This window comes from Polaromonas sp. P1_F9, assembly GCF_056405615.1.
In genome coordinates, this window is the sequence record NZ_JBFUBT010000001.1 from 1 (window position 1) to 456,537 (window position 456,537).

The 456,537-nt window shown below is 61.5% G+C and carries 412 protein-coding genes, 4 tRNA genes, 1 other RNA gene, 3 pseudogenes and 1 riboswitch (1 of these 421 only partly in view); of the genes and pseudogenes, 168 read left to right on the forward strand and 252 right to left on the reverse strand.

Going from position 1 to position 456,537, the window contains the following annotated elements; translation table 11 throughout:
- Positions 1 to 242: 242 nt before the first annotated feature.
- The 5 genes from AC1DYR_RS00005 to AC1DYR_RS00025 form a co-directional block, all read right to left on the reverse strand.
- Entirely contained in the window at positions 243 to 794 is a 552-nt protein-coding gene (locus tag AC1DYR_RS00005; RefSeq protein ID WP_477703286.1) for a hypothetical protein, read from the reverse strand.
- A 303-nt stretch (positions 795 to 1,097) separates the two neighbouring features.
- A complete protein-coding gene (locus tag AC1DYR_RS00010; RefSeq protein WP_477703287.1) occupies positions 1,098 to 1,427 on the reverse strand; it encodes a TfoX/Sxy family protein in 330 nt (109 codons plus the stop codon).
- Between the two features lie 49 nt (positions 1,428 to 1,476).
- A complete protein-coding gene (locus tag AC1DYR_RS00015) occupies positions 1,477 to 1,677 on the reverse strand; it encodes a hypothetical protein (RefSeq protein WP_477648716.1) in 201 nt (66 codons plus the stop codon).
- Between the two features lie 22 nt (positions 1,678 to 1,699).
- Positions 1,700 to 1,915 (reverse strand): helix-turn-helix domain-containing protein, encoded by a 216-nt coding sequence (locus tag AC1DYR_RS00020; protein WP_477703288.1) that lies wholly within the window; start codon positions 1,913 to 1,915, stop codon positions 1,700 to 1,702.
- 19 nt (positions 1,916 to 1,934) lie between these two features.
- Positions 1,935 to 2,504 carry a DUF2975 domain-containing protein gene (locus AC1DYR_RS00025; RefSeq protein WP_477703289.1) on the reverse strand — a complete coding sequence of 190 codons (570 nt, stop codon included), beginning with the start codon at positions 2,502 to 2,504 and terminating at the stop codon, positions 1,935 to 1,937.
- Positions 2,505 to 2,788: 284 nt separating this feature from the next.
- On the opposite strand from AC1DYR_RS00025, the gene AC1DYR_RS00030 reads away from it, so the two are divergent.
- Complete coding sequence (locus AC1DYR_RS00030) at positions 2,789 to 3,673, forward strand: CoA transferase (RefSeq protein ID WP_477703290.1); 885 nt, start codon at positions 2,789 to 2,791, stop codon at positions 3,671 to 3,673.
- Positions 3,674 to 3,750: 77 nt separating this feature from the next.
- Here the strand turns inward: AC1DYR_RS00030 and AC1DYR_RS00035 are convergent, their stop codons facing one another.
- The 10 genes from AC1DYR_RS00035 to AC1DYR_RS00080 form a co-directional block, all read right to left on the reverse strand.
- Positions 3,751 to 4,593, reverse strand: a complete 843-nt coding sequence (locus AC1DYR_RS00035; RefSeq protein WP_477703291.1) for a hypothetical protein — start codon at positions 4,591 to 4,593, stop codon at positions 3,751 to 3,753.
- A gap of 153 nt (positions 4,594 to 4,746) precedes the next feature.
- Positions 4,747 to 5,292, reverse strand: coding sequence for an RNA polymerase sigma factor (locus AC1DYR_RS00040; RefSeq protein WP_477703292.1), 546 nt, complete (start codon positions 5,290 to 5,292; stop codon positions 4,747 to 4,749).
- The gene (locus AC1DYR_RS00045; protein WP_477703293.1) at positions 5,292 to 5,507 is read right to left on the reverse strand and encodes a YgaP family membrane protein; all 216 of its coding nucleotides are present in this window, start codon (positions 5,505 to 5,507) and stop codon (positions 5,292 to 5,294) included. The genes AC1DYR_RS00040 and AC1DYR_RS00045 overlap by 1 nt, the downstream gene beginning before the upstream one ends.
- Before the next feature lie 296 nt (positions 5,508 to 5,803).
- Positions 5,804 to 8,203 (reverse strand): YgiQ family radical SAM protein, encoded by a 2,400-nt coding sequence (locus tag AC1DYR_RS00050; RefSeq protein ID WP_477703294.1) that lies wholly within the window; start codon positions 8,201 to 8,203, stop codon positions 5,804 to 5,806.
- 155 nt (positions 8,204 to 8,358) lie between these two features.
- Positions 8,359 to 8,703: an antibiotic biosynthesis monooxygenase family protein gene (locus AC1DYR_RS00055; protein ID WP_477703295.1), complete on the reverse strand. Its 345-nt coding sequence runs from the start codon at positions 8,701 to 8,703 to the stop codon at positions 8,359 to 8,361.
- A gap of 20 nt (positions 8,704 to 8,723) precedes the next feature.
- Positions 8,724 to 9,887: a cytochrome P450 gene (locus AC1DYR_RS00060; RefSeq protein WP_477703296.1), complete on the reverse strand. Its 1,164-nt coding sequence runs from the start codon at positions 9,885 to 9,887 to the stop codon at positions 8,724 to 8,726.
- 263 nt (positions 9,888 to 10,150) lie between these two features.
- The gene (fahA, locus tag AC1DYR_RS00065) at positions 10,151 to 11,428 is read right to left on the reverse strand and encodes a fumarylacetoacetase (RefSeq protein WP_477703297.1); all 1,278 of its coding nucleotides are present in this window, start codon (positions 11,426 to 11,428) and stop codon (positions 10,151 to 10,153) included.
- A gap of 5 nt (positions 11,429 to 11,433) precedes the next feature.
- A complete protein-coding gene (gene hmgA / locus AC1DYR_RS00070; protein ID WP_477703298.1) occupies positions 11,434 to 12,738 on the reverse strand; it encodes a homogentisate 1,2-dioxygenase in 1,305 nt (434 codons plus the stop codon).
- A 60-nt stretch (positions 12,739 to 12,798) separates the two neighbouring features.
- Positions 12,799 to 13,257, reverse strand: coding sequence for a MarR family winged helix-turn-helix transcriptional regulator (locus AC1DYR_RS00075; RefSeq protein WP_477703299.1), 459 nt, complete (start codon positions 13,255 to 13,257; stop codon positions 12,799 to 12,801).
- 103 nt (positions 13,258 to 13,360) lie between these two features.
- Positions 13,361 to 13,822: a CHRD domain-containing protein gene (locus AC1DYR_RS00080; RefSeq protein WP_477703300.1), complete on the reverse strand. Its 462-nt coding sequence runs from the start codon at positions 13,820 to 13,822 to the stop codon at positions 13,361 to 13,363.
- A gap of 214 nt (positions 13,823 to 14,036) precedes the next feature.
- On the opposite strand from AC1DYR_RS00080, the gene ku reads away from it, so the two are divergent.
- The 4 genes from ku (at position 14,037) to AC1DYR_RS00100 (ending at position 18,650) form a co-directional block, all read left to right on the forward strand.
- The gene (ku, locus tag AC1DYR_RS00085; RefSeq protein ID WP_477703301.1) at positions 14,037 to 14,960 is read left to right on the forward strand and encodes a non-homologous end joining protein Ku; all 924 of its coding nucleotides are present in this window, start codon (positions 14,037 to 14,039) and stop codon (positions 14,958 to 14,960) included.
- 24 nt (positions 14,961 to 14,984) lie between these two features.
- Positions 14,985 to 17,639 (forward strand): DNA ligase D, encoded by a 2,655-nt coding sequence (ligD, locus tag AC1DYR_RS00090; RefSeq protein ID WP_477703302.1) that lies wholly within the window; start codon positions 14,985 to 14,987, stop codon positions 17,637 to 17,639.
- Between the two features lie 520 nt (positions 17,640 to 18,159).
- Positions 18,160 to 18,333 carry a hypothetical protein gene (locus AC1DYR_RS00095; RefSeq protein ID WP_477703303.1) on the forward strand — a complete coding sequence of 58 codons (174 nt, stop codon included), beginning with the start codon at positions 18,160 to 18,162 and terminating at the stop codon, positions 18,331 to 18,333.
- The gene (locus AC1DYR_RS00100) at positions 18,330 to 18,650 is read left to right on the forward strand and encodes a hypothetical protein (protein ID WP_477703304.1); all 321 of its coding nucleotides are present in this window, start codon (positions 18,330 to 18,332) and stop codon (positions 18,648 to 18,650) included. The genes AC1DYR_RS00095 and AC1DYR_RS00100 overlap by 4 nt, the downstream gene beginning before the upstream one ends.
- A gap of 118 nt (positions 18,651 to 18,768) precedes the next feature.
- On the opposite strand, the gene AC1DYR_RS00105 is transcribed toward AC1DYR_RS00100, so the two are convergent.
- From AC1DYR_RS00105 to AC1DYR_RS00115, 3 genes are all read right to left on the reverse strand, one after another.
- Positions 18,769 to 19,644, reverse strand: a complete 876-nt coding sequence (locus AC1DYR_RS00105) for a ferritin-like domain-containing protein (protein ID WP_477703305.1) — start codon at positions 19,642 to 19,644, stop codon at positions 18,769 to 18,771.
- A 329-nt stretch (positions 19,645 to 19,973) separates the two neighbouring features.
- Positions 19,974 to 20,702, reverse strand: coding sequence for a glutathione S-transferase (locus tag AC1DYR_RS00110; protein ID WP_477703306.1), 729 nt, complete (start codon positions 20,700 to 20,702; stop codon positions 19,974 to 19,976).
- An 83-nt stretch (positions 20,703 to 20,785) separates the two neighbouring features.
- Positions 20,786 to 21,454 (reverse strand): DsbA family oxidoreductase, encoded by a 669-nt coding sequence (locus tag AC1DYR_RS00115; protein WP_477703307.1) that lies wholly within the window; start codon positions 21,452 to 21,454, stop codon positions 20,786 to 20,788.
- A gap of 268 nt (positions 21,455 to 21,722) precedes the next feature.
- On the opposite strand from AC1DYR_RS00115, the gene AC1DYR_RS00120 reads away from it, so the two are divergent.
- From AC1DYR_RS00120 to AC1DYR_RS00150, 7 genes are all read left to right on the forward strand, one after another.
- Positions 21,723 to 23,681 carry a PhoX family protein gene (locus AC1DYR_RS00120; protein ID WP_477703308.1) on the forward strand — a complete coding sequence of 653 codons (1,959 nt, stop codon included), beginning with the start codon at positions 21,723 to 21,725 and terminating at the stop codon, positions 23,679 to 23,681.
- A 299-nt stretch (positions 23,682 to 23,980) separates the two neighbouring features.
- Positions 23,981 to 25,030 carry an Ldh family oxidoreductase gene (locus tag AC1DYR_RS00125; protein ID WP_477703309.1) on the forward strand — a complete coding sequence of 350 codons (1,050 nt, stop codon included), beginning with the start codon at positions 23,981 to 23,983 and terminating at the stop codon, positions 25,028 to 25,030.
- A 289-nt stretch (positions 25,031 to 25,319) separates the two neighbouring features.
- Positions 25,320 to 26,336, forward strand: a complete 1,017-nt coding sequence (xylF, locus tag AC1DYR_RS00130) for a D-xylose ABC transporter substrate-binding protein (protein ID WP_477703310.1) — start codon at positions 25,320 to 25,322, stop codon at positions 26,334 to 26,336.
- A gap of 150 nt (positions 26,337 to 26,486) precedes the next feature.
- Positions 26,487 to 27,617 (forward strand): sugar ABC transporter permease, encoded by a 1,131-nt coding sequence (locus tag AC1DYR_RS00135; protein WP_477704100.1) that lies wholly within the window; start codon positions 26,487 to 26,489, stop codon positions 27,615 to 27,617.
- A 305-nt stretch (positions 27,618 to 27,922) separates the two neighbouring features.
- Complete coding sequence (locus AC1DYR_RS00140) at positions 27,923 to 28,702, forward strand: ATP-binding cassette domain-containing protein (RefSeq protein WP_457280704.1); 780 nt, start codon at positions 27,923 to 27,925, stop codon at positions 28,700 to 28,702.
- A gap of 15 nt (positions 28,703 to 28,717) precedes the next feature.
- Complete coding sequence (locus AC1DYR_RS00145; protein WP_477703311.1) at positions 28,718 to 29,896, forward strand: ROK family protein; 1,179 nt, start codon at positions 28,718 to 28,720, stop codon at positions 29,894 to 29,896.
- A gap of 103 nt (positions 29,897 to 29,999) precedes the next feature.
- A complete protein-coding gene (locus tag AC1DYR_RS00150; protein ID WP_457280702.1) occupies positions 30,000 to 30,170 on the forward strand; it encodes a hypothetical protein in 171 nt (56 codons plus the stop codon).
- A 22-nt stretch (positions 30,171 to 30,192) separates the two neighbouring features.
- Here the strand turns inward: AC1DYR_RS00150 and AC1DYR_RS00155 are convergent, their stop codons facing one another.
- Positions 30,193 to 30,708 (reverse strand): MarR family winged helix-turn-helix transcriptional regulator, encoded by a 516-nt coding sequence (locus tag AC1DYR_RS00155; protein WP_477703312.1) that lies wholly within the window; start codon positions 30,706 to 30,708, stop codon positions 30,193 to 30,195.
- A gap of 61 nt (positions 30,709 to 30,769) precedes the next feature.
- Here AC1DYR_RS00155 and AC1DYR_RS00160 point away from each other — a divergent pair, with 61 nt between their 5' ends.
- From AC1DYR_RS00160 to AC1DYR_RS00180, 5 genes are all read left to right on the forward strand, one after another.
- A complete protein-coding gene (locus AC1DYR_RS00160; RefSeq protein ID WP_477685719.1) occupies positions 30,770 to 31,174 on the forward strand; it encodes a GFA family protein in 405 nt (134 codons plus the stop codon).
- Positions 31,175 to 31,370: 196 nt separating this feature from the next.
- The gene (locus tag AC1DYR_RS00165; protein WP_477703313.1) at positions 31,371 to 32,579 is read left to right on the forward strand and encodes an acetyl-CoA C-acetyltransferase; all 1,209 of its coding nucleotides are present in this window, start codon (positions 31,371 to 31,373) and stop codon (positions 32,577 to 32,579) included.
- Between the two features lie 118 nt (positions 32,580 to 32,697).
- A complete protein-coding gene (locus AC1DYR_RS00170; RefSeq protein WP_477703314.1) occupies positions 32,698 to 34,845 on the forward strand; it encodes a 3-hydroxyacyl-CoA dehydrogenase NAD-binding domain-containing protein in 2,148 nt (715 codons plus the stop codon).
- 64 nt (positions 34,846 to 34,909) lie between these two features.
- Positions 34,910 to 35,653 carry a 3-oxoacyl-ACP reductase FabG gene (gene fabG / locus AC1DYR_RS00175; RefSeq protein WP_477703315.1) on the forward strand — a complete coding sequence of 248 codons (744 nt, stop codon included), beginning with the start codon at positions 34,910 to 34,912 and terminating at the stop codon, positions 35,651 to 35,653.
- 148 nt (positions 35,654 to 35,801) lie between these two features.
- Positions 35,802 to 36,140, forward strand: a complete 339-nt coding sequence (locus AC1DYR_RS00180; protein WP_477703316.1) for a hypothetical protein — start codon at positions 35,802 to 35,804, stop codon at positions 36,138 to 36,140.
- 2 nt (positions 36,141 to 36,142) lie between these two features.
- Here AC1DYR_RS00180 and AC1DYR_RS00185 read toward each other — a convergent pair whose 3' ends face one another.
- Complete coding sequence (locus AC1DYR_RS00185) at positions 36,143 to 37,000, reverse strand: AraC family transcriptional regulator (protein ID WP_477703317.1); 858 nt, start codon at positions 36,998 to 37,000, stop codon at positions 36,143 to 36,145.
- 98 nt (positions 37,001 to 37,098) lie between these two features.
- Between AC1DYR_RS00185 and AC1DYR_RS00190 the strand changes: the two genes are divergently transcribed.
- From AC1DYR_RS00190 to AC1DYR_RS00205, 4 genes are all read left to right on the forward strand, one after another.
- Positions 37,099 to 37,455: a cupin domain-containing protein gene (locus tag AC1DYR_RS00190; RefSeq protein ID WP_477703318.1), complete on the forward strand. Its 357-nt coding sequence runs from the start codon at positions 37,099 to 37,101 to the stop codon at positions 37,453 to 37,455.
- A gap of 66 nt (positions 37,456 to 37,521) precedes the next feature.
- Positions 37,522 to 38,511: a bifunctional helix-turn-helix transcriptional regulator/GNAT family N-acetyltransferase gene (locus AC1DYR_RS00195; RefSeq protein WP_477703319.1), complete on the forward strand. Its 990-nt coding sequence runs from the start codon at positions 37,522 to 37,524 to the stop codon at positions 38,509 to 38,511.
- A gap of 166 nt (positions 38,512 to 38,677) precedes the next feature.
- Positions 38,678 to 39,253 (forward strand): chromate transporter, encoded by a 576-nt coding sequence (locus AC1DYR_RS00200; protein WP_477703320.1) that lies wholly within the window; start codon positions 38,678 to 38,680, stop codon positions 39,251 to 39,253.
- Positions 39,250 to 39,834 (forward strand): chromate transporter, encoded by a 585-nt coding sequence (locus AC1DYR_RS00205; RefSeq protein WP_477703321.1) that lies wholly within the window; start codon positions 39,250 to 39,252, stop codon positions 39,832 to 39,834. Before AC1DYR_RS00200 ends, AC1DYR_RS00205 begins: the two co-directional genes overlap by 4 nt.
- 18 nt (positions 39,835 to 39,852) lie before the next feature.
- Here AC1DYR_RS00205 and AC1DYR_RS00210 read toward each other — a convergent pair whose 3' ends face one another.
- Together AC1DYR_RS00210 and rlmB are read right to left on the reverse strand one after the other, a co-directional pair.
- Entirely contained in the window at positions 39,853 to 41,004 is a 1,152-nt protein-coding gene (locus tag AC1DYR_RS00210) for an NAD(P)/FAD-dependent oxidoreductase (RefSeq protein WP_477703322.1), read from the reverse strand.
- Positions 41,001 to 41,753, reverse strand: a complete 753-nt coding sequence (rlmB, locus tag AC1DYR_RS00215; protein WP_477703323.1) for a 23S rRNA (guanosine(2251)-2'-O)-methyltransferase RlmB — start codon at positions 41,751 to 41,753, stop codon at positions 41,001 to 41,003. The genes AC1DYR_RS00210 and rlmB overlap by 4 nt, the downstream gene beginning before the upstream one ends.
- Before the next feature lie 159 nt (positions 41,754 to 41,912).
- Here rlmB and AC1DYR_RS00220 point away from each other — a divergent pair, with 159 nt between their 5' ends.
- Together AC1DYR_RS00220 and AC1DYR_RS00225 are read left to right on the forward strand one after the other, a co-directional pair.
- A complete protein-coding gene (locus tag AC1DYR_RS00220) occupies positions 41,913 to 42,791 on the forward strand; it encodes a c-type heme family protein (protein WP_477703324.1) in 879 nt (292 codons plus the stop codon).
- Positions 42,792 to 42,851: 60 nt separating this feature from the next.
- A complete protein-coding gene (locus tag AC1DYR_RS00225) occupies positions 42,852 to 45,128 on the forward strand; it encodes a protein kinase domain-containing protein (protein WP_477703325.1) in 2,277 nt (758 codons plus the stop codon).
- A gap of 114 nt (positions 45,129 to 45,242) precedes the next feature.
- Here the strand turns inward: AC1DYR_RS00225 and AC1DYR_RS00230 are convergent, their stop codons facing one another.
- A complete protein-coding gene (locus AC1DYR_RS00230; protein WP_477703326.1) occupies positions 45,243 to 45,989 on the reverse strand; it encodes an ABC transporter ATP-binding protein in 747 nt (248 codons plus the stop codon).
- Between the two features lie 103 nt (positions 45,990 to 46,092).
- On the opposite strand from AC1DYR_RS00230, the gene AC1DYR_RS00235 reads away from it, so the two are divergent.
- Together AC1DYR_RS00235 and mnmH are read left to right on the forward strand one after the other, a co-directional pair.
- Positions 46,093 to 46,698, forward strand: coding sequence for an arylesterase (locus AC1DYR_RS00235; protein WP_477704101.1), 606 nt, complete (start codon positions 46,093 to 46,095; stop codon positions 46,696 to 46,698).
- On the forward strand, positions 46,695 to 47,762 hold the full coding sequence (mnmH, locus tag AC1DYR_RS00240) for a tRNA 2-selenouridine(34) synthase MnmH (protein ID WP_477703327.1): 1,068 nt from the start codon (positions 46,695 to 46,697) through the stop codon (positions 47,760 to 47,762). Before AC1DYR_RS00235 ends, mnmH begins: the two co-directional genes overlap by 4 nt.
- A gap of 148 nt (positions 47,763 to 47,910) precedes the next feature.
- Here mnmH and AC1DYR_RS00245 read toward each other — a convergent pair whose 3' ends face one another.
- The 22 genes from AC1DYR_RS00245 to AC1DYR_RS00350 form a co-directional block, all read right to left on the reverse strand.
- Positions 47,911 to 48,096: a hypothetical protein gene (locus tag AC1DYR_RS00245; protein WP_477703328.1), complete on the reverse strand. Its 186-nt coding sequence runs from the start codon at positions 48,094 to 48,096 to the stop codon at positions 47,911 to 47,913.
- A gap of 67 nt (positions 48,097 to 48,163) precedes the next feature.
- Complete coding sequence (locus tag AC1DYR_RS00250; RefSeq protein ID WP_477703329.1) at positions 48,164 to 49,342, reverse strand: PLP-dependent transferase; 1,179 nt, start codon at positions 49,340 to 49,342, stop codon at positions 48,164 to 48,166.
- A gap of 155 nt (positions 49,343 to 49,497) precedes the next feature.
- Positions 49,498 to 50,022 carry a phosphoribosyltransferase gene (locus AC1DYR_RS00255; protein ID WP_411877599.1) on the reverse strand — a complete coding sequence of 175 codons (525 nt, stop codon included), beginning with the start codon at positions 50,020 to 50,022 and terminating at the stop codon, positions 49,498 to 49,500.
- Positions 50,023 to 50,095: 73 nt separating this feature from the next.
- Positions 50,096 to 51,436: an adenylosuccinate synthase gene (locus AC1DYR_RS00260; RefSeq protein WP_477703330.1), complete on the reverse strand. Its 1,341-nt coding sequence runs from the start codon at positions 51,434 to 51,436 to the stop codon at positions 50,096 to 50,098.
- Between the two features lie 51 nt (positions 51,437 to 51,487).
- Complete coding sequence (locus AC1DYR_RS00265) at positions 51,488 to 52,678, reverse strand: ATP phosphoribosyltransferase regulatory subunit (RefSeq protein ID WP_477703331.1); 1,191 nt, start codon at positions 52,676 to 52,678, stop codon at positions 51,488 to 51,490.
- Positions 52,679 to 52,807: 129 nt separating this feature from the next.
- Positions 52,808 to 52,996: a DUF2065 domain-containing protein gene (locus AC1DYR_RS00270; RefSeq protein ID WP_457280678.1), complete on the reverse strand. Its 189-nt coding sequence runs from the start codon at positions 52,994 to 52,996 to the stop codon at positions 52,808 to 52,810.
- A 6-nt stretch (positions 52,997 to 53,002) separates the two neighbouring features.
- The gene (gene hflC, locus AC1DYR_RS00275) at positions 53,003 to 53,905 is read right to left on the reverse strand and encodes a protease modulator HflC (RefSeq protein WP_477703332.1); all 903 of its coding nucleotides are present in this window, start codon (positions 53,903 to 53,905) and stop codon (positions 53,003 to 53,005) included.
- Positions 53,906 to 53,916: 11 nt separating this feature from the next.
- On the reverse strand, positions 53,917 to 55,341 hold the full coding sequence (gene hflK / locus AC1DYR_RS00280; RefSeq protein WP_477703333.1) for an FtsH protease activity modulator HflK: 1,425 nt from the start codon (positions 55,339 to 55,341) through the stop codon (positions 53,917 to 53,919).
- 57 nt (positions 55,342 to 55,398) lie between these two features.
- Positions 55,399 to 56,580, reverse strand: a complete 1,182-nt coding sequence (gene hflX, locus AC1DYR_RS00285) for a GTPase HflX (RefSeq protein ID WP_477704102.1) — start codon at positions 56,578 to 56,580, stop codon at positions 55,399 to 55,401.
- Entirely contained in the window at positions 56,577 to 56,846 is a 270-nt protein-coding gene (gene hfq / locus AC1DYR_RS00290; protein ID WP_411883131.1) for an RNA chaperone Hfq, read from the reverse strand. The genes hflX and hfq overlap by 4 nt, the downstream gene beginning before the upstream one ends.
- Before the next feature lie 51 nt (positions 56,847 to 56,897).
- Positions 56,898 to 58,241, reverse strand: a complete 1,344-nt coding sequence (gene der, locus AC1DYR_RS00295) for a ribosome biogenesis GTPase Der (protein WP_477685700.1) — start codon at positions 58,239 to 58,241, stop codon at positions 56,898 to 56,900.
- 29 nt (positions 58,242 to 58,270) lie between these two features.
- Positions 58,271 to 59,425, reverse strand: coding sequence for an outer membrane protein assembly factor BamB (bamB, locus tag AC1DYR_RS00300; protein ID WP_477703334.1), 1,155 nt, complete (start codon positions 59,423 to 59,425; stop codon positions 58,271 to 58,273).
- The gene (locus AC1DYR_RS00305) at positions 59,422 to 60,114 is read right to left on the reverse strand and encodes a YfgM family protein (protein WP_477703335.1); all 693 of its coding nucleotides are present in this window, start codon (positions 60,112 to 60,114) and stop codon (positions 59,422 to 59,424) included. Before AC1DYR_RS00305 ends, bamB begins: the two co-directional genes overlap by 4 nt.
- Before the next feature lie 92 nt (positions 60,115 to 60,206).
- Complete coding sequence (hisS, locus tag AC1DYR_RS00310; protein ID WP_477703336.1) at positions 60,207 to 61,556, reverse strand: histidine--tRNA ligase; 1,350 nt, start codon at positions 61,554 to 61,556, stop codon at positions 60,207 to 60,209.
- A gap of 5 nt (positions 61,557 to 61,561) precedes the next feature.
- Positions 61,562 to 62,839, reverse strand: a complete 1,278-nt coding sequence (gene ispG / locus AC1DYR_RS00315; protein ID WP_477703337.1) for a flavodoxin-dependent (E)-4-hydroxy-3-methylbut-2-enyl-diphosphate synthase — start codon at positions 62,837 to 62,839, stop codon at positions 61,562 to 61,564.
- Positions 62,839 to 63,669, reverse strand: a complete 831-nt coding sequence (locus AC1DYR_RS00320) for a RodZ domain-containing protein (protein WP_477703338.1) — start codon at positions 63,667 to 63,669, stop codon at positions 62,839 to 62,841. Before AC1DYR_RS00320 ends, ispG begins: the two co-directional genes overlap by 1 nt.
- A gap of 151 nt (positions 63,670 to 63,820) precedes the next feature.
- Entirely contained in the window at positions 63,821 to 64,630 is an 810-nt protein-coding gene (gene pilW, locus AC1DYR_RS00325; RefSeq protein ID WP_477703339.1) for a type IV pilus biogenesis/stability protein PilW, read from the reverse strand.
- A complete protein-coding gene (gene rlmN, locus AC1DYR_RS00330) occupies positions 64,627 to 65,775 on the reverse strand; it encodes a dual-specificity RNA methyltransferase RlmN (RefSeq protein WP_477703340.1) in 1,149 nt (382 codons plus the stop codon). The genes pilW and rlmN overlap by 4 nt, the downstream gene beginning before the upstream one ends.
- 86 nt (positions 65,776 to 65,861) lie before the next feature.
- Positions 65,862 to 66,287, reverse strand: coding sequence for a nucleoside-diphosphate kinase (ndk, locus tag AC1DYR_RS00335; protein WP_477703341.1), 426 nt, complete (start codon positions 66,285 to 66,287; stop codon positions 65,862 to 65,864).
- Positions 66,288 to 66,412: 125 nt separating this feature from the next.
- A complete protein-coding gene (locus tag AC1DYR_RS00340) occupies positions 66,413 to 68,020 on the reverse strand; it encodes a pseudouridine synthase (protein ID WP_477703342.1) in 1,608 nt (535 codons plus the stop codon).
- Positions 68,021 to 68,023: 3 nt separating this feature from the next.
- A complete protein-coding gene (gene scpB, locus AC1DYR_RS00345) occupies positions 68,024 to 68,797 on the reverse strand; it encodes an SMC-Scp complex subunit ScpB (RefSeq protein ID WP_477703343.1) in 774 nt (257 codons plus the stop codon).
- Positions 68,798 to 68,921: 124 nt separating this feature from the next.
- Positions 68,922 to 69,956, reverse strand: coding sequence for an RluA family pseudouridine synthase (locus AC1DYR_RS00350; protein WP_477703344.1), 1,035 nt, complete (start codon positions 69,954 to 69,956; stop codon positions 68,922 to 68,924).
- A gap of 17 nt (positions 69,957 to 69,973) precedes the next feature.
- On the opposite strand from AC1DYR_RS00350, the gene AC1DYR_RS00355 reads away from it, so the two are divergent.
- Complete coding sequence (locus AC1DYR_RS00355; RefSeq protein ID WP_477703345.1) at positions 69,974 to 70,798, forward strand: outer membrane protein assembly factor BamD; 825 nt, start codon at positions 69,974 to 69,976, stop codon at positions 70,796 to 70,798.
- On the opposite strand, the gene AC1DYR_RS00360 is transcribed toward AC1DYR_RS00355, so the two are convergent.
- Together AC1DYR_RS00360 and AC1DYR_RS00365 are read right to left on the reverse strand one after the other, a co-directional pair.
- Positions 70,761 to 72,767: an ATP-dependent DNA helicase gene (locus tag AC1DYR_RS00360; protein WP_477703346.1), complete on the reverse strand. Its 2,007-nt coding sequence runs from the start codon at positions 72,765 to 72,767 to the stop codon at positions 70,761 to 70,763. The two genes, AC1DYR_RS00355 and AC1DYR_RS00360, sit on opposite strands and share 38 nt — an antisense overlap.
- Positions 72,767 to 72,970, reverse strand: a complete 204-nt coding sequence (locus AC1DYR_RS00365) for a DUF465 domain-containing protein (RefSeq protein WP_477703347.1) — start codon at positions 72,968 to 72,970, stop codon at positions 72,767 to 72,769. Before AC1DYR_RS00365 ends, AC1DYR_RS00360 begins: the two co-directional genes overlap by 1 nt.
- Positions 72,971 to 73,054: 84 nt before the next feature.
- Between AC1DYR_RS00365 and AC1DYR_RS00370 the strand changes: the two genes are divergently transcribed.
- Positions 73,055 to 73,813 carry a PP2C family protein-serine/threonine phosphatase gene (locus AC1DYR_RS00370; RefSeq protein ID WP_477649471.1) on the forward strand — a complete coding sequence of 253 codons (759 nt, stop codon included), beginning with the start codon at positions 73,055 to 73,057 and terminating at the stop codon, positions 73,811 to 73,813.
- Between the two features lie 27 nt (positions 73,814 to 73,840).
- Here AC1DYR_RS00370 and AC1DYR_RS00375 read toward each other — a convergent pair whose 3' ends face one another.
- The 14 genes from AC1DYR_RS00375 to AC1DYR_RS00440 all read right to left on the reverse strand — a co-directional run bounded on the left by AC1DYR_RS00375 (position 73,841) and on the right by AC1DYR_RS00440 (position 89,276).
- The gene (locus tag AC1DYR_RS00375; RefSeq protein WP_477703348.1) at positions 73,841 to 74,500 is read right to left on the reverse strand and encodes a hypothetical protein; all 660 of its coding nucleotides are present in this window, start codon (positions 74,498 to 74,500) and stop codon (positions 73,841 to 73,843) included.
- Positions 74,497 to 75,600, reverse strand: coding sequence for a cell division protein ZapE (zapE, locus tag AC1DYR_RS00380; RefSeq protein ID WP_477685685.1), 1,104 nt, complete (start codon positions 75,598 to 75,600; stop codon positions 74,497 to 74,499). Before zapE ends, AC1DYR_RS00375 begins: the two co-directional genes overlap by 4 nt.
- Positions 75,601 to 75,619: 19 nt before the next feature.
- Positions 75,620 to 77,047, reverse strand: a complete 1,428-nt coding sequence (lpdA, locus tag AC1DYR_RS00385; protein ID WP_457280659.1) for a dihydrolipoyl dehydrogenase — start codon at positions 77,045 to 77,047, stop codon at positions 75,620 to 75,622.
- Positions 77,048 to 77,053: 6 nt separating this feature from the next.
- A complete protein-coding gene (locus AC1DYR_RS00390; RefSeq protein ID WP_477703349.1) occupies positions 77,054 to 77,527 on the reverse strand; it encodes a hypothetical protein in 474 nt (157 codons plus the stop codon).
- Positions 77,528 to 77,535: 8 nt separating this feature from the next.
- Entirely contained in the window at positions 77,536 to 78,804 is a 1,269-nt protein-coding gene (odhB, locus tag AC1DYR_RS00395; protein ID WP_477703350.1) for a 2-oxoglutarate dehydrogenase complex dihydrolipoyllysine-residue succinyltransferase, read from the reverse strand.
- A gap of 51 nt (positions 78,805 to 78,855) precedes the next feature.
- Entirely contained in the window at positions 78,856 to 81,744 is a 2,889-nt protein-coding gene (locus tag AC1DYR_RS00400; RefSeq protein ID WP_477703351.1) for a 2-oxoglutarate dehydrogenase E1 component, read from the reverse strand.
- Between the two features lie 276 nt (positions 81,745 to 82,020).
- Positions 82,021 to 83,739: a thiosulfohydrolase SoxB gene (gene soxB / locus AC1DYR_RS00405; RefSeq protein WP_477703352.1), complete on the reverse strand. Its 1,719-nt coding sequence runs from the start codon at positions 83,737 to 83,739 to the stop codon at positions 82,021 to 82,023.
- Positions 83,740 to 83,845: 106 nt separating this feature from the next.
- Positions 83,846 to 84,505 carry a sulfur oxidation c-type cytochrome SoxX gene (gene soxX, locus AC1DYR_RS00410; RefSeq protein WP_477703353.1) on the reverse strand — a complete coding sequence of 220 codons (660 nt, stop codon included), beginning with the start codon at positions 84,503 to 84,505 and terminating at the stop codon, positions 83,846 to 83,848.
- 18 nt (positions 84,506 to 84,523) lie between these two features.
- The gene (gene soxA, locus AC1DYR_RS00415) at positions 84,524 to 85,330 is read right to left on the reverse strand and encodes a sulfur oxidation c-type cytochrome SoxA (RefSeq protein WP_477703354.1); all 807 of its coding nucleotides are present in this window, start codon (positions 85,328 to 85,330) and stop codon (positions 84,524 to 84,526) included.
- A 57-nt stretch (positions 85,331 to 85,387) separates the two neighbouring features.
- Positions 85,388 to 85,699 (reverse strand): thiosulfate oxidation carrier complex protein SoxZ, encoded by a 312-nt coding sequence (soxZ, locus tag AC1DYR_RS00420; protein ID WP_457280652.1) that lies wholly within the window; start codon positions 85,697 to 85,699, stop codon positions 85,388 to 85,390.
- 50 nt (positions 85,700 to 85,749) lie between these two features.
- On the reverse strand, positions 85,750 to 86,217 hold the full coding sequence (soxY, locus tag AC1DYR_RS00425; protein WP_477669340.1) for a thiosulfate oxidation carrier protein SoxY: 468 nt from the start codon (positions 86,215 to 86,217) through the stop codon (positions 85,750 to 85,752).
- 148 nt (positions 86,218 to 86,365) lie between these two features.
- Positions 86,366 to 87,505, reverse strand: coding sequence for a c-type cytochrome (locus AC1DYR_RS00430; RefSeq protein ID WP_477703355.1), 1,140 nt, complete (start codon positions 87,503 to 87,505; stop codon positions 86,366 to 86,368).
- 34 nt (positions 87,506 to 87,539) lie between these two features.
- Positions 87,540 to 88,874, reverse strand: coding sequence for a sulfite dehydrogenase (gene soxC / locus AC1DYR_RS00435; protein ID WP_477703356.1), 1,335 nt, complete (start codon positions 88,872 to 88,874; stop codon positions 87,540 to 87,542).
- 18 nt (positions 88,875 to 88,892) lie between these two features.
- Positions 88,893 to 89,276, reverse strand: a complete 384-nt coding sequence (locus tag AC1DYR_RS00440; RefSeq protein ID WP_457280648.1) for an ArsR/SmtB family transcription factor — start codon at positions 89,274 to 89,276, stop codon at positions 88,893 to 88,895.
- A gap of 254 nt (positions 89,277 to 89,530) precedes the next feature.
- Here AC1DYR_RS00440 and AC1DYR_RS00445 point away from each other — a divergent pair, with 254 nt between their 5' ends.
- The 3 genes from AC1DYR_RS00445 (at position 89,531) to AC1DYR_RS00455 (ending at position 93,788) form a co-directional block, all read left to right on the forward strand.
- Positions 89,531 to 90,862: a surface lipoprotein assembly modifier gene (locus AC1DYR_RS00445; RefSeq protein WP_477703357.1), complete on the forward strand. Its 1,332-nt coding sequence runs from the start codon at positions 89,531 to 89,533 to the stop codon at positions 90,860 to 90,862.
- A gap of 39 nt (positions 90,863 to 90,901) precedes the next feature.
- Complete coding sequence (locus tag AC1DYR_RS00450) at positions 90,902 to 92,323, forward strand: FecR family protein (protein ID WP_477703358.1); 1,422 nt, start codon at positions 90,902 to 90,904, stop codon at positions 92,321 to 92,323.
- A gap of 64 nt (positions 92,324 to 92,387) precedes the next feature.
- Positions 92,388 to 93,788 carry a FecR family protein gene (locus AC1DYR_RS00455; protein ID WP_477703359.1) on the forward strand — a complete coding sequence of 467 codons (1,401 nt, stop codon included), beginning with the start codon at positions 92,388 to 92,390 and terminating at the stop codon, positions 93,786 to 93,788.
- 10 nt (positions 93,789 to 93,798) lie between these two features.
- Here the strand turns inward: AC1DYR_RS00455 and AC1DYR_RS00460 are convergent, their stop codons facing one another.
- Positions 93,799 to 94,815, reverse strand: a complete 1,017-nt coding sequence (locus AC1DYR_RS00460) for a glycosyltransferase (protein WP_477703360.1) — start codon at positions 94,813 to 94,815, stop codon at positions 93,799 to 93,801.
- Between the two features lie 63 nt (positions 94,816 to 94,878).
- On the opposite strand from AC1DYR_RS00460, the gene AC1DYR_RS00465 reads away from it, so the two are divergent.
- Positions 94,879 to 97,071 (forward strand): O-linked N-acetylglucosamine transferase family protein, encoded by a 2,193-nt coding sequence (locus tag AC1DYR_RS00465; protein WP_477703361.1) that lies wholly within the window; start codon positions 94,879 to 94,881, stop codon positions 97,069 to 97,071.
- 68 nt (positions 97,072 to 97,139) lie between these two features.
- On the opposite strand, the gene AC1DYR_RS00470 is transcribed toward AC1DYR_RS00465, so the two are convergent.
- The 3 genes from AC1DYR_RS00470 to AC1DYR_RS00480 form a co-directional block, all read right to left on the reverse strand.
- Positions 97,140 to 98,183 carry an XdhC family protein gene (locus AC1DYR_RS00470; RefSeq protein WP_477703362.1) on the reverse strand — a complete coding sequence of 348 codons (1,044 nt, stop codon included), beginning with the start codon at positions 98,181 to 98,183 and terminating at the stop codon, positions 97,140 to 97,142.
- Positions 98,184 to 98,245: 62 nt separating this feature from the next.
- Entirely contained in the window at positions 98,246 to 100,405 is a 2,160-nt protein-coding gene (locus tag AC1DYR_RS00475) for a xanthine dehydrogenase family protein molybdopterin-binding subunit (RefSeq protein WP_477703363.1), read from the reverse strand.
- 11 nt (positions 100,406 to 100,416) lie between these two features.
- Positions 100,417 to 100,881 carry a (2Fe-2S)-binding protein gene (locus tag AC1DYR_RS00480; RefSeq protein WP_477703364.1) on the reverse strand — a complete coding sequence of 155 codons (465 nt, stop codon included), beginning with the start codon at positions 100,879 to 100,881 and terminating at the stop codon, positions 100,417 to 100,419.
- A gap of 296 nt (positions 100,882 to 101,177) precedes the next feature.
- Between AC1DYR_RS00480 and AC1DYR_RS00485 the strand changes: the two genes are divergently transcribed.
- Positions 101,178 to 103,331 carry a KAP family P-loop NTPase fold protein gene (locus AC1DYR_RS00485; protein ID WP_477703365.1) on the forward strand — a complete coding sequence of 718 codons (2,154 nt, stop codon included), beginning with the start codon at positions 101,178 to 101,180 and terminating at the stop codon, positions 103,329 to 103,331.
- Between the two features lie 13 nt (positions 103,332 to 103,344).
- Here the strand turns inward: AC1DYR_RS00485 and AC1DYR_RS00490 are convergent.
- From AC1DYR_RS00490 to AC1DYR_RS00535, 10 genes and pseudogenes are all read right to left on the reverse strand, one after another.
- Positions 103,345 to 105,264: pseudogene (locus AC1DYR_RS00490) on the reverse strand (propionate--CoA ligase); the annotation flags it as partial.
- Between the two features lie 30 nt (positions 105,265 to 105,294).
- Complete coding sequence (acuI, locus tag AC1DYR_RS00495) at positions 105,295 to 106,272, reverse strand: acrylyl-CoA reductase (NADPH) (RefSeq protein WP_477703366.1); 978 nt, start codon at positions 106,270 to 106,272, stop codon at positions 105,295 to 105,297.
- 443 nt (positions 106,273 to 106,715) lie between these two features.
- Positions 106,716 to 107,063, reverse strand: coding sequence for a hypothetical protein (locus AC1DYR_RS00500; protein WP_477703367.1), 348 nt, complete (start codon positions 107,061 to 107,063; stop codon positions 106,716 to 106,718).
- Between the two features lie 202 nt (positions 107,064 to 107,265).
- Positions 107,266 to 107,784 carry a DUF2199 domain-containing protein gene (locus AC1DYR_RS00505; RefSeq protein ID WP_477703368.1) on the reverse strand — a complete coding sequence of 173 codons (519 nt, stop codon included), beginning with the start codon at positions 107,782 to 107,784 and terminating at the stop codon, positions 107,266 to 107,268.
- 368 nt (positions 107,785 to 108,152) lie between these two features.
- A complete protein-coding gene (locus AC1DYR_RS00510) occupies positions 108,153 to 108,485 on the reverse strand; it encodes a hypothetical protein (protein WP_477703369.1) in 333 nt (110 codons plus the stop codon).
- Between the two features lie 93 nt (positions 108,486 to 108,578).
- Positions 108,579 to 109,001 carry an SgcJ/EcaC family oxidoreductase gene (locus AC1DYR_RS00515; RefSeq protein WP_477703370.1) on the reverse strand — a complete coding sequence of 141 codons (423 nt, stop codon included), beginning with the start codon at positions 108,999 to 109,001 and terminating at the stop codon, positions 108,579 to 108,581.
- A gap of 157 nt (positions 109,002 to 109,158) precedes the next feature.
- Positions 109,159 to 109,425 carry a hypothetical protein gene (locus AC1DYR_RS00520; RefSeq protein WP_477703371.1) on the reverse strand — a complete coding sequence of 89 codons (267 nt, stop codon included), beginning with the start codon at positions 109,423 to 109,425 and terminating at the stop codon, positions 109,159 to 109,161.
- Positions 109,426 to 109,540: 115 nt separating this feature from the next.
- Complete coding sequence (arr, locus tag AC1DYR_RS00525; protein ID WP_477703372.1) at positions 109,541 to 109,936, reverse strand: NAD(+)--rifampin ADP-ribosyltransferase; 396 nt, start codon at positions 109,934 to 109,936, stop codon at positions 109,541 to 109,543.
- 229 nt (positions 109,937 to 110,165) lie between these two features.
- Positions 110,166 to 111,647 (reverse strand): radical SAM protein, encoded by a 1,482-nt coding sequence (locus tag AC1DYR_RS00530; protein WP_477703373.1) that lies wholly within the window; start codon positions 111,645 to 111,647, stop codon positions 110,166 to 110,168.
- Positions 111,648 to 111,656: 9 nt separating this feature from the next.
- On the reverse strand, positions 111,657 to 111,827 hold the full coding sequence (locus tag AC1DYR_RS00535) for a hypothetical protein (protein WP_477703374.1): 171 nt from the start codon (positions 111,825 to 111,827) through the stop codon (positions 111,657 to 111,659).
- 225 nt (positions 111,828 to 112,052) lie between these two features.
- Here AC1DYR_RS00535 and AC1DYR_RS00540 point away from each other — a divergent pair, with 225 nt between their 5' ends.
- The 3 genes from AC1DYR_RS00540 to AC1DYR_RS00550 are packed head-to-tail and all read left to right on the forward strand — an operon-like array spanning position 112,053 to position 114,512.
- Positions 112,053 to 112,310, forward strand: a complete 258-nt coding sequence (locus tag AC1DYR_RS00540; RefSeq protein ID WP_477703375.1) for a hypothetical protein — start codon at positions 112,053 to 112,055, stop codon at positions 112,308 to 112,310.
- 46 nt (positions 112,311 to 112,356) lie between these two features.
- Entirely contained in the window at positions 112,357 to 113,748 is a 1,392-nt protein-coding gene (locus tag AC1DYR_RS00545) for a radical SAM protein (protein ID WP_477703376.1), read from the forward strand.
- The gene (locus AC1DYR_RS00550; protein ID WP_477703377.1) at positions 113,748 to 114,512 is read left to right on the forward strand and encodes a lysophospholipid acyltransferase family protein; all 765 of its coding nucleotides are present in this window, start codon (positions 113,748 to 113,750) and stop codon (positions 114,510 to 114,512) included. The genes AC1DYR_RS00545 and AC1DYR_RS00550 overlap by 1 nt, the downstream gene beginning before the upstream one ends.
- Before the next feature lie 80 nt (positions 114,513 to 114,592).
- Here AC1DYR_RS00550 and AC1DYR_RS00555 read toward each other — a convergent pair whose 3' ends face one another.
- The 8 genes from AC1DYR_RS00555 to AC1DYR_RS00590 form a co-directional block, all read right to left on the reverse strand.
- Positions 114,593 to 114,892, reverse strand: coding sequence for a pentapeptide repeat-containing protein (locus tag AC1DYR_RS00555; protein WP_477703378.1), 300 nt, complete (start codon positions 114,890 to 114,892; stop codon positions 114,593 to 114,595).
- A 26-nt stretch (positions 114,893 to 114,918) separates the two neighbouring features.
- Positions 114,919 to 115,290, reverse strand: coding sequence for an energy transducer TonB (locus AC1DYR_RS00560; protein ID WP_477704103.1), 372 nt, complete (start codon positions 115,288 to 115,290; stop codon positions 114,919 to 114,921).
- An 88-nt stretch (positions 115,291 to 115,378) separates the two neighbouring features.
- The gene (locus AC1DYR_RS00565; protein WP_477703379.1) at positions 115,379 to 115,759 is read right to left on the reverse strand and encodes a hypothetical protein; all 381 of its coding nucleotides are present in this window, start codon (positions 115,757 to 115,759) and stop codon (positions 115,379 to 115,381) included.
- A gap of 22 nt (positions 115,760 to 115,781) precedes the next feature.
- Positions 115,782 to 116,411, reverse strand: coding sequence for an isochorismatase family protein (locus tag AC1DYR_RS00570; RefSeq protein ID WP_477703380.1), 630 nt, complete (start codon positions 116,409 to 116,411; stop codon positions 115,782 to 115,784).
- A gap of 42 nt (positions 116,412 to 116,453) precedes the next feature.
- Positions 116,454 to 117,077: a TetR/AcrR family transcriptional regulator gene (locus AC1DYR_RS00575; protein ID WP_477703381.1), complete on the reverse strand. Its 624-nt coding sequence runs from the start codon at positions 117,075 to 117,077 to the stop codon at positions 116,454 to 116,456.
- Positions 117,078 to 117,342: 265 nt separating this feature from the next.
- Positions 117,343 to 118,350 (reverse strand): Bug family tripartite tricarboxylate transporter substrate binding protein, encoded by a 1,008-nt coding sequence (locus AC1DYR_RS00580; protein WP_477703382.1) that lies wholly within the window; start codon positions 118,348 to 118,350, stop codon positions 117,343 to 117,345.
- Between the two features lie 75 nt (positions 118,351 to 118,425).
- Entirely contained in the window at positions 118,426 to 118,797 is a 372-nt protein-coding gene (locus AC1DYR_RS00585) for an AtuA-related protein (protein ID WP_477703383.1), read from the reverse strand.
- Positions 118,794 to 120,206 carry an acyclic terpene utilization AtuA family protein gene (locus AC1DYR_RS00590; protein ID WP_477704104.1) on the reverse strand — a complete coding sequence of 471 codons (1,413 nt, stop codon included), beginning with the start codon at positions 120,204 to 120,206 and terminating at the stop codon, positions 118,794 to 118,796. The genes AC1DYR_RS00585 and AC1DYR_RS00590 overlap by 4 nt, the downstream gene beginning before the upstream one ends.
- A 91-nt stretch (positions 120,207 to 120,297) precedes the next feature.
- Here AC1DYR_RS00590 and AC1DYR_RS00595 point away from each other — a divergent pair, with 91 nt between their 5' ends.
- The gene (locus AC1DYR_RS00595) at positions 120,298 to 121,281 is read left to right on the forward strand and encodes a LysR family transcriptional regulator (RefSeq protein WP_477704105.1); all 984 of its coding nucleotides are present in this window, start codon (positions 120,298 to 120,300) and stop codon (positions 121,279 to 121,281) included.
- A 3-nt stretch (positions 121,282 to 121,284) separates the two neighbouring features.
- On the opposite strand, the gene AC1DYR_RS00600 is transcribed toward AC1DYR_RS00595, so the two are convergent.
- Together AC1DYR_RS00600 and AC1DYR_RS00605 are read right to left on the reverse strand one after the other, a co-directional pair.
- Entirely contained in the window at positions 121,285 to 121,839 is a 555-nt protein-coding gene (locus tag AC1DYR_RS00600) for a hypothetical protein (protein WP_477703384.1), read from the reverse strand.
- Positions 121,840 to 122,223: 384 nt separating this feature from the next.
- Entirely contained in the window at positions 122,224 to 122,676 is a 453-nt protein-coding gene (locus AC1DYR_RS00605; protein ID WP_477703385.1) for a DUF2721 domain-containing protein, read from the reverse strand.
- 244 nt (positions 122,677 to 122,920) lie between these two features.
- Here AC1DYR_RS00605 and AC1DYR_RS00610 point away from each other — a divergent pair, with 244 nt between their 5' ends.
- Complete coding sequence (locus AC1DYR_RS00610) at positions 122,921 to 123,688, forward strand: glutathione peroxidase (protein ID WP_477703386.1); 768 nt, start codon at positions 122,921 to 122,923, stop codon at positions 123,686 to 123,688.
- Here the strand turns inward: AC1DYR_RS00610 and AC1DYR_RS00615 are convergent.
- Both AC1DYR_RS00615 and AC1DYR_RS00620 read right to left on the reverse strand, forming a co-directional pair.
- Positions 123,681 to 125,021, reverse strand: coding sequence for a type II toxin-antitoxin system HipA family toxin (locus AC1DYR_RS00615; RefSeq protein WP_477703387.1), 1,341 nt, complete (start codon positions 125,019 to 125,021; stop codon positions 123,681 to 123,683). The two genes, AC1DYR_RS00610 and AC1DYR_RS00615, sit on opposite strands and share 8 nt — an antisense overlap.
- Before the next feature lie 3 nt (positions 125,022 to 125,024).
- Positions 125,025 to 125,351 (reverse strand): helix-turn-helix domain-containing protein, encoded by a 327-nt coding sequence (locus tag AC1DYR_RS00620; protein WP_477703388.1) that lies wholly within the window; start codon positions 125,349 to 125,351, stop codon positions 125,025 to 125,027.
- 708 nt (positions 125,352 to 126,059) lie between these two features.
- Between AC1DYR_RS00620 and AC1DYR_RS00625 the strand changes: the two genes are divergently transcribed.
- Positions 126,060 to 127,772, forward strand: coding sequence for a hypothetical protein (locus AC1DYR_RS00625; RefSeq protein ID WP_477703389.1), 1,713 nt, complete (start codon positions 126,060 to 126,062; stop codon positions 127,770 to 127,772).
- Between the two features lie 204 nt (positions 127,773 to 127,976).
- Here the strand turns inward: AC1DYR_RS00625 and AC1DYR_RS00630 are convergent, their stop codons facing one another.
- The gene (locus AC1DYR_RS00630) at positions 127,977 to 128,951 is read right to left on the reverse strand and encodes a tripartite tricarboxylate transporter substrate-binding protein (RefSeq protein ID WP_477703390.1); all 975 of its coding nucleotides are present in this window, start codon (positions 128,949 to 128,951) and stop codon (positions 127,977 to 127,979) included.
- A gap of 18 nt (positions 128,952 to 128,969) precedes the next feature.
- A complete protein-coding gene (locus tag AC1DYR_RS00635) occupies positions 128,970 to 130,319 on the reverse strand; it encodes a class-II fumarase/aspartase family protein (RefSeq protein WP_477703391.1) in 1,350 nt (449 codons plus the stop codon).
- Positions 130,320 to 130,439: 120 nt separating this feature from the next.
- On the opposite strand from AC1DYR_RS00635, the gene AC1DYR_RS00640 reads away from it, so the two are divergent.
- On the forward strand, positions 130,440 to 131,300 hold the full coding sequence (locus tag AC1DYR_RS00640; RefSeq protein WP_477669300.1) for a LysR substrate-binding domain-containing protein: 861 nt from the start codon (positions 130,440 to 130,442) through the stop codon (positions 131,298 to 131,300).
- Positions 131,301 to 131,470: 170 nt separating this feature from the next.
- Here the strand turns inward: AC1DYR_RS00640 and AC1DYR_RS00645 are convergent, their stop codons facing one another.
- The 4 genes from AC1DYR_RS00645 to AC1DYR_RS00660 form a co-directional block, all read right to left on the reverse strand.
- Complete coding sequence (locus tag AC1DYR_RS00645; protein WP_477703392.1) at positions 131,471 to 131,962, reverse strand: hypothetical protein; 492 nt, start codon at positions 131,960 to 131,962, stop codon at positions 131,471 to 131,473.
- Between the two features lie 111 nt (positions 131,963 to 132,073).
- Entirely contained in the window at positions 132,074 to 133,330 is a 1,257-nt protein-coding gene (locus AC1DYR_RS00650; protein WP_477703393.1) for an Hsp70 family protein, read from the reverse strand.
- Positions 133,327 to 133,845, reverse strand: coding sequence for a hypothetical protein (locus tag AC1DYR_RS00655; RefSeq protein ID WP_477703394.1), 519 nt, complete (start codon positions 133,843 to 133,845; stop codon positions 133,327 to 133,329). Before AC1DYR_RS00655 ends, AC1DYR_RS00650 begins: the two co-directional genes overlap by 4 nt.
- A gap of 111 nt (positions 133,846 to 133,956) precedes the next feature.
- Positions 133,957 to 134,424, reverse strand: coding sequence for a nuclear transport factor 2 family protein (locus tag AC1DYR_RS00660; RefSeq protein ID WP_477703395.1), 468 nt, complete (start codon positions 134,422 to 134,424; stop codon positions 133,957 to 133,959).
- Positions 134,425 to 134,551: 127 nt separating this feature from the next.
- Here AC1DYR_RS00660 and AC1DYR_RS00665 point away from each other — a divergent pair, with 127 nt between their 5' ends.
- Complete coding sequence (locus tag AC1DYR_RS00665; protein WP_477703396.1) at positions 134,552 to 135,130, forward strand: TetR/AcrR family transcriptional regulator; 579 nt, start codon at positions 134,552 to 134,554, stop codon at positions 135,128 to 135,130.
- Here the strand turns inward: AC1DYR_RS00665 and AC1DYR_RS00670 are convergent.
- Both AC1DYR_RS00670 and AC1DYR_RS00675 read right to left on the reverse strand, forming a co-directional pair.
- Positions 135,127 to 135,585: a MerR family transcriptional regulator gene (locus AC1DYR_RS00670; RefSeq protein ID WP_477703397.1), complete on the reverse strand. Its 459-nt coding sequence runs from the start codon at positions 135,583 to 135,585 to the stop codon at positions 135,127 to 135,129. The two genes, AC1DYR_RS00665 and AC1DYR_RS00670, sit on opposite strands and share 4 nt — an antisense overlap.
- Before the next feature lie 18 nt (positions 135,586 to 135,603).
- Positions 135,604 to 136,038: a nuclear transport factor 2 family protein gene (locus tag AC1DYR_RS00675; protein ID WP_477703398.1), complete on the reverse strand. Its 435-nt coding sequence runs from the start codon at positions 136,036 to 136,038 to the stop codon at positions 135,604 to 135,606.
- A 224-nt stretch (positions 136,039 to 136,262) separates the two neighbouring features.
- On the opposite strand from AC1DYR_RS00675, the gene AC1DYR_RS00680 reads away from it, so the two are divergent.
- Positions 136,263 to 136,502 (forward strand): hypothetical protein, encoded by a 240-nt coding sequence (locus AC1DYR_RS00680; protein ID WP_457280605.1) that lies wholly within the window; start codon positions 136,263 to 136,265, stop codon positions 136,500 to 136,502.
- A 21-nt stretch (positions 136,503 to 136,523) separates the two neighbouring features.
- On the opposite strand, the gene AC1DYR_RS00685 is transcribed toward AC1DYR_RS00680, so the two are convergent.
- The 4 genes from AC1DYR_RS00685 to AC1DYR_RS00700 form a co-directional block, all read right to left on the reverse strand.
- Positions 136,524 to 136,829: a hypothetical protein gene (locus AC1DYR_RS00685; RefSeq protein ID WP_477658291.1), complete on the reverse strand. Its 306-nt coding sequence runs from the start codon at positions 136,827 to 136,829 to the stop codon at positions 136,524 to 136,526.
- A gap of 33 nt (positions 136,830 to 136,862) precedes the next feature.
- The gene (locus AC1DYR_RS00690; protein ID WP_477703399.1) at positions 136,863 to 137,543 is read right to left on the reverse strand and encodes a hypothetical protein; all 681 of its coding nucleotides are present in this window, start codon (positions 137,541 to 137,543) and stop codon (positions 136,863 to 136,865) included.
- Positions 137,540 to 138,565 (reverse strand): MlaD family protein, encoded by a 1,026-nt coding sequence (locus AC1DYR_RS00695; RefSeq protein ID WP_477703400.1) that lies wholly within the window; start codon positions 138,563 to 138,565, stop codon positions 137,540 to 137,542. The genes AC1DYR_RS00690 and AC1DYR_RS00695 overlap by 4 nt, the downstream gene beginning before the upstream one ends.
- Before the next feature lie 293 nt (positions 138,566 to 138,858).
- Entirely contained in the window at positions 138,859 to 139,665 is an 807-nt protein-coding gene (locus AC1DYR_RS00700; protein ID WP_477669289.1) for an MlaE family ABC transporter permease, read from the reverse strand.
- 205 nt (positions 139,666 to 139,870) lie between these two features.
- Here AC1DYR_RS00700 and AC1DYR_RS00705 point away from each other — a divergent pair, with 205 nt between their 5' ends.
- Positions 139,871 to 140,440: a LysE family transporter gene (locus AC1DYR_RS00705; protein ID WP_477703401.1), complete on the forward strand. Its 570-nt coding sequence runs from the start codon at positions 139,871 to 139,873 to the stop codon at positions 140,438 to 140,440.
- A 92-nt stretch (positions 140,441 to 140,532) separates the two neighbouring features.
- Here AC1DYR_RS00705 and AC1DYR_RS00710 read toward each other — a convergent pair whose 3' ends face one another.
- On the reverse strand, positions 140,533 to 142,005 hold the full coding sequence (locus AC1DYR_RS00710) for an aminotransferase-like domain-containing protein (RefSeq protein WP_477703402.1): 1,473 nt from the start codon (positions 142,003 to 142,005) through the stop codon (positions 140,533 to 140,535).
- 198 nt (positions 142,006 to 142,203) lie between these two features.
- Here AC1DYR_RS00710 and AC1DYR_RS00715 point away from each other — a divergent pair, with 198 nt between their 5' ends.
- From AC1DYR_RS00715 to AC1DYR_RS00725, 3 genes are read left to right on the forward strand one after another with little or no spacing between them, the layout of a single operon-like run.
- Positions 142,204 to 142,560 (forward strand): hypothetical protein, encoded by a 357-nt coding sequence (locus AC1DYR_RS00715; protein ID WP_477703403.1) that lies wholly within the window; start codon positions 142,204 to 142,206, stop codon positions 142,558 to 142,560.
- 45 nt (positions 142,561 to 142,605) lie between these two features.
- The gene (locus AC1DYR_RS00720) at positions 142,606 to 143,253 is read left to right on the forward strand and encodes a LysE family translocator (RefSeq protein WP_477690064.1); all 648 of its coding nucleotides are present in this window, start codon (positions 142,606 to 142,608) and stop codon (positions 143,251 to 143,253) included.
- A 49-nt stretch (positions 143,254 to 143,302) separates the two neighbouring features.
- Positions 143,303 to 143,779 (forward strand): RidA family protein, encoded by a 477-nt coding sequence (locus tag AC1DYR_RS00725; protein ID WP_477703404.1) that lies wholly within the window; start codon positions 143,303 to 143,305, stop codon positions 143,777 to 143,779.
- 8 nt (positions 143,780 to 143,787) lie between these two features.
- Here the strand turns inward: AC1DYR_RS00725 and AC1DYR_RS00730 are convergent, their stop codons facing one another.
- The gene (locus tag AC1DYR_RS00730) at positions 143,788 to 144,948 is read right to left on the reverse strand and encodes a PQQ-dependent sugar dehydrogenase (RefSeq protein ID WP_477703405.1); all 1,161 of its coding nucleotides are present in this window, start codon (positions 144,946 to 144,948) and stop codon (positions 143,788 to 143,790) included.
- 224 nt (positions 144,949 to 145,172) lie between these two features.
- Between AC1DYR_RS00730 and AC1DYR_RS00735 the strand changes: the two genes are divergently transcribed.
- Positions 145,173 to 145,892, forward strand: a complete 720-nt coding sequence (locus AC1DYR_RS00735) for a C40 family peptidase (RefSeq protein WP_477703406.1) — start codon at positions 145,173 to 145,175, stop codon at positions 145,890 to 145,892.
- Between the two features lie 91 nt (positions 145,893 to 145,983).
- Here AC1DYR_RS00735 and AC1DYR_RS00740 read toward each other — a convergent pair whose 3' ends face one another.
- Positions 145,984 to 149,886, reverse strand: a complete 3,903-nt coding sequence (locus tag AC1DYR_RS00740) for a beta strand repeat-containing protein (protein ID WP_477703407.1) — start codon at positions 149,884 to 149,886, stop codon at positions 145,984 to 145,986.
- A 45-nt stretch (positions 149,887 to 149,931) separates the two neighbouring features.
- Positions 149,932 to 151,635 carry a ShlB/FhaC/HecB family hemolysin secretion/activation protein gene (locus tag AC1DYR_RS00745; RefSeq protein ID WP_477703408.1) on the reverse strand — a complete coding sequence of 568 codons (1,704 nt, stop codon included), beginning with the start codon at positions 151,633 to 151,635 and terminating at the stop codon, positions 149,932 to 149,934.
- Between the two features lie 531 nt (positions 151,636 to 152,166).
- On the opposite strand from AC1DYR_RS00745, the gene AC1DYR_RS00750 reads away from it, so the two are divergent.
- The 11 genes from AC1DYR_RS00750 to AC1DYR_RS00800 all read left to right on the forward strand — a co-directional run bounded on the left by AC1DYR_RS00750 (position 152,167) and on the right by AC1DYR_RS00800 (position 162,073).
- A complete protein-coding gene (locus AC1DYR_RS00750) occupies positions 152,167 to 153,078 on the forward strand; it encodes a glycosyltransferase family protein (RefSeq protein WP_477703409.1) in 912 nt (303 codons plus the stop codon).
- A gap of 2 nt (positions 153,079 to 153,080) precedes the next feature.
- Positions 153,081 to 154,205: a winged helix DNA-binding domain-containing protein gene (locus AC1DYR_RS00755; RefSeq protein WP_477703410.1), complete on the forward strand. Its 1,125-nt coding sequence runs from the start codon at positions 153,081 to 153,083 to the stop codon at positions 154,203 to 154,205.
- A gap of 168 nt (positions 154,206 to 154,373) precedes the next feature.
- Positions 154,374 to 154,877, forward strand: a complete 504-nt coding sequence (locus AC1DYR_RS00760) for a (2Fe-2S)-binding protein (RefSeq protein WP_477669278.1) — start codon at positions 154,374 to 154,376, stop codon at positions 154,875 to 154,877.
- A complete protein-coding gene (locus AC1DYR_RS00765; protein ID WP_477703411.1) occupies positions 154,874 to 157,081 on the forward strand; it encodes a xanthine dehydrogenase family protein molybdopterin-binding subunit in 2,208 nt (735 codons plus the stop codon). Before AC1DYR_RS00760 ends, AC1DYR_RS00765 begins: the two co-directional genes overlap by 4 nt.
- Positions 157,078 to 157,527 (forward strand): sulfur oxidation c-type cytochrome SoxX, encoded by a 450-nt coding sequence (soxX, locus tag AC1DYR_RS00770; RefSeq protein WP_477703412.1) that lies wholly within the window; start codon positions 157,078 to 157,080, stop codon positions 157,525 to 157,527. Before AC1DYR_RS00765 ends, soxX (AC1DYR_RS00770) begins: the two co-directional genes overlap by 4 nt.
- Positions 157,528 to 157,531: 4 nt before the next feature.
- Positions 157,532 to 158,005, forward strand: a complete 474-nt coding sequence (locus AC1DYR_RS00775; RefSeq protein ID WP_477703413.1) for a SoxY-related AACIE arm protein — start codon at positions 157,532 to 157,534, stop codon at positions 158,003 to 158,005.
- Positions 158,005 to 158,328, forward strand: a complete 324-nt coding sequence (gene soxZ, locus AC1DYR_RS00780) for a thiosulfate oxidation carrier complex protein SoxZ (protein WP_477703414.1) — start codon at positions 158,005 to 158,007, stop codon at positions 158,326 to 158,328. The genes AC1DYR_RS00775 and soxZ (AC1DYR_RS00780) overlap by 1 nt, the downstream gene beginning before the upstream one ends.
- A 119-nt stretch (positions 158,329 to 158,447) precedes the next feature.
- Positions 158,448 to 159,101, forward strand: a complete 654-nt coding sequence (soxA, locus tag AC1DYR_RS00785; RefSeq protein WP_477703415.1) for a sulfur oxidation c-type cytochrome SoxA — start codon at positions 158,448 to 158,450, stop codon at positions 159,099 to 159,101.
- Positions 159,102 to 159,634: 533 nt separating this feature from the next.
- Complete coding sequence (locus tag AC1DYR_RS00790) at positions 159,635 to 160,000, forward strand: nuclear transport factor 2 family protein (RefSeq protein WP_477704106.1); 366 nt, start codon at positions 159,635 to 159,637, stop codon at positions 159,998 to 160,000.
- A gap of 7 nt (positions 160,001 to 160,007) precedes the next feature.
- Positions 160,008 to 160,919, forward strand: a complete 912-nt coding sequence (locus AC1DYR_RS00795; RefSeq protein WP_477703416.1) for a polysaccharide deacetylase family protein — start codon at positions 160,008 to 160,010, stop codon at positions 160,917 to 160,919.
- Between the two features lie 359 nt (positions 160,920 to 161,278).
- The gene (locus AC1DYR_RS00800; RefSeq protein ID WP_477703417.1) at positions 161,279 to 162,073 is read left to right on the forward strand and encodes a bestrophin-like domain; all 795 of its coding nucleotides are present in this window, start codon (positions 161,279 to 161,281) and stop codon (positions 162,071 to 162,073) included.
- A 63-nt stretch (positions 162,074 to 162,136) separates the two neighbouring features.
- Here the strand turns inward: AC1DYR_RS00800 and AC1DYR_RS00805 are convergent, their stop codons facing one another.
- The 5 genes from AC1DYR_RS00805 to aceE all read right to left on the reverse strand — a co-directional run bounded on the left by AC1DYR_RS00805 (position 162,137) and on the right by aceE (position 171,018).
- On the reverse strand, positions 162,137 to 163,558 hold the full coding sequence (locus AC1DYR_RS00805) for a reverse transcriptase family protein (protein WP_477703418.1): 1,422 nt from the start codon (positions 163,556 to 163,558) through the stop codon (positions 162,137 to 162,139).
- Positions 163,559 to 164,116: 558 nt separating this feature from the next.
- On the reverse strand, positions 164,117 to 165,982 hold the full coding sequence (gene lpdA, locus AC1DYR_RS00810; RefSeq protein WP_477703419.1) for a dihydrolipoyl dehydrogenase: 1,866 nt from the start codon (positions 165,980 to 165,982) through the stop codon (positions 164,117 to 164,119).
- Entirely contained in the window at positions 165,979 to 166,569 is a 591-nt protein-coding gene (locus AC1DYR_RS00815) for an MFS transporter (protein ID WP_477649687.1), read from the reverse strand. The genes lpdA (AC1DYR_RS00810) and AC1DYR_RS00815 overlap by 4 nt, the downstream gene beginning before the upstream one ends.
- A 13-nt stretch (positions 166,570 to 166,582) precedes the next feature.
- The gene (gene aceF / locus AC1DYR_RS00820; RefSeq protein ID WP_477703420.1) at positions 166,583 to 168,250 is read right to left on the reverse strand and encodes a dihydrolipoyllysine-residue acetyltransferase; all 1,668 of its coding nucleotides are present in this window, start codon (positions 168,248 to 168,250) and stop codon (positions 166,583 to 166,585) included.
- Positions 168,251 to 168,294: 44 nt separating this feature from the next.
- Positions 168,295 to 171,018, reverse strand: coding sequence for a pyruvate dehydrogenase (acetyl-transferring), homodimeric type (gene aceE, locus AC1DYR_RS00825; protein ID WP_477703421.1), 2,724 nt, complete (start codon positions 171,016 to 171,018; stop codon positions 168,295 to 168,297).
- A 352-nt stretch (positions 171,019 to 171,370) separates the two neighbouring features.
- Between aceE and AC1DYR_RS00830 the strand changes: the two genes are divergently transcribed.
- From AC1DYR_RS00830 to folD, 3 genes are all read left to right on the forward strand, one after another.
- The gene (locus AC1DYR_RS00830; RefSeq protein WP_477703422.1) at positions 171,371 to 173,938 is read left to right on the forward strand and encodes a PAS domain S-box protein; all 2,568 of its coding nucleotides are present in this window, start codon (positions 171,371 to 171,373) and stop codon (positions 173,936 to 173,938) included.
- A 50-nt stretch (positions 173,939 to 173,988) separates the two neighbouring features.
- Positions 173,989 to 174,615, forward strand: coding sequence for a response regulator transcription factor (locus AC1DYR_RS00835; protein ID WP_348047552.1), 627 nt, complete (start codon positions 173,989 to 173,991; stop codon positions 174,613 to 174,615).
- An 83-nt stretch (positions 174,616 to 174,698) separates the two neighbouring features.
- A complete protein-coding gene (gene folD, locus AC1DYR_RS00840) occupies positions 174,699 to 175,565 on the forward strand; it encodes a bifunctional methylenetetrahydrofolate dehydrogenase/methenyltetrahydrofolate cyclohydrolase FolD (RefSeq protein WP_477703423.1) in 867 nt (288 codons plus the stop codon).
- Positions 175,566 to 175,662: 97 nt separating this feature from the next.
- Here folD and AC1DYR_RS00845 read toward each other — a convergent pair whose 3' ends face one another.
- From AC1DYR_RS00845 to rpsB, 20 genes are all read right to left on the reverse strand, one after another.
- Positions 175,663 to 176,100 (reverse strand): DUF4149 domain-containing protein, encoded by a 438-nt coding sequence (locus AC1DYR_RS00845; protein ID WP_477703424.1) that lies wholly within the window; start codon positions 176,098 to 176,100, stop codon positions 175,663 to 175,665.
- A 17-nt stretch (positions 176,101 to 176,117) separates the two neighbouring features.
- Positions 176,118 to 176,594 carry a transcription elongation factor GreA gene (greA, locus tag AC1DYR_RS00850; protein WP_457280573.1) on the reverse strand — a complete coding sequence of 159 codons (477 nt, stop codon included), beginning with the start codon at positions 176,592 to 176,594 and terminating at the stop codon, positions 176,118 to 176,120.
- A gap of 133 nt (positions 176,595 to 176,727) precedes the next feature.
- Positions 176,728 to 179,958: a carbamoyl-phosphate synthase large subunit gene (gene carB, locus AC1DYR_RS00855; protein ID WP_477703425.1), complete on the reverse strand. Its 3,231-nt coding sequence runs from the start codon at positions 179,956 to 179,958 to the stop codon at positions 176,728 to 176,730.
- A complete protein-coding gene (gene carA, locus AC1DYR_RS00860; protein ID WP_477703426.1) occupies positions 179,958 to 181,142 on the reverse strand; it encodes a glutamine-hydrolyzing carbamoyl-phosphate synthase small subunit in 1,185 nt (394 codons plus the stop codon). The genes carB and carA overlap by 1 nt, the downstream gene beginning before the upstream one ends.
- Before the next feature lie 471 nt (positions 181,143 to 181,613).
- On the reverse strand, positions 181,614 to 182,405 hold the full coding sequence (locus AC1DYR_RS00865) for a TrmH family RNA methyltransferase (protein WP_477703427.1): 792 nt from the start codon (positions 182,403 to 182,405) through the stop codon (positions 181,614 to 181,616).
- Positions 182,402 to 183,019, reverse strand: a complete 618-nt coding sequence (gene rnhB, locus AC1DYR_RS00870; protein ID WP_477649838.1) for a ribonuclease HII — start codon at positions 183,017 to 183,019, stop codon at positions 182,402 to 182,404. Before rnhB ends, AC1DYR_RS00865 begins: the two co-directional genes overlap by 4 nt.
- Positions 182,991 to 184,121, reverse strand: a complete 1,131-nt coding sequence (lpxB, locus tag AC1DYR_RS00875) for a lipid-A-disaccharide synthase (protein WP_477704107.1) — start codon at positions 184,119 to 184,121, stop codon at positions 182,991 to 182,993. The genes rnhB and lpxB overlap by 29 nt, the downstream gene beginning before the upstream one ends.
- 98 nt (positions 184,122 to 184,219) lie before the next feature.
- Positions 184,220 to 185,014, reverse strand: coding sequence for an acyl-ACP--UDP-N-acetylglucosamine O-acyltransferase (lpxA, locus tag AC1DYR_RS00880; protein ID WP_477703428.1), 795 nt, complete (start codon positions 185,012 to 185,014; stop codon positions 184,220 to 184,222).
- A gap of 155 nt (positions 185,015 to 185,169) precedes the next feature.
- Positions 185,170 to 185,610, reverse strand: a complete 441-nt coding sequence (gene fabZ / locus AC1DYR_RS00885; protein WP_477703429.1) for a 3-hydroxyacyl-ACP dehydratase FabZ — start codon at positions 185,608 to 185,610, stop codon at positions 185,170 to 185,172.
- The gene (lpxD, locus tag AC1DYR_RS00890; RefSeq protein ID WP_477703430.1) at positions 185,607 to 186,671 is read right to left on the reverse strand and encodes a UDP-3-O-(3-hydroxymyristoyl)glucosamine N-acyltransferase; all 1,065 of its coding nucleotides are present in this window, start codon (positions 186,669 to 186,671) and stop codon (positions 185,607 to 185,609) included. Before lpxD ends, fabZ begins: the two co-directional genes overlap by 4 nt.
- Positions 186,672 to 186,719: 48 nt before the next feature.
- Positions 186,720 to 187,226: an OmpH/Skp family outer membrane protein gene (locus AC1DYR_RS00895; protein WP_457280564.1), complete on the reverse strand. Its 507-nt coding sequence runs from the start codon at positions 187,224 to 187,226 to the stop codon at positions 186,720 to 186,722.
- Positions 187,226 to 189,523, reverse strand: coding sequence for an outer membrane protein assembly factor BamA (gene bamA / locus AC1DYR_RS00900; RefSeq protein WP_477703431.1), 2,298 nt, complete (start codon positions 189,521 to 189,523; stop codon positions 187,226 to 187,228). Before bamA ends, AC1DYR_RS00895 begins: the two co-directional genes overlap by 1 nt.
- A 13-nt stretch (positions 189,524 to 189,536) precedes the next feature.
- Positions 189,537 to 190,913 carry an RIP metalloprotease RseP gene (gene rseP / locus AC1DYR_RS00905; protein ID WP_477703432.1) on the reverse strand — a complete coding sequence of 459 codons (1,377 nt, stop codon included), beginning with the start codon at positions 190,911 to 190,913 and terminating at the stop codon, positions 189,537 to 189,539.
- 1 nt (position 190,914) lies between these two features.
- Positions 190,915 to 192,102 (reverse strand): 1-deoxy-D-xylulose-5-phosphate reductoisomerase, encoded by a 1,188-nt coding sequence (gene ispC, locus AC1DYR_RS00910; RefSeq protein WP_477703433.1) that lies wholly within the window; start codon positions 192,100 to 192,102, stop codon positions 190,915 to 190,917.
- A 13-nt stretch (positions 192,103 to 192,115) separates the two neighbouring features.
- Positions 192,116 to 192,976 carry a phosphatidate cytidylyltransferase gene (locus AC1DYR_RS00915; protein WP_477703434.1) on the reverse strand — a complete coding sequence of 287 codons (861 nt, stop codon included), beginning with the start codon at positions 192,974 to 192,976 and terminating at the stop codon, positions 192,116 to 192,118.
- A complete protein-coding gene (uppS, locus tag AC1DYR_RS00920; RefSeq protein WP_477703435.1) occupies positions 192,976 to 193,716 on the reverse strand; it encodes a polyprenyl diphosphate synthase in 741 nt (246 codons plus the stop codon). The genes AC1DYR_RS00915 and uppS overlap by 1 nt, the downstream gene beginning before the upstream one ends.
- A 26-nt stretch (positions 193,717 to 193,742) precedes the next feature.
- Complete coding sequence (gene frr / locus AC1DYR_RS00925) at positions 193,743 to 194,303, reverse strand: ribosome recycling factor (RefSeq protein WP_457280558.1); 561 nt, start codon at positions 194,301 to 194,303, stop codon at positions 193,743 to 193,745.
- Between the two features lie 52 nt (positions 194,304 to 194,355).
- On the reverse strand, positions 194,356 to 195,066 hold the full coding sequence (gene pyrH, locus AC1DYR_RS00930; RefSeq protein ID WP_036838012.1) for a UMP kinase: 711 nt from the start codon (positions 195,064 to 195,066) through the stop codon (positions 194,356 to 194,358).
- A gap of 61 nt (positions 195,067 to 195,127) precedes the next feature.
- Positions 195,128 to 196,042, reverse strand: a complete 915-nt coding sequence (gene tsf, locus AC1DYR_RS00935; protein ID WP_477703436.1) for a translation elongation factor Ts — start codon at positions 196,040 to 196,042, stop codon at positions 195,128 to 195,130.
- Between the two features lie 127 nt (positions 196,043 to 196,169).
- Positions 196,170 to 196,922, reverse strand: a complete 753-nt coding sequence (rpsB, locus tag AC1DYR_RS00940; RefSeq protein WP_457280556.1) for a 30S ribosomal protein S2 — start codon at positions 196,920 to 196,922, stop codon at positions 196,170 to 196,172.
- Between the two features lie 161 nt (positions 196,923 to 197,083).
- Between rpsB and AC1DYR_RS00945 the strand changes: the two genes are divergently transcribed.
- From AC1DYR_RS00945 to AC1DYR_RS00955, 3 genes are all read left to right on the forward strand, one after another.
- Positions 197,084 to 198,430, forward strand: coding sequence for an amidase (locus tag AC1DYR_RS00945; RefSeq protein WP_477703437.1), 1,347 nt, complete (start codon positions 197,084 to 197,086; stop codon positions 198,428 to 198,430).
- A gap of 121 nt (positions 198,431 to 198,551) precedes the next feature.
- Positions 198,552 to 199,811: a D-amino acid dehydrogenase gene (locus AC1DYR_RS00950; RefSeq protein ID WP_477703438.1), complete on the forward strand. Its 1,260-nt coding sequence runs from the start codon at positions 198,552 to 198,554 to the stop codon at positions 199,809 to 199,811.
- Between the two features lie 71 nt (positions 199,812 to 199,882).
- Entirely contained in the window at positions 199,883 to 201,424 is a 1,542-nt protein-coding gene (locus tag AC1DYR_RS00955; RefSeq protein WP_477703439.1) for an NAD(P)H-hydrate dehydratase, read from the forward strand.
- A gap of 20 nt (positions 201,425 to 201,444) precedes the next feature.
- Here AC1DYR_RS00955 and AC1DYR_RS00960 read toward each other — a convergent pair whose 3' ends face one another.
- Entirely contained in the window at positions 201,445 to 202,014 is a 570-nt protein-coding gene (locus AC1DYR_RS00960) for a YggT family protein (RefSeq protein WP_477703440.1), read from the reverse strand.
- Between the two features lie 76 nt (positions 202,015 to 202,090).
- A complete protein-coding gene (rnr, locus tag AC1DYR_RS00965; RefSeq protein WP_477703441.1) occupies positions 202,091 to 204,412 on the reverse strand; it encodes a ribonuclease R in 2,322 nt (773 codons plus the stop codon).
- 167 nt (positions 204,413 to 204,579) lie between these two features.
- Here rnr and AC1DYR_RS00970 point away from each other — a divergent pair.
- A tRNA-Leu gene (locus tag AC1DYR_RS00970) sits at positions 204,580 to 204,664 on the forward strand.
- A gap of 89 nt (positions 204,665 to 204,753) precedes the next feature.
- Here the strand turns inward: AC1DYR_RS00970 and AC1DYR_RS00975 are convergent.
- From AC1DYR_RS00975 to AC1DYR_RS01015, 9 genes are all read right to left on the reverse strand, one after another.
- Positions 204,754 to 205,164 carry a hypothetical protein gene (locus tag AC1DYR_RS00975; protein ID WP_477703442.1) on the reverse strand — a complete coding sequence of 137 codons (411 nt, stop codon included), beginning with the start codon at positions 205,162 to 205,164 and terminating at the stop codon, positions 204,754 to 204,756.
- 33 nt (positions 205,165 to 205,197) lie between these two features.
- Positions 205,198 to 206,607: a 30S ribosomal protein S12 methylthiotransferase RimO gene (gene rimO / locus AC1DYR_RS00980; RefSeq protein ID WP_477703443.1), complete on the reverse strand. Its 1,410-nt coding sequence runs from the start codon at positions 206,605 to 206,607 to the stop codon at positions 205,198 to 205,200.
- Positions 206,608 to 206,671: 64 nt separating this feature from the next.
- Positions 206,672 to 207,250 carry a polyhydroxyalkanoate synthesis repressor PhaR gene (gene phaR, locus AC1DYR_RS00985; protein ID WP_477704108.1) on the reverse strand — a complete coding sequence of 193 codons (579 nt, stop codon included), beginning with the start codon at positions 207,248 to 207,250 and terminating at the stop codon, positions 206,672 to 206,674.
- A gap of 168 nt (positions 207,251 to 207,418) precedes the next feature.
- Entirely contained in the window at positions 207,419 to 207,796 is a 378-nt protein-coding gene (locus AC1DYR_RS00990) for a GtrA family protein (RefSeq protein ID WP_477703444.1), read from the reverse strand.
- Positions 207,797 to 207,837: 41 nt separating this feature from the next.
- Positions 207,838 to 208,794: a glycosyltransferase gene (locus AC1DYR_RS00995; protein ID WP_477703445.1), complete on the reverse strand. Its 957-nt coding sequence runs from the start codon at positions 208,792 to 208,794 to the stop codon at positions 207,838 to 207,840.
- A 23-nt stretch (positions 208,795 to 208,817) separates the two neighbouring features.
- A complete protein-coding gene (locus AC1DYR_RS01000; RefSeq protein ID WP_477703446.1) occupies positions 208,818 to 210,674 on the reverse strand; it encodes a hypothetical protein in 1,857 nt (618 codons plus the stop codon).
- Positions 210,675 to 210,843: 169 nt separating this feature from the next.
- Positions 210,844 to 210,920: transfer RNA gene (locus AC1DYR_RS01005), tRNA-Val, on the reverse strand.
- Between the two features lie 90 nt (positions 210,921 to 211,010).
- On the reverse strand, positions 211,011 to 213,269 hold the full coding sequence (locus AC1DYR_RS01010; protein WP_477703447.1) for a RelA/SpoT family protein: 2,259 nt from the start codon (positions 213,267 to 213,269) through the stop codon (positions 211,011 to 211,013).
- A gap of 82 nt (positions 213,270 to 213,351) precedes the next feature.
- Entirely contained in the window at positions 213,352 to 214,263 is a 912-nt protein-coding gene (locus AC1DYR_RS01015) for an alpha/beta fold hydrolase (RefSeq protein WP_477703448.1), read from the reverse strand.
- A gap of 118 nt (positions 214,264 to 214,381) precedes the next feature.
- Here AC1DYR_RS01015 and AC1DYR_RS01020 point away from each other — a divergent pair, with 118 nt between their 5' ends.
- Positions 214,382 to 215,164, forward strand: coding sequence for a 3-hydroxybutyrate dehydrogenase (locus AC1DYR_RS01020; protein WP_477703449.1), 783 nt, complete (start codon positions 214,382 to 214,384; stop codon positions 215,162 to 215,164).
- A 3-nt stretch (positions 215,165 to 215,167) separates the two neighbouring features.
- Here the strand turns inward: AC1DYR_RS01020 and AC1DYR_RS01025 are convergent, their stop codons facing one another.
- From AC1DYR_RS01025 to AC1DYR_RS01035, 3 genes are all read right to left on the reverse strand, one after another.
- Entirely contained in the window at positions 215,168 to 216,271 is a 1,104-nt protein-coding gene (locus AC1DYR_RS01025; RefSeq protein ID WP_477703450.1) for an NAD(P)/FAD-dependent oxidoreductase, read from the reverse strand.
- A gap of 1 nt (position 216,272) precedes the next feature.
- Positions 216,273 to 217,319, reverse strand: coding sequence for a histone deacetylase family protein (locus AC1DYR_RS01030; protein WP_477703451.1), 1,047 nt, complete (start codon positions 217,317 to 217,319; stop codon positions 216,273 to 216,275).
- 72 nt (positions 217,320 to 217,391) lie between these two features.
- The gene (locus AC1DYR_RS01035) at positions 217,392 to 218,237 is read right to left on the reverse strand and encodes an N-formylglutamate amidohydrolase (protein WP_477703452.1); all 846 of its coding nucleotides are present in this window, start codon (positions 218,235 to 218,237) and stop codon (positions 217,392 to 217,394) included.
- A gap of 214 nt (positions 218,238 to 218,451) precedes the next feature.
- Between AC1DYR_RS01035 and AC1DYR_RS01040 the strand changes: the two genes are divergently transcribed.
- Positions 218,452 to 219,072 (forward strand): outer membrane beta-barrel protein, encoded by a 621-nt coding sequence (locus AC1DYR_RS01040; RefSeq protein WP_477703453.1) that lies wholly within the window; start codon positions 218,452 to 218,454, stop codon positions 219,070 to 219,072.
- A 142-nt stretch (positions 219,073 to 219,214) separates the two neighbouring features.
- Here AC1DYR_RS01040 and AC1DYR_RS01045 read toward each other — a convergent pair whose 3' ends face one another.
- Positions 219,215 to 220,123 (reverse strand): LysR family transcriptional regulator, encoded by a 909-nt coding sequence (locus tag AC1DYR_RS01045; protein ID WP_477703454.1) that lies wholly within the window; start codon positions 220,121 to 220,123, stop codon positions 219,215 to 219,217.
- Positions 220,124 to 220,247: 124 nt separating this feature from the next.
- Here AC1DYR_RS01045 and AC1DYR_RS01050 point away from each other — a divergent pair, with 124 nt between their 5' ends.
- Positions 220,248 to 220,790, forward strand: coding sequence for a multidrug/biocide efflux PACE transporter (locus AC1DYR_RS01050; protein ID WP_477703455.1), 543 nt, complete (start codon positions 220,248 to 220,250; stop codon positions 220,788 to 220,790).
- Here AC1DYR_RS01050 and AC1DYR_RS01055 read toward each other — a convergent pair.
- Positions 220,759 to 221,475, reverse strand: coding sequence for an SIMPL domain-containing protein (locus AC1DYR_RS01055; protein ID WP_477703456.1), 717 nt, complete (start codon positions 221,473 to 221,475; stop codon positions 220,759 to 220,761). The genes AC1DYR_RS01050 and AC1DYR_RS01055 overlap by 32 nt on opposite strands.
- A 361-nt stretch (positions 221,476 to 221,836) precedes the next feature.
- Between AC1DYR_RS01055 and ompR the strand changes: the two genes are divergently transcribed.
- Both ompR and AC1DYR_RS01065 read left to right on the forward strand, forming a co-directional pair.
- Positions 221,837 to 222,574 carry an osmolarity response regulator transcription factor OmpR gene (gene ompR, locus AC1DYR_RS01060; protein WP_007866319.1) on the forward strand — a complete coding sequence of 246 codons (738 nt, stop codon included), beginning with the start codon at positions 221,837 to 221,839 and terminating at the stop codon, positions 222,572 to 222,574.
- Positions 222,575 to 222,921: 347 nt separating this feature from the next.
- Complete coding sequence (locus AC1DYR_RS01065) at positions 222,922 to 224,298, forward strand: sensor histidine kinase (protein WP_477703457.1); 1,377 nt, start codon at positions 222,922 to 222,924, stop codon at positions 224,296 to 224,298.
- Between the two features lie 99 nt (positions 224,299 to 224,397).
- Here AC1DYR_RS01065 and ispF read toward each other — a convergent pair whose 3' ends face one another.
- Together ispF and ispD are read right to left on the reverse strand one after the other, a co-directional pair.
- The gene (gene ispF / locus AC1DYR_RS01070) at positions 224,398 to 224,880 is read right to left on the reverse strand and encodes a 2-C-methyl-D-erythritol 2,4-cyclodiphosphate synthase (RefSeq protein ID WP_477703458.1); all 483 of its coding nucleotides are present in this window, start codon (positions 224,878 to 224,880) and stop codon (positions 224,398 to 224,400) included.
- Positions 224,881 to 224,921: 41 nt separating this feature from the next.
- Complete coding sequence (ispD, locus tag AC1DYR_RS01075) at positions 224,922 to 225,656, reverse strand: 2-C-methyl-D-erythritol 4-phosphate cytidylyltransferase (protein ID WP_477703459.1); 735 nt, start codon at positions 225,654 to 225,656, stop codon at positions 224,922 to 224,924.
- A 141-nt stretch (positions 225,657 to 225,797) separates the two neighbouring features.
- Here ispD and mfd point away from each other — a divergent pair, with 141 nt between their 5' ends.
- From mfd to AC1DYR_RS01090, 3 genes are all read left to right on the forward strand, one after another.
- Entirely contained in the window at positions 225,798 to 229,298 is a 3,501-nt protein-coding gene (mfd, locus tag AC1DYR_RS01080) for a transcription-repair coupling factor (RefSeq protein ID WP_477703460.1), read from the forward strand.
- On the forward strand, positions 229,295 to 230,005 hold the full coding sequence (gene serB / locus AC1DYR_RS01085) for a phosphoserine phosphatase SerB (RefSeq protein ID WP_477703461.1): 711 nt from the start codon (positions 229,295 to 229,297) through the stop codon (positions 230,003 to 230,005). Before mfd ends, serB begins: the two co-directional genes overlap by 4 nt.
- 106 nt (positions 230,006 to 230,111) lie before the next feature.
- Positions 230,112 to 231,965: an ABC transporter ATP-binding protein gene (locus AC1DYR_RS01090; protein ID WP_477703462.1), complete on the forward strand. Its 1,854-nt coding sequence runs from the start codon at positions 230,112 to 230,114 to the stop codon at positions 231,963 to 231,965.
- A 170-nt stretch (positions 231,966 to 232,135) separates the two neighbouring features.
- Here AC1DYR_RS01090 and AC1DYR_RS01095 read toward each other — a convergent pair whose 3' ends face one another.
- The 4 genes from AC1DYR_RS01095 to AC1DYR_RS01110 all read right to left on the reverse strand — a co-directional run bounded on the left by AC1DYR_RS01095 (position 232,136) and on the right by AC1DYR_RS01110 (position 237,660).
- Positions 232,136 to 233,722 carry an alkaline phosphatase D family protein gene (locus tag AC1DYR_RS01095; protein ID WP_477703463.1) on the reverse strand — a complete coding sequence of 529 codons (1,587 nt, stop codon included), beginning with the start codon at positions 233,720 to 233,722 and terminating at the stop codon, positions 232,136 to 232,138.
- 9 nt (positions 233,723 to 233,731) lie between these two features.
- On the reverse strand, positions 233,732 to 236,503 hold the full coding sequence (locus tag AC1DYR_RS01100) for a 7TM diverse intracellular signaling domain-containing protein (RefSeq protein ID WP_477703464.1): 2,772 nt from the start codon (positions 236,501 to 236,503) through the stop codon (positions 233,732 to 233,734).
- Positions 236,500 to 236,787 carry an HNH endonuclease gene (locus AC1DYR_RS01105; protein WP_477671903.1) on the reverse strand — a complete coding sequence of 96 codons (288 nt, stop codon included), beginning with the start codon at positions 236,785 to 236,787 and terminating at the stop codon, positions 236,500 to 236,502. The genes AC1DYR_RS01100 and AC1DYR_RS01105 overlap by 4 nt, the downstream gene beginning before the upstream one ends.
- A gap of 66 nt (positions 236,788 to 236,853) precedes the next feature.
- Positions 236,854 to 237,660 (reverse strand): DUF2726 domain-containing protein, encoded by an 807-nt coding sequence (locus AC1DYR_RS01110; RefSeq protein WP_477703465.1) that lies wholly within the window; start codon positions 237,658 to 237,660, stop codon positions 236,854 to 236,856.
- Positions 237,661 to 237,977: 317 nt separating this feature from the next.
- On the opposite strand from AC1DYR_RS01110, the gene AC1DYR_RS01115 reads away from it, so the two are divergent.
- The 7 genes from AC1DYR_RS01115 to AC1DYR_RS01145 all read left to right on the forward strand — a co-directional run bounded on the left by AC1DYR_RS01115 (position 237,978) and on the right by AC1DYR_RS01145 (position 242,497).
- Positions 237,978 to 238,868, forward strand: coding sequence for a dienelactone hydrolase family protein (locus AC1DYR_RS01115; RefSeq protein WP_477703466.1), 891 nt, complete (start codon positions 237,978 to 237,980; stop codon positions 238,866 to 238,868).
- A gap of 177 nt (positions 238,869 to 239,045) precedes the next feature.
- On the forward strand, positions 239,046 to 239,813 hold the full coding sequence (locus AC1DYR_RS01120) for a basic amino acid ABC transporter substrate-binding protein (protein ID WP_477703467.1): 768 nt from the start codon (positions 239,046 to 239,048) through the stop codon (positions 239,811 to 239,813).
- 18 nt (positions 239,814 to 239,831) lie between these two features.
- Complete coding sequence (locus tag AC1DYR_RS01125) at positions 239,832 to 240,599, forward strand: amino acid ABC transporter permease (protein ID WP_477649185.1); 768 nt, start codon at positions 239,832 to 239,834, stop codon at positions 240,597 to 240,599.
- Positions 240,577 to 241,308 carry an amino acid ABC transporter ATP-binding protein gene (locus AC1DYR_RS01130; protein WP_477703468.1) on the forward strand — a complete coding sequence of 244 codons (732 nt, stop codon included), beginning with the start codon at positions 240,577 to 240,579 and terminating at the stop codon, positions 241,306 to 241,308. Before AC1DYR_RS01125 ends, AC1DYR_RS01130 begins: the two co-directional genes overlap by 23 nt.
- A gap of 69 nt (positions 241,309 to 241,377) precedes the next feature.
- Positions 241,378 to 241,896 (forward strand): O-acetyl-ADP-ribose deacetylase, encoded by a 519-nt coding sequence (locus AC1DYR_RS01135; protein WP_477703469.1) that lies wholly within the window; start codon positions 241,378 to 241,380, stop codon positions 241,894 to 241,896.
- A 23-nt stretch (positions 241,897 to 241,919) separates the two neighbouring features.
- Positions 241,920 to 242,126 carry a hypothetical protein gene (locus tag AC1DYR_RS01140; RefSeq protein ID WP_477703470.1) on the forward strand — a complete coding sequence of 69 codons (207 nt, stop codon included), beginning with the start codon at positions 241,920 to 241,922 and terminating at the stop codon, positions 242,124 to 242,126.
- A 14-nt stretch (positions 242,127 to 242,140) separates the two neighbouring features.
- Entirely contained in the window at positions 242,141 to 242,497 is a 357-nt protein-coding gene (locus tag AC1DYR_RS01145) for a hypothetical protein (protein WP_477703471.1), read from the forward strand.
- A 34-nt stretch (positions 242,498 to 242,531) separates the two neighbouring features.
- On the opposite strand, the gene AC1DYR_RS01150 is transcribed toward AC1DYR_RS01145, so the two are convergent.
- On the reverse strand, positions 242,532 to 243,098 hold the full coding sequence (locus AC1DYR_RS01150) for a TVP38/TMEM64 family protein (protein ID WP_477703472.1): 567 nt from the start codon (positions 243,096 to 243,098) through the stop codon (positions 242,532 to 242,534).
- Between the two features lie 225 nt (positions 243,099 to 243,323).
- On the opposite strand from AC1DYR_RS01150, the gene AC1DYR_RS01155 reads away from it, so the two are divergent.
- The 3 genes from AC1DYR_RS01155 to AC1DYR_RS01165 all read left to right on the forward strand — a co-directional run bounded on the left by AC1DYR_RS01155 (position 243,324) and on the right by AC1DYR_RS01165 (position 245,151).
- Entirely contained in the window at positions 243,324 to 243,920 is a 597-nt protein-coding gene (locus tag AC1DYR_RS01155) for a cytochrome b/b6 domain-containing protein (RefSeq protein WP_477703473.1), read from the forward strand.
- 43 nt (positions 243,921 to 243,963) lie between these two features.
- A complete protein-coding gene (locus tag AC1DYR_RS01160) occupies positions 243,964 to 244,755 on the forward strand; it encodes a molybdopterin-dependent oxidoreductase (RefSeq protein WP_477703474.1) in 792 nt (263 codons plus the stop codon).
- 93 nt (positions 244,756 to 244,848) lie between these two features.
- Entirely contained in the window at positions 244,849 to 245,151 is a 303-nt protein-coding gene (locus AC1DYR_RS01165; protein WP_477703475.1) for a pentapeptide MXKDX repeat protein, read from the forward strand.
- Between the two features lie 264 nt (positions 245,152 to 245,415).
- On the opposite strand, the gene AC1DYR_RS01170 is transcribed toward AC1DYR_RS01165, so the two are convergent.
- The 4 genes from AC1DYR_RS01170 to AC1DYR_RS01185 all read right to left on the reverse strand — a co-directional run bounded on the left by AC1DYR_RS01170 (position 245,416) and on the right by AC1DYR_RS01185 (position 250,249).
- On the reverse strand, positions 245,416 to 246,540 hold the full coding sequence (locus AC1DYR_RS01170; RefSeq protein ID WP_477703476.1) for a M48 family metallopeptidase: 1,125 nt from the start codon (positions 246,538 to 246,540) through the stop codon (positions 245,416 to 245,418).
- A 5-nt stretch (positions 246,541 to 246,545) separates the two neighbouring features.
- Positions 246,546 to 247,715, reverse strand: coding sequence for a YjgN family protein (locus AC1DYR_RS01175; protein ID WP_477703477.1), 1,170 nt, complete (start codon positions 247,713 to 247,715; stop codon positions 246,546 to 246,548).
- A gap of 158 nt (positions 247,716 to 247,873) precedes the next feature.
- Entirely contained in the window at positions 247,874 to 248,062 is a 189-nt protein-coding gene (locus AC1DYR_RS01180) for a hypothetical protein (protein ID WP_477703478.1), read from the reverse strand.
- 501 nt (positions 248,063 to 248,563) lie between these two features.
- Positions 248,564 to 250,249, reverse strand: coding sequence for a ShlB/FhaC/HecB family hemolysin secretion/activation protein (locus AC1DYR_RS01185; RefSeq protein WP_477703479.1), 1,686 nt, complete (start codon positions 250,247 to 250,249; stop codon positions 248,564 to 248,566).
- A 531-nt stretch (positions 250,250 to 250,780) separates the two neighbouring features.
- Between AC1DYR_RS01185 and AC1DYR_RS01190 the strand changes: the two genes are divergently transcribed.
- Positions 250,781 to 250,975, forward strand: coding sequence for a hypothetical protein (locus AC1DYR_RS01190; RefSeq protein ID WP_477703480.1), 195 nt, complete (start codon positions 250,781 to 250,783; stop codon positions 250,973 to 250,975).
- Positions 250,976 to 251,181: 206 nt separating this feature from the next.
- Here the strand turns inward: AC1DYR_RS01190 and AC1DYR_RS01195 are convergent, their stop codons facing one another.
- Complete coding sequence (locus tag AC1DYR_RS01195) at positions 251,182 to 256,332, reverse strand: two-partner secretion domain-containing protein (protein WP_477703481.1); 5,151 nt, start codon at positions 256,330 to 256,332, stop codon at positions 251,182 to 251,184.
- 394 nt (positions 256,333 to 256,726) lie between these two features.
- Between AC1DYR_RS01195 and AC1DYR_RS01200 the strand changes: the two genes are divergently transcribed.
- On the forward strand, positions 256,727 to 257,422 hold the full coding sequence (locus tag AC1DYR_RS01200; protein ID WP_477685559.1) for a response regulator: 696 nt from the start codon (positions 256,727 to 256,729) through the stop codon (positions 257,420 to 257,422).
- A gap of 54 nt (positions 257,423 to 257,476) precedes the next feature.
- Positions 257,477 to 259,405 (forward strand): sensor histidine kinase, encoded by a 1,929-nt coding sequence (locus tag AC1DYR_RS01205; RefSeq protein WP_477703482.1) that lies wholly within the window; start codon positions 257,477 to 257,479, stop codon positions 259,403 to 259,405.
- Positions 259,406 to 259,583: 178 nt separating this feature from the next.
- On the opposite strand, the gene AC1DYR_RS01210 is transcribed toward AC1DYR_RS01205, so the two are convergent.
- Together AC1DYR_RS01210 and AC1DYR_RS01215 are read right to left on the reverse strand one after the other, a co-directional pair.
- A complete protein-coding gene (locus AC1DYR_RS01210; RefSeq protein ID WP_477703483.1) occupies positions 259,584 to 266,723 on the reverse strand; it encodes a two-partner secretion domain-containing protein in 7,140 nt (2,379 codons plus the stop codon).
- Positions 266,724 to 267,200: 477 nt separating this feature from the next.
- Positions 267,201 to 269,762, reverse strand: coding sequence for a two-partner secretion domain-containing protein (locus AC1DYR_RS01215; protein ID WP_477703484.1), 2,562 nt, complete (start codon positions 269,760 to 269,762; stop codon positions 267,201 to 267,203).
- 319 nt (positions 269,763 to 270,081) lie between these two features.
- On the opposite strand from AC1DYR_RS01215, the gene AC1DYR_RS01220 reads away from it, so the two are divergent.
- Positions 270,082 to 270,576, forward strand: coding sequence for a hypothetical protein (locus AC1DYR_RS01220; protein ID WP_477703485.1), 495 nt, complete (start codon positions 270,082 to 270,084; stop codon positions 270,574 to 270,576).
- A gap of 26 nt (positions 270,577 to 270,602) precedes the next feature.
- Here the strand turns inward: AC1DYR_RS01220 and AC1DYR_RS01225 are convergent, their stop codons facing one another.
- The 12 genes and pseudogenes from AC1DYR_RS01225 to AC1DYR_RS01280 all read right to left on the reverse strand — a co-directional run bounded on the left by AC1DYR_RS01225 (position 270,603) and on the right by AC1DYR_RS01280 (position 283,116).
- Complete coding sequence (locus AC1DYR_RS01225) at positions 270,603 to 272,117, reverse strand: cobyric acid synthase (RefSeq protein ID WP_477703486.1); 1,515 nt, start codon at positions 272,115 to 272,117, stop codon at positions 270,603 to 270,605.
- Entirely contained in the window at positions 272,114 to 273,136 is a 1,023-nt protein-coding gene (locus tag AC1DYR_RS01230) for an aminotransferase class I/II-fold pyridoxal phosphate-dependent enzyme (protein WP_477703487.1), read from the reverse strand. The genes AC1DYR_RS01225 and AC1DYR_RS01230 overlap by 4 nt, the downstream gene beginning before the upstream one ends.
- The gene (gene cbiB, locus AC1DYR_RS01235) at positions 273,133 to 274,122 is read right to left on the reverse strand and encodes an adenosylcobinamide-phosphate synthase CbiB (RefSeq protein WP_477704109.1); all 990 of its coding nucleotides are present in this window, start codon (positions 274,120 to 274,122) and stop codon (positions 273,133 to 273,135) included. The genes AC1DYR_RS01230 and cbiB overlap by 4 nt, the downstream gene beginning before the upstream one ends.
- Positions 274,123 to 274,171: 49 nt before the next feature.
- Positions 274,172 to 274,864, reverse strand: coding sequence for a 5,6-dimethylbenzimidazole synthase (gene bluB, locus AC1DYR_RS01240; protein WP_477703488.1), 693 nt, complete (start codon positions 274,862 to 274,864; stop codon positions 274,172 to 274,174).
- Positions 274,865 to 275,051: 187 nt separating this feature from the next.
- Positions 275,052 to 275,633, reverse strand: a complete 582-nt coding sequence (gene cobO, locus AC1DYR_RS01245; protein ID WP_477704110.1) for a cob(I)yrinic acid a,c-diamide adenosyltransferase — start codon at positions 275,631 to 275,633, stop codon at positions 275,052 to 275,054.
- Between the two features lie 294 nt (positions 275,634 to 275,927).
- A pseudogene (locus tag AC1DYR_RS01250) lies at positions 275,928 to 276,350 on the reverse strand (ABC transporter ATP-binding protein); the annotation flags it as partial.
- 92 nt (positions 276,351 to 276,442) lie between these two features.
- Positions 276,443 to 277,522, reverse strand: coding sequence for a FecCD family ABC transporter permease (locus tag AC1DYR_RS01255; RefSeq protein WP_477703489.1), 1,080 nt, complete (start codon positions 277,520 to 277,522; stop codon positions 276,443 to 276,445).
- Positions 277,519 to 278,403, reverse strand: coding sequence for an ABC transporter substrate-binding protein (locus AC1DYR_RS01260; protein ID WP_477703490.1), 885 nt, complete (start codon positions 278,401 to 278,403; stop codon positions 277,519 to 277,521). The genes AC1DYR_RS01255 and AC1DYR_RS01260 overlap by 4 nt, the downstream gene beginning before the upstream one ends.
- Positions 278,400 to 278,990: a bifunctional adenosylcobinamide kinase/adenosylcobinamide-phosphate guanylyltransferase gene (locus tag AC1DYR_RS01265; RefSeq protein ID WP_477703491.1), complete on the reverse strand. Its 591-nt coding sequence runs from the start codon at positions 278,988 to 278,990 to the stop codon at positions 278,400 to 278,402. Before AC1DYR_RS01265 ends, AC1DYR_RS01260 begins: the two co-directional genes overlap by 4 nt.
- Positions 278,983 to 279,780: an ABC transporter substrate-binding protein gene (locus tag AC1DYR_RS01270; protein ID WP_477704111.1), complete on the reverse strand. Its 798-nt coding sequence runs from the start codon at positions 279,778 to 279,780 to the stop codon at positions 278,983 to 278,985. Before AC1DYR_RS01270 ends, AC1DYR_RS01265 begins: the two co-directional genes overlap by 8 nt.
- A gap of 62 nt (positions 279,781 to 279,842) precedes the next feature.
- Complete coding sequence (locus AC1DYR_RS01275; RefSeq protein ID WP_477703492.1) at positions 279,843 to 281,192, reverse strand: cobyrinate a,c-diamide synthase; 1,350 nt, start codon at positions 281,190 to 281,192, stop codon at positions 279,843 to 279,845.
- Between the two features lie 34 nt (positions 281,193 to 281,226).
- Complete coding sequence (locus tag AC1DYR_RS01280) at positions 281,227 to 283,116, reverse strand: TonB-dependent receptor domain-containing protein (RefSeq protein WP_477703493.1); 1,890 nt, start codon at positions 283,114 to 283,116, stop codon at positions 281,227 to 281,229.
- A gap of 84 nt (positions 283,117 to 283,200) precedes the next feature.
- A riboswitch (cobalamin riboswitch) is annotated at positions 283,201 to 283,486 on the reverse strand.
- 46 nt (positions 283,487 to 283,532) lie between these two features.
- Between AC1DYR_RS01280 and AC1DYR_RS01285 the strand changes: the two genes are divergently transcribed.
- The 4 genes from AC1DYR_RS01285 (at position 283,533) to AC1DYR_RS01300 (ending at position 285,242) form a co-directional block, all read left to right on the forward strand.
- Entirely contained in the window at positions 283,533 to 283,772 is a 240-nt protein-coding gene (locus AC1DYR_RS01285; RefSeq protein ID WP_477646586.1) for a DUF904 domain-containing protein, read from the forward strand.
- The gene (locus AC1DYR_RS01290; RefSeq protein WP_477703494.1) at positions 283,769 to 284,104 is read left to right on the forward strand and encodes a cell division protein ZapA; all 336 of its coding nucleotides are present in this window, start codon (positions 283,769 to 283,771) and stop codon (positions 284,102 to 284,104) included. Before AC1DYR_RS01285 ends, AC1DYR_RS01290 begins: the two co-directional genes overlap by 4 nt.
- A gap of 65 nt (positions 284,105 to 284,169) precedes the next feature.
- Positions 284,170 to 284,349: non-coding RNA, 6S RNA (ssrS, locus tag AC1DYR_RS01295), on the forward strand.
- A 92-nt stretch (positions 284,350 to 284,441) separates the two neighbouring features.
- Positions 284,442 to 285,242: a sulfite exporter TauE/SafE family protein gene (locus tag AC1DYR_RS01300; protein WP_457280493.1), complete on the forward strand. Its 801-nt coding sequence runs from the start codon at positions 284,442 to 284,444 to the stop codon at positions 285,240 to 285,242.
- An 11-nt stretch (positions 285,243 to 285,253) separates the two neighbouring features.
- Here AC1DYR_RS01300 and AC1DYR_RS01305 read toward each other — a convergent pair whose 3' ends face one another.
- On the reverse strand, positions 285,254 to 286,213 hold the full coding sequence (locus tag AC1DYR_RS01305) for a LysR family transcriptional regulator (protein WP_477703495.1): 960 nt from the start codon (positions 286,211 to 286,213) through the stop codon (positions 285,254 to 285,256).
- 102 nt (positions 286,214 to 286,315) lie between these two features.
- Positions 286,316 to 287,224, reverse strand: coding sequence for a LysR family transcriptional regulator (locus AC1DYR_RS01310; protein WP_477703496.1), 909 nt, complete (start codon positions 287,222 to 287,224; stop codon positions 286,316 to 286,318).
- A 145-nt stretch (positions 287,225 to 287,369) separates the two neighbouring features.
- On the opposite strand from AC1DYR_RS01310, the gene gcl reads away from it, so the two are divergent.
- From gcl to AC1DYR_RS01340, 6 genes are all read left to right on the forward strand, one after another.
- Positions 287,370 to 289,166, forward strand: a complete 1,797-nt coding sequence (gcl, locus tag AC1DYR_RS01315; protein WP_477703497.1) for a glyoxylate carboligase — start codon at positions 287,370 to 287,372, stop codon at positions 289,164 to 289,166.
- A gap of 39 nt (positions 289,167 to 289,205) precedes the next feature.
- Positions 289,206 to 289,985, forward strand: coding sequence for a hydroxypyruvate isomerase (hyi, locus tag AC1DYR_RS01320; protein ID WP_477703498.1), 780 nt, complete (start codon positions 289,206 to 289,208; stop codon positions 289,983 to 289,985).
- A 30-nt stretch (positions 289,986 to 290,015) separates the two neighbouring features.
- A complete protein-coding gene (gene glxR / locus AC1DYR_RS01325) occupies positions 290,016 to 290,942 on the forward strand; it encodes a 2-hydroxy-3-oxopropionate reductase (protein ID WP_477703499.1) in 927 nt (308 codons plus the stop codon).
- A 453-nt stretch (positions 290,943 to 291,395) separates the two neighbouring features.
- Positions 291,396 to 291,776 (forward strand): HAD family hydrolase, encoded by a 381-nt coding sequence (locus AC1DYR_RS01330; protein WP_477703500.1) that lies wholly within the window; start codon positions 291,396 to 291,398, stop codon positions 291,774 to 291,776.
- 9 nt (positions 291,777 to 291,785) lie between these two features.
- Positions 291,786 to 292,553: a fumarylacetoacetate hydrolase family protein gene (locus AC1DYR_RS01335; protein ID WP_477703501.1), complete on the forward strand. Its 768-nt coding sequence runs from the start codon at positions 291,786 to 291,788 to the stop codon at positions 292,551 to 292,553.
- A 23-nt stretch (positions 292,554 to 292,576) separates the two neighbouring features.
- Positions 292,577 to 293,587, forward strand: coding sequence for a 2-dehydropantoate 2-reductase (locus AC1DYR_RS01340; protein ID WP_477703502.1), 1,011 nt, complete (start codon positions 292,577 to 292,579; stop codon positions 293,585 to 293,587).
- Between the two features lie 136 nt (positions 293,588 to 293,723).
- On the opposite strand, the gene AC1DYR_RS01345 is transcribed toward AC1DYR_RS01340, so the two are convergent.
- Complete coding sequence (locus AC1DYR_RS01345; RefSeq protein ID WP_477703503.1) at positions 293,724 to 294,620, reverse strand: hypothetical protein; 897 nt, start codon at positions 294,618 to 294,620, stop codon at positions 293,724 to 293,726.
- A gap of 316 nt (positions 294,621 to 294,936) precedes the next feature.
- Here AC1DYR_RS01345 and AC1DYR_RS01350 point away from each other — a divergent pair, with 316 nt between their 5' ends.
- The 3 genes from AC1DYR_RS01350 to AC1DYR_RS01360 all read left to right on the forward strand — a co-directional run bounded on the left by AC1DYR_RS01350 (position 294,937) and on the right by AC1DYR_RS01360 (position 298,170).
- Positions 294,937 to 295,959 carry a Bug family tripartite tricarboxylate transporter substrate binding protein gene (locus AC1DYR_RS01350; RefSeq protein WP_477703504.1) on the forward strand — a complete coding sequence of 341 codons (1,023 nt, stop codon included), beginning with the start codon at positions 294,937 to 294,939 and terminating at the stop codon, positions 295,957 to 295,959.
- Positions 295,960 to 296,070: 111 nt separating this feature from the next.
- Complete coding sequence (locus AC1DYR_RS01355; protein WP_477703505.1) at positions 296,071 to 296,592, forward strand: tripartite tricarboxylate transporter TctB family protein; 522 nt, start codon at positions 296,071 to 296,073, stop codon at positions 296,590 to 296,592.
- A gap of 48 nt (positions 296,593 to 296,640) precedes the next feature.
- Positions 296,641 to 298,170 (forward strand): tripartite tricarboxylate transporter permease, encoded by a 1,530-nt coding sequence (locus tag AC1DYR_RS01360; RefSeq protein ID WP_477703506.1) that lies wholly within the window; start codon positions 296,641 to 296,643, stop codon positions 298,168 to 298,170.
- Positions 298,171 to 298,239: 69 nt separating this feature from the next.
- On the opposite strand, the gene AC1DYR_RS01365 is transcribed toward AC1DYR_RS01360, so the two are convergent.
- On the reverse strand, positions 298,240 to 298,848 hold the full coding sequence (locus AC1DYR_RS01365; RefSeq protein WP_477646571.1) for a Crp/Fnr family transcriptional regulator: 609 nt from the start codon (positions 298,846 to 298,848) through the stop codon (positions 298,240 to 298,242).
- Between the two features lie 184 nt (positions 298,849 to 299,032).
- Here AC1DYR_RS01365 and oxc point away from each other — a divergent pair, with 184 nt between their 5' ends.
- The 6 genes from oxc to fdhF all read left to right on the forward strand — a co-directional run bounded on the left by oxc (position 299,033) and on the right by fdhF (position 308,597).
- The gene (gene oxc, locus AC1DYR_RS01370) at positions 299,033 to 300,751 is read left to right on the forward strand and encodes an oxalyl-CoA decarboxylase (RefSeq protein ID WP_477703507.1); all 1,719 of its coding nucleotides are present in this window, start codon (positions 299,033 to 299,035) and stop codon (positions 300,749 to 300,751) included.
- A gap of 26 nt (positions 300,752 to 300,777) precedes the next feature.
- The gene (gene frc, locus AC1DYR_RS01375) at positions 300,778 to 302,049 is read left to right on the forward strand and encodes a formyl-CoA transferase (RefSeq protein ID WP_477703508.1); all 1,272 of its coding nucleotides are present in this window, start codon (positions 300,778 to 300,780) and stop codon (positions 302,047 to 302,049) included.
- A gap of 110 nt (positions 302,050 to 302,159) precedes the next feature.
- Entirely contained in the window at positions 302,160 to 302,606 is a 447-nt protein-coding gene (locus tag AC1DYR_RS01380) for a PAS domain-containing protein (RefSeq protein WP_457280478.1), read from the forward strand.
- A gap of 124 nt (positions 302,607 to 302,730) precedes the next feature.
- On the forward strand, positions 302,731 to 303,978 hold the full coding sequence (frc, locus tag AC1DYR_RS01385) for a formyl-CoA transferase (RefSeq protein WP_477703509.1): 1,248 nt from the start codon (positions 302,731 to 302,733) through the stop codon (positions 303,976 to 303,978).
- Between the two features lie 52 nt (positions 303,979 to 304,030).
- On the forward strand, positions 304,031 to 305,728 hold the full coding sequence (locus tag AC1DYR_RS01390) for an NADH-ubiquinone oxidoreductase-F iron-sulfur binding region domain-containing protein (RefSeq protein WP_477703510.1): 1,698 nt from the start codon (positions 304,031 to 304,033) through the stop codon (positions 305,726 to 305,728).
- Between the two features lie 31 nt (positions 305,729 to 305,759).
- Positions 305,760 to 308,597, forward strand: coding sequence for a formate dehydrogenase subunit alpha (gene fdhF / locus AC1DYR_RS01395; protein ID WP_477703511.1), 2,838 nt, complete (start codon positions 305,760 to 305,762; stop codon positions 308,595 to 308,597).
- 201 nt (positions 308,598 to 308,798) lie between these two features.
- Here the strand turns inward: fdhF and rraA are convergent, their stop codons facing one another.
- Positions 308,799 to 309,311, reverse strand: coding sequence for a ribonuclease E activity regulator RraA (gene rraA, locus AC1DYR_RS01400; RefSeq protein WP_477703512.1), 513 nt, complete (start codon positions 309,309 to 309,311; stop codon positions 308,799 to 308,801).
- Positions 309,308 to 309,799 carry an Lrp/AsnC family transcriptional regulator gene (locus tag AC1DYR_RS01405; RefSeq protein WP_007873193.1) on the reverse strand — a complete coding sequence of 164 codons (492 nt, stop codon included), beginning with the start codon at positions 309,797 to 309,799 and terminating at the stop codon, positions 309,308 to 309,310. The genes rraA and AC1DYR_RS01405 overlap by 4 nt, the downstream gene beginning before the upstream one ends.
- A gap of 92 nt (positions 309,800 to 309,891) precedes the next feature.
- Between AC1DYR_RS01405 and yedA the strand changes: the two genes are divergently transcribed.
- The 8 genes from yedA to AC1DYR_RS01445 all read left to right on the forward strand — a co-directional run bounded on the left by yedA (position 309,892) and on the right by AC1DYR_RS01445 (position 318,225).
- Positions 309,892 to 310,815, forward strand: a complete 924-nt coding sequence (yedA, locus tag AC1DYR_RS01410) for a drug/metabolite exporter YedA (RefSeq protein ID WP_477703513.1) — start codon at positions 309,892 to 309,894, stop codon at positions 310,813 to 310,815.
- A 110-nt stretch (positions 310,816 to 310,925) separates the two neighbouring features.
- Entirely contained in the window at positions 310,926 to 311,384 is a 459-nt protein-coding gene (locus AC1DYR_RS01415; protein ID WP_122956824.1) for an SWIB/MDM2 domain-containing protein, read from the forward strand.
- 412 nt (positions 311,385 to 311,796) lie between these two features.
- A complete protein-coding gene (locus tag AC1DYR_RS01420; RefSeq protein ID WP_477703514.1) occupies positions 311,797 to 312,807 on the forward strand; it encodes an ABC transporter permease subunit in 1,011 nt (336 codons plus the stop codon).
- Positions 312,804 to 313,718 carry an ABC transporter permease subunit gene (locus tag AC1DYR_RS01425; RefSeq protein ID WP_477703515.1) on the forward strand — a complete coding sequence of 305 codons (915 nt, stop codon included), beginning with the start codon at positions 312,804 to 312,806 and terminating at the stop codon, positions 313,716 to 313,718. Before AC1DYR_RS01420 ends, AC1DYR_RS01425 begins: the two co-directional genes overlap by 4 nt.
- Before the next feature lie 10 nt (positions 313,719 to 313,728).
- Positions 313,729 to 314,745 (forward strand): ABC transporter ATP-binding protein, encoded by a 1,017-nt coding sequence (locus tag AC1DYR_RS01430; RefSeq protein ID WP_477703516.1) that lies wholly within the window; start codon positions 313,729 to 313,731, stop codon positions 314,743 to 314,745.
- Entirely contained in the window at positions 314,742 to 315,749 is a 1,008-nt protein-coding gene (locus AC1DYR_RS01435) for a peptide ABC transporter ATP-binding protein (protein ID WP_477703517.1), read from the forward strand. The genes AC1DYR_RS01430 and AC1DYR_RS01435 overlap by 4 nt, the downstream gene beginning before the upstream one ends.
- A gap of 136 nt (positions 315,750 to 315,885) precedes the next feature.
- Positions 315,886 to 317,523: an ABC transporter substrate-binding protein gene (locus AC1DYR_RS01440; protein WP_477703518.1), complete on the forward strand. Its 1,638-nt coding sequence runs from the start codon at positions 315,886 to 315,888 to the stop codon at positions 317,521 to 317,523.
- Positions 317,524 to 317,727: 204 nt separating this feature from the next.
- Positions 317,728 to 318,225 carry a hypothetical protein gene (locus AC1DYR_RS01445; protein WP_477703519.1) on the forward strand — a complete coding sequence of 166 codons (498 nt, stop codon included), beginning with the start codon at positions 317,728 to 317,730 and terminating at the stop codon, positions 318,223 to 318,225.
- 103 nt (positions 318,226 to 318,328) lie between these two features.
- Here the strand turns inward: AC1DYR_RS01445 and AC1DYR_RS01450 are convergent, their stop codons facing one another.
- Entirely contained in the window at positions 318,329 to 320,041 is a 1,713-nt protein-coding gene (locus AC1DYR_RS01450) for a thiamine pyrophosphate-binding protein (protein WP_477703520.1), read from the reverse strand.
- 151 nt (positions 320,042 to 320,192) lie between these two features.
- On the reverse strand, positions 320,193 to 320,501 hold the full coding sequence (locus tag AC1DYR_RS01455) for a hypothetical protein (protein ID WP_477703521.1): 309 nt from the start codon (positions 320,499 to 320,501) through the stop codon (positions 320,193 to 320,195).
- A gap of 144 nt (positions 320,502 to 320,645) precedes the next feature.
- On the opposite strand from AC1DYR_RS01455, the gene AC1DYR_RS01460 reads away from it, so the two are divergent.
- The 8 genes from AC1DYR_RS01460 (at position 320,646) to AC1DYR_RS01495 (ending at position 328,580) form a co-directional block, all read left to right on the forward strand.
- Positions 320,646 to 321,296 carry a TetR/AcrR family transcriptional regulator gene (locus tag AC1DYR_RS01460; protein ID WP_477703522.1) on the forward strand — a complete coding sequence of 217 codons (651 nt, stop codon included), beginning with the start codon at positions 320,646 to 320,648 and terminating at the stop codon, positions 321,294 to 321,296.
- 160 nt (positions 321,297 to 321,456) lie between these two features.
- Positions 321,457 to 322,437 (forward strand): Bug family tripartite tricarboxylate transporter substrate binding protein, encoded by a 981-nt coding sequence (locus AC1DYR_RS01465; protein ID WP_477703523.1) that lies wholly within the window; start codon positions 321,457 to 321,459, stop codon positions 322,435 to 322,437.
- A gap of 97 nt (positions 322,438 to 322,534) precedes the next feature.
- A complete protein-coding gene (locus AC1DYR_RS01470) occupies positions 322,535 to 323,698 on the forward strand; it encodes a Gfo/Idh/MocA family protein (RefSeq protein ID WP_477703524.1) in 1,164 nt (387 codons plus the stop codon).
- Positions 323,699 to 323,760: 62 nt separating this feature from the next.
- A complete protein-coding gene (locus tag AC1DYR_RS01475) occupies positions 323,761 to 324,942 on the forward strand; it encodes a dihydrodipicolinate synthase family protein (protein WP_477703525.1) in 1,182 nt (393 codons plus the stop codon).
- A 153-nt stretch (positions 324,943 to 325,095) separates the two neighbouring features.
- Positions 325,096 to 326,061 (forward strand): Bug family tripartite tricarboxylate transporter substrate binding protein, encoded by a 966-nt coding sequence (locus AC1DYR_RS01480; protein WP_477703526.1) that lies wholly within the window; start codon positions 325,096 to 325,098, stop codon positions 326,059 to 326,061.
- 11 nt (positions 326,062 to 326,072) lie between these two features.
- Entirely contained in the window at positions 326,073 to 326,774 is a 702-nt protein-coding gene (locus tag AC1DYR_RS01485) for an SDR family NAD(P)-dependent oxidoreductase (protein WP_477703527.1), read from the forward strand.
- A 4-nt stretch (positions 326,775 to 326,778) separates the two neighbouring features.
- Positions 326,779 to 327,669 (forward strand): NAD(P)-dependent oxidoreductase, encoded by an 891-nt coding sequence (locus tag AC1DYR_RS01490; protein ID WP_477703528.1) that lies wholly within the window; start codon positions 326,779 to 326,781, stop codon positions 327,667 to 327,669.
- Between the two features lie 32 nt (positions 327,670 to 327,701).
- The gene (locus tag AC1DYR_RS01495) at positions 327,702 to 328,580 is read left to right on the forward strand and encodes a sugar phosphate isomerase/epimerase family protein (RefSeq protein ID WP_477703529.1); all 879 of its coding nucleotides are present in this window, start codon (positions 327,702 to 327,704) and stop codon (positions 328,578 to 328,580) included.
- Positions 328,581 to 328,613: 33 nt separating this feature from the next.
- On the opposite strand, the gene phnD is transcribed toward AC1DYR_RS01495, so the two are convergent.
- The 8 genes from phnD to AC1DYR_RS01535 all read right to left on the reverse strand — a co-directional run bounded on the left by phnD (position 328,614) and on the right by AC1DYR_RS01535 (position 337,798).
- Positions 328,614 to 329,654: a phosphate/phosphite/phosphonate ABC transporter substrate-binding protein gene (gene phnD / locus AC1DYR_RS01500; RefSeq protein WP_477703530.1), complete on the reverse strand. Its 1,041-nt coding sequence runs from the start codon at positions 329,652 to 329,654 to the stop codon at positions 328,614 to 328,616.
- Positions 329,632 to 330,678 (reverse strand): ABC transporter ATP-binding protein, encoded by a 1,047-nt coding sequence (locus tag AC1DYR_RS01505; RefSeq protein WP_477703531.1) that lies wholly within the window; start codon positions 330,676 to 330,678, stop codon positions 329,632 to 329,634. The genes phnD and AC1DYR_RS01505 overlap by 23 nt, the downstream gene beginning before the upstream one ends.
- Before the next feature lie 93 nt (positions 330,679 to 330,771).
- On the reverse strand, positions 330,772 to 331,473 hold the full coding sequence (locus AC1DYR_RS01510) for an HAD family hydrolase (RefSeq protein ID WP_477703532.1): 702 nt from the start codon (positions 331,471 to 331,473) through the stop codon (positions 330,772 to 330,774).
- Positions 331,474 to 331,622: 149 nt separating this feature from the next.
- A complete protein-coding gene (locus AC1DYR_RS01515) occupies positions 331,623 to 333,827 on the reverse strand; it encodes an ABC transporter permease (RefSeq protein WP_477703533.1) in 2,205 nt (734 codons plus the stop codon).
- A gap of 100 nt (positions 333,828 to 333,927) precedes the next feature.
- A complete protein-coding gene (locus AC1DYR_RS01520) occupies positions 333,928 to 334,950 on the reverse strand; it encodes an ABC transporter substrate-binding protein (RefSeq protein WP_477703534.1) in 1,023 nt (340 codons plus the stop codon).
- 61 nt (positions 334,951 to 335,011) lie between these two features.
- Entirely contained in the window at positions 335,012 to 336,055 is a 1,044-nt protein-coding gene (locus AC1DYR_RS01525; protein WP_477703535.1) for an ABC transporter ATP-binding protein, read from the reverse strand.
- Positions 336,048 to 337,034: a sensor histidine kinase gene (locus tag AC1DYR_RS01530; RefSeq protein WP_477703536.1), complete on the reverse strand. Its 987-nt coding sequence runs from the start codon at positions 337,032 to 337,034 to the stop codon at positions 336,048 to 336,050. The genes AC1DYR_RS01525 and AC1DYR_RS01530 overlap by 8 nt, the downstream gene beginning before the upstream one ends.
- Before the next feature lie 65 nt (positions 337,035 to 337,099).
- The gene (locus AC1DYR_RS01535; RefSeq protein WP_477703537.1) at positions 337,100 to 337,798 is read right to left on the reverse strand and encodes a response regulator transcription factor; all 699 of its coding nucleotides are present in this window, start codon (positions 337,796 to 337,798) and stop codon (positions 337,100 to 337,102) included.
- Positions 337,799 to 338,004: 206 nt separating this feature from the next.
- On the opposite strand from AC1DYR_RS01535, the gene AC1DYR_RS01540 reads away from it, so the two are divergent.
- Positions 338,005 to 338,556 carry a DNA-3-methyladenine glycosylase gene (locus AC1DYR_RS01540; protein ID WP_477703538.1) on the forward strand — a complete coding sequence of 184 codons (552 nt, stop codon included), beginning with the start codon at positions 338,005 to 338,007 and terminating at the stop codon, positions 338,554 to 338,556.
- Between the two features lie 24 nt (positions 338,557 to 338,580).
- Here the strand turns inward: AC1DYR_RS01540 and AC1DYR_RS01545 are convergent, their stop codons facing one another.
- Complete coding sequence (locus AC1DYR_RS01545) at positions 338,581 to 339,366, reverse strand: MipA/OmpV family protein (RefSeq protein WP_477703539.1); 786 nt, start codon at positions 339,364 to 339,366, stop codon at positions 338,581 to 338,583.
- Between the two features lie 113 nt (positions 339,367 to 339,479).
- Positions 339,480 to 340,715 (reverse strand): MFS transporter, encoded by a 1,236-nt coding sequence (locus AC1DYR_RS01550; protein WP_477703540.1) that lies wholly within the window; start codon positions 340,713 to 340,715, stop codon positions 339,480 to 339,482.
- Between the two features lie 141 nt (positions 340,716 to 340,856).
- Between AC1DYR_RS01550 and AC1DYR_RS01555 the strand changes: the two genes are divergently transcribed.
- A complete protein-coding gene (locus AC1DYR_RS01555) occupies positions 340,857 to 341,768 on the forward strand; it encodes an AraC family transcriptional regulator (protein WP_477703541.1) in 912 nt (303 codons plus the stop codon).
- Positions 341,769 to 341,841: 73 nt separating this feature from the next.
- Here the strand turns inward: AC1DYR_RS01555 and AC1DYR_RS01560 are convergent, their stop codons facing one another.
- Positions 341,842 to 342,420 (reverse strand): hypothetical protein, encoded by a 579-nt coding sequence (locus AC1DYR_RS01560; protein ID WP_477703542.1) that lies wholly within the window; start codon positions 342,418 to 342,420, stop codon positions 341,842 to 341,844.
- Between the two features lie 334 nt (positions 342,421 to 342,754).
- Between AC1DYR_RS01560 and AC1DYR_RS01565 the strand changes: the two genes are divergently transcribed.
- The gene (locus AC1DYR_RS01565; protein WP_477703543.1) at positions 342,755 to 343,570 is read left to right on the forward strand and encodes a CAP domain-containing protein; all 816 of its coding nucleotides are present in this window, start codon (positions 342,755 to 342,757) and stop codon (positions 343,568 to 343,570) included.
- 27 nt (positions 343,571 to 343,597) lie between these two features.
- On the opposite strand, the gene AC1DYR_RS01570 is transcribed toward AC1DYR_RS01565, so the two are convergent.
- The 4 genes from AC1DYR_RS01570 to AC1DYR_RS01585 all read right to left on the reverse strand — a co-directional run bounded on the left by AC1DYR_RS01570 (position 343,598) and on the right by AC1DYR_RS01585 (position 346,618).
- The gene (locus AC1DYR_RS01570) at positions 343,598 to 344,344 is read right to left on the reverse strand and encodes a hypothetical protein (protein ID WP_477703544.1); all 747 of its coding nucleotides are present in this window, start codon (positions 344,342 to 344,344) and stop codon (positions 343,598 to 343,600) included.
- A 63-nt stretch (positions 344,345 to 344,407) separates the two neighbouring features.
- Positions 344,408 to 344,770 (reverse strand): carboxymuconolactone decarboxylase family protein, encoded by a 363-nt coding sequence (locus AC1DYR_RS01575; RefSeq protein WP_477703545.1) that lies wholly within the window; start codon positions 344,768 to 344,770, stop codon positions 344,408 to 344,410.
- Complete coding sequence (locus AC1DYR_RS01580; RefSeq protein WP_477703546.1) at positions 344,767 to 344,991, reverse strand: hypothetical protein; 225 nt, start codon at positions 344,989 to 344,991, stop codon at positions 344,767 to 344,769. Before AC1DYR_RS01580 ends, AC1DYR_RS01575 begins: the two co-directional genes overlap by 4 nt.
- Before the next feature lie 202 nt (positions 344,992 to 345,193).
- A complete protein-coding gene (locus tag AC1DYR_RS01585) occupies positions 345,194 to 346,618 on the reverse strand; it encodes a coniferyl aldehyde dehydrogenase (protein ID WP_477703547.1) in 1,425 nt (474 codons plus the stop codon).
- Positions 346,619 to 346,829: 211 nt separating this feature from the next.
- Here AC1DYR_RS01585 and AC1DYR_RS01590 point away from each other — a divergent pair, with 211 nt between their 5' ends.
- From AC1DYR_RS01590 to AC1DYR_RS01620, 7 genes are all read left to right on the forward strand, one after another.
- A complete protein-coding gene (locus AC1DYR_RS01590) occupies positions 346,830 to 347,825 on the forward strand; it encodes a DnaJ C-terminal domain-containing protein (protein WP_477703548.1) in 996 nt (331 codons plus the stop codon).
- Complete coding sequence (locus tag AC1DYR_RS01595; RefSeq protein ID WP_477703549.1) at positions 347,822 to 348,136, forward strand: chaperone modulator CbpM; 315 nt, start codon at positions 347,822 to 347,824, stop codon at positions 348,134 to 348,136. The genes AC1DYR_RS01590 and AC1DYR_RS01595 overlap by 4 nt, the downstream gene beginning before the upstream one ends.
- A gap of 77 nt (positions 348,137 to 348,213) precedes the next feature.
- A complete protein-coding gene (locus AC1DYR_RS01600) occupies positions 348,214 to 349,314 on the forward strand; it encodes a DNA alkylation repair protein (RefSeq protein ID WP_477703550.1) in 1,101 nt (366 codons plus the stop codon).
- Between the two features lie 121 nt (positions 349,315 to 349,435).
- Positions 349,436 to 349,942 (forward strand): CreA family protein, encoded by a 507-nt coding sequence (locus AC1DYR_RS01605; RefSeq protein ID WP_477703551.1) that lies wholly within the window; start codon positions 349,436 to 349,438, stop codon positions 349,940 to 349,942.
- A 110-nt stretch (positions 349,943 to 350,052) separates the two neighbouring features.
- A complete protein-coding gene (locus AC1DYR_RS01610; RefSeq protein WP_477703552.1) occupies positions 350,053 to 350,772 on the forward strand; it encodes a glutathione S-transferase N-terminal domain-containing protein in 720 nt (239 codons plus the stop codon).
- A 59-nt stretch (positions 350,773 to 350,831) separates the two neighbouring features.
- A complete protein-coding gene (locus AC1DYR_RS01615) occupies positions 350,832 to 352,724 on the forward strand; it encodes a PAS domain-containing hybrid sensor histidine kinase/response regulator (protein ID WP_477704112.1) in 1,893 nt (630 codons plus the stop codon).
- A gap of 287 nt (positions 352,725 to 353,011) precedes the next feature.
- A complete protein-coding gene (locus AC1DYR_RS01620; protein ID WP_477703553.1) occupies positions 353,012 to 353,725 on the forward strand; it encodes a YebC/PmpR family DNA-binding transcriptional regulator in 714 nt (237 codons plus the stop codon).
- A 36-nt stretch (positions 353,726 to 353,761) separates the two neighbouring features.
- Here AC1DYR_RS01620 and AC1DYR_RS01625 read toward each other — a convergent pair whose 3' ends face one another.
- From AC1DYR_RS01625 to AC1DYR_RS01645, 5 genes and pseudogenes are all read right to left on the reverse strand, one after another.
- Positions 353,762 to 354,694, reverse strand: coding sequence for a histone deacetylase family protein (locus AC1DYR_RS01625; RefSeq protein WP_477703554.1), 933 nt, complete (start codon positions 354,692 to 354,694; stop codon positions 353,762 to 353,764).
- A gap of 276 nt (positions 354,695 to 354,970) precedes the next feature.
- On the reverse strand, positions 354,971 to 357,571 hold the full coding sequence (clpB, locus tag AC1DYR_RS01630; RefSeq protein ID WP_477703555.1) for an ATP-dependent chaperone ClpB: 2,601 nt from the start codon (positions 357,569 to 357,571) through the stop codon (positions 354,971 to 354,973).
- A 149-nt stretch (positions 357,572 to 357,720) separates the two neighbouring features.
- A pseudogene (locus tag AC1DYR_RS01635) lies at positions 357,721 to 357,838 on the reverse strand (molybdenum cofactor biosynthesis protein MoaE); the annotation flags it as partial.
- 67 nt (positions 357,839 to 357,905) lie between these two features.
- Complete coding sequence (locus AC1DYR_RS01640; RefSeq protein WP_477703556.1) at positions 357,906 to 358,991, reverse strand: class I SAM-dependent methyltransferase; 1,086 nt, start codon at positions 358,989 to 358,991, stop codon at positions 357,906 to 357,908.
- A gap of 2 nt (positions 358,992 to 358,993) precedes the next feature.
- Positions 358,994 to 359,566 (reverse strand): molybdenum cofactor biosynthesis protein MoaE, encoded by a 573-nt coding sequence (locus AC1DYR_RS01645; RefSeq protein WP_477703557.1) that lies wholly within the window; start codon positions 359,564 to 359,566, stop codon positions 358,994 to 358,996.
- Between the two features lie 318 nt (positions 359,567 to 359,884).
- Between AC1DYR_RS01645 and dapA the strand changes: the two genes are divergently transcribed.
- Complete coding sequence (dapA, locus tag AC1DYR_RS01650; protein ID WP_477703558.1) at positions 359,885 to 360,814, forward strand: 4-hydroxy-tetrahydrodipicolinate synthase; 930 nt, start codon at positions 359,885 to 359,887, stop codon at positions 360,812 to 360,814.
- Between the two features lie 21 nt (positions 360,815 to 360,835).
- Here dapA and AC1DYR_RS01655 read toward each other — a convergent pair whose 3' ends face one another.
- From AC1DYR_RS01655 to AC1DYR_RS01680, 6 genes are all read right to left on the reverse strand, one after another.
- Positions 360,836 to 361,087 carry a MoaD/ThiS family protein gene (locus tag AC1DYR_RS01655; RefSeq protein WP_477703559.1) on the reverse strand — a complete coding sequence of 84 codons (252 nt, stop codon included), beginning with the start codon at positions 361,085 to 361,087 and terminating at the stop codon, positions 360,836 to 360,838.
- 21 nt (positions 361,088 to 361,108) lie between these two features.
- Positions 361,109 to 362,374 (reverse strand): molybdopterin molybdotransferase MoeA, encoded by a 1,266-nt coding sequence (locus AC1DYR_RS01660; RefSeq protein WP_477703560.1) that lies wholly within the window; start codon positions 362,372 to 362,374, stop codon positions 361,109 to 361,111.
- A 60-nt stretch (positions 362,375 to 362,434) separates the two neighbouring features.
- The gene (gene mobB / locus AC1DYR_RS01665) at positions 362,435 to 362,983 is read right to left on the reverse strand and encodes a molybdopterin-guanine dinucleotide biosynthesis protein B (protein WP_477703561.1); all 549 of its coding nucleotides are present in this window, start codon (positions 362,981 to 362,983) and stop codon (positions 362,435 to 362,437) included.
- A gap of 95 nt (positions 362,984 to 363,078) precedes the next feature.
- A complete protein-coding gene (thrC, locus tag AC1DYR_RS01670) occupies positions 363,079 to 364,494 on the reverse strand; it encodes a threonine synthase (RefSeq protein ID WP_477703562.1) in 1,416 nt (471 codons plus the stop codon).
- Complete coding sequence (locus tag AC1DYR_RS01675) at positions 364,494 to 365,816, reverse strand: homoserine dehydrogenase (RefSeq protein WP_477704113.1); 1,323 nt, start codon at positions 365,814 to 365,816, stop codon at positions 364,494 to 364,496. Before AC1DYR_RS01675 ends, thrC begins: the two co-directional genes overlap by 1 nt.
- A 97-nt stretch (positions 365,817 to 365,913) precedes the next feature.
- Positions 365,914 to 367,137 carry a pyridoxal phosphate-dependent aminotransferase gene (locus tag AC1DYR_RS01680; protein WP_477703563.1) on the reverse strand — a complete coding sequence of 408 codons (1,224 nt, stop codon included), beginning with the start codon at positions 367,135 to 367,137 and terminating at the stop codon, positions 365,914 to 365,916.
- A gap of 197 nt (positions 367,138 to 367,334) precedes the next feature.
- Here AC1DYR_RS01680 and AC1DYR_RS01685 point away from each other — a divergent pair, with 197 nt between their 5' ends.
- From AC1DYR_RS01685 to AC1DYR_RS01695, 3 genes are all read left to right on the forward strand, one after another.
- Positions 367,335 to 367,733: an Mth938-like domain-containing protein gene (locus tag AC1DYR_RS01685; protein ID WP_477703564.1), complete on the forward strand. Its 399-nt coding sequence runs from the start codon at positions 367,335 to 367,337 to the stop codon at positions 367,731 to 367,733.
- A 123-nt stretch (positions 367,734 to 367,856) separates the two neighbouring features.
- Positions 367,857 to 368,333, forward strand: a complete 477-nt coding sequence (locus AC1DYR_RS01690; protein WP_457280423.1) for a peroxiredoxin — start codon at positions 367,857 to 367,859, stop codon at positions 368,331 to 368,333.
- 178 nt (positions 368,334 to 368,511) lie between these two features.
- Positions 368,512 to 370,194, forward strand: coding sequence for a PhoH family protein (locus AC1DYR_RS01695; RefSeq protein WP_477651082.1), 1,683 nt, complete (start codon positions 368,512 to 368,514; stop codon positions 370,192 to 370,194).
- A 78-nt stretch (positions 370,195 to 370,272) separates the two neighbouring features.
- On the opposite strand, the gene AC1DYR_RS01700 is transcribed toward AC1DYR_RS01695, so the two are convergent.
- The 10 genes from AC1DYR_RS01700 to uvrB all read right to left on the reverse strand — a co-directional run bounded on the left by AC1DYR_RS01700 (position 370,273) and on the right by uvrB (position 379,393).
- Positions 370,273 to 370,347, reverse strand: a tRNA-Val gene (locus AC1DYR_RS01700).
- Positions 370,348 to 370,393: 46 nt separating this feature from the next.
- Positions 370,394 to 371,101 carry a DNA polymerase III subunit epsilon gene (gene dnaQ, locus AC1DYR_RS01705; RefSeq protein WP_477703565.1) on the reverse strand — a complete coding sequence of 236 codons (708 nt, stop codon included), beginning with the start codon at positions 371,099 to 371,101 and terminating at the stop codon, positions 370,394 to 370,396.
- A 54-nt stretch (positions 371,102 to 371,155) separates the two neighbouring features.
- On the reverse strand, positions 371,156 to 371,494 hold the full coding sequence (gene fdx, locus AC1DYR_RS01710; protein ID WP_431095873.1) for an ISC system 2Fe-2S type ferredoxin: 339 nt from the start codon (positions 371,492 to 371,494) through the stop codon (positions 371,156 to 371,158).
- 14 nt (positions 371,495 to 371,508) lie between these two features.
- The gene (gene hscA / locus AC1DYR_RS01715) at positions 371,509 to 373,371 is read right to left on the reverse strand and encodes a Fe-S protein assembly chaperone HscA (RefSeq protein WP_477703566.1); all 1,863 of its coding nucleotides are present in this window, start codon (positions 373,369 to 373,371) and stop codon (positions 371,509 to 371,511) included.
- Positions 373,372 to 373,673: 302 nt separating this feature from the next.
- Positions 373,674 to 374,192: a Fe-S protein assembly co-chaperone HscB gene (hscB, locus tag AC1DYR_RS01720; RefSeq protein WP_477703567.1), complete on the reverse strand. Its 519-nt coding sequence runs from the start codon at positions 374,190 to 374,192 to the stop codon at positions 373,674 to 373,676.
- 76 nt (positions 374,193 to 374,268) lie between these two features.
- A complete protein-coding gene (gene iscA, locus AC1DYR_RS01725; protein WP_074575253.1) occupies positions 374,269 to 374,592 on the reverse strand; it encodes an iron-sulfur cluster assembly protein IscA in 324 nt (107 codons plus the stop codon).
- Positions 374,593 to 374,633: 41 nt separating this feature from the next.
- Positions 374,634 to 375,020, reverse strand: coding sequence for a Fe-S cluster assembly scaffold IscU (gene iscU, locus AC1DYR_RS01730; protein WP_122956871.1), 387 nt, complete (start codon positions 375,018 to 375,020; stop codon positions 374,634 to 374,636).
- A 122-nt stretch (positions 375,021 to 375,142) separates the two neighbouring features.
- Positions 375,143 to 376,360 (reverse strand): IscS subfamily cysteine desulfurase, encoded by a 1,218-nt coding sequence (locus AC1DYR_RS01735; RefSeq protein WP_457280417.1) that lies wholly within the window; start codon positions 376,358 to 376,360, stop codon positions 375,143 to 375,145.
- A 106-nt stretch (positions 376,361 to 376,466) separates the two neighbouring features.
- Positions 376,467 to 377,003, reverse strand: a complete 537-nt coding sequence (gene iscR / locus AC1DYR_RS01740; RefSeq protein WP_457280416.1) for a Fe-S cluster assembly transcriptional regulator IscR — start codon at positions 377,001 to 377,003, stop codon at positions 376,467 to 376,469.
- 266 nt (positions 377,004 to 377,269) lie between these two features.
- Positions 377,270 to 379,393, reverse strand: a complete 2,124-nt coding sequence (gene uvrB, locus AC1DYR_RS01745; RefSeq protein WP_477703568.1) for an excinuclease ABC subunit UvrB — start codon at positions 379,391 to 379,393, stop codon at positions 377,270 to 377,272.
- Positions 379,394 to 379,622: 229 nt separating this feature from the next.
- On the opposite strand from uvrB, the gene AC1DYR_RS01750 reads away from it, so the two are divergent.
- Positions 379,623 to 380,819: an amino acid aminotransferase gene (locus AC1DYR_RS01750; RefSeq protein ID WP_477703569.1), complete on the forward strand. Its 1,197-nt coding sequence runs from the start codon at positions 379,623 to 379,625 to the stop codon at positions 380,817 to 380,819.
- The gene (locus AC1DYR_RS01755; RefSeq protein ID WP_477704114.1) at positions 380,819 to 381,415 is read left to right on the forward strand and encodes a nucleotidyltransferase family protein; all 597 of its coding nucleotides are present in this window, start codon (positions 380,819 to 380,821) and stop codon (positions 381,413 to 381,415) included. Before AC1DYR_RS01750 ends, AC1DYR_RS01755 begins: the two co-directional genes overlap by 1 nt.
- A 132-nt stretch (positions 381,416 to 381,547) precedes the next feature.
- Here AC1DYR_RS01755 and ygiD read toward each other — a convergent pair whose 3' ends face one another.
- Positions 381,548 to 382,402, reverse strand: a complete 855-nt coding sequence (gene ygiD / locus AC1DYR_RS01760; RefSeq protein WP_477703570.1) for a 4,5-DOPA-extradiol-dioxygenase — start codon at positions 382,400 to 382,402, stop codon at positions 381,548 to 381,550.
- A 269-nt stretch (positions 382,403 to 382,671) separates the two neighbouring features.
- Here ygiD and AC1DYR_RS01765 point away from each other — a divergent pair, with 269 nt between their 5' ends.
- Positions 382,672 to 384,084, forward strand: a complete 1,413-nt coding sequence (locus AC1DYR_RS01765) for a polyhydroxyalkanoate depolymerase (protein WP_477703571.1) — start codon at positions 382,672 to 382,674, stop codon at positions 384,082 to 384,084.
- A 75-nt stretch (positions 384,085 to 384,159) separates the two neighbouring features.
- A complete protein-coding gene (rsxB, locus tag AC1DYR_RS01770; protein ID WP_477703572.1) occupies positions 384,160 to 384,846 on the forward strand; it encodes an electron transport complex subunit RsxB in 687 nt (228 codons plus the stop codon).
- Between the two features lie 5 nt (positions 384,847 to 384,851).
- On the opposite strand, the gene AC1DYR_RS01775 is transcribed toward rsxB, so the two are convergent.
- The 8 genes from AC1DYR_RS01775 to scpA form a co-directional block, all read right to left on the reverse strand.
- On the reverse strand, positions 384,852 to 385,322 hold the full coding sequence (locus AC1DYR_RS01775; protein ID WP_477703573.1) for a VOC family protein: 471 nt from the start codon (positions 385,320 to 385,322) through the stop codon (positions 384,852 to 384,854).
- A gap of 167 nt (positions 385,323 to 385,489) precedes the next feature.
- A complete protein-coding gene (locus AC1DYR_RS01780) occupies positions 385,490 to 387,538 on the reverse strand; it encodes an acetyl-CoA carboxylase biotin carboxylase subunit (RefSeq protein WP_477703574.1) in 2,049 nt (682 codons plus the stop codon).
- Between the two features lie 4 nt (positions 387,539 to 387,542).
- Positions 387,543 to 387,839, reverse strand: a complete 297-nt coding sequence (locus tag AC1DYR_RS01785; protein WP_477703575.1) for a helix-hairpin-helix domain-containing protein — start codon at positions 387,837 to 387,839, stop codon at positions 387,543 to 387,545.
- A 10-nt stretch (positions 387,840 to 387,849) separates the two neighbouring features.
- Complete coding sequence (locus AC1DYR_RS01790) at positions 387,850 to 389,382, reverse strand: acyl-CoA carboxylase subunit beta (RefSeq protein ID WP_477703576.1); 1,533 nt, start codon at positions 389,380 to 389,382, stop codon at positions 387,850 to 387,852.
- Positions 389,383 to 389,414: 32 nt separating this feature from the next.
- A complete protein-coding gene (locus tag AC1DYR_RS01795) occupies positions 389,415 to 390,287 on the reverse strand; it encodes an alpha/beta hydrolase family protein (protein ID WP_477703577.1) in 873 nt (290 codons plus the stop codon).
- Positions 390,284 to 391,315, reverse strand: a complete 1,032-nt coding sequence (gene meaB, locus AC1DYR_RS01800; RefSeq protein WP_477703578.1) for a methylmalonyl Co-A mutase-associated GTPase MeaB — start codon at positions 391,313 to 391,315, stop codon at positions 390,284 to 390,286. The genes AC1DYR_RS01795 and meaB overlap by 4 nt, the downstream gene beginning before the upstream one ends.
- The gene (locus AC1DYR_RS01805) at positions 391,312 to 391,779 is read right to left on the reverse strand and encodes a GNAT family N-acetyltransferase (RefSeq protein ID WP_477703579.1); all 468 of its coding nucleotides are present in this window, start codon (positions 391,777 to 391,779) and stop codon (positions 391,312 to 391,314) included. Before AC1DYR_RS01805 ends, meaB begins: the two co-directional genes overlap by 4 nt.
- Before the next feature lie 7 nt (positions 391,780 to 391,786).
- Positions 391,787 to 393,952, reverse strand: a complete 2,166-nt coding sequence (gene scpA, locus AC1DYR_RS01810) for a methylmalonyl-CoA mutase (RefSeq protein WP_477703580.1) — start codon at positions 393,950 to 393,952, stop codon at positions 391,787 to 391,789.
- Positions 393,953 to 394,161: 209 nt separating this feature from the next.
- On the opposite strand from scpA, the gene AC1DYR_RS01815 reads away from it, so the two are divergent.
- Positions 394,162 to 394,797 carry a GntR family transcriptional regulator gene (locus tag AC1DYR_RS01815; RefSeq protein ID WP_477704115.1) on the forward strand — a complete coding sequence of 212 codons (636 nt, stop codon included), beginning with the start codon at positions 394,162 to 394,164 and terminating at the stop codon, positions 394,795 to 394,797.
- Positions 394,798 to 394,830: 33 nt separating this feature from the next.
- On the opposite strand, the gene AC1DYR_RS01820 is transcribed toward AC1DYR_RS01815, so the two are convergent.
- The 6 genes from AC1DYR_RS01820 to AC1DYR_RS01845 form a co-directional block, all read right to left on the reverse strand.
- A complete protein-coding gene (locus AC1DYR_RS01820) occupies positions 394,831 to 396,390 on the reverse strand; it encodes a SpoVR family protein (RefSeq protein ID WP_477703581.1) in 1,560 nt (519 codons plus the stop codon).
- A complete protein-coding gene (locus tag AC1DYR_RS01825; RefSeq protein ID WP_477704116.1) occupies positions 396,387 to 397,661 on the reverse strand; it encodes a YeaH/YhbH family protein in 1,275 nt (424 codons plus the stop codon). The genes AC1DYR_RS01820 and AC1DYR_RS01825 overlap by 4 nt, the downstream gene beginning before the upstream one ends.
- Before the next feature lie 58 nt (positions 397,662 to 397,719).
- Positions 397,720 to 399,642, reverse strand: a complete 1,923-nt coding sequence (locus tag AC1DYR_RS01830; RefSeq protein ID WP_477703582.1) for a PrkA family serine protein kinase — start codon at positions 399,640 to 399,642, stop codon at positions 397,720 to 397,722.
- 453 nt (positions 399,643 to 400,095) lie between these two features.
- Entirely contained in the window at positions 400,096 to 401,043 is a 948-nt protein-coding gene (locus tag AC1DYR_RS01835; RefSeq protein WP_477703583.1) for a DMT family transporter, read from the reverse strand.
- Entirely contained in the window at positions 401,036 to 402,121 is a 1,086-nt protein-coding gene (gene dusA / locus AC1DYR_RS01840) for a tRNA dihydrouridine(20/20a) synthase DusA (protein WP_477703584.1), read from the reverse strand. The genes AC1DYR_RS01835 and dusA overlap by 8 nt, the downstream gene beginning before the upstream one ends.
- A 72-nt stretch (positions 402,122 to 402,193) precedes the next feature.
- Positions 402,194 to 402,679, reverse strand: coding sequence for a hemerythrin domain-containing protein (locus tag AC1DYR_RS01845; RefSeq protein WP_477703585.1), 486 nt, complete (start codon positions 402,677 to 402,679; stop codon positions 402,194 to 402,196).
- A gap of 287 nt (positions 402,680 to 402,966) precedes the next feature.
- On the opposite strand from AC1DYR_RS01845, the gene AC1DYR_RS01850 reads away from it, so the two are divergent.
- From AC1DYR_RS01850 to AC1DYR_RS01870, 5 genes are all read left to right on the forward strand, one after another.
- Entirely contained in the window at positions 402,967 to 404,769 is a 1,803-nt protein-coding gene (locus AC1DYR_RS01850) for a M14 family metallopeptidase (RefSeq protein ID WP_477703586.1), read from the forward strand.
- 309 nt (positions 404,770 to 405,078) lie between these two features.
- Positions 405,079 to 405,474: an RNA-binding protein gene (locus AC1DYR_RS01855; protein WP_477703587.1), complete on the forward strand. Its 396-nt coding sequence runs from the start codon at positions 405,079 to 405,081 to the stop codon at positions 405,472 to 405,474.
- 76 nt (positions 405,475 to 405,550) lie between these two features.
- Entirely contained in the window at positions 405,551 to 406,081 is a 531-nt protein-coding gene (locus AC1DYR_RS01860; RefSeq protein WP_477703588.1) for a cupin domain-containing protein, read from the forward strand.
- A gap of 34 nt (positions 406,082 to 406,115) precedes the next feature.
- Complete coding sequence (locus tag AC1DYR_RS01865) at positions 406,116 to 406,835, forward strand: glutathione binding-like protein (RefSeq protein ID WP_477703589.1); 720 nt, start codon at positions 406,116 to 406,118, stop codon at positions 406,833 to 406,835.
- A 33-nt stretch (positions 406,836 to 406,868) separates the two neighbouring features.
- The gene (locus AC1DYR_RS01870) at positions 406,869 to 407,489 is read left to right on the forward strand and encodes a DsbA family protein (protein WP_477703590.1); all 621 of its coding nucleotides are present in this window, start codon (positions 406,869 to 406,871) and stop codon (positions 407,487 to 407,489) included.
- Here the strand turns inward: AC1DYR_RS01870 and AC1DYR_RS01875 are convergent.
- Complete coding sequence (locus AC1DYR_RS01875) at positions 407,486 to 409,198, reverse strand: cation:proton antiporter domain-containing protein (RefSeq protein ID WP_477703591.1); 1,713 nt, start codon at positions 409,196 to 409,198, stop codon at positions 407,486 to 407,488. The two genes, AC1DYR_RS01870 and AC1DYR_RS01875, sit on opposite strands and share 4 nt — an antisense overlap.
- A 247-nt stretch (positions 409,199 to 409,445) precedes the next feature.
- On the opposite strand from AC1DYR_RS01875, the gene AC1DYR_RS01880 reads away from it, so the two are divergent.
- Positions 409,446 to 410,288 carry a hypothetical protein gene (locus tag AC1DYR_RS01880; protein ID WP_477703592.1) on the forward strand — a complete coding sequence of 281 codons (843 nt, stop codon included), beginning with the start codon at positions 409,446 to 409,448 and terminating at the stop codon, positions 410,286 to 410,288.
- Between the two features lie 87 nt (positions 410,289 to 410,375).
- Here the strand turns inward: AC1DYR_RS01880 and phbB are convergent, their stop codons facing one another.
- From phbB to maiA, 5 genes are all read right to left on the reverse strand, one after another.
- Positions 410,376 to 411,113 carry an acetoacetyl-CoA reductase gene (gene phbB / locus AC1DYR_RS01885; protein ID WP_477703593.1) on the reverse strand — a complete coding sequence of 246 codons (738 nt, stop codon included), beginning with the start codon at positions 411,111 to 411,113 and terminating at the stop codon, positions 410,376 to 410,378.
- Positions 411,114 to 411,253: 140 nt separating this feature from the next.
- On the reverse strand, positions 411,254 to 412,432 hold the full coding sequence (locus tag AC1DYR_RS01890) for an acetyl-CoA C-acetyltransferase (protein WP_477646481.1): 1,179 nt from the start codon (positions 412,430 to 412,432) through the stop codon (positions 411,254 to 411,256).
- Positions 412,433 to 412,513: 81 nt separating this feature from the next.
- Positions 412,514 to 414,280 (reverse strand): class I poly(R)-hydroxyalkanoic acid synthase, encoded by a 1,767-nt coding sequence (gene phaC, locus AC1DYR_RS01895; protein WP_477703594.1) that lies wholly within the window; start codon positions 414,278 to 414,280, stop codon positions 412,514 to 412,516.
- A 356-nt stretch (positions 414,281 to 414,636) separates the two neighbouring features.
- Complete coding sequence (pgeF, locus tag AC1DYR_RS01900) at positions 414,637 to 415,446, reverse strand: peptidoglycan editing factor PgeF (protein WP_477703595.1); 810 nt, start codon at positions 415,444 to 415,446, stop codon at positions 414,637 to 414,639.
- Between the two features lie 12 nt (positions 415,447 to 415,458).
- Positions 415,459 to 416,097, reverse strand: coding sequence for a maleylacetoacetate isomerase (gene maiA, locus AC1DYR_RS01905; RefSeq protein WP_477703596.1), 639 nt, complete (start codon positions 416,095 to 416,097; stop codon positions 415,459 to 415,461).
- Between the two features lie 122 nt (positions 416,098 to 416,219).
- On the opposite strand from maiA, the gene AC1DYR_RS01910 reads away from it, so the two are divergent.
- On the forward strand, positions 416,220 to 417,254 hold the full coding sequence (locus AC1DYR_RS01910; RefSeq protein WP_477703597.1) for an NADP-dependent oxidoreductase: 1,035 nt from the start codon (positions 416,220 to 416,222) through the stop codon (positions 417,252 to 417,254).
- Positions 417,255 to 417,292: 38 nt separating this feature from the next.
- Here AC1DYR_RS01910 and AC1DYR_RS01915 read toward each other — a convergent pair whose 3' ends face one another.
- Both AC1DYR_RS01915 and AC1DYR_RS01920 read right to left on the reverse strand, forming a co-directional pair.
- Positions 417,293 to 417,781: an Lcl C-terminal domain-containing protein gene (locus AC1DYR_RS01915; protein WP_477703598.1), complete on the reverse strand. Its 489-nt coding sequence runs from the start codon at positions 417,779 to 417,781 to the stop codon at positions 417,293 to 417,295.
- A 145-nt stretch (positions 417,782 to 417,926) separates the two neighbouring features.
- Positions 417,927 to 418,880 carry a LysR family transcriptional regulator gene (locus tag AC1DYR_RS01920; RefSeq protein ID WP_477703599.1) on the reverse strand — a complete coding sequence of 318 codons (954 nt, stop codon included), beginning with the start codon at positions 418,878 to 418,880 and terminating at the stop codon, positions 417,927 to 417,929.
- Positions 418,881 to 419,001: 121 nt separating this feature from the next.
- On the opposite strand from AC1DYR_RS01920, the gene AC1DYR_RS01925 reads away from it, so the two are divergent.
- Entirely contained in the window at positions 419,002 to 420,213 is a 1,212-nt protein-coding gene (locus AC1DYR_RS01925) for an MFS transporter (RefSeq protein ID WP_477703600.1), read from the forward strand.
- A gap of 13 nt (positions 420,214 to 420,226) precedes the next feature.
- Positions 420,227 to 421,483, forward strand: coding sequence for an SGNH/GDSL hydrolase family protein (locus AC1DYR_RS01930; protein WP_477703601.1), 1,257 nt, complete (start codon positions 420,227 to 420,229; stop codon positions 421,481 to 421,483).
- 10 nt (positions 421,484 to 421,493) lie between these two features.
- On the opposite strand, the gene AC1DYR_RS01935 is transcribed toward AC1DYR_RS01930, so the two are convergent.
- Complete coding sequence (locus AC1DYR_RS01935) at positions 421,494 to 422,216, reverse strand: GntR family transcriptional regulator (RefSeq protein ID WP_477703602.1); 723 nt, start codon at positions 422,214 to 422,216, stop codon at positions 421,494 to 421,496.
- A 99-nt stretch (positions 422,217 to 422,315) separates the two neighbouring features.
- On the opposite strand from AC1DYR_RS01935, the gene AC1DYR_RS01940 reads away from it, so the two are divergent.
- Genes AC1DYR_RS01940 through AC1DYR_RS01955 form a run of 4 tightly spaced genes read left to right on the forward strand, consistent with a single transcriptional unit; the run spans position 422,316 to position 425,879 of the window.
- A complete protein-coding gene (locus AC1DYR_RS01940; RefSeq protein ID WP_477703603.1) occupies positions 422,316 to 423,728 on the forward strand; it encodes a Rieske 2Fe-2S domain-containing protein in 1,413 nt (470 codons plus the stop codon).
- Entirely contained in the window at positions 423,725 to 425,209 is a 1,485-nt protein-coding gene (locus AC1DYR_RS01945) for a glutamine synthetase family protein (RefSeq protein ID WP_477703604.1), read from the forward strand. The genes AC1DYR_RS01940 and AC1DYR_RS01945 overlap by 4 nt, the downstream gene beginning before the upstream one ends.
- Positions 425,210 to 425,218: 9 nt before the next feature.
- Positions 425,219 to 425,557 carry a 2Fe-2S iron-sulfur cluster-binding protein gene (locus AC1DYR_RS01950; protein WP_477703605.1) on the forward strand — a complete coding sequence of 113 codons (339 nt, stop codon included), beginning with the start codon at positions 425,219 to 425,221 and terminating at the stop codon, positions 425,555 to 425,557.
- A gap of 19 nt (positions 425,558 to 425,576) precedes the next feature.
- Positions 425,577 to 425,879 (forward strand): antibiotic biosynthesis monooxygenase family protein, encoded by a 303-nt coding sequence (locus AC1DYR_RS01955; RefSeq protein WP_477703606.1) that lies wholly within the window; start codon positions 425,577 to 425,579, stop codon positions 425,877 to 425,879.
- A 92-nt stretch (positions 425,880 to 425,971) separates the two neighbouring features.
- Here AC1DYR_RS01955 and AC1DYR_RS01960 read toward each other — a convergent pair whose 3' ends face one another.
- Positions 425,972 to 426,415: a MarR family winged helix-turn-helix transcriptional regulator gene (locus tag AC1DYR_RS01960; protein WP_477646468.1), complete on the reverse strand. Its 444-nt coding sequence runs from the start codon at positions 426,413 to 426,415 to the stop codon at positions 425,972 to 425,974.
- 101 nt (positions 426,416 to 426,516) lie between these two features.
- Here AC1DYR_RS01960 and AC1DYR_RS01965 point away from each other — a divergent pair, with 101 nt between their 5' ends.
- The 12 genes from AC1DYR_RS01965 to AC1DYR_RS02020 all read left to right on the forward strand — a co-directional run bounded on the left by AC1DYR_RS01965 (position 426,517) and on the right by AC1DYR_RS02020 (position 439,248).
- Positions 426,517 to 427,710, forward strand: coding sequence for a 3-hydroxybenzoate 6-monooxygenase (locus AC1DYR_RS01965; RefSeq protein ID WP_477703607.1), 1,194 nt, complete (start codon positions 426,517 to 426,519; stop codon positions 427,708 to 427,710).
- Positions 427,711 to 427,747: 37 nt separating this feature from the next.
- The gene (locus AC1DYR_RS01970) at positions 427,748 to 428,749 is read left to right on the forward strand and encodes a Bug family tripartite tricarboxylate transporter substrate binding protein (protein ID WP_477703608.1); all 1,002 of its coding nucleotides are present in this window, start codon (positions 427,748 to 427,750) and stop codon (positions 428,747 to 428,749) included.
- A gap of 377 nt (positions 428,750 to 429,126) precedes the next feature.
- Entirely contained in the window at positions 429,127 to 430,491 is a 1,365-nt protein-coding gene (locus AC1DYR_RS01975; RefSeq protein ID WP_477703609.1) for an FAD-dependent oxidoreductase, read from the forward strand.
- Between the two features lie 36 nt (positions 430,492 to 430,527).
- Positions 430,528 to 431,607: a gentisate 1,2-dioxygenase gene (gtdA, locus tag AC1DYR_RS01980; RefSeq protein WP_477703610.1), complete on the forward strand. Its 1,080-nt coding sequence runs from the start codon at positions 430,528 to 430,530 to the stop codon at positions 431,605 to 431,607.
- Entirely contained in the window at positions 431,604 to 432,299 is a 696-nt protein-coding gene (locus AC1DYR_RS01985) for a fumarylacetoacetate hydrolase family protein (protein WP_477703611.1), read from the forward strand. The genes gtdA and AC1DYR_RS01985 overlap by 4 nt, the downstream gene beginning before the upstream one ends.
- Positions 432,300 to 432,491: 192 nt before the next feature.
- Positions 432,492 to 433,001: a TRAP transporter small permease gene (locus AC1DYR_RS01990; RefSeq protein ID WP_477703612.1), complete on the forward strand. Its 510-nt coding sequence runs from the start codon at positions 432,492 to 432,494 to the stop codon at positions 432,999 to 433,001.
- On the forward strand, positions 432,998 to 434,317 hold the full coding sequence (locus AC1DYR_RS01995; RefSeq protein ID WP_477703613.1) for a TRAP transporter large permease: 1,320 nt from the start codon (positions 432,998 to 433,000) through the stop codon (positions 434,315 to 434,317). The genes AC1DYR_RS01990 and AC1DYR_RS01995 overlap by 4 nt, the downstream gene beginning before the upstream one ends.
- 81 nt (positions 434,318 to 434,398) lie before the next feature.
- A complete protein-coding gene (locus AC1DYR_RS02000; RefSeq protein WP_477703614.1) occupies positions 434,399 to 435,451 on the forward strand; it encodes a TRAP transporter substrate-binding protein in 1,053 nt (350 codons plus the stop codon).
- 281 nt (positions 435,452 to 435,732) lie between these two features.
- Positions 435,733 to 436,701 (forward strand): MBL fold metallo-hydrolase, encoded by a 969-nt coding sequence (locus tag AC1DYR_RS02005; protein ID WP_477703615.1) that lies wholly within the window; start codon positions 435,733 to 435,735, stop codon positions 436,699 to 436,701.
- A 132-nt stretch (positions 436,702 to 436,833) separates the two neighbouring features.
- The gene (locus tag AC1DYR_RS02010) at positions 436,834 to 437,388 is read left to right on the forward strand and encodes an NUDIX hydrolase (protein ID WP_477703616.1); all 555 of its coding nucleotides are present in this window, start codon (positions 436,834 to 436,836) and stop codon (positions 437,386 to 437,388) included.
- Positions 437,389 to 437,535: 147 nt separating this feature from the next.
- On the forward strand, positions 437,536 to 438,522 hold the full coding sequence (locus AC1DYR_RS02015) for a recombination-associated protein RdgC (protein WP_477703617.1): 987 nt from the start codon (positions 437,536 to 437,538) through the stop codon (positions 438,520 to 438,522).
- 18 nt (positions 438,523 to 438,540) lie between these two features.
- Positions 438,541 to 439,248, forward strand: coding sequence for an aspartate/glutamate racemase family protein (locus AC1DYR_RS02020; protein ID WP_477703618.1), 708 nt, complete (start codon positions 438,541 to 438,543; stop codon positions 439,246 to 439,248).
- Positions 439,249 to 439,258: 10 nt separating this feature from the next.
- Here AC1DYR_RS02020 and AC1DYR_RS02025 read toward each other — a convergent pair whose 3' ends face one another.
- From AC1DYR_RS02025 to AC1DYR_RS02070, 10 genes are all read right to left on the reverse strand, one after another.
- Positions 439,259 to 442,903 carry a molybdopterin cofactor-binding domain-containing protein gene (locus AC1DYR_RS02025; RefSeq protein ID WP_477703619.1) on the reverse strand — a complete coding sequence of 1,215 codons (3,645 nt, stop codon included), beginning with the start codon at positions 442,901 to 442,903 and terminating at the stop codon, positions 439,259 to 439,261.
- Complete coding sequence (locus AC1DYR_RS02030) at positions 442,900 to 443,394, reverse strand: (2Fe-2S)-binding protein (protein ID WP_477703620.1); 495 nt, start codon at positions 443,392 to 443,394, stop codon at positions 442,900 to 442,902. Before AC1DYR_RS02030 ends, AC1DYR_RS02025 begins: the two co-directional genes overlap by 4 nt.
- A 33-nt stretch (positions 443,395 to 443,427) precedes the next feature.
- A complete protein-coding gene (locus AC1DYR_RS02035; protein WP_477646605.1) occupies positions 443,428 to 444,165 on the reverse strand; it encodes an ABC transporter ATP-binding protein in 738 nt (245 codons plus the stop codon).
- The gene (locus AC1DYR_RS02040) at positions 444,165 to 444,944 is read right to left on the reverse strand and encodes an ABC transporter ATP-binding protein (protein WP_477703621.1); all 780 of its coding nucleotides are present in this window, start codon (positions 444,942 to 444,944) and stop codon (positions 444,165 to 444,167) included. The genes AC1DYR_RS02035 and AC1DYR_RS02040 overlap by 1 nt, the downstream gene beginning before the upstream one ends.
- On the reverse strand, positions 444,941 to 446,836 hold the full coding sequence (locus AC1DYR_RS02045; RefSeq protein ID WP_477703622.1) for an ABC transporter permease: 1,896 nt from the start codon (positions 446,834 to 446,836) through the stop codon (positions 444,941 to 444,943). Before AC1DYR_RS02045 ends, AC1DYR_RS02040 begins: the two co-directional genes overlap by 4 nt.
- Before the next feature lie 155 nt (positions 446,837 to 446,991).
- Positions 446,992 to 448,197, reverse strand: coding sequence for an ABC transporter substrate-binding protein (locus AC1DYR_RS02050; RefSeq protein WP_477704117.1), 1,206 nt, complete (start codon positions 448,195 to 448,197; stop codon positions 446,992 to 446,994).
- A 78-nt stretch (positions 448,198 to 448,275) separates the two neighbouring features.
- The gene (locus tag AC1DYR_RS02055; protein ID WP_477703623.1) at positions 448,276 to 448,860 is read right to left on the reverse strand and encodes an amino acid synthesis family protein; all 585 of its coding nucleotides are present in this window, start codon (positions 448,858 to 448,860) and stop codon (positions 448,276 to 448,278) included.
- 46 nt (positions 448,861 to 448,906) lie between these two features.
- Positions 448,907 to 449,548, reverse strand: a complete 642-nt coding sequence (locus AC1DYR_RS02060) for an amino acid synthesis family protein (RefSeq protein WP_477703624.1) — start codon at positions 449,546 to 449,548, stop codon at positions 448,907 to 448,909.
- A gap of 22 nt (positions 449,549 to 449,570) precedes the next feature.
- The gene (locus AC1DYR_RS02065) at positions 449,571 to 450,479 is read right to left on the reverse strand and encodes a UPF0280 family protein (RefSeq protein WP_477703625.1); all 909 of its coding nucleotides are present in this window, start codon (positions 450,477 to 450,479) and stop codon (positions 449,571 to 449,573) included.
- 11 nt (positions 450,480 to 450,490) lie between these two features.
- Positions 450,491 to 452,128, reverse strand: coding sequence for a 6-hydroxynicotinate reductase (locus AC1DYR_RS02070; RefSeq protein ID WP_477703626.1), 1,638 nt, complete (start codon positions 452,126 to 452,128; stop codon positions 450,491 to 450,493).
- Positions 452,129 to 452,490: 362 nt separating this feature from the next.
- On the opposite strand from AC1DYR_RS02070, the gene AC1DYR_RS02075 reads away from it, so the two are divergent.
- The 3 genes from AC1DYR_RS02075 (at position 452,491) to AC1DYR_RS02085 (ending at position 455,289) form a co-directional block, all read left to right on the forward strand.
- A complete protein-coding gene (locus AC1DYR_RS02075; protein WP_477646447.1) occupies positions 452,491 to 453,264 on the forward strand; it encodes a ferredoxin--NADP reductase in 774 nt (257 codons plus the stop codon).
- A 102-nt stretch (positions 453,265 to 453,366) separates the two neighbouring features.
- Positions 453,367 to 454,065: a TetR family transcriptional regulator gene (locus tag AC1DYR_RS02080; RefSeq protein ID WP_477703627.1), complete on the forward strand. Its 699-nt coding sequence runs from the start codon at positions 453,367 to 453,369 to the stop codon at positions 454,063 to 454,065.
- A 30-nt stretch (positions 454,066 to 454,095) separates the two neighbouring features.
- The gene (locus AC1DYR_RS02085; RefSeq protein WP_477703628.1) at positions 454,096 to 455,289 is read left to right on the forward strand and encodes an amidohydrolase family protein; all 1,194 of its coding nucleotides are present in this window, start codon (positions 454,096 to 454,098) and stop codon (positions 455,287 to 455,289) included.
- Between the two features lie 164 nt (positions 455,290 to 455,453).
- Here the strand turns inward: AC1DYR_RS02085 and AC1DYR_RS02090 are convergent.
- The 3 genes from AC1DYR_RS02090 to AC1DYR_RS02100 form a co-directional block, all read right to left on the reverse strand.
- A tRNA-Pro gene (locus AC1DYR_RS02090) sits at positions 455,454 to 455,530 on the reverse strand.
- Positions 455,531 to 455,565: 35 nt separating this feature from the next.
- Positions 455,566 to 456,054 carry a MerR family transcriptional regulator gene (locus AC1DYR_RS02095; RefSeq protein ID WP_477703629.1) on the reverse strand — a complete coding sequence of 163 codons (489 nt, stop codon included), beginning with the start codon at positions 456,052 to 456,054 and terminating at the stop codon, positions 455,566 to 455,568.
- A gap of 171 nt (positions 456,055 to 456,225) precedes the next feature.
- Positions 456,226 to 456,537: the 3' portion of an integration host factor subunit alpha gene (locus AC1DYR_RS02100; RefSeq protein ID WP_457280348.1), read on the reverse strand. The gene runs 15 nt beyond the window's last position; 312 of the gene's 327 nt are visible here — the last part of the coding sequence; the start codon falls outside the window, past its right edge; it ends in the stop codon at positions 456,226 to 456,228.

The window sequence follows — 456,537 nt, forward strand, 5'->3', positions numbered from 1 at the left end:
ACTTGGGCTCGCTCTCTTCCGATCGAAGGTGCTTCTTTATTGTGTTGCGAGCCAGGCCTGTACGCCTTGAGATCTCGCGGATGGACATCTGATCCCGCAATGCCCAACGTCTGATGACATTCAATGTCGCCACGTCTATCACTCCTAAATTCCCCCTGCTTTTAAAACAAGCAGGGTAGTGCCTACGTGGGTCAGTTTTGGATGGAAATTACTGCGATAAGTGGATCAGATTTCGACGGAATTCAACACGCACGCTCTATTCGACAGACAATCTTTTCGTCTATTAGAGGCTTAACGTATACCTTGAGGCGATTAACCGGATCAGGTTCAGTAAAAAGAACGCGCAGCTGATACACATAATTCGGACTAATCGGTTTTATCCGAATTGTTAGCTTTTCGCTCGGTTCGTTGGTCTCAGGACAAAGATCACCTGGGCATCGTTGATTGGCCAATGGGTGTACCAAAAGGTTGGACTCGATGGCCGTTGTTTCTTGTTCAACATGATTCAAGAGACTAATTCGTTGAATCAATCCTCTTTCTACCGAGAATGTCAGTGGAAGCGACTCCGGCATTTTCCCAAAAGAGTAAATCCGAACTATTGGCGCCTCGCTACCTTTTTGACTAACGTCTACAACAGCGATGCACTGCGACAGCCAACCATTTACTATGCTTTCAATGGTGGCCTGACTAAATGCAAGTATCGGCATGACTACTAGTACGGTCACAACCGCCACCGCTACGCCCAATTTGCGAAGCCATTTTTTTCGGACTAAGCGCTCAAAGAGTTTCCGCATAGGAATTGCTTTTTTAACACTGAGAAATGATTCACTCCCATATCAACTCGAAAACCAGAGAGTTGTGAGGCCAGACAACAATGAAGTCTAAGCTTCATTGAAACAAATAGCCTCCCGTATATAGAGGAGATCAAGCATTGCCTTTACTCGCTTCGCCACCTGCGGCCGAGCGCGGATCGCATTCAATCCGGAAGTTGCTGCTGCCCTGGCAGGTCGATTCGACGGACTCTTCAGCGACATTGACCGAAAACTATATCGGCCTGCCGCTTTAAGTCCGCGCGCATTTCCTGGTTTGGCGTTTGGCTAGGCGCCGCCCGCTGCAGCGATCGCCTGCCGGGCCCACACCAGCAGCTGCGCCGGGTCATCGAGCAGCTCCGCAGGCGCGGCGTAGTACTTGCGCACCTGCACCACACCGTTCTTCGTTGAGTAGCTGAAGGGCCTGGAGCCCTTCTTCTCATACGCCGGCCGCGAGGCGTCATCCACCCGGAAGTACAGGGTGTTGCCCATGACCATGGCGAACTGTTTGCCACCGTGCTTCATCGCATGGCCGCCAAAGAACTTTCCATCGCGGATGTCTCCCAATGGCACCAGTAGCTCCTGCACATAACGGACGAATTCGGCGCTGGCGCTCATGCTGCCCGCCCGGCTGCAGAGATTTTTTGTTTGATTTTCATGAAGGCCATTATGGCGATGGCCGCCTGCCGGCCGTCAGGCATTGCGGGTCATTGAAGGTGGCCGGATTGGCGCGGTCACAGGGAATGCTGCAATTGCCCGCACCCCGGCAAGCCGATTTGACGGACTCCTTGGCGGTTTGTTCCCAGTTGATATCAGCGCAGGCGCTGAGCAGGGCGACCAGGGCCGCGGCGATGGCAAGACGTTTCATGAGGAAGCTCCGAAGCAGTGGATCAGGTGGCGTCGTCCGGCCGGGAAACCAGCAGGTCCCCCGGCTGGCAGTCGAGAAATTCGCAAATGCGCATCAGCGTGTCAAAACGCACGCCCTTGACCTTGCCCTGCTTGAGCAAGGACAGGTTGGCTTCGGTGATGCCGACATACGCGGCCAGGTCTTTGGACCTGGCCTTGCGTTCAGACAGCATCACATCGAGTTTGACGACGATGGGCATGCGGTGAGCGACGAAAGAGTCAGACGAACTGCGCGTTCTCTTCGGCCAGTGCCACTGCCCGCGCCATCACGGCGGCGATTTGCCAGACCATGCCGGCAAACAACAGCGTCAGCAGTTCATTGCTGCCCATGCCCAGGGACAGCGCACGCTGGCCGGCCGGTGCGCCGGATGTCAGCACCAGGGTGATCAGCGTTGACGACACCACACTGGCCACCACCGACGCAAAAATACCGGCAGCAAAACCGCGAAAGTATTTGACAGTGCGCACACTGAAATATTCGGCCTGCGAAAAGCCGGAGAAGCAGCGCATGGCACACACCAGGCCATACGACGCGCAGCACACCGGCAGCACGCCCAGCAAGGCGGCAAAGCTTTTTTGGGCCAGCGTGACGTCAAGCGCAGCGGCTTGCGACGCCGACAACACAACCCCGGCGCGCAACAGCAGACTTTCAACGGGCGTACTGAGCAGGTGGTAAGCCACCGCCAGCGGCAATGCCACCGCCAGCAAGGCACAAGCCCAGGCCAGCACGCTGCTAATACCCTGGACATCCGGCCCGGCGGGGGTCATGGGAGTTGCCGTATTTTTCAAGGGAGCACCTCTTTGCCTTGTTTAAAGGCCTTCAGTGTCTCAGAATAATTGCTGTAAAACAATAATTAATAGTCATAAAACAGAAATTCCCTTCCCAACCAGCTGACCGGCAATGACACCCGTGAGGCCGCCGCTCAAGGGTTTGAGGTAAATTGCCCCCAACAGCCGCCCGGTGCCCGACGCTTTGCGGCCCCTGCCCGTTCACAGTGACCTCCATGCAGCCCTCACCCTCCAAACCCGCCCCCATCCGCAAAACAGCCTCCCCCACCAAGGCGGTCCAGCCGATGCAATCACTCAAAGGCGTGCGCGTGCTGAGCCTGGCGCTCAACCTGCCGGGCCCGGCCGCCCTGATGCGCTGCCGCGAAATGGGCGCCCGCTGCGTGAAGCTGGAACCACCGCCGCACGAAGGCGCGCCGGCCGGCGCATCGGGTGACCCGATGAAGCTCTACAACCCCACCGCCTATGCAACCCTGCATGCGGGTGTGCGCACCGCCACGGCCGACCTGAAAACCGGACGCGGCCAGGCGCTGCTGCACCGTGAACTGGCCAAAACCGACGTGCTGCTCACGTCGTTCAGGCCGGCGGCGCTGGCCAAGCTTGGGCTGACCTGGAAAGCACTGCACAAACAGCACCCGCACCTGAGCCAGGTCGCCATCGTCGGCAGCCCGGGGGAACGGGCTGACGAGCCGGGCCACGACCTGACCTACCTCGCGCAGAACGACCTGATCACCGGTGTGGATTTGCCCGCCACGCTGTACGCCGACATGGGCGGTTCACTGATGGCCAGCGCGGCCGTGCTGCAGGCCGTGATGCAGCAGCGGGCAAAAGGCAAGGGTGTCTTTCTTGAAGTGGCCCTTTCCGGCGCGGCGGCCTACCTGGCCCTGCCCCGCGCCTGGGGACTGACCCAGCCCGGCGCTGCTGTGGGCGGCGGGCATGCGGGCTACCGCGTCTACCGATGCAAGGACGGACGCGTAGCGCTCGCCGCGCTGGAGCCGCACTTTGCTGCAAGCCTGTGCGCGGCGGCCGGCGTGGCGGCCTCCAGCATGAAGGCCATGTTTGCGCCCGCCACGCATGCGGCGATCGAGGCCTGGCTTCTGGGCAAGACGCGCAGGGAGCTGGACAAGCTGGCGCAGGACCAGGACATCCCGCTGCACTCGCTATCAAATTAGGAGCTGCCTGCGCTCGTCCTTATTGATCAAACGGTCGATTTGATGCATGAACCAGATGCGCCGGCGCCTTTTACGCATCAATACAGGGTGGAGGCGGCCGGCAACCTTTGCCAGCGCTGCCCCAGCAACACCTGCCTGACAAAACCGTACAGGGCCCACAGCAGCAGCAAGGGGATCACCAGCGTCTGCAGCACAAAAATCACGATGAGCCGGATGATGTGTTCGGTGGCTTGCTCGGCCGCCCGCTTGAGGCTCTCGAAGTGTTTTGTCACGTCACCGTTCTTTGCCAGCCAGTCTTTCAGGCTGTCCACCAGGCCGCGGTTGTCGGGGGCTGCGGCGGCCGGCGAATTGAGCTGGCCGGCCTTGCCGGTGGCGCTGTCGATCAATTGCTGGCTGGCGGCGTAGTCGGCCGCCAGGAATTTTTGCCACAACATGTCGGTGCCCAGCGTGACCACCGGAACCGCAAAGCGCAGCATCAGCAGGATCACCAGCAGCCTTGACAGCCACAAAGGCACCTGCGGCCTGCGCAGGTAACACCACCACCAGCCCAGCACCGTGGCACTCAGCGCCAGCGATACCGGCCAGTAGCTGCCGATGCTGATCAAGGCTTTCTGAACGCCGAAGGCCACGCTGGCCGCCAGCATCAAATGCGAAAACTGCTCCACCAGGTCGTTGACAGGATCCAGGATTTGCCCCGGCGCAAACGTGACACCCACGCCAAAAGGCTGCACCGACGCTTCGGTCCCCTGCGCCACCGAAATCACGCCGTTGAGCAGCCTGGCCGTGGCAAAACTCAGCAGCGCCCTTTTCAGGCCGGCATCCACCTGCCGCATGGCGGGCGCATCCAGCGGCGCCAGCCATGCACAGGCCAGCACGGCGGCCATGGTGAAAGCTGCAAGTGCTTTGCGGGCAATGTCCATGGTGTCTCCAGAAGGTGTGAATGAAGGCCGGGGCCAGTAGAAGGCCTGAGGCCTGGCGGCTTGCCTCCACTTATCTTGCCAGAGAACCACATCACATGCGGCCGTAACTACCCTCTCCTGCTGACTGCAAGAAGTCCATGACGTAAAACCGCGTCATGCGACGGTCTTCTCGCCGGCGGCTCCCTCAGGCCGCAGGTATTCACGCACCATGGCACGCGCCCGGTGGATGCGGCTTTTGGTGGCCTCGCGGGTGAGCTGAAGGCGCCGCGCGATTTCGGTGATGGTGAGCTGCTCCATGTCGCGCAGCAAAACCACTTCGCGGTACATCAGCGGCAAGGATTCCAGTGCCCGGACCAGGTCGATGCGCAGTTCGTCCTGCGGCATCTGCGCGAAGTACTTGTCCTTGTCGTAGTCGGTAAGCGCCTGGGTGCCGCGCATCAGCGCAAGCGCCGGCAGCATGCACAGCCGCGCGATGATCTTGAACATCCAGCCGCCCAGGGCTGCGGCGTCACGCACGGTGCCGACGCGGCGGTAGATGATGATGAGCGCCTCCTGCACCACGTCTTCGATGGCAGAGCCGCGGTGGCACTGGTAGCGGGCGTAGCGGCGGGCATCGGGCTGCAGCTGCCGCAGCAGCGAGGCCAGCGCGGCCGGGTCACCGGCCTGCGCTGCGGCAAAAAGGGCTATTTCAATGGCCATCACCAAGGGCCCGGCTTTTCCAGCTTGCGGCCCACCATGGCGCAAGCCGGGCAAAAACCCAACAGCCCTGTCAGCACCGTGACCACGCCGGCGCAGGCCATGAGCAACCCGAGTGGCGTCACACCCAGCACCAGCAGGCCGCAAACGGCCATCAAGGCACCGGACACGCCACGCGCCCAACGCTCTTTGGGCCCCACATTTTTGCGATAGAACATGAAATCTCCTTTGGCTGCCGTCAAAAACGCGGCATCGCTGCAAGGAGGGGTCATGCGGGCAAAAGGATTCACGTTGGGGAAAATATTGTTGGAATATTTGCTGGAATATCGTTCGAATGAAGAACCGGCCAAGCTTAGCCGGGCATGCCGGAGCTGCCGGGCTACTAATTCGCGCATTCCGGGGCTATCAATTCGATAGCTGCTCGCGCATGTTCCTATTGGGTCAGAAGCCAATTTCGTCATAAAAAAGGCTCCATCGGAGCCTTTTTACCTCGAAATGCCTGCGTTGGCAGCGCCTAGCGGCCCTTGCGGCCACCGGGCTTGCCACCGGCGCCCTGCGCCAGCGGCGGCAGGCCGGTGTGGCGGGTCAAGAGGCGCCCCTTGACCACCGGCGAAGCTTTCACCGTGGCGGCCGTGCCGGTCGAGTTCTTGCGCCGCGCGCTGGTGTAGCTGCCGTCGGTCATCGGCTGGAAGGTCGGGATCAAATGGTGCTTGCCGTTGCCGATCAAATCAGCGCGGCCCATGGCCTTGAGGGCCTCGCGCAGCACCGGCCAGTTGTTGGGGTCGTGGTAGCGCAAAAAGGCCTTGTGCAGGCGCCGGCGGCGCTCACCGCGCACGATGTCCACCGTCTCGCTGTCGCGCGTGATCTTGCGCAGCGGGTTCTTGTTGGTGTGGTACATCGTCGTGGCCGTGGCCATCGGGCTTGGGTAAAACGTCTGCACCTGGTCGGCGCGGAAGCCGTTTTTCTTGAGCCAGACCGCCAGGTTCATCATGTCCTCGTCGCTGGTGCCCGGGTGGGCGGCGATGAAGTACGGAATCAGGAACTGCTTCTTGCCGGCTTCGAGGCTGTACTTGTCGAACATCTGCTTGAACTTGTCATAGCTGCCGATGCCGGGCTTCATCATCTTGGTGAGCGGGCCCTGCTCGGTGTGCTCGGGCGCGATCTTGAGGTAGCCGCCCACGTGATGGCTGACAAGCTCTTTCACGTACTCGGGGCTTTGCACGGCCAGATCGTAGCGCAGGCCCGAGCTGATGAGAATCTTCTTCACGCCCTTCAAGGCCCGCGCGCGGCGGTACATCTTGATGAGCGGGTTGTGGTCGGTGTTGAGGTTCGAGCAGATGCCCGGGTACACACAGCTCGGCTTGCGGCAGGCGGCTTCGATTTCGGGCGACTTGCAGCCGATGCGGTACATGTTGGCAGTGGGACCACCCAGGTCGGAGATCGCGCCGGTAAAACCCTTGACGGTGTCGCGGATCGCCTCGATCTCGCGGATCACGGAGTCTTCAGAGCGGCTCTGGATGATGCGGCCTTCGTGCTCGGTAATCGAGCAGAAGGTGCAGCCGCCGAAGCAGCCGCGCATGATGTTCACGCTGAAGCGGATCATCTCCCAAGCCGGGATCTTGGTGGCGCCGTCATGGCTGCCGTTTTCGTCGGCGTAGCGCGGGTGCGGTGAGCGCGCGTAGGGCAAATCGAAGACGTAGTCCATCTCGGCCGTGGTCAGCGGGATGGGCGGCGGCGTGATCCACACGTCGCGCGCCGTGGCACCCTCGCCGTGGGCCTGTACCAGGGCGCGGGCGTTGCCGGGGTTGGTTTCGAGGTGCAGCACGCGGTTGGCGTGGGCATACAGCACCGCATCGCTCTTGACCTGCTCGTACGACGGCAAACGAATAACGGAGCGGTCGCGCGGCGGAACCTTGATCTTGCCTTGCGCGGTGTGCACCGTTGACGGCAGTTTGGGGTTGGCGACGAAAGTCAGCGGCTTGATGGCCGGGTTGGCTGCAGCGGCAGGCTTGGCTGCCTTGGCGACTACAGGCGAGCCTTTCGCTTCAGCCTCAACCGCGACTTCAGCCGCTTCGTCTTCCCGCGCGCAGGTAGCGCCCTGCTCGCGCGCCTGGTCGGAAATCATCAGATACGGGTTGACATGCGCTTCGACCCGGCCCGGCGCATCCACGCTGGTGGAATCGATTTCAAACCAGCCGTTGGCGGTTTCGTCGCCGCTGCGGCGGATAAAGGCGGTGCCGCGAACGTCGGTAATGCTGGCCACCGGCTCTTTGGCGGCCAAGCGGTGGGCGATTTCGACAATCGCGCGTTCGGCGTTGCCGTAAAGCAGCAGGTCACATTTCGCATCGACCACTACGCTGCGGCGTACTTTGTCGGACCAGTAGTCGTAGTGCGCGATGCGGCGCAGCGAACCTTCAATGCCGCCCAGGATGATAGGCACGTCTTTGTAGGCTTCGCGGCAGCGCTGTGAATACACCAGCGCCGCGCGGTCGGGGCGTTTGCCGCCGATGTCGCCGGGGGTGTAGGCGTCGTCGCTGCGAATTTTGTGGTCAGCCGTGTAGCGGTTGATCATCGAGTCCATGTTGCCGGCGGTCACGCCGAAGAACAGGTTGGGCTTGCCCAGCACACGGAAAGGTTCGGCGCTTTGCCAGTCGGGCTGGGCGATGATGCCGACGCGAAAGCCTTGCGCCTCCAGCATGCGGCCAATGACGGCCATACCGAAGCTCGGGTGGTCTACATAGGCATCGCCCGTGACGATGATGATGTCGCAGCTGTCCCAGCCGAGCGCGTCCATTTCGGCCCGGCTGGTGGGCAGAAATTTGGCCGTGCCAAAGCGGGCCGCCCAGTACTTGCGGTAACTGGTGAGCGGCTTGGCTGCGCGCGTAAAGAAGGAGACGTCGACAGGAGCGTTCATGGGCGTTTGGGTAACCCTCCATTGTAAGGTTTACCCTGAGTTTTGCCTCTTTATTCGGCATTTAAGCCCTACAAATGCCTTCCCTGAGCACATTGGGGATCAAAAGTGGCTGTACGGCCACGGATTGCGCCTTGCCGTCCGACCCCAATCAAGACCTAGCCATGCTGCTCGCGGCTGTCCGCTGGCGCCTCGTCACGCTCATTCAGCCCGTAGTCACGCAGCACGTGGGCCACGCGCAGGCGGTAATTCTCAAACACGCCGCCGCGCCCGCGGCTTTGCGCCTTGCGGTGGGACTCGAGACGGCGCCATTCCAGCACCGCGGCTTCATCCCTGAAAAATGACAGCGACAGCAGCTTGCCGGGATTGCTCAGGCTTTGAAACCGCTCCACGGAGATGAAGCCATCAATTTGCTCCAGCTGCGGCTTGAGCGCTGCGGCGATATCAAGGTAGGTTTGCATGTTGCCCTCGGCGGGCTGCACTTCAAAAATGATGGCGATCACGTGGGGCTTTCAGTCTGGTATCAGTCAGAAAAAACGGGGATGCGGGCGTTCATGGAAGGTCGGTAGTTCCAGCCTTCCGGTTTCGGCAACTGCAGCCTGCCTGAATCCAGCAAGGCCTGGACGGCCGTGGTAGCGACGGTGCAGGCCAGCGCCTGGCCGGGGCACTGGTGCGCGCCCCGGCCAAAACCGGGCACCTCACGGCTCGCGCGGTCCAGCAAAAACCGGTCGGGCTGCGGGTTGCACAAGGGGTCACGGCCGGCGGCCGCCAGAACCACCAGGATGGCATCACCCGCCCTCAGGGAAACCTCCGCCACCTCTGTTGCCTCTGCCACAAAACGGCGCGTATTGTGGATGGACGGGTCGTGGCGGCTGACCTCGTTCACCATCTGAAGCAGCTTGCTCCTGTCCTGACCCACTGTTTCGGCCAGGCCCGGTTGCGTGGCCAGGGCCACCAGGCTGTTCCCGACAAGGCCGGCGGTCGCCTCGCAGGTCTGCGACAGCAGGCCGACCAGGTTGGCGAGCAACGCTGCAGCGTCATGCCAGCCCGCCTTCTGCGCTTCCAGCCGGACACGGGCAACGGCGCTCTCCGGGTTTGCCTCCGCCTGCACCAGCGCCGAGAACCTTGCCAGCAAGGCTGCTGCGGCGTCACCCGCCGCAGCCAGTTGCTCCGGCGTGCTGAGCGGCGAGAGGCAGGCCACAAAGTCGCGCGTCCAGCCCGCAACGCGCGGCAGCTCGGCCTGCGCAAAACCCAGGGCATCGGCGACTGCCATCACGGGCACGTCAAAAGCCCAATCCGACAACGCTGCCCCGCGCAGGGGTTCGCCACCCGTGGCTTTCGCCCCAATCAACCCGGTGCGCTCGCCAACACGGTCCAGATCCAGCGCGGCCAGAAAACGCTGCAAGGCCAGTTTGGGTGCGTCGTGCCGGATGCCGTCGTTCATGCGAACCAGGTGGCCGAACACCTCACCCGCCGCCGACCCGACGATGGCCTGCGGCACGGGCTCAGCCGCAGGCCGTACGCGGCACGCCGGGTTGCGCAGCACGGCATTGACCGCTGCCGCACTGGTGGCGACCCAGAGCTTGCGTGCTGCGTCAAACACCAGCGGCGGGCCGGCCACCAGCGCGGCGTAATAAGGATAGGGGTTGGGGTGGCTGGGTGCCGCAAGAATGTGTTCGGGATGCATGCTGCCATTCTTGCGCAAGGGCTGACCGGGTGCTTCGTCGCGGAGCGAAGTGTTGGCAGTTGCCCCGCCGGGTCCTCCTGTGGGGACATGGACACAGCCAGCCGGCAGGGTTAAAGAGCTCCGAAGCCGCTATTGGGGGGATTTACCGGCCCTGAAATGCTAAAAACCAGCATTTCTAGCATGAAAAGCGCCGCCAGCCCTTATTTAACAAGCGCGAGCAGCTATCAACTTGATAGCAAAATGCACCTGCAACACAAGGTGCTTTACAGACCCCTGACCGGCAGCACCTGCCCACGGCATTCGCCAAAACCAATCCGCCGGAAGCCTTCACGCGCGCAGCTTGCACGCAGGATGACGGCGTCCCCGTCCTGCAGGAAGGTACGCCTTTCGCCATTGGTTAAGGTCAACGCATTCTTGCCGCCCGAGCTCAGCTCCAGCAGCGAGCCGGCCTGTTCCGGCGCCGGGCCTGACAGCGTGCCAGAGCCCAGCAAATCGCCCGGCTGCAGATTGCAGCCGTTGACGGTGTGGTGCGTGAGCAGCTGCGCCACCGTCCAGTAGGCGTCGCGAAAGTTCGACTGCGACAGGCGCTCGGGACCCTGGCCGGCTTCCCGCATGGCCTCGGTCTCTAACCACACTTCCAGCGCCACATCCATACTGCCCAGGCGGCGGTTGCCCTCCGAGTCCAGGTAGGGCAATGGCTGCGGGTCGCCTTCGGGCCGCACAAACGGTGCGCGAAACGGCGCCAGCGCCTCCATCGTGACGACCCACGGCGAAAGGGTGCTGGCAAAGTTTTTGGACAGGAACGGGCCGAGCGGCTGGTATTCCCAGGCCTGCACGTCACGTGCTGACCAGTCGTTCAGCAGCACCATGCCAAAGGCATGTGCTTCAGCCTGAGCCATGGCGATGGGTTCGCCCAGCGCGTTGCCCTGCCCCACCAGCACGCCGAGTTCCAGTTCGTAGTCGAGTCGCTGGGTGGGCCGCAACGCGGGCGCTGCGTCGTCCGGGCCTTTGGTCTGGCCCGGCGGGCGGGGAACGGCCTGGCCGCTCACGCCGATGGACGACGCGCGGCCGTGATAGCCTATGGGAACCCACTTGTAGTTGGGTAGCAGCGGTGCGTCAGGCCGAAACAACTTGCCCACAGTGGTGGCGTGGTGGATGCCAGTGTAGAAGTCGGTGTAGTCGCCGATACGGCAAGGCAGGTGCAGGGTCACCGAATCCTGGCGGGACAAAAAGTTCTTCCACTCAGTTTGCTTTGAGCTGCCCTCTGCGAGGCCTCGCGAGATCGCAGCTCTCAGCGCGCTCGTCGTCGCCGGGCTCTGGGCCATCAACTCATTCATGTCACCGGTATCGAGCAGCCCGGCCGCCCGAACATCCAGCACCTGGTCGCCAACGGCTACGCCAATCTTCCGCTCCCCGTCCGGCCCATGGCTGTAGGTGCCAAATGGCAGGTTCTGGATCGGAAAGTCTGTTCCCGCGTCATTCGCAGATGCGACCCAGCTGCGCAGCTCAGGGTCGTGGGTGGCGTTGAGTGACTGGTTCATGCGCGTCAGCCCTTGAACTGGTCTTTGAGCCCGGCCCAGCAACTGCTGTAGCCGGCATCCAGTGCTCCGCCTTCCATCGCATAGGCTGTGGGGATGAAGCGGTAGCGGCTTTCAAACATGAAGGCCAGCGTGTTGTCCAGTTTGTGCGGCGCCAGCGCGGCAGAGCTGGCTTTCTCGAAGGCTTCGGTGTCGGGCCCGTGCGGCACCATGCAGTTGTGCAGCGATGCGCCGCCGGGCTTGAAGCCTTCCGGCTTGGCGTCGTACTGGCCATAGACCAGGCCCATGAACTCGCTCATGAGGTTGCGGTGGTACCAGGGCGGACGGAAAGTGTTCTCGGCCACCAGCCAGCGTGGCGGAAAGATCACGAAGTCGCAGTTGGCCGTGCCCGGCGTGTCCGAGGGCGAGGTCAGCACGGTGAAGATGGACGGGTCCGGATGGTCGTAGCTGATGGAGCCGATGGTCATGAAATGGGCCGTGTCGTACTTGTAGGGCACCAGGTTGCCGTGCCAGGCCACCACATTGAAGGGGCTGGCGGCTTGCCTGGCCGACCACAGGCGGCCGCCGAATTTCTTGACGATCTCAAAGCCGCCCTTGGGCGCAGGCGCGCTGTCGAACGCCGCCGTGGGCGCCAGGAAATCACGCGCATTGGCCAGGCCGTTGGAGCCGATGGGGCCGAGCTCCGGCAGGCGAAAGTGCGCGCCGTAGTTTTCGCAGACGTAGCCGCGTGATGCGCCGTCAGGCAAGGCCACGCTGAAGGCCATGCCACGCGGCACCACGGCGATTTCCCCGGGGTTGACATCCAGGATACCCAGCTCGGTCGTCACCACCAGGCGGCCCTGCTGCGGCACCAGCAGCATCTCGCCGTCGGCATTGACCAGCGCGCGCTGCGACATGGAACGGTTGCCGACATACACTTGCGCGGCCATGCCCGTCTGCGCTTCGGCGTCGCCATTGGCGGCCACAGTGCGAATGCCGTCCACAAAATCCAGCGGCTCGGGGGGAATGGCGAATGGATTCCAGCGCAAGGGATCGGGCGGCACGGCGCAGCCACCCGCCGCGCCGGTTGTCCACTGCGGCTGTTCATACGGCTTGTAGCCACCTGTCATCACAGAAGGCTGGCGGCGGTACATCCAGGTGCGGCGGTTCTCGGCGCGCGGCGCGGTGAAGGCGGTGCCGGAAATCAGCTCGGTGTACAGGTCATGCGGCGCACGCTGCGGGCTGTTGCGCCCTTGCGGCAGCGCGCCGGCAACGGCCTCGCTGGCAAATTCATTGCCGAAGCCGGACTGGTAATGCAAGGTGTTGGTGGTCATGGATGTTTCTCCCCGGAGTCTGCAATGTTCAGCAATGTTCAGTTCGACGAATCGACGCCATCATTTTTCGGCATCTCCGGGCCCACCACCGCTGGCCTTGGCCTTCTCGATCAGCCTGTCGAAAAAATCGCTGAGCTGCGTGCGCTCCGCCGCGCTCAGCACGCCAAAAATATCCTGGTTGCGCTGGTCCACAACGTTCATGGTGCGCTGCCATGCTTTCTTGCCTTTGGGGGTGAGGGTCAGCACCACGCCGCGCCCGTCCGTCGGGCTGGCGGCCTTGACGACCAGGCCCTGATCGACCAGCGACTGGGCCGCACGGCTGGCCTGGCCTTTGTTCAGATTGGCTTTTTGCGCGAGGTCGTTCACCGACAGCGGTGCGAAGGTGCCCACGGCCGTGAGGCAGCGGGCATCACTCATCGACAGGCGCGCATCCGCCACATAAGCACGCTGGCTTTCAATATCCGTCAGCTTGTGCAGAAGGTGCAGGCGGTAGGTCAGGGTTCTGTCGAGCTTGATCATGTAGCGACCGGGTAAATTTATGGTTGCGCCCGCAACTATAAACCGATCCGGTTGCGCCCGCAACCATTTATCAAGACAGACCCGAGGACCCTCTCGGGAGGCCCTAGTTACGCACCATCGTCATCTGGCCGCGCACTTCCCCTGCGGGATAAGCGGCCGTGTGGATGTTGGCATACCAGCGGCCGGCCATCAGGTCGGCGGCCTGGGCGGCCGTCAGCGTGGCGCTGCCGTCCATGGGGCTGCGGATGGGGCTGGCCCACCCCAAAGCAACACCGGCATTGGCGCCGATGGCGGCCGGGCCATGGAAGTGTCCCGCAGTCGCCGGGCCGGTCAAACGGGTGTAATTGACTTTCCAGCGCAGCAGGTTGGTGCTGGTATCGAAAACGGCATCGACCGAGCCGCTACCGATGCTGGCATTGGCGGGCACCTCATTGGCGCCGCGAAGCTGTGTGGTGAAGGCGACCAGGCTGGATTGCTTGTTCATCACGCCGCAGCCCGTGATGGCAGCAGCGGCTACGGCCATCGCGGCAAGGGAAACTCGGGTGGCGGTGCGGCGTGAAAGCATGGGTCGGCTCCTTGAAAAGTTGCTGCCGATTGTGCGTGCTGCACGCGGGTCAAACCCGTAGGACAAACCCCATGCGAACAGTCGGTTCCGGACGACGCCCGTACCCCATCGCACACCGACACGCCTGCGTGCACGCGGGCCGGAGACTGGCCTGATCGTTGTGGCCTGCACTCCCTCAGGCCAGCCCGCAATCATCAGCAGAAAGACTCACACCATGGCATCGCGCGTTTTATGGAAAGGGGCCATCAGTTTCGGCCTGGTTCACATCCCCGTAGCGCTGCATTCGGCCACCTCGGAGAGCGGCATTGACTTCGACTGGCTGGACAAGCGCAGCATGGACCCTGTGGGTTACAAGCGCGTCAACAAGCGCACGGGCAAAGAAATCACCCGGGAAAACATCGTCAAGGGCGTCGAATACGAAGACGGCCAGTACGTGGTGCTGTCGGAAGAAGAGATCAAGTCGGCCTACCCCAAGACCACGCAGACCATCGAGATCGAAAGCTTTGTGCCCAACACCGAGATCCCCTTTGTCTACCTGGAACGCCCCTACTACATCGCGCCCATCAACAAGGGCCAGAAGGTTTACGCGCTGCTGCGCGACACCCTGCTGAAAACCCAGCGCGTGGGCATCGCCCGCGTCATCATCCAGACCAAGCAGCATCTGGCCGTGTTGGTGCCCTCCGGACCCGCATTGATTCTGAACCTGCTGCGCTGGGGCGCAGACATCCGTTCGCTGGAAGAGCTCAACCTGCCACCGGTGGGCGCCAAGGCGGCGGGCCTGACCGACAAGGAGCTCGCCATGGCCAAACAGCTGGTGGACGACATGACCGGCAAGTGGAAGCCCGACCAGTTCACCGACTCCTTCAAGGACGACATCATGGCGCTGGTCAAACGCAAGGCCAAAGCAGGCAAGCTGGAGAATGTGGTGCAGCCGGAGGAAGAGGAGACCGAAGGCCGCTCCAGCGCCAAGATCATCGACCTCACCGAGTTGTTGCAGCGCAGCCTGCGCAAAGGCGGTGGCGAAGCACCCAAGGCCAAAGCAGCAACCACGACCAAGGCGTCCACCAAAACCCCGGCACGCAAGAAAACCGCAGCCAAATCGGCCCCGCATGCGCCCGCGAGGCGGCGCGCCGCCTGAGTGCCGGCCGCATGAGCCGACGACATGGGCGCCCGCGACCTGCTGAAGAACTACCGCTCCAAGCGTGACTTCGCGCGTACGCCGGAGCCCGCTCACGGCGGCGCCCGCTCGGATAAAGCCCTCAGCTTCGTCATCCAGAAGCACGACGCGAGCCGACTGCACTACGACTTCCGTCTGGAATTGCAAGGTACCCTCAAAAGCTGGGCCGTTCCCAAAGGGCCCAGCCTGGACCCGTCCGTCAAGCGCATGGGCGTGCATGTAGAGGACCACCCGCTTTCCTACGCCGGTTTTGAAGGCAGCATTCCGGCCAAACAGTACGGCGCGGGCGACGTGATCGTTTGGGACCGCGGCTTGTGGACGCCGATCGGCGACCCGGTGAAGGGGTTCAAAAGCGGAAAACTCAAATTCGAGCTCCACGGCGAAAAACTCAAGGGCTGCTGGACCTTGGTGCGCATGCACGGGCGAGGCGACGAATCCCATGAACCCTGGCTGCTGATCAAAGAGCACGACGAGCATGCCCGCGCCGAAAAAGAGTTTGACGTACTCAAGGCGCTGCCCAACAGCGTGCTCTCGGGCAAGCCTCTGCCGCGCGACACCGCGCCCACCAAAGCCGTGAAGAAAGCGCTGGCGGAACCTGCCAAAAAATCACGGGCCAAGGCACGCCCGAGCCGAGCTGATGCCAGCATTCCGGAAGGCGCCACCAAAGCCAGGCTGCCGGAAACCCTGACCCCACAATTGGCCACGTTGGTCACGCGCCCGCCTGCCGACCGTGAGGGCTGGATCTATGAAATCAAGTACGACGGCTACCGGCTGCTGGCGCGCATTGACGGACGGTCGGTTCGCCTTTTCACGCGCAAAGGCAACGACTGGACGGACAAACTTTCCAAGCTGGCAAAAGCCGTGGCCGCGCTAGAGCTGCCATCGGGCTGGCTCGACGGCGAGATTGTGGTGATGAACGAGCACGGCCTGCCCGACTTCGGCGCACTGCAGAACGCGTTCGACCACGCCAGCACAGCCAGCATTGTTTATTACGTGTTCGACATGCCTTTTTTCGACGGGCTTGACCTGCGCCAGTTGCCGCTGGCGCAGCGCCGCGAAGCCTTGTGCACAGTAGTGACCCGCCATCCACAGGAAAGCATCCGCTTCAGCGATGCATTCGAAGAATCGCCGCAGAACCTGCTGGCCTCGGCCCGCCGCGTCGGGCTGGAAGGCGTCATCGGCAAGCGTGCGGACTCTGCCTATGTGTCGCGCCGTTCGCCCGACTGGATCAAGCTCAAGACCCAGTTGCGCCAGGAATTTGTGATTGGGGGTTACACCGCACCCAAAGGCTCGCGCATCGGATTGGGCGCATTGATGTTGGGCGTCCACGATGAAGAAGGCTCGCTTCAATACGCCGGGAATGTCGGCACCGGCTTCAACGACGAGGTGCTGGACACGCTGAAAGCCCGTCTCGAAAAAATTCACACCGATCGCAGCCCGTTCGCAAAGCTGCCCGCCGGTGCCAAAGGCCAATGGGTCAAGCCGCGATTGCTGGCCGAAGTGGCGTTTGGGGAGTGGACGCATGGCGGGCATATCCGCCACTCCGTCTTCCAGGGCTTGCGTACCGACAAACCCGCCACAGGAATCCTTCGTGAAAAACCCGCCGCGCTGGCAGGCGGCAAGAAAGGCACCACCGTGAACCCCGCCAAAAAAACCGCATCCGAAAAACCTGCCGCGAAAGAAACCCTGAAACCCGCCGCAAGACAGGCCGGGAAGGCGCCTGCCAAACCCCTTCCTGCGGCGCTGAAATCCTTGCGCATCACACATGCAGACCGGGTGATCGACAACAGCACCGGCTTCACCAAACAAAACATGGTCGAGCACTACGCACAGGTCGCGGCATTGATGATGCCGCACCTCAAGGGCAGGCCGACCTCGCTGGTACGCGCGCCCTCGGGCATAGGCGGCCAGCTTTTTTTCCAGAAACATGCCGAAACCACATCGATCCCCGGCATCAAGCTGCTGGATCCTGCGCTGGATCCCGAACATGATCCGCTGCTGGAGATCCCCTCCCCCGCTGTCCTGCTTGCGGCCACGCAAGTCAACGTGATCGAGTTCCATACCTGGAACGCCACCACGCGCGCCATCCACAAGCCCGACCGCATGACGTTCGACCTGGACCCGGGTGAAGGCGTTGCTTGGCCGCAGGTTCAGGAGGCCGCGCAGCTGGTCCGCGCTTTCCTTGACGAACTGAAACTCGCGAGCTTCCTCAAGACCAGCGGCGGCAAAGGCCTGCACGTGGTGGTGCCGCTCAAGCGGCAATACGATTTCGACACCGTGAAGGATTTTTCGCATGCCATCGTGATGCACCTGGCCGCCGTGATCCCCCGGCGCTTTGCCGCCAAGAGCGGCCCTAAAAACCGCATCGGCAAGATTTTTCCGGATTACCTGCGCAATGGATTTGGCGCCACCACCGTCGCGGCGTGGTCCATGCGTGCCCGGCCGGGCCTCGGCGTGTCCGTCCCTGTCGATTGGGATGAACTGGCCTCGCTGACCGGCGGCGCACATTGGACGGCGCAAACCCTGGGCGGGCGCCTGGCCATCGGCAACCAGCCCTGGGAGGCTTACGAGGCATCACGCAACGGGCTTGCCAGCGCCATGAAGCAACTCGGCGTCAAGACACCACCGGCCGCGAAATAGCCCTCACGGCGGCTCTGCGTGGGTTGTCGTTGCCCTCCTACAGACCGAAGGCCGATGGCCTGACACGCTGGTGAAGGGCTTGAGCCTAGATTCGCCTGGATAAGGAGTTCTGTTTGCCCGGCCTTATTCAAGGGATGCACCAGAAATGCTCACCATGAAGCAGCTCGATGAAATGGATTTGACGCTTTACCTGCAGACTGAAGGTCGGCGAATGGCCGCGGAGCTCCGAGGCAAGACACTGCCGGACGCAGAAAACCGGTCGCCCGCACCGCCTGACTCCTGTCCGCCCGCGGCTCGGCACCCCAGTGCCCACGGGCCCGCTCAACAGCAATGCGCGACCCCGGCCGCCAGCCAAAAGCCGGCGCGCAGCCTGAGCGAGGCCCTGCAGCGCATGGGTGTGACGGGCTCACCTTCGCGCCGGGTGTAGGCATTCGCCGCGACTTGCGGCCCCAGGGCTGGCCCTGTTGCCGGCTGCGTCCTATTATTCAGACAGCGCCATAGAACGCACCTGGAGACACCCATGAAACCCTACCTGCCCTTTGTACTGACGACCTTGTTTTTTCTGTCCGGCTGCCCCGATAACAAGGTTCCCAAAGCGCCACCCAAGGCGCCCGAGCCCAAAGCAGAAACTGTCGCCACGCCGATACCTTCCATGGTTGCAATCAAAAGCAGCCTGTCCGGTCCCCTTTCATGAAAAACCGTGGATGGCCATCCGGCATGTTTGCGGCCATCTGCCTGGCCGGATGTGCCGGCACAACAGCAGAGCCGCCCCCGCACCCCGTCAGCGTGGACGGGCAGACCTATCTCATCAGCCAGCTGACAGCCGGCACCTGGACAGCCATTGCTCCAGGGTCAAAAGACGGCAGCATCATATCGACCCCTGCGGGCCGCGCAGCGTTGCTGCAGGCGATTGAACTGCGCTCCGGCTGCAAGGTCACCGATGCTGACTATTCACGCAACGGCGTACAGCTCGACGCCCAGGTGGATTGCGCAAGCAGCTTGAAGAACTAACGGGGGCACTCCCGACATGGAGAAAAAAAAGGGGCGACAGATGCCGCCCCTTGGTTTGCCGAGCCTCGAGTGCCGACAAAAATCTTACCGATTCCTTGTGTGCGAAGGCCGACCCTTATCAGGCCTTCAGCGCATCGCGCAGGGCCTTCACCTGGTCATGGTTGCGCTGTGCGCCCTGGGCCTGGCGTTCCACCACGGCTCTGATCCCGGCGGGGAAATTACGCTTCAGGGCTTTGCGGTAGCGTGCCACCGCAGCGTCTTCGCCGCGCTCGCACTCGTTGAGCATCGCCTGGTCACTCAACGCGCTCAGCGTGGCCCGCACGGAAACCCATCCGCGATGCAATGCACCGCTGACCGAACCGCCTTCGTCGGGCTTCCCGCCGAGCTGGCGAATCAGGGTTTGCAGCTCCAGGCCTGCAGCCCGGCATTCATCGGCATGACGAAGCAGCAGTGTCTTGATGTCCTGCGCCTTGGTGTGCTCGGCGCATTCACGGAAACCATACTCGCCGTCACGGCAGGACTCGAGCAGGTCGTTCAGGTTTTCGATGACGTCGTCATCGTCGTCCACTGTTGCATCGCCCGTTGCGACAGCATTTTCAAAAGCACCCGGGTACAGGCTCTCAACCCTGCTCCATGCCGCGCGGCTCGCCTCCCTGGCCTGCGGCCAGGTCAATGTGGAACGCTCTCTTTTCGTATCCCAATGGGTACGCAAGCGGCTTTCGGTTTCGTCAAATGAACCCGTATATTCCTGCCGGCCGTAGAGCCCCAGCCGGTAAGCCGGCGCGTAGTCGTCAAAGGGCCGCCCGTTTTCGTAATAGCTTTCACGGTTGTAGTTGCCGCGCCAGTAGGCTTCTTCTGCGGTCGGGTCCAGCGCTTCGGCAGCTTCCTTGCCGCCCAAGCCGCCCGCCGCAGCGCCAATACCTGTTCCGACCGGATGGGCACCCGGCTCCTTGCTGATGGGATCAAGATTCTGATCGTGCTGTTCCTTTGCCATGGTGTACTCCTTTGTCTCTTGCTGCGTTGTAAAAAAACTGCCCGGACGTTGCTCGCACCATCGTGATGTGATGATGATTGCCAGGCAGGTAGATTGATGGTGCAACCCAGGCATGTACTGCGCGGTCAGGCAAGCACAGCCTCCGTTGTAGGAGAACGCCGCGCACGCCCCGGCCAGGTTGTCACGTCAGAAATTTGCGCAATTTCGGCCTGCAGACCTTTCAGGATCAGCGCAGGCAGCTATCAAAACAGGAGCAACAACAAGGAAGAAGGCCTGGACTTTGGCGTGCGCAGCGATCGCAACAGCACTGCAACTGAAGACCCGGCCACTTAAGCATCGAGCTCCGGGTAACGGCGAAAGATGCCGTCTTCGTTGAAGGGAATGCGCCGCTCGCTCGCAAGATAGGCTGCCACGCGCCGGTGCCGGGCCACGCTGTCGTGCAAGGCCACAACGCGCGGCATGGCCTTCAGTGCGCGGCGGGCCGCCTTGGGAAACGCATACAGCAGCCCCTCCACCAACTGGAACAGGGAAAGGTCGGCATAGCTCAGCCGGCCACCCACCAGATACGCGCTCCCGCGCGGGTTGCGCTCCAGCACGGTTTCAAACCAGCCCAGAAATTTCTTCACGCGCGCCGTCCTGAATTCTTTTGCGCGGCGCAGCGCTTCCTTTTTCTGGTCTTCGTAATACAGGCCGGTTCCTACCGGATGATGGGTGTCGTGCGCCTCGGCCACGACGTCGGCAATCGTGAGCTGCAGCTGGTGCGTCCACAGGCGTTGAGCCTCGCTCTTGCCCACCAGGCCCAGGCGCGGACCCAGGTAAAGCAGGATGGCTGCCGACTGGCCGACGATGGTTTTTCCGTCCACCAAAAAAGGCGGCGCGAAGGGCGGGTGCGGCACGTCCGCGCTCTCCATGAAGTGCATCATGGCGGGAATGCCCTGGCCGTCGCCCTCACAGCCACGCGCCACGTCCAGGTAATCGGCGCCTGCGGCCTCCAGTGCCAGGCGGACAAATTCGCCGCGCCCCTGGATGGTGGGCCAGTAGTGAAGCTCGTAAGGCATGAATCACAAACTCCTGTGCTTGGCGTTTCGTCCTCTTGCGTGCAAGCGCTGGGGGCGGGCCGCTGGAAACTCAGAAACCGCGCTTAGCCTGCGGCGGCAATCTGCCGCAAGGCCTGCTCAAACACTTCGACGGGTTGTCCGCCGGAAATCAGGTGGCGGTCGTTGATGATGATGGCCGGCACCGAGTGGATACCCTGGGTCAGGTAAAACTGCTCGCGTTCGCGCACCTCGCCGGCATATTCACCTGAGGCCAGCACTTCACGCGCACGGGCTTCATCCAGCCCCGCTTCGGCAGCCGCTTTCGCCAGCACCTCGTGTGAAGCCGGGCTCTGGCCGTCGGTGAAGTAGCGCTTGAAGAGCAGTTCCTTCAGCGCCTTTTGCTTGCCCACCCCTTCCAGCTCGGCCCAATGCAGCAGGCGGTGGGCGTCAAAGGTGTTGTAGATGCGACTGCGCCCGCCGCCGGGCTCGTCGGCCATGCTGAACTTGAAGCCCACCTGCGCGCCGCGCGCACGGATGTTCTCGCGGTTGGCCTGCGCCTGTGCGGGCGTGATGCCGTATTTTTCGGTGATGTGCTCGGTGATTTCCTGGCCTTCGGGCACCATCTTCGGGTTGAGTTCAAAGGGCTGAAAGTGCAGCTCGGCCTGGATGTCGTCGCCCACGCGCTCCAGCGCCTGGTCCAGGGACTTGAGGCCGATCACGCACCATGGGCAGGAGACATCGGACACGAAATCGATTTTGAGTTGGGTGGTCATGGGGGCCTTGAGGGTTGCTGTTCCGGCAGACCGATTTTGGCCCGCAGCAAAGCAGTTTGCGGTTCGACCGGGGATATTCAAGTACCCGGCGCGAGGTTAATCAGCGGGAGCCGCCCCTGCCTGGGGCCGCCTGTGGCAGCCCTTTTCAAGAAACTGTCACACAAGCTTCCTAAGATTCCCGCAGCGCAGCCCGACTTGCCCCGCCGGAGTGCGCGGCCAGGGCTGCGGCTTCACGACCACTCCACCTGAAACACTGGAAACCATAACAATGTCCGACCTGGCCACCCCTTCCCTTCCCTCCCGCCGCACAGCCCTGAAGTTCCTGGCGACCGCGCCCATGCTGCCGCTGGGGGCCCTGGCCTCCAGCACCCTGCTGTCGGGATGCGCTACCGGCAGCGGCCCCGCCGCAGCGGGAAATTACATGGCTTCCAGCTTCACGTCCATGGCCGCCCCCTCGCTGGCTGATGCGGCCGCCATGGCCACCACCACCGTGGGCTCCAGCCTGCAGGTCCGCCTCAAAGACAACAGCACGCAGAGCTACAAGCTCGCCTACCAGCCCTTCTTCGTGACCGGCGACATGGTGCCGGACGGCAAGGGCGGCACCATCCTCGCCGGCGGCTATGTCGACATCAACAACCGGCCCATCATCGACCGCTCGGTGCCGGGCAAGGAACGCCAGATATTCTCCGACTCGCCCGACGGCACTTCGTTGCTGGGTCTGCCGAATGCCAACGTGCCCGGCATCAAGGGCAAGGCAGTGTTCGCCGTTGTGCAGTTTGAATACACCACACGCGACCAGGCCGGCGCCGACGCCTACGGCAACCTGCCCTCACCCATCGCCGTGCTGACGCTGGACCAGGACCAGGCTACCGGAAAGCTCAGCCTCGTGAAGTACCACAACGTGGACATGTCCAAGGCGCATGGCCTGTGGATCACCTGTGGCGCCAGCCTCTCGCCCTGGAACACCCACCTCTCGAGCGAAGAGTACGAACCCGACGCACCTTTTGCCGCCGAAAGCGCGCAGTTCAGGAAGTTCAGCAAAAACGTCTACGGCGACGAGACCAGGGCCAACCCCTATCACTACGGCCACCTGCCTGAAGTCACTGTGCATCCCGACGGCACCGGCACGGTCAAGAAGCACTACAACATGGGCCGCATCTCGCATGAGCTGGTGCAGGTCATGCCCGACAACCGCACCGTGCTGATGGGCGACGACGCCACCAACAGCGGCCTCTTTGTCTTTGTGGCCGACCGCGAAAAAGACCTGTCTTCCGGCACGCTGTATGTGGGCAAGCTGGGCAGCGGGTTCTCGGTGGACCCGGCCGCCGAGGGTGCGAAGATTTCGTGGATCAAGCTGGGCCACGCCAGCAGCGCCGAGATCGAAAAAATGGCCGACACGCTCAAACCGGCCGACATCATGACGGTGTCAAAAACCGACCCCAGCGACGCAAGCTTCACCAAGGTGTTCTACGGCGGCAACGCCAACTGGATCAAGATCAAGCCCGGCATGGAAAAGGCCGCGGCCTTCCTGGAAACGCACCGCTATGCCTACCTCATGGGCGGTAGCATGGGCTTTTCCAAAATGGAAGGCACCACCGTCAACATCAAGGACAAGGTCGCCTACTCGGCGCTGCAGAATATGCAGGATTCCATGGTCAAGACCGGCAAGGGCTGGAACGCGGCCAGCGGCATCGCCCTGGACAAGGCGCTGATTGCCGGCGGCGTGATGGTGCACAAGCTGGACGGCGGCCAGAAAGACCTGGCCGGCACCGCCATCAACAGCGAATGGATGCCGGTGCACACCAAGGCCCTGCTGGTCGGCGAAGACATCGCCGGCGATGCACTGGGCAACAAGGCCAACCCCAACAAGGTGTCCAACCCGGACAACCTGAAGTTCTCGGAAAAAATGCGCACACTCTTCATCGGCGAAGACAGCAGCACGCACGTCAACAACTTCATCTGGGCCTACAACGTCGACACCCAGCAGCTGTCGCGCCTGATGTCCATGCCTTCGGGCGCCGAAGCCACCGGCCTGCATGTGGTGGACGACCTCAACGGCTGGACCTACATCATGAGCAACTTCCAGCACGCCGGCGACTGGATTCCGGCGCTGCATGGCAAGGTGCAGGCCACCCTGGACCCACTGGTGCGCGCGAACTACAAGGACCGCTTCGGCGCAGCTGTGGGCTACCTCACCGCAGACCCCAGCAGCATCAAGCTGGGCTGACTGACGGCATAGCCATCAACATGGTTACAGGCACCGGCGTCGGTGCCTCAGGCGCAAAGCGGGCTCATGGCCCGCTTTCCGCTTTTGCCCCGAATGAAATGCCGCGCACGGGTTGTGCGATGTGCGACCTTACGTGTGCGTCCCTAGAATGTTCAGGATAGCGACGGCCGGCTCATGTGGCCTGACGCGTTGGGTTATGTGTGTCAAAAGTCCATCTAACCCATACAGGACAAGCGCGAGAAGCTATCAAAAACAGAGCATCTGCAGCGACAACATTGAGACAACCCCGAGACAAATCCATGCGATACGCCCAGACCGATCTGACCAACTACGCCCGAACCCTGCTGACCACCGCCGGCCTGGAGCACGACAAAGCCGCTGCCGTGGCCGACATCCTGGTGCAGGGCGACCTGATGGGCCACAACACCCACGGGCTCGCCCTGCTGCCGGGCTACCTGGCAGAGCTGGAATCTGGCGCGATGGAAAAACTCGGCACCCCAGCCGTGCTGGCCGACCATCCGGCCGCCGTGACATGGGACGGCCGCCGCCTGCCCGGCCCCTGGCTGGTTCTGCAAGCCATGACGTTGGCCACCGAGCGTGCCGCCACCCAGGGCACCTGCACGGTGGTGATTCGCCGCAGCCACCACATTGCCTGCCTGGCCGCCTATCTCCAGCGCGCCACCGATCAGGGCCTGATGTTGCTGCTGACCTGCTCGGACCCGAACACGGCCAGCGTTGCCCCCTTTGGCGGGCTGGACCCGGTGTTCACACCCAACCCGGTTTCTGCCGGCATTCCTACCAGCGGCGTTCCGGTGCTGATGGATGTGTCCACCTCGGCCACGACCAACGGCATGACCAACCGGCTGCACAAGGAAGGCAAGCGGCTGCCTGCTGCCTGGGTGATGGACGGCCACGGCGTGGCCAGCGACAACCCTTCGGTGCTGTTCGACGAACCCAAGGGCACCATCCTGCCGCTGGGTGGCATGGACTCGGGCCACAAGGGTTATGGCCTCACCTTGCTGGTGGAAGCGCTGACCGGCGGCCTCGCAGGCCATGGCCGCGCCGACCCAAAAGAAGGATGGGGCGCGACGGTGTTCCTGCAGGTGATTGACCCGCGCGCTTTTGCGGGCCTGGATGCATTCACGCGCCAGACTGGCCATGTCACGGATGCCTGCCGTGCATCACGACCCGCGCAAGCAGGGTCTGCCGTGCGCACGCCCGGCGAAAAAGGTATTGCGCTGGCAGCCAGGCAAATGGAATCGGGCGTGGAGCTGTATCCCTCCATCCTGCCTGCACTGTCAAGCTGGGCGATCAAGCTTGGGGTGACAGAGCCGTCTGCCGCCCACTGAAGCGCAGCCTTTCCAGCGGAAAACCGATCAGGCCAGCCGGTGCCGCTGACGAGTTTTCTGCTTGCAGCGCCTGCTGATCAGCCTTTGGTATTACAGAAACCATCAAAAATTTAAAGTGCCCCCCGCATACCCGGGGTTTGTCCCTAGGCGAGGAATTTTTCAGGTCCACATAATTAGTGCGTCGTTCAAACTAATTCTGAAGTGCTGCATTTGCAGCGGAACGATTACCGGGATTCAGCTGGGTTTTCAAAACTACACGCCCGACTGGGCAGAACTATCGGAGACATTCATGAAACTAAAAAATTCCCTCACCGCTATGGCACTCAGCCTGGCCGCTGCCGGCGCATTTGCGCAGGTCACTGTCGGCGTCAGCTGGTCCAACTTCCAGGAGGAACGATGGAAAACCGACGAGGCCGCCATCAAGACGCAACTTGAAAAGCTGGGCGCCAAGTACATCAGCGCAGACGCAGCGGGCTCCCCTGAAAAACAACTGGCGGACATTGACGGCCTGATGGCCAAGGGTGCCAAGGTCCTGATCGTGCTGGCCATGGACAAGGACGCCATCCTGCCCGCCGTGAACAAGGCCACCAAACAAAAAGTGCCGGTTATTGCCTACGACCGCCTGATCGAGGCACCCGGCGTGTTCTACATCACCTTCGACAACAAGGAAGTCGGCCGCATGCAGGCCCGTGCCGTATTCAAGGCCAAGCCCAAGGGCAACTACGTGATGATCAAGGGCTCCCCCACCGACCCGAATGCCAATTTCCTGCGCGAAGGCCAGCAGGAAATCATTGACGCCGCCGTCAAGAAAGGCGACATCAAGATCGTGGGCGAGGAATACACCGAAGGCTGGAAGCCTGAAGTCGCGCAGAAAAACATGGAACAGATCCTGACCAAGAACAGCGGCAAAGTCGATGCCGTGGTGGCCTCCAATGACGGCACCGCCGGCGGTGTCGTGGCGGCGCTGAGTTCCAAGGGCCTCAAGGGCGTGCCGGTGTCCGGCCAGGACGGTGACTTTGCCGCCCTGAACCGCGTGGCCATGGGCACCCAGACCGTGTCGGTATGGAAAGATGCGCGCGACCTTGGCAAACAGGCGGCCAGCGCAGCCGTCAATCTGGGTGCCGGCAAAAAAGTCGACGGCGCGACTTCCTGGAATGGTGGCGAGAAAAAGATCGCCCTGCAGGCCCAGTTCCTCAAGCCCGTGCCCATTACCCGCGACAACCTCGATGTGGTCGTGAAAGCCGGCTGGATCAAGAAAGACGAACTCTGCAAGGGTGTCACGGGCAACGTCCCCGCCTGCAAGTAATACGGGCTTTCAACCACCTGCTCCCCGTTCTGCGCAAGCGGGCAAGGCAACCAGCCTGTAGGTTGCCTGCGGGAGCACTGCATCCTCAAAACCATGCAATTTCCCGTTCGATTCCTGCGCAACGCTGCCGTCGACTGGCGGCTGGTGTTCATGGGGGGCGTGCTCGCCGTCCTGGCTGGCGTATTCCAGGTCCTGTCGGGCGGCATTTTCCTGTCGCCTGAGAATCTCTACAACATCGCCCAGCAAACCGCGGTGGTGGGCATCGTGTCCACTATCATGGTGCTGATCATTGTGGCCCGGCACATTGACCTGTCGGTCGGTTCGGTGATCGGTTTTGTCGGCGTGCTCATCGCCTATCTTCAATACACCCTGGGATGGTCCTGGCCGGCGGCGTCGCTCGCCGGGCTGGCGGCGGCGCTGGTGGTGTCGGTATACCAGGGATGGCTGACCGCCATGCTCGGCGTCCCGTCTTTTGTGGTCACGCTGGGAGGGCTGATGTCCTTGCGCGGCGCGGCTTTTCTGGTGGCCGACGGCAAGACCCAGCCCGTCAGCGACGAGACTTTTCTGCAGCTCGGCGGCGGCTATGACGGCGGTATCGGGGTGACCGCCACCTGGGTCCTGACCGCCTGTGTGAGCCTGGTGCTGGTGGTTCGCATGCTGCTGCGCCGCCGTGCCTCCACGCGCCATGAGATGCCCAACCAGCCCGTGTGGGTGGATGTACTGCTGGTGGCGGCACCGGTGGTTCTGCTGGCCGCGTTCGCCGCGACCATGAACAGCTACCTGGTCACCAACAAGGACGCCCCCCAGGGCATCCCGATTCCGGTGCTCATTTGGGCGGCCGTGGCGGTGGTGATGTCATTCATCTCCCAGCGCACCCGTTTTGGCCGCTATGTTTACGCCATGGGCGGCAACCCCGACGCCGCGGTGCTGGTCGGCATACCGGTCAAGCGGGTAACGCTCATGCTGTTTGCCCTGCTCGCCGTGCTCATCACCATCGCGGCCATCGTGTCGGTGGCCCGCCTGAATGCAGGCACCAACTCGCTGGGCACCGGGATGGAGCTCTTCGTGATTGCCGCCGCAGTGATCGGCGGCACCGCGCTGGCCGGAGGCAGCGGCACCATCATCGGCTCGGTCCTGGGTGCACTCATCATGCAATCGCTGGACAGCGGCATGCTGCTGCTGGATGTCTCCATCGGAAAACGCATGATCATCATCGGGCAGGTGCTGATTGTGGCGGTGGTATTTGACGTGCTCTACCGCAAGTGGGCGCAGGAAAACTAGGATGAAACACCCCCGAAGCGCCTTCGGCGCCCGGCACCTCCGCCAGAGGCGGAGGCCCTTCGAAGCCGTCCAAGCCTGCGCAGGCAGGCTTGGAGCCGCGGCTCTCAGCCCCTCAAGGGGGGCGAGACCCGCGGCTCCAGACCGACCTGCGTCGGTCTGGACGGGTCGAGCGGTGGCTGCCTCCGGCAGCCACGCGGCCTGCAAGGCACACCCGCGGCCCGGCGAAGCCGGTTCCGCGGTGTCCCTGGCCTTTGCCGTGCGGTTTCATGTGTCGCGGGTGGCGCGCAGCGCAATGGATCACTGAAATGCAAATCACTACCGAACCCCTGGTCGAATTCAAGGACATCCGCAAGGCTTTTGGCGGCGTTCATGCCGTGGACGGCGTGAACCTGAATCTGTACCCCGGCGAAGTTGTCGCCGTCTTGGGCCACAACGGCGCCGGCAAATCCACACTCATGAAAATGCTGGCCGGCGCTTTCCCGATCGATTCGGGCGAAATCCATGTGATGGGACAGAAAGTGAATCTCCGGACCCCGGCCGATGCACAGCACCAGGGCATCGAGACCATCTACCAGACGCTGGCACTCGCCGACAACCTGGACGCCGTGGCCAACCTGTTTCTGGGCCGTGAAAAAATGACGGCCTGGAATACGCTGGACGACTACTTCATGGAGGCACAGGCACGCAAGGTGTTTGGCCGCCTGAATAAAAACTTCACCAACATCCACACCCCGGTGCGGCGCCTGTCGGGCGGTCAGCGCCAGGTGGTGGCCATCTCGCGCGCCATTTATTTCAATGCCCGCATCCTGATCATGGACGAACCCTGCGCCGCCTTGGGCCCGGAGGAATCCGCCATGGTCGCCAACCTGGTCCTCCAGCTCAAGGCCGAAGGCGTGGGCATTTTCCTGATCACGCATGACATGCAGGATGTTTTTTCGCTCAGCGACCGCCTGTCGGTGATGAAAAACGGCCGCCTGATCGGCACCTACCGCACGGCCGACCTGAACGAAGACCAGATTCTCGGCATGATCATCGCCGGCAAGCAGCCGGAAGGGAAAACACAGGCGCCGCACCGCATTGCCTGAACCATGCCATCGGCCATGAAAACCACAGGTGACCAGCAACTCGTCAAACGCATCAACCGCAGTGTGCTGATGCGCTTGCTGCGCAACCAGCCTGGGCGCTCGCGCGCGCAGCTGGCCAACCATAGCGGGTTGACCAAGTCGACGGTCAGCCTGCTGGTGCGAGAACTTATTGATGAAGGCTGGCTCAGTGAAATCAGCATGGCCGCCACCAACGGTGTGGGGCGGCCCTCCACGCCCCTGCAAATCGACTGCCGGTCGCGCGGCCTGATTGGTGTGGAAGTGGCAGTCGACACCCTGCGTGTGGTAAGCGTGTCCCTGCTGGGGCAGGTGCTGTGGTCAACGCAAGAACCTTTGCGCGGCACCCGGCCGCAAGACGTCTGCAGCCAGATTGCCGACCTGACAGTGCTGGCCCAGGCACAGCTGGTATTGCGCGGCGCGCAACTTTCAGGTGTGGGCATCGGCCTGCCCGGCGCGTTCGACGAAACCACCGGTGTGGTCCGCTTTGCCCCCAACCTTGGCTGGCGCAACGTGGACTTCTTGCCGCAGATCACCCAGGCACTGATTCATGCAGGCCTGCCCGCGGTACCGGTGCACGTGCAAAACGAAGCCGACACGGCCGCGCTGAGCGAATACGAATTCTCGGAGAACGACGGCAAGGACTCGCTGATTTTTGTGACCTGCGATGTCGGCGTGGGTGCAGGCATCGTGCTCAACGACCGGCTGTTCACCGGCATGCGGGGCATGGCCGGCGAAATTGGCCACAGCATTCTGGAACTCGACGGTCCCGCATGCTCCTGCGGACGGCGCGGGTGTGCGGAGGCCTTCATCGGTTCAGGCGCACTGGGCCAGTTGGCGGACGCTCACCGGTCGGGACACTACCTGGGTGTGCTGCTGCAGAACCTGTGGACCACTTTCGACCCCAGCGTGCTGGTGGTGGGCGGCGCATCCTGCCAGCGTTTTCCGGACATGGTGCGGGTTGCCCAGGAGACGCTGCAAAACTACGCCACCCATGCCGGCGTAACCGCTCCGGTGGTGCGCGTGGCGCGTTACGGCCTGCTGGCTTCAGCGGTAGGTGCTGCCGCCCTGGTGCTTCACCAATATCTGCGCCCCATGCATCCGCGCGGCCGCCTCGTGAGCAATGGCCTTCCTGAGGGCTTCAAGCCCGGGGTGACGGAATTGGCCGCAGCCTCCTGAAACCATCCGTAGGCCCTCGCTGACACCCATCAGCGCATCTACCCGATAAAGCAGCGGCTCCACGGCACGCATAGTGGGGCCACAACATTTCGTGGAGAAGAAAATGTCTTTTGCGCTTTACATGATCGGTTTCGTGATTTTCCTGGCCGGCGTCATCTGGGGCGCCGTGGTGGCCGGTGTGCCGCATCTGTACATCGGCATAGGTGCGCTGATCTTCCTGGGCATAGGAATCTTCAGCGCCGTGAGCCGCACGCGCAGCAAAGACCCCTCTTAAGCGACACGCGCGGGCGTCTGTACTATTCCCGCGGCGCTTCCCGCGCCATCAAGGCCTGCTGCAACTTCGCCAGCACGGCGCTCGCGGCGCGTAGCTGCGCCTGATTCATCCCCTCAGCCAACGCATTGGCCCATACTTTTTGCCCGGCCTGTATGGTTTGCAAGGCCTTGCGACCTTTGGCCGTGAGCCGCAGCAGCTTGGCGCGCGCATGGGCCGGATTGTTTTCATAAGCGCTGAGGCCCTCTTCCACCAGTAAATCCGCCACGCGCTGCACGCTCTGCCGCGTCAGGTTCATGGCGCGTGCGATCTGTGCCACCGACAGCGGTGCGTCCTCCACTGCGGCCAGCACCTGCCAGCGCGCCGAAGTCTGCCCGGCCGGCGCCGCCAGCGCATCGCCGGCCGCCGTCAACAAGCCGTTGAGCTGCATTACCTGCACCACCAGCCAGCTCAGGGTACTGGCGGCCGGAGTGCGTTCGACCTCCTCGTTGGCGCCTCCCAATTTGACAGCATGCTGTCGTTTAACTATACTTTCAGACATGACAATATTCTGTCATATTCGGATTTTCCCAACAACCTGCAACCATCAAGGAGTTCGCCCCATGCAAAAGACCTATACCGGAAGTTGCCACTGCGGCGCCGTCCGTTTTGAAGCCGACATCGACCTCAGCAAAGGCACGGGCCGCTGCAATTGCTCCATCTGCACCAAAACCCGCAACTGGGGCGCCATCATCAAACCCGACGCATTTCGGCTGCTGGCCGGCGAGAACGAACTGAGCGACTACCAGTTCGGCACCAAAAGCGGCCACCATTTGTTTTGCAGGCACTGCGGCGTGCGGCCTTTCGGCCGGGGTTATGTGGAGCAGATAGGCGGCGACTATGTATCCATCAATATCGCCGCGCTGGACAACGCCGAACCGGCTGAATTGATCAGCGCGCCGGTCAACTACGCGGACGGGCGCAACAACGCCTGGTGGAACACCCCTGCCGAGACACGGCACCTCTGATTCATCGCGGGCATCCACCTCCCCTGAACGATGTCGGTCAGGAATTGAGGAAGGTCAGGTCCGGCCTCAGCCCACTACAACGCAACGCGGCTTTCCGTTCGTCTATTTATGCAAAGCGACTGCTTGGCGAAATGCATATACTTCAACGGCCCCTCCCCGCCAGCCCTGCGTTCCCGCCTTCCCGAGGAAAGCCATCATGAGCATCGAAGCCTTTATCTACGACGCCATCCGCACGCCGCGCGGCAAAGGCAAAAAAGACGGCAGCCTGCATGAGGTCAAGCCCGTCAACCTGCTGGCCGGCGTGCTGGCAGACCTGCAACGGCGCAGCGGCTTCGACACTGCGGCAATCGACGATGTGGTGATGGGCGTGGTTTCACCGGTGGGTGAACAGGGCGCGGTGATTGCCAAGGTGGCCGCGCTCAAGGCCGGCTGGGACTTCCGCGCCTCGGGCGTGCAGGTCAACCGCTTTTGCGCCTCGGGCCTGGAAGCCGTGAACATGGCCGCGCAGAAAGTACGCTCCGGCTGGGAAGACCTGGTGGTGGCCGGCGGCGTCGAGAGCATGAGCCGCGTACCGATTGGCGCCGACGGCGGCGCCTGGGCGCAAGACCCGGAGACCAACAGCGCCACCCTGTTTGTGCCGCAAGGTATAGGCGCCGACCTGATCGCCACGATGGAAGGTTTCAGCCGCGCCGACGTGGACGCCTTTGCGCTCGAAAGCCAGCAGCGCGCTGCCCAAGCCCGCGCCGCCGGCCACTTCGCCAGCTCCGTCGTACCAGTCAGGGATTTTCTGGGCCAGACGATTCTGGCCGAAGACGAATTCATCAAACCCCACACCACGCTGGAAGGCCTGGCTTCACTCAAACCGGCCTTCGAGCAGCTGGGCGGCATGGGCTTTGATGCCGTGGCGCTGCAGCGCTATCCGCAGGTTGAGCGCATCCACCACGTGCACCACGCCGGCAATTCATCGGGCATTGTGGACGGCGCGGCCGCTGTGCTGGTGGGCTCGGAAGCCGCCGGAAAAACCCACGGCCTCAAGCCGCGCGCCCGCATCGTGGCCGCCGCACTGAGCGGCGCCGACCCGACCATCATGCTGACCGGTCCCATGCCCGCCACGCGCAAGGCGCTTGCCAGGGCCCGCATGACGGTGGAGCAAATCGACCTGTTCGAAGTCAACGAGGCCTTTGCCGCCGTGGTGATGCGCTTCATGAAAGAGATGAAGGTGCCGCACCACAAGGTCAACGTGAACGGCGGCGCCATTGCCATGGGCCATCCGCTGGGCGCCACCGGCGCGATGATCCTCGGCACGCTGGTCGACGAGCTGCACAGGCGGAAGTTGCGCTACGGCCTGGCCACGCTGTGCGTGGGCGGTGGCATGGGCATCGCAACGATTGTTGAAAGAATATGACTCCCCCCCGAAGCGCCTGCTGCGCAGTCGCCTCCCCCTCAAGGGGGCAACACCAGCGGCCCGGCAAAGCCGGTTCCGCGGTGTTTCCCGTGAAAACCCTCCTTTCCCAGCCTCTCCCATGAAAACTATCCACTATGAACTGAGTGACGGTATTGCCACCATCACGTTTGACGAGCCAGGCTCGCCCGTCAACACCATGTGCCTGCAGTGGCAGGACGATCTCACTGAAGTCACCGCGCAGGTGGTGAAAGACAAAGACGCCCTCAAAGGCATCATCCTCGCCTCCGCCAAAAGCACTTTTTTTGCCGGCGCTGACTTGAAGGCCGTGATGCGCCTCACACCGGCCGACGCGCCCAGGGCCTATGCCGAGATCGAACGCGTCAAGAAAAACTTCCGTACCCTCGAAACGCTGGGCATCCCCGTGGCCAGCTGCCTTAACGGCACGGCACTGGGCGGCGGCTGGGAAGTCGCATTGGTCGCCCACTACCGCGTGGCGGTGGACGACCGTAAAACGCAGTTTGGCCTGCCCGAGGTCACGCTGGGCCTGCTGCCGGGCGCCAGCGGCGTGAGCAAGATGACGCGCCACCTTGGCTTGATGGGCGCGCAACCCTATCTGGTCGAAGGTAAAACCTTTAACCCGCGTGAGGCGCTTGAGCTGGGACTGGTGCAAGAGCTGGTGGCCGATGCCGATGAGCTGCGCGGCAAAGCACTTGCCTGGATCGCCACCAACCCCACGGCCCAGCACCCCTGGGAAGCCCGGGACTACAAAATCCCGGGTGGCACACCGGCCAGTCCCAAGATCGCCGCAGCGCTAAGCGTCGCGCCTGCCATGCTCAAAAAGCAGACGCGCGGCCTCTATCCCGCGCCTGAAGCCATCCTGGCCTGCATGGTCGAAGGCACACAGGTGGATCTGGAAACCGCCTTTCGCATCGAAAGCCGCTACCTCGCCAAACTCATGACCGGCACCAATGCCAAGGCCATGATCAACACCTTTTTCTTCGACATGAACGCCATCAAGAGCGGGCAGTCGCGGCCCAAAGGCGTGGGGCGTTTCCGGCCCGCGAAGGTTGGCCTGCTGGGCGCCGGCATGATGGGTGCGGGCATCGCTTACGCGCAGGCCAGCAAAGGCATTGCCACCGTGCTCAAGGACGTCAGCCAGGACAAGGCCGAAGCCGGCAAGGCCTACAGCAGCAGGATCACCGCACCGCGTGTGGAGAGAGGCCGCATGACGGCCGCCGAGCAAAACGCCCTGCTCTCACGCATCACTGCGACCAACCAGGTCGCGGAACTGGCCGGCTGCGACCTCATCATCGAGGCCGTCTTCGAGCGGCGCGACCTCAAGGCCAAAGTGACGCAGGAGGCCGAGCCGCTGCTGGCGCCCGGCGGTTTCTTCGCGTCCAATACCTCGACCCTGCCCATCAGCAGCCTGGCCACGGCAAGCGACAGGCCCGAAAAATTCATCGGTATCCACTTCTTCAGCCCGGTCGAAAAAATGAAGCTGGTCGAGATCATTCGCGGCAAACAAACCGACGATGAAACCGTGGCCAGCGCCTTCGACTATGTGCAGGCCCTGGGCAAGATTCCCATCGTGGTGAACGATGCGCGCGGCTTTTACACCAGCCGCACCTTCGGCACCTTTGTGATGGAAGGCGCGGCCATGCTGGGCGAAGGCATTCCCGCCGCCGCGATTGAAAATGCCGGCATCCAGGCCGGCATGCCCGTCGGCCCATTGGCCGTGCTGGACGAAACCGCCTTGTCACTGAGTGTGCATGTGCTGGACCAGACACGCACCGACTTCACCGCAGAAGGCAAGACCTACACCGCCACCCCCGGCGAACTGCTGGTCGAACGCATGGTGAAAGAGTTGAAGCGCCCCGGCCGCGCGGCCGGTGGCGGCTTTTACGACTACCCCACCGAGCCAGGCGCGAAAAAACACCTGTGGCCCGAACTCAAACCTTTGTTCGAGAAGCGCGACGCCGCCTGGGACATCAACGAACTGAAAGACCGGCTGCTCTACCGCCAGGCGGTGGAAACCGCCCGCTGCCTCAGCGAAGGCGTGCTGACCACCGTGCATGACGCCAACATCGGCTCCATCTTCGGCATAGGCTTTCCGGCCTGGACCGGCGGCACGATGCAGTTTATCTACGGCATGGGGATTGATGCCTTTGTCGCACGCTGTGCCGAGCTGACCGCCAAATTCGGGCCTGGCTTTGCGTTGACGGATGCGGTCAAAGATGCGATCCGCCAGCATCAGCCGATTTACTGAGCTGCTTCGTTTAACTCACCCCTCCTCCCATTCATCTCATCGATCCATATCCAATATCCACTTCATGCCAAGACTCCAAAACAAGATCAGCATCATCACCGGCGCCGCCCAGGGCATTGGCCTGGCCACCGCACTCAAGTTTGCCCAGGAAGGCGCCATCGTCATCGTCTGCGACGTGAAACAAGCCGGTGTGGATGAAGCCGTCAAACAGTGCCAGGCCCTGGGCGCGCAGGCCGTTGGTTATGTGATGGACGTGACCCAGCGCTCCATGGTGGATGCAGTGGTCGGCAAGGTCAAGGACCAGTTCGGCCGCATTGATGTCCTCGTCAACAACGCCGGCATCACGCAGGATGCGAGGCTGCAGAAAATGACGCTGGAGCAATTTGACAAGGTGATCGACGTGAACCTGCGCGGCGTCTTTCACTGCGCGCAAGCGGTGGCCGACACCATGACAGCGCAAGGCAGCGGCGTGATACTGAACGCCAGTTCAGTCGTCGGCATCTACGGCAACTTCGGCCAGACGAATTACGCTGCCAGCAAGTTCGGCGTGATCGGCTTCACCAAAACCTGGAGCCGTGAACTGGGCCCCAAGGGCGTGCGCGTGAATGCGGTGGCCCCCGGTTTTATTTCAACGCCCATTCTGAGCACGATCCCCGACAAGGTGCTCAAGGAAATGGAAGCTCATGTGCCGCTCAAGCGCCTCGGACGACCTGAGGAGATTGCGAATGTGTATGCCTTCCTTGCGAGCGATGAAGCGAGTTATGTCAATGGAGCGGTGATTGAGGTTTCTGGTGGGATGTCGGTTTAGGGTGGTATCTCGAAAGCGACTTCCCGCTGTCGGAAACCATGCTTGACCGAACAATCAAGCGAAAACTCCACTCATGACAATCTGCAATATAGATATAGCTTTTTAGTTCTTTGGGAGACGCGGGAGAATCCCCAAAATGCATCCACAGATGGTCACAAATCCGAACTCGGTAGTTGACGACCTCATCGATGGCATCACTGCGATCGTGCTGCGGACCTATGAGGTTGACCAACTCTTGCCTCACGAAAGCGCTGAACGCCTCTCGCTTGCCGGCCATGAACTCGTGAGCGCCATTTCGACGGACACAGGGCAAATCGAGTTCTCCTGTGAGCTGACCCTTGCCGCTCACGAGAGGAAAAGCGCATTTCTGGTGAAGGTACAGGGCCAGGCAGGCTATGAAACCCCGATCTGGCGCATCAACGAAATCTATAACGTGGTTGTGGACCCGCTTGACCGCGGGGAGTCCTTATTTGCCGACCTGCAGTAGATTCACCCGATAGTGACGGCAGAGGGTTTCATCTGCCGCAGCCACGCCCCGGGCGACAAACCCACACTGCCCTTAAAGCGCCGGCTGAAATGGCTCTGGTCGGCAAAACCGCAGGCAGCGGCCACCTCGGCCAGGCCCTGCCCGGCCAACATGGCTGACTGGGCGCGTTCGATGCGAACGGCATTGAGGTAGATATGCGGCGGCACGCCAAACTGCCGGGCGAAGGCGCGGGTCAGGTGAACACGCGACAGGCCAGCCTCGCCTGCGAGGGCATCGACGGTGATGTCCTGGTCGAAGTGGCTGCGCAGGTAGTCGCGAATGCGGACCATGCGCACAATGCCGGCTGGTTTCACCTCGTCGCCCGAGCGCCGCTCTCCGTAGCGCTGCAGCAAGCGCACCAGCACATTGCGCGTGAGTTCTTCTGCGCGCAGCGACTCTTGCGCCTGCCCGCCTGCGCCTATGGCGCGCGCCAGCGCGCGGCCCATGGCGGCGTCGCGCACCACAGGTTGGCAAAAATAAGCCGCCATGTCGAGGCCGGCTTCCTTGTCACGGCAGTCGTTCACCACTTGTGGCGACACATACAGCATGCTGTAGCCAAAGCCTTCCTGTGTGCCGCGCTGGCCGTCGTGCGGTTCGTCGGGATTAAAAAGAATCACATCGCCGCGCAGGCTGGCGTGCAGCGTGCCGCCGCAGTGAAAGGTCTGCACGCCGGAGGCGGTGACCCCGATGGAATAGGTTTCGTGGCTGTGGCGCTCGAAGGTGTGCTCTGTGAAGTGGGCATTCATCTGCGTCACACCGGGCAGCGCGCCCGGACGAAAGCGGGCCCAGTCTTGGGGTGTAGGGGCCTGGGCGTCGTGCATGAAACAATCGTAAAGGAAACAATCGTACAAGACGCGGTAGCCCTGAACAAGGAAACTCCCCCTCAATCGCATTCAACCGCCATGAAAGAGGAGTTCACATGAAAGAAGCCGTAGACCTGCAGACCAAGCTCGCGACCTTTGAAGGCCACTGGCAGCCGCGCACCGTGAGCGAGTTCAACGGTCACGACGTGATGGTCGTCAAGGTCCAGGGGGAGTTCAGCTGGCATTCGCACCCGGAGAGCGACGATTTCTTCCTGGTGCTCAAGGGCGAGCTGCACATCGACATCGACGGCCAGCCCACCGTCACGCTCAAGCCCGGCCAGTTGTATGTGGTGCCGCGCGGGGTGCGCCATCGCCCCCGGGCATCACAAGCGGCTCACCTGCTGCTGATTGAGCCGACCGGTGCGCCCAACAGCGGCGATGCGGCCACAGCGGCCCCGCGCCGGGTGATCTGAAGCCGGCTGAGGTCGGCAAATGCCAAATATTTGACTTTGTCAATTAATTGATTGACGATATCAGCCATGGCTTCGTCAATCAATACCACCGCCTCAGGCACGCCTGCCCCGCCCCAGACTGGAGCGCCCTTCGCTTCTACAGCCCACGTCAAGGCGGTGCGAAGCTTTAACCGCTTCTACACCCAGCGCATCGGCGTACTGGACCCTTATCTGGACAGCGAGTTTTCGCTGACGGAGGTGCGGGTGTTGTATGAACTGGCGCACCGCGACCAGCCCACCGCCACGGAGCTGGGGCGCGACCTGGCGCTGGACGCGGGTTACCTGAGCCGCATCCTGCGCCGCTTTGAGTCCAAGGGCTGGCTGGCGCGTGTGCCTTCGCCAGCGGACGCGCGGCAAAGCCTGCTCAAGCTGACAGAAGGCGGCCATGCTGCATTTGCGCCGCTGCAGCAGCGCTCCCGCGACGAAGCCGCCGCCCTGCTGGCCGCGCTGGCGCCAGACCACCAGCAAAAAGTGGTGACAGCCATGACCACGGTGCAGCGGCTTTTGGCCAACAGCGAGGAGCCCGCCGCGACACGTACCGTGCTATTGCGCGACCCCGGGCCGGGCGACATCGGCTGGGTGGTGCAGCAACACGGTGAAATTTATGCGCGTGAATACGGCTGGAACAGCGAATTCGAGGCACTGGTGGCCGATATTGCCGGCAAGTACCTCAAGAACCACCAGCCGGATTGGGAGAAATGCTGGATAGCCGAAGTCGACGGCGAGCGGGCGGGCGCGGTGTTTGTGGCGCGTAAATCAGCCACCGTGGCCCAGCTGCGCATGTTGATCCTCACGCCGCAGGCGCGCGGACTGGGCCTGGGCGGACGCCTGGCCGACGAGTGCATCGCATTTGCGCGCAGCAAGGGCTACAAAAAAATGGTGCTCTGGACCAACAGCTGCCTGGACGCGGCGCGCGCCATTTACGCGAGGCGTGGTTTCAAGCTGACCAGGAGCGAGCCCTACCATGGCTTTGGGAAAGAAAACCTGGTGGGCGAAACCTGGCAGATGCGGCTGTAGGCCGCTACGGTGGTTGCGCCGTGCACCCCGCTCTAAAATTCAAGCCATTTTGGCCTCCAGCCCATATCCAACGAGCGCAAGCAGCTATCTTATTAATAGCAAACAGCGGCCCTTGGCCTCCTGTGTGCAGGCTGTGGTGCATCGATGAAACGGCGATAATTGGTGCATGAGCACCCCTCCCGCCGAAGACCGCCCGAAACCCCGATCCCTCTCCGACCTTTTCATCTCATTCACCTTGCTGGCGCTTCAGGGCTTTGGCGGTGTACTGGCTGTTGTGCAACGCGAGCTGGTCGAAAAAAAGCGCTGGATGACGCGCGAAGAATTCATTGAAGACTGGGCCGTCGCGCAAATCATGCCCGGGCCCAATGTAGTCAACATCTCACTGATGATAGGTGGCCGCTACTTCGGCCTCAAGGGCGCCCTGGCAGCGCTGGCCGGCATGCTGACCGTGCCGCTGGTGCTGGTGCTGCTGCTGGCGGTGGTCTATGCCCAGTTTGCCGGGCATCCCGGCGTGGCCGGCGCGCTGCGCGGCATGGGCGCCGTGGCAGCCGGGCTGATTGGCGCAACCGGCCTGAAGCTGTTCGGCGCGCTCAAGAAAAACGTGCTGGGCCTGCAGCTGTGCGCCGCGTTCGGCGTGGCCTGTTTCGTGGCCGTCGCCCTGCTGCGCTTTCCGCTGGCCTACGTGCTGCTCGGGCTGGGCGGCGTGGCCTGTCTGCTCGCTTACCGCAGGCTGGCACCATGACCGAATCGCTGCATCTCGTCTTCGGCGCGCGGGAATGGTTTGACCTCTTCCTGCATTACCTCTCGCTGTCGCTGCTGTCGATAGGCGGGGCCATCACCACCGCCCCCGACATGCACCGTTTCCTGGTCGACAAGCAGCACTGGCTGACCGACGCGCAGTTCAACGCGTCCATCGCCATTGCGCAATCAGCCCCCGGGCCGAATGTGCTGTTCATCGCTTTGCTGGGCTGGAATGTGGGGTTGAATGCGGGCGGCATGCTGACCGGGCTGCTGGGCGTTTTCCTGGCGATGCTGGGCATCCTGATTCCCAGCACCACCCTCACCTACCTGGCCGCGCAGTGGGGGCACCGCAACCGCGAGCTGCGCGCGGTGCGGGCTTTCAAGCAGGGCATGGGGCCCATCGTGGTGGCCTTGCTGATCGCGACAAGCTGGATATTGGCCACCGCCAACGGCAGTTCGCTGAAAGACTGGCCGGTGTGGCTGCTGGCGGCCGCCACGGCCGTGATTGTCTGGCGCAGCAAGATCCATCTGTTGTGGCTGCTGGGCGCCGGCGCATTGCTGGGCTGGTATGGGCTGATCTAGCGGCCCGTTCCGGGGCGGCTACTCTGGTTTGCCACGCCGGTGAAAGTACACCATGCGGGCAGCCTGCCGCATGGGTTCGGTGTCCAGGGCCATATTGAAGATCCAGTCGGCCTGAAAACGGTCAAACAGCCAGCGCAGCGTGCGTTTGGCGCGGTACTTCGGGTAGTGCCGCACCAGCCCTTGCGCTGGATCAGCCGGGTCACTGCCATCGGCCGAACCACCTTGCAAAAAGGCAGCCACCGCGCTGCCCACCGCATCGCCATGCTGCAGGGCCGTGTGGATGCCACCGGCCGTCACGGGCGACACCATGCCGGCGGCGTCACCGACCAGCATGACGCGTGCGTCGGACACCCGCTTCAGCACCCCGCCGCAGGGAATCATGCCGGCGCGCGTGGCCAGTGGACTTGCGTTGCCGACGTCCACATGCGGCGCGATTTTTTCCATGAAAGCACCCATCCATGCCTGTTTGGCAGGCACGGACGTGCCTGAGGGGGACATCCGCCTGGCCAGCCCGATCTGGTGAATACCGGCACCCGCAACAGCCCAGCCGATGTAGCCGGGCGCGAGCTGGCGGTCTATGAAGCAGTGCAGCAGGTTGGCATCCAGCCGGGCCTGGCCGTATTCATGCTCAATGCCGAAGAGAAACTGGGTATTGAGCGACAGGCCCAAAGCCTTGGCCACACGCGAATGGGGGCCGTCGGCGCCGACCAAATAGCGAGCCTGCAGCGCCATTGGCTCCTGCGAGGCGACCGACTTGACGGACACGGCCCAGCCGCCGCTGTCTCGCGCGGCCTGCTCGAACAGCGTGCCGGCCAGCAAGGTGACACCATCCGCCTGCACGGACGCACACATCCAGTCCAGCAGGGCCGGCGTGTCGGTTGCCCAGAAGTAATACCCGGGCGCGTGCAGATCGACATGGCGAAGATTGGGCGAATAAAGCCTCACGCCGTCCACCTGCCGCACCAGCGCCGCGGGCACTTGCTGCAACCACGGGATGGTGTCTATGGCATCTTTCACGATGATGCCGGTGGTGTGCAGCTTGTCGCCGGAAGAAGTCTTCTTTTCGACAATGGCGACCTGCAGGCCCGCCCTGGCCGCGGCGCGCGCGCAGGCCAGCCCGGCAAAACTGGCGCCTATGACGACCAGGTCGAAGTGCTGCGGCGTCGTCATGCCCTGCGCTGGCGCAGGGCTTCGTACAGGCACACACCGCTGGCTACGGACACATTCAGGCTTTCCACCGCGCCATGCATCGGAATGCTGACCAGTTCGTCGCAAGTCTTGCGCGTGAGCTGGCGCATGCCCTCGCCTTCAGCGCCAAGCACCAATGCCACAGGGCCTTTCAGGTCCACGTCGTAAATTGTTTTTTCCGCATCGTCGCTGGTACCTATGCACCAGATGTTGCGTTCCTTGAGCTCGCCGAGGGTGCGGGCCAGGTTGGTCACCATGAAATAGGGCATGGTTTCGGCGGCGCCACTGGCGACCTTGGCGACGGTCGCATTGATACCGGCCGCGTGGTCCTTGGGCGCGATCACCGCATGGGCGCCAGCGCCATCGGCCACACGCAGGCAGGCGCCGAGGTTGTGCGGGTCGGTCACGCCGTCGAGCACCAGCAGCAGCGGCTGGGCAACACCGGCTTCTTCGAGTTGCTCCAGCAATTCGTCGAGCGATTTGACCTGCGCCAGTGGGTCGACCCGGGCCACAACGCCCTGGTGGCCGTGGCTGCCGCACATCTTTGCGAGGCGCAAACCGTCGGATTCGATCAGCCGCACACCCGCCTCCCGGGCCCGGTCCGTGAACTGGCGCATGCGCGCGTCGCGGCGGGACACATCGAAAAACACTTCCAGGACGGATTGCGGCGCTGTTTTGATGCGAACGCCGACGGCATGGAAGCCAAAAAGCACTTTGGGAGAAGAAGACATGGCAGCGATTATCACTGTTGGCCGTAATTGGCATTACTACCGGTGTATCGGGTGCGACGAGCGGGGCACAATGGCCCCCGGGCAGGACTAAAATAGTAACAATTTGTTGGACCTGCTGAATAATCCCGCTCTGCTGGCTGCAGGGCACCTGGAGACGCTATGGGCTTGAGACTGAAATTCAATTTGGTGCTGGTCGTGGTTTTTCTGGCCGGCTTTGCCGCGGCCGGCTACATCTCGCGCCAGCTGCTGCAGGACAACGCGCGCGAAGAGGTACTGCGCAACGCCCGCCTCATGATGGACACCGCGCTTTCCGTGCGGGCCTACACCGTTGAGCAGATCAAGCCGCACCTGGACAAGCAACTCGAGGAAGTGTTCCTGCCCCAGACCGTGCCGGCCTACGCCGCCACCGAAACGCTGGCTCACATCCAGAAAAAATACCGTGACTACGGCTACAAGGAAGCCACGCTGAACCCGACCAACCCGCGCGACCGCGCCACCGACTGGGAAGCGGATATCGTCCAGCAGTTCCGCCAGAATGCCGAATCGAAAGAACTGATTTCCGAGCGTTCCGCCGCTACGGGCCGCCTGCTGTACATTGCCAAGCCCATCCAGATCACCAACGCGGCGTGCCTGCAGTGCCACAGCGTGCCGGCCAACGCGCCCGCCAGCATGATCAAGGTCTACGGCGAGGCCAACGGCTTCGGCTGGAAACACAACGAAATCATCGGCGCGCAGGTTGTCACTGTTCCCATGGACATTCCCATCCGCAACGCAGACCGCACCTTCAAGACCTTCATGGCCTCACTGGCAACTGTCTTCGCCGTGGTTTTTGTTGTACTTAACCTGATGCTGAGCTGGCTCATCGTGCGGCCTATCCGGCGCATGTCCCAGGCTGCAGACAAGGTGAGCACCGGTGACTTTGATGTACCGGAATTCGCTGACGGCGGCAAAGACGAAGTGTCCGTGCTAGGCGGCGCGTTCAACCGCATGCGGCGCAGCCTCGAGAAAGCCATGCAGATGATCGACCACGGCGCCTGATGTCCGGCCGGACTCAATAATTCACAGGCATCCTCAGTCCCCACGAATCGATCCCCACGAATGGAAGAACCGGAAGAAACAACGCAAGCCCTGCCTGTGCGTCCCACTGGCGGCGAAGGCAAGGATGCGGCTGCGCTTCTGCCAGGGCAAACCGTTTTTGAGTACCGCATCGACAAGATGCTGGGCGGCGGCGGTTTCGGCATCACTTACCTGGCGCAGGACATCAACCTGCAGTTGCCGGTAGCGATCAAGGAGTACTTCCCCGGCGACCTGGCCGTGCGTTCGGAAGACCTGTCAGTGCATGTCCGCTCCAGTACCCACAACGGCCAGTTCCAGTGGGGCCTGGAGCGCTTCCTCGACGAAGCGCGGGCGCTGGCGTCCTTTCGCCACCCGAACATCGTACGGGTGCTGCGTTACTTCAAGCAAAACGGGACCGCCTACATCGTCATGGAGTACGAGTCCGGCGACCCGCTCAAGCGCTGGCTGGCCAAGCAGCCGGCGCTGGACCAGCAGGGTCTGCTGAAGATCATCTACCCGTTGATGGACGGGCTGGAAGCGGTGCACAAGGTGAATTTCCTGCACCGCGACATCAAGCCGGACAACATCTACATCCGCGCCGACGGCACACCGGTGCTGCTCGACTTTGGCGCCGCCCGGCGTGTGACCGGCAACCACGACATGACCAACATCGTGAGCCCGGGCTTCGCACCGTTCGAGCAGTACCATAGCAAAGGACACCAGGGGCCATGGACGGACGTCTATTCGCTGGGGGCGGTGATGTACTGGATAACGACGGGCCACAAGCCCATGGAGTCGGCCTCGCGGGTGCGCGAGGACACCATGCCCAAGGCGGCCGACACGGCCAGCGCGGTGGTCTTCGGCGCGCCCCTGCTGCGCGCCATCGACTGGGCCATGATGCCCAACGAAACACAGCGCCCACAGGACGTCGGAGCCCTGCGCCAGGCCCTGATCAGCTCGGACTTTCTCAAGACGCAGACTATCCGCGCCGCCAACCCGTCGTCCAATACAGCCGCCATTGCCCCGGTGGCGACGGTAGCGCCGCAGACCGATACGTCAACCACAAAGACAAGCAAGCTGCTGTCCGACAGCGCCCTGCTCGCCTACGCGGCCAATTCCCAGTCCATTCCGCTCAACAGTGCCGAAAACCTGCGCAAGAACGTACTGGGCACGATCATGTTCCTGGACCTGGTGTCCTACTCCACCTATTCGGTCGACCAACAGGTGGCACTGAAGACCCTGTTCAACGAACTCATCACCAAGGCCATCGGCGGCGTGAAGGAGTCGTCGCGCATCATGATAGACACCGGCGACGGCGCGGCGATCTGCTTTCTGGGCGACCCCGAAGAGGCCCTGCAGTCGGCCCTGCTGCTGCGCGACCTGCTGGTGCAAAAGTACGGCCGCAAGCTGTCCCTGAGGGTGGGCCTGCACCTGGGGCCGATCCGCATGGTGTTCGACATCAACAACCGCGTCAATGTGGTGGGCGACGGCATCAATGTGGCCCAACGCATCATGGACTTCTCCAGGCCCAACCAGATCGTGGTTTCGCGTGCCTATTACGACGTGATTTCACGCATCACCGACAGCGCCGCCAGCCTCTTCGACTACCTCGGCCCGCACATGGACAAGCACCTGCGCTCGCACGAGATCTATGCGGTGCTGGACCCGAACGCCGCGCCGGCCGCGCCGGTGTCCCGCAACATGGAGTTCGAACATACCGCCTCTTTTGCCGCGCTGGCGTCGCTCACCCCGGAAATCGCGCTGGAAATTGAAAATGAACTGGCCAAGGCCATCGGGCCGCTGGCCAAGGTGCTGGTCAAGAAAGCCATTCCGCGCACGGTCAGCGCCCAGGGGCTGCGCGACCTGCTGGCCATTTCCATTCCCGATGCGGCGGCCCGTGAAGCCTTCCTGAAGCCGCGCCACGCCAGCGCGACGGTGCATTCGGGGCTGCATGGCGCCAGTGGCCCATTGCGGTCCACCGGCAGCAGCAGCTACAGCCGGCCCATTTCCTCGACGTTTTCCCGCCCCTTGCGCACCGACATGAGCCGGCCCCTGTCCACGTCGGCAACGGCATCCGGAACGACCTCGGCATCTTCCACATCCATCAATGTGCAGAATTTCAATGCGGAGCTGCAGGCGCAGCTGGAACGCGCGCTCAGCCAGCATATCGGCCCGCTCGCCAAAACCCTCGTGCGCAAGGAGGCAGCCCGGCAGCTCACCTTTCCGGCCCTGATCCACGCTTTGGCGCAGCAGATTGACCGGCCTGATGACCGCGCGAAATTTCTGGCCACCGCGCAGAAAATGCACGGCGGGCGCTAAGGGCGGCTTTTTTACGCCCCGCAATACGCTATGCTTTTGATAGCTGCTTGCGCCCGATGAAAAAGGCCTCCAGGCCATTTCCCCTTAAGCTTTTCCGCTGGGGACGTCTCGGCATCACGCCGGGCTGACACGCCCCGCATCAATGGTGATGCGACGCTCGCAGCGCGACGCGATGGCCTGGTCATGCGTCACCAGTACCAGGGTCGTGCCGAGTTCGCGGTTGAGTTCAAACATCAGCGACATCACCGTCTCGCCGGTGGCAAAGTCCAGGCTGCCTGTCGGCTCATCGGCCAGCAGTACCGCCGGCTGCACCACAAAAGCGCGGGCTAGCGCCACACGTTGCTGTTCGCCGCCTGACAGCACTTTGGGATAGTGGCCCAGCCGCTCCCCCAGTCCGACACGCTTGAGCATGTCGGTAGCCAGCGAGCGCGCGTTTTTGGCGCCCGACAGCTCCAGCGGCAGCATAACGTTCTCAAGCGCCGTCAAATTGCCCATGAGCTGGAAGCTCTGGAAGACAAACCCGACCTTCTGCGCACGCAGGGCGGCCCGGTCGTCTTCGCTGATCGCAAAGATGTCCTGGCCCGCCAGCCTGACCGTGCCCTGCGTGGGCGTGTCCAGCCCTGCGATGATGGACAGCAAGGTGCTTTTGCCGGAACCCGAGGCACCGACAATGGCGGCGGTTTCCCGGGGAGCCAGGGCGAAGTCAATATCGCGCAAAATGGCCAATGTGCCGGTGGAGTCGGTGACCGACTTGAAAACATGCTCAACGGAAATAATTGAAGTCGTCGGGGACGGTGCGGACACAGCGGAAGCCGCAGCCCTGGAACCATCATTCACACCACTCACCACGGGTTCAAACATGTCGGCCTTGTCAGGAAATATGAATTCAGACTTTACCAAGCTTGCCCTTGCGGCGGCAAAGCGTTTGCTAAAACCTTTCGGGGCGCTGTTTGTGGCTGCCGTGATGGGTGTCGGCGCTCCGGCGGCAATGGCACAAACGCCGGCGCCCAAAGGCGAAACCATTCTGGTGGTCGGTGATTCACTCAGCGCCGAATACGGCCTGAAACGCGGAACCGGCTGGGTGCCGCTGCTTGAAAAACAGCTTGCCAGCGAAAAAAAGACTGCCAAAGTCGTCAACGCCAGCATCAGCGGCGACACCACTTCGGGCGGCAGTTCACGCCTGCCGGCGCTGCTGGCACAGCACAAGCCTGCCGTGGTGGTGATTGAGCTGGGCGGCAACGATGCCCTGCGGGGATTGCCGCTGGACATGACCGAAAAGAATCTTGTCACGATGACGCAGGCGTCCAAAAAAGCAGGGGCCAGAGTGCTGCTGGTGGGCATGCAGGTACCGCCCAACTACGGCGGTGCCTATGCGGCGACGTTTTCAGGGCTGTTCGGCAAGATCGCCAAGGCGGAAAAAGTGGCCCTGGTGCCCTTCTTTCTCAAGGGCATTGCCGACGCGGCCGACCCGGTGGCCAACTTCCAGGCTGACCGGATCCACCCGAACGAGCAGTCGCAGGCGAAGATGCTCGCCAATGTGTGGCCCGAGCTGAAGAAACTGGTCAAGTGAGCCTGGACCGCATCTCCGCCGAAGAGGCGCTCGAAACGCTCGGGAGTTATTCCGGGGTGATTGACGCCCGCAGCGAAGGCGAATACGCCGAAGACCACCTCCCGGGCGCGGTGAACTGGCCCAGCCTGCGCGACGAGGAACGCAAAATCGTCGGCACCAAATACAAGCAGATCAGCCAGTTCGAAGCAAAAAAACTGGGCGCGGCGCTGGTGGCCAAAAACATCGCCGAACACATCCAGCGTGATGTGCTGGACAAACCCCGGGAATGGCAACCGCTGCTGTACTGCTGGCGCGGCGGCAAGCGCAGCGGCTCGCTGGCGCTGGTGCTGGACCAGATCGGCTTCAAGGTGACGCTGGTGGACGGCGGTTACAAGGCATTTCGCGCCGCGCTGGTGGCGGATTTGCCGCAGCTGGCCGGCCGCTTTAACTACCGGGTGGTGTGCGGCCCCACGGGTTCGGGCAAGACCCGGCTGCTGCAGGCCCTGGCGGCCGAAGGCGCGCAGGTGCTGGACCTGGAAGCGCTGGCCAACCACCGCAGCTCGGTGCTGGGGGCCATCCCCGGCGTGCAACAGCCCAGCCAGAAGGCGTTTGACAGCAGCATCTGGGCCACGCTGAAACGCTTTGACCCAGCCCAGCCGGTCTACATTGAAAGTGAAAGTAAAAAAGTCGGCAATGTGGCCGTGCCGGAAGGCCTGATCACCGCCATGCGGGCCAGCCCTTGCCTGCAACTGGACCTGCCGGAGGATGAACGCGTAGCGCTGCTGCTGGAAGACTATGACTTTTTCGTGAAGGACATCGCGTTTTTCTGCGAGCGCCTGGGCGCCCTGACGGAAGCGCGCGGCAAGGCCACAGTGCAGGACTGGCAGGCACGCGCCCGCAGCGGCGACGTGGCTTCCGTGGTGCGTGAGCTGCTGGTCAAGCACTACGACCCGGGTTACCTGCAGTCGATGCAGCGCAATTTTTCCGGGCATGCCATGGCCCGTGTGCTTTCGCCGCAGGACCACAGCGCTGCGGCCATGGCCGCGCTGGCGCGAGCGCTGCGGGCTGAAAATTCCGCCCTCTGAAACGACAAACCCGGCTGACCTTCACAGGTGTTGCCGGGTTTTTGATCGCCTGCCGTTTTTTCGCGGCGCTTGGGCGCTACCAAATCAATAGCTGCTTGCGCTTGTCCATCAACGGCTGCAGCCTTCTTTCATCAAGAATCGAGGAGACTCAGGGGGTCGGGTCTACAGGTGGGAGGCCACCGGGCGCCTCACCGTCGGCATCGGGCGTATCAGTTCCGTCGTCAGCGGCATCGTCCGGCTTGCCCTCTGCCTTGCGCTTGAGCTTTTCTTCTTTTTTGCGTTTTTTCGCAAGCTCTTTCTGGCGCTTTTCATAAGAGTAATTGGGAGTTGCCACTGCGTGCTTTCGTGAATAGGTAACCCTTACTGTACTGCATTGCCGTCACGATATGCCAAGCCTTTGGTCAGGCTTTTTCCAGCGCCTGGGCAATGTCCGCCTGCAGGTCTGCAACGGCTTCCAGGCCCACCGAAAAGCGCACCAGGCCGCCTTTGTACGGCCATGGCGTGGTGCGCAGGGCCGGTATGTCGTACGGCGCGCACAGGCTCATGGGGCCCGCCCAACTGTAGCCCAGCTTGAAGAGCTTGAGGCTGTCACAAAAGCGGTCTACCCGGTCCGGCGTGAACTCGGGCTTGAAGACGGCACTCATCAGGCAGGCGGCGCCCGTGCAGTCGCGTTTCCAGACCTTATGGCCTGGCGAGCCGGGCAAGGCCGGGTGCAGCATGGCCGCAATTTGCGGCCGGGTTTGCAGCCAGCCGGCCAGCTCCCGCGTCGCGGCATCCTGGGCGGCATAACGCAGGGCCATGCTGTTCAGGCCGCGCAGCACCAGTTCAGCATCGTTGCCGCCTATGCCGTAGCCGACGCGCATGTGGCAAAAATGGACCAGGTGGTGCAGCGCCTCGTCGCGCGTGACCACGGAGCCCATCAGCACATCGGCACCGCCGCTGGGGTATTTGGTCAGCGCCTGGACCGAGATGTCCAGGCCGAGATCAAAAGCGTTGAAAGCCAGGCCGGCTCCCCAGGTGTTGTCGAGCGCGGTCACAATGCCGGCGGGGTGCGCATTCTGGTGCGCCTTGACGGCGGCGACCAGCGCCGGCATGTCGGGAAACTCCAGCGTGATGGAGCCCGGCGCTTCGATCCACACCAGCCGGGTTTTGGGGCCCAGCTTGGCGGCGAGGTCGGCCGGGTTCATCGCGTCGTAGAAGCGGTGGGTAATGCCCCAGGCGGCAAGTTCGCCCTGCGCGAAGCTCTTGTTGGGCCCGTAGGCGTTGTCGGGAATCAACAGTTCGTCACCCGCCTTGAGCAGCGCCATGCCGACCAGCACCACCGCCGCCAGGCCACTGGGCACCAAGGTGCAGTACTTGCCCCCTTCCAGGGTGGCGATGCGCTCTTCCAGCGTGAAGGTGGTGGGGGTTCCGTGCAGGCCGTAGGTGTAGCCGGTCTTGTGCTTCCAGTCGCGGCTGCGCAGCGCGGCGACGGTCGGGAATGCAATGGTGGAAGCCTTGTAGACCCCGGGCGGGATGGCGTCAAATCCGGCGGGCGGCTTGTACGGGTGGTGGATCAGGGTGGTGGATGTTTCGCTCATCCACAGATATTAACGGCAAGCCCAGAGACCTGAAGAGCAGTAGAACAAAGCCACCTCCCATTCAAGCAGGAGCCGCGGAACCGGCTCTGCCGGGCCGCAGGCGGAGCGGCCCCCTCGGGGGGCAGGGAGCTACACGAAGTGAGCGACCGTGGGGGCTATATCTTCCATTTGGCCATCAATTGGGCTGGCGAAAGGGAGTCATAGCCCTCAAACGGCTGGTGGATCCACGGATTGGTGGGCAGCAGCTCGACCGAATAGTCGGGCTGGAAGGTCGAGACGCCCTTGGTCCAGATCACGGCGCTGCGCAGCTCGGTGATGGGCTTGTAGTTGTTCTTCAGCTGGTGGATCACGGCGTTGAGCGTGTGGCCCGAATCGGCCAGGTCGTCGACCAGCAGCACCTTGCCCGCGATTTCGCCCTTGGGGGTGGTGATGAAGCGGGCGATGTCGAGATTGCCTTGCGTCATGCCGGCGTCAGCACGGTAGGAGCTGGTGGACATGATGGCCAGCGGTTTGTCGAAAATGCGCGAAAGGATGTCACCGGGACGCATGCCGCCGCGGGCCAGGCACAGGATGGTATCGAACTGCCAGCCGGACTGGTGGATCTTGATGGCCAGTTTTTCAATCAGGTTGTGGTACTCGTCATAGCTCACATAGAGATGCTTGCCGTCTTCTGTCAACATGAATTACTCCTGATTTGATAGCTGCTTGCGCCCGTCCCTATTGGGCTAGACGCACTTTTCTCAAGTTTTCTGACTAGGCGGCGTACGGATTGCGCAGCAGGATGGTGTGGTCACGGTCCGGGCTGGTCGAAATCATGTGGATCGGCACGCCGGTGACTTCCTCGATCCGGTGCAGGTATTTCTGCGCGGCAGCCGGCAGCTTGTCGTATTGCGTAACGCCCACGGTGCTCTGGCTCCAGCCAGGCAAGGTCTCATAAATCGGCTTGCAGCGCTCGATCTCTTCAGCGCCCATCGGCAGGATGTCGGTGATGTGGCCGTCAAGTTCGTAGCCGGTGCACAGCTTGAGTTCGTCGATGCCGTCCAGCACGTCAAGCTTGGTAATGCACAGACCCGATAGGCCGTTGACCTGGGCCGAGCGCTTGAGCAATGCGGCGTCAAACCAGCCACAGCGGCGGCTGCGTCCCGTGGTCACGCCTCTTTCGGCGCCCACGGTGCTGAGGTGGTAGCCCACCGTGCCGGGCTTTTCCCAATCAAGTTCGGTCGGGAAAGGCCCGCCGCCCACGCGCGTGCAATAGGCCTTGGTGATACCGAGGATGTAATGCAGCATGCCCGGGCCCACGCCCGCGCCCGCGGCGGCATTGCCGGCCACACAGTTGCTGGAGGTCACATAGGGATAGGTGCCATGGTCGACGTCGAGCAAGGTGCCCTGCGCGCCTTCGAACAGCAGGTTGGCACCGGCCTCGTTGGCATCGTTGAGTTCGCGCGAGACGTCGGCCATCATGGGTTTGAGCAGCTCGGCGTGACGCATGGCTTCGGCGTAGACGGTGTCGAAGTCGACTGCCGGCGCGTGCAGGTAGCCGGTCAGCACGAAATTGTGCAGGTCCAGCAGTTCACGCAGCTTGGCGGCAAAACGGTCAGGATATTTGAGATCCTGCACGCGCAAGGCCCGGCGGGCAATCTTGTCTTCATACGCGGGCCCGATGCCGCGGCCGGTGGTGCCGATCTTGGTGGTGCCGCCCTTCTCGCGGTAGGCTTCGCGCGCGATGTCGAGCGCGGCGTGGAAAGGCAGGATCAGCGGGCAGGCTTCGCTGATGCGCAGGCGCGAACGCACCTCAACGCCGGCTTTTTCCAGTCCTTCAATTTCTTCGAAAAGTTTGGCGGCCGACAGCACCACACCGTTGCCGATATAGCACTTCACGCCGGGGCGCATGATGCCGCTGGGAATCAGGTGCAGCGCCGTTTTCACGCCATTGATGACCAGTGTGTGGCCGGCATTGTGGCCGCCCTGGAAGCGCACCACGCCTTGGGACATCTCGGTCAGCCAGTCGACCAGCTTGCCCTTGCCTTCGTCGCCCCACTGGGTACCCACGACCACGACATTGCGGCCCGCGGTTGCGGTTTGTTTGTTTGTCATCTTCAATTCTCGTTAAGGTTTCGGGATAAAGCCGGGCGCGGACGCAGGCTCTCAAGCGGCTTTTTTAAGGGGCTGGACCACCCATTGACCAGCAGCGTTTGCCAGTTCGCGGTCGCAATCAAACTCGTTGACTTCATGTTCATGGCCGGGCAGCACACAGGCCACGGTTTCGCCGCCCGCACGCAGGCGGGCGATGGCGGCACGCAGGCCGGTATCTTCGCCCCAGGGCGCACGGATGGCGGCCTTGAGGGCCCGGGGTGGCAGCACACTGACCAGCTCTTTGAGGTCAAGACTGAAGCCCGCTGCAGGCCGGTTGCGGCCGAACACGGCACCGACTTCGTCATAGCGGCCGCCGCGCACCAGTTCGGCGCCCTGCCCGTAAATGGCAAAGCGGGTGCCGCTGTAATAGGCGTAGCCGCGCAGGTCGGCCAGGTCAAAACTGACCTTGACATCGCCTTTTTCACCCCTGGTGTGTGCGGCCAACCATTTCAGGTTTTGCAGCGCCGCCTTAAGGCCTGTTGAGGGCGGCAGGATTTTTTCCGCTTCGGCCAGCACTTTCTCGTCACCATAAAGCTGCAGCAATGCCTTGAGGCCTTCGCGCGCCGCAGCCGAAATGCCGTCCTTGAGGCTGGCGATCAGGCTGCCGAGCTCGCTCGCGTCCTTGGCCGCCAGCGCGGCATGGATGAGTGCCAGGGTTTTGCCGTTGACGGTGGCGCCAGCCAGCAAGCTGTTGACGATGCGGACATCCGCCATGTCCACGCTCAGCTCAGTGACGCCGGCCGCCTTGAGGCCTTCAAGCGCCAGCTGCTGGGCTTCCAGGTCTGCCTCCAGGCCGGCATGGCCGTAGATTTCGGCGCCAAACTGCAGCGGTTCACGGGTGGCATGAGGCCGGTCGGCACGGGTATGCAGCACCGGGCCGCAATAGCACAGGCGAGCAACACCGCTGCGGTTGAGCAAATGCGCATCAATGCGGGCCACCTGGGGCGTGGTGTCGGCACGCAGGCCCAGCGTGCGGCCGGAGAGTTGGTCCACCAGCTTGAAAGTCTGCAGATCAAGAGCCTCGCCGGTGCCGGTCAGGAGCGATTCGAGGTGCTCGAGCAGCGGCGGCATGACAAGTTCATAGCCATAGCTGCGGGCGGTGTCGAGGAACAGACGGCGCAGCTCTTCGATGTGGCGCGCCTCGGAGGGCAGGACATCGGCAATTTGATCGGGCAATTGCCATGATGACGACCAGGCGGGCATTGTGATTTTCGTGGGCTGTTAAAAACAGCATTTTACCGGGCTTGAAGCGGGTTTTCGGCCCGCTGGAGGCCCAATGACGCGCTCAGGCGGAAATAGCTGCCAGTGGCCGGCTTGGCAGGGGAGTCGGAATCATGCCAGCACAGCCAGCAGGATCAGGCCCGCCGCAATGCTGCACAAGCCGAAGAAGCGGATCTGGCCGTTGCCCAAGGTGAGAATCTGCTCGAACATGCGGCGCCAGCCGCCGGGAGAAATGAAAGGCAACAAGCCTTCGATGACCAGCATCAGGGCCAGCGCCATCCAGAAGGTGTTGCCGTCCACGCCGGCTTATTTTTTGGCAGGTGCGGCGCTGCCGGAGCCGGGGCCACGCATCGCCTTGAAGAAATCCGACGACGGATCAAGCACCATCACGTCGCTCTTCTTGTTGAAGCTGGCTTTGTAGGCATCCAGGCTGCGGTAGAACTGGGCGAACTGCGGGTCGCGGCCGAACGATTCGGCATAGGTGCGAGCGGCTTCAGCATCGCCCTCGCCTTTGACCTTTTGCGCATCGCGGTAGGCGTTGGCGATAGTCACTTCGCGCTGGCGATCGGCGTCGGCGCGGATTTTTTCGCCTTCTGCCAAACCGGTAGAGCGCAATTCATTGGCCACACGCTGGCGCTCCGCCACCATGCGCTTGTAGACGGAATCGGTGATGGCTTCCACATAGTCCACGCGCGTGATACGCACGTCGACCACGTCCACGCCCCACGGCTGGGCGCCCTGCACGGCCTGCAGTACTTCGCGCTTGACGTCGGCCATCAGGGCTTCGCGCTTGAGCGAAAGCAGGTCCTTGACGGTACGTTTGTTGATCTCTTCCTGGAAGGCATTGCGCACCACGCGGTTGAGCTGGTTGGCGCCGGTTTTTTCGTCCAGGCCGACGTTGCGGATGTAGTCGGTGGGCTGGATGATGCGCCAGCGCACGTACCAGTCGATCACGACACGCTGCTTTTCTGCCGTCAGCATGGGTTCGGCGTCGACGCTGTCGAGCACCAGCAGGCGCTTGTCGATGTAGGAGACGTTCTGGAACGGCGGCGGCATCTTGAAATGCAGGCCCGGCTCAGTGACCACATCCTTGATCTGCCCCAACGCATAAACCACGCCGAACTGCCGCTGGTCCACCACAAAAAGCGTGGAGCTGAGCAATGCCAGGATCACCAGCAGCGAAGAAATGATAAATCCAACTCTATTCACGGTCGTCTTCCTTAGCGTGTTTCACGATCGCGCGTGCGGGAAGCATCGCGGGAGCGGGCATCGAGGGGCAAGCCGGAAACCGGCGCGGGAGGCACCGTTGGCGAAGATGCTGCGCCGGGAACCAGCGCGGGCTCTGCGGTACTGCCAGTATCACCCTGCGCCGTCATCTGCATGATTTTGTCCAGAGGCAGATACAAAAGGTTGGAGCCCTGGCGGGATTCGACCATCACCTTGGTCACACTGGAATAAACCTGCTGCATGGCGTCGGTGTACATACGGTCGCGGGTCACTTGCGGCGCCTTCTGGTATTCGGCCAGCACCGAGCGAAAGCGCTGGGCATCACCCTGTGCCTGAGCCACGATTTTGGCTTTGTAGGCTTCAGACTCTTCCTTGAGGCGGGACGCGGAACCCACGGCACGCGGGATCACATTGTTGGCGTATGCCTGGGCTTCGTTCTTGGCGCGTTCGCGCTCCTGGCCTGCCTTGAGCACATCGTCAAACGCTGCCTGCACCTGCTCGGGGGGGCGCACACCGCTCTGCTGAAGGTTGATGCCGACAACTTCAACGCCGACCTTGTAACGATCGAGGATGGTCTGCATCAGGGTGCGCACGCGTGGCCCGATCTGGTCACGCTCTTCCGCCAGGGCGAGATCCATCTTCATTTTCCCGACCACTTCACGGACGGCTGTTTCGGCAGCTTGAACCACCGCCGCTGCAGGGTCCTTGCTTTCAAACAGATAGGCGCGCGCATCGTTCAGGCGGTACTGCACGGCAAACTTGATTTCAACGATGTTTTCATCTTCAGTCAGCATGGCCGAGTCGCGCAGGCCCGTTGCCTTGATGATGACATCACGGCCGACGTCCACTGAACGGATCTGCGTGACCACAACGATTTCGTGGCGCTGCACAGGATACGGGAGCCGCCAGTTGAAGCCCGCGCCCACGGTGGAGTGGTATCTACCGAACTGGGTGATGACGGCTTGCTGGCCTTCCTGGACGATAAAAAACCCGGTGCCCAGCCAGATCAGCACTGCGACGCTGGCAATCAGGCCGACGCCGATTCCGGCACTTTTCATGTCGGGCTGGAAGCCGCCGCCGCTGCCGCCGTTGTTCCCACCGCCATTGCCGCGGCCAAATCCACCACGGTTGGGGTTGTTCTTGCCACCGCCAAAAAGGCCGCCAAGCTTGCGGTTGAAGTCGCGCCAGAGTTCGTCCAGGTCGGGCGGGCCCTGGTTGGGCCCCTGCCCCTGCGGGCGATTGGCGGGTCGGGTCGGTTGCTTGTCCTCCCGCGGAGCTTCGGGCTTGGCGTCGTCGGAAGACGGCTTGTCGTCATCCCGGCCCCAGCGCGGATCATTGAGGTTGAACATGCCTTGGGCGCGTTGCTTGAGCCGGCCTGGCAAGCTCGTCAAGGTCTGCAGCACGGGGTTCAGATTCATGGGATCAAACTCACTTTTTTTCATTACACCGACATTGTGCCTAATGAAACCGCCCTATCAGGCAAGGTCCTCGGCAGTTTGGGGGATTTCGTCGGCCGGCGGATTGACCGCATAGCCAGCCAGCAGCGCCCGCAAAAGCGGCAGGCCTTCACCTGTCTGCGCACTCACGAACACCCGTTCAACGCTGCGGCTTGAGCCCTCAAACGCGTCCCTGAGTTCGAACATGTCTTGCAGATGCAGGGGCAAGCTGTCCTTTTCAATAGCGTCCAGCTTGTTGAACACCAGTATTTGCGGCACATCGGCCGCGCCAATCTCCGAAAGCACGCGCTGGACCTGCTCGATCTGCTCAAGGTAGTCGGGATTGGCGCCGTCCACCACGTGAAGCAGCAAGTCAGCATCCGCTGCTTCCTGCAGCGTTGCGGCAAAGGCATCAATCAAGCCGTGCGGCAGGTCGCGGATGAAGCCCACCGTGTCCGACAGCGACACGGAACGCGCGGCGCCACCCAAATAAAGCTGCCTTGTGGTGGTGTCGAGCGTGGCGAACAGCTGGTCGGCCGCGTAGGCGCGCGCCTTGACCAGCGCATTGAAGAGCGTGGATTTTCCCGCGTTGGTGTAACCCACCAGGGAGATCGTGAAGGAATTGCGGCGCTCACGCTGCTTTCGCTGCGTTTGCCGCTGCTTCTTGACCTTGAGCAAGCGTTCTTTGGTGCGCTTGATCGCGTCACCGATCATGCGTTTGTCGAGCTCGATCTGCTTCTCACCCGGGCCGCCGCGCACACCGGCGCCGCCGGTTTGCCGCTCCAGGTGGGACCAGCGCCGCACCAAGCGTGTAGACATGTATTGCAGCCGGGCCAGCTCAACCTGCAGCTTGCCTTCGTGGCTACGCGCGCGCTGGGCAAAGATCTCAAGAATCAGCAGGGTCCGGTCGTTGACCGGCATGTCCAGGTGCCGCTCCAGGTTGCGCTGCTGCGCCGGGCTGAGAGACTGGTCGAACAGAATTTCCGTGGCGCCGGTGTCCAGCGCCATCAGCTTGATTTCGTCGGCTTTTCCGCTGCCGATGAAGAGCGCGGCGTCGGGCGCCTTGCGTCTGCAAGTGACGCGCGCAACCGGCTGCAGGCCTGCTGTTTGCGCGAGCAAACCCAGCTCCTGCAGATCAGCATCAAAGTTTGGCAACCCCAGATCGACCCCTACAAGGAGGACCAGGGGTTTCGGGCTCACCGGAGCATCGTACGAACTCAGCTGGCGGGGCTTTCTTCAGACTCGTTGGTTGCGAAATTTACGGCGCGACCTGGAACGATGGTGGAAATCGCGTGTTTGTAGACCATTTGGGTCACAGTGTTGCGAAGCAGAACCACATATTGATCGAAGGATTCGATCTGGCCCTGCAATTTAATCCCGTTGACGAGATAAATGGAAACAGGAACATGCTCGCGACGCAAGGTGTTGAGAAATGGGTCCTGCAAGAGCTGGCCTTTGTTATTGCTCACGATATTTTCCGTGTTCAAAAGTTAATAGAACTTGACCTTACCACAGGGCGCGGGCGGGGTCATGTAGTCCTAGGCCGATTCCTTGTCTTTAAAGGGGTTGTGGGAGCTCTTCATCTGGATGCGCAGCGGCGTGCCGACCAGGTCAAATTCCTTGCGGAAACGCCCTTCCAGATAGCGTTTGTACGACTCGGTGACATGCTCAAGCGAATTGCCGTGGATGATAATGATGGGTGGGTTCATGCCGCCCTGGTGGGCATAACGCAGCTTGGGGCGGAAAACACCCGAGCGCTGGGGTTGCTGGAACTGCACGGCTTCCAGCAGCAGCCGGGTGAGCACCGGTGTGGACATCTTGCGATTGGCCGATGCATGGGCCTGAACAATCGACTTCCAGACCGGGCCCAGGCCCTGCCGTTTGATAGCTGAAATTGGGTGGATGGCGGCAAATTTGAGGAAACCCAACCGGGTCTCGATGGAGCGCTCGAGCAGCTCACGCTGGTAGGAATCCACAGCGTCCGACTTGTTGATGGCCAGCACTACCGAACGCCCGCTTTCGAGGATATAGCCGGCAATGTGGGCATCCTGATCGGTCACACCTTGGGTGGCGTCGAGCAGCAGCAGCACTACGTTGGCGTTTTCGATGGCCTGCAGGGTCTTGACGACGGAAAACTTCTCGATGGCCTCAAAAACCTTGCCTTTGCGGCGTAGTCCTGCCGTGTCGATCAGTTCAAACTTTTGCCCGGCGCGCTCAAAAGGCACGGAAATGGCGTCGCGGGTTGTCCCGGGCAAATCAAAGGCCACCAGGCGCTCTTCGCCCAGCCAGGTGTTGATCAATGTGGACTTCCCCACATTCGGGCGTCCTGCCACGGCCAGACGAATCACAGAAGGATCTTGAGGCTCAGCCTCTTCGTCCGGATCCGGCAAATTGAGCGGCGCCAGGGCCATGTCAACCAGCGTGCGCATACCTTGGCCATGTGAGGCGGAAACCGCCAGCATCTCGCCCAGGCCCAGTTCAAAGAACTCGGACAGCTGCACGCCTTCAGTCATGCCCTCCGCCTTGTTGGCCGTCAGGATGGTGGGTTTGCCCAGCTTGCGCAGGTATTTGGCGATGTCGTGATCCTGCGCACTGATGCCTGCGCGGGCGTCCACCACAAAGACGACCACATCGGCTTCCGCGACCGCCTGCCGGGTCTGCTTGGCCATTTCCTTGTAAATGCCGGACGCCGCATCGGGTTCAAACCCGCCGGTGTCGATCACGATGTATTCGTGGGGGCCCAGCTTTCCGTTACCGTAATGACGATCCCGCGTCAGGCCGGCGAAATCGGCCACGATCGCATCCCGCGTCTTGGTCAGCCGGTTGAAAAGCGTCGACTTGCCCACATTGGGGCGGCCGACTAACGCTATGACAGGTTTCATCAATCAGTTTCTGGCAGGACCGCAGGCCCTTATTGAGGCTGGAAGCCGTAAACACCGCCGTTTTGCGTCACGGCGATCAGCGTATTGCCAGCGAGCACGGGCGTTGCGGCAATGGCTGAGCCATCGGTGGGCAGGCGATTGAGCAATGAGCCGTCTTCGCGGGAAAGCAGGTGGATGTAGCCGGAAAAGTCGCCCATGGCAATGGAGCGCCCGACGACGAGTGGCGCCGTGAGGCTGCGGTAACGCAGGCGGTCCGTGGACCACGCACGCTCACCATCGGTGCGGCGCCAGGCGTTTACCGTGCCATCAGCTTCCGTGCCGAACAGCAGGCGATCGTCTCCATCAATGCCCTGTACACCATTGGCCGGCTTGGCCCACAGCAGGTTGCCGCGCACAGCATTGACGCATCCAACACTCGCCTGGAATGCGCGCGCGCAAACAATATCGCCCTGCCGGCTGACGCGTCCTACCAGGTCGACGAGCCGTTCCACGTCATTGATGCCGCGAGGCGTGGCAATCGGTGCCTCCCAACGTACGCTACCGTTAGACGGGTTGAGGCCCACGAGGCGGCCGGCCAAACCTACGACCAACGTATCGCCCACCGCCAGCATGACGCCGGACTGGCGAAGCACCAAAGGTTCGTTGGGTCGCTGCTGCGCCCAGAGCTTGCGGCCCGTCAGTCCATCAAAGGCCGTGACCGAACGGTCTGCGGCCAGGACAAATACCCTCAAGCCAGCCACGAAGGGAGCGGAAAATGCCTGGGCGCCCAGCTTTTGGCGCCAGAGTTCCTTGCCATCCTGCAACGCGATGACTTCATTGGCCTTGGTTACCACGGCAACGACCTTGCCGTCGTTTCCAGCACCGGCGGCCAAGGGTGTATTCAGCGCAAGGCGCCAGAAGTCGCGGCCGGTCTGGGCATCCAGCAAGGCCACGGTGCCGTCACCACTGGCCACTGCCACAGTGTTGCCCGAAACCCCCATCTCCAGCGGGAAGTTCACCTGCCCCACGCGGGTGGTCCAGATCTGGCGCGCAGACACCAACCCAGTGACCGGCTGAAGTTCTGCGGGCTGCGGTTTTGCAGGACCCCCACCGAAAAAGGAACAGCCGCTCAGAATCGCTATCAAAACAATAGCTGCTGGCGCACGAACCGCTTGGGCCAGAGGCCTAAAAGATTGATAAATCATTTCTTCACCTCTGTATTCGATGGCACGTCGGACTTGGTAGTCCCTGCGTTGGGATCAACCCCCAGCGCGTTGAGCTTGACCTCAACCAGACGCCGATACTCGGAGCGCTCGTCAAGCCCCTTGTAAGCCTTTTCATATTCACTTTTCGCTTCTGGTTTCTTACCCTGCGCTGCCAGAATATCGCCACGCCGGTCAGCGACCAATGCCGTGAAGTCTTTCGGGAAAGGGCCCGATACCTGCTGCAGGGCCTCGTCATAGGACTTCTTCTCAAGCAGCAGCCCCGCCAGGCGCAGCCGGGCAATGGCCTGATAGCCCTCATCAGAGGCTTTTTCAGCGACCCAATTCAGGGCAGCACGCGATGCGTCGACATTGCCTTTGTCGTAGTAAGCCTTGGCGGCAAGCAGCCCCGCCTGTTGGGCGTACGTTGTCCGGCCAAAACGATCTTTCATGTCGGCCAATGAGCGGTCAATTTTTGTCACGTCACCGGACTGCACAGCGCGCTCGACTTCGTCATACATGACCGAAGCCTGGGCTGCCTGGTTACGCTGCCAGTAGTGGTATCCATTCCACGCAGCAAAGGCCCCGAGCACCACAATCAGGGCCCAGGTGATCATGTCACCGTACTGCTTCCAGAAGTGCTTGAGCTCGTCAAGCTGTTCCTGTTCTTCCAAATCAAGATGTTTTGCCATAAAAGTCTTTGTTCTGCCCCGGAAATGGTGCGGATTGAGTTGGGGTGATTGTAGAGGCCCGGCCAGCACTCCAAATGGCCGGCCGTGGCGGCTCAGCCGCGCAGGCTGTGAGCCCAGGCCATGACATCCCCCAGGGGCTGCAGTGCCTGGGCCTGCAGGGCTTGGTCTTTTTCGCCCCGCAGGTGTTTGACGGCAACACAGCCTTGAGCGAACTCGGTTTCGCCAAAAATCAGGGCGTAGCGCGCACCGCTGCCGTCAGCCTTCTTGAACTGGGATTTCATGCTACCCATGCCTTCACCCGTGCCGGCGTGCATCTGCACGTTGATGCCGGCGGCGCGCAAGGCTTCGCAGGTTGCCATCACGGTTGGCATCATCTCGGCAGACGGAACGACCACGTAGGCGTCGGGGCCACTCACCGGCGGCAACACGCCCACCGCCTCAAGCAGAAGCAGCATTCGTTCCACACCCATGCCCCAGCCTACCGCAGGCGTTGGCTTGCCGCCAAGCTGCTCGAACAGGCCGTCGTACCGGCCGCCGCCACAGACCGTACCCTGCGAACCAAGCTTGTCGGTAACCCATTCAAACACGGTGAGGTTGTAGTAGTCCATGCCACGCACCAGGCGCGGATTAATGCGATAGGCCAGCCCTACCGCGTCGAGCACCGCGCGCACCGCGGTCAGATGCGCCAGCGAGGCGTCGCCAAGGAAGTCCATGAGCTGCGGAGCGGCTTCCACAACGGGCCGCATGGCAGGATTTTTGGTATCGAGGATGCGCAACGGATTACTGTGCAGCCGGCGTTTTGCATCTTCGTCGAGCACGCCGGCATGCGCCTCAAAGTGCGTGATCAGCGCGGCACGGTGCGCCATTCGCTCGCTGGGCTGGCCCAGGCTGTTCAGTTCGAGCCGCACATGCTCCATCGGAATGCCCAGGTCGTGCAGCAGCGCTCGGCACATCAAAATTTGCTCGGCATCCACATCGGGCCCGGAAAAACCCAAGGCTTCGACATCGATCTGATGGAACTGGCGATAGCGCCCCTTCTGTGGTCGCTCATGGCGAAACAGCGGTACTGCCGACCAGACCCGTATCGGGCCGTTGTACAGCGTGTTGTGCTCAATCATCGCGCGCACAATACCGGCGGTGGCTTCAGGGCGCAACGTGAGTCGGTCACCATTCATTGAATCTACGAAGGAATACATTTCCTTCTCGACGATATCGGTCACCTCACCAAGGCCGCGCACAAACAGCGCGGTTGGCTCAACGATCGGCGTGCGTACATTGACATAGGCATAGCGGGCCATCAACGCGCGCACCTTGGCTTCGAACCACTCCCAACGAGCCGACTCAGGCGGCAGGATGTCGTTCATCCCCTTGACGCCTGTCAGTTTTTCCATTTTGGCCACGGCGGATTTTTCTACCGGGCCGGCAGCTGCTTTTTCAACCATGGGTGTTACGCAGCTTCAGCGACGGTGTGCGTGCCAAAGCGTTTTTCAATGTAATTTTCAACAATGACCTGGAACTCCTGCGCAATGTTGTCGCCACGCAAGGTCAGTCTTTTTTCACCATCAATGAACACCGGTGCGGCCGGCGCCTCGCCGGAGCCGGGCAGGCTGATACCGATGTCGGCATGTTTGCTTTCGCCCGGTCCATTGACGATACAGCCCATGACGGCGACCTTGAGCCCTTCAACGCCGGGATATTGTTTGCGCCAGACAGGCATCTGCGCACGCAGAAAGTCGTCAATCTGCTTGGCCAGTTCCTGGAAGGTCGTACTGGTGGTACGTCCGCAACCCGGGCATGCCGTCACACTGGGCACAAAGGTCCGCAAACCAAGCGCTTGGAGAATCTCTGACGCAATAACCACTTCCTGGGTGCGGGCCTCACCCGGTTGGGGCGTTAAGGAGACGCGAATGGTATCGCCAATGCCTTCTTGCAGCAGGATCGATAACGCCGTGGCAGAAGCCACCGTGCCCTTGGTGGCCATACCAGCCTCTGTCAGCCCCAAATGAAGCACGTGATCTGTGCGCCGAGCCAATTCGCGATAGACCGAAATCAGATCCTGAACACCACTTACCTTGCAGGAAAGAATGATCTGGTTGCGCGGCATTCCCATTTCCTCGGCGCGCCGGGCTGAGTCAACCGCAGAGGTAATCAACGCTTCATACATGACCTGCCTGGCATCCCAAGGGACTGCACGCGCGCTGTTTTCATCCATCAGGCTTGCCAGCAGTTCCTGATCAAGGCTGCCCCAGTTCACGCCGATACGCACTGGTTTTTTCCAGCGCATGGCAACTTCTATCATCTGGCCAAACTGCCGGTCACGTTTGTCGCCCTTGCCAACATTTCCGGGATTGATGCGGTATTTGGACAACGCCTCCGCGCAAGCGGGGTAATCCGTCAACAGCCGATGGCCGTTGTAATGAAAGTCCCCTATCAGTGGGACGTCTATCCCCATCCGGTCGAGCTGCTCACGCACGTGCGGAACAGCCTGCGCCGCTTCCGGTGTGTTGACGGTGATGCGAACCATCTCGGAACCCGCCAACGCCAGTTCCTTGACTTGAATCGCGGTGCCAATGGCATCCACCGTGTCAGTATTGGTCATGGACTGGACGCGTACCGGCGCATCGCCGCCGACAGTCAAAATACGGCCACCCCATGACACCTGTGACTGGAGGGAGCGCCGCGCTTTGGGAAAAGCGGACTCGATCGGAAGGCAACCCTTCGACATTATTTCACCTCAAATCGGGCAACATTGTCCCTGGCCACGCCGCTCAGATCGAAAATCTGGCCGCGTACCTGCACTTGCGTTACATCCGCCTTGCCCACCACGGCAGCCAGCGGCAACACCCCGGACGCACCCGCGACTTCTCCTGCAGTCAGGGTGCGGCGCAGTACAACCGTCCCCCGGGCATCCGTCACCTCCACCCAGGACTCACCCTTGGCACGAAAAGTCACGATGCCGGCCGGCGCTGCAGCTACGGCAAGACCACTTGGTACTGGCACCGAGGCAGGCTGAACCGCAAGCGCCGGGCCGGGCAAAGAAGTAGTTACCGTCGCAGCAAGGCTGGAAGGAGAGCTCACAACCGCGGCGGCACCGGGAAAGGTCTCATTGATCTGCTCTGGGGGAACGACAGGCTTGGTGTCGGGGGTCAATCCTCCACCCGTCATCGCCACAGCGGCAGGCAACGGCTTGGTGATCTCAGCACCACTCTCGCCGTCGCCCTGCCCCTTCGCAGCATCCTTGATGACTGGCAAAAAAATCAATACCAAAGCGCCAAGCAGCAACGCCAGACCGCCCATCACGGCCGGCTTGGAAACCTGGGTCCACATGGCAGGCCGGGGGTTTTCGCCGGGGGAGCGAAACGGTGTATTGATGCCTGCCCCCTGGTAAATTAACTTGGGAGCACTAGTCTGTGGCAGGCGCTCAAGCACAGGAGCGGCATCCAGTTTCAGGCTACGGCACACGCTCGAAGCCAGCGCCCGAACAAAAACGGCATCCGGCAGCAAGTCAAAGCGATCCAGCTCCAGCGCTTCGAGTTTTTTTACAGGAACCTTCAAAGATACTGCGAGGGCCGCGATATGTATGCCTGCAGCCTCTCTTGCCTCGCGAAGTAGTGTGCCTGCCGTGGGCTCCAAGCCGCCCCCCTGGTCAACGCCAGTCGCAGCCATTCCAGATGTGGCTTCCCCAGCCGGTGCAACAACGTCAGCGTCACTCATTGAACGCCCCCTTGTCATAAGCAGCAGCCTCCCGGGACTGCGCAAAACGCTTTTTAAGCTGATCACCGAGCTGCCGTACCGAGTCTCGATTGTTTAGTTTTCGCTCAATCTTGATGCCAAGCCAAAGTGTCTCTGCGTTGGCCAGATCGCCGTTGTTCAAGCGGCGAATGTAAAACTGGGCGCGCGTCAAATCGCCGCGCTCATACAGCAGGTTCGCAAGGTTATAACCAATAATGGGATTACCCGCATCCAGCTCATAGGCTTGCATCAAGCTCTGCTCGGCCTCCACTCGCTGCCCCCCGCGAAGCTGGCAAATTCCCTGGGTCATCAGGGTTTTTGCCCTGCCGGCATAAGTTGGATTGGCGATCGCCTGGGTAAACCACCGAAGTGAATCGGTATAGCGACCTTGCTGGCACAAAAGCCAGCCGTAGTTATGAGCCACGCCAGCGTCGCGAGGGTTCAGCGCAAGCGCACGACGAAAACTGTCCTCAGCCAATGGAATATCGTTAAGCCTCATATAAGCAAGGCCGCGCAGGTTGTACGCATCTGCAAATGTAGGATCGATTGCCAGCGATTGCTTGATTTCATCCAACGCTACGTTGATTTGCCCCTGCTCGAAATATCCGGTAGCCAGTTCAAGCCGCAACCTTGCGCGTCGCCGCTGATCAGGCTCGTCTGATTCCGTGACAATGTCAGTGCGGTTACCCGAGACCCCCGGAGTTCCGGCCTGATTGGCACACCCCGTGAGCAACACTACCAGCCAGCAGGCCGGCACCCAGATCATATTGGCGCGAAATCTCATGTACCCATCCCTTTGGCCACTACGACCTTGATCCCCCCGAGCATACCTTGCCGCTGCGCCGCCATGCGCTGATCTACACCTGTGCGGTCCTGTACATCGCCAGCCAGTTGCCCGCAAGCCGCATCAATATCGTCCCCACGGGTTTTCCTGACAGTTGTCACAATACCCGCATCCATCAGGATTTTCGCAAATGCCATCACCTGCAGCATGTCCGAACGCTTCAATCCCGAAGCCGGAAATGGATTAAAGGGAATCAGGTTGAATTTGCAGGAGAGCCCCTTCTCTGCCTGGGTTCGAACCAGCGATACGAGCTGACGCGCATGCTCTGGCTGGTCGTTCACACCATCGAGCAGGCAATACTCAAACGTGATGAAGTCCCGGGGCGCCGATGATTGATAGCGAGTACAAGCCGCAAGCAGTTCGGATATGGGGTATTTTTTATTCAAGGGCACAAGGTAGTCGCGCAGCCCATCTTCCGGTGCATGCAGCGATACAGCCAAGGCTACCGGGCAGTCCCCGGCCAACCGATCAATCATGGGCACCACACCCGATGTCGATACCGTCACCCGTCGACGTGAAAGACCATATCCATGGTCGTCAAGCATGACCTTCAGGGCTGGCAAGAGCTGCGAATAGTTCTGCAGGGGTTCGCCCATGCCCATCATGACGACGTTGGAAATCACGCGCTCATCCCTGCCCAGGTGCAGCCGCAGGAAATGCTCGGCAAACCATAGTTGGGAAATGATCTCTCCTGTGGTCAGGTTACGGCTGAAGCCCTGGTGGCCCGTGGAGCAGAACCGGCAACCGACAGCACAGCCGGCCTGCGAGGAAATGCACAATGTTCCTCTGTCGGTTTCCGGAATAAAAACAGTTTCAATGACATCGCCTGCACCGACATCAAACAACCATTTGATGGTGCCATCGGCGGAATCGTGGCGGGAAACCACTTTGGGACTCAAAACCTGAGCTGATCCTGTGAGCTTGTCGCGCAAGGATTTTGCCAAATCCGTCATTTGCCCGAAATCTGCGACCCCTTTTTGGTGAATCCAGCGGAAAAGCTGCGTGGCCCGAAAGCGTTTTTCACCAAGCTGCCCACAAAAAGCCGCCAAACCATCCAGATCGTAGTCAAGAAGGTTGGCAACCATCACAGTAAACAACCGGCTGAACCGTCCCAAGCAAGCGACGGCCCTGGCAGGGGGTAGCAAAGCATGGGGCGGAACATAGTTAATTATTAACGCGAGTAAACGCTCATGCCGGGAAAGAAGAAAGCGATTTCCGCCTTGGCCGTTTCAGCGGCATCCGAACCATGGACAGCATTGGCATCAATGCTGTCGGCGAAGTCAGCGCGAATGGTGCCGGCGGCAGCCTTCTTCGGGTCGGTGGCACCCATCAGGTCACGGTTTTTCAGGATGGCGCCCTCGCCTTCCAGCGCCTGGATCATGACAGGGCCGGAGATCATGAAGGAAACCAGGTCTTTGAAGAATGGACGCTCTTTGTGCACCGCATAAAAGGCCTCAGCCTCGCCTTGCGACAAGTGAGCCATCCTGGCGGCCACAACCTTCAGGCCTGCAGCCTCAAAACGCGCATAGATTTGCCCAATGACGTTTTTTGCCACTGCGTCGGGTTTGATGATGGAAAGAGTGCGCTCGATTGCCATGAGATTTCCTTAACTTGAATTTTTTGGAGTCGTAAATTATTCAAAAATTTGAATAAAGCCCATAATTTTAACCTGTGGGCGTATGGGCTCAAATCAACCTTGCGATTTGAAGTGCCTCTGCGGGGTCATCGATTTCCGCGGTTCCCACCACCCCGATTGCCGCCTCCCCGGTTTCCACCACCGGCACCGCCGCGGCGCGGCCCGCCGGTACCGTTTCCGCCCGTACCACCGCCGCCGCGGCGCTGCTGGCCCTGGCCTTGACCCTGTCGCTGCCGGGTAAAAGTGTCCGCACCGATATAACCAAATGAGGTTTTCATCGGATCGGGCTGCGCTCCTCCGGCAATTTTGTCACCACGGTCATCCCGCCGTTTTTGTCCCTGCATTCCGTTGCCGTTACCTTGCGGCGGACCTGTCCGGAAACCACTACCAGGACTGCCCCCCTGGTTGCGCCCCTTACCACCGCGGCGGCGGTTGCCACGGGGGACTGAATCGTTGAGATTGAGCGGTGGTTGCAGCTCATGTGGATCATAAATCTCCTGCCCGTCCCCTGATTCGCCTTGCACCGGCGCTTGAGACGATTCGCTGTTTGGCGCTGACGGGCGCCCGCGGTCCCCGCGTTGCCGTTCGTTTCTGCGTGGTCCCCGCCTCGGTTGCTCAACCCCCTCTCCATGAGCGTCGGCTGCCTGCGCCCCTCCCGACGATCCGCGCGATTCGGAACGCGTCAAAGCGCTTGTCAGAGCCCAAATATCGCGCTCATCGAGTTCGACAAACGCTCCACGCTTAAGGCCGCGCGGGAGAACCATGGCCCCATAGCGAATGCGAATAAGGCGGCTGACAGCGTGCCCCACTGCCTCAAACATACGTCTGACCTCGCGGTTGCGGCCTTCGGAAATGGTGACTTTGTACCAGCAGTTGGCTCCCTCCCCCCCTCCAGCTTCAATGGAGCTGAACTGGGCCGTGCCGTCGTCCAGGCTCACACCTTCGATCAGACGTTTTTTTTCTTCGTTATTTAGCGCTCCGAGCACACGGACAGCGTACTCACGCTCCAGGCCGAAACGCGGATGCATCAACTTGTTGGCCAATTCACCCGAACTGGTCAACAGCAGAAGGCCCTCCGTGTTCAAGTCAAGGCGACCGACCGATTGCCATTTGCCCTGGAAGAGCTTGGGCAAGCGGCGGAAGACGGTCGGACGGTTTTGCGGGTCATCGTGTGTGACGACCTCTCCGGTGGGCTTGTGATAGGCGATCACCCTGGGCGGCGGCGGGTCGATACGCACCCGGATTGGCTTGCCATTGACTTTGACCGTATCTCCAAACTGGATGCGTTGCCCTATATGGGCAGGCTCAGCATTGACCGAGATTCGCCCCTCCAGAATCAGTTGCTCCATCTCCAGCCGGGAACCCAGCCCTGCCTGGGCTAGCACTTTGTGCAGCTTGGGGGTTTCGGGCTGGGGCGCCAGCACTCGCTTGGGCAGTGCCAACGCGACGTCTTCCTCATCAGCATCGAATTGCCCAGTCACGACATCCTCAAACCGGATGGCGCCGGGGGCTGGGGCATTGCGGCCGGCAGGAGGTCGCGGCGCCGGAGTATGGATGGCCTGCGCGGGGCCGGACTCGGGGGAGGCTATTGCTTCTGGCAAATCTTGCACGGCTTGCTCCTCTACGAGCACCTTGTCCTGCGGCACACGAGATGTGTCCACAGATTCGGAAGCAGGAGGGTCTTGTTGGGTCATGGTTTACATTCGGGTGGGCTCATCGCCACCGGTCTCATTGTTCTCAAGAGGCTCGGCATCACTGTCGTCAGCGACGCGTGGTTGCGTGTACAGAGTCGGCGCCTCGGCAATCTCACCACTCCCAATCTCTTCGGCCATGCCGGACACGGGCTCCGCTGCGGCAAGTTCCTGCGGCTCAACATCTGTACCATCCATGTCCACCTCCGGCTTGCCCGCAAGTTCAGAGATGCCAAATTCAATCTGCTCGAGCATCGGAAGCTGATTCGGGCTGCTGTCCATCACGGGAAGCTGGTCCAGCGACTCGACCCCAAGGTCGTCAAGAAACTGCCGGGTGGTGGCATAAAGTGCCGGGCGACCGACGGTTTCCCGATGGCCGATCACTTCCACCCACCCGCGGTCTTCGAGCTGCTTGAGGATCATGCTGTTGATCGTGACCCCCCGGATGTCCTCCATGTCACCGCGCGTCACCGGCTGACGATACGCAATGATGGCCAAGGTTTCCAGTGTGGCACGGCTATAACGCGGGGGTTTTTCGGGGTGCAGCCGGTCCAGATATTCACGCATCTGCGGCCTGCTTTGAAAGCGCCATCCCGTCGCCACGTGAACAAGTTCCACGCCACGGCCGGACCAATCGTTTTGCAACTCCTCAAGCACCAGCTTGAGGCTGTCCGCAGTCAATACCCCGTTAAACAGAACACCCATTTCGCGCAGGGGCAACGGTTGTTGCGCGCAAATAAGTGCTGTTTCGAGGACGCGTTTTGCATCCGTCGTATTCATGATTGTGGTCGTTCCGAAAAAAAGCGGAAAAAGGGCCGGGAAAACGTGGGTTCGGCGCTTGGCGCGCAAGGCATCCAAATACGCAATCTCCTGATCAGGATGCCATGGTGCAGGTAGCTGAAAACTACTGGATTTGATTGTATATCAGGCCCAAACCGGCAATAGCGGCCTGAAGGTCGGCTGGAGGGGCTGACCGGAACTCCATCATTTTGCCCGTTACCGGATGCTCGAACGCCAGCCGACACGCATGCAGCGCCTGACGGCCAAGCCCCGCCGCAGGAGCTCCCCCGTACAACTCGTCGGACACCAGGGGATGGCCAATGAAGGCCATATGGACCCGGATTTGGTGAGTGCGACCGGTGTGCAGCTTGCATCTGACCAGGCAGTGCTTACCGGTACTTTGCAGCAGCGACACCGAGGTGGAGGCCGACTTCCCAGCGTTCTTCTCCAGGTCCACCACAGCCATCCGCAGCCGGTTGCGCGGATCCCGCCCAATGGCTGCGTCTACCTGCCGGGTTTTCCCGCCCAGCCATGCACCCTGGGCCAGTGCGACATATTCCCTGCTCACGTCGCGGGCAGCGATCAGGCCGACCAGCTGGTCCATCACCGTCCGCTGCCGGGCGACCACCATCAAACCGCTGGTGTCCTTGTCAAGACGGTGAACAATGCCGGCGCGTGGCAGGAAGACGGCCTGCGAATCATGCGCCAGCAAGCCGTTCAACAAGGTCCCGCTCCAGTTGCCGGGCGCCGGATGCACAACCAGCCCTGCAGGTTTATTGATCACCATCAGGTAAGCGTCCTCGAACACGATGTCCAGTACCATCGCTTCAGGCTTGAATGCCTGGCTTTGCGGCGTCGGACGCAACTCAATGGCGAGTTCATCACCAGCCCTGACCTTCGTGGATGTCTTGGTGACTGTAGAGCCCCCGAGTTTCACCATGCCAGAGTCGATCAAGTGCTGAAGATATGTGCGCGAGAACTCGGGCACAATGGCGGCCAAAGCGCGATCGAGACGGCTGCCATGGCTTTCGACCGGGACAGCTACCTGCCGCAACTCCACCTCGACAGCCGTATCACCCTCCTCCAGAGCCTCGTCTGGCCCCCCCTCAGGCGCAGTAGCGCCCGATATAATCAATTTGCTTTGTTCTGAATCAGTCATCAAGAAGRTCGATTGCAATGTTTTCCACCAAATTATCGGTTGTTCCCAATGCAATGCCGCTTTTTGCAGCCGTTTGCGCTTTGTCTTTCGTCATTGCCGGATGCTCGAGCACCCCTGCGCCCGACAAGACTGCCACATGGAGTCCCAACAAGATTTACGCCGAAGCAAAGGATGAGGCCAGCGGCGGGGCCTATGACAAGGCAATCCCGCTGTATGAAAAACTGGAAGGCCGTGCTGCAGGTACCCCCCTCGCCCAGCAAGCGCAGCTTGAGAAAGCTTATGCCCAGTACAAGGGAGGAGAACAAGCCCAGGCCATTGCGACATTGGACCGGTTTATGAGGCTGCATCCGGCCAGCCCGGCCCTGGACTATGCGCTGTATCTCAAAGGCCTGGTGAATTTCAACGACAACCTCGGTATCTTTTCGTTCATTTCACGTCAGGATTTGTCCGAAAGAGACCAGAAAGCGGCCAAGGAATCCTTTGAGTCATTCAAGGACCTGGTGACCCGCTTTCCAGATTCAAAATACTCGCCGGATGCCCGTCTGCGGATGAGCTACATCGTGAATTCGCTGGCCCAATCCGAAGTGCATGTCGCGCGGTACTACTACTCACGGGGTGCCTACGTGGCTGCAATCAACCGCGCGCAGAGCGCAATCGCCGACTACCGCGATGTACCCGCATTGGAAGAGGCTACTTTCATTCTCTATAAGTCCTACGAAGCGCTGGGCATGGTTGAATTGCGTGACGATACCCGCCGCATCCTTGAAAAGACTTACCCGCAAAGCGAGTACCTGAGCAAAGGATTCAAGTCGGGAGACAATCCTTGGTACAAGTTCTGGTAAGAGCTTCCAGCCGGTCGAACAGCTCCGCCTCTGATGCCAACCGTTGCATCGGCGGAAGGGCCCTCAGCAAACGCCGTCCGTAACCCATGGTCGCCAGGCGGCTGTCACATACCACCAATACCCCCTGGTCACTTTCTCGGCGTATCAGGCGCCCCGCGCCCTGCTTGAGAGCTACTGCGGCCTCCGGCAGAAAATAGTCGTGAAAAGCGCTGCGACCCTGTGATTCGAGGAGCTTTGAGCGTGCCTCGGCCAGCGGGTCGTTCGGGGGCGGAAAAGGCAGCTTGTCAATGACAACCAGCTGAAGCGCGTCGCCAGGCACGTCAATGCCCTCCCAAAATGACGCCGAAGCCACCAGCACGCAGCCTTTGCCACCATTGGCATTGCCTTCACGGAAGCGTTCAATCAGCACACGCTTGGGCATGGTCCCCTGGACCAGCACCTCCATGTCCGGCGAATCCAAAAACCTCTCTCTGAGCGCATCACCAATGGTACGCAAAGCCCGCAGCGTGGTCGTCAAAACCATGGTGCGCCCCCCGAGACGTCGCGACCATCTGGCGGCAGCCTCCGCAACTTTCATTGTGTGAGCAGGGTCTCCCGGTTTGGGGAACACCTCAGGCACATACAACGCCGCCTGCCGCTCGTAATCAAAAGGACTTCCTACCCGCAAGACCTCAGCATCTTCCAGCCCGCAAGGCTGGGTAAACCAGCTGAGCTTGTCGTCATCCCCGAGGGTGGCAGAGGTGAATATCCAGGACTTTGCCGAGCCGGCGGATGCGCCCAGCACCTTGCTTTTCACCGCCTTCGAAATATCCAGCGGCGACTCGACCAGCCGGAGCTGGGTTCCCACGTCAGCCCAGCGCACGCAGCCCGGTTCGCATGCTTGAACGAAGCGCTGGGCGCGCTCCGCCAATTCCTCCGCACGCTCATGGAGGCGAACAAAATCAGGCGCAATTTCACTGACCGTATCCAAGGCGGCACAAGCCTGCTCGCAAGACGTGTGAATGACTTGCAGCGCACTGTTCCACTCAGCCGCGTCCAACCCCTCCGGGGACTCACCGACCCATCGCAGTTTCGTGCCGGGGTACTGTTTTCCGGCGCACAGGCGCAGCTCGCGCGCGGCGTGCTCGACGGTCGACACCACCTCCCGCCAGTCCACCAGTCCGCGAGCCAGTTGCAGGCCAGTGGCCAGCATGTCCCTTGCAAAATCGAGAAGCTGGCCCGTGGTCAGGTTTGTTCCCAGAAACTGCACGCCGGTCTCGTTGAGCTGGTGCGCTTCATCGAAGATGGCGATACGCACGGAAGGCAGCAACTCAGCAACGCCGGATTCGCGTACCGCCAAGTCGGCAAAGAACAGGTGGTGATTGATCACCACCACGTCGGCAGCCATGGCTTCCCTGCGGGCCAGGTTCACATGACAAGCCCGAAAACGCGGACAGGTGGCGCCCAGACAATTTTCACGCGTGGAGGTCACTAGGGGAATCATCGGCGAACGTTCGTCCAGCCCCGGGAGTTCGGCCAGGTCGCCGGTGCGCGTGATCTTGGACCATTCTTCAATTTTGGCCAGGGCGCGCAGAGAAACGCCGTCGGGCAAATAAGCCTCCTGACGCGCCATTTCCATGCGGTGCAAACACAGGTAGCTGGCCCGCCCCTTGAGTAGAGCCGTGCTGACCGGAAGACCCAGCGCCTCCACCAGGCGCGGCAAATCACGACCGAAAAGCTGGTCCTGCAGGGCCTTGGTCGCTGTCGACAACAACACGCGCTCGCCACTCAGCAAAGCGGGAACCAAGTATGAAAAAGTTTTACCAACACCGGTGCTGGCCTCGACCACGAGGGGATATGCCCCCTCAATGGCACGCGCCACAGCCAGGGCCATTTCCGTCTGGCCGCTGCGCGGGACGAAATGCTCCGCGGCGCGCGACAGGACACCTCCCGGCGCAAATGCCTCTTCTACTTCTATCGCAAGGGTCATCAAGCAGGCTCTGGGGGATCCAGCGACAGCTCAAGCTGTGCAATCTGGTCACGAAGCTGCAGACGCCGCTTTTTGAGGCGCCTGAGCAACAATTCATCAATGGGAAAGGCGTGCGCGGTCAAGTCAACCAGCACATTGAGATCAGCGTGCTCCATTTTGAGTTCGATCAGCTGGCGTTCCGGGGAATGTAAATTTAAGTCCAAGGTTTTTTATCCGTACACGCTGCTTCGCTTGATAATACGTCGATTGCGACCACAAATCGAGCCTCGCGCTTGAACGACCACACAATGTCCAAAGGTTATCGAATCACAGCGTCCACCGGTATCCATAAAGGCGATCGGGACTACCAGCAGGATCAGGTCAACCTGTTCAGCCACTCTCGCATTCCCGGCTGTATGCTGGGCATCGTGGCTGACGGTATGGGAGGCCGTAGCGGGGGGCGCAAGGCCTCCGATCAGGTCATGTTGACGGCCAAGCAGCTTTTTGAGCGCTATGCTCCGGAAACAGATGATGCACCTGCGATGCTCAAACAGGTCATTGAAGAGGCCCATATCGTCATCAAACTGACCGCAATCTCGGCCGAGCAGGAACCGCACAGCACGCTGGCAGCATTTCTGATCAACCCGGGTGGGGACTGCCACTGGGTACATACCGGTGACTCCAGGATCTACCATTACCAGGGTAGCAAGCTGGTACACAGAACGGTTGACCACTCGTATGTGCAGACCTTGGTGGACAAAGGCGAGATTACCGAAGAAGAAGCCAATGTCCATCCGCAGTCGAACATCCTGATGGGCTGCCTGGGCACTGAAGATGCGCCACCTATTACCCACCATTTCATCCCGCAACTCCGGCCTGAAGACGTCCTGCTGGCTTGCAGCGATGGGGTCTGGCACTATTTCAGCACCAGCGAAATGGGCTCGGCCCTGTCAATGCTGTCACCTCGCGAGGCAACTGAGTTCCTGATCCAGAAAGCAAGATCCCGCGCAAGAGGCGGCGGTGACAACCTCTCGCTGGTAATCGTCAAACTCGAACCTCTCGGTTGAGTTCCGCACGGCAGTTCAAAACCAGGCTTACTCCGGCAAAGGCAGCGGCTTCGCCGGGGGTTTGGTTTGTTTCAGGCGGTCACGCTCATGCTGCGCCTTGCGCTCCTGAGCCTCCTTCTGACGATCACTGAATTTTTTGGCTTCTTCCGCAGCCGTGACCTGCTTGTCGAGCCGGTCCTGGACCCGTTCCTGGCTACCCTTTATCTTCGCAGCGTTGGCGTCGCTGCTGCCTTGCTCTGCGGCCTTTGCGGCGCCACGGTCCTCGGCTTTCTTTTTCTCCCGTTCAAGACGGGATTGGGAGTCTGCCAAAGCCTTCGCCCGGCGGTCTGCAGCTTCCTGCTGCTTTTCAGCTGACGACTTCTCTTCTGTTTTACGGATTTGCTCTGCCCCTTTGATGCGGCGTTCCTCGTCATTGAGCGACAGCTCTTGACGGCGAAGGTCTGCCATGGCTTCGCGCCGCCGGTCATTGACTTTGCCGAGGCAGCTGTTGACGGCAAACCGGTCGTAACAGGCAGCATCCTCAACCAAAAACCCTGCCTCCAGCCTGGTGCGTTCGGCGCTGATTCTTGTTCGCTCGGCATCAATGCTTCGCATCTGGTCGGCGGGTGCAGCCGTTTCGACCGTGGACTGCGCATTCGCGAGCACGCTTAAAGCGATGAGAAAACAGGCGGTAACCAGATGCTTCATGTGAGTGTTGTATCCACGTTTCTGCGTTCAAGCGCCAGAAATTCCTTTGACTGCATTTCGTTGAGCCGGGAAACCGTACGGGGAAATTCGTGTACCAGTGGCCCCTCGGTGTACAACGCCTCAGGAGCGACTTCTGCCGACATGATCAACTTGACCCGGCGGTCATACAGCACATCCACCAGCCAGGTAAACCGCCGTGCCTCCGACGCCATACGCACCGGCATATGCGGTACATCGCTTAGCAGCACAGTATGAAACTGCGTGGCTATTTCCAGGTAATCGTTTTGCGAACGCGGACCACCGCACAGCGTCTTGAAGTCAAACCAGACAACTCCACCCGCCTTGCGCCTGGCCTGGATTTGCCTGGACTCAATCTGCAACACCGGGTTCTCATCCTGAGACTCTGCCAGCGCATTAAAAGTTTCAGTCATTTCAGCATCAGCCTGGAGGCCTAGCGGGGTGTGATAGAGCTTCGCCTGGGCTAACGTGCGCCCGCGGTAGTCCGTCCCGTTGTCAACACTGATGACCTCCAGCCTCGCCTTCAGCAATTCAATGGCAGGCAGAACACGGTCGCGATGCATGCCATTCGGATACAGCTCGTCCGGCTGAAAGTTGGAAGTAGTGACAAAGCCGACTCCATTGTCAAACAGCGCCGACAACAGACGGTGAAGAATCATCGCGTCGGTGATGTCCGCCACATGAAACTCGTCAAAGCAGATGAGCCGGTATCGCTTCGCAATGCGCCGGCCCAGCTCGTCCAGCGGATTTGCCGTACCCTGAAGGTCCTGCAACTCCCGGTGCACCTCACGCATGAACTCGTGAAAGTGCAGCCGTACCTTGCGCCTGAGAGGGACAGCCCCGAAAAAGCAGTCCATCAAGAAACTTTTTCCCCTGCCAACGCCCCCGTACATGTACACGCCACGAGGGACATCAGGCCGGTTTATCAGCTTCTTGATGGCATTGGAGCGCTGCTCCTTGAACGCCGCCCACTCAGAGGCGCAACGCTCAAGAGCTTCGACTGCCCGCAACTGGGCAGGATCGCTTTGATAGCCCCGCGCCGCAAGTTCGGCGTCGTACGCCGAGCGCACCGGTTGATTCACCGACTTCTTGCCTGCGTACTCAGAAATTCAAGGTACGCTTGTCGACCGCCAGCGCAGCTTCCTTGGTCGCCTCGCTCAAAGACGGATGGGCATGGCAGATGCGGGCGATGTCTTCGCTGCTGGCGCGGAATTCCATGGCCACCACGCATTCAGCGATCAGTTCGCTGGCCATCGGGCCGACGATGTGCACGCCGAGAATTTCATCCGTCGCGGCATCGGCCAGCATCTTCACCATGCCAGTTGTGTCACCCAGCGCGCGTGCGCGGCCATTGGCCATGAACGGGAAAGTCCCCGCCTTGTACGCCCGGCCGGCAGCTTTGAGCTGCTCTTCGGTCTGCCCCACCCAGGCGATTTCAGGGTTGGTGTAGATCACCCAGGGAATCGTGTTGAAGTTGACATGACCATGCTGCCCGGCAATGCGCTCGGCAACCGCAACGCCCTCTTCCTCGGCCTTGTGCGCCAGCATGGGGCCGCGTACCACGTCGCCTATAGCCCAGACATTGGGCAGGCTGGTTTTGCATTCCTCATCCACCACCACGGCGCCGCGCTCGTCGAGCTTCAGGCCAACGGCTTCAGGGTTCAGGCCCTGGGTGTTGGCTACCCGGCCAATGGAGATGATGAGCTTGTCCACCTCCAGGGTCTGGGCCTCGCCCTTGGCATCGGTGTAGGCAACACTGACACCTTTCTTGCCGCTCTTGATCTCGCCGACCTTCACGCCGAGCGCGATTTTCAGACCCTGCTTGTCGAATGCTTTCTTTGCTTCCTTGGCGATCTGCTGATCGACTGCGCCCAGGAACGTCGGCAGGCCTTCCAGTACCGTCACGTCTGCACCCAGGCGGCGCCAGACCGAGCCCATTTCCAGGCCAATCACGCCAGAGCCGATCAGGCCCAGCTTCTTGGGCACGGCGCCGATGCGCAATGCACCGTCATTCGACAGGATATTTTCTTCGTCAAATGGCGCCCCCGGGAGCGCGCGGGCGTTGGAACCCGTGGCCACGATGATGTGCTTGCCAGAGATGGTTTCCTCAGCGGCACCGGCGACCTTGACGTCATAGAGGCCGTCTTTTGCAGCGACAAAGGAGCCGCGGCCGTGAAAAAAGGTGACCTTGTTCTTCTTGAACAGGTAGACGATGCCGTCGTTGTTCTGCTTGACGACCGTGTCCTTGCGGGCAAGCATCTTCGTGACATCCAGGCCCAGGCCTTTGACCTCGATGCCATGATCGGCAAAGTGGTGGCTGGCATGGTCGAAATGTTCGGACGATTGCAGCAGCGCCTTGGACGGAATGCAGCCCACGTTGGTGCAGGTGCCACCCAGGGCCGGGCCGCCTTTGGCGTTCTTCCATTCGTCGATACAGGCGACGTTGAAACCCAGTTGGGCGGCGCGAATCGCGGCAATGTAACCGCCGGGGCCGCCACCGATGACGATGACGTCGAATTGTTTAGACATATTTCTTTATTCCTTCTTGAGTTCAAACGCCCCCGCATGGAGGACGATTCCAAATACACCGGTGCGCGCCTGCAGGCTTTCCTGCTGGGGACCTTCGCGGCCAATTTTCACGGTCGTTCCGGGCGCGGTGCTGCAGACAAACAGATGCCTGGCATCGAGGCATTCAATCCCGCCGGCGGCATGCAGCGCGGCCCAGCCGAAGCTCTCGTACTCCTCCGCGAGAAAGCGGCGCAGGAATACGGCTTCCGCAGGGGTCCGCACATCGGCAATGGTCCATCGCGCCAGGTCCGTCTGGTATTTTTCAACCAGCTTCCGCGGGTCAGCATCCGGCGCCTTCGCCAGTACCAGCCGGGACCCCGCCTGCGAAACGCTGACCCATTGCAGCCCGTAGTAACCGCTCCAGTTGTCGCCAGCCGGCGGCGCAGCCGCGGCAAGGCCCACGCTCAACGTGCAGGCCAGGCAGGCGACGAGGCGGCGCATCGACAGCCTTAGATGTCGAACAGCAGACGTGCAGGATCTTCCAGCGCTTCCTTCATCGCAACCAGGCCCAGCACGGCTTCGCGGCCGTCGACGATGCGGTGGTCGTAGCTCATGGCAAGGTAGTTCATCGGGCGAACGACGACCTGGCCGTTTTCCACCACGGCGCGGTCTTTGGTCGCATGCACGCCCAAAATCGCGGACTGCGGCGGGTTAATGATGGGGGTCGACAGCATGGAGCCGAACACGCCGCCATTGGAGATCGAAAAGGTACCGCCGGACATTTCTTCAATGCCAAGTTTGCCGTCGCGCGCCTTGGCGCCGTATTCGGCAATCTTCTTCTCGATGTCGGCAAAGCTCATCTGGTCGGCATTGCGCAGGATGGGCACCACCAGGCCACGCGGCGAACCCACCGCGATACCGATGTCGAAGTACCCGTGGTAGACGATGTCATTGCCGTCAACCGATGCGTTGAGCACGGGGTATTTCTTCAGCGCATGCACAGCGGCCTTGACGAAGAAGCTCATGAAGCCGATCTTCACACCGTGTTCTTTTTCAAACTTCTCCTGGAAGCGCTTGCGCATTTCCATCACCGGCGCCATGTTCACTTCATTGAACGTGGTCAGGATGGCGTTGGTGGCCTGCGATTGCAGCAGGCGCTCGGCGATACGGGCGCGCAGGCGGCTCATGGGCACGCGCTGCTCGGGACGGTCACCCAGATCGGAAGGTTTGGCGGAAGCAGCAACCTGCGGCAAGGCCGCAGTAGGCACGCCTGTGGGAATGGCAACAGCAGCGGCCGGCTTGGCACCGCCAGCAGCCGCACCGAGGACGTCGCCCTTGGTAACGCGGCCATCCTTGCCGGTTCCAGGCACCGAACCAGCGGCAAGGTTGTTGTCGGCCATCAGCTTGGCTGCAGCCGGCATGGGAACGCCAGCCATGGAGCCACCCGCTGCGGGTGCAGGCGCGGAGACAACAGCAGCGGCAGGTGCTGCAGCGGCCGCCGCCGGGGCGGCTGCGGGAGCGGCGGCGCCCGCTTTGCCTTCGGTGTCGATCCGGGCAATCACCTGATCTGACACCACCGTGCCGCCGTCCGCGACGACTAGTTCGGTCAGCACGCCGGCGGAAGGCGCCGGCACTTCCAGTACCACCTTGTCGGTTTCGATTTCAATCAGGATTTCATCCACGGCGATTGCATCACCGACTTTTTTCTTCCACTGCAGCATGGTGGCTTCAGCCACGGACTCGGACAGCTGGGGGACTTTGACTTCTACGATAGCCATGTTGTTTCTTTCGTGTGCGTTCTTGTGTTCTGTAATGCGAGGAGGCTGGCCTTACTTGGACAGCACAAAGCCCTTGAGCTTGCCGAAGGCGCCGTCCACCAGCGCCTTTTGCTGTTCCTGGTGCAGATGCGAGTAACCCGCTGCCGGCGAAGCCGAGGCGGCACGGCCCGAGTAGCCCAGCTTCTGGCCTTCGAGCATGTTTTCGTGGATGTAGTGCTGCACGAAGAACCACGCCCCCTGGTTTTGCGGCTCGTCCTGGCACCACACGATGTCGGTGACGTTCGGGTAGCGTTTCAGCTCGGCGGCAAACGCTTTGTGCGGGAAGGGATAGAGCTGCTCAACGCGCAGGATGACCGTATCGTCCGCGCCCTTTTCCTCGCGCTTCTTGGCCAGGTCGTAGTAGACCTTGCCCGAGCAGGCGATGATGCGTTTGACCTTGTCGGCCTTTTTGTTGATCTCTTCCTTGTTCTCGGGAATAACCGTCTGGAAGCTGCCCTTGGTGAACTCGCTCAGGGGGGATGCTGCATCCTTGGCACGCAGCAGCGACTTGGGCGTCATGATGACCAGCGGCTTGCGCAGGTTGCGCACCATCTGGCGGCGCAGCACGTGGAAAATCTGGCTGGCAGTCGTCGGCTGCACCACCTGCATGTTGGTGTCCGCCGACAGCTGCATGAAACGCTCCAGGCGTGCCGAGCTGTGCTCCGGGCCCTGGCCTTCATAGCCGTGCGGCAGCATCAGGGTGATGCCATTGACGCGACCCCACTTGACTTCGCCCGAGGCGATGAACTGGTCGATCACGACCTGCGCGCCATTGGCAAAATCGCCGAACTGGGCTTCCCAGATGACTAGCGTGTTCGGGTCGTTCGAGGCATAGCCGTATTCAAACGCCAGCACGGCCTCTTCCGACAGGATGGAGTCGATGACAACGAACGGAGCCTGGTTGTCGGCCACGTTCTGCAGCGGCACATAGGTGCCGGTGTCGAACTTTTCGCGATTCTGGTCATGAATGACGGCATGGCGGTGCGTGAAGGTACCGCGTCCGCAATCTTCGCCCGACAGGCGCACCGGGTAGCCACTGGCCACCAGTGAGGCAAACGCCATGTGCTCACCCATGCCCCAGTCCACAGGAATGTCGCCCCGGCCCATGGCTGCGCGGTCGTCATAGACCTTCTTGACAAGCTGGTGCGGCGTCACGGTCGCGGGGATGGCCGTGATCTTGTCGGCAAGACGCTTCCACTCGGCCATCGGGATCGCGGTGTCGCCGGCATCGGTCCACTTCTTGCCCAGGTAAGGTACCCAGTCAACCGCATACTTGCTCTTGAAGTTGGTGAGAACCGGATCAAATGTGCTCTTGCCGGCATCCAGCGCGGCACGCGTGGCCTTGACCATGTCGTCGCCCAGCGTGTCGCCCATGCCCTGTGCCGTCAGTTTGTCGGCGTACAGGCGGCGGGTTCCGGGGTGCTGCGCAATCTTCTTGTACATCAGCGGCTGGGTCAGCGCAGGCGTGTCCTGCTCGTTGTGGCCCAGCTTGCGGAAGCAGATGATGTCGACCACGACATCCTTCTGGAACTCCATGCGGAACTCGAGGGCCAGCTGGGTAGCCAGCACCACGGCTTCCGGGTCGTCGCCATTGACGTGCAGCACCGGCGCCTCAATCATCTTGACGACGTCGGAGCAGTACAGCGTCGAGCGGCTGTCGCGCGGGTCGCTGGTGGTGAAACCGATCTGGTTGTTGATCACAATGTGCACCGTGCCGCCCGTGAAGTAACCACGGGTCTCGGCCAGCGCCAGCGTTTCCATGACAACGCCCTGCCCTGCAAAAGCGGCATCACCGTGCACCAGCACCGGCAGCACCTGCAGGCCCTTGGGGTCGGCGCGGCGGTCCATGCGGGCGCGCACCGAGCCTTCAACCACGGGGTTGACGATTTCCAGGTGAGAGGGATTGAAAGCCAGCGTCAGGTGAACGGGGCCGCCAGGGGTGGTCACGTCGGAGCTGAAGCCCTGGTGGTATTTGACGTCGCCGCTGGGCAGGTCTTCAGGGGCGGTGTGGTCGAATTCTGCGAACAGGTCGGCCGGCACTTTGCCCAACGAGTTGACCAGCACGTTCAGGCGGCCGCGATGGGCCATGCCGATCACTATTTCCTGCACACCCTTGATACCGCCTTGCTGGATCAGCTCGTCCATGCAGGCGATGAAGCTTTCGCCGCCTTCCAGCGAGAAGCGCTTCTGGCCGACGTACTTGGTGTGCAGGAAACGCTCCAGGCCTTCGGCTGCGGTCAGCCGGTCCAGGATGTGGAGCTTCTTTTCCTTGTTGAAATTGGGCTTGCTGCGAATCGATTCGAGCTTTTGCTGCCACCAGCGCTTGTGGTTCTGGTCGGTCGCATACATGTACTCGGCGCCGATCGTGCCGCAGTAGGTTTCGCGCAGCGCGTTCATGAGCTCGCGCAGGCTCATGGTGTCTTTGCCGAAGAATGTGTTGCTGGTGTTGAACACGGTTTCCTGGTCGGCGTCGCTGAAACCGTAAAAAGACGGCTCCAGTTCGGGAATTTTGTCGCGTTCGGCCCGCTTGAGCGGGTCGAGGTCGGCCCAGCGTGCGCCGACGTTGCGGTAGGCGGCGATCAATTGCTGGACGGCCGTGCGCTTGCGGCCCATTTCGGAGTCGGCGCCGCTGGCGACCACGACTTTGGTCTGGCCCTGCTTGGCGCGCTCGGCAAAGGCGTTGACGACCGGCATGTGCGGAACGTCCTTGGCATTGCTGCCGTCTACGGCGGGAACGTGCTGGAGTGCGTCGAAATACTCGCGCCAGTTGTCAGGCACGCTGCCGGGGTTGGCAAGGTAGTTTTCGTACATCTCTTCGACATAGGGCGCATTGCCGCCGAAGAGATAGGTGTTGCCCTGATAGGCAGAATAGACGGACGATGCCGTCGGGATGGAACTCATATCCGCTGACCTCCGTTTCCCTTGGGGAAACATTAGCTGGTTAAAGCTGGTTAATTAACCTTCCGCAACACGGCTGGACCGATTAGCGGATGCGACTGTGGCAGGAAGGGCCTTCAGAAACAACCCAGATTGTGCCACCGAACTGTGACAGCGGAAAGACGGTGCTCATGACCATACCCGAAAAGGGCATGGCTTCTGCATGATCCCAACGCTCTCACATACCTCTTACATGCTCTCACATGCGCTGAAGCTACTGCTGCATTTGGGGGCTGAAAGTCAGACGGCAAGGCCCGGATTGCCGGCCACACCCACAAGCTGCGGGGTGTTGGGTTTGACAGGTTGAATGACCTTTTTGGCCTTCAGGTAGCTTTCCACCACCTCCCAGACGGGGGGGCCGGCATTTTTGCTGGCCTCCGCCACCGGCGCCCAGCCGGCCACCTTGTAAGTCTTGCCGGCTTCGATGGGCTTGCCGCCCAGACGCATGTCCTGAATGCGTTCACCCATTTTGGCGCCGGGCTCGCAGGTGTAGGTCAAACCGCCCACACGCACCATGTCGCCGCCCTGCTGGTAATACGGATCGGGGTTGAACAGGTTGTCGCCCACATCCTCCAGGATGGTCTTGATCATGTCGCCGCGCATGTCCGTCAGCGTGGTCCAGGGGTAGGTGATCGCGGTCTGGTCCATCACATGCTCGCGTGTGATGGCCTGGCCGGGCAGCAGCGAGGTTCCCCAGCGGAACCCGGGTGAAAACGCGATCTCGGCGCCGCGCACATCCATCAGGGCGTCCAGGATCAGCTGGTCAAAGCTGCCGTTGAAGTTGCCGCGGCGGTAGAGCGTGCCTTCCGTCACCGCCAGTTTTTCACCCAGTTTGGCAACGTAAGGCGCCCTCACCTTGCTGATCAACGCATTCATGGCTGCATCCGCGGGTAGCAGATTGGCAAACACCGGCAGCAGCCGGTAGTTGAAGCCGGCGACCTTGCCGTCCTTGACGTTAAGGTCCAGCACGCCCAAAAACTTGCCGTTGCTGCCGGCATTGGTCACGATGGTCCGGCCGCCCGGATTTTTGACGATCACAGGCACCGGCACCCCGTCATGGGTGTGGCCGCCCAGAATCGCGTCGATGCCGGTGACGCGCGAGGCCATCTTGAGGTCCACATCCATGCCGTTGTGGCTGAGCAGCACCACGGCCTGCGCACCCTTGGCGCGCGCCTCGTTCACGGTTTCCTGCATGTCGCTTTCGCGAATCCCGAAAGTCCAGTTCGGCGTGAGCCAACCGGGATTGGCAATCGGTGTGTAGGGAAAAGCCTGGCCGACGATGGCGACGGGCACGCCATTCATCTCCTTGATGACGTAGGGCTTGAACACTGGGTCGCCAAAGTCGCTGGTTTTGACGTTTTGCGCAATAAAGTCGACCTTGCCGGCAAAGTCCTGCTCAACGATTTTTTTGATGCGCTCCTCGCCATAAGTGAAGTCCCAGTGGCCTGTCATCACGTCCACGCCCAGCAGCCTGGCCGCATCTACCATGTCCTGGCCCTGCGTCCAGAGCGCCGTGGCGCTGCCCTGCCAGGTGTCACCGCCATCCAGCAGCAAGGCGCCGGGGCGGCCAGCCTTCAGCTGCTTCACCAGTGTCGCAAGGTGCGCGAAACCGCCCACCTTGCCGTACTGGCGCGCGGCCCGCTCGAAGTTCAGGAAGGTCAACGCATGCGCCTCGGGCGTACCCGACTTCAGGCTGGCAGCCTTCAGCAAATGTTCGCCCACCAGGTGCGGCGCCTGCCCGCGCATCGCACCCACGCCCAGGTTGACGGAGGGCTCGCGGAAATAGATCGGCAGCAGCTGGGCATGGCAATCGGTCATGTGCAGCAGGTGCACATTGCCGGTGCGCGGCAGCTCGTACAGGCCCGCCGCCTGGGCGGCACCGGCCTCGCGCTGGAGGGGAAAACCGGCGGCCAGCGCAGCGGCCATGACACTTGCAAACTCTCGGCGGGACAGATTCATGGCGTTGGTCATCCTGCCCGGCTACCCAGGCAAAGTATCAGTTTGCTATCAATTCAGGAGCTACTCGCGACCGCCACTATTGGCCTGGCGGCATAAAGAACTCAAATCACTTGTTGACAGGCGAATTCGGATCCAGCAGCAGCGCCATCACGTCACGGATTTGCTGCTCGTTCAGGATGGCAGCATGGCCAAACCTCGGCATGCCGGAACATGCGTTGTAGGCCTTGGCGTTCCACAGCTTGCCCCAGGTGTATTCCACGATGGGCTTGCTCTCGGGCGAGGCCGGGTTGCTGACGCCGCGCAGCTTGCCGTAGTTGTAAAGGCTGGGGCCGATGGAGCCGAAAGACAGTTCGGCCTTGCTGATCTGGTGGCAGTTGTAGCAGCTGCCGCCATTGGCTTCGCCGGGCTTGTCGCTCCATGTCAGGCCGCGGCCGTTTTGCGCAATTTTCTCGCCTTCGCTCCAGTTGCCAAGGTATTTGCCATCGGAAGGCAGCTTCACGGTTTTGAGGTTGGCTTCTTCAATGGCTTTGGCTGCTTTTTCCTCCAGCGGTTTCCCGGCGGCTTCCGAGCAAGCCTGGTTGGACGCATCCAGCGTCAGGCGGTCCATCTTGGCGATGCCCTGCTCACGGAAGGAGCTTTTCAGCACCTGCTGGGTGGCTTCGTCCACCTCCTGCGCCGTGGGCGCAATGGCGCAACTGGACAGGAAAAAGGCCGTCAATGCCAGGCAGGCGGAAGACAGGGCGGCTTTGGTGTAAATCGTGTTCATCAGTTCTCTCCTGCCGGGTTAGCGTTTGAGGGCCGGCGCAATGGAAGCCCCGCCCTTGCTGTTGACGCCCATGAACACGCCCAGAGCGATGGTGGCATCAGAGGCGTAGCCCGGGAAAGGGAAACGCTGCTGGCGATAGCAGTCATTCAGGCGGCGTTGCATGCTCCACAGGTCGCCGCTGGAGACACGGTAGGCCGGCCAGGCGCCAAAACCGTTGCCGGCGCCGGGCTGTTTGGTCAGGTTGGGCAAATCCTGCAGACGGACACGCTTGTTGTCCTCGCCATGGCACGATGCGCAGGAAAAGTCGTAAGGCCCGCCGCGCAGGTAAAACACCTTCTTGCCGACTTCGTACATCAGCTTTTCCTTGGCGTGCGACTGCGGCACGTTAAAGGTCATGTCGCGCGATTCACCCGAGATATAGGCCACCAGCGACTCGATCGATTTCTGCTCACCTGCACCGAAAGGAGTTTTGGCGATCTCGGCGGCATTAAAACCCTGCAGCTGCTCCATACAGGTCAGCAGGCGGGACTCCATGTCCTGCACCCGCTGGGTGTCGGCAAAGAAACGCGGCAGCTCGACGAAAGCACCCTTCACCACGCCCGGGCCCTTGCCCAGGTCGCATTTTTCAAGCGAGGCATTTTTGGGGCCGCGCGCCTGTTTCCAGAGTGCCTCGCCACGGGCTTCGTACAGCTCGGCCGGGTTGCCGTCGGCCAGCATGGCACGGTATTCGGCAATGCCTTCGGCAGTGGTTTTTTGCGCCGCTGCAGGTAATGGCAAAGTGGCCATCAAGGCCAGGGCCGCCAGCCCAAACAGACTCAACTTCATCGTGGACTCCTCAAATATCGTTGTGGGCAGCGTGTGCCGCAGCGGGAACGTCGGAACTCAGGCAATGACGGCTTCGTCGGTACGCTTGTCGCCGTGGTTGTCGACCCAGCTGACCGCGATCTTGTCGCCGGCCTTGCCGCCCTTGAAGCTGAACTGCACAAAAGGGTTCTTGGACACGGCCGTGCCCCACTGCGCACTCATCACGGTTTTGCCGTTCCAGGTAGCGCTGATGTTCTGGATAAACCAGGCCGGAACGGTCTTGCCGGCCGCATCCTTGCGCTGGCCGCTTTCCATTTCGTGGCTCACCAGCACGCGCACAGTGGTTTTATCGCCTTGGGCCTGTGCCCGGATTCGCATCGGTTCTGACATTTTTTTCTCCTGATTTCAAGGGTTGTGGTGGTGACCGGGTGCGGGCGGGCCTAGCCGCCGCAGCCTCCGAGCGTGACCTTCACTTCCTTGACCGCATAAAAGTACTTGTCACCGGCCTTGGCCAGCGCGTAAACATTGGAGGACTGGCCCATCTTGATGTTGGTCGAGACGTTGGCGTCGGTGCCGGCGGGAATCTCGAACACGGCAGCCAGCGCGCTGGGGTTCTTTTCGACAACGAGCGCAATTTGGGTGGTGTTGGCAATGTTGCTTTGCGCGCCGACACGCACCACATTGCCGTTCTCGGCAATTTCGGGCGCCTGCAGCAGCAGGTCCTTGCTTTCAACCGGAGCGCTGGTCGCGCCCATGGCCTTGGCGGCATCGGCCAGGGACTTGCTGTCAAAAGCGGCCTTGTTCCAGCCTGGCGCGTTTTGCGCGTGGGCCGGGTTCAGCCCGGTGGCCGCTACCAGCACCAGCGCAGTGGCGCCAGAACTGCTGGCCAGAAAATCACGACGTTCCATGGTGAACTCCTTTTTTATATAACTTGAATGTCTGAAAAACTAACAACGATTGGACACAAAAACGTTAGACCGTGGAACGGTACTTATCCCGAGCATGCTGTGAAAAAGTTAAAGCCGGCTGTCTCGACATCGTCAATTTCCATGTGCCTCATTTTGACGCGCCTTGAGCCAGCCATTGGGAAATCTGCGCCGACTCCGCCGCACTCAGTGCCTGCGGCGGCATGGGGATTGCGCCCCAGACACCCTGCCCTCCGGCCTTGATTTTGCCCGAGAGGTAAACCGTCGCGTCGGCGCGGTCTTTATATTTGTTGGCTATATCCTTGAAGGATGGCCCCACCATCTTGCTGTCCATGCCATGGCAGGCGGTACAGGTATTTTTTTGCAGCAACGGCATGACGGAGGCAACGCCGGGCGCGGCGGTTTTAACGACAGCTGGCGGTTGCACGGCAACAACCGGCGTGGAGTTTGCTATCTTTTCAGGAGCTTCTTTCGATTGCTCCGCTTGGGCTGGAGCCATATCTGGTTCAAATACTCCGCTCATGGGGGGCCGGGTGGTGTCCACACCCCGGCTGGCACCCACCAGCCGTGACTGCTCGGCCAGATTGCCGTGGGCATTGCGCGCGTAGTCCGGCAAAAAGCTTTTGACCACCACCTCGCCAGCGCAGTTTTTCATGCAGGCCGAGCCCTGGACATCGGGGCGCGCCGTGCCGCCCAGCTCCTTGCCCGGCCACATCGCGTGCGACGTCGTCATGCCGTTGCGGTTCGGCAAACGGGCCTGTGCCTCGCGGATGTTCGCGTCCGACAAGGTGAAGTTGTCGGGCAGGATATTGCCCAAGTTGAGGATATAGGCAGCGACGGCATAGACCTCGTCGGCTGTCAATGTTTTCGGGGCGTTCCAGGGCATGGCGCGGTTGATGTAGTCCCAGAGCGTCGACAGCGTGGAGACTTTCATCAGCGTGGTGCGGTTCGGCTGGTTGGAGCCAGGCATCAGGCCGTCCACGCGGCCATTCTTGATGTCGTCGGCCGTGACGCCGCCGGCAATCGGCGTGAACACTTCGGACGACTCGGCAAAACTGCCGTGGCAGGACGCGCATTGCGCCTCCCAGATTACTTCACCCTGACGTACCGAGCCCTGCCCTTTGGGCAAGCCCTTGAAGTCGGGCCGCACATCGATGTCCCAGGCCTTGACTTCCGCTGGCGTTGCCGTCCGGCCGATGCCGGAGAGCGCCGCCGGTTTGTCAGCAGCCGCAGCCCATTGGGTGGCGCCCGCCAGCAGCAGTGAACCCATCGCAACGCGGACGCCAGGGGAAACGGGCCAGGCCTTAAATCTGGACATTTTTCACCTCGCCGTTTTCTTCCAGCGACCACGACTGGATGGCGTTGTTGTGATAGATGCTGCGAGACGCGCGCACTTTGCGCAGTTCGTTGTATGTGGGCTGGATCTGGCCGGTCTCGTCAACAGCACGGCTCTGGAAAATGGCGGGTTTGCCGTCCCATACAAAATCGGCATTAAAACGCGTGAGGCATTTGGCCAGCACCGGCCCCTCCAGGCGCGCCGGCGCCCAGTTGCGCCCACCATCCACGGAGACATCCACACGTTTGATCTTGCCCCGGCCGCTCCAGGCCAGGCCCGTGACGTTGTGAAAGCCCTTTTGCAGCAGCACCTGCCCGCCGCTGGGCGAGGTCACCACGCTTTTGACTTCCTGGATGCTGGTGTATTGCCGGTGCAGGCCGCTAGGCTGCAGGTCGACGTAATGAATCGTCTCGTCCTTGGCGCCATAAGGCATGTCGCCCACCTCGATGCGCCGCAGGTATTTGATCCAGCTCACGCCCTGCACGCCCGGCACGACAAGCCGCAACGGATAGCCGTTTTCAGGACGCAGCATTTCACCGTTCTGGCCGTAGGCCACCAGCACTTCGCCGCTCATCACCAGGCTCATGGGGATGGTGCGGGTCATGCCCGAGCCGTCGGCCCCCTCGGCCAGGATGAACTTTGCGCGCTTGAGGTCGGCGCCGCAGAGTTCCAGCAGGGTCCGCAGGGGCACGCCGGTGAATTCACTGCAGCTCAGCATGCCGTGGGTGTACTGCACCGTTGGCACAGCCGCATTGCCCCATTCCATGCCGGTGTTGGCACCGCATTCGATGAAGTGCATGCGGCTGACGTTCGGCAGGCGCATCAGCTCGTCCATGCTGAACACCATGGGACGCTTGAGCATGGCGTCATCCGAGCCGTTCACCATCAGGCGATGTTTCGAAGGGTCGATGTCCCACCAGCCCTGGTGGTGGCGTTCAAAGTGCAGGCCGCTGGGGGTGATGATGCCGAACAAGCCTTGCAATGGACAAAAGCTCACGCTGGCCTGGCCGATGCGCGTGAGACCCGGGCTCTCGCGGCGCTGCAGGTTCTTTTCCCATTCGCTGGGCAGGCCGTAACCACGGGCCGCCACGGGCTGACCCAAGCCCTTGCTGTGGGCGGGAAGGTTCAGGATATTCGGATCGCCTTCCGGGGTCGCTGCCCGCGCCTGGCCCACCGCCACCACCCCGGCTGACGCAGCCGCAAACGCTCCGGCCAGAAAACCGCGGCGCCCGGCGCGCACGTCCGCTATTTGCGCCCTTGAGAGGAAATTCTCGGGCGCACGCTGCAGGAAACGGCTCAGCATAAAAGTCGTTCTTTCGGTTCAGGCGTCATGGGAGGCAGATCGCGGCGACAGGCTTTCAGCCGGCGACAATCCGCCCGGCTCGTCCAGCTCGATGGCGATCTGGGTACAGACACTGCGGCACAGCGCCACGGCTTTTTCGCTCTGAACGCGGTAAATCACCTGGGTACCTTCCTTGCGCTTGGCAAGCACACCGGTGCGGTACAACACGGCCAGATGCTGGGACAGGTTGGGCTGAGTGGTGTCGATTTCCGCCAGCAACTCGTTCACGGACTTTTCACGCTCGCACAGGGCGCTCAAGACACGCAGGCGCATCGGTGTCGCAAGCACGGCGAACAACTCGGCGGCCAGTTCAAACACTCGGCCCCTCTCGACTTGCGCACTGGTCTGGATCATCTCGTTCATAGCAATTTATTCTTAATATAAGTAATTACTGATATTAAGCATAAAGCCGCCTCAAAAAACCCGTAAATACCCTAGGCACGCAGGGCAAACAGGTAAATATCACCCACCTCATTGCCAAACACCCAAAAGGTGTTGCCTCCTTGCACTTCTACGGGGTGCCATGGGTGTAATAACGCGCTGAAAGACCCCTCATCGTGATATAAAACTTTTGTTACTTACGAGTTGTTACCCGGGACCCGTAAAACCCAATACTTATGTCTTCAAAAAACACTTTCATCTTCAAAAGCACCGGCATCCTTCTCGCCGTCATGATGGCCACTGCGGCGCATGCGGAAGTCGATGCATTGGTCAGTGAGGCGCGCACCCTGCTCGACCAGAGCCAGGCGCAAAAAGCTTTCGACCTGCTGGAGCCGCAGGAAACCGCGCGCGCCGGCGACCCGGACTTCGACACGGTGCTTGGCATTGCCGCCAATGAAACAGGGCAGTTCACCCGCGCCGTGTTTGCGCTGGAGCGCGTACTGGCCGTGCAACCCGGCAATTCACGGGCACGTGCAGAGCTGGGCCGTGCGCTATTCTCCGTGGGAGACAACAAGGCTTCCCGGCAAGTGCTGATGGAAACCAAGCAGGACAACATCCCGGCGGAAGCTGCCGCCACCATCGACCAGTTCCTGCAGGCCATCGACCGCACGGAAGAAGCCGCCCGATCGTCCGTCAAACCATTCCTGGAAGCCAGCGTCGGCTACGACACAAATATCAACAGCGGGCCCGGCAATCCCAACGTCGCGGTTCCACTTTTCGGCGGCGCAATTTTCACCCTCAACGCTTCGGGTGTTGAAACCAAGGACGCCTTCATGACCCTGGGCGGCGGATTGTCTGCCCGCTACGTGGTAGACCCACGCTGGTCGCTGATTGCCAACGTCTACGGAAATTCGCGCGTCAACGCCAAGTACAACGACTTCAACACCGGTCAGATCGATGTGAACGCCGGCGCCAGCTACCGCTATGAGAAGCATGAATTCACCGGCGTTGTCCAGGCGGGCTCCTACACAGTGGGCGGATCCCGCGCGCGCGATCAGCAAGGTCTGGTTGGTGAGTGGACTTACCGCATTGACGGATTCCGCCAATGGAGCACCTACCTCCAGTGGGGTCAGCTGAGCTATCCGGGCCAGTCGCTCCGTGACACGGACCGCACCGTACTGGGTACGTCCTATGCCCATGCATTCCGCGATGGGTTCCTGGTCTTCGCCGGCGCCTATATAGGCAGCGAGAAGGAAAAAGCCAGCGGTGTGCCGCATCTGGGCCACAAGCTGTACGGCGTTCGCGTGGGTGCGCAGAAGGCTGTTCGCGACGACCTGGCTTTTTTCGGTAATCTCAGCTATGAAGACCGCAATTACGGCGGCACCGATCCGCTGTTCCTGGTCACCCGCAGCGACAGGCAACTCAACCTGAACATTGGCCTCAACTGGGTACCCGCCAAACTCTGGCGCGTGACGCCCCAGCTGTCGCTGACCTCCGTCAAGTCCAACATTGCCATTTCAGATTACAACCGCAGCCTTTTCTCCGTGACGGTGCGCCGCGACTTCTGAACCGGCTGTGCCGACTGAACACGCCCCGCCAAACATCCCATGAAAACCTTCCGGGAACTCCCCCTCAAACACGCCGCCCTGTCGGTCGTGATTGCGGCCGCCTTCCCCGTGCAATCGTTCGCCGCCGACTCGGCCGGCGTGGCCCAGTTCATCGCCGGCGACGTCAACGTGCTGCGCGCGAATGGCAAAACCGAGGCACTGACCAAGGGCAAACCGCTTGAAAGCGGCGAATCCATACTGACGAGCACCACCGGCCGCGCCCAGGTCCGGTTTTCGGATGGTGGCCTGGTGTCACTGCAGCCCAATACCGAGTTCAAAATCGCCAACTATGTCAACGAGGCAGACCCCAAGCAGGACCGTTTCCTGGTCGATCTGTTGCGCGGCAGCATGCGGGCCATCACCGGCCTGATCGGCAAGCGCAACCGCGAAAACTACAAAGTCACTACCACCACGGCCACCATAGGTATACGCGGTTCCGGCTTTAGCGTGGGTTACAACCCGGACGGATCACTGGGCATCACGACGGAGCTGGACGCCATCGAGGTCTGCAACGCCGGTGGCTGCGTCGGCCTGACGGCCGGCGAGTCGGTGCGAGTCATTAACAGTGCCGAGGCGCCAGTTCGCACCAATACGCGGGCCAACGTGCCGACGCCGCCGCCCGTCCAGGAGGTGGTCGTTGCGGGCAACCAGACCACGTCCGATGGCAAGCCCGCTATTGTTCCGCCGCCCGTCAAACAGGTGTTCACCGACCTGGCCGCGGCGATTGCGTTCACCGACAGTGCGGCCAACCCGGTGGTCGCAAGCTACTACCCCGAGGCCGGCACCGCCGTGCTGACCAGCTTCCTCAGCGGCAAACCGATCGACTTCGACAGTGTTGACAGCCGCAACGTCCTGACCCAGTTCCGCAGCACGCCCGGCCTCACCACGATGGAAAAAGGCGCGCTGGGTGCGCCGTCCGATCCCGACTTCGTCGGCTGGGGCAGCTGGGTGACGGGGCAAAAGTTCGTGGGGGGCTCCCCCAGCGCGATTGAATCCGTTCACTTTGTGATGGGCCGGCCGACGCCGACGGCCCAGATGCCGGCCGACAACATGCAGGGCACCTACCAGTTCGCCGGCGGCACCGCCTTTTCCAGCCTGCTAGGTGCAGGTCAGCTTGTCAGCGGTTCGCTGGTCGCCAATTTCGGCGCCTACAGCCCAGGCCAGGGCTATGGCAACCTGGACCTCACCACGCGCTTCGGCGGCAATGACTATGGCGTCAGCAGCAGCCTCGACATCAACAACGCCAAAATCACCAGCTCCTCGGGCGCGAATGTCACCGGCTTCTTCACCGGCAACAATGCCAGCCGTGCGGCACTGGTCTACAGCGCCTCGTCGGTTACCGGCGCGGGCCCCAGCGCGGGCCAGGTTTCCGGTGCGGCCGTTCTCCAGCAGACCAATCTGGTCTTAAGCCCTCCCCTTTGAACGGCCGTCCCTAGCCCCACAGCAGCCCAGTGCGTACCCCTTGAAAAATACCGGAGAACCCACCATGACCCCGCAGTTCCAACTAAAGTACACCGCCCTGGCCATGGCGCTGGCCGCCATTTACCCACTGCAGGCCCTGGCAGCGCCTTCCGCGGGGGTGGCCCAGTTCACCACCGGCGAAGTCAGTTTGCGGCGCACGGACGGCAAGACCGACGCGCTGGTCAAAGGCAAGGACATCGAAAGCGGCCAGGCCATCATCACCGGCCCCAACGGCCGCGCCCAGGTGAAGTTCTCCGACGGTGGTGTCGTATCGCTGCAGCCGGGAACGGAGTTCAAGGTCGCCAACTATGTGGACAAGGCCGACCCGAAGGAAGACCGCTTCCTGGTCGACCTGCTGCGCGGTAGCATGCGAGCCATCACCGGCCTGATCGGCAAACGCAACCGCGAAAACTACAAGGTCACCACCACCACCGCCACCATCGGCATCCGGGGATCGGGCTTTACCGCCGGGTACAACCCCGACGGCTCCCTCGGCGTCACGACGGAGCTTGATGCGATCGAAGTCTGCAATGCCGGCGGTTGCGTGGGCCTCACGGCAGGTGAGTCCGTGAGGGTCGTGAACTCCACGGATGCGCCGGTGCGTACCAATGTGCGGGCGAACGTACCGACGCCGCCTGCGGACAAAGAGCGTATTGAGATCGAGAAGGTCAACGACGACGGCAAGCTGGTTATCGTGGTGGACGTTCAGCCCAAGCCTGACCCAAAGCCTAAGCCACCCCCTCCTGTGATCAACACCGGCACCTTCACCAATCTCACAGCGGCAGCGACCTACTACCTGCCGACAGTTTCCGGCCCGGGAATCCCGGGCCCCCCCGCAAACGTGTTGGTAGCCGGTACGGCAAGCTCCGCAACCCTGGACGCCGGCAAATTGACCGCGCTCACCGCAGCCAGCCAGGATTTCACGCCGGGTACCACCAGCAGTTCGGGCTCGGTAGGCGACATCGTGAATGGCGACTTTATCGGCTGGGGCTCATGGACCACAGGCACCAAAAATCCGGGGGGGAATGCGCTTGGCGACCTCGCTTACGTCATCGGCCAGCCAACCCTTGCGATGCCTACGGCGGGCTCTGCAACTTACTCGGTGATCGGCCAGACGCCGGTCAGCGCCTACGACACGTCACTCAACTCGGCCATGGCCCCAGGGACGCTGACCACCGCCTCGACCTCGATGACCGCCAACTTCAGTACCGGCAAGGTTGGAGTGACCATCACCACCAGCTTTGGCGGCTTCACGGCTTCCAACATCAGTATTTCCGGCTCACAATTCACTTACACCAATGGCGGCCCGCTCTTTAACGTCGATGGCTTCTTCAGCGGCGTGAATGCCGCCCGCGCGGGCCTGGTGTACACCGGCACTAACGGGAACACCCGTTATTCAGGAGGCGTCGCCTTCCAGACACCTTGAGTTGACCTTTTCAGCGCAAGTAAAAAGCCAGGTCACGCTCAGTCGCCTGCGTGCCATGCATGTCGATGGCTTTTTCTCTTGCCGCCAAGCCGGTCTGGCGACGAAGCCCGACTGACCCCTTGAGCGCCATCAGGGCGTCATAAGCCTGCTCCTGGGACTCGATCAAAAACCCCGAAACCCCGTGTTCGATGACCTCCGCATAGCCGGCGGCGGTGTGCGCCACCACAGGCAAACCGGTGCCCATGGCCTCCAGAACCACCCGGCCATAGGCCTCGGTAAACATGCCGGTCCGGTAGAACATGGTGTCGAGCGAGCGATAAAACGCCGGTACAGGCTCGGCCCCAGCCGGCAGCAACTCAATGCCAGGCTCCCCGCCCAAGCCCGGCGCCAGGCAGGTACCGCCCATGATGCGCACGCGCACGCCGCAGCTCGCCAGCATGCGGTACAGCGCCAGGTCGTGGGGATGATGCTTGTCCAGGAAGTCCCGGCTCACCCGCCCGACGGTGAAGGCCCGCGTCGCGGCTTCGCCATCCGGCGATTCACCAAAACGCTCTGCGGCGACTTTCAGGAAAGGCGCCAGCTCAATCAAACTGGGGATGACGCGGCCCGGCAAGGCGGCGCTGCGCTGCAGCAGTTTTGAAACAAAAACCAGCTCGGGATCGAGCCCGGTAGACTCGCGCACGCTCTCCACGATGGCGAAAAGCTGCCCCTGGTTAGAGAGATTGTGCAAAAGGATGACCCGCTCGAAGCGCGTGTACTTGAGCCAGATGCCCGGCTGCAAATGAACGCCGCCCATCAACAGCGTGCCGTCTTTGGGAAACTGGTGGGCAAATGGCTGAATCGCGGTAATGCCTTCGCCGGCATAGGCCGGATTGACGGGAACGTCGGACCAGAGCTTCACCGGCCGCCGCCCCGCAAGCAGGCCCTTGAGGTCCAGGAGCTCCCGTTCAGCGCCGGTATACAGCTCGCTGAAGCGTCCCAGCAAATGCAGGGTCGTGGACGATGCCGGAGCCAGTTGATCAGTCATTTCCAGCCGATTATCCTCGGGCAAACGGTGTCCTGGCACAGGCGGGTGCCACATAATCCCGACATGCAAGATAGCAACCCCGCCGCGCAGAAACAGGCGCCCTCGCTGCCTGCCGGTGCCAGAGACCATGGCGACTGGATGTCGCACGGCACCGCGCTGCATGCGGCCGGCCGGCTTGAACAGGCGCTCTTCGCTTTTGAGCAGGCCCTGGCGCTGGGCCCGCGGGATGTGAACGCCGCGTCGGCCTGTGCCACGCTGCTGAGCCTGCTCGACAGGCCCGCGGCCGCCTACAAAACCCTGCTGTCGGTTGAAGCCCTTCTGATGCAGGACGCCGACGGCGCGGCCAACCTGGCCATCGCTGCGGAAGCCTGCGGCGACCTGGCCAAGGCTGATGCCGCCTATGCCGCAGCCCTGCAGCTTGACCCGGACCACCTGCGCTCGCTCAACAACGTCGCCATCCTGGCTGCTGGTTCGTCGGAATGGGATATCGCAATCGGACTTGCGCGAAAGTGCCTGGCCCTGCAGCCCGGGCACGCGCCGCACCATGCCAATCTGGCCGAATATCTTTCCGGCGCACGGCGCTATGCCGAGGCACTGGATGTTGTTGCCGCCGCCATGGATCAATTCCCCCTCAACACCGACCTGAAAATACGCCGTGCAGTCCTTCTCGCCTTCCAGGGTGAACTTGAAAAATCAGACACCGCACTGAAAAACCTGGAAGGTGAAGAGCGCGGGGCTTTTGAGAAATTCCTGCTGAAGCTCGATGCCCCGGGTGACGCACACGGCAGCGCCATCAGCCATGCGCGCAGGCTGGCACTGCAGCCACCCGACGCCCTGCAAATTCATGCCGACCAGGCATTCAGGAGCATGGCCATCGGCGACTGGCGCAACCATCCAAAGCTCACCACCCTGCTGCGGGAAGCCCTGGCCGCCAACACCGTCACCGGCGTGGGCCGCAACTGGGGCGACGCAGCGTTTTACGGCCTGCTGCTGGACCTGCAGGAGAACGAGCTGGCGCAGATGCGCAGCGAGTCAGTCCAGGTGGTCGACAGCCGGCTCAAGGCTTCCCTGCCGGCGTTTGCCGGGCTGCGCAAGCCGCTCGCCCGGCAAGACGGCCGCATCCGCGTCGGCCTGGCCGTGCAAAGCCTTCATGATCCGCGCCAGTTGAAAGCGCTCGCGCGGCAACTCGCACTGCATGACGCATCGCGCTTTGCGATGCACGTCTATGCCTTCACGCCACTACCGGGTCTGCAGTCCGGTGAATCGCTGAGGCCCCACGCGGCAAGCGTCAACGAGATCGGCCATATGACGGGAGCCGAAGCCGCCGCGCGCATTCGGCTGGACCGGCTGGACGTGTATGTTGAGATGGCACTTGATTCCCCCTGGAGTCGGCAAGACATTGCGGCCATGCGGGTGGCGCCCGTGCAGTTGTGCCAGCCCGGCCTGTACCGGCGCCATGTGCCCGGGCATTGGGACTACAGCATTTCCGACCGCTTTATTCATCCCGGTGAAATTGATCCTTCGCTGCACGGTGCGATTGTCCGCCTGCCCCACACCTGCTGGCTTGCGGCGCCCGAAGAAGAACCGCCGGGCAGCAAGAAATCGCGCGAAGAAGCCGGCCTGCCTGAAGATTCACTGGTGCTGGCTTCATTTCTTTCGCCGGCAATGCTCGACCCCCACAGCTTTTCCGTCTGGATGAAAATCCTGCGCTCCTTGCCCGATGCCGTGCTATGGCTACCGTACTGCGGCAGAGCGGCTGCCAATCTGGTGCGCGAAGCACAAGCGGCCGGTGTCAGCCCGGCCCGGCTGCTTTTCTCAACACGAATGGACCGTGCCGATGCATGGGCCTGCATGGCACAGGCAGACCTGTTTCTTGACACGTTGCGGCTGAGTGCTGCGCGGGGCCTCGAAGAAGCGCTAACCATCGGCGTGCCCGCCCTCACCTGCGCCGGCAACAGCGTGGCATCGCGCCTGGGCGGCAGCATCCTCAGCGCCGCGGGCCTGCCGGAATGTGTTCTGGACAATCCCGAGGCCTATATAGCGAAAGCCGTGCACCTGGGGCGCCATCCTGCCGTGCTGCAGGCCCTGCGGGACCGCCTCAAACTCTCAAAAGCGAATGCTCCGCTGTTCGATCTTGCGGCAAGGGTAAAGGAATGGGAAGCGGCGTGGACTCTCATGGCCGAGCGGTCACGCGCGGGCGTCCCGCCGGAAGCTTTTGATGTGCTGCCCAAAGTCATTCCGGCAGAAAAAGAGTAGCTCCGCTTGCTATAAATTCAGGAGCTACCCAGGCATTGAAATACTGGGATCCAGGCACTTTTCACTCGTCAAACCGGGCTTGGCGTTTCAGGCAGCGCACATACCTCGCCCGTCGGCTGCAGCCCGGCATTGGCCTTGGCTTCGGCAATGCCCACCGCGTGCGGCAAAGCCACCTTGTTCTTCACTGCGGTCAACTCAGCCAGGATGGAAATCGCGATCTCGGGCGGCGTCTTGCTGCCGATGTAGATACCGATCGGGCCGTGCAGCTTGTCCAGCTCCGCCGCCGTCATGTCGAAATGCTCAGCCAGCCGCTCGCGACGGCGCTGGTTGTTCAGGCGCGAGCCGATGGCGCCCACATAAAACGCCTCGGAGCGCAGGGCCTCCATCAGCGCCAGGTCGTCCAGCTTGGGATCGTGCGTCAGCGCAATCACCGCGCAGCGTGCGTCCAGCTTCATTTCCTGCACCACGTCGTCGGGCATGCCGGTGGCCAGCTCCACACCCTCGACCTGCCAGCTGTCACGGTATTCCTCGCGCGGGTCGCACACCGTCACGGCGTAGTCCATGCCCTGCGCGATCTGCGCCACAAAGCGCGACAGCTGCCCGGCGCCAATGATCAGCAAGCGCCAGCGCGGGCCGTGCAAGGTGACCAGCGCCGCTTCCGACACCTGCATACCCTGGCTGGGCTGGGCCGTGCTCAGCGTAACGGCGCCCGTGTGCAAATCAAGTCGGCGCGCCACCAGCTCACCGGCCTGCAGGCGCTGCAGCAGCTCATCGATGCGGCTGGCCTTTGACAAGGGCTCAATCGCCAGCTCAATGGTGCCGCCGCAAGGCAGGCCAAAGCGGCGCGCCTCGTCGGCAGATACGCCATACGTGACGATGGCCGGCTTCTTTTGGCTGAGGCCCTCGCGGCGGGCGCGGTCAATCATGTCGTCTTCAATGCAGCCACCCGACACCGAGCCCACCACCCGGCCGTCTTCACAGATGGCCAGCATGGAGCCTTCAGGCCGCGGGCTGGAACCCCAGGTTTTGAGCACAGTCACCAGCTCGCAGCGCAGGCCTGTGGCCAGCCACTGCGACGAGGTCTTCAGAACTTCGAGGTCGATGTTATCCATGCATCAAATGCTAGCAGCCCGCAGTTATTTCTGCCTCGGCCTGGCCTCAAAGCCCTGCGGCCTCAAGCCTTCGCCAGGTTGTCGTTCAGCGGCAGCGTGCGCACCCGCTTGCCGGTTGCGGCAAACACTGCATTGGCCACCGCCGGCGCCACCAGCGCCGTGGCCGGCTCGCCGATACCACCAGGCTTCTCGGTGCTCGGCACCAGGGTAATGTCCATCACCGGCGATTCATGCATGCGCAGCACCGGGTAGTCGCCAAAATTGGTCTGCTGCACCCGGCCCTTGTCCAGCGTGATCTGGTTGTTCAGCGCCGCTGACAGGCCAAACACAATGCTCGACTGGATCTGCGCCTGCACCGTGTCAGGGTTGACCATGCGGCCCAGGTCGGCCACCACTGTCACCTTGTGCACCGTGATCTGGTTGTCCTTCACCGACACCTCGGCCACCTGCGCCATGTAGGTGTCGTAACCCTCCATCAGAGCAATGCCGCGGCTGCGGCCGGCCGGCGGCGGTGTGCCCCAGCCGGATTTGTCGGCCGCCATCTTCAGCACATTGGCAAAGCGCGGCTGCTTTTCCAGCAGGGACATCCGGTAGGCATACGGGTCTTTGCCCGCAGCCAGCGCCATTTCGTCGACAAAGCTTTCATTGGCAAAGGCATTGAGCGCGTGGCTCACCGAGCGCCAGTAGCCCACGCGCAGCCCGCTGTCGTGGATCACCAGGTCGTATTGCGTGTTCGGAATGTCGTAGGGCATCACGCCGGCTTCGGCCATGAAAGGGTCCAGCGTGTCCTTGGGCAGGCCAAAGGCACGCTGCGTGATGGACTGCGAGGTCACCTTGAAATTGAGCGCCACCGGCTTGCCGTCGGCTCCCAGCCCGGCAGAAAGCTGGTTGACGGCCATGGGCCGGTAGAAGTCGTGCGTGGTGTCGTCCTCGCGGCTCCAGAGCAGCTTGACGGGCTTGCCCACGGCCTTGGAGATTTGCGCCGCCTGCACGATAAAGTCCAGCTCCAGCCGCCGGCCAAAACCGCCGCCCAGAAAGGTCGTCTTCAGCGTGATGTCTTCGGGCTTGATGCCCAGCGCCGCCGCCACGCTGCCTTCGGCACCCTGCTGGAACTGCGTCGGGCCTATCAGCAAAATCTTGCCATTCTTGTAGTCGGCCGTGAAGTTCATCGGCTCCAGCGTGGCGTGTGCCAGCAGCGGCGACACGTACTCGGCCTTCACCGTCTTGGCCGCGCCCTTCATCGCGCCGGCGGCGTCGCCCTTGGGCGCGATGATGGGTATCACCTTGCCGCTGTCGGCCGCCTTGCGTATGCCCTCCAGCATGCTGGCATTGCTGATGGCCGCGACCGGGCCTTCGTCCCACTGCACCGTCAGCGCCTGACGCGCCTTGTAGGCATGCCAGTAGCTGTCGGCCACCACGGCCACACCGTCGGGAATCTGCACCACGTCGATCACGCCGGGCATGGCTTTGGCCTTGGTGGCGTCAAAGCTCAAGACCTTTCCGCCAATCACCGGGCATTGCTGCAGGCTGGCGTACACCATGCCAGGCAGCTTCACATCGATGCCGAATTCGGCCGTGCCGTTGACCTTCATCGGTGTGTCCAGCCGCTTGGTCGGCTTGCCGATGACGGTGAAGTCTTTCGGGTCTTTCAGCGCCACATTCTCCGGCACCGGCAGTTTGGAAGCCGCCTCAGCCAGCGAGCCATAAGTCGCCTTCTTGCCGTTGGGCCCGATCACCATGCCGTTCTCGGCCTTGAGCGTCGATGCATCGACATTCCATTTGGCAGCCGCCGCCGACACCAGCATCATGCGCACCTGCGCGCCCGCAATGCGCAGCTTCTCCCAGCCGTCACGCACCGAGGTCGAGCCGCCGGTAATCTGCGCGCCCAGCAAGGCGTTGGTGTAGACCTTGCCCGGAGGCGCAATCGCGACCTTGATCTTGCGCAAATCCACATTCAGCTCTTCGGCAATCAACATCGGCATCGAGGTGTAAACACCCTGCCCCATCTCGGAGCGGGCCGACAACAAGGTGATGGTGTTGTCGTCGGCAATATGCACCCAGGCATTGGGGGTGTAGAGCGTGCCGGCGGCCTGCGCGGACGTTACGGCCAGCGGCAGGCCCAGCGTGACGCCCATCATCAACCCGCCCGTGACGGCTGATGAGGCTTTGAGAAAGGTACGACGATCAGGGCGATCGAGGGAGACCAGTGTGTTGTCAGTCATGATCGTTCTCCTCAGGCTTTGCGCATAATGGAAGCAGCATCCTTGATCGCCGCCTTGATGCGCGGATAAGTGCCGCAGCGGCAAATGTTGCCGCTCATCGCCGCGTCAATATCCGCGTCGCTCGGGTTCTTGTTGCCCGTGAGTAGGGCCGCCGCGCTCATCAGCTGGCCCGACTGGCAGTAGCCGCACTGCGGCACATCATGCTTGATCCACGCTACCTGCAGCGGGTGCGTGTTGTTGCGTGAAAGGCTTTCAATCGTGGCCACCTTCTGGCCCGCCGCCGCAGACAGCGGCGTCTGACACGACCGCACTGGCTTGCCGTTGAGGTGCACGGTGCATGCGCCGCATAGCGCCGCGCCGCAGCCAAACTTGGTGCCGGTCATGCCCAGCTCATCGCGTATCACCCACAAGAGGGGTGTGTCAGGTTCAGCGTTGACGGAAACGGCCTTGCCGTTCACGTTGAGTTTTGTTGTCATGCGGGGTCCCCTTTGTTGAATCGCTGTCATCACAGGATCGGGCAGGCCCCCAAAAGTCAGCTACTACCCGAAGGCCTTGCGGGACTCATGCTACGACCGGGGATTGGGGCGTATCCGGGTAGAAACCCTTGGCTGATACAAAGTCTCAACACTTTTTCTCAAGATGAGACAGAGGGATAAGTCGTTAGGTATCACTAGATTAGGGGATGCGCATTTGCGGAGGCCTCCTTACAGTTGATGATGGTGTGCCAAAGTGAGCGCTGAAAAGTTACGCCAAAGACCTAAGGAATCTCCACATGAATTGGTTTTCTCGCATGTTCACGAAGTCCACAAGTCGTGCATCAGACATCCCAGACCCCGCACTGACCAATCATAGTGATCAACATGGTGCAATCATTGCAGACAATCCTCTCCGAGAAACTGTGGATGATCGACTGGGTCGAGCAGCTGCAGCAGAGTCATTTGCGTTAAATGTCCTCCATTTAGACGCTAGTGAAGGCTTGGTAGTGGCGGTCTTGGGTGCATGGGGCTCTGGCAAAACATCCTTCATAAATTTTTCACGCTCTAGGTTCAAGGAAGACTCTGTAGCGGTCCTTGACTTCAACCCGTGGATGTTCAGCGGCGCGGAGCAGTTGGTTCAGTCGTTCTTTTCTGAACTATCGGCACAACTAAAGATGCGGCCCGGACTTGCGGAAGTTGGAAAAGGAATCGAAGAGTATGGAGAAATTTTTTCGAATCTAACTTGGGTGCCTTTGGTCGGTCCGTGGATCGAACGTGGCCAAGATTTTGCAAAACTGGTTGCTGAACTCCTGCAACGAAAAAAAGATGGCGTTGGCAGTCAGCGTACAAAAGTCGAAAAGGCACTGCGCAGCCTCAAGAAGCCAATTGTTGTTGTACTTGACGATATAGACCGTCTCAACACCGCCGAAATCAGAGACATATTCAGACTTGTTCGGCTAACCGCAAACTTCCCCAACATCATCTACATCCTCGCATTCGATCGAAAGAGAGTCGAGAATGCGCTGACCGAAGAAGGCATCCCCGGTCGAGCTTATTTGGAAAAAATTCTTCAGCTTGGCTTTGACCTACCAGCGATTCCCGACCATGTACTAAATCAACAAATTTTTCATGCAATTGACGGGGCATTGAATGGAATTCCAAATCCTGGGCACCTCGACTCGACTCTTTGGCCCGACGTTTTTTCCGAAGTAATCAGACCTCTGATTTCCAATATGCGAGATGTTCGCCGCTATGCAGCAGCCATAAGCGGCACCGTGCGCAGCCTTAATGGACAAATTGCGCTAGCTGATGTGCTTGCATTGGAGGCAATTAGAGTGTTTCTCCCAGACGTTTTCGAGCGCCTACCAAGCGCAGTTGCCGCACTTACCACATCAAATCACGGCTACGGGGAAAACCAAGAACAGATTCGGCTAAAGCAAGAGGTCGATGAACTTCTCGCGGTTTCGGGGAGCAAAGTCAATGTAATGCGCGCCTTGATTCAAAGACTTTTTATGGCTGCTCAGAGACACATCGGCGGGATGCACTACGGAGGTGACTGGAGCCGCGGATGGCTTCGTGAACATCGAGTTGCGCATAGCGATATTTTTCGTCTCTATTTAGAACGTGTTGCTGGTCAAGGGCTCATTGCATTCAATTATGCGGAGCGCGCGTGGGAACTTATGCATGTAAGTGAGTCATTCGACGAATATCTCCGCGCCATAAATCCTGAGCAGGTAATTGACGTCATCGCTTCACTAGAAGCCTATGAGAATGAAGTTAATCCGGAACGCGTTGCACCTGGCATTACTACATTGCTAAATCTCATTCCCAGTCTTCCAGAACAACAACGCGGCATGTTCAGCATTGGAACAGCGATGGTCGTAAGCAGAGTTGTCTATCGCCTCATACGCTCACAAAACTCTGAAGCTTTCGTAGAAACCACAGTCCGAACGGCACTGCCGCAACTACACACATTTTTTGCGAGGCTCACTCTAATCGAGATGGTTGGGCACCGGGAGGGGGTTGGACATAAGCTTCTTCCAGAAGCAGTTGCGACAGAACTCCAGCAGGCATGGAGAGTTGCGCTAATGTCTGCCGACGTAGATGTCCTTGCGAATGAACCAGAACTGTTACGCTCCCTCCTTGTGCTCCGTCAAGGAGCTACCACCGAAGAGCCCCCTTTCGTCATCCCTCCGGACGCACGCATAACTCACTCTATGCTGTTATCGGGCTACAGCGAAGCTCTAAGTCAGAGCATGGGAAATCGAGCAGTTACTCGTTCTCCAAGACTCGCCTGGAAGATTCTTGCAGATCTTTACGGAGATGAAGATGTGCTTCGCGGCCGAATCGAAGAACTAAAAGCATCCAGCCAAGCAATCAATCAGGATTTGCTGCAACTCGCAGAAAAGTACCTGAGCGGTTGGCGCCCCAAGGAGTTCGGTGAAAACTAATTGAGCCAAGTACTTATCCTTGTCCAATCCGATCCCGAATCTGCTGCAACGCCGCCGGGTCATCCATCGTCGTCAAATCCCCCGGGTCCCTGCCCTCGCACACGGCCTGAATCGCGCGGCGCAGCATCTTTCCGCTGCGGGTTTTGGGCAAGGCTGACACAAAGTGCACGCGCGATGGTCGAGCGACTGCACCCAGGTCGCCATCCACGCGTTTCATGACTTCGCCTTCCAGCTTCATGGCCGCAGCCTTGTCGGTCAGCACACTCGAATCTTTCGGCACGGCAAAAGCCATCGCCACCTGGCCCTTGAGCTGATCGGCCACACCGATCACCGCCACCTCGGCGACACCGGCATGGCCTGAAATGCTTTCTTCAATCTCGCGCGTGCCCAGGCGATGGCCGGCCACGTTGATCACGTCGTCGGTGCGGCCGAGGATGAAGTAGTAGCCCTCTTCGTCGCGAATGCCCCAGTCGAAGGTTGAATAAACCATCTTGCCGGGCACGCTCTTCCAGTAGGTGTTGACGAAGCGCGCGTCATCCTTCCAGATGGTTTGCATAAAGCCGGGCGGTGTTGGGCCTTCGATGACGACCACGCCTTTTTCATGGGGCTGTGTCAGCTCTTCGCCGGTGGACTCGTGCAGGATCTTGACCTTGTAGCCGTACATGGGAACGCCGGGGCTGCCGAACTTGCTGGCTTTCTTTTCAACGCCGTTGGCAATCGTGATGATGGGCCAACCCGATTCGGTCTGCCAGTAGTTGTCGATGATGGGCACGTTCAGGCCTTCGCTGATCCAGCGGGCTGTCGGTTCATCAAGCGGTTCGCCGGCCAGGAAGAAGGCGCGCAGGCTGGACAGGTCGTGCTTTTTGAGCAGAGCCGGGTCCTGCTTTTTGAGTACGCGCACGGCGGTGGGTGCGCTGAACATGCCGGTGACTTTGTATTTTTCGACCAGGCTCCACCAGATGGCGCCGTTGGGTTGCTTGTCCATGCCCTGCGTGGGCAGGCCTTCATACATGATGGTGGCCATGCCGGCGATCAGCGGGCCATAGATGATGTAGCTGTGGCCCACGACCCAGCCGATGTCGCTGGTCGAAAAGTAGGTTTCACCGGCGCGGCCGTCAAAGATGTGCTTCATGCTGGCGGCCAGCGCCACGGCATAACCGCCGGTGTCGCGCTGAACGCCCTTGGGCTTGCCGGTGGTGCCGCTGGTGTAGATGGTGTAGCTGATGGCGGCGGAGTCCAGCCACACGCAGTGCACCAGCGCATGCATGTATTTGGCGCGCAGGGTCTCCCAATGCAAATCGCGCCCGGCAACGATGGGCATGGGCGCCAGGCCGCGGTCGACCAGCAGTACGGCTTCGGGCTGGTGTTTTGACAGGCGGATGGCTTCGTCAAGCAAGGGCTTGTACGCCACCACCTTGCCGCCGCGCGAGCCGGCGTCGGCGCTGATGATGACGCGCGGCGTGGCGTCGTCAATGCGTGAAGCCAGCGAGCCACTGGCAAAGCCGCCGAACACCACGCAGTGGATGGCGCCTATGCGCGCGCAGGCCAGCATGGCAAAGGCGGCCTCGGCAATCATGGGCATGTAGATGAGCACGCGGTCACCCTTGACCACACCCATGGCCAGCAGGCTGGCGGCCATGCGCTGCACCTCGGCGTGCAGCTCGGTGAAGGTGTAGGTTTTTTCAACGCCGGTCTCGCTGGAGACGTAGATCAGCGCGGACTGGTCTGGCCGGTCTTTCAGGTGACGGTCTACCGCGTTGTGGCAGAGGTTGGTTTGCCCGCCTTCAAACCACTGGGCAAACGGCGGATTGTCGTCATTGCAGACGCGGGTGAAGGGCTTGTGCCAATCGATCAGTTGGGCCTGCTCGGTCCAGAAGGCGTCGGGCTGGTCTATGGACTGGCGGTAGAAGTCTGCGTAGCTCGTCATGTCTCGTCTCCGTTCTTGTTTTCTCGGTCGCTTTGTTTATATCTTGACGACAATGCGGCCGCGCACCTTGCCCGACATCAAGTCCGCGGCTTTTTCTGCGGCTCTTGCCATCGGAATCTCCTCCAGCATGGCCTCCAGCCTGGCGGTGTCCAGGTCTTTTGCCAACCGGTTCCAGGCCTGCTGGCGTTTGGCCAGGGGCGCCATCACGCTGTCAATACCGGCCAGCGTTACGCTGCGCAGGATAAAAGGCATGACCGTCGCCGGGAAATCCGCGCCCTGCGCCAGCCCGCAGGCGGTGACCACACCGCCGTAGCGTGTCTGCGCGCAGGCATTGGCCAGCGTGTGCGAGCCCACGGCATCCACCACCGCGGCCCAGCGTTCTTTCTGCAGCGGCTTGCCGGGCGCCGACAGTTCGGCCCGGTCGATCACGCTGGCGGCGCCCAGCTGCTTCAAATAGGCTTCCTCGCTGGCCTTGCCGGTGGCGGCCACCACGGTGTAGCCCAGCTTGCCGAGCAGGGCCACGGCCACGCTGCCTACGCCGCCGGTCGCGCCCGTCACCAGCACCTCGCCGGCATCGGGTTTGACGCCGTGCTGCTCGAGCGCCAGCACGCTGAGCATGGCGGTATAGCCCGCCGTGCCTATGGCCATGGCCTGGCGCGCGGTAAAGGCCGCCGGCAGCTTCACCAGCCAGTCGCCCTGCAGGCGCGCCCGCTCGGCCATCAGGCCCCAGCGCGTTTCACCCAGGCCCCAGCCGTTGTGCACAAAGCGGTCGCCGGCTTTCCAGCCTGGGTGGGTGGACTCGAGCACCGTGCCCGCACCGTCAATGCCCGCCACCATGGGCCAGCTGCGCACCACCGGCCCCTTGTTGGTAATGGCCAGGCCGTCCTTGTAATTGAGGGTGGAGTATTCGACCTGCGCCAGCACATCGCCGGCCGGAAGCAGCGCCTCGTCGGTGTCGGTGATGGCCGCTGAAAAGCCGGCGTCGGACTTGGTGAGCAGAAGGGACTTGAACACGGCATTGTCTCCAGAGGGGTTGTTGTCTCAAGCGGCCAGAAACATTGGAAAATCAGCGAAACTGAATTCTTAATTATGGATAACGGGCTTTCAGGAGGCTGACGGTGCTCTGGAAATGCCGAACTTCGCTACTACTTTGATAGCATCATTGGCATGATCTTATTGGGCCAGAGCCTATTTTCGCTTTTAAATTGGGAATTTTGGCTCCCCTGGACCCGTTTTGAGGCTCCCGGAGGACGCTGAATCGCTGTTTTTGCGATTTTTAGGAATGAAATCGGCCGACAGCCCAACAACTGCCTGCCCAAGCAGCTATTCTTTTTATAGCGAACAAACAATTGATCAGTTCCCCTCGCCTGCTGAGGTGGTGCAGCACGAGGCCTCTTCGGCTCAATCTGTGTACCCGCAAATCAGGCCCGCAAGAAGCCGTTCATGCGCCAGACGCATCAGAGGGTCAGAACCAGCCCCTGCCCTGTCTTGAATCCAAATGAGACAAAGGCAAACAGCACAGCAGCCTGCAAGGCAACGACCATGATGGAGAAGCCGATGAGGGAGCGGCCCGGCACGCGGAAAATCGCGGCGTACACCGCGATCCCGGCCATAAAGGCAAACACGAAGCCCATGAACCCGCCGGACAGCTTGAAGACCACCAGGCTCACGGCGGGCGCGGTGATGGCCGCGATGGCTGCAGCGCCATAACTGGTGTTGCCAGCCTCAACAAACCCGGCAGCCCACTTCACGGGCATCAGGGTGATGAGGGCGAAGAGGACGAGGGGAAGCAGCAGGATGGCCATACGGTTTTCGGGCAATTATGGGATCGTCATCATACCGGCGCGCTGGGACTTCGCTGGAAATGGCTTCGCTGTTAACCCTGTGCGGCCCGCAGCGCGGATTTCTGCTGGACCTGCACCACAACGGCAGCCGGCTGCTCTATCGAAGAAGAGGTCCATCAGGAATGGATGTGGGCCAAACCGAACGCGACCATAGGCCGCTTTCTCATTGGTGCATAGCCTTCTGTGCCAGGTACTGGGCACGTTCAACTGTAATGCCCGAAAGCTGGTCAACTGCCAGTTGATCAGTCTCATTGGCTGCGGAATGCAAGACAACTTTGGGCCGAAGACCTCCCAGCTGTATGTACACATCTGCGGATCTGGATTGGTCGGTTGGATACAGGTCGATTTGGTTGCAGAGCCAGCCAAAGAAGCCATCACCTTCTACTGGGGAGTCAAAGGTTTGAACATAGCGCTCAAAGCTCTGTTGACTTGCAGAAACCCACACACCCCAAACAAAGGGCTCACTTACGCCATGTATTGGAATTTCCAGAACAGCCCTGACGAAATGGTCGGTTCTTTCGGCATGACGGATCACGCAGAGGTCGTCGGACAGCTGCCCGATGCTTTGCTTCTGCTCTTCTGTTAGCCAGATGTATGGATCTGGTGCCTGAAATGCGAAGCTCGGTGAGCCCTCATGCAGCTCACCGCAGCATGAACATTTGAATGCAAAGATTGCTCCCACGGAATTGGAGGCCTAAAGTAAAGATGACCGGACCATCAACACTTGCGGCACGGCCGCTCCCTGCTGTTGTGGGTCCGCGTCGATTGATATTTTATGGGGCATGGCCACCACCGCCACCAAGGTCCCCGCTGGCGCCGCCAGGGTCATCAGTGGGCGGGATGAAAGGCCCAGCCCTCGTGCGCGGCGTTGCATCCGCATGAAGAACAAGCGCGACAAATATTGCTCCGAGAACCGGCACCAGCCATACAAGCACAGATTGAAGCAGCACCTGCACTCGAGTGTAGTTACCGCTCCGTAAAACGGCAACGCAGACCCCAAAGTTCAGAACCGCCAAGCAGGTCGCGGTGAACCAGAGCCACCACGACATGTTATGCATAGAATCCATGGGGATGGAAAATTTCGGCATATGAAAGAACCGATTGGCAACTTTCGCAGCGATAAGCACTGCTCCTGCGATCCCGGCGCATCCAACCAGGAACAACCACCAAAACCAGGACGGCGAAGCCGGCAATCCAGTTCCATAAGCCCAAAACGAGTGCAATACCAAAGGTTGACCAAAAGAGGAAATCTGCCAAAAGAAAGGCACCTGCATTGAACTCGTGCTGCGGGTTTTCTTCCACCCGCTGCACCCGCCCTTGACAGAAGGGACACAGCAGAACGGCGTTGGATGACTGGGTGATCCTAGGCTTGGCGTTTGACATGGGATAAACCTTCGGCAATGGGTTAGCTCGATCCATTGTGATGCCTTGGCGTTGTTCAACTGAAAGTGAATGCCATGTGAGTTCAAGCCCGCGCTAGCCGCGCAAGATCGCCTCACCGGTCCGCGGGTTCACAAGGGTCACGTTTTCAAGCGCCCGAATGCGCCAGATGTCGTTCTGTCTCGTTAGCACGGCGAGGATCAACGTGTCCACCACGTGGGGCCCGGCCGGGTGGCTGCCGCCGGCAGCCAGGCGGCTCCAGAAATGGATGACCGCCACCCCGTCTGCAACATGGGTGACGTCGATGAGCTCGTTCTGGAGTGTGGAGTCTCGGTAGATTGTTTGGTGAATCGGAACGTGCAGTGCCACGATCTCTTCAACGCCCCGGACATAGTGCCCGAAGCGATTCACGAATGTTGCGTCCTGGTCGAACAGCGCACCGAGAGCCGTCATGTCGTGACCATTCCAGGCGGCTTGAAATGCACCGGGCGCATCTTCGGGTTTTTTCATCCTGGTCATAGGTTTAGTCCTGCGTCTCCCGGATTGCTACGGCGCCAGGGACAGGCCTGATCGACGACTGCGGAAAGGTGCGACCCCAGGGAGCGAGTTCCCGTGGGCGTCCGCGTTAACTAAACTACCAGGTCGCTGAACGCTATGCAGGCGTCCAAAAAAAACGCTAGTCATAGAACGACTCTTTGTGCACCTCTGCTTCGGCATAGGTGATGGCTCGCTGAAGCTCGGAGAGTGGAAACACAATATCCCGATGAGGGAAGTGCAGCACCACCTGCTTTCCCAACCGCTCATCCTCCCGGAAAGTCAGGATTGGACCAGCGGCGTCAACAGCCTCCACCGGTGCTGACACTTCGACGTGCATGCCGTCCCCCACCGCAGAGAACCGAGAAAGGCGTATCTCGGGAAGGATATCCGGCTTTTCAATGTGCATGACTTCAGCAGGTTAACGCTTGAGCTAAGCCGACCGTGGCGGTTCGGCGCTTGAGCGAGGGGTTAGGCGCCCTATCGGCACAACCGGATGTTCGCTTCATAGAGGGAGATTCATATCAATTGATGATTTTTCCCATGCCATTCTCTATGCGATCTCTCAGTTGTTGAATGAACTGTGAGTCATAGGGTTCCCAGCTTTCGAGTTCGCCAACAACCTTGACAGGCAGCTTGCTTCGATAGGACCGCGTCGGGTTGCCCGGGAACTTCTTGTCTGTGACGTTGGGATCGTTCTCATATTCCCCCGTCGGTTCAACGATATAGACCCGCGGCCTGCCGCTGCCTTTGGCTATTTCCGCGGCAAGCCCGGCGCCTTTCGGGATGGCTGTGAAATAGATGTGATTCATCACAACGCTTTCATCGTAATTCGATTGAAAGCCTGGCGTTAGCAGATCGCCTGTCTGCAATTCGGCTTTCGTACCGTGAAAAAAAGGGCCGGCGTCCAAGGTTGTCATGAGTTGTTAAGTGCGAACGGGGTGGATGCTTGAGGAACCTAACGCCCACGGTAAGCCGCGCCGGAGTGCGAAGCACGGAGGGTATCCACAAGCGTAACTTGTAGGCCTCGGCTTGACCAGCCAGTTAAGCTGGTGCGCGAAGGCAGATGCATTGTGATTTGATGGGGTAGACAATGATTTATCGCAAATCAGCGTGGACGGCTTCACCCACCAATCCAATGCAGTCGGATTAGGGGACGGACGCCTGGTCAATGCCTAGACGAAACTGCTGCGAAAGGGGGATCTCGAACTCACAAACAGCGCCCGGTTCGTAAGCGTTTACGAGCAGCCGGCCGAGATTCTGTCGCCAGAACGCACCCTGTTCGTCGAGGCTGCTCCTGTCGCCTTCGAGGTGCTTCTTTGGGCATCCACCCAGGCAAATCGGCAGAAATGAGCATTGGGAGCATGTGGGCTGATCGCATGGGTCGAACGAGCCCCACCACTGAGCTTGCGCCTTGATCTCACCGAGCGTCTCTACGTGGATCGGGATAGTTCGACCCATACTCAAGCCAGGCGACGCTTTGCGCTCTCTGAAGGTTCCCACGGCACGATGAGACTCACTGACTTGCAGACCGCACCGGTAGATCCGTCCGTCCGCCCCGACTACTGCGGAGTCTTTGACCAGTGCGGCGCAGACAGAGGTCTTCGGATATGGATAACCGTCCGGAACCTCGGACTCCTCAACTGAAATTTCCGTTCCGGCCGTGACCCGCAATTGAGCACGGATCTTATCGAACTCGCGCAAGGTAAGCTTACGGGATTTCAGAAAACTCGAACGCTCGGAATAGTCCGATACACGCGCTGGTTGAATGACGACGGGGAAGCGCTTGGTAAACCAGCCGCGTTCCTTGCCGAATTGCACAAACTCAACGAGTTGCTCGGCGTTGTGCCTATCAATGTTAAATCTAGCGTCAACTCGTACACAGTCGGCGAGCCGACCAACCAAGTCAGCGGCCAGCGCAAACGAGGACTTCCCAGCCCCCCTATCCCTGCCACCCGTCGACCTGAACCTCCGGATTTTGTCATGCCGCTTCGCAAGGCCATCGAACGAGATCTGTACATGAGAGATCACATGTCGCGCAACGAAGCCGGAAACGTCGGAGGGCCACACAGTGCCGTTGGAGATGATCGAGGCTCGGTACGCAACCCCCAATTCGGCGCACATGGCTTGAAGGGCCAAGGATGCCATTTCGAGGAACTCGGCGTTCTCCATCGGCTCACCGCCATACCAGTCGACATGCAAGCGGGTGCGGGCCGACTCCAAGAGTTTGATGCGAGTGTCAGCGACCAGTTGCGGAACATCGGAAACATCGAGTCGGTCCGGAGTCCGATCCTGATAGCAGTAATAGCAGCCAAGATTGCAATCCAAGGTCGTAGTAATGGTCAACACCATCGGCGTTGACTGGCGAGCATCTTGATATCGCCGTCTCACCTCCTCGAACTGCGAGCGCTCATCGAGCGTCAGAAAACCTTTGGCCAAGAGATCTCGATACAAATCCTCAGGCACGTGCGCAAGCAGTTTGGTAGACCCTTGCGTCAAAGCCGACGCGACAGTGCAGCCGTCGGCACCCTGCAACGCAACCAAAGCACCCGAGAAAGCGTTGAAAAGCAGCGAATCGCTTCCAAAGGGAACTGCGAAGTTGTACCGGGACGGCACTACGCCGCTATGCATAGCCGTTTGCTAGATTTCGATGATTGCCAAGCAGGTGCTGGTGCCACCGCAAAGCCGGGCGGCAATCGGTCCACCCTTTTTCAGTTCCGGCGTCACAACGGAAACAGCGGTGACCTGTAGTTTCTGGCCTGCCTTCAGTACGACAGCTGGTTTGTCGTCGTCGCTGACGATGAGCTTCATCTTGCCCGTCGCCGCGGACACTTTTCGCGCCCGCGATGTCGCAGTCGCCTTGGAAAATTTCGAACTTGCCATTGGCATCTCCTCGATTTGCGAGTCAGTCTAGCAATCCAAGCCGGCATGTCAACCGGTTTTTTGGTCCCCGGTCTCCTCCAAATATAGGATGCCAAGGCTCTAGAAACAAGGTAGAAATAAACAGCTCCCTTCTAAGCCTAATCGGAGATATCCATGAACAACGATAACATTGTGGTCGACTTGAGATTGAGCCTTAATCGCAAGAACGGAAGGATCGAAGTTTCGATTTTGTCCGAGAGCGAGCATGAGGCGGCCAATGTCGCCCTTTCCAGTTTCTTCAGGATGCGCGAGAACAGCCAACGACCACTCCAAGAGATGGCAGTGAAGTCCGCCAAGACTGACCCGAATTTAAAGAGTGGAGCACGGCTGCGTCCGATGTGGACCAAAACGACGTGTGACATCATCAAATAGCCATTGCGGCGCGCCTCGGCACCACCGGAAAGATAGAGGGCATGCTATGAATGAAGCGGAATGCGAATTCGGGCTCGTCGAACACAACGTCATTGAGCTCGGTGGCGATAAGGTTGCCGTGGTTTCACGACGAAACTCTGGCTGGGCGGTACTGGACACCATCGGATACCGCAAGCTGCTCGGAACCTTCTCCACTCCCCTACGATTACCGCAGAGTAGCCTCGAAGACGATGGTCCGATGGAATCGCTGTGGCGTTCGGGCCTGATTTCGGCCGACGGAAACACATCAATCGACTTGAACAGAGCCAGGAGCCATCCGACCAACGTCCTCATCAAATTGACCGATGCGTGCAACTACGTTTGTACGTATTGCTATGACCATAAGGAAGGCGCTGGTGCAAACCTCTCCGTTGATAAAGCCAAGGAAACGCTGGACTTCGTACTTGATGGCGCAAAGGATGAAAGGATCACGATCAGCTTTCATGGTGGGGAACCCCTTCTGCAATTCAAGAAGATCAAGGAGCTCGTCGCGTACATAGAGTCGCGGCGCCGTCCGGACCAGCGTATTGCGTACTCGGTGCAAACGAACGGAACCCTCTTTTCTGCCGAGGTCATCCAATTCCTGGACGAGCATGGCTTCTCCGTCGGCATCTCGCTTGATGGCAATTCCGCGGCACTGAATAGGTTCAGGATTCGGCATGACGGCCAAACACCATTTGGGGACTTTGAAACGCTTTTGCGCGATCATCCGGAATTTGTGCGACGGCGATGCGGGGTCATGACAGTCGTCAACAGTGCATCAATCAAATCGATCCCGTCGTTTGCATTGTGGCTGCAAGAAAGGGGAATCACTTCGCTTGCCCTTGTACTCCTGCAAACTATGGGACGGGGAAAGACTCTCGATCTCAATCAAGTGACAGTCGAGCAGGTGCTGGGTGTCTACGACACCCTCATTTCTTACATTGAACAGGGGCGACTCAAGTCACTGTTCATTAGTAACCTCATCAGCTGCCTTGGCAACTTTCTCTACTTCGCGGATGGAGAAATCTGCTATCGGGGCGTATGCATGGCGGCGACAAATTTTCTGGTCTTGGCGCCGGATGGGTCGTTCAAGATCTGCGACTGCAGCGATAAGGACGAATTCCTGTTGGGAAGTTCTATGGACGCGGTGAAAGATCCCCTGAATGGGAAGCGGGCGGCGATTCGAGAGCGTTCAATCCGCCTTGGCTCAGAACACCCGGCATGCAGCAAATGCGAAATCTATGGCCTTTGTGGCGGAGGTTGCGCGGCGCGTGCCTCGACCAACAACGGAGATTTCTACTCTATCGATCAGGTTGAGTGCGAATTGTTCAGACATCTGTACAAGAAGTTCCTCGGCGACTATGCGCAGGATCGAAAGGCACTCTTCGACTATTTCGCAGCATATGAGAGTCAGTGATGACGGATTCGGAGGTGTTGCTCCGGCAGTTCGGGGATTACCCCCACGATACGGAACGGCAGGATGAGGCAGCCGCCCGGCTCATCGAAACAGACACGGCGATGCTTGCTGCTGCGGAATGCACATATTTTGACCATTGCTCAGCATCCAATCGGCGTGTGGACCGCAACTTTCGTCCAAAGTTTGTGCGCGCCTGGAGCGCCTTCACACGCAATGCGTTGAGTCATATCGGACCGGCTAGGCCGGACGTGATCGCTGTGGAATTACAAGCGGCGGCGCCGACGCTTTACGTCCTTTGGCACTTTCCCGAATACCCGCTCTTGATGGGGAATTTGTTAGGGCAAAACGTCACGGTTGCCGTAGCGCAAGACTCTGAATGGCTTCGCCCATTGGCACGAGTTGGTTTGGCGGCCAATTTCAATCGAACCGGCGGACTCATGGCGCTTCGCCGTGCGTGCGAGAAGCGCCAACCGGTCGCTATGATGCTGGACTATTGTTATGAAGGAACGAGGCATAGGGTCGCGGACTTTCTTGGGTTGCCTTGCAAGACCCCATCCGGACTGATTGAGGTTTCGCTTCGCTTAGGCTACGCCATCTGCTTAGTATCAAGCTCCGATCTCTCGATACGCGTCGAACAGGTCCCTCCTCATCAGGACGTAAACGATTGCATTCATTGGCTGAACGCCAGAATCAGCGAGCACATTGAGCGCGATCCGACGAGATGGCTCCTCTGGCCATCTCTAAACTCTCGCGTTGCCATCTAGGGTGCTGAATTGCGCTGAAGTCTGACCCATTTTGAGTATGAAGCGCATTGCCAGCTAGGGTACATGCGTACCCACTACTTTCATTGAAGCTGCAAATCTCCATCTAGATTGTCTTTGATGAACTTGCATTCAATGAGCTGACACTCGGTAAAACTGCAGCCTGAGAAAGAGACACCACGAAAGATGCAGTTTCGGAATTCGACATTTACGAAAGCGGCGGTATTGAAAAGACTCCAATACCGGTAGTACGTAATTTCGCATTGAGGCCTGAACGTTTGACGTAAGGGTAGGTCTTGCACGCGCGCGCAAGACTTACCCTTGATTGATGGGATTGAATCCCCTGTTTTTTGGCACCACATTGGCGCCCTGATCCTTGTCATGGAAGCTTGCGGTTCGGCGAGGCGCGTCACTTCAGCATGTACTGGATCGGCACGGCCGCCCACGAGTCAACGGTGCGGCCCGAGCGGGTTCGTGCGGGGTTGAATTTGAACTTCTTCACGGCCGCCATCGCAGCGGCATCCAGCCTGTCAAAGCCTGAACTTTTTTGAAGCTGAACCTCACCGGCTTCTCCACTGGCCAACACCTTCACCCGCAAGATTACGCGGCCCTCTTCCATAAGACGCCTGGAGACAGCGGGGTATGCAGGGCTGGGCGAACTCGCGTGGCTGGCAAACTGCACAACTTCATCCGGAGAGGCGCAGCCCGTAACAAGCGTGAAAAGAAGAAGCCAGAATATGCGCACGGTCCAAGCAGCCTGGTTAGGTGGCATACGCACCATCACAAGGCGGCTTGCAAGTTTCAATAGGCTGCATGAATAGCGAATGCTTGTTTTGAGTTAGGCGGAGCAGGTAGTTGATCCCAAAGCTCTACTTATCTGAGCTGGAAGGTAGCCGATCCAGTTCTGACCTGGTTAGCGGTACTATCCCATCGGCCTGTATATTCCAGGTCACTTTGCGCAGGTCCGGTACAGATGATCCCATCTTCAGCAACGCATTTCTGTCCAAATGGAAAAGCAACCGACCATCTTGCGACACCACGATGTCAACAATATCGCCCTTCGGGTGAAGAAATGTCAGGCGTACTCCAGGCGGCAGGGTGAATTCGCTGCTTACACCGGTGTCCCATGTCACGCGAGCAAATACAGGTGCGACCAGGCCATTACGTACGAATAGCGGATACGAAGGGTCGCACGCAGGAAGGAGAATAGTTGCCCCTGCCATCACAAGAGATGTCAGAAGTCTGTGCATGTTAATCACCGTGGTCCCCCCGCTACGCCGGCTTGACCAAACCAAGAATCTCTTTAAACGCCTCATGCTCAGCCGTGCGCAGCCATTCAAACGCCACCATCTCGGTCGTCACCAGCTCGGCGCCGTTGCCGGCGAGGCGGTCAAACGCCGCATCGCGGTTGCGTTCGGTGCGTGAGCTGCAGGCGTCGGTGACCACCCAGACCTCGAACTCTTCCTCCAGCAAGTCCAGCGCGGTCTGCATCAGGCAGACGTGGGCTTCGCAGCCGGCGACGACGATGGTGCTTCTGCCCTCTTCCGGCTCGGGCGCCGGTTTTTGCAGGTGCTTGGGCAGGCTGCGGGCATTTCCGCCTGTGGGTGCCTTGCGCACCGGTGGGCGCAGCAGGTCGCCCAGGCCGTCGGCCACGGCGCTGAAGAACATCTTGTCCATGATCTTGCCGCCAGCGGCTTCAATGGCGGCCTGTATTTCCGGCATCGTGGCGCCCAGGCTTTCGGGGTTTTCTTCCGTACCCCACACCGGTACATCCAGCAATTTGGCCATTCGGGCCAGCTTGACAGCATTGGCCATGACGAGTTTGCCTTCAAAAATGGCGGGCATCAAAAGGGTCTGGTAGTCGACCAGTACAAGTTGGGAGTCGTCGGCGTCAAGCAGCATCGGGGGTCCTGGGGAAATTCTGGAGGCGTTCTGGAAAGAAGATCAGGCCGGGCTGCGCTGCAGGCGCTCCACCAGGCCGATCACATAAGCGTCGAACAGCAGCGTGGCGTCCTGCCCGAACATGCGGATGCGACCGGTATGTTGGAGAAGCAGCAAGCCCATGCCATGCGCGAACAAGGCCGTATTTTCGCGCAATGCGTCTTCGGCGTTCAAACCCATGGCCTGCAGGGCGGTTTCACAGGGCCGCAACGCATCGTGAAGACGGGCATTGAGCTGGTGGTTCAGCTCGGTGGTCAGCCCGCGCGGGCGCATGCCCTGCATGAGGTAAAAACCCAGGTCCAGATCGCGCGGATTGGCCGCAAAAAATCCAAACCAGGCGCTTGCCTTGGCTTCCAGCACCTCAGCCGGCTCGCCACGTTCCTTACCGGCAGACGCCACCACGCCATTGAGGCGCTCCAGGCACTCGGCCAGCAAGGCGCCATAAATGGCTTCCTTGTTTTCAAAATAGGAATAGATGGCCCCGGCGGTGTAGCCCGCCTCCTTGGCAATCTCGCGGATGCTGGCGCCGTCGATGCCCAGGCGTTCGAAGACGGATCGGGCGGCGTCCAGCATCAGGGTCCGGCGTAAATCGTTTTGGACCTGCTGGCGATCTATTCGGGTTTGCATCGCCAGAATATAGGCGTGAAAGCCGTCTATCCAGGGTGCGATTTCCGGTGAAAATTAACGCTTGTTCTAAAAATTAAACGTTGTTTAAATTTGCTTGATGGTGCCAGAAAACCAGACACGACCGCACCGTTCCATCCGTCACATGAGCGATCTGGCCTCGTCAGCCGCCTGCCCGGCCAACCTCATCAGCTACTAATTTGATAGCTGCTTGCGCTTTTCTACAAAGGGCTGGAAGCCCATTTAGCTCAAATCCAGTCCCAAGCCCTTATTCAGGCTCGATTCCCGCGGCCTTGATGATCTTTCCCCATTTCAGCGTTTCCGCCGCCTGGAACTTGCGCAGCTCTTCCGGGTTGCTGGTGAAGATTTCGGTGCCGCTGGACTGGTAAAACGGTGCGGCCGAAGGGCTGCGGGCTGCCTTGACCAGCATGTCACTCAGCTTGGCCACCACGTCGGCCGGGGTGCCGGCAGGCGCATACGCGGCAAACCAGTAGGTCATTTCATACCCCTTGACGCCGGCCTCGGCGATGGTTGGCACGTCAGGCGCCAGCGGTGAACGTTGCCGGGTGGAAACACCCAGCGCCTTGAGCTTGCCGCCCTTGACCTGCGGCAGGCCGGTCGCCATGTCGGTGATCATCATGTCGATCTGGCCGCCCAGCAGGTCCGTCACCGCGGGCGGGTTGCTCTTGTACGGAATGTTCAGGATGTAGGTGCCCGTCATCTGCTTGAACTGCTCGCCCGCCACGCGGCTGGACGAGCTGCCGCTGCCAAAAGACAGCTTGCCGGGTTTCGACTTGGCCAGCGCGATGAACTCTGCCACGCTGTTGACCGGCAACGCGGGGTTGACCACCATGATCTGCCCGCCGCGGCCCAGCGCGGTCAGCGGTGCGAAGTCCTTGACCGGGTCGTAAGGCAGCTTTTTGAACAGGTGCTCATTGGCCGACTGGGTGGTGTTGGTGGTGATGAACACGGTGTAGCCGTCGGGCTTCGCCTTGGCCGCTGCCTGGGCGCCGATGAAGCTGTTGGCGCCGGGCTTGTTGTCCACCACCACGCTGACCTTGGTGTCGTTGGTCACGGCCTGGCCGATGGCACGCGCCAGCTGGTCGGTTGCGCTGCCGGCCGCAAACGGCACGACAAAGGTGATCGGCTTTTCAGGAAAGCCCTGCGCCTGTGCCGCCATGGGCACGGCGAGGGGCGCGATGGCCCATAGCGCGGCAATGCCGAGCATGGCGGGGCGGGTGCGGCTGTGGATGGATTTTTGAGTGGCGGTTTTCATGTTGTCTCCTGATGTTGTGATGTGGCGGGTCTGACGTTGTTGATCTCGTCTTGGTGTCCTGGTGAATCGGTTCCGTTAAAAAGCGTGGTCTCCCCCGGCCAGCAGGCCTGCGAGCGCTACGGGCACCTCGATGGGTAAATCCAGCAGCCAGAATGAAAGCGACTTGCCGTGCGTGTCGAGGTTGAGCGCGTCATTCACGCCGCCGTCGAGCACGTCGTCGAGCACAAAGTTCAGGGCGCCCAGCAAAGGCAGTTCAAACCGCTGCACACGGCTGGGCTTGCGGTGGACGAAGTGGCGCGCCACGGCGGCTTCCGTCACCTGCGCCCGCAGCACGGAATAAAGGTCCGGGTGCCAGGCAATCACGCTGATGTTGGACCGGTTGCCTTTGTCGCCCGTTCGACCGTGCGCGGCGCGGTACAGCGGCACCGTGATCATGGCCTGGCTCATGCGGCCTCCCCTGCGGTAGCCAGCGCTGCGGTATCGAGCATCCTGAATGACACCTTCACAGCGTCTCGGGGCACCAGGCAGGGCAAGGTGTTGAGCCTTGGTGTCAGTGCCGTGCGCACGCCGCCGCCGCCGGCTGGGCCGCAGCAGTACAGGGCGGTGACTTCCCGCGTCAGCCGCTCGGCCTCAAGGCGGTCAGTGTGTGTGGCGGCCACGCGCAGGCGTACATCGCGCGCATCGCCGGCCGGTGTTACGGCCAGCAGGTTGCCGGCATCGTCACCCATGACGCTGAGTGCGCCTATCAGGTCTACCCGCAGCGCCAGGGATGGCAGGCGCCGGCGCAGCACATCGGCGGCCAGCCGGGCGCGGGCTTCGGCGCGCGGGCCGGCGTAAGAGATTTCACCTTCGGCCAGCCACCCGCCCTCATGGCAAAGGTTGACCTTCAGGCTGGGTGGCCGGGCATGACCGCGCACGCCGCTCAGCGCCACACGGTTCGGGCCGGCCTGCTCAATCTGCGCTGCGCTGATGTCCGCCACCACGTCGGGTGTGAGGTAGGCGGCGGGGTCATGCACTTCATACAACAACTGCTCCTTGACGCTGGCAAGGTTCACCAGCCCGCCGGTGTTGGCCGCCTTGCCGATGATGCAGTTGCCGTCGGCGCTGATTTCAGCAATCGGGTAACCGACGGCGTGCAAATCGGGAACGTCCTTGTAGCCGGGGTCCGCAAAATAGCCGCCGCAAACCTGCGCCCCGCATTCCAGCAAATGGCCTGCCATGGTGGCGCGCGCCAGTCGGTCCCAGTCGTCGGCACGCCAGCCAAAGTGCGACATGGCAGGCCCGACCGCGAGCGATGGATCGGCCACGCGGCCGGCCACCACAATTTGCGCGCCGGCGTCCAGCGCAGCGGCAATCGCTTCAGCGCCAATGTAGGCGTTGGCACTGACCATGCGGATGCCGTCCATCGCGTTGCCCAATTGGGTACGCAGCAGCTCGCGGTGCCGTTCTTCCGAGAGGTCATCACCTTCGACCACCGCAATACGCGGTGCAGGCAAACCCAGCTCCCGGGCCATGGCCTGAATATGCCGCGCCGCGCCCATCGGGTTGGCCGCGCCGAAGTTGCTGACGATGCGGATGTGGTGCTGCAGGCAGCGCGCCAGCACGGGGCGCAGCATGTCGTCCAGCAGCGGCTCAAAGCCGGCGCCGGGGTCGGCGCGGCGGCGCAATTGCGCCAGCGCCAGCGTGCGTTCGGCCAGCGTCTCGAAAATCAAAAAAGCCGGCCCGCCCCGCGCGATCAGGGTGTCCACCACCGGACCGGCCGCGTCCACACGGTCACCCGAAAAGCCGGCCGCGCAACCAATCAGCAGGTTGGCGGGCGGTGCGGCGGTGTCGGGAGCGAGGGCGGTAGAGGTCATCATGGCCAAGCGTTGAATGCCACGAATTTAAGCCCTGGCCTTTTATTTGTAAAATGCAAAATTCCTATTGATTGACTTGAAAAACAGATTAATGGTCGCGCCCATCACCGCCCCGAAAAATACGGCCCGCCTGCCTGCACGCAGCCCCAACCTGTCCACGCGCCAGCTGCGGGCATTCCTGGCGCTGGCGGAGCTGAGCAGCTTTACCCGGGCCGCGGCCGCCTGCCACCTGTCGCAGCCTGCGTTCAGCGCGCTGATCCAGACACTGGAAACGGAGCTGAACACCCGGCTGTTTGACCGCGACACGCGCAGCGTACAGCTGACAGCGGAAGGTAGATTGTTTGAAGCGCCAGCGCGGCAATTGCTGGGTGACTTCAGCGCCGCGATGGGTGAACTGAGCGACCACGTCGAGCGCCGCAAGGGACGCGTGCATGTGGCAGCCCTACCCTCCCTCGCGGCGGGCTGGCTGCCTTCCATTTTTGCGGAGTTCGGGCAGGCCTGGCCCGGCATTGAGCTGAACCTCAGTGACCTGCTGTCGGACGCCTGCATTGAGCTGGTGCGCAGCGGCAAGGCCGACTTCGCGCTTGCCTCAACAGGCGCCACGCATGCGGGCCTGACTACGCAGCTCCTGTGCACCGACCGTTTTCACCTGGTCTGCCGCACGGACCATCCCCTGGCCGCAGAAAAAGTGCTGACGCTGAAGAAACTGGCAGCCTACCCGTTTATCCATATGTCGCGCAACAGCAGCGTGCGACAGGCGCTGGACGCGGCGCTGCACCCGTTGCAGACCCATACGGTGCTGGAAGTGGACCAGCTGGCAACAGTGACCGGCATGGTCGAGGCAGGCATCGGCATCAGCGTGGTGCCGGCGCTCACGCTCTTTCACTTTGAGCGAAAAAACCTGCTGACGCGGCCGCTGGCCACGCCTGGCCTGTCACGAAAGATTTATGCCGTGCGCCGGCAGGAAGGCAGCCTTTCGGTGGCGGCGCAGGCATTGCACGACCTGGTCATGGAACGCATGAAGGCATGGCAACCCGGGCCGCAGCCGAAGCACCGCAAGCCCGGAAAGCCTTAGAACCTAGAGCGAACCCAGGTCCTGGACGGCATCCACCACCATGCTGGTGCCCAGCGCAATCAGCAGGATGTCGGTGGCGACGCGCACATACTTGTGGCCTGAGGGCGGAGGGCCAAGCCGCACCACCACCGATGCAGGCACCGGGTAATACACCACGCCCGCAGGCAGCGGTTGCCCGATGGCGTACTTTTTGGCCTGGCCCGGGGGCATGCAGCCGTTGTTTTTCTTGGCAAGGCCCGGAGGGCAATGGCCGGACTTGAATTGCTTGCCGTAGTAGTCCTGCAGCACTACGCGCTGCTCGGGAACAAAATAGCCGCCGACCCTGACGTCTTCGCGGTGCTTCTTGTTGCCTTTGTCTTTTTTGCCGCCGCCATGGTCGTCCTGGTCTGACTGCTCCACCTGGCTGTGCTTGCCACCCTTGTCCTTGTTCTTGCCGCCGCCGGCCCATTCGGGTTTCTCGGCAAAGCTTGCGGAGCACATCAGTGCGCCGGCCATCAAAAGTGCCAGGCTACGGCTGGACAGGCGCAAACCTGTTTTCGGTGTGTGTGTTGTTGTCATCGTGGTTCTCCAGTGGTTTTCTGTTCAGGGCTCGCCGGGCACAGGCAACAAGTGCACAGTGTCCCTTTTTCAACGGCGGCCTGCGGTTGCCGTTGACAGGGCATTCACCTGCCGCGTTGCACTCTGCGGGCACGTCCACACGGGCGTGCCGCTACACGCAGAGCTGCACAATTCTGGCGGCAAAACACAGCATGGGGATGTAAGGAAACAAGCTGTTTCACAGTCATACGTTGTCACGTATCTGGAAGTCTGGCGTTTTCTGCCGGCCACAATTACGACAGGAGAAAAACCCGAGTGCTATATTTTTTATAGCCGTTCGCGCCCGTTCCAATTGGCCTGCAGGCATTTAAGACCTGCAAAACAATCAAACCTCAAACCACCGCGCTATTTTTTCGGTTCAGCAAACTTGAGCAGGCGTGTGGCCAGCAGCGTTTCAGCCAGGAAACAAACCAGCGCGAAAAGAAAGCACACCACGCCCGACAAAAAACAGACAGTGGCAATGCGCAGGGTCGGCAACTCGCTGGTCTCACCCAAAAACAGCAGGATGATGGTGGTGCCGATCAGCATGGCGCAAAAGGTCAGAAAGGCGATGCAGATGTTGACCAGCCAGCCGCGCTGGCGCAACTCGCGCAGTTCGGCATACATGCGCTGCGCGCGGGCCTCTTCCACGCCGCCGGTCTCCAGCCGGTTCTCCAGGAAACGCGCGCGGTCGATGATGCGGGCCAGCCGTCCGGCGACGGCGGCGATCATGCCCGACACCGCGGTGAGCAAAAACACCGGCGCCACTGCAAGTTGAATACCGTGGGTGACCGTCGCAAGGTCGGGCGCAAAGTTCATGCGGGGCTCCGGGGGTTCATGAAATGGGTATTGTCATGCAAACATCAGGCCAGCAGGCCTGCCGGTCGCCTGCCTTGCTGACGATGCCCTACACAGATGTCGTCGCTGTCCGACATGTCCTGCCGTTGACGCTCTCCACAATGAATCAGACGGCAAGGCTGCGACCGACATCGGCACCCTGATTTTTAGATCAAGAGCCCTGCCACACCGCTCCCCCACACACATACCAGCCAAAGGATTTCCCATGCTCCCCAACAACGAGGGACAGCGCGTCCCTGACGTCACCTTCAAGACACGCCAGAACGACCAGTGGGTCGACGTGAAAACGGCCGACCTGTTTGCTGGCAAAAACGTCGTGGTTTTTTCGCTGCCCGGCGCCTACACGCCCACCTGCTCTTCCACCCATTTGCCGCGCTTTAATGCGCTGGCCAATACCTTCAAGGCCCATGGCATTGACGACGTGGTCTGCTTCTCGGTCAATGACGCCTTTGTGATGAACGAATGGGGCAAGGCGCAGGAGGCCGGCAATATCACCCTGATCCCGGACGGCAACGGCGACTTCTCCAAAGGTATGGGCATGCTGGTCGACAAGAGCGATCTCGGCTTCGGCAAGCGCTCCTGGCGTTATTCCATGCTGGTGCGGGACGGCGTGGTCGAGAAGATGTTCATTGAACCTGAAAAGGACGGCGACCCGTTTGAGGTGTCGGACGCCGACACCATGCTCGGGTATGTCGCCCCGAACGCGGTGGCGCCCGAACCCGTCACCCTCTTCACCAAACCCGGCTGTCCGTTTTGCGCCAGGGCCAAGGCCATGCTGGATGAAGCGGGCCTTAGCTACGAGGAGATCACCCTGGGCCAGGGCATCACCACCAGCACGCTCAATGCGGTGGCAGGTGCCGGCACCACACCCCAGGTGTTTGTGGGCGGCAGAAAAATCGGCGGGTCGGAGGACCTGCAAGCCTGGTTGGAAAAGTCCCGACCAGAGCCGGAACCACGCCAGTTTCTCAGCTAGCCGGCTGCAGCACTTTCGCCCTGCGCCGGGCGCGCCAGCTGACCACCGCTTCGCAGGCGTCAAAGTGCTTGAGCAGGTTCTGCTTTTGCCGCTCGAGCAGCGAACTGGCGGCAATCATCTGCGGCCATGACTCACACGCTTTTCCCACTGCTTCATTGAGCACGCCGCGCACGCGCGTTTCAAACATGCCCGTGGCGTTGCAAAAACTGCGCAGCGTTTTGGCGGTCAGCCTGGCCTGCTTTTCACCACCGGGCACAAAGCGCAGCGCATGGCCCCTGCCGCCCAGGTAGGCCGCGTAGGCCACCACGTCGTAGGCCGGAGACAACTCGGGTGTGCGGCCGTCACGGTAGACCACGCCAAAGTTTTTGACGTGGGCGTCATAGTTGCCGAGCATTTCATTGACCATCACGCGGCGGATCAATTCTTCTGCGGCGTCCTCACCCAGGTGCGCATCCAGACTCATGCCTTCGCGCAAAGTCCGGGCCATGGCGGCGTAGGTTGCGGCGGGATGCGTGTATTTTTCTTCTGGCTGGATGCGCAGGATCTGCGCAAAGTCTTCGCAATGAATGTGGCCCTCAGGCCCGCGGTCAAAGCGCTTGACGGCGAGGAAATGCCGGCTTTCTCCAAGCACAAAGGGTTGCTCGGCGACGATGTCGTCCATGGGCGCCAGCCAGGCCTCACAGACGTTCACGCCCGCTGCCCGCGCCAGCCGCAGGGAAAGCTCTTCCACTTCGGGCAACAGGGCAAATTCTGCCGTGGGCAGCTTGGCGATGATGTGGGTGCCTTGCGCGTCGCGGGTGCGCGCCACGTAGCGGCCCGGCTGCTGCACCAGCGCCAGCTTGGGCTGCACGCCTGACAGCGATGTCGCGTCGGGCAAGGGGTCGGCCGTGACGGACATTTCGAGCGCATCGTTGTGCTGTGTCACCACCCCTGCCAGCGCATCGGCATCCAGGTGCGCGGGATAGGCATACACATTGCCCGGCAAGTCTGTGCCGCAGGCGGCCAGCATGTCGAAATGGTCGTTCGGCCCGCAACCGCGCAATTGCTCCAGGTGGCGGCGCAACGGCCCTTCGGGCAGCAGGTTCTGGAAGAAGGCCGGCAGGCGCCCGCCTTCGGCATTGAAGAATGGCGTGTTCACATAACTGCGCCAGAAAATCTCACGGCGCTGCGGGTCGTCGTCGGTGGTGGCCCAGGAGAACACCGGCGAATCCGGGTTGGACCAAAAAACCTCGTCTGGAATGAAACGCGTGAGCGCACTGCTGCCCGTGCCGTACTGGAACAGCAGGCCGGCACGCAAGCTGCCGATATAAATATCGAGCGCCAGAACGTTCATGGATCAGGGCCTGACGTTCTTGATGTTTGCCCCAGCGAGCTGGGAAGTTTCGGCCACGATGCGGTCCACCCGCGACAAGGCCGGAGCCGGCCCTTCGGCAGCTTGTGACTGCAGCCCTGCAGCCACCACCTTGGGCAGCAGCAGCACCTCCAGCCCAAGCTGGTCGGCAATGGCCATCAGCGTGGTCACGCGCGGCGCCGTCTTGCCCTGCAGGATGCTGCGCACCGACAAAGGCGTCAGCCCCGTGCTTTCGGCAACGGCCTGGTAATCCAGCCCCAGGCGCTGGCGCTGGCTTTCCAGGCTGGCAGCAACTTCAGACAATGTCTTCATAGATAGATAAATATCGTTTCTTATTAAAACGATAGTATTTTATCTAATCAAGCCCCATCAATCAATACCAAACTAGCGTTTTATACAAAAACAATAGTTAAATATTGTTTGTCAAGAGACTGGCTTCTTTTTTAATTCCTGTCGCGCCGCCACATGCATGCATTGACAGCATCCACAGCTAACCTCTCTTAACCATTCCTTAACCAGGCGCGTGTGGATAACTCCATGCATTTCCTGCCTCAGGGCTTCGCCCTCGACACAAGGTCTCACCCAATAGCCGTTGCGTTTCAGGGTGGTCGCTTTGGGTCAAGGCGCCTTGCCCCCCCCCGCAAACTACCTGCGCTGAAGAACTACCGCAAATGGGACTGAACCGTAAGCGGCCGGCGATCCCATCTTGGTGGGTAGCTGTTCCCCAGATCCAAGGCTAGACTTCAGAAATCGGCCAGTAGCGGAGGTTGTCGAATGGGAGACGTAGCCGATCTCAGAGGCACGTCTCGCATCACGCCGGTACTCCTCGCGACAGCGCATGAACCGCAGGGACAACACGGCTGGCCGACCATCCAGACCTGCTAGCACCTGCTCGGCCATCGTCAGACAGGTGACCTGGGCGAGATACACCGACAGGGCGCGGAGGGCCTTATTCGATTCCTGCTGCACCCTTCCGGCTCGCATCGGTCTCGGTCGGCGAGCATGCGGCAAAATCGACGCATGCCCACCCTTCTCCCAAAGCAGGCGTTCATCCCCCGTTCCATCGCCAACGAGAACGAGCGCCGCCAGCTCGCTGAGAAACGCGACCGGCTGTTCGCACTCTGCACCGAGCCGGAACAGTGCTGTCTGCTCGCCCTCGCAGACTGGTACGAGTCGCACTGGCACCGGTTGATCGCCCAACCCAATATCTTCGCAACCTGCATGGGAGCCTCCTTCGAGCTGCGCTACCACTGGATGCCCGGCCCCAAACCGCACCCGCTGCTCGTCGCGTGGATTCAGACTATGGCGGTGGTCGGACGTGGCATCAACGCCGTGGAGAACCGCATTGGGGCCTGGTCGCAGTGGCGTTGCATCGCGTTCCTGCGCTCGTCCGTGCAGCCGGGGAATGAAGATGTATTGCTGGGGGTCGTGGACTTCCTGCGCGTGTTGCCGCTTCATGTGGGGGTGTCCTGGGGCAAGAGGTCACTCCAGGATCGTTTGGCGGCCTTGACGACGAGCTGCATGGCGAGCCCACGGGTCTCGGCGCGCCGGCGCATGGATGCAGCCATGCGCTGCATCGATCGAAACTACGAACACAAGAACTACACACTGCCTGACGGCACCAATCATCTGCGCAAGCAATGCTGGCCACTGCTGCTGGAGTTGACGCAGGAGGACATGCAGGCGGCCCTGCACATCGTCGACGAACAGAAGGCGCGCCACGGCAAGGCGAATAGCTTCAGCACGCTGGACCTACACGAGGCACCCGAGCTCGCCTACCAGCTGGCCCGGGCCCTGCGGCTGCACCGGTCTGCGTTCGCGGCGGTGCTGCTGCGCCAATCGATCCAGTATTCGTCGTTCCAGCGCTCCCGGCTCACGGGCGAGCCGGCGGCAGTGCTCGAGCGGGTGATGGACGCGTCTTGCCGACTGCTAGCGGATTGGATCGCGCCCGATGTGGGCATGCCCGACGACGAGGTGCTGCAATCCATCCACCAGCTGCTCTGGTATGGCAACCCCGCGGATGCCTACTGGGCCACCCTGCCCGCACGAGCGTTGGAACTGGTGCGCCGGCTGCCCGAACGCGAACTCGATCGCCGCCTGCGCTTGATCGCGCAAGTTGCGTTCTACGGGGAGACGACCGATCCCGCTGCGGCGAAAGAGGCGCACAAACTCTTCGACGAATGGGTCACGCTAAAGCTGGATCGCGTGCAATTGATGGAACGGGACCGCGAACGGGACCGAGACGATCTGTTCTCCACCGTCGGCCATGCTGTCTGGGAGATGAGCCGGTCGCTAGAAGTACTAGAGGACAAGCAGGGCAGCATGCGTAACCGCCACATTGCTGCAGCGCCGGACCATCGGCTCGTGCGCACTTTCGAGATGCGCCTGGAACCCTTCGTCCAGAGATTGCTTTCACAAGAACCTGCCGTGGCCCTGCATCAACTAGGGCGCATCGCCGCGTACATTCACCATGAGGGCCTGTTCCGCAAGTACCACGCCCTGTTCCGGGAGCAGTTCATCCAGCGGGCACCCCTGTTCCCCGAAGACGCGGGGCGTGCCCTGAAGACTGTGATCAAGTCCTGCGGCTATAGCCAGTCCGACGATGAGGTTTACCGCAAGGCCGTCTGTAAGGAAACCTTCGAGGCCATGCTGCCCTTACTGGAGTCGATCTCGCCCGAAGCCGCCGCGCACGCGCGCACGGGCGTTGGCTGGAGCCCGCGTGGCGACATCTGAGACCGGCGTTGCGGGCCGGCGCAGTAGCGCCTTCGCCTCTGCCGTTCCCAACGCGGATAAAGCTCGACCTCAGCTGAGTAACCATCGGATCGTGCTTAGAGGGGCGAGTTGTTGTGTTTTGAGGGACTAAACATTGTGTTTAGGGGGACCGCCGTCTCTCGTAAAGTCAATGCGGACGCGGCTACCAGCGCTTTTGCTCTGCCGCTAGTCGGCATAAACACCGGCTGCCTTGATGATGGGCCCCCACCGGGCAATTTCGTTGCCCAGAAAGCTGCGGTGCCCGCCCAGCGTGGCACGGTCATCCTCCACGATCTGTATGCCTGATGCAATTTGCGCCTGCCTGAAGGCAGGTGTTTTCATGGCCACCCGCAGCACATCGTTGAGCCGCTGCTGGATGTGCGGCGGCGTGTCCTTCGGCGCGTAAAGGGCAAACCAGATGCTGAGCTCGACACCCGAAATGCCGAACCGTGCCATGGTCGGAACTGCGGCGAGCGACGTGCCGGTAAGGGGTTTGGCGGAGGTCACGGCAATTGCCTTGAGCTTGCCGGCCTGGATATGGCCGACCGTCGTAGGGGTGGGGTCACAGATCATGTCCACATGCCCGCCAAGCAGGTCTGCCACTGCGGGCGCGCTGCCGCGGTAGGGCACGGTCGTAATGCTGACTTTCAATGAAGACTGGAGCAGCAAGCCACACAGGTGCGATGACGAGCCCACACCGGCGTGCGCGAGCCTCACCTGCGGCTGCCGGGCCATCCACCGGATCAGGCTCACCAAGGAGTCCGCAGGCACCTGCGGCCGTGCAACCAGCACCAGGGGCGTATCGACCACCACTCCCAGCGGCGCGAAATCCACATCCGGTTTGAAGCCCAGGTTCCGGTACAGCGCCGGTGAAGTCGCCATGCCGATGTGCCCCATCAGCAGCGTATGGCCATCGGCTGGTGCCCGCATGGCGATGACCGTGCCGAGGTTGCCGCCGGCGCCGGACAGATTCTGGACAACGACCGGCTGGCGCAGCTGGGCCTGCATGGGCACGGCAAGCTCTCTGGCCAGTTTGTCCATGGGCCCCCCGGCCGCAAAGGGCACGATGAGGGTGACCGGTTTGGTGGGATAGGCATCCTGAGCGCACACGGACGCAGCGCAGAAGGTGAACATGAAGGCAATGCAGATGGCTCTGGTCATAAATCCCCCTCGGGTTGGTTAAACGGATGCGGATTGCGTTGCCGGGCCTTCGGCGGCTGGCGGCGGCCTGCGCGATGCGTCCACCTCGCGCGCACCAAAAGACAGGTGTTCGTTCACGTCGAGCAGCGCATTCACTGCGGCTTCGTCCAGCCCGCACTGCAAGCCCACCAGGGCAGCCGCTATCGATACGCCCTCCACCCTGGACTTCTGGCAGGCACGGGTAACCAGTTCATGCGCGCGGTTCAGGCCGGTGCGCCTGGCCAGCGCCATCTGCACGGTCTCGGTGACGATCGCCCCGTCTGTGAGGGCAACGTTGCGCGCCATCCTGGCGGAGTCCACCACCAGCTCGTCCAGCATGGTCGTGGCCTGCGCCAGAAGGGCTCCCATCAGGGAGAAGCACAGCGGCACTGCATGCAGCTCGACATACCAGGCGTCCAGCGACCTTTCGTTCTCCACCTGCGCCGCGTCCAGCATCATCGGGGCCGTGTGGAACAGCATTCTCGAAAGAGCGACGACGGACGACGCCGCGACCGGATTGTTTTTCTGCGGCATGGTGCTGCTGGCGCCCCTGCCGGCGGCAAAAGCCACTTCACCGACTTCCGTGCTGGAAAGCATCAGCAGGTCCCGGCCGATCTTTCCGAGCGTCGCAGCGATCTGCGACAAAAGAAGCACCGCCTCGGCCGGGCCGTCACGCATACAGTGCCACGCAATGTCCGGTTCGTTCAAGCCCAGCTTTTGCATCAGGCGCCGGCGTGTTTCATGCCCCGCGCCGGAGAACGAAGCGAGCGTCCCCACGGCGCCACCCAGCTGCCCGGTCGCCACGCGCGGCACAGCCTGTGCAAGCCTGTCCATCTGCCGCAGCACGCCGGAATTCCAGACCGCAGCCTTGAAGCCGAACGTGACGGGCAACGCATGCTGCTGATTGGTCCGTCCGGCCTGGATGGTGCGCTGGTGGGCCGTGGCCAATGCACCCAGCGCCCCCGAAAACTGCGCCAGCGAATCGCCGATCAGTCCGAACGCTTCCTGCATCTGGAGCGCCAGTGCGCAATCCATCACGTCCTGGGTCGTTGCGCCATAGTGAACATACTGGCCCAGGTCACAGCGGCACAGGTTGACCACCCGGTTCACCAGCCCCACCACGGGCAAGCCGACCAGGCGCGTCTTCTGCCTGAGCTGCGAAAAATCGATGTTTTCGACGTGGGCAACGCGACAGATTTCATCAGCCGCATCCTGAGGAATCACACCCAGTTCAGCCTGCACAGCGGCAAGTTCACGCTCGAAACGAAGGCAGCGGTCGACAAAATTCCGCTCCGAAAAAATGCCCGCGATGGCCCCGCCGTCATGCAAATCACTGAAGAGCTGGTTCATTCGTCAGGCCCTTTGCGTTGCCACAAATGTTGCTAGGTGAAACAAACTGTATCCAATATGATGTCTCAGTAAAAACGATTTGTTGTGATCCCTCCGTTCTCTTTTAGCGATGGGTTGACCATGAATGTTCTGGGCCTGAAAACGTTCGCCGCCGTCGCCAGCCAGGGCGGCATTACCTCTGCCGCGCAAACGCTGCACACCGTGCAATCCAATATCACCCAGCGCATCCGGATGCTGGAATCGGAGCTGGGCCTGGCGCTTTTCAAGCGCCACAGCCGGGGCATGGAACTGACGCGTGCGGGCCAGCGGCTGCTGCCCTATGCCAACCGCATCGTGGCGCTGATGGATGAAGCGCAGGCCGCAGCCAAAGGGGAGGAAGACGCTCCCGCCGTCCTGACAATCGGCTCGATGGAGACCACCGCTGCGGTCCGGCTGCCCTCGCTGCTCGCTGCATACCGCCGCGTGCTTCCGCAGGTGGCCATCTCGCTGGAAACCGGCCCGACCGCGACACTGATCGAGGCCGTGCTCACGCGGCGCCTGGATGGCGCGTTCATCGCCGGCCCGCTCAACAACCATGCGCTGGTCAGCCTGGTCGCGTTCGAAGAAGAACTGGTGCTCGTCTCGTCTGCCAGCTGGGTGCGCCCCAGTGAGCTCGGCAGGCGCCTGGAAAACGGCGCGGCGGCGATCATGTTCAAGACCGGCTGCTCTTATCGACAGCGGTTCGAACAGCTTCTGAGCGAGCGCGGCTGGCCCAGGTACACCCGGCTTGAAATGGGCACACTGGAAGGCATCCTGGGCTGTGTCGCCGCGGAGGTCGGCATCTCGCTGCTCCCGCGGTCCATTGTCGAAAACGCGGCCAACAGGTCCGCCTTGCGGTGCCATCCATCGACGGGCAAAAAATACGCCGTCAAAACACTTTTTATCCGCCGGCGCGACGAGCATCCCGGCGAAGCCTTGCAGCAATTCATGAACCTGCTGTGAGCCAAGCGCACGGCATCAGAACACAGCCCCTAACCAAACTTGCGCGCTGCATCCAGCGTATCCTGGTCCTCGAAGGAGTCTTTGAACCTCCAGCCAGGCGGGCCCTAAGACCGGCACAGTGAAAAGCACACCTTGCATCGAGCGTTCAGCTTGGAGCGCCCGGGCTCTCTTCATGGACCCACCTGACCCGGGTACATCGGATAAAAAAATGCATACACCCCCGACTCCATCCTGTCCACGATGGCGCTTGGGGTCACGACCACGCCGACATGAGAATTCACCAAATCGTCGGATCTCCCATGAATGGTGATTCTTTTCTGGTTGGCACGCCATAGCCACCAAGTGCTTGTTTCCTTGATGGCAGGATTTCCATAGTCGGGGCTGCCCCGAAACCACACGTCACCGTATGAGATAACTTCCGCCTCCAAATGCGGTTTCCAGACATCCAGCTTCAGCCCGAGCTTGAGAAGCACATGAGCATAGAAAGCCACGCCCGACGCCTTGATTGCCGCCGGGGACGCGTCCTCCATGGCCTGGAAAGTGCCATTGAATACGGCGATAAGGTTGCTGTTTAGCTGGGAGGAATCATCACCGAGATATTGAAAAAACCTCAACCCGTTTGGGGTATTCACAGAAAAGAGCTTGCCCGGCTTGTTCTTCATGTAGAGCCCCGTTGAAATTCTCATGGTCACCCCGGCACATTGAGTACGGCCTTGATGCGGAGGCCATGCTTGCCTCCAGATGGCAAAGCATGACCACACATCCCAGGCTCTTCAGCCGAACTTGCGCGCTGCATCCAGCGCCAGCCCGGCGCCGATGCTGCCGAAACGGTCGCCTTCCACACTGCGTGCCTGCGGCAGCAACGCTGAAATTTGCTCACGCAGCAAAGGCACCCCGCTGGAGCCGCCGGTGAAAAACACGGTGTCAATGTCGTCGGCGTTGACAACCGCGTCCTTGACCAGCCCCATCACGGTACGCGCCACGGTGCCGACCAGTTCATTGATTGCCGCGTCGAAATCCGGCCGGTGCAGGGTGAGCGTCTCGCCCGATGCAATGCGCCCCAGGTCCATGACGGTTTCGGGCGCATCGGACAGCGCGATCTTGGCCGCTTCCACTTGCATGGCCAGCCAGTGCCCTGCCCGTTCGCGCACCAGGTTTTGCAGGCGGTCCAGCTTGTCTTTCTCGATTGCGCCGCGCCGGATATCGCTGATCTGCGTCCACGACTTCTTGCTGTAGACCTGGTTGATGGTGTGCCAGGTTGCCAGGTTGAAGTACTGGGCCGACGGCACCTGCAACCCGCTGTGAAGCAGACTGCCCAGGCCCAGCGTGGGCATCACGCTGGCCAGGCTCAGGTATTTGTCGAAGTCGGTGCCGCCAATGTGCACGCCGCCGCTGGCCAGAATATCGTCGCGCCTGTCAGCCTTGCGGGCGCGCTCGGGCGACAGGCGCACCAGCGCGAAGTCCGAGGTACCACCGCCGATGTCAACCACCAGCACAAGCTCTTCACGCCTGATCTGCGACTCGTAGTCGAACGCCGCCGCAATCGGCTCGTACTGAAAGGCAATGTCTTTCAGGCCCACTGCATGGGCGATCTCGGCCAATGTGTTTTCGGCTTTCTTGTCGGCGGCAGCATCGTCGTCAACAAAAAACACCGGACGACCCAGCACGGCGTGCGTGAAAGGCTGGTCGGCGGCTTTTTCAGCGCGGTGCTTGAGCTCACCGATGAACTGCGCCAGCAGCACACGAAACGGCAACGCGCGGCCGGCGACTTCGGTGTGGTCGTCGATCATCGACGTGCCGAGCAGGCTTTTGAGCGAACGCATCAGGCGGCCTTCATGGCCGGCCAGGTAGTCGGCCAGCGCCGCGCGGCCGTAGCTCACATGCTCGTCCTCGGCATGAAAAAACACCACCGAGGGCAGCGTGGGTTTGCCGCCTTCAAGCGCCAGCAATGCGGGAAACCCCGGCCGGCTCCAGCCCGCGGTGGAGTTGGAGGTGCCGAAGTCGATCCCGCAGGCGCGGGGTGCGCTCACCGCCCTGCCGGCTTGGCGAAGCCGCTTTCGGCCCACGCCACAGCGCTGGCGCGGTTGAGCTTGAAGGACGGCGCCACGCGCACTTGTGCAAGCTGCTCGCCTGCTTCGTCGGCGGCGCCGAGCAGGCCGTGTGGGTTGTCTTCGTCCGGAACGATGTCGAGCGAGACGGTGACACGCGCCGCGTTGGCCGTCACGGTAATGCTCTGGTGCAGCGTGGCATGCAGCTGCTGCTCATGCCTGCGCACAAATTCGGAAGCGGTTTTGACCAGCGTGCTGAAGGCCGGGCCATCCAGCGGCTTGGGGTTCTTCTTGTCACGCCCCATGGTCCAGGGGCCGACCAGTGCAGGCTCGGGCTCGCCGTCCTTGATCATCGCGACAGCCCAGCCGTCGTCGTCTTCATTCTTGATGACTTTGGCCGTCCAGCCGTCGCCGCACCAAAGCCTGGGTTCCTGGATGGGCGTGTCGTTGTGGGAATCTTCGGCCAGGCCGGTCGGCGGGGTGCGGGAGTCAGTCAAAACGCGGTCACTCGGGTGGGGCGCCCCGGCAAGGAGCCGGGGGCAAATTCAGGTCACGCACTCAACACGGCGCGCAGGGGGAGCGGATTTTACAGCCCTCCCCCAAACCGCTCACAACCCAAGGTCGCTGAGGCTGGGGTGATCATCGGGCCGGCGTCCAAGCGGCCAGTGAAACTTGCGCTCGGTGGCCTTGATGGGCAGGTCGTTGATGCTGGCGTGGCGCACGGCCATCAGGCCGTTTTCGTCGAACTCCCAGTTCTCATTGCCGTAGGAGCGAAACCAGTTGCCCGCATCGTCGTGCCATTCGTAAGCAAAACGCACGGCAATGCGGTTGCCGCCAAAGGCCCAGAGTTCCTTGATGAGGCGGTAGTCCAGCTCGCGCACCCATTTGCGCGACAGCAGCCCCGCGATTTCCTCGCGCCCCGTGACGAACTCGGCGCGATTGCGCCATTTGCTTTTCGGCGTGTAGGCCATCGAAACGCGCTGCGGCTCACGCGTGTTCCAGCCGTCTTCGGCGGCCCGGACTTTCTGCACGGCGGTTTCAAACGTAAAAGGGGGAAGCGGCGGCCGTGATTCCATGGGGATCTCCTGGGGTTGAACAAAATGGACAAAATAGGCAGAAAACCAGATGTAGACAGATTTGTCTACTTTGATGAAATTCTGTCACATGTAGACAAATCTGTCTACACGGCATCTACAATGCGCCATGGATGTTTCCACCCTCCCCGCACGCGAGCGAATCCTCGTCACGGCACACGAACTTTTCTACCGCGACGGCTTGCGCGCCACCGGCATCGACCGCATCATTGCCGAGTCGGGCGTGGCCAAGCTCACCTTCTACCGGCACTTTCCCAGCAAGGACGAATTGATCCGCACCTTCCTGGACTACCGGCATGAACGCTGGATGGGCTGGTTTGTCGACGCGCTGGGCCGCCATGGCGCGCAACCCGGCGGTGGGCTCGCGCCGCTGGTGCAGGCCATGGCTGAGTGGTTTTCCGACCCGGCGTTTCGCGGTTGCGCTTTCATCAACGCCGTGGCGGAAGTGGGTGGCACCCTGCCGGGAGTTGCAGACATTGCGCGCCGGCACAAGCAGGACATGCAGCAAGTCATTGCCGATTTACTGCCACACGGCGCGGGCCAGGCCGAGGCGGCGCGGGCAGCCGCGCTGGCAGTGGACGGCGCCATCGTGCGGGCGCAGATGGAAGGTGCTGAAGCGACGCTGGCGGGCCTGCGCCTGTTGCTGAGCGGGCTGGACAGCCCGGCCGGCAAAGCGGGCAGCCGCTAGGTTTTTGCAGGCCGGCGCGATTTTTCTTTGGGCCGCGACGCAAGCGCAGCGCCCGCACGCTCAACCACCTTCACGGCCGGGCGTTTGCCCGACGCCACCCACTCGCCGTAAAAGTCGATCTTGCTGTCCAGCAGCTTGAGCGCCAGCTGCCATTCGGCGATCATGTCCTTGACCTGCGCGCGGTGCGCGGCGAGCAGCGCCTGCCGCTGCCTGAGCGTGCTGCTGCCCTGCTTGACCAGCGCGGTGTATTCCCGCATTTCGGCAATCGACATGCCGGTGCGCCGCAGCCGGTCCATCAGGTCCAGCCAGCTGATGTGCAGGTTGCCATAGACGCGCCGGCCACCGGCGTCGCGCGTCACGCCGGGGATCAGGCCCTGCGCCTCGTACCAGCGTATGGTGTGCACGCTGCGCCCGGTGCGTGCGGCAAGCTGCCCGATCAGAAAACTTTCAGCCATGCCCGACTGTATAACGGCTCAGGCGGCAAGCGCGGGTGCCTCCAGCGCAGCGCTCACCAGTGCGGTGTCGAAGTACTCCGTCAGCTCTTTCATCTGCCCGCCTTCCATGCGGCAAACATAGCAATAGCGGTTGTTGTAGGCCTTGCCGGCATGGGTGGTAACTTGCCCGCGGAACTCGATGACGACCATGTCGCCGTCGGCCATCACACGCTCTGTGGTGCTGACATAAGGCGTGGCGAACTGGGCAAACAGCGGCCGCAGCAGTTCGGTGACGACCGCCTGCTTGCCGCGGTAGGTACGCGACCACGGCGTGCTGCCCTCAAGGGTCCAGCAGAAATCATCTGCCATGGCGTCGACAAATACCTGGCCGTTACCGTTGTCCAGTTCGGCCATGACCTCCTGCATGCGCTGGCGGTTGGCCGTTGTGATGTCGGTGGGGGATGCTGCACTCATGATGAAACTCCTTGAAGGCTTCTTCGCACGGAATGCGAAGCGGGTATGAAGCGGGTAAAGGCCGGCAACATTGCCGGGGCCCTGAAAGGATTGGAATACCTTGAGTGCACTCAAGGTCAAGCCCTGGAGGTGGAATGTCGCAAAATCCACCATAAAATCGGCCGCCAGCGCAATGTGGTCAAGCGCGAGCAGCTATTCTTTTAATAGCAAACCTACAATGGCGCATGAACCCCAAAAAGCCTGCAACAAGTGAATGGGTCAGCAAGATGCTGGCGGTGCTGAAAACCGGCAACACCCCGGCAGCGCTGGCCCAGATCAAGGCCACCACCAGCAGCAAGGACTTGCAGCAATTGCACGCCGCGCTGGAAAAAGCGCAGCTGCTCAAACAGCTCAAGCCTGTCGACATTGCGATTGCCGACCAGCTTCAGGCACTGGCCTCGCCGCGGCTGAGCCGCTCGCCCTGAACGCTTCAGGTCCGTTCCCTTTCAGGCGGGGCGGATTTCAAACTGCGCATCGCCCATGTACCGGTTCGGTCCCAGCGCAGCCGTCACGGCGGCCAGCTCGGCGGCCTGCCATTGGTTGAAAATTTCCAGCTCGTCGCCCGACAGCACATCTTCGGCCGGTGCTTCGCCGTAAGTCGCCACCAGTTTCATGTAGGCCGCATACACCGGCCACACCAGGCTTTCGTCTCCCAGTTCGGCTTCCAGCGCCGTCCTGAAGCGTTGCTCGGCGGCCTGCAGTTCTTCTGCGGAGGCGTCTTCATAGGCGTAAAGCCTGAGGCGGTAGCTCACGGTTGTTTCTCTCAAGGCAAAACGGGACAAGGATCAGGGTGTTTGCGGCTTCACCGGTGCGGGCATGCCTTGCGTTAGCTCGATGCGGCGCCGCAGCTTTGCCGCTTCCTGGATGTCGCCTCCCTGCTCTGCCCGGCGGAGCTGAACGCCCAGCCAGGCCAGCAGCGGCCGGCGCCAGCCTTGCACCGACGCCGTGTCGATGGCCTGGGTGATCACGGCAGGATTGGCTTTACCGGCCTGCAGCATCACGCCGGCAGCCACCAGTTTCGACAACGGGTCGGCAATGGCCGCCACAGCACCGGCGTCACCAGCCGCCGCCCGGCGTTGCGCTTCAGGCAGCAAGGCAATGCCCTGCGGCTGCACCTGACCCTTGAGGTAATCAGCGTAGGCGCGCTGGGCGTCGGTGGCGTCTTCGCGCAGTTTCTCAAAACCGGTGCAGGGCTCATCGAACACCAGGCTGGCCACCCGGGTGGCGCAGTGCAGCAGCTCGGCGGTAGCTAACAGCTCGGCCCGGCCGGAGCGTGTCAGCTGGGTGCGGGCACGCCCGAGTTCGGCCATCTCGACACGGCTGTTGCCTTCCATGTAGGCGGCCACAGAGCGGTCCATCGAGCCTTTGGCCTCGAGCTGCCAGTCGGGCGGTTGCGGACCGCCGGCACAGGCGGCCAGCAGCAGGGCCGAAATCAGTGCGGCGGCATACGTCAAGGTGTTTTTCATGGCAACTTCATCTCCGCGTCGCGGGCGTCTTTGGCGAAAGGCCATTTGCGGCTGATTTCGTTGATGAGGCCTTCGACCTTGCGCAGGCTGGCTTCCACGTCGGCGCGCAGCGCGCCCAGGTCGTCAGTGGCATCTTTGGCGTTGCGGGTGACGGCCTGGGCGTCCTGCAGCAAGGCATCCACTTTCTTGAGGCTGGTGCGGGCCTCGCCCAGCATGGCGTTGAGCTGAACCACGGTGGCCCGGGTTTCGGGCATCAGCCCCTTGTCGCCGAACACCTGGGTATCGGTCTTGGCGGCCAGCCCGTCGAGTTTGGTGAGTAGCGAGTTGGTGCGCTCCAGCGTGGCGGCAAACTTTTTGGCCTCTGCCTCGCTGCCCAGCAACACTGTCAACGCACCGCCCGGCCCGTTCAGCCGCTCCGTCAGCGTCTGCAGGTTGGCCAGACTGGTACCCACTGCACCGCCGCTTCCCGTGAGGGTATTGAGGTTTTCAATCAGGTCCTTGGCGGCAGCAATCACTTTGGGCACCTCGCCGGCCGCATCGCCCAGCAGCACCGTGCGTTCCGCGCCGTCGGGCAGCAGCGGGTCGTTCAGCAGGCCGGTGTAGGCGCGGATGTTGGTGCCGCCGACGAGGCCGCGCACCAGCGTGAAGACGCTGGTGGTCCGCAGCCAGTGGGCATCCTTGGCGGCCACATCCACCAATATGCGGGCCTTGCCGTCGCTGGCCAGCTCGATGCGCTTGACGCGGCCTATCGGGAAACCCGAGAAAGTCAGGTCCATGCCGACCACCACGCCTTCGGAATCCTCCGCAATGAGTACCAGGCTTTGCGTGGACTCAAAGGCCCCGCGCGCATACATCACATAAAGGGCCGAGCCCACCACCAACAGCAGCATGAAGAACAGCAGCAGCCGGGCCTTGAACTCCAGGCTGGCGATCTCCGCCGGCGAAGACTCCGGCTCCCGCGCGGGCTGGAGCGGATCCGGCCGGCCGTGCTCCGGGGATGAAGGGTCGTGGGGTGAGCTCATGGATTGTTATTTGGTATTTTTTGAGGATTAGGGCCTGTTAACGCTATGTTTGCAAATGCGAATGGGGTGAGAAAGCCGCCAATCAAGGCGCGCGACGACGCCCAGACTCTCGTCTGGGCTAGGAGCGCAACGCAGAGTGGCGGCTTTCTCACCCCATTCCCTCCGGGTTGCGATCAAAAAGGCCTTGCGCGGCGTTGCAAAGCCTTGACGGGGTCTACCCCGCCTGCGTTTTGCGCCTTGCTCAAGGCCTTTTTGACTCGCAACGCATCTTGCAAACATAGCGTTAACAGGCCCTAATAATAGTTGCCGACCAGCGAAGCCACTTCAATCAGCAAAATCACGGCGAACATGCGCACGAGGCCGCGCATCTCGGCGCTGGTGCGCACGCTGGCTTCGCCCATGCCGTAAAGCGCCGAGGCCATGGGGATCAGCGACACGGCCAGGCAGAAGAACAGGGTTTTGAGCACAAAGATCAGCGTGACGGAAGGGCTGAAGACCTGACCGAACAGCCGGGTATAGGCCGCCAGGCCCGATAAGGCGAAGCCGTAGGTTGCCAAATAAGCCACCACCAGCGCCACCACGCAACTAAGCGCAGCCAGCGTGATGCCGGAGAACATGCCCGCCACCACGCGCGGCAGCACCTCGCGCCGCACCGGCTCGATGCCGCGCTCGCGCATCTCGTCGAGTTCGCCGCTGGCCTGCATGGCCGTGAGTTCGGCGCCATCAGGGATGGTGCAGCGCAGCGCCACAAAAAGCGCCGCCGTCAGCGGAATAAGTTCAAGCACCAGCACGCGGATCACGACCTGCAACGCATACTGCGACAAGCCGTAGCTCAGCGCGGTCACCAGCACGATCCGCGTGAGCACCACAGTGACAAGCGCGCACAGCAAGGTAAAGCCCAGAAGGATGGGCGCGGTGTTGATGTAGATGTGGCGGGACAGCACCGTGCGGCTTTGCGGGCTGTAGCTGGAAGGCGAGAGGGTCAGCACCAGGATGATCGCGCCCAATTTCACCAGGCGCCACCATTCGATCAGCCAGTGCTGGGCGGTGCGGCGTGTTTGCGAGAGGCGGCCTTGCCAGGATGATGCTGTTGAAGCCATTGGGCCATGATACCCGCGGGCTATTGCCGTCGATGTAGGATGGCAGGCGTTTTGCGCGGCGTGGGCCAGCTCCCCGCCCACGATCACCGCCATCCTTCTTTCTTCATTTCGTCACCGTTTCATCATGGCCATCGACACCTAGACCGCCTACTTCCTTGCTTCCATCCTCATCGCGCTCTCGCCGGGCTCGGGCGCGGTGCTGGCCATGAGCCATGGCTTGAGCTACGGCATGCAGCGCACGCGTGCCACCATCGCCGGCCTGCAACTTGGGCTCGTCATCATTCTGCTGGTGGCCGGCGCTGGCGTGGGCTCGTTGCTGGTGGCGTCGGAACTGGCCTTCAGTGTGGTGAAGGTGCTGGGCGCGCTCTACCTGATTTACATCGGCTGGTCGCAGTGGCGCTCATCGAACGGTATCGCAGCGGAAGATGCCGGCCCGGCAGCCGATGCGAACGGTATTTCAGCGCGCAGGCGCTTTCTCACCGGCCTGCTGACCAATGTCACCAACCCCAAAGGCATCCTCTTCATGGTCGCGGTGCTGCCGCAGTTCATCAGCCCTGCCCGGCCGCTGTGGCCCCAGCTGCTGGTGATGGCACTCACCACCGTGGCAGTCGACACCGTGGTGATGCATGGCTATGCGTTTGCTGCCAGCCGCCTGCAAAAGCTCTTCACGAACGCACGTGCGGTGCGACTGCAAAACCGGCTGTTCGGGGGCATGCTGATGGCAGTGGGTGCGGGCCTGTTCTTCGTCAAGCGCAGCCACGCTGCGGCGCAATAGACGTGTAGATCGCTATCAAAAACATAGCTACTCGTGCAGACTCTACAAGGACCAGAGCCCTGAAACATGCTCAAAACGTGCCGAAAATGGCTTCAAACAGGCTTTTTCGGCACCAGGGAGGACACAATGCCCGCCAGCTTGCGCAGGGCGCTGTCCGTCTCGCTGGAAAACGGTGAGCCGCAACTGATGCGCAGGAAGTGGTCAAAGCGGTTCGAGTTGGAAAACATGGAACCGGGCGCCACCCGTATGCCCTGCCGGATGGCGGTGTCAAACACCGCCTGCGCGGACGTGCCTGCCGGCAGCTCCACCCACAGCATCATGCTGCCATGGGGCACTTGCAGCCGGGTTCCGGCTGGAAAGTGCGCCGCAATCGCTTCGGCCATCTGCTCACGCTGCACATTGAGCATGCGGCGCAGCCGGGCCAGGTGGCGGTCATAGGCGCTGGAGGCCATGAACTCGGCCACGGCCAGCTGGCCCACCATGTCGTTGGCGCGGCTTTGGGCGTACTTGAGCATCTTGATGCGCGCCTGCCAGCGCCCGCCGGCAACCCAGCCCAGGCGCAACCCAGGCGACAGGGTCTTGCGCAGCGACGCGCAGTAAATCACCGAGCCGCTACGGTCCCAGGCCTTGGCCGCCTTCAGCGGAATGTCGTCAGGCCCTAGGGCGCCGTAGGTGTCGTCTTCAATCAACGCCACCTGCTGGCGCTCGCACAGCGCGACCAGCTTTTCCTTTTCGCTGTCAGGCATCACGCTGCCGAGCGGATTGTGGAAATTGGGAATCACCACCACGGCGCGTATACGGTCGTGTGTCTGGAAAGCCAAATCCAGCGCCTCCACGGAAATCCCCAGCTTCGGGCTGGTGGGAATCTCCAGCGCGCGCAGGCCCAGGCTTTCCAGGATCTGCAGCAAGCCGTGGTACGTCGGTGACTCGACGGCGACGGTGTCGCCCGGCCGAGCCACCGCACGCAAGGCAACGTTCAGCGATTCAATACAGCCGTGCGTGACCAGGATGTCTTCCGCCGACAGCCGCATCCCGGCCTCCAGCGCCCGCTTGGCCAACACGGCATTCAGCGGTGAATCATTGAGGAAGTCCGGCGGGTTCACCAGCAACTGCGGGTGCTTGCGCAACGCGCGCGTGGCGGCGTTTTTCAGGGCCTCGGCCGGATACATTTCTGGCGAGCCGTAGGTGCCTGCCAGGTTGGTGACCAGCGGGTAGACATCGCATTTGGCGACGAAGTCGGACACCCGGTCATGGATGCCGACGTACTGCGCCGGATCCAGCCGGTGGCCGCATTCCGGTTCGCTGGGCGGCTGGATATCCATCCGGCGCCGCTTGAGCACAAAGTAGCCCGAACGCGGCCGCGCCTCCAGCAGGCCTTCGTCTTCCAGCGTGTGGCAAGCCTCCACCGCCGTCGACAGGCTGACCTGGTGCAGCCGCGTCAGCGCCCTGACGGACGGCATGCGCTGCCCGGGCGACAAAACGCCGGACTGGATCGCCTGGCGGTAGTGGCTGGAGAGCTGCAGATAGAGCGGTTGCGACAGGGATGGCGAGGGTTGCATGTCCATAAACCGAATGATCCATGAAGGGGAAGCCGGGACACAGCCACAGATGGGGCGAAATCAGACCATAACAGATGAACAAATATCCATCTGTACCGATACAGAAAGGACTTTCCTGGCTCTGTCGGGAAAGTGCCGGCCTCTTTAACCTTGATGTCTCCTTCCCCTGTTTTTCCAGTTCACCAACCCATGAATGGAGCTGCCATGAAAGAGCACTTTGCAACTCGCCACCTTCAGCTGGATGCCGGCGAGTCCCTGTTTTTTTACACCAAAGCGGGCAGCGCCCTGATCAGCACTTCGGGCACGCTGCTGGTGACCGGCACCCCGCGCTGGCTTGCCGAGCAGGTCTTTCGCGACAGCATGCCGCTGGAGGCGGGGCAGTCGCATACCGTCGCCCAGACTGGATGGATCACGGTGACCGCCCAGCACGGGGGCGCAGCATGCGTGCTGAACCATGCTCCGGCAAAAGCCCCGGGCCAGACGGGTAGCGTGCTTTTAAGGTACTTTTCAGGAATCGTGAAAGCCCTGCGCAGCTGGCTGCGTGGCACCGAGGCTGCATAGCCGCCAGAAATAAATCGCCCCCTCATTTTTTTAATTGATCTCACCATGACCACTTCCGCCTGGCTGCTCTTCATCACCATCTCACTTGTCACCGCGCTCAGCCCCGGGCCCGGCATTTTGCTGGCGGTTTCCAACGCCGTTGCCTGGGGGCCGCGCAAGACGATGTGGAGCTCCACCGGCAATGTGCTCGGCGTGTTCGCCGTCTCCACCGCGGCCATGGCGGGCCTGGGCACTTTGCTGCACACCTCGGCCTGGCTGTTTGCGGTGCTCAAGGCTGTGGGCGCCGTCTACCTCATGTACCTGGGCTGGCGGCAGTGGACCAGCAAGACGTCGATGTTCGACACGCCCTTGCCAGATGGAACACCCGTCGGAACATCCGCCGGAAAAAGCAATGCCGCACTGTTCCGGCAAGGCCTGCTGGTGGCGGTGACCAACCCCAAAAGCATCCTGTTCTTCACCGCGCTGTTCCCCCAGTTCATCCACCCGGAGGCGCCTATGCTGCCGCAATTTTTCGCACTGACCAGCGCCTTCGCTGCGTGCGTGCTGGTCTCCCACTTCACCTATGTGCTGCTGGCCAAACACACCCACCAATGGTTTGGCACGCCCCGCCGGGCCCGCATTTTCAACCGCCTCTGCGGCGGTGCGTTTGGCCTGCTGGGTTTGAGCCTGCTACGGCTGAAGAGCCCTGCCTGAAACGCCCACGTCACGCTCCATCCAACCACACAAAGAGGAATTCCTGTCCATGGAAGATTCACGCGACACCCGGTTCGCCGCAGTGCAAGCCGAACTCGGCTACAGCTTTGACGGTGAGATCAAGATAGGCGGCAATTACGTGCCTGTCGTGCAGCACGGCGACCAGGTCTTTGTCAGCGGGCAGATTCCGCGTGTCGGCAATACCGTGGTCGTGACCGGCCGCGTAGGCTCGGAAACGTCTGTTCTGCAGGCCCAGCTGGCGGCAAAAATCTGCGCCATGCGCGCGCTGGCGCTGCTGCGGCAAAGCCTTGGCAGCCTGGACCGCGTCAAGCACATTCTGCGCATCACGGTGTTTGTGCAGTCGGCGCAGGATTTCACCCAGCAGAGCGAAGTCGCCGATGCCGCGTCCGACGTGCTGTATGCAGTGCTCGGCCCGGCCGGTGCCCACACCCGCACGTCGGTAGGCGTTGTCCAGCTGCCCAAGAGTGCCTCGGTCGAGATCGATCTCATTGCGGTGGCCGGCTAGCCCTGCATTCAGCCACCGGGCAGCAGGCGTATCAGCTTGCCGTTGTTGCTGTCGGTCAGCACGTAAAGCAGCCCGTCCGGCCCCTGGCGCACATCGCGAATGCGCTCTCCGGCTTCAGACAGCAGCTTGCTTTCGCGCACCACCTTGCCGGCGAACGGCGACGCCAGTTCGATCCGGTCCAGGTAGCCGAACTTGAGCGAGCCCACAAACAGGTTGCCGCGCCAGGACTTGCCATAACGCTCGCTGGTCAGGAACGCCATGCCGGAAGGCGCGATGGACGGCACCCAGTAATGCAGCGGCTGCTGCATGCCGGCCTTTTCGGTCAAGCCCTCGCCGATTTTTCCGCCGCCGTAGTTTTCGCCGTAAGTAATGACCGGCCAGCCGTAGTTGGCTCCGGGCCTGGGCAGGTTGATTTCATCGCCGCCCTGCGGGCCGTGCTCGTGCATCCAGAAGGTGCCGTCGGGCGCCAGCGTCGCGCCCTGGGCGTTGCGGTGGCCGTAGCTCCAGATTTCAGGCAAAACCCCTGGTTTGCCGACAAAGGGGTTGTCCTGGGGAACCGAGCCGTCTTTGTTGACGCGGACAATCTTGCCGTGGTGGTTGTCCAGCTTCTGGGCATCTTCCTTGCGGCTGAACCGCTCACCCAGCGTGAGAAAGAGCTTGCCATCGGGCGCGCCGTTCGGTGCCGCGCGGCTTTCCACGATGCGGCAGCCAAAATGCGCCGTGCTGGCCACCTTGGGCTTCTGGCTGAAGATGATTTTGAGGTTTTCCAGCCGGGTGTCGTCGGCGCTCAGGGTGGCGCGTGCAAGCGCCGTACTGTTGCCATTGCCGGTGGAGGCGGGCTCTGAAAAGCAGAAATACAGCGTCCGGTTGCGGACAAAGTCGCTGTCAACCAGCACGTCCAGCAAGCCGCCCTGCCCGCCGGCGGCAATCTCCGGCAGGCCGGCCACCGGCGCACCCAGCTTGCCGCCCCGCCCGACGACCAGCAGGCGGCCTGGGCGCTCCGTGACCAGAAAACGCTCTCCCGGCAAAAAAGCCACGCCCCAGGGGTTCTCCAGGCCCGCCACCACGGTTTCAGGGCGAACGCTTTGAGCCTGAGCGGGCTGGAAGATCACACTGGCCGCTATCAAAAATATAGCTGCTTGCACAAGTCGGTATTGGCCTGAACCCATATTTCGCCTTAAAAAATGCCTTGAAAGCACATTCATCGGTCCATCACGCCCATTTGACCGGGAAAACCCGCCTTTTGATCGCATCCAGGCCGGGCGAATGCGGTGTAAAACACGCCATCCGGGGGTAATAAATCGGGTAATCCCCTACAAATTCGTTACAAATCAATGGCTTGTCAACGTTATCAAGAAACAACATGAGTTGACGTAGGACTAATCCGTCAAGTATGCTTGGCGCCATGCGAATGATTGCCCCTGCCCTCATCATTGCCTCTGCCGCCCTCCTGGCAGCCGGCGCACATGCGGCACCCGGCAATTCAGGCGGCGACAACGACATGGACAAACTGCTCGCCGACAAGGGCCTGCTGACCCAAATCGACAACGTCCGCCACAACGTCGCCAGCAAGGCTTCCGAGCTGGTCGTCAACGCCATGGGTTTTCTGGGCGTGCCCTACAAGCGCGGCGGCAACACCGTTGAAACCGGGTTTGACTGCAGCGGTTTTGTACGCGCCATCTACGAACAAAGCGTCGGGCTGCTGCTGCCCCGCCGCGCCGAACAGCAAGCCGCCGCCACCCAGCGCATCGACAAAACCGAATTGCAGCCCGGCGACCTGGTGTTTTTCAACACCATGAAACGCGCCTTCAGCCATGTCGGCATCTATATCGGCGACGGCAAGTTCATCCACTCGCCCAAGCCCGGCGCCGAAGTCCGCGTCGAAAGCATGGGTGTGAGCTACTGGCAGCGCCGCTTTGACGGCGCCCGCCGTGTGCAGCCGTCCAACGGGGTGGCGCAAGAGGCAACACCTCGCGCGGCCGCGTTGCCCGCCCGCCCGCAGCTGCCGCAAGCTACCGCGTCAGACAAGCCGTCAGCTCAGGCGGCAGCCCCGCAGGTGTCAATTGCGCGGCAGGCTGAGCTGCAGATGCAGCAGGAACAGTACCGAAATTAAACCGGAGTTAAGGGCGCAGGTGTCGTATCGACGCCGATCTCCGGTCACTTCAGGCCCTGCACCCAGCCCGGCAATTCACCGGCCCAGACCCTCACTCCTTCTCTTTCCCATTGCCTGGTGACATGTCCAGCTCCACGGCCTGGCCGTTGTCGAGAGCATCGCCCGCTTTGGCAGGGGTACTCGAAACCAGGGAAGTCGTACCTTCACCGGCCAGCGCCAGCTGAAGCGTCGGCGTAGCTGCCCCTGCACCGTCAGCCCCGGTGCCGGCGTTGTCAGCCACGTTGTTGCCGGCCGGAATCACGCGGTTATTTTCGGCATTGGACGAGAGCTGCTGATTGCCCTGCGGTTTGCCGTTGACATTGACCAGGCCGCCGCCCGAATTGGTCACCTGTCCGAAATCGCCACTGACGCTGCCTTTGGGCGAATCAATGCTCACCTGGGCGGATGAGCCGGAAATCTTCGCCTCGGTGACAGCCTCCACGGCCATGACGGGCGCGACCACGTTGGCCACCACGGTGTCGCCGGCCAGCGATGCCGAGTTGCTGGCAGTGACCACAACATTCACGTCACCCTGCGCCTGCACCACCACATTGGTGCCGGAGATGTTGCCGCTGATGTCACCGGTGCTGCTGGTGATCTGCACATTGCCCTGGCTGGTGGTGGTGCCGCTTACGTCGCCTACGGCGGCCACCGCCACTTCGCTGGCCGTCACGTTGGCCGAGACATCGCCGCCGCTGGTGACCTGGACGGCGCCCAGGCTGATGGTGGAGCCGCTAACATCGCCGCCGGCGTTCAGGGTGTTGGACTGTGTAGAGTCCTGCCCGCGCAGCGTGTGGTTGCTAAGGGCAACATTGCCCAGTGCATCAATGCCGTAACCTTTCACCCACAAGGTGCTTGCCAGGCTGAAGTCACTGGCCACGACTTCAAACCGGCCGAGCGCGTTGGTTTCCGTGCCGCCCGTCACCATGTGCACATTGCCGCGGGTGCTGCCCGAGCCGGCGACGAGCCGCAGCGCGCGGGCCACGCCGCCGGCGTTCTGCACATCGCCGTTAAGCGAGATGTTGGCGCCCAGGGTTGCCAGCGTTGTGTCACCCAGGAGATTCACCGGGGCGTTAAACAGGATGCCGCCCGCACCGTTCACCGTGACGTTACCGCTGATGCCGGAGCCGCCCGCGCCGGCATTGAGCGTGAGGCCCTGCAGGGTCGAGCCGCCGAAGTACAGGTTGTAGGGGTTGTTGACCACCACGTCCTCGGCATAGGTGCCGGCGCCTACGCGGATATTGGCGCCGGTTGCCGCATTACCCATGGCCGTCCCGACGGACAGTGCCTGTGTCCCTCCGCCCAGCAGGTTGCCGACGCCCACATGGAAGTCCTGCGTGGCCTGCGCGCCGTTCCACCCCTGAACGTAGCTGGAGCCCGCGCTACCCAGATTGACCGCGAAGTCCAGGGCATTTTGCTGCGAGGCCTGCAACCAGGTGTACTGGTTATTGTTGTTCGTCGTGCCGGCATTGCGTACCGCAAAATCGTAGCCCGCAATGCTGAGCGCGCCAAAGTTGAGGTTCGCTGATTGATCCTGCAGGTACACCGGGTTGCGTTCCGTAAAATTGTTGCTGTTCGCCACCGTGATGTTGTTCACCTGCTGGTTGTAATAAAGGTTGGCTTGGTAAAGCGCCAGGCCGCCCCAGGCGTTGTTGCGGGTGGTCGAGTTGCTGACCGTCACGTTGGCGCTGTCGGTCAGCTGTATGCCGGCGCCCTGCGTCGTGCCGGTGTTATTGCTTACGGGTGCACCGTCGGCCGTCACACGGTCTATCAGCGCGCCATCCACACCGTTCAGGTCGAGTTCGGCGCGGCCGGAACCGCGGATGGTGACGTTGCTGATGGAGAAGTTGTGCAGCCTCGCAGCAGGGTTACTTGCCGTGGCAGGCGCCACCTTGATGCCATAAGACGTTGCCACGTCGGCGGTGGGACCGTAGAGCGTGAAGTTCTGCAAATTCACATTGTCGGCCTTGACCTCTATGCCTCTACCATTGACGCCCCTGGAGTCGATCACGGTGGCAGACTCGCCGGCTCCAGACAGAGTCAGGCTCTTATTGATGGCGAGGGTTGATGGCTGGACGTAGGTTCCTGCTGTGACGTTCACCGTGCCTCCCGCGACCACGGCATTCATACCATCCTGAATCGTGCCCAGCGGCTGCCGGTCGTTGCCAAGGCCGTTGCCGAGATTGAAATCATCCGCGGCGGTGAAGTTGGCCCCCGCACTGACGGTGACATGCGAGCGGTTGGCAAACTGCGGCGTGGACCCCAGAAGCCCGTTGACGCCGTAGCGGCGATCAAGAATATGCATGTCGCCATTGGCCGCAGACATCGCCATCATGCCGGCGCCATACTGCGCTTCTCTGTTAAGTGGAGAACCACCAAAATAAGACCCGCTGGCGACGCCGTCCAGGAAAACAATATCCCATTCATTGCCCAGTGTCCCTCTGGAGTTGCCCGTCATGGTCACATTGTTCGAACGGACAAGAATGGCCCCTTTGGTATTTTCAATGGTGTTGCCGGTGATGGTGGCCGCGGCGTTGGTGACCTGAATCCCGCTCCGGACGTTTTTGATGACGTTGTTGCTTATGGTCGCGCCGCTCACACCAGAGGCGACCGTGACCCCGGTTGTACTCAGGCCGGTCCAGTTGATGGACGCATAGTTCTGGCTGTACGGGCCCGTGATCTGCATGCCGTCAACCGTCACGCCGTTGGTGGTGATATCAACGCCGATTTTCCCCTCCTGCACGTTGAGGTTGGCCCCGTCCATGCCATTCAGGGTGATGTTGGCCTTGTTGAGAACCACCTCCTCGGTATAGGAACCACCACGCACATTGACCCTTGCGCCGTTGCCCGGTGTGCCGGTTTTGGCGATCTTGACGGCGTCCTGAATGCGCGCTCCGCTGTAAACATTCACGATATTGGAATTGCCGCTTACGACGTTAGTCGCCTGCAACGCCGACTTGAGTTCCACGGTATGACCATCAACGGTGATGGCATTGGTCGCCTGTTGCACGCCCTCGAGGTTAATCACACCGGACAACAGGTTGGCTGCATCCCCTACGCCGAGGTTGATGTTCGCAGCGTTCAAGCTGGCGCCGACCATGTTCGACACTGCAACTCCGGCTGCACCAGGGGGCAAGGCGAACTCGTACAAGCCGTTGTTCAGTGAAATGGTGGCTGCGTTGGTGCCGAGCAGGGCGATGGTTCCACCGATCGCAGTAATGGTTCCCTTATTGACCACCGATGGAGCCACAAGAGCCACCAAGCCGCCACGACTAGCCGAGTTGCCAGTAGCGGGGATGCCAGTAGCGGTAATAGAACCTTCGTTGACGATACCGTTGTTATTGCCGGGAGTTTGGGTTATGCGGGCTTCGATCGAATCGTTCCCGTTCCCGTTTCCGTTTCCGTTTCCGTTTCCATTTCCATTTCCATTTCCATTTCCATTTCCGTTGCCACTGTTGAGGAAATGGTTCTCATCGATCACCCCCGTGGTGGCAATGAGGGAGCCCACATTAACGACGGAACCTGACTTGAATGCGATGCCGTTGGGATTCATCAGCATCACAATGCCATCAGCTCTGAGCCTGCCAGATATCTCCGATGCATTACCGGCCAAAGTCACGCGGTTGAGTACAGCAGCAGTCGCGCTCGGTTGGACAAATTGCACTGTATTTCCCGCACCAATATTGAACGAATTCCAGTCAATGATCGCCCGATTACCGGTCTGCGTGATGGTGAGCTGGGTGCCGTCATTAAGCGTTTCACTGACGCCGCCCGCCCTCACCACACCGTTGATCGGCAAGCCGGCGGCACCACCGGCATTGATGGTGACTTGCGTCCATCCAGGCTGCGCAAAAACCAGCATCAGTGCCGACGGCAAGGCCTTCAGCATGAAGGCTCTGGATTTTTGCGTTCGGTTAAGCACAGGTGGCTGATGGGGCCGAAGAACCGTTTTCATGGAGTCACCTCAATTCAGGAAAAAGCCGTTAAACAAAGAAAGACTTCAGAACCGAACCAGCAAGGAACCCAGAAGCCTGACGTCCCTGGGATTGCCTGCGTCACTTGCTATGGTTTTGGTCAGGGGAAATGCCGCCTCCAGGCTCGCCACCGTGTTTTTCTGCATGAAAAGCCGTAGGCCCAGGCCAGCCGAAGCCAGGCTCTGGCTGCTGGGCAAGCCGGGCGTTGGCGGGCCCAGCTTCCATACCTTGCCAATGTCGTAAAAGCCGAACAACTGGTAAGACCTGAAGCCTGGCGAGTTGATGGCCCCGGCATAACGCTGCTCGATACGGAAGGCAAGAGCGCGTTCGCCTACCAGCTCAGCGGGCTCATAGGCACGCCCATAACGACGGCCACCAAGGGCGTACTGTTCGGAAGAAAGAAGCGGCGTGTTGGCCCACTGCCCACCCACACCGATCACCAGGCTCAAGTTGGAGTTAAAAAACTGGGTGCGTTCATAGTCAAAAACCAGCTTGTTGAAAACGCCCTTCGCACCCGCCCGGCTTTTAAGCAGGTCAGACTCTTCAGTTCCGCCCAGTCCCTGGCTGAAGTCAAGCTCCAGATTGTTTTGCCCATCAAGGCTGTCCAGCAGGCGCCAGCTCAAACCAAGGCGCAATGCCCGTATCCGGTCCTCGATCAGCCGCGCACCCAAAATATCGGTGTGCACGTCGGAGTGGTCGTAGGTAGCGCGTGCAATGAGGCTTTCGTTGCGCGTCCTTAGCCACGGGTAACTCATGGAGAGGGAAAAAGCGTCGGCGCTGCCGCGCACATCAAACGGCTTGAGGATGTCGCCCGGCTGGGTACGGGCCCTTGACACCGCCGCCGACAACTTGAGCCCATTGGCACCTACCACCTGGCTGTAAGACAACTGGGCGTAGGCCATTTCGGAATTACCCGTACCCACGCCAATCACCCGCCACTGATCGTTCACACCCAGGAGCTGGTTGCCAACCAGCCCAACCGTGAGCTGATCTGGCCCCAGGTACCTGGAACCGTAGTTGTCCACGGTCGCAAAACCCTCGAAGGTTTTCACCTCCGCAATCAGGGTGAGGTCGGCCGCCGCCGGCGTTTGCGAGCGCGTAAGCACGCTGCGCAGCTCGATCCCCGGAAAATCGTTGGCGATCAGGAGGTAGCGTTCAAGCACGGGGCCTTGAATGGGCCGTGACGCCCCGATCTTTTCACCGATGGCTGCGAGTTGCTCCTTCACATGGGCACTGACATCATCCCCTGCCTGAATGTTCACCTTGTCGATGTAGCCCTCAACCACACGCAGGGTGAGCGTACCGTCGGCAAGTGACTGCGGCGGCACCACCACCAGCGACAGGATATAGCCTGCATTGCGGTACATCGCGGTGAGCGAGGACGCGAGTTGCAAAATCTCGCTGCCGGTAATCTCGCGTCCGGTGTAGCTATCTGCGTGCGCCTGAAGGACGCCGCCGGGCAGCACGGTGTTGGTTTCAATATCAATGCGCCTGAGCGTGACCTTAATGGCCCTGAGCGATTCAGGCAAAGGCCCTGTTGGCTCGGTCCTGATTTCCGGAGATGCCGGTGAGGTGCCAGGCTCCGGCTGGAAATCAAAACGTTCGCGAACCCGGCCAGGGTCGACGGTAGATGGCGGTTGCTGCGCCAGCGCAGTTGTCGTAATGACCATGAGCACAGAAAAAGCACCAGTCCACATGCTGTGCACGCCCACATGATCGATACGCTTCATCGCCAGCCCCGTTGAAAATCAAGGTTTCCGAAGTGCCTGCAGGTGTTGTGATTCGACACCTGCCGGTTAGTATTTTTTGTGAACTAATTCACGGTAACCAATTGTGAAAGCTGATACAAGGGAGAAAAAGTGATTAATTACCAGTGCCTTATGTAATTATTTCGCCCCAATTTTTGCCAAAATGGCTTTTCTGCCCACATTACGCGGCCCTATTGGTTACATTTAGAGTCAGAAAGACATACATTCAGTTACCTTTGACTTACTGAAAATCTTTCTTGCCGGCGAAGAGTTCCCCCAGGAAATCCAGGTGCGTTGTGTAAAGTTTTGTCGCGGGTCTCCGATACCGCGCGAATGGCATTGCCGGAACGACAAGCGCCGCCATTCGGACCGTCGAACGGCGATGGCAACAGACCACAGCGGCAATGACTCCCGGGTCTATTTGCGAATCACGCACGCTCACTCGGTCCTGGCCGCCTCGGCGCCTTGCGCTATAAGCTGAAGAGCCACATAAAGAAGCCGCAGGAAGCCGCGTTGAAAATCCACATCTACACCGACATCGACACCTTGTTTGGCCGCGCTTCGCGCTTGTGGATGGATGTTTTGGTGGAAGCCGGCCATGACGTTGAGTTCATTGACCTGGGCACCAGCACCGACGCGCCCTTGCCCGATGTCGGCCACTGTGACGTCAACCTGCTGATCGCCGGGATTTATGCGCTACCCCGCTTTGCCGCGCAGGGCCTGCCGCGCAATGGCAAACATGTGCTGTGGATGTTTGATCCATTAACAAAGAATGCGCTGGCTACGGTGCACCGGTACAAGACCGATCTTTTCGACGCCATCGCACCCGGCTTGCACGCTGTGCTGGCGATGGATTCCTCCATAGCGCGCTACCTTGCACAGCATTTCCCGGCACTTGCCACTTACCAGTTGCCCTATATGGTGGCCGGCAAACATGTTCACTCGCCCCTTCCTGAGGCACAAAGAAACCGCGACATCATCATGATGGGTGGCGACACGCCCCGGCGGAGGGATGCCGAGCAGTACTTCGCCAACATGGCTCCCGCCCTGAAGGCCGAGTTCGTCTGGAGCGGCCTGTGGGGCGCCGCGCGCGACGCCTGCCGTGCCGGTGCGCGCATTAACCTGAACATCCATGCCGATCCGGAACACACATACTTCGACCAGTTCCGGACATTCGAAAGCTGGGCGGCCGGCACGGCCGTCGTTTCCGACATCTTTGAAGGTGGCGAAGATTTCGGCATCGAGCCTGGCGTTCACCTGGTCATGGCCGATCTCAAGGACCTGCCCCTGGCATGCGCCGACCTGCTGGCAGATGTACCCCGCCGCCAGGCCATGGTGCAGGCTTCGCAACAACTGCTGCGCGAACGGTTTTCTCCCGCAGCCTGGCAAAGCCGCATGCTCGCCATGCTTGAAAGCGTCGCCTGAGTATGGGAGACATGTCGCGGCAGGAGCTGGTCGCGTTGCGGCTGGCCAGCCATCGCCTTGTGCCAACCGCCCTGCCCGCGGCCTCAAGCTTCAAACATGTCGATCAGGCCGTGCAGTGGTTCGGCGCTGTGCAGGCACAGGAATATGCCCACGCCCGCTGGGCGGTTGGCTCGCGCTTCGCAACCGATACGGCCATCACTGGCGCGTCGATTGAACAGGCACTGGTTCAACGCAAGGTGGTCCGCAGCTGGGTCTTGCGCGGCACACTGCACCTGGTGGCGGCCGCCGACCTGCGCTGGCTACTGGCCTTGGCCGCGCCGGCTTTGCTGACCCGCACCGCGGCCGCCTACCGTGAGGTCCAGCTGGATGAGGCAGCCTTCCGCAAAATCCTCCCGGCCATCCGGAGGTGCCTGGAAGGCGGCAGGCAGCTCACACGCCTGGAACTTTTTGCTGCGCTCACGCAGCATCGCGTCAACACTGAAGGCCATCGCGGGGGGCGCATCCTGTACCGTGCGGCCCAGGTCGGGCTGATCTGCCTGGGCGATCCGCGCGGCAAGCAGGCCACCTACACACTGCTTGATGAATGGCTGCCTCCCGGACTCGAAGCAGGCAAGGCGTTGCCTCGCGAGGACGCACTCAAACAACTGGCGCAGCGCTACTTTGCCAGCCATGGCCCCGCCACGCTGGCCGATTTTTCCTGGTGGTCAGGACTAGTCGCCAGCGAAGCCAGGGCGGCGCTGGAAATGGCCGAAACCGGCTTGGCGCATGCATTGTTTGAAGGCGGCACCGTGTGGTGGTCCAAACGCACACTTTTACCGCCAGCTGGCAAGCCCGCGCTTCAATTACTCGCCGGCTTCGACGAATATGTGCTGGGCTACACCGATCGCAAAGCCATTCTCGACGCTACGCACGCGGGCAAACTCATGACGCCCAACGGCCTGTTCCGTCCGGCGCTGCTGCTCGGTGGCCGCGTGGCGGGCACCTGGCAGGCAGAAACAAAAAAAGGTGCTGTCAGCATCAGCACCACGTCCTTCGCCCCGCTGCCGCGCGGCAGCGTCGGCGCACTGCAGCTTGCCGCCCAACGCTACGCGGCATTCACCGGCCTGCCGCTGGCAGAAGTTCGCTGACGAAAAGCGCCGGCCTCACAAGGGTTTACCCGGCCGAACTTTATTGCCAGGCGCAAGTCAGCGCATTACTCAGGTATAGCATTGCCGGGTGCATTTGACATGCACCAGCGCTACTATCCCCCCAGTCATCCGGCCCATTCTTCCTTCGAAATATTGAGGAGCGCATCCATGGCAAAACTGAACGTCAACGGTACCGTGCGTGAGTTTGAAGTGGAGGACGACACGCCGCTGCTATGGGTCATCCGAGAACAGCTCGGGCTCACCGGCACCAAATACGGTTGCGGCATCGCGGCCTGCGGCGCCTGCACCGTGCACATTGACGGCGTGCCTACACGCAGTTGTGTGCGGCCCGTCTCGACGGTGAGTGCGAACGAAAAAATCGTGACCATTGAAGGTTTGTCGCCGGACGGCTCGCACCCCATACAAAAGGCCTGGGTTGCGCTGGACGTTCCGCAGTGCGGCTATTGCCAGTGCGGCATGGTGATGACGGCTGCGGCGCTGCTCAAGGCCAAACCGAACCCGACCGATGCCGACATCAATGAGGCGATGACCAACATCTGCCGCTGCGGCACCTACAACCGCATCCGTGCCGCCATCAAGGTTGTTGCCGCAGGTGGCAACACCAAAAGTGCGGCGCTCGCCATTCAGCACACCGACGGGAGCACGACATGAGCGCCACCCCCCTGCCCTCCGCAAACTCCCTGTCTCTCTCGCGCCGCCGCTTCCTGGCCTCGGGTGCCTCGGCCGGCCTCATCGTAGGTTTCCACATTCCGTTCGCCGGCACGGCGGCTGCCCAGGGTGCAGCCTCGCCGGAGATCAATGCCTGGGTCGTGGTGCGCCCCGACGACACGGTGGTCATCCGCATCGCGCGCTCTGAAATGGGCCAGGGCAGCCTGACCGGGCTCGCGCAACTTGTAGCCGAAGAACTGGAATGCAACTGGGCCAAAGTCACCACCGAATACCCGACACCTGGCCAGAATCTGGCGCGCAACCGGGCCTGGGGCAACTTTTCTACCGGCGGCAGCCGCGGCATCCGCGAATCGCACGACTATGTGCGCAAGGGCGGCGCCACCGCCCGCATGATGCTGGTGCAGGCCGCAGCCGACGAATGGAAGGTGCCGGCGGCCGAATGTACCGCCGCCAATAGCGTGATCACCCACACGCCATCGGGCCGCAAAACCACCTACGGCAAAGTGGCGATTGCGGCAGCCAAAGTGGCGCCGCCCGCCGAGGTCAAGCTGAAGGACCCGAAAGACTGGAAGCTCGTTGGCAAGCGCCTGGCACGGCTGGACACGCTGGACAAGGTCACCGGCAAGCAGGTGTACGGCGCGGATCTGAAACTACCCGGCATGCTCAACGCAGCCATCAAGGACTGCCCGGTGTTCGGCGGCAAGGTCAAGAGCTTCAATGCCGCCGCGATTGAAAAGCGCCCCGGCGTGAAGAAGGTGCTGGCGGTCGGAGATAGCGCGGTGGCCGTGGTGGCCGACACCTGGTGGCGCGCCAAGACCGCACTCGACGCGCTGCCCATTGAATGGGACAACGGCCCCAACGCCGCGAACTCCAGCGCCACGGTGGCCGCGATGCTCAAAGCTGGTCTGGACGCACCCGATGCAGCCATCGGCAACCAGAACGGCGACGCCAAAGCCGCGCTGGCCTCGGCAGCACGCAAGATCGAAGCGGTGTACTCTTACCCGCACCAGAACCACGCGACCATGGAGCCCATGAACGCGACGGCACGCTGGACGCCCGAGCGCTGCGAAGTCTGGACGCCTACCCAAAACGGCGAAGCGGCGCTGGCCGCCACCTCTGAAGCGGCAGGGCTGCCGGCCGGCAAATGCGAGGTCTACAAGATTCACCTGGGCGGCGGCTTCGGGCGGCGCGGCGCAGTGCACGATTGGGTACGCCAGGCCGTGGACATTGCCAAACAAATGCCTGGGGTGCCGGTCAAGCTGCTGTGGTCGCGAGAGGAAGACATGCTGCACGGCCGCTACCACCCGGTCACGCAGTGCAAGCTGCAGGCCGGGCTGGACGCGCAGGGCAACGTCACCGCGCTGCACATGCGCATTTCGGGGCAATCCATCCTGGCCGGCGTGGCGCCGCAGAACGTGCGCAACGGACTCGACCCGGTGCAGTTCCAGGGCCTCAATGCGCCGGGGCCGGAAGCCTCCATAGGCTACAGCTTCCCCAACCTGCTGATCGACCACGCGATGCGAAACCCCAGCGTGCCGCCCGGCTTCTGGCGAGGCGTGAATCTGAACCAGAACACCATATACCTCGAGTCCTTCATCGACGAAATCGCGGTTGCCGCGAAACAGGACCCGCTGGCCCTGCGGCGCAAGCTGATGACGAACCACCCCAAGCACCTGGCCGTGCTCAACGCCGTGGCCGAACGCGTCAAATGGAATGTCCCGCCGCCCGACGTCGGCGGCCAGAAGGTCTACCGGGGCCTGGCGCAAACCATGGGCTTCGGCAGCTATGTCGCGGCCTGCGCCGAGGTGTCGGTGAGCAGCGACGGCGTGCTCAAGGTCCACCGCATCGTGGCCGCCACCGATCCGGGCTATGCGGTCAATCCGCAGCAGATCGAGGCGCAGGTCGAGGGCTCCTTTGCCTACGGCCTGTCGGCAGCGCTGTTCGGTGAATGCACGCAAAAAGACGGACGCATGGAACAGGACAACTTCAGCACCTACCCCGTCGTGCAAATGCAGCACATGCCTGCGGTGGAGACCATCATCGTTGCCTCGGGCGGCTTCTGGGGCGGCGTCGGTGAACCGACGATCGCGGTCGCCGCGCCCGCCGTTCTCAATGCCGTATACGCGGCGACGGGCAAACGCATACGCGACCTGCCGCTGAAGAACCACGACCTCAAGAAGGCATGAACCGGCAAGGCGTCGTTGCTGCCGGGATCATCATGATGATGGCGCCCTGGACCAGCTTCGCGCAACAATCCGTTCCGCCACTGCAGATTGTTGGCGACGCGATACCCCATGCGCTGACGGTCACGCCCGGGGACCCGGCACGCGGCCGCGCCATCGTCGCGAGCCGCCAACACGGCCTGTGCCTGCTCTGCCACACCGGGCCCATTCCCGAAGAGCGCTTCCAGGGCAACCTGGCGCCCGACCTGGCGGGCGCGGGCGCACGCTGGAACGAAGGCCAGCTACGCCTGCGCATTGCCGACGCGCAGCGCTTGAACCCGGCCAGCATCATGCCCGCCTACTACCGCAACGACAGTCTGGTGCGCGTAGGTACGGCCTGGCAGGGCAAGCCCATCATGAACGCCCAGCAAATTGAAGACGTGGTGGCCTTTCTGCTGACACTGAAGTGAACTCATGACCACAGCAGGCCGTTTTATTTCTTTTAATCGGCGCCAAATTCTGGCGGGCGCGGCCAGCATGGGCCTGAGCGTCGTTTTGCGCCCCGCAGCGGCGCAGGCCGGTGAGCTGGCAGCAGCGGTGGCGGCCTACACCCAAGGCGCTCCGGTGCGTGCCGGCAAGGTCAAACTCGACGTGGCGGAGCTGGTGGATAACGGCAATGTGGTACCCATCACCGCCACGGTGGACAGTCCCATGACCGCGGCCGACCACGTGAAAAGCATTGCCGTCTTCAACGAGAAAAATCCCCAGCGCGATGTGGCCCGCTTCACGCTGGGGCCACGCGCCGGCAAGGCCGCCGTGACAACACGCATACGCCTGGCCACCTCACAACAGCTTGTGGCCGTGGTGCAGATGAGCGACGGCAGCTACTGGTCGCACACCGTGAATGTCATTGTCACCCTGGCGGCCTGCATCGAGGGAGATCCTTGATGGCACGCACACTCATCAACGCCCCAACCACCGCCAAACGCGGCGAGGTCATCGAGATACGCGCCACCATTGGCCACCCGATGGAAACCGGCTTTCGCGCCGGTGAGGACGGCAAGGTCCTGCCGCGCAACATCATCCAGACCTTCAGCTGCCGCTACAACGGTGAGCTGGTCTTCAGCGCCGAGCTATTTTCGGCCGTCTCAGCCAATCCCTATATCGCCTTCCATACCGTGGCGACCGACAGCGGCACGCTGGTGCTCAGTTGGGAAGGTGACAACGGCTTTAAACAGACAGAAAGCATCAACCTGTCCGTCACGGCATGACACGGATCTTGCAAGGCCTTCTGTTGGGTTTGCTGATCAGCAGTGCTGGCGCGCAGACAGCTCCAGGCCAAGACACTCGTCGCTCGGGCTTTGACTATATGGGCGCATCCACACAATCCATGCAGAAAGACGATGCGCTCAATCCCGGCATGTTGTGGGTCAAGGACGGCGAAGCCCTATGGAAGCAGCCCACGGGTGCCAGCGCAAAAGCCTGTGCCAGTTGCCACGCAGCAGCGCCGGACAGCATGCGCGGCGTGGCGGCGCGCTACCCGGCGTTTGATACCCCGCTGGGCCGTCCCATCACCTTGGGCCAGCGCATCAACCAGTGCCGCCAGCAGCACCAGCAGGCCGAACCGCTGCGCCGCGAAAGCCAGGAACTGCTGAGTCTGGAGAGCTATGTCGCGCTGCAGTCGCGCGGCCTGCCGCTGGCGCCACCCGAAGACGCCAGGCTGGAGCCGTTCCGCCAGCGCGGGCAACAGCTGTTCACGCAGCGCATCGGCCAGCTGAACCTGTCCTGCGCGCAATGCCATGACGGGCTGGCTGGCAAGCGCCTGGCCAGCAGCCTGATTCCCGAGGCGCACCCCACGGGCTACCCGGTTTATCGGCTCGAGTGGCAGGCCATGGGCTCGCTGCAGCGCCGCCTGCGCGGCTGCATGAGCGGTGTGCGCGCCCAGCCATTTGCGTATGGTGCGCAGGAGCTGGTGGAACTGGAGCTGTACCTGAATGCGCGCGCGAAAGGTATGGCAATGGAGACACCGGGCGTGCGGCCCTGACTTGAGCGGCACTCTGGAAGCGCTATCAATTAGATAGCATATTGACCAGGCCCATCAAGGGGCTGCTGCAATTTTTCCACCGTAAAACCAGACCCGCGCCGTTTGAACAGTGCTGGCTTGCCGCGGCATGCAGCGGCCTCGCCGCCAACGCTGACAAGGTAAACGCATGGACATTTGCGATGCTTCTCCCCCGCGAGGCTTATGCCGTCGCGCCACCGCTGGCTGGCAGAGGGAAGCGCCTTCTGGTTCCCGGCGCCAGCGCGCAATGAAAACCCAGCCGCAAAGCGCGCATGCATGAAAAGTCGAATTGGCACACAAGTTGCTGATCGTCGGACGTCATGGGCCGTTTCCCGCTTTCCACCCTCGCAGATAGACACCTGGCGCGGCGTGGCCAAGCTGGCCAACGTCGAGGTGATAACATGATTTTTCCGGCAACGACAGCCGCAGGAGCATCCTGAGTGAACAGCACCCACGCCTTTTCCAGCGGCACGGCAAGCGCTGCCGATGTGGTCAACGAGTTTCTCCGGCTCATCATGCTTCCTGACCCGGTGGCCGCCATCCGGTTCACGGCACCCGGCATGAAGATTCTTTTCACCGGCGGCCGGGCCATGAGCGCCCCCGCTGAGTGCACCAAATTTAATGCATCGCGCTACAAATGGGTGAAAAAAAAGATTGAGTGCACCGAAACGGTTGCCGCCGGCTCTAACGGCTCCGCCCCCGACGAAGCGGTGGTCTACAGCCTGGGAACCCTGTACGGAGAATGGCCTGACGGAACGCCTTTTGAAGGCAACCGCTATGTGGACCGCTATGTCGTCAAAAGCGGGATGATCACACACATGGACGTGTGGAACGACAGCGCCGAATGGCTGCTGGTGCGGGCAGGCCTGGCTGTGCTGTGATCAGCTGATGGCTGCAAGCTACAGCGGCGCCCTGCCGACGCACAATCGCTTTGACTACCAGGCGATCAACCAGCGCAAACCTTATCGTTGGCCCAACGGCGCTGGTCTGGCTGTCTACCTGGGTTTCAACATCGAGCACTTTGCCTTCGGCGAGGGCATGGGCGCCACCATCGGCCCGGCCAGCCCGCAGCCGGATGTCCTGAACTACAGCTGGCGCGAGTACGGAAACCGCGTGGGCAGCTGGCGCTGCCTGGAGCTGTTTGACAGCCTGGGCCTGCCGGCGGCCGCCCTGATCAACACCGCACTGTATGACCACTGCCCCGAGCTGGTGGCTGCCTGCGTAGCGCGCGGCGATGAACTGGTCGGCCATGGCCACAGCAACGCCGAACGCCAGGCCGCCATGACTGAAGCGGACGAAAGCAGCCTGCTGGTGCAGTGCCGCACGCGCATGCAACAGGAAAGCGGCCAGTCCCCCGCCGGGTGGCTTTCACCCTGGATTTCGGAAAGCCTGCATACCCCTGACCTGCTCGCTGAAAGCGGCTACGGCTACACCCTGAACTGGTGCCACGACGACCAGCCGATACCGATGCGCACCCGCAGCGGGCAGGCTTTGTGGGCTGTGCCTTACCCGCAGGAACTCAATGACATCCCGATGATCATTGCGCGTCAGATGGACGGCAAAGACTTTGCGCAGATGATCATCGACCAGCTTGACGAGATGCTGGAGCAATCGCAGGCCAGCGGGTCAGCACCACTGGTGATGGGCATTGCACTGCACCCCTACATCGTCGGCCAGCCCTACCGCCTGCGGCATCTGCGGCGTGCGCTTCAGCGTGTCGCCGCCGCACGTGACCGGGGCCAGGTCTGGATGAGCACGCCGGGCGATATCTTCCGGCACGCCGTACAGATGGCCGCGTGAGCGGCCTCTGAAAGAGGCGCTCGTGTGCGTGCCGGAGCGCGGGCAGAGGCTTTTGCTTATTACGCGCAGGAGCTGGTGGAACTTGAGCTGAATGTCCGCGCGAAAGGCACAGCGCTGGAGTCGCCCGGTGTACGGCCTGAGGTTCACCTAAAGCGAGTTAAGCTATTAAATTGATAGCTGCTTGCGCAGTATTTACTGGCCTTGCAGTCAATTTTTACTTCGGTATATCGGATATTCAGCCTCTGCCGCACCGCTGGCCGCGTTTTGCCGGGCAGCCGGTGCCGAAAATTTTCGGCATGCGACCTTTGGTTATCATCCGCTTCGGAGTGGAGTTCGAAATAACAAGAGGGGCAGGCGCCATGTTCTACTGGATTTACGACATACCCAACTGGGTGCTGGCGCTGCTTTTTTGCGCCGTCAGCCTGGCCTATACGTGGGGCGGTCTGCTTCTGCTGCGGCCGTTGGTGCGCAAGTGGCTCGGTCCGCAGCCAGACGCCAATGAATTTGTCAGCTATTTTCTTTCGGCTTATGGGGTGTTCTATGGGCTGATGCTGGGCCTGATCGCGGTTGCCACCTACCAGAACTTCGCGGACGCAGAAAAGGCCGTGGGCAAGGAGGCCACCGCCATTGCGGCGCTGTACCGTGATCTGTCGAACTATCCGGAGCCAGCGCGCGCCGCGCTGGAAGGCGGGATGAGGGACTACGTACGCTTTCTGATCGACGAAGCCTGGGCTGAACAACGGCAAGGAAGGCTGCATCCTGGTGGAACCACGCGCGTTTCAGACATTCATCGCCAACTGCTGTCATTTGCGCCCGCCAGCCGGACACAGGAAATCCTGCATGCCGAAACACTGCGGCAATTCAACAGCTTTCTGGAGGCCCGGTATGCGCGCCTGCAGATCGTCAGCACCTCCCTCTCGGGTGTGCTGTGGTGGGTGGTGTGCCTGGGAGCGGCGCTGAACTTTTCGCTGCTTTGGCTGTTTTCCATGGACCGGCTGGCGCTACACCTTGTGCTGTCGGGAATCCTGGCGACTTTTGTCGGCTTGATGCTGTTTTTCATCGCCGCGATGGACAACCCCTTCCGCGGCGAAGAAAGCGTTTCGCCGGAAGCCCTGAAGCTGATTCAGGAACGGCTCATGCCGTCCCCGCGCTAGCGCCGCGCGCCGGCGGCAAATTCGTACAACTGCGGTGCGCCGCTTCCGCGGCCCTCGCAGCCTTCAGCTTGACCAGTTGATCTGCTCAAACAGGCGCATGAGTCTGACCCGCCGCGTCATGCTGAATTGTCCGACCCAACCGATCCGGCCCAGCAGGTGTGAGCGAAAGTCGGCAAGCCGGTCCTTATTTTGAGACGCTGGACCGTGCAGCACGCTTTGATGCAAACACGCTTTAAGTCGATCGAAATCATCACGCGGCACATTCGGTCGAACGTTGACCACGACTCCGGTCACGCGCTGGCGTTGATGCCGGGGCAGGCAACGCGTCTTGTCCGGATGCAGGGTAAAGCCTTCATCGCGGACGATCTCTGCGACCCAGGCGTGCAGGGCGCGAAACTGCCGCCGGAGCGACTCGGGGCCTGAAAATACCAGGTCATCGGCATAGCGTGTATAGCTCGCGCCGAACACCCAGGCCAGTCCCTCAAGCCGCAAATCGAGATTGAAAGCACAGAGGTTGGCCAGCGCCGGGGAGGTGGGCGCGCCCTGCGGCAAATGCGCGGAACCAAGGCGTTTGGCCCCTATCCAGTCAAGCCCGCCATCATCGCGCAAGCGCTCAACGACCATCGCGGCCGTACGGTGTGTGCAGAGCGCGGTGAGACTTCGCGCCACACCTTCGGGGTAACCCAGCGTGCGCCACACGGCGTTGACCTGGGCCGCCCCTACGCTGCCAAAAAAATCGCGCAAGTCAAAACGAATCACCACGGCTTGGCCAACATGGGTTACCGCATGGGTTTTGACTGAGCGGCCGGCGGTAAAGCCGTGCGCGGCTTCGTGCACAGGCACCTGGCTGAGCAGCGTATGCAGGATGTGGCGCTGCACCCGCTTGAGCTCTCCCTTGGGCATCTCCAGCAACCGAAGGCCACCCGTCTGCTTGGGCTGCAGGCTGTAGCGATAGTGCTCAACAACAGCCGGCGTCGCCGGAGCCAGCCAGCGCAGCTTTTCGAGGGGAAGTTGTAGCCAGCACGCAAGATCCGCACTCGTTGCAATGTCGGGCAAGGTGCAAGCCTCCAGCCCCATCGGCCGGGGGCGCATCACCGCCGGTCGCAGGATCAACCGGCGAATTCGTGGCGGCCTTTCCGGCCCGGGGTCATCCCGGTCATCACTTGACTGCGAAGCTTGCGGCTCACTGGAGTCATTGGGCTCTCCGTCTTCGTCGTCGCCCTCCTCCCCAAAGGCCAGATCAAAGGCATGCGATGCCTCCAGCCGCTGCGCAAGCGAAGTGACGTCAAATTTTCGCCAGGTGATGGCCGACAACAGAGCAAGCGGTCCAAGTAATTCCCGGAGCCAGGCAGGTCGCTGTCCGAGGGCTGCCGCGCCCCTTGCCTGAAGGGCGCCCAAGGTAGTGCCGCCCGCCTTGTCCGCGTCGGCGAGCAGTGCGCGAGCCAGGCCGCGTGCAATCAAATGTCGGAAGCTGGCTTCGCGCATGGAATTGGGTTGACGCCGGCATCCCAACCAGCAGGTCCTGCGTGAGCGCGGTGCGCAGAATGCGCATGTCGCTCACGCGCCGAAATCGCAAAATACAAAACAACCATGGGGGTACCCCATGGCGCGGACAGGCAGCAACGAATCGCGTCCCGCTCGCAACACTTGGAATGCTGGCGTCGTCGAAATTCTAATGGCTTGCCCTTGGCAACGAGTTGTTTTCCGGCGCTGTGAAGGTGCCAAAACAACAGGGAATGCTTTTGGTGTACGTCTACACGGCCCGCGCATGTCAAAAAAATATGTCACCCAAGAGAATGCAACGCGCTATCAATTCAATAGCTGCTCGCGCTTTCCTGAAAAAGGCCAGAGGCGCTTTTCACCCGAAGATCGACGATGTGTGGCACCTGGCGTATGCAAAGCGGCAGCTACACGCAGGCCTTGGGTTGCGCAAGGCGCTCTCAGGACTGCGTTCAAACTCAACCCATAAAAAAACCGCGCAACCCTTGCGGTATCTGCGCGGCCGGCTACTGGCTTAGTAGCGCCTCTGGCAACTTTTCAGCGTCACTTGCGCGTCGGCGGCAAATCCGTGCAGCTGCCGTGCGCCACTTCCGCCGCCATGCCGATGCTTTCGCCCAGCGTCGGGTGCGGATGAATGGTCTTGCCGATGTCGACGGCGTCGGCGCCCATCTCGATGGCCAGGGCAATCTCGCCGATCATGTCGCCGGCATGCGTGCCGACAATGCCGCCGCCCAGGATCTTGCCGTGGCCGTGCGCTTCAGGACTGTCGTCAAACAGCAGCTTGGTGAAGCCTTCGTCGCGGCCATTCGCGATGGCGCGTCCGGAAGCCGTCCAGGGGAACAGGCCCTTCTTGACCTTGATACCTTCGGCCTTGGCCTGGTCTTCGGTAAGGCCCACCCAGGCCACCTCGGGGTCGGTGTAGGCCACGCTGGGGATCACGCGGGCGTTAAAGGCTGCGCTGGCCAGTTCCTTGTTGCCTTGCAGTTCACCGGCAATGACTTCAGCAGCCACGTGTGCTTCGTGCACGGCCTTGTGCGCCAGCATGGGCTGGCCCACGATGTCGCCGATGGCGAAGATGTGCGGCACGTTGGTACGCATCTGGATATCGACCGGAATGAAGCCGCGGTCGGAGACCGTGATTCCGGCTTTTTCGGCAGCCAGTTTCTTGCCATTGGGTGTCCGGCCCACGGCTTGCAACACCAGGTCATAGGTCTGCGGGGCAGGGGCGCTGCCGCCTGCTTCCGCGGACTCAAACGTGACTTCGATACCAGCCTTGGTTGCCTTGGCGCCCACGGTTTTGGTTTTGAGCATGATGTTGTCAAAACGCGGCGCATTCATCTTTTGCCAGACTTTGACGAGGTCGCGGTCAGCGCCCTGCATCAGGCCGTCCATCATTTCGACCACGTCCAGGCGCGCGCCCAGCGTGGAATACACCGTGCCCATTTCGAGGCCGATGATGCCGCCGCCCAGGATCAGCATGCGTTTGGGCACCTCTTTGAGCGCCAGCGCGCCGGTGCTGTCCACCACGCGGGGATCATTTGGCATGAACGGCAGGCGCACCGCCTGCGAGCCCGCAGCGATGATGCAGTTCTTGAACGCAATGGTCTGGGTTTTGCCGGTTTTTTCCTGGCCTTCGGCGCCGCTGGTTTCTTCAACCTGCAGGTGATTGGCGCCGACGAACTGGCCCAAACCACGCACGACGGTGACCTTGCGCATCTTGGCCATGGCCGTCAGCCCGCCAGTGAGCTTGCCGACGACCTTTTCCTTGTGGGTGCGTAATTTGTTGATGTCGAGCTTGGGCTCTCCAAAACTCACGCCGAGGGCGTCGAAATGCTTGACTTCGTCCATCACGGCGGCCACATGCAGCAAAGCCTTGGAAGGAATGCAGCCGACATTCAGGCAGACGCCGCCCAACGTGGCGTAGCGCTCTACCAGCACAACCTTCAGGCCCAGATCGGCGGCACGGAAGGCGGCGGAATAGCCGCCGGGGCCGGCGCCCAGCACCAGCACGTCGCAGTCCAGGTCGGCCGAGCCGGTGAAGCTGGCGGCAACCGGGGCCGGTGCGGCGGCAGGGCTCGCTACAGTTTTAGGAGCTGCTTGCGCAGGTGCTGCGGGCGCTGCAGCCTGTTTTTGTGCCGCATCTGCGGGTGCAGCGGCAGCACCGATGCTTTCCAGCGTCAGCACGACGGAGCCTTGCTTGACCTTGTCGCCCACCTTGACCTTGATGTCCTTGACCACACCGGCAGCTGACGACGGGATTTCCATCGAGGCCTTGTCGCTTTCAACAGTGATCAGGCTCTGTTCGGCCTTGATGGTGTCGCCGGGCTTGACCAGCACTTCAATGACGGACACTTCGTCGAAGTCGCCGATGTCCGGTACCTTGATGTCGATCACGGGGGATGCACTCATTTGGAGGCTTTCAATTTAAGGGTGAATATGTCGACGGGCCCGGCGGAGTTCTTGTCGAACTCGCAACCCGCGTTCAGGCCGGCCATGGCTACTTCGCGTGCGGTCTTGGCCTTGTCCCAGGCGGCATGCATGGCGCCGAGCGCAAAGCTGCGGCCTGAGCCAATGCCCCAGAATTCCTTGAATTCAAAGACTTCACGGTAGCTGTAGAGGCCGTAAATGCCGCTGGCATTGGCGATCACCACGGTGAACTGGCTGGACTCGTAGGGATCGTTGTCGTCTTCCTTGGTCTGCAGGAAGAACGTTTCCTTCAGCATGGGATGCAGCTTGACGAAGGTGTCGAACACCTCGTCGCGCGAACCCAGCTTGAGCTGCTCTTTGGGCAAGGCCGCCATGGCCTTGCGCAGCACCGGAAAATGCGCCACCGTACCGGCCATGCCCACAAAGCTCATGCCGGCAGGCGTGTCGACCTTGAAGATCTTGCTGTTGGCTTCAAACCGGTGGCCCAGGCTGGTGTCGCCGAAGGTCACCAGCGTGTCGGCCGCGATGGCAACCTGCCCCGCCTTTTTGACGACTACAAGTGTTGTCATGGTTCCGCCCCGTTTAGAGGAGGACGCGGCGGAAGTCGGCGAGGATTTGGCCCAGGTAAGCGTTAAAGCGCGCAGCGCCTGCGCCGTCGATCACCCGGTGATCCCAGGCCAAAGACATCGGCAGCATCAGGCGCGGCTGGAAGGCCTTGCCGTCCCAGACCGGCTCCATCTGGCTCTTGGACACGCCGAGGATGGCGACTTCCGGCGCGTTGATGATGGGGGTGAAGTAACGCCCCCCAATGCCGCCCAGTGAAGAGATGGTGAAGCTGGCGCCCTGCATTTCGGCTGGCGTCAATTTACCGTCACGCGCCTTCTTGGCCAGCTCGCCCATTTCCTGGCTGATCTGGAGCACGCCTTTTTTGTCGGCGTCTTTCAGCACGGGAACGACCAGCCCGTTGGGCGTGTCGGCGGCAAAACCTATGTGGTAGTACTGCTTGTAGACGATCTGGTCGCCGTCGAGCGAGGCATTGAACTCGGGGTATTTCTTCAGGGCCGCAACGCTGGCCTTGATCAGGAAAGCCAGCATGGTGACTTTCAGCCCGGCTTTTTCGTTTTCCTTGTTGGTCGAAACGCGGAAGGCTTCCAGCTCGGTGATGTCAGCGTCGTCGTGATTGGTGACATGCGGGATCATCACGTAGTTGCGCAATAGGTTGGCGCCGCTGATCTTCTTGATGCGCGACATGTCCTTGCGCTCGACCGGGCCGAACTTGGTGAAGTCAACCTTGGGCCATGGCAGCAAATCAAGCCCTGCACCGCCACCCGAGGAAGCGGGGGCCTTGGCGGCCTGTGCCTGGGTGCGAACGCTGCCGTCCATCACCGACTTGGTGAAGGCCTGGATGTCGTCTTGCGTGATGCGGCCTTTGGGGCCGCTGCCCTTGACTTCCGCCAATGGCACGCCGAGTTCGCGCGCAAACTTGCGCACCGAGGGCGATGCATGCGGCAGGTTGCCCTGAGGTGCGGTGGTGGGGTTGTGGGCCGGCTGGCTCGCGGGAGCAGATAAGGTTGCCCGTGCAGGGGCAGCAGCAGATGCCGCGGCAGGCGCCGCAGCGGGGGCCGGTGCGATCGCTGGCGATGCGCTCACAGCCGCAGAACCTTCCAGGATGGCCACCAGGTCGCCGATGTTGACGACGTCGCCCATCTTGACCTTGAGTTCTTTCAGCACACCTGCAGCGGACGACGGGATTTCCATCGAGGCCTTGTCGCTTTCAACGGTGATCAGCGACTGCTCGGCCTTGATGGTGTCGCCGGGCTTGACCAGGACTTCAATGACGGACACGTCCTTGAAGTCGCCGATGTCGGGCACACGGACTTCCACCGGACCGGAAGCAGCCGGGGCCGCTGCAGGTGCAGGCGCCGACGCCGCTACAGATTTGCTAGCTGCCTGCGCTGGCACAGCGGGCGCTGCGGCCGGTTTTTCCGTTGAAGCCGGGGCAGCTTCGGCGCCGGCCACTTCCAGTGTCAGGACCACGGAGCCCTGCTTGACCTTGTCGTCGAGCTTGACCTTGAGCTCCTTCACCACACCCGCGTGGCTGGAGGGGATTTCCATGGAGGCCTTGTCGGACTCCACGGTGATCAGCGACTGCTCCGCCTTCACGGTATCGCCGGGCTTGACCATCAGCTCAATCACCGTCACTTCGTCGAAATCCCCGATATCAGGAACTTGAATGTCTACCACTGCCATATTCTTGTCTCCGGTTGCTACAGGTGCTACGTCAGGGTTTTAACTCAAGCGTAAAGCGGATTGATCTTGTCGGCGTTGATGCCGTACTTTTTGATGGCCTCGGCAACCTTGGCTGCCGGCACGGTGCCCTCTTCGCTGAGCGCCTTGAGCGCCGCCACGACGATGTAGTGGCGGTTGATCTCGAAGTGCTCACGCAGCTTGCTGCGGAAGTCGCTGCGGCCAAAACCGTCGGTGCCCAGCACCTTGTAGGTACGGCCCTTGGGTACGAAGGAGCGAATCTGCTCGGCATAGGCCTTCATGTAGTCTGTGGATGCAACCACCGGGCCGGTGTGCTTCTCAAGCTGTTGGCTGACAAACGGCACGCGCTGTTTGTCGGTCGGGTGCAGCAGGTTCCAGCGTTCGCAGTCCTGGCCGTCGCGGGCCAGTTCGTTGAAGCTTGGGCAGCTCCAGACGTTGGCGGCAACGCCCCACTCTTTTTCAAGCAGCTCCTGCGCGGCAATGGATTCACGCAGGATGGTGCCGGAGCCGAGGAGCTGCACGCGCGGCGTGAGCTTGGCCCCCTCTTTGCAGAGGTACATGCCCTTGATGATCTGCTCTTCGGTGCCGGGCTTGAGGCCGGGCATCGCATAGTTTTCATTGAGCAGCGTCAGATAGAAATAGACGTTGTCCTGCTTTTCCACCATGCGTTTGAGGCCATGGTGCAGGATGACGCCGACTTCATGCGCAAAGGTCGGGTCGTAGCTGATGCAGTTGGGGATGGTGCCGGCCAGGATGTGGCTGTGGCCGTCTTCGTGCTGCAGGCCTTCGCCGTTCAGCGTGGTGCGGCCCGAGGTGCCGCCCAGCAGGAAACCGCGCGCCTGCATGTCGCCGGCCGCCCAGGCCAGGTCGCCGACACGCTGGAAGCCGAACATCGAGTAGTACACGTAGAACGGGATCATGATCCGGTTGTTGGTGCTGTACGAGGTGGCGGCTGCGATCCAGCTGCTCATGCCACCGGCTTCGTTGATGCCTTCCTGCAGGATCTGGCCCTGCTTGTCTTCCTTGTAGTACATGACCTGGTCTTTGTCGACCGGTGTGTATTGTTGGCCGTCAGGGTTGTAGATACCGATCTGGCGGAACAGGCCTTCCATGCCGAAAGTGCGGGCTTCATCGACCAGGATGGGCACCACACGCGGGCCCAGGGCCTGGTCGCGCAGCAGTTGCGTGAGAAAGCGCACATACGCCTGCGTGGTCGAGATTTCGCGGCCTTCGGCCGTGGGCTCGATCACCGACTTGAAGGTTTCGAGTGCCGGCACGGTGAACTGCTCGTCGGCCTTGACGCGGCGATGCGGCAGGTAGCCACCCAGGGCTTTGCGGCGCTCGTGCAGGTAACGCATCTCGGGTGTGTCTTCGGCCGGCTTGTAAAACGGGATGTCGGCCAGTTGGCTGTCGGGAATCGGGATGTTGAAGCGGTCGCGGAAAGCCTTGATGTCTTCGTCGGCCAGCTTTTTGGTCTGGTGGACGTTGTTCTTGCCTTCGCCAATCTTGCCCATGCCGAAGCCTTTGACCGTCTTGATCAGCAGGACGGTGGGCTGGCCCTCGTGCTTGACGGCCGCATGGAAGGCCGCATAGACCTTTTGCGAGTCGTGGCCGCCGCGGCGCAGGTTCCAGATGTCGTCGTCGCTCATCTTGGCGACCATCTCGAGCGTGCGTGGGTCCTTGCCGAAGAAATGCTTGCGGACGAAAGCACCGTCATTGGCCTTCATGGCCTGGTAGTCGCCGTCCACCGTGTCCATCATGACCTTCTTGAGCGCGCCGTCCTTGTCGCGGGCCAGCAAAGGGTCCCAGTTGCTGCCCCAGATGAGCTTGATGACGTTCCAGCCGGCACCGCGGAACTCGCCTTCGAGCTCCTGGATGATCTTGCCGTTGCCGCGCACCGGGCCGTCCAGGCGCTGCAGATTGCAGTTGATGACGAAGACGAGGTTGTCGAGCTTTTCGCGCGCGGCCAGGCCGATGGCGCCCATCGATTCGACCTCGTCCATCTCGCCGTCGCCGCAGAAGACCCAGACCTTGCGGTTTTCGGTGTTGGCAATGCCGCGGGCATGCAGGTACTTGAGGAAACGCGCCTGGTAAATCGCCATCAGTGGGCCGAGGCCCATGGAGACGGTGGGGAACTGCCAGAACTCGGGCATGAGCTTGGGATGCGGGTAGCTGGACAAGCCCTTGCCGTCGACTTCCTGGCGGAAATTGAGCAATTGCTCTTCGGTCAGGCGGCCTTCAAGGTAGGCGCGGGCATAGACACCGGGCGACACGTGGCCCTGGATGTAAAGGCAGTCGCCGCCGTGGTTTTCACTTTCGGCGTGCCAAAAATGGTTGAAGCCGGCGCCGAACAGGCTGGCCAGCGAGGCGAAGGAGCCAATGTGGCCGCCCAGGTCGCCGCCGTCGGCGGGATGCAGGCGGTTGGCCTTGACCACCATGGCCATGGCGTTCCAGCGCATGTAGGCGCGCAGGCGTTCTTCGATCTCGAGGTTGCCGGGAGAGCGCTCTTCGTGGTCGGTTTCAATGGTGTTGACATAGCCCGTATTGGCCGAGAAAGGCATGTCGATGCTTTTCTGGCGGGCGTGCTCAAGGAGTTGCTCGAGCAGAAAGTGGGCGCGCTCGGGGCCTTCACTTTCGATGACGGCGGACAGGGCGTCCATCCATTCACGGGTTTCCTGGGTGTCCTTGTCCAGCGCGTCGTTGGCGGCAGTGCGCAAGTTGTCGCCGGCTTGGTTCGGAATGGCAGCCATTTTTTGTCTCCTGAGTAGCCTGATAAAGCTTTGTTAATCCGCAATACAGCCTCTTGTCGGGCCGTGCGCGGAGCCTGTGTCCAATTGCGCCTAAGCGTGTTTTAAACGCAAATTAGATTCAAGCCCCTAGTTTCTCACAATATTTGTTAAATTTCAAATAGTGCTTATTGATTTCACATTAAGAAATTTTACGGAAATTCAGCAAATCGATACCTGCGGGGAAATGCCCTTGGCAAATACCGGTTGCTTTATCGAAACCAGCGATGCGACAGCGCGGCCCGCAACCTCACATTAAAAGATCAGGGTCAACCCTGACCACAGAGGGGCATCTCACTTAAACTGCACCATCCCTATGACCCAGCAAGCCCCTGCCCCCGCCGACACGATGGCGAACTCCGCCACCTTTGCCCTGTGGAGGCGGTGGTGGCGCAAACAGTCGCCGTCGCGCCAGGACCGTTTCATCACCCTGGGGCCTTTGCTGGCCGTGGTGCTGTTTCTGGCAGCCGTGATCGCAGCCTTCGGTTACTTGCGCATCGAAGAAATCGACCGCGAGCAGCAGGCAGTCAAGCGCGACGTCGAATACGCCCAGCAGCGCCTGCGCCTGCGCCTGCTGGAACGCCAGGAGCAGCTCATGCGCATCGGGCGGGACGTCTCCAACAAGGAGGTGAACACGGAAGAGTTCATCTCGCAGGCCGAATCCCTGGTCAACCAGTACCCGGAACTCATGGCGGTGACCTGGGTGGACAGCAGGCGGCGGATCAAGGTGGCCTATGTATCACCCAGCGCCAATGCCAGCCAGTTGCGCGGCGCCGGCGAACAACTCAAGGTCGGCGAAACAGACGGCACCTACGACCTGGCAAGAGACCTGCGGCAGCCGGTGTATTCGCGCCCGCTGGTGACCAAGGAAGCCAGCGGCTACAACACCCCTACCCTGCAGTTGCAGGTGCCGCTCGATGACCAGGGGAAATTTGCCGGTGTCATCATGGGCGAATACTCCATCGACGGGTTGCTGCGCTTTGGCGTGCCGACGGACGTGACGGCCAAATACGCAGTCACGCTGATCGACGACAAAAACACGGTGCTGGCGGGCAACCTCCCGCCGCCCCGCAACCCCGCGGCCCGGCTTTTGCCCTGGACCGATGCCGCCGCCGAATATGAAATACCGGTTTCACCGGTAGGCAACGGCCTCTTGATTCGCGCGGAAGGCTATCGGGCCTCACTGGGCGTGGTGGGCAGCGGCTTTTTCTGGCTGGTGAGCGCCCTGAGCGCATTGACGGTGTGGATGCTGCTGGGCACCTGGCGCCACACGCGGCGTCGCGTGCAGGCCCAGCAAGCCTTGATTTCTGAAACCAATTTTCGCCGCGCGATGGAGAACTCCATGCTGACCGGCATGCGGGCGCTGGACCTGCAGGGCCGCATCACCTATGTGAACCCGGCGTTTTGCCAGATGACGGGCCTTACTGAAGGCGACCTGGTGGGCCGTACGCCGCCCTTCCCGCATTGGCCGGAAGGCGAGATCGAGACCCTGATGCAGCGGCTGGACGATGAGCTGCACGGCCGTACGCCGCCCGGTGGTTTCGAGGTGCGCGTCAAGCGCAAGAACGGCCAGATTTTTGACGCGCGCATGTATGTCTCGCCGCTGATTGATCCGCGCGGCCAGCAAACCGGCTGGATGACGTCCATGACGGACATCACCGAGCCCAAGCGCATCCGCGAAGAACTCACAGCTTCTTACGAACGTTTCACCACGGTACTGGAGGGGTTGGACGCGGCCGTGTCCGTAGCGCCGCTGGGCAGTGAAGAGCTGCTGTTTGCCAACAAGCTGTACCGTTCGTGGTTTGGCGGTGAGGTCTCGGGCCATCTGAACCTGATTGCACAAGCGGGCGTGCCCTCTGCCGTACCCACCGAAGATGCGCTGGATGCAGTCGACGGCCTGGCGGGATTCCCGACCGACACGCTAACGGCGGCGCAGACGGAAAACGCCGAAATCTTTGTGCCCGAACTCAGCAAGTGGCTCGAGGTTCGCTCGCGTTACCTCACGTGGGTGGACGGCCGCCTGGCCCAGATGGTGATTGCCACCGACATCACGCCGCGGCGCCATGCCGAAGAACAGGCAGCCCAGCAAAACGAGCGGGCCCAGACTGCGAGCCGCCTGATTACCATGGGTGAAATGGCCTCCAGCGTGGCGCACGAACTCAACCAGCCGCTCACGGCCATCAACAATTATTGCAACGGCATGGTGTCGCGCATCAAGGGCCAGCAGATCAGCAACGAAGACCTGCTGGTGGCGCTGGAGAAAACCGCCAAACAGGCGCACCGCGCTGGGCAGATCATCCAGCGCATACGCTCCTTCGTCAAACGCAGCGAGCCCAACCGCAGCTCCGCCGATGTGGCGACCATCGTGAGCAACGCGATGGAGCTGGCCGACATCGAGCTGCGGCGCCATCACGTGCGGCTCAGCCACTACATTGCCGCCCGCTTGCCCGACATCATGGTGGACCCCATCCTGATCGAGCAGGTGCTGATCAACCTGATGAAAAACGCGGCTGAGTCGATTGAACAGGCGCACCTGCCGACAGCGCGGCGCAGCGTCGAATTGCGCGTGGTGCCCAAGCAGATTGAAGACCAGGCCGTGGTGGAGTTTTCGGTGCTCGATACGGGGCGTGGCCTGTCGCCTGAAGTCATGGGCCGGCTGTATGAAGCCTTCTATTCGACCAAGGCCGAAGGCATGGGCATAGGCCTCAAACTCTGCCGCAGTATTGTCGAGTCCCACCAGGGAAGAATGGAGGCCCAGAACCTCTACAATGGGGACGAAGTGGTGGGGTGCCGGTTTACCTTCTGGATCCCCGTGACACCCCTGCTGGCACCGGTGGCGCCTGCTAGCGATGCCATAGCAACCAAGGATACCGGCGTTCATTGAAACCCCTTCAAGAACCGTCTTTTCGAGAAGTTCACGAAAGAAAGTTTGGCATGAGCTTGATTCCCAAAAAAGGTACCGTCTACGTCGTTGATGATGACGAGGGCGTGCGCGACTCCCTGCAGTGGCTGCTCGAAGGCAAGGACTACCGGGTCCGCTGCTACGACTCGGCCGAAACCTTTCTCTCCCGCTACGACCCGCGTGAAGTCGCCTGCCTGATTGTCGACATCCGCATGGGTGGCATGACGGGCCTGGAACTGCAGGACCGCCTGGTCGAGCGCAAGTCACCGCTCCCCATCGTGTTCATCACCGGCCACGGCGACGTACCCATGGCGGTCAACACCATGAAAAAAGGCGCCATGGATTTCATCCAGAAGCCTTTCCAGGAAGAAGCCCTGGTCAACCTGGTCGAGCGCATGCTTGAGCAGGCCAAAGAAGCCTTCAGCGACTACCAGCAATCCGCCAGCCGCGACGCCCTGCTCGCCAAGCTCACCTCACGCGAAGCGCAAGTGCTCGAGCGCATCGTGGCGGGCCGCCTGAACAAGCAGATCGCCGACGACCTGGGCATCAGCATCAAGACGGTGGAAGCGCACCGCGCCAACATCATGGAAAAGCTCAACGCCAATACCGTGGCCGACCTGCTCAAAATTGCCTTGGGATCCAACGCACCCAAGGGCTGACCTCCTTTTGCTATCTTTTTGATAGCCTCTCGCGCCCGTGATGATTGGATTTGCGGGCGTTTTTACTTGAAAAATCGATAAAAATGACCGCCCAGCTGATCGACGGAAATGCCCTCTCCAAACAACTGCGCGCTGAAGTCGCCCAACGCGCCGCCGCCCTGCGCGCGCGCGGCGTCACACCGGGCCTGGCCGTGGTGCTGGTGGGCGAAAACCCGGCCAGCCAGGTCTATGTGCGCAACAAGGTCAAGGCCTGCCAGGACAACGGCCTGCATTCGGTGCTCGAGCAATACCCCGCCACCCTGAGCGAAGCCGACCTGCTGGCCCGTGTGGAGGCACTCAACGATGACTCCGCCGTCCACGGCATTCTGGTGCAATTACCGCTGCCGGCACATATCGACGCACAGAAAGTCATCGAATCGATTTCTCCGGCCAAGGACGTCGACGGGTTTCACGTCGCCAGCGCCGGCGCGCTCATGGTCGGCCAGCCGGGCTTCTGGCCCTGTACGCCCTACGGCTGCATGAAGATGCTGGAAAGCATCGGCTACGACCTCAAAGGCAAGCATGCCGTGGTAATTGGCCGCAGCAACATTGTCGGCAAGCCGATGGCATTGATGCTGCTACAGAAGAACGCCACCGTCACCGTCTGTCACAGCGCCACCAAAGACCTCAAGGCCATGACGCTGCAGGCCGACGTGATCGTGGCGGCTGTCGGCAAGCGCAACGTGCTGACGGCCGACATGGTCAAGCCGGGCGCAGTCGTTATCGATGTGGGCATGAACCGCAATGATGAAGGCAAACTCTGCGGCGACGTGGACTTTGACGGCGTGAAGGAAGTGGCGGGCTACATCACACCGGTACCTGGCGGTGTCGGCCCCATGACCATCACCATGCTGCTGGTCAATACGCTGGAAGCCGCTGAACGAGCCCCCACGGTCGCTCACTCCGTGTAGCCTGCGGCATCTCCCTGTCCCTTTCATCACGAGAGGGGGGCCGCTGCGCCTGCGGTCCGGCAGAGCCGGGCCCGCGGCCCCTGCTTGCCGGGGAAACTCAGGTGTTTTCGGTTACCGTCGAGCGACCCAGGCGCCACAGCGCCAAGCCGGCGCACAGCCATTGCACCACATAGAAGGCAGTACCCAGGCCATGCCATAGCTTGAGGTTGCCGCCTTCGGCACGCGCGCTTACGACACGCGGCGCGATGCCGAACTCCACCAGCAAGGCCAGCAACAAGCCGGCCACTATGAATTTGATAGCTGCTTGCGCTTGCCGCGCCAGGGCTACATCGTCTTTTTTATTAAGAACCAGCAGCAGGAACATGGCACAGCCCGTGCTCAGCCATGTTTGCGCGGTAAAGAGTTTGGCGGCCATGGCACCGGCCACGGCGGGGGCTCCCAGATTGGCGAACAGCATAGGGACCACGACGAATCCCAAACTGGTCAAGCTGCCCCACCAGAGAGCTGCCACCATCACATTGAAGCGCTGCTTCATGAATGAAATCAGGATGTTTAGATGTACATCACCGAGATGATTTCATAGCGCTTGAGGCCACCCGGTGCCTGGACTTCAGCCGTATCGCCTTCGTCTTTGCCGATCAGCGCACGTGCAATCGGCGAGCTGATGTTGACCCGGCCTGCCTTGATGTCGGCCTCGTCTTCACCCACGATCTGATAAGTCACCTTGTCGCCGGTATCTTCATCTTCCAGTTCGATGGTGGAACCGAAAACAACCTTGCCGCCCGCGTCCAGTTCGGACGGGTCGATGATTTGGGCGGCGGAAAGCTTGCCTTCGATTTCCTGGATACGGCCTTCGATGAAGCCCTGGCGGTCCTTGGCGGCGTCGTATTCGGCGTTTTCGCTCAGGTCACCCTGGGCACGCGCTTCGGAAATGGAATTGATGACCCAGGGCCGGTCAACGGTTTTCAGCTGGTGCAGCTCGGCCTTGAGGCTTTCCGCGCCACGCTTGGTAATGGGAATGGTTGCCATGTTTTTGCTCCTCTCAAAAGCGAAACCGCCACCAGTCACCTGGCGGCGGCGCTTGAATCCAATATTTCAATCAAACAAGTTTAATGCAAATCGGACCTGCTGAAATCCGGAAAAAACCCGGATCGTCAGGCTGTCAGCCTAGCTGCGCATGCAACTCCTGCACGGAATAAACCGGCAGGTTGTCCAGGTACTTCATGCCCTCCACGGCCGCTTCGGCGCCGGCAATGGTGGTGTAGGTCGTCACACGGGCCAGCAACGCCGAAGTGCGGATCTGGCGTGAATCGGTAATCGCGTTGCGCCGCTCTTCCACCGTATTGATGACCAGGGCGATTTCGTTGTTCTTGATCATGTCCACCACGTGCGGCCGGCCTTCGGTGACCTTGTTGACCACGGTGCAGGCGATACCCGCGGCCTGGATGGCCGCAGCGGTACCTTTGGTCGCCACCAGCTCGAACTTCTGCGCAGCCAGAGCGCGTGCGACTTCAACGGCTCGCGGCTTGTCATTGTTCTTGACGGTGAGGAACACCTTGCCCGAGGTCGGCAGTTTGGTGCCGGCTCCGAGCTGGGACTTCACGAAAGCTTCGCCGAAAGTTTTGCCCACGCCCATGACTTCGCCAGTAGATTTCATCTCGGGGCCGAGAATCGTGTCCACACCGGGGAACTTGACGAAGGGGAAAACCGCTTCCTTGACACTGAAGTAAGGTGGTGTGACTTCGTCCTTGATGCCCTGCGAAGCCAGCGACTGGCCCACCATGCAACGTGCTGCCACTTTGGCCAGCTGGATGCCGGTGGCCTTGCTGACAAAAGGCACGGTGCGCGAAGCGCGCGGGTTGACTTCCAGCACGTAGATCACGTCCTTGCCGTCAATGTTCTGGATGGCGAACTGCACGTTCATGAGGCCCACCACCGTGAGCGCCTCGGCCATGGCGGCGGTCTGGCGCTTGATTTCGGTGACGGTTTCGGCGCTCAGGGAATATGGCGGCAAAGAGCACGCCGAGTCGCCACTGTGCACGCCAGCCTGCTCGATGTGTTCCATCACGCCGCCGATAAAGGTACGGCCTTCGGGGTCTCGCAGGCAGTCGACGTCGCACTCGATGGCGTCGTTCAGGAAGCGGTCCAGCAGCACGGGCGAGTCATGGCTGACCTTGACAGCCTCACGCATGTAGCGTTCCAGGTCACGCTGCTCGTGCACGATCTCCATGGCACGGCCGCCCAGCACATAACTGGGGCGCACGACCAGGGGATAACCCAGCGCAGCGGCTTTCTCCAGCGCCTCGGGCTCGGTGCGGGCCGTGGCATTGGGCGGCTGGCGCAGCTTCAACTCATGCAGCAACTTCTGGAAGCGTTCACGGTCTTCCGCAGCGTCGATCATGTCGGGCGAAGTACCGATGATGGGCACGCCGTTCGCTTCCAGATCCAGTGCCAGCTTCAGAGGCGTCTGGCCGCCGTACTGGACGATCACGCCCAACGGTTTTTCCTTGTCGACAATTTCGAGCACGTCTTCGAGCGTCAGCGGCTCAAAGTACAGGCGGTCCGACGTGTCGTAGTCGGTCGAAACAGTCTCGGGGTTGCAGTTAACCATGATGGTTTCGTAGCCGTCTTCACGCATGGCCAGCGCCGCGTGCACGCAGCAGTAGTCAAACTCGATGCCCTGCCCGATCCGGTTGGGCCCGCCACCCAGCACCATGATCTTTTTCTTGTCGGTCGGCGCGGCTTCGCATTCGCTGCCTTCGGCCTCGTAGGTCGAATACATGTAAGCGGTGTTGGTTGCAAACTCGGCGGCGCAGGTGTCGACACGCTTGTAGACCGGGCGCACACCCAGCGCACGGCGTTTTTCACGGATGGCCGTGTCGGTGGTCTTGAGCTGCTTGGCCAGGCGGCGGTCGGAGAAGCCTTTTTGCTTCAATGCGCGCAGCGTGACAGCATCAATCTTGTCGAGCGAGGTGGTTTCCAGTTCGAGTTCGATCTTGACGATCTGCTCGATCTGCACGAGGAACCAGGGGTCGATCTTGGTCAGCGCAAACACTTCATCGACGCTCATGCCCTGGGCGAAGGCATCGCCCACGTACCAGATGCGGTCAGGACCTGGCGCGCCGAGTTCTTTCTCGAGCACTTCGCGGTCTTGCGTCTTCTCGTTCATGCCGTCGACGCCGACTTCCAGACCGCGTAGCGCTTTCTGGAAGGATTCCTGGAAGGTACGGCCCATGGCCATCACCTCGCCCACCGACTTCATCTGCGTGGTCAGGCGCGAATCAGCCGCCGGGAATTTCTCGAATGCGAAGCGCGGAATCTTGGTGACTACGTAGTCGATGCTGGGCTCAAAGCTCGCGGGAGTGGCGCCGCCCGTGATTTCGTTGCGCAGCTCGTCGAGCGTGTAACCGACCGCCAGCTTGGCGGCAACCTTGGCGATCGGAAAGCCCGTGGCCTTGGACGCCAGCGCCGAGGAGCGCGACACACGCGGATTCATTTCGATCACGACCATGCGGCCGTCGACCGGATTGATGGAGAACTGCACATTGGAGCCGCCGGTGTCCACGCCGATTTCGCGAAGCACGGCCAGCGAGGCGTTGCGCAGGATCTGGTATTCCTTGTCGGTCAGCGTCTGGGCCGGGGCGACGGTGATCGAGTCGCCGGTGTGCACGCCCATCGGGTCCAGGTTTTCAATCGAGCAGACGATGATGCAGTTGTCGGCGGTATCGCGCACGACTTCCATCTCGTATTCTTTCCAGCCGAGCAGAGACTCTTCGATCAACAGCTCGTTGGTGGGCGAGGCTTCGAGGCCGCGTTTGCAGATGACTTCGAACTCTTCGGAGTTGTAGGCGATGCCGCCGCCCGTGCCGCCCAGCGTGAAGCTGGGGCGGATCACGGTGGGGAAACCGACGGTTTTCTGGACTGCCCAGGCTTCATCCATGCTGTGCGCAATGCCGGAGCGGGCTGAGCCCAAACCGATCTTGGTCATCGCGTCCTTGAATTTCAGGCGGTCTTCGGCTTTGTCGATGGCCTCGGGCTTGGCGCCAATCAGCTCGACCTTGTACTTGTCGAGCACGCCGTTGTGCCAGAGGTCGAGCGCGCAGTTGAGCGCAGTCTGTCCGCCCATGGTCGGCAGGATGGCGTCAGGGCGTTCCTTGGCGATGATTTTTTCGACTGTCTGCCAGGTGATGGGCTCAATGTAGGTGACGTCGGCGGTCGCCGGGTCGGTCATGATCGTGGCGGGGTTGCTGTTGATCAGGATGACCTTGTAGCCCTCTTCGCGCAGCGCCTTGCAGGCCTGCACGCCGGAGTAGTCGAACTCGCAAGCCTGGCCGATGATGATGGGGCCGGCGCCGATGATGAGGACGGATTTGATGTCTGTACGTTTTGGCATTATTTGTTCCCTCCATGCTGTTCCATGAGGGCTGTGAAACGATCAAACAGATACGAAATATCGTGCGGGCCAGGCGAGGCTTCCGGGTGACCCTGAAAGCAAAACGCCGGCTTGTCGGTACGGGCCAGGCCTTGCAGCGTGCCGTCAAACAGGCTGATATGCGTGGGCCGCAAGTTGGCGGGCAGGCTTTTCTCGTCGACTGCAAAGCCGTGGTTCTGGCTGGTGATGCTGACGCGGCCGTTGTCCAGGTCTTTGACTGGATGGTTGGCGCCGTGGTGGCCAAACTTCATCTTGAAGGTCTTCGCGCCGCTGGCCAGCGCCATGATCTGGTGGCCCAGGCAGATACCGAAAGTCGGGATGCCGGTCTCAATGAGTTCGCGCACCGCCGCAATCGCGTAGTCACAAGGCTCAGGGTCGCCCGGGCCATTGGCCAGGAAGATGCCGTCGGGTTTAAGCTTGAGCACGTCGGCGGCTGGCGTTTGTGCCGGCACCACGGTGATACGCGCACCGCGCTCGGCCATCATGCGCAGGATGTTTTTCTTCACGCCGAAGTCGAAAGCCACGACGTGGAATTTGGGCGTGATTTGCACGCCATACCCCGCGCCGAGTTTCCATTCGGTCTGCGTCCATTCGTAGGTTTGCTTGACCGAGACGACCTTGGCCAGGTCGAGCCCGGCCATGCTGGGAGCGCCGCGCGCGGCCGCAACGGCCTTTTCGATCGCGGGCTGGCTGACTTCCTGGCCTGCAGGCAGTGCCAGGATGCAGCCGTTTTGCGCGCCCTTGGTGCGCAGGTGGCGTGTGAGCTGGCGGGTGTCTATGCCGGCGATGGCTACTGTGTTTTCCTTGACCAGGTATTCCGACAAGGTCATGGTCATGCGAAAGTTCGAGGCCAGCAGCGGCAGGTCCTTGATGATCAGGCCGGCGGCGTGGACTTTTTCAGCCTCGACGTCTTCGGCATTGATGCCGTAGTTGCCGATGTGCGGGTACGTGAGGGTGACGATCTGCTGGCAGTAGCTCGGATCCGTGAGGATTTCCTGGTAGCCGGTCATGGCGGTGTTGAACACCACCTCGCCGACTGTGGAGCCTGCGGCTCCAATGGAATTGCCGATAAAGACCGTGCCGTCTGCGAGCGCCAGGATGGCGTGTGGGGATTTTTCGCGTGATCCCTGTAGAGACAAAAGCACTGGGTTCTCCGGGTTGGTTACGGTTCGCCCAAGCGTGCACAAGAAACGTCTCCGGGAGACTCTTGCTGGCTGCCTTACATGGCTGCTTTTGTGAGGGTGTTTGCTTTGTCTGCGCTCGGGCGAAGCTGTGTTTTGAAAAGCCCTTGATTATAGCTTAGGGATGTGGCCCCCACGCTCCCCCACTTCGTGTGAGTCGCGGCCTCCCCGAGGGGGCCGGCCGCCCGCGGCCCGGCAAAGCCGAAAATGGCACACCCCTATCGGGCTCACGTGTAGCCCATTTCCCCTTGCAGGGGGACTGCGCCCGCGGCCCGGCAGAGCCGGACCCGCGGCTCATGCTGGCTTGAAGATTCAGGGCGAATGCAGGGGAGTATTTCATCAGTGGGGGCCGCGGGTCCGGCTTTGCCGGCCCCMGGCGCCGCCCCCTGGAAGGGGGGAACGGGCTACACGCAGTGAGCCTGGACGGGGGTGGGTCTATATCTTCAGCGAACTTGCGTACAGGCAAATTGCGGCCGCGGCCGCCACATTAAGCGACTCCTCGCCCCCCGGCTGGTCAATGCGGACCTGGAGCGCCGCCCGGCTCATGAGGTCGTCGCTGACGCCCTGCCCTTCGTGGCCCATGGCCCACGCACACGGCATAGGTAACTTCTGCTGATGCAAAAAGCTGCCCTGGTGCGAGCTGGTGACGACGATGGGTACAGTCAATGCTGCCAATGCCTCGGGCTCCAGGCCCTCCACCAGTTGCAGCGCAAAGTGGGCACCCATACCGGCGCGCAGCACCTTGGGCGACCAGAGCGCCGCCGTGCCCTTGAGGGCGAGAATCTGGCCAAAGCCAAAGGCCGCTGCGCTGCGCAGGATGGAGCCCACGTTGCCGGCATCCTGCACCCGGTCCAGAATGACCGAGGCTGCATGGGGTTGCGGGCTGGCAGGCGCCGGCAAATCCAGCACAAAACCCATGCGTGCGGGTGACTCCAGGCCGCTGATTTCCGGCAGCAGTGCATCGGGAATCACTATGTTTTTGATAGCTGCTTGCACCCATTCAGACTGGCTTGCAGACCAAAATGATTCACAAAAAACAGCGATGGCAGGCTGCAGGCCGCGCGCCAGCGCTGCACGGCACAAGTGGTCGCCCTCCAGCCAGACGCGGCCCTGCTTGCGGTACCCGGTGCTGTCTTGCGACAGTTTGCGCAGCTCCTTGATCAGGGGGTTGTCGCGCGAAGTGATGTACGTGGCGGAGCCAGAGGGCCCGGAAGAGCCGGAACTCACCGCAAGACCTCGGCCACCGGCGCAAAGGACCTGCGATGCTGGGGACAGGCGCCGTGTTCGCGCAACGCAGCCAGATGCTCGGCCGTGCCGTAGCCTTTATGGTCGGCAAACCCGTACTGGGGATACTCAAGATGGAATTCCGCGCACCAGCGGTCGCGGTAGACCTTGGCCAGGATCGATGCAGCGGAAATCGAAGGCACCAGCGCGTCGCCGCCCACAATGGCCTCGGAAAGGATGATCAGCGTCGGCAACCGGTTGCCGTCAACAAGCACCTTGTTGGGCTTCAGGCGCAGGCCTTCCACCGCGCGCCGCATGGCCAGCATGGTGGCCTGGAGGATATTGATGCTGTCGATTTCTTCAGCGCTTGCCAGCGCAATCGAACAACACAGCGCCTTGGCGCGGATTTCGTCATACAACTTTTCGCGGCGCAAGGCGGTGAGTTTTTTGGAGTCGGCCAATCCCTGGATGGGATTGAGCTCATCAAGAATGACGGCAGCCGCGACCACCGGGCCCATCAACGGTCCGCGGCCAGCTTCGTCCACGCCAGCCACAAGGCCAGGCGTATCCCATGACAGGGGTGTTTGCTCAGCTTTCAAGAATTTGCTGGATCGCATCAGTCGCCAGTTTTGAAGTGTCCCGCTGCAGTTCCGCATGCAGCGCGGTAAATTTTTGTTCTACAGCCGCTATTTTGTCAGGTGCCGAAGACTTTGCGTCAACCCATTTCAGCACGCCCGCTGCCAGCGCCTCAGGCGTAGCGGCGTCCTGCAGCAGCTCCGGAACGACAAACTCCCGGCAGAGGATATTGGGCAGGCCCACCCAAGGCTGCAATTTCTTGCGCCGCATGATTTGCCATGACAGCCAGTTCATGTTGTAGGCGATCACCATGGGCCGCTTGAAAAGCGCCGCCTCCAGCGTGGCGGTGCCACTGGCTATCAGTGTCACATCGCATGCCGCCAGTGCACTGTGGGACTGGCCCTCGATGATCTGCAGATGGGGTTTCATTCCTTCCAGGTCGGCATGGCGCTCAATCATGTGCTTCAGTGCGGGAATGGCCGGCACTATAAATTTGATAGCTGATTGCGCACGTTGGATAAGGGCTGCAGCCTTAAAGAATCGTTGCGCGAGGTACTGGATTTCGGATTTCCGGCTGCCGGGAAGAATGGCCACCACGGTGTCTTCATCCTGCAAACCCAGTTTGCGCCGGGCCGCTGCGCGGTCAGGCTGCAGGGGAATGACATTGGCCAGCGGGTGACCCACATAGGTCGCGGCAATGCCGTGGGCCGCCAGCAACGCCGGCTCAAAAGGGAAAATGCACAGTACATGATCCACACTGCGCCGGATCTTCTCAACACGGTCGGCACGCCAGGCCCAGATGGAGGGGCTGACAAAATGCACGGTCTTGATGCCTTTGGCCTTGAGCGCCGCCTCCAGGTCAAGATTGAAGTCGGGTGCATCAATGCCCAGGAAAAGGTCCGGGCGCTGATCCAGCAGGCGTTGCTTCAATTGTTCGCGTATGCCGACAATCTCGCGGTAATGCCGCAACACCTCAACATACCCGCGTACCGCGAGCTTTTCACTGGGCCACCAGGCGTTAAAACCGCGGCTTGCCATCTGTGAGCCGCCGATACCATTTGACGTCAGTGCCGGCCAGCGGGCCTTGAACCCATCGAGCAGCAGGCCGGCGAGCAAATCTCCAGAAGTTTCGCCCGCGACCATCGCCACGCAAGGGGAACCGGCTCTCAGGGACTCCGCAACGGGGAGGCCTGCCTCTCTACGGGCTGGCAGAGGGCTTGGCTCCATCAATGACATAGGTCTTACCGGACAATGCCGCGCTGCGGCGAGGTTTGTTCCAGAAATGAAAGCATCATCTGCACGTCAGGCGCGGCATCCGGGTACTTTTCCGTCAGAGCAGCAATGCGCTCGCGCGATACATCCAGGGTCAGGTCGTCACGGTATAGCGCTTTGTGCATGGCCTTGACAGCGGAAATTCGCTCTGGTGAAAAGCCCCGTCGCCGCAGCCCTTCAAAATTCATGGAGCGCGCCTCGGCCGGCTGGCCCTGCGCCATGACAAAAGGCGGCAAATCGGCAAACAGCAGCGAACACATGGCGGTGAAGCTGTGCGCGCCGATTTTCACGAACTGGTGCGCGACGGTGAAGCCGCCCAGGATCACCCAGTCGCCCACATGCACATGCCCACCCAGTTGGGTGTTGTTGGCAAAAATGGTGTTGTTTCCCACCACGCAGTCGTGCGCCAGATGCACATAGGCCATGAGCCAGTTGTCATCCCCCACACGGGTCATGCCAGTGTCGCCCGGCGAGCCGATGTTGAAGGTGCAGAATTCGCGAATGGTGTTGCGGTCGCCGATCACCAGCTCACAAGGCTCACCCGCGTATTTTTTATCCTGCGGAATTGCACCCAGTGAATTGAACTGGAAAATCCGGTTATCACGGCCTATGGTGGTGTGTCCTTCGATCACGCAGTGGGCGCCCACGGTGGTGCCGGCACCAATCTTCACGTGCGGACCAATAACCGTGTAGGGACCGACGCTCACCGACTCATGGAGCTGGGCTTGCGGATCAATAAGTGCGGTGGAATGTATAGCCGTCATGACAAAATCAACTGTTCAGCGAATAGGTCGGCCAAAAGCCGCATGGGCAAGTCCCCCTTCACACCGGGGCCGCGGGACTGGCTCCGCCAGACCGCAGGCGCAGCAGCCCCCTCGGGGGGCAGCGAATTACGCGAAGCGAAAAGCGTGGGGGCCATTCACGCGATCGTGCGCATGGTGCACATCAATTCGGCTTCGCAGGCAATGGTCTCACCTATCCTGGTGACCCCTTTGAATTTGAAAATGCCGGCCTTCATGCGGTCCAGTGTGACGTCCATGATCAGCTGGTCGCCAGGTTCGACGGGCCGCTTGAAGCGTGCGCCGTCGATGCCGGCGAAATAATAGACCGTCTTGTCGTCGGGCGTGACGCCCAGCGTTTCGAAAGCCAGCAGCGCGGCCGCCTGCGCCATGGCTTCCAGTATCAATACCCCCGGCATCACCGGGTGATGAGGAAAGTGCCCCATGAAAAAGGGCTCGTTGATCGTGACGTTTTTGAGCGCCTTGATGCGTTTGCCTTTTTCGATTTCCAGCACACGATCCACCAGCAGGATGGGATAACGATGCGGCAGCTGTTTGAGAATTTGGTGGATATCCATCATGATTTTTCTTGAGTGTGTCCTGAATGCAGGATCGCTTTTTCAGCCTCCCTGAGACGCTCGCGAAGCGTATGAAGCTGCTTGAGCGTAGCGGCATTTTTTTCCCAGACAGCATTGTCGTCGATGGGAAAGAGACCGGTGTAATGCCCGGGCTTCAAAATGGATCGGGTTACCACCGATGCAGCCGAAACATGCACACCATCGGCGAGCGTCAAGTGGCCCAGCACAATGGCGCCGCCCCCCACCGTGCAGTGCGCACCAATCGTGGCGCTGCCCGCGACGCCGGCACAGCCGGCCATGGCGGTATGTTTGCCAACCCGGACGTTGTGGCCGATCTGGACCAGGTTATCGAGCTTCACACCATCTTCCAGCACCGTGTCCTGCAGCGCACCGCGGTCAATGCAGCTGTTGGCACCGATCTCGACATCATTGCCGATCTGCACACCGCCGAGTTGCTCGATCTTCACCCACTGCCCCCGGTGCGACGCAAAGCCAAAACCGTCAGCGCCGATTACCGCGCCGGAATGTACGATGCAGCGCTCCCCGACACGGCAGCCTTCGGCGACAGTCACGCGCGCCGACAACCGGGTGTTCGCACCGATTTGTGCATGCCGCCCGACGACGCAATGTTCCGCAATCCGCGCATTTTCACCAATCGCCGCGCCTTGGCCGATGCAGGCAAATGCACCAATCGAAACGCCGGACGCCACAGTGGCAGAGGGATCGATATAGGCACTGGGGTGAATGTGCGGAGTCACCTGCGGGAAATGCCGCCGCTTCCAGAGTTGGGTGACCAGCGCAAAAGCGTGGTAAGGATCTTCTGTAACGATGCAGGCGCCTCGCTTGACTGCGGCCTCACGCGCGGCGGGCGCCACAATGACGCAGACAGCCTCGGACTGCGCGAGCTTGGACAGGTATTTGGGGTGGCTGAGGAAACTCAGGTCCGCGGGACCGGCAGCCTCCAAAGTGGAAAGCCGCTCTATCTGCAGGCCGGGGTCGCCGACCAGTTCGACCTGTACTGCACCGGCCAGGGATTCAACGATATCGGCAAGACGGAGTGTCACACTGCGCCTGCCGTTTTCACGATGGTGATCGTGGTGAACACCCCGCAATCAACGGGAAGCGTTCAACGCCTTGATCACCTTGTCGGTGATGTCATGCTTGGGATTGACATAGACCGATTCCTGGAGAATCAGGTCGTACTTTTCCGTCTCAGCCAGCGTCTTCACAACCTTGTTCGCGCGTTCGATGACTTGCTGGAGTTCTTCATTTTTGCGGGTATTCAGATCTTCCTGGAACTCACGGCGCTTGCGCTGGAAGTCCCGATCCTGATCGACAAGCTGCTTTTGCCGTGAAACGCGCTGGCTCTCGGCAAGCGTTGGGGCTTCGCGCTCAAACTTGTCAGAGAGGGTTTTCAGCTGGGTCGCCAGATCGTTCAGCTCTTTTTCACGCTTGCTGAATTCCTGCTCCAGTTTGGTCTGGGCGGCTTTCGCGGAATTGGCTTCCCGGAAAATCCGGTCCAGGTTGACAATCCCGACCTTGAACTCCTGCGCACTTGCGGAGAAACCCGCCAGTGCAATGGCAACGCCCAGGAAAATTTTGATTGAAAAATGCTTCATTAGAAAGATGTACCAATTTGGAATTGCAACCGCTCTATTCTATCGCCTGGCATTTTGCGCAGCGGCGTCGCAATAGCGATGCGCAAGGGCCCCACTGGGGAAATCCAGCTGATACCAATGCCTGTGGAGGCCCGCAGGTCATTCACACGGAAACGTTCATTCTCACCAAAAACATTGCCTGCGTCCACAAACCCATAAAGGCGCAAGGTACGGTCATTGCCCGCCCCAGGAAACGGCGCAATGAGTTCGGCATTGAGCGTGAGCTTCTTCGGACCACCGATAGCGAGATCAGATGCATCTCGCGGGCCCAGTGAGCCTTGCTCAAATCCGCGCACGGAACCCAGGCCGCCCGAATAGTAGTTCTTGAAGAGCGGATAAGGCTGGCCACTCAGGCCTTTACCCCAGCCAAACTCGCCGTTAAGCGCAATCGTGAACTGCTTGTTGAGCGGAATGTATTTCTGGGCCTGGTAATTCGCTCGCACGAATTTAATATCGCCGGCAACACCCCAATCACCATAAACGCGCTGATACAGGCCGGTGGTAGGTACCAGCGCGCTGTCGCGGCTGTCGCGCGACCAGCCCACAGTCAGCGGAATCGAGTTGCTTGTATAGCCGAACTGGTTCGCGTAGTTCAGGTAGCTCACTGGCAGATTGGTGCCCGGCACAATCTTCAATTGCTCGTAACCAGTACCAAAATAAACTGTGTCGTTCTCGGTAAACGGGACACCGAAACGAATGCTTGCGCCCCGGGTTTTCAGGCTGTAGTCACCACCTTGGCCCGAGGTAGGCTTCGACGTGCGGTCATAGACATCAATGGTGCGCGAAATACCATCGGCCGTGAAATATGGGTCAATGGTGCTGAGCACGATCTGTCGGTTTGACTTGCTCGTATTGACTTCAACGCCCAAGTAATTGCCGGAGCCAAAAACATTTTCCTGCTTAATGCCAAATACCAGCGAGAGGCTGTCCGCGCTGGAATACCCTGCCCCAAGCTGTAAATTACCGGTCGGTTTTTCGACCACATTGACCGTGATGTCGACCTGGTCGTTTGTGCCGGTCACTTCCTGCGTTTCTACATTCACATCTGTAAAGAAGCCCAGACGGTCGACACGGTCGCGGGAAAGCCGGATTTTGTCGCCGTCGTACCAGGATGACTCAAACTGGCGGAACTCGCGACGCACGACTTCATCGCGCGTGCGATTGTTTCCGGCCACGTTGATGCGCCGAACATAGGCGCGGCGGGACGGTTCTGCCTGAAGCACAAATGCCACGCGGTTATTGACACGGTCAATTTCCGGCACCGCTTCGACGCGGGCAAAAGCGTAGCCAAAAGTACCGAAATAGTCGCTGAACGCCTTGGTCGTCTCAGCGACCTCGTCCGCGTTGTAGGCCTCACCAGGCGTGATTTTCACGAGTGTCTTGAACTCTTCTTCCTTGTTCAGGTAGTTGCCCTCAAGCTTGACGCCCGAAACCACAAAACGCTCGCCCTCGGTCACGTTGACGGTGATCGCAATGCTTTGCTTGTCCGGGGAAATCGCCACTTGGGTAGAGTCGATCTTGAACTCGAGGTAGCCCCGCGAAAGGTAGTAGGAGCGCAGCGTTTCAATGTCGGCGTTGAGCTTGGTGCGGGAGTAGCGATCCGACTTGGTGTACCAGCTGAGCCAGCCACCTGTATCAAGGTCAAAGAGGCTCAGGAGTGTCGACTCGCTGAACGCCTTGTTGCCTGTAATGTGGATTTCCTTGATCTTCGCGACATCGCCTTCGGTCACGCTGAAAGTCAGATTGACCCGATTGCGTTCGATCGGCGTGACGGTGGTGACGATTTCAACGCCGTACAGGCTCTTGTTGATGTACTGGCGCTTGAGCTCCTGCTCCGCCTTGTCGGCAAGCGCCTTGTCAAACGGCTGGCCGTCCGCAACACCGGCCTCGCGGAGTGCCTTCTTGAGCGCGTCCTTGTCGAACTCCTTGGCACCCACAAAGTCCACGTCAGCGACGGTGGGACGCTCTTCAACGATCACCACCAGTACGTCGCCACTGACTTCAAGCCGCACGTCCTTGAACAGACCCAGTCCAAACAGCGCACGAATGGCGGTGGAGCCCTTGTCGTCGTTATAGGTTTCGCCGACCCGAAAGGGCAAGGAGGCAAAAATGGTTCCGGGCTCAACGCGCTGCAAGCCTTCAACCCGGATATCACGCACCGTGAAAGGATCAACGGCCCAAGCCGAACTGGCTGCAAAAAGACCGGCGGCGATAGCGCAAACTGCACGAACTTTGAAGCGATTTATTTGTTTTTGCATGAAATGTAAGGAATTAGCCCAAAAGCCGGGTGACATCGTTAAACAGGGCAACGCACATCATGCCCAGCAGGATAGCAACGCCACCGCGCTGCAACCGGTCCATCCAGGCGTCGGACACGCCCCGGCCGGTGATCCCCTCCCAAAGATAATACATCAGGTGTCCCCCATCCAGAACCGGCAGCGGCAGTAAATTCAGGACACCAAGGCTCACGCTGACCAGGGCCAGAAAGGTCAGGTAATAGCTCAATCCCAGGCTGGCCGATTTACCAGCATAGTCGGCAATCGTGAGCGGCCCGCTGAGGTTCTTGAGCGATGCCTGTCCCGTCAGCATTTTCCCCATCAGACGCAACGTGAGCGTGGATACCTGCCAGGTCCGTGCGGCGCCTTGCCACAATCCCTCGATGAAACCATAGCGTACCGTCACAAGTTCGAACGGCGCGTCCACGGAGGCCTCGATCCGGGGCACCATCGCCCCGTTCACGGGCCTGAGTTCAGGGGTAACCTGCAGCGTCAGGTTCTGGCCAGCGCGGATGATCTGCCAGCTCTGGGGCACGATGGCTACCGCACCGGCACCGGAGGCCCGAGGGGACGTGCGTATGATTTCACGCAACTGCTGCCCGTCCGTGATTGCAGCATTTCCAATGCGCATCACCAAGTCGCCGGCTTTCAGGCCGGATTTTTCAGCCGGGCTGCCGGGCAGGATGTTCCCAATCTCGGGACGGGTCCAAGGCCCGAGGATGCCAATCTTGCGGAAGAGCTGCGCGTCAGCTTCAGGAGCACCCAGCGTGCTGAGCGCCAGCCGAACCGTTTGCCCGGCGCCCGCCGTATTACCGCCCAGCACCAGCCTGAGGTCACGACCGTCGAGGGCACCTTGCGTCAGACGCCAGCGCAGGTCTTCGAAAGAACGGACGTCCTGGAGTTCATCGCCCTCAAAAGCCGCCTGTGCCACCGTTTCCTGACCACGCAGGCCTGCTTTTTCCGCGAGCGATCCGGCAACGGGGCTGGACAGGATGGCTTTGGGCTCCTGCAGTCCGCTCCAGTTAAGAGTGGCGTACAGCAGCACGGCCAGCAGCAAATTGGCAGCCGGCCCGGCGGCCACCACGGCAACCCGCGATCTCAGCGGCTGGGTATTAAAAGCCAGTTGGCGCTCGGATGGATCCACCGGGGCCTCACGCTCATCCAGCATCTTGACGTAGCCGCCCAGGGGCAGCATGCCGATGGAAAACTCCGTCGACCTGTTTTTGAGCTTCCAGGTGTAAATCGGTTTGCCGAATCCGATGGAAAATTTCAGAACCTTGATGCCACATGCCACCGCGACGCGGTAATGGCCGTATTCGTGCACGGCAATCAGGATTCCGAGAGTCACAACGAAAGAAACCAGTGTCAGCATCTCAGGACTCCAGACCTTGGGTGATTTGAGTGGCAACGCGGCGGGCTTGCTCATCCAGCGCCAGCAAGCCTTCTATATCGTCGACCTGAGAGACTGCCGCGGCCTCCAAAGTTGCATGGTTTACATGGTGAATATGGTCGAAGCGGATGCGCCGGTCCAAAAAGGCCGCCACAGCAATCTCATTGGCTGCGTTCAGCACCACGCAAGTGCCCGGCGGCGCACGCAAACTCTCCCAGGCCAAAGGCAGGCAGGGAAAGCGCTGAAAGTCCGGGACCTCGAATGTCATGGCGGCCATGCGGGCGAAGTCAAGGCGCGCCGTGCCGCTTTCGATGCGCTCCGGCCAGGACAGGCCATAGGCAATCGGCACCCGCATATCCGGCGTACCCAGCTGGGCCATCACCGATGCGTCATGGAACTGCACCATCGAATGGATGATTTGCTGCGGATGGATCACCACCTCGATCTGCTCCGGCACGACACCAAACAGGTACTTGGCTTCAATCACCTCCAAAGCCTTGTTCATCATCGTGGCCGAATCCACCGAAATCTTGCGGCCCATCGAAAAATTCGGGTGCGTGCAGGCCTGCTCGGGCGTTACGTCACGCAGAGTTGCCGGATCACGGGCGCGAAAAGGACCGCCAGACGAGGTCAGCATGATTTTTTCGATGCGCCGGGGCCACACCGCCGGGTCTTCGGGCAATGACTGGAAAATGGCCGAATGCTCACTGTCAATCGGCAGCAACCGGGCACCCCCTTCACGAACCGCCCGCATAAACACTTCGCCGCCGACAACGAGGGCCTCCTTGTTGGCGAGCAGCAGGCGCTTGCCCGCCTTTGCGGCCGCCATGCACGGACCCAACCCGGCAGCGCCCACAATAGCGGCCATCACGGTATCCACCAACTCGTGCGACGCTATCATTTCGAGAGCGTCTTGCTCCCATAGAACCTGCACCGGAAGCTGATTTACCTTGATCTTCTCGGCCAGCAAACGGGCATGCGGCTCACTGGCCATCACCGCGTATCGGGGTTTGAACTGGGCGCACTGCGCCAGCATCAAGTCCGTTTGGGTTGCCGCGCTGAGGGCAAATACCTCAAAGCGCCCAGGGTGGCGGGCGATGACATCAAGCGTGTTGACACCAATGGACCCCGTGGAGCCCAAAACGGTCACACGCTGCTTTTCAAAGGACATACGCGAGCAAAGCCTAAAGGGTAACCAGCATCATCGCCAGGGGCAGCGTGGGCAATAGCGCGTCGACCCGGTCGAGCACGCCGCCGTGGCCCGGCAACAGGCCGCTGGAGTCCTTCACCCCGGCACTGCGCTTGATAAGAGACTCGACCAGATCGCCCACCACACTCATGGCGGCCAGGAAAATAACCGCCAGCAGCATGACGACCACGCCGTGATGATCAGCCAGGCGGCTGTAAAGCGTGGCGTCAGCCCAGAAGCCGCCGCCAATGCCCGCACGGCCCAGCCAGACCCAGGCCAGCGACAGCGCCACCACACCGGCCATGCCGCCCCACACGCCCTCCCAGCTTTTACCCGGGCTGATCGAAGGAGCCAGTTTGCCCTTGCTGAACCGGCCTCCCAGGGCGCGGCCTGCAAAGTAGGCAAAGATATCGGCCACCCAGACCAGCAGCAGAACGGACAGCAAAAAGTCAATGCCCGCCACACGGGCCTGGGCCACGGCCAGCCAGGCGACCAACAACGCAGCCAGCCCCCCTGGAAGGCGAATTACCTTGGGTATGCGCGGCCAGCCCGCCACGCCATTGCGCAGCAACCAGCCACCAGCAAGCACCCAAGCCGCACCTGCAGCAGCCCAAAGAAGCGGCAGCGGCTTTACGAGCAGACCAAAGTCCCACGCGAGCGCGCACAGCCCGACACAAACGGCGGCGAGCCCCACAGAGGCTCCCTGCCCGAGTGCATTCAGCCGGCCCCACTCCCAGGCACCTGCAGCAATCAACAGCAGCGCAACGGCACAAAAGGGCTCTGGCGTCTTGTAGAAAAGGGCTGGCAGCAAAATAGCCAGAAGGACAATCGCTGTGATCACGCGCTGTTTAAGCATCAGGCAGCCTTTGTATTTTCATTGGTGCTGCGGCCACTGACCTGGGCGGAGGTCTTGCCGAAGCGTCGTTCGCGAGTCCGAAAGACGGCGATCGCCTCGTCCAGCGCCGCCTCGTCAAATTCAGGCCACAACTTGTCAGAAAAATGCAGCTCTGAATAAGCTGCCTGCCACAGCAAAAAATTACTGATCCGCAACTCACCGCCTGTGCGAATCAGCAGATCCGGGTCCGGCACGTGCGCCAGCGCCATCTCGCTGTCCAGCGACAGTTCGGTAATGGCTTCACCGCGGCTGGCCAACCTGTTCGCAGCCTGGGCAATATCCCAGCGGCCGCCGTAGTTGAAGCACACATTAAAAACCAGCCGCTGGTTGGCCGAGGTGTCGTGCTCAGCTTGCGCCAGCCCTGCCTGGACTTTCTCGGAAAGCCGCTGGCGGTCTCCGACAAAACGCAGTTGCACGCCGTTGGCATTCAGGCTGGGGACTTCCTTGGAAAGAGAATAGGCCAGCAACTCCATCAGCCCGGACACTTCTTCAGCCGGCCGGTTCCAGTTCTCGGAAGAAAAAGCGAAAACCGTGAGGACGCCGATGCCGCGGTCCAGGCATGCACGAACGCAGCGGCTGAGCGAATCAACGCCTTGCTTGTGGCCAGCAATGCGGGGTAAAAACCGTTTGGTCGCCCAGCGACCATTGCCATCCATGACGATGGCAACGTGGTGCGGGACTATGGGATGGGTGGTGGCCATGGTGAATCAGGCCAGACGACGAGGCGTCAAACCGCCATGATGTCTTGTTCCTTGCCGGCGACCAGTTTGTCGACTTCGGCAATGAAACGGTCCGTGAACTTCTGGATATCGTCCTGCGAACGGCGTTCGTCGTCCTCGGAAGCGAGCTTGTCCTTGACGAGTTTCTTGACGCCATCATTGGCATCGCGGCGCAGGTTGCGAATAGCCACTTTGGCGTGCTCCCCTTCGGCGCGCACGACCTTGGTGAGTTCGCGGCGGCGCTCTTCGGTCATGGCCGGCATGGGCACGCGGATCAGGTCGCCCTGCGCGGCCGGATTGAGTCCCAGGTCTGAATCACGGATGGCCTTTTCGATCTTGGCGCCCATGCCTTTTTCCCAGGGCGAGACGCTGATGGTGCGGGCGTCGAGCAGCGACACATTGGCCACCTGGCTGATCGGCACCATGGAGCCGTAATAGTCAACATGCACGGTATCGAGCAAACCGGGGTTGGCGCGGCCCGTGCGGATCTTGGTCAGGCCATTTTTGAACGAGTCAATGGACTGCTGCATCTTTTGCTCTGCCTGCTGCTTGACTTCAACAATGCTCATGGTCGAATCTCCGGATTTTTATAGCGAAAAAGAACAAGCTGGGACAGGAGGCTCAGACGTGAACCAGGGTTCCCTCGTCCTCGCCCTGCACAACGCGCTTGAGCGCACCATGCTTGAAAATGCTGAACACCTTGATGGGGAGTTTCTGGTCGCGACACAACGCAAAGGCCGTGGCGTCCATGACCTCCAGGTTCTTGCCCATGGCTTCATCAAACGTGATGTTGGTGTAGCGCGTGGCTTTCGGGTCTTTCTTGGGGTCCGCAGTGTACACGCCATCGACCTTGGTGGCCTTCAGCACGATCTCGGCGCCGATCTCCGCGCCGCGCAGTGCGGCCGCCGTGTCTGTGGTGAAAAACGGGTTGCCGGTGCCGGCCGCAAAGATGACGACTTTGCCCTCTTCGAGGTACTGCAGGGCTTTGGGGCGAACATAAGGCTCGACCACGCGCTCAATGCCGATGGCCGACATGACACGAGCGATCAGCCCGGCCTTGTCCATGGTGTCGCCCAAAGCCAGGGCGTTCATCACGGTGGCCAGCATGCCCATGTAGTCGGCGGTGGCGCGGTCCATGCCGACGGAACCGCCGGCCACACCGCGAAAGATATTGCCGCCGCCGATCACGACCGCCACTTCGACACCCATGCGGGTGACTTCGGCGATCTCTTCCACCATGCGCACGATGGTCGCGCGGTTGATGCCAAAGGCATCATCCCCCATCAAGGCCTCACCTGACAGTTTTAACAAGATTCGCTTGTAGGCTGGCATGTGAGAGCTTTCTTTGTTGGGTTGTCTGAAGTTTAGCGGCCTTCCGGCTGGACTGAAATGCTCAAGCAGCCTTGGCTGCGGCGACCTGGGCGGCGACTTCGGCAGCGAAATCGTCCACCTTTTTCTCAATGCCTTCACCCACGACATACAGCGTGAAAGACTTGATCGTCGTCGCTTTTTCCTTGAGCATTTGCTCGACGGTCTGCTTGTCGTTCTTGACGAAAGTCTGGTTGTACAGGCTGACTTCTTTCAGGTACTTCTGCACGCCACCTTCGATACGCTTTGCAACAATTTCAGCAGACTGAACGGCCTTGCCTTCAGCTTGTGCCTTGGCGGCATCTTCAGCGGCCTTGGCCGCTGCCACCGAGCGCTCTTTGGCGACCAGTTCGGCAGGCACTTCAGCGCTGGACAACGACACTGGCTTCATCGCGGCTACGTGCATGGCGACATCCTTGGCGGCGGCTTCGTCGCCTTCGAACTCCACCACCACACCGATACGCGTGCCATGCAGGTAAGACGCCAGCTTGCTGCCGGAGAAACGCTTGAAGCGGCGCACGCTCATGTTTTCGCCGATCTTGCCGATCAGGCCCTTGCGCACGTCTTCCACCGTCGGGCCAAAGCCGTCCAGCGTCAGGGGCATGGCACCAACGGCTCCCACATCTGCAGGGTTGTTCTTGACGATGCCTTCGACCACGGCTTTGGTGAAAGCCAGGAAGCTGTCATTCTTGGTCACGAAGTCGGTTTCGCAGTTGATTTCCACCAGCGCGCCCACATCGCCTTCGCGGTGCGCAGCCACAACGCCCTCGGCGGTGACGCGGGAAGCGGCCTTGCCGGCCTTGCTGCCGAGCTTGACGCGCAGGATTTCTTCGGCTTTTTCGAAGTTGCCTTCAGCTTCGGTCAGTGCTTTCTTGCACTCCATCATGGGGGCGTCGGTCTTGGCGCGCAGTTCAGCGACCATGCTTGCAGTAATTGCCATCTTTGATTCTCCGTTTTGTCGTTTTTGACACGCTGGAAGCGATCAATTCGCACCCAGCTTTTCGTTAGGTTGTGAAAAAGGGGCTACGCGAGCCCCTTTTTCGCGTCTGGCGCAGAGCCGAAAACTATCAGGCGGCTGCGTTTTCCACTTCCACGAACTCATCCGAGCTCTCAGCCGAAACCGCCTTGACGACGTCATTCACGGCATTGGCGCGGCCTTCGATGATCGCGTCGGCGATACCGCGGGCATACAGGGCGACAGCCTTGGAGGAGTCGTCATTGCCGGGGATCACGTAGTCGATGCCGATAGGCGAGTGGTTGGAGTCAACCACGCCGATCAGGGGAATGCCGAGTTTCTTGGCTTCCAGGATCGCGATTTTGTGGAAGCCCACGTCGATCACGAAGATGGCGTCCGGCAGGGCGTTCATGTCCTGAATGCCGCCGATGTCTTTTTCAAGCTTTTCGATTTCGCGCTTGAAGGTGAGCTGTTCTTTTTTGCTGATGGAATCAAGGCCGGCTTCCTGCTGGGCCTTCATTTCTTTCAGGCGCTTGATGGAAGTCTTGACCGTCTTGAAGTTGGTCAGCATGCCGCCCAGCCAACGCTGGTCAACATAAGGAACACCGGCGCGCTTGGCTTCGGTGGCGACGATGTCGCGAGCCTGACGCTTGGTGCCTACCATCAGGATGGTGCCGCGGTTGGCAGACAGCTGCTTCGCGAACTTCATCGCTTCCTGGTACATCGGAAGCGACTTTTCCAGGTTGATGATGTGAATACGGTTGCGATGGCCGAAGATGTACGGGGCCATCTTGGGGTCCCAGAAGCGGGTTTGGTGTCCGAAATGAACGCCTGCTTCCAGCATTTCGCGCATAGTGGTCGACATAGGAATACTCCAAAAGGTTGTGTCTAAAATCAGCGCTTATCGTCCCGTTGGCCTCTTTCGAGATTTCCGGGGCAACACCTTGAGTGGCTGATTTGCGATTTGCCTTGCAAACAACAAAATCGTCATTTGCAAAGCCTGTCGAGTATAACACCCTCCCGCCCATGAGCCAGATGCCCCCTTCAGGCGACCTCCATGCCACTCGCCAGGCCACGACGGCCGGCCAGACCTCTCCCCAGCAGGTTTTCGAACAGGCCCAGGCTACGGCCCAAAGTGACGCTTGCCGCCACGTTTTCATGCCGGGGAGCCCGCAAAACCTTGCTGGAATGGCGAAAAACCCCATTTCGGACGCTGCAGGCCTTCCGCTTGCCGGCATTCCGGTATCGGTGAAGGACCTGTTCGACGTGGCGGGCCAGACCACCGCAGCCGGATCAACGGTACTTGCAGGTGCCGCACCAGCCAGGGAAGATTGCCCCGCCGTGGCACGTCTGCATGCCGCGGGCGCCATGTTCATGGGGCGTACCAACATGGTCGAGTTCGCCTTCTCCGGCGTCGGCATCAACCCGCACTACGGCACGCCCGTCAACCCGGCCGACCCGAAGGTGGCGCGTATTCCCGGGGGCTCGTCCTCCGGTGCGGCAGTCTCGGTGGCCACGGGTGCGGCCCTGGTCGGGCTCGGCTCCGACACCGGCGGATCGATCCGTATCCCGGCGGCGCTTTGCGGCATCGTCGGCTTCAAAAGCACCGCGCGCCTGGTGCCCACGCAAGGCGCCCTACCCTTGTCCACCAGCCTGGACACCGTGTGCGCCCTGACCCGTTCAGTGCGCGACGCAGTCTCCGTGCATGAGGTTCTGGCGGCACGCAAGGTCCAACTGACCGGCAAACCGCTCGCATCCTGCCGCCTGGCCGTCGCCCGCACCGTGATGCAGGATCTCCTGGACAACACCGTCGCCGAGGCGTTTGGGCGCAGCCTGCGAATCCTTCGCCAGGCGGGTGCGCATATTGAAGAAATCGACCTGGAAGAGATCGGCGAGCTGGCCGCCATCAATGCCACCGGCGGCCTCTCGGCGGCGGAAAGTTATGCCTGGCACCGTACGCTGATCGCCAGACACCAGGCCGAATACGACCCGCGCGTGGCCTTGCGCATCCTGCGCGGCGCAAACATGAGTGCTGCCGACTACATCGACCTGCTGGCCGCCCGCAAGGCCTGGGTGGCCCGCATGGAAACACGCCTGCAAGGCTTTGACGCCGTGCTCTCGCCCACCGTCCCCATCGTCGCGCCGCCGATCGCCGGTTTGCTGGGCGATGATGCCGAATTTTTCCGGGTCAACGGCCTGCTGCTGCGCAACACCTCCGTGGTGAACATGCTCGACGGCTGCGCCATTTCCCTGCCCTGCCACACGCCCGGCCAGTTGCCCGTGGGTCTGATGCTCTGGCATGCGGCATTGCATGACGACGCAGTGCTGGACCTGGCCCTGCAGGCGGAAACCGCCCTGGCGAATTCGCTATAAAAACAATAGCTGCTTGCGCTTATTTCCATTGGGTTCAAAGCCTTTTTCCTATAAAAATGTACACAAACATCTCCCCAGCCCCACACCCAGAGCCTGCCCCACATGACCGCAGGAGCTTCGCATGAGGATTGCCGTCATTGGGGCCGGCATCATCGGCATCACCACTGCTTACGAACTCGCCCTTGACGGCCACGAGGTCACCGTCTTTGAACGCCGCGGTGCGGCGGCCGAGGAAACCAGCTTTGCCAACGCCGGCCTCGTAGCGCCCGGCTACGTCACGCCCTGGGCCGCGCCGGGCATGCCGGGAAAAGTCATCAGCCATCTTTTCAGCCGCCACGCGCCGGTCAAGCTCGGCCTGCCCCTGTCGGGCCGCGATCTGGCCTGGATGTGGAAATGGTTCCGTGCCTGCAAGCTCGAAACCTACCTGGCCAACCGCGCACGCATGCAGCGCCTGGCCTTCTACAGCCGCGAAAGGCTGCACCACCTGACGGCCGAGCTGGAACTCGAATACGACGGAAGCTCCGGCTACATGGTGCTGCTGCGGTCTGAAAAAGACAGCAAACTGGTGCAGCCGGGCCTGACCATGTTGCGCGAAGCCGGCGTGACATTCAAGGAAATCGGGCCCGACGAAGTACGCAAGATCGAGCCGGCACTGAACTCCGACACTGAGTTCCTGGGCGCAGTGCACCTGCCGGACGACGAAGTGGCCAATTGCCGGCAGTTTGCCCTGCTGCTAAAGAACGAAGCCCAGCGCCTCGGCGTCAATTTTGAGTTCAATACGGCTGTAGCCCAGGTAGAACGTTCGCAACCAGCTACGATTTTGATAGCGGGCGAAGCTTCGCCGCGCAGCTTCGACCGTATCGTCATGTGCGCCGGGCTGGCGTCTGCACAGCTCCTGAAGCCGCTGGGCCTGAAGATTCCGATGGCTGCGGTCTACGGTTACTCCATCAGCGCACCGATTCGCGAGCCCCTCAATGCGCCGCGTAGCGCGCTGATGGACGAGCGCTACAAAGTGGCGATTTCGCGGCTGGGCAATCGCGTGCGCGTGGCCGGCAGCGCTGAGATCGGCGGCTCGCTCGAAAACAAGCGTGCAGCATCCCTGCAAACTCTTTACAAGGTCTTACACGACTGGTTCCCGGGCGCCGCGCAGCTTGCCAATACCGGCGCCAGCGTGCAGGAATGGAAAGGCGCCCGGCCCATGCTGCCCGACGGCCCACCTATCATCGGCGACAGCGGCATTCCCGGCCTATGGCTCAACCTGGGGCATGGCTCCAGCGGCTGGGCCCTCAGCTGCGGCAGCGCGCGGGTGCTGGCCGACCTGATGGCCGGCAAAAGCGCGGACATCGACATGGAAGGCCTGGGGGTTGCCCGCCTGGGCTGAAACCACCCCGCGTCTACGCCCAAAGCCCGGCCTGCCGGGCTTTTTACTTTGCGGGGCCGCACAATCGGGCCATGCGAAAAATTTCCAGCGCCCGCAGCGAGCCGCTTCACGGCGTGGCGGCCACGCGTGAACTTGAACGGCATGCCGCCGCCGGGCTGCCGCCCCACACGCTGATGCAGCGGGCCGGCCTCTCGGTCGCGCGCCTGGCGCTGGCCCTGGCGCCACATGCGAAGCGCATCTGGATCGCCTGTGGGCCCGGCAACAATGGCGGCGACGGTTTTGAGGCCGCCATGCACCTGCACCGGTGGGGCAAAACCGTGGTCGTGACCTGGACCGGGCCGCCCGCCGGCAAAACCAGCCTGCCGCCCGACGCCCATGCCTCGCGCGAACGCGCCATCGCCGCGGGCGTGCCCGTGGCGGCGCAACCGCCCGATAACTTTGATTTCTGTATCGACGCCCTGCTGGGCATAGGCGGCACACTGGATCCTGAGCGCCCAGGCACGGCCTTGATGCTGGAATGGCTGGGGCGAATGCAGGCCGGCAGTGCGCCGCGGCTGGCCGTGGACGTGCCCACCGGCCTGGACGCGGACACCGGGGTTGCTACACATTTGATAGCTGCTTGCGCCCGTAAATCGGGCGCTGCAGCCATTTTTACCTTAAGCCTTTTAACCTTGAAGCCGGGGCTGTTCACCGCCGGTGGCCGGGATTGGGCGGGTCAGGTCTGGTTTGACGATCTTGGCGTCCGCGAGAAGCAGGCTGCAACACCAGGCCACGTCGACACCTGGTTGCTGGGCGCCGATCAGGCCGGCCATCCGACCCGTTCAGCCAATGCGCATGCCAGCCACAAAGGCAGCTTTGGCGACGTGGCCGTGCTCGGGGGAGAGTCCACCGCCCACAGCCATATGGCGGGCGCCGCGCTGCTGGCGGCGCGGGCCGCCCTGCATGCCGGCACCGGCCGCGTATTCGTGGCGTTGCTCGGAAGCCCGACCATCGCGGTCGATCCGCAACAACCCGAGCTGATGTTCCGCACGCCCGAGGCGCTGGACCTCGCGCAACAGGTGGTGGTGTGCGGCTGCGGCGGCGGCGAGGCCGTCAAGGCCGTGCTGGCCAGGGTGCTGTCGACAGCCAGGCGGCTGGTGCTGGATGCTGATGCGCTCAATGCCATTGCAGGGGACACGCAGTTCCAGGCGCTGCTCATTGCACGTCACAGCCGCGGCTACCGCACGGTGCTGACACCGCACCCGCTGGAAGCCGCCCGGCTGGCCGCCACCACAGCGGCCGCGGTTCAATCCGACCGGCTGGCTTCGGCCCGGCAGCTTGCCGACCGGTTTCAGTGTGTGGTGGTGCTCAAGGGTTCGGGAACAGTGATCGCGGCGCCGGGCCACAGCAGCGCCATCAACAGCACCGGCAACGCCCTGCTGGCCACGGCCGGCACCGGCGACGTGCTGGCGGGCATGGTGGGCGCGCGGCTGGCGGTAGGGCTGGATGCCTTCGATGCCGCCTGCAGCGCCGTGTTTGCACATGGCCGTCTGGCCGATGATTGGGCCGCCCAGGCCCCGGGTATGGCCCTGACGGCGTCGGAACTGGCCCGTGCACAAGGCGGTGGCAACTGACAGACGCGCCGACGAGGGAGTTACACCAGGATCATCAGCGCGATTTGAATCAGGACGATGAGTACCAGGGCGGACAAATCCACGCCGCCCACCGTGGGGATCACGCGGCGCAGGGGGGCCAGCACGGGCTCGGTCAGGCGCCCCAGCAAACCATACGCGGGTGAGCCAGGCTGCACCCACGACAGGATGGCAAAACCGAGCACCAGGATGAACAGGGTTTGCAGCGCCACGCGAATCAGCATCTTCAGCGCAAAGGACAGCAGTGTCAGCAAGGCTACAGGCGCAACCCCGGCAGTCCACAACGTGCCCCCCAGCAGCAGTCCAAACAGCAGGCCCCACAGCAACGCATAGGCCAGTGCCAGCAACACGGCCGCCAGGACGCTGGCCCAGTCCACCCGGGACTGCATCACCGGCTTGGGCAGCACGCGGCGCAAGGGCTTGACCAGCCAGTCGGTGACGGCCATCACAAAATGGCCGGGCTGGGCCGTCATGTTGACCCGGACCCAGTTCATCCAGGCTCGCAGCAAAGCCGCTGCAATCAACAGGAAGAACAGCGTTTCAAGCAGGAAAGCCAATACGCGCATCAGCATGGGCAGCGTGCCTTGTGCGTACGGAGCGCAGGCAGGGAAAAGGTGTTGTGCGGAAATTTCATGGGTGTCCTGGCGCCTAACGGCGCGGCTTCTTGCCCTGCTTGCGGCCCGGCGGATTGCCTGCCGCCTTCTTGACAGCCGCCTTGAGGGCCTGGATGGGCGATTTGGGCGCCCTTTCACTGCTGCTGGCGCTGCGGCTGGCTGTGCTGCCGCCGCGGCCGCCTGAGCGCGACTCCGAGCGTTTTCCAGCGCTCTTGCCGCCCGCCTTGCCGCTTCGGGGCTCCGCCGCATGGCGCGAGGCGCCGCGTTCCTGTGCAGGCAGTTCCGCCGCATGGCCGCCTGTCTTGTCCTTCATGGCGCGTCCGACCAGGTCCTGGCCCTCGTTCACCAGGCGGAAGTCGATCTTGCGGCCGTCCAGGTCCACCCGGCTGACCTGCACCCGCACCCGCGTGCCGATGGCATAACGGATGCCGGTGCGCTCGCCGCGCAGTTCCTGGCGGGCTTCGTCGAAGCGGAAGTATTCGCCACCCAGCTCGGTGATATGCACCAGGCCTTCAACGTACATCGCGTCCAGCGTGACGAAGATGCCGAAGCCCGTGGCCGCGGTGACGACGCCACCGAATTCCTCACCGAGATGCTCGCGCATGTACTTGCATTTAAGCCAGGCTTCCACGTCGCGGCTGGCTTCGTCGGCGCGGCGTTCGTTGGCGCTGCAGTGCAGGCCGGCCGCCTGCCATGCGAGTTCGTCCGCGCTGGCTTTTTTCGGTTTCTGCGTTGGCTCCTTGACGCGCGCGGCCAGGCGTTTGGACAACTTGGCCTCAGCCTCGCCGGGCGTGGGCAGGGTCGGGAGCTGGTACTTGGCCTTGTTCAGCACCGCCTTGATGACGCGGTGCACCAGCAAATCGGGGTAGCGCCGGATCGGGCTGGTGAAGTGCGTGTAAGCCTCATAGGCCAGGCCAAAGTGGCCACTGTTCATGGGCGTATAGATTGCCTGCTGCATGGAGCGCAGCAGCATCGAGTGGATTTGCTGTGCGTCAGGCCGGTCTTTGGTGGCCAGCGCGATCTTCTGGAATTCGCCGGGCGCCGGGTCATCGGTGATGGTCATGCCGATGCCGGCCGCCTTCAGGTAGTTGCGCAGCATTTCCTTCTTCTCGGGCGTCGGGCCTTCGTGCACGCGGTACAGGCCCACGTGCTTGCTTTGCGAGATGAAGTCCGCCGAGCAGACGTTGGCCGCCAGCATGGCTTCTTCAATCAGCCTGTGCGCCACGTTGCGCGTGCGGGGCACGATTTTTTCAATCCGGCCTGCTTCGTCGCAAACAATCTGGGTCTCGGTGGTTTCAAAATCCACCGCGCCGCGTTCGCCGCGCTCCTTGAGCAGCGCCTGGTACACGTCGTGCAGGTCGAGCAGGTGCGGCACCAGCGCCTTGCGCTGCGCAGCTTCAGGGCCACGTGTGTTGGCCAGTATGGCGGCGACCTCAGTGTAGGTAAAGCGCGCCTGGCTGAACATCACCGCCGGGTAAAACTGGTAGGCGTGAACCTCGCCCTTGGCATTGACCAGCATGTCGCAGACCATGCACAGGCGCTCGACATTCGGGTTGAGCGAGCAAAGGCCATTGGACAATTTCTCCGGCAACATGGGAATCACGCGGCGCGGAAAGTACACGCTGGTAGCGCGGTCATACGCGTCAATGTCGATGGCGCTGCCGGTTTCCACATAGTGGCTCACATCGGCAATCGCCACCAGCAGACGCCAGCCCTTGCCGCGGCCCACTTTGGCGGGCTCGCAATACACGGCGTCGTCAAAGTCACGGGCATCTTCGCCGTCGATGGTGACCAGCGGCACGTCCGTCAGGTCAATGCGGTGCTTTTTGTCCGCAGGCCGCACGGAATCCGGCAGGGTGCGGGCCAGGGCCAGCGCTTCGTCGCTGAATTCATGCGGCACGCCGTACTTGCGCACCGCGATCTCGATCTCCATGCCGGGGTCGTCGATCTCCCCCAGCACTTCCTTGACGCGGCCCACAGGCTGGCCGAACAGCGCCGGCGGCTCGGTGAGTTGCACCACCACCACCTGGCCGGCCTTGGCCGTGCCGGTAGCGCCCTTGGGGATCAGGACGTCCTGACCATAGCGCTTGTCTTCGGGTGCCACCAGCCAGACGCCGCTTTCCTGCAGCAGGCGGCCGATGATGGGATTCGAGGATCGCTCAACGATTTCCGTGACACGGCCTTCGGGCCGGTTTTTGCGGTCGTGCCGCACGATGCGGGCCTTGACGCGATCCTTGTGCAGGACTGCACGCATCTCGTTGGGCGGCAGGTAAATATCTGCTTCGCCGTCATCGCGCAATACGAAACCATGGCCGTCTCGGTGGCCGGAAACAGTGCCCTCGAATTCAGCGAGCAAACCGGATGATTGGGCGGACGATCCGCCCGGATGGGAGTGAGTTGTTTTGATAGAAAGTCTCTTTTCGTTGGAGGCTGCCGGGTTTAAGTATGCAGCCGAAATATTTCAGGAAAATTTGAAGGCCCGGGCCTGAGAAAGCATTGAAGTAATGGTACACTGCTAGCTGTGCCCGGGTGGCGGAATTGGTAGACGCGCACGGTTCAGGTCCGTGTATCGCAAGATGTGGAGATTCGAGTTCTCTCCCGGGCACCAGTCACAAATAAGACCTGTTTTTTTCAAAAACAGGTCTTATTGCTTTTGGGCTTCGATTTTTAAATGATCGGCTCCGCCGGAGGAATGTTTCAGTCTTCCGGCGCATTGATTTCCACCGTGCTACCCGTCAGCATCTTGTAACAGCCCAGCAGCACGGGCACGACGCCTGACAGTGTCAATACTCCGGCAATGATGTAGAAGGCCCCGGCCCGAACATTCCATTTGCCAATATTGACCCCGTTGTGGGCCACGAACAGCATGGCGCCACCCGCAGCGATTAACGCCAAGCCGACCAACACACCGCGCATGCCCGCGCCGCGGTGGCGGGAACGCACATGGCGGCCGGCGGATGCGACGAGTCGTTCGGCCAACTTCGGCGTACAACCCAGGCTTTTGAGGTATCGCACAACCTGAACGGGTGACTGGCCATCATCAAGCAAGTCTTGCGCTACGTCAGCCCACTCCTGCGTTAACTCACTGGTAATACGGACTTTCTCCATAACTTCCGCCCTGCTGTACTTTCGTTGTTCTGTTTAAATCGGAACGGCAATCAGGTCGTGGCCCTGGGTTCCGACGATGCGAGCCCGGGTGAATTCGCCAACTTTCAGCGTCTTGCTGATTTTCTCCGGCGGCAGCAGCTTGACGACGCCATCGATCTCGGGCGCATCGGCATAAGAGCGCGCGGTGCCTCCCTTTCGACCCAGCGCCGGCGCGGAATCCACCAGCACCTGCATGGTCGCGCCTATGCGTTGCTGCAGCTTCTGGCTGGAAACAGCCTCTGCCACCGCCATGAAACGGGCGCGCCGCTCCTCACGCAATTCCATCGGCAGCATGCCAGGAATATTGTTGGCCGTGGCGCCTTCTACGGCGCTGTAGGCAAAACAGCCTGCGCGGTCGATTTTGGCTTCGCGCATGAAGTCCAGCAGATGGTCGAACTCCGCTTCGGTCTCACCCGGAAAACCGGCGATAAAGGTGCTTCGAATCACAATCTCGGGGCATATTTCGCGCCAGCGCGCAATACGTTCAAGATTTTTCTCGCCGCTGGCCGGCCGCTTCATGCGCTTGAGCACATCCGGGTGGCTGTGCTGCAAAGGTACATCCAGGTAGGGCAGAACCTTACCGGTGGCCATCAGCGGCAGCACTTCGTCCACACTTGGGTACGGATACACATAATGCAAGCGCACCCAGGCGCCATACGGCTCGGCGATCTCGCCCAGTGCCTGCACCAGTTCCAGCATGCGCGTCTTGATGGGCTTGCCATCCCAGAAGCCGGTGCGGTACTTTACGTCCACGCCATAGGCCGAGGTGTCCTGGCTGATCACCAGCAGTTCCTTCACGCCGCCCTCAAACAGGGCGCGCGCCTCGTTGAGCACGTCGCCGATGGGCCGCGACACCAGGTCGCCGCGCATGGAGGGGATGATGCAGAAGGTGCAGCGGTGATTGCAGCCTTCGCTAATCTTCAGGTAAGCGTAATGTTTGGGCGTCAGCTTGATGCCGGCAATGCCAAAGGCATTCGGCACGAGGTCCACGAAAGGGTCGTGCGGCTTGGGCAGGTTCAGGTGCACCGCGTCCATCACCTCTTGCGTGGCGTGCGGGCCCGTCACCGCCAGCACGCTCGGGTGCATCTGGCGTACCAGGTTGCCACCGCCCTCGCCCGCCTTGGCGCCCAGGCAACCTGTGACGATGACCTTGCCGTTTTCGGCCAGTGCCTCGCCAATGGTGTCCAGGCTTTCCTTGACCGCGTCGTCGATGAAGCCGCAGGTATTGACGATCACCAGGTCCGCACCTTCAAAGGTCTTGGAGGTCTGGTAGCCCTCGGCGCTCAATTGCGTGAGGATCAACTCGGAATCGGTCAAAGCTTTGGGGCAGCCCAGGCTGACAAAACCAACGCGCGGCGCGGGCTTGGTGTTCACGGAAACAGGGGGGGAAATAACTTCGCTCATGGAGTGTATTGTCTCAGGTCCTGATTTCCAGGGACCACCAGAGATTCAACCCCTGGCTTTTAACTCAACGTTTCAGGCCGAAAGCCTGCAGCATCTGCTCGCTCTGTTTTTGCATCTGCTCCTGCATTTGCGTGAAAACATTCTTGGATTGCTCCACATAAGTGCCCATCATGCCCTGCATCATGGGTGACTGCGCATTCATGAACTGCGCCCACATTTCGGGGCTCAGCCCCTTGGACTGCTCGGCCATCTTGACCTGCAGGTCCATGAAACTCTGCACGTTCTTCTCGAGGTAAGCGCCCATGAAGCTCTGCATCGCATTGCCGTAAAAACGGATGATGTTGGCCAGCACGGCTTCGGTAAACATCGGCGCACCGCCGGTTTCTTCTTCAAGGATGATCTGCAGCAGGATGCTGCGCGTCAAGTCTTCATTGGTCTTGGCATCGCGCACCACAAAATCAGCGCTGTCCATCACCAGCTGGCGGACTTCCGTGAGCGTGATGTAGGCCGATGTCTCGGTGTCATACAGCCGGCGATTCGGGTACTTCTTGATCACACGTGAAGCCGCAGCCTTGCCGGCAGCCCGGCCACCTTTGGCGCCGGGAGCGCCGTCGGCAGAAGCCTCATCCTGTGAAGGCGGCATGCCGGGTGATGCGCTGGTGGATTTGCTTTTTGGCACTGGTATTCCGGTGAATGGATGAATTGGGCTATTTTAGGGAGCCTGATACCCGTACTTATCTTGGTTTACCCTGACATTTCACAAGAAGAAGCTATCAGCATCATCTTGACACAAGCGGCCTCGCTATCTCGATCAATGCCTGAAAACCAGAAAGCGCGCACCCGAAAAGTTAAAAAGCAACGCAATCACGGAGCCGACAGCCAGCGGTAGGAGCGTATGAGCGGCCGCGATCGGAAGCCAGAGGATCATCAGGTAGAAAACCAGAAAATTGATCGCAATGCCTCCGGCCTGCACCAGCAAATACCGGAGATATTCCTGCATCAAAAACACTCTGGCACCGGTTGGCGGGCGAAAGGTGAATAGCCGGTTGGCCCACCAGGTAACAAACGTCGCGGGAAAAAAGGCCAATGCGCGCGCGACCATGATGTCAATGCCGAATATCCGCAGGAAGACAAAGAATAAACCGGCATCAACCATGAAGCCGAAACCACCCACCACCAGAAAGGTCATCAACTGGCGTCCTGAATTTTGTTCCGACGAGCTCTTGGACATCAGGCTTTATTTGTCATGGACACGATCATGAGTTCGTAACTCATCCTGTGCTGATGCACGATGCTGTCGAGCATCAGCGCCACGGAAAAGAAGATGACTGCCACGATTTCCAGCGCGGCAGCAAGCACCGCCAGCGGTACATGGTAGATGTATTGGTACGTGAACCAGTCAGCCAACACCGGAATACCGGCAATAAAACCGAGGACCATGAGCAGCACGGAAACCGTACCAAAAAACGCAAACGGCTTGTAATAACGCAGTATCTGGAAAATTGCAAAAATAACCTTGGCGCCATCGGCCAAGGTGTTGAGCTTGGAAAAGCTGCCTGCCGGCCTGTCCACATACTCCACAGGAATTTCCATGACGCGAAAGCGCTTATCAAGCGCATGCAGGGTCATATCAGTTTCGACCTGAAAGCCTGCAACCATTACCGGATAGGTCTTCACAAACGTACGGCTGAAGGCCCGATACCCGCTCATGATGTCCTGCAGCGTGGAGCGGAAAAACAAATTGATCATGCCCTTGACAAGATCATTGCCAAATCCGTGAAAGCGGCGTTTGTTGTGGTCGTGATAATGCCCGCCGGAATGCCGATCGCCTACTACCATGTCCGCTTGGTCTGACGCAACAGGCGCGATCATGTCGGTGGCACGAGATGCCGGATAAGTCTGGTCGGCGTCAGCCAGCAAATAAATGTCAGCGTCCACGTCGGAAAATGCACGGCGTAATGCATTTCCCTTGCCTTGCCGGTACTCACGAATCAACCGCCCCCGACAGCCCAATTCTTCAAATGTCGTTTCAGCGATTGCAGAGGTACGGTCGCTGGAGTTGTTGTCGATCACACAGATGGCGGCATCAGGCAGCGCGACATGGAAGTCTAGGATAACCTGCCTGATCGTCAACTCTTCGTTGTAGGCTGGAAGTATGACGGCAACGGTCGGCTTGGCAGAACTCATCGACACCTCTTGAAAAGACTGAATCACGACTGACGGGAAATACGGCAGTATTGGTAACGATCCTGGCGGTTGCCCACCCACGCATGGTACGTCACACACGATGCCAGATCGATACGCAAGCCATAGCGTGCTTTTGCAAATTCGTCACTGGCCTGGGCGATGACTTTGTCTTCCCCGGCAAGATCACGTCGCGTGGCGGGATCCATCACAACACCGCAGTAGGCACCGTTGCTGCTATCGGACATCCTGGCATTCAAGCGGGAATTTCGATTGATGGCCCAACGTACGACATTGCAGCCAAAACCGTTTTTCCCAATACTCATGCTTGCCAGAACACGATTGATTTTTGCAATTTGCGCAGGCCGCGTGTCTTTGCTCGCTTCAAAAATAACATAAGCGTTTTCTGACCGGCTGTCGATCATTCGCATGGCTTGAGCTACAAATTTCGGTGACTCGGGGAAACTTGCCAGCGAGGCAACTTCGATTTCAGGCGGGAAAAACGGGATCAACCAAGCATGCTGACCGCCTTGCAATATCATGACAGTGGTTTTTTCCGGTTGAGCCAGTGGTGGCAATTCAACCCGAAAAGCCGTCTCGCCAAAACCAACGTTGCCCCATGTTGTCCGGAATAGCAAAACCACAACCACCGAGGAAAATAGTATCTTTTTCCCGAGCGATTGCGCCAGAGCCGGCTTGAATAACCGATGCAGCAAAAGCCAAATTGCCAATGGAGCAATCATTTCCAGTGGCACCAGGTAACGGTGAATGCTGAAGATTCCGAGCCAGGTCAAGTAGCTCGTAGAGGCGAATGCCAGCAGGAAATGAGCCCGCGACGGCTCCTCGATAGGAAAGGCATATCCATGCCGTGCGGGCGGCAGCCTGAAAAATCGGTGACGCACCGCCGCAACAGCCCAAAACAGGAACAATGCGTACAACACAGGTAGCGCGATCTGATAAAGCGCCGATTCACCAACACGCGCTGGATTCAGCGCAAAGATAAAGGGGAAAAAAATCGCTTCAGCTATACCTTTGGGTCTCCAGCGAGCGTCCCCCACACCGATCGGGCCGGCCATGTCCGACTGGAAATAAGTGTTGAACTGCGGGAACAGCGGATTTCCGTAGAGCTCCCAGAGCAGAAGAAACCAGTAGCCTCCCGTCAAGGCAATGCCCAGCACAACGCCCACGCTGAATGCCGATGCGACGCGCAACCGATGCGCTGCGCCGCCGGGACAGGCGAGCAGAAATGCCAAGGCGCCGGCCACCGCATAAACCGCGTTTGTGAGCTTTGCGCCCGCACCCATACCTATCAGCAATCCCGCCAACAGTATCCACAGCAGGTAGTGTCCGCGCACACGTACCACGTCGTCCCACCGTGCCACTGCGATCGCCAGACCTGCCAGCACAAACACCGATGAAGCGTTGTCGCCCATGGTGTTTCCCAGTTCCGACACAAAAACAGCACTCAGGCACCCAGCCAGCGAGAGCAGAATCGCCGTCGCGTTGGGATGTTTTGCACGCACAACAAAAGGCTTCACGATCAGAAGCAAAAATACAAAATTAAGGCCATGAAACAAGCCCATCGCGAAGGCTGCGGCACGAGGCGGCCAGTGCTGGATCATCAGAAAATACGGCAGGTCCAGCACCGGATTGAAATAGCTCTGCATCGCGGCCGGTGCAAGGTCAATCCCAACACGGCCATTGAGCAGCGCATATGCGTTATAGAGGTGGTAGTTAAGCAGATCCCAGTTCGCATCCTGGCCGATCACAAATACGGAAGCCAGCGCAAACAAAAGGGGAACAAAGAGAGCTGCCCAACGCAGGGCTGATGGCTGATCCAGACAGCCTATCTGCCACGAATGGAGTTTAGAGAAAAATCCCATGGCAACTTCCTGATGCTTTTCTTCCCCGTCCTAAATGCCCAGAGGAAGCGGACAAAGAACCCGGTCGAAACCGGTACGTGGCGGGACGTTTCCGGGAACACCTTGTCGGGAATATATTCGGGACCAAAAAAAACGACATCCGTAGATGCCGTATTTGTAGAACAGGAATTGGTAGGCGCGATTGGACTCGAACCAACGACCCCCACCATGTCAAGGTGGTGCTCTAACCAGCTGAGCTACGCGCCTAAGGACTGTTCGAAGCTCGTATTGTAGCAAAGCAAAACGGCTATCCGGCCTCACCCTGAAAATTTGCCTAAAAAAGTCCTGCAGCCGGGTTCAACGTCTCCGCGCGGACCGCACGCCCGGCACCTCGGCCACGACGGCCAGCACCTGGTTAAGCCGGCCCGATTGCGCAACTTCCACGGTGAATGTCATCCACGCCGTGCCGCCGCGGTTGTCCTTGACCGACTGTGTCTGCACACCAATCACGTTCATTTTTTCCTTGGCGAATACCTCGGAAATATCGCGCAGCAGGCCCTGCCTGTCTGCCGCCTCCACGGCCACATCCACCGGATACACCGCGCCATCCGCCGTCTTGGGTGCGTTCCATTCAACCTCAATCACGCGATCGGGGCTGCCGCTGGCCATGTTGCGGAAATTGCTGCAGTCGCTGCGGTGGATGCTGACCCCTTTGCCCTTGGTGACAAAACCGAGAATTTCGTCCGGCGGGGCCGGCTTGCAGCATTTGGCCAGTTGCGTCAGCAGGGAACCCATGCCGACCACCAGCACGCCGCCGCCACTTTTGGATTTCTGATTCGGCGGACGCGCTTTTTTTGCCAGCACATAGTCGTCCTGGCTCAACACCGGTTCGGGTGGCCTGAGCATGTTTTCAATCGTGCGCAGTGACAACTCGTCCTTGCCCACCACCTCAAACAAATCATCCGCCGCCTTGAAGCCGAGCTGCACCGCCAGGTCGTCCAGCTTCATCGCCGTCTTGCCTTCGCGCTGAAGCAGCTTCTCCACAGCCTCGCGGCCCCGGGCCACTGTCTGCTCCATCGCCAGGGCGTTGAACCATGCGCGGACTTTCGACTTTGCACGGTGGCTGCACAGAAAGCCGAGCTCGGGGTTAAGCCAGTCGCGCGAGGGGCCGCCTTCCTTCACGGTGATCACTTCAACTGTCTGGCCATTTTGCAAGGGCGTATTCAGCGGCACCATGACACCGTCAATGCGCGCGCCCCGGCAACGGTGACCCAGGCTGGTGTGCACGCTGTAAGCAAAATCCACCGTCGTCGCGCCCTGCGGCAATTCCACAATAGCGGCATCAGGGGTCAGCACGTAGATGCGGTCTTCGAATAGCCCCTGCTTGGCGTCGCGTGCACGCTGGGAGGCCGGGCCCGAGAGGTCCCTCTCCCACGCGAGCAGCTGCCTCAGCACGGCAATCTTGGCGTCATATTCACTGCTGGCCGACACGCCGCCATAGCCCTTGGTGCCGGCCTCCTTATAGGCCCAATGCGCAGCCACGCCGTGCTCGGCATGGTCATGCATGGCCTGTGTGCGCACCTGTATCTCCACCGCCCGCCCGCCATCGTCGCGCACCACGGTGTGCAATGACTGGTAGCCGTTGGACTTGGGCTTGGCGATGTAGTCGTCAAATTCACCATCCACCGGCGTGAAGCGCGAATGTACAAAACCGAGCGCGGCATAACAGCCCTTCACGTCGGCGGCAATCACGCGCAAGGCACGGATATCAAACACCTGCTCGAAGTCGAGCGACTTGCCGCGCATTTTTTTCACGATGCTGTAGATGTGCTTGGGTCGGCCCTGCACCAGCGCGGCAATGCCGTTCTGGTTCAGTTCGCGCTCCAGCTGCGCACGCAAGGCCTCCATGAAGCCTTCGCGCTCCACGCGTTTTTCATCCAGCAGGCGGGCTGTCTGCTTGTAGGTATCGGGCTCCAGGAAACGGAAGGCCAGGTCCTCCATTTCCCATTTGATTTGCCAGATGCCCAGGCGATTGGCCAGCGGGGCAAACACATGCAGGGATTCGTGCGCCAACGGCAAAGGGGCAGGTTGCCGGGTGGCCGCGTAGTGGCGCAGGGTTTGAAGCCGCGACGCCAGCCGCAGCATCACCACCCGCAGGTCGCGCGAGAACGCCAGCAGCATCTTGCGCACGTTTTCAGTTTGCGCAGCCGGGTCGTCCAGCAAGTGCGCCTTGGCATTGGCAGTGCGAGCCTGCCGCTGCACCTGGACCAGTTTGGTGGTTTCCAGCGCCAGCGCAGCATAGTTGGCGCCGAATGCCTTGGTGATGACTTCCTGCGGCTTGTTCAGGTGCTGACACGCATACACCAGGTAGGTCGCGGCCTGCATGGCTTCTGAACCGCCGATGTTTTTCAGGATGGCAGCCACAGCGTCAGCATGCGCCAGGATATTTTCACCCGTGTCGTGCGTTTCGCTGGCAATCAGGGGCTCGGCAAACGCCCGGGCACGGGCCAGCGCATGCGGCTGGTCCGGCAGGCTGTCGGCCGTGGCGGTCACGATGGAGGCGTTTGCCCCCTGGGAGGCTGACTGGCTACCGGGCCCGACCACATTGCTTTTCATGAAACTTCAGTCAAATAGTTGCGAGGCTGGCAGCGCCGCATTACGGCACTTACCCAGCATTACCCAATTCAATACCCGGGGGCTACCCAAGCAGGAAACCCGCCACGGCGGCCACCTGGTCCGCAGCGATCAGCGTGGGCGCATGGCCTACCCCGTCAAACTCCACAAGGTGCGCGCGCGGGCCGCGGGCCGTCATGGCCTGAGCCGTCTGGGAGCTCAGCAAGTCCGACTGCTTGCCGCGGATCACCAGCGTTTGCGCCTTGATATTGTCGTAGAGCTGCCAGAGCAAGGCTTCACCCTGCTGTGCGGATTGCTCGGTCTCCTGCTTGAAAGGCACGGCGATGGCCGGGTCGTAATGCAGGCGCCATTTGGCATCGGCGGCGTCCGAGACGCGCCTGAGCATGGGACGCGACAGCGCCAGCCACTGCTCGGGCGTGTGCGGGCCGAAACTCTGGGAAATCGCCCACATCGCATCGGCCGCCTCCTGCACCGACCCGAAGTGACCGGCCTGCCCCAGATAGGTGCCGATTCGCACGATCGCCTGCCACTGGATGGCCGGCCCGACGTCATTGAGCACCAGCCGACGCACTGGTACAGGTAAAGGCAGAGCAGGCGTCCCACACACCGCAACGCCGATCAAACCGCCCATGCTGGTACCCACCCAGTCCAGTGAGACCATTGGCGCCTGTGCATGCAACTGACCCAAAAGCACCAGCATGTCGCCCGCATAGGTACGCAACTGGTAGCCCATGGGATCTTTGAGCCAGTCGCTTTCCCCGCGGCCCACCACATCGGGGCAGACCACACGAATGCCGTCCGGTGCCTGCTCGCACAGCGTGCGCGCCAGCACGTCAAAATCGCGGCCCTGCCGCGACAGGCCGTGCACGCACACCACAACGTGCGCGCTGTCCGGCCGGCCCCATTGCCAGTACGCCATGCGGTGCCCGCCTGCGGCGTCAGGGCAATTTACGTAGTTCAGCGTAGGTTCGGTCATGGTGCGGCAGTTCAATTCAAAGGCTTGATAATTGCTTGAAAAATCGGTGATGCGCAGCCTGCACCGCGCGCCGTTCAGAATCCCAGCTCAACCATCGTAAATCATCCGGAGAAACATCATGCTCAAAGGTAAAACAGCCCTCGTCACCGGCTCGACCAGCGGGATCGGCCTGGGCATCGCCAAGGCGCTGGCCGCCCAAGGCGCCAACATCGTCATCAACGGCTTTGGCGATGTGGACGGCCCCAAGGCCGAGATCGAAGCGCTGGGCGTGCGCGTGGCCTACCACGGCGCCGACATGAGCAAGCCCGCCGACATCGAAGACATGATGCGGTTTTCTGCCGCGCAATTCGGCCAGGTCGACATCCTTGTCAACAACGCCGGCATCCAGCACGTGGCCCGCATCGAAAACTTCCCCATCGAGAAATGGGATGCCGTGATCGCCATCAACCTGAGCAGCGCCTTTCATGCCACCCGCCTGGCATTGCCTGCCATGCTGGCCGCCAACGGCGGTAAAGGCTGGGGCCGCATCATCAACGTGGCGTCGGTCCACGGCCTCGTGGGCTCTGCAGAAAAATCCGCCTACGTTGCCGCCAAGCACGGCATTGTGGGCCTGACCAAAGTCACCGCCCTCGAAAACGCCACCACCGGTGTTACCTGCAACGCCATCTGCCCCGGTTGGGTGCTGACGCCCCTGGTACAAAAACAGGTGGATGCGAAAGCGGCTGCGGGCAACATCAGCAACGAAGCCGCCAAGCAGCAACTGCTGGGTGAGAAGGAGCCTTCGCTGCAGTTCACCACGCCCGAGGAGCTGGGCGCGCTGGCGGTGTTTTTCTGCTCACCCGCGGGTAACAACGTGCGTGGCGTGGCCTGGAACATGGATGGCGGCTGGGCGGCACAGTAAAGATCAAGCCGTTTGCAACATCCGTCCCACATAGTCGCCAATCGCCAGTGAGCTTGTCAGCCCCGGCGATTCAATACCAAAAAGATTGACGAGCCCTGCCACGCCGTGATCACGCGGTCCCTGGATCAGAAAATCTTTGGCGGCTTCATCGGGCGCCTGGATCTTGGGGCGCATGCCCGAGTAACCCGGCATGAGCGCACCGTCAGCCAATCCGGGCCAATACTTTCGTACTTCGGCATAAAACGCATCGCCGCGCGCCGGGTCCACCACCAGATCGTCGGGTGAATCGACCCATTGCACATCGGGGCCGAACTTGGCCTGGCCGCCCAGGTCGATGGTCAGGTGTACGCCCAGGCCGGCGGCTTCGGGCACGGGGTAGATCAGGCGGCTGAAGGGTGAACGGCCGGGCAAGGTGAAGTAGTTGCCCTTGGCGTAATGGCTGGGCGGCACATGCTGCGCCGGAAAGCCCGCAAAGCGGCTGGCCAGGTGCTGGGCCTGCAGCCCGGCGGCGTTGACGACAGTCCTGGCCTGCAATTCCGTACCATCTTCCGCTATTAAATTGATAGCTGCTTGCGCACATTCCGCATGGGCCAGGGGCGAATTCAGCACCACAAGTCCGCCGGCATTCTCAAGATCGCCCTGCAACGCCAGCATGAGGCCGTGGCTGTCGACAATGCCGGTGCTGGGCGAATGCAGCGCCGCGACGCATTCGAGTTGCGGCTCCATCGCCCGGGCTTCTTCGCGGGCCAGCAGCACCAGGTCGTTCACGCCGTTGGCCGCTGCCTTTTCACGGATGGCCTGCAGCTGCGCCACCTGAGCCTCGCTGGTCGCCACGATCAGCTTGCCGCAGCGCTTGTGGCCTATGCCGCGTTCCGCGCAGTAGTCGTACAGCAGGCCCTTGCCTTCCACGCAGAGCCGCGCCTTGAGTGAGCCTTGAGGGTAGTAGATGCCGGCGTGAATCACCTCGCTATTGCGCGAGCTGGTGCCGGTGCCTATCGCGTCGGCCGCTTCAAGCACCATCACCTCCCTGCCCTGCAAGGCCAGCGCACGCGCTACCGCAAGGCCCACCACACCCGCACCAATCACCACACAGTCGACCTGATCCATATCAAACGCCCTCGAAACCTTCAATGACATTGACAGCGTTGGTTCCCAGCGCTGCGGCGGCGTAACCGCCTTCCAGCACAAACACTGTGGGCAATCCCAGCTTGCCCAGGCGCTCGCCCAGGCGAATAAAGTCGCCAGGCAGCAGCGCGAATCTGGAGATGGGGTCTTCCGCAAAGGTATCCAGCCCCAGTGATACCACCAGCGCGTCGGCGCGGTGCTGCTTGATGCGCATGCATGCCGCTTCCAGCGCCTCAAACCAGCGCAGCACGGTACAACCGGCGGCCAGCGGCAGGTTCAGGTTAAAACCTTCACCCTCGCCCGCTCCGGTTTCGTCGGCATGGCCCAGGTAGAACGGGTACTCGGTCAAGGGGTCGCCGTGCAGGCTCACAAAAAGCACATCAGCACGGTCATAAAAAATGCTTTGTGTCCCGTTGCCATGGTGGTAGTCCACGTCCAGCACCGCCACGCGCGCGGCGCCGCCGTCCCGAAATGCCTGGGCAGCCACTGCAGCGTTGTTCAGGAAGCTGTAGCCTCCCATGAAATCGGCCCCTGCATGGTGGCCGGGCGGGCGGCTGCAACAGAACACGCCGCGCGCGGCGGGCTGGCCGGTCGTCAGCAAGGCGGCAGCGCTGGCGGCGGCATCTGCACCGGCCTTGGCAGCCGTCCAGGTTCCCGCGGAAAGCGGTGACCCGTTGTCCATCGAATAAAGCCCCAGCCGTGCGGTGAAATTGACAGGCTCCACGTCGCTGCGCAAGGTACGCACGGGCCAGACCGAGGGAAAAGGCTGGCGTTGATCGTTGCCCTCTTCAAGCGACACCCAGTCGCGCCAGGCATGCTCGAGAAACGCCAGGTAACGGGCACTGTGCACTTTGGCCAACAGCGCGCGGCTGTCGGCCTGGGGCGTGCGCATCTCGTGGCCGCGCTCGCTCAGGCGGGCCTTGACGTACTCCGCGCGCGCCGGGGTTTCAAAGCACGGCACGCGCTCACCGCGGTAAAACTCGAACGCAGGGGCATGATCGTGGTGGCTGTCGCTGAAAAAGGTAAGCATGGTGGCAGACGGTTTGGTTCGTTCATCAAGAGGAAGTGAGGGTAGCCTGCCGCACGGCGCCGCGTGCCGCCATCAAAGTGTGCGCGGGTCGGTCTTCACCAACACCTCGACCAGTGAGCGTAACGTCGCCTTCAGCGGCCCGGCGCCCGGCGTCATCTCCAGCGTGGTTTCGTCCATGTACAGCTTGCGGTTGATCTCCAGCTGGATGCTGTGCCGGTGCCCGGCCGGGTCGCTGTAGCGGCGCACCAGTTCCACACCTTTATAGGGGTGGTTGTAGGCCACGCTGTAACCACGCGCGCGCAGGTGCTCACACACCAGTGTCGACAACGCCTTGCTGGCGGTTGTGCCCTCACGGTCGCCGACCACAAAGTCCGCATGCGCCTCACCCGGAAAATCGGTGGCGCTGCCCGAAGCCACTGCCGGCATGGAGTGGCAATTGATGTGGATGCTGTAGCCGTGCTGCCGCCAGGCGGCGTCAATCGCCTGCGCCACGGCGGCGTGGTAGGGCTTCCAGCACCGCTCGATGCGCGCCTGGATTTCCGCCACTCCCAGTTTGCGGTCATACAGCGGCACGCCTTCATCGGTGGTGCGCCAGATCAGCCCCTTGCCCAGACGGACCTTGGACATGACCTGGGGATCGTCGTCTACCGGTTCGGGCCAGGGCGCTTCCAGCAGGGACACATCCATTTCGGTGGTGTTGCGGTTGGCGTCCAGGTAGCTTCGGGGGAAATGCGCCTCGACCCAATGCGCACCCAGTGCCGGCGCAAAGTCATACAGTTTTTCAACATGGGTGTCTTCGGCGCTGCGCAGCACGGCGAGCGCGCAGGCATGCCTGAAATCAGCCGGATACACCGTCCCGCTGTGCGGGGAATCAAGAACCAGCGGAGTGCTTCCGGGCAGGTAAGTAATGGAGGGCATGCCCTGACTTTAGCAGCAGCACATTGGTAAGCGAGCGGTGGCGCACTCAGCTTCAGCCCCTTCGCAAACTTCCGTTTGTCCTACAGCGTTTTAACTTTTAGCCTCACAACGGCGTGTGGGTGCGACTCTTAAATTTCACAGCGGAAAGCCAATCAAGCCGCTTTTTCCAGACGAAAAAGTGCATTCCGAAATTTCAGCCATTGAAGGAAACACCATGCCATCCTTGACCCGCAGACTCTCCGCAACCGTGCTGGCCGCCGCCGCCCTGGCTGCGGCCGCAGGGGCTAACGCCCAAAGCGGCTCAACATCGTCCAACACCGCGTCCAGCAACTATTCGTTTTACGCACCGGGCTCTCGCTATTTCGGCCTCAATGTGGGCCGGTCCGACTTTTCGCTGCCCAGCGGTGCCGGCGGTTTCGCTTCCGAAAACCACGATACGTCGTACAACATCTACGGCGGCAGCTATTTCAACAACAACTTCGGCCTGGAACTGGGCTATACCGATTTCGGCAAAATCAATCGTGGCGGTGGTCAGACGGATGCAGAAGGCATCAACCTGAGCCTGGTTGGCCGTTTGCCAATGAGCAACTCGTTCAATCTGCTGGGCAAGCTGGGGACGACCTATGGACGGAGCCACGTGTCCGCCGCACCTGCATCCGGCATTGCCACAGGCAGCGAAAGCAACTGGGGCGTGTCTTATGGTCTGGGGGCCGAATGGGCATTCACCCCTACCTTGTCGGCGGTGCTGCAGTGGGACGAGCATGACATGAAGTATCCCGGTGGCAACAAGGAACGCCTCAGCACCACCAGCATAGGCCTGCGCTACCGCTTCTAGGCCGTTGTGGCAGCGTAGCCACCCGCCAAAAGCCCGCACCTTTCAAGGCATGCGGGCTTTTTTTACCTTTTCGCTTCACGCATTCACTATCAATTTCATAGCTTCTTGCGCCCGTTCTTCTTTGCTTTGAAGCAATTTCTTCTTATAAAACCGCCCGCACGTGCGGTGCCAGCATCTCCTGCAGCAGCCAGGTTCCGGCACGGCCCAAGGGGCGCTGGCGTGACCACACGGCGTCCACAGGCACCCTGCGCGGCCAGCCGCGTGCATGAAGTTCGACCAGTTTGCCGGTGGCAAAGCGTGTCACCATCCAGCGCGGAATGGCCGCCCATCCAAAACCCAACACCGCCATTTCCAGCAGCATGAGGTAGCTGGGAGCAGACCACGCGCGGCGCGACTGGCGCGCCCCATGCGAGCCCCGGGCCCCCTGGGCGCCTTGCTCCATCTCTATATAGGTATCCAGCCGCAGCTCCCTGAAATTGGCCAGAACGTCGGGCGCGATGTCTTTCATGCTGGCCAATGGGTGGGCGGTGGCCACAAACAGCGTTATTTCAGACTGCTCGGCAATCGTGGCCCAACCGACATCGGGCGGATAAGCGCCCTGGGCGGCCACCACGCCAATGTTTGCCCGCCCTGTTTGCACCAGCGACACCAGGTCGCCGTGTTCGGCAATCAGGCATTCAAACTCCAGGTCGGGAAAGCTTTTCTCAAAAGCCGAAAGCATTTCTTCAAACCGGTCTGACTGGTAGGTGTCCGACCAGACCACGCTGAGCCTGGGCTCCAGGCCGCCCCCAAGCTGGCTGGCGGTGCGGTCAAGCCGGTCGCTCGCAGCGAGGATTTCCTGCACCTTGCCCAGCATGACCCGTCCGTGGTCCGTCAGTGCCGGCTTTCGGCTGCTCCGGTCAAACAGATTCAGGCCAAGGTCAATTTCCAGGTTGGCAATCGCACTGCTCACCGTCGACTGGCTTTTGCCCAGTTTGCGGGCCGCAGCCGAGAACGAACCCAGGGTCGCAGCCTCGGCAAAAGCGGTCAAGGCTTCCGGGGAATGGCGCATGGCGGTGTTCTATCTATTTTTTCGATGATTATTGATTTTAATGTATTCGAAATAGCGATGAAAATACGGTTCTGCCCAAAAGCATCTCGCTTTAACGGTCGGTAAATCAGTCACAAAGCGCGTCATGAGTCTCCAAAAATCCCTGAAAGAACGTTTTTTCCATGCCCTCGGTTTTGAAGTTCTGGCCATTGCCATCTGTGCGCCGCTAGGCGCCTGGCTACTCGGTTATTCGCTGGCACACATGGGCCTGCTGACCCTGATGGTTTCGCTGATGGCAATGAGCTGGAACATGGTGTTCAACGCCCTGTTTGACCGGGCGCAGCACTGCATGGGCTTTCAGCGCACGCTGGGCGCGCGTGCGGTGCATGCTGTGCTGTTTGAAATCGGCCTGATCATCGCGGTGGTTCCGCTGGCGGCCTGGTGGCTGGACATCGGCCTGTGGGAAGCCTTTGTGCTGGACATCGCTATCGTGCTGTTCTTCCTGCCCTATACCTTCTGCTTTAACTGGGCTTACGACCACGTCCGCTCACGAGTGGTGACGCGCCACGCGCGCAAAGCCCAACTGGCCCGCCGCAAGGCCGGCGGGCAGCAGCCGGCGCCCGCCCTGCTTTGTGCAGCGCCTGCCGGCAAGTGCCTTACTTCATCTGCACAGAGCCCGACACGATGACCAATACCGTGCTCTTGCCGGCCTCCACAGGCACTGAAGCATCGGCCATTTCGGCCTTGGCCGACATCGCCATCATGCGGGGACGCGGTGGAGAGCCCTGGTCGTTGGCATTCACCGACACTTCGCGCAGCGAGTAGCCGGCAAAACCAAAACTGCGAGCCACCTCGCTGGCTTTGGCCTTGAATCGCTCAATTGCGAGCGCCTGTGCCTCGCCCTCGACCTTGGCGCGTTGCTCCCGGCTCAACGCAAAACTGACGCTGCCCATGGTCAGGGTCTGGATCTTGCCCGCCGTGCTGGTAATGCGCGGGAAGTCCTTGCCTTCCAGCACCAGCTCGGTGGAGCCCTGCCAGCCATTGATCTTGCCGTCTTTGCCATAACGCGGGTACAGGCTGAAGTTGCCGGTGCGCACGTCCATCTGGCCGGGCGCTGCCGCCTGCTTGGCCTGGGTCAGCGCAGTCTCAAGCGCCTGTCTGAGCTGGCTTTGCACGACGCCTGCGTCAGCACCGTCACGGGTTGTGGTCAATGAAATCGACAACAGGTCCTGCTGCACCTCCACCGAGCCGCTGACCGATAACTGGGCCACGTTCTGCAGGGATTCGTGGAAGTTGGTCTGGGCCATGGCAGGGCTACCCAGCACTGCGCCTGCCAACAGGACACACAAAGCGATCGATTTTGGAGCTCGCATCAGAATTACCTTTCGGGGTGGTGAATTTCAGCCGCTTCTGGCTAAAAAAGACAAGCGTGAAATGGAGGGGAAATCATGGTGAACATACGGAACGCTGCAAATCAAGCAACATGTTCACCGCAAGTAACCAGGCGCATTCGCCCGGCATTGCTTTTACAAAGGCCCGCCAGCGCGGCGCCCCGGGAGCGGCCAATTATTTTTACATGTGTTTTTTCAATCGAATGTAGGCGCATTGCCATAGTCAACACGCACACTTGCATGTGGCCGCAACTTTTGTAACAGTGTGTCAAACCGACTGAAAAATGCGACATCCCGCCTTTTCAGCCTTCAAAATGGCTCTGTTACAAATTACCAGATGACTATGACCCAAGCTCAACCCAACGCCCGTGCCGACAAAATCCTGATCCTTGATGACGATGCCCGCATTCGCGACCTGCTGCGCCGCTACCTGGCCCAGGAAGGTTTTGAGGTCATCCTCGCCGAAGACAGCAAGGCGCTGAACCGCATCATGCTGCGCGACGCCGTCGACCTGATCGTCCTGGATTTGATGATGCCCGGCGAAGACGGCCTTTCCATCTGCCGCCGCCTGCGCGCCGCCAATGACCGTACGCCCATCATCATGCTGACCGCCAAAGGCGAGGACGTGGACCGCATTGTCGGCCTCGAGGTCGGTGCCGACGATTACCTGGCAAAACCGTTCAATCCCCGTGAATTGCTCGCCCGTATCCACGCCGTGCTGCGCCGCCGGCCGACGGCCGAAGTGCCGGGTGCGCCGTCCAGCGACCAGGAAGTGATTACCTTTGGGCCGTTTTCCTTCGATATGGGCTTGCGCACCCTGCACAAGAACGGCGAAGAGCTGCCGCTGACCACCGGCGAATTCGCCATGCTGAAAACCCTGGTGCGCCACCCGCGGCAGCCGTTGTCCCGCGAAAAACTGGCACAACTGGCACGCGGACGCGAATTCGAGCCCTTTGACCGCAGCCTGGACGTGCAGGTGTCCCGTTTGCGCAAACTGATCGAAGTGGATGCTGCGGTGCCCCGCTACATCCAGACGGTCTGGGGTATTGGCTACGTGTTTGTGCCGGACGGAACGAACTAGCCCCCACGCTTTTCACTGCGCCTTCGGCTTCGTGTAATGCGCTGCCCCCCGAGGGGGCCGCCCGCCTGCAGTCCGGCAAAGCCGGCCCTGCGGCTCATGCTGGTAAAAACATGTGCTCCCACTGTGCCCGCTGGAATTTTTCAACCCAGCATGAGCCGCGGAACTGGCTTTGCCAGGCCGCAGGCGGGCGGCCCCCTCGGGGGGCAGGGAGCTACACGAAGTGAGCGACCGTGGGGGCAAGTATGGCGGGCCTGCAACAGGCGGCAACAGCTTGGCTGCGGTAGCGCAGGCTTATCGTGCTAACGTCCATTGATCACAGCGCTCGCGCCCACGTACCCCACTTCCTTATGGACGCTACCAACCCAGCCCCCCTCGAAACCGCCCCGGCCCCGCTTGAAATGCGCCCGCGGCGCGGCTTCAGCTTGTTCTGGCGGACCTTCTTTTTCCTGGCGCTACTGCTGTTCGGCTCCATCGTTGCCTGGCTGCAGACCTTCCGGGCACTCGAATCCGAGCCACGGGCCATCCAGAGTGCGCAGCAACTGGCCTCGCTGGTCAACCTCAGCCGCGCCGCGCTCCGCTATTCCGACTCCATCGCCCGCGTATCGCTGATCAAGACCCTGGCGGACGAGGAGCGCGTACGCATCACGCCACGCGAGCCCAAGGACAAGTACGAGCTTTTTGAAAGCGATGAACTCGGTGAACGCACGGCAGAAGAGCTGAAGACACGGCTGGGTGCCGGCACTGTGGTGGCCAGCAGCGTCAACGGCCAGAAGGGCCTGTGGGTGGGCTTTACCATCGACGGCGATGCGTACTGGCTGCTCACGGACCCCTCCAAGATCGGGCCCTCACGCAACAGCACATGGATCATCTGGCTGATCACGGCGGCGGCGCTGTCGCTGGCCGGGGCAGCCTTTATTGCCCGTCTGATCAACCGGCCGCTCAAGCAGCTGTCGTTCGCTGCCAGCCGGATGCGGGACGGCGACTTCGATGCCAGCCTGCTGGATGAAAAAGTGGCGACCAGCGAAATCCGTGAGGTCAACATCGGCTTTAACCGCATGGCCGAGCAGCTGTCCAAAATCGAGCAGGACCGGGTCATCATGCTGGCGGGGATTTCCCATGACCTGCGCACCCCGCTGGCCCGGCTGCGCCTGGAAACCGAGATGAGCGTCACCGACATGGATGCACGCGAGCACATGGCGGCCGACATCACCCAGCTGGATGCCATCATCGACAAATTCCTTGACTACGCACGGCCCGAGCCACCGCGGCTGGAGCGGGTGTCACTCAATGCGGTAGTCGACGCCGCCGTGTACGCCATCGCCGACTATGAAGACATGCGGGTCACCGTCACCATCCCGGACGATATGGCCGTGCTGGCCGACGAGGTCGAGTTGTCGCGCGTGATTTCGAACCTGCTTGAAAATGCCAGGCGCTACGGCAAGACACCTGAAACCGGCATTGCCTTGGTTGATATTGCGGCCAAAGGCCGTGACCAGTGGGTGCTGATCAAGGTGCGGGATCACGGCATGGGCGTAGCACCCGAGACCTTGTCCAAGCTCACCCGCCCGTTTTTCCGGGGAGACGCCGCACGCACGGCCGCCACCGGCGCTGGCCTGGGTCTCGCGATTGTCGAAAAGACGATTCACCGCATGGGCGGCGTGTTTGGCCTGGCCAACACAGGCTCCGGTGGGCTCGCCGCGCATATCAAGCTGCGCAGGAGCTGACCCCCCGCAGACGGCTGTACGGCTCCGCAGCCGGCCTCAAAGGAAAATCATCCCTCCGCCCAGGCAGGCCGTGCGCGAGCAGCTATCAAAACTATAGCACTAGAAAAGCAGAACAACAGCCCGGGCTTCCATGCTCAGGCCCTGTCCTACCGGGCCGAGCTTTTCGGCAGTCTTGGCCTTGACGTTCACCTGGCTCACATCCAGCGCCAGCACTTCTGCGATGCGTGCGCGCATGGCCCCAATGTAAGGCGCAAGTTTGGGTGCCTGCGCAATGACCGTGCTGTCGATGTTGCCGATCTTGTGGCCGCGCTCTGCCAGCAGGCGCCCGACCTCCGCCAGCAAGACGGCCGAATCCGCGCCCCTGAAACGCGCGTCGGTATCCGGAAAATGTGAGCCGATATCGCCCAGCGCCGCCGCACCCAGCAGTGCGTCGGTGATCGCGTGCAGCAACACATCGGCGTCCGAATGGCCAAGCAAGCCGACGGCATGGGGAATGTCCACACCACCGATGATGAGCTTGCGCCCAGGTACCAACGCGTGGGTGTCCCAGCCTTCACCGATTCGAAAATTTATGGCGGTCATCGTGGGGCCTTGTAGGGATGATGTGGTTCGGGTTGCATGGCTTATTTTCTGCGCCGCTCAAAAATCGCCTCAGCTAACGCGAAATCTTCTGGATACGTGACCTTAAAGTTCTGCGCGCTGCCGTTCACCAGCCGGGGCGAGAGGCCGGCCGCCTCCATCGCGCTGGATTCGTCCGTCACGGCATCGCCGGCTTGCTGCAGCGCGTCGATCAAAGCGCCTATGCGAAACATCTGCGGCGTCTGCGCCAGCCATTTGTCGCTACGGTCCACCGTAGAGGCCACACGGCCGTCCTTTTCGGTTTTAAGCGTGTCGGGCAGCTTTTGCGCCAGAAGGCCGCCCACGGCGTCGTTGCGGCACTCGTTGATCAGGGCCTTGATCTGCTCGGGCGTGACCAGGCAGCGCGCGGCATCGTGCACCAGCACCCAGTCGTTCAGGTCGGCGCCGCCCAGCTGCTGCTCCAGCATGGCTTTAAGGCCATTGAGCACGGTGGCCGCCCGCGTGGCGCCGCCGCCCACCAGCAGGACTTCATTGCTCCGGTTGAAATCGGGAAACACGTCCAGGAAATCATCGTCAGACGGCGAAATCACCACCCAGACTGCCGCAAAGCGGTCTGCCAGCGCTCTGAAGGCCTCCACCGTGTGCCTCACCATGGGACGGCCGTCAATCAGGTGGTATTGCTTGGCCTTGGCGGTTCCGGCCCGGCTTCCTTGCCCCGCGCAAGGGATCAGCACAAAAAAACGGGCGTCGGAACGGGTATTGGCACTACTTGTCGTCATAACTTCATCATAGATTCTAAAATCGGGCATTGAACATGCAGGCACCCCATTCCAGACGGTTTGGGGTGCTTGGCTTTTGTCGCTTGATTTTTGAATGATTTATTGATCCCGCCTGGCCATACCCCTACCGCGCACCGCTCAATGCACCTACCCTCACTCGTCACCGGCAAACGCTACACCCTGCCCCAGCCCGCCGGTTCCGCCGATGCCCTGCTGCTGGCGCGCCTGGGCACCCGGGAAAAAGCTGCGGGCAAACTCACCGCCATCATCACGTCGGACGCCACCACGGCCCAGCGCCTGATGGACGAGATCGCCTTCTTTGCACCTGACCTGCGCTGCGCCCTGTTTCCCGACTGGGAAACCCTGCCCTACGACACCTTCTCGCCCCACCAGGACCTGATCAGCGAGCGCCTGGCCACCTTGTGGCGCATCCAGCAGCGCGACAAGGAAACTGGCGCCGACGTGGTCATCGTGCCGGCCACCACGGCGCTGTACCGCCTTGCGCCGCCCAGCTTCCTGGCGGGCTACACCTTCCAGTTCAAGGTCAAGCAAAAGCTCGACGAAACCAAACTCAAGGCCCAGCTCACGCTCGCCGGCTACAGCCACGTCACGCAGGTCGTCAGCCCCGGCGAGTACGCAGTGCGCGGCGGTTTGATCGACCTTTTCCCCATGGGCAGCCCCGTGCCCTACCGCGTCGACCTGTTTGACGACGAAATCGACAGCATCCGCACCTTTGACCCCGACAGCCAGCGCAGCCTCTACCCCGTGCCGGAAGTGCGCCTGCTGCCCGGACGCGAGTTTCCAATGGACGACGAGGCGCGCGCGCGCTTTCGCAGTCGCTGGCGCGAGCTGCTGGACGGCGATCCGACCAAAAGCCGCATCTACAAAGACATGGGCAACGGCGTAGCGACCGCCGGTATCGAGTACTACCTGCCGCTTTTCTTTGAAGAAACCGCCACGGTGTTCGACTACCTGGGCAGCAATGCGACTGTCGTGCTGCACGGCGACCTGGAGCCTGCCTTCCAGCGCTTCTGGCAAGACACCAAAGACCGCTACCGCCTGGTGCGCGATGCGCCCGACCGCCCGGCGCTGCCGCCCGAGTCGCTCTTCCTGGGCGCTGAGCAGTTCTACGCGCGCGCCAACGACTACGCACAGCTGGCGATACGCGCCACGGTCGAAGACGTGGCCGACAACGCGCAGTTTCAAAAGCTCGGCGAAATGGCCGTGGTGCGTGGCGCCGAAGACCCACTGGCCAAATTCAAGGGCCACGTACGCAACACGGCCCACCGGGTGCTGGTGCTGGCCGAAAGCGACGGCCGCCGCGAAAGTCTGCTGGACTTCCTGCGCGCCAGCAGCGTCAGCCCCCCGGCCTTTGATTCGCTTGAAGACTTCCAGGCCAGCGATGAAAAACTCGGCATCGCCACAGCGGCGCTGAACACCGGTTTCAGCTGGCTTGAAGAAGGCATCGACTTCATCACCGAGACCGAACTCTTTGCCGCGGGCGCCACCGTGCGCCGCCGCAACAAAAAGCAGGAACAGGTCAGCGACGTTGAAGCGCTGATCAAGGACCTGTCGGAACTCAATGTGGGCGACCCGGTAGTACACAGCGCCCACGGCATCGGCCGCTACCGCGGCCTCATCAACATGGACCTGGGCCAGGGCACCAATGCCGACGGCACGCCGCTGCTGCAGGAGTTTTTGCACCTCGAATATGCCGACAGCGCTACGCTCTACGTGCCCGTCAGCCAGCTGCACCTGATCAGCCGCTACACCGGCGTCAGCGCCGAAGAAGCCCCGCTGCACAAGCTGGGCAGCGGCCAGTGGGAAAAAGCCAAGCGCAAGGCCGCCGAGCAGATCCGCGACTCGGCCGCCGAGCTGCTGAATATCTACGCCCGCCGCGCCGCGCGCGAAGGCCATGCCTTCCGCTATTCGCCCGGCGACTACGAGACCTTTGCCAACGACTTCGGCTTTGAAGAAACCGCCGACCAGCGCGCCGCCATCCACGCGGTGATCCAGGACATGATCAGCCCGCGCCCCATGGACAGGCTGGTGTGCGGCGACGTGGGCTTCGGCAAGACGGAAGTGGCCTTGCGTGCCGCCTTCATCGCCGTGACCGGCGGGCGGCAGGTAGCCCTGTTGGCGCCGACAACCCTGCTGGCCGAGCAGCACTACCAGACGCTGGTGGACCGCTTTGCCAAATGGCCGGTCAAGATCGCCGAGATGAGCCGCTTCCGCTCGGGCAAAGAGATTACCGCCGCCATCAAGGGCCTGGCCGACGGCACGGTCGACATCGTGGTCGGCACGCACAAGCTGCTCAGCCAGGACGTGAAGTTCGAACGCCTGGGCCTACTCATCATCGACGAAGAGCATCGCTTCGGCGTGCGCCACAAAGAGGCCATGAAGGCGATGCGCGCCGAGGTCGATGTGCTGACACTGACGGCCACGCCGATTCCGCGCACGCTGGGCATGGCGCTTGAAGGCCTGCGCGATTTGAGCGTGATCGCCACCGCACCGCAGCGCCGCCTGGCTATCAAGACTTTTGTGCGCAGCGAAAACAACGGCGTGATCCGCGAAGCCGTGCTGCGCGAATTGAAACGCGGCGGGCAGGTCTACTTCCTGCACAACGAGGTCGAGACCATCCAGAACCGGCGCGAGAAGCTCGAAGAGATATTGCCTGAAGCGCGGATCGCCGTGGCGCACGGCCAGATGCCCGAGCGCGAGCTGGAGCGCGTGATGAAAGACTTCATCGCCCAGCGCTACAACCTGCTGCTGTGCTCAACCATCATCGAAACCGGCATTGACGTGCCGACCGCCAACACCATCGTGATGAGCCGTGCCGACAAGTTCGGCCTGGCGCAGCTGCACCAGCTGCGCGGCCGCGTGGGCCGCAGCCACCACCAGGCCTATGCCTATTTGATGGTTCCCGACATCGAGGGCCTCACCAAGCAGGCAGGCCAGCGGCTCGAAGCCATCCAGCAGATGGAAGAACTCGGCTCGGGCTTTTACCTGGCCATGCATGACCTGGAAATCCGCGGCACCGGCGAGGTACTGGGCGAAAACCAGAGCGGCAACATGCTCGAAGTCGGCTTTCAGCTCTACAACGAGATGCTGAGCGAAGCCGTGGCATCGCTCAAGGCCGGGCGCGAGCCCGACCTGCTGTCGCCGCTCAGCGTGACCACCGAGATCAACCTGCACGCCCCGGCCCTGCTGCCCAACGACTACTGCGGCGACGTGCACCTGCGCCTGTCTTTCTACAAAAAGCTGGCGACCGCCAAAAACACCGACCAGATCGACGCGCTGCTGGAAGAAATCGTCGACCGCTTCGGCAAGTTGCCGCCGCAGGCGCAAACGCTCATCGACGTGCATCGCCTGCGCGTGATCGCCCGTCCCTACGGCGTGGTCAAGGTCGATGCCGCGCCTGGCGGCATCAACATCACCTTCAGGAAAGACCCGCCCATCGATTCGATGGCCATCATGCACCTCATCCAGAAGAACCGGCACATCAAGCTGGCCGGCAACGACAAACTGCGCATCGAGCGCGAGTTGCCTGAACCCAAAGACCGCGCGCAAATGGTGCGCGACATCCTGCGCTCTCTTGGTCAACCCAAAACCCCCTCCACCACAGAAGCAACGCCCGCATGACCCCCGCTGAAATCTCCCCCGGCCTCGTCGTCAATGTCTCTACGCCAGACCTCAAGCTCAGCAATTTCAGGCTGATCGCCTTTGACATGGATTCCACGCTCATCAACATCGAGTGTGTGGACGAAATCGCCGACGCCGCGGGCCGCAAGGCCGAAGTGGCCGCCATCACCGAAGCCGCCATGCGCGGCGAGATCACCGACTACAAGGACAGCCTGCGCCAGCGCGTAGCCTTGCTCAAGGGCGTGAGCGTGGCCAGCATGGACGAGGTCTACCGCCAGCGCCTCAAGCTCAACCCCGGCGCCGCCGAGCTGGTGCACGCTTGCAAAGAGGCCGGCATGAAGGTCCTGCTGGTCAGCGGCGGCTTCACCTTTTTTACCGACCGCGTGCGTGACGAGCTCGGCATCGACTACACGCGCTCCAACGTGCTGGAGGTGAAAGACGGCTTTCTCACCGGGAAGATGGTCGACCAGCCCTGGGGGGACATCTGCGATGGCGAAGAAAAACGCAAGATGCTGCTCGAAACCTGCGGCAATCTGGGCATCAACCCGCTTGAGGCGATTGCCATGGGCGACGGCGCCAATGACCTGCCCATGATGGGCGTAGCCGGTCTCTCGGTGGCCTATCACGCCAAGCCGCGCGTGCGCGAGCAGGCCATGGTTGCCATCAACGAAGGCGGCTTGAACCGCCTGCTGGAGCTTTTCAGCTGAGGCCGCCACACTTCAGCCGGCGCATCAATCCTCCCCCAATAAATCAACGATCCCACAGCCATAACGCCTTATAAGCAGAGACCTGAACCAAAGACAAACGACATCCATGGGTTTTTTCAAACGATTCGAAAGCCAGCTTCCCGCCTACCCTGACGCCGACCCTTCCTTGCCGCCCAAGGGTTTCATGGCCTTTCTGTGGGCCTGCACCGAAGGCGCGCGTGGCTACATCCTGCAGCTGGCGCTGCTCTCGGCGGTGATGGCGGTTTTTGAGGCTTTGCTGTTCGCCATGCTGGGCCGCATTGTCGACTGGCTGGGGGCGACGGCGCCCGCCAACCTGTGGGCCGAGCACGGCAACGCACTGGGCTGGCTCGCCTTCATCGTGGTGGCCAGCATCGCCGCCGTGGCGCTACAGACCACCGTGAAGCACCAGACGCTGGCCATCAACTTCCCGATGCGGCTGCGCTGGAACTTTCACCGCCTGATGCTGGGGCAAAGCATGTCCTTCTACCAGGATGAATTCGCCGGCCGGCTGACCACCAAGGTCATGCAGACTGCACTGGCGGTGCGCGACACGCTCTTCGTGCTGGCCGATGTGCTGGTGGCCATGGGCGTCTATATCGCCACCATGACGGTGCTGGCCGCCGCCTTCGACACGAAACTGGTGGCGCCCTTCCTGGTCTGGCTGGCGCTCTATATCGCCAGCCTCTTTTACTTTGTGCCGCGGCTGGGCCGCATCGGCAAGCAGCAGGCCGACGCCCGCTCATTGATGACGGGCCGCATCACCGACGCCTATACCAACATCACCACCGTCAAGCTGTTCTCGCACACACGGCGCGAAGCCGGCTTCGCGCGCGACGCGATGAGCGAATTCATGAAGACGGGCTACACCCAGATGCGGCTTGTCAGCGCGTTCGAGATCGTCAACCACGCACTCAGCATGGGCCTGATCCTCGGCATGGCCGGCACCTCGCTGTGGCTCTGGCACCTGGGCCAGGTCGGCGCGGGTGCGGTGGCCGCGGCCACTGCCATGGCGCTGCGCCTGCAGGGCATGTCGCACTGGATCATGTGGGAGACCACCAGCCTCTTTGAAAGCGTGGGCACCGTGCAGGATGGCATCAACACGCTTTCACGGCCGCACACCATCGTGGACGCGCCCGATGCGGCCGCACTGGACGTGCCGCGCGGCGAAGTGCGCTTTGAAGCCGTGAACTTCAGCTACGGCAAGAACAAGCCGGTGATCGACCAGCTGACACTGACCGTCAGGCCGGGTGAAAAAATCGGCCTGATCGGACGCTCGGGCGCCGGCAAATCGACGCTGGTCAACCTGCTGCTGCGGTTCTATGACCTGGACGGCGGGCGCATCCTGATCGACGGCCAGGACATCGCCACCGTGACGCAGGACAGCCTGCGCGGCCACATCGGCATGGTGACGCAGGACACCTCGCTGCTGCACCGGTCGGTGCGCGACAACATCACCTACAGCCGCCCCGGCGCCACCGACGACGACATGCGCCTGGCCGCGCGGCGCGCCGAAGCCGACACCTTCATCGCCGACCTGACCGACCCGCACGGCCGCCACGGCTACGACGCCCACGTGGGAGAACGCGGTGTGAAGCTCTCAGGCGGGCAGCGCCAGCGCATCGCGATTGCGCGCGTGATGCTGAAAGACGCGCCCATCCTGCTGCTGGACGAAGCCACCAGCGCACTCGACTCCGAAGTGGAAGTCGCCATCCAGAGCAGCCTGAACACTTTGATGCAGGGCAAGACGGTGATCGCGATCGCCCACCGCCTCTCGACCATCGCCGCGATGGACAGGCTGATCGTGCTCGACCAAGGGCGCATCGTCGAAGAAGGCGACCACCGCAGCCTGCTGGCCAACGGCGGCCTGTATGCGCGGCTCTGGGCTCACCAGAGCGGCGGTTTTTTGAGCGACAACCTGGAAGAAGAGCTGGCAGCTTGACGCTGCTGGCCGCGCCGGGTACCCGCGCCTTAGGTACTCATCTGGGGCGGACACTCGTTGCTATTATTTTAATAGCTGCCTGCGCAGGTAATGAAAGGGCTAGAGCCCGATTTGGTTTAAAAAAAGCCTCAAAACACCTGAACCCGGAGCCTGCGGCACTCATGCCCGATTCAGGCTTTCTCGACCACCGGCCGCCCGGCCTGCACCGCAAACTGCGCCAGCGTCTGCACACCGCTGTCGGCGCGCGTCACGTCGCTCACCACTCGCAAGGTGGTGGTGAGCTTGCGCGGGGTCAGTTCCACCACGCCGTAGCCCTTGCGTTCTGAGTCCGCAAATACAAAGTGTGGGTTCTCGGCGAGGTAGTCCGGAATTTTCGCGTTGCCGGCAGAGCGGGACGTGATGCTGGTGCCGCAGAATTCGATGCCCACGGACGGGCTGGCCGCATCCGCGTAGTCGGCCTTGACGTGGCCCACCCAGTTTTCGTGCACATCGCCGCCGAGGATGACCGGGTTCGCCACGGCGTGCTTGCGCAGGGAGTTGGTAAAACGCGTGCGTGCCGCTGCATAACCATCCCAGCCGTCGTTCCAGAAAACCTGCTCCGGTCCACGGCGAAAGTCGCGCTGGCCAAAAAGCGATTGCTGGCCGACCAGATTCCAGCTGCTTTCCTTGCTGATGGCCCGGCTCCATTCAGCATCCAGCCAGCTTTCCTGCTGCGCCCCCAGCATGCTGCGGGCCGGATCTTTCCAGGCAGCGCAGGTGGCGGGGTTCAGTGTGCCGGAGCCAGCTTTGCCATCCCGCGTGCAGACCTGCGCATCCTTGTATTGACGGGCGTCCAGCATGCAGAGCGAAGCCAGGCGGCCGTAGGGCACACGGCCATAGATACGCATTTCGGCACCGCTTTCCAAGCCCGCCATTGCGCGCGTGAGCACCGACGCCCGCACCGGCATGTGTTCATAAAAAGCCTGGTAAGCGGCGGCGCGACGGGCGGCGAAGTCCGGCACCGGCGGCCCGCTGTTGCCGGGCGTGGCGCCCGCGTAGTCGTTTTGCACCTCGTGGTCATCCCACGTCACCAGCCAGGGGCAGGCGGCATGCATGGCCTGCAGGTCGGCGTCGCCTTTGTGCATGGCATAGCGCTGGCGGTAGTCGTCCAGCGTGAGCACCCAGCCGCCCGTGGGCACGCGCACGGTCTGGCCGGCGTTGGGGTATTCGTAGATGTAGTCGCCCAGGAACATCACCAGGTCGAGATTCTCGTCACGCATGTGGCGATAGGCGCTGTAGTAGCCGTGTTCCCAGCGTTGGCAAGAGGCATAGGCTAGCCGCAGCCGCCCCACAGCGGCATCGGGAGCCGGAAAGGTGCGGGTGCGGCCGATGGCGCTTACCGCCTCGCCCACCGCAAAGCGGTAGAAATACCAGCGATCGGCCTCCAGGCCCTGCACTTCCACATGCACCGAGTGCGCCAGACCGGGTACCGCATGGGCCTGGCCGGCTTGCACGATGCGCGAAAAATGATCGTCGTGCGCAATCTCCCAGCGCACGGCCACCGGCGCCGGCTGCAAGCGCATGGCCGCATCATTGCCCAGCATCAGCCGCGTCCAGAGCACCACCGAGTCATGGGTGGGTGAGCCGCTGGCCACGCCCAGCGTGAAAGGATTGACGGTCAGCCGTTGCTGGGCTGACGCCCTGGGGGGCAGGTAGAAGCCAGCACCCGCTGCCGCCAGCGACTGAAGCAACCGGCGCCTGTGGATTACGGGAGTCATGTGGATCGCTCAGTGCCTGGCTGGCAGGCGCACGATGAAGGTGGTTCCCGAGCCAGCACTGCTGTGCACATCGATGCTGCCGCGGTGGATGTCGACCGCGTTGCGCACAATCGCCAGGCCCAGGCCGGTGCCCTGGATGGTGCCCACGTTGCTGGCGCGGTGAAAAGATTCGAAGAGGTGCGGCAACTCGTCCTCCGGAATACCGATGCCCTCGTCCGCCACTTCCATGACGGTCATGCCCTGATCGATGCTCACGGTGAACCGCACAAGACCGCCCAGCGGCGAATACTTGACCGCATTGGACAGCAGGTTGCTGAAGATGTGGCGCAGAAGCTTCTCGTCGTACAGGCCTTCACCCGCCCCGGCTGAATAATCCAGTTGCAACTCGCACAGGCTGTCAGGTTGCTGGGTGCGCGCCTCTTCCACCAATTGATGGCACAGCCTGTGCAGGTCCAGCGGATGCGGTTCAAATTCCAGCATCTGGGCATCGGCCTTGCCCAGCAGCAACACGCGGTCCAACATGCCCGTCATGCGTTTCACGCCGGCGGCAATGCTGTCCAGAATCTCCAGTTTTTCCGACTCAGGCAGGCGGCTGCCGTAATGCCTGAGCAATTCCTCGGCGGAAAGAATGCCAGACAACGGCGTCCTGAACTCATGGCTGGTCATGGCCACGAAGCGGGTGCGCAGTTCATTGAGCGCCTTTTGCTGCTCAAGGGCCTCGCGTGTGTCCTCTTCCGATTTCTTGCGTTCGGTGATGTCAAGAAACGCCCAGATCACACCTGAATCAGGGTCATGGGGCTGAACACAACTGCCGGCCATCTGTACCCAGAAGAGCTGTCCGTCCCGCCTTCTGAGCTGGCGTTCATTGATATAGCTGCCGGTGGCAATCAGCATCTCACGCGCTTCCTTGCCGAACTGCTCCCAGGTGGCAAGGTCGGGATGAATATAGCTGGAAGACTGCCCCATCAGTTCTTCGCGCGGGCTGCCGATCATCTGGGCGAATTTCTCGTTGACCCACTCATGGCGCCGGTTCACCGACAGCACAATGCCCACCAGCGCGCTATTAAGAATGGCTTCGCGCTCGGAAGATGTGCGCAGCAGCTTGGCCTCCAGTTCCTTGCGCTGCGTGATGTTGATGATCACCCATACGGTGCCCTGCGAAAGGTCGCGTTCGGCAACGGACTTGCCCGACAGCGACACCCAGATCAAGGTGCCGTCAAACTGCCGGACCTGGATCTCGCCTTCGTAGTTTTCACCGCGGCTCACGCAGGCGGCCACTTCACCGCCCACCTTCAGGTACTGCTCACGCGACAGGTAAAACGGCTCCATCGAGGTCAATGGATTGCTGCCTGCACCGAATACCTTGAGCATGGCCTGGTTGGCCCAGCGAAAGCGGCCATCCGCTGTCAGAAAGGCAATGCCCACAATAGAATTTTCCAGGATCATTTCGCGCTCTTTCAGCAGGGTGCGAAAGTTTTCCTGGGAAACGCTCAAGGCCTCCACCATGGATTGCTCAGCCATGATGCGGGCCTGGGCCTGCTCTTTTTCCTGCCGGGTGACGTTGATGCGGTCAGCCAGCGCAAACGACAGCACCACCATTTCCAGTGCCGACCCGATCAACAGCGAATTGGCCGTGAGCACATTCGACGGCAGGACACCCGTGTTGTGCAACGCCAGCGTCACCACACCCACCAGCAGCAGGGCCCAGGCCGCCAGAAAATACCGGGCCCCGGGATGCCCCATGCGCAGGCTCAGCAGACCCACCGCGACCAGCGTGGTGACACTGAAAACCGCCAGCACGGTCACCATCCATGAAGACACCACGTAAGGCATCGTAAAAGCGGCCAGCAAGGTCAACAGCCAGCCGCCCACCAGCGCCTGTATAAAGCGGTCCATGCGCGGCATCTTGAGTGCGCTGGAAAGAAAGCTGCGTGCAAACAGCAAGCCGAAAGATGCGGTCGCCGCCATGCCCGCAGGGGGCGAAATGCTGTTCCACCAGGTAAGGCCCGGCCAGATGAATTGCGCGCCAAAACCCGTTAGCGCAGCCTGCGCGATGGCCATGCAGCCGACAAACGCCACATAGATCAGGTAGGCCCGGTCACGCACCGAGAAAAACAGCAGCAGGTTGTAGAAAAAGAGCCCGACCAGCAAACCAAAGTAGAGGCTGATCGTGGCGTACTCAGCCTGGTCGTGCCGCCACAGCGCGGCAGGCTGCCAAAGACGAACGGGCGCAGACACCGTGCCGTCCGACGTCACCCGAAGGTAGAGCGTATTGACGGCACCGGGCTTGAGACGCACCGGCATCACATGGTTGCGGTGCACCACGGCCCGATCGGCAAAAGGCAACAGGTCACCGCCCACCTGCCCTGCAAAACCGCCCTTGCCGTCCGGTGAATACAGCTCCAGCCGGTCCAGCGGCGGATAGGCCAGCTCCAGCATCCAGTCTGCGGGTGTACTGCGTTCGGTCCGCAGGTTCACGCGCAGCCAGATGGCCGAGCTGGTCAAACCAAAATTGGTGGCCGAGCCGGTTTGCGGCACCGGCTGAAAGCGCGCCTGGACATCCGGTTTCAAAAGGTCAGCCAGTGTCAGCTCGCCGCCGGCGTCTTCAAGGTAGGTAAACGACTGGGACAGTACATATCTGTCGTCGCTGCCGATGATGATCTCCCGCGCTTCGGTGCGCTCCTGCGCGGGCTCCTGCGGCTGCGACCAAACCAATGGCCCGGCGCCGACCAGCAGCAAGGCAAGCACAACCCGAAACAGGTACCGGACGCAAGACGTCATGGGTTGGCGGCAAGAAGCAGGGACTTGCGCCTCTGCACCTGTCCCGGCGAGGCGGCAGAAGCCGGAACGGCGCCTGCTGCGTGCCGCTGGCCATTGCAGACTTCATGGCTGATCGCCAGGTTTTCTGCGTGGCTGTTGCCCCCTTCACTCAGGGGCAAAATGTGCTCCAGGGTGGCGGCCTGGGGCGTAACGTGCTCACCGCACACCCAGCACGGCACCACGCCGTGGAGCTGCCGCGCCACAGTTTTGTAGATCTTGTCCCGGGTATGCCCCAGCCTGCTCACGGCAGCGTTTTCCTCTGACCGCCGCTCGCGGGCAGCTGCCTTTGAGCAGCGCTCATTGCCGTGCCCCTATTCGAGCCTGGCCGGCCGCGCGTCGGCGGGTTGGGTGAAGGAGTCTTCCCACTGCGTGGCAAAACGGTCGTTCTTGTCGATACGAATGCCGCCGGTGCCATCGGGGTTGAAGCCGACATTACGGGTAGCCGCCGCCCGAGAGACTTCGGGCTGATTGTCCTTGTTGAGTTCCTTGAGCGCGGCGTCCTTGGCGGCCTTGACACGTTCCCGGGTGAAGGATTCCAGGTCGGCGTGGAAACTGCTGTCGCCACCGCGGGTTTCCTGGTGCTCCTGCACCAGCTCCTCCGGAATTTCACCCAGGAAGGCGGCGCGCATGGCGCTGACCGTGGGCGGCCGGCCGGCCTTGATCGACGTGAAGGCAATGCCGCAATCCGACAGCAGGGTTTCCTTGAGCTGGCGGGTGGCCTTGCTCACATCACGTTTGCCGCGCAAATCCACGCAACCGACGACCTTGCCATCGAGGGTGCAGACAGTGAAGGTCGTGTAGACGCCATTGAGCATCTCAAGCAGGCGTGCAGTTTTTTCCTTGTCTTTTTCCTTTTCCTTGTCTTTTTCCAGCGGAATGGTAAAGCGCAGCACCGGCAGCTTGACCATCACCGCGTGGTCGTGGAAAGTGCTTCGCAGCCATTTCCATACCTCGTATTCATCGTTGGTAACCACCCCGCGGGCACGCAGCGGCCATTTGTGGGGTATCCGCAGCTTCGCACTCGCGCTTTTCCGCAGCCAGGCGGCATACAGCAAAATACCCGCAAGCGCGCCCACGGCGACGCCCAGCAATGTCATCAGCCATGAAATCAGGTTCAAGATGCAGTTCTCCTCTATCGATCGGGGGATGCCGCCGAAGCCAGGCAACGCAGGCGGGCGACCCCAGTGAGTCACAGAACGGACGCCCTGTCAATTCAGGCCAGCGTCCCGGTGCGTTATTAAAACAGGTTTTGCCGGTTTTCCAGGGGTTTCAGGCACAAAAGAGTCTCCAGCCCAACCCCGCCGTGCGCAAGCAGCTATATTTTTCATAGCAAGGCGCAGGCTGGTGCAAAACATTGCAGCGGTACAGGTTGATGAATGGACCTTTGCCACGCAGGCCGCGAATCGGTATGCTCGATTTTTTGCAGGAGCCCAACATGCCACGCAAGACCGCCCAGGATTTTGACCAGGAACTGCTAATCCTGTTTGATGCCTATGTCCATGGCACGATCGACAGGCGCGGCTTTCTGGAGCGCGCCCAGAAATTCGCCACCGCCGGCCTGACGGCAACGGCCCTGCTGGCCGCCCTGAGCCCCGATTTTGCCGCGGGGCAGCAAATTGCACGGGATGACAAACGCATCAAGACCGACATGGTCAGCTATCCGTCGTCCGCCGGCTCCGGCACGGTCAAAGGCTATCTGGCCAGGCCCGCCAATGCCACGGGAAAACTGCCCGGCGTGCTCGTCATTCATGAAAACCGCGGCCTCAACCCGCATATTGAAGACATCACCCGCCGGCTGGCGCTGGACAACTTCATTGCCTTCGCACCCGACGCACTCACCCCTTTGGGCGGCTACCCCGGCGACGAAGACAAGGCGCGCGAGTTGTTCGCCAAACTGGACCAGCGAAAGTGCGTGGAGGATTTCGTGGCGGCCACCACCTGGCTCAGGAGCCGGGACGACTGCACCGGCAAGCTGGGTGTGGTCGGGTTCTGCTATGGCGGCGGCATGTCGCACACACTCACCACGCGCCTTCCAGAGCTCAGCGCAGCCGTCCCCTTCTACGGAAACCTGCCGGCAGCCGAAGATGCCGCCAAAGTCAAGACGCCGCTGCTGATCCATTTCGCTGCGGTGGATGAGCGCATCAATGCCGCATGGCCCGCCTACGAGGCGGCACTCAAGGCGGCAGGTGCGAATTACACCGCCTACCAGTACCCGGGCACGCAACACGGCTTCAACAACGACACCACGCCGCGTTATGACGCCGCCGCGGCCAAGCTGGCGTGGGAGCGCACCCTGGCGTTTTTCAACAAACAGCTCAGGGCCTAGAACCGGCCAGGCATCGCGGGCCTGCTGCCCGCCCATCCTTGCATCTCCCCCCGCGAAAACCCTGCCCGGAACGCACCAGGCACGGCTTTTGCACGCGTTACCATTGGCTACTTTCGCTTTTCGGCCTGTCCGCGAGCCGGCGAGCGTTTCCCTCACTCAGATCCCCTGGACACAACCATGAACATTCTGCAAAAAATTGCCGCGACAGCCGGCTTGCTTACCTGTGCGCTGGGCGCAGCCCAGGCCCAAAACAGGGAGCTGGTCGTCGGCTCCAGCGCCACCTACCGCCCCTTTGCCTATGAGAGCCCGACCAAGGAAATCGTCGGCTATGACGTGGACATGATCAAAGCCATCGCCCAGAAAGCCGGCCTGCAGATCAAGATCGTCAACACCCCCTGGACCGGCATCTTTGCGGCCCTCAACAATGGCGATGTGGACCTGGTCATCTCGGGCGTCACCATCAACGACAAGCGCAAGCAGTCCTACGACTTCACGGCCCCCTACTTCGAAGCCCGCCAGTTGATCGCCGTGCACAGCAACAGCACGGCCAGGAGCCTGAAAGACCTTGCCGGCAAAAAAATCGGCGTGGTCACCGGAAGCACCGGCGACGACATGGCTTCGCGCGAATTCGGCAAGACCAACCCCGATATCCGCCGCTTTGAAAGCACCCCGGTCGTGATCTCCGAGCTGGCCAACAACGGCCTGGACGCCGCCATCGGCGACAACGGCGTGATCGCTTTCCGTGCCCAGGAACACAAGCAGCTCAAGACCGTCAGCGACGCGAGCTTTCCCAAGGAATATTTCGGCATCGTCGTGAAACAGGGCAACAAGGCGCTGCAGGACAAACTCAACGCAGGCCTGGCCGCCGTCAAGGCCGACGGCAGCTATGCCGCCATCTACAAGAAGTGGTTCCAGGCCGACGCTCCCGCGTTGCCCGCCCAGTAAACACCAGGACACCTCCTTATGGAACACGTCCTCTGGTTCGGCTGGTTCCGGGCCGACATCATTGCCGAGTACAGCGTGCTGTTCTGGCGCGGCCTGCAGATGACCATCATGGTGACGCTGATCTGCATCGTGCAGGGCACCTTGCTGGGTCTGGCGGTCGGCATGGCACGCGTGGCCGAATCGCGCCATTCACCTGCGCGCGAGATCTGCAAATACGCCCTGCGCTGGCCGTCCACCGTCTACGTCAGCTTTTTCCGCGGCACGCCGTTGTTCGTGCAGATCCTGCTGATTCACTTCGCGGTGCTGCCGCTGTTCATCAACCCGACTGACGGCCTGATCATCTCGGGTGAAACAGCGCGCGACATCAAGCAGAACTACGGCGCTTTCCTGTCCGGCATCGTGGCGCTCACGCTCAATGCCGGCGCCTACATTTCCGAGATCTTCCGCGCCGGCATCCAGTCCATCGACAAGGGCCAGGTGGAAGCCTCGCGTTCGCTGGGCATGTCTTTTCCGCGCACCATGTACCACGTTGTGCTGCCGCAGGCTTTTCGCCGCATGCTGCCGCCGCTGGGCAACAACGCGATCTCGCTGCTGAAAGACTCCTCGCTGATTTCGGCGATTGGCCTGGCCGAACTGGCCTACGCCGCGCGCACCGTGGCCGGCGCCTATTCACGCTACTGGGAGCCCTACCTCACCATCTCCCTCATGTACTGGGTGCTGACGCTGGGGCTGGCTTATGTTGTCAAAAGACTGGAGGCTCGTTATGGACGAGGTGATTCGCGTTAACCGGCTGACCAAGCAGTTTGGCCACACGCCGGTGTTGCGCGGCATCGACTGCGCCATCAAGGCCACCGAAGTCGTCTGCGTCATCGGGCCTTCCGGCTCGGGCAAAAGCACTTTTTTGCGCTGCCTGAACGGACTGGAAGACGCCAGCGGCGGCGAGGTGCTGGTGCACGGCGTGTCGGTGCACGAACCCAAGACCGACGTCGATGCCCTGCGCTCGGAAATCGGCATGGTGTTCCAGCGCTTCAATCTGTTCCCGCACAAAACCGTGCTGGAAAACATCACGCTGGCGCCGACCAAGGTGCGCAAGCTGACGGCACTTGAGGCGCGCAACCGCGCCAGTGAGTTGCTGGTCAAGGTGGGGTTGCTCGACAAGATCGACGCCTACCCCAACCAGCTCTCCGGCGGGCAGCAACAGCGCGTGGCAATTGCCCGTGCGCTGGCCATGCAGCCGCGCATCATGCTGTTTGATGAGCCCACCTCTGCGCTCGACCCCGAAATGGTCGGCGAAGTGCTGGCCGTGATGCAGGCCCTGGCCGAAGAAGGCATGACCATGGTGGTCGTCACCCACGAAATGGGTTTTGCCCGCCAGGTGGCCGACCGCGTGATGTTCATCGACGAAGGCCTGGTGATCGAAGAAGGCTCACCGGCGGAGATCTTTGACAACCCCAAGGAAGAGCGTACCCAGCGCTTTCTCAGCAAGGTGCTGTGAGGCAGCGCGCGCCCGCTCCTGCGGGCACGCGCTTCTCCCAGCAAGGTTCAGCCATCCAGAGAGGTCGCCATGCCTGCAACCCTCCGGGCCATCCAGGCCGACATCACGAAGCTGCAGCTTGACGCCATCGTCAACGCCGCCAATTCATCGCTGCTGGGCGGCGGCGGTGTCGACGGCGCCATTCATCGCGCTGCAGGGCCCGAACTGGTTCATGAATGCCGCCTGCTGGGTGGCTGCAAAACCGGCGAAGCCAAGTTCTCCAAAGGCTATCGGCTCCCGGCGAAGTTCATCATTCACACGGTGGGCCCGGTCTGGCGTGGCGGCAACAACGGCGAGCCTGAGTTGCTGGCTTCCTGCTACAGGCGCGCCATGGAAATCGCGGCGGCCAAAGGCGTCACGTCGATGGCCTTCCCCAGCATCAGCACCGGCATTTACGGCTACCCGATTGAGCTCGCCGCCGGGGTTGCGGTGTCCAGCGTGCGCCATGCTCTGCAGCAGCCCTCTTCCTTGACGGAAGTGGTGTTCTGCTGCTTTTCGGCGCAAGACCTCGCCGTTTACGAACGCGTGCTGGCTGATACGGCGACTTGAACCTTCCAAGACGTACCCACATCATGTTCTGGTCTAAATCCTGGAGAGGAAAACTGTTTGAAAGCGGGCTGCAACTGCTCGAAATGGCGGTGGGCTTCGGGCTTGTCACCACGGCGGCTGTATCCATGACCGTGGGAAAGTTCATCGTCGTGGGAATTTTTCTGGCTTTGACGCTAGCGGTGCTGCTCCGCTTTGTTCGCCGGCGTTCGTCCCGGAAGCCCGGGCCTTGATGGGTGGACCATCCATGTGCAGTGCTTTCGACTTTTTCTCCACGGTGACACTGGCGGTCGTATGCCTCACGGCCGTTCCGTTGGCAGTGCTGCACGACCGATTTTTGAGGCGCCTGGAAACAACGCACCCCTCCTTGTGGGAAGAACTGGGCGCCCGGAAGGTGTGGTTCCGGGACGGCGACAAGGCTTACGCGGCCGCACAACTTTTTTTGCTCGGCGGCGAGTACCAGTCTTTGAGCGATGCAGCGCTGGTCAAGTTGGGTGACCGCGCCCGCCTGGCGGGCCTCGTGTTCGGACTCTCCCTGTTTGTATGGACCATCCTTCAAAATGTGACTCACGGAACACCGCAGCTGTCCTGCCTCTGGCGCTAGTTCCAGCGCACCGCCGCGAGGGCAAGGGGTTCTACTAATATCCCGGCACCTTCAATACCCGCGCCAGGTAATCAAAAAACACGCAATACAGCGCAATCGGCAGCGGCAGGCCCAGCAGCGTGCCCACCATATAGTCGCGAAACTTCACGCCTGACATTGCCAGCGCATAGTTCAGTGCCGGTACAGTCTGCAGCAGCATGCGCAGCACCACGATGCTCGCCACCGGTCGCGCGTCCAGCTGAGCCAGCGTGCGTTGAGCCCACTGACCCTTGATCTGCCGCAAGGCGTCTCCGCCCATCAGGCGAATCAGCCAGAAGGTGAAGGCACATGAAATTACGGCCGCGAGGTAGGTCGCCAGGCCACCCCACATCTCGCCGAGTGCCAGCACAGCCGCGGCCAGAAAAATCCAGCCGGGGATCTGGATCAGGTTACCCAGCGCAAACAACGCGATAAAAATCAGCAAGCCGCTGACTTCGTTGTCCAGGAATTTCTGGTGCAGGAAGACCAGGCTGAAGTTGTCGCGCAAACCGGAAAGCTGGAACACCGCCAGCAGCAGCCCCAGAAACGCGACCACGGCGATCAGTCTTTTGTAGCGGTGCATCTTGACTCTATTGCGGGTTTGGGCGGGGACACCGGCCGATTTTAGGCGCCAGCCAACCCATGGCCATCCGGCCAGCCCGGGGCCCTTTTTGCAAATAAATGCAATCAGCCTGTAAGAAGCGCCCGCCCGGCCCGACCAAACAGCAACACGCAGCAAGACTGCGGCGGAAATCCCGGCAATCCAGTGGAAAACCGGGCGTTGCGGCCAGCAAAAGAGGAGCATTTCATGAACACGTCCCGGCAGATCATCCACCCCGGCTGGTTGCGCGCCATGCACTGGCTCAACGCGCTGGCCGTGGTGGTATTGATGATGAGCGGCTGGCGCATCTACAACGCCACGGCCTTCCTGGGCTTCAGCATTCCCAAAGACCTCACACTGGGCGGCTGGCTGGGCGGCGCGCTGCAATGGCACTTTGCGGCCATGTGGCTGCTGTTCTTTAATGGCCTGCTCTACCTGGCGTTCAACATCGTCACGCGCCGGCTCTTTCACAAATTCTTTCCGCTTTCACCCAGGGCGCTGGTCGCCGACTTGCTGGCGGCCCTCAAGGGCAAGCTGGCCCATGCCGACCCCAGCCACTACAACACCGTGCAGCGCCTGGCCTATCTCTTCGTCATGGTGGACAGCGTCCTGCTCGTCGTTTCCGGCCTGGTGCTCTGGAAGTCTGTGCAGCTTCCGCTCCTGCGCGAACTGATGGGGGGTTACGAAGGTGCACGGCTGGTTCACTTTTTCGCCATGGCCGCGCTGGCCGCATTCGTCGCGGTTCACCTGGTAATGGTGGCGCTGGTGCCGCGCACCCTCGTCTACATGGTTCGCGGCCGCTGACCCGCCGAACAGCCCAACCGCCGCAAAGCCGCAAGGATTACCCATGATCATCAAGCCCCCTCCCCGTATGGACATCGACAGCGCCACCGTGCTGGACGAAGCCGTTGCACGCATTGCCCACACCCGCAAGCTCAGCACGGCGCGCCGCAATTTTTTACGCACCTCGCTCACGCTGGGCGGCCTTTCAATGCTGACCGGCTGCATGCTGGACGACAGCGAAAGCGTCAACACCGCTCTCGGCAAGATCTCGCGCATCAACGACGAGGTGCAGGGCTTCCTGTTTGATCCCAACCGCCTGGCGCCCACCTACCCCGAATCCATGATCACCCGGCCTTTCCCCTTTAACGCCTACTACGGCGAGGACGAAATCCGGGAAATCGAGGAAAGCAGCTACCGGCTCGAAGTCACGGGCATGGTGTCCGACAGGCGCAAATGGGCCCTGCCCGAGCTGCGCGCCATGGCACAGGTGGACCAGGTCACCCGCCACATCTGCGTGGAAGGCTGGAGTGCGATCGGCAAATGGGGTGGCGTGCATTTCGGCACTTTCCTGCGTCATGTGGGCGCCGACCGGAGCGCGAAGTACGTCGGCTTCAAATGCGCCGACGACTACTTCACCAGCATCGACATGCCCACCGCGCTGCACCCGCAAACCCTGCTGGCGCTGACTTACGACGGGCAGCCGCTGCCGCCCAAATACGGCTTCCCGATGAAGCTGCGCATGCCCACCAAGCTGGGCTACAAGAACCCCAAACACATCCAGGCGATTTTTGTCACCAACACCTACCCTGGAGGCTACTGGGAAGACCAGGGCTACAACTGGTTCGGAGGTAGCTGAGCACCGCTCAGAGACCCTGCAACGCGGGCAATCATTTAGCGGTTGCCTTTTTTCAACAATCCATCCATTTATTTACCACTCAAGGACAACACCATGAACAAATTGACTGCTTCCCTCCTGTCTGCCTGCATGCTCTTCGCCGGCGGCAGCGCCATGGCGCAAGACGCGATGAAGAAGGACGCCATGGGCAAAGACGCCATGGCCAAGGACGGCATGAAAAAAGATGCGATGGCCAAGGACCCGATGGCAAAAGATGCCATGGGTAAAGATGCCATGGCAAAGGACGCCATGGCAAAAGATGGCATGAAGAAAGGCGACAAGATGGCCAAGAAGGACAAGATGAAAAAAGACCACATGGCCAAGGACGCCATGGGCAAGGACGAAATGAAAAAATAAGGCCAGATAAGGTCAGGTAAGGCCACGGAGCCTTTTTTATCCGGGGGCTTTGGCTTCGGTCCCAGCCCCCGGAACCTCTCCGGAAGTCAGCTCTGGACGGCTTTCCATTTTTGAAGGTTTCACAAGTTTTCTTGAACGAAAAACTCGCTTTACCCAATACCATCCAGCGCAAGCAGCTATCAAATAAATAGCATGGACATCAGGAGGTGATGCCCTGCAAGCGCTATACCTGGCCTGTGCATGGTCTTTGGCTCGCTGCCGCTTTTAGCGCTCTGCAGCCGCATCCATGAAAAATTTCACTCGCTCCGCGTCAGCAGGGTGCGACGCGAAAGCGATCCCCAGCCACGAGTCCTGATCAGGCAGATTTTCACCGGGCTTGCCAGCTTCAGCGGCCGGCGCGGGCTGTTCCGCTTTGCCTGCGTCCTTCTTTCCGTCGTTCTTGTCTTCGTTCTTTTTGGCGGCGATCCGCTCGAACAGGGTCACCATCACCGCGGGTGAAATCCCTGCGGCTTTCAGGATGCGCACCGACTCCTGGTCGGCCTCACGCTCGGCATCGCGCGAATAGCTGGCCTGCCCCAGCAACACCGGCACGCCCGCCAGCACGGTACTGAAGTCGCCCAGAACAGTGGCTGCCAGCCCTCCCAGCGCGGTTACCTGCACCAGCATGCGCAGGCCGTGGCGGTGCTGCACATGGCCCAGCTCGTGCGCCAGCACTGCGGTGATGACTTTGTCGTCCCGCCCCACCAGTTCCACCAGTTCGTCGGTCATCACCATCGTGCCGCCCGGCAGGGCAAATGCATTCGGGCCGATGCGGCTTCTGCGAAACACCAGCTGCCAGGATGGCAGGCTGCCCGCAGGCATGGCGCCGGCAGCCTTGGCGAATGCTTCGCGCAGACGTGCCTGCTCAGCGGCCGGCAGGCGGCTGGGCCGCATCAGGTGCTCATCGATCGCGGCGAGGGACGTCTCACCCAGCGCGCTGTCAACGCTCAGCGGCGTGACCGCCACTACCGCGCGGGCCGCCACGGGCAAGCCCCATTGCTGTATGGCCACCAGTAACAACACCAGCGCCAGCGCGCTCGCCATGACCCAGCGCCAGCTTTGCTGCAGGGTCACCACCAGGGAATCGCCGCGGCCACTGCGGCGACTCCAGTCGTCCCAAGCCGCGGCATCAGCACATTGCACAGAACCGCCTTCGGTGAAATGGGCCACGCGCTGCCCGTAACGGGTGCGCTCGGGCCACTGCACCTTGCGCAGCAGCACGCTGCGGTGAAAGCCCTCACCATGAACCAGCAGCTGGTCGCCCGCCACCTGCAGCGTCACGGCGCGCGCGCGCGCGCTGCTGCCGTCAAAGTAGCTGGCTGAAAGCACCGGCGCCTGGCTTGTCTGCATGCGCGTCAAAACCCGATGTCGAGGCCGAACAGGTCACCGCCGGCTTCACCCGCCGCGTCGCCTTCAACGGCCTGGGCCTGACTCAGCAGCGTATCGGGGCTCACACGTGTCTTGACCGTCACGGCTTGCACCCGCAGGCGGGCCATGGCCACCGCCGCAAACGGCCAGTAAAGTCCCAGGGTCAGCACCACCAGCAGCCAGTTTTTCACGGTCAGCCACAGCAGCGAACCAAAGCGCAACTGGCTGACAAAGCGCAGGGATGCATTGCCGGTGCGTGTCCACACCAGGTTCTGAAAGCGCGAGGTGGCATAGGGCTTGACCAGCACCAGCAGGATCATCATGACGGCCAGCGGCACCAGGCCCACGAGCATGAAGAGGCCGACGGAAGGACGGCCCTGCGCGCCCCTCGCCGCATAAATAATGGCGCCGGCAAGACCTCCCGACACCAGCAGCGGCAGCACCGCCAGGCTCAATATCTTGAAGAAAAGTTTGTAGAAAGAACCCAGCGTAGCCTTGAAGGTGGTCTGCAACGACGCGAACGCGTAGTGGTTGTGCTGGTACTGCTTGAGGTTCCAGAGCAGCCACGGCAGTACGGCCAGCGAAGCCAGGCCCACCACACCCACGGTTTTCACATACCAGAGCGGTGGTTTTTCAGGATCGGCGACCTGCGTCAACGCGCCCAGAATCACCAGGCTGGGAATAAACAGCGGCAGCACGGCGCGGTACGCGTCGGCCAGCGAGCCCCTGAAGGCAAAGCGCAGGCCGCGCCAGCTGCTGTTGGCCATGCGGAACTGCATGGAGGACTTCAGCAATGCCGGCCAAAGGGCCGCCACGATCAGGAAGGCCACAAAACCTGCAGTGGCTGAGAACTGGCCCGCGGCGGAATACAGAATGAACAGCAGGCCCACCAGCAAATAACCCTTGAGCAGTTTGAGCGGATTGGCATGAAAGCCCATCGGCTCGCCGCCCACCACCGTGTTGCCATAAAAATAGCGCAGGCGCCGCACCTTGGCCCAGGGGTAATAAATACCGGCGGTGATCAGAAGCAGCAACAGGTTCACGATCCAGATCCGGAAGTATTCGCTTCCGGATCCGGTGAACTCGATGTCCAGTTGCGTTGGGGACTCTTCTGCCGGCAACGCCGGCGTGTCTTGGTTCAGTACTTGCGCGTTCAAAATGTTCCTCCCGAATCACTGGTTGTTATGCGTGTTGTGGGGCGCTGTGTGCGCCCTCTCGTCAAATAATGTAACGCGCCTTTGAACGGGGGCGAATTTGCAACATTGGTGCACCCCTGAACGAATCAATTGGCGCCGCGCCGCTTGTGGCCGGCCCGCTATGTCCCTGGCACAACCGGCTTGAGCCATAGCGCCGCGGCGTCAGCGGGCGCCATGCACCGCAGATTCACGTCCTGCCAGATGACTGCTGCGACCTCTTCAAGCTGGTCAGGCCCGACGGTGTGCCATCGCTGGTGCAGCCTTTCAGCGCAGCGGGCAATCCATTCGGGTGGGGTGTTTGTGTCCATGCGTAAATCATAGTTGAATACTGTATGCATGTACAGTACTATTGTTCTTCAAAGTGATTCCATAGAACAACCAACCCAGAGACTGACATGCAGCTTCTACATGACCCTCCCACCAGGCCACCCTTCACCCCTGTCACCCTGGCCACGCCAGTCACTCCGGTCATTCCGTTTACCCGGCCACAACAGGGCCGCACCTCTGCCAACTGGCCGTTTTACGTGCAAGCCCCGAAGCAGCTCTCAAGCGATGTCAGGGCAAACGCCTTGCGCGTCCTGGAAACTTCGGCGCGCTATTTTTTCAGCGCGCCTAGCGCGCGATAGTGCCGCCCCCTTACCGCCCTGCTCCAAATCACCAGGCCGCAAAAACTTTTACACGGCAACCCGCAAGGCAGCGCCCTGGTTTTGCTATGTTTTTGATAGCTGCTTGCGCCCGCCCTTATTAGCCAAAAACCCGTTTACTTAGGGAATTTGAGAACCGCCGGCAGGTCTCAGTTACCTGGCCCGTCAGAACGCCATGGACGCCTGCAGCCACAGCGTGGGCCGTTTGGCCGATGAGGCCGGGATGGAAGTCGGCAGGCCGCCGTCGGTACGCCAGGCCAGCGAAGAACGCAGCTGCACACCCGCCAGTCTGGCATTCAGGCCAAAACCCGCGCCGGCCAGCTGGCGGCTGTTGGAGGCCGCCGCGCCGAAAGGGTTGCGGTTGATGGTGACCTTGCCCCAGTCATAGAACACGGTAGCCTGCACATTGGCCATCACGTTGTGGCGCAACTCAACCGTGCCGCGGTAACCTTCGTCGCCGCCAGCCTCACCCTGCGGATAGGCGCGTACGCCGTTGACACCACCCAGGGAGAACTTCTCGGACGAATCCAGGTTTTTGCTGGCCAGCTGGCCCGTCACTGACACGGCCAGGAAGGTGCTGTCGGTAAAGCGCTGCAAGCGACTGGCGCCATAAGAAACACGGGTGTAGCTGCCGTTGGACTGGGCCGAGGCCGCGTCAATGGCCAAGGCGGTGGGCGAGTTGATACGCAGGTTGCCCATCGCCACCGACAAATCCAGGCCGGTGATGCCCCCGCCGCCCAGGGCGTCTTGCAGGTTGCCTGAAAGGCCGAAGGTGGTGACCAGGACTTTCTTGGGTGTGAAGGTAGAGGTGGCGTCTACATAGTCTTTGAGCTGCTTGTCTTCAACCGACACGGTGCCGTTCAGGTTTTTAAGCTGGCTGCGGATGAAGGGGTAAGCGGCAAACACGCTGGCGGCGGTGGCCGTGCCATGGGCCTGCAAGGTCTCAAACTCCTGGCCCAGCTTGTAGCGCGTATCGAAGTACGCGGCGCCTACCTTGAGGCCGTCGCTACCGACAGGCAACTGATAGGCCAGCCGCGTGAAGTTCAGGTTGCGGCCGCTGGTCAGCGCATTGACGGTGAGCTGGTCACCGATCTTCAGCGGGCTGACGAGGTTGAACGTACCGGCCACGCGGTATTCGCCGGTGTAGCGGCTGCCGTAGTTGTCGACCACGACATTGCCGCTGTAGGGCTTGGCCGGGTTGACCTCAATCAGCAGCTCGGACGTGCCCACGCTGGCGCCGGGCTGCAGCGTGGCGCGCGAGGTGCTGACGCCTGGCGTGTCTTGCAGCAGCAACAGGCCGCGGTCAATCTGGTCGGACTTGATGACGTCGCCGTCTTTGACCTGGCCCAGGTAGGCCTGCGCGCGTTCGTCACTCAGCAGTGACTGGTTGTTGATCTTGTGGCTGGAAATGCGCCCTTCGATCACGCTGATGGTGATGGCGCCATCGGTGATGTCCTGCGCGGGCAAATAAGCGCGGGCCACGGCAAAACCCTGGCGGCGGTAATACGCGGTGACGCGGCGGGCGGCGGCACTGAGCTGGCTCAAGGACTGCTCGGCACCTATGAGGCCGGCCACCAGGGGTTGCAGCTGCGCGCTGGGGATCTCCTGGTTGCCGGTGATGGTGATGGACTTGACGAGCACCTTCGCCTCGCCCTTCTGGCTGAGGTCGGCTGACTCTTCGATGCGCTGCAGCGGAACGCTCTGTGGCGGCGGCAAGGCGGGCGCCTGCTGCAGGTCGCGCAGCACCTGGCCGGCGTCAGGGACTGGGGCAGTCTGCGCCCAGGCGCCGGTATACAAAGCTACCAACAGAGCGGAAGCCAGCGCGGAAAGGGGTAACGAATTCTGTTTCATTTTTTCGCTCTACTTTTCTTAATGCTCATCCAACACAAGCAACTGCTCCTTCATGGCAGCTGACCATCCATACACCCCATCGCCCCCCCCAGGGCCATGGCTTCGATGCCCCGGGCGACATCCTGCAATTGTGTGTACCCGACTCTCATACAGCCATACTGCGGATGCAGTACGTCCAGCGTGACCGCTCCGGCAATGTCGCAGAGACAGCTCATCCTGTATGTCCCCATTTTTAGGGACATGAAACCAATCGTAACTATATCTGCCGGTTTTGCCTGTAGCACAAATGCGCTATGAGGCCCACCCTAATCCGTCGCCCAACGTCGCCCAACGTCGCCCAACGGCGCCCCAATTGATGTAAGCGCTCGGCCCAACCAGGGATTCCCTGCAGGCTCCGAAATGGCCAGGCCGCGCGTCCAGCTCGCCATCGTTGGGGGACGACTTGGCTTTCGCGGAGTCATTGCTACATTTTTAATAGCTGCTTGCGACCGCCCATAAATGGCTACAGCCCGACCGAGCTAATAAAGAGCCATGAAAATGGTTTATTCACAAGTGGCACGGCTAACGCTTTTGGGCATCAATAAACCGCTGCTGACGATACTGACCAGCGAGTTCGACAGCCTGGCGTTGCCGCTGTCCCGCTGTCCCGCTGTCCCGCTGTTGCCATTCCCGCCCGCCTCATCGTCGCGGTTGTCGGGCTCAATGAAGCTGGCGGGCCGCTGTTGACCGTCTCGCGGCTGGTTTGGTAGACGGTTTGCAGCGCGATCCTGTACTGCACTGTGTCTGGCGTGCCGAGCGTAGTACTGCCTGTACTGGCAGTCACCAAAGGCAAGCCAGTGGCCAGCAAGGTAACCACACCTGTGCAGGCTGCCTGCGCAGAGTCTCACCGCAGGCCCACCAGGGCCTCGCCCGCCCCCTCCCCAAGCTGCCGCCTATTCGCCTCTGTCCTGGCGGGCTGCCTCTGCGGCGGCATTCAACGCCTTCATGCGCGCGCCATCATCCAGTATGTTGAACGGATCGTCGTCCACCACGCTCGATATGCTGCCTGTGCCATCTCCATTGGCGCTATCGGCGCCACCCGTGACGCCACCCATGGCATTGCCCATACCTGCAATGATGTTGAGCGCGGACACATAAGGCCCATCCAGCGCTGCCGTCACGCCGAAAAGGGATGCAGGCAAAGGCGGCGTACCGATCATCGTCAGCGTGCCGCTGGTATAGACGACGTTGTAACCCAGGGCCGATGCCAGCGTGCCCTGCGTGATGGCATGTGTGGGGCCGGTCGTGGCAGCGCCTGTGGGCGCCGACAGCGCACCGCTCAGCGCGCTGGCCGCAGTGTCGCCCGCCACCAGGCCGCTGTTGACGGTGTAGGTGAGGGCCGGGTCGGCGCCGCTGTATGCCTTGCTCACGTTGTCGCCGCTCACGTTGAGCGTCGGCACAACGTTATAGACAAAGCGGTTACCGGTGAGAGAGGTCATTGACGCATCGGTGGGCGCGTTGGCCGCATAGGTGCGGCCAAAGGCGTTGCCTGTGGAAACCATGCCGCCCAGGTTACTGGCAACAGGACTGGTCGAATAGACGAGGAAGCGGCCCGCGCCTGGGTTGAGCGCACCGCCGCCGGCGTTGTTCACAAAGTTGCGCCCGGCGGCCAGCACCAGCGAGTCATTGGCCGCGCTGCCGGAGGTGACGCTGTTGTTCAAGGTGAGGTCGCTGGCCGCCCCTGTGGTGCGCACCAACACCTTGCCGCTGGCAGTCAGCCCTGCTGTGTTGACGGTGCCAATGGCCAGCGCACCGGCCTGCGAGTAGCTGGCGTTGCCTGTGTTGCCGGCCAGCGTGGTCACCGCATTGGCGGCGTTGGTCAGTGCGTGGCTGCCCGTGCCCAGCAGCTCCAGGCCGGTGGCCGTGATGCCCGCGGTTTGTGTGCTGGTACCGGCGGTGCTCAGCGTGAGTTCGCTGGCCGTCAGCGCGCCGTTGATGGCGATGTTGCCACCGGTCGTGATCAGCTTGAACTTGTCCTGCGCATTGCCGAAGGCGTTGTCGACCGTGATGCCGGCCGCGGATGACACGCTGACTGTCTGCGCAGACCCGGCGTTAGTGCTGATGGCGAGATTGCTGGTACTCAGCGCATTGGCGGCAGTGAGGCTGATGTCGCCCGCAGCGCCAGGTTCTGTGGTCGCCAGCGTTTGCAGGCCGGTCACATTGGTGCCCAGCGTGATGCTTTCCCGTGCGGTCGCGTTAAGCGTGGTGCTGGTGATGTTGTTGGCCGCGCCATTGGCGTCAAGGATGGCTCCGAGCGAGGAGCTGAGAGTGACCGAGCTGCCGGACACCGTCTTGACCGCCAGGGCGAAGGCAGCGGTGACGTTCACCGCGCCCGTTGCACTGACGTTTTCCAGGGTGCCGCCGTTGGCCAGGTCCAGGTTGACCTGTGAACCGGCGCCGCTCGCCACCGCAACGACCGGGCCGGTCGTGTAAATGGTGATGGGGCGGGCGGTGCTGGCGCCTATGCTGCCGTTGCCCGCCTCCAGGTAGACCGAGCCACCCGAGAGGGGATTGATGTTGGTCTGGACAGTTTGCGTACTGATGCCGCCCGTGGCCACCATGCTGAAGCCGGCGGTGCCCGCAGTCGTACCCGTGGCGTTGCTCAAAAAAGGCATGTAGGAGCCCACCATCAAGATATTGCCCGTGTTGGCGATATCGACGCGGCCGGCGCTGTTGAAGCTGCCCTGGAAGCTGGCGGTGGCGGCGGTGTTGCGAAGGGTGATGTCGCCCGATGTACTGTTGTTAAGTCTGCCGAAATTCTGGATCTGGTTGCCTGCGTTGGCCAGCGTCATGCCCCCGAAACTGGTGGCCTGCAAGGTGTTCGCGACGATGGCCTGGGTTTGCGACAGCGCGCCGCGGCTTAGCAGCGCAACAAGACCGGTGCCGGACTGGGTGATGCCGGCCGTTCCGTCCACCGTCCCCACCGACAATGCAGAGTAGGAGCTAACCTCGAAATTGTTCGTTCCGTAGGCGCGACCGCTGACCTGGCTGATCTGGTTGAGTGAGTTGGCCAGGATGACGGTTTGTGCATCGGCGTTCAGGTTGGCAACCGTGAATGCCGCTGTTTGCGAGATGCCCGAACCTGCAGTGCTGCTGTTTATCAGGCTCAAGCTGGGTGCGCTGGCCAGGTTGATCGCGCCGCCGGTGTTGCCGATGACTATGCCGCCTGTATTGGAAGTGCTGCCGATCGCGATCACCGACGCGGTGATCCGGTTAAGCTCGGCGTTGCTCAGGTTCATGGCGGCGGTTTCTGATGCGCCGCCGAGTGTGATCGGCTGGTTGGCGCTGAAGATGTCCGTGTTGACCAGCACCTTGCCCGCGCCCGCGTTGACGGCGGAGCCGATGTTGATGCGGTCGCCCAGCAGCGTGATCGCACCGCCTCCGCTGTTAATGCTGGTGCCGTCGATGTTCAGGGCGTAGCTGCCGGCCGGCGCAATTGCACCCGTAGGAAAATTCATTCCGCGCAGCGTCATGGCCGCGGTGTTGGAGTTGATGCTGCCGCCGGTCAGGCTCACGGCATGCCCCCCGCCCATAGAGCTTGTCCCACCGAGGTTGCCGATCATGGTGATCCCGCCGGTCGAGTTGATGCTGCCGCCCACCATGGAGATGCCGGTAATGTTCGCCGTTCCCCCGTTCGAACTACTGAACAAACCCGTACTGTTAAAACCAAGCCTGCCCGCGACGATGTCTGCGCCGGCATCGATGAGGACGCCGGAGCCGCTGATCCCGGCAGCATTTAACGAGGACGATCCGTCCAGCGTGATGCTGCGCAAGGTGCCGGACTGCACTTTTCCTCTTGCTATAAGGCCCTTGACCTCGGTGGCGGCACTACTGACACCGGCCCGGCCGGTAGCGGTGATATAGCCGCCGGTGCTGGATACCTCCGAGCCGGTGCCGAGTTCCACGCCGGCAGTACCTGCCAGGGAAAACAACCCTGTACGCCCGGTGATGTCGATATTGCCCGCACCTGTGATCCTGGCCAGAGAATCCAGCCGTACGCCGCGGGCCACCTGAGCGATGACCCCGGTCATGCCTACGTCACCGGCGATGGTGACGGTGCCGGTGCCGCCGGTCACGCTGGAATTGGTGACGACCACGCCGCCCGAAGAGCCGCCCGTGGCGCTGCCGCCGCCGTTCACCAGTCTGCCGGTGATGTTTATCGTTCCGCCCCCGCTGACGCCGATGTTGGTTTGCGTGGCGCCTTCATTGACGAGCTCGAGCGCGTGGTGGCTCGTCCTGGCACCCGACGCTTCGACGGTGATGTTTCCGGTGCTTGCCACGCTGGTGCCCGCCAGCTTCACGGCGCTATCGGCGCTGTTGATGTTGGCATTGCCGCTGGTAAGCGTGGAGCGGTCCAGCAGCACGCCATACTGCGACTGGTCTGTGGTGGTGCCATTGATGGTGAGGGCGCCGGTGCCGGCGTTCAGGGTGCTTTGGGACACCAGCACGCCCGAACTCCCGGCCTGGCCCGCCGCGGTGAGCGAAATCGCGCCTCCGCTGGTCTGCAGGACCGTATTGCTGACATCCAGCCCGCCGGCAGAGTTGATGTTGATCGTGCCGGCGCCACTGGTCACGGAAATTGCGGAGGTCTTGATGGCCTGGGATGCCGCCGCGGTGGTCACGCTCGCCGAGCCCCCGCCGGAAACCTTGAACGTCAGGCCGGCGCCGTGCGTGCTGCCCGTGAGGTCGATGCCGGTACCGGTGGGACCGGTGGTTCTGATGGTGAGATTGAGGCCACTGAGGAGCTCCACATCGGCATTGCCGAAGGTGCCCGTGACGTTGATCGAATCCGTGGCCTCGATAAGCATATTGGAGCTTGCCGACTCAATAAAGTCTTCGTAAATGGTGTCGACCGCCCCGCCATTGCCGCCCGCGATGGTCATCGTGGCCGGGTCGAGCAGCCAGGTGCCGGTCTTGCCCTGCGGCGCCCGCGTGTTGACCTTGAAGCCCGGCAGGATTTTGAAGTTCGAGGCACTGGTCTCGATAAAGCCGCCGTCGCCGCCATCCGGGGCGCTGGCATCCAGCGTGCCGCCCATGTTGACCATGCCGTGCTCCATATCGCCGATCAGCATGATGCGGCCGGCCTTGTTGGCAATCGTCTTCGCTTCAATGACGCCGGTGTTGTTGACGGTGCCCATGGTCAGGCTGTCGAGGGCTTTGGCGCCCAGCAGCACCTGGCCGCCGTCGGCCTTGATGAGCTGTTTGTTCTCTGCCAGTGCGTTGATCGCGCCCTGATCGATGCTGTAACCGAGCAGGCTTCCGTTGTCCAGATTCAGGGTGATCTTGTTGCCGGCGGCCAGAAGCGCCGTGCCAAGGCTCGCCGTCATCACGCCTTCATTGCGCACTTCGGGCGCCAGCAGTGCCAGGTAGCCACCGGGCGCGGCGTTCAGCGTGCCCTGATTCACCACCGAGCCACCGGAACCCGTGAACACGTTGTTGCCGGCCATGAAGTCGGCATTGCTCATGGAAAGGGTAGAAGCCACCAGGCCGCCAACGTTGACCTGAGAACCCGCACCAAACAACACACCGTTGGGATTGAGAATGAAGACCTGGCCGTTGGCCTTGAGGCTACCCAGCAGCTCGCTCGGGCTGCTGCCGGTGATGCGGTTCAGCGCAATCGCCTGCGCATTGGGCTGGTTGAATCTCAGCGCCTCGTTCGCTGCGGTAGACAGGGATGTCCAGTCGATGGCTACCCGCTGGGAGCTTTGGTTGATCGTGGTGGTGTTGCCTAGCGTGGAGACACTGCCGCTACCCGCCGACACACTGGCATGGGTTGCATCGGCCGCATGCGCTTCATGTGTGAGCACCGCCAGGGAGGTAAGCAACACCAGCGCCGCGCGGCAGGCCGTATTGAGCCTGAAGCCCGCGCCACCACCGTCGACGCCATGGCCTCCTTCCGCCTGCACGTCATCCCACTGCACGCTGCCGCGCGCCGAGCCACCCTTGCTTCTGCCCTTGGCGTTTTCCGCCACGGCCACCCACAGGTTCAGGGCGGCGTTCCAGACGAGGCGGTAAATACGGTTCATGCTGGCGTGACTTTTCATGGAAGCTTTCGTTGACGGGTGAAATTTGCAGCGAACCAGGTTGCCCGCCAATCAGCCGGGCCAGCGCCCCGGATGTTGTGGAACGCCTCGCCCGACTGGCCGTCATCGTACGAATCACGAAAGTCGCTGTCTGTAGCGCATATGCGCTACGCCAGATATCTTCAGGGGCCCCGTTCCAGAGATGAGATCGGGCTGCAGACCAACATAAATGGGCGCGAACAGCTATCAAAAATATAGCGAGCCGGTCGGCCGGATGGCATGATGATCGGCACCGACGGGGCAGTAAACAGGCCCTGCCGGTGACCAGACACCCGTTACCGGCTTGCACGTAGAACAAACGATCTACACAAATAGCGAGTCGTGTACCCGAAAACCGTCGCAAAATGTCTGCCTGATGAATGCACCTCCCGCTGAACAAGACCTGCCCGTGATCCATGTCGCCATCGTCGAGGACGACCCGGGCTTTCGCGGAGCGCTGAGTCGCGTGGTGCAAGGCGCTTCTGACATGCGCCTGGTGGGCGCGGCAGGCACCCGTGCCGAAGGCTTGCAGATGCTGAAGCAGCCGCCGGCCGATGTGCTGCTGGTTGATTTAGGCCTGCCCGATGGCTCGGGCATCGACGTGATCCGCGCGGCTTCCCGACAGTGGCCGGCCTGCAGCATCATGGTGAGCACCAATTTTGGCGACGAGACACATGTGATGCAGTCGATCGAATCCGGCGCTGCCGGCTACCTGCTGAAAGACAGCTCACCGCTGAAGATGGCGGCAGAGATTCGCAGCCTGGCCAGCGGCGGCAGCCCGATCAGCCCCATCATCGCCCGGCAGGTGCTGGCGCGCTTTCGCCGCAGCACCGCAGCTGGCGCCGGCACGACGCCCGCCGATATCGACGCGTCATCGCTGCTGTCGGCACGTGAAAAAGAAGTGCTGGACTACATCACCAAAGGCTTCACTGCGGTGGAAATCGCCAGGCTGATGGAGTTGTCGCACTTCACGGTGCGCACTTTTGTGCGGCGCATCTACAGCAAACTCAAGGTTACCTCCAAGGCTGAAGCGATCTACGAAGCCAGGAACCAGGGCATTTTGGCGCAGTAGTTGCCCGCGCGAATGCCCTTTCATCACCACCGCCTCCTGCGTTTTTCGCCCCGCATGTTAGCGCTGCTGGCAGCGGCTGCGGTGCTGACGGGTCTTGTCGCCTGTGACTCTGCGGGCACCCGCGTGGGTGGCTCCCCCAGCGCAGCGGCCCTGCATCTCACCCAGGCTGACTGGCAGGTGCAAACCGATGCGGGCTTCACCTCGCCACCGCTCACCCTCGACGGCCAAATCCTGCCGGACCGCTGGCAACCCGTTACGCTGCCGCACGCCTTGCCCATAGCGTTGCTGGGACAGGCCCGGGCTGCAGCATCCGCCGGCGCGGCCCCCGTCACACGCACCAGCTGGTTTCGACTGACCGTGCCGCAGGCTCCGGCATCGTCCACGCCACTGGCGCTGTATGCGGCCCGCGTGCGCACCGACGGTACCCTCGCGGTGTATGCCGACGGTCACCTGATACACACCGCACAGCAGCAAGGCCCGTTATGGAACAGCCCGCACACGCCCCTGTGGGTGCTGCTGGAGAAATCACCCGATGGCCGGCCGCCGCACGAGATCACGCTGCGCATCGAGCACACGGCCGCGACGCAGGTGGCGCTGTCATCACTGTGGCTGGGCCCGGTGGATGCCATCAGCTGGCGCTACCACGGCCGCCAATGGCTGCAGCAGGAATTGCCGGGCATGTTCAGCTCGGCTTTCCTCGCGGTCGGCATCTTCGCCTTGCTGGTGTGGTTGCGGCGCCGGCATGAGCCGGGCTATCTGCTGTTTTTTGTGCTGGCGGCCATGTCCTTCATGCGGGGCCTGCATTTTTATGTGAGCTTCCCGATTGCCAACGACTGGTTTGCCTGGTTCACCGTCAACTCGCTGTTCTGGCTGGTCACGGTGGTGCACTTTTCAATCGGCCTGCTGCACCGGCGCCAGCAACTGTGGCTGACGCGGGCACTGATCACCGCGTCCGTGCTGATGGCCCTGCTGACCCTGCCCCTGTGGTCGGCCCTGCCCAATACGCCGAGGACCACACCAGTGCTGTATGTGGTGGCCGCACTGATGGGCGTGAGCGTCAGCGCGGCGGGCGTCATCAACGCCTGGGGGCGCTCTCGCAGCGCCATGGTGGTGGCCATCGGGACGGTGCTGGCCACGCTCTTTAGCGCGACCGACTGGCTGGTACAGAACAATTTCATCAGCCCCGAAAGCTGGTATATGGGCCCGCATACCAACGCGATCACCTTCAGCGTCTTCGGTTACGTGATGTACCGCCGTTACATCGGCGCCATTGCGGAAGTCGAGCAGGTCAACGCCAGCCTGGCCGAGCGCCTGCGGGCGCGTGAAGCCGAACTTGATGCCAGCCACCGCAGCCTGCGCGAGATCGCCCAGCAGCAGATGCTGAGCGATGAACGCCAGCGCATGATGCAGGACATGCACGACGGCTTGGGCTCGACGCTGATCAGCGCCATCCGCTCCATCGAAGGCGGCGGCATGAGCGACGAACGCGTGACGCAGACCCTCAAGGACTGCATGGACGACCTGAAGCTCGCCATCGACTCGATGGAGCCGGTGGAGGCCGACCTGTTGCTGCTATTGGCCACACTGCGTTTCCGGCTCGAACCCCGGCTGGAAGGCACCGGCGTCACGCTGCTGTGGGAAGTGCAGGTACTCCCCACGCTGGATTGGCTGAACCCTTCCAGCGCGCTGCACATCCTGCGCATCATCCAGGAAAGCGTGGCCAACATCCTGCGCCACACACGGGCCACCGAAATCCGGGTGAGCACCGCAACCGAAGGCGCGGGTGTGCAGGTCACCATTGAAGACAACGGCCAGGGCTTCGATGTCGACAAAGCCTTTGGCGACGCCGCGGGGAAAGGCCTGCACAACCAGCGGCGCCGCGCGCAAACCATTGACGGCACGGTCAACTGGCAATCGGGGCCGGCGGGCACGCGCTTTACCTTGTGGCTTCCATTGGCCCCCACAGTCACTCACTCCGTGTAGTTCCTTGCCCCCCGAGGGGGCCGCCAGCCTGTGGCCTGGCAAAGCCGGTTCCACGGCTCATGCTGGTTGAAGAGTTCTGTGCGCACAAACGGGGGCCGCGGGACTGGCTTTGCCAGACCGCAGGCGTCGCCCCCTGGGGGGAACAGGCTACACGAAGTGAGGCTGGACGGGGGTGGGCTTATTCCTCGTTCGTGTTTCCGGCTTCGGCAGCGGCGGCTTTCAGGGCGTCACTGGGGTCTGCACCGCCGCCCTGCACGCCGCCACCGTCACCTGAAGCACCAAGGCTCGCGATGTTCCGCAGCGCACTCAGGTAAGCGTCGCTTGCCGGGCTGCCGCCTGGTACTGCCGGCACCGGCACTATCGGCACCGGCGTTACTACAGGGTTGATGGTCAGCACGCCGTCGACATAGGCCAGCGCGTAGTTGCCGGCACTGTAGCCGCCGGGCGTAATGGCGTAGCTGCCCACGGCGCTCGCGCCTTGCGAACTGCCGCCGTAGGTCAGCGCGCCGCCCAGCACGGCGGCCGTTTCGCCGCCCACAAAGCCGTTGAAACTCACGCCGTTTCCGCCGGTATAGGCGGCGCCGCCGACCGTCCTGCTGTCGTTGTTAGCTGTCACGCCCAGATTGGCCTTGTTGATATCGGCCGTCGCCGTGACGGGAGCCGCAGCCAGCTGGTAGTTGCTGGCCAGGCCGCCCGCGCCGTTGGCCAGGCCGTAGGTGGCGATCACGGTCTTGCCGTTGGCGGCATTCGCATCGGAGAAGCTGGCACCCGTGGAATTCAGGGTCAATAGCTCACCATAAGCCAGGCCCGTCAGGGAGCCGACGTTGCCCAGGGTCGCTGTTGCGCTGCCATCGTAGGTTTTATTATTGGCGGCCATGCCCGACACGCTCACCGTGGCTTTGCCCACCGTCAGGGTGCCGTTGGTGTAGGCAATGCCGTAGCCCAGGGCTGAAGCCAGCGTTCCCTGGGTGATGGCGTGCATGCCTGCGGAGGCTGCGGAACCTGTCGGGGCTGCCAGCACACCGGCCAGCGCGGTTGCAGCCGTGTCGCCGGCCACCAGCCCGGAATTCAGCGTGTACGTCAGGCCCGGGTCGGCCGCGCCATAGACCTTGGCCTGGTTGTCGCCCGTGATGGTGAGCATCGGCGTCACGCTGTACACCATGCGGTTGCCGCTGAGCGAAGTCATGGAGGCATCGGTGGGCCCATTGGCGGCATAAGTGCGGCTGAAGGCGTTGCCGGTCGAGGCCAAGCCGCCCATGGTGTTGGCCGTCGGGTCGGTCGAATACACCAGGAAGCGGCCCGCGCCCGGGTTCAGCGGTGTGGCGCCGGCGTTGTTGATGAAGTTGCGCCCGGCGGCCAGCACCAGCGAATCGTTCGCCGCGCTGCCCGAGGTCACCGCGTTGTTCAGCGTGATGTCACCTGCAGCGCCCGTGGCGCGCACCAGCACCTTGCCGCTGGCCGTCAGCCCTGCCGTGTTGACGGTGCCGATGGCCAGCGCACCGGCCTGCGAATAGTCGACGTTGCCGGTATTGCCTGCCAGCGTGGTCACCGCGTTGCCTGCGTTGTTCAGCGTATGGCTGCCAGTGCCCAGCAGTTCCAGGCCCGTGGCAGTGATGGCCGCGCTTTGTGTGCTGGTACCGGCGGTGTTCAGCGTGAGTTCGCTGGCCGTCAGAGCGCCGTTGATGGCGATGTTGCCGCCGGTCGTGATCAGCTTGAGCTTGTCCTGGCTGTTGCCGAAAGCGCCGCCCACCGTGATGCCGGCATTCGAAGCCAGGCTGACCGTTTGGGCGGAACCCGCGTTGGTGCTCACGCTGAAGTTGCTGGTGTCGATGGCATTGGCGGCGGTGATGCTGATGTCACCGGCTGCGCCCGTGGTGCCCAGCGTCTGTGCGCCGCTCACATTGGTACCCAGCGCGATGCCGTTTTGTGAGGAAGCCGTCAACGACGTCCCGCTGATGTTGTTCGCCGCGCCGTTGGCGTCGGTGATAGCGCCCGCCGCGGCGCTGAGGCTGACCGAGCTGCTCGACACCGTCTTGACCGCCAGGCTGCCGGTCGTGGCCGTGACATTCACGCTGCCCGCCGCGAAGATGTTTTCCAGCGTACCGCCATTGGCCAGGCTCAGGTTGACTTGCGAGGCGCCGCCTGCTGCCACCGCAGTGACGGACGCAGCGGAAATACCCACCGCGCCGGCGGGGTTGGTGCCTACGCTGCCTGCGCCGCCGTCGAGGTAGATCGATCCGCCCGCCGAATTGCTGATGTGCGGGGCCGCGCCACTGGCGACAATGCCCTGCGAGCCCTTGATGCGCACCGCCGCTGTGCCGGCGGCAGTACCCGTGGCCGTGCCGCTGCTGGTGATGCCGCTTGACGCCAGCGTGACCATGCCGATGTTGTCGACGTCAATGCGGCCCGTACCGGTATTGGTGAGGGACGTGAGTGTGGTGTTGATGCCGTTGCGCAGCACGATATCGCCCGCGCCGCTATTGGTCGCCGTAAAAGCGCCGATCTGGTTGGCAGCCTGGTTGAGATTGACGCCACCCACACCGCTGCCGCTGAAGCTGCTGGCAACAATGGCCTGGGTCTGCGCGATGGCGCCGTTCAAGTTGGTGAGCGTGGTGGCGTTGCTGCCCGAGTTGATGCCAGCGTACCCGTCAACCGTGCCCACCGTGAGCGGTGCGGCCTTGCTGCTGGTAACGGCGAATGCGCCGGTGCTAGAGCGCCCGCTGATTTCGTCGATCTGGTTGCCGGCGTTGGTCAGGGTGACGGAGGAGCCCACCGCGTTGAGCTTGCCAACACTGATTGCTCCCGTCTGGCTGATGGTGCTGGCATTGAGCAAACTGATGACTGGCAAGGGTCCTGGTGCGGCAGTGATGGCGCCGGCAATCTCAATACCGCCTGTGCTCGTCAGGGTGCCGATCTGCAACACACCGGCCGTGATGTTGCTCAACTCAAAGGCACTCAAATTCAGTGTTGCGGCTTCAATACCCCCCACCGATGACGCGAGTGTGATCTGTCGGTTGGTGCTCGTGGGCGCAATCACCACACGGCCGGCCCCTGCATTGACCGTATTGTCAATGTTGACCCGGTCGGCAAGAATCTGGATCTCGCCGCCACCGCTGGTGACCGTACCCTGAAGGTTGACCCCATAGCTAGACGCAGGCGCAGGCGCAGGTACGCCAGAACCCCGCAAGACAATGTTCGCGCCATTGGAATTAATGGTGCCGCCGTTCATTAGCAAAGCGGTGGCGTTGGCGGCGCTAGGGGCATTTACGACGCCGGTAATGTCCATTGCGCCGGTGGAACTGATGGTCCCGCTCCCTATGGACGTCCCGATGATTGCGGTAGCAGTCGTTGAAGAACTGACGCTGCCCAGAATGGTCAAACCACCCGTGCCGGCGAGCAGTTGCGCTGCGCCATCGATCACCACACCGGTACCCGCGGAACCACCCACCGTAGCCGAGCCCGTGAGCGTGATTTTTTTGCTGGCGCCAGACTGCACCTTGCCGCTGACATGCAGGCCCGTGCCAGCAAGGATGGAAGCGTTGTTCAGCGTGCCGATGAGTGCAACGTCTCCCCCCGTGCTGGAGACTTCCGCCCCATTGACTAACTGCAAGCCCTCACTGTTGTTAAGCGCACTGCTGCCAACCTGGCCCGTGATGCTGATGTTGCCGGCCCCGGTGACTTTTGTACCTGAATCCAGGCGCACGCCACGTGACACTTGCGGTAAACCGGAAGGTACTCCGGCGTCGCCCGTAACAGTGATGGTGCCGCTGCCTGCGGTGATGTTGGAATTGGTGACGACCACGCCGCCCGCCGAGCCGCCGGTGGCGCTGGCGCCGCCGCTCGTCAGGTTGCCGTTGATGGTGATGTTGCCTGTGCCGGTGGTAGTAACGTTCGATTGGGTAGCGCCGTTGTTCACGATCTCCACCGAATGCGTCGCGCTGGCGCCTGCCGCGCTGAGCACAACGTTGCCGCCGGCCGCACTGACCTTGCTGCCCAGCACCTGGATGCTGCCGTTGGCCGCTGCCAGGCTGACGTTGCCGCCCACGACGCTGTTCTGTATGCCATCGCCCTGCCCCAGGTCTGTTACCACCAGCGTGCCCGTGCCGGTGTGCGACAGTGCAATATGGCCGCCGACTGAATTGATGGCGCTCAGGCGCGCCGCATCAATAGCCGCTGCACCGCCGATGCCATTGCCTATGCCGCCTGCCGCCGTCAGCTTCAAGTCGCCCGTGCGCAGCGTGGCGCCGGTTTGCACGTTGATGGCGCCGCCCGACGTGACGTTCAAGCTGGTCAGCGCCGTGGTGGCGCCTACCGACGCATTGAAATTGGTGGGCCCGGCGCTCGTGGTGCTCAGCGCGTTCGCGCCGTCGACCGTGTTGGCAAATGTGATGCCACCGGCGGTGCTGACCAGGTTGACGGTTCCGCCAACCGTCACCGCGCTGTTGAAGGTCTGCGCGCCGCCCGTCTGCAGCGTACCGCCGAACAGGTTGATGCCGTCGGTCGCCGTCAGCGCGAGGCCGCCGCTGAAGGTCTGTGTGCCCAGGTTGATGATCCCGCTGTCCTTGATCAGCGTCAGGGTGCCGGAGTAGCTGGGCGTGGTGGGAAAGGCAAAGCCGGTGCCATAACGGAAGGCCATGTCTCTGATGCTGCCGGTGCCGTTCACCGTCACGCCGCCGCCGAAGGTGTTGGCCGAAGTGCCCAGCAACACGTCCTTGCTGGTGCCATTGAGCGTGAACGTGGAAGCCCCCGCCACATTCAATGCACCGGCTTGCGAAATTGAGCCGTCGCTGGAAGTCGCCGTCAGGCTGCCCTGCACGGTGGATGGGCCCAGCACCAGGTCGTTCACATTCCGGATGGTCACTGCATTGACGCCGGTATTGTTGAGCCCGACCGCGCCCGTGAAATTGTTGCCCGCGTTGCTCAGGTTTATCGCGCTGGCGCCGCCGTTGACGGTTACCGCACCCGCGCCGGCGGCCTGGGTGATAGCGCCTGTCTGCGTGATGTTGTTGCCCGTCAGGCTCAGCGTGCCGCTGCCGACAGACACAGTGCCCAGGGTCAGCGCACCGCCCGCGTTGTTGATCGCAACGTTGTTTGCACCAGAATTGGTAACGCTGACCGCACCGGTGAAATTGTTGGCGCCCGTCAGGCTTACCTGGCCCACGCCTGCGTTCACGGTCGTCGTGCCGTTCACGTTCAGCATGCCGGCGGTCTGCTGAACGCCGGTATTGTTTGCAATGAGCGTCAGGTTGCCCGTCGCAGCGAGGTCCCTGTTGATGTTCAGGCCGTTCGTCGCGGTCAGGGTGAGGTCTTTGGCGCCCAGGTCGCCGCCCAGGGAGATAGAGCCGCCCGACAGGGTCAGGTTGCCTGCGCCGGTGTTCAGGGCGCCCAGCGTCGTTAGCGTGCCGCCACTGGCCGCCAGGCTGACGTTCTGGTTGGCGCCCATCAGGTTCAGGGTATTGAGGTTGAGGCTGCCAGTCGCGCTGACGTTCACGTCACGCGCGGCAGTGATGGAAGCGTTGCCGATGGCTGAGGCACTTAAAAAGTCGACCTGGCCACCTCCGCCTGTCCCCAGGGCGGTCAGGTTCAGCGTGCCTATGGCATTGGAGAAGCTGTTGATGCGTATTCGGCCATTGCCCGTGTTGCCCGCGGAAGCGGTGAAGCTGCCGCCGGGAGCACTCATGATGGCATTGACGGCGCCGGCATTTCCCCGAATGTCGGTACCCGCGTACAGGTCAAAGGAGCTGGCCTGCCAGTCCACGCCGCTATTCATGACCACTTCACCCGTGGTGGCTTTCAGCTTCAAACTGCCGGCAAAGATTTGCCCCAGGCCGTCTGTGCCGCCGATGCTGCCGTCGGCCGTCATGTCCAGCGTCCCGCCGCCTATGCCGAGGTTAAGGGTTCCCGTGCCGGTAATGTTGCGTGTGGCTTGCGCGGTCAGCCCCCCCGCGGCGCCGCCGGAATATGCCACGTTGGCGTTGAAGTTGATGTCGCGGTGCGCCGTCAAGGTCAAGGTGCTGGGGCTTGCCCAACTGACTGCGCTGTTGACGTTGATGTCGCCATTGCCAGCCGTTGAGCCGTCAGTCGCAATGTTCACATTGCCCAGGTTCAGTGCGGCGGACAAGGTGCCCGCGCCCATACCAGAGAGGGTCTGCGCCGCGTTGCCTGCCGCGATGGTGAAGTCCACCGGGTCGATCAACCAGGTGCCGCTTTGGCCATCTGTTGCCTGGGTCGTGACCCGCGTGCCGGCTGCAACGATCACATTGGCGGCACTGGTTTCGATGAACCCGCCATTGCCGCCATCGGGGGCGCTGGCATCGAGCGTGCCGCCCACATTGACAGTGCCGGTCTCCATGTCACCCATCAGCAGGATGCGCCCGGCCTTGTTGGCGATGGTCTTCGCTTCAATGATGCCGGTGTTGTTGACGGTAGCGGTTGTGAGGCTATCTGCGGCTTTCGCAGACAGCAGCACCTGGCCGCCCTGGGCCTGGATCAGCAGCTTGTTCTCGGCCAGGGCGTTGATGGCGCCCCGGTCGATGCTGTAGCCCAGCAAGGAGCCGTTGTCTAAATTCAGGGTGACCTTGTTCCCGGCAGCCAGCAAAGCGGTGCCTAGCGAGGCGGTCATCACGCCCTCATTGCGTACCTCGGGCGCCAGCAGTGCCAGATAGCCGCCCTGCCCTGCGTTCAGCGTGCCCTGATTCACCACCGAGCCACCGGAACCCGTGAACACGTTGTTGCCGGCCATGAAGTCGGCGTTGCTCATGGAAAGTGTGGAAGCCACCAGGCCGCCGACGTTCACCTGGCTGCCCGCGCCAAACAGCACGCCGTTCGGGTTCAGGATAAACACCTGGCCATTAGCCGTCAGGCTGCCCAGTAACTCGCTCGGGCTGCTGCCGGTGATGCGGTTCAGCGCGATGGCCTGTGCATTGGGCTGGTTGAATCGCAGCGCTTCGTTGGCTGCCGTGGAAAGCGATGTCCAGTGGATGGCCAGACGCTGGCTGGTCTGGTTGATGGTGGTGGTGGCGCCGCTGGTGCTGACGCTGCCGCTGCCCACCACCACGGTGGAATTCAGCGCATCGGCAGCATGCACCTGCAAGTTAAAGACAGACATCGCCAGCAGCATGACCACAGCGGCGCGGCACCGTGCATGCAGGACAAAAACGAGGCCCCCACGGGAACCGGCGGAAGCAACTTCAACACCGCTGCGGCTGGAGCCGCCCCTGCTGCGGCCTTTGGCGGTTTCAGCCACCGCCACCCACAGGCCCAGCGCTGCATTCCAGACCAGGCGATAGATGCGATTGATGCTGGCGTGACTTTTCATGAGAGTCTTTTCGGAAGGTCAGGAAACCCGGCTACTGCCTGGACGAGCGGGGTAACTAGGGCCCCGTGAAGGTAACCATAAGTATCCATGAATTGACTGCTGGAAGGCATGGGAGAAACGACTGCCTGTGGCGTTTCAACACCGACGTATCCGTGCGGCAACACGGCCCCGCCGGTGAAGTTTCTTGCTATGTTTTTAATAGCTGCTTGCGCAAGTTCACATTGCGCTGGAGGCACTTTTGGCATTAAAAACAGGCAGGAATTGTCTGAAAAGCAGTTTTCCGGCCCTGCCTGATGTGCAGATGCCCGAAGGGGGCATTTTTGGGCCGATTTCTTGGCACGAAATCATGCTTTTAGTCAATAAATACGGGCACAAGAAGCTATAAAAACCATAGCACCAAGTCCCGGCACCTTTCTTGGTGGTATCACATGACGAGAAGCCAGGAAGCGCTTCCTGTCCTCCCCACCAGCTTGACGCTTACTCGTCTTCACCCGTGTTGCCGGCTTCGGCGGCGGCCGTCCTCAGGGCATCGATCTGGGCATCGGGGCTGAGGCCGATGCGGGGGTTCGCGGAGCGGTTCACGCCGGCCAGGTAGATCATCGCGCTGCGGTAGGCCTCGTCGATCAGGAAGTTGCCGCCCGAACCGGCTGACCTGATCGTCAGCATGCCGCCCGTGATGTCGTAGCCTTCCTGGCCCGACCAGGCGAAGTAGCTGCCGGGGTTGGTGCCGCTGGCGGCCGTGACGCCCGGCGCACCGGCGCCCGACTGCTGCGCGCCGTTGTAGGCCACGGTGGTGTCGGGCAGCGCGAGCGGCTGCAAAAAGCTGCGCAACAGCGGGCTCGTCTGGCCTTCATAAATGCGCCACGTGGCCGTGGAGCCGCCTTGCGTGGTGATGTCCCAGCCGGTGAAGGTGGCCGCCTGCATCATCTGTGCGGTGGTCTTGCCGGCACCGCCCGCGCTGGTGGCCTGGCCGGACGTGTTGACGTCCCAATAGCTGTTGTTTGTCGCGGCCGTTCCGACCTGTTCGGCCACCAGCCCGCCTGCCATGCCGGTGGCAGTGACGCGGCCGGTGCTGTAGGCGCGCGTGATGATGCCGTCCAGCGAGCTGCCGACCAGACCGCCCACCTTGTCGGCGCCGCTCACGGCGCCGCTGGCGTACGCGTCGGTGATGCCGCCCTGGCTGAGTTCGCCCGCCAGGCCGCCAACCTCGTCAATGCCCTGCACCGTTGCCGTGCTGTAGACATTGCTGAAGGTGGTGCAGCAGCCCTGCCCCGCGATGGCGCCCACAAAGTCGGCGCCGGTGATGCTGCCGCCCACCACCCCGAGGTTCTGGATGCTGGTGCTCTGCGTAAGGCCGAACAGGCCCACGAAGTTGTCGCCCGGGCGGTTGATGAAGAGGTTGCGTATCTTGTGGTTGAGGCCGTCGAAACGTCCCTCAAAAATACCCGGCGCGCCGACGCCGCCCAGGGTATCGAAACCCGCCCCGGCGTTCCAGTTCACCGTGTCGCTCGCGTCGATGTCGGCGCCCAGCACATAGTTGCCGGTGGGGTTGCCGTTGATGCCCTGCAGGTCGGTGCCGGTGGTGCTGCCTGCCACGCCCAGGCTGGTGATGACTTTGTACGGGTCCGTGACGCCGTCGCTGCCCAGCCGGGTGCTGAAGTTGTCGCCGGCCTGCAGGTTGACCGGGGCCCTGACGTTGTAGGTCGCGGTGTTCCCCGCATTGATGGCGCCCAGCCCGTATTCCAGTGCCAACTTGCCGTTGGCGTGCTGTGAGGTGATGGACGCGTTGATGTTGATATCGCGCCAGGCGCTCAAGGTCAGCGTGGTGCCCGCGTTCCAGGTGAAGGCAGCGTTGACGTGGATGTCGCCGTTATCCGTACCGCCGGCATTGTTGGTCGCCAGCGCCACATTGCCCAGGTTGAGGCTGGCGGCCAGCGTGCCCGTGCCTATGCCGCTGCCGGTCAGCGCGCCGCTGCCCGCGGCGACGGTGAAGTCGGTCGGGTCTATCAGCCAGGTGCCGTGGTTGGCCCCACCGCCTGCAGCTGCCAGTGTGGTGATGACGGCACCGTCAGCCACCTTGACGTGTGCCGCGGACGTTTCGACAAAGCCGCCGTCACCGCCCGTGGGTGCCGATGCATCCAGCGTGCCGCTCACATTGACCGTGCCGGTTGCCATATCGCCCATCAGCAGGATACGGCCAGCCTTGTTCTGGATCGTCTTCGCCTCAATGACACCGGTGTTGTTCACCGTGGCGGTGGTTAAGCTGTCCATGGCTTTCGCGGAAAGCAGTACCTGCCCTCCATTGGCCTGGATCAAATGCCTGTTCTCCGCCAGCGCCCTGATCGCACCCTGGTCGATGCTGTAACCCAGCAGGCTGCCGTTGTCGATGTTCAGGGTGACCTTGTTGCCGGCGGCCAGCAGCCCCGTGCCCAGGCTGGCGGTCATCACGCCTTCATTGCGGACTTCAGGCGCCAGCAAGGCGAGGTAGCCACCCTGCCCCGCGTTCAGCGTGCCCCGATTGACGACCGGGCCGCCCGAACCCGTGAACACATGGTTGCCGGACATGAAGTCGGCATTGCTCATGCCCAAGCTTGAAGCCACCAGGCCGCCCACGTTGACCTGGCTGCCCGCGCCAAACAGCACGCCGTTCGGGTTCAGGATAAACACCTGGCCGTTGGCCGTGAGGCTGCCAAGCAGTTCGCTCGGGCTGCTGCCGGTGACGCGGTTCAGCGCAATCGCCTGAGCATTTGGCTGGTTGAACACCAGGGCCTCGTTGGCCGCGGTGGAAAGATGGGTCCAGTCAATCGCCACGCGCTGGCTGACTTGGTTGATGGTGGTGGTGTTGCCCACCGTGGCCAGGCTGGCGGCGCCCGCGGACACGCTGGCGTTGGCGGCGTCTGCGGCCTGGGCCTGCTGGGCACCTCCGGCAAGCAAAAGCAATGCGGCGCTGCAGGCAGCGTTGAGTGCGAACCCGCCCGTTGCACTGGCGCCGCGTCGGGCCAGGCGGTAAATGCGTTTGATGCCGGCATGGCTTTTCATGTGTAGCCTTTCGGGACAGGACGGGCGGCGAAGCCCCCAAAGATCTCTCTTTTCCTGCCGGCGATGGCCTGCCATTTGGGGCCACAGGCCCATGCGCCGCGCATGACAAATGCCATATTACGACGCTCCGGACCGGCGCGATAGCCTGGGTTTCACGCATGGCGCAACCCTGGGAAGCCCTACTTGCTACAGTTTTGATAGCTTCTCGCGCCCGTCTCCATTGGGCTCAGGGCTTGTTTGTCTTAAGAAATAACACCTGGCGACAAAGGGATGGCTCTGCGCAGGGGAAGCCACGTTGCGGCCTCTTCATAATCACCCCATGAAGTTTTCACACAGCTATCCCCATTCCAGAGCCAGGACCCACCGCTTGCGCAAATTCGCCGGTTTGGCCCTTGCCACCTTGTTCTGCGGCCTCGCCGCTGCGCAGACAGTCAAACCCACACCATCCGCCCCTGTGACAGCACCCGCGCCCCACCCCCTCGTGGGCACCTGGAGCTGGACGCTGGCGGGAAAGGCCTGCACCGAAACCTGGCAATACGGTGCCAAGGGCACCCGGCTTAACACCAGCGGCGAAGAAGTCACACGGGGCGACTACGAAATATCCGCAGCGCCCAATGCGCAGGGTTTTTACCGGCTCACCGACACCGTGACCGACAGCAATGGCAAGCGGGACTGCTCAGGCGACCTGCATGAAGCGTCGGACCCGACGGTCGTGCGCTTCATCCAGTTCAGCCCCAAACAGGACCAGCTCATTGTGTGCAAGGCCGAGTCGCTGCAGGCGTGCTTCGGGCCTTTGAAGCGGATGCCGGGCTAGCGTGTTGCGAGCGCCCTTGCGAGCGCTCAGCGGCCGCTGATCAGCGACTGCAAAACACCGGGCGTGAAATGCTCGCCGATGTAGTCGGCCAGGCCGTCAAACACCGAGTCGAGCGTAGGCACCGTGGCGCCAAACAGCGCCTGCAGCACCGCCGGGTCTTCAAACATGCCGTGCAAATACAAGCCCAGCACATTGCCGCGAATGTTCTGCCAGGCCAGGCCTTCTGCCATCACCGCGCTGGCCTTGTCGCCCGCTGCGGCCAGCGCCGGGTGCTCCGCGGTCTGGCCGTGGTGGATTTCATAACCCTGCAGGGCCACGCCTGACAGGGCTGCCCAGGCGCCATCTACCTCACCAAAGCGGGCCTGCCGCTGCCGCACCGTTTTATCTTCTTCAAACACGGTGACCACCGGCAGCAGTCCCAGCCCCGGCGCGTTGCCGTCTATGCCATGCGGGTCAATCAGCGCTTCGCCCAGCATCTGCAGGCCGCCGCAAATGCCCAGCACCGCGCCGCCCTGCCCTGCGTGGGCGGCAATGGCCAGGTCCAACCCCTGCGCGCGCAGCCAGGCCAGGTCGCCGCTGGTGTGCTTGGAGCCCGGCAGGACGACCCAGTCGGCACCGGCCAGGTCTGCCGGGCTGCGTACCCACTTCAAACGCACCCCGGGCACGTTTTTCAGGGGCTGGAATTCGTCGAGATTGCTGATGCGCGGGTAGGCCACGACGGCTATTACCAGCGGTCCCGAACGCCGCGAAGGGCCGCCCCGAGCAAGTTCAGCCCCCCCGGGGGGCAGCGAGGACACGCCAGTGCCGAGCGTGGGGGCCATATCAAACACGCCGTCTTCTTCGGGCAAACCGTGCTGCCACCACATGGGCAGTGTGGCCACCGTGGGGATGCCGGTCATGTCCTGCAGCATTTGCGGGCCGGGCGCCAGCAGTTTGGCGTCGCCCCTGAATTTGTTGAGCACAAAGCCCTTGATGAGTTTGCGCTCGGCTTCGTCCAGCATGGCCCAGGTGCCATACAGGTGGGCAAAGGCGCCGCCGCGGTCAATGTCGGTCACCAGCAGGCAGGCCGCGTTGGCATGCTGTGCCGACCGCATGTTGACGATGTCGCTGGACTTGAGGTTGATTTCGGCCGGCGAGCCAGCACCCTCCATCACCACCACGTCGTTTTCGGCGATCAACTCATCGAGCGCCTGCGACACCACCGGCCAGACCGAGGCGCTGCGGCCGCGCCATTCCATGCGGGAGAGTTCGGCATTCACCTGGCCCATCAACACGACCTGGCTTTGTGTGTCTTTTTCGGGCTTGAGCAGCAAGGGATTCATGCGCACGTCAGGCACCGCGTTGGCGGCGAGTGACTGGAAGTATTGAGCTGAGCCGATCTCACCCTGCGCTACGACCCTTGCGTTGTTGCTCATGTTCTGCGCCTTGAAGGGCGCGACTTTCAAACCCTGGCGCGCGTAGTAACGGCACAGCGCTGTCGTCAGCCAGCTTTTACCGGCGCCGCTGGTAGTGCCCAGCACCATGACACTTTTTGCACTCATGAACTTGTCCTGGAGAGTTGTTGCCACGCGTTGTGCAGGGCATCCTGCGCGGCTGGCGGCTGCACGCCCAGGCGCATATGGCCGGGCAAACCGAATGATGTCGTGTCGCGCAGCTTGATGCTTTGGGCGCGCAGTGCTGACAGCGCCTGCTGCAAGCTCAAGCCTTCGGGCAAGGCCGGTTGGGCGCAGAAGAAATTAGCGTCGCTGGGCAGGCAGTGCCAGCTCAATGATTCGCACAAACTGATCTGCCGGGCTTTCCATTCGCGCAAAGTATTGAGGCTGCCGGCGAGCCAGGCTTGTGCCTCGTCGCTCACCCAGGCCTGCAGCATGGCCTCGCCATGCGCGCCCACCGGCCATGAGGGGCAGAGTCGCTCCAGCGCTGCAGCGTTGTCCATTTGCTCCATCGGTGCAATCGCATAGGCTGCACGCACGCCGGTCAGGCCCAGCGCCTTGTTCGGCGTCCAGAGCTGCCAGGTGTTTTGCAGCTGCTGCGGCGTGAGCGTAGGCGCAGCGCTCAGCCGCAGGGGTTCGTAAGCACGGTCCAGCACGACAAGGGCCGACACTTCCTGAGCTTCAACCAGCTCACCCAGGCCGCGATGTGCAGCACCCAACGGGCTGGAAGGCTCGCAGGCCCAGAGCAACTGCGCATCGTGCTGCTGGCTTGCCACCACCAGGCCATGCGCAACAGCCGCCTGCGCATAGTCGCCATAACTGTGCGGCGGCAGCCACACCGCGCGTGCGCCCTGCTGCGCGGCCAGGGTGGTCATGCGAAAGATGAATTCGCTGGCGCTGGCCGCCAGCAATACACGCGCCTCATCGACACGGTGAAAGGCCGCCAGTTGCCTGCGCAACTGCGTGTAGCCGACGTCGGGGTAACGGGTGGCGTCAGCCTGGCTGACGGCAGCCAGCGCTGCGGGGCAAGGCCCGCAGGCATTGCTGTTGGTGGAAAAGTCGTGCAGCGGCACGCCTAGCGCGTCGGGCCCGCCGTGAATGCGCTTGAGGACGGGGCGGGTGTTCATGCCGATGCCACCAGCGCCATCAACAGCATCGCCAGGGCGGCGACCAAGGTCTGGGAGAACACCGCCCGGGAGGCCAGGCTTTGGGCCAGGGCCGTGTCTGATGCTTCAGGTGGCCGCCCTTGAGGGTTGAGGGTGTAAACGCCCGGCTTGCCGAGCGAGATACCCAGCGCCAACGCCATGGCCGCCATGGGCCAGCCGCTGTTGGGCGACGGGGTCTTGCAGGCTTCTTCGCGCAATGCCTTGAGCTTCAGCCCTCTTGCCGCCAACGCCAGCAACAGTGCCGTCAGGCGCGCCGGCAGCCAGGAGAGAACGTCGTCCGCGCGTGCCGCCCACTTGCCGGCCCATTCCCAATTTTTGCCACGGTAGGTGCCGCGGTAACCCCACATGGCGTCTGCCGTATTGGCAAAGCGGTACATGGCCGCTCCCGGCAAACCCAGCAACGCAAACCAGAAAACCGGGGCTACGATAGAGTCATTGAGGTTTTCGGCCAGCGATTCGATCGCGCTTTCCCGCACCTGGCTTTCAGTGAGCTGGGCGGTGTCGCGGCTGACCAGCCAGGAGAGGCGCTCCCGCCCTGCTTCCAGCGACTGGCCCAACGCCAGTTCAACCGCGCCGACTTCTTCGCGCAGCATGCGCCATGACAGCATGCATTTGAGCAACCAGGCCATCGGCACGGCCAGCAGCGCAGTGTCGATGGCGGCGCCCCAGGTAGGCACCTTGATGTAGCCGGCGAACTGCCAGAACACCAGTGCCTGCACACCCCAGGCCGCTGCGCCCACCAGTGCCACACCCACCCACCAGGCCAGTGTGCCGAGAAAAAAAGCCGGCACGGGCGGGCAGCGTACCGTGACGCTTCCGCAGGCCCGAAGGTAGTTGCCCATCCAGACCACGGGATGCACACCTGTGGCCGGCTCACCGAAAGATTTGTCTACCCACAAAGCCAGCAACAGCACCACACCGAGCAAGCACGCCGTGTACCCTGCCATGGAAGCAGGAACGGCAAAGGCATGAAAGCTGGCCCAGTGCGTGAACATGTCAGCCGGCTCCCGGCTCGTGCCGGGCAATCGTGCCCCAGCTGTCTTCAAACACCATGTCGGCCAGCGGGGCACGGCGCGCCCACTTTTCAGCCTGCAGCATGGGCTGGTCATAAAAGGCCTGGACCGGGCCCAGGCACAGCACCGCAATCGGTTTGCTGCCTTCGGGCATCTGCAACAACCCGCCCAGCTGCTGCGGGTCAAAAATCGAGACCCAGCCCATGCCAAGGCCCTCGGCACGGGCGGCCAGCCAGAGGTTCTGGATCGCGCAGGCCGCCGAGGCCAGGTCCATTTCGGGCAGGGTACGGCGGCCAAACACATGCTGTTCGCGCCCTTGCGGCAAGGCCACGACCAGCACCTCGGCCGCATCGAGCACGCCCTGCACCTTGAGCTTCATGAACTCGTCTTCTCGCTCGCCCAGGGCCCGGGCCGTGAGCACACGTTCCTGCTCAATCAGCGCATGAATACCTTCGCGCAAGAGCCGGTTGCGCACGCGAATAAAGCGCCAGGGCTGCATGAAGCCCACGCTGGGCGCGTGGTGCGCGGCCGAAAGCAGGCGCTGCATCACATCATCAGCCACCGTGCCGCCGCTGAAGTGGCGCATGTCGCGCCGCTCGAAGATGGCACGGTAGACCGCCTGCTGTTCAGCATCGTTGAAGGCGTGGCCTGTCGAGGGTACTTGCGGAGCGCTCACAGCGCTGCCTCTTTGAACATGTTTTCCGCGAGTTGCGAGCACTCAAGGGGCAAGTCAACAGCAGCGCTGAAGATGTCGGGAAATCGTAGCGAGCGGCCCAAGGTCGCGCCGAGGACCGGAGCCGTACATGCGTACGGTGAGGACCGCAGGTGCGAGATTGGGTCGCGCAGTAGATTTACCGGCATCTTCAGTCTTCGATGCCTCGTTGGGCCGGGACTCCCGCGTTGAACGCGTGCTTGACCTTCGTCATCTCGGTCACCGTATCCGCCAGCTCAATGATCTCGGGCGGGCAACGCCGGCCGGTGATCACCACATGCACGTCTCTTGGCCGGTCGCGCAAGGTCTGGAGCACATCGTCCAGGGGCATCCAGCCGTAAATCAGCGGATAGGTCAGCTCGTCAAGCACGACCATGAAGTTCTCGCCGCTGAGGATCGCGGCTTTGGCCTTCTCCCAGCCGTTGCGCGCGAGTTGGGCCGAATGCTCAAGGTCCTGGCTTTTCCAGCTGAAACCGTCACCCAGGCCTTCAATCGGAATGCCCAGTTGCTCAAACATGCGGTGCTCGCCAAAGCGCGCACTGGGCACCTTCATGAACTGGAAAATCCTGACGGCCTTGCCATGCACATGGTGGCGCCCGTGCGCGCGCAGGGCCAGGCCGAAGGCGGCTGTGCTTTTGCCTTTTCCGTCGCCGGTGTTGACGATGACGAGGCCGCGGCGCTCGCCGGTGGGTTTTTCGTAGGGTGTAGCAGACGGTGGGGTTTCAATTTGCATGGAAGCCTTCTTTGCAGGAGTGTTTACTTTGGGCAGCGCAATCCACTGCCCTTGCAGGGGGTGGACGGCAATGCGTCCGTCAAATACGTCTTCCAGCGCCCGGTGGGTGGCCTGCTCGGCGCAGGGGCCCTGGTGCGTGACGCGGCCTCCCGCCATCACGATCATGGTGTCGGCCTGCAGCGCCATGGTGATCTCATGCAGCACGCTGACCACGGTCTTGCCTTCGGCCACCAGCGCACGCACCACGTCCAGCCAGTCGGCCTGGTGCGGCGGGTCCAGGTTGGCCAGGGGTTCGTCCATCAGCAGCACCTGAGCTTGCACTGCCAGCGCGCGGGCCAGGAGCACACGCTGGCGCTCGCCGCCCGACAGCTGCCCCAGGGCGCGCTCGCGCCAGTCCCAGGCGCGGGTGGCGCGCAGGGCCTGCTCTACCGCAGCACGGTCGGCGGCACTGGGCGGCGCCAGCCAGGCCTGGTGCGGCAGGCGGCCCAGCATGGCCACGTCCCACACCGTCAAATCATCGGCAGAGGTTTCGTTCTGGCCCAGCCAGGCCAGCTGGCGCGCACGTTCACGATGCGGCAGGTTTTGCATCGGCTGGCCCAGCAGCGTGACACTGCCGCTGCGCGGCAGCACGCCGGCCAGCGCCCTGAGCAAGGTGGACTTGCCCGCACCGTTGGGCCCCACGATGCTGGTCCATCGACCCGCATGAATGTTCAGGCTGATGCCGTGCAGCACAGCTTGTTTTTGCAAGCCATTTCCGAGGCTGGCGCTTATGGTGCTTGCGCTTATAGCTATTGAATTCATAGCATTGTTCATGCCGCGCGCCCCCCGCCCAGGTTGCTGCTGCGGTGCATCAACCACAACAGGTAGCCGCCGCCCAGCACCGCGGTGAGCATGCCCACGGGCAATTCCTGCGGGGCAATCAGCCAGCGTGCCAGCGTGTCGGCAGCCATCAACAGCACGCCACCCATCAGGCTGGAGAGCAGCATCAGGTGGGCGTGCGTGGTCTTGACCACCGAGCGCACCAGATGCGGCGCGGCCAGGCCCACAAAGGCAATCAGCCCGGTTTGGGCCACCGCGGTGCCCGTGGCCAGCGCCAGCACCGCCACCAGCGCCGCCCGCATGGGCGCCACCGGCAGGCCCAGGCTGACGGCGGTGGCGTCGCCCAGGCTCAGGCCGTCGAGCACGCGCGCCAGCAGCCACGATGCCAGCACGCATACACCCCACACGCAAGCCATGAGCACGCAGGAGGTCCAGCCGACAAAGGCGGTGGAGCCCAGCATGAAGGCCTGCATCGCCTGCAGTGATTCGGGCGAAAACAGCAGCACCAGATGCGTCATGGCGCCCAGCACCACGCCCACCACCACACCGGCCAGCAGCAGGCGCAAGGTATGCCCTACACCGCGCGACAGCACCAGCGTCAACATCACGGCGAGTACGGCGCCAAGAAACGCCGCGCCGGTCAGGCCCAGACGCACCCACAGGCTGCTGGAGAACACGCTGACAGCCACACCACCATTCATCATGTTGCCGCCCAACATGCCCGCGCCACCACCCAGGGCAGCCAGCGCCAGCGCCACGCCCAGCGAAGCCCCCGATGCGCTGCCCAGCAAATAAGGATCTGCCAGAGGGTTGCGAAACAGGCCCTGCGCCACCGCCCCCGCCAGGCCCAACAGGGCGCCGGCAGCCCAGGCGCCCAGGGTGCGCGGCAGGCGGATTTGCCAGACGATTTGCTGCGCCATTGCGGTTTGCGGCGGGTCCTGCGCGGGGTTGAGCAGCGGCGCTATCAAGTTCTCCAGTCCGGCGCTGCCCACGCAGATGCCCAACACCACCAGGGCCAGCGCGCCCAGCACACCGGCCCACACCAGCCACCACACGCGGGCCTGCATCATGGCTTGGCCCCCGGGGTGGACCTGGGTGCCTTGTCCACCAGGCAGCGGGCCATCAGGCGTGCGCCTTCGGCCATGCGTGGGCCTGGACGCACCAGCACGTTGGCCTCTTCCGTCGGGAAGATGCAGACACGCTGCTCACGCAGCGCGCGAATGCTTTGCCAGCCGGGCCGCGCCTGCAGGCCGTCGGCGCTGCGCTGCCCCACCATGATCAGGTCGGGGTTGGCGCGCACTATGTATTCGGGGTTGAGTTTGGGAAAGGGCCCGAGCTTGGCCGGCACGATGTTTTTGACGCCCAGGCGTGTCAGCGTCTCGCCAATAAAGGACACCTCGCCCGCCGCATACGGTCCCTGGTTGACCTCAAAGTAAACCCGCGTGCCGCGCACATCGGGCGGCAGCGACTGGGCCGCGGCCGAGACGCCTGCGTCAATGGCGCGCCAAAGGCGCGTGGCATCGCGCACCTCCAGCAGTTGGCCCAGCTTGAGCATCACGCGCTGCACGTCGGCATGGCTTCGGGGCTCCAGCGCCACCACCTTGATGCCCAGCGCCTGCAGCCGCTCCCCCGCGCGCGATGAGGTGGCCATCAGCACCACATCGGGCTTGAGCGCGACGATGGCCTCGATGTTCGGGTCCAGTCCGCCACCGACCTGGGGGAGTTTTTGCACACTGGCCGGGAAGTTGGAATAACGGTCTACTCCGACCAGCCGCGGGCACTGGCCCAGCTCGCACACCGTTTCGGTCAGCGATGGCAGCAGGCTGACAATGCGCTGCGGCACCTGGGGCAGCGTGACGATGACGCCGCGGTCGTCGGTGATTTGCAAGGCGCGAACCGGCGCCGAGATGGCCAGGCACAGCAGCGAAAGGAGAAAGCCGACGCGTTTCACGAAAGGGCTTTCACGGTGAGCGGCAAACCGGCAGCCATCAGGGTGACGCGTTCGCAGGCGCCGGCGACTTGCTGGTTGAGAAGGCCCAGGGCGTCAACGAAGGCGCGGGTTTCCCTGCCCAGCGGTATGACACCCAGGCCGATCTCGTTGCCGACCAGCACGAGCGGCCCGGGCGATGATTCGATTGCTCTCAAAATCATAGCGGTATGTGTATGTAGCGCTTGGGCTGGAGGCTGATTTGATTCAAAACCTGGGGCAGGCATGAGCAGGTTCGTCAACCACAAGGTCAGGCAGTCGACCACCACCAGGGTGTTGCCGGCGCTGTGCCGGGTGATAGCCTGGGCGAGTTCCAGCGGCTCTTCCACCGTGGCCATGCCGGGCACGCGTTCGGCCCTGTCTTGCTGGTGGCGCCAGATGCGTTCGCGCATTTCATCGTCCCAGGGGCGGGCCGTGGCGACCAGCACCGCGCGGTGCTGCGGGGACTGCGCAAACCAGTGCTTTGCCAGCATTTCGGCGCGGCGCGACTTGCCGCTTTTCTGGCCGCCCAGGATGAGTTCGCTGCGGGCGATGGCGAGCGGCTTATCCATGGATCCGGCTCCAATCCATGATGATCCGGTGCAGTTGCTCGACGCCGTCGGTCAGAGCCGCCGGGCCGGGCTGCAGGATTTCGGCGGACTTGATCTCAAACAGCTGGCGGTTTTTTACGGCGTTGACCTCTTCCCAGCCCGCGCGCGCCACCACATGCTCGGGGCGGAATTTGCGGCCGCACCAGGAGCCAAAGATGATGTCGGGGTTGCGCCGCACGATCTCGTTGCCGTCGGCAATGATGCGTTCCTTGCCCATCGCCTTGGCCGCCAGTTCGGGAAAGCAATCGTCTCCGCCGGCGATGCCCATCACCTCTGACACCCAGGCGATGGCGCTGATGTGCGGGTCGTACCACTCTTCAAAATACACACGCGGGCGGCGCTTGAGGGCGGTGGCCGCCTGCTCGATCTCCAGCAGGCGCTTTTGCATGCCCTGCATGAGTTCCAGGCCACGCGCCTCCTGGCCCACCATCGCGGCGAGCTGGTACATCATGGAAAAAATCTCGGCCACGCTGCGCTGGTTGAAGATGGTGACCTGTATGCCCTTTTTGACGAGCTGCGAGGCGATGTCGGCCTGCAGGTCGGAAAAGCCGATCACGCAGTCGGGTCGGAGCTCAACGATCTTGTCGATCTTGGCGCTCAGGAAGGCGCTGACCTTGGGCTTTTCTTCACGCGCACGCGGCGGGCGCACGGTATAGCCCGAGATACCCACAATGCGGCGCTCTTCACCCAGCAGGTAGAGCCACTCGGTGGGCTCTTCTGTCAGGCAGACGATACGCTGCGGGCCGTACATAGTGCGCAGGGCCGGGCCTTCCTGAGCGCCGGCCAGTGTGCGCCAGCTGTGCGGGATGCCGGTCATGGCGACTCCTTCAGAAAAAGGCGCGCCGCAGCGGCCGGGCTGGAGGCAAACCAGGCGTGAAAGTAAGTGGCTCTCACCGAGGCCGTGGGGCCTGCCACATACAAGGCCTCGCCCTCCCCGCGCAGCTTGCGCCCTGGCGCTGCGCGGGTGCGCGCGGCCGGCTGTAGCGGCGTGCTGCAGGTGGAGTAATGAAATGCATGGCCGCGCAAGGTGCCGCCTGCGAGCTCGAGCTGCTGCGGGCCCAGGGCGGCCAGGCGTTTTTGCAAAACCACGCTGCCGGGCAACACAGCCCACATCGGGCAGGTGGTGCCGTCCGCTGTGGTGAGTTGCCCGAACAAAGCCATCATGCCGCCACATTCTGCCCACACCGGCTTGCCGGCTTGCACATGCGCGGCAATGGCTGCTTTCATGCCGGTGTTGGCCGCCAGTGCCGCGGCATGCAGCTCCGGGTAGCCGCCGGGCAGCCAGAGGGCGTCACAGCCGGGCAGCACGCTATCAGCCAGTGGCGAAAAATACACCAGCCGCGCGCCCATGGCTGCCAGGCAATCGAGGTTGGCGGCATACAGGAAGCAAAACGCGGCATCGCGCGCGACGCCGATGGTGCAGCCTTGCAGCGCACATACCGGAAAGGGTTCAGCAGCGGTTGCGGGCGCTTCAAAATCAACAGCCCAGGCTTGCAGATCCGCCAGGCTCATCTGGCCCAGCGGCGTGTTGGCCAACGCGTCGGCTGCGGCATCCAGCCGGGGCATGGCGTCGTCCAGCTCGCAGGCCATGACCAGCCCCAGGTGCCGCTCGGGCAGCGTCAGGCTGTCGCTGCGCATCAGGGCGCCCAGCCACTGTGCAGGGTCGCGCAGGCCGGCTTCGAGCATGGCCGAATGGCCTTCGGAGGCCACCCGGTTCGCCAGCACGCCGGCAAACCGCAGGCCTTCACGGTAGTGCTGCAGCCCCCAGGCCAAGGCCCCAAAGGTGCCTGCCATGGCACCGGCGTCAATCACCGCAAGGACCGGCAGGCCAAAGCGCTGCGCCAGGTCGGCCGCGCTGGGTTCGCCGTCGAAGAGGCCCATGACGCCTTCAACAATGACGAGGTCGGCGTCTTGCGCCGCATCGTGCAGGCGCTGCGCGCAATCAGCCTCGCCCGTCATCCACAAGTCGAGCTGGTGCACCGGCGCACCGCTGGCCAGGGCCAGCCAGCAGGGGTCCAGAAAATCCGGCCCGCACTTGAACACCCGCACGCGCCGGCCCTGCCGCGCATGCAGCCGTGCCAGCGCGCTCGCAACGGTGGTCTTGCCCTGGCCGGAGGCCGGGGCAGCGACAAGAATGGCGGGGCAGCGGGTCACTTGGGTCACTTGGGTCACTTGGGTCACTTGGAAAACTTTCTCATCAAAGCGGCGCCCACGTGAGGCCGACGTACAGCGCTCGCCCGGACATCGCGTAAGTGCCCGCCGTCTGATAGCTCTTGTCGGTCAGGTTGTCCAGCTTGGCGGTGAATTTCCAGTCTTTGGAGAGCGCGGTCGAAGCGCTGAGATTGACCAGCCCATAGCCCGGCAGCACCGTGGTGTTGGCGGCGGTGTCATACCGCCTGGCCGACAGCAGCACGTCGGCGCCCAGGGCCCAGCCCGCTACCTGGGTGTCGATGCCTAGCACGGCATGGCGGCGCGCGCGGCGCGGCAGCTGCTTGTCCAGGATGACGTCCCGCGGGTCTTGCAGGTCCAGCGAACCATACAGGCGCCAGGCGCCCAGCTTCTCGGCGGCAGTGAAGGTGATGCCCTCGTACTGCGCCTTTGCCGTATTCGAATAGCAGCCGTTCGCGGGCACCGGGCAGCCTGTCGCGGCGGCGCCCGAAAGGAAGGTCAGCAAGTTGGTCAGCTTGTTTTGATAGACGACCACACCGAACTCGCTGGCGTCTTCGGCGTACTTGAGGCCGATTTCGGTATTGCGGCCGGACTCGGGCTTGAGATTGGCCACACCAAACTGGCTAAAGCGCTGGTACAGCGTCGGCGCGCGGTACGACGTGCCGGCGCTGGCGGAAACCTTCCAGGCCGGCGTGATGGCAAAGGCATAGGCGGCCGACCCGGTGGTCTTGCCGCCGAACTCGCTGTCGTTGTCATTGCGGATATTGAGCTGTACCGTGTGCGCGGCTTGCGACCAGGCGTAACCCAGGCCCACACCCGTCTGCGACTTGCTGCGGTCCACGCGGGGCGCGCTGGTCAGCAGGAATTCGTCTCTGCGCTGCTCCAGCGTAGCGCTCAACAGGTGGGCGCCGATCTTGTACTCGTTTTGCCAGAGGATGCTGCCAATCTTCGTTTGGTCCACAGAGCGGTCAATCGACTCTTCACCCTTGTCGGTGCCGTGGCTCAGGGCGATTTTGGTGGTGTAGTTGTCGGTCCACCTCGAGTCCAGCTGAAGGCCCACCGTTTGCAATTTGCTGATACGGCGGTAGTCGCGCACCAGCGGCAGGGGTGTGCTGTCGTACTGCGCCTCCACCCGGCTTTGCAGGATGTTGGCCTCAATCCGGTGGTCTGCGTTGATCTGAAAACCCAGCCGGGCATTGGCGCTGGCGGCCTTGTAGCCGTCGGCGTCGGGGTTCTGCGCGGGGACCACGTTGGGACGGATATTGAAGCCGTCGCTGGCGCCTTCGGACACGCCGAAGGAATAGTCGAATGCATTGACCGATCCGCTGGCGGAAATATCCAGCCGGTGGGTTTGGTACGAGCCGTACGTGAGCGCCACCACAGGCGCAAAAGGGCCCTCGCCTTTCTTCGTGAAAATCTGGACCACACCCGCCACTGCATCGGAGCCATACACCGCGCTGGTGGGGCCGCGAACCACTTCGATGCGCTCGATCTGCGACAGGGGAATCGCGTTCCAGCCGGCGCCGCCGCTGGTGGTGTGCGAATCGATACGCACGCCGTTCACGAGAACGGCGGTATGCCGGCTCTCTCCGCCGCGTATCGACACGCCGGTGGAATTGCCGATGCCGCCATTGCGGGTGATTTCAATGCCTGGCACGCGCGCCAGCACATCAGCGACGCCCACGGCGCCGGCGCGCTCGATCGTCTCACGGTCAATGATGGTGACATCAGCCACGACATCCCTAACGGGACGTGCGCTGCGCGTGGCGGTGACCACCATTTCCTTGAGTTGCGGCGTTGCGCCGGTCTGCGCGGTTTGGGACAAAGCGGGAGAGGCGGCAAGAAAAGCCAGGGGAAATGCAGCGGCTACAGCCAACGGAAGCGCGGCAAGGCGTGTGTGGAAAACACAGGTTTTCATGGGATCAGACAATCAACAAAATACCCTCACCGGCTTCCCCGCCGGTGCATGAGCGTTACAAACGCTCATGCCAGTTCATGGACGTGCGCGTTCACCTTGTTGGCCGGTATCCGGGCTGACGGAACTGCCTCCATCGCCTTCCCAAGCGCGTGTTCAAAACGCTCAGTGGCTAGTGATGAAAGCTGAATGGGCTTCTGACCTGACGTCAGGAGCCCATTCGTCCGTATTACCGTTGCGGGGGCAGCGCAGGTTAAAGGTCTCGGCGCCAGCGAATCAGGTTGACCTGATGCATGGCTTTGACCCCCTCCTGCTTCCCGTTGAACTGCAGCGTGCGAACCACACTGCGGGCACCAACAAGGCAGATTCTACGCGGGCCTTCCCCATGTCCGGCCGCAAACCCTACAATCGGAGCTGCCATGTCGAACCAAACCCAAATCGACCAGATCGTCGAACGCGTTGAGCGGCTCCTGCTGCGCTATGAGGAGCTGCAGCGCACCAACGAGCTCCTGGTGGAGCAGGTCGGCGTTCTGACGCATGAACGCGACTCCCTCAAATCGCGGCTGGGCGCGGCACGCGCCCGTGTGGATGCGCTGCTGGAGCGCCTGCCCGAAACCAACGGGCATGCCGTCAAAAACACTGTGGGAACCGAGTCATGAAACAGCTCGAAGTGCAGATCATGGGCCAAAGCTATCTGCTGGGTTGCCCCGAAAATGGCGACGCCCGAATGCTGGACGCGGTCAACCGCGTTGACATGGCCATGTGCAGGATTCGCGATGCCGGGAAAATCAAGGCACGCGACCGCATTGCCGTTCTGGCGGCGCTTAATCTCGCCTTTGAGCTCCCCGAGCGCACGCCAAACGCCACCCCCGCACCTGCGGTGGCTGCGCCTGAAACGGTCAGCAGTACCGGCGAAACAACGCATCCGCAACTCACAGCCTTGCTACAGCGGCTTGACACGGCCCTGGGCGTTGACGGCCGCCTGCTTTAAGTCCGCGCTCCCCTGCCGTAAATCACACCGCGCTTCGCGCGCAGGGCCGCAAAGGCCTACAATGAAGATGTCTGCGATGCGCATTGGGCTTTATATTTCCTTGAACCAATGCTCTTCGAGCACGGGCTTGGTAAATTGTCTGGCAGGTGTGATCGTCTCGCGTCAGACGAACCCGAAACCTGACTGCCCTCGCCCACCTGAACCCCGGTTCAGGATGACGGTCCAGTGGCACTCGCAGACACCTTTCTTTTCTCATCCCGGATCCGACCGGAATCCAGGCCGCGAACAAAAACAATAGCCGGCTGCGGGCCCAGTCCGCAGCACCACAGCAGATCCGATGTCTCTCGAACCCCAACTTATTGCCGAACTTCTCTTGTTGGGTCTGTGCACCGGTTTTCTCGCAGGCCTGCTGGGCATCGGCGGTGGCATGCTGATGGTGCCATTCATCACCTTCATCCTCACGGCAAAGGGCTACCCGCAGGAATACACCGTGAAAATGGCGGTCGCCACCTCGCTGGCCACCATCTGCTTCACTTCGCTGTCATCAGTGCGTGCGCACCACCGGCGCGGGGCCGTGCTGTGGCCCATCGTTCGGCTGCTGGCGCCAGGCATTCTGCTGGGGTCATTGATTGGTGCCCAGCTGGCCGTGGCCTTGCCGGGAAAAATCCTCAGCATCCTGTTTGCCGTTTTTGTGGCATTTTCAGCTACCCAGATGTTTCTGGGCCGTAAACCCAAACCCAGCCGCACCCTGCCCGGCCGCCTGGGCACCTTTGGCATGGGTGGTGTCATCGGTATGCTGTCTTCGCTGGTGGGCGCAGGTGGCGCCTTCGTTTCGGTGCCCTTCATGACCTGGTGCAACGTGAAAATCCATGACGCCGTGGGAACCTCGGCAGCGCTTGGTTTTCCGATTGCACTGGCCGGCACCCTGGGCTACATCTGGGCCGGCCAGAATCTCCCGCAAATGCCGCCCGGCTCCATCGGCTTTCTTTATCTGCCGGGACTGGTCATCATTTCGGTGGCCAGCATTTGTACAGCGCCGCTGGGCGCACGCACGGCGCACCGCATGGACATTCAGCCGCTGAAGAAAGTGTTCGCGGTTGTGCTGTACATCCTGGCGGCCTACTTCCTGCTGCGATGACCCTTGTTGTGCTAACGGCGAGCCATAGCGCGCCGGCGCTGCGCAGTCTTGGGACGAAAACCAATTGTCTGCTCGATCAACGCCCCGCCATCGATCATCAAAAAAGTCTTGAACGCCTGCGCTACCGGCGTCAGCCGCTTGTTGCGGCGGTGCACGACATACCAATTCAGCATCAACGGAAAACCCTGCACATCGAGCACGGTCAGGCTGCCCACCTGAAGTTCGCGGCTGATGGTATGCGCCGATAGAAAACTCACCCCCATGCCCGCGATCACGGCCTGTTTGATGGTTTCCGTGCTCTTGATCTCCATTGCGATATTGAGGTCGGCCAGGTGCGTGCCAAAACCCTCCTCCATCGAATTCCAGGTATCGGAACCCTTTTCACGCACAACGAAGGGTTCGCTGGCCAGGCGCGATAGCGGAATGCGCTTCTTGGTTGCCAGCGGATGGTTGGGTGCTGCCACAACAACATAAGGGTGCGGGGCGAAAGGTTCGCTCACCGTGTCCATATCCAGTGGCGGACGCACCATGACGGCCAGATCCGTCAGGTTATCGGTCAGCTGGCTCAGGAGTTCCTCGCGATTGCAGACGCCGAAGTCCAGCGTCACGCCCGAGTGGCGCCGTGCAAACTCGACGAGCAGGCGTGGGAAGAAGTAATCGCCGGCGCTGATCACCGCAACGTTCAGCTTGCCGCCGGAGATGCCCTTGAACTGCGCCATGGCTTCTTCCACCTCCTTGAACTGCTGGATGATGATCCGGCTGGAGTGAAGCATCTCAATGCCCGCCGGCGTGAGATGAATTTTTTTGCCGAGCTGCTCAAACAGCGGAAGGCCTGCGTGGTCTTCCAGTTTGTTGACCTGGATGGACACCGCTGGCTGCGTCAGGTGCAACTCCTCGGCAGCACGCGAAAAACTCAAGTTGCGGGCCACAGCCTCGAACACCTTGAGCTGACGCAATGTCGCATTCTTCATTTCGGCCCTCTTTAATTCATAACTTCCAGGTAATTCATGGTATCAAATGGATTAACAATGAATAATCATTTACTCCTGGCAGGATGGGGCTTTCGCCTGTGGCTACTTCTGGTCCGCCCACCATGACTCGCCGAACTGGCCTTGCAGCCAGCCGACAAAGCCGTTGACCTTTGCCGGCACCAGTTGGGGCGAAGGATAAACAGCATGGATTTCCTGCGACGGCAGCACCCAGCCGCTCAGGAGGGGCACCAGAGTACCGCTGCGCACCGGCTCATGCGCCACATACCGGGGCAAGGCAGCCACGCCCATACCGCCGCGCGCTGCCACCAGCAGCGCCGAGAGATTGTTCGAACGCAGCGGCCCACTGACCGAGACCTGCCGCGCTTGGCCTTCGGCTCCGTTGAAATGCCAGCGCGCATCGCCTTGCACCGTGCTGTAGATCAGCGCATCGTGCGTGACAAGATCCGCAGGATCGGCCGGCGCACCGCGCTTCTTGATGTATTCGGGCGAGGCCACGACCACCCACGGGTTGATACCCAGGTAACGCGCCCCTAAAGTCGAGTCAGCGAGCGGCCCCATCCGGATCGCCACGTCGATGCCTTGCTCAACCAGGTTGACATAACGGTCTTCGAAGTTCAACTCGATTTGCAATTTGGGGTGCATCTGCATGAAACGCATGACCAGCGGCACCAGCACACGCCGTCCAAAAGCTACGGAGGTAGTGATTCGCAGGCCACCCTGGAGCTGCGACTGCAATAGCGCCGCCACCGTCTCGGCCTCTTCGACATGGTGTGCAATCAGCTTGCACTTGGCGTAGTACAGCGCGCCGATCTCGGTGGGCGTCACGCCGCGGGTCGAGCGATGGAGCAGCCGCGAACCCAACTGCTTTTCCAGTTGCACCACCAGTTTGGTGGCCGACGGCTGGCCCATACCCATATCGGCCGCGGCCTTGCTGAAAGAGCCGAGGTCAACCACGCGAATGAAAAGCCGGATGGCTTGAATGCGATCCATGGCCGCAAGTAGACCACGGTGACATCGGCCAGGCAATCATTTATTCCAGATTGGAATAAGCGTAATGCACGGGATGAGGCTTCCCCGCAGCCGCGAACGCCGCGACCATCCGTTCCAACGATCAGCAACCCTCTAGGAGACTTCGATGGCAAAAATGAAGGCCGCCATGGCCGCCGTTCTGGTGATGGAAAAAGAAGGCATCACGCAAGCTTTTGGTGTGCCAGGCGCAGCCATCAACCCGTTTTACTCAGCACTGCGCGAACGCCAGTCGATCACACACATCCTGGCGCGGCACGTCGAAGCCGCGTCGCACATGGCCGAAGGCTACACGCGCGCCAAGGCGGGGAACATCGGTGTGTGCATTGGCACCAGCGGCCCGGCCGGCACCGACATGATCACCGGGCTGTACTCGGCAATTGCCGACAGCATCCCCATTTTGTGCATCACCGGGCAGGCACCCCGCGCGCGGCTTTACAAGGAAGATTTCCAGGCCGTGGACATTGAATCCATCTCCAAGCCGGTCACCAAGTGGAGCGTGACTGTACGTGAGCCGGCCCTGGTGCCGCGTTCCTTCCAGCAGGCTTTTCACCTGATGCGCTCGGGGCGTCCCGGCCCGGTGTTGATTGATCTGCCTTTTGACGTGCAGATGGCTGAAATTGAATTCGACATTGACACCTATGAGCCGCTGCCGGTCTACAAGCCGGCTGCGAGCCGCAAGCAGATCGAAAAGGCGCTGGACATGCTGGCCGCTTCCAGCAAACCCCTGATCGTCGCCGGTGGCGGCATCATCAATGCAGACGCTGCCAATTTGCTGGTCGAGTTTGCCGAGCTCACCGGTGTGCCGGTGATCCCCACGCTGATGGGCTGGGGCACCATTCCCGACGACCACCCCCTGATGGCCGGCATGTGCGGGCTGCAAACCAGCCACCGCTACGGCAACGCCACCATGCTGGCCAGCGACTTCGTCATCGGCATTGGCAACCGCTGGGCCAACCGCCATACCGGTTCGCCCGAGGTGTATTGCAAGGGCCGCACCTTTGTGCACGTAGACATCGAACCGACACAGATCGGCCGGGTGTTCAACCCCGACTTTGGCATTGTCAGCGACGCCAAAGCCGCGCTGGAACTGCTGGTGCAGGTCGCCCGCGAACGCAAGGCGGCGAAGAGCCTGCCCGACTATGGCAGCTGGGCCGCCCGCTGTGCCGAGCGAAAAAAGCTCATGCACCGCAAGTCCCACTTTACCGAGACGCCCATCAAGCCGATGCGTGTTTACGAGGAAATGAACAAGGTGTTTCCGCGCGACACCATTTACGTAACAACCATTGGCCTGAGCCAGATTGCCGGCGCGCAGTTTCTCAATGTGTACGGGCCTCGCCAGTGGATCAACTGCGGCCAGGCGGGGCCGCTGGGCTGGACCATACCCGCGGCCCTCGGTGTAGTGGCCGCCGACCCGACACGTACCGTTGTCGGGCTGTCCGGCGACTACGACTTCCAGTTTTTGATGGAAGAACTGGCTGTGGGCGCGCAGTTCAATCTGCCCTATGTGCAGGTGCTGGTCAACAACAGCTATCTGGGACTGATCCGCCAGGCCCAGCGAGGTTTTGAGATGGACTACTGCGTGCAGCTGGCTTTCGAAAACCAGAACGTACCGGAAGGCGAAGGTGACCTGCGCAGTTACGGCGTGGACCACCAGGCCGTAGTGCAAGGCCTGGGCTGCAGGTCATTGCGTGTGACCGACCCTGAAAAAATCAACGACGCCATGGCCGAAGCACAGGTGATGGCACGCAAATACCGGGTGCCGGTGGTTGTGGAAGTCATCCTCGAAAAGGTCACCAACATCGCCATGGGCACGGAGATCGACAAGGTCAACGAGTTTGAAGACATCGACTGCCGCCACTCCAAGGGCCGTGAAGGCCTGGAACTGGCGGGCTTGCTCGAGTAAGCCCGTAGCAACAGCCAACGCCCCACCAGCAGAGAAACCATGCCTAAATTTTCCGCCAATCTCAGCATGCTTTATACCGAGCATGCGTTCCTCGACCGCTTTGAACCGGCTGCGAAGGCCGGCTTCAAGGCGGTAGAGTTTCTTTTCCCCTACGCCTTCAGTGCCGCCGATATCAAGGCCAGGCTCAACAGCAACGGTCTGCAGCTGGTGCTGCACAATCTGCCCGCCGGCGACTGGGAAGCCGGCGAACGCGGTATTGCCTGTCACCCCGATCGCGTGGAAGAGTTCCGTGCTGGTGTAGCCCAAGCCATCGCGTATGCCCAAGTGCTCGGTGTGGTTCAACTCAACTGCCTGGCCGGCAAATCACCCGCAGGGGCCAGTGACGCCGTTCTGCGCAAAACTTTTGTCGGTAACCTGCGCTATGCAGCCAGCGAACTGAAAAAAGCCGGCCTCAAATTACTGATCGAACCGATAAACACCTTTGATATCCCGGGCTTCTACTTGAACCGTACGGCTCAGGCACTGGACATTCTGGACGAGGTCGGCGCCAACAACGCCTTCGTGCAGTACGACATCTACCACGCGCAGCGCATGGAAGGGGAAGTGGCGGCGACGATACAAAAACATCTGGCACGCATCGCCCACATCCAGCTGGCCGACAACCCCGGCCGCAACGAGCCGGGCACCGGCGAGATCAACTACGCATTTTTGTTCACGCACCTGGACCGCCTTGGCTATGGCGGCTGGATAGGCTGCGAATACAAACCTGCCAGCACGACGGATGCCGGGCTGGGCTGGCGCCAGCGCCTCACAAGCTGACCCGCACCATCTCACAAGGACTACGTTTACATGACCTCCAACGTTCTGAAAATCGGCTTCGTCGGCCTCGGCATCATGGGCACGCCCATGGCCGGCCATCTGATCAAGGCCGGGCACCAGCTGTTTGTCCATACCCTCGGCAAGATGCCCGACGCGATTGCCAGTGGCAGCGCCACGCAATGCTTAAATGCCCGCGGCGTAGCTGAGCGCGCGGACATCATCTTCATCATGGTGCCCGATACCCCTGACGTGGAGGCTGCGCTGTTCAGCGAAGGCGGTATCGCAGTCGGTCTGAAGGGCTCGTCCGCAGACGCAGGCGAACGCAAGGTCGTCGTCGACATGAGCTCCATCTCGCCCATAGCCACCAAAACCTTTGCGCAGAAAATCAACACGCTGGGCTGCGACTACCTTGACGCACCGGTTTCCGGCGGCGAAGTCGGCGCAAAAAATGCGACGCTGTCCATCATGGTCGGCGGCCCGGAAGCCGTATTTGAACGCATCAAGCCGCTGTTTGAATTGATGGGAAAGAACATCACCCTGGTTGGCGGCAATGGTGACGGCCAGACCGCCAAAGTGGCCAACCAGATCATCGTGGCGCTCAACATCGAAGCGGTGGCCGAGGCGCTGCTGTTTGCTGCCCGCGCCGGTGCTGACCCGGCGCGTGTACGTCAGGCCTTGATGGGCGGCTTCGCGTCATCGAAGATTCTGGAGGTGCATGGTGAACGTATGGTCAAGCGCACGTTTGATCCGGGTTTTCGTATCGAGCTGCACCAGAAGGACTTGAACCTGGCGCTCTCCTCCGCGCGCCTGCTCGGCATCTCGCTGCCCAACACGGCCACCGCGCAGGAGTTGTTCAATTCCTGTGTCGCTCACGGCGGCAAGGCCTGGGACCACTCCGCCATGGTGCGTGCGCTGGAGAAACTGGCCAACTTCGAGATCGGCCAGAAAGCCGGGTGATCGTTGCCGGGACGCGCGGCACAAGTTTGGGGCCAGCTTCCCTGCGTTTTGCCTGCTTGCCCCCGCTAGTTAACCGCTCCCAAAGTCGCTCCGAACCGCTCCTACAGCCGTCATTGGGCCTGTTGTTCGATCTGCTGGAGAAAAGAAGCTGCCTCGTGCGGCCGAATCTCCTTCTGTGGTGGAACTGCCGGAAAAGCTCAAGCCGCCATTTCTCATCCCACTTGTTCGGGATCGGCGTCCCCAGGCGTGCCGAAAAGTCACGGCACTCTTATCCGCCTGCGCGAACCATAAACACTTCGCACCTGGCGTCTTAATACATAACTCATAGATAATCATTTATATGAAATACTTTAACTATCATTAATCATCCATTCTTCCTACAGTTGTCTCAAGCCCGGTGCATCGCGCATCGGAAAGTGCCCCCAGAGCATCCACCTATCAAAGGAGACCTCCATGCTCAACGCCTCGCTTGACAACACTGCCGCCGACCGGACCGATCAGACCCGCCACGCCTACAACGCTGCATTCGAAGAGCTCGGCTTGACCTGGCACTGGGATGCCCCCACTTATGCCCGATTGCAGGCCCAAGGCCGCGATGCCGTGCGCACCTATCTGCAGACCGAGCAGGCGCATCTGCTGCGAGCCTACGAAGCAGATTTCCTGGTTGAGGCCATCGAAGCGGCCAAGGCCCGCTGCCATGCCAGCATGGTCGCCAGCCGGGCAAACCCGGCTCCTTATGCCGGCTGGTCCAGCCATTCACTCACGCCGGCCAATAGCCGCCCGAAAAACACCACGCCAGCACCCCGGTTCACGCCGAGTGCGCTCTACACGTGAAGGGCCGGAATGTCTAACCGCTGGCTACGTTTCAGGGAAAGCAACTCAACCGGCTTCGGAACACTTGAGGGAGAAAACATCAGGGTTTTCCAGGGCGACATGTTCTCCGGTGCGACACCCACGGACCGGGTGCTGCCGCTGGCCCGCGTCGAACTCTTGATGCCGGTACGGCCAAGCAAAGTCATCGCGATGTGGAACAACTTCCACGCCCTGGGTCAAAAACTCAACCTGGCTGTGCCAGCCGAGCCGCTCTACCTGATCAAGGCGCCGAACTCCTACCTGGATCCAAACGGAAACATCCTCAAGCCCCCATGCAATGGCAAAGTAGTTTTTGAAGGCGAACTGGGCATCGTGATCGGCAAAACATGCAAGCAGGTTCCCGAGCACGATGCGATGGATCATGTGTTCGGCTACACCTGCGCCAACGACGTAACGGTCGCCGACATACTGAACCGTGATGCCTCGTTTGCCCAGTGGGTACGCGCCAAAGGGCTGGATACCTTCTGCCCCTTCGGCCCCGTCGTTGCCACAGGCCTTGATCCGGAAAAGCTGGTGGTTAAAACCATCCTCAACGGCGAGATTCGCCAGGACTATCCCATTAGCGACATGCGCTTTTCAGTGAAGCAGCTGGTGAGCTTGATATCCCAGGACATGACACTCTATGCAGGCGATATCATCCTGTGCGGTACGTCAATCGGCGTGGGATCCATGAAACCGGGAAGCCTGATCGAAGTGGAGATTGCCGGTATCGGCAGGCTCAGTAACCGGTTCGAATAACGTTTTTTACCAGGAGCACGGGTGTGAAGATTGCGATCATTGGGGCCGGGGCCATCGGCGGTTATGTGGGTGTGAAATTGGCTTTGGCCGGTGAGGACGTGACCTTCATCGTACGGGGCGCCAACCTGGATGCTATTCGTAAAAAGGGCATGAAACTCATCATGCACGATGGCACCGAGCACGTGGCGGAAAATGTCAAGGCAACCAACAATTACGCAGAAGCCGGCCCGCAGGATCTGGTGATCCTGGCCATGAAGGCACATCAGGTAGAGGCTGTAGCCAACGATCTTCCCAAGCTGTTTGGGCGTGACACCACAGTCGTCACCATGCAAAACGGCATCCCCTACTGGTACTTCCATAACCATGGTGGCCCGTTTGAAGGAGGCCAGGTCCATAGCGTGGACCCTAGCGGTATGCTGTCAAAAATGATCCCTCCGCAGCGCGTCATCGGCTGTGTCGTCTACCCGGCCTCCGAACTGGTGGCACCGGGTGTCGTAAAACATATTGAAGGCGACCGCTTTCCCGTGGGCGAGCTTGACGGTTCAACGAGCGAACGTGTCACGCAAATTTCAGAATGTTTTGGCAACGCGGGGTTCAAGGCGCCCGTTCTGGACAACATCCGATCGGAAATTTGGCTCAAGCTTTGGGGCAATCTCACTTTCAACCCCATCAGCAGTCTGGCCCATTCCACCCTGGTGGACATTTGCCAGTATCCGCTGACACGCGAACTGGCCGCCAGCATGATGCGCGAGGCGCAGGAAGTAGCTCACAAACTGGGCATCGAGTTCCGTGTCACGCTGGACAAACGCATCGCCGGCGCTGAGAAAGTGGGCAAGCACAAAACATCCATGCTGCAGGACATCGAAGCCGGTCGAGCCCCGGAAATCGACGCCCTGGTCGGTTCAGTAGTGGAACTGGGACGCCTTACGCAAACACCAACGCCGCACATCGACACGGTATATGCCCTGGTCAAGCTGCTCGCAAAAACCATGGACGAAGAGCGCGGACAGGTGCGCCTTCAGCTCGCGGCCTGATTGCCCGGTAACGGCCGGGCTTTGGACCCGGCACCGACAGGGCTGTGCCAGCCAATCAGGCTCCATCTAATTGCTGCGGCGCACAACGGTTTTTCTTGTTGCCGTGACCTGCGGCAAGCCCCAAAAACGATCCGACTCAAGGTCCAAAGGCCAACGATTTCTTCATAGCCTCAACCACCGCGTCCGAAGGAGTGTCGAAATCGAACTTGGCCCCAAGGTCCAACGCCTTTAACAGGAGCGGGTTTGCGTTCTTGAGGGAGTCGAACAGAGTAGCCGCTTTTTTTGTCACATCTGCTGGAGCGCCAGGGTGAACATACAGCCCGTAGCCCCAACTCGCGTTGGCGGTCGGCACAATGACCAGTTGCGCCATATGGATGCGCTCATCGGTACCGTGGTGGCTTTTCATAGTGGCAGCCTGTGCGCTCTGTAGCCGGGTAATCAGGCCGGCCCACCGGTCCGCTTGCCAATGAAATGCCGCTTTGGTCGGCAAGTAGCTTTGCCCCAGCCCTTGTTGAGGCAATATTTCGACCACCGTACCGCAAAAATTCTCGGCTTTTACGAGCGATGTGGTCACACCGCTTTTCATACCAAAGCAACTGGTCGTCTTGAGCTTGGCGAGCACTTTGGCTTGATCAGCGGGAGGGAGCGTCTTCAACTCGACCGGTTTGCCGTCTTTGACCGTTCCGATGTCAGCCAGAATCAGTACAGCCGACTGGATCGGGTCCATGTTGACCGCCACCGGCTTATAGCCCGAGGCAAGACCGACCACGGGGTTGCCATAGACCCAACATGGTGGAGCCGGTTTCTTGACAGCTGTCAAAACATCCTGCGTCTCCCGGATGTTGAGCACCGGCGTGACCGACAGCCCCGTGGGGCGGATAAAGTCAACGAGTTCTTTCAGGGCACTTTCGGTTTGCGAGGCTCCCTCGCCCCGGATCACTTGGGGATTAAGGTAAAGCCCGCCCTCGCACTGCTGTGCCTGCGCGGTCAAACCGCAAAAAAACAAAGCCATCAGCAACAATGCGTTTTTCATGGCTATTACCTTTCAAAACATTTTGCGTTCCAGTCATCGTCACGGAACGAAGCGCTAGCCCTGTTGAAATTCATGGTATCGGCGATGTGACGCGCTCCTCCCAAGGAGATACGCTATCAAGCGCCAGCCGTGGGGCAAAACGGCTCAGGACAAACCCTAGAGAACATCGAAAATCCCACAAACTTGACCCCTGTCAAGAGTTTTTCGCCCACTTGGTAAGACCATACGCGTGCAATATGCTCCGGCCAGGAATCAGTAGCGAAGAGTAGCGAAGTTCCGAGCCAAAACAGAGTTACCCAATACAGGAGACAACGTGATGAAAACCAGATTTGCGAGCATCAGGAATAAATTGACCGCGGCGGGGACATGCGCCATCGCAGCGGCAACACTGGCGGCCTTCCCGGTCCAAGCGGCCTGGGAGCCTACCAAGCCGGTGGAGTTCGTAGTGCCTGCGGGTACCGGCGGCGGAGCCGATCAGATGGCCCGGCTGATGCAAGGCATCATCATCAAGCACAAGCTGATGAAAGAGCCGCTGATCGTCGTCAACAAATCCGGCGGCGCAGGCGCGGAAGGTTTTCTTGAAGTCAAGGGCGCCAAGGGTGATCCGCACAAGATCATCATCACGCTGTCCAACCTCTTCACCACGCCGCTGGCGACGGGTGTTCCCTTCAACTGGCGCGACATGACACCCGTGTCCATGATGGCGCTCGACCAGTTCGTGCTGTGGGTCAATGCAGAAAACCCAGCCAAGACCGCCAAGGACTACCTGGCAGCCGTGAAGGCCGCAGGCCCGAGCAAAATCAAGATGGGCGGCACTGGCTCCAAGCAGGAGGACCAGATCATCACCGTCGGCATTGAACAGGCTACAGGCACCAAGTTCATCTACGTCCCCTTCAAAGGCGGCGGTGAAGTCGCGGTCCAGCTGGTCGGCAAACACATTGACTCTTCCGTCAACAACCCGATCGAGGCGGTTGCCCAGTGGCGCGCCAACCAGCTTCGGGCTTTGTGCGTCTTTGATGACAAACGAATGACCTACAAGACCAAGGTCACCGACACCCTGTCTTGGGCCGACATCCCGACCTGCAAGGAAGCCGGTGTACCTACCGACTACACCATGCTGCGCGGCATTTTCATGGCGCCCGGTGTCTCCAAGGATCAACTCGAGTTCTACGTCACGTTGCTCAAGAAAATTCGTGACACCCCCGAGTGGAAAGACTACATGGAAAAAGGCGCGTTCAACCAGACCTCCATGTCTGGCGACGAGTTCGGCAAATGGCTGGGCGGCGCCGAGCAGCGCCATCGCGAGTTGATGAAGGAAGCCGGCTTCATCGCGAAGTAACAATAAAAAACCCCCATTCGCCGGGTTTTCCCCTGCGGGCTGGCCATGCGCCAGCCCCACAATCAATCTAGTTCGCCCTGGTGTAGGGCACTCAATCCAACGGAGTTGCTCATGGAGCCAAACCAAGAATCCGGCGCGGAAGTCCGCTCGGGCGTCGCGACCTATGTCGTTGAAGCAATCGTCGCCACCTGTATCGTCATCCTGGGCGCCGTGGTCATCCAGGGCAGTTGGGCCCTCGGGTCTGGTTGGACCAGCGACGGCCCCGGCTCAGGTTACTTCCCGTTTTATATCGGCATCATCCTGTGCATTTCGGGCGCCGGGACGCTCTATCAAGCCTTGTTCGGCAAGGAAAAGAATACCGAAGTATTCGTTGATAGCGAGCAACTCAAGCGGGTGTTGGCTGTTCTGATTCCCGCCATCGTTTACGTGCTGGCGGTGCAGTTTATAGGCCTCTACGTGGCCTCCGCCATCTACATCGCGCTGTTCATGATCATCCTGGGGAAATTTTCCCCCATCAAGAGCGTGATCACATCCTTCCTTGTGATCGCCCTGTTTTTCTTCATGTTCGAGGTCTGGTTCAAGGTTCCCTTGTTCAAAGGCCAGTTCGAGCCGCTGAGCTTCCTGGGCTACTGAGCCCTCTCTACCCACAACGAGCCCACTGAACTTTTACCGGATATCGAAATGGAAGAACTTAACTCTCTTTTTCACGGATTCAGCGTCATCCTGACGCCGATGAACATCGTTCTGATGTTTGTGGGCATCATTCTGGGTGTGCTGATCGGCGTGCTGCCTGGCCTTGGCGGCGCCAATGGCGTGGCTATCTTGCTGCCCCTGACTTTCACGATGTCGCCCACTTCGGCCATCATCATGCTGTCCTGCATCTACTGGGGTGCCCTATTTGGCGGTGCGATCACATCCATCCTGTTCAACATACCGGGAGAGCCCTGGTCGGTAGCCACCACCTTTGACGGCTACCCGATGGCGCAGCAAGGCAAAGCCGGTGCCGCCCTGACAGCCGCGTTCACCTCATCATTCATTGGCGCTTTCGTTGCCGTGGTGATGATCACCTTCCTGGCGCCTCTCGTCGCCAAATTCGCGCTCAAGTTCGGCCCGCCCGAGTTTTTCGCGGTCTACCTGCTGACCTTCTGCAGCTTCGTTGGCATGGGCAAAGGATCTCCGTTCAAGATCCTTGCATCGATGACCATCGGCTTTGCGCTGGCATCCGTCGGCATGGACACCGTGACCGGCCAGCTGCGCCTAACCTTCGGCATCCCCGACCTGATGCGCGGCTTTGACTTCCTGATCGCGGTGATCGGCCTGTTCGGTATCGGTGAAATTCTGCTGTCCATGGAAGAAGGCCTGGCTTTCTCGGGCAAGAGCGCCAAGATCGACCCCAAGGTCGTGCTGGAGACATGGAAGACGTTGCCGAAATACTGGATGACCTCGCTTCGCAGCTCGCTGATCGGCATCTGGATGGGTATCACCCCTGGCGGCGCAACACCGGCCTCATTCATGAGTTACGGCCTGGCCAAGAAAATGTCGAAAAACGGCTCGAAGTTCGGCACAGGCGAAATCGAAGGTGTCATTGCTCCCGAAACCGCAGCGCATGCCGCCGGCACCAGCGCCCTGCTACCCATGCTGGCACTGGGGATTCCAGGTTCGCCCACCGCTGCCGTGTTGCTGGGCGGCTTGCTCATCTGGGGCCTGCAGCCCGGACCACTGCTGTTCGTTGAGCAAAAAGATTTCGTCTGGGGACTGATTGCCAGCATGTACCTGGGCAATCTCGTAGGACTGATCGTTGTGCTGACCACGGTCCCGCTATTTGCATCCATCCTGCGCATCCCGTTCTCAATCATTGCGCCCATCATTGTGGTCATCTGCGCCATCGGCGCCTACACCGTCCACAACGCCATGTTGGACATCTGGTTCATGATGCTGTTCGGCGTGGTCGGCTACCTCTTCAAGAAACTGGACTATCCACTCGCACCGCTGGTGCTGGCGCTGGTCCTTGGAGACAAGGCCGAAGACTCGTTCCGCCAGGCGATGCTCGTGTCACAAGGTGAAATGTCCATCATGTGGTCTAACCCACTGGTCGGCGGCATCACGACACTTGCCCTGGTTTTGCTGCTGTGGCCACTGATCTCCCGCGTTCTGGCCAAAATTCGCCCGCCCAAGAAGACTGAATTTGCAGCGGAACAGCCTGTGGACTGAGCATTCGAGCCCATAACAAAAAAAGCCGGGTATGTCACCCGGTTTTTTTATTCCCGCCTCGCTTTTCTGTCATATCTTGCCGCGTTGCTTGAGTCGGCTCAGGGTTTCTGCTGACAGGTTCAGGTAGGACGCCAATTCTTTCTTGGGAATGCGGTCAAACAGTTCGGGATGCTTGCGCTGAAACCGCTTGACTCGGCCCGGCGCATCCAGCAAATGCAGCGTAATGGTATGGGCCATGATTTCGCTCATCAGGCGCATCACGTAATACTCGAAAGACTGCTTGATTTCGTGGTGACGTTCCAGGAACGCCACCCACTCCTGCAGCGGCAGTTTTGCCACCCGAACCTTGGTCACACAAACAGTGCTGTAAGGCGTGGGCGTACCGAGGCGCCACGCGGCATAACTGGTTTCCATGTCGCGTTCATCGGCAAAACGAAGAATCATCTCCTTGGCCTGCTCATTGGTTACCACCCGCTTCAGGATGCCTTCAAGGATGAAATATTGCTCCATTTCGTGCACACCCTGATGCAGGAGCGAGTCACCCTTCTGACCATCAACAATCACCAGATGCGGCTCCAGTTCAGCGCTCTGCTCCGTCGTAATTCCCTTCAGAACAATGTTTTGTGCCAGCTGAACACGAATGACATTTCTATCTGGATGGTTTTGTATGGACAACATGGGTTGGGAGGGTGCGGAACTGACACGTTTGTGCGGTCCAAATACAGAGAAAGTTGACCTCGGTCAAGGGTGAAACCTGAATCAATTCCTATGATAACCCGACGATGCAAATGACCCTCGTGCATGCCAATGGACAGCCAGGCCTGCTCAATTTTTACCCAAGTCAAACGAAGAGACATTTCAAATGACAAAAGACACCCAATCCGGAGAGCAGACAGATGGATTTCACCTGCTGATCGACGCGCTCAAGCTCAACGGCATTGACACGATCTTCGGCTTGCCCGGCATTCCCATCACCGACCTGACGCGCAAGGCGCAGGCGGAGGGCATTCGCATGATTTCGTTCCGCCACGAGCAGCATGCCGGCAATGCCGCAGCTGCCGCGGGCTTCCTGACGCAAAAGCCCGGTATTTGCCTGACGGTGTCGGCGCCCGGTTTCCTCAACGGCCTCACAGCACTGGCGAACGCAACGACCAACTGCTTCCCGATGATCCTGATCAGCGGCTCGAGCGAGCGCGAGATTGTGGATCTTCAGCAGGGTGACTACGAAGAAATGGACCAGCTGGCAATTGCCAAGCCATTGTGCAAAGCAGCATTTCGCGTCCTCCACGCCGAAGACATTGGCGTCGGCATCGCGCGCGCCATACGTTCGGCGCTGTCCGGCCGCCCCGGCGGTGTCTACCTCGACCTGCCGGCCAAACTGTTCGGGCAGACCATGGATGCGGCAGCCGGCAAAAAGTCGCTCATCAAAGTTGTGGATCCCGCTCCCCGCCAGATCCCGGCGCCCGATTCGGTCAAACGCGCGCTCGACCTCCTCAAAGGTGCCAAACGGCCGCTGATCGTGCTGGGTAAAGGCGCAGCCTATGCGCAGTGCGACGCTGATATCCGTGCCCTGATCGAAAAGACCGGCATCCCCTACCTGCCGATGTCCATGGCCAAGGGCCTGTTGCCCGACACGCACGCACAGTCCGCTTCTGCCACCCGCTCCCACGTACTGGCAGAAGCCGATGTTGTGATGCTGGTCGGCGCGCGCCTGAACTGGCTGCTGTCGCATGGCAAAGGCAAGACCTGGGGCGGCCCGAACGCCGATACCCGGCAGTTCATCCAGATCGACATCTCGCCGACCGAGATGGACAGCAACGTACCGATCGCCGCACCACTGGTCGGCGACATCGGCTCGTGCGTCTCGGCGTTGCTGGAAGGGTTGGGCTCAAAGTGGGCCAAACCACCGGCCGAATGGACTCAGGGAATTACCGAGCGCAAGGACAAGAATCTGTCCAAGATGGCGGCAACCCTGGCGCTGAACCCGCCGACGATGAACTTCCACAGCGCGCTGAATGTCATCCGCAATGCGGTTAAAGAGCGCCCCGATGCCATCGTTGTCAATGAAGGCGCGAATACGCTGGATTTCGCGCGCAGCATTATCGACATGTACGAACCGCGCAAACGCCTTGACGTCGGTACCTGGGGCATCATGGGCATCGGCATGGGTTTTGCCGTTGCCGCCGCAGTCACCACGGGTAAACCCGTAATCGCGATCGAAGGCGATAGCGCCTTCGGTTTCAGCGGAATGGAAGTCGAGACGATTTGCCGCTACAACCTCCCCGTCTGCGTTATCGTCTTCAACAACAACGGCATTTACAAGGGCACCGACGTGAATCCTCGCGGCGGCGATGTGGCGCCCACCGTTTTCGTCAAGAACGCACGCTACGAGATGATGATGCAGGCTTTCGGCGGGGTGGGCGTTTTGGCCAACACTCCGGCCGAATTGGCGAAGGCGCTGGACGAAGCCGTCAAATCCGGCAAACCGACGCTGATCAACGCCATCATTGACGAAACTGCAGGCACTGAAAGCGGCCGGATCACAAGTCTGAACCCGCAAAGCGCTGCAGCGAAGAAGTAATCCAAAGCATCCTAAGGAGAAATCAAATGAGCAACAAACCACTCGCCGGCATCAAGATCATCGACTTCACCCACGTTCAGGCGGGACCCGCCTGTACCCAGATGCTGGCCTGGTTCGGCGCTGACGTGATCAAGGTCGAGCGTCCTGGCTCTGGCGACGTCACCCGAAGCCAGTTGCGTGACATCGAAGGCGCTGACGCGCTGTACTTCACCATGCTCAACAGCAACAAGCGCGGCCTGACGCTGGATACAAAAAAGCCCGAAGGCAAGGAAGTGCTGGAGAGGCTCATCAAGGAATCAGACGTGATGGTCGAGAATTTTGGTCCCGGCGCGTTGGACCGTATGGGATTCACCTGGGAACGCATCCAGTCACTCAACCCGAAAATGATTCTGGCATCCGTCAAGGGTTTCTCTGACGGCCACCACTACGAAGACCTGAAGGTTTACGAAAACGTGGCCCAGTGCGCAGGCGGCGCAGCATCCACCACCGGCTACTGGAAGGGCGAGAACTCAGGTCCCACCATTTCGTCTGCCGCTTTGGGCGACAGCAATACCGGCATGCACCTGGCCATCGGTATTTTGACGGCCTATATCGGCCGCCAGCAGACCGGCAAAGGCCAAAAAGTCGCCGTGTCCATGCAGGACAGTGTGCTCAACCTGTGCCGCGTCAAAATGCGCGACCAGCTGCGCCTGGACAACCTTGGCTACCTGGAAGAGTACCCGCAATACCCGCATGAAATGGAAGCTTTCAAAGACGGCGTGGTGCCCCGTGGCGCCAATGCCGGCGGTGGCGGACAACCCGGCTGGATCTTGAAGTGCAAGGGCTGGGAGACCGACCCCAATGCCTATATCTATTTCACGGTCCAGGGTCACGCCTGGGAGCCGATCTGCGACGCTCTCGGCAAACCCGAGTGGAAAACCGACCCCGCCTACACCACGGCCAAAGCACGCCAGCCGCACATCATGGACATCTTCGCCACGATTGAAGCATTCATCGCTGACAAGACCAAGTTCGAAGCCGTGGACGTCTTCCGAAAATTTGATATTCCTTGCGCGCCCGTGTTGTCGATGAAGGAGTTGTTGCATGACAAATCCCTGCGCGCCAGCGGCTCTATCGTTGAAGTACCGCACAAAGTGCGCGGTAGCTACTTCACCGTGGGCAGCCCGATCAAGTTCTCTGACACCAAGCCTGAAGTAACGGCATCGCCCCTGTTGGGCGAGCACACCGATGAAGTTTTGGCTGAACTCGGTTACAACAAAGACCAGATCGCGGCCATGCACACTGCAAAAGCGGTGTGAGCGCAATCTTGAAGTAGTGGTCTTGATGGCCCAGAAGGACGGCGTTCAGATTGAGCGCCGTTTTTTTTAAGGCCTCAGTCAGCTTATTTTTCGGTAACAGGAGTGGACATATGCAAACAACAACCGACCTGAAACAGCTTGTGGAGGCTGTTGGCGATGCCATTGTGGCTTCCGATGCCGGTGGTGCAATTGTGTTGTGGAACCCTGCGGCCCAGCGGATGTTTGGCTTCACGGAAGAAGAAGCGCTGGGTAAATCGCTGGACATCATCATCCCGCAGCGCCAGCAGCAGCGCCACTGGGACGGCTATCACAAAACCATGGCGACCGGACAAACGCGGTATGGCAACGACGTCCTTCGCGTGCCCGCAGTGCACAAGGACGGGCACGGGTTGTCTATTGCCTTTACCGTCGCGCTGTTACATACCCCGGACAACAAGGTGTCGGCGATCGTCGCGGTGATCCGCGATGAAACCGCCCGCTTCGCCGAGGAACGCAATCTGAAAAAACGCCTGACGGAACTGGAGATGCAGCTTGTCCCTCAAGGCAAAACACCGTAACCCAAAAGACAAAGGCACATCACCGGTGCAGTGATTAACATAGGGGTTGAACCGGGCACTCAAGTGTCCTGCAGCATGGCACAAGCCATACGTGCATCCATTTCAACCTCCAGCAGGAACTTTCATGAGCAAAGCGTTAGACGGCGTTCGCATCCTTGACTTCACCCACGTCCAGTCCGGGCCCACGTGCACCCAGTTGCTGGCATGGTTCGGCGCAGACGTCATCAAGGTTGAGCGCGCCGGCGAAGGCGACGCGACTCGCGGACAGTTGCGCGACATCCCCGGCGTAGACAGCCTGTATTTCACGATGCTCAACCACAACAAGCGATCGATCACGCTGGACACCAAGAAGCCGAAGGGCAAGGAAGTCCTGGACACCTTGATCAAGGAGTGCGATGTATTGGTCGAAAATTTCGCGCCAGGCGCGCTTGACCGCATGGGCATCACCTGGGAACACATCCAGAAGCTCAATCCCCGAATGATCGTCGCATCGGTCAAGGGTTTTGGCCCCGGCCCCTACGAAGACTGCAAGGTTTACGAGAACGTTGCCCAGTGTGCCGGCGGTTCGGCCTCCACCTCCGGCTTTGACGACGGCCCGCCCATGGTCACCGGCGCACAAATTGGTGACAGTGGTACCGGTTTGCACCTGGCGCTCGGCATTGTCGCGGCTCTCTATCAGCGCAACACCACGGGGCGCGGCCAGAAAGTACTGGCACCCATGCAGGACGCCGTGCTGAACCTGTGCCGCGTCAAGCTGCGTGACCAGCAGCGACTGGAACGCACCGGCACCATGCACGAGTATCCGCAGTACCCCGACGGCAAGTTCGGTGAAGCGGTCCCCCGCGCCGGCAATGCTTCTGGCGGCGGCCAACCCGGCTCCATCCTGAAATGCAAGGGCTGGGAGACCGACCCCAACGCGTATATCTACTTCATCACACAGGGCGCCGTGTGGCCAGCCGTGTGCAAGGTCATCGGCGAAGAAGGCTGGATTGACGACGAAGCCTTCGCGACGCCGGCCGCCCGCTTGCTGCATTTGAAGCCGATCTTTGCACGCATCGAAAAATGGACCATGACCAAGACCAAGTTCGAAGCCATGGAAATCCTCAACAAATACGACATCCCCTGCGGCCCCATTCTGTCGATGAAGGAAATCGCGGAAGAGCCCGCGCTCCGCGAGACCGGAACCATTGTGGAAGTCGACCACCCTACCCGCGGCAAGTACCTTACCGTGGGCAATCCGATCAAGATGTCCGACAGCGCCACCGAAGTCACGCGCTCCCCCCTGCTGGGCGAGCACACCGACGAAGTGTTGACGCAACTGGGCTACGGCGCTGATTACATCGCCGAATTACGCGCCGAGCGCGTCATCTAGGTCGGGCAGTCCACGCCACCCACGCCAGCCATACAGCGAGCCACTACGCTTCATGAACCATCCCATCATTCCCATCGCCGTCATCGACGCCTCCAAGCAGCGTAAACGCCAGGCGCCTAAGGGCCGCCGCGTTGACCCGCAGGCGCTGGCCGAGGTTCAGCGGCTATTGGGCGCCGAGTCGCGCAGGCCGGACCTGCTGATCGAACACCTGCACAAAATCCAGGATGCGTTCGGCCACCTTTCGGCTGCGCACCTGGCTGCGCTGGCCCAGGAAATGCGGCTGGCCCAGACCGAGGTGTACGAGGTCGCGACCTTCTATCACCATTTCGACGTGGTCAAGGAAGGTGAAGCCGCTCCGGCCGCACTCACCGTGCGCGTCTGCGAGGGCCTGTCATGCGAGATGGCAGGCGCCAAAGACCTGCTGGCGAAGCTCCCTGCCCTGCTGGGCCGGGAAGTCCGGGTGATTGCCGCACCGTGTATCGGACGATGCGAGCAAGCTCCTGCGGCTGTGGTCGGACAAAACCCGGTGCCGAACGCCAGTTGCCAAGCCATCGTGGCGACCGTCGCGGCAAAGGCCATTGAGCATGTCCCCGACGGCTTTGTCGACCTGCCCGCCTACCGGGCAGAAGGCGGCTACGGCCTGCTAAAGCAATGCATTTCAGGTGAACGGGATGTCGAATCCGTTCTCAAAACCATGGAGGATTCCGGCCTGCGCGGGCTGGGCGGAGCAGGCTTTCCTTCCGGCCGCAAGTGGCGCATCGTGCGTGCCGAAAAAGGACCGCGCCTGATGGCGGTGAACATCGACGAAGGCGAGCCCGGCACCTTCAAGGACCGCGTCTACCTGGAGCGTGACCCGCACCGCTTCCTCGAAGGCATGCTGATCGCTGCCTGGGCTGTCGGCATCGAGAAAATTTACGTTTACCTGCGCGATGAATACCACGGCTGCCGCAACATGCTGGAAGCCGAGCTGGCCAGGCTGCGGCTGGACCCTCTGATGGCCGGCATGCCGGAAATCGAATTGCGCCGCGGCGCGGGCGCCTACATCTGCGGCGAAGAGTCGGCCATGATCGAATCCATCGAAGGCAAACGCGGCATGCCCCGCCTGCGCCCCCCCTACGTCGCACAAGTGGGCTTGTTCGGCCGGCCGACGCTCGAGCACAACTTCGAGACTCTGTATTGGGTTCGGGACATCCTGGAAAAAGGCAGTGAGTGGTTCGCTTCGCACGGCCGCAATGGCCGCAAAGGCTTGCGCTCGTTCTCCGTGTCCGGGCGGGTCAAGGAGCCTGGCGTCAAGCTGGCACCGGCCGGCATCACCATCCAGGAGCTGATCGACGAATACTGCGGCGGCATGCTGGACGGCCAGAAGTTTTATGCTTACCTGCCCGGCGGTGCTTCAGGCGGCATCCTGCCCGCCACGATGAACACCATCCCGCTGGACTTCGACACGCTGCAGCCTTACGGCTGTTTCATCGGCTCGGCCGCCGTGATGATCCTGTCCGACAAGGACACGGCCACCGACGCGGCGCGCAACATGATGCGATTCTTCCACCACGAGTCCTGCGGCCAGTGCACGCCCTGCCGTGTCGGCACGGCAAAGGCGGCGCACCTCATGGAACAACCCAAGTGGGATCTCGCTCTGCTGGCAGACCTGTCTCTGGTCATGCGCGATGCATCGATCTGCGGCCTCGGTCAGGCAGCGCCCAATCCCATGGACTGCGTCGTCAAGTACTTCTCCCATGAATTGGCTTGAGCACAGCGGCAACAAGACATAAGGTACCACGATGAATGCAATCACCCGACAGGAACTCGCCGAACTCGACTCGCCGCTCGTAAGCTTCAGCCTCAACGGCCGTGAAGTCCAGGGCCGCGCCACTGAATCGCTGCTGCAAGTGGCCAAGCGCGAAGGCGTGGAGATCCCGCACCTGTGCTTCAAGGAAGGCATGGAAGCCGTCGGCAACTGCCGCTCCTGCATGGTCGAGATCAACGGTGAGCGCGTACTCGCCCCCTCGTGCTGCCGTGCGCCGGCTGCCGGCATGAAGGTCGTCACCGACAGCGAACGCGCCGTGGCCTCGCAAAAGCTGGTGCTCGAGCTGCTGCTGTCAGATATGCCCGAGAAGGAATACACCCGCAACAACGAGGTGGACCAATGGGCCGCCAAGATCGGCGTCGGCAAGCCCCGCTTCGAGGCGCGCCAGCAGGTGCGCCAGGATGTGTCGCACCCCGCCATCGCCGTGAACCTGGACGCTTGCATTCAGTGCACGCGTTGCCTGCGCGCCTGCCGCGACGAGCAGGTCAACGACGTCATCGGGTTGGCCTTCCGCGGCGAGCAGGCCAAGATCGTTTTTGACATGGACGACCCCATGGGCGTGTCCACCTGCGTGGCCTGCGGCGAATGCGTGCAGGCCTGCCCCACGGGCGCACTGATGCCTGCCCGCGAGGCCGCACTCACGGTGCCGGACAAGCAGGTCGAGTCGGTCTGCCCTTACTGCGGCGTCGGTTGCCAGCTGACCTACAACGTCAAGGACGACAAGATTCTTTTTGTGGAAGGCCGCGACGGCCCCGCCAACCATGAACGCCTGTGCGTCAAGGGCCGCTATGGATTTGACTATGCGCACCATCCGCAGCGCCTGACCAAGCCGCTGATCCGCCGCGAAGGCATGCCCAAGACGGGCGACTTCAGCATGGACCCGGACCGCGTGATGGACGTGTTCCGCGAAGCAAGCTGGGAAGAAGCGCTGGAGTTCGCCGGCGGCAAACTCGCTGCCATCCGCGACCAGTACGGCAAGAAATCGCTGGCCGGTTTTGGCTCGGCCAAAGGCAGCAACGAAGAAGCCTATCTGTTCCAGAAACTGGTGCGCACGGGTTTTGGCAGCAACAATGTGGACCACTGCACGCGCCTGTGCCATGCATCCTCCGTCGTGGCCCTGCTTGAAGGCATCGGCTCTGGCGCGGTGTCCAACCCGGTAATGGACGTGACCAAGGCCGATGTCGTCGTGATCATCGGGGCCAATCCGACGGTGAACCACCCCGTAGCCGCCACCTGGATCAAGAACGCGGTGAAGAACGGTACCAAGCTGATCGTGATGGATCCGCGCCGCTCCGACCTCACCCGCGTGGCACACCGCCACCTGCAGTTCAAGCCCGACACCGACGTACCCATGCTCAACGCGATGATGAACGTCATCGTGACCGAAGGCCTGGTGGACCAGGCTTTCATCGACAGCCGGACCATCGGCTACGAAGAACTGCGCAAAAACGTCGAAGGCTACACGCCCGAGCTGATGGCGCCGATCTGCGGCATCGACGCCGAGACGCTGCGCTACGTGGCCCGTCTGTTCGCTACGTCCAAAGGCTCGATGATTCTGTGGGGCATGGGTGTTTCGCAGCACGTGCACGGCACTGACAACGCGCGCTGCCTGATTGCCCTGTCGCTGATGACCGGCCAGATCGGCCGTCCCGGCACCGGTCTGCATCCCCTGCGCGGCCAGAACAACGTGCAGGGTGCGTCCGACGCAGGCCTGATCCCCATGATGCTGCCGGATTACCAGCACGTCTCCAAGCCCGAGGTCCGCGCCAGCTTCGAGAAGGCCTGGAAAGTACCCGCCGGCTCGCTGGACGACAAGGTCGGCCTGACGGTGGTCGAAGTGATGCACGCCATCAAAAAGGGCAGTATCAAGGGGATGTACGTGCAAGGCGAGAATCCGGCCATGTCCGACCCAGACGCCAACCATGCACGCGAAGCACTGGCGGCGCTGGACCATCTGGTGGTGCAGGACATCTTCCTGACCGAAACGGCCTACCTCGCCGACGTCATCCTGCCGGCCAGCGCCTTCCCCGAAAAGGACGGCAGCTTTACCAACACCGACCGCCTGGTGCAGATGGGCCGCAAGGCCGTCAACCCGCCTGGCGACGCGCGCCAGGACCTCTGGATCATCATGCAGATCGCCAACCGGATGGGCTGTGGCTGGCATTACAACCACGTCAGCGAAGTCTTTGATGAGATGCGCCACACCATGCCCAGCATTGGCGGAATCACCTGGGAGCGGCTGGACCGCGAGCATTCGGTCACCTACCCCTGCATGAAGGAAGGCGATCCCGGCCAGTCGGTGGTGTTTGTGGATGACTTCCCCCGTGAAGGCGGGCGTGCGAAGTTCGTTCCAGCCGACATCATTCCGGCCGACGAGCGCCCGGACACGGAGTACCCGATGGTGCTGATCACGGGCCGCCAGCTGGAGCACTGGCACACCGGCAGCATGACGCGGCGCGCAACGGTGCTCGACGCGATCGAACCTGATCCGGTCGCGCTGGTGCACCCGCTCGATCTGGCCGCCATGGGCGGCAAGCCTGGCGACGTGGTGACCATCGAGTCACGCCGCGGCAAGGTGGAGCTGTACGCTCGCGCCGACGAAAGCTCGCCACGCGGTGCGGTCTTTGTACCTTTCTGTTACTACGAGGCAGCCATCAACAAGCTGACCAACGCGGCACTGGACCCCTTCGCCAAGATTCCGGAGTTCAAGTACTGCGCGATTCGTGTGACGCTGGGCGGCGTGCCGCCTGAGCAAGACAGCTATGGCGGCGGACAGGCGCTGAAGAACTCCATCGCCCTGGCGGGGTTCTGAGCGGCCCTGTGCGTTTATAAACTCGCGCCAGCTGCAAGCCGGCTGACACGTGGTCGCTACGTGCCTTCTGCCACGCTGCGAAATTTAGGAGAATCGACTTATAGTTCAGGCTCCACCGTGGGCCACAGCTATCATTTAGATAGCAAACAAAGTGCCGGGGCCGGCAATCCAACGCCCGATACTCGTCAGGCCCTACCCTTGCTACGGCGCCGGCATTACGACGATGCCGTCCTCATCCGCGTAAAGCCAGTCACCCGGCCGCACCCAGACGCCTTGAATCTGCACGGCGATGTCCCTGAGGCCTGCCTGACGCCTTTCCGTGGGCAGCGGCATGCTTGCCAGGGCGCGGATGCCGGTCTGGCATTGCGCCAACTCGGCGACGTCCCGTACGCAACCGTCAATCACCACGCCGGCCCAGCCGTTTTTGGCGGCTGCGGCACCCAGATTGCCGCCCAGCAAGGCACGGCGCAGCGAGGCACCGCCATCCACCACCAGCACGCGTGCTTCGCCCGGCGATTCCACGGCCGCCTTGACGGGCGAGTTGTCCTCAAAGCACTTCACGGTGACCACAGAGCCGCTGAACGTCTGGAGACCGCCAAAGCTCCTGAAAACAGGCGGGAGCACCCTGAAATGACCCGAGGTGTCGCCCTTATGCAGGTCGCAGAGATCGCAGGTGGCGAAGATGGCAGGGGAAGAGGAATTGTCTTGGCTCATTTTCCGGTGACTTTCTTGATAACGGGTTTGATGTCTTCACGGCGGGCGGGCAAAACCACCGCGTTTTCGCGGGGAGCATTGAGGACGATGGATGTCGAGGTTTCCGTCAGGATGCAGAATTTTGTCACCACCGCGTCCAGGTGCGCCACGTCGATCACTGCGATTTCCAGCACCCAGCTGTCTTCGCCGGTCACGTTGTAGGCATTGATGACTTCAGGCGTCTGCTCGATCAGCTTGACCACCCGGGCGTACTCGACCCGCCCTACCCGCGCGATGGCGCGTATGCCGTAACCCAGCCGCGCCAGGTCGACCTCGGCCCGGTAACCTTTGATCACGCCGCCCAGTTCGAGCTTGCGCACACGCTCCGTGACTGCCGGCTGGCTCAGGTGAACACGGCGGCCCAACTCGGCCATGGTGATCCGCGCATCGCGCTGCAGTTCGCCGAGGATGCGGCTGTCGTAATGGTCCCATTCGGTAGTTTCGGTCATATCGCTTTTCAAGCTTTAAATTTAAAGGCCGTCTGCAGTTTTGCCGTTAGTTTTGCATAGTCCGAAGGCGTTTGGCAACCTACCATACAGGCATGACCCCTGCATTCATTTCATCCTCCGCCCCCGGCAAAGCGCCGGCGCTTTTGATCCCCGCCCTGCTCGCCTGTTACCTGGTGTGGGGCTCCACTTACCTGGCAATCCGCTTTGCCCTGATCAGTTTTCCGCCTTTCTTCCAGATGGGCACGCGTTTCCTGGCGGCCGGCCTTCTGATGATGGCCTGGGTGCTGATACGCGGGCACAAGCTACCCAGCAGGCGCGAGTGGGCCAATGCCGCCGTCATCGGCACCCTGATGCTGGGCGGCGGAATGGGGCTGACAGCGTCGGCTGAAGTCCACATCGGCTCCGGGCTGATCGCCACCTTCATCGCGGTGGTGCCCATGATGGTGTCGGCCTGGGGCCTCCTGCTGGGCCAGCGGCCCAGCAGGCTGGAGTTTCTGGGCATGGTAGTGGGGCTGGCAGGTGTGCTGATGCTGGTGCAAGGCGCCAGCTTTAGCGCTGCTCCCGTCGGCATGGCGTGCATTGCGGGGGCGACCTTGCTGTGGTCACTCGGCTCGGTGCTGTCCACCACCCGGCTGCCGCTGGCGAATGGCCCCACGGGTTTTGCCAGCGAAATGTTGTGTGGCGGCGCGGTGTTGATGGTGATTTCTCTTGCATTGGGTGAGCACCGCGAAGCCACTGCCAACTGGCCCGCGCAGCCGGAAGCTGTGTTTGCGTGGCTCTATCTCGTGGTGTTTGGCTCGCTCATCGCCTTCAGCGCCTACCTCTATTTGCTGGTCAATGCATCACCTGCAGTAGCCACGAGCTATGCCTTTGTGAACCCCTTGATCGCGATTTTTCTGGGTGCATTCTTCGCCGGAGAGCACGTCACTGGGGGCGAATGGGCCGCTTGCGGCGTGATTCTCATGGGCGTTTTCCTGATTTTCAGAGGTAAATCTGCAACATCCAGGCGCAAATAAAGTGCGTTTGTACTAGGAAACTGCGTTTTTCTCCAGTAGCATCCGCATTGCCACAAGGAAGAGTAGTTATCCGTGTGGTGATTTATCAACTTCTAGAAGGAAAATCAATCATGGCAACTGCAAAAAAAGCACCGGCAAAAAAAGCGCCTGCTAAAAAGGCTGCTCCGGCAAAGAAAGTAGCTGCGAAGAAAGCAGCTCCTGCAAAGAAGGCTCCTGCGAAGAAAGCAGCTCCTGCAAAGAAGGTAGCCGCGAAGAAGGCAGCTCCCGCCAAGAAAGTTGCGGCCAAAAAGCCAGCAGCGAAAAAAGCGCCTGCCAAAAAGCGCACGCCCAATGCAGCGTTCATGAAGGCACTGACCTTGAGCCCGGCACTGGCAGCAGTGGTTGGAGACAAGCCTCTGCCACGCACCGAGATCGTCAGCAAGCTGTGGGTTTACATCAAATCCAAGGGCCTGCAGGACAAGGTCAACAAGCGCATGATCAACGCCGACGAAAAACTGCGTGCCGTTTTCGGCAAGGCGCAAGTGTCGATGTTCGAGATGGCTGGCCTGATCGGCAAGCACGTCAAGTAATCGGTTTTTGCCGATATCAAAAGGCCGGTTTCTACCGGCCTTTTTTTATGCGCGCGTGCCGCGAGACCCATGTCAGACCCCAAACCGCTGGCACGCTTCCTGCGTTACTCCGGCGCTCTTCCACCCGCTTCCATTAACGCCCAAAACGACCTGAAACGTATGCTAATGCCATAGGGTTACTCGGTAGCCTGCCGCCAGCGGCACGGCCGAAAAATGACGCTATTGTTGCTAAGATAAAAAAATCCCCTGCGGCACCGCCCGCACCAGACCTAACCGAACACTCCATGTTGATGCCACTGCAGCTATTGCATTCAAAGACCGAGGCGGCGGAAAACTCCGCGCGCCCTGCCTGTCGCCAGCGCGACGGTTTTTCCACACCCTGCTCCAGGACCTGCCTTAGCATCCCGCGATAATGCTGCGCTTTATTTTTACTCGACTGAGCCTGATCATTCCCACCTTTTTGGGGATGACTCTGCTGGCTTTCTTCCTGATCCGCATGGTACCCGGGGACCCAATCGAAACCATGGCAGGCGAGCGCGGCATCGATCCGGTGCGCCACGCGCAATTGCTCAAGGAATACGGCCTGGACCGACCCGTCATGGTGCAGTACGGCATCTACATCGGGCGCGTTCTCAAGGGCGACCTGGGCAAGTCCCTGATCACACAGGAACCTGTGCTGCGCGAGTTCCTCACGCTGTTTCCGGCCACCATCGAACTCGCAGTTTGCGCCATTTTGTTTGCACTGCTGATCGGTATCCCCGCGGGCATCCTGGCGGCGGTCAAGCGAAACTCCATACTCGACCATGGCGTTATGGGGGTGTCCCTCACGGGGTATTCCATGCCGATTTTCTGGTGGGGGCTGTTACTGATCCTGCTGTTCTCGGTGCAGCTCGGCTGGACACCCGTGTCTGGCCGGCTATCGGTGCAGTACTTCATCGAGCCCACCACCGGCTTTCTGCTGATCGACTCGCTGCTGTCCGACGACAAGGGCGCGTTCTGGTCGGCTGCCTCGCACCTGATATTGCCCATGATCGTGCTGGGTACCAATCCGCTGGCGGTGATCGCGCGCATGACGCGCTCGGCCATGCTGGAAGTGCTGGGTGAGGACTACATCCGCACCGCTCGCGCCAAAGGACTCTCCAATCTGCGCGTGGTGGCCCTGCATGCGCTGCGCAATGCGTTGATCCCGGTGATCACCGTGATCGGCCTGCAGGTCGGTGTGCTGTTCACGGGCGCCATCCTCACCGAAACCATCTTTTCCTGGCCGGGCGTCGGCAAGTGGCTGATCGAAGCCATCAGCCGCCGCGACTATCCCGTTCTGCAGGGCGGCATCCTGCTGCTGGGCGCCATCGTCATGGCCGTCAACCTGCTGGTGGACATCACCTACGGCATCATTAATCCACGCATCAGGCACCAGCGATGAGCACGGCCACCTTGAAACCCGCCACCCCGAAACCGGGCACGCCCCCGGCGCCGCCGCATCCGCTGCGCGAGTTCTGGAACTACTTCAGCGCCAACAACGGCGCCGTGATCGGCCTGGTCATCGTCATCGGCGTGCTGCTGCTGGCGCTGTTCGCGCCGCTGCTGGCGCCGCACGCACCCAACATCACCAACAACGCCGTGTTCCTCAAGCCACCCGCCTGGCAAACAGGCGGCTCCTGGACCTACCCCCTGGGCACCGACGCCATCGGCAGGGACATCCTGACCAGGTTGATGTACGGCGCCCGCCTCTCGCTGGTCATCGGCCTGGCCGTGGTGGCGCTGTCGGTGGTCGTCGGCACGGTGCTGGGCCTCTTGGCCGGCTTTTTCCGGGGCATCTTCGAAATCGCGGTGATGCGCCTGATGGACATCATCCTGACCCTGCCCAGCCTGCTGCTGGCCATCGTGATCGTGGCCATCCTCGGCCCCGGCCTGATGAACGCCATGTTGGCCGTGGCCATCGTCGTGCTGCCGCATTACGTGCGCATCACACGCGCCGCGGTGATCGCCGAGACCTCGCGCGACTACGTGACGGCCGCGCGCATGAGCGGCGCCAGCCGCATCCGCCTGATGTTCAGCGAGATCCTGCCCAATTGCACGGCGCCGCTGATCGTGCAAGCTTCGCTGGGTGTCTCCACCGCCATCCTCGACGCCGCAGCCCTGGGCTTCCTGGGCCTGGGCGCGCAGCCGCCCTCACCCGAATGGGGCACCATGCTGGCCGATGCCCGCGAATTTGTCTTGCGCGCCTGGTGGGTTGTCACCTTCCCCGGCCTCGCAATCCTGATCACTGTGCTGGCCTTCAACTTGCTCGGCGACGGACTGCGCGACGCGTTCGACCCCAAGCTGAAGCGCTGAAAGATTTCGTATGGCTCTCCTTGAAATAGAAAACCTCTCCGTCGAGTTTCCCTCGCAAAACGGCGTCATGCACGCCGTCGACGGCATCAGCCTGTCGCTGGAAGAAGGTGAAGTGCTCGGCATCGTCGGCGAGTCCGGCTCCGGCAAAAGCGTCACCATGATGGCCTTGATGGGCCTGGTGGCCTACCCCGGCCGCGTGAAAGCCGACAAGCTGCGGTTTGCCGGCCACGACCTCCTCAAGCTCTCGCAAGGCGAGCGCAACAAGCTCATCGGCAAAGACGTGGCGATGATCTTCCAGGAACCCACGACCAGCCTGAACCCCTGCTTCACCGTCGGCTTCCAGATCACCGAAACCCTGCGTTTGCACCTGGGCATGGACAAAAAGGCCGCCACGCGCAAGGCCATAGACCTGCTCGAGCAGGTCGGCATCAATTCACCCGAAAGCCGCCTGAAGGCCTATCCCCACCAGCTCTCCGGCGGCATGAACCAGCGCGTGATGATCGCCATGGCAATCGCCTGCAACCCGCGCCTCCTGATTGCCGACGAGCCGACCACGGCGCTTGACGTGACCATCCAGGCACAAATCCTGGACCTGCTGCGCAGCCTGCAAAAGGAGCGCGGCATGGCCCTGGTGCTGATCACACACAACATGGGCGTGGTGTCCGAAATGGCACAGCGCATCGCGGTGATGTACGCCGGCCAGATCATGGAAGAACAAAGCGCACACGCCCTTTTCAACACGCCCCAGCACCCCTACACCGAAGCCCTGCTTTCGGCCCTGCCTGAGCGCAGCGACGGCAGCTCCCGCCTGGCGACCATCCCCGGCATGGTGCCCGGCCTTTATGACCGGCCCACCGGATGCCTGTTTGCCCCGCGCTGCGCCTATGCCACCGAACATTCCCGCAACGAACGTCCGCTGCTGCGCGCCTGGAAGGACGGCATGGTTCGCTGCCACTACCCGCTGGGTGATCCCAGCCGCGAGGCCAACATCGAGCACGACACCCCGCTGGTGGAGGCCGCGCAATGAGCACCGCCGCCATTTCCACCACCCTGCCGACCGGGCCCGTCGTTGAAGCCAAAAATCTCAAGCAGGTCTATGAAATCCGCCGCGGCTTCATGCGCAAGTCTGATCACCTGCAGGCCGTCGGCGGCGTCTCTTTCTCGGTTGATGCCGGCAAGACGCTGGCCGTTGTCGGCGAATCCGGCTGCGGTAAATCCACCCTGGCCCGCATGGTCTCGCTGATCGAAACCCCGACCGGCGGCGAACTGCGTATCACCGGCATCGACGCGGTGAACGGCGGCCAGGAAGAGCGCCAGGGCCTGCGCAAGGCCGTGCAGCTGGTGTTCCAGAACCCCTACGGCTCGCTCAACCCGCGCAAGAAAATCGGCGCCATCCTCGAAGCCCCGCTGGAAATCAACACCAGCCTGACAGCCGAAGAGCGCGCCGCCAAGGCCCGCGCCATGCTGGCCATGGTGGGCCTGCGCCCCGAGCACTACGACCGCTACCCCCACATGTTCTCAGGCGGGCAGCGCCAGCGCATTGCGATCGCGCGTGCGCTGATGCTCAACCCCACCGTGGTGGTGGCCGACGAGCCCGTTTCGGCGCTGGACGTCTCCATCCAGGCCCAGGTGCTCAATCTGCTGGCCGACCTGCAGCAGTCCATGGGTCTCGCCTACCTGTTCATCTCGCACGACCTGGGTGTGGTGCGCCACATCGCCCACGACGTGCTGGTGATGTACCTGGGCCACGCCGTTGAACAAGGCGAGAAAAATGCCCTGTTCAACCGCCCCCTGCACCCCTACACCCAGGCCCTGCTGGCCTCCACACCGGGCCTCGCCGGCACCGGCGTCAAACAGCGCATCGTCCTCAAGGGCGAACTGCCCTCGCCGCTCAACCCGCCCACGGGCTGCGTGTTTTCCACCCGCTGCCCGCACGTCACCGACCGCTGCCGCGCCGAAAGGCCGCAGCTGCGCGAAGTTGCAGAGCGGCAGGTTGCGTGCCACTATGCTGAAAACTTTCTCACTGCGTGACCTGAAACCATGCACACCTGCACCGGTTTCAGGCCACGTTTTTCAATGACCAGGGCGCACAACGTCACAAATGTTGTGCAATCTGGCCGCAAGCCCCCGCTGCAAAAGCAGCATTAACCTCCAAAGGGATCGTCAAATGATTCAGACCAAACCAAGTGCGAGCCGGCTACGCCCGGTCCAGCGCGCATTGCTGTGCGCCGTTGCCCTGCCAGCGCTGCTGGCACTTTCACCCGTCTCCGCCAAGACGCTGGTGTTCTGCTCTGAAGGCAGCCCCGAGAATTTCTACCCCGGTGTCAACACCACGGGTACCTCGTTTGATGCCAACGAACCCGTCTATAACCGCCTTGTCGAATTCGAATACGGCGGCACCAAGGTCGTTCCCGGCCTGGCCGAAAAATGGGACATTTCCGCCGACGGCCTGACCTACACCTTCCACCTGCGCAAGGGCGTGAAATGGCATGCCAGCAACAAGGCCTTCAAGCCAACGCGCGACTTCAACGCCGACGACGTGCTGTTCATGTTCGAGCGCCAGTGGAAAGAAGACAACGCCTTCTTCAAGGTCACCAGCCCCAACCACTCTTACTTCAGCGACATGGGCATGCCCAAGCTGCTGAAATCGGTGGAAAAGGTCAACGACCTGACCATCAAGATCACGCTGGACAAGCCTGAAGCGCCGTTCCTCGCCAACCTGGCCATGCCTTACGCAGCGGTCCAGTCCAAAGAGTACGCCGACGCCATGCTCAAGGCCGGCACCCCCGAGAAGATCGACCAGGACCCGGTCGGCACGGGCCCCTTCTACCTGGTGCAGTACCAGAAAGACGCAGTCATCCGCTACAAGGCCTTCCCTCAGTACTGGGGCGGCAAGGCCAAGATCGACGACCTCGTGTACTCGATCACGCCTGACGCCTCGGTCCGCTGGGCCAAGCTGCAGAAGAACGAATGCCATGTCATGCCTTACCCCAACCCCGCCGATCTGGACGCGATCCGCAAGGATGCCAACGTCACGATCGTCGAGCAAGCCGGCCTGAACGTGGGCTACCTGGCTTACAACACCACCAAGAAACCGTTTGACGACGTGCGTGTGCGCAAGGCCATCAACATGGCCATCAACAAGAAAGCCATTGTTGACGGCGTCTACCTGAGCACCGGTGTTGCCGCCAAGAACCCGATCCCGCCGACCATGGCCGCGTACAACAACGCCATCAAGGACGACGAGTACAACCCCGAAGCCGCCAAAAAATTGCTGGCAGCTGCGGGCTTCCCCAACGGTTTCACCACCGACCTGTGGGCCATGCCCGTGCAGCGCCCGTACAACCCGAATGCCAAGCGCATTGCCGAGTTGATGCAGGCTGACCTGGTCAAGGTCGGCGTGACCGCCGAGATCAAGAGCTTCGAGTGGGGCGAGTACCGCAAGCGCCTGCAAGCCGGCGAACACCAGATGGGCATGCTGGGCTGGACCGGCGACAACGGCGATCCTGACAACTTCATGTACACCCTGCTCGGCTGCGCTTCAGCCCAGTCCGCCAGCGGTTCCAACATCGCCAAGTTCTGCTACCAGCCGTATGAAGACCTGGTCCTGAAGGCCAAGACGGTGACCAATCCTGCCGAGCGCATCAAGCTCTACCAGCAGGCCCAGGTCATCTTCAAGGAGCAGGCGCCCTGGTTCACCATCGCCCACGCAGTGCAGCTCAAGCCCATTCGCAAGAGCGTGATCGGCTACAAGAACAGCCCGTTCGGCCGCCACAACTTCTACGCTGTGGACATCAAGGAGTAATCCTCGACAGGTTCAGGCGGCTTCGTCATGAAGCTGCCGCGATAAAAAGGCCGGGTACCCCGGCCTTTTTTCGTCTTGCCAGCGCTAATATGTAAAACTCCTAAGCAAGAGAGCCGTTCCCGGATCGCCTGCTACCAAATCACATCTCCAAGCTATTCGCTCTTCTTCGCATCTCATATGCTCTGTCCAAACTGCCAAACTTCTTTGGAAGCCAATGTTGAAGTGTGCAGTGGTTGCGATGCTTTTCTGGGCGCGGGAAGTTCATGGTTTGAGCAAAAGGCCCTGCATCCTGCATCGCCTTACTGCTCAGGTTTGGCAATCGTGTTTTGGCTATTGAGTTTATGTTTACCAACACTAGGCTCAGAGGGAAAAGTCGTCATTGGGGCCCAAGTGGCACTTCAATTTGTGAATCCCTTCGCCTGGCTGTTTGGCCCATTCTTGTTGATGCTGGCTTCTCTGACCAATATTCTTTTTTTAGTCCAGGTCGGACGTTTAAGGCGTAAGCGCTCGTCGGGGAAAGAGGTATCACCAGGTCCTATCGTTACGGCCCTGCTCATCAGCCTATTGTCCGTTCTGGCGCTTTTCGGCCGCGGCGACTACAGGGCGTTTACTCCGAACCTATTCTCTAACCCAGGGGTTTGGGTTTGGCTTGCTGCTTACTTCCTGCTCCTTGCCGGAACGACTCGGGGTGAGAGGATATAGCCACCACAAAAAAAAGGCCGGGGTTACCCGGCCTTTTTGCTTTTCCCGCTCATTTTTTAATGAGATTGGCCTTCAGACCAATAGGGACCAGCGCGAGCAGCTCCTATTTTGATAGCAAACGCGTCTGGGCACTTTGCGTGATGGACGACAGCGTGCCGCGCGTGGTGATGACTTCCGGATCCAGCGTCACCTCGATCACCGTGCCCTCTTTGCGCGCCAGCGCCGCCAGCAGCTCCGCCTCAAACTCCGCGGTGCGCGTGATGCGCACGCCGGCGTAGCCGTAGGCACGCGCCAGCGCCGCAAAGTCCGGGTTGTTCAGGCTTGAACCGCTTTGATGTGCTGGATACTCCCGCTCCTGGTGCATGCGGATCGTGCCGTACATCCCGTTGTTGAGCAGCACGATGATGCTTTTGGCGCCGTGCTGCACGGCCGTGGCCAGCTCCTGGCCGTTCATCAAAAAGTCGCCATCCCCCGCGATCGTAAAAGCCACACGGCCCGTTGTGATGGCCGCAGCAATACCGGCCGGCACGCCATAACCCATCGCGCCCACGGTGGGCGCCAGCTGCGTCTTGTAGCCTTTGACAAGACCGTGATGCTGAAAGAAGCGATGCACCCAGCTGGCAAAGTTGCCGGCACCGTTCGTCAGCACGGCATCCGCCGGCAGATGCTTTTGCAGCAGGCCAACGATGACGGGCATGTCGATATCACCCGGCAGGTTCGCGGAAGGTGTCGGCTTCAGGTTTTCCAGGTAGTCCTCGTTAGCCGACGCGGTCCAGGCCTCCCAGGCCACAGACACCGGCGCCGTGAGGACCTCCAGCGATCGCGCAGCTGCGTTCATCGTGGCGTTGATGGCCAGGTCGGCCTGGTAGACGCGGTTGAGCTCCTCGGCGCTTGAATGGATATGCACCAGCTTTTGCTTCGGACGGGGCGCCTCCAGCAGTGTGTAAGTACCGGTCGTCATCTCACCCAGGCGCGGGCCGATGGCGATGATCAGGTCGCTGGCCTTCACGCGTGCGGCCAGCTTCGGGTTCAGGCCGATACCCACGTCGCCCGCGTAGAGCGGATGGTGGTTGTCAAAGGTGTCCTGGAAGCGAAAAGCATTGCCCACCGGCAACTTCCAGTTTTCGGCAAAGCGTTGCAGCGCCTGCGCCGACTGCGGCGTCCAGCCGCCGCCGCCTGCAATGATGAGCGGGCGCTCGGACTTGAGCAGCATCTCGCGCAGCGTACGCAGCGAGCCCGGGTCGCTCCAGGCCTGCACGGCCTCCACACGCGGCAGCGGCTGCGCGGCCGTCATGCGCGTCAGCATGTCTTCAGGCAAGACCAGCACCACGGGGCCGGGCCGGCCGTTCATGGCAGTAGCGAAGGCACGCGCCACATATTCGGGGATGCGGTCGGCCTCATCGATGCGCTCCACCCGCTTGGCAAAGCCCTTGGTGCTGGGCCCGAAGAAACTGGCGTAGTCCACCTCCTGGAAGGCTTCACGGTCGCGGCAGTCGCTGGCCACGTCCCCCACCAGCAGCACCATGGGGGTTGAATCCTGGAAGGCCGTGTGCACGCCGATGGACGCATTGGTGGCGCCCGGCCCGCGCGTGACCATGCACACGCCCGGCCGCCCTGTCAGCTTGCCGTGCGCCTCGGCCATGAAGGCCGCGCCGCCCTCTTGCCGGCAGGTGACGAACTGGATTTTGTCCTGACGCGCATGCAGGCCGTCCAGCACGGCCAGGTAGCTTTCGCCAGGAACGCCAAACGCATGGGTAACGCCTTGGGCCAGAAGGCAATCGACTAGAAGGTGGCCAGCAAGTTGAGGGGTGGTCATGAGCCTATTGTGCTAGATGTGACCCCCACGGTCGCTCACTTCGTGTAGCTCCCTGCCCCCCGAGGGGGCCGCCAGCCCTACGGCCCGGCAAAGCCGGTTCCGGGGCTAATGCTTGCATGAAGAAGATCCGGCTTCGTGCGCCGCGCTCTGCTTATTCTGGTGTGGCCGCGTCGCCGTCACCACCGCCGGCGGCGAGGGCCTGGCGCGCCAGCTCTTCGTCGCTGAGGGGCGGCGCCGCTTCGAGTGCCGCAAGCTCGTCGAGGAACTCCTGCGTGGGCTGCTCGTGTTCGAGCAGTACCTCCTCGAGCTTCTGCCGGCCGGTCTCCACATGCACCGAGGGAGAATGCAGTTCGGACGGCGGTACCGGGAATTTTTCACCCAGTTCAAATTTGAGCGCCTCGGCCTTCTGGTCAACCCAGTTTGCGAAGTCGCCGTCTTTCGGCGTGTCTGAATTGCTCATGACCATCTCCTTTGCCTAGGGGGTGCCGGCGCGGACGGCCGGTACCTGCTTCATTATGGAGGTACCCTTGGCCGCTACGTGTCATCCAACGGCGCTATCGCCGCGGATTCTTGCTTTAATTCACTAAACAGTTAAATTCTGGATATGTCGACCCTCAAAACAAAGCCCGCCGAACCCCGCTCGCGCGATGCCGACCGCTCCCAACTGGCCATCCTGCTGGCGGCCCGCGACGAGTTCGCGCAACACGGCCTGGGCGGCGCGCGGGTAGACCGGATAGCCGAGCGCGCCGACGTCAACAAACGCCTGATCTACTACTACTTCAAGAGCAAGGACGAACTCTTCCTGGCGGTGCTGGAAAATGCCTATGCCGACATCCGCGCCGCGGAAACAGAACTGCACCTGCGCGACATGGATCCGGCGCAAGCCATACGCCGCCTCACGGAATTCACCTGGGAATACTACATCGCGCACCCCGAGTTTTTGACGCTTCTCAACAGTGAAAACCTGCACCAGGGGCGGCATCTGGCCATGTCCAGCCGCGTGCAGGAAATGAATTCCCCGCTGGTCCAGACACTGGCAGAAATCCTGGAGCGCGGGCGTGCCGACGGGCTGTTTCGCGGCGGCATCGACCCGGTCCAGCTTTACGTATCCATCGCCGGGATGTCGTACTTCTACCTGTCGAACAACCACACACTCTCGGCCATCTTCGGGCGCGATCTCATGACGCCCAAAGCCCGCCATGAGCGGCTCTCGCACATGTGCGAGGTCATCCTAGGGTATGTCCTTAGAAACTGATCCTGCGCGGTCATTGACGCAGCGACGAGGCCATTTTTACAATTCGTAATTCACTTAATGGTGAATTACGAGTAAACTGCATTCCGGTACCCCAATAACACCGGCGGCATGCACAGGTCTTTCGCAGTCCTTCAATGACCCCCTTCAGGAGACAAAGCACATGAAATTCACACGTCGCGCCGCACTGGCCAGCCTTACCTGCCTGGCTACGCTGTCACCGTTGGTGGCCAGCGCCCAGGGCGCTTATCCCAACAAGCCTATTCGTGTCATCGTGCCTTTTGCCGCAGGCAGCACCACCGACATCATTGCCCGCGCCATCACCGACAAGATGAGCCAGAGCATGGGCCAGACGCTGGTGATCGACAACCGCGGCGGCGCCAGCGGCACCATCGGCCAGCAGGCCGTGGCCACGGCCGCGCCGGACGGCTACACCATCATGATCCACTCGTCCTCGCACACGGTCAGCCCCTCGACCTTCGCCAAGCTGCCCTTCGATACCGTGGGCGATTTCACGGGCGTGACGCCGATCTCGAGCACGCCCAATGTGCTGGTGATGTCGCCCTCGAAAAACATCAAGACGCTGCAGGAACTGCTGGCCGCCGCGCGCGCCAAGCCCGGCAGCATGAACTTCGCCTCGGCCGGCCAGGGCAGTGCCACCCACCTGAACGCCGAAAAGTTCAAGCTCGCCGCAAAAATCGAAGCCACCAACATCCCCTTCAAGGGCTCCGGCGAAGCCGTGACCGAAGTCATGTCCGGCCGCGTCGACTACTACTTCTCGCCGATTGCACCGGTGATCGGCCAGATCAAGAACGGCCAGCTCGTGGCTCTCGCGGTCGGTTCGCCCAAACGCGCCAGCGCCCTGCCCCAGGTTCCCACCACGGCAGAAGCAGGCGTTCCTGGCTCGGAGTTCAACTTCTGGATCGGCATGATGGCCCCTGGAAAAACGCCGCGCGACATCGTGAACCGCCTGCACGACGAAGTGATCAAGGCCCTGAACACGCCCGAAGTCAAGGAACGCTTCGCCGCCTTGGGCGCCGACGCCTGGACACTCTCGCCCGAGCAGTTCGACGCCTATATCAAGGACGAGATCAAGAGCAACGCCGTGCTGGTGAAGGCCGCCGGACTGCAACCTGCCCAATAACACCCGCCTAGTTTCCCGCAGCGTCCCCGGCACTCTTCAACACCCCTGGCCAGACCAAGGTGAGGCCGCCGCATTTTTCACCTCCTCAAAGGACCCCATGGCTACTCAACGACTAGGAATCATCATGCACGGCGTCACCGGACGCATGGGCATGAACCAGCATCTGATCCGCTCTATCGTCGCGATCCGCAAACAGGGCGGCGTCACGCTCTCCAACGGTGACAAGGTCATGCCCGACCCGATCCTGATCGGCCGCAACGCCGAAAAGATTGAAGCCCTGGCCAAAGCCCATGGCCTCGCGCGTTGGGGCACCGACCTCGACGAGGCACTGAAGAACAAGGACGACACCATCTTCTTCGACGCCGGCACCACGCAGATGCGCCCCACCCTGCTGGCCAAGGCCATCCGCGCAGGCAAACATGTCTACTGCGAAAAGCCGATTGCCACCAACCTCAACGAGGCCGTCGAGATCGCCCGCCTGGCCGAAAAGTCAGGCCTGAAACACGGCGCCGTACAAGACAAACTCTTCCTGCCCGGCCTGCGCAAGCTCGACATGCTGCGCCGCGCCGGCTTCTTCGGCAAGATGCTGTCGGTGCGGCTCGAGTTCGGTTACTGGGTCTTCGAAGGCGACCTGCAGCCCATCCAGCGTCCGAGCTGGAACTACCGCACCGAAGACGGCGGCGGCATGATCCTGGACATGATGTGCCACTGGCGCTACGTGCTGGACAACCTGTTCGGCGAGGTCAAGTCCATCTCCTGCATAGGCGCTACCCACATTCCCGAACGCTGGGACGAAGCCGGCAAGCCCTACAAGGCCACTGCCGACGATGCGGCTTATGCCACAGCTGAACTGGTCGGCCACAACGGGGAACCCGTGATTGCGCAGATGAACATGTCCTGGGCCACACGCGTGCGCCGCGACGACCTGGTCACCTTCCACGTCGACGGCACACACGGCTCAGCCGTTGCGGGCCTGTCGTCCTGCCGCGCCCAGTCGCGTGTAACCACACCGCGCCCGGTCTGGAACCCCGACGAGAAACAGACCATGAATTTCTTCGACCAGTGGCAGGAAGTGCCGGACTCGCAAACCTACGACAACGGTTTCAAGATCCAGTGGGAACACTTCATCCGCCACGTGGTGGAAAACGAGCCCTACAAATGGACGCTGCCCGAAGGCGCCAAAGGCGTTCAGCTGGTGGAAGCCGCGCTCGAAAGCTGGAAAGAGCGCCGTTGGGTGGACGTCCCGGCGCTACAAGTTTGATAGCTGCTCACGCTTGCCAGAGAAGGGCTAGCGGCATATTTTGCACATAAAAGGTAGATCCCATGGCTTTAACCCTTACCCTGCCCGTTGCTGCGGGCGGCTTGCAGCCGTACACGCTGCGCGGCACCGCTCCCGTTAGACCTGCGGCCGAACTGAAGTTCAACCGCATCGCCTACTCAGCCGCCCACGTGGTCGCCGACCCGTTGGCCGCAGTCGACCCCTGGGTCAACTGCGCGATCGACTGGGACACGACCATCGCCTACCGCCGCCACCTGTGGTCGCTGGGCCTGGGTGTGGCCGAAGCCATGGACACGGCGCAGCGCGGCATGGGCCTGGACTGGCCGACTTCTCTGGAGCTGATACGCCGTTCACTCGAAGCCGCCAAAGACGTGCCGGGTGCACTGGTCGCTTCCGGCTGCGGCACCGACCACCTGGTGCTGGAAAACGTCAAGAGCGTCGACGAAGTCATCGCGGGCTACGAAGAGCAGATGGCCGCGATTGAAAAACTCGGCGGCAAGCTGATCGTGATGGCCAGCCGCGCGCTGGCCCGTGTCGCCAAAAGCCCGGCGGACTACGAACGCGTCTACGACCGAATCCTGAGCCAGGCAAAACAACCGGTAGTGCTGCACTGGCTGGGCGACATGTTCGACCCCGCGCTGGCGGGTTACTGGGGCAGCAGCGATGTTGAGAAAGCCATGAACACGGCGCTCGGCATCATCAACGCCCACCCCGACAAGGTGGACGGCATCAAGATCTCGCTGCTCGACAAGGACAAGGAAATCGCGATGCGCCGGCGCCTGCCTTCGGGGGTACGCATGTATACGGGCGACGACTTCAACTACGCCGAGCTGATTGCCGGCGACGGTTTCGGCAAGGAAGCCATGCACGGGCAAAGCGATGCCCTGCTGGGCATCTTCGACGCCATCGCACCGGCCGCCAGCGCCGCGCTAGGCGAACTCGCGCAAGGCAATGTCGAAAAATTCCACGCCATCCTCGGCCCCACCGTGCCGCTGTCGCGCCACATCTTTGCCGCGCCCACGCGTTTTTACAAAACCGGCGTGGTCTTCATGGCCTGGCTCAATGGCCACCAGAAGCACTTCACGATGGTCGGTGGCCAGCAAAGCACGCGTTCGCTGCAGCATTTTTCCGAGCTGTTCCGCCTGGCCGATGCGGCCAACCTGCTGGAGCATCCCGAACACGCCGCTCATCGCATGAAGACGCTGCTGGCGCTTCACGGCATGTAATGGCTCCCCCCGTTGCCGGCTCACTGCGTGTAGCGGCCTCCCCCCTCAAGGGGGCGGCGCTGGCGGCCCGGCAAAGCCGGTTCCGCGGCGCCCGCTTGAAATGTTACCGAGCGCTTCCACTCAAATCGCTGAATAAATTTAACAGGAGACAACATGAAGACACGCACGTTCCTCAAGGCCAGCCTGGCAGCCGGCTTCGTCGCCGCAGCCTTCGGCGCCGCAGCGCAGGCTTACCCTGCCCGCCCGGTCAAGGTCATCATCCCCTTCCCGCCCGGCGGCACGCTGGATGCGGTGGGGCGACAACTGGCGCAAAAGCTCAGCGAACAGATGGGCCAGCCCTTCGTGGTGGAAAACCGTGCAGGCGGCAACGGCATCATCGGCGCGGCCGTCGTGGCGCAGGCGCCCGCGGACGGCTATACCCTGCTCTTCAATGCCTCCACTTTCACCACCGCACCCATGACCATGAAGTCCGTGCCCTACGGCGTGGTGAAAGACTTCACGCCTGTCTCACTCGTTGCCAAGGCGCCCTTGTCAATTGCCATCAACAAGAACCTGCCGATCACCGACGTGAAGTCGCTGATTGCCCATGCCAAGGCCAACCCCGGCAAGATGACGTTTGCGGTCGGCTCCATCGGTTCGGCCGGCCACCTGTCGACCGAACTCCTCAAGCGCGCCGGCGGCATCGAATACACCGTGGTGCCCTACAAGGGCACGGCGCCGGCGTTCCAGGATTTGATCGGCGGCCAGATCGACGGCTTTATCGACCCCATCCTCGGCTCGCTGCAGTACCACAAGAGCGGCATGCTGCGCGTCGTTGCCATCACCGGCGACAAGCGCGTGCCCAACCTGCCCGATGTGCCGACCGTGGCCGAGACGATTCCCGGCTACGAGTTTTACAGCTGGTACGGCCTGTGGGGCCCGGCAAAACTGCCGGCCGACATCACGCAGAAACTCAACGCCGAAACCAACAAGGCGCTGGCCAGTGACATGCGCGAGAAACTGCTCCAGCAAGGCCTGGTGCTGACGCCCGGCACACCGGAGGACTTCGCGAAATTCCAGAGCAGCGACATGGCGCGCTCACAGAAGATCATCACCGACGGGAATATCCGTGTTGAGTAACATGCACAACCATGGCCACTGAAGATGTGAAACGCGCACTTGTCACGGGCAGCAGCTCCGGCATTGGCCTGGCCATTGCGCAGGCACTGCTGGATCAGGGTTGGGACGTCGTCGGACTGGACCTGGTGCCTGCGCGCATCGTGCACCCGGCGTTTTCGTCCACCGAAGTCAACCTGTGCAACACCGAAACCACGGAGCGTGCCGTGCGTGCAGCCGGCCACGTGCAGGCGCTGGTTCACGCCGCCGGCGTGTTGCGCGTGGGCCCGCTCGGCTTGCTGTCCGGTGAAGATTCGGCGCTGATGTGGCAGCTCCACGTGGACGCTGTCATGCGCATCGCCAATCTCGTTGTGCCCGGCATGGCGCAGGCAGGCGCGGGCCGTGTGGTGCTGATCGGCAGCCGCGTGGCGCGCGGCATGGCAGGCCGCAGCCAGTACGCGGCCACCAAGGCCGCGCTGGTGGCCCTGGCACGCAGCTGGGCGGCCGAAACCGTGGCTTCGGGTGTCACCGTGAATGTGGTGTCGCCGGCCGCCACCGAAACAGCCATGCTTGCCGACCCTGCGCGAACGACGGCCCCGCCGAAGCTGCCGCCGCTGGGCCGTCTGATCCAGCCGCGGGAGATTGCCGCGCTGGTCACCTTCCTGCTCTCACCCGACGCCGCAGCCATCACCGGCCAGGAAATCCAGATCTGCGGAGGCGCGTCGCTTGCGGCGTGAAGGCATGGCCGCAAACGCTATCGGCATTGTCGGCTTGGGCCTCGTAGGCACCGCGCTGGCGCAGCGCCTGACGGACGCCGGCTTCGAGGTCACCGGCTTCGACCTGCGCGAAGAAGCCCGCGCGGCCCTCACCGCCCGCGGCGGCCGCGCTGCGCGTTCCCTGGCCGAAGTAGCCAATGCGGCTTCCTCCATGGTGCTGGCCGTCTTCAATACCGATGATGTGCTCAAGGTGGTCGAAGGACCGGGCGGCCTGCTGTCCGTCTTCGGCGTTCGCAGCATCATCGACTGCTCCACCGGCACACCTCACGAACTCGCGGCCCTGGCCGCGCGGCTCGCAGCACGCGGCATCAACTTCATCGAAGCGCCGCTCTCGGGCTCCAGCCAGCAGATAGCCGCCGGTGAAGCCACTCTGCTGCTGGGTGGCGAGGCCGGGGCATTGCAGGCGTGCGAATCCGTTCTGGCCGCCATTTCAGGCAAACGCATCCACGTCGGCGGCGCCGGCATGGGTGCCAAGGCCAAGCTCGCCACCAACCTGGTGCTGGGCCTGAACCGCGCGGTACTGGCCGAAGGCATGGTCTTCGCCGAAAACATGGGTATTCCTCCCGAGCAATTCCTGGCGCTGGTGCTGGCCAGCCCGGCCACGTCAGGCGCGGCCGAGGCCAAGGGCCGGATGATGGTGGAGGAAGACTTTGCGCCGCAGTCGCGCATCCACCAGCACCTCAAGGATGTCAGGCTGATGATTGACAGTGCCGCGGCCCAAGGCCAGAAACTGCCCTTGTCCGAAGCCCATGCAGCGCTGATGCGCGCAGCGATTGCCGCCGGCGATGGCGAGCTCGACAACGCGGCCATCATCCGCGAACTGCGCCGGCAGAAAACCGCACCACCGTCCAACTGACTTCACTAAAACTACACCCCCACCCTTACCGCATGCGCAATTTTTCCCAGGACCACCGCTGGCTCTCCATCAACACCGCGACCGTGCGCAAAAGCCGCGGCGTCGAACAGCCGCTGACCACCATCATCGAAGCCTGCGTGCAGCGCGGCATCAAGGCGATCTCGCCGTGGCGCGACCAGGTCGCGGCCGCCGGCCTGCCCGCCGTTTCGAAACTCGTCAAAACCCACGGGCTTGAACTCTCCGGGTACTGCCGCGGCGGCATGTTCCCCGCAGCCGACGCCGCCGGCCTGCAGGCTGCCCACGACGACAACCGCCGCGCCGTCGATGAAGCCTGCGAACTCAAGGCCGCCTGCCTGGTGCTGGTGGTGGGCGGTTTGCCCGGCGCGCTGGCCGGCAAGGCGGCGCACAAAGATCTGACGCTGTCGCGCAGCCAGGTCACCGACGGCATTGCCCAATTGCTCGAATACGCCGAAAGCTGCAACATGCCGCTGGCCATCGAGCCACTGCACCCCATGTATGCGGCAGACCGTGCCTGCATCAACACCATGGAGCACGCGCTCGACGTCTGCGATGCCCTCGACCCCTCAAAAAGCGGCGCGCTCGGTGTGGCGGTTGATGTGTACCACGTGTGGTGGGACCCGAAGCTGCAACGGCAAATCGAACGGGCTGGCAAGGAACGCCTGCTCGCCTTCCATGCCTGTGACTGGCTGACACCCACGGCCGATTTGCTGAACGACCGCGGCATGATGGGCGACGGTGTGATTGACATCCCGAAAATCCGCGGCTGGATGGAAGCGCAGGGGTACGCGGGTTACAGCGAGGTGGAGATCTTTTCCGCCAGCAACTGGTGGCAGCGCGAAACCGGCGAGGTGCTGGACACCTGCATTGCCCGGCACCGCAGCGCAGTGTAAACAGGCCCCTTCATTCTGCCAGCAGGTGGACTGCTAGATGACCATCTTGAGGCGGAGCTCCAGTCGCGAACCTCGCTCAATGGCCTGCGCAATCCGGGTCTGCCGTTCAGCCGCAGAAAGTGTTTTGTCGTCGTTGATGGCCTGGCGTGTCTTGAACATTTCCAGGTCGGCAATGGGAATCAGTTGCCGGTTACTGGAAGACCGGAACCGGGACAAGCCGTTAACAGCCATAAGGATGCGCTTTTCGGCAGGATCTCTCTCTGCAAACCCGACGACGAACTTCCGGATGGAGGCCTTCAACGGGTCAGACAGCGTTGCCTTCCAGAGCAATGGGGATTGCGGTATGAGGGGTGATTCCCAGATGACTTTCACATCCCTGGCGAGCTCCGGAAAGTCACGCTGAAAGAATGCGAGCTCCTCATTGTTGGCCGTCGCCACATCAATCTGCTTTTTCGATACCTTCAGCAGGTTTTGCTGGTGGCTTCCTGTCTCCACTGCCTTGAAAATTTCCGCGGGCTTACTCACGCCGTTCTTGGAGAAAGCAAAATACAGCGGTACCAGATGCCCGGACGTACTCTTGGGATCGCCATCGCCAAAGCGCAGGCCGGAAGCATTTTCAATCAGCGGCTTGAGCGCCTCGATTTGCGAACTGCGATGGGTCACCAGGATCGATTTGTAGCCCACGCTGCCGTCCCCTGTGACCATCTGCGCAAAAACACCACCCGCGCCGGAGGCCACCACATCCAGAGCAGGAACATTGCCCATCCAGGCCAGATCTATTTCCCCACCAATGAAGGCGGTTACCAGCGCGCCCTGCGACTCATAGACACGCAGATCGATCGGACGGCGGATGGCCGCGCCCAGGAGTTTGACGAAAGGCTCCCAGCTCGCGCGGGTCTCCGCAGCCGCCCTGGGCGATATCAAACCAAATGCCAGCATCGGATCTGCAGCAGACTGCGCCATCACTGGAGAGGAAAGCAATGGCCCGGCGCACAGCCCGGCAAGGCCGTGGAGGACAATTCGACGTTGAAGGCTCATATCATTTTCTCCATCAGGCTGAAACAACAGAAACACCCCGTTCGGGCAGGTGAAGGGTTACGGCATCACCCTGGAACCAGTCGGATGCCGCGTCCGAAGACACGACGAAGATGGGGCCCAAGCTGGTGTCGACGGTGAACTCGCGGACACTGCCCAAATAGGCTTTCTTGGAAACCACACCGGGCAAACCTTCATCTCCGGGCGGGGCAATCGCCCAGGCTTCAGGACGAATGGCCGCTTTCACCGGACCGGGCTCGACGGGATGCAGGGCTTTCACGCGCAACGCCCCCACCTGGATCCGGCCGTCCGCAAATGCCTCGCCGGGAAACAGCATGGCCTCACCCATGAATCCGGCAACAAATTCGCTGTTGGGCCGCTCGTAAAGCTCCGATGGGGACCCCGCCTGGGCAATCACCCCCTGGTCCATGACAATGATCTGGTCACTGACGGCCAGGGCCTCGCTCTGGTCGTGCGTGACATAAGCAACCGTCAGCCCCAGGCGCTGCTGCAACCCGCGGATTTCTTCACGCATGGAGCGCCTCAGCCGCGCATCCAGATTCGAGAGCGGCTCGTCAAACAGCAACACGGACGGCTCCAGCACCAAGGCGCGGGCGACGGCTACACGCTGCTGCTGCCCGCCGGACAGCTCACTGGGCAGCCGATCGTCATAGCCGGACAAACCCACGGCCGACATGGCTGCCTGGGCGCGCTCCGTCAGCTCTTTGGCATGGACACCGCTGACGCTCAGGCCATAACCCACGTTCTCCAGCACGCTCATATGCGGAAACAAGGCATAGCTCTGGAACACCATGCTGACGTTGCGTTCGGCAGGTCCGAGATGGGTCACGTCGCGGCCGTCGATCAGGATCTGGCCCGCACTGGGTGTCTCGAGCCCGGCGATCATGCGCAGCGTCGTGGTCTTTCCGCAGCCTGAAGGCCCCAGTATCGTCGTCAACGTGCCCTTGGGAACGGTAAAACTGATGCCCTTGACCACCAGGGGCGACGGGTCGCTGCCATAACGTTTTTGCACGTTCTTGAATTCAATGCCGAGTTGGCTCATGTGCAGACTTTCTTTGTTTGTATGAAAGAACAGGAAGAAGGCGAAGAAGAAGCGGTACCGTCGGGCAGTTTTTCCATTGCGGGTCTGCGCCCATCACGCAGCGGCCGCATGTAGTTGTTCCAAAAAATTGCTATCGATGAGTTCGTTGTAATCGTGCACGCTGGCGATCACGTGCGGTCCCGAGAGCTCTTCGGCGCTGTGGCTGGTGCAGACCGCCACGGCCCGCATACCGGCGCGGCGCGCGGCCTCTATGCCAAAGGGCGCATCTTCAAACACGATGCAGGCAGATGCTGCAACCCCCATGCGGCGCGCAGCCTCCAGGAATATGGCGGGCTCGGGTTTTCCTGGCAGGCCTTCGTCGCCACCCACAACGGCATGAGGCGGGGACGCCATGGCAAGACCGGCCATGACAAATGCGATGTTGTGCTGGTCGCCGGCGGTTCCCACACCCACCTTCAGCCCCTGCGCCTTGGCCAACGCGGCAAAGGCCTTGAATCCCGCAACCTCGGCAAACACCGGCGCGAACATTTCTCGATAAAGGCCTTCTTTTTCAGCCACCAGCAGCAGTGCCTCGGAAATTTCAATGTCCCGCTGGAACAATACGTTCATGCACTCCACGCAGGTGCGCCCGGTAGTACGCCTGAGGATGTCGTCGAGCGCCATCTCAATGCCGTGCCGCCTGGCGAACTCACCCCACGACCTGGCATGCCATGGCATGGAGTCGACCATGGTGCCGTCCATGTCAAAAATCAGCGCGTCTGTCCTTGGGGCACCAAGGCGGCCGGCCGCCGTCATCGCACGCCCCGCATCGAATACGCTTCCATGAAAAGCCCGACGGCTTCGTCACCCCGCCTGGCAGAGCCCTTTAAACCGATACATGCTTGAGTCATTGATCGATATCCCTTACATAAAAATGATTGACCCGGAGTGGCCGCTGATATGAGCTACCGGTTGGCACCTACCGTGCGCCGCCCCAGCTTGCGTTCGCCGACAAAGAACTGGATCAATGCCGTGGCCATGGACATCAGGACGATCAGCACAGTGCAGTACGCCAGCGCTACGCCGTAGTCGCCAGTCCCTACCCTGCCAATGATGTAAGTGGTAGCCAGTTCGTACTCGGCCGTCACAAGAAAAATGACGGCAGAGACCGTGGTCATCGAGCGCACGAAGCTGTAGACCAGTGCGGCGACGAGGGCCGGCTTGAGCAAAGGCAGCACCACGCGGCGCAAGGTGGTCAGGCTGCTGGCCCGCAGCATGACGGAGGCTTCGTCGAGGGACCGGTCCAGCTGCTTGAACGATGCCGTTCCGGCCCGAACCCCGACAGGCAGATTGCGAAACACAAAGCACAGCACAATGACCAGGCCGGTACCCGTCAGCTCCACCGGCGGCACGTTGAAAGCCAGGATGTAGCTGACGCCCAGCACCGTGCCGGGAATGGCAAACGTCAACAAAGCAGAAAACTCAAACAGGGCCTTGCCCCTGAATTCGGTCCGCGCCAGCAACCAGGCAATCAGCAAGCCGATGCTCGCGCAAACAGGCGCCGCAATGGCCGAAAGCGTGATGGTATTGAACAGGGAGGCCCAGGCAGTTCCTGCCCAAACCAGGCCATGCTCCCCCCATTGCATGTCAAACGCAGTTTTGAAGTGCACCAGGGTCAACGTGTAATCGCGCCCCCAGACTTTGACGAACCCACCCGCGAAAGCGAAGAAATAGACCACCATCGTGAAGGCGAGCCAGGGGCCTGCAACCCAGGTGCACAGGCGGCGCACCCCTGTCGGCAGTGCCATGGGCACGCCAGCGTCGCCTTTACCGGAAACGGTTGTGAAGCTGGTTTTTCCCAGGATGCGCCGCTGCACGAAGAAGACCGTCAACGCAAACGTTGTCAGCACCAGGGCCAGGGCCGCGGCCATACCCTGGTCCAGTGAAGCGCCCACAATGGCAAAAAAGATTTCCGTTGAAAGGACTGCATAGCCGCTACCCAGAATGATGGGGTTGCCAAAATCGGAAATGCTTTCGATAAACCCCACCAGAAACGCATTGGCCAGGCCAGGCGCCAGAAGCGGTAGTGTGACGGTCAGGAAGGTTTTCATCCGGCTGGCACGCAGGGTCTGCGCAGCTTCCTCCAGGGATGGGCTGATGCCCTGCACCACGCCGCGCATGATCATGAAGGCAATGGGTGTGAAGGCGAACAGCTGCGCCAGCCAGACGCCAAATACGCCATAAAACCAGCGGGTGGGCGTGACGCCGAAAGACCACTCCATCAACTGGTTGACGATGCCGGCGCGGCCGAACAGCAGGATCAAACCCAGGCCCACGACAAACGGTGGCGTGATGATGGGCAGCATGGCCAGGGCGTTCAGTGGTTTTTGCAGCCGCTTGCCGGCGCTGCGCTCGGCGATGAGCGCGATCATGGTTCCCAGCACGGTCGTGCCGGCCGCTGTCAGCAGCGCCAGGTACAAGGTGTTCCATGCCACACCGCAATTGGTTCCGCCACCCAGGCAACCGACACCCCACACGCGCGCCGTGCCGACTCGCTCCCACAAAGCCCCCAAGGCAAAGCCTCCGTCTTCGGCATAGAAGGCAGCGGATAAGGACTTGGCGACCGGAAACACCACAAACAGGCACAGCAGTGCCGCGCATCCCGCAACCGCGGCGGCCACAAACACGTCGCCGCGGAAATAGCCCAGGCGCGCGATACCGGATCCCAGCAGCATGACAAGACAGACCAGGACGACAAAACCGCCCCAGCCGATGCCAAATTGTCCTTGCGGGAGCGTGCCCAGAGCAGTATTGAGCCATTCATACGACCACCCCGTGGCCCCGATCATGAAGCCGCTCACGCCCAAACCCAGCAGGCCAGTTACGGCGCCTGCCACCAGCACAGCACCCTGGCGTCTGCTGGCTGGCATCAAGGCGCCGCATCCAGCCACCAGCAGACCGGCCACGCCGGTCCAGAGCCAGCCCCGGCCATGCATGGCAGCCTGCGTCAGGCCGTTGGCTGTGACAGGTTCGGCAAAAAGCCTGGGCAAGGCAAAGAGCACCGAGCCACTTTGCAGGTAGTACCACGGCAGCGCCAGATAAGCGGCTAGGCCGATGAGCACCCAGACGTAAATCGTCCGCTGGGTTCGTTCAGTGAATTGGACTGGCATAGGAGTGGCAAAAAGAGTGGCAAGGATTCGAGCTGGGTCGGCAGCTCTCTAGGTTGAAGTTGTCAGCGTCACGCCGCTCAGCAGGGCAATGCCGCAGGGCTTACTTTGGCTGGTTGAAGACCTTGCGTTCCCAGTTGAGGATCAGTTGCCGGCGAACCGCCGCTTGCCCGTACTTGGCATAGTCGTAATCAATCAGCTTGATTTTCTTGAAGTCGGGAACACGGGGGTCCATGGGAGTTGCCTTGTTGGAGGGCAACTGGAACTGCTTGACTGCGGCACCAAATTGCTGCGCGCCCGGCGTGAGGGCCCATTCGTAAAATTTTTTGGCGTTCACCAGATTGCGTGCACCTTTAATAATGGACATGGAGCCCACTTCTGCACCGGTGCCATCCACGGGCGTGATGGCATCAACCGGGAATCCTTGCGCTTTTTCACCGGTGACATCATGTACAAAACTGATGGAGACAGACGCCTCCCCGCGGGCAACCGCTTTGATGGGCCCCACGCCCGAGCGTGGATAAGTACTCACGTTTTTATGCAGTGCCGAGAGGTACTCGAACGCTTTTTCCTCCCCCATCATTTGCACCAACGTGGCGATCATGGTGTAGGCCGTTCCGCTGGCACGCGGGTCCGCGACCAGAATCTCGCCTTTGTATTCCGGCTTGAGAAGATCCGCCCAGACCCTGGGAGCCGGCAGTTTTCTTTTAGCCAGAAGTTCGGTGTTGTAGCCAAAGCCCAGTGGCCCGGAGTACACGCCGACGGTCTTGAAGCCTGATTGCTCCGCCTGCTTTTGCGCCCAGCCATGCAACTGTGGCAATGACGGAGACTTGTATTCCAGCGTCAGGTTTTGTTCCGCGGCCAGCAGATGCGGGTCACCTGTGCCGCCAAACCAGAGATCGGTCTTGGGGTTGGCACGTTCGGCGGTGATCTGCGCCAGCGCCTCGCCCGATCCCTTGAGCGTCATGTTGACCTTGATGCCGCTGGTCTTCCCAAAGGTGGTTTGCATCAGGTTGCACCAGTCCGCCTGGGCGGCGCAGATGATATTGACCTCCCCTTCCTGGGCAAAAGCCGGAAGGCCGAGAGCAAGCAGCAAGGGGGCCGCAAAGAGCGCTGTTTTTTTCACGTTAGTCTCCTGAAGGATGGGCGACGAGGCCCGATTGAATACGTTCCATGTGTTGATGTGTTCAGTCAAATGGCATGACCACGCTCACGCCCTGGGCCCCCAGATGCACGCTGACCGGGGAGCCCACCTGGCGGGCCTGTGCCTCGCTTTGCACCAGGACCATCAAGGTCCCCAGCGCGGTCAGCACGTGGTACTCGGTGTTGCGCCCAAGGTAGGCGTGCGAGAGGACTTTTCCAGGCAGGCCTTCTCCGCTGGCAGGTGCCAGCTGCCAGGCATGCGGGCGCACCACGAGGCGGACTTTTCCCTGCCGCCGCGTCAGTCCGGGCGCGATGCGCAGGGGCCCCAGCTGAATCGCGCCGGATACATCGGCCTGGGCGTCAAACATCACGGCATCTCCCATGAAGGCCGCAACGAATTCGCTGTGCGGCGTCTCATAGACTTCCTGCGGTGTGCCCACCTGCATGACCTGTCCTTCATGCATCACCACCACGGTGTCGCTGACCGCCATGGCTTCGCCGTGGTCATGGGTCACGTACAGCACGGTCAGCCCCAGGTTTTGCTGAAGGGCGCGTATGTCCTCCCGAATCTGGCGCCGCAAACCCGTATCCAGATTGGACAGCGGTTCATCCAGCAGCAGCACCTTCGGCTGTAACGCTAGCGCCCGGGCCAGGGCCACTCGCTGCTGCTGACCGCCGGACAGAACGGCCGTGTTGCTCCCGGCGCTGGTCTGCAGCCCCACCATGCCCAGCGCAGCCCGCGCACGCTCGTCACGCTCGCGCGGACGCAGTCCCAGCATGCGCAGCCCGTAACGCACGTTGTCCAGCACGTTGAGATGCGGAAACAGGGCGTAGCTCTGGAACACCATGCTGATGGGACGTTGTTCGACGCCCATGTCGGTCACATCCACCCCGTCGAGCAGGACCCGGCCCGAGGTGGGCCGTGCCAGTCCCGCCACCATCCGCAGCAAGGTGGTCTTGCCACAACCGGACGGCCCCAGCAAGGTCGTCAGTTGCCTGGACGGTATGCGCAAGTGGATATTGCACAGGGCACGGACCCCATTGGGAAAGGTCTTGCTGATGGACTGGAACTGGACGGCGCTACTCATGGGGCACTTCCTGGGGCCACCGGACGACAGCATCCACCCCCACCACATGGTTGTCTTGCACGCGGTTGAACAAATCCACTCCGGCGTTCATCGACAGTGCAATCTGGCGGCAAATTGACAACCCAAGGCCGACGCCAGAGGTTCCCGACGATGACTGGAAAGGCTCGAACAGGCGGGCCTGGACAGCTTCATCCATTCCGCCACCGTTGTCCCAGATCAACAGTTCGGTTTCGCTGGGCAAAGCCCGAATCACCAGGCCCAGAGCGCCGCCCTTGGGCGTGTGCTGGATAGCGTTGGACATCAGGTTACGGATCAACTCTCCCAACAACCAGGGATCGGTGATCAGGCGCACCGGAATGGCCTGCATCGAGAAGTCAAGTTTCTTGCGGGCCAGCAAGGGCGCAAATTCCATGACCACGTCACGCGCGGTTGTCGCCAGGTCCACTTCAACCCAGTTGGCCCGGCGTACCAATTGCTCCATCTTGGCGACAGACAGCAACTGGCGAACGAGCTCACTGGAACGGTCCACGGTATTGAGCATCTTGGGCAGCGTTTCCCGCACGTCCAGCTGCCCGGACATGGCGCCCTGCAGCTGGGTGCGCAGCACCGCAAAGGGCGTACGCAACTGGTGAGAGGCATCGGCCAGAAACTTCTTTTGCTGATCCAGCGATTCCTGCTGCTGCTGCATCAGCCAATTGACCGTCCTGGCCAATTGCTGCAGCTCAACCGGCTGCTGGTCCGTGACCGGCCGCAAGTCTTCCGTGCGGCGGCTGTCGAGCTCTTGCCCCAACTCCACAACGGGTTTGAAGGCCTGGCGCAAAACCCACCACAAGGCGGCGGCAAACGCCAATACCTTGAACACCCACCAAAGTCCTGCAGGCAACCCAAAGAGCGTCTGGGGGTACGCCGCGCCCACCCAGTCCAGAAGGCACCAGGCCAACAGCAGCCCCAGCGACCAGGCCCAGACAAACAACCGCATTGATCGCCCGGCCCGCCATGGGCGCCAAACTGTCCATGGCTTTCCCCGCAACAAGCTCACTGTTTTCACGGCTGGTCCTGCCTTTCAGCCAAGGCATCATCCATCAGGTAGTAGCCAACCCCCCGCAGGGTGACAAGACTGGCTCCGGACCCCAGGATGCGTTTGCGTAACCGGTGCACCAGCACCTCAATGGCATCCGCACCGGCCGAGCCTTCGTCACCAAAGACGGCCTGGAGCAGGTCATCCTTGGCCACAGCTTTCCCGGGATGCATCATCAGGGCTTTCAGAAGGGCCAGCTCACGCCCCGACATTTCAAGCGGCAGTGCGCCGCGAAATACCTGTCCGTTGTCCAGGTCCAGGCGCAAGGTGCCGCAGCGGAAATCTTCCACGCCCAGGCTGCGGCGCACCAGTGCCTTCAGGCGGGCCACCAGTTCTTCCACATCAAAAGGCTTGATCAGGTAGTCGTCCGCGCCGGAGTTCAATCCCAGCACCCGGTCCTCGACCGCGGTACGCGCCGTCATGACCAGTACGGGAAGCCGGGAACCTTCGTCCCTCAGGTGCTGCAGCAAATCCAGGCCATCCATGCCGGGCAGGCTCAGATCGAGCAGGGCCGCATCAAACGGGCGATGCCGTGCCATCACGAGCGCCTCCTTCCCGTCGGCGCAGCAAACGACATGGAACCCGCGGGCAACCAGCATGCGGCTCAGGGCGTCCACAAGATTCAGGTCGTCTTCAACCAGCAGGATGTTCATGGAACGAATCATGCGGGAGGACGGGCGGTGAAACCACCGAGGAAACGCCGACACCTGGTGAAAGCTCGGTGAAAGCTTGGGTCAAAGCGCCGACCATGCAGTGCGCCGGCACCCGGGCAGCTTGCGCCATGGCTTTGAAGGGCATGTTCCGCCGCGCCGTTAGCTCTTGCGATACGGTGGGAAAATAAGCCACCGCCTGTTCCCGCACCCTGCCCCGCATGACCCCTGATTTTCTGGCTCCGTCGCCCGAAGTCGCCCGCCAGCTGATAGGCGCCACCTTGCTGGTTGACGGCGTGGGCGGGCGCATCGTTGAGACCGAAGCTTACGACCGCGAGGATCCGGCCTCGCACAGTTTTTCCGGCCCGACGCCGCGCAATGCCGTCATGTTCGGCCCGCCCGCCCATGCCTACGTCTACCGCTCTTACGGCATCCACTGGTGCCTGAACATCGTCTGCCGCGAGGAAGGCCACGGCGCCGGGGTGCTGATACGCGCCATCGAGCCGCTTGCCGGGCTGGACCGGATGCGCCTGCGGCGCGGGCTGGACGATTTGCGCCTGCTATGCGCCGGGCCCGGGCGCGTGGGCCAGGCGCTCGGGATCACCCGGGAGCACAACGGCCTGAGCATCAACCTGCCGCCTTTTCAACTGCTGCCGCCGCCCGGACGCCTGCCTATCGTCAGCGGACCACGTATCGGTATTTCAAAGGCCATGGACCAGCCGTGGCGCTTCGGGCTGGAGGGTTCGCGTTTTTTGAGCCGGCCTTTCCGCTAAACGGCATGGCCCAGGCCAAGCTGGTTAGCGGAAGCGGTACGACACGGCGATAAACCCGGTGTCCTGCGTCCGGCGGCTGACCAGGGGACTGCCCTGAACCGAAGACCCCAGCCATTTGCGGCGCAGCTGCATCGTCAGCACCCAGGGGTCACCGAGCGGCACATCGACCCCCAGGCCCAGCGTGGGCGCTGTCGAGGCGCCAGCGTTGTAGGTTGAAAACCCGCTGGCGGCCGACTCGGCCGGGGTCACGCCGTAGAGGTAGTTGTTGTATTTGGCGCTGGCATGCTCCAGCCCCACCTGCGGAAAGAACGACCAGCTGCCGACCTTGAACTCCGCCGCGTAAGTGGCTTCCAGCAATGCGCCGTGCGACTTGTTGGCATCCACAAATGCGTTCACGAAAAACCCGCCGTAAGGCGTTTCCTGAAAGGTCCCTATGCCCAGCGGAATCGGCCGCTTGCGGTCCTTGAGTCCCGACAGCGCGGCGGTATCGGCGCGCCAGCCGTCCTGGCTGATACGGCCGGAAAATTCCAGGTAGCCGTAGCCCATTCTTGCGGTTTTGATGCCCAGCGTGTCGACACGCGCAAAGAAGCGGCCATAGTCCGCATAAGCATAGGGCAGCAAGGCGGTGTCATTGCTCTTGCTGCGGATCACGCTTTGTGTGCCATACACGGCGCCGCCGATGTCGCCCGTCAGCTGGTATTTGAGCGGGGCGGTTTGTGCCTGCACCATGCCCATAAATGCCAACCCAGCCAACGCAATGAGGACCACAGTCTGGGAAGCAGGAGAAGAAGCCCGGGTGAGACGTTTCATCGCATGCCTTCTTTCCGCAAAATGATGCGATCCAGTATAGGACCGGGCAGGAAAAACTGCGCACCCGTCCTGCAGGCGCGTCGCGGGGCCGCGACACTCAAGCCCCGAAACTCTCAGGCCGTGGCGAGTACTGTGCGGCGCACCCGGCGCACATTGAAGGCGCTGGCAATCAGCACCGCCTGCATCAGCGCCAGGCCCAGCAGCACGCCGCGGTAATAGCCATGGTCCATCATCGCGCCGAAGATCAGCGGCGACACGGCTTGGCCGATGTCCAGGCCCGCATACACCACGCCGTAAACCCGGCCCGAGGCGTTTTCGGGGGTTGAGCGCTTGACCAGCAGGTCACGCGACGGACCGGCGATGCCGGTGGCGAAACCCATGATGCCGAACAGCACAGGCACGACCCATGCGGGGTAGCTCCCTGCGGCCAGCAGCACCGCCACGGCAGCCGCCGCACCAAACCCGATGCCCACAATGCGCTCGCAGCGCGCGGGATCCGATGCCAGGAAACCGCCAAAAACCATACCGCCTGCGCTGCACACCATATAAACCGTCAGGCAGATAGCCACCAGTGCGAGCGGCACGTTATGCAGGTGGCGCGCGGCTTCGGGTGCAAAGGCCTGCACCACGCTGAGGACAATGGCATACCAGAAGAAGAAAGAAAAACACATCCAGACGGCCGGTATCTTCAGAAAACCCAGACTGCTGTCGGCCGCGGGCGCGCCCTTGACCGGCGCCACCACCGTGAGGGTGAGCTCGTCGCGGTTCATCACCAGCACCGCCAGCACCGCAAAAGCCAGCACACCGGCCGCCGCCAATGCCACGCGCCACGAATAAGCAAACGTCAGCGTCACCACCACTGCGGGGGCCAGTGCCCAGCCCAGGCTGCCGGTGATGCCGTGCACGCTGTAGGCGTGGCCCAGGCGCGGCGCACTGACCTTGCGGTTCAGCAGCGTGTAGTCCACCGGATGAAACACGCCATTGCCGACCCCGGCAATCACGGCGAAGCCGGCCAGCATCCAGTAGCTGGTGCTGATGGAATAACCAAAGGCCGCCACACCCAGCAGGCTCAGCCCGGCGAACAGGACGGGTCGCGGGCCGAAGCGGTCGACGACAAAACCCGAAAGCGCCTGCACCGCGCACGACACCACAAAAAAGATCGTCATCAAAAAACCCAGCTCCGCATAGCTCGCGCTGAACTCCTCCTTGAGCCAGGGAAACAGCGGCGCCAGCAAAAGCTGGCTGAAATGGCTGATCATGTGCGCCAGGCCCACCAGGCCGATCACGCTGGCGTCGGTGCGAAAAGGGACTGCGGCGGGCGCGTTGAGGGTCGTACTTGAAGTATTCATGGCGCTATCGTAGTATTGGCCAGGACTTCTGAAATGCGACATAAAGCCATGTTTCATCGAATTTCGGACAAACCGCTTAATGACCTTCGTCCCTGCGATCACATCATCTGATTCAGGTGGATAGACCTTCCGACACGCCAGATGCCGCAACGTAAAGCCCCGCTTCATTTCGTGCCGGTGGGCGACACCGACAACTTCACTCCCACTCGCCATCGGCCGGTGCGTGTGCGGGCGCGGACACTGGAAGCGGATACGCATTTCAAGCCCCATTCCCACGCCTGGGCGCAGCTGGCTTACTGCTCCACGGGGGTGTTGCAGGTCACGGCTGAGCAGTCGGGCCATGCGAGCGGCGAAGTCACCTACATCGTGCCGCCCTCCCGCGCGGTGTGGATCGCGCCGGGGGCGCAGCACCATGTCACCGTGCTGGAAGCGGCCGAATTCCGCACGCTGTACCTCGACGCCAGCGCCACCCCAAAGGGCTGGACCGGTTGCCGCGTATTGGTGGTGTCGCCGTTGCTGCGCGAGTCCATCCACGCGCTGGAGGATATTGGCCCCCACGCTGCGCTGCCCCCCGAGGGGGCCGTTTTTGCCTTGGGGCGGCCCGGCGGCAAAAAGCCACCAGAGCGTCCCCTTGCACCCTCACGCGAGCAGTTGCTCAGCGGACTTGTGCTGGACGAGCTTGCACGCGCCGATACCCAGGCGCTCGGCGTGCCCTTGCCGCATCCGCAAACCGGGGACAAGCGGCTGCGTGCCCTTTGCGAAGCCGTGCTGCGCGCACCGTCAGAGCGGGCTACGCTGGCCGAGTGGGCCGCCGACACCGGCGCCAGCGAACGCACGGTGGCCAGGCTTTTTCGCGACGAACTGGGCCTGAGCTACCAGCAATGGCGCCAGCAGGCCATCCTTGCCCACGCCCTGCCCCTGCTCACGCGCGGGCAATCGGTCAGCACCGTGGCGGCGGCCAGCGGTTATGCCAGCGACAGCGCCTTCACCGCGATGTTCAAAGCCTCCATGGGCCAGCCACCCAGTCATTTTCAGAGCAAAAACAGGCTGTAGGGCAACGAGGGCAAGCGCAAGCAGCTATCAAAAAAGTAGCATTCAGGTAACCGATGATGCGCCGGCTCGCAACCTACAGATCCCCGGCCGCCTGCCAGAGGGTTCGCGAGCCGATCGTGGGAAGCCACAGGAGGAACTTCCGGCGGTGGCTTTCGAAAGGCTCACCCAATGGCGACCGCGGATCCTCACTCAGCGCGTAAGCCATGCCTTCGACAAACCATTGGGGTTTGAGCAGCAGATAGAGCGTGCCGAGACGCTCGGCCTGCAAATAGTGGATCAACTCATGCCGAACGTAAAAAGGCTTCCACGCGAGCGGCCCCACCACCGTACCGAAAGTACCCAGCGTAACGGCAGAACGCCTGCCCAGGCCGAAAGCGTCCGCACACGCCTGCGTTGCGCAAAAGACCATCTTCGGCACGCCATGGATCGCATTTACCTTGGCGGACACGAAGTCCATTCCTTCCGCATGCAGGCGGACAGCCTCCTCAAACCGTGCCGTGTCGTCGACGCACACGGCGGCGCTGAGGCATGAAACACCGGACAGTTCCGGCGCGATCACCCGCACGGGCCTGACAGCAAACCACGCAACCACAGGAACAAGCACCAGCATCACGAGCAGGCGGATTTTCAGGGAAGGGGGACTCAGGCGCATGCGGGGCAAATCAAGCGGCAGGTTTCAGGCTTTCGGCAGGCGTGGAGCAGAGGCAGTCCGGGAGCCTGACGGAGCCTGGCACGGTGTCAGGTGACGGAAAGTTTAGCGGCTGGTTTGGCAATCGAACAAAGCTCCGCAAAATTTTCAAATAAAACTGACCCTCCAGCCTTTAACCACCTGCGCAACCAGCTATCAAAACAATAGCGCCGAGCGCGCACCGTGCAACAGCGCGCCAGCTGACCCAGGTGGGTATCATGCCCTGATGGACTTCGTCAACGCGGCAATGAAAACGGGCACGGGATGGAAGCACGCAGCGGCTTCAATGACTGTTGCCATGCTTGCAGCCACAGGCCATGCCCAGGCGCCTGCCGAGCCGCACCCGACGCTGCTGCGCGAACTGAACCGGATCCGGGAGGACGGTTGCGACGGGCGCGGCGCCAAGGTTTCCCTGCTGCGTGAAAACAGCGCGCTGTCGCGGGCGGCGCAGCTCATGGCCGGCGGCCGCACGATGGACGAGGCGTTGAAAGCCGTCGACTACCGCGCGGTGCGGGCTGCGCAGATTGCCGTACGCGGCGCGACCGGCCCCTCGGCGCTCGCGCGCAGGACCCTGGGCAAATCATGCAGCGCGGTGATGCACGCCGAGCTCGCTGAAGCCGGCTTCTACCAGCGCGGGGCGCAAACCTGGGTCGTGCTGGCCGCGCCCTTCTCTCCCCCGGCTGCGGCCCTGGCCGACGATATACAGGCTCGGGTGCTGGCACTGGTCAATGAAGCGCGCGCCAGGCCACGCCGCTGCGGTGCGCAGGCCTTCGCGGCCGCAGGGCCGCTGCAATACAGCCCTGTGCTGTACAACATCGCCGGAGTGCACGCCGCAGACATGGCGAGGTACAGCTACTTCAGCCACACCGGGCGCGACGGCAGCGATGTGGCCAGCCGCGCAACACGCGCAGGCTACGGCTGGAAGGCCATTGGCGAGAACATCGCGGCAGGACAGATGCAGGCCGACACTGCCGTGCAGGGCTGGCTGAACAGTCCCGGCCATTGCGCCAACATCATGGCACCCGCGTACACGGAGATGGGCACGGCCTTTGCGGTCAACACCCAAAGCAGCGCCGGTATTTACTGGGTGCAGGTGTTCGGGGCGCAGCGGTAAGTCACTCTTGCCCGGGGCGCCCTGCTGTCAGCGTTTTTCAAACGCCGCATTGAGGCGGCGCAGCAAAGGCTTGTTCAGCTCGCGGGTATGCCTGTTCCAGCGCTCCATGGACCGCTGCAGCTCAATCTGCAGGCGCGCGCTGGTGGTGGTGTCCCCGCTCATCGCGGCCCAGATGGCGTATTCAGCACGGCTTTCAAAGCTGCCGAAACGGTCCACGGCGGATTCAAACTCCGCTTTCGCATCCGCCCCCCTGCCGGCGCCGCCCAGCGCCTGGGCCAGCAGCAGCGACACCAGCTCCGCGCGAAAGGCGGGGTCGGTCTTACGGATGAATTCAAGGTGGGTGATGGCCTCGGGATAACGCTCGCAGGCGAAATAGGCCCTTGAGGCGCCCAGCCGGATTTCCAGGTCGGAGGCGAACGGGCCTTTGAGGCATGCGTCGTAACTCTGCGCAGCCTCCAGCGCCTGGCCGGCTTCGAGCAGCGCGGAGGCCAGCCGCATCTGGTTCTGCGCGGTAGGCGTGTAGTCAAACGCGGCGTGCGCTTCCCGCAGCTCGCGCGTCGGGTCCAGTGTTTTTGCGGCAGCGGCCACAACCTTGCGCGCGCCGCGCTCCAGCCGCGAGTCCGGCAGGTAGACCGCCAGGAAATAAACGAGGCTGCCCAGCATGGGAAACGAAAACAGGATGATCAGCCAGTACATCTGCTGGCCGCTGCGCAAGGCATGGACGGCAAAGAACACCGCCACGATGAAATGAAGTCCCAATCCGACAAAAGGCATGGCCCATCCCTCCAGTTATTTTTGGGGGATTCTAAAGGGGCGTCAAGGAATGGGCCAGACCTTTCAGGTACCAGCAGGAAGCACTGTCTCGTCCCCGTCGCCATCAAAGAGGCGCAAGGCGAGCAGGCCGTGCCCCACGCTGGCGCCTGCCCGCACAGCCGCAGCAACCAGGACCACTTCCGCCAGCTCCTCGCGGGTCACACCCGACCGCCTGGCCGCACGGGTGTGCACGTCCAGGCAATAGCCACATTGGGTGGTAAGCGCCACCGCCAGTGAAATCAGCTCCCGCACACGTGGCTCAAGATGGCCGCCTTCGCGCTTGGCCGCATGGTCAAACGTGAGGAAAGCCTGGGCCTCCACAGGCGCCAGCCGCACGAAGGCTGGCGCCAGTTGCAGGTCTTGGGGTGACTGGTAACTGATACTCATGGCTGGCCTTTGCTGTCCGCTGGCCTGCGGCGCCGTGCGATGGTTTCAAACAGGCCCACAAACCAGCACATCGGGCAGCCGCGCATCAACACCAGCGCGCCCGCCAGGGGAAGCAGCGCCCACAGGGGATGCGTCTGGAAAACCAGAGCGGCACACCCGAGCAAGGCCAGCGCGCCTATCCCGCGGAACACATGTTGGGTGACCGAAGTGCTACAGAACACGGGCACCTCCGGTGGATGTGGTGCCATCCATAGCGCAGCCCGGCGCACAGGCGGGAAGATTTCGTTGCGGAAAAAACATCAGGAGCTCCTTGTCGGTGGTTGATACCGGCAAAGAGGCCCGCATTCAGCAAAAGGATTCAGGTTTCCTCAAAGAAATTTGAACGGCGCCGTCACCGGAACGCCAGCCCCTTCAGGTCAAACCTCAGATCAGGCGCTTGAGCAAGCCCATCACCTGGTCAAAGCGTTTGCCATAAGGCGGATAAAACAGGTCTCCCCTCGCCCACTTTGACTGCACCAGCACCGGCTTTTGCTGCGTCAGCCGCAGGAAACCGGCTTCGCCGTGGTAGCTGCCCCAGCCGCTTTCGCCCACGCCGCCGAAAGGCAGGTTCTCGTGCGCGATGTGCATCAGCGTGTCGTTGACAGTGACGCCGCCGCTCACGGTGCGCGCCAGCACGTGGTCGCGGGCACCGGTGTCGGTGCCGAACCAGTAAAGCGCCAGCGGCCTGGGGCGGGCGTTGACATAGCCAATCGCGTCATCGATCGACGCATAGGGAATCACCGGCAGGATGGGGCCAAAGATTTCCTCGCTGAGCAGTTTCGAGCCGGCGGGCGTGTCGAACACCAGCACAGGCGCCATCTGGCGCGACGCCACGCCCACGCCGGGTGCACCGGCCTGGATGGTTTGCAGGCGCGCGCCCTCGCCTTCGGCCTGCGCCAGCAGCGCCTGCAGGCGTTCATGGTGGCGCGGGCTGATGATGGCGGCGTAATCAGGGTTGCCGGCGATGGTGGGAAACAGCGTGGCCACGGCGCGCGCAAAGGCTTCGCCAAACGCGCTTTCAGTGCCCTTGGGCAGCAACACATAGTCGGGTGCGATGCAGGTCTGGCCGGCGTTCAGCAGTTTGCCGTGGGCGATCTTGATGGCAGCCTTGTCGATGTCGCACGACGCGTCGATGATGCAGGGCGACTTGCCGCCCAGCTCCAGCGTGGTGGGCGTGAGGTTGGCGGCGGCCGCTTCGGCGACCTTGCGGCCCACAGCGGTGGAGCCGGTAAAGAACAGGTGGTCAAACGGCAGCCCGGCAAATTCGGCGGCCAGGGCGCCGTCGCCCTGCACCACGCAAAGTTCATCAGGTGCGAAGGATTGTTCAATCAGGGCCGCCAGCAAGGCAGAAGTTGTTGGCGTCAGCTCGCTGGGCTTGAGCATGACGCGGTTCCCGGCCGCCAGCGCGGTGATGACCGGCCCGAGCGACAGCTGCACCGGGTAGTTCCACGGCGACACCACGCCCACCACGCCCAAGGGCTGGCGCTGCAGGTAGGCCCGCGCGGGCTGCAGGTACAGCGGCGTGCGCACCTTCACGGGTTTCATCCACTTCGGCAAATGCCTGAGCGTGCTGGACAACAGCGAACGCAGCACAAAGATGTCGGCGATTTCGGTGAGCTGGGGCGACCGCACGCCGAAGTCGGCATTGACGGCCTGGGCCAGCGCGCTGCCGTGCTCGTCCAGCAAGGCGCGGATGCGCAGCAGGCGTTCCCGCCGCAGGGCCAGCGGCACCTCTGTCTGAGAGCGGCTGGCCTGGTGCTGGGCTTCGAACAATGTTCGAAGGACGGACGGAGGTGTGCTGGAACTCATGCGGCCATGATAGGGGCCACAGGGGCAGAGCAGTAGGGACGCAACTCCAGCAGCACTGCGGGTTGACCCTGAGGCACTTGACCCCATTTGCAGACCTGATGCAGAACCTGCTAATGGTCTAAACGGGTTCTCAGGCATTTGGCTGACAATCGCGCCGGCACTTATCCGCTATGGTGACTGGCAGGTAAACCATCCCTGATGAAAGTGTTTCATGGAATTCAAGGATTACTACAAGGTCATGGGCGCAGAGCGCAGTGCCACGCCCGACGAGATCAAAAAGGCACACCGCAAGCTGGCACGCAAATACCATCCCGACGTCAGCAAGGAAAAAAACGCCGAGGCACGCTTCAAGGAAATCGCCGAAGCCTACGAGGTGTTGCGCGATCCTGAAAAACGCACCGCTTACGACCAGTTGGGCGCCAACTACCAGGCCGGGCAGGACTTCCGCCCGCCGCCGGGCTGGAACCCGGGGCAGGCCTCGGGAGGTGCCGCCGGCGCTCCCCATTTTGGCGGAGCCGAAGGTTTTGACCACAGCGACTTTTTCGACGCCATCTTCCGCGGCATGGGCGGAGGGCCGCAAGGCCGGGGTGGTTTTGACGAAATGCGCGGCAGCCGAAGCTTTGACATGCATGGCCAGGACCAGCACGCCAAAATCCAGATCGACATCGGCGACTCCTACAGCGGCGCCACGCGCAAGCTGCAGTTGCGCATGCCGATGGAGAGTGAAGCAGGCGTGACGATGCAGGACCGCAGCATCGAGTTCGTCATCCCCAGGGGCATACGCGCAGGCCAGCACATTCGCCTGGCGGGCCAGGGCTCTCCCGGTATGGGTCAGGGCAGCCCGGGCGACCTTTACCTGGATGTTGAATTTCTGCCGCATGCCCTGTACCGTGCCGAGGGCCATGACGTGTACATGAATCTGCCCGTCGCGCCATGGGAAGCCGCGCTGGGCGCAGAGGTGGAAGTGCCCACGCCCACCGGCGAGGTGGAGCTGAAAATCCCGGCGGGCTCTGCCGGCGGGCGCAAGCTCAGGCTCAAGGGGCGCGGGCTGCCGGGCAAGACCCCGGGAGATTTTTATTTTGTGCTTCAGGTGGTCCTGCCGGCCGCGGACACGGATGCGGCAAAGAAAGCGTACGAAGACATGGCGGCGGCATTCAAGGCCTTCAGGCCGCGCACCGCCCTGCAAACCTCGGGAGCCAAGGCATGAACACCCCCACCCGCTACCTCGCCGGCTTCATCCTGGAAGACCAGGATGAACTCACCCTTGACGATCTCTGCCGGGCCTGTGCCGCGCAGTCGGAGCTCATCGTGGACCTGGTACACGAAGGCCTGCTGGTGCCGATGGGAGAGGCTCCTGAGGTCTGGCGCTTCACCGGCGTGCACTTGCACCGCGCCACCGTGGCCGTGCGCCTGCAGCGCGACCTGGGGGTGAACCCAGCCGGTGCGGCGCTGGCACTGGAACTGATGGACGAGCTGGACAGCCTGCGCCGACAGCTGCACCGTCTGCAGGACAACTGACCCACCGGCGCGGGCAATCTTTTATGTAGGACAGTTGATGGCGCTCGCTGCCAAAGCAGCATGGGAGAATTCGCGCCATGTCCACCGAAGCCGTGCCGGCCCTGAAAAACATCTTTGACAAGGTGCGCTATCGCCACATCGCGACGGAAACCGCTGCGGTCTACCCACGTTTTGACAGCAAAAAGTTTCTCTCGCTCGCGCTGCCCGGCCTGGACGACCTTTCGCTGATGCAGCGCCTGCGCCGCACCAGCGAGTGCCTGCACGCCACATTGCCGGCTGACTTCCCAAAAGCCATCGCCGTCCTGCGCAAGCTGGCCCCGCGCATCAACAGCGGCTTTGTCACCCTGGTGCTGCCGGATTATGTGGGCCTGTATGGGCGCGATGACTTCGATACGTCGATGGAGGCGTTGAAGTTTTTCACCGCCTTCGGCTCCTCGGAATTCGCCATCCGCGAATTCATCCGCCAGGACCCTGCGCGCACGCTGGCCGTGATGAAGGCCTGGGCCAAAGACGAGAGCGAGCACGTGCGGCGCCTGGCCAGCGAAGGCAGCCGCCCTCGCCTGCCCTGGTCTTTCAGGCTGGATGCGCTGATGGCCGATCCCGAACTAGCCGCGCCCATCCTGGACGCACTCAAGGCCGACAGCAGCCTCTACGTTCGTAAATCGGTGGCCAACCACCTCAACGACATCACCAAGCTGCATCCTGACTGGGTGCTGGAGCGCCTGAAGGGCTGGCCGCGGGACAATCCGCACACCGCGTGGATTGCCCGGCACGCGCTGCGCACACTGATCAAGCAGGGCGACAGGCAGGCGCTGGGTGTGATCGGCGCCGGTAAAAAGGCGAACGTCGACATCACCGGTTTGTCCGTCACCCCGAAGAAACTCACCCTGGGTGAGCCGATGTCACTGTCGTTCACGCTGCAATCCACCTCGCGCCAAAGCCAGCGGCTGGTGGTGGACTACGCGGTGCACTACGTCAAGAAATCGGGCAGCAGCTCGGCCAAGGTATTCAAGCTCAAGGAGCTGACGCTGGCTGCCGGCGAAAGCGTGCAGCTGTCACGCAGCCAGGTCGTGCGCGACTTCACCACCCGTGTGCACCATGCCGGGCGGCACGCGGTGGACATCATGGTCAATGGGGAATGCCTTGCGAGCGGGCATTTTGACCTGGTGAAGGCCTGAAATGGCTGCAGCCCAATAAGGACGAGCGCAAGCAGCTATCAAATATATAGCACTCCGATATACTACGCTGACGCCCACCGCCGCCCTTCCGATTCCCATACCAAGCACCAAGGACATGTTCATGCGCCCACTCACCCTGCAACGATTCAGCCCCGCCTACTGCGCCCTCAGCCTGGCGCTGCTTCTGTCCGCCTGCGGAGGCGCCGGCGGTGAAGAGATCGGCGCGGTCGACACAGTCTTCAAACTCATCGGACCGGACCATAAAATCGTGGTGGAAGCCTATGACGACCCCAAGGTGAGCGGCGTCACCTGTTATGTCTCGCGCGCCAAGACGGGCGGTATCAAGGGCGCATTCGGCGTGGCCGAAGACAAGGCTGAAGCCTCGATAGCCTGCCGGCAGACCAGCGTGATCAGTTTCCCGGGAGGCAAACCGATCGATAAGCAGGAAGAAATGTTCAGCGAACGCATTTCGCTGGTCTTCAAAAAGCTGCGTGTGGTGCGCATGGTGGACACCAAACGCAACACCCTCGTCTACCTCACCTATTCCGACCGTGTGATCGAAGGTTCGCCGCAGAACAGCGTGACAGCTGTTCCGGTGCCGGCGGGCACGGTGATACCGGTGAAGTAAAGGGCCGGCCACGGTCTTCGCGGCTGGCGGGCCTGAATACCCCCGCTGGCCGGCGGGACTAGCGTACGGTGCCATCGGCGTTTTCACTTTTGACAACAGAATTTCCACCCATGACCCAAACCACCGCCACCTCCCTGACCGATTTCCCCATCACCCGGAAATGGCCTGCCCAGCACCCTGACCGCATCCAGCTGTATTCGCTGCCCACGCCCAATGGCGTCAAGGTATCGATCATGCTGGAAGAGTGCGGCCTGCCCTATGAACCGCACCTCGTTGACTTTGGCAGCAACGACCAGATGTCGCCGGCCTTTGTGTCGCTGAACCCGAACAACAAGATCCCGGCCATCATTGACCCCAATGGGCCAGGCGGCAAACCACTGGGACTGTTCGAGTCCGGCGCCATCCTGATCTACCTTGCCGAGAAGACCGGGAAATTCCTGCCAACGGACGCAGCAGCCCGCTACGAAACCATCCAGTGGCTGATGTTCCAGATGGGCGGCATCGGCCCGATGTTTGGCCAGCTCGGCTTTTTCCACAAGTTCGCCGGCAAGGACTATGAAGACAAGCGCCCGCGCGACCGCTATGTCGCCGAATCCAGCCGACTGCTGGGTGTGCTGAACCAGCGGCTCGAAGGGCGCAGCTGGATCATGGGCGACGACTACACCATTGCCGACATCGCCACCTTCGGCTGGGTGCGCAACCTGATCGGGTTTTATGGCGCCGGTGAACTGGTGGAAATCCAGAAATTCCCCAACGTGACGCGCGTGCTCGACGCGTTTGTGGCGCGCCCTGCCGTCGTCACGGGTCTGGGCATACCCGCGCGCGGCTGACGCCCCCACGCGAACACGGCCGATAGGCCGGGATGGTCAAATTGGCTATCATGGCGGGCATGTCCGCCAAGCCAGCTCCTAGCCCGGAACAGATTACAACGGATCGCTTTCGCCTGCTGGTGGATGCGGTGCAGGACTACGGCATCTTCATGCTCGACACCGCGGGCAACGTGATGTCCTGGAATATCGGCGCCCAGCGCATCAAACAGTACCGCGCCGACGAGATCATCGGCCGCAATTTCTCCACCTTTTACCCTCCTGAGGCCGTCGCCGCCGGATGGCCCGCCGAGGAGTTGCGCCGCGCGGAAAGAGATGGGCGCTTCGAGGAAGAAGGCTGGCGCATCCGCAAGGACGGCAGCCGTTTCTGGGCCAATGTCGTCATCACCGCGCTCAGGGACGAGAACGGAAAACTCGCCGGCTTCGGCAAGGTCACACGCGACCTCACGGAACGCCGGGCTCACGAGGAAGCGTTGCGCGAGAGCGAGGAACGCTTCAGGTTCATGATCGAAGGGGTGCGGGACTACGCGATCTTCATGCTAAGCCCCGACGGCGTGATCGAGAGCTGGAACAGCGGCGCGCAGCTCATCAAGGGCTACAGCCCGAGCGAAGTCATCGGCAAACATTTCAGCCTGTTTTACCGTCCTGAAGACCTGGAGGCCGGCAAACCCCAAGCCGAACTGAAGGCGGCCCTGGAGCATGGCCGGGCTGAAGAAGAAGGCTGGCGCGTTCGCCGGGACGGCTCGGTGTTCTGGGCCAATGTGGTGATCGCCCCGGTGTATGACACGGGCCGGCAACTGCGCGGCTTTGTCAAAGTCACACGCGACATGACCGAAAGGCGGCGCCTGTATGAGCTGGAAAAGTCCAGCAAGCGCATGAGCGAGTTCCTGGCCATGCTGGCGCACGAGCTGCGCAACCCGCTGGCGCCCATCCGCAACGCCATCACCATCCTGCAACTGGAGCCCTCTCCCAGCCCGCTGGTCCGAAGCAGCCGCGACATGATTGACCGGCAGCTCACGCACATGACACGCCTGGTCGACGACCTGCTCGATGTCGGGCGGCTGACGACCGGCAAAATCCGCTTCAAGGCGGAGCAGGTTTCCTACAACCAGGTGGTGGCCCGCTCCATTGAGGCCGTGCGCCCCTTGTTCGACGCCCGCCGCCACCGCCTGACGACGGACATCCCGACAGCGTCGATCCTGGTTCAAGGAGATGCCACGCGGCTTGCGCAGGTCCTGCAAAACCTGCTGATCAATGCGGCCAAGTACACCCCCGAAGCGGGCCTGATTGCGCTGAAGGTCTGGCAGGAAGGCACGCAGCTGTATACCTCGGTCAGCGACAACGGGCTGGGCCTCTCGTCCGAGGCGCTCAGCCAGATCTTCGAGCTGTTCTCCCAGGGCGACGCGCAGACCGCCGCGCGGGAAAGCGGGCTGGGCATCGGCCTGACGCTGGCACGCTCCCTGGTGGAAATGCACGGCGGCGCATTGCATGCTGAAAGCGAGGGCCCCGGCCGCGGCAGCACATTCACTTTTTTCCTGCCCCATGCGCAGATAGGCGTGCACGGCACCGATGACGCAAGCGGCCCCGGCGCAGCCATCCTGGTGGTGGACGACAACCGCGATGCCGCCAACAGCCTGGCGGAGATTCTCAGGCTGATGGACTGCCAGGTGAAAGTGGCCTACGACGGCCCCGCCGCGCTGGAGCTTTTTCGCCAGCAGGCGCCCCAGGCCGTTTTGCTGGACCTCGGCATGCCGGGAATGAACGGTTACGAGGTACTGGCAGCCTTGCGCGCCCTGCACGGCGGCGAGCAGGTGACAGTCGCGGCCCTCACCGGCTTCGGCACGGACGAAGACAAAAGCCGCGCGCTGGCCGCCGGGTTCGACGAGCACCTCACCAAGCCGCTGGACTTCACCGCCCTGCAGGCATTTCTGCAGACCGCCGGCGTGACAATTTGAGCGTTTGGGCGGCCAGGAAGGCTATTTCTGCCCCTTTTCAGGCATAAAAAAGGCCTGCAGCCTAATAGCACCGTGCGCCAGCAGCTATCAAATAGATAGCAATTCCAGGAACACCAATGTGTGTAGCTCGCCCGCAAGGCCCGCCGGCAGGCCGCCTTGGCCATGGGTGTATAACCAGAGCCCTCGGTTCCGCGCTTTTCACCACCCCGCGCGTGGCCGCTTACCTCACATCAATAAGCATCAAGCCGGGCGCATCGGGCGCCACGACACACCAAGGAAGATCAAACATGGGCGCGCAGTGGAAAGCAAAAGGCAAGGAACTGGCCGCAAATGCCAAAGGCAAGGTATTTGGAAAACTGGCCAAGGAAATCATGGTGGCCGCGCGCAGCGGTGCCGACCCGTCATTGAACGCCCGCCTGCGGCTGGTGGTGGAGCAGGCCCGCAAGGTCTCCATGCCCAAGGACACGCTGGAGCGCGCCATCAAAAAAGGCGCCGGCCTCACGGGCGATGCGGTTCATTTTGAACATGTGATCTACGAAGGTTTTGCCCCGCACCGCGTGCCCGTCATGGTCGAATGCCTGACCGACAACCTGAACCGCACAGCATCCGAAGTGCGCGTGTTGTTTCGCAAGGGGCAACTGGGCACTTCCGGCTCGGTGTCCTGGGATTTTGACCACGTGGGCATGATTGAAGCCGAACCTGCCGCAGCAGGCGCCGACCCCGAGCTGGCCGCCATCGAAGCAGGGGCCCAGGACTTTGAGCCGGGCGAAGAAGAAGGCATCACCCTCTTCCTGACCGACGCAGTCGACCTGGACCTGGTGAGCCGCGCACTGCCGGCCCAGGGTTTCAGCGTGCTGTCGGCCAAGCTGGGCTACAAGCCGAAAAACCCGGTCGATCCGGCCACCCTCAGCGCCGCCGAACTCGAGGAAGTCGAAGCCTTCCTGGCCGCCATCGATGCCAATGACGATGTGCAGACCATTTATGCGGGCCTGGGCAGCTAGGGCCTGGCTGTTTGCGTTCCGCGGGCTCGCCCCTGATCAGTTGCCCATCAGCGCGCGCACATGCGCCGCCGTGCCGCTGGCCAGGCCTTCCATGCTGTAGCCTCCCTCGAGGACGGAAACCACGCGGCCATCGGCGGTTTCATCAGCCACCCTCATGAGCTCCCGGGTGATCCAGTGGTAATCGTCGTCCGTGAACTGCAGGCCGCCCAACGGGTCCAGATGATGGGCATCGAAACCCGCGGAGATGATCAGCAGCCCGGGTGCGAACTTGCGCAGGGCCGGTAACAACTGATCGGTCATCGCGGCGCGGAAGGCGGCGGAGCCGGTGCCCCGCGGAAACGGCACATTCACGATGTTTCCGGCCACGCCGGTTTCATGGCGCGCGCCGGTGCCGGGGTAAAACTGGGACTGGTGGCAGGAACCGTAGAACAGGTCCGGGTCGTCGTAGAACGAGTTCTGCGTGCCGTTGCCGTGGTGCACGTCGAAGTCCACCACCGCAACACGCTCGATGCCGTGCCGCTCGCGCGCGTGCAGCGCTGCAATGGCCGCCTGGTTGAACACGCAAAAGCCCATGGCCTGGTCTGCCTCGGCATGGTGGCCGCAGGGGCGGGTAGCGCAAAAAACGTTGCTCGCCTCCCTTGTCACCACATCGTCCACGCCGGCACAGGCCGCGCCCACGCAGCGCATCACCGCCTCCAGCGATCCCGGCGACAGGATGGTGTCACCGGCATCGAGTGCGCGGTAGCCCTCGGCCGGCGACACCGCCTGCACCTGCTCGACATAGCCGGGTGTGTGCACGTGGAGCACCTGATCGAACGAGCCCAGCGGCGCATCGCGCCAGACCGCCTTCGCAAACTCCGGCGTCTTCAGTGCCTGCAGCACGGCTTCGAGGCGCTCGGGCGACTCCGGGTGGTGCGGGCCGGGCTTGTGGTTGAAGCAGGCCTCGTGGGTGTAGATCAGGGTGCTCATGGGTGTTTGTCTCCTTTGCAGCGCCGGCGCCGCCATGCAGTCGATGGTTTTGATGGCTGCGGGTTTTTGTACGGTCTCGTGAATGACTTTAACGGATCATGGCCGCAAGCAGCTCTGCCTGCCGCCTCAGACGGCGGGCAAGAAAAAACCCGTTGCCTGCGTGTGCAGGAACGGGGTTTTGTCTTTTTCACATCAGAAATGGCCACTAACCCTCGGCTGGCGGGCGCGAGCAGCTATCAATTCGATAGCAAGCTTCAGGCGCCGCTCAGCCCGGCCTCAGCCGGCCGACGCTTCGAAGCTGAACACCCCGGGATTCTGGATCGGGTCCACATCCACCGGGATGGTGCTCTTGGGCGGGAACTTGCCCTCAAGCAACAACTTCGACAGCGGGTTTTCAATGCGCTGCTGAATCGCTCGCTTGAGCGGACGTGCACCAAACACCGGATCGAAACCGACCTTGGCGAGCTCGGCAATCGCCGCTTCCGACACCTCCATGTTGAGGTCCATCTTCTGCAGGCGCGCGATCAGCGTACGCAGCTGGATGCGGGCGATGGACTCGATGTTTTTCGCGTCGAGCGAATGGAACACCACGGTCTCGTCGATACGGTTCAGGAACTCGGGCCGGAAGTAGTTCTTCAGCTCGCCCTCCACCGCTTCCTTCACATCCTCATACGGCTGGCCCACCATGGACTGGATGATGGGCGAGCCGATGTTGCTGGTCATGACGATCACGGTGTTCTTGAAGTCCACAGTGCGGCCCTGGCCGTCGGTCAGGCGGCCATCGTCCAGCACCTGCAACAGCACATTGAAGACATCGGGGTGGGCTTTTTCCACCTCATCGAGCAGCAGCACGCTGTAGGGCTTGCGGCGCACGGCTTCGGTCAGGTAGCCACCCTCCTCGTAGCCCACGTAGCCGGGAGGCGCGCCAATCAGGCGGGCTACCGAATGTTTTTCCATGAACTCGCTCATGTCGATGCGGACCAGGTGGTCTTCGCTGTCAAACAAAAAACCAGCCAGCGCCTTGCACAGCTCGGTCTTTCCGACACCCGTAGGACCGAGGAACAGGAAAGACCCGGTGGGCCGGTTCGGGTCGGACAGACCCGAACGCGAGCGGCGGATGGCATTGGCCACGGCACCGATGGCTTCGTCCTGGCCGACCACACGTTCGTGCAGCTTGCCTTCCATGAGCAGCAGTTTGTCACGCTCGCCCTGCATCAGCTTGCTGACGGGAATGCCGGTGGCGCGCGCCACGACCTCGGCGATCTCTTCGGCGCCGACCTGGGTGCGCAGCAGCGTAGGCGCGTTGGACTTGCCTTTGTGGGCTTCGCTGTCCTGCGCTTCTTTCAGGCGTTTTTCAAGCGCCGGCAGCTGGCCGTATTGCAGCTCGGCGACTTTGTTGAAGTCGCCTTTGCGGGTGAACTCCTCGATCTGAAAGCGGATGCGGCCGATCTCCTCCATCACGTCCTTGGAGCCGAGCGCCTGGGCTTTTTCGGCCTGCCAGATTTCATCGAGGTCGGATATCTCTTTTTGCAGCTTGGCGATCTCCTCTTCAATCAGGTCGAAGCGCTTTTTCGAAGACTCGTCTTTTTCGCGGCGCACGGCTTCGCGCTCGATCTGCAGCTGGATCAGGCGGCGGTCGAGCTTGTCCATGACCTCTGGCTTGGAGTCCATCTCGATCTTGATCTTGGCCGCGGCTTCATCGATCAGGTCGATGGCCTTGTCGGGCAGGAAACGGTCGGTGATGTAGCGATGGCTCAGCTCGGCCGCGGCCACGATGGCCGGGTCGGTGATCTGCACGCCGTGGTGCTCTTCGTATTTCTCTTGCAGGCCGCGCAGGATGGCAATCGTCGCCTCCACGCTCGGCTCGCCCACCAGGATTTTCTGGAAGCGGCGCTCCAGCGCGGCGTCTTTTTCAATGTACTTGCGGTATTCGTCGAGCGTGGTGGCACCGACGCAATGCAGCTCGCCACGCGCCAATGCCGGCTTGAGCATATTGCCCGCGTCCATGGCGCCTTCTGCCTTGCCGGCGCCCACCATGGTGTGCAGCTCGTCGATGAAGACGATGGTCTGGCCTTCGTCTTTGGCCAGCTCGTTCAGCACTGTCTTCAGGCGCTCTTCAAATTCGCCGCGGAACTTGGCGCCGGCCAGCAGCGCCGCCATGTCCAGGCTCAGCACACGCTTGCCCTTGAGCGAATCCGGCACTTCACCCGCGACGATGCGCTGGGCCAGGCCCTCGACGATGGCGGTCTTGCCGACGCCGGGCTCGCCGATCAGCACCGGGTTGTTCTTGGTGCGGCGCTGCAGCACCTGGATCGCGCGGCGGATTTCATCGTCGCGGCCGATGACCGGGTCGAGCTTGCCCAGTCGGGCGCGCTCGGTCAGGTCCATGCAGTATTTCTTGAGGGCTTCGCGCTGGCCTTCGGCGTCGGCGCTGTTCACGCCCTGCCCGCCGCGCACGGCGTCGATCGCCGCTTCCAGCGCCTTGCGGGTCAGGCCGTTTTCCTTGGCCAGCCGGCCCACGTCGCTCTTGCTGTCGGCCACAGCCAGCAAAAAGAGTTCACCGGCGATGAACTGGTCATTGCGCTTGATGGCTTCTTTTTCAGTGGCCTGCAGCAGTTTGGCGAGGTCGGAACTGACCTGGATCTGGTCCTGGCCCTCTACCTGTGGCAACTTCTTGACAGCAGCATCAGCTGCCTGCGTGAGGCCGCCGACGTTGACGCCGGCTTTTTCCAGCAGGGCGCGCGGCCCGTCGTCCTGGCGCAGCATGGCAGCCAGCAGATGAACCGGCTCGATATAGCCGTTGTCACTGCCCAGCGCGAGGGATTGCGCATCGCTCAGGGCTTCCTGGAATTTGGTGGTGAGTTTGTCTTGTCGCATTGAATTTGACTCCGCAAAAAGGGCTCCGGGGCTCACGAAGGAGCGGTTATTGCCAAGTTTGGGGCTTTTGCGCGCCTTTTCAAGTCATTCAGCCGCAAGCACGGCAAGCCATTGGGCTGCGTTTGATGTGCGTCAAGCCCGCGCCCGGTTCAGGCATCGGCGCTGATGCCCCATTTCCCCAGCGCCGCGTCGTCACTGACCCGGGGCATCCACCCAGCGGGCGCCTTCCGGCGTTTCTTCTTTCTTCCAGAAAGGCGTCTGGGTTTGCCCCGCCGCCAGCCGCTTTCCCTGATGCCAGCACTGAATTCAGGCCCCGCGGACATGCATGCGCTTATCAGCGACGTTGACCGATCATCTCCTGGATCGAAGGCCAGTGATTGGAGAACAGGTTGAGCTTGTCGGCCTTGTCGTCATGCAGGCAGGCGTAGTCCAGGGCGACGAATTCCTTGTACAGGCTGTCCTGGTTGTCCAGCAGATAGGTGGACGCAGGGTCCAGATTCTGGATCACGGCCAGTCCCGTGGGCGCGCTGGCAATCGTGTGAATTCGCAGATCGGGTCTGTACTTTTTCAACAGCACGATTAGACGCCAAACATCCCCGCTCCAGCGGCTGGAGCGGGGTTCCCGCCCTGCCGATTCGGCATCCACCGGATAACAGTCATGGACCAGAATGACAGAGTCCGGCCGGCAAAACCGTTCAAGGTGCGCGAAGTCCCGCATGGCGAATTCAAACTGGTGCATTCCGTCGATAAACGCCAGGTCCACAGGCCGTCGGCCCAGCTCAACTCCCAGATCATGGCTGGCAAAAAAGTCGTCGCTGGTCATCTTGAACACTTTCATGTTGGGCTCAAGCGGCCATGTGATCTTGGGGTCCGGGTCTACGCCAACCACGGCCTCTGCCGACTGGGCCAGCTTCAGCGAAGCCCCCTCGAATACACCAATCTCCACATAGGTGCGGGGCTTCACATGTTCAACGATGCGGGTCAATACGTCGAAATAATAGTCACCCGGCAAGCGCAGCTGGCTCAGCAGGAAAAAGATCGGTACTGAAGCGGGATCCAGCTCGCGCGCCTTCTCACAATGCGTTAATGCCTTCGTACTGTCCCCCATCGCGTGCCAGCACTGCGCGAGTTCAAAGTGGCAGGTTGCCCGTTCAGCCCCGGCCGCCCGCGGCAACGATTGTTCCAGATCGGCAATCGCTCCCCCCGGATCATTGGACAGGCGCTTCACCACGCCCCTGAGCAACAGGGCATTCGCGTGAGCCGGAGACCTCTGGATCAGCGCGTCCAGTACTTCGCGGGCGATATCAAGCTCTGAGCGCTGAAACAGCGCCTGGGCTAACTGCAAGTCTTCCTGGTCCCTGCGTGCCCCGGTCTTGAACAGGCTTTTGAATATATTGAATATGAGCATGGCGCTTTCCAAAATCAGGCATTGGGGGAGTCTATCCCCCAACGTGCCAGGGCCTCATCGTCGCGAATCCGGGCATCCACCCAGCGGGCGCCTTCCGGCGTTTCTTCCTTCTTCCAGAACGGCGCCTGGGTTTTCAGGTAGTCCATCAGGAATTCGCAGGCCTTGAAGCTTTCGCCGCGATGGGCTGACACTACGGCCACCATCACCACCTGGTCCAGCGGCTGCAACAGGCCGACACGATGGATGACGCGGGCGCCAAAAATATCAAAACGCGACATCGCCTCATCGATCATGGCCTCGATGGCTTTTTCGGTCATGCCCGGGTAATGCTCGAGTTCCATGGAAAGTACTTCTCCCGCGTCGGCCGACGAACGCAGCGAAGGGCCGCCCCGAGCAAGTTCAGCCCCCTCGGGGGGCAGCGAGGACACGCCAGTGCCGAGCGTGGGGGCCATATTGCGGTCCCGAACCGTGCCGGTGAAAGTGCAGACGGCGCCGACGCGCTTGTCGTTTGCGCGCAGCGCGGCAACTTCATCGGCGAGGTTGAAGTCGTCGGTGGTGATGAGGACGCGGGGGGAAGACTGGGCCATAGTGGCAATTTTGCCACTGGGCCAACCAGGCCGGTGTCTATTCGACGCCGAAACCGGGCCAGAACCCACCTCGTCAAGTAATATTGGGCGCATGACTGGCCACATTCACCTCCTTGCCACCCGGACGCCCGACAGCGCCCGTGGCTGTGAGGCGTGCGCCAGCAAATCGAAAAAACCGTTGCTCATTTGACCGGGGCTGCGGTTCCGTCGTCGAATGAGCGATGGAGCCGCCGGTTACTTCTTCCCCTCTTTTGCGGACACCTTCTCTTGTTCTGATGGCGGCCTTCCAAGCCGGTCAGTTTTTCAGGATGTGTATTCATGCAAACAGCGCTTAACGTCAATCAGGCCGATCAGGCAAATCAAGCAACTCGGGCAACTCGGGCAACTCACGATTTCTCGGGACTGTGGATCCCGCTCGTTACCCCGTTTGACCAGGACAAGGTCGACTACGGGGCCTTGAAGCGCCTGGTAGCGTACTACCAGGCCAGCGGCATCGCCGGGCTGGTGGTATGCGGCTCTACCGGTGAAGCTGCCGCGCTCAGCGATGAAGAGCAACTCGAGGTGCTGCAAACCGTGATGGCCGAAGCCCCTGACCTGCCGGTGATCATGGGTTTGTCTGGCTACCACCTGGGTAAAACGGCTGCGCGCGTTTGTGCTTTGAGCCAACTGAACCTTGCGGGCATCTTGCTGCCGGCGCCCAGCTATATCCGGCCGTCACAAGAGGGACTGATCGAATGGTTTACCACCCTGGCCGATGCCAGCGCGGTGCCGGTGGTTCTTTACGACATTCCCTACCGCACAGGCAGCCAGATGGCGCTTGAGACCATCCGGGCGCTGGCGGCGCACCCGCGCATACAGGCCGTCAAGGATTGCGGGGGCGACACGGCAAAAACGCGGGCACTGATCGCCGATGGGCAGTTGCAGGTGCTGGCCGGTGAGGATGCGAACATCTTCACGACCGTGGCAGCAGGCGGCCGGGGCGCTATCGCGGCAGCGGCGCATTTGCATACGTCGCGATTTGCGGAAATTGTTCAGCGCCTTCGAGCGGGTGACGTGGCCGGGGCCGAGGCTTTGTGGAAACCGCTGCCGCCGCTGATTGAAGCCCTGTTTGCCGAACCCAATCCGGGCCCGCTCAAGGCATTGCTGGCGCGGCAGGGTTTGTTGCGCGAAGAGTTGCGCAGCCCGATGACGCGGGCATCGGCAGTGCTGGTAGAGCGGCTTGCGCGACTGGATGCGCTGGTGGTTTGAACCGCAGCGCGGCGGCCTGGATCAACCGCCAGTGACGGGCGGGAAAAAGGCGACTTCGCAGCCCTCGCTGAGCGCGGCGGATTCGTCGCTCATGACCTGGTTGAGCGCCATGCGCACCGACTTGCCGCGTGCGAGCGCTGCGGCATGCGCGGGCGTTGCCGCAAGCAGTTCATCGCGCAGTGCGGCCAGCGTGCCGGCAGAGGTGTCGCGCAGCTCGCTGCCCTGCCCTATGGCTTCGCGGATGGAGGCAAAGTATTTGACGGTGATTTTCATGGGGGCCTTGTCAAGCTGCCTTTACGACATCAGCGCCGAAAACGGGAAGAACTGCACCACATCGCCCTGCGCAATGGTCTGGCCGGCCGGGTTGTCGATCACGCCATCGCCCCAGACCGCCGAAGTCAGCACGCCCGAACTCTGGTTGTTGAAGAGTTCCAGCCCGCCGGCGGCGTTGCGCTTCACACGCAAGAACTCGCGGCGCTTGTCGGCTTTGGGCCAGTCGAAATGCGCTATGGCCGCAGTGGGGCGAACGGCGGTTTCGGCGGCGCCCTGCAGCTTGAGCAGGAAGGGCCGCACCAGCACCAGGAAGGTCACAAAACTGGACACCGGGTTGCCAGGCAGGCCGATGAAGTGAGAGCCTGCAATCTTGCCGTAGGCGAAGGGCTTGCCCGGCTTCATGGCGATCTGCCAGAGCGCCAGTTCGCCCAGCGCCTGGACGGCGGGCTTGATGTGGTCTTCTTCGCCCACCGACACGCCACCGCTGGTGAGGATCAGGTCGTGCTGCTCGCTGGCGCCTTTGAGCGCTGCGATGGTGGCGTCCAGGCGGTCGGGCACGATGCCCAGGTCGGTGACCGTACAGCCCAGGCGCAGCAGCAACGCGCGCAAAAAGAAACGGTTGGAGTTGTAGATGGCGCCGGGCTTCATGTCGGCGGGGGCGACTTCGCCGGGCATGACGAGCTCATCGCCGGTGGAAAAGAGGGCCACGCGAACGCGTGGGGCCACTTGCAGTTTGTCGAAACCGATGCTGGCGGCAAGACCGAGCGAGGCCGGCGTCAGGCGCTCGCCACGGTGCAGCACCGCGGCGCCCGAGGTCACGTCTTCACCACGGCGGCGAATCCATTGACCGGACTGGGGCCGCACCTTGATGCGCACGCCAGCGTCCACCACATCGCAGTCTTCCTGCATCACCACTGCATCAGCGCCCGGCGGAATGGGCGCACCGGTGAAAATGCGCGCCGCGGAATTCGCCGCCAGCGCATGCCCGCTGCTGCCGGCCGGAATACGCTGGTTGACTTGCAGCACCGCATCGGCTGACCAGTCGGCAGCACGCACCGCGTAGCCGTCCATGGAACTGTTGTCGTGTGCCGGTACATCAAGGCTGGACACCAGATCCTGGGCCAGCACCCGGCCGTCGGCATCGAAGGTGGAAACCGTCTCGGCGCCGGGCAGTAATGCCGCGCGGTCCAGTAACTCGGCCAGCGCCTGGTCCAGCGGCTTCAAGGGGGCCCGACCGGGCTGCGGTGCAGGCGCCGGGCCGGCGGGCATGGGGGAAACAGAACTCATGGTCAGGGTGTCCGGAACAAAAAACATGAACGGAACGAAAAATCCTGCTTTGGCGGATGTTTAACCGAAACGGTCTTCAAACGAATAGGCGAAGCGTTCCTGATTGTTGACCAGGTACTCCGCCACGGCGTCGGCATCGTCCAAATCCAGCAACGGGCGCAAGGTTGCTTGGGGCAGCTTGTCGGGTGCATCCGTGGCGACGGCGACGATAAAGTCGTCGTCCGGGTAGAGCGGAGGTTTACCGGCATAGTCGGCCGAGGGGGCACGCCAGACTTCGATCTTGAGGAGGTCGCTGCTCTTGAAGCCCTCTACCAGCACCCAGTCCACGCCACCGTACAGCTCGGCGATCAGCTGGTGAACGGTGAGCTCGGACGGCTTTTCAAATTCACGCATGAGCGCAAGCCGGTTTGGCGAGGCCACGACCACTTCAAAGGCACCGGCCTGGCGATGCCGGAAAGTGTCTTTGCCGGGATGGTCTATGTCGAACTTGTGGTGCGCATGCTTGACCACCGACACGCGCAGGCCTCTGGCTTTCAGTGCCGGGATCAGCTTTTCGACCAGTGTCGTCTTGCCCGAACCGGAATACCCGGCAAATCCGACCACGTTCATGATGTCGCTCTCACAGAAAGAAAGGCCGGAAGACGCCCAGGTTGCTATTAAAAATATAGCTGCTTGCGCAAGTCAGATAAGGGCTACAGCCCGATTTAATGTACATTTTCGGCAATGTAGCGTTTGATCACGGCCGCGTCAGCCGGCAGCACCACGACGCGTTTGGGCAGGGCCTCAATGCCTTCAAACTTCGCAGGCCGCGTGGGCAATTGGCCCAAGGCCTCTTCAATGGTGGCCGCGAACTTGATGGGCAAGGCGGTTTCCAGCACGATCATGGGCACACCGGGCTGGAGCTGCTCGCGCGCCACCTTCACGCCGTCGGCGGTGTGAGTGTCGATCATGGTGCCAAAGCGCTTGTAGGTGTCGCGGATGGTGGCCAGCCGGTCGGCATGGGTGCTCTTGCCGCTCACAAAACCGTAGCGCTGCGCGGCCGACTTGAAGGCGGCCTCAACGCTCAGGTCAAAGTAACCCTGGTTGCCGATCTGGTCATGGAACAAGGCTTTGGTCTTGCCGCCGTCGCGGCCCAGCAGGTCAAACACAAAGCGCTCGAAGTTCGAAGCCTTGGAAATGTCCATGGAAGGACTGGAAGTTTCGTGCGTGTCGGCGCTGCTGCGCACGCGGTAGACACCGGTGCGGAAGAACTCGTCGAGCACGTCGTTTTCGTTGGTGGCCACTACCAGCCTGGCTATAGGCAGGCCCATCATGCGGGCGACGTGGCCGGCACAGACGTTGCCAAAGTTGCCGGAAGGAACGGTGAAGTTGACCTTCTCCGTGTTGTTGCTCGTGGCCTGGAAGTACCCTGCGAAGTAGTACACCACCTGCGCCATCAAGCGCGCCCAGTTGATGGAGTTAACGGTGCCGATCTTGTATTGGCGCTTGAAGGCCAGGTCGTTGGACACCGCCTTGACGATGTCCTGGCAATCGTCGAACACGCCATCGACCGCGATGTTGTGGATGTTCTCATCCTGCAGGCTGAACATTTGCGCCTGCTGGAAGGGGCTCATGCGGCCGTTCGGCGAGGTCATGAAGACGCGCACGCCCTTCTTGCCGCGCATGGCGTATTCGGCTGCGCTGCCGGTGTCGCCGCTGGTGGCGCCCAGGATGTTGAGTTCTTCGCCGCGGCGTGCCAGTTCGTATTCGAACAGGTTGCCCAGCAGCTGCATGGCCATGTCTTTAAAGGCCAGCGTGGGGCCGTTGGACAGGGCCTCGAGGTAGAGGCCGTCTTCGAGCTTTTTCAGCGGGACGATGGCCTGGGTGCCGAACACTTCTTCGGTGTAGGTTTTGTTGCAGATGGCTTTGAGGTCGGTTGCCGGGATATCGTCGACGTAGAGCGAGAGGACTTCGAACGCGAGCTCGGCGTAAGACAGGCCGCGCCACTTCTGCAGCGTGGCAGCATCCACCTGCGGATATTGCTCGGGCAAGTAGAGGCCGCCGTCGGGCGCGAGGCCTTCGAGCAGGATTTCACAAAAGCGCTTGCGATCGGCGTGGCCGCGCGTGGAGATGTACAACATCAGGCCAGCTCCTCCTTGCGGATGCGGGTGATGGGCGCGAGCACCGTGGGCAACGCCTGCATTTGGGCCAGGGCTTCGTTCATCTTCGCTTCCACGCACTCGTGCGTGAGGATGATGAGGTCGGTGTGCGTGGAACCCACGCCGCCCACTTCATCGGCTTCGCGCTGCAGCACCGCATCAATGCTGATGCCCGCGCCGGCCAGGATCCCCGTGACCTTGGCCAGCACGCCGGCTTCGTCGGCGACTTTCAGGCGCAGGTAGTAGCTGGTGACAACTTCGGACATGGGCACCACGGGCAAATCGCTCATCGCGTCGGGCTGGAAAGCCAGGTGGGGCACGCGGTGTTCGGGGTCTGCGGTGTGCAGGCGGGCAATGTCCACCAGGTCGGCAATCACGGCGCTGGCGGTGGGCTCGCTGCCCGCGCCCTTGCCGTAGTACAGCGTGGTGCCGACGGCATCGCCTTGCACTACCACGGCGTTCATCGCGCCTTCAACATTAGCGATCAAACGTTTGGCGGGCACAAGGCTCGGGTGCACGCGCAACTCAATGCCGTTGGCGGCGCGCTTGGTGATGCCCAGCAGCTTGATGCGGTAGCCGAGTTGCTCGGCATAACGGATGTCTTGTGCGGCGAGACCCGTGATGCCCTCAACGTAAGCCTTGTCGAACTGCACCGGGATGCCGAAAGCGATGGCCGACATCAGCGTGACCTTGTGGCCGGCGTCCACGCCTTCGATGTCGAAGGTGGGGTCGGCTTCGGCGTAACCCAGGCGCTGCGCTTCTTTGAGCACGACGTCGAAGTCCAGGCCCTTGTCGCGCATCTCGGACAGGATGAAGTTGGTGGTGCCGTTGATGATGCCGGCGATCCACTGGATGCTGTTGGCGGTGAGTCCTTCGCGCAGGGCCTTGATGATGGGGATGCCGCCGGCCACCGCCGCCTCGAAGGCGACCATCACGCCCTTGCGGTGGGCCGCTGCAAAAATCTCGGTGCCGTGCACGGCCAGCAGCGCCTTGTTGGCGGTGACCACGTGCTTGCCGGCTTCGATGGCTTCGAGCACCAGTTGTTTGGCGATGCCATAGCCACCGATGAGCTCGATCACGATGTCGACATCGGGGCTGGCGACGACCTTGCGGGCGTCGTCCACCACCTGCACGCCTGGACCCACGGCAGCTTTGGCGCGCGCCACGTCGAGGTCGGCCACCATGGTGATTTCAATGCCGCGGCCGGCACGGCGGCGGATTTCTTCCTGGTTACGCTGCAACACGTTGTAGGTGCCGCTGCCCACGGTGCCAATGCCCAGAAGGCCTACCCGGATCGGGCTCAAATTCGTCGGTTTCATAGTCGCTTAGGTCTTGCTTTACGTTGATCTTGGAGTCCTGCCCTCAAAAGAGCGAGGAAAGAGGATGGGGCCGGATGCAGGGTCAAGTTCGGTTGTTGCGGTAGTTCTCGAGGAACTTCGCAATGCGGCCAATGGCTTCGCGCAGGTCTTCCTCATGCGGCAGGAAAACGATACGGAAGTGGTCCGGTTCGGGCCAGTTAAAGCCCGTGCCCTGTACCAGCATGACCTTGGTCTCCTTGAGGAGCTCCAGGAAAAACTGGCGATCGTCCTTGATCGGGTAGACCTTGGGATCGAGACGGGGAAACATGTAGAGCGCAGCGCTGGGCTTGACGCAGCTCACGCCCGGAATGGCGGTGATCAGCTCATAGGCCAGGTCGCGCTGGCGGCGCAAGCGCCCGCCTTCGCAGGTCAGGTCGTTGATGCTCTGGTAGCCGCCCAGCGCAGTCTGGATGGCCCATTGGCCGGGCACGTTGGAGCACAGCTTCATGTTGGCCAGCATGTTCAGGCCTTCGATATAGTCTTGCGCCTGCTTCTTGGGGCCGGACACCACCATCCAGCCGGCGCGGTAGCCACATGAGCGGTAGCTCTTGGAAAGCGAATTGAAGGTCACCGTGAGCACGTCGGTCGACAGGCTGGCGATGGCCGTGTGCTTCACGTCGTCGTACAACACCTTGTCATAAACCTCGTCCGCGAGGATGACCAGGCCGTGCTCGCGTGCAATGGCAACGATGCCCTTGAGGAGGTCGTCTGAATACAGCGCGCCCGTCGGGTTGTTGGGATTGATGACCGCAATGGCTTTGGTCTTTGGCGTGATCCGCGCGCGGATATCGTCCAGGTTGGGCATCCAGCCGTTGCTTTCGTCGCACAGGTAATGCACCGGCGTGCCGCCCGAGAGGCTGGTGGAAGCCGTCCACAGCGGGTAGTCGGGCGCCGGCAACAGCAGTTCGTCGCCGTCATCGAGCAAGGCGTTGGTGGCCATTGAAATCAGTTCGCTCGCGCCGTTACCGAGGTAAATGTCGTCCAGCGTGACGCCCTTGATGCCCTGCTTCTGTGTCTCGTGCATCACGGCCTTGCGCGCCGCAAAAATACCCTTGCTGTCCGAATAGCCGGCCGAGGCAGGCAGGTTGCGGATCATGTCCTGCTGGACTTCTTCGGGCGCATCAAAACCAAACACCGCCAGATTGCCAATATTGAGCTTGATGAGTTTTTGGCCTTCTTCTTCCATCTGCTTGGCGGCATCCATGATCGGGCCGCGGATGTCATAAAGGACGTTGGCCAGCTTGGCAGATTTGGTGATCGGTTTCATGCAGTTTTATCGGTATGTGGGCAGGGCCTCGGGCCCCACCATGCTGGCAACGGGGAAGAAGCGTCAGCACTGCGGCGGGAAATTCGGGCGGAATCTATAATTTGACCACATAAAAGGGGGTTTTCGCCTCTAAAACCCGTCAAACCGCCCCGTGCATCGGCGTCCTCCGCGCCATCGAAACGCCCAAATAATCCCGTATGAAACTTCAGCCAGACCGTCTCGATGTCCAGTCCATCCTTGGCTACGGTCCAGGCTGGGTCGGCCTGGGAAGCAACGGTATCGCGGAGAAAATCGAACACAGCATCGTGATTGGCTCAAGGGGCGAAAAATTTGAATGGAACTGCACGCGTTTTGAGCAACTCACGGCAGAGCATTTCGCCCTGCTTGCCGCGACGCAGCCTGAACTCGTGATTTTTGGCAGCGGCTCCCGGTTGCGCTTTCCGCCTCCGGCCTTCCTGCGCACGCTGATGCAGCGCCGCATCGGCGTTGAGACCATGGACACCTTGGCGGCATGCCGCACCTACAACATCCTCGCGGGAGAAGGCCGGCAGGTAATTGCTGCCCTGCTGATTGAAACAGAAGGAACAGAAGGCTGAAATGCCCCCTCTTTCAGGGTAAAATCTAGGGTTGCACTTGGCACCACATCCCAGGACTCGCGTCCGGGCCGGTTGCCAAAAGGCGCGGCTAATTACAACTACTTTCGTCAGGGTCTACTCAGTATGGCAGTCGTCGTCAATAAACCACTCCCCGAATTTGAAGCGATCGCCACGAGCGGCATCAAGGTTTCCAACACATCCCACCTCGGCAAAGTCGTTGTGCTGTACTTCTATCCCAAGGACAACACGCCGGGTTGCACCACGGAAGCCATGCAGTTCCGTGACCGCTACAAGGACTTCGTCAAGGCCGGCGCAACCGTGTTCGGCGTGTCCCGCGACAACATGAAATCCCACGACGAGTTCAAGTCCAAGCTTGAACTCCCGTTCGAGCTCATCGCGGACACCGAAGAAAAAATGTGCCACATGTTCGGCGTGGTCAAAAACAAGATCATGTACGGCAAGAAGGTCAAGGGTATCGAGCGCAGCACCTTCCTGGTGGGCGCCGACGGTCAGCTGAAAGAAGAGTGGCGCGGCCTGAAAGTGCCCGGCCACGTGGACGACGTGCTCAAGGCCGTCAAGGCACTCAAAAAGGCTGCCTGAAACAGCCCTGACGCCAGTTAGCAACAAAGAATTGCAAAGGATTGCCCTGTCACGCGAGTTGTGCATAATGAACTCATGCTGTTGACCTTCGCAACTGCGCCAAAAGAACAAGCCGCCCTGGTTTCAAGGCGGCTTTTTCGCTTCTGGAACCCTTCTTTTTTAGAGAGTTTTAAGCACTATGCCCCTGCCCCCCGCCCCGACCAAACGTGCCGCCCTGCTCTCCCCCGACGCGCTTGACGCGCCCGCCCGCTCGCCCTCCAAAGCACGCAAGACGGAAAGTGCCGAATCCGCCCAGAAACCCCCGGTGATGGACCTGTTTGACAGCCGCGCTGCAGGGGATGGCAGCCAGCATCCGTCAGCGTTTCAAGGAAAAGAGCCCGCCAACCCTTCAAGGACGAGCGCAAGCAGCTATAAAAAAGAGAGCATTCCACTGCCGCAGCCGGCTGCCAGGCCCAAAAAGGCCAAGCGCACCGGCCCTACCAAGCTGTTCGTGCTCGACACCAATGTGCTGATGCACGACCCGATGTGCCTGTTCCGGTTTGAGGAGCACGACATCTTCCTGCCCATGATCGTGCTTGAAGAGCTCGACGGTCACAAAAAGGGCATGACCGAGGTGGCGCGCAACGCCCGCCAGACCAGCCGGACGCTGGACGCGCTGGCAGGCACCCAGGGCGCCGACATTGCCAAAGGCCTGAAACTCGACACCACCGGCCACCCGGAAGCCGGCGGCTGCCTGTTCTTCCAGACCAAACCGCTGGATTACACCCTGCCCATGAGCTTGCCGCAGGGCAAGGCCGACAACCAGATCCTGGGTGTGGTCGAGGCCTTGCGCAAGGAATACGCGCCGCGCGAGGTGGTTCTGGTGTCCAAGGACATCAACATGCGCGTGAAGGCCCGCGCGCTGGGCCTTGCCACCGACGACTACCAGAACGACAAAACCCTGGAAGACGGCGACCTGCTGTATTCCGGCTCGCTGGCTTTGCCGGCGGACTTCTGGACGCGCCAGAGCAAAACCATTGAAAGCTGGCAGCAGGGCAGCCACACCTTCTACCGCATCACGGGCCCCATCGTGGGCAGCCTGCTGATCAACCAGTTTGTATTTTTCGAGGCCCCCGGCGAGCCGCCGCTGTATGCCCGTGTGACGGAAATCCGGGCGAAAACCGCCGTCCTGAAAACCCTGAAGGACTACAACCACCTCAAAAATGCGGTCTGGGGCGTCACCACGCGAAACCGCGAGCAGAACTTTGCCATGAACCTGCTGATGGACCCGGAGGTGGACTTCGTCACCCTGGCCGGCACGGCGGGCACGGGCAAGACGCTGATGGCGCTGGCTTCGGGCCTGACTCAAGTGCTGGACGACCGCCGCTACACCGAAATCATCATGACGCGCGCCACAGTCTCGGTCGGCGAAGACATCGGCTTCCTGCCGGGCACTGAAGAGGAAAAAATGGGCCCCTGGATGGGCGCGCTGGACGACAACCTGGAGGTGCTGGGCAAAACCGACAGCGGCTCGGGCGAATGGGGACGCGCCGCCACCAACGAGCTCATTCGCTCGCGCATCAAGGTCAAGAGCATGAACTTCATGCGCGGCCGCACCTTCCTGAACAAGTACGTCATCATCGACGAAGCGCAAAACCTGACGCCCAAGCAGATGAAAACGCTGATCACGCGGGCCGGTCCGGGCACCAAGATCATCTGCATGGGCAACCTGGCGCAGATCGACACACCGTACCTGACCGAGGGGTCTTCAGGCATGACCTTTGCCGTCGACCGCTTTAAAGGCTGGCCGCACGGTGGGCACATCACGCTGGCCCGCGGTGAGCGCTCGCGACTGGCTGATTTCGCGAGCGAAGTGCTTTAAGACTGGAAACTGCGCTGTCGGCGCAGAAAATGAAAAAGGCCAAGTCTTGCGACTTGGCCTTTTTTGTTCTTCAAATTCTGGTGGGCGGTGCAAGTTTCGAACTTGCGACCCCTGCAGTGTGAATGCAGTGCTCTACCCCTGAGCTAACCGCCCTGTTGGTCAGCCTAAGATTATATGCTGTTTCGGACGGCTTTATGGTTTACGCCGCCAAAACACGCCAAACCGTTTTACCCTTGCTGGCCTTGTCAATATCCACCAGCAGCTTTTCATGGTCGGCGATCTCCTGGTCGTTGGCAGCGAGCAGCGGCAGGTCAAAGGTGCTGAGATCAATCTGGGGCACGTCACTATCGCCTTCCCGGGCGCTGTCCCCCACATCCATCACCAGCGCATTCTGGCCACGGGTGAGATTGATGTAGACATCAGCCAGCAATTCAGCGTCCAGCAAGGCGCCATGCAAGGTCCGGCCCGAATTGTCGACCTCGAGCCGGTCGCACAAGGCGTCCAGCGAGTTGCGTTTGCCCGGGAACAGCTCCTTGGCCATCATGAGGCTGTCGGTGACCTTGGCCACACAATGCTTGATGGGCGGCTTGCCGATGAGCTCGAGCTCCTTGTTGAGGAAGCTCACATCGAAAGGCGCGTTGTGGATGATGATCTCGGCGTCCTGCAGGTACTCCAGTAGTTCGTCGGCCACGGCCGAAAACTTGGGTTTGTCTTTCAGGAACTCGTTGCTGATGCCGTGAACCTTGAGCGCGTCTTCGTGGCTGTCGCGTTCGGGGTTCAGGTAGAAGTGGCGGTTGTTTCCGGTGAGCTTGCGGGCCACCAGTTCGACGCAACCGATTTCGATGATGCGGTCGCCGTTTTCAGCGGAAAGACCGGTGGTTTCGGTATCAAGGACGATTTGGCGCATGGCTGGATTATCGCCTCCGCACAGGGGGAAATCCGTCCTGAACTACCCCAAAATTCAGTGATTCTCTTTTGCGTGATTGATGGAGTATTTGGGTATCTCCACCGTCACATCCGACTGCGCCAGGAAGGCCTGGCAACTCAAACGCGAATTGGGCTCCAGGCCCCAGGCGCGGTCCAGCAGGTCTTCTTCGCTCTCGTCGAGCTCGTTCAGTGATTTAAAGCCTTCACGGACGATGACATGGCAGGTCGTGCAGGCGCAACTGAGGTCGCAGGCGTGTTCGATGTTGATCTTGTTGTCGAGCAGGGCTTCGCAGATCGAGGTGCCGGCTGGGGCTGTGATTTCAGCGCCCTGTGGGCAATATTCGGGATGAGGCAGTATTTTGATGATGGGCATGGTTGTCGGCCTGTTCAGACCGCCTCGATGTTTTTACCGGCGAGGGCTTGCTTGATGCCCCGGTTCATGCGCTGGGCGGCAAAGCCTTCGGTTCCTTTGGCCAGCGCCTGGGTGGCCGCCTCTATCGCGGCGGCATCACCGTGGGCGCGTGTGTCGGCAAGACCGACGATCAGGCTGTCGATCTGCGCCCGCTCATTGGGGCTCAGCAAGTCGGCATCCGCCGCCAGCGCGCTTTGCGTAGCCAGAATCATGCGGTCGGCATCGACTTGGGCTTCTGCAAGGGCGCGCGCCTGCATATCTTGCTGCGCGGTTGAAAAGCTGTCTTGCAGCATGCGCGCAATGTCGTCGTCCGACAGGCCGTAGGAAGGCTTCACGTCGATGCGTGCCTCAACGCCGCTGACCTGTTCTTTCGCGTTCACGCTGAGCAGCCCGTCGGCGTCGACGGTAAACGTCACACGGATACGCGCGGCGCCAGCCACCATGGGAGGAATGCCGCGCAGCTCGAAACGGGCAAGGCTGCGGCAGTCGGCCACCAAGTCGCGTTCGCCCTGCACTACATGCAGCGCCAGTGCGGTCTGGCCGTCCTGGTAGGTGGTGAAGTCCTGTGCCATGGCTGTGGGGATGGTCTGGTTGCGCGGCACGATGCGCTCGACCAGCCCTCCCATGGTCTCGATGCCCAGCGACAGCGGGATCACGTCGAGCAGCAACAGGTCCGTGCCCGTGTTGTTGCCGGCGAGCTGGTTGGCAGAAATGGCCGCGCCCAGCGCCACCACTTCATCGGGGTTGAGATTAACCAGCGGCTCGCGCCCGAAGAAACTGGCAACCGCCTTGCGCACTTGCGGCATGCGCGTGGAGCCACCTACCAGCACTGCGCCCTGAATATCTTCTTTCGCCAGCTTGGCATCGCGCAACGCCTTGCGAACGGCAGCCAGGGTACGCTGGGTCAGGTGGGCGGTGGCGGTTTCAAAATCTTCCGCCTTCATCTCGAAGTTAACGAGGGCTTTGGCCAGTTGCACCGAAAAAGGCACAGGGTTGGCAGCCGAAAGCGCCTCCTTGCAGCTGCGCGCAGTGCGCTGCAGCGCCGCCTTGTCGGACGGAGTGAGCGCATCTGCTGCAAGGCCCGCCTTGGCCAGCACCCAGTCGACCAGCGCGCGGTCGTAATCGTCGCCACCAAGCGCGGAATCGCCGCCCGTGGCCACCACCTCGAAGACGCCTTGGGTCAAACGCAGTATGGAAATATCGAAAGTGCCACCGCCAAGGTCATAGACGGCGTAAACGCCTTCACTGGCGTTGTCCAGCCCATAGGCAATGGCAGCGGCCGTGGGCTCATTGAGCAGGCGCAATACATTGAGGCCCGCCAGTTGCGCGGCGTCTTTGGTGGCCTGACGCTGGGCGTCGTCAAAGTAGGCAGGCACCGTAATGACTGCACCGTAGATGTCATCGCTGAAAGTGTCTTCGGCGCGGTAACGCAGCGTGGCCAGAATCTCGGCGCTGATCTCGACCGGGCTTTTCTCGCCAGCGACAGTCTGCAGCGTAACCATGCCAGGCTTGTCATTGAGCTCGTAAGGCAATTGGGCGCGGCTGCCAATGTCGTCAATACCGCGGCCCATCAACCGTTTGACCGAGGAAATGGTGTTGCGCGGATCTTCGACCTGCGCGGCCAGGGCTTCATAGCCTATCTGGCGCTTGTCGTCCTCAAGGTAGCGCACTACGCTCGGCAGCAGCACGCGCCCCTGCTCGTCGGGCAGGCATTCGGACACGCCACTGCGCACGCTGGCGACGAGCGAATGTGTCGTGCCCAGGTCAATGCCCACCGCGATGCGTCGCTGGTGCGGGTCGGGCGTCTGGCCGGGTTCGGAAATTTGCAGGAGTGCCATGTCGCGGGTGTCGTACTTTTTCTGTAATGCCTTGGAACCTGTTCAATGTCTTTTTGGAGATCGCATTGGAGTGCAATCGGGATGAGTGGATGCTTCGGATGCGCCGCATGGGCTGATGCCCATGCAAGCGGCCGGGGCGTCCAATCGCCCGATTTCACTCCAACTCTTCGGGCAAGTGCCTTGTCGGGCGGTCTGCGGCGTTGCGGCGCTTGCCAATAGCCTGGCTATTGGCGGTGCACCGCGCCTTGCATCCCATCCCGAAAAGGTACTTGTGCGACTCCAAAAAGACATTGAACAGGTTCCTATTGTCCCAGCTGGTCGATGCGTGCATCAACCTCACTGGCAAAGCGCTCAATAAACATAAGGCTTCTGACCTGCTGGGCTGCGGCAGGAAAGTCCTTGTCCACGTCCAGCAGTTGCTCTATTTTTGATAGCTGCTTGCGCTCGTCAGCTGTGGCTTGGGAGGCTATTTCTTCAAAATCTTCAGTTGTTTCGGCATCGTCGAGCGCTTCGCGCCACTGCATCTGCTGCATCAGGAAGTCGTGCGGCATGGCGGTGTTGTTTTCGGCGTTAATGGGCGCACCGTTCAGCTCACACAAATAGCTCGCCCTCTTGAGCGGATCTTTCAGCCGCTGGTAGGCCTCGTTGATGCGCACCGACCACTGCATGGCCACACGCTGGGCGGCCGTACCCTGAGCCGCGAATTTGTCAGGATGCGCTTCGCGCTGCAAATCCTTCCAACGGGCATCAAGCGCTGCGCGGTCTTGCGCGAAACGCTGGGGCACGCCGAAAAGTTCGAAGTCGTTGGATTGGAGATTCATGCCGAGAAAAAGCCGCCAGCACAATCAGTGGAGGCGGCTTGGGTAAGGGTGCAGCACAGGGTGGACCGCTCACCCGTCAAACCCGGAAGCTTTCGCCGCAGCCGCAACGATCACGTTCGTTGGGGTTGATGAACTTGAAGCCTTCATTCAGGCCTTCGCGTACAAAGTCGAGCTTGGTGCCATCGATGTAGGCCATGCTTTTCGGGTCGACCAGCACCTTGACACCGTTGTCTTCAAACACGACATCTTCCGGTGCGATCTCGTCGGCGTATTCCAGCTTGTAAGCCAGGCCGGAGCAGCCAGTGGTCTTCACGCCAAGGCGAACGCCCACACCCTTGCCGCGCTTGGTCATGTAGCGGGTCACGTGTCGGGCTGCAGCGTCAGTGAGGGTAACGGACATTTAAATCACTCGAAAAAAACAGGTGACGGGTGATGCGTTGATCAGTGCGTGTGCTTTTGCTTGTAATCGTTCACGGCGGCCTTGATGGCGTCTTCCGCCAGGATGGAGCAGTGAATCTTCACAGGCGGCAGCGCCAGCTCTTCAGCGATCGCGCTGTTCTTGATGCTTGCCGCTTCGTCCAGCGTCTTGCCCTTGACCCACTCGGTCACGAGCGAACTGGAAGCAATCGCGGAGCCGCAGCCGTAGGTCTTGAAACGTGCATCTTCAATCACGCCCGTCACCGGGTTGACCTTGATCTGCAGCTTCATCACGTCGCCGCAAGCCGGTGCACCAACCATGCCGGTGCCTACCGATTCGTCGCCCTTTTCAAAGGAGCCGACGTTGCGGGGGTTTTCATAGTGGTCTACCACTTTTTCAGAATAAGCCATGATCAATTCCTTTCGTCAAATTCGCTTCTTTTCCAGTGACAGCGTGGAACCGGCTTTGCCGGGCCACAGATGTCGCCCCCTTGAGGGGGAGGCAGCGCGAGCTGCTTCGGGGGTGTTCCATTTCAGTGAGCAGCCCACTGGATGGTGGACAGATCCACGCCATCCTTGAACATCTCCCACAGGGGAGACAGTTCGCGCAGTTTGGCCACGTTTTCCTTGATGGTGGCGACCGCGTAGTCAATTTCTTCTTCGGTGCTCCAGCGGCCAATCGTCATGCGAAGGCTACTGTGCGCCAGTTCGTCGCTGCGGCCCAGGGCGCGCAGCACATAGCTGGGCTCCAGGCTGGCCGACGTGCAGGCTGAGCCGCTGGACACAGCCAGACCCTTGATGCCCATGATCAGCGACTCGCCTTCAACGAAGTTGAAGCTCATGTTCAGGTTGTGCGGCACGCGCTTGTCAGCGTGGCCGTTGAGGAACACCTCTTCCACATCCTTGAGCCCGTTGAGCATGCGTTCGTGCAGTGCCAGAATGCGCTTGTTCTCTTCGTGCATCTCGGCCTTGGCGATGCGGTAGGCCTCGCCCATGCCAACGCACTGGTGCGTGGGCAAGGTGCCCGAACGCATGCCGCGCTCATGGCCGCCACCGTGCATCTGTGCTTCAAGGCGCACCCGCGGCTTGCGGCGAACGTACAAGGCGCCAATGCCCTTGGGGCCATAAGTCTTGTGCGAGGTCAGGCTCATCAGGTCGACCGGCAAGGTCGCCAGGTCGATATCAACACGGCCGGTAGCCTGCGCGGCATCGACATGGAAGATGATGCCTTTTTCACGGCACAGCGCGCCAATGGCCGGGATGTCCTGGATCACGCCGATTTCGTTGTTGACGAACATGACGCTGACCAGAATGGTGTCGGGGCGGATCGCAGCCTTGAGGGCTTCCAGGTCGAGCAGGCCGTCGGCTTGCACGTCCATGTAGGTCACTTCAAAACCCTGGCGTTCCAGTTCGCGGCAGGTGTCCAGCACAGCCTTGTGCTCGGTCTTGACCGTGATGATGTGCTTGCCCTTGGTCTTGTAGAAATGAGCCGCACCCTTCAGGGCCAGATTGTTGGACTCGGTTGCGCCACTGGTCCAGACGATTTCGCGCGGGTCAGCGCCAATCAGGTCGGCGATCTGCTCACGCGCTTTCTCGACGGCGGCTTCTGCTTCCCAGCCCCAGGCATGGCTGCGCGAAGCGGGGTTGCCGAAATGCTCGCGCAACCAGGGAATCATGGCGTCCACTACCCGCGGGTCGCAGGGGTTCGTGGCGCTGTAGTCCATGTAGATGGGAAAGTGCGGGGTGTCCATGTGGCTAGCTCTTTAAATTCACAGGCTGGCTGGCAGCGCGATCAATGAAGTCAATGCAGTCGGTTCACAAAAGGATGATGCCGGGCAGACGCCCGGCACCGCTCCTTCAGGATTTGGAAAATGCATTGCCCAGTGCGAAGACCGAGTTCGGCGCGTTCACGCGAATCGGCTTGACAACCGGCGCTGTGAAAATGGCTTTTTTGACCTGCGGGGTGTTCTCGATCACCACGCCCTTGGCGAGCTGGTCTTCCACCAGTTTTTGCAGGGTCACGGAGTCCAGGAACTCCACCATGCGGCTGTTCAGCGAAGCCCACAGCTCGTGCGTCATGCAGCGGCCGCCTTCGCCCAGGCAGTTTTCCTTGCCGCCGCACTGGGTGGCGTCGATCGGCTCGTCCACCGACACGATGATGTCAGCCACGGTGATCTCGGAAGCCTTGCGGCCCAGCGTATAACCGCCGCCGGGACCACGGGTGGATTCCACCAGTTCGTGACGGCGCAGTTTGCCGAACAGCTGTTCGAGGTAGGAAAGGGAAATCTGCTGGCGCTGGCTGATGGCGGCCAACGTGACCGGGCCGTTGTTCTGGCGCAATCCCAAATCAATCATCGCGGTGACCGCAAAGCGGCCTTTGGTCGTGAGGCGCATAACAAGCTCCTTTAAATGGCTTGACTGTCGTTTTCACCCTGAAAGCTTGTGGCTTACAGGGAACTCTTCCTCCAGCCGCCCAGGTCAGTCAACCGGTATCGCGGGGGCTTTTGTTGTTCTGGTATTGTTCTTGACTGTTTTCGTCAAGTATAACACAAGCAGGGTTTTTCCCGCTGAGACGGCCCCAAACATGAGGACTAACCCGTAGGCAGACCCATTTAACGCACCATTTCAGTGCATTAAATGGAGCCAAGGGGCCAGCGGGTCTAGGCGCGGGCTTGGCCTGCAGAGGTCAGCGGCACGACATTATCGGTGCCAGGCGCACCAAAAGCCTGTTCCTTCAGGATGTGCAGCTGGTCCCGCACCCGGGCGGCTTTTTCGAACTCGAGATTCTTGGCGTGTTCGATCATCTGCTTTTCCAGGCGCTTGATTTCGCGGGCGATGTCCTTCTCGCTCATGTCCTCCACCAACGCCTTCTGCATCTCGATCTTTTCGGCTTCCTTGCCGGATTTTTCGCTATAGACGCCGTCAATCAAATCGCGGATGCGTTTGACCACGCTGCGCGGCGTGATGCCGTGCTCCAGGTTGAAGGCAATCTGCTTGTTGCGCCGCCTCTCGGTTTCATCCATGGCTTTTTTCATGGAGTCGGTGATGCGGTCTGCATACAAAATCGCACGGCCGTTCAGGTTGCGGGCCGCCCGGCCAATCGTCTGGATCAGGCTGCGCTCGGCGCGCAAAAAGCCTTCCTTGTCGGCGTCCAGGATGGCCACCAGCGACACCTCCGGAATGTCCAACCCTTCGCGCAGCAAGTTAATGCCCACCAGCACGTCAAAAGCGCCCAGCCGCAGGTCACGCAGGATTTCCACGCGTTCCACCGTATCCACATCGCTGTGCAGATAGCGGACCTTCACGCCGTTGTCGCTCAGGTAATCGGTCAGCTGCTCGGCCATGCGCTTGGTCAGGGTGGTGATCAGCACCCGCTCGTTCTTCTCGACCCGGATGCGGATTTCCTGCAGCACGTCGTCGACCTGATGCGCGGCCGGCCGCACTTCCACCTGTGGATCCACCAGACCGGTAGGCCTGACGACCTGTTCCACTACTTTGCCGGAGTGCTCTTTCTCATAGTTGGCCGGGGTGGCCGAGACAAAAACGGCCTGGCGCATCTTGGATTCGAACTCTTCGAACTTCAGCGGCCGGTTGTCCAGCGCGCTCGGCAGGCGAAAACCGTATTCCACCAGCGTGGTTTTGCGTGCGCGGTCGCCGTTGTACATGGCGTTGAGCTGACCGATCATGACGTGGCTCTCGTCGAGAAACATCACGGCATCCTTGGGCAGGTAATCGCACAGCGTCGAAGGGGGCGATCCCGCCGGCGAACCGCTCAGGTGGCGGGTGTAGTTCTCAATGCCCTTGCAGTGGCCGATTTCACTGAGCATCTCCAGGTCGAACCGGGTGCGCTGCTCGATGCGCTGGGCTTCCACCAGTTTGCCGTCGGCGACGAACTGGGCCACCCGCTCGGACAGCTCCAGCTTGATGGTCTCCACCGCCGTCATGACCTTGTCGCGCGGCGTAACGTAGTGGCTCTTGGGGTAGACCACAAAGCGCGGGATTTTCTGGCGTATCCGGCCTGTCAACGGGTCGAACAGCTGCAGCGACTCGATCTCGTCGTCGAACAGCTCGATGCGTATGGCCAGCTCGGAATGCTCGGCCGGGAAAATGTCGATCACGTCCCCGCGCACCCGGAACGTGCCGCGCGCGAAGTCCTGCTCGTTGCGCGTGTACTGCATGCGGATCAGCCTGGCGATCACGTCGCGCTGGCCCATCTTGTCGCCGATGCGCGCAATGAACCGCATCTGTGTGTAATCCTCAGGCGCACCTATGCCGTAAATAGCGCTGACCGTACCGACGATGATGGTGTCGCGCCGCTCCAGCACGCTCTTGGTGGCCGACAGGCGCATCTGCTCGATGTGCTCGTTGATGGCCGAGTCCTTTTCAATGAACAGGTCTCGCTGCGGCACATAGGCTTCAGGCTGGTAATAGTCGTAGTAACTGACGAAATACTCCACTGCGTTCTTCGGGAAAAATTCGCGGAACTCGCTGTACAGCTGCGCCGCCAGCGTCTTGTTGGGCGCAAATACGATAGCGGGGCGCCCCAGGCGGGCGATCACATTGGCCATGGTGAAGGTCTTTCCCGAACCGGTCACGCCCAGCAGAGTCTGAAACACCTCGCCGTCGTTGATGCCCTCGACCAGCTGGTCAATTGCGGTGGGCTGGTCGCCCGCAGGCGGATAGGGCTGGAACAGCTCGAACGGCGAATCCGGGAAACGCACGAACTGGCCCGCAGCGGGGTCGGTGTTGACTGAATCAGTTATGACTTCCATAGCTTCTGGCATAAAACCTCGATCAAGCCCCGTTAAAATTCAGGGCAACCAAACAGAATACGACATTCGGCCGAAAATGGAAATTGCAATCCCCATTCGCCTTGTTTCGCCTTGTAGTCGCCCCGCTATCGCTTTTTGACACCTCTTGTAGCCTTTTTTCCGGTCAGCTTGTGACCTAAATCCGTGACCTGAACCCCCTATCGTCGCTTTCGCCTTCTTTTCACTTCTCTGAGGATATTTCATGTCTTTGTTTACCGCTGTCGAAATGGCCCCGCGTGACCCCATCCTGGGCCTGAACGAGCAGTTCAATGCCGATACCAATCCCGCCAAGGTCAACCTGGGCGTAGGCGTGTACTACGACGACAACGGCAAACTCCCCCTGCTGCAATGCGTACAGGCAGCAGAAAAACTCATGATGGAATCTCCCAAGGCGCGCGGCTACCTGCCCATTGATGGCATCGCCGCCTACGATGCGGCCGTCAAGGGTCTGGTTTTCGGCGTCGAGAGTGAACCCGTCAAGAGCGGCCGCGTGGCCACCGCGCAGGGCATTGGCGGCACAGGCGGCCTGAAGATCGGCGCCGACTTCCTGAAAAAGCTCAGCCCCAATGCCAAGGTGCTGATTTCCGATCCAAGCTGGGAAAACCACCGCGCGCTTTTCAGCCAGGCCGGTTTCGTGGTTGAAAGCTATCCTTACTACGATGCAGCCAAGCGCGGCGTCAACTTCGAGGGCATGCTCGCCGCCCTCAATGCAGCCGCCGAAGGCACCATCGTCGTGCTGCACGCCTGCTGCCACAACCCGACCGGCTACGACATCACCGCAGCCCAGTGGGACCAGGTGATCGCGGCCGTCAAGGCGCGAAAGCTCACGCCTTTCCTCGACATGGCCTACCAGGGCTTTGGCCACGGCATTGCGGAAGACGGCGCCGTCATCGGTAAATTTGTGGCGGCCGGCCTGAGCTTTTTCGTGTCGACGTCCTTTTCCAAGAGCTTCAGCCTCTACGGCGAACGCGTGGGCGCCCTGTCGGTGCTGTGCGAATCCAAGGACGAAGCCGACCGCGTGCTGTCGCAGCTCAAGCTGGTCATTCGCACCAACTACAGCAACCCGCAGATCCATGGCGGCATGGTGGTGGCCACGGTGCTCAATACCCCCGCGCTGCGCACCCAATGGGAGCAGGAGCTGAGCGAAATGCGTGTGCGCATCAAGGCCATGCGCCAAAAGCTTGTGGACGGCCTGAAGGCCGCCGGCGTCAAGCAGGACATGAGCTTCATCACCGCGCAAATCGGCATGTTCAGCTACTCGGGCCTCAGCAAGGACCAGATGGTGCGCCTGCGCAATGAATTCGGCGTTTACGGCACCGACACCGGCCGCATGTGCGTGGCCGCCCTGAACAGCAAGAACATCGACTACGTCTGCGCGTCGATTGCCAAGGTCGTCTGATTCCCTCTGAAGCCGTACTCCCGGATGAATTCATCCGGGACGCGCTGAAAAACCGCCACAACCGGTTCATTCTGGAACACCTGCCTGCGCTGGGACTGCCCGACGCATGGCTGGTGGCGGGATGCCTCTTCCAGACAATATGGAACCTGCATTCGGGGCAACCGCCCGAAACCCACATCAAAGACTACGACCTGTTTTACTTTGACCCTGCCGACCTTTCAGGCGCGGGCGAAGCAGCCGTCAATGAACGTGTCAGCGCCTGCTTTGCGAGCCGGGGCATTGTGGTGGAAGCCAAAAACCAGGCCAGGGTCCATACCTGGTATGAGGAGTATTTCGGTTTCCCCTACCCCGCCCTGCAAAGTGCCCGCGATGGTATTGACCGGTTTCTGGTGAGCTGTACGCGTGTCGGCTTAAGGGCAAATACGGCGGAGCTGGCGGATGTAGAGCTTTATGCACCCAACGGCCTGGCGCAGTTGTACGAGGGCAAGCTCAGCCCCAACCCGCTGTGCAACCACCTGCCGCTGTTCGAGCAAAAAGCGAAGGCTTATCAGGATCGCTGGAACTGGCTGCAGGTTGTCCATCCGCAAGTGGCATGACCGGCCCAAGGCGCGGCAACGGTAAAAATCAAATTTTCTCGGTAAAAACAGGCTTTAGCCCTTTACTGACGGGCGCAAGCAGCTATCAATTCAATAGCGCCTCAAGCTACCTGGCACTCCGCTCCAGCAGATTCATCCCCAAACAACCGACCGCATGGAAATCGAGCCGGCCTGAAAGCTGGTGTTGAAAAACCGTATCGGCTCCTTCGCATCCACCGCACCTGCCGTGTACAGCAGCGGAAGGTAGTGTTCATGGGTGGGGTGCGCCATTTTCGCCACCTGCCCCAGCTTCTGGAAGTTCTGCAGTGCGTCCAGATTGCCCTGCTGCAGGTAGCCACCTATCGTCTGGTCAAACTCCAGCGCCCAGTCGTAGGCCTGGTTACCTGCGGCCCCGCGCTGCATCTGGCGCAGGTTGTGCACGATATTGCCGCTGGCCACGATCAGCACGCCGCGATCCCGCAACGCCTTCAGCTGCTTTGCCAGCGCGTAGTGCTCATCGGGCGCCCGGCTGTAATCCATGCTGAGCTGGACGACCGGGATGTCCGCATCCGGAAACATGGGTTTGAGCACCGACCAGGCACCGTGGTCCAACCCCCATTCGCCTTCGTCCAGGCCGAGCGGCGCCGACGCGCGCTGCCTGACCAGCTGGCTGATCACCTGCGCCGCCGCTGTGTCGCCGGGCGCGGGGTATTGCTGGTCGAAGAGATCCTGCGGAAAGCCGCCAAAGTCGTGGATGGTTTTGGGCTTGTCCATGGCCGTCAACCACCAGCCTTCGGTCAGCCAATGGGCGGAAATGCACAGAATCAGCTGCGGCCTGGGGAATTTCGACCCAAACTCGGCGCCCAGCGCCTGCCAGCTGCGGCGGTACTCGTTGTCGCCGATGGCGTTCATCGGGCTGCCGTGGCCCACAAAAAGCACCGGCATCCGATCTGATTTCTTCAGGGAGGCCAGTTGATCCAGCGCGGAGGCGTCAATCGGGGGGAGCATGTCGTTTTCCTGTTCAGGGCTGCAGCTTCAGGGCGGGCAAAAACCACCGGCTACAGGCAGAATGGTAAGTGTTCTTTCAATCCCGCAGGTGGTGGCGGTTTATCGATCCGCAAGCCAAGCCAGCACCATCGTGGTGCTTTTGGCGTCAACAGTGTGAAAACCGCCCAGTATTGGTGGTTATCCTCAAATCAGTGCGGCAGCCCCCTGTTATATTGCACTGCAACATATTACGATTTACCGAAGTAACCCTAAACCCAAGGTTGACCCCGATGCTGTACCAAGTCTATGAAGCCCAACGCACCTTGATGGAGCCTTTTGTCGACTTTGCGCAAGCCGCTGCAAAGCTCTACGGCAATCCGCTGTCGCCCTTGGGCCAAAACCCGTTTGCCCAACGCGTCGCTGCCGGCTACAGCCTGATTTACCGGCTGGGCAAAGACTACGAAAAACCGGCTTTTGACATCCGGACGGTGGACGTCAACGGCACTGAGGTCAGCATCCACGAACGCGTGGAAATCGACAAACCCTTTTGCGAGCTGCGCCGCTTCAAGCGCTTCACCGACGATCCCGCCACGCTGACAGGCCTGAAGGGCGAGCCCGCCGTGCTGATTGTGGCGCCGCTGTCGGGCCACTATGCGACCCTGCTCCGGGACACGGTCAAAACCATGCTCAAAGACCACAAGGTCTATATCACCGACTGGAAAAACGCGCGCACCGTGCCGCTTTCCGAAGGTTCATTCAACCTGGACGACTACGTCAACTACGTCCAGGAGTTCATTCGCCATATCCAGGGCATTTACGGCAACTGCCATGTCATCAGCGTGTGCCAGCCCACCGTGCCGGTGCTCGCTGCCGTGTCGCTGATGGCCTCACGCGGCGAGACAACGCCCTTGAGCATGACCATGATGGGCGGCCCGATCGATGCACGCAAGTCGCCTACGGCCGTGAACAACCTGGCCATGAACAAAAGCTACGAGTGGTTTGAAAACAATGTGATTTACCGCGTGCCCAGCAACTTCCCGGGTGCTGGCCGGCGCGTGTACCCCGGCTTTTTGCAGCACACCGGCTTCGTCGCGATGAACCCCGACCGCCACGCCAGCAGCCACTACGACTACTTCAAGGATTTGCTCAAGGGCGACGACGCCAGCGCCGAGGCGCACCGCAAGTTCTACGACGAATACAACGCCGTGCTCGACATGGATGCCGACTACTACCTCGACACCATCAAGACGGTGTTCCAGGAATTCAAACTGGTCAACGGCACCTGGGACGTCAAAGGCGTGGACGGCCAGGTCGAGCGTGTACGGCCCGAAGACATCAAGACCACAGCCCACTTCACGGTAGAAGGCGAACTGGACGACATCTCCGGTTCTGGCCAGACCGAGGCAGCACACGGTCTTTGCCACAACATCCCCAAGGCGCTGCAAAAGCACCTGGAAGTCAAGGGCGCGGGCCACTACGGGATTTTCAGCGGCCGCCGCTGGCGCGAGATTGTCTATCCGCAGGTCAAGGCCTTTATTCTTGAGAACAATCGGACTCCAGCCCAAGCCAAACGTGCGCCGGCAGCTACCAAAACGATAGCAAAACCAGTGCGCACCGCAGCAGCAAAGCCTGCCGCCAAAGCCGCCCCGAAGGCCGCAGCAAAGCCGGCGGCAAAAAAAGCAGCACGCAGCAAGAAGGCTTGAAGGCGGCGGCAAGGCCGGATCGTGCGAAGGTGGAGCGCAGGCAGAGCGGGCCATGACTGGTAGGACAATAGGCGGGTGATCTCCCCCTCCGACTCCAGCCTTTTCGGGCGCGTCAACGCCGCACTGCCCCAAACCCAGTGCACCCGCTGCGGCTATCCTGACTGCGCGGCATATGCCACGGCCATTGCAACAGACCAAGCCCCCATCAACCAATGTCCGCCAGGCGGCGCTGAGGGCGTGCAGCGGCTCTCGGCCATCACCGGTCAACCCGTTCAACCGCTCAATCCCGCCAACGGCACAGAAGGTCCGCGTGCTGTCGCCTTCATCGACGAAAACTGGTGTATCGGCTGCACGCTGTGCATCAAGGCCTGCCCGACCGACGCGATCATGGGCAGCAACAAGATGATGCACACCATCATCGAGCCCTGGTGCACAGGCTGTGAGCTGTGCATCCCGGTCTGCCCTGTCGACTGCATCAGCCTGGAAAACGTCACCGGCGAGCGCACAGGCTGGGCGGCATGGTCCCCACAAGAGGCCGATACCGCCAGGGCCCGTTATGAATTCCATCAGGCCCGGTACAGGAACAGCACAAGCCCGGAGGAGATGGGCGCAGGCAAAGCGACAGACCCGCCACAGGCCCCGCTACCCGCCTCGGCTGCACGCCCTGGAGACGACCCCGCCGTGACAGACCGCAAGCGCATGGTGATTGAAGCCGCCTTGGCCCGCGCCCGCACACAGCGAGAGAGCGGCAAGAAGGACTGAGCAGCTCAGCCCAAGGCGGCAAACGCCTTGATCACTTCGGGCGGCGCCTGGACCATTTCAATCAGCACGCCTTCACCCGAAACAGGAAACTCGTCGTTAGCCTTGGGGTGCAGGAAACAGATGTCAAAACCCGCGGCGCCCTTGCGAATGCCGCCGGGTGCAAAGCGCACACCCTTGGCTGTCAGCCACTCCACAGCCTTGGGCAGGTCGTCAATCCACAGGCCCACATGGTTGAGCGGCGTGGTGTGCACCGCAGGTTTCTTGTCCACATCCAGCGGCTGCATCAAATCGACCTCGACCTTGAACGGGCCGCTGCCGATGGCGCAGATGTCTTCATCAACGTTCTCGCGTTCGCTCACAAAATTGCCAGTGACCTCCAGGCCCAGCATATCGACCCACAAAGTGCGCAGCCGGTCTTTGCTGGCGGCGCCAATGGCGATCTGCTGGATGCCCAGCACTTTGAAGGGACGTGTCATTTATTTTTCCTCAACAAGCAATTGCTGTCATCGGGCAACCCAAGATGACAAGGCGGTCGGGTCTTCTCCAAGCAGGGGCCGCGGAACCGGCTTTGCCGGGCCGCAGGCGCAGCGGCCCCCTCGGGGGGCAGGAAGCTACGCGAAGCGAGCGACCGTGGGGGCCACATTCAGACAAACTCCACTATCGGCTGGTCCACGCTCAGCGATTCGCCCTTGGTCGCCAGCACCTTGCCGACCACGCCATCAGCCACCGCAAACAGCACGTTCTCCATCTTCATCGCTTCAATCACGGCCACGCGCTCGCCAGCCTGCACTTTCTGGCCCACCTGCACGGCAACATCCACCAGCAAGCCCGGCATGGGCGACAGCACATAGCGGCTCATGTCCGGCGGCGCCTTGTAGGGCATGAGCGCATGCAGCTGCGCCGCGCGCGGCGACAGTACCAAGGCATCAAGCCGTGTGCCGTTGTGCGCAATGCGAATAGCCAGCGGGTTGCGCCCGACACCGCGCTCGACCTGCGCAGCGAACGGCTGGCCGTTCACGGTGCCCCGAATGCGTGCACCGCCCAAATGCCAGTTGCTACAGATTTCATAGCTGCTTGCGCCCGTATCTACTGTGCCGGAGCCTGATTGCGCTTGATAATTTCGCACAGTGACAGGGTGTTGCGTGTTCTGTCCCGCAGCGCCCAGGCCGACTACCACGAACTCCTCCCCTACCGTCACGCCATGGCCCGGCAACTGCCCGCTGATGCCGGCGGCACGCCCCAGCATGCGGCGGTTGACGTAAGCGGCCAGCGCCAGCAGGAAGGAAGGATCGTCGTGCGGGACGTCTTCGGCATGAAAGCCTTTGCTGTAGTTCTCGGCAATAAAGCCCGTGTTGAAGTCGCCGGCGACGAATTTCGGATGCGCCAGCAAGGCCGCCTGAAAAGGAATGTTGCTGGAGATGCCGCGAATCACAAAACCATTAAGTGCCTCGCGCATCCTGGCAATCGCCTCCTTGCGGTCCTTGCCGTGCACGATGAGCTTGGCGATCATCGAGTCATAAAACATCGGGATCTCGCCGCCGTCCTGTACGCCAGTGTCGACGCGCACGCCGTACAGCTGCGAGGTGTCGGCCGCGAACATGGTCTCCTTGGGCGGCTGAAAGCGCACCAGCCGGCCTGTAGAAGGCAGGAAGCTGCGGAACGGGTCTTCGGCATTGATGCGGCACTCAATCGCCCAGCCATTGCGCTGCACGTCTTTTTGCGCAATCGGTAATTTCTCACCAGCCGCCACGCGAATCATCAACTCCACCAGGTCCAGCCCGGTGATGCATTCCGTCACCGGGTGCTCCACCTGCAGCCGGGTGTTCATCTCAAGAAAGTAAAAACTCTGGTCCTTGCCGACCACAAACTCCACCGTGCCGGCGCTCTGGTACTTCACCGCCTTGGCCAGCGCCACCGCCTGCTCGCCCATGGCCTTGCGGGTCGCGTCGCTGATGAAAGGCGACGGCGCCTCTTCAATCACCTTCTGGTGACGCCGCTGGATGGAGCATTCGCGCTCATTGAGATAAACCACATTGCCATGGCTATCGCCCAGCAACTGGATTTCAATATGGCGGGGTTCTTCGACAAACTTCTCAATGAACACGCGGTCATCGCCGAAGCTGTTGCGGGCTTCATTGCGGCAAGAGGTAAAGCCTTCAAAGGCCTCTTTGTCGTTGAAAGCCACGCGCAAACCTTTGCCACCGCCACCGGCCGAGGCTTTGATCATGACCGGGTAGCCAATGCCCTTGGCAATCTCCACGGCTTTCTCGGCAGTTTCAATCGCATCGTTCACGCCGGGAATGCAGTTGACCCCCGCCGCGCCGGCCAGCTTCTTCGATTCGATCTTGTCGCCCATGGCGGCAATCGAATAATGCTTGGGCCCTATGAAGATGATGCCCTCTTCCTCGACACGTTTGGAAAATCCCGCGTTTTCACTCAGAAAACCGTAGCCCGGGTGCACCGCCTGCGCACCCGTCTGTTTGCAAGCTGCGATGATCTTGTCGGCCTGCAGATAGCTGTCACGGCTCGGCGCCGGGCCGATGTTGACGGCTTCATCCGCCAGCTCAACATGGCGCGCGTCCTTGTCGGCATCGGAATAAACCGCAACAGTCTTGATGCCCATTTTTTGGGCGGTGAGAATGACGCGGCAAGCGATCTCGCCCCGATTCGCAATCAGTATTTTGGTAAACATCTTTTTACTTCCTGTCCTGTTCGGCGAGCAACGCCTTGCGCTCGGCCGTAAAGTCCCACCACGGCTGTTTCGGTCCACCGTTCATGAATTTTTTCGCTGCCATGAAGGTGTCAAGAACGCATGGGTCGTGACGCCGGCCCATGGGATCACGCAAGGCCTCGTACATCTTCAACGCGTTCATGCGCTTCACATCCGACGGGGTTTTAATGCCGACGGACTGCAGATCCGCCGCCAGCGACTTCCCGATATTCGGTATGTCGGTCAATACCCTCACCTCTGCAGCATGCATTGCCTTGGCCATCACGCGGTCCCTACAGTGGAATGTTCCCGTGCTTGCGCCACGGGTTCTCAATCTTCTTGTCGCGCAGCATCACCAGCGACCGGCAGATGCGCTTGCGCGTCTCATGCGGCAGGATCACGTCGTCGATAAAGCCGCGCGCGCCAGCGACAAAAGGATTGGCAAAGCGGGCCTTGTATTCGGCCTCTTTGGCGGCCAGCTTGGCCGGGTCACCCTTGTCTTCGCGGAAGATGATTTCCACCGCGCCCTTGGCGCCCATCACGGCGATCTCGGCGTTGGGCCATGCGAAGTTAACGTCACCGCGCAAGTGTTTGGAACTCATCACGTCATAGGCGCCGCCATAGGCCTTGCGTGTGATCACGGTGATCTTGGGCACGGTGCATTCGGCATACGCGTAGAGCAGCTTGGCGCCGTGCTTGATGATGCCGCCGTATTCCTGTGACGTGCCGGGCATGAAGCCGGGCACGTCGACAAAGGTAATCACCGGAATGTTGAAGGCATCGCAAAAGCGTACAAAGCGCGCTGCCTTGATGGAGCTCTTGATGTCCAGGCAACCAGCGAGCACCAACGGCTGGTTGGCGACGATGCCGACCGACTGGCCTTCCATGCGGGCAAAGCCGATGATGATGTTCTTCGCGTACTCGGGCTGAATTTCGAAAAAATCACCGTCGTCCACCGTCTTGACGATGAGTTCCTTCATGTCGTACGGCTTGTTCGGGTTCTCGGGGACCAGCGTGTCCAGGCTCAGGTCCATACGGCCAGCCGGGTCGGCGCTGGGGCGCACCGGGGCTTTTTCGCGGTTGTTGAGCGGCAGATAGTTGTAGAGGCGGCGCAGCATCAGCATCGCCTCGACGTCGTTCTCGAATGCCAGGTCGGCCACGCCGCTGCGTGTGGTGTGGGTGGTGGCGCCGCCCAGTTCTTCGGCCGTTACTTCCTCATGTGTCACGGTCTTGACGACTTCGGGCCCCGTCACAAACATGTAGGAGCTGTCCTTGACCATGAAGATGAAGTCGGTCATGGCCGGCGAGTACACCGCGCCGCCGGCGCTGGGCCCCATGATCATGCTGATCTGTGGAATCACGCCACTGGCCATCACGTTGCGCTGGAACACATCGGCATAACCGCCCAATGACGCCACACCTTCCTGAATACGGGCACCGCCCGAGTCATTGAGGCCGATGACCGGCGCGCCGACCTTCATGGCCTGGTCCATCACTTTGCAGATTTTTTCGGCATGAGCTTCGCTCAGGGCGCCGCCGAACACCGTGAAGTCCTGGCTGAAGACAAACACCAGGCGGCCGTTGATCATGCCGTAGCCGGTGACGACGCCATCGCCCGGAATTTTGTTGTCCTGCATGCCGAAGTCGGTGCAGCGGTGCTCGACAAACATGTCCCACTCTTCAAACGTGCCTTCGTCCAGCAGCAGCTCCAGCCGCTCGCGCGCCGTCAGCTTGCCTTTGCCGTGCTGCGCATCGATGCGCTTTTGCCCGCCACCCAGACGGGCTGCGGCACGTTTTTGTTCGAGTTGTTCAAGAATTTCTTGCATGGTGTGTTCCGCAATTTTTGGACGGTGAAAATTTACTTGCTTGAATCAAACAAAAGGTGCGCGGCGGCCTGGCTCATACGGCGTGAGTCATGCCCCACACCCGGCACGGTGACACGCTCCCAGGTCAGGGGGGTGCCCAGCTTCTGCGCTTGCGTCTGGGCCTGCTCGAAGAAGTGCGTGCCGCGCTCAAAGCGGTTCACGCCTTGGGCTGTGGCTTGCCTGGCCTTGGGAAGGTTGGCCTCATCGGTTTTTATGTCAGTTTCACCAAGCAGCACGATCAGCTTGCGGGCAAAAACCTGCCTGAGTTTGTCGGGGCTGACAATGCTTTCGTTAAGCGCGTAAGGAAATTTGTCTTCCATCAGGCCTGGATAGCGGGGCATGGTGTAGCTGCCGGCATTGGCTGCCACGGCAACAGAGACACGCGGCGCCTCGGTCAGCAGCATGAAGCGGTGCACGAACTGCCCGCCCGCCGAGTGGCCGAACAGCAGGTAGTCGCTCGCCGCGAGGCCCTCACCAGCACGGACAAAATCAAAAAGATGCTCGACGATCTGGAAAGACCACTGGGCACGATCACGGCTTTCAATGCCGCCCATGTTGAACAACCTGGAAGAAAACCGCGCCTCGTCAAACTCCGGGGCCAGCACGATGAGTTTATTTTTCTCGGCAAAAGGCATCCAGTTGTCGCGCATGCGCGAACCCTGGCGTTCGGCGCCGTGAATCACCACCATCACCCTGGCATCGGGGCCAGCGCTGCGCGCCTTGTAGTAATGCACAGTGACGGGCTTGTCCGCGAAGTAGCCCTTGTCCGTGAAGACAAAGCTCTGCGGCTCGCCGGCGACCATGCCACCCGCCCAAGCCAGGCAGGCCTGCAAAAGCAGAACGCAGAGGATCACTATCTTCTTCATCGGTCCCGTCCATTGGCGGCAAGCGCCAGCAAACTACGGGCGGCTGTCGAGGCCGCGACTTCGCCGCGCGCCACCTCGGCAATCAGGCCAGGCAGGCGTTCGCGCACTTGCGGGTCCTGGCGAAAGGCTTGCTTGAGGCCGGCATCTATACGCTCCCACATCCAGGACAGCGACTGCTGCTGGCGCCGGGCGGCCAGACGGCCATTGACGGTCTGCAAAGCCTTGAACTGCATCACGGCTTTCCAGAACACGTCCACGCCTTTGTTATGAAGCGCGCTGAGCTGGATGACCCGCGGGTGCCAGTTCTTGTCGAAGTTGGCAGCCTGCGTGCTGTCCATGGCGTTGTTCACCAGGCCGAACAAACGCATCGCCGAGGTGATCTGCGCCTCCGCCCGCATGGCGGCGTCGGCGTCGATATCGGCCTTGTTGATGATGACCAGGTCGGCCAGTTCCATCACGCCTTTTTTGATCGCCTGCAGATCGTCGCCGGCATTGGGTAGTTGCATCAGCACAAACATGTCGCTCATGTTGGCGACGGCGGTTTCGCTCTGGCCCACGCCAACGGTCTCGACAATCACCACGTCGTAACCCGCGGCTTCGCAGACCAGCATGGCCTCGCGCGTCTTCTCGGCAACACCGCCCAGGTTGCCGCTGGAAGGGCTGGGGCGGATGTAGGCGCGCTCATGCACCGAGAGCTTTTCCATGCGGGTCTTGTCGCCCAGGATGGAGCCGCCCGAGACGGAGGAGGAAGGATCGACGGTGAGCACCGCGACGCGGTGGCCTTGCGCGATCAAGTACATGCCCAGCACTTCGATAAAGGTGGACTTGCCCACGCCGGGCACGCCGCTGATGCCAAGGCGCATGGCTTTGCCGGTATGAGGCAGCAAGGCCGTTAACAGCTCGTCGCCCTGCGCCCGGTGGTCGGCTCGGGTGGACTCCAGCAGCGTGATGGCTTTGGCGATGGCGCGGCGCTGGGCCATCGCATCCGCGCCCGTGATGGTCTGGAGAAAATCAGGCGCAGCCGTCACGTTGCAGACTCCGTGACGGGCCACTCATAGTGCAGATCCACACCCTCTTCGCCTTGCAACACAAAGCCGTGACGCAGGTAGAAACGGTTGGCATCACTTTCTTTCAAGGCGGTTAACCGGACGGGCAGGCCGCGCTCGCGCGCCTGGGCCAGCACCTGCCGCAGTACCCATGCGCCTATGCCCCGGCCGCTGGCACTATTGCGCAAATACAGGTGATCAAGCCGCAGGGCCGCTTCGCATTCCGGCTTGAGCGTGAAAAAACCCACACGCTCGCCGTCGAGCAGGATGTGCTGCATGTACTGCGGGAAAAAGCCGGCTGACAAACGTTCTCGCGAACGCGCCAAGTCGAAGCGGCCGACGCGCTCCAGGCTCGGGCGCATGGCATCGATGCGCAAGGCCAGCATCTCCTCGAAGTCGCCGACGATAACCGGCTGCAAGGACAGGCGGGAACTGATGTCCGTCACCGCGCACTCACTTCGCAACAGCGGCGCGAATCTGCTCGAGCACATCCTTGGCGCTGGCCGGGATCGGTGTGCCCGGGCCGTAAATACCCTTGACGCCGGCTTCATAGAGCATCTCGTAGTCCTGCCGCGGAATGACGCCACCGACAAACACGATGATGTCGTCGGCGCCCTGCTTCTTGAGCTCGGCGATGATGGCCGGCACCAGCGTCTTGTGGCCGGCGGCCAGCGTGGAAACACCCACCGCGTGCACGTCATTTTCAATCGCCTGGCGCGCGCACTCTTCGGGCGTCTGGAATAGTGGACCCATGTCCACGTCAAAGCCCAGGTCGGCAAAGGCCGTGGCCACCACCTTGGCGCCGCGGTCGTGGCCGTCCTGGCCGAGTTTGGAAATCATCACGCGCGGGCGGCGGCCCTGCTCTTCGGCAAACGCGTTGATTTCGGTTTTGAGGGTTTCCCAGCCTTCGGCGGAGTCATAAGCGGCAGCGTACACACCGGTCACCTTTTGTGTATCGGCGCGGTGGCGCCCGTAAACTTTTTCTAGGGCATCACTGACCTCACCCACCGTGGCACGCAGGCGCACGGCCTTGATGCTGAGGTCCAGCAGATTGCCATTGTTATTTTCGGCGGCCGCCGTCAGTGCGTCCAGCGCGGCCTGCACCGCCGCATTGTCGCGGCTGGCCTTGATGGCTTTGAGCCTGGTGATCTGGCCCTCGCGCACGGCCACGTTATCGATGTCGCGCGACTCGATGGCGTCTTCGGTCTTGAGTTTGTATTTGTTGACGCCGACGATGACGTCCTTTCCGCTGTCGATGCGCGCCTGCTTTTCAGCCGCGGCCGCTTCGATCTTGAGCTTGGCCCAGCCGCTGTCGACGGCTTTCGTCATGCCGCCCATGGCCTCGACTTCTTCAATGATGGCCCAGGCGGCGTCAGCCATGTCCTGGGTGAGCTTTTCCATCATGTAGCTGCCGGCCCAGGGATCGATCACGTGGGGAATATGGGTTTCTTCCTGGATGATGAGCTGGGTGTTGCGCGCGATGCGGGCACTGAATTCGGTGGGCAGGGCAATCGCTTCGTCAAACGAGTTGGTGTGCAGGCTCTGCGTGCCGCCAAAGACAGCAGCCATCGCCTCGATGGTGGTGCGCACCACGTTGTTGTACGGGTCCTGCTCGGTCAGGCTCCAGCCCGAGGTCTGGCAGTGCGTGCGCAGCATCAGGCTCTTGGGGCTCTTGGCATTGAAGCCCTTCATGATGCGGCACCACAGCAGGCGGGCGGCGCGCATCTTGGCGACTTCAAGGTAGAAATTCATGCCTATGGCCCAGAAGAAGCTCAGGCGCCCGGCGAATTCATCCACGTCCAGGCCCTTCCCCAGCGCAGTTTTCACATACTCTTTTCCGTCGGCCAGCGTGAAGGCCAGCTCCAACGCCTGGTTGGCGCCGGCTTCCTGCATGTGATAGCCCGAGATCGAGATCGAATTGAACTTCGGCATGTTCTGCGCCGTGTACTCAATGATGTCGCCGATGATGCGGATGCTGGGCTGCGGCGGAAAGATGTACGTATTGCGGACCATGAACTCCTTGAGGATGTCGTTCTGGATGGTTCCGCTCAATTTTTCCTGGCTCACGCCCTGCTCTTCGGCCGCGACCACGTAACCCGCCAGCACCGGCAGCACCGCGCCGTTCATGGTCATGGAGACGCTAACCTTGTCCAGAGGGATCTGGTCGAACAGGATCTTCATGTCCTCGACCGAATCAATTGCCACGCCGGCCTTGCCCACGTCACCGGTCACGCGCGGGTGGTCGCTGTCGTAGCCGCGGTGCGTAGCCAGATCAAACGCGACCGACACACCCTGCCCACCAGCCGCCAGCGCCTTGCGATAGAAGGCATTCGACTCCTCGGCGGTAGAGAAGCCTGCATATTGGCGAATCGTCCATGGGCGCACCGCATACATGGTTGCCTGCGGGCCGCGGATGAAGGGCTCGAAACCGGGCAGTGTGTTGGTGTGCGGAAGGTCTTTGGTGTCCTCAGCGGTATAGAGCGGCTTGACGCTGATGCCGTCTGGCGTCTGCCAGTTCAGCGCCCCCACATCGCCGCCTGGCGCTGATTTGGCGGCCGCTTTGGCCCAGGCTTCGAGGCTGGCTGAGGGAAATTCAGGTTCTTTGCTGGGCTTGGACATGGGATGGTTTTACCGTAACAGGGGTCTTCACGCCGATGCTGCAATGAGAGCAGCATAGGCTCGGCATGAGGGGAATTCATGAATTCGGCCAAGTTTACATCATTTATAATTATTGATGCAAAATTCAGTTTTCGAGTAAGATGGCGCTCAATCCTGTCAGGAAGCAGTGCTGCCTGACGTTTTGCCTATCTGAAAAACACCTTATGCCCATGGCCGCCGTGTCCCTCACCCCCCGAGCGCTTTATGAAGAAGTCGCGGAGCTTTTGCGCCAGCGCATCTTCAGCCGCGAGCTGACACCGGGCAGCTGGATTGACGAGCTCAAGCTGGCCGAGGAATACGGCATCAGCCGAACGCCGCTGCGGGAAGCCCTGAAAGTGCTGGCCACCGAGGGCCTGGTCACGATGAAGGTGCGGCGCGGTGCCTATGTGACCGAAGTGTCTGAGCGGGACCTGGCCGACGTGTATCACCTGCTTGCGCTGCTGGAGAGCGACGCGGCCGGTGTGGTGGCCACCCAGGCCACGCCTTCGCAGCTCAAGGAACTGCAGGGCCTGCATAATGAACTGGAGAAAGCCGTCGGCAACCGTGAGCGGTTCTTCGAAATCAATGAAGCCTTTCACATGCGCCTGCTGGAAATCGCCAACAACCGTTGGCGCGACCAGATGGTAGCCGACCTGCGCAAGGTCATGAAGCTCAATCGCCACAACTCGCTGCTCAAAAGTGGCCGCATTGAAGAGTCGCTTGCGGAGCATCGCGCCATCATGCAGGCGCTGTCGTCAGGCGACGCGAATGCCACCGCGCAGCGCATGCGGGAGCACTTCAGGAACGGACTGGAAGCGGCGGCCTGACAACCTGGCCTTCCGGCCGACCCCTGAATGGAATCAGGCCTGCGGCAGCGCCTCCCAGTGCTGCACCACCTTGCCATGCTTGTCCACACTTTCAAGCAGGACGGGAAAACCCCAAAGGCGCGCAACATGCTTGATCACCTCCTGGACATCGTCGGTGAGCGTTCGGTCGTTGTGGCGGCTGTGGCGCAAGGTCAGGGAGCGGGTCCCGCGTACGTCAACGTCCCAGACCTGTATGTTGGGCTCGCGGTAATTCAGGTCATGCTGGCGCGACAGCGCCTCGCGTACATGCCGATAACCCGCGTCGTCATGAATGGCCGCCACTTCAAGCTCGGACTTGCTCGCGTCATCCACCACTGAGAAGAGGCGGAATTCGCGTATCAACCGCGGCGAAAGGTATTGCCCGATGAAACTCTCGTCGCGGAAATGCCGCATCGCGTAGTCCAGCGTCTCCAGCCAATTGGAGCCGGCAACGTCCGGCAACCACTGCCGGTCTTCTTCCGTGGGAGACTCGCAAATGCGCTTGAGGTCGCTGAACATGGCAAACCCCAGTGCGTAGGGGTTGACGCCGTTGTAGCCCGGATGTGTCACCGGCGGCTGGTAAATGACATTGGTGTGGGATCGCAGGCATTCGATCATGAAGCCGTCGGTCAGCAAGCCCTCGTCGTACAGGGAATTGAGTAGCGTGTAATGCCAGAAGGTGGCCCAGCCTTCATTCATGATCTGCGTCTGGCGCTGTGGGTAAAAATACTGGCCGATCTTGCGCACGATGCGGATCACCTCGCGCTGCCATGGCTCCAGCAGGGGCGCGTTCTTCTCGATGAAATACAGGATGTTTTCCTGCGGCTCTGGCGGAAAACGGCGATGGGTTTTTTCGGCCGGCTTGTCGGCAGGCCTGGGCACCGTGCGCCACAGGTCATTGAGCTGCTGCTGCAGATAAGCCTCGCGGTCCTTGCGGCGGGCTTCTTCCTCCGCCAGCGACAGCTTCTGCGAGCGCTGGTAACGGTCCACGCCGTGGCTCATCAGGGCGTGGCACGAATCCAGCAGTTGCTCGACCGCCTCCCAGCCGTGGCGCTCTTCGCACTCGGCAATGTAGGCCCGCGCGTACACCAGGTAATCGACGATGGCGCCGGCGTCAGTCCACATCTGGAACAGGTAGTTGCCCTTGAAGAAGGAGTTGTGGCCGTAGCAGGCATGCGCCATCACCAGCGCCTGCATGGGCATGGTATTTTCTTCCATCAGGTAGGCGATGCAGGGGTTGGAATTGATCACGACTTCGTAAGCCAGCCCCATCTGGCCGCGTCGGTAATTTTTTTCCGTCGAGATGAACTGCTTGCCGAAGGACCAGTGCCGGTAGTTCACCGGCATGCCCACCGAGGCATAGGCATCAATCATCTGCTCGGCCGTGATGACCTCGAGTTGCACCGGGTAGGTGTCCAGGCCGAAGGACTTTGCCTTTCGCGCAATCTCGCCGTGGTAGAGCTCGATCAACTCGAAGGACCAGTCGGACGGGCTGGGCAGGCAGGCATGCCGGCGCCCGGTGCCGGACAAGCCAGGCGCCGCCACTTCTGCAGGCTTTTTTGCGGTCTTTGTCATGGCTTGGCGCCTTTTTTGAACAACTCCCTGAACACCGGGAAAATTTCGTCCGCGGCTCCTACCTTGCGCATCGCGAAATTCCGGTTATCCTCTTGCACCTGGGTGTACTCGTCCCAGAGGTTCTGGTCCTCTTCACCGACCTGGACATAGGCGAAATACCGCGACACCGGCAACAGCTTGCCGACCAGCAACTCGCGGCAGCGTGCCGAATCCTGGTGCCAGTTATCGCCGTCCGAAGCCTGGGCGCCATAGATGTTCCAGTCACCCGGTGGGTAACGCTCCTGGATGATCTGGTGCATCAAGGCCAGGGCGCTGGACACCACGGTGCCGCCGGTTTCGGTGGACTGGAAGAACTCCTCTTCGGACACCTCGGTGGCCTGGGTGTGATGGCGGATGAAGATGACGTCGGTCTTTTCGTAATGCTTCCTGAGGAACAGGTACAGCAGGATAAAAAAACGTTTGGCGATGTCCTTGCGCGTTTCGTCCATGGAGCCCGATACATCCATCAGACAAAACATGACCGCCTTGGCACTGGGCTGCGGCACCCTGACCCGGTTGCGGTAACGCAGATCGAAGGGATCGAAAAACGGGATGGTCTTGAGGCGCCGGCGAAGCGCGTCGACTTGTGTCCTCAAGGAAAAAATCTCGTCAGGCAGATCCGGCGCGTCGCGCAGGGCCAGCGCCAGCTGCGCCTCCAGCTCATGCACCTGCCGCCGCGTCTCCCCGCCTATGGCGATGCGCCGGCTGAGCGCGACCCGCAGCGAACGCACCACGTGCAGGTTGGTTGGCGTTCCATCCGAGATGAAGCCGGCACGGCGGGATTTCCATTCCGGCGCATCGGGCAACAGCTGCGTACGTATGAGATCGGGGAGCGCAAGGTCGTCAAAGAAGTACTGCATGAACTCTTCGCGCGTGATGCGAAAGACAAAATCGTCTTCCCCTTCGCCGTCGGGACTGGCCTCACCGCCCGACCCGCCGCCGCTGCCGCCCTGCGGCCGCGCGATGCGGTCGCCGCGTACGTATTCGCGGTTACCGGGGTGCACAGTCTCGCGCGTGCCGCCGGTATGACCAAACACCGGCTGGTAAACATCGCGCCGCGGCAATGTGACGTCTTCGCCCTGCTCGATGTCATGGATGCTGCGGCCCGCGACAGCACGGCGTACGGCGTCGCGTATCTGCCCGCGGAATCGGCGCAGGAAGCGCTCACGGTTGCCGATGGACTTGTTCTTTCCCGCCAACCGCCTGTCAATGACTTGCTGGAGCACGTTGATCTCCGGTCACATACACATGACTACACCTGACACAGGACGCGCCACCGCGGCGCGGGCCTCAGGAACTCTTGCGTACCCGCAGGTACCAGTCGCACAACAACCGGACCTGGCGCGTGGTATATCCCTTGGCGACCATGCGGTTGACGAAGTCTTCGTGTTTTTGCTGCTCGTCCGCGCTGGCCTTGGCATTGAACGAAATCACCGGCAACAGGTCTTCGGTGTTCGAGAACATCTTTTTCTCAATAACGGTACGGAGCTTTTCGTAGCTGGTCCAGACCGGATTCTTGCCCGCGTTGTTGGCGCGTGCGCGCAACACGAAGTTGACAATCTCGTTGCGGAAATCTTTCGGGTTGCTGATGCCGGCGGGCTTTTCGATTTTCTCAAGCTCGGCATTGAGCGCCGAGCGGTCGAAGATTTCCCCAGTATCTGTATCACGGTATTCCTGGTCCTGGATCCAGAAGTCGGCGTAGGTCACGTAACGGTCGAAAATGTTCTGCCCGTATTCCGAATAAGATTCCAGATAGGCCGTCTGGATTTCCTTGCCGATGAACTCGGCATAACGCATGGCCAGAATTTCCTTGATATAGGCCAGGTACTTCTGCTCGGTTTCAGGCGGGAACTGCTCGCGCTCGATCTGCTGCTCCAGCACATACATCAGGTGCACAGGGTTGGCCGCGATTTCGGTTGAGTCGAAGTTGAACACCTTGGACAAAATCTTGAAGGCAAAGCGCGTCGAGATTCCGTTCATTCCCTCATCGACACCCGCATAGTCGCGGTATTCCTGGTAGCTCTTGGCTTTCGGGTCGGTGTCCTTGAGGTTTTCGCCGTCATAGACCTGCAGCTTGCTGAAGATGCTGGAGCTCTCGGGCTCCTTCAGGCGCGTCAACACGGCAAACTGCGCCATCATCTTCAAGGTGCCGGGCGCGCAGATGGCGTTGTGCAGCGAGGAGTTGTGAATCAGTTTTTCATAAATCTTCACTTCTTCCGAGACGCGCAGGCAATACGGAATCTTGACGATGTAAATCCGGTCCAGGAAAGCCTCGTTGTTCCTGTTGTTCTTGAACGCCTTCCACTCACTTTCGTTGGAGTGCGCCATCACGATGCCGTCGAAGGGAATGGCGCCAAAGCCCTCCGTACCTTTGAAGTTGCCCTCCTGCGTGGCGGTCAGCAGGGGATGCAGCACTTTGATGGGCGCCTTGAACATTTCGACAAACTCAAGCAGGCCCTGGTTGGACAGGCACAGGCCGCCGGAATAGCTGTAGGCGTCCGGATCGTCCTGAGCATATGTCTCCAGCTTGCGGATGTCGATCTTGCCGACCAGCGAAGAGATGTCCTGGTTGTTCTCGTCGCCAGGCTCTGTTTTGGAAATGGCGCACTGCTTCAGTATGGAAGGAAAGCGCTTGACTACACGGAACCGGCGAATATCACCACCGTACTCCTCGAGGCGCTTGACCGCCCACGGCGACATGACCCGCTGCAGGTAACGCGGTGCAATGCCGTACTGGGACTCGAGCAACGGAAGGTCCTCCGCATTATTGAACAGGCTGAGAGGAGACTCATTAACAGGCGAGCCCTTCAAGGCGTAAAAAGGTACCTGCTCCATCAGCTGTTTGAGCCTCTCGGCGATTGACGACTTGCCGCCGCCCACAGGGCCCAGCAAATAAAGGATTTGTTTTTTCTCTTCCAGGCCCTGCGCAGCATGGCGGAAGTAAGAGACCACCTGCTCGATGGGATCCTCCAGGCCGTAGAAGTCGCGGAACGCCGGGTAGATCTTGATGACCTTGTTGCCGAACAGGCGCGACAGGCGCTGTTCATGCCGGGTGTCCAGCAGCTCGGGCTCGCCAATGGCGGCGAGCATCCGCTCAGCCGCGGTGGCGTAGACGAGAGGACTGCGCTTGCAGGCGTCGAGGTAGTCCTCGATGGACAACTCCTCTTCTCGCGTCTGTTCATAACGCGTCAGAAAATTACGGACGACATCCATAAAGCCTCCTTTGCGCGCGGGAACCGAAGCACCCCGACTCGTGATGGAAATCTGCTTCAGATTCCGCGCAATGCATCGACTGTTATCTCACACCATGCGATTGATAGATCGCAGCATCAACGAAAAGTTCCAAGGAACAATCGTCTCCATTATTTTCCAAATGCGCGAATAGGTACAGCGTATTTTTTAACGAATGCGGACGATATGTATGCGTGTGTTCGCCATGCCGGCACCATCGCACGTCTGTCTTCATGGTCGTTGAGTTTGCTATTTTTTTAATAGCTAAGTGCGCAGGCGATCAGGCTGCATTGAAGGTTTTTTTGAAGAATGCAAAATCGCTGGCCGCGATTCATTTCAAAGCCGGAGCGCATTCAACAGACAAAATTCAGACACACGCGTTGCATGGACAAACAGCAGACCGCAAGCTGAAGTCACCAATGCGTGTCAGGAATTTCAAGTGCCTTCTGTCAGTATCGGCCCTGAATGTTTTTTAGTCAGCCCCTTGTCGGCGCCCGTTACAAAAAATACGCCGGGCAGTATCAATGCGGCACCTACCGCGTGGTGCCAGCCCAACGCTTCGCCCAGCACGCTCCATGCAGCCAGCGCCGCATAGAGAGGCCCCAGGTACAGCGACACGGCCACACGGCTGGCGCCCAGGATTTTTTGCGCCCAGCCGTAAATCCAGTAGGCACCCAGTCCCGGCACGATCGCGGCCACCACAATCAACAGCAGGCCGTAGCTGTTTAGCGGCAAGGCGTCGGCTCGTGACATTTCCCACGCCGTCAAGGGGAACAGCACCAGCGTGCCACCTATGCAGATGGTGGCCAGGCGGGCGGTGGCGCCAAGCGGGCTGGGCCACTGCTTCTGCAGCAAAGCATAAGCCGCCCAGGACACCGTGGCTGCCACGATCCACAGGTCTCCCGCCGAGAACTGCACGCCAGCCAGCGCGGTCCATTGGCCTTTGACCACGACGTGCACCACACCGGCAATGGCAAGCACCACACCCAAGCCCTGGCGCAGGCTCAGGCGCTCACCGAGCCAGATCACTGCACCCAGACCTATCAGCACCGGCGACGCCGCATAAATGAGCGCGATATTCATCGCACCGGTGGAACGTGCCCCCTGGTAAACCCAGGCGCCACAAATCACCATGCCCAGGGTACCCAGCACCAGGTACTGCCACCACACTTTGCCGATGTGGCCACGCTGGCGCCACAGCTCGGACCGGGTGAGCAACAGCAGAAACAACGCCGCAAGGCCCCAACGCCCGAAAGCCAGCAGATAGGGGCCTATCACGCCCGGCGCCTTACGCGCCACGATGTAGTTAACCGTCCAGAGGGCCGGCACCAGCCAGAGCAGGGCCAGCGCCTGGCGCGCCTGTTTTTGCGCGGAATCAGGCATCGGCCATGGCGGTGGTGTCGGCTAGCGCCGATGGCGATAAAGCCGGCATTTCGTGTGCCAGCGCCATCACGGCATGCGGTGGCAGGTCGCGCAGGCGGTGGTCGCTCCAGACCTGACGCCAGCGCCGCGCGCCGGGCAGGCCATTGCGCAGGCCCAGCATGTGGCGCGCGATGGCGCTCCTGGGCGTGCCATGCTCGGCCGCCTCACGCACCATGTAGTCGCACATCTGCGACTCCACAGTTTCACGGGTCGACAGGGATTCGGCGCCGCCGAAGAAGGCGCTGTCCCAGGAAGCCAGCCACCAGGGGTTGTGGTAGGCCTCGCGGCCAATCATCACGCCGTCAAGCGCGGCTAAATGCCCAGCTACTTCTTCCTGCGTGTTGATGCCGCCGTTGATGCAGATGACCAGGCCCGGGAATTCCTTCTTGAGGCGGTGCACCAACTCATAACGCAGAGGTGGCACCTCGCGGTTTTCCTTGGGGGAAAGGCCCTTGAGCCAGGCATTGCGAGCATGCACGATAAAGATCTTGCAACCGGCCTCGCTCACCGTGCCCACAAAGTCGCGCACGAATTCATAGCTTTCAGCCTTGTCGATGCCGATGCGGTGCTTCACCGTGACCGGCACATCGACCACGTCAACCATGGCTTTCACGCAATCGGCCACCAGCTGCGGCTCGGCCATCAGGCAGGCGCCGAAAGCTCCACGTTGCACGCGCTCACTGGGACACCCACAGTTGAGGTTGATTTCGTCATAGCCCCATTGCTCGCCGAGCTGCGCGCAGCGAGCCAGGTCTGCCGGCTCGCTGCCGCCCAGCTGTAGCGCCACGGGATGCTCTTCGGCGTTGAAGCGCAAGTGGCGCTCCACGTCACCGTGAATCAATGCACCCGTGGTCACCATTTCGGTGTAGAGCAAGGCGTGGCGCGACAGCAACCGGTGAAAGTGGCGGCAATGCCGGTCGGTCCAGTCCATCATCGGCGCCACGCTCAGCCGCCAGGGATGGCCCGACAATGCGGCAGAGGCGCCGGATGCAGGCGCAGCGGGAAATGGAAATGGGGCTGACGGAAATGGGGCTGACATAGCCCCATTTTCCCAGAAAGGAGGCATCCGCAGCGGCGCAGGGCTTTGGCGGAGAAGTCCGCTAGAAACCCGTCATACCTCGGCGGTCTTGAATTCGTCCATCAGTTCCATTTTTCGCTGGCTTAGCTCGTCGGCCAATGCAACCAGGTCCAGTTTGGACTTGCGGGCCTTGACGAACATCTCCTCGCGTTCTTCCTTGACGTGGTGGTCGATGTATTCGCCCAGTACCGTCACGCGGGCGTCATACAGGTCGTCCTCCGGGTCCATTCCCGATATCTGCGCGATCAGGTCTTTGGCCGTACCGTGCTCCACTTCTGCCTCGTCGAGCACCGCGTCGTCATTGATGGCCGCGCGCACCTGTGGATAGAAGATTTCTTCTTCAATTTGCGCGTGCACCGTCAGCTCCTGACAGATCTTGTCGGCTACTTCGCGCTTCTCCTCGCCGGACGCATGGCTGTCGCATAGCTTCCTGAATGTGGTGAAAAGCTTTTTAACGGCAATATGGTCGGCATCCAGCAGATCTACGGCATCGTGCTTTTTCGGAGGTGCTTTGCTCATGGGGATCCTCTTTGGGGTTAATGGTCAGTCTGTTTGTGGGTTGAAATTCAATGCGGCCAGCAAAGCCAACCGCCAAGCCAATTTAGGCCGACGCCCGTGCGCGATTTGTGGGAAACCCGGGAGCGCTTGTGTAGGAATACAGGAACCCGGCGGAGTGGAAAAAAAACGTGGCGGCCATGCTGCAGAGGCCCGGGATTTCGCCCAAACCGGCGTCCCGCATCCTGGCAAGCGGGTAATATGGACGGTCACACCACCCGAACAGCCCAGGCCTTGAAGTGCAGGGAAAAATGACGACGACCATGCCGCACAACTCCACTCCACACCATCGAATTTCGCCCTCGTCCCGCATGCTTCCGCTTGCCGCGCTGCTTCCGCTGGCATTGCTGGCCGCCTGCACTTCGGTACCGCTTCCGCCATGGACGCCGCCCTCTACACAGACTTCTGCGCCCTCACCTGCCCCAGCGCCCGCCGCGCAACGTCCTGCACCTGCGACCGCCACTGTCCAGACCCCGCCCGTCGTGCCTCCGGCAGCAACCGTCGGCCAACCCGCACCTTATAGCGACGCGGTTGCCGCACGCTTTCCAGCGCCCTCCGTTGTTTACAACACGCCTGGACTGCAAGCCGGCCGCACCACGTTCACCACGCAGGCCGAAATCCAGACATGGCTGCGCGAGCAGGCCGCCGCCGCTTCCCGCACGCCAGGGGTCAGGGCCGCGGTGCTGCCCATAGGCCGGTCACAGCGCGGTGAAACACTTGAAGCACTGATCCTGACCCGCGCCGGCGGCACGGACCCCACAGTCCTGCAGTCAGCAGGCAAACCCACGGTGCTGCTGGTAGGCCAGCAGCACGGCGACGAGCCTGCCGGCAGCGAAGCGCTGCTGGTCATCGCCCGGGAGCTTGCACAGGGCTTGCTGCAGCCCGCGCTGGACCGCATCAATGTGGTGATTGTTCCGCGCGCCAATCCTGATGGTGCAGCGAATGAGCAACGTGCGACCACAGGCGGGCTGGACATGAACCGCGACCACATGCTGCTCAACACGCCGGAAGCCCAGGCACTTGCCAGGCTCGCCCGCGATTACCACCCCACCGTGGTGGTCGACGCCCATGAGTACACGGTCGTGGGCCGCTTCCTGCAGAAGTTCGGCAGCGTGCAGAAATTCGACGCGCTGTTCCAGTACGCCACCACCGCCAACCTGCCCGAATTTTTGACCAAGGCCGCGGAAGAGTGGTACCGGCGCCCTCTGCTTGCTGCCCTCAAGGGCCAAAACCTCACCACGGAGTGGTACTACACCACCTCAAGCGACCTGGCCGACAAAAAAATCTCGATGGGAGGCACCCAACCCGACACCGGCCGAAATGTTTACGGACTGAAAAACGCCATCAGCTTGCTGATCGAAACACGCGGCGTCGGCATCGGCCGCCTGCATATCCAGCGGCGCGTCCACACCCACGTGACAGCCATCACCAGTGCGCTGGCGAGCACCGCCCAGCGCGCGAACGAGCTGCAACAGCTGCGGCCCTACCTCGACAAGGAAGTCGGCGCCAAAGCCTGCAAGGAGGAAGCAGTCGTGGAGGCAGCGCCTACTTCCGCACAGTACGACCTGCTCATGCTCGACCCCGTGACAGGGGCCGACAAGACAGTGTCCGTGGACTGGGATTCTGCCCTTGCGTTGCGCAGCCTTAAAGCCCGCGCACGCCCCTGCGGCTATTGGCTGTCGGCAGCCTCCACCGTGGCCGTCGACCGGCTGCGGTTGCACGGCGTCCAGGTGCAGCGCGTTGCCGAACAGGGCTCCATGCTCGGCGACAGCTATCGGGAAACGTCCAGCACCTCGGGTGAACGCCAGGACGTGCGCGGCACCATCGCCGACGGCAAAGCCGTTCTCAAGGTCCAGGTCAGCCTGACACGCGGCGTGGTGGACGTGCCTCGCGGCAGCTACTACGTGCCGATCAATCAACCGCTTGGCAATCTGGTGTTTGCTGCACTGGAGCCCGACACCCAGAGCAGCTACTTCGCCAACCAGCTCCTGCAGGGCCTGCAAAGCACCGTGCGTGTGATGGCTGAACCGACCATCAAGCTAGAGGACTTGTAGCCCCACGGTCGCTCACTTCGTGTAGCTCCCGAGGCCTTGCAGGCCGCGGCTCGCGAGACGCTTCGCCTCTGTCGCCCGTCCAAGCCTGCTCAAGCAGGCTTGGAGCCGCGGGCTCCAGCCCCTCCGGGGCCGCTGCGCCTGCGGCCCGGCAAAGCCGGTTCCGCGGCCCCTGCTGGCATAAGAGATGAGTCTCGGGCCTGACTTGACGTCTGCGTCTGACAGGAAGAGGATGTGATTGCTGACCGGAAATTTACAGTTTCCGCGCCTTAATGATTCGTTGAACCAACGCAATGCATGAAAGGACTCGCCATGAAGAACTTCGAACTGACCAAAAAAATGCTCAGTATGGGTGGTGTGTTTTATCCCACCGGCTACGCGTTCATCATGTTCCCGAATCTTGAAGACGCCAGGCACGTGGCCCACGAACTGGAAATGGGCAACAACGGCATCATGCTGCTGACACCGGAAGACATCCTCGAAGACATCGGCAAGGCGGACGGCCATTCGGACGTGAACCTGCCGCGTGTTGGCACTGAGGGCGCGACGGTCCACAAGTACGTGGACCTCGCACGGGAAGGCCACCACGGGCTGATGATTCCGGTGCCGTCCAAAGACGCTACGGAGCGCATCATGGAAGTCGTGCGGACGGTGCCTTTTTCCTATGCACAGAAGTACCACAGCCTGGCGATCGAGGACCTGGAGTAACGCCTGTCCCGCAGGTGCCCAAGGACAATCGGGGGCAGGTTGAAAACCGGCCCGGGTTTAAGGCACACTGCGCCTCATGCCCCAGTCCAGCCGCACTCCAGACCCCACTACGACGCCCCGCGCCAGCCAGCTCATTGAACAGCTGCGGCTGCAGCCGCATCCGGAAGGAGGCTGGTACTGCGAGGTGTTCCGCTCCCCACAGCAAGTGGCGCCGCAGGACGGAAGACCGGAGCGCAATGCCCTGACCTCGATTTACTTTTTGCTTGACGCCACACAGCACTCACGCTGGCACCGCGTTCTTTCTGACGAAGTGTGGGTCCATCTTGAGGGCGCGCCACTCGATCTCTGGACATGGAACGCGGAGAACAACCGCCTGAACAGCACGGCGCTGGGCCCTGTCAGCGCGGCAACCACCCCTCAACACGTTGTGGAGGCCGGCCTTTGGCAGGCGGCCAGGCCACAGGCGAATGCCGTGGCAGGCTACACCCTCGTGGCCTGTATGGTGAGTCCGGGCTTTGATTTTTTCGACTTCCAGATGATGGAGCCAGACGGCAACGAAGCCCGGCAAATCGCCGACGACCATCCACAGCTGGCGCCATTAATCTAGTGCTCAACAAGTTCAAGAACCCCGAGGATTTCCCATGATTGACCTGCACTACTGGCCCACCCCCAACGGATGGAAGATTTCCATCATGCTGGAAGAATGCGGCCTGCCCTACCGGCTGGTTCCAGTGAACATCGGCAAGGGTGAGCAGTTCACGCCGGAATTTCTCGCGATCAGCCCCAACAACCGCATGCCGGCCATCGTCGACCACGCGCCTGCCGGCGGCGGGGCACCTGTGGCGGTGTTTGAGAGCGGCGCCATCCTGGTGTACCTGGCCGAAAAGACCGGCCGCTTTCTGCCTGCCGAATTGCGCGAGCGCTACCAGGCTATGCAGTGGCTGATGTGGCAAATGGGCGGGTTGGGCCCCATGGCGGGGCAGAACGGTCACTTCCTGCTGTATGCGCCGGACAAAATCCCCTACGCCATAGACCGCTACGGCAAGGAAGTCGACCGTCTTTACGGCGTGCTCGATGCGCAACTGGCACGAACCGGTGCGCATGTGGCGGGTGCTGCTTACTCCATCGCCGACATGGCCATCTTTCCCTGGGTGCGTACGCACAAGGCTCAACAGGTTGACTTGCAAAAATTTCCCCATGTACAGCGCTGGTACGACGCCCTGTTTGAAAGGCCTGCCGTCAAACGCGGGCTGAACCTTGGCAAGGAACTGCGCGCACCGGCGCTGACCGATGAAGCACGCAAGGCCTTGTTTGGCCAGACAGCGCAAAGCGTACGAGACGGCGCGCACAAGGTTTCCTAACCCCCTTTTCCGTCCTCAAAAACCGGGATGCCCATGATTGAATTCTTCTTCGACTGCTCCAGCCCCTGGACCTACATCGCTTTTCGCAACATCCAGCCGCTGGCAGCCGAGTTGGGGGAAACGATTCGCTGGCGGCCGGTGCTGGTAGGAGGCATCTTCAACAGCGTCAACAAAGGCATTTATGCCGCGCGGGAAGACATGAATTCGCCGAAGAACCGCTATACGCTCAAGGACGTGCAGGACAACGCGCGCCAAGCGGGCCTGAAGATTGCATTTCCACCCAAGGTATTTCCGGTCAACAGCGTCAAGGCCATGCGCGGCTGCCTGTGGATTGCACACGATGCCATGGCTGAACCGCACTACCTTGAATTTATCGAAGCCACCTTCGCGGCGTATTTCACCCGCGAGGAAGACATCTCCCAAGACGAGGTGCTGGCCACCATCTGCCGACAGACCGGCATCAACGCGGAGGCATTTTTGACGGGCATTGCACAACCCGATATCAAGGAGCAGCTCAAAACCAACACCGACGAAGCGATCCGGCGCGGTGCGTTCGGTTCACCCACCTTCTTTGTGGGCGACGACATGTATTTCGGCAACGACAGGCTTGCGCTGGTGCGCTCCGCCGTGTTGCGGGCCAGAGCAAGCGCCTAATGCGCTGCGGTTGACGTGCCGACGGTGACGCCGGCGCGCTCCAGCACATGGCGCGCCATGGACTGCGCTAGCTCCTGTTCACCGAGGAAGACCTTGCCGGCCTTCTCGTTGTCGAGCAGGCGCGCCTCGGTCTCGTTGTGGGTGCGCACCACGGTTTCAACGGCCGGATTCAGTGAACGTGCGGTGGCGACCATTCGCCTGACGTCCAGCGTGTCGGGCGTCGCGATCACGAGCATGCGCGCCTGCACGATGTGCGCCTGAACGAGAACTTCCGCCTCCACCGCATCGCCAGACACGGCCGCGATACCCTGCTCCCGAAGCCGTTCCACTGCCTCGCGATTCTGCTCTGCCACCACAAACGGAATGTGATGGGCCTTCAGTGCATCGGCGATGCGCCGCCCTACCCGTCCATAGCCCACCAGCACCACATGGTTCGACAAATACTTCTGGTCGGTCGTGGCCGGCAGCTCGGCCGTCGGGTCATCGCGGGCCTCCAGCTTGCGCGCCAGGGGTGACTTTGCCAGTATCCATTGCTGCAAGGGCTCAACCGCCTTGAAGACCAGTTGGTTGAGTGCAATCGAGATCAGCGCACCCGCCAGCACCAGGCTTTGCCCTTCGGGGGGTAGCAGGCCCAGCGACGCACCCAGGCCCACCAGGATGAAAGAGAACTCGCCGATCTGCGCGAGACTGGCCGAGACGGTAAGCGCGGTGTTCAGCGGATAGCGAAATGCCATCACCAGCAAGCCGGCCGCCAATGTCTTGCCGACGATGATGATGCCCACCACGGCCAGCACCTGCAATGGCCGCTCCAGCAATACCCAGGGGTCAAACAGCATACCCACCGACACGAAAAACAGCACGGCGAAAGCGTCGCGCAAAGGCAGCGACTCTTCGGCCGCCCGGTGGCTGAACTCGGATTCGCGCATCACCATGCCGGCGAAGAAAGCGCCCAGTGCGAAAGACACGCCGAACAGCGCCGTCGCGCCGAAGGCGATGCTCACGGCGGCGGCCACCACGCACAGCGTGAACAGCTCGCGCGAACCGGTGCGCTGCACCTGCCACAGCACCCAGGGAAAGAAGCGACGCCCCACCACCAGCATCAGCGCCACAAAACCGCCTACTTGCAGCAGCGTAATGCCCAGTGTTTTCCACAGCGCATTGACATCGGCATCGACCTTGCCCGACAGCCAACCGCCCAGCGGCGGAAGAAGAACGAGCACCAGCACCATGGCCAGGTCCTCCACGACCAGCCAACCCACAGCAATCCGCCCATTGACCGAGTCGAGGATGCCGCGGCTTTCAAGGGCCCGAAGCAGCACCACGGTACTGGCGACCGACAGCGACAGGCCGAACACCAGCGCCCCGCCGAGATTCCAACCCCACCAGTGCGCAAGGCCCATGCCGAGCGCGGTGGCGACCGTCATCTGCACGATGGCGCCAGGCACCGCAATCTTGCGCACCGCCAGCAGGTCGTCCAGCGAGAAATGAAGCCCGACACCGAACATCAGCAGCATCACCCCGATTTCGGCGAGCTGGCTCGCGATCTCCGCATCCGCCACAAAGCCGGGCGTGAACGGCCCGATGATCACACCCGCGAGCAGATACCCCACCAGTGAGGGCAAGCGCAGCCGCACGGCAAGAAAACCAAAAATCAGGGCTAGGCCCAGACCAGCGGCAATCGTGCTGATCAGGGAAACGCTATGGGGCATGCGAGAGGAATTCCTTTAAAAATCCGGTTAAGAGTCCGCCAAGACTCCAAGGAAGGCCTGCGACGCAGCCCGGCAAGCGGGCTGTCCCCGTAGAACACGTTTGTTTAATTTACTACAGTTGCGTGAGTGCCGAGCCGCCAAATCCCCACGGCATTGCAGGGTGTTTGCAACGGCACTGCACAGGCAAGCCGCCGCATCGAGGGTAAAACCAGGTAGCTGGCGGCACAGCGCTGCCTACAATTCCCGCATGCCGACATCAATACCCTCCGTCACACGTAACCGGCGGATCGGCTATTGGTGGGCACCGTTGATGCTGATCGCGGTGGTGCTGGCCGTGGTCGCCTACCTGCATCCGTACCAGCCGCTGCAACTCTCGGATCTCTCCCCCCAGGTGATCGCCGCTTCCGCCGAACTGGACCCATTGTTCGGCAAGCCCGTCGCACGGTCATTCAAGTACGCCACCCGGCGCAGCTATTCCTCACCGGCCGGATTGGTGGAAGTGGAAATCCGCGTGACCCTGCAACCCATGGGCAACGGCCTGGTCATGCGACAGGACGACTGGTACGACCTGGGAGGCCGCAGCGTGATCTACCAGGAGCGCTATGTCCTCTTTCGCAACCTGTTTTCGGTGCACACGCGCAGCCGCGAAGTCGCCCCGCTGGTACACGACCTGATCGGTCGGGTCGGCTGGTACAACGACTCCGTGGAATCCCTGGCCAGCACGCAAGAAGGCGGGTCACCCGGCGACGCCGCGTGGAAGCTGGATCTCACCATGGACCGGCTGTCCGACACCGACGGCAAGAGCCTGACGCTGCAAACAACACGCTACCAGAGCCGCCGGCATTGCGAGCGCTCCGGGCAGGTGGACGGCGCAGCGATAGGCGACGGCTTCACCGGCTCTTACCCCAAGGTCATTTGCCGCAGCGAGACGACCGGCCCGTCCGGCGGGCGCCGCTCGGAATATATCTGGCTGCCGGAGCACGGTATTTTCCTGTCGCTGGGATTCCAGCAAGCGGCGGAAACGTCCGGGAAGCCCGACACGGCGCTCGATGTGAAGGGTCGCTACGTTTCCTTCGACGTGATGCCTTGAGTTTTTCCGGTACAAGCCGTGCCGCAATGGCCTGGCCATAAAAAAACCCGCCGAAGCGGGTTTTAACAGGCACTCGGGCAAGTGCGATCACCCCATGTGCAGGCCGCCATTGAGCGAGAAGTCGGCGCCGGTGGCGTAGCCGCCTTCATCGGACGCGATCCAGGAAATGATGGAGGCGATCTCCTCGGGCTGGCCGAGCCGTTTGGCGGGCACGCCTGCGACGATTTTCTCCAGCACGTCAGGGCGTATGGCTTTGACCATGTCGGTGCCGATATAGCCGGGGCTTACCGTGTTGACCGTCACGCCCTTGGCCGCCACCTCTTGCGCCAGCGCCATCGTGAAGCCGTGCAGGCCGGCCTTGGCCGTGGAATAGTTCACCTGGCCAAACTGGCCCTTCTGGCCGTTGACCGACGAGATGTTGATGATGCGTCCGAAACCCGCTTCAATCATGCCCTCGATGACCTGTTTGGTCACGTTGAACATGCTGTTGAGGTTGGTGGAGATCACGGCATCCCAATCGGCCTTGCTCATCTTGCGGAACTGGCCGTCGCGCGTGATGCCGGCGTTGTTGACCAGCACAGCCACTGGGCCGTGCTCGGCCTTGACCTTGTCAAAGGCCGTGACGGTGGAATCCCAGTCGCCGACGTTGCCCACCGACGCATAAAAAGTATGGCCCAGGGCTTTTTGCTCGTCGAGCCATTTGGTGTAGTCGCGCGTGGGGCCGCAACCGGCGATCACCGTGAACCCATCCTTGTCCAGCCGTTGGCAGATGGCGGTTCCAATGCCGCCCATACCGCCCGTGACATACGCTACTTTCTTTGCCATTTCGCTCTCCTTGATTTTGTGAATTATTCGAAACCGTTTACCGGATGACTTCCATGCCGAACGGCCCACCGTGATTCGCTATCGATTTAATAGCTGCTTGCGCACGGTGCAAGCCAGTCTCAGCCTCTTTTACCTTATATTCAGCGCTCCAGTGTGAGGGCAACCCCCATGCCGCCGCCGATGCAAAGGCTGGCAATGCCTTTTTTCGCATCGCGCCGCGCCATTTCGTGCAGTAACGTTACGAGGATGCGGCAGCCGGACGCGCCGATCGGGTGGCCGATCGCGATGGCGCCGCCGTTGACGTTGACCTTGCTGGTGTCCCAGCCCATCTCCTTGTTCACCGCGCAGGCCTGGGCGGCAAAGGCTTCGTTGATTTCGAGCAGGTCGAGGTCCTGGGCCTTCCAGCCTGCGCGCTGCAGCGCCTTGGTCGATGCGGGTACCGGACCCATGCCCATGTAGGCAGGGTCGAGACCGGTGGTTGCGTAGCTGGCGATGCGCGCCAATGGCTTGAGGCCCAGGGCGGCGGCTTTTTTGGCCGTCATGACCATCACCGCGGCAGCGCCGTCGTTCAGGCCCGAGGCATTGCCTGCCGTCACGCCGCCAGCCTTGTCAAACGCCGGGCGCAGGCCCGCCAGACCTTCGGCGCTGGTCTTGCGGTTGATGAATTCGTCCGCAGCAAACACCACCGGATCACCTTTTTTCTGCGGAATGGTGATGGGGATGATTTCATCCTTGAATTTGCCGGCGTCCTGCGCGGCCGCAGCCTTGGTCTGGCTGGCCAGGGCCAATGCGTCCTGCGCTTCGCGATTGATCTCGTATTTTTTTGCCACGTTCTCGGCGGTGATGCCCATGTGGTACTGGTTGTAGACGTCCCACAGGCCGTCGACGATCATGGAGTCGATCATCTTCCAGTCGCCCATGCGTTGGCCGTCGCGCGAGCCATTCAGCACATGCGGGGCAGCGCTCATGTTCTCCTGGCCGCCGGCAATGACGATTTCGCTGTCGCCCGTGGCCACAGCCTGCGCCGCCAGCATGACGGCTTTGAGGCCGGAGCCGCAAACCGCATTGATGGTCAGGCCCGGAATGCCGTTGGGAAAGCCGGCCTTGATGACCGACTGGCGCGCCGGGTTCTGGCCGACGCCGGCCGTCAATACCTGGCCCATGATGACCTCGCCGAGTTGGTCGGCATTGAGGCCGGAACGCTCCAGCACGCCCTTGATGACGGCTGCGCCGAGTTCGGTTGCGGGTATTTTGGCGAGCGACCCGCCGAATTTACCGACGCCGGTGCGGCCGGCAGCAACGATAACGATGTCTTCCATGATGTGTCCCTTTTGAAGTTTTAGGATGCGTTTATGAATGCGTTTTTATGAATGCGGTCTGGGGAGGCGCGGGTTGCTGCGTCAGGCTTTTGCCTTGACATAGCGGCCCGGCGCAGCCTCAATGACTTTGTACTTGCGGCTGCCATAGGTTTTCGGTGCAGCAATTTGCTTGCCAGCATGCTCCTTGAGCCATTCAGACCAGTCGGTCCACCAGCTGCCGGGGTGCTCCGTCGCGCCTTTGAGCCATTCGGCCTGCGCCGCAGGAAATTTGCCCTGAGGCAGTTTGTCGCGGGTCCAATAGCTTCGTTTTTTCTTGGCCGGCGGATTGATCACACCCGCAATGTGGCCCGACGCACCCATGACAAAACGTTTTTTCCCCGGCAAATGCTGTGTAGAGGCATAAGCGCCGCCAATCGGCACGATGTGGTCTTCACGCGAGCCGTAGATGTACACAGGAATGTCGACCTTGCGCAAGTCTACTTTCTGGCCGCACACCACTGTCTTGCCCGGCTTGATGAGATTGTTCTCGAAATAGGTATTGCGCAGGTACCAGGCATAAAACGGCCCCGGCAGGTTGGTGGAGTCGCTGTTCCAGTACAGCAGGTCAAACGGAGGCGGTGTTTCGCCCTTCAGGTAATTGCCCACCACGTAATTCCAGACCAGGTCATTCGGCCGCAGGAAACTGAAAGTGGAAGCCAGGTCTTGCCCCTTGAGCAAGCCGCCCTGCCCCATCTCGGCCTCGCGGTACTTGACTGAAGTTTCGTCGATGAAGATATCAAGGATGCCGGTGTCGGTGAAATCAAGAAACGAGGTGAGCAGCGTGGCACTCGCCACCGGCTTTTTACCCTGCGCGGCCAGCACGGAAAGCGCTGTTCCGAGGATGGTGCCGCCCACGCAAAAACCCAGCGCGTTCAGGGTTTTGGCGCCGGTGATCTCCTGCACCACCTCGATCGCCTTGATGGCGGCGTGCTCGATGTAGTCGTCCCACGTCTTCTGGGCCATCGACTCATCGGGGTTGCGCCAGCTCACCACGAAGGTGCGGTGGCCCTGGCTGACGGCATAGCGGATCAGCGAGTTCTCGGGCTGCAGGTCAAGGATGTAGAACTTGTTGATGCATGGCGGGATCAGCAGGAAAGGCTTTTCGTACACCTTTGCCGTCAGGGGCTTGTATTCCAGCAGTTGAAAGAATTCATTTTCAAACACCACCGCGCCTTCGGTGGTGGCAACGTTCTTACCGACCTCGAACACACGCTCATCGGTCATGGATACGTGGCCCTGCTTCAGATCGTGTAGCAGGTTGGTGATGCCCTGGGCGATGCTTTCGCCCTGGCTCTCGATGGCTTTTTGCTGCGCCTCGGCATTGAGCGCCAGGAAATTGCTGGGCGCCGTGGCAGCCATCCATTGCTCCACCGCGAAGCGCATGCGTGCACGCGTCTTGGCGTCGCCCTCGACGGCATCAGCCAGGGCCATGAGGGTGCGGGCGTTCAGCAGATAGGTGGAAGCCGAAAATTTCGAGACGGGGTTGGTCTTCCAGGCCGCGCTTGAAAACCTGCGGTCAGAAGATACCAGCGTATCGGCGCCCTCCTGCAGCCCTTGGTTCCACAGGGCTGACGCGTCTGCGATATAGCGCTGCTGCAATTCCTGGAGCCTGGCCGGATCGAACTGGAGGCCCGGTGGGGTTTGGCCTGGGCTGAACACACCCAACGGTGCGAATCCGTTGTTTGCACCAGTATTGAAGCCGGCGCTTGATCCGGCGTTTGCCATGACACTCATGGCCTGCTGCAGGCCTGCCGCAAAGGTCTCTTGCATCTGCCGGGCCGCTTCGGCCTGCTTTGCGTCAAAATTCATCTTGTCTCCCCGATCCATGTTGAGTCCCGGTGACTCTTTTGAGTACACCAACAGTATCGTAGGATTTGCATTACAAATTGCTCACCAGGACCGCGGAGTTCCACGTATTTATGTATTTGATTGTCATCGCCTGGATTTACGTTGTGCTCATGATGAGTGTTGCCGAAGCCACCAACAGCAACGGCACACTTCTGGGTGCACTGGTCACCTTTGTACTCTATGGACTGGGTCCTGTGGCATTGGTGGTTTACCTGATGGGCGCACCTGCCCGCAGCAGGGCGATCAAGAAACGCGCCGCAGCAGAGCGCCTGCAGCAAACTGCAGACGTGGACGCAGCCCCAGACAAACCCTCACCATCAAACGCGCCAGATACAGGCGGCCATGCGCCCCGTGGTGCCAAACCCATTACCAGTGACGCCGGCATCCCGCCGGTGGGAAAAGAACCTTGACGGATTGCCCACGGTGCACCATGCATCGCTGCCGTCATTGCCGTACACCTGTGTAATCCCTATCGCCTTGAGGCGCAACCGCGCCAGCGCCGGCAAGTCGGCCAGGTATTTACCGATGCCGCACGGCGCAAAACACCGGCCGGCGTCAGGCTGCACGGTTTCGAATGCGGCCTTGACTTCAGCGCCGACTTCGAACGCTGAAGGCCCAATGCACGGCCCAAGCCATGCTATTGTTTTGATAGCTTCTTGCGCTTGTTTTTGTTGGGCCAGAGCCCGAAATGACTCATAAACTGCCTCAAGTACACCGTGCGGGCCTGTCGGACTTCCTGCCAGCCCGCGCCAGCCCGCATGCGCTGCGGCGACCACAGCGCCGTCTTCGCTTGCGAACAGCACCGGCAGGCAATCAGCCACCATGATGGTGCACGCAACCCCGGCCTGGCCGGTCACGCAAGCATCGGCTTTCTGACCATCAGCAGTGGCGGCGTCCAGCACCCGCACCTCGCTGCCATGCACCTGCTGAAGGAACACCGGGTGGCTGCCCGTTGCCCGCTGCAGCACCTCACGGTTCGCCGCGACATTGGCCGGCTGGTCGCCGACGTGGTCACCCAGGTTCAGGCTGTCATAGGGAACGGGCGACACGCCACCGGCACGTGTGGTGAACACTGCCCTCACACCTCCAGGTACTGGCCAGTCGGGAATTAACCAATCTGCATGCACAGCGAGTCCAGCTCAGGCTTCGTTGTCGGGGCAGGCCGAAGGCTGGGCTTTCTGGAAGGCCGGCAGCGCCATGCACGCGTCGAACGCGGCCATGGTGCGGGGCAGTCCGTCAAAACTCACGTTAAAGCGTTTGGCATTGAATATCTGCGGCACCAGGCAGCAATCAGCCAGTGTCGGTGTATCGCCATAGCAATAGGTCGATGCCGGCAATTGGGCGAGCTGGCGTTCAAAGGCCTCCAGGCCTTCACGGCACCAGTGCACATACCAGGCGTTCTTTGCCGCTTCGTCGAGCTTGAGTTCCTTGACCAGGTATTTCAGGACGCGCAGGTTGTTGACGGGGTGGATTTCGCAGGCAATGGACTGCGCCAGCGCGCGCACTTTGGCACGGCCCATCGCATCGGCCGGTAGCAGGGCCGGCTCGGGGTGTTTTTCGTCGAGGTATTCGATGATGGCCATCGACTGCGACAGCTTTTCACCATCGACTTCCAGCAGCGGCACCAGGGTGTCGGCGGCCAGGGCGGCGTAAGGCGGCTGCTTGTGCTCGCCTTTGGCGATGTGCACAGGAATGTAGTCGTAGCTCAGACCCTTGATCTCCATCGCAATGCGTACACGAAACGACGAAGAAGAGCGGAAATAGTTGTGGAGTTTCATCTCTAAAGCATAAACCTAAATGATGAAATCGCGCCGTGCGAATCGCCTGCGCGACTCGCGCGGCGTCCCGCCGGCACTACCATTTCGGCAAACACCCTTAACCCGAAGTCAGCGGAGACACCATGAGCGCCATCACCACCTTAAGTAACCACCAGATTCGCCTCGCCAGCCGCCCCGTCGGCCTGCCCACACGCGACAACTGGAACTTCACCACCGAGCCGGTGGCCGAGCCCGGCCCCGGCGGCGTACTCGTCAAAACCCTGTACCTCTCGCTCGACCCCGCCATGCGCGGCTGGATGAACGACGCCAAGAGCTACATCCCGCCGGTTGAGATCGGCGCCGTGATGCGCGCAGGTGGCGTGGGCAAAGTGATCGCCTCGCAAAACCCGGCCTTTGCCGTGGGCGACTACGTGAACGCCGCACTCGACGTGCAGGAATATTGCCTGATCCCGGCCGACCAGATCAAGCGCAGCGGCATGTTCAAGATCGATCCGCGCCTGGGCCTCACATCCTGGCTTAATGTGCTGGGCCTGCCCGGCATGACAGGCTACTTCGGCCTGCTGGAAGTCGGCCTGCCCAAGGCCGGCGAAACCGTCGTGGTTTCCGGCGCGGCCGGCGCCGTGGGCCAGACAGTGGGCCAGATCGCCAAGCTCAAGGGTTGCCGGGTGGTGGGCATTGCCGGGGGCAAGGCCAAGTGCGACTGGGTGGTCAAGGAACTGGGCTTTGACGCCTGCATCGACTACAAGAACGGCGACGTGCGTGCCGGCCTGAAAGAGCATTGCCCCAAGGGCATCGACATCTATTTCGACAACGTGGGCGGCGAGATCCTGGACATGGTGCTGGCGCGGCTGGCGCGCGGTGCCCGCATCATTATCTGCGGCGCCATCAGCCAGTACAACAACACGACGCCCGTGAAGGGCCCCGTCAATTATTTATCGCTGCTGGTCAATCGCGCCCGCATGGAAGGCATCGTGGTATTCGATTACGCCGACCGCTACCACGTCGGTGTGGCGGAGATGGCGGGTTACCTCAAGGCCGGCACCATGAAAAGCAAGGAAGACATCGTCGAGGGACTGGACACTTTCCCGGAAACACTGCTCAAGCTTTTCAACGGCGAGAACTTCGGCAAACTGGTGCTGCAGGTGGCCAAAGACTGAGGCCCGATGCGCCGGCTGCTACCGGCCTTGGGTGCCGCTTACTTCGCATTGCGCACAAGGCGCACGACGGCCGCCGTGGCGCGCGGGGCTTCACCGGCGCTGCCGTCGCTGAAGCCCACAAAGGTGAAATAGCCCGGGCCGGTGCTGCTCGACGTCCAGAAGCGCGCCACGGGCGTGCCCGGAAAAGCATTGGGATCTATCGCCGCCTTGTCCACGTCAGCCTCCCGTGCAGAGACGATGCTGGAGAGTTCTTTGAGAATCGGCAGGCGCCATTCGGCCTCCGGCGCGGAAGCCGCCTTGGCACGCGCGGCCGCATCGGGATGATTCAGAAAAGCCGGTTGCCCGGTGCAGGTCTTGCCCTTCCAGACCATACCTTCCGCGCAGCGCCGCCAGACCAGGCCGGTGCGGCTATCGGTGACTTCCTGGTTGTCTGCGGATACGCTGAAGCGCTCCTGCGCAAAACTTGCGCCGCACAAAGCCAACAGCAAAAGGGAAAGACCCAAGGTGTGAACAGAATTGCGGTACATAGAAATCTCCATGGCCAGAGCGGCCTTGCAGCCTTACGACTTGTTACTAATACTAGGCAAGTTATCTCGCTGCAACCATAGGGAACCTATGTAGGGGGTAGTACTTAGCACTCACGCACTGTTTGTGTGCGGGCGCATTCAGGCGTCATGGCTGATACAGCTGGTAGTCATGCCCAAGCCCGCCACCATCAAGAACCCCCTGCGTGACCTGCTCAACCAGGAAATCCAGCAGCACGCGCACGCGTGCCGGCAAGCGGCCGCCCCGGCCGACAAATACTGCATGGATGGGTTCGCGCTCGCCCGGGTTCAGGTTTTCAGCCACCGGCACCAGGCGGCCCGCGTCAATATCGCGGCCGACGTGGAACATCGACATGCGGGCCAGCCCGGCGCCCGCCAGCACCAGGTGGCGCAGCGCCTCGCCGTCACTGGCGCGCGCATAGCCGGTGATCGGCAACTGCTGAACCTGCCCGTCTACCCGTACCGGCCAGTAATGCATATTACGTTTGAAGGTATGGGCCAGACGCTGGTGAGCTTCGAGTTCTTCCATCGTCTGCGGCGTGCCGTGTCGCGCCAGGTAAACGGGGCTGCCGACAATCACCTGCGCCGTATCACCCAGGCGCCGCGCCACCAGTTGGGACGACGCGAGTGCGCCCCAGCGGATTGCCACATCGGTGCGCTCGTCCAGCAGGTCGACCACGCGGTCGGTCAGGGTAATGTCCAGCGAGATGTCCGGGAAGCGCTCGTGAAAAGCCGGCACCAGCGGCAACAGCAGGCAGTGCGCGGTGGGCATGCTGGCGTTGATGCTGACACGCCCGCGCGGCATGGCGCCGGCAGCGGCGCCGCGCTCGGCCTCGTCCATGTCGGCCAGCACGCGCGTGCTCTGCTCGTAAAACGTCGTGCCTTCGGGTGTGAGCTGCAGCTTGCGCGTAGTGCGGTTGACCAGCCGCGTACCCAGCCGCGCCTCCAGACGGGTCACCAGCTTGCTGACGGCCGAAGGGGTCATGCACAGCTGCCGCGCGGCAGCCGAAAAACCACCCTTGTCCACGACCTGGACGAAGGCCTCCATCTCGCCGGAGCGGTTGACGTCTATGCGAGGCATGAACTGCTATTTTTGCGCGAATTATTGTGAATTGAATTCATAAATTATTGTCTTTATGACATTCTAGTCAAGATAGAACTTCGTCTCCACACTAAGCACATCCTCTTTTTAGGCGACTTTCATGGATGCGCGCAAATCACTCCCTTCACTCCCTTCAATTCCTTTAGGCCTTCTGGCCCTCACCGCCGGCTCCTTCGGCATCGGGACGACCGAATTTGTCATCATGGGCCTGCTGCTGCAGGTCTCCGCCGACCTGGGCGTCACCATCGCCTCGGCCGGGCTGCTGATTTCCGGCTACGCCCTGGGCGTGGCGGTGGGTGCGCCGGTGCTGACGCTGGCCACCCGCAAGCTGCCGCGCAAAACGGTGTTGCTGGCACTCATGGCCATCTTCACGCTGGGCAACCTGGCTTGTGCGCTGGCGCCGGACTACGGCAGCCTGATGGCGGCCCGCATCATCACGTCGATGGCGCACGGCACTTTCTTTGGCGTGGGCTCCATCGTAGCCACCGGCCTGGTCGCGCCCGAGCGCAAGGCCTCGGCCATCGCCATCATGTTCAGCGGGCTGTCGCTGGCCACCCTGCTCGGCGTGCCCGCTGGCGCCTGGCTGGGACTGCATTACGGCTGGCGCTCCACCTTCTGGGTGGTCACGCTGATCGGCTTGCTCGCCTTTGCGGTGCTGGCTATTTTTGTGCCGCGCAGCGCGGCTGAAAACGGCACCTCGACCATCCGGCAAGAGCTGGCCGGGTTGGCCCGACCGCAGGTGCTGCTGGGCCTGTTGATGACCGTGTTTGGCTTTGCCGGTTTGTTCACGATCTTCACTTACATCCAACCCATCCTGACCCAGGTCACCGGCTTCAGCGAAGCAGCGGTGTCACCCATCCTGCTGGTGTTTGGCGGCGGCTTCTTTGTGGGCAACCTGCTGGGTGGGCGCCTGGCCGACCGCGGGCTGCGGATGTCGCTGCTGGTCACACTGGGTGCGCTGGCGCTGGTGCTGGGTGTGATGGGCTTTGTGCTGCATTCGCCCGTGGCCACCGTGGCGTTTGTCGGCTTGCTGGGCGCGGCTTCCTTTGCCACGGTGGCGCCGTTGCAGATGCGTGTGCTACAGCAAGCGCATGGTGCAGGCCAGAACCTGGCGGCCAGCCTCAACATCGGCGCCTTCAATGTGGGCAATGCGCTGGGCGCCTGGCTGGGCGGTTTGGTCGTGAGCAGTTCCTTCGGCCTGGGCGGCCTGAGCTGGCTGGCCGCGTTGATCACCCTTGCCGGCATCGCGGTTGCGCTGTACAACCTGTCGCGCGACAAGTTCGAGCCGCGCGCCATCCCTGTCACTTGCTGAAAGAACCCTCGCCATGAACACATTTTTCTTTCCAAAGCGGCGCGCGCTGCAAGCCGTTCTTTCATTCGCGCTGCTGTTTACCAGTGCTTTACCGCAGGCGCAGGCCGCTGATGCCGGCGTGTGGATGCCAAGCTGGACGGCCAGCCCCCAGCCCATCTGGAGCAATGACTTTGTGCTGCCGCTGGGCCTTCCCGCCACGCTTCAAGACCAGACCGTACGCCAGACCGTCCGGGCCAGCGTGGGCGGCTCGCGCGTGCGCATTGTGCTGTCGAACGAATACGGCTCGCAGGCCTTGCAAATAGGCGCGGCCCAGATAGCGCCCACTGACGGAGCCGGCAAGGCATTGACCTTTGGCGGCCAGCAAACGGTCACCGTGCCGGCAAGCGCTGTCGTGATGAGCGACCCGGTCGAGATGCCGGTCGCGCCGCTAAGCCAGCTGTCAGTCAGCTTGTACTTTCCGCAAACGACACCCCTGGCCACCATTCACTGGGACGGTCTGCAGCCCGCGCAGATTGCGGCAGGCAATGCCGTGAACGCGAGCGTCCTCAAGGCCGATAGCGTAGTGAACAGCCGTCTCTTTCTAAGCGCTCTGCTGGTGGAGGCCGCACCGGGTACACGCAGCGTGGCAGCATTCGGCGATTCCATCACCGACGGCGCGGCATCAACTCCTGGCACCGACCAGCGGTGGCCGGACTTTCTGGCGCGCTGTCTGGCAAGGCAGAACGTGGCCGTGCTTAATGCCGGCATTTCGGGTGGCCGCGTGCTCAAAAATCACATGGGCTTGAATGCGTTGGCGCGCTTTGACCGCGACGTGCTGAACCAGCCCGGCATCACCAGCGTGGTTCTGCTCATGGGCATCAACGACATCAGTTGGCCTGGCAGCACTCTTGAACCCAAGGAGCCCACCACACAGATCGACGCGCTGATCGCCGGCTACCGGCAGCTGATTGCACGCGCCAAAAGCCGCGGCGTGCGCATCGTCGGCGCCACGCTGACACCCTTTGAGGGCGCGCTGACCATGCCGGGCTCACCGATTGCCAATTACCACAACCCCGCAAAAGACGCCGTGCGACAGCGCATCAACGCGTGGATGCGCAGTGGCGGCGAGTTTGATGCGGTGCTGGATTTCGATGCGGTGGTGCGCGACCCGCAGAACCCGCTGCGCATCCTGCCCGCCTATGACGCGGGCGACCACCTGCACCTGGGTGATGCCGGCAATAAGGCGGTTGCCGAATCCATTGACCTGAAGCTGCTGCTGGGCGAACGCTAAGCCTTAAAACCTAGCCGCCCACCACCAGCCGCAAACCGGGCATCAGGCTTTCGGTTTCAGCCCGCCGCTGCAGCGCCATGCGCATATTCATCTGCGCAACTTCCGTGTGCTCCACCGCCAGCGCCTGCGCACGCGCGCCCTCCCCGGCCTTGAGCGCGGCAAACAGCATGTGGTGCTGGCGGTGCGCGTAGTGCATCCAGTCGCGGTCCTGCTCCAGCGTGGACTGCATGGGCAACATGGCCGAGGCTGACGCGAAGGGGAGCTTGTCGTTCAGTTCAATCGCGCGTTGCAGTGCGCGGTTGCCACTGGCCTCCAGGATGAGCGCGTGGAAGCGGTCGTTCATGGCCGCATAGGCCGCGTAGTTGTCATAGCCCAGCCGGTTGGCCGCCAGCGCCCGGTCGCCTTCATCCAGGCAGGACTGCAAATCGAGCTGCAGCTGGCGCGAAACACCATGCTCGGCCACCAGCCGCGCCGCCATGCCTTCCAGATGGCCGCGCACCGCGATCGCATCGGCCACTTCGCGCGGAGTGAACTGGCGCACCAGGTATTTGCCGGTGTCATTGGCCTCGACCAGCCCTTCCTGCTCCAGCGTGACCAGTGCGGCACGCACCGGTGTGCGCGAGGCGCCCAGGCGCTCGGCCAGTTGCTGCTCGGCTAGGCGCTGGCCGGGCTCAAACTCGCCGCGCAGTATCAGGTCGCGCAACTGCATCAAAACGGTTTCTTGCAAGTTCATGCCAGTGAATGTACACTGAATTTTAATTTCGGTATACCGTTTTTCGGCTAACTGCCAATTCCTGCCAGATTGCCTCCAAAGCCACCTCACAAGGCCGCCATGAACGCTGAACAAAATGAGTTGTTGACCCGCATCACGCCGGGCACGCCCTGCGGCAAGCTGCTGCGCCAGTACTGGCAGCCTGCGGCGCTGGTCGATGAGTTCAACCCGGTGCTGGACCCTCGCATGGCGATCCGTCCGGTCAAGGCGCTCAAACTGTTCGGCCAGGATCTGGTGCTGTTCAAGGACGCCTCCGGCGCATGGGGCCTGCTGGACCGCGACTGCGCACACCGCGGCGCCGACCTGTCGTTTGGCCGGCGCGAAAGCGCGGCGCAAGGCGGCGGCCTGCGCTGCCCTTTTCACGGCTGGAAGTTCGCCACCGACGGCCGCTGCCTGGAAACACCGGCCGAGCCGACAGGCAGCAAGCTGTGCGAACGCATACGCCAGCGCAGCTACCCCGTGATTGAAAAAGCCGGCGTGCTGTTTGCCTGGCTGGGTGACGAGGGCAGCACACCGCCGCCCTTCCCCGCTTTTGACTGCTTTACCGCGCCAGCCACGCACAGCTTTGCCTTCAAGGGTTTGTGGAACGCCAACTGGCTGCAGGCTTTTGAGGTGGGCATCGACCCGGCGCACCCGTCTTTCCTGCACCGCTTTTTGCAGGACAACCCGCTCGACGAAATCGGCCAGAACCCGGCCGGCAAACAGTTTCGAAGCGCCAGCGCCGGCACGAAGGACGGCGAGCAGTGGCCGATGACGCGCATCATGCGCGAGTTCGCCCAGCCCGACATCAGCTTTGAAAACAAGCCCTGGGGCATGCAGCTGACCGCGCTGCGCGCCATGACCGACAAGCTCACCCATGTGCGCGTGACCAACGCGATCTTCCCGTCCACGTTTGTAATTCCGCTGTCGGAAACCATGACCATCACGCAGATGCACGTGCCGATAGACGACACGAACACCTACTGGTACACCTTCTTCACCAGCTTTGCCGGCCCGCTGGACCGCGAAAGCATGCGCGCGCAGCGCCAGCAATTCATCGCCCTGCCCGATTACATCCCCAAAGCCGGCCGCCACAACAACTGGGGCTTTAATGCCGAAGAGCAGATGAGCACCACTTATCTCGGTATGGGCGAAGAAGACATCAATGTGCACGACCAGTGGGCCGTGGAAAGCATGGGCGAAATCCAGGACCGCACACGCGAACACCTCGGCACATCCGACAAGGTCATCATGGCCAACCGGCGCGTGCTGCTCAAGGCGATTGACATGGTGCAGAACGGCGGCGTAGCGCCCGGCATTGCCGACCCCGCGCTGGCCGCAGTGATCACCGGCCCCGATACCGTAGACGGCATCGCGCCCGCCGGCGAATGGTCTGAGTGGTGGCAGCAAACCGCCCGCAGCAAGCGCGAGGGTGCGCCCTGGCTCAACGCCAAGGCCGCCGCCGTCTCACCCAGCGCCGTTACCCAGCCATGAGCAGCTTTTCGGCGCAATGCGGCGTGCACGACGCCGCGAGGCAAGCTGCGCTGGCTGAAGCCGCGCGGCGCATCGAAGCCAGAGGCCTGGAGCTGGTGCGCTTTGCCTGGTGCGACCTGCACGGCATGCTGCGCGGCAAGACACTGGTGGCTTCTGCCGCTGCTGAAGCCATGACAAGCGGCGTGGGCATGGTGAGCACGCTGCTGCTCAAGGACACCGCTGACCGCACCGCCTACAAGGTGTTCGAAGCGGGCGGCGCGGCCGAACTGCCGGGTTTTGAATTTGGCGGCAATGTGATGCTGCTGGCGGATCCGGCCAGCCTCAAGGAATTGCCCTGGGCCGACAAAACCGGCTGGGTGCAATGCCAACCCTGGTTTCCCAATGGCCGCCCTGTGGAGCTCGACACGCGCCGGGTGCTGCAAAGCGCGCTCGCCAAACTGGCGGAGGCCGGCTATGGCATGAAGTGCGGGCTCGAAATCGAATTTCACATTTACCGGATTGCCGATAAGGGCAAGGACTCCCAGCTCGACCCGGAGCTGGCCGCCTGGCCCGGCCTGCCGCCCGAAGTCAGCATGATCCACCCCGGCTACCACCTGCTGTCAGAGCAATGGGTGGACCTGGCCGAAGAACCGCTGCGCATCGTGCAGCGCACAGCGCAGGCGCTGGGCCTGCCGTTGCTGTCGCTGGAAATTGAACTGGGCCCCAGCCAGGTTGAAGCGGTGTTTGACGCGACCGATGCGCTCGCCGCCGCCGACAACATGGTGCTGTTTCGCAGCGCGGTCAAGCAGGTGCTGAGGCGCGCGGGTTACCTCGCCACCTTCATGTGCAGGCCGCCCTTTCCCAACATCATGTCCAGCGGCTGGCATTTGCACCAGTCGCTGGTCGACCTCAAAACCGGCGCCAACCTGTTCAAGCGCAGCAGCCCCGCAACCGCAAGCACGCCCACCGATGCACAGTACACGCTGTCGGAAGTTGGCGAGCAGTACCTCGCCGGCTTGCTGGCGCATGCGCGCGGCATGACGGCGTTTTGCACACCCACCATCAACGGCTTTGGGCGCTTTCGGCCCAACGCCCTGGCGCCGCAATCCATCCTGTGGGGCCGCGACAACCGCGGCGCCATGTTGCGCGTGGTCGGCCAGTGCGATGACAACGGCACGCGCATCGAAAACCGGCTTGGCGAGCCGGCGGCCAATCCGTATCTCTATCTCGCCTCGCAGATTCACGCTGGTCTGGACGGCATCACCCGTGGCCTGAAGGCCCCGCCGGCTACCGATGCACCTTATGGCGCTGCGGCCGAAAAAATCCCGACCAGCCTGGGCGAGGCGCTGGACGCATTGCAAGCCGACACAGCCTTGACGTTGGCCTTTGGCGAGACCTTCGTCAGCTGTCTCACGCGAATCAAGCAAGCCGAAATTACCCGCCATGCCGAAGCCGAAGACAAGGACGACTGGCAGCGCCGCGAGTATTTCAGCCGCATTTAAGATCACTTCATGACCACCATCACTATCAATTTAATAGCAGCAGGCGGAAACACCACGCGGATCAGCGGCAAAATCGGCAAAAGCCTGATGGAAGCGGCCGTCTCGGCCGGCATTGACGACATTGCCGCCGACTGCGGCGGGCTGCTGACCTGCGCCACGTGCCACGTGTACGTGCAGGAGCCTTTTGCCTCCGATGCAAGCAGCTTGCCGCCACCGGACGGTGAAGAACTGGGCATGATCGAATTCACCGCCGCGCCGCGCAGGCCCACCAGCCGGTTGAGCTGCCAGATCAAGCTCACGCCCGCGCTCGACGGATTGACGGTAGAGTTGCCGGCTACCCAGTATTAATTACTTCAGAAAGTTGTCCATGATTCTCGAACTCGCCGACATCCGCATTCACCCGGGCCAGCAAGCCGCTTTTGACGAAGCCATCCAGCGAGGCATCCGCGAAGTCATTTCCAAAGCCAGGGGCTTTCAGGGCTTCAAGGTCAACAAGGGCATTGAAAGCCCCGAACGCTACATCCTGCAGATCTTCTGGGACACACTGGAAAACCACACCGTCGACTTTCGTCAATCGCCCGCCTTTGCCGACTGGCGCGCCATCGTCGGGCCGTTTTTTGCGGGCGCGCCGACGGTGGAGCATTTCGCCCTGGTAGCCAAGTCAGCCTGAGCCTTGGACCAGCGCCTGGCAAACGGGCAGACAATAAAAAAACGGGGCTGACGGCCCCGTTTTTTATTCTCTGCGCGCAGTTCTGATGCCGGCTACCTGGCCGCGTTTTCGTGGCCGCTGATCAGCTTGCCAAGCAACAAGCCGAGCTGCACCCGCTCGTCATCATCCAGCGGGCTCACGATGCGCTGCTGCGCCTTGCTGACCGCACGTTTCATCTGCAGTGCAACTTTTTCCCCTTCTGGCGTCGTCCACAGCAGTTTGCGGCGCTTGTCGGATGGGTCAGCCTCCCGCTTGACCCAGCCTTTGCCCTCCAGCCGCCCGATCACCGAGCCGAAAGTGGCCGGGTCAAAGGCAACGCGGCCCGACAGAGTGATCTGGTCTTCGCCCGGGTCATCCATCAAGGCGTTCAGGATGGCAAACTGCACGGGCGTCGCGTCAAAACCGGCTGTTTCCTCCATGAAGATCGCGACCGCGAGTTGTTGCGCCCGGCGGATCAAGTGCCCGGGAGCCTCGCTGAAGTTAAAGCTTTTTGCCATTTGCCGAGTTTACCGTTCAGGTTTGCGCTCAGGGTATGTACTAGGGACATATATCATAAGCATACTTATCATTGACGAAGCCCCCTGATCCCCTCTCCCATATGTCACATACATCCCCCATCCTCATCTCGGGCGGCGGCATTGGCGGGCTGGCCGCGGCCCTGGTGCTCGCGCAGGACGGGCGCGCCGTGACACTCATGGAGCAAGCGGCGAGTTTTGGCGAGATCGGCGCCGGCATCCAGCTCGGTCCCAATATTTTCCGCATGTTTGACTACCTGGGCCTCACTGAGGCCGTCAACCGTGTGGCGTTCTTTCCCACCGGTCTTGGCATGAACGATGTGCGCACGGGCGAGAAGGTTGTCCGTGTCCCGCTTGGCGACCTGGCCCGCGCCACCTATGGATTTCCTTATGGCGTGATTTACCGCGCCGACCTGCACCAGGTGTTCCTCAATGCCTGCCGGGCCCAGCCCAACATCGCCTTGCGCACCAGCGCCAAGGTGGAGTCGTTTGACCAATCGGAAAGCGGCGTGACCGTACACCTTGCAGGTGGCGAAACCGTTGAAGGCAGCGCGCTGATAGGCGCAGACGGCATCTGGAGCCGCATCCGTGAAGCCGTGGTGGGCGACGGCAAACCCCGCGTGTCGGGCCATATCGCCTACCGCGCCGTGCTCAAGCGCGAAGATGTACCGGCCCATCTGTGGAGCGACGATGTGCTGCTTTGGGGCGGCGAGAAAACCCATCTGGTTCACTACCCACTGCGCCGCGGCGAACTCTTCAACCTGGTGGCGGTTTTTCACAGCAACAAATACGACGAGGGCTGGAACACCTTTGGCGATACGGCAGAGCTGAACGAGCGTTTCGCCGATGCCTGCCCGCAAGTCAAGGAACTGCTGGGAAAAATCGAGACCTGGAAGATGTGGGTGCTGTGCGACCGCGAACCCGTGAAAAACTGGACCGACCGGCGCGTGACGCTGCTGGGTGATGCCGCCCACCCGATGTTGCAATACCTGGCCCAGGGCGCTGGCCAGGCCATTGAAGACGCCGTCGTACTGCGTGAAGCGCTGCGCTTTACCCGCGGCGATGTGCCAAAAGCCTTCCAGAAATACCAGCAAAAGCGCTACCTGCGTACTGGCCGCGTGCAATTGACTGCCCGTTTTTACGGTGATATTTACCATGCGGCCGGTGTTCAACGCGAATTGCGCAACCAGATGTTCCAGAGCGGCACCGAGAGCGCGGGTTTCGCGGGCCTGAAGTGGATGTACGACGGAATCGAGCCGTCAAAACTGTTCCAATGACGGTTTTACGAACCCGTTCCAAGCCTCAGGAATCATCATGAAGCCTCTTTCCATTTCATCTCTTCTACGGCTGGCTGCTACGTTTTTGATAGCTTCATCCGCATGCGCTACCTGGGCTGCGGCCCCAAAAGACTCAAAAAATCCGGCCATCTGGCCGACCCGGCCGCTGCGCATCCTGGTGGGCTTTCCCGGCGGCTCCACACCCGACATGGCCGCACGCACACTGGCCGAACCGCTGAGCCGCGCCCTGGGCCAGCCGGTGATCATTGAGAACAAACCCGGCGCGTCCGGCAACATCGCAGCCGACCAGGTCGCCAAGGCCACCGACGACCACACGCTGGGCGTCGTCATCAATGGCAACCTGACCTCGGCCAAGCTGCTGTATCCCAAGCTTCCCTACGACCCGGCCAAAGACTTCGCGCTGATTTCACTATTGACCACCGCACCACTGGTGTTGGTTGCGCCCGCCAATGAGCCGGGCGGCACTGAATTTTTCGCCGCCGCGCGCCAGGGCGTCAGCCAGTGGAACTACGGCTCGGTCGGCAACGGCTCGGTCGCCCACCTGGGCATGGAGCTGCTCAAAAGCCGCGTGCCCGGCCTCACACCGGTTCACGTGCCCTTTGCCGGCAACCCGCAGGTGGTAACCGCCATGCTGGGCGGCCAGATCCAAATGGCGCTGATCCCGCCCGGCGTGGCCATGCCGCACGTGCGGTCGGGCAAGCTCCGGGCGATTGGCCTGGCCGGTGGACGCTCTTCGCTCGTGCCGGAGGTACCGCCGCTGGCCGACGCCGGCGTGACCAACGTCAACCTCGAAGTGTGGACGGCACTGATCGGCCCGGCGGGCCTCTCCAAAGCCGCCCAGGCCCGGCTGGCACAAGAAGTGCCGCGCATCATCCGCGACGTCGACACACGGCAGAAACTCTTTAACCAGGGCTGGCAGGCAGTGGGCACTTCGCCCGACGGCCTGAAGAGCCGCGTCAAAGATGAAGCCGCCATTTTGGGCGGCATCATCCAGTCGCGCGGTATCAAGCTCGAATAAATGATGCCCCCACAGTCGTTCACTGCGTGTAACTCCTTGCCCCCCGAGGGGGCCGCCCGCCTGTGGCCCGGCAAAGCCTCGGACTTAGCCCCCACGTTCGCCCACTGCGTGTGGCTCTCTGCCCCCCGAGGGGGCCGCACGCCTGTGGCCCGGCAAAGCCGGTTCCACGGCTCATGCTTGGTTAGGAGTTTCATTGGGCACAACCAGTGGGCGCCGCGGGACTGGCTTTGCCAGACCGCAAGCGCCGCCCCCTTGAGGGGGGAACAGGCTACACGTAGTGAGCCTGGACGGGGGCGAGCCAATTTCGCCAGACCGCTGGCGCCGCCCCCTCGAGGGGGGAACGGGCTACACGCAGTGAGCCTGGACGGGGGTGCAACTTGAGCTCGATCACCGAACCCGCACGCACTCTGCCTGTTTATGGCGAGTTTGACGTGGTTGTAATCGGCGGCGGACCTGCCGGCCTGGCCGCCAGCGTCAGCGCCGCGCGGCACGGCGCGCGCACCTTGGTGGTGGAACGCTACGGCTTTCTAGGCGGCATGGGCACAGCCGGCGGCGTCACCAATTTCGCGGGCCTCTACGGTCGCAAAAACGGCCAGATGCAGCAGGTGGTGCGCGGCGTGGCTGACGACCTGCTGCGGCGCATTGACGCGCTGGGCGGCCTGAACGCGCCGCAGGACGGCATGCAGGGCCGTATCCGCGTGCGCTCTTATGACGTGTCGGCCTACAAGTGCGCAGCCGATCAGTTGCTGGTGGCGGCCGGTGTGCAGATTCTTTTTCATGCCTGGGCCTCGGCCGTAGTGATGGAAGGCGACCGCATCAACGCCCTGGTGGTCGAAACCAAATCCGGCCGCCAGGCAATCCGCGCCGCGCGTTTCATCGACTGCTCAGGCGACGCCGATGTGGCGAACTTCGCCGGCGTGCCGTCTGAGCTGGGCGACGGGCACGGCAGCGCACTGTTTCCCTCCACCATGTTTCGCGTCGGCCACGTGGATGCACCCCGCGCGCTGGCGGCTGTGGGCGAATTCAAAGCCATCAACACCTTGATGGCCGAGATCCAGGCGCGTGAGCCAGGCCGCTACAAGTTTCCCCGTGAAGGTGCCATCCTCCGCCCCCAGAAGAACCCGACCGAATGGCGCGCCAACGTCACGCAGATACGCAACGCGCAAGGTACGGCCATGGATGCCACCGACGCGCGGCAACTCAGCGAGGGCGAGCTCGAAGGCCGGCGCCAGATCACCGAATACTTCCGCTTCCTGAAGCAGGAAGTGCCGGGTTTTGCGGATTCGGCCATCGTCGACATCGCGCCGCAGGTCGGCATCCGCGAGACGCGCCGCATCCAAGGGCTGTATGCCTTGAGCGGTGAAGACATCCTTTCATCTGCCCGCTTTGACGATGCCATCGGCATCAATGCCTGGCCGATGGAGCTGCATGCGGATGGCCGGATCGACTGGCAATTTCCGCACAACGTGGATGCGGCTGACGGCCGCGCCTACAACGACCTGCCCTGGCGCATGCTGGTGCCGCAAGGTGTCGCCAACCTGCTGGTGGCCGGCCGCTGCGCCTCGATGACACACGAAGGCCAGTCGGCCGCGCGCGCCAGCGGCGGCTGCTTTGTGATGGGCCAGGCAGCGGGCACGGCAGCGTCCATGCCGGGCGCCGGGCAGGCCTTTGCTGATACCGACGTGAAGCGGTTGCAGCAGCTGCTCACGCGGGACGGTGTGTATTTCGACAACGACCTTTAACCGCCGATCTTTAAACCAGAGACTGGATACCCCACCATGGACATGACGCCCCCACCCGCCCACGGCCAGAGCGCCGAGCGCAAGGCGTTTTACGACGCCATCTCAGCCCACAGCATGACGCCGCTGTGGGAAGTGCTGCACGCGCTGGTGCCGCAATCGCCAAGCACCCCTAGCCAGCCAGCGCTGTGGAAGTACGCCGACGTACGTCCCTTCCTGATGAAGTCGGGCGAACTCATCACGGCCGAAGAGGCCGTGCGCCGTGTGTTGATCCTGGAAAACCCCGGCCTGCGCGGACAGTCCTGCATCACCCAGTCTCTTTATGCGGGCCTGCAGGTCATCATGCCGGGTGAAATAGCGCCCAGCCACCGCCACACACAAAGCGCATTGCGCTTCGTGGTGGAAGGCCATGGCGCTTTCACCGCCGTGGATGGCGAACGCACGCAGATGAAACCCGGCGACTTCATCATCACCCCCAGCTGGACCTGGCACGACCATGGCCACGAAGGCCGTGTCGAATCTGACGCGCCCGTAGTCTGGCTGGACGGCCTGGACATCCCCATGCTGCGTTTCTTTGATGCGGGCTTTGCCGAAAACGGCACGGCCAGGCAACAGGAAGTCACCAAGCCTGAAGGCATCAGCACCCACCGCTACGGCGCCAACATGCTGCCGATGCGGTATGACGCCCCGTTCGGTGAAACCTCGCCCATCTTCAGCTACCCCTACGACCGCACGCGCGAGACCCTGTACCAGCTGGAAATCCATGGCGACACCGACGCCTGGGACGGTGTCAAGCTGCGCTATGTGAACCCCGCCACCGGGGGCTCCCCAATGCTTACCATGGCGACCTTCATGCAACGCCTGCCGGCCGGCTTTGCGGGCAAGCCCTGGCGCCAGACTGACGGGGCCGTGTTCAGCGTGGTCGAGGGGTCGGGTTCCGTCATCATTGAGCGCGACGGGCGCATCTCGACTTTCGAGTTTGGCCCGCGCGACCATTTTGTGATTCCGTCGTGGCACACTGCGCAATTGCGTTCGGCGCACGGTTGTGTGCTGTTCAGTTTTTCAGACCGCCCGGTGCATCAGGCACTGGGCATACACAGAGAAGAAAGGTTGTCATGAGTTTTGTCATCACCCCACCGGCCGCGGTGTCCGTCCCCGTTGTCGGCACCAAAGACCGTTTTCCCGTCCACCGCATTTACTGCGTCGGCCGCAACTATGAAGAGCACGCCAAGGAAATGGGGTTCACCGGGCGCGAGCCACCCTTCTTCTTCCTGAAACCCGCCGACGCCGCCGTGGTGGTGGACGCCGGCGCCACAGGCACCATCCCCTACCCATCGCTTACCAAAAACCTGCACCATGAAATCGAGCTGGTCGTGGCCATTGGCACCGGCGGTAAAAACATCAAGGCGGCCGACGCGCAAAAGCACATCTACGGTTATGCCGTGGGCCTGGACATGACGCGCCGCGACCTGCAGGGCGAAATGAAAAAGCAGGGCCGCCCCTGGTGCATTGGCAAGGCCTATGACCACTCCGCGCCCATCGGCCCCATCACACCCGCCGCGCAGGCCGGCGACGTGACCAACGCAGAGCTCTACATTCAGGTGAACGGCAAGGACCGCCAGCGCAGCAATGTCTCCAAGCTGATCTGGAATATTGCCGAAACCATTGAACACCTGTCGGCAGCATGGGAGCTGCAGCCCGGCGACCTGATTTACACCGGCACGCCCGAAGGCGTCGCGGCCGTGGTTTCGGGCGACACCATGGTCGGCGGTGTGGCGGGGCTGGAAACACTCACCGTCAAAGTCATCTGAACAAGGGGTTAGCAAGCGCATTTCCCGGCGGGGCAGTTGCGCGATAACCGCGCAACTGCTTTAATCACCGCGCAAATACGCCGTGTTACCCGGGGTAACCCGCCTGACTGCTTGCCTCCTCCATTCTGATAATCGGCTTACCCGGTTTTTGGGAGCTCCCAAATACCAAGACCTGCTTTTTGGAGAGCCTTCTTGAAAATCCTGCAGTCCCTTGCGAAATTCTGCGCTGTGCTGGCGGGAGTTCTGCTCACGGTGATCACGCTCATGACCTGTGCCAGCCTGATTGGCCGCAACCTGCTGGGCGCGACCCTTGTCGGCGACTTCGAACTCACCGGTGTGGTCACCGGGGCCGCGATCGCGCTGTTCATGCCCCTTTGCCAGATCAAACGCGGCAACATCATCGTCGACTTCTTCACCGCCAAACTGGGCGAAACCTCGAACGACAGGCTGGACCGTTTCGGTGCGTTGCTGTTGGGCCTGGTGTTTGCCCTGTTGGCCTGGCGCACGGTGCTGGGCGGCCTCAATTCCTACAACACGCACTCTGAAACCCAGATCCTGGGCTTTCCCGAATGGACGGTGTATGCCGCCATGGTTCCGCCCTTTGCGCTGACCTGCGTGATCGGTTTGTACCAATCCGCGTTCGGCTTCGGCGAAGCCCATGCACCGCACAATCCGCTGGACGAGCTGGAGGCGCACGTATGAGCTCCATCACGCTCGCCCTGGTTATTTTCGGCATCATGCTGGCCTTCATGGCCGTGCGCGTGCCTATCGCAGTTGCCATGTTTGCCGCGGGCGCCATCGGTTACGTGATGCAGACCGGCTGGGGGCCGTTTTCCAGCTTCCTCAACACCCAGGCCTTCGCGCGCTTTGCCAGCTACGACCTGTCGGTGATTCCGCTCTTCATCCTGATGGGGCATTTCGCGACGCAGGGCGGCATCAGCCGCGCGCTGTTCGGGTTCGCGGCGGGTGTAATGGGCCGATTCAAAGGCGGTCTGGCCATGGCGTCCATCCTGGCTTGTGCGGCATTCGGCGCCATCTGCGGGTCTTCCGTCGCCACGGCCGCCACCATCACCGGCGTGGCGCTGCCGGAGATGAAACGCCACGGTTATTCAGGCCGGCTTGCCACGGGCACTCTGGCAGCCGGCGGCACCCTGGGCATCCTGATCCCCCCATCGGTGCCGCTGGTGATTTACGCCATCCTCACCGAGCAGAATATCGCCAAGCTGTTTGCGGCGGCCATGGTGCCGGGCATCATCGCGATGTTCGGCTACATGGTGGCCATTGCCATCTACGTTCGGCTGGTGCCCGGACAGGCGCCCGAGGTAGACAACGACAGGCCGCCGATGACGCTGGCCTCCGCGTTGGGCATACTGCCCATCGCCATCATCTTCCTGATCGTCTTCGGCGGTATTTACGGCGGCCTGTTCACGCCGACTGAAGGCGCTGCGGTGGGTGCCGCCGCCACTTTCGTAGCCGCCCTGCTCAAGCGCGAGATCACCTGGGCCAAGTTCAAGCTGTGTTTTTATGCCACGGCGGAAAGCTCGGCCATGATCTTTTTGATCTTCATAGGCGCCGACCTCATGAACTCCGCCCTGGCCCTGACGCAAGTACCTAACCAGCTCGCCGGCGTGGTCGGCGGCTGGGGACTGTCGCCGCTGATGGTTGTCACGGCCATCCTGCTGTTTTACGTGGTGCTGGGGGCAGTGATGGACGAGTTGTCCATGCTGCTGCTGACGATTCCCATCTTTTTCCCCATGGTGATAGGCCTGGATTTCGGCATGGCCAAGGAATCCACCGCGATCTGGTTCGGCATCATGGTGCTGATGACGGTCGGCTTTGGCATGCTGGCGCCGCCGGTGGGGCTGAACGTCTATGTGGTCAACGGCCTGGCCAAAGACGTGCCTATCAGCGAGAGCTACAAAGGCGTCATGCCATTCCTCATCAGCGACACCATCCGCACCACCTTGCTGCTGCTGTTCCCAGGCATATCGCTGTGGCTGGTGAAATACATCAGCTAGGGCCTATGGCTAGGGCTTTCACCGCTTCTCAAACCCATCCGCTTGCCTTAAATTAGTCTAATTGTTTATAGGAGACACGCCATGATTCAGCGACGAACCCTTCTCAAGACCAGCGCCGCCGCAGCCTTGGGCGCACCGGCGCTGTCGGGCCTGGCCCAGCAGGCTGTGACACTGAAGTTCCATACTTTCATGTCGCCCTCATCCAATGTCTGGCTGGCCATGCACAAGCCCTGGATGGACAAGGTCGAAAAAGAATCCGGCGGCCGTATCAAGTTTGAAGGCTATCCGGCCATGCAGCTGGGCGGCACGCCGGTGCAGCTCTACGACCAGGCCAAGGACGGTGTGGTCGACGTGGTGTGGACGCTGCCCGGCAACACGGCCGGCCGCTTCCCGCGGATCGAGGTGTTTGAGCTGCCCTTCATCATGTCCAACGCCGAAGCAACTTCCAAGGCATTTTGGGAATACGTGCAGACGGTCGCGCCGGACGAATTCAAGGACACTCAGGTGCTGGCGCTGCAGGTGCACGGCCCCGGTGTGATCCACACGGTCGACAAGCCCGTCAAGTCGATTGCCGACATGCGCGGCCTCAAGCTGCGCGCGCCGACCCGCCAGGTCACCAAGCTCATGGGCGTGCTGGGCGCCACGCCTGTGGGCATGCCGCTGCCGCAGATTCCCGATGCACTGAGCAAGGGCACCATCACAGGCTGCGTGATTCCCTGGGAAGTCGTGCCTTCGGTCAAGGTCAACGAGCTCACCAAGTTCCACGCCGAGTTCGACCCCGCCGGTGGCAGCCTCTACACCACCACCTTTGTGATGGCCATGAACAAGGCGAAATACAACTCGCTGGCGCCCGATCTCAAGAAGGTCATCGACAACAACTCCGGCATGGCCACCTCGGCCTGGCTGGGCAAGGTGCAGCAGGGCAACGACGTTCCCGGCCGCAAGACCGCCAGTGACCGCGGCAACACGATTTACACCGTGAGCGCGGCCGAAGCCCAGGAATTCCGCCGCAAATCACGCACGGTGGAAGTCGAATGGGTGGAAGACATGAACAAGAAGGGCTTTGACGGCAAGAAACTGCTGGACACGGCGCGCGCCCTGATTGAAAAGCACACCAAGACAACCAAGACTTGATCAATACCCGCGCTGGGTGCGCATTCATGAAACCGGGCGTATGCCCGGTTTTTTTATGCCTCCACCCCATGCTCCTATGCATTTTTGGCCTTCAGCCCAATGAATACGGGCGCAACCAGCTCCTGATTTGATAGCGCGCCGCACCCAGGCAAAACCTGCACGACAGCCGGGTTACTGCAACAGCGGCTTCACTCATGGCGCGCCTGCATAAGAATCCACCCGGCACCCGTATGACGGGTGAGTCCGGTCCATCATTCCCTTTACCCCAAGGAAGTTCTTTCATGTCACGCATTTTGAAAACCCTGGCAGCCACCATCCTGGCCTCAAGCCTGAGCGCTTCTTTCACCCTGCCCGCTTTTGCGGCCGGCCCCATGGTCAAGACCCAGGCGCCCGGCTACTACCGCGTCACACTGGGCGATTTTGAAGTCACCGCCCTGTCGGACGGCACTGTCAAGCTGCCCGTGAAAGACCTGCTCACCAACACAACGCCGGCGAAAGTCGGTGCGGCACTGAAGCGTTCATTTTTACCTGACGCAGTCGAGACTTCAGTCAATGCCTACCTCATCAACACCGGCAGCAAGCTGGTGCTGATCGACACGGGGGCCTCCGGCCTCTTCGGCCCAACCCTGGGCAGCCTGCAAGCCAACCTCAAAGCCGCCGGCTACCAGCCTGAGCAGGTGGACGAGATCTACATCACCCACATGCACCCTGACCACGTGGGGGGCCTGGTGGTCAATGGCGCCATGGCCTTCGCCAACGCCGTGGTGCGCGTGGACAAAGCGGACGCTGATTTCTGGCTGGACGAAGCGAAGATGAACGCGGCGCCCAAAGAATCGCAGGGCTTCTTCCAGGGCGCCATGGCGTCGATCAAGCCCTATGCCGCGGCTGGCAAGCTCAAGACCTTTGAAGATGCCACCGAACTCGTGCCTGGCGTCAAGGCGCAACCAGCCCATGGCCACACCGCCGGCCACAGCGTGTATGTAGTGGAAAGCAAGGGTGAGAAGCTGGTGCTGTGGGGCGACCTGATGCATGTGGCGGCCGTCCAGTTCGACAACCCGGAAGTCACCATCAAGTTTGACTCCGAGTCGCCTCCGGCCGCCAAAGAGCGCGCCAAGGCTTATGCCGATGCTGCAAAAAACGGCCACCTGATCGGCGCGGCGCACATCGCCTTCCCCGGCCTGGGCCATGTGCGCAAGGGCGCGGGCAAGGCTTACACCTGGGTACCGGTGAATTACTCGTCGCTCAAGTAGAAATTATAAGCAAAATAGGCCGACAGCCCAACATTCACATGGTCAGACAGCTATTCTTTTTATAGCACGCAGGCAGGCCTACCGCGCATTGGGGCAAGCCTTTCCCTGCGCAAAGCCGCTACACTTCATCCGATGCTCCGCCTGCCCCTGAATCACTGCCGCGTCTGCGGAACCGCCGTGGCTTACCGCTTGCCGGATGACGGTGATACAAAAGAGCGGGCCGTCTGCCCGGCCTGCAACACCGTCCACTACGAAAACCCCCTCAATGTCGTCGGCACGGTGCCCAGCTGGGGCGAAGACGGCGCGCAGGTGCTGCTCTGCAAACGCAATATCGAACCGCGCCGCGGCAAGTGGACTTTGCCTGCCGGCTTCATGGAACTGGGCGAAACCACTTCGCAGGGCGCGGCCCGGGAGACTGATGAAGAAGCCGGTGCCCAATATGAGATGCTGGGCCTTTTTACGGTCATGAACGTGGTGCGCGTCGGGCAGGTGCACATGTATTACCGGGCTCGGCTTTTGAGCACCGAATTCAACCCGGGCCATGAGACCATGGAAGCCAAACTGTTTACCGAAGCCGAAATTCCCTGGGACGAAATTGCATTCAAGACGGTCAAGCAGACACTGGAGCAGTACTTCGAAGACCGCCGCAAGGGTGCTTACGGCATCCATTCGTTTGATATCGAATGAAGGTTTTCAAGCCCTTGCCGGCCGTTACATTCTGCAGGCAGGGCGCCCGGTAGAATTTCTCTGAATCCGGCTGGTTCTCACCGCGGATTCCCCGCCCCCTCATCGGCCTTCCGGCAGTCTCTTTTTCTAACCTCTTCCCCGGATTTCATGTTCAACACCGCAATTTTTTTCCGCATTGCCGACGATTTTGTGCTTCCTCCGCTGGACGTGCTTGAAGAAATTTTCCAGTCCCACCGTTTCGTGCCCTGCAGCGCAACAGAGCCTGAATCCAGTGGCTGGGTGCCGCCGCGCGGCAACAAAAGCACCGTACTGCTCGAAAGCGTGGGCCGCCAGCTGATCGCCCGCCTCTGCACCGAGCGCCGCCCCGTGCCTTCGTCCGCCATCAAGGCCGCGGTGGAAGAACGCATCGAGAAATACAAGGAAGAAACCGGCCGTGAGCGTGTGGGCGCCAAGATCAAGAAGGAGTTCAAGCAGGAAGTCATGCTGGACCTGCTGCCGCGCGCCTTCACCAAACGCTCGACGACCACGCTCTGGATCGACGTCGTCAACAAATTCCTGGTGGTTGACTCCGGCAACCTCACGGGCGCCGACAAGATCGTGAGTTACCTCGTGGAAGCGCTGAGCGAGGTGCCGGGCGCCCTGCCCGGCCTGAAGGCCAGCCCCGTCCAGACGCAGATGTCGACCGCTGCTGCCATGTCGCATTGGCTGTCGACGCGCGAAGCGCCCTACAACTTCACGGTAGACCGCGACTGCGAGCTCAAGACGCCGGACGACCAGAAATCCACGGTGCGCTACTCGCGCCACACGCTGGAGATCGACGAGGTAGCCCAGCACATTGCCGCCGGCAAACTGCCCACACAGCTGGCGATGACGTGGAACGAGCGCGTGTCTTTTGTGCTGACGGAAACCGCGCAGCTGAAAAAACTCAAGCTGCTCGATGTGGTACTGGACGGCGTTCAGGAAAACGGCAAGGACGACGACGGCTTTGACAGCGATGCGGCCATCATTACCGGTGAGCTGTCTTCGCTGATTCCGGACATGCTGGAGGCGTTGGGCGGGGAACTCGCTGAAGGAGAAGTCACACCGCACCCGGCCACCTCACCTGTTGCCGACCCGGTACCAGAGCCCGCGTAGCAAATACGGAGACAGGTCATGCCCCAACACATCGGTATCGTCGGCTGCTCCGCCGAAGGCGCTGCGCTCTGTTATCAAACCATTTGTGAGGAAGGCGCCAAGGCCCTGGGGCCACATGCCCATCCTGAAGTGTCGATGCATACGCCGTCGCTTTCCGACTACATGGCATGCATTTACCGCAATGACTGGGATGGCGTGGGCGACATCATGCTCGCCTCCGCGCACAAGCTCGCAAAAGCCGGAGCTGACTTTCTTATCTGCCCGGACAACACCATTCACCAGGCTTTTGCTTACGTGCAGAAACGATCCCCCCTGCCCTGGCTTCATATTGCGGAAGTCGTTGCCGAAGAAGCGGCCAGGCGCGGGTTCCGGCGCATCGGCATCACCGGCACGCGATGGCTCGTCGATAGCGAGGTCTATCCCGACAAGCTCGCGGCGCGCGGACTGGAATACCTGCGGCCCGAGGATACGGAGCGCGATGAAATCAACCACATCATCATGGACGAGCTGGTGTGCGGTGTCTTCAAGCCGGAAGCGATCGGGTATTTTCAGAAAGTCGTTGACCGGATGAAAAGCAACGGCTGCGATGCTGTCGTCCTGGGCTGCACGGAAATCCCCCTGATCATGAGTGATTCAAACTCGTCCCTGCCGACTCTGGACTCCACACGCCTGCTGGCGCGCGCGGCGCTTGTCAGGGCGACGCAGGGCCGCGCGGCTTTCGCCTGATTGAAAAGATTCAGTGCTGGCCCGGCGTAGCCCGGAGCCGTGAAACGGTTGCCGGCAAATCCTGCCAGACCGGTTCCGAGGGTGCATAGCGGCCGCGCATATACGCAGCCAGCGCTGCAACCTGGGCATCATCCAGGCTGTGACGAAAAGCCGGCATGAAACCGATGTCTTTGCTCGCCGGCGACTGAATTCCCTCAAGGATCACCCGCACCAGATTGTCGGGCCGCTCGCTGTGCAACTTGCTGTTAAGGGCCAGCGGCACGTTCACCCCCAGCAGTCGCGGGCCGTCGCCGTCGTGATGGCACGATGCGCAAGCGCCACTGAACAGGCGCTGGCCAGGACCCGGCAGGCTGATAGCCGATTGCCGGGCTGACAGTACGACCCGCTCTTTACGCTGGATGCTTTCGGTGTCAGCGATTGGCTCATTAAAAGACATAAGGTAGGTCGCCATTGCACGAATATCTTCTTCGGGCAAGCTGGCCAGTTCCTTGATCACCGGGGCCATCGGGCCTGCTGCGATGCCGTGTTGCGCTGAGTAGCCACCGCGGAGATAGCGGTACAGCTCCGCGGAGGTCCATGGCACTGGCGCGCGAGACAGCGTTGTCAGTGCCGGAGCTTCCCAGCCGTCCACTACAGACCCGCTCAAAAAGGCTTTTCCGCTACGTTCAGCACCCGCGGCGTTACGCGGCGTATGGCAGGCGCCGCAATGGCCCAGGCCGTTGACCAGGTAGGCACCACGATTCCATTCGGCAGTCTGCGCCGGGTCGGCTCGGTAAGGCGCGGGGTCATGAAACAGGGCATTCCATCCAGCCATCAGCGGGCGCACACCAAAGGGAAAGGCCAGCCGCGTGGCCGGCGGTTCTGATCGCACGGGGGGCTGGGCCATCAGGTAGGCATACAGCGCGTTCAGGTCTTCGTCGCTGGTTTTGGCGAACGCGGTATAGGGAAACGCGGGATACAAATAGTGGCCATCGCGGGAAATCCCCTCACGCATGGCGCGCTGGAAGGCGCTGAAGGACCACAAGCCTATGCCGGTGTCCGCATCGGGCGTGAGGTTGGTGGTGACGATCTTTCCGAAAGGCGTATCCATGGCCCTGCCACCGGCGTTGGGGATGCCACCGGGTGCCGTGTGGCACACCACACAATCGCCCGCTGCCGCGAGCTGCCGGCCGCGTTCCAGCGTTGCGGCGGTGTACACGGAGGCGCCGCCTTGCGTCACCGGCGCGATGGCCGACCGGCCACCTGCCAGCGCCCACGCGATGCCCACAACGCCCACTAGCGAGGCGCCTGCGCGGGACCACCAGGCCCTGCGTTTCGGCCATGCCGCGCCCTCAGGTACGGGATTGGGCAACCGGGCCAGAGCTGCCGGGGCGGCCGGCTCGGCCGCGAGCCCTGGATTGAGCGCGGCACGCACCACTTCCGGCGTAAAAGGCGGCTGGCGAAAGCGCACGCCGGTGGCATCAAAAATGGCGTTGGCGATGGCTGCCGTACCCGGCACCGAAGACGACTCTCCGGCGCCAAGCGGTGGCTCACCGGGGCGCGCCATGGTCACGACCTCAATCACCGGCACGTCCCTGAAGTTCAGGACGGGATAGCTTCCCCACTCCAGGCTGGTTACCTGATTTGTTTTGGGCGACACCGTGACCTGCTCCGTGAGTGCACGGCTGGTCGTCTGTACGACGTTGCCATGGATCTGGTGCTGAACCCCGGCAGGGTTGATCAACGTGCCGGCGTCATGCCCCACCACCACACGCCGGACATGCACTTCGCCGGTCTGACGATTCACTTCGACGTCGGCCACCCAGGCCGCCCACGCCGCCCCGAACCCCGGCCATTTGCTGTGCATGTAGCGGGCATACGCAAAGCCCTGGCCGCGCATAACATCCTGTGGATCACCGGGCGCCGCAGGCTGCTGCTGCGGTGCCGTGTGCGCCATCCAGCCAGCGCGCTCAGCCGTGGCGCGCACCAGCTCGGCAGCGCGCGGTTCCTTCAGGTACCGCAGCCGAAACTCCACCGGGTCGACACCCGCTGCTGTTGCCAGTTCGTCGATGTAGGACTCATGCGCGAATGAATTGGGCAGTGCTGAAACACCCCGCAACCATGACGCACGCAACAGCGGCGCCATGTCATTGACGGCGATGCGCATGTTGGCGTAGTCGTAGGGCGGCCGGGCGGTACGGTCGCCCATTTCATAGGCCTGCGCGACCGGTTCGATGGTGCGGGTGAGCAATAGCGCCAGCGTGGGCGCGCCATTCGAAGGGTACGAGGTCTGGAAATCATACGCCGCGACCGACCCGTCGGCATTGAGCCCACCGTTCACCTGCATGAGCTGGGCAGCGCCTTTGGGTTCCCAGGCGTTTTCCTGCTCACGCGTCAGCTGCACACGCACAGGGCTGCCCGCGGCCCGCGAAAGCAGCGCGGCGTCCCCCGCCACGTCGTCAGCGCAGTTTCGCCCGTAGCAGCCTGCCGCCTCCATGCGGATCACATCGATGGCGACATCGGCCAGGCCTGTCAGGCGCGACAGGTCAGCCCGCAGCACGTGGGGGTTTTGGGTTCCTGCCCATACCGTCAGACGCTCCTGCTGCCAATCGGCCACGGCACACGAAGGCCCGAGGGAGCCGTGCATTTGATAGGGCCAGACGTAGTTCCGCGCCAGGGCTTGTGCCGCGCTTGCCATCGCGGTGTCCACGTTGCCGTCATCGACAAGCCTGCGCTGCGTGGCCGGGTTGCTGCGGATCGCCTGCTCAAGGTCGTTCAGGTCGGTGAGACCTGGCCACGGCTTCCAGCAGACTCGCAATTCGCGCAGCGCCTGTTCGGCGTACTCTTCGCGCTCCGCGACAATGCCGACAAAGTCGCGGATCACCACCACGGCGCGGATGCCCGGAATGTGGGCAATCGATGATTCGTCCACCGATTCCAGCGTATTGCCGATGAAGTCGCCGTGGTCCGCCCCGGCATAGGGCGGCCGCACGACGCGGCCGTGCAGCATGCCGGGCACACGCATGTCGTGCACAAATGTCAGTGCCCCGGTGGCCTTGGCCGGGATATCCAGGCGTGCCGCGCTGGTCCCCACCAGGCGGTAGTCGGCAGCATCCTTGACAGGGGTGCCAGGCACCAGTGAGAGATGCGCATGCCCATTTACCAGCAATGCGCCATACGTCACCGATTTATCTTCCTGCCCCATCACCGAAACAACGCCGTCCCGCACGGCGAGCAGGGAAGGATCCACCTGCAGTACGCCGGCGGCACGCGTCACCAGCCACGCGCGTGCCTGCGCCGCCGCGGCCCGCAAAGGGACCGCATGAATCTGGATGGATGCGCTGGCAATCGTCGCACCCTGGTTGGGCGCGCGTGTCGTATCCCCAAGAACCATGTTGACCTGCCCGAGCGCAACATCCAGCTCTTCAGCCACGATCTGCGCCAGGGCCGTCCGGATACCGGTGCCAAGGTCTACATGGCCGTTCAGGGCCGTCACGCTGCCGTCATCCCACACGGCAACCAGTATTTCAACGCCCTCTTGCGGATTGGCGCTGACCAGTGCAGGTTGTCCACGGGCGGGTGGAGGAGCGGGCGGCGGCTCGCGGGTCACCAGCAAGACGCCGCTGGCCGCATGAAAATCGGCGCGTGTCAGGGGCGCATCGGCGCGACGCGTCATGGCGAGTTACCCCGGACAAGGATTTGGCGCGTCAGCTCTGCCGCACGCAGCACAGCCCTCACGATCTCCAAGTGCGTGCCGCAGCGGCAGAGATTGCCTGACAGCTCGCGGCGTATGTCGTCCTCGCCAGGCGCGGGGTTTCGCGCCAGCAATGCGACAGTCATCATGATCATGCCGTTCAGGCAGTAGCCGCACTGGGCGGCCTGCTCTTCTATAAACGCTTGCTGGACCGGATGAAGGGTCGCCGGCGTACCCAGACCCTCAAGGGTGGTGATTTCGCGGCCCGCCACGCCGCACGCCGGAATAACGCAAGCGCGTGCCGCCACACCGTCGACCAGCACGGTGCATGCGCCACACTCTCCCAGACCGCAGCCATACTTCGGGCCATTCAGCGCAAAATCGTTACGCAGCACCGTCAGCAGGCTGGCCTGCTCCGCAACAGGCAGCGTGCGCGTCAGCTGGTTAACGGAAAATGTGACGGTGCAACCCATATCTACCGAACCAAAATGCTGGTGCAGCAAGACCTACACACTGAGATAGGCACGGCGCACTTCTTCATTGGCAGCAAGATCAGCCATGGATCCCTCAAAGCGGATTTGCCCTTTTTCAAGGACATAGGCCCTGTCGGATACCAGCTCGGCGAAATGCATGTTTTGCTCGGACAGCAAAATGCTGACGCCGTGGGCCTTCAGCTCGAGGATCATGTTGGCCATTTGCTCCACAATGACGGGCGCTACGCCTTCAGAGGGCTCGTCAAGCAGAACCAGATAGGGATTGCCCATCAAGGTCCTGGCCACTGTCAGCATTTGCTGCTCGCCACCACTCATGCGGCCGCCGGGACGCGTAGGCATCTCACCCAGGTTGGGAAACAGCTTGAAGAGGCGTTCCGGCGTCCACAAGGGCGCCTCGCTGCCGTCGGGCCAGCGGCGGGGCGCCTGCCGTCCTACTTCCAGGTTTTCGGTCACTGTCAGGTCGGTGAAGATCCGCCGGTCTTCCGGCACAAAGCCCAAGCCCATCCGGGCCGCATGGTGTGGTTCACTGCTGGAGATGTCTTTACCGAGAAAAGCCACACTGCCGCGACGCTTGTCGAGCATCCCGATCAGCGACTTCAACGTGGTTGATTTTCCGGCGCCATTGCGCCCCATCAGGGCGACGACTTCGCCGCGCCCTACAGCAAGGTTGACGCCAAACAGTATTTGCGCCGCACCGTACCAGGCCGACAGGTCTTTCGCCTCCAGCAGAATATTGTTGCCGTTGCCCATCACGCTGCTTCCTTTTCAATGGCCTTTTTCTCGAAGGTTTTGCCACTGCCGAAATAGACTTCCTGGACTTTGGGATGGTCGCGAATATCCTGCGGCTTGCCTTCCGCAATCAACCGGCCGCGCGCCAGCACGATCATGCGGTCAGCATAGGCAAACACCACGTCCATGCTGTGCTCGGTAAAAAGCACCGCCATGCCCCGGTCAATGACCAGTTGTTTGGTCAGCGCCATCAAGTCGTTTCGCTCCCTGGGAGCCATACCGGCTGTCGGCTCATCCATGAGCAGCAACTTGGGGTTGCTGGCCATGGCCATGGCCAATTCCACACGTTTGACATCTCCATATGCCAGCACGCTGCAAGGGCGGTCAGCCTGCCCCTTCATGTTGACCTGCTCAAGCAGCGCCATGGCCTCGTCGCGCTTGTAATCTGCGGCACGGCGCCACATGGAAAACAACTTCCTGTCCGCAGACAGCAGGGTCATCTGGACGTTCTCCACGACCGTCAGGGAAGAAAAGGTTTCGGCGATCTGGAATGTCCGGCTGACACCGCGGCGCCAGATCTCCCGGGGCGCCAGGCCGATCAGCTCCTGGGAGTCCAGCTGGATGGAGCCTGTATCTGCGCGCAGCTGGCCGTTGACCATGTTGAACGTGGTTGACTTCCCGGCACCATTGGGCCCGATCAAGGCCAGCAATTCACCTGCCGCCAGCTCGAAGTTCACGCCATCGACAGCCCTGACACCGCCAAAGGATTTTCCCAATCCTGATACCTTCAGCAAGCTCATGACTTTTCTCCCACGGTACGGCACCTGGCAATCAGTTGTTTGGCGAAGCCAGCAATTCCCTGCGGGAACAGCAGGACAAGAACCAGGACGATGGCGCCGAGCATGGCGCGCCAATAGTCGGTGTTTCGCGCCACGGTATCGTGCAGCCATGTGAACGTGACGGCGCCCACGACAGGCCCCAAAAGCGTCTGGATACCGCCCAGCAAAACCATCACCAGACCGTCGATCGACTTGCTGACATGCAAGCTTTCAGGAGAGATGCTGCCCTTGGAAAAGGCATAAAGCGCTCCGGCCAATCCGGCAAATGAGCCTGCAATCACAAACGCAACCCATTGCAGGCGTTTGACATTCATGCCGATGGCATCGGAGCGCAACACCGAGTCACGTGCCGCACGCATGCCATAGCCAAACGGTGAATACAGCATCCGGTGCATCAGCAAGACTCCCCCGGCCGCCAAAACAAGGGTGAGGTAGTAATAAATGCGTTTGTCCGCCAGCCACTCGGAAGGCCATACACCGGTCAATCCGTTGCTGCCGCCGGTGAACACGTCCCATTGATAACAAATCGCCCAGGTGATTTGCGCAAAGGCCAGCGTCAGCATGGCGAGGTAAACACCGGACAACCTGACGCAGAACCAGCCATAGACAAAAGCACCCAGCGCCGCCACAAAGGGTGCGACGACCAGCGCCAGCTCCATGGGTATGTTCAGGCTGCGTACCAGCAACGCGGCACCATAGGCCCCAAGGCCGAAATAAGCGGCATGCCCGAACGAATGCATCCCGGCGGGGCCCATGATGAAATGCAGGCTGCAGGCAAACAGCACGGCAACCAGCAAGTCAATCAGTAACACGGTGACGTAAGGGGACTGCGCCGTCAGCACAGGCATCAAAGCCAGAAGTGCCAGCAGGCCCGCACAACCCCAGGCATACAGGCGGTGCGGCCGGCGCAGCGGTTCTTCAGCCATGCCTGCATGGCGGCTGGGTGCCTGCGGCCTGCCAAACAACCCCCAGGGACGGGCCACCAGGACAACAGCCATCACCACGAACTCCACCACCAGCGTCAGCTTGGAAAAAGAGATGCTGATGCCCACAATTTCGACCAGCCCCAGCCAGATGCAAATGGCCTTGAGTTCGGCAATCAGCAGTGCCGCCACATAGGCACCCGGGATGGAGCCCATGCCCCCGACCACCACCACCACAAACGCAGCACCGATGATGTTGAGGTCCATGTCCAGGTTGGCAGGCTCGCGCGGTAGCTGAAGCGCGCCGCCAAGGCCCGCCAGAAGTGCGCCCAATGCAAAAACGGCTGTGAACAACCACGCCTGGTTCACACCCAGCGCGCTGACCATTTCGCGGTCCTGGGTGGCAGCCCGGACCAGGGTACCCCAGCGGGTTTTGGTGAGCAGAAGCCAAAGCAGGCCGAGGACAACAGGTCCCGCGACGATCAGGAAAAGATCATAGGAAGGAAACTGACGTCCCAGGATCGACACAGAGCCTGTCAGGCCGGGCGCTCGGGGGCCCAGCAACTCCTCGGCGCCCCAAAACCACAGCACGCCGTCCTTGATCACCAGGCCCAGTGCAAAGGTTGCAAGCAACTGAAAGAGTTCCGGTGCACGGTAAATACGGCGCAGCAACAAGACCTCGACCAGCCCGCCGAGAACACCAACAGCCAAAGCGGCAATCAGCAAGGCAGGCCAGAAACCCAGGGTATTGCCGAGAGCACTGACCAATGAATAGGCAACGTAGATGCCCACCATGAAAAAAGATCCATGGGCAAAGTTGACAATCCGCGTAACACCAAAGATCAACGACAAACCAGCTGCCACGAGAAACAGCGACGATGCGCCGGCCAGGCCATTAAGCAACTGCACGATAAAGCCTGAGAAGCTCATGAACAAACCTTTTTCTCTGCGAGATGGCGTGACCAGCAATAGCGGGTAGCGGGTAGCGGGCGCAGCGTTGGCATTACCCGCGGCACCGGATGACTGGCAAGCGAAACGGCGCAGCAAGAGGCGCGGGCACCTCCCACTGCGATCACGTCTCCGGCCTAGTCAGGAGCGCGCATCTTTTTCACTTCGGCGTTGCTCGGCTGGACTTTTGAACCATCGATATATCGATAGTCGACCATCACGCCCTTGCCTCCTTCATTTTTTGTGCGGCCCACATAGGCACCCATGGTGGACTGGTGGTCTTCCGGTCGAAAAACCACGGGGCCGAAGGGTGTGGTCACGTTCAGGCCGCGGAACGCGGTAATCAGTTTTTCCGTCTCGGTTGATTTGGCTTTTTTCATGCCTTCGGCCAGGGACTTGATGGCGCTATAGCCGACTACGGAACCCAGGCGCGGATAGTCTTTGTACTTGCTGTGATAAGCGAGGAAGAAAGCCTTGTGTTCGGGTGTCTGGATGCCGTACCACGGATAGCCGGTAACCACCCAGCCGTTAGGCGTTTCTTCCTTGAGCGGATCGAGATATTCGGGTTCGCCCGTCAACAGGCTGACGACTTCACGCCCCTGAAACAGGCCCCGGGTATTGCCTTCACGAACAAACTTCGAGAGGTCGGCACCAAAAAGAACATTGAAGATGGCATCCGGCTTGGCGTCCGCCATGGCCTGCACAACACTGCCAGAGTCGACTTTGCCCAACGGAGGCGCCTGCTCGGCCACGAACTCTACATCGGGCTGTACGGCCTTCAGCAAGGTCTTGAACGTCGCGGCTGCGGACTGCCCATACTCATAATTGGGGTACACCACTGCCCAGCGCTTTTTCTTCATCGCGGCGGCTTCAGGGACCAGCATGGCAACCTGCATATAGGTGGAGGTCCGCAAGCGGAATGTGTAGCGATTGCCGTTTTGCCAGACGATTTTGTCTGTCAGAGGCTCAGCCGCCAGAAAGAAGAACTTTTTCTGCTTGGCGAAATCGGTCAGCGCCAGACCGATATTGGAAAGGAAGGAGCCCGTCAGCACGTCAACTTTTTCGCGCGAGACAAGCTCTTCGGCCGCACGAACCGCATCACCCGGGTTTGCGTTGTCGTCCCGAATAATGAGCTGGACCTTTTTACCGTTAATGCCTCCGCCGGCATTGATCTCTTCAACAGCCAGTTCCATACCTTTCTTGTACGGTTCCAGGAAAGCTGGCTGGGCCTTGTAGCTGTTGATTTCCCCTATCTTGATGACGCCCTGCGCATGCGCGTTCACGAATGAGCTCATCAGTCCGAGGAAAGCGATGGTGCTCAGCATTTTGTGGTGCAGCTTCATAAGTACTCCTGGTTGTCTTGAATCAGATGAAAGGCCATGGTGAGTTATTGACGATGAACGATAGATGGGCAACCGGAGCTACCTTAACCCATCCTCCCCCTTGATTTCACTGGTTTGAAGCCCACCCACACGCGGCAGGGGCCGGCCGCTGTCTGTGACAACAACAGCAACCACAATTTCATTGGCCCGCGGGGCATCGGAAATCCGTGCCTCCATGGCATCAAAGTGACTGCGCACAAATGCTGCATCCTTGTGTCCCAGCGGCACGTCAATGGCAGTACCCAGGCCACCGCGCTTTTTACTTGACGGCACCAGAGCAGCACCCTTTTCCACCGCCAGGCGCAGTGGGGCGCCCAGCCTGGGATGCAGGATCGCTGCCGCATGCTCGAGTTCGCCTGCCTCACCCACGATGGCAGCCTTGCCGTAACTATGGGCCTGGCCCGGCGCAATGCCAAGGGCCTGCACGCACTTTTGCCCCAGCAGCCCGCCAAGCTCTTCGCCGATATCAATCAGCGCATCGAGTTTTTCCGCATACACCCCGGAAAAAGGATTCTCGATCACGGCCATCGCCAATGCCTTTCGCGTCGGAGGAGCGACGACCTTTCCCATCTCGATGTATGTTTCGTCGATTTGCACAACAATTTTTCGAATCCTGGCTGTCATGGTTTTTCCTTGTCTCGGTGACTGCTAAATATCTGGCGCATCGGGTTTAACGCAAGCCATCCCATTTGGCGATGGCGCTGGCGACCAGCCCACCCACCCGGGCGTGAATGCGCGGGCCCGTGCTCATGGCCAGGATGAAAACGATTTCGTCTGGCAAGGGAGCCCCTGGCACACGCACCTCAATGGCGTCGAAATGGCTACGGACATAACTCGCATTGACGTGCGTTAAAGGAACATCCAGCACCGTACCCGGCGCACCCACTTTTTTTGTCGAAGGAACGATGGACAAGGCATTACCGGGTTGGCCGATTTTTTCCTCAGCCTGCCCACGGGCATAAGCGTTGCGATCACCTTTCCAGCCAAGCAGCTCACGCATCGCGTACCCGCCGGGCACATGCCAGAGCGCACCATGCTCCAGCTCCCCTGCCGCGCCCACAATCGCTCCTTTTCCGTAACCCTCAATATGTTCGGCCGGCACCGCCATTGCGGCGCGCAGACGCTCAGCCATCTGGATACCCACGGGCTGAAGCTGGTCCATCATCGGCAGGATGTCGGGCTCATATCGCCCCGCAAACGGGTTGGTCAGCACCGCGCCAATTGCACCGCGAAGCAGAGGCACCGGCGCTACCGGGCCGAATTCATGCCGTATCTGCTCCACGTGCGTAAAAATGCGCCGGATTTCAATCATGGTGTGAGGTCCATTCATTTCATTAAGCAAATACCGAACCAGTCGGCACTTCAGCACTGTGATTTTGCAATCGTTGCGGCGTTTTATCAGACGTGGTCATCAGCTGGTTTTGGCAAACCAGCGCAGCCGACCAGATCAGTCCCGCCGCCTGCAGAGCCTGGGCGCGTTCAAGCCCGGCGCACAGCGCACGCCGAACCGTCTCCACCTCCAGCAACGGCACGTCAACTGTCACCAGCATTTCGCCAAGGTCGGTGTCGTCCTTCAGGTCACAAGCTCTGCCCCGTTTGATCCGCACGTCGGCAACATCGACCGCATTCGCAATCATGGTGGCTGCGGCATCCGCTTGCGCGGCGGTACGCGCGAGGACCGTGACGCTGTCGGCAATACCCAGCGAAAAGCTTCGCCCCCTCCAACCACTGGTAGCGACGCCGCGAACTGGAAGCGCGCCGGAAACCTCGAATTGCCCGTCGGTATGGACCCCGGCCAATACCTCGTTCACATCGAGGCGCGCCAGATCTGCATACAGGCCAATGCGCACCGATTGCGCCGGCGCCAAATGCAGGGCAATGTCGCCGCCGTTGTTGACCCAGGCGCGGTCTATCCCGCCATTGGCATAACAGGCGACCAGCTCTTGCGCGACCGCACCTGCAACGGCCGCCATCGGGGTGATGAAATCACGCCGGTAAGGGTGGCATGCATTCCACATGCGCCGGGCAATGCCCCCTTCCAGATGGCACTCATCCAGTACAGGCTGCCGCAGGATAGGAAGTTCCCCGACCAGCTCGCCGAGGATACTGCGGAAACGCTCCCACGCTTTGGCATGAGCGGCCTCAACCGCTGCCGGCCTTCCATAGGCGCCAACGACGATATCCATCGGCCCGTGCTGGAAATGCCAGCGCCCATCGGGAAGTTGCATGCGTTGAGGGTTCATGTGCAAGCGCCTCAGCCCAATAAGGGAGGACGCGCCAGAGGCCAGGGGTTGGCGGAAGGCAGCTTGGCCCATTCCAGGGCTACAGGTGCACCCTCGTTGTGCCAGGCACCGCGACGCAACACATCCTCCAGCGTGCGCACATAGTCCATGTGCCCGCCCAGCGCGCGATAGTCGTCAAGCTTCATGCTGAATTCAATGGGGGCCACGATGGCCGGCGTAGGAACGGTTCCGAAACTGTTGTCCGGCATACGCATGACATCGGCCATCACGGTGATTCCTCCACCGGGCCAGATGTAGGCAGGAGCCCCACCGCAGGTCACATTGACCAGGGAATTTTTGATGGCGCGCGTCAGCAAAACCGGATTTTCAGTGACGCCAGCCCGCAGGCTGCCGCCGGCTCCGGCAAGGAAAAGCACCGTCGCCAGCGAGGGCTCGCAGTTTTCACCGATACGCTCAACGACATGGCGCACTTCCGCCGGCATCTCTTGCTCCACGGGAACGAGTTCCTCATTGAGCACATACCAGCTTGCATGCTCACCGGTAGTGGATGTCATCAACAAGCGCAGGCCTGGCCAGGCAACGTTCCCGTCCCATGCCTCAATGATGGACAGGGGATCGGCGATATCCGTCCCACCCCACCCCGTTCCGGGATTGGCCACCTGAAAATATCGCCCTGGCGTGGACTTTCGCCCGCGCATCCGGATACCTGACGCACGCATATCGAGACAGCGCCCCGCCTGATGCTCGGTCAGGACACCCGTAATGTGGTCATCGACCACCACTACCTCATCGAGCTTGCCGAATAGCTGTTTCGCAAAAATCCCGATGGTGGCGGAACCACAACCTACACGCATACGTTGTTCCTCAACGCCGTTCACGACAGGCGCATGTCCTGCCTGAATCAGTATCTGGGAACCACCATCAATTGTGAGCTCCACGGCCTGCTTGTTGCCGAGCGCCTGCATCATCTCGACCGTGACACGGCCCTCTTTCTTGCTGCCTCCCGTCAGGTGGTGCACCCCCCCCAGGGACAACATCTGCGAACCATACTCAGCCGTTGTCACATGCCCTATTACCTCTCCCTTGCAGCGCACATTGGCCTGCTCGGCACCCAGGAAGCGGTCGGTATCTATCTTCACCTTGAAGCTGCAGTAGCTGAAGATGCCTTCCGTGACCACGGTGACCAGATCAACACCGGCCGCTTTCGACGAAACAATGAATGGCGCCGGCTTATAGTCAGGATAGGTCGTTGATGAACCTACACCCGTGACAAAGACTTCGTCAGCCAGCAGAAGATCGCCGCTCCACGAGACCGCTGTCGCACCATCCATGCACCCGGACAGATTCTCCGGCGCGGAAAGTCCGGCATCTGCGCGCGCAGCAAACGGCACAATATGCGCGCCCTCACCCGACAGCGTACGGCGCAACAGCAACACCGGGTCGACCCGGACAAGCATTCCGCCTTGGTTGGCATACCGATCGCAGGCTCCACTGCGACCCTCGGATATCTGGCACAAGACTGGGCAGGCGTTGCACTCGATTTTCTCGCTGTTCATTCGCTCGTTTCGCGGCCGGGCCTTTTCCAAAACTTGCGGAAACGTCAGAGCGTCCATACCTGGCAGGCCGTCCGTCTTTGTATGTTCAGTCATCGTGCTCGTCCTTCCGCTGCTCTCACCATCCTGGGGCAAATTCACCAATGTAGTGCTCGCTTAATTTACATGTTGCATTCACTACATGTAAGATTCAATGTAGCGCATACGGATTTCCCATGCAATAGTATTTACATAGCCGCCGTAAACTTATTCAAAAATGCCGTTTGCACTGAATTAAATGTTGTGTTCACTACATTAGTGTGGCACATTCCCTCTGTAGCGCGTCGTTTGGCCAGCACATGCATACCATCGGCCGCGCAATGGAAAAATCGACTCATAAACCGGAAAATCCTGGCCGGGAAGCTACGAGACACCAACGCAACCGCTCCAATTCATAACCGTCACTCCCAGATAACACCATGAGCGCTTTCAATGAAGAAACCGTGCTGTCCGTCCATCACTGGACTGATCGCCTGTTTACCTTTACCACCACACGCGACGCCTCACTGCGCTTTAGCAACGGCCACTTCACCATGATCGGGTTAAGGGTCAACGACAAGCCTTTGCTGCGCGCCTACAGCATCGTGAGCCCCAATCATGAAGAGCATCTCGAATTCCTCAGCATCAAGGTTGCGGAAGGTCCCCTGACGTCGCGGCTGCAGCACATCAAGGTCGGCGACAAAATCATCGTTGGACGCAAGCCGACCGGCACACTGGTAATTGATTACCTGCTGCCGGGCAAACGGCTTTACCTGCTCTCGACCGGCACGGGCCTGGCGCCATTCATGAGCATCATCCGGGACCCGGAGACTTACGAACGGTTTGAACAAATCGTGCTGGTCCATGGCGTGCGCCAGGCAGACGAGCTGGCCTATCACGACCTGGTTGTGGATCACTTGCCCCAACATGAGTTTCTCGGTGAGCTGATCTCCAGGCAGTTGCTGTACTACCCTACCGTTACGCGGGAGGCGTACCGCAATATGGGCCGCGTCACTGACCTGATCGAAAGCGGGAAGATGTTGACCGACCTGCAGTTACCGGCACTGGATCCGGCGCATGACCGTGTGATGATCTGCGGCAGCCCTGCGATGCTCAAGGACCTCAAGCACATGCTCGAAGGCAAGGGCTTCATCGAAGGCAATACATCCAAGCCGGGAGATTTTGTGATCGAACGCGCCTTTGCCGAACAATAAGGATGGCCTGGCGTTTGCTTTCAGCTCGTTGCATTGCCGCGGGAAATTGCTCCTCACACCTTCTCGCCTGATCACGCACAAACCGCGACTGGATACCTCTACATGACAGCGAAGACGGCCAAAACCATCAAGCCGCGCACTGCCACAACCAAACGCACGGTCGCCAAGCGACCCGGCGTACGGGAGCAAGCCGCGCAGACCACGCGCGACAACATTCTGCGCGCAGCCACCCGCGTCTTCGCGCGCTATGGGTATGACGGCGGCAGCGTAGAGAAAATATCCAGGTCGGCCAAGTCATTTGACCGCATGATTTACTACTACTTCGGCAGCAAGGAAGGCTTGTTTATCGAAGTGCTGGAAGACATGTATCGCCGCATGAATGATGCCGAGCTCGAGTTGTCACTGGACATCGACCATCCGGTGGAGTCCCTGACGGACGTGATTTGCTTTGTGGTGTCTTACTACAGCAAAAATCCGGAATTCATCACACTGCTCAACACCGAGAACCTGCACCGCGGCAAGCACATTGCCAAATCCCAGCGCGCCCGGGATTACTCGTCTCCCGCCATCGCGATCATCCAGCAACTGCTGGAAAGCGGTGTGCGCAAGAAGATTTTCCGGGCAGATATCTCCGCCCGCAATGTCTATCTGCTGATCGCCGCCACAGGCTACTTCTACATTTCGAATCGCCACACGCTGTCAGCCTTCCTCGGCGAAGATCTGCAGACGCCCGAGGCACTGGCGCAATGGCAGTCCTTCATCATCAGCACCGTGCTGCGCACTGTCATGTTGAATCCTTGATCTCAACCCCACGCATTTGAAAGGCCACCCATGGCAGAAGCTGCATCAAGCGGAAAATCAGGAAAGGTTGTCATCAGGAACATCGGCCTGCTGCTCTCCGGAGACATCGACCAGCCTATCCTGGAGGCGGACACCATCGTTGTGAACGACGGCCTCATCGTGGCTATCGGAAAGGCCAAGGACTGTGACATGGCGCATGCGCAAACCGTGATTGACGTGCACCAGACTTGCGTGGCACCTGGTTTGATCGACAGCCATGTACATCCGGTTTTTGGCGACTGGACGCCACGCCAGAACCAGATCGGCTGGATTGACTCCACCATGCACGGCGGCGTCACCACCATGATTTCCGCCGGCGAGGTTCACTTGCCAGGGCGACCCAAGGATATCGTGGGCCTCAAGGCGCTGGCCATAACCGCGCAACGGGCGTTCGACAACTTCCGCCCGGGCGGCGTCAAGGTACTGGCCGGTGCACCCATCATCGAAAAAGGCATGATTGAACAGGATTTCAAGGACCTTGCCGATGCCGGCGTAACCTTGCTCGGCGAAGTGGGCCTGGGTTCAGTCAAGGCGGGCTACGAAGCCAAGGAGATGGTGGGTTGGGCAAGGAAATACGGCATCCAGAGCACCATTCACACCGGCGGCCCTTCCATTCCCGGTTCAGGCCTGATTGACAAAGACGTGGTGCTGGAAGCCGACGCCGATGTCATCGGCCATATCAACGGCGGTCACACGGCACTGTCGGAACAACATGTTTGCGAGCTCTGTGAGAAATCATCGCGCGCGATTGAAATTGTCCATAACGGCAATGAAAAAGTCGCAATTGCAGCCGCGCAGGCGGCGCTACAGCTCAAGTGCCCGCACCGCGTAATCCTTGGCACCGACGGACCGGCCGGGTCCGGCGTCCAGCCGCTGGGTGTGCTGCGCCTTATCGCTCTCCTTTCCAGCTTGGGCAATATCCCGGCGGAACTGGTTTTTTGCTTTGCCACGGGTAACACCGCGCGCATCCGTAAACTCAATTGCGGTTTGATAGAAACAGGCCGTGATGCTGATCTGGTCTTCATGGACAAAGCCCAGCACTCCGCGGGACTCAACCTGCTGGACAGCGTGCAACGCGGGGATATTCCCGGCGTTGGCATGGTGATGATTGATGGGCTGATCCGCTGCGGCCGCAGCCGCAACACCCCGCCAGCTACGCAGATTCCCAGCATTGTTCCGGCCTGATCCACAGGCGCTTGCTTCCCATTAGCGTCGTCCCGACACACGACCGCATCGAGCTAAAAATTAGCTGGCCCGATCCCAGGCGGGTCGACCGGATTTCAACAAATATCCGACTCGAAACAAAAAAGCCGGTTAGCGTTAGCTAACCGGCTATCTGTTGGTTTTGTTGGTCGGTGTGAAAGGATTCGAACCTTCGACCCCTTGCACCCCATGCAAGTGCGCTACCAGGCTGCGCCACACACCGACAAGCCTTTTATTATAGCGTGCCGAAAATGCTTCTCAGTGCCCGGCGCTGAGGAGATCACGAATTTCAAACAACTCGCGCCGTACCAATTGCAGTCGTTGCTGGGCCGCGTTGCCGCTGGGCAAATCCGCGCCCTCGGGCTCGCTGTCTTCAAAGTCCGAGTGGTCACTGGAATCCTCAAAATCCTCCAGCAGGGACTCACCGCCTTCCAGCACTTCTACGCCGTCAAGCATGACTTCACCATTACGGCGCTTGTCGCGTTCGGTTTGAACAATTTCCTGGAGCTTGTTGCGTGCGCCGCTGATGGTGAAACCCTGGTCATAGAGCAAATCACGGATCCGGCGGATCATCAGCACCTCATGGTGCTGGTAGTAGCGGCGGTTGCCACGCCTTTTCATCGGGCGTAGCTGCGTGAACTCTTGCTCCCAATAACGGAGCACGTGAGGTTTGACCCCGCACAAATCACTGACTTCACCGATGGTGAAATAGCGTTTCGCGGGAATGGGTGGGAGCGTTTTCTCCAATTAAATCAATGCGCTAAGGAGGAAACCTCTAAATCTACTCTAAGTCGAAACTTAGCGCAAAGAGTTGCGCCGGTTTTTTGGCATGTGTTGTTCCGTCACACAGGTGACATTTAATTACAAACACCTACCCGGATACGTAAACCCGGCGGACGAAGCCACCGGGTTTAGTACTTATTCGGCAACAGTTTCGCCCTGGATCTGGTCTTTGAGCTTGTGGCTGGCATGAAATGTCACCACCCTGCGAGCCTCGATGGGAATGGCTTCTCCGGTGCGGGGGTTGCGGCCGGGGCGAGGTGCTTTGGTGCGAATCTGGAAATTGCCAAATCCGGAAATTTTCACGTCATTTCCGTCCACCAGGCTGTCCGAGATCAAGTCGAAAAACGCGTCAATCATGTCCTTTGATTCGCGTTTGTTGAGCCCGATCTGTTCAAACAGCAACTCGGCCAGATGCGCCTTTGTCAGCGCCGGGGTTTCCAGGCTTTC

Coding starts and splice junctions, on each gene's coding strand:
- AC1DYR_RS00005 (WP_477703286.1), bottom strand. CDS start 794: ATGCGGAAACTCTTTGAGCGCTTAGTCCGAAAAAAATGGCTTCGCAAA.
- AC1DYR_RS00010 (WP_477703287.1), bottom strand. CDS start 1,427: ATGAGCGCCAGCGCCGAATTCGTCCGTTATGTGCAGGAGCTACTGGTG.
- AC1DYR_RS00015 (WP_477648716.1), bottom strand. CDS start 1,677: ATGAAACGTCTTGCCATCGCCGCGGCCCTGGTCGCCCTGCTCAGCGCC.
- AC1DYR_RS00020 (WP_477703288.1), bottom strand. CDS start 1,915: ATGCCCATCGTCGTCAAACTCGATGTGATGCTGTCTGAACGCAAGGCC.
- AC1DYR_RS00030 (WP_477703290.1), top strand. CDS start 2,789: ATGCAATCACTCAAAGGCGTGCGCGTGCTGAGCCTGGCGCTCAACCTG.
- AC1DYR_RS00035 (WP_477703291.1), bottom strand. CDS start 4,593: ATGGACATTGCCCGCAAAGCACTTGCAGCTTTCACCATGGCCGCCGTG.
- AC1DYR_RS00040 (WP_477703292.1), bottom strand. CDS start 5,292: ATGGCCATTGAAATAGCCCTTTTTGCCGCAGCGCAGGCCGGTGACCCG.
- AC1DYR_RS00045 (WP_477703293.1), bottom strand. CDS start 5,507: ATGTTCTATCGCAAAAATGTGGGGCCCAAAGAGCGTTGGGCGCGTGGC.
- AC1DYR_RS00050 (WP_477703294.1), bottom strand. CDS start 8,203: ATGAACGCTCCTGTCGACGTCTCCTTCTTTACGCGCGCAGCCAAGCCG.
- AC1DYR_RS00060 (WP_477703296.1), bottom strand. CDS start 9,887: ATGCATCCCGAACACATTCTTGCGGCACCCAGCCACCCCAACCCCTAT.
- fahA (WP_477703297.1), bottom strand. CDS start 11,428: ATGAACCAGTCACTCAACGCCACCCACGACCCTGAGCTGCGCAGCTGG.
- hmgA (WP_477703298.1), bottom strand. CDS start 12,738: ATGACCACCAACACCTTGCATTACCAGTCCGGCTTCGGCAATGAATTT.
- AC1DYR_RS00075 (WP_477703299.1), bottom strand. CDS start 13,257: ATGATCAAGCTCGACAGAACCCTGACCTACCGCCTGCACCTTCTGCAC.
- AC1DYR_RS00080 (WP_477703300.1), bottom strand. CDS start 13,822: ATGCTTTCACGCCGCACCGCCACCCGAGTTTCCCTTGCCGCGATGGCC.
- ku (WP_477703301.1), top strand. CDS start 14,037: ATGGCATCGCGCGTTTTATGGAAAGGGGCCATCAGTTTCGGCCTGGTT.
- ligD (WP_477703302.1), top strand. CDS start 14,985: ATGGGCGCCCGCGACCTGCTGAAGAACTACCGCTCCAAGCGTGACTTC.
- AC1DYR_RS00095 (WP_477703303.1), top strand. CDS start 18,160: ATGAAACCCTACCTGCCCTTTGTACTGACGACCTTGTTTTTTCTGTCC.
- AC1DYR_RS00100 (WP_477703304.1), top strand. CDS start 18,330: ATGAAAAACCGTGGATGGCCATCCGGCATGTTTGCGGCCATCTGCCTG.
- AC1DYR_RS00105 (WP_477703305.1), bottom strand. CDS start 19,644: ATGGCAAAGGAACAGCACGATCAGAATCTTGATCCCATCAGCAAGGAG.
- AC1DYR_RS00110 (WP_477703306.1), bottom strand. CDS start 20,702: ATGCCTTACGAGCTTCACTACTGGCCCACCATCCAGGGGCGCGGCGAA.
- AC1DYR_RS00115 (WP_477703307.1), bottom strand. CDS start 21,454: ATGACCACCCAACTCAAAATCGATTTCGTGTCCGATGTCTCCTGCCCA.
- AC1DYR_RS00120 (WP_477703308.1), top strand. CDS start 21,723: ATGTCCGACCTGGCCACCCCTTCCCTTCCCTCCCGCCGCACAGCCCTG.
- AC1DYR_RS00125 (WP_477703309.1), top strand. CDS start 23,981: ATGCGATACGCCCAGACCGATCTGACCAACTACGCCCGAACCCTGCTG.
- xylF (WP_477703310.1), top strand. CDS start 25,320: ATGAAACTAAAAAATTCCCTCACCGCTATGGCACTCAGCCTGGCCGCT.
- AC1DYR_RS00135 (WP_477704100.1), top strand. CDS start 26,487: ATGGGGGGCGTGCTCGCCGTCCTGGCTGGCGTATTCCAGGTCCTGTCG.
- AC1DYR_RS00140 (WP_457280704.1), top strand. CDS start 27,923: ATGCAAATCACTACCGAACCCCTGGTCGAATTCAAGGACATCCGCAAG.
- AC1DYR_RS00145 (WP_477703311.1), top strand. CDS start 28,718: ATGAAAACCACAGGTGACCAGCAACTCGTCAAACGCATCAACCGCAGT.
- AC1DYR_RS00150 (WP_457280702.1), top strand. CDS start 30,000: ATGTCTTTTGCGCTTTACATGATCGGTTTCGTGATTTTCCTGGCCGGC.
- AC1DYR_RS00155 (WP_477703312.1), bottom strand. CDS start 30,708: ATGTCTGAAAGTATAGTTAAACGACAGCATGCTGTCAAATTGGGAGGC.
- AC1DYR_RS00160 (WP_477685719.1), top strand. CDS start 30,770: ATGCAAAAGACCTATACCGGAAGTTGCCACTGCGGCGCCGTCCGTTTT.
- AC1DYR_RS00165 (WP_477703313.1), top strand. CDS start 31,371: ATGAGCATCGAAGCCTTTATCTACGACGCCATCCGCACGCCGCGCGGC.
- AC1DYR_RS00170 (WP_477703314.1), top strand. CDS start 32,698: ATGAAAACTATCCACTATGAACTGAGTGACGGTATTGCCACCATCACG.
- fabG (WP_477703315.1), top strand. CDS start 34,910: ATGCCAAGACTCCAAAACAAGATCAGCATCATCACCGGCGCCGCCCAG.
- AC1DYR_RS00180 (WP_477703316.1), top strand. CDS start 35,802: ATGGTCACAAATCCGAACTCGGTAGTTGACGACCTCATCGATGGCATC.
- AC1DYR_RS00185 (WP_477703317.1), bottom strand. CDS start 37,000: ATGCACGACGCCCAGGCCCCTACACCCCAAGACTGGGCCCGCTTTCGT.
- AC1DYR_RS00190 (WP_477703318.1), top strand. CDS start 37,099: ATGAAAGAAGCCGTAGACCTGCAGACCAAGCTCGCGACCTTTGAAGGC.
- AC1DYR_RS00195 (WP_477703319.1), top strand. CDS start 37,522: ATGGCTTCGTCAATCAATACCACCGCCTCAGGCACGCCTGCCCCGCCC.
- AC1DYR_RS00200 (WP_477703320.1), top strand. CDS start 38,678: ATGAGCACCCCTCCCGCCGAAGACCGCCCGAAACCCCGATCCCTCTCC.
- AC1DYR_RS00205 (WP_477703321.1), top strand. CDS start 39,250: ATGACCGAATCGCTGCATCTCGTCTTCGGCGCGCGGGAATGGTTTGAC.
- AC1DYR_RS00210 (WP_477703322.1), bottom strand. CDS start 41,004: ATGACGACGCCGCAGCACTTCGACCTGGTCGTCATAGGCGCCAGTTTT.
- rlmB (WP_477703323.1), bottom strand. CDS start 41,753: ATGTCTTCTTCTCCCAAAGTGCTTTTTGGCTTCCATGCCGTCGGCGTT.
- AC1DYR_RS00220 (WP_477703324.1), top strand. CDS start 41,913: ATGGGCTTGAGACTGAAATTCAATTTGGTGCTGGTCGTGGTTTTTCTG.
- AC1DYR_RS00225 (WP_477703325.1), top strand. CDS start 42,852: ATGGAAGAACCGGAAGAAACAACGCAAGCCCTGCCTGTGCGTCCCACT.
- AC1DYR_RS00230 (WP_477703326.1), bottom strand. CDS start 45,989: ATGTTTGAACCCGTGGTGAGTGGTGTGAATGATGGTTCCAGGGCTGCG.
- AC1DYR_RS00235 (WP_477704101.1), top strand. CDS start 46,093: ATGGGTGTCGGCGCTCCGGCGGCAATGGCACAAACGCCGGCGCCCAAA.
- AC1DYR_RS00250 (WP_477703329.1), bottom strand. CDS start 49,342: ATGAGCGAAACATCCACCACCCTGATCCACCACCCGTACAAGCCGCCC.
- AC1DYR_RS00255 (WP_411877599.1), bottom strand. CDS start 50,022: ATGTTGACAGAAGACGGCAAGCATCTCTATGTGAGCTATGACGAGTAC.
- AC1DYR_RS00260 (WP_477703330.1), bottom strand. CDS start 51,436: ATGACAAACAAACAAACCGCAACCGCGGGCCGCAATGTCGTGGTCGTG.
- AC1DYR_RS00265 (WP_477703331.1), bottom strand. CDS start 52,678: ATGCCCGCCTGGTCGTCATCATGGCAATTGCCCGATCAAATTGCCGAT.
- hflK (WP_477703333.1), bottom strand. CDS start 55,341: ATGAATCTGAACCCCGTGCTGCAGACCTTGACGAGCTTGCCAGGCCGG.
- der (WP_477685700.1), bottom strand. CDS start 58,241: ATGAAACCTGTCATAGCGTTAGTCGGCCGCCCCAATGTGGGCAAGTCG.
- bamB (WP_477703334.1), bottom strand. CDS start 59,425: ATGATTTATCAATCTTTTAGGCCTCTGGCCCAAGCGGTTCGTGCGCCA.
- AC1DYR_RS00305 (WP_477703335.1), bottom strand. CDS start 60,114: ATGGCAAAACATCTTGATTTGGAAGAACAGGAACAGCTTGACGAGCTC.
- hisS (WP_477703336.1), bottom strand. CDS start 61,556: ATGGTTGAAAAAGCAGCTGCCGGCCCGGTAGAAAAATCCGCCGTGGCC.
- ispG (WP_477703337.1), bottom strand. CDS start 62,839: ATGTCGAAGGGTTGCCTTCCGATCGAGTCCGCTTTTCCCAAAGCGCGG.
- pilW (WP_477703339.1), bottom strand. CDS start 64,630: ATGAGATTTCGCGCCAATATGATCTGGGTGCCGGCCTGCTGGCTGGTA.
- rlmN (WP_477703340.1), bottom strand. CDS start 65,775: ATGGTTGCCAACCTTCTTGACTACGATCTGGATGGTTTGGCGGCTTTT.
- ndk (WP_477703341.1), bottom strand. CDS start 66,287: ATGGCAATCGAGCGCACTCTTTCCATCATCAAACCCGACGCAGTGGCA.
- AC1DYR_RS00340 (WP_477703342.1), bottom strand. CDS start 68,020: ATGACCCAACAAGACCCTCCTGCTTCCGAATCTGTGGACACATCTCGT.
- scpB (WP_477703343.1), bottom strand. CDS start 68,797: ATGAATACGACGGATGCAAAACGCGTCCTCGAAACAGCACTTATTTGC.
- AC1DYR_RS00350 (WP_477703344.1), bottom strand. CDS start 69,956: ATGACTGATTCAGAACAAAGCAAATTGATTATATCGGGCGCTACTGCG.
- AC1DYR_RS00355 (WP_477703345.1), top strand. CDS start 69,974: ATGTTTTCCACCAAATTATCGGTTGTTCCCAATGCAATGCCGCTTTTT.
- AC1DYR_RS00360 (WP_477703346.1), bottom strand. CDS start 72,767: ATGACCCTTGCGATAGAAGTAGAAGAGGCATTTGCGCCGGGAGGTGTC.
- AC1DYR_RS00370 (WP_477649471.1), top strand. CDS start 73,055: ATGTCCAAAGGTTATCGAATCACAGCGTCCACCGGTATCCATAAAGGC.
- AC1DYR_RS00375 (WP_477703348.1), bottom strand. CDS start 74,500: ATGAAGCATCTGGTTACCGCCTGTTTTCTCATCGCTTTAAGCGTGCTC.
- lpdA (WP_457280659.1), bottom strand. CDS start 77,047: ATGTCTAAACAATTCGACGTCATCGTCATCGGTGGCGGCCCCGGCGGT.
- AC1DYR_RS00390 (WP_477703349.1), bottom strand. CDS start 77,527: ATGCGCCGCCTCGTCGCCTGCCTGGCCTGCACGTTGAGCGTGGGCCTT.
- odhB (WP_477703350.1), bottom strand. CDS start 78,804: ATGGCTATCGTAGAAGTCAAAGTCCCCCAGCTGTCCGAGTCCGTGGCT.
- AC1DYR_RS00400 (WP_477703351.1), bottom strand. CDS start 81,744: ATGAGTTCCATCCCGACGGCATCGTCCGTCTATTCTGCCTATCAGGGC.
- soxB (WP_477703352.1), bottom strand. CDS start 83,739: ATGAATCTGTCCCGCCGAGAGTTTGCAAGTGTCATGGCCGCTGCGCTG.
- soxX (WP_477703353.1), bottom strand. CDS start 84,505: ATGAACACGATTTACACCAAAGCCGCCCTGTCTTCCGCCTGCCTGGCA.
- soxA (WP_477703354.1), bottom strand. CDS start 85,330: ATGAAGTTGAGTCTGTTTGGGCTGGCGGCCCTGGCCTTGATGGCCACT.
- soxZ (WP_457280652.1), bottom strand. CDS start 85,699: ATGTCAGAACCGATGCGAATCCGGGCACAGGCCCAAGGCGATAAAACC.
- soxY (WP_477669340.1), bottom strand. CDS start 86,217: ATGGAACGTCGTGATTTTCTGGCCAGCAGTTCTGGCGCCACTGCGCTG.
- AC1DYR_RS00430 (WP_477703355.1), bottom strand. CDS start 87,505: ATGGGTTCACTGCTGCTGGCGGGCGCCACCCAATGGGCTGCGGCTGCT.
- soxC (WP_477703356.1), bottom strand. CDS start 88,874: ATGCTGAGCCGTTTCCTGCAGCGTGCGCCCGAGAATTTCCTCTCAAGG.
- AC1DYR_RS00440 (WP_457280648.1), bottom strand. CDS start 89,276: ATGAACGAGATGATCCAGACCAGTGCGCAAGTCGAGAGGGGCCGAGTG.
- AC1DYR_RS00445 (WP_477703357.1), top strand. CDS start 89,531: ATGTCTTCAAAAAACACTTTCATCTTCAAAAGCACCGGCATCCTTCTC.
- AC1DYR_RS00450 (WP_477703358.1), top strand. CDS start 90,902: ATGAAAACCTTCCGGGAACTCCCCCTCAAACACGCCGCCCTGTCGGTC.
- AC1DYR_RS00455 (WP_477703359.1), top strand. CDS start 92,388: ATGACCCCGCAGTTCCAACTAAAGTACACCGCCCTGGCCATGGCGCTG.
- AC1DYR_RS00460 (WP_477703360.1), bottom strand. CDS start 94,815: ATGACTGATCAACTGGCTCCGGCATCGTCCACGACCCTGCATTTGCTG.
- AC1DYR_RS00465 (WP_477703361.1), top strand. CDS start 94,879: ATGCAAGATAGCAACCCCGCCGCGCAGAAACAGGCGCCCTCGCTGCCT.
- AC1DYR_RS00470 (WP_477703362.1), bottom strand. CDS start 98,183: ATGGATAACATCGACCTCGAAGTTCTGAAGACCTCGTCGCAGTGGCTG.
- AC1DYR_RS00475 (WP_477703363.1), bottom strand. CDS start 100,405: ATGACTGACAACACACTGGTCTCCCTCGATCGCCCTGATCGTCGTACC.
- AC1DYR_RS00480 (WP_477703364.1), bottom strand. CDS start 100,881: ATGACAACAAAACTCAACGTGAACGGCAAGGCCGTTTCCGTCAACGCT.
- AC1DYR_RS00485 (WP_477703365.1), top strand. CDS start 101,178: ATGAATTGGTTTTCTCGCATGTTCACGAAGTCCACAAGTCGTGCATCA.
- AC1DYR_RS00500 (WP_477703367.1), bottom strand. CDS start 107,063: ATGGCCATCCTGCTGCTTCCCCTCGTCCTCTTCGCCCTCATCACCCTG.
- AC1DYR_RS00510 (WP_477703369.1), bottom strand. CDS start 108,485: ATGTCAAACGCCAAGCCTAGGATCACCCAGTCATCCAACGCCGTTCTG.
- AC1DYR_RS00515 (WP_477703370.1), bottom strand. CDS start 109,001: ATGACCAGGATGAAAAAACCCGAAGATGCGCCCGGTGCATTTCAAGCC.
- AC1DYR_RS00520 (WP_477703371.1), bottom strand. CDS start 109,425: ATGCACATTGAAAAGCCGGATATCCTTCCCGAGATACGCCTTTCTCGG.
- arr (WP_477703372.1), bottom strand. CDS start 109,936: ATGACAACCTTGGACGCCGGCCCTTTTTTTCACGGTACGAAAGCCGAA.
- AC1DYR_RS00530 (WP_477703373.1), bottom strand. CDS start 111,647: ATGCATAGCGGCGTAGTGCCGTCCCGGTACAACTTCGCAGTTCCCTTT.
- AC1DYR_RS00535 (WP_477703374.1), bottom strand. CDS start 111,827: ATGAAGCTCATCGTCAGCGACGACGACAAACCAGCTGTCGTACTGAAG.
- AC1DYR_RS00540 (WP_477703375.1), top strand. CDS start 112,053: ATGAACAACGATAACATTGTGGTCGACTTGAGATTGAGCCTTAATCGC.
- AC1DYR_RS00545 (WP_477703376.1), top strand. CDS start 112,357: ATGAATGAAGCGGAATGCGAATTCGGGCTCGTCGAACACAACGTCATT.
- AC1DYR_RS00550 (WP_477703377.1), top strand. CDS start 113,748: ATGACGGATTCGGAGGTGTTGCTCCGGCAGTTCGGGGATTACCCCCAC.
- AC1DYR_RS00555 (WP_477703378.1), bottom strand. CDS start 114,892: ATGACAAGGATCAGGGCGCCAATGTGGTGCCAAAAAACAGGGGATTCA.
- AC1DYR_RS00560 (WP_477704103.1), bottom strand. CDS start 115,290: ATGGTGCGTATGCCACCTAACCAGGCTGCTTGGACCGTGCGCATATTC.
- AC1DYR_RS00565 (WP_477703379.1), bottom strand. CDS start 115,759: ATGCACAGACTTCTGACATCTCTTGTGATGGCAGGGGCAACTATTCTC.
- AC1DYR_RS00570 (WP_477703380.1), bottom strand. CDS start 116,411: ATGCTGCTTGACGCCGACGACTCCCAACTTGTACTGGTCGACTACCAG.
- AC1DYR_RS00575 (WP_477703381.1), bottom strand. CDS start 117,077: ATGCAAACCCGAATAGATCGCCAGCAGGTCCAAAACGATTTACGCCGG.
- AC1DYR_RS00580 (WP_477703382.1), bottom strand. CDS start 118,350: ATGAAAACCGCCACTCAAAAATCCATCCACAGCCGCACCCGCCCCGCC.
- AC1DYR_RS00585 (WP_477703383.1), bottom strand. CDS start 118,797: ATGAGCCAGGCCATGATCACGGTGCCGCTGTACCGCGCCGCGCACGGT.
- AC1DYR_RS00590 (WP_477704104.1), bottom strand. CDS start 120,206: ATGACCTCTACCGCCCTCGCTCCCGACACCGCCGCACCGCCCGCCAAC.
- AC1DYR_RS00595 (WP_477704105.1), top strand. CDS start 120,298: ATGGTCGCGCCCATCACCGCCCCGAAAAATACGGCCCGCCTGCCTGCA.
- AC1DYR_RS00600 (WP_477703384.1), bottom strand. CDS start 121,839: ATGACAACAACACACACACCGAAAACAGGTTTGCGCCTGTCCAGCCGT.
- AC1DYR_RS00605 (WP_477703385.1), bottom strand. CDS start 122,676: ATGAACTTTGCGCCCGACCTTGCGACGGTCACCCACGGTATTCAACTT.
- AC1DYR_RS00610 (WP_477703386.1), top strand. CDS start 122,921: ATGCTCCCCAACAACGAGGGACAGCGCGTCCCTGACGTCACCTTCAAG.
- AC1DYR_RS00615 (WP_477703387.1), bottom strand. CDS start 125,021: ATGAACGTTCTGGCGCTCGATATTTATATCGGCAGCTTGCGTGCCGGC.
- AC1DYR_RS00620 (WP_477703388.1), bottom strand. CDS start 125,351: ATGAAGACATTGTCTGAAGTTGCTGCCAGCCTGGAAAGCCAGCGCCAG.
- AC1DYR_RS00625 (WP_477703389.1), top strand. CDS start 126,060: ATGCCCACCCTTCTCCCAAAGCAGGCGTTCATCCCCCGTTCCATCGCC.
- AC1DYR_RS00630 (WP_477703390.1), bottom strand. CDS start 128,951: ATGACCAGAGCCATCTGCATTGCCTTCATGTTCACCTTCTGCGCTGCG.
- AC1DYR_RS00635 (WP_477703391.1), bottom strand. CDS start 130,319: ATGAACCAGCTCTTCAGTGATTTGCATGACGGCGGGGCCATCGCGGGC.
- AC1DYR_RS00640 (WP_477669300.1), top strand. CDS start 130,440: ATGAATGTTCTGGGCCTGAAAACGTTCGCCGCCGTCGCCAGCCAGGGC.
- AC1DYR_RS00645 (WP_477703392.1), bottom strand. CDS start 131,962: ATGAAGAACAAGCCGGGCAAGCTCTTTTCTGTGAATACCCCAAACGGG.
- AC1DYR_RS00660 (WP_477703395.1), bottom strand. CDS start 134,424: ATGGAATCACGGCCGCCGCTTCCCCCTTTTACGTTTGAAACCGCCGTG.
- AC1DYR_RS00665 (WP_477703396.1), top strand. CDS start 134,552: ATGGATGTTTCCACCCTCCCCGCACGCGAGCGAATCCTCGTCACGGCA.
- AC1DYR_RS00670 (WP_477703397.1), bottom strand. CDS start 135,585: ATGGCTGAAAGTTTTCTGATCGGGCAGCTTGCCGCACGCACCGGGCGC.
- AC1DYR_RS00675 (WP_477703398.1), bottom strand. CDS start 136,038: ATGAGTGCAGCATCCCCCACCGACATCACAACGGCCAACCGCCAGCGC.
- AC1DYR_RS00680 (WP_457280605.1), top strand. CDS start 136,263: ATGAACCCCAAAAAGCCTGCAACAAGTGAATGGGTCAGCAAGATGCTG.
- AC1DYR_RS00690 (WP_477703399.1), bottom strand. CDS start 137,543: ATGAAAAACACCTTGACGTATGCCGCCGCACTGATTTCGGCCCTGCTG.
- AC1DYR_RS00695 (WP_477703400.1), bottom strand. CDS start 138,565: ATGAGCTCACCCCACGACCCTTCATCCCCGGAGCACGGCCGGCCGGAT.
- AC1DYR_RS00700 (WP_477669289.1), bottom strand. CDS start 139,665: ATGGCTTCAACAGCATCATCCTGGCAAGGCCGCCTCTCGCAAACACGC.
- AC1DYR_RS00705 (WP_477703401.1), top strand. CDS start 139,871: ATGAGCCATGGCTTGAGCTACGGCATGCAGCGCACGCGTGCCACCATC.
- AC1DYR_RS00710 (WP_477703402.1), bottom strand. CDS start 142,005: ATGGACATGCAACCCTCGCCATCCCTGTCGCAACCGCTCTATCTGCAG.
- AC1DYR_RS00715 (WP_477703403.1), top strand. CDS start 142,204: ATGAAAGAGCACTTTGCAACTCGCCACCTTCAGCTGGATGCCGGCGAG.
- AC1DYR_RS00720 (WP_477690064.1), top strand. CDS start 142,606: ATGACCACTTCCGCCTGGCTGCTCTTCATCACCATCTCACTTGTCACC.
- AC1DYR_RS00725 (WP_477703404.1), top strand. CDS start 143,303: ATGGAAGATTCACGCGACACCCGGTTCGCCGCAGTGCAAGCCGAACTC.
- AC1DYR_RS00730 (WP_477703405.1), bottom strand. CDS start 144,948: ATGGGTTCAGGCCAATACCGACTTGTGCAAGCAGCTATATTTTTGATA.
- AC1DYR_RS00735 (WP_477703406.1), top strand. CDS start 145,173: ATGCTTGGCGCCATGCGAATGATTGCCCCTGCCCTCATCATTGCCTCT.
- AC1DYR_RS00740 (WP_477703407.1), bottom strand. CDS start 149,886: ATGAAAACGGTTCTTCGGCCCCATCAGCCACCTGTGCTTAACCGAACG.
- AC1DYR_RS00745 (WP_477703408.1), bottom strand. CDS start 151,635: ATGAAGCGTATCGATCATGTGGGCGTGCACAGCATGTGGACTGGTGCT.
- AC1DYR_RS00755 (WP_477703410.1), top strand. CDS start 153,081: ATGGGAGACATGTCGCGGCAGGAGCTGGTCGCGTTGCGGCTGGCCAGC.
- AC1DYR_RS00760 (WP_477669278.1), top strand. CDS start 154,374: ATGGCAAAACTGAACGTCAACGGTACCGTGCGTGAGTTTGAAGTGGAG.
- AC1DYR_RS00765 (WP_477703411.1), top strand. CDS start 154,874: ATGAGCGCCACCCCCCTGCCCTCCGCAAACTCCCTGTCTCTCTCGCGC.
- soxX (WP_477703412.1), top strand. CDS start 157,078: ATGAACCGGCAAGGCGTCGTTGCTGCCGGGATCATCATGATGATGGCG.
- AC1DYR_RS00775 (WP_477703413.1), top strand. CDS start 157,532: ATGACCACAGCAGGCCGTTTTATTTCTTTTAATCGGCGCCAAATTCTG.
- soxZ (WP_477703414.1), top strand. CDS start 158,005: ATGGCACGCACACTCATCAACGCCCCAACCACCGCCAAACGCGGCGAG.
- soxA (WP_477703415.1), top strand. CDS start 158,448: ATGCAGAAAGACGATGCGCTCAATCCCGGCATGTTGTGGGTCAAGGAC.
- AC1DYR_RS00790 (WP_477704106.1), top strand. CDS start 159,635: ATGCTTCCTGACCCGGTGGCCGCCATCCGGTTCACGGCACCCGGCATG.
- AC1DYR_RS00795 (WP_477703416.1), top strand. CDS start 160,008: ATGGCTGCAAGCTACAGCGGCGCCCTGCCGACGCACAATCGCTTTGAC.
- AC1DYR_RS00800 (WP_477703417.1), top strand. CDS start 161,279: ATGTTCTACTGGATTTACGACATACCCAACTGGGTGCTGGCGCTGCTT.
- AC1DYR_RS00805 (WP_477703418.1), bottom strand. CDS start 163,558: ATGCGCGAAGCCAGCTTCCGACATTTGATTGCACGCGGCCTGGCTCGC.
- lpdA (WP_477703419.1), bottom strand. CDS start 165,982: ATGAGTGCATCCCCCGTGATCGACATCAAGGTACCGGACATCGGCGAC.
- AC1DYR_RS00815 (WP_477649687.1), bottom strand. CDS start 166,569: ATGACAACACTTGTAGTCGTCAAAAAGGCGGGGCAGGTTGCCATCGCG.
- aceF (WP_477703420.1), bottom strand. CDS start 168,250: ATGGCAGTGGTAGACATTCAAGTTCCTGATATCGGGGATTTCGACGAA.
- aceE (WP_477703421.1), bottom strand. CDS start 171,018: ATGGCTGCCATTCCGAACCAAGCCGGCGACAACTTGCGCACTGCCGCC.
- AC1DYR_RS00830 (WP_477703422.1), top strand. CDS start 171,371: ATGACCCAGCAAGCCCCTGCCCCCGCCGACACGATGGCGAACTCCGCC.
- AC1DYR_RS00835 (WP_348047552.1), top strand. CDS start 173,989: ATGAGCTTGATTCCCAAAAAAGGTACCGTCTACGTCGTTGATGATGAC.
- folD (WP_477703423.1), top strand. CDS start 174,699: ATGACCGCCCAGCTGATCGACGGAAATGCCCTCTCCAAACAACTGCGC.
- AC1DYR_RS00845 (WP_477703424.1), bottom strand. CDS start 176,100: ATGAAGCAGCGCTTCAATGTGATGGTGGCAGCTCTCTGGTGGGGCAGC.
- greA (WP_457280573.1), bottom strand. CDS start 176,594: ATGGCAACCATTCCCATTACCAAGCGTGGCGCGGAAAGCCTCAAGGCC.
- carB (WP_477703425.1), bottom strand. CDS start 179,958: ATGCCAAAACGTACAGACATCAAATCCGTCCTCATCATCGGCGCCGGC.
- rnhB (WP_477649838.1), bottom strand. CDS start 183,019: ATGCGATCCAGCAAATTCTTGAAAGCTGAGCAAACACCCCTGTCATGG.
- lpxB (WP_477704107.1), bottom strand. CDS start 184,121: ATGGTCGCGGGCGAAACTTCTGGAGATTTGCTCGCCGGCCTGCTGCTC.
- lpxA (WP_477703428.1), bottom strand. CDS start 185,014: ATGACGGCTATACATTCCACCGCACTTATTGATCCGCAAGCCCAGCTC.
- fabZ (WP_477703429.1), bottom strand. CDS start 185,610: ATGATGGATATCCACCAAATTCTCAAACAGCTGCCGCATCGTTATCCC.
- AC1DYR_RS00895 (WP_457280564.1), bottom strand. CDS start 187,226: ATGAAGCATTTTTCAATCAAAATTTTCCTGGGCGTTGCCATTGCACTG.
- bamA (WP_477703431.1), bottom strand. CDS start 189,523: ATGCAAAAACAAATAAATCGCTTCAAAGTTCGTGCAGTTTGCGCTATC.
- rseP (WP_477703432.1), bottom strand. CDS start 190,913: ATGCTGACACTGGTTTCTTTCGTTGTGACTCTCGGAATCCTGATTGCC.
- ispC (WP_477703433.1), bottom strand. CDS start 192,102: ATGTCCTTTGAAAAGCAGCGTGTGACCGTTTTGGGCTCCACGGGGTCC.
- AC1DYR_RS00915 (WP_477703434.1), bottom strand. CDS start 192,976: ATGCTTAAACAGCGCGTGATCACAGCGATTGTCCTTCTGGCTATTTTG.
- uppS (WP_477703435.1), bottom strand. CDS start 193,716: ATGGCCACCACCCATCCCATAGTCCCGCACCACGTTGCCATCGTCATG.
- frr (WP_457280558.1), bottom strand. CDS start 194,303: ATGAGCATTGTTGAAGTCAAGCAGCAGGCAGAGCAAAAGATGCAGCAG.
- pyrH (WP_036838012.1), bottom strand. CDS start 195,066: ATGCCAGCCTACAAGCGAATCTTGTTAAAACTGTCAGGTGAGGCCTTG.
- tsf (WP_477703436.1), bottom strand. CDS start 196,042: ATGGCAATTACTGCAAGCATGGTCGCTGAACTGCGCGCCAAGACCGAC.
- rpsB (WP_457280556.1), bottom strand. CDS start 196,922: ATGTCGACCACTATGCGCGAAATGCTGGAAGCAGGCGTTCATTTCGGA.
- AC1DYR_RS00945 (WP_477703437.1), top strand. CDS start 197,084: ATGAGCCAGATGCCCCCTTCAGGCGACCTCCATGCCACTCGCCAGGCC.
- AC1DYR_RS00950 (WP_477703438.1), top strand. CDS start 198,552: ATGAGGATTGCCGTCATTGGGGCCGGCATCATCGGCATCACCACTGCT.
- AC1DYR_RS00955 (WP_477703439.1), top strand. CDS start 199,883: ATGCGAAAAATTTCCAGCGCCCGCAGCGAGCCGCTTCACGGCGTGGCG.
- AC1DYR_RS00960 (WP_477703440.1), bottom strand. CDS start 202,014: ATGCTGATGCGCGTATTGGCTTTCCTGCTTGAAACGCTGTTCTTCCTG.
- AC1DYR_RS00975 (WP_477703442.1), bottom strand. CDS start 205,164: ATGGAGAAAGTCCGTATTACCAGTGAGTTAACGCAGGAGTGGGCTGAC.
- rimO (WP_477703443.1), bottom strand. CDS start 206,607: ATGAGCGAAGTTATTTCCCCCCCTGTTTCCGTGAACACCAAGCCCGCG.
- phaR (WP_477704108.1), bottom strand. CDS start 207,250: ATGCCGCCTTCACAGGATGAGGCTTCTGCCGACGGCGCTCCCGGCGCC.
- AC1DYR_RS00990 (WP_477703444.1), bottom strand. CDS start 207,796: ATGACCTTTCTGGTGGTGGGTGGTTTCGGCTTCATGGTTGATGCCGGT.
- AC1DYR_RS00995 (WP_477703445.1), bottom strand. CDS start 208,794: ATGAGTTCTGCCAAGCCGACCGTTGCCGTCATACTTCCAGCCTACAAC.
- AC1DYR_RS01000 (WP_477703446.1), bottom strand. CDS start 210,674: ATGGGATTTTTCTCTAAACTCCATTCGTGGCAGATAGGCTGTCTGGAT.
- AC1DYR_RS01010 (WP_477703447.1), bottom strand. CDS start 213,269: ATGAAAAGCAATGTGGTCGGGCCCGGTAGCCAGTCAGCCTCCCAGGGG.
- AC1DYR_RS01015 (WP_477703448.1), bottom strand. CDS start 214,263: ATGACCGAACCTACGCTGAACTACGTAAATTGCCCTGACGCCGCAGGC.
- AC1DYR_RS01020 (WP_477703449.1), top strand. CDS start 214,382: ATGCTCAAAGGTAAAACAGCCCTCGTCACCGGCTCGACCAGCGGGATC.
- AC1DYR_RS01025 (WP_477703450.1), bottom strand. CDS start 216,271: ATGGATCAGGTCGACTGTGTGGTGATTGGTGCGGGTGTGGTGGGCCTT.
- AC1DYR_RS01030 (WP_477703451.1), bottom strand. CDS start 217,319: ATGCTTACCTTTTTCAGCGACAGCCACCACGATCATGCCCCTGCGTTC.
- AC1DYR_RS01035 (WP_477703452.1), bottom strand. CDS start 218,237: ATGCCCTCCATTACTTACCTGCCCGGAAGCACTCCGCTGGTTCTTGAT.
- AC1DYR_RS01040 (WP_477703453.1), top strand. CDS start 218,452: ATGCCATCCTTGACCCGCAGACTCTCCGCAACCGTGCTGGCCGCCGCC.
- AC1DYR_RS01045 (WP_477703454.1), bottom strand. CDS start 220,123: ATGCGCCATTCCCCGGAAGCCTTGACCGCTTTTGCCGAGGCTGCGACC.
- AC1DYR_RS01050 (WP_477703455.1), top strand. CDS start 220,248: ATGAGTCTCCAAAAATCCCTGAAAGAACGTTTTTTCCATGCCCTCGGT.
- AC1DYR_RS01055 (WP_477703456.1), bottom strand. CDS start 221,475: ATGCGAGCTCCAAAATCGATCGCTTTGTGTGTCCTGTTGGCAGGCGCA.
- ompR (WP_007866319.1), top strand. CDS start 221,837: ATGACCCAAGCTCAACCCAACGCCCGTGCCGACAAAATCCTGATCCTT.
- AC1DYR_RS01065 (WP_477703457.1), top strand. CDS start 222,922: ATGGACGCTACCAACCCAGCCCCCCTCGAAACCGCCCCGGCCCCGCTT.
- ispF (WP_477703458.1), bottom strand. CDS start 224,880: ATGACCGCCATAAATTTTCGAATCGGTGAAGGCTGGGACACCCACGCG.
- ispD (WP_477703459.1), bottom strand. CDS start 225,656: ATGACGACAAGTAGTGCCAATACCCGTTCCGACGCCCGTTTTTTTGTG.
- mfd (WP_477703460.1), top strand. CDS start 225,798: ATGCACCTACCCTCACTCGTCACCGGCAAACGCTACACCCTGCCCCAG.
- serB (WP_477703461.1), top strand. CDS start 229,295: ATGACCCCCGCTGAAATCTCCCCCGGCCTCGTCGTCAATGTCTCTACG.
- AC1DYR_RS01090 (WP_477703462.1), top strand. CDS start 230,112: ATGGGTTTTTTCAAACGATTCGAAAGCCAGCTTCCCGCCTACCCTGAC.
- AC1DYR_RS01095 (WP_477703463.1), bottom strand. CDS start 233,722: ATGACTCCCGTAATCCACAGGCGCCGGTTGCTTCAGTCGCTGGCGGCA.
- AC1DYR_RS01100 (WP_477703464.1), bottom strand. CDS start 236,503: ATGACGTCTTGCGTCCGGTACCTGTTTCGGGTTGTGCTTGCCTTGCTG.
- AC1DYR_RS01115 (WP_477703466.1), top strand. CDS start 237,978: ATGCCACGCAAGACCGCCCAGGATTTTGACCAGGAACTGCTAATCCTG.
- AC1DYR_RS01120 (WP_477703467.1), top strand. CDS start 239,046: ATGAACATTCTGCAAAAAATTGCCGCGACAGCCGGCTTGCTTACCTGT.
- AC1DYR_RS01125 (WP_477649185.1), top strand. CDS start 239,832: ATGGAACACGTCCTCTGGTTCGGCTGGTTCCGGGCCGACATCATTGCC.
- AC1DYR_RS01130 (WP_477703468.1), top strand. CDS start 240,577: ATGGACGAGGTGATTCGCGTTAACCGGCTGACCAAGCAGTTTGGCCAC.
- AC1DYR_RS01135 (WP_477703469.1), top strand. CDS start 241,378: ATGCCTGCAACCCTCCGGGCCATCCAGGCCGACATCACGAAGCTGCAG.
- AC1DYR_RS01140 (WP_477703470.1), top strand. CDS start 241,920: ATGTTCTGGTCTAAATCCTGGAGAGGAAAACTGTTTGAAAGCGGGCTG.
- AC1DYR_RS01145 (WP_477703471.1), top strand. CDS start 242,141: ATGTGCAGTGCTTTCGACTTTTTCTCCACGGTGACACTGGCGGTCGTA.
- AC1DYR_RS01150 (WP_477703472.1), bottom strand. CDS start 243,098: ATGCACCGCTACAAAAGACTGATCGCCGTGGTCGCGTTTCTGGGGCTG.
- AC1DYR_RS01155 (WP_477703473.1), top strand. CDS start 243,324: ATGAACACGTCCCGGCAGATCATCCACCCCGGCTGGTTGCGCGCCATG.
- AC1DYR_RS01160 (WP_477703474.1), top strand. CDS start 243,964: ATGATCATCAAGCCCCCTCCCCGTATGGACATCGACAGCGCCACCGTG.
- AC1DYR_RS01165 (WP_477703475.1), top strand. CDS start 244,849: ATGAACAAATTGACTGCTTCCCTCCTGTCTGCCTGCATGCTCTTCGCC.
- AC1DYR_RS01170 (WP_477703476.1), bottom strand. CDS start 246,540: ATGCAGACAAGCCAGGCGCCGGTGCTTTCAGCCAGCTACTTTGACGGC.
- AC1DYR_RS01180 (WP_477703478.1), bottom strand. CDS start 248,062: ATGGACACAAACACCCCACCCGAATGGATTGCCCGCTGCGCTGAAAGG.
- AC1DYR_RS01185 (WP_477703479.1), bottom strand. CDS start 250,249: ATGAAACAGAATTCGTTACCCCTTTCCGCGCTGGCTTCCGCTCTGTTG.
- AC1DYR_RS01190 (WP_477703480.1), top strand. CDS start 250,781: ATGAAAATGGTTTATTCACAAGTGGCACGGCTAACGCTTTTGGGCATC.
- AC1DYR_RS01195 (WP_477703481.1), bottom strand. CDS start 256,332: ATGAAAAGTCACGCCAGCATGAACCGTATTTACCGCCTCGTCTGGAAC.
- AC1DYR_RS01200 (WP_477685559.1), top strand. CDS start 256,727: ATGAATGCACCTCCCGCTGAACAAGACCTGCCCGTGATCCATGTCGCC.
- AC1DYR_RS01205 (WP_477703482.1), top strand. CDS start 257,477: ATGTTAGCGCTGCTGGCAGCGGCTGCGGTGCTGACGGGTCTTGTCGCC.
- AC1DYR_RS01210 (WP_477703483.1), bottom strand. CDS start 266,723: ATGAAAAGTCACGCCAGCATCAATCGCATCTATCGCCTGGTCTGGAAT.
- AC1DYR_RS01215 (WP_477703484.1), bottom strand. CDS start 269,762: ATGAAAAGCCATGCCGGCATCAAACGCATTTACCGCCTGGCCCGACGC.
- AC1DYR_RS01220 (WP_477703485.1), top strand. CDS start 270,082: ATGAAGTTTTCACACAGCTATCCCCATTCCAGAGCCAGGACCCACCGC.
- AC1DYR_RS01225 (WP_477703486.1), bottom strand. CDS start 272,117: ATGAGTGCAAAAAGTGTCATGGTGCTGGGCACTACCAGCGGCGCCGGT.
- AC1DYR_RS01230 (WP_477703487.1), bottom strand. CDS start 273,136: ATGAACACCCGCCCCGTCCTCAAGCGCATTCACGGCGGGCCCGACGCG.
- cbiB (WP_477704109.1), bottom strand. CDS start 274,122: ATGGCAGGGTACACGGCGTGCTTGCTCGGTGTGGTGCTGTTGCTGGCT.
- cobO (WP_477704110.1), bottom strand. CDS start 275,633: ATGCAAATTGAAACCCCACCGTCTGCTACACCCTACGAAAAACCCACC.
- AC1DYR_RS01255 (WP_477703489.1), bottom strand. CDS start 277,522: ATGATGCAGGCCCGCGTGTGGTGGCTGGTGTGGGCCGGTGTGCTGGGC.
- AC1DYR_RS01265 (WP_477703491.1), bottom strand. CDS start 278,990: ATGGATAAGCCGCTCGCCATCGCCCGCAGCGAACTCATCCTGGGCGGC.
- AC1DYR_RS01270 (WP_477704111.1), bottom strand. CDS start 279,780: ATGTACGGCCCGCAGCGTATCGTCTGCCTGACAGAAGAGCCCACCGAG.
- AC1DYR_RS01280 (WP_477703493.1), bottom strand. CDS start 283,116: ATGAAAACCTGTGTTTTCCACACACGCCTTGCCGCGCTTCCGTTGGCT.
- AC1DYR_RS01285 (WP_477646586.1), top strand. CDS start 283,533: ATGTCGAACCAAACCCAAATCGACCAGATCGTCGAACGCGTTGAGCGG.
- AC1DYR_RS01290 (WP_477703494.1), top strand. CDS start 283,769: ATGAAACAGCTCGAAGTGCAGATCATGGGCCAAAGCTATCTGCTGGGT.
- AC1DYR_RS01300 (WP_457280493.1), top strand. CDS start 284,442: ATGTCTCTCGAACCCCAACTTATTGCCGAACTTCTCTTGTTGGGTCTG.
- AC1DYR_RS01305 (WP_477703495.1), bottom strand. CDS start 286,213: ATGAAGAATGCGACATTGCGTCAGCTCAAGGTGTTCGAGGCTGTGGCC.
- AC1DYR_RS01310 (WP_477703496.1), bottom strand. CDS start 287,224: ATGGATCGCATTCAAGCCATCCGGCTTTTCATTCGCGTGGTTGACCTC.
- gcl (WP_477703497.1), top strand. CDS start 287,370: ATGGCAAAAATGAAGGCCGCCATGGCCGCCGTTCTGGTGATGGAAAAA.
- hyi (WP_477703498.1), top strand. CDS start 289,206: ATGCCTAAATTTTCCGCCAATCTCAGCATGCTTTATACCGAGCATGCG.
- glxR (WP_477703499.1), top strand. CDS start 290,016: ATGACCTCCAACGTTCTGAAAATCGGCTTCGTCGGCCTCGGCATCATG.
- AC1DYR_RS01330 (WP_477703500.1), top strand. CDS start 291,396: ATGCTCAACGCCTCGCTTGACAACACTGCCGCCGACCGGACCGATCAG.
- AC1DYR_RS01335 (WP_477703501.1), top strand. CDS start 291,786: ATGTCTAACCGCTGGCTACGTTTCAGGGAAAGCAACTCAACCGGCTTC.
- AC1DYR_RS01345 (WP_477703503.1), bottom strand. CDS start 294,620: ATGAAAAACGCATTGTTGCTGATGGCTTTGTTTTTTTGCGGTTTGACC.
- AC1DYR_RS01350 (WP_477703504.1), top strand. CDS start 294,937: ATGAAAACCAGATTTGCGAGCATCAGGAATAAATTGACCGCGGCGGGG.
- AC1DYR_RS01355 (WP_477703505.1), top strand. CDS start 296,071: ATGGAGCCAAACCAAGAATCCGGCGCGGAAGTCCGCTCGGGCGTCGCG.
- AC1DYR_RS01360 (WP_477703506.1), top strand. CDS start 296,641: ATGGAAGAACTTAACTCTCTTTTTCACGGATTCAGCGTCATCCTGACG.
- AC1DYR_RS01365 (WP_477646571.1), bottom strand. CDS start 298,848: ATGTTGTCCATACAAAACCATCCAGATAGAAATGTCATTCGTGTTCAG.
- oxc (WP_477703507.1), top strand. CDS start 299,033: ATGACAAAAGACACCCAATCCGGAGAGCAGACAGATGGATTTCACCTG.
- frc (WP_477703508.1), top strand. CDS start 300,778: ATGAGCAACAAACCACTCGCCGGCATCAAGATCATCGACTTCACCCAC.
- AC1DYR_RS01380 (WP_457280478.1), top strand. CDS start 302,160: ATGCAAACAACAACCGACCTGAAACAGCTTGTGGAGGCTGTTGGCGAT.
- frc (WP_477703509.1), top strand. CDS start 302,731: ATGAGCAAAGCGTTAGACGGCGTTCGCATCCTTGACTTCACCCACGTC.
- AC1DYR_RS01390 (WP_477703510.1), top strand. CDS start 304,031: ATGAACCATCCCATCATTCCCATCGCCGTCATCGACGCCTCCAAGCAG.
- fdhF (WP_477703511.1), top strand. CDS start 305,760: ATGAATGCAATCACCCGACAGGAACTCGCCGAACTCGACTCGCCGCTC.
- rraA (WP_477703512.1), bottom strand. CDS start 309,311: ATGAGCCAAGACAATTCCTCTTCCCCTGCCATCTTCGCCACCTGCGAT.
- AC1DYR_RS01405 (WP_007873193.1), bottom strand. CDS start 309,799: ATGACCGAAACTACCGAATGGGACCATTACGACAGCCGCATCCTCGGC.
- yedA (WP_477703513.1), top strand. CDS start 309,892: ATGACCCCTGCATTCATTTCATCCTCCGCCCCCGGCAAAGCGCCGGCG.
- AC1DYR_RS01415 (WP_122956824.1), top strand. CDS start 310,926: ATGGCAACTGCAAAAAAAGCACCGGCAAAAAAAGCGCCTGCTAAAAAG.
- AC1DYR_RS01420 (WP_477703514.1), top strand. CDS start 311,797: ATGCTGCGCTTTATTTTTACTCGACTGAGCCTGATCATTCCCACCTTT.
- AC1DYR_RS01425 (WP_477703515.1), top strand. CDS start 312,804: ATGAGCACGGCCACCTTGAAACCCGCCACCCCGAAACCGGGCACGCCC.
- AC1DYR_RS01430 (WP_477703516.1), top strand. CDS start 313,729: ATGGCTCTCCTTGAAATAGAAAACCTCTCCGTCGAGTTTCCCTCGCAA.
- AC1DYR_RS01435 (WP_477703517.1), top strand. CDS start 314,742: ATGAGCACCGCCGCCATTTCCACCACCCTGCCGACCGGGCCCGTCGTT.
- AC1DYR_RS01440 (WP_477703518.1), top strand. CDS start 315,886: ATGATTCAGACCAAACCAAGTGCGAGCCGGCTACGCCCGGTCCAGCGC.
- AC1DYR_RS01450 (WP_477703520.1), bottom strand. CDS start 320,041: ATGACCACCCCTCAACTTGCTGGCCACCTTCTAGTCGATTGCCTTCTG.
- AC1DYR_RS01455 (WP_477703521.1), bottom strand. CDS start 320,501: ATGAGCAATTCAGACACGCCGAAAGACGGCGACTTCGCAAACTGGGTT.
- AC1DYR_RS01460 (WP_477703522.1), top strand. CDS start 320,646: ATGTCGACCCTCAAAACAAAGCCCGCCGAACCCCGCTCGCGCGATGCC.
- AC1DYR_RS01465 (WP_477703523.1), top strand. CDS start 321,457: ATGAAATTCACACGTCGCGCCGCACTGGCCAGCCTTACCTGCCTGGCT.
- AC1DYR_RS01470 (WP_477703524.1), top strand. CDS start 322,535: ATGGCTACTCAACGACTAGGAATCATCATGCACGGCGTCACCGGACGC.
- AC1DYR_RS01475 (WP_477703525.1), top strand. CDS start 323,761: ATGGCTTTAACCCTTACCCTGCCCGTTGCTGCGGGCGGCTTGCAGCCG.
- AC1DYR_RS01480 (WP_477703526.1), top strand. CDS start 325,096: ATGAAGACACGCACGTTCCTCAAGGCCAGCCTGGCAGCCGGCTTCGTC.
- AC1DYR_RS01485 (WP_477703527.1), top strand. CDS start 326,073: ATGGCCACTGAAGATGTGAAACGCGCACTTGTCACGGGCAGCAGCTCC.
- AC1DYR_RS01490 (WP_477703528.1), top strand. CDS start 326,779: ATGGCCGCAAACGCTATCGGCATTGTCGGCTTGGGCCTCGTAGGCACC.
- AC1DYR_RS01495 (WP_477703529.1), top strand. CDS start 327,702: ATGCGCAATTTTTCCCAGGACCACCGCTGGCTCTCCATCAACACCGCG.
- AC1DYR_RS01505 (WP_477703531.1), bottom strand. CDS start 330,678: ATGAGCCAACTCGGCATTGAATTCAAGAACGTGCAAAAACGTTATGGC.
- AC1DYR_RS01510 (WP_477703532.1), bottom strand. CDS start 331,473: ATGACGGCGGCCGGCCGCCTTGGTGCCCCAAGGACAGACGCGCTGATT.
- AC1DYR_RS01515 (WP_477703533.1), bottom strand. CDS start 333,827: ATGCCAGTCCAATTCACTGAACGAACCCAGCGGACGATTTACGTCTGG.
- AC1DYR_RS01525 (WP_477703535.1), bottom strand. CDS start 336,055: ATGAGTAGCGCCGTCCAGTTCCAGTCCATCAGCAAGACCTTTCCCAAT.
- AC1DYR_RS01530 (WP_477703536.1), bottom strand. CDS start 337,034: ATGCGGTTGTTTGTCTGGGCCTGGTCGCTGGGGCTGCTGTTGGCCTGG.
- AC1DYR_RS01535 (WP_477703537.1), bottom strand. CDS start 337,798: ATGATTCGTTCCATGAACATCCTGCTGGTTGAAGACGACCTGAATCTT.
- AC1DYR_RS01540 (WP_477703538.1), top strand. CDS start 338,005: ATGACCCCTGATTTTCTGGCTCCGTCGCCCGAAGTCGCCCGCCAGCTG.
- AC1DYR_RS01545 (WP_477703539.1), bottom strand. CDS start 339,366: ATGAAACGTCTCACCCGGGCTTCTTCTCCTGCTTCCCAGACTGTGGTC.
- AC1DYR_RS01550 (WP_477703540.1), bottom strand. CDS start 340,715: ATGAATACTTCAAGTACGACCCTCAACGCGCCCGCCGCAGTCCCTTTT.
- AC1DYR_RS01555 (WP_477703541.1), top strand. CDS start 340,857: ATGCCGCAACGTAAAGCCCCGCTTCATTTCGTGCCGGTGGGCGACACC.
- AC1DYR_RS01560 (WP_477703542.1), bottom strand. CDS start 342,420: ATGCGCCTGAGTCCCCCTTCCCTGAAAATCCGCCTGCTCGTGATGCTG.
- AC1DYR_RS01565 (WP_477703543.1), top strand. CDS start 342,755: ATGCTTGCAGCCACAGGCCATGCCCAGGCGCCTGCCGAGCCGCACCCG.
- AC1DYR_RS01570 (WP_477703544.1), bottom strand. CDS start 344,344: ATGCCTTTTGTCGGATTGGGACTTCATTTCATCGTGGCGGTGTTCTTT.
- AC1DYR_RS01575 (WP_477703545.1), bottom strand. CDS start 344,770: ATGAGTATCAGTTACCAGTCACCCCAAGACCTGCAACTGGCGCCAGCC.
- AC1DYR_RS01585 (WP_477703547.1), bottom strand. CDS start 346,618: ATGAGTTCCAGCACACCTCCGTCCGTCCTTCGAACATTGTTCGAAGCC.
- AC1DYR_RS01590 (WP_477703548.1), top strand. CDS start 346,830: ATGGAATTCAAGGATTACTACAAGGTCATGGGCGCAGAGCGCAGTGCC.
- AC1DYR_RS01595 (WP_477703549.1), top strand. CDS start 347,822: ATGAACACCCCCACCCGCTACCTCGCCGGCTTCATCCTGGAAGACCAG.
- AC1DYR_RS01600 (WP_477703550.1), top strand. CDS start 348,214: ATGTCCACCGAAGCCGTGCCGGCCCTGAAAAACATCTTTGACAAGGTG.
- AC1DYR_RS01605 (WP_477703551.1), top strand. CDS start 349,436: ATGCGCCCACTCACCCTGCAACGATTCAGCCCCGCCTACTGCGCCCTC.
- AC1DYR_RS01610 (WP_477703552.1), top strand. CDS start 350,053: ATGACCCAAACCACCGCCACCTCCCTGACCGATTTCCCCATCACCCGG.
- AC1DYR_RS01615 (WP_477704112.1), top strand. CDS start 350,832: ATGTCCGCCAAGCCAGCTCCTAGCCCGGAACAGATTACAACGGATCGC.
- AC1DYR_RS01620 (WP_477703553.1), top strand. CDS start 353,012: ATGGGCGCGCAGTGGAAAGCAAAAGGCAAGGAACTGGCCGCAAATGCC.
- AC1DYR_RS01625 (WP_477703554.1), bottom strand. CDS start 354,694: ATGAGCACCCTGATCTACACCCACGAGGCCTGCTTCAACCACAAGCCC.
- clpB (WP_477703555.1), bottom strand. CDS start 357,571: ATGCGACAAGACAAACTCACCACCAAATTCCAGGAAGCCCTGAGCGAT.
- AC1DYR_RS01645 (WP_477703557.1), bottom strand. CDS start 359,566: ATGGCCCAGTCTTCCCCCCGCGTCCTCATCACCACCGACGACTTCAAC.
- dapA (WP_477703558.1), top strand. CDS start 359,885: ATGCAAACAGCGCTTAACGTCAATCAGGCCGATCAGGCAAATCAAGCA.
- AC1DYR_RS01655 (WP_477703559.1), bottom strand. CDS start 361,087: ATGAAAATCACCGTCAAATACTTTGCCTCCATCCGCGAAGCCATAGGG.
- AC1DYR_RS01660 (WP_477703560.1), bottom strand. CDS start 362,374: ATGAGTTCTGTTTCCCCCATGCCCGCCGGCCCGGCGCCTGCACCGCAG.
- mobB (WP_477703561.1), bottom strand. CDS start 362,983: ATGAACGTGGTCGGATTTGCCGGGTATTCCGGTTCGGGCAAGACGACA.
- thrC (WP_477703562.1), bottom strand. CDS start 364,494: ATGTTGTACATCTCCACGCGCGGCCACGCCGATCGCAAGCGCTTTTGT.
- AC1DYR_RS01680 (WP_477703563.1), bottom strand. CDS start 367,137: ATGAAACCGATCACCAAATCTGCCAAGCTGGCCAACGTCCTTTATGAC.
- AC1DYR_RS01685 (WP_477703564.1), top strand. CDS start 367,335: ATGAAACTTCAGCCAGACCGTCTCGATGTCCAGTCCATCCTTGGCTAC.
- AC1DYR_RS01690 (WP_457280423.1), top strand. CDS start 367,857: ATGGCAGTCGTCGTCAATAAACCACTCCCCGAATTTGAAGCGATCGCC.
- AC1DYR_RS01695 (WP_477651082.1), top strand. CDS start 368,512: ATGCCCCTGCCCCCCGCCCCGACCAAACGTGCCGCCCTGCTCTCCCCC.
- dnaQ (WP_477703565.1), bottom strand. CDS start 371,101: ATGCGCCAAATCGTCCTTGATACCGAAACCACCGGTCTTTCCGCTGAA.
- fdx (WP_431095873.1), bottom strand. CDS start 371,494: ATGCCCATCATCAAAATACTGCCTCATCCCGAATATTGCCCACAGGGC.
- hscA (WP_477703566.1), bottom strand. CDS start 373,371: ATGGCACTCCTGCAAATTTCCGAACCCGGCCAGACGCCCGACCCGCAC.
- hscB (WP_477703567.1), bottom strand. CDS start 374,192: ATGAATCTCCAATCCAACGACTTCGAACTTTTCGGCGTGCCCCAGCGT.
- iscA (WP_074575253.1), bottom strand. CDS start 374,592: ATGTCCGTTACCCTCACTGACGCTGCAGCCCGACACGTGACCCGCTAC.
- iscU (WP_122956871.1), bottom strand. CDS start 375,020: ATGGCTTATTCTGAAAAAGTGGTAGACCACTATGAAAACCCCCGCAAC.
- AC1DYR_RS01735 (WP_457280417.1), bottom strand. CDS start 376,360: ATGGACACCCCGCACTTTCCCATCTACATGGACTACAGCGCCACGAAC.
- iscR (WP_457280416.1), bottom strand. CDS start 377,003: ATGCGCCTCACGACCAAAGGCCGCTTTGCGGTCACCGCGATGATTGAT.
- uvrB (WP_477703568.1), bottom strand. CDS start 379,393: ATGCCAGAAGCTATGGAAGTCATAACTGATTCAGTCAACACCGACCCC.
- AC1DYR_RS01750 (WP_477703569.1), top strand. CDS start 379,623: ATGTCTTTGTTTACCGCTGTCGAAATGGCCCCGCGTGACCCCATCCTG.
- ygiD (WP_477703570.1), bottom strand. CDS start 382,402: ATGCTCCCCCCGATTGACGCCTCCGCGCTGGATCAACTGGCCTCCCTG.
- AC1DYR_RS01765 (WP_477703571.1), top strand. CDS start 382,672: ATGCTGTACCAAGTCTATGAAGCCCAACGCACCTTGATGGAGCCTTTT.
- AC1DYR_RS01775 (WP_477703573.1), bottom strand. CDS start 385,322: ATGACACGTCCCTTCAAAGTGCTGGGCATCCAGCAGATCGCCATTGGC.
- AC1DYR_RS01780 (WP_477703574.1), bottom strand. CDS start 387,538: ATGTTTACCAAAATACTGATTGCGAATCGGGGCGAGATCGCTTGCCGC.
- AC1DYR_RS01785 (WP_477703575.1), bottom strand. CDS start 387,839: ATGGCCAAGGCAATGCATGCTGCAGAGGTGAGGGTATTGACCGACATA.
- AC1DYR_RS01790 (WP_477703576.1), bottom strand. CDS start 389,382: ATGCAAGAAATTCTTGAACAACTCGAACAAAAACGTGCCGCAGCCCGT.
- AC1DYR_RS01795 (WP_477703577.1), bottom strand. CDS start 390,287: ATGAAGAAGATAGTGATCCTCTGCGTTCTGCTTTTGCAGGCCTGCCTG.
- scpA (WP_477703580.1), bottom strand. CDS start 393,952: ATGTCCAAGCCCAGCAAAGAACCTGAATTTCCCTCAGCCAGCCTCGAA.
- AC1DYR_RS01815 (WP_477704115.1), top strand. CDS start 394,162: ATGGCCGCCGTGTCCCTCACCCCCCGAGCGCTTTATGAAGAAGTCGCG.
- AC1DYR_RS01820 (WP_477703581.1), bottom strand. CDS start 396,390: ATGACAAAGACCGCAAAAAAGCCTGCAGAAGTGGCGGCGCCTGGCTTG.
- AC1DYR_RS01830 (WP_477703582.1), bottom strand. CDS start 399,642: ATGGATGTCGTCCGTAATTTTCTGACGCGTTATGAACAGACGCGAGAA.
- AC1DYR_RS01835 (WP_477703583.1), bottom strand. CDS start 401,043: ATGCCTGATTCCGCGCAAAAACAGGCGCGCCAGGCGCTGGCCCTGCTC.
- dusA (WP_477703584.1), bottom strand. CDS start 402,121: ATGTCAGCCCCATTTCCGTCAGCCCCATTTCCATTTCCCGCTGCGCCT.
- AC1DYR_RS01845 (WP_477703585.1), bottom strand. CDS start 402,679: ATGAGCAAAGCACCTCCGAAAAAGCACGATGCCGTAGATCTGCTGGAT.
- AC1DYR_RS01850 (WP_477703586.1), top strand. CDS start 402,967: ATGACGACGACCATGCCGCACAACTCCACTCCACACCATCGAATTTCG.
- AC1DYR_RS01855 (WP_477703587.1), top strand. CDS start 405,079: ATGAAGAACTTCGAACTGACCAAAAAAATGCTCAGTATGGGTGGTGTG.
- AC1DYR_RS01860 (WP_477703588.1), top strand. CDS start 405,551: ATGCCCCAGTCCAGCCGCACTCCAGACCCCACTACGACGCCCCGCGCC.
- AC1DYR_RS01865 (WP_477703589.1), top strand. CDS start 406,116: ATGATTGACCTGCACTACTGGCCCACCCCCAACGGATGGAAGATTTCC.
- AC1DYR_RS01870 (WP_477703590.1), top strand. CDS start 406,869: ATGATTGAATTCTTCTTCGACTGCTCCAGCCCCTGGACCTACATCGCT.
- AC1DYR_RS01875 (WP_477703591.1), bottom strand. CDS start 409,198: ATGCCCCATAGCGTTTCCCTGATCAGCACGATTGCCGCTGGTCTGGGC.
- AC1DYR_RS01880 (WP_477703592.1), top strand. CDS start 409,446: ATGCCGACATCAATACCCTCCGTCACACGTAACCGGCGGATCGGCTAT.
- phbB (WP_477703593.1), bottom strand. CDS start 411,113: ATGGCAAAGAAAGTAGCGTATGTCACGGGCGGTATGGGCGGCATTGGA.
- AC1DYR_RS01890 (WP_477646481.1), bottom strand. CDS start 412,432: ATGGAAGACATCGTTATCGTTGCTGCCGGCCGCACCGGCGTCGGTAAA.
- phaC (WP_477703594.1), bottom strand. CDS start 414,280: ATGAATTTTGACGCAAAGCAGGCCGAAGCGGCCCGGCAGATGCAAGAG.
- maiA (WP_477703596.1), bottom strand. CDS start 416,097: ATGAAACTCCACAACTATTTCCGCTCTTCTTCGTCGTTTCGTGTACGC.
- AC1DYR_RS01910 (WP_477703597.1), top strand. CDS start 416,220: ATGAGCGCCATCACCACCTTAAGTAACCACCAGATTCGCCTCGCCAGC.
- AC1DYR_RS01915 (WP_477703598.1), bottom strand. CDS start 417,781: ATGTACCGCAATTCTGTTCACACCTTGGGTCTTTCCCTTTTGCTGTTG.
- AC1DYR_RS01920 (WP_477703599.1), bottom strand. CDS start 418,880: ATGCCTCGCATAGACGTCAACCGCTCCGGCGAGATGGAGGCCTTCGTC.
- AC1DYR_RS01925 (WP_477703600.1), top strand. CDS start 419,002: ATGGATGCGCGCAAATCACTCCCTTCACTCCCTTCAATTCCTTTAGGC.
- AC1DYR_RS01930 (WP_477703601.1), top strand. CDS start 420,227: ATGAACACATTTTTCTTTCCAAAGCGGCGCGCGCTGCAAGCCGTTCTT.
- AC1DYR_RS01935 (WP_477703602.1), bottom strand. CDS start 422,216: ATGAACTTGCAAGAAACCGTTTTGATGCAGTTGCGCGACCTGATACTG.
- AC1DYR_RS01940 (WP_477703603.1), top strand. CDS start 422,316: ATGAACGCTGAACAAAATGAGTTGTTGACCCGCATCACGCCGGGCACG.
- AC1DYR_RS01945 (WP_477703604.1), top strand. CDS start 423,725: ATGAGCAGCTTTTCGGCGCAATGCGGCGTGCACGACGCCGCGAGGCAA.
- AC1DYR_RS01950 (WP_477703605.1), top strand. CDS start 425,219: ATGACCACCATCACTATCAATTTAATAGCAGCAGGCGGAAACACCACG.
- AC1DYR_RS01955 (WP_477703606.1), top strand. CDS start 425,577: ATGATTCTCGAACTCGCCGACATCCGCATTCACCCGGGCCAGCAAGCC.
- AC1DYR_RS01960 (WP_477646468.1), bottom strand. CDS start 426,415: ATGGCAAAAAGCTTTAACTTCAGCGAGGCTCCCGGGCACTTGATCCGC.
- AC1DYR_RS01965 (WP_477703607.1), top strand. CDS start 426,517: ATGTCACATACATCCCCCATCCTCATCTCGGGCGGCGGCATTGGCGGG.
- AC1DYR_RS01970 (WP_477703608.1), top strand. CDS start 427,748: ATGAAGCCTCTTTCCATTTCATCTCTTCTACGGCTGGCTGCTACGTTT.
- gtdA (WP_477703610.1), top strand. CDS start 430,528: ATGGACATGACGCCCCCACCCGCCCACGGCCAGAGCGCCGAGCGCAAG.
- AC1DYR_RS01985 (WP_477703611.1), top strand. CDS start 431,604: ATGAGTTTTGTCATCACCCCACCGGCCGCGGTGTCCGTCCCCGTTGTC.
- AC1DYR_RS01995 (WP_477703613.1), top strand. CDS start 432,998: ATGAGCTCCATCACGCTCGCCCTGGTTATTTTCGGCATCATGCTGGCC.
- AC1DYR_RS02000 (WP_477703614.1), top strand. CDS start 434,399: ATGATTCAGCGACGAACCCTTCTCAAGACCAGCGCCGCCGCAGCCTTG.
- AC1DYR_RS02005 (WP_477703615.1), top strand. CDS start 435,733: ATGTCACGCATTTTGAAAACCCTGGCAGCCACCATCCTGGCCTCAAGC.
- AC1DYR_RS02010 (WP_477703616.1), top strand. CDS start 436,834: ATGCTCCGCCTGCCCCTGAATCACTGCCGCGTCTGCGGAACCGCCGTG.
- AC1DYR_RS02015 (WP_477703617.1), top strand. CDS start 437,536: ATGTTCAACACCGCAATTTTTTTCCGCATTGCCGACGATTTTGTGCTT.
- AC1DYR_RS02020 (WP_477703618.1), top strand. CDS start 438,541: ATGCCCCAACACATCGGTATCGTCGGCTGCTCCGCCGAAGGCGCTGCG.
- AC1DYR_RS02025 (WP_477703619.1), bottom strand. CDS start 442,903: ATGACGCGTCGCGCCGATGCGCCCCTGACACGCGCCGATTTTCATGCG.
- AC1DYR_RS02030 (WP_477703620.1), bottom strand. CDS start 443,394: ATGGGTTGCACCGTCACATTTTCCGTTAACCAGCTGACGCGCACGCTG.
- AC1DYR_RS02035 (WP_477646605.1), bottom strand. CDS start 444,165: ATGGGCAACGGCAACAATATTCTGCTGGAGGCGAAAGACCTGTCGGCC.
- AC1DYR_RS02040 (WP_477703621.1), bottom strand. CDS start 444,944: ATGAGCTTGCTGAAGGTATCAGGATTGGGAAAATCCTTTGGCGGTGTC.
- AC1DYR_RS02045 (WP_477703622.1), bottom strand. CDS start 446,836: ATGAGCTTCTCAGGCTTTATCGTGCAGTTGCTTAATGGCCTGGCCGGC.
- AC1DYR_RS02050 (WP_477704117.1), bottom strand. CDS start 448,197: ATGAAGCTGCACCACAAAATGCTGAGCACCATCGCTTTCCTCGGACTG.
- AC1DYR_RS02055 (WP_477703623.1), bottom strand. CDS start 448,860: ATGACAGCCAGGATTCGAAAAATTGTTGTGCAAATCGACGAAACATAC.
- AC1DYR_RS02060 (WP_477703624.1), bottom strand. CDS start 449,548: ATGATTGAAATCCGGCGCATTTTTACGCACGTGGAGCAGATACGGCAT.
- AC1DYR_RS02065 (WP_477703625.1), bottom strand. CDS start 450,479: ATGAACCCTCAACGCATGCAACTTCCCGATGGGCGCTGGCATTTCCAG.
- AC1DYR_RS02070 (WP_477703626.1), bottom strand. CDS start 452,128: ATGACTGAACATACAAAGACGGACGGCCTGCCAGGTATGGACGCTCTG.
- AC1DYR_RS02075 (WP_477646447.1), top strand. CDS start 452,491: ATGAGCGCTTTCAATGAAGAAACCGTGCTGTCCGTCCATCACTGGACT.
- AC1DYR_RS02080 (WP_477703627.1), top strand. CDS start 453,367: ATGACAGCGAAGACGGCCAAAACCATCAAGCCGCGCACTGCCACAACC.
- AC1DYR_RS02085 (WP_477703628.1), top strand. CDS start 454,096: ATGGCAGAAGCTGCATCAAGCGGAAAATCAGGAAAGGTTGTCATCAGG.